This window comes from Vibrio viridaestus, from assembly GCF_003856525.1.
Lineage (GTDB): Bacteria > Pseudomonadota > Gammaproteobacteria > Enterobacterales > Vibrionaceae > Vibrio > Vibrio viridaestus.
Genome location: NZ_RJVQ01000002.1, coordinates 57672 through 519044 on the forward strand (window position 1 = coordinate 57672; position 461373 = coordinate 519044).

Genomic DNA, 461373 nt, shown 5'->3' on the forward strand with positions numbered 1-461373 from the left:
GCAGGTTACACTGCAGTTATCTCTCACCGTTCTGGCGAAACTGAAGATGCAACTATCGCTGATCTAGCGGTAGGTACAGCAGCAGGTCAAATCAAAACTGGTTCTATGAGCCGTTCTGACCGTATCGCTAAGTACAACCAACTAATCCGTATTGAGGAAGCTCTAGGTGAGCGCGCTCCTTTCAACGGTCTTAAAGAAGTGAAAGGTCAAGCTTAATTCCTGCTTTGGAAATTAACGCTTAGCTTCATGCTTATAGAAAACGCCTCCCATATGGAGGCGTTTTTTTGTGACGCTGAGGACAAAATATTATTGGTCGGAAAGGTGACGTCAAGGGCGGCGAAGGAAAGTAACCATCTTTAAACTTAAGCTTTGTTTTCCGTAAGCTTACGCTCTACAGCGTCAGAACGGCGAAGTTTGAGCTCATCTCTAATTTCTTTTCCCTGAAATCCATCCTGAATAATATGCTGTGTATTGACGGCCAAGGCTGCTTGATAGGCTATTTCAAAACGTTCTTTTTGTGGATAAGGTTCGTTTTCTAGCCCTAACCGTCCCGAATGATCTGCTTGGCAGCTTATTAAAACCTTGTTCAAACGCTCTGGATTGCGCCATACGTCGAGTTTGTCAAATATCTTAATGAAGGTTGCAGGTCTAAGCTCCATTGCTCTATGAATGTTTGAGTGCTGCTCACACACTGCGAGCGCTAAATCTCGATACTCATTTGGTATTCTCAAACGCTGGCACAGTGATTTGATGAGTTTGACGCCAGTATGGCAGTGCATTTTATGGCTTGGCCATTCGTTTTTTGGGGTGATGCCTTTTCCTAAGTCGTGTACGGCCGCTGCAAACCTTACCGTTAGATCCTCTGATAACTGACTCGCCTGATTGATAACCATTAATGTATGAATGCCTGTATCAATTTCTGGATGCCACTTAGCGGGTTGAGGTACACCAAACAAAACGTCGATTTCTGGTATCAGCTCGGCTAAGGCTAGGTTATCTCTTAGAACTTTTAAGAAAATCTCAGGTGAAGGTGTAGAAAGTGATTTTTGCCACTCTAGCCACACACGTTCTGGAGTCAGTTCACTTAACTCGCCTGATTGAGAGATTTTCTGTATCAGTGATTGAGTTTCCTCAGCAACAGTAAAACCATGCTTATTCAGTTTGGCAGCAAAGCGAGCGACTCTCAGCACTCTCAAAGGATCTTCAGTAAAGGCTTCTGATACATGGCGAAGAATTTTGTCGTTTAAGTCTTGTTGCCCGCCGTAAGGGTCAATAATGTTTCCATTCCAATCCATTGCCATCGCATTAATCGTTAGATCACGTCGTAGTAGATCCTCTTCTAGTGTTACATCATTGGCAAAGTAGCAATTGAAACCTGTGTACCCCTTACCTGACTTACGCTCTGTACGAGCAAGGGCATGTTCTTCCTGTGTCTCAGGATGCAGAAACACAGGGAAGTCTTTTCCTACGGGTTTAAATCCTTTTGCAAGCATTGCTTCAGGCGTAGAACCAACCACCACCCAATCATTATCATAATGTTTCAGACCGAGTAATTTATCTCTTACGGCACCGCCAACAAGATATTTTTTTAGCATGCAACAACCTTTTACGTGATATAAAAAAGGCCATCAATTTGATGGCCTACGATCGGTAATGGGTATCTTACAACCAGTCGCCCTGTGATTTACGGCGCTTAGGAATGATGTGCGGTAGAATTAAACCAAATAAAATACCACCAAGAACCACACCACCACCGTAGATGAAGTATTTCATCAACAAATCTTCTTTCTGAGTATCAAGCTTAGCTCTTAGTTCACGTATTTCAGACTGAGAAGCAGCAAGTTTGCTACTAATATCGGAATAATTCTTTTCTAGCTCAGAGACTTGTTTATTGCGCACATCAAGTGATTCAACCAAACTTTGTTTTTCATTATCGGCATTGGATTGTGCGTTCGCCAGTTTTTCTTTTACATCGGCAAGTTCAGCTTCAAGCTTTGGCATACGCTCGGCCATACTCACTGTGCGAGTAATGAACTCAGTCTTAACCCAACCCCTACGACCGTTGGTATCAACGACTTCACTAAAACCTGTTTGCTTATTTACGTCAACAAGCTGCACTTTTTCTCCGGCATCAACGCTACCGATAATACGGTATTCGTTGCTTGGACCTGAGTGCATGTAGGTAAATAGCTTGTCCGCTATATAACGATCCTGAGCGAAAGTCGGTGCTGCAATCAATGTAAAAAGCACCATGATGAACCATTTTTTCACAGTAAGTCCTTTAAAATCAGTTTGAATTTTTTTGCGAATCCGCAAATATTAAAAATTTTCGGTCTCCGGTGCAACAAAGAAGGGAGGCTTAGCCTCCCTTTATCGCAATTTATGTCAATAATCACATCATATTGACACAATGTTAACTGATCTGGCTAGATAAACAGCTTTTCAAGAATGTAGTAAAACACGACGGCGAGTAATGCGCCTGCTGGAAGCGTTACAATCCAAGATGCAACGATATTTCTTACTACGCCCAAGTTTAGGGCTGCAATGCCACGAGCAAAACCAACACCAAGTACAGCACCGACGAGTGTTTGAGTCGTCGAAATGGGTAAACCTGTACCAGAAGCTAATACAACCGTTGAAGCTGTTGCTAGCTGAGCTGCAAAACCTCGGCTCGGAGTTAACTCTGTAATACCAGTACCGACAGTTGCCATAACTTTGTGACCTAAAGTGGCAAGACCCACGACAATGCCAATACCACCTAGAGGCAAAATCCACCACGCGATTGAGCTTTTCGCTGCTACCTGACCCAAGCTTTCAACTGTTGCTACAACCGCTGATAGTGGGCCAATCGCATTTGCTACGTCATTTGAACCGTGAGCAAAAGCCATTGCACATGCTGTTACAACCATCAGCACGGTAAATATGCTTTCTACACCAGAGAAACTTCCGTCATTTTCACGATTTGAAAAGCGTTTCATGATGTAGATATAACCACCAATCATAACTATAAGGGATACCACTACCGCCCATACCCATGCTTCGCTGTTAGTAAGATGAAGACCAACGTGTTTTAAACCTTTCTTGATGGTAACTAATGCAATAACCATCGTTGTAATAAACATGTATACAGGAACAAAGCGTTTTGCGTTTTCTAGGGGGTTTTCGGTATCAAAGATGAGTCTTTGCGCACTGATAAATATCACGTAAGCGAAGAACCCAGAAATAAGGGGAGTAACAATCCAACTACCAACAATACCTTGTACTGAGTGCCAATCGACCGCATCTGTACCTACAGTTACACAGGCAAAGCCAATAATTGCACCGATAATAGAGTGGGTTGTTGAGACTGGCCAGCCCATGTAAGAGGCTAAAAGTAGCCATGTACCTGCAGCTAAAAGAGCAGACATCATACCGAAGACAAGAATATCTGGCTGACTTGCGAATAGAGAGGTTTCTATTACACCTTTACGTATCGTATCGGTTACTTCACCGCCAGCAAGATACGCACCTGCGAATTCAAACACCATTGCTATTAAAATAGCCTGTTTTACTGTTAGAGCTTTAGAACCAACCGATGTTCCCATAGCATTGGCAACGTCATTTGCACCAATACCGATCGCCATCAAGAAACCAAAAGCAGCTGCTACGATAATCAAGATAGTGCCATAGTTTGCAAGGATATCCATCGTAATACCTAGTTTTTATAACAAGCGGAGCAAAAACGACGTTTTTTACACGCAAAAAAACACTGGCACGAACTGTATGTGCCAAATTGTCGTTTTATTTCGTTAATGCCCTTAGTTATTGAGTTTAAAAATTAACTATTATGAGCGCGAGAGCATTAACTCTAATCGTGCGCCAACACGTTGAGCCTGATCAGCGATCCCACCAACCCACTCAAAAATTTTATACAGAAACATGATATCAATTGGATTGTGTTGATCTTCAATCTTCATCAGCATCTGACGCAATTCAATCTGCATCGTATCTGTATCGTCTTCAATGACATCTAGTTGATGAATCATTTCAGCAACTAATGTGACTTCTCGGCCTTTGAATCCTGCTTCCAGAAGTTCGTCAAATTCACTGATGACGTTTTGTGCCTGAGTCGCGGCATCTAGGCATCGCATTACGTAGTGGATGAATTTGTCTTGAAGTGGTTCTGGAATAATCAACTGACGTCCGTAAACTCGTCCAGCAACATCTTTCGCCAAGTTGGCTAATTTGTCTTGCTGAGTCAGGAGTTCAAGCATATCAGTACGATCGACGGGCAGGAATAACCCTCTTGGAAGTTTGAGGCGGATTTCTCGTTTCAGCACGTCGGCTTCTTTTTCCAAGTGAGAAATCTGAGCTCTAATTTCAGATGCTTTTTCCCAATCTCCTTTGAACGATACTTCAAAAAAGTTAATAAGATGAGAGCAGCATTCATTGACACATACAACGTGTCTTTGCAAAGGCTTAATAGGGGACTTTGCGAATAACCCCATAATTGTATTCATTGGCATGGTTCTTCAACCTAACTATAACCTTAAAAAAACACGTACCTAAGTGGCAATATGTTGAACATGGCTATAAAGGCGCGCATGTTAACCCATTAACTCGTTCATTAAAACCATTTTAGATCATTAATAACGTGATATTTCTTTCTTGCCCCAAGGCCAATATGGCAATATCCTGTCGCTATCTGCTACGAAAGGTATCATTATGGAAACTGAGATAGAACTTAAGTTTTTTGTTTCTCAAGACTATTCGACTATTTTACACACGAAAATCTCTGAGTCTAAAGTTCTTCAACACAGTCGTCGTCAATTAGGTAATACCTATTTTGACACGGAAGACAATTGGTTGCGACAACATGATATCGGTTTGAGAATCCGTCGTTATGATGATGTTTTTGTTCAAACCGTAAAAACAGCAGGCCGTGTTATTGCCGGTTTACACCAAAGACCTGAGTATAATGCCGAGCATACCAGTAATGAGCCAGATCTTTCCCTTCATCCTGAAGATATCTGGCCTTCAGATAGAAGTATAGATCAACTTCAAAATGAATTAACGCCTCTTTTCTCTACTGATTTCATTCGAGAACAATGGCTTATATCCATGTCTGATGGTAGCCAGATTGAAGTCGCGTTTGATTCCGGTGTGGTTGTGGCGGGAGAAAAGGAAGAGCCGATTTGTGAAGTTGAACTAGAACTAAAATCGGGTCAAACAGATGCGCTTTTTACCTTAGCTAGAATACTCAGTGACGGTGGCGGCATTAGACTGGGTAATTTAAGTAAAGCAGCTCGCGGGTATCGATTAGCCAACGGTTATAGTGCCGATCCGGTACTACCATTGTCATTGGTAAAAACCACGAGTGCAGATAGCGTTGAAACGTGCTTTATTAATTCCCTAGAGCATGCATTATCTCACTGGCATTACCATGAACAGATTTATGTCGAAAATGAGAGTATTGATGCGTTGAGAGAGATGAGCTCAGCTATTGCTTTCATTAATCAAACGTTAAGCATCTATGAAGAAATTATTCCGCGCCGAGCCAGTACGATTTTAAGGCAGGAATTAAGATGGATAGAGCAAGAGTTTGCCTGGATAAATTCTTATGATCACATTGATGATCTTCTCAAGGATAAGGGACATATCTTGAGGAAGTTGGATGCCCGTAAGTTTTTGATGGCGGAACTCAAAGCACTGCAAGAAACCTATCCAGAAAGAGAGTCAGTGCTGAAGTTTATTCACTCTTCCCGTTATATGGCGTTGTTGCTGGACTTAAGTCGATGGATTTTAGCCAGAGGTTGGCAGCCTTTTATTGATGACAAGTCTCGTGAAAAATTAAATGAGAGTGTTTATGCATTTGCATGCGAACAACTCAATAAATCCTGGTTTGAACTGAAAGAAGCTTTTCCTATCGAAAAAGTACTTTCTGCTGAGGATTATATCGCGCAGCAGGAATGCTTGGCACGCAACCTATATACAGGAATAGGTTTTGCGAAACTTTATGAAAGAGATGAACGTCGTACCTTCCGTCTCCCTTGGGCTGATTTGCTTCAGGGGATCGATGATCTCTTAACATTGGAGCCACTGGAAAACCTCGTAGAGAAGCTTGAGTTAGGCGAAAGAGAGCAAGTAGAACGCTGGTTACTTCGTCAGGAGAATTCAATTCTTCATGCGATGGAACAAACTCGAGCTATCACATCATCGAACACACCTTACTGGACTGAACAGTAAAATCGGTTCTCCTCTATCGCTTAAAACCGATAGAGGAGACTCCCGAATTTTTGCTCTGCTCCTCAAGTTATCTTTTTTCCGCCGATACGTTATGTGGTTTAGTGGTTCGTCAGGATAAATGTTACTGACAGACTTAACACTTCTTTAATTATTTTTCACACTTTGAATGACTTAACTTTCATTATGGATTAATTCGTATAATGTACGATTAATAATAAAATGATTCTTATTTGTAAGTTAGATAGTAAAAAATAAAAAACATAAACGGGGGAACATCCATGTTAAGGATGGAATTTAAGCCATGGGAACGTCTCATTAGTGACGTGAGGTTAGTTCCTAAAATGGTTCTACTCATGGTATTTAGTACAATATTAATTGTGCTCAAGCAATTATGGGACGCGAGCACTTTTTATCATTCTATTCTCGATGTAACGCAAAATGCGGCGGTCGCTCAGCAACACTACGATAACTACTTGGTGACGATCATTTGGCAGACATTACTGATGATAGTGGTGTTTATCGCGATTCTTCTATTTACAGCCAGAGTTATGCTCAGACAAACTCGCTTTATTTCTCAGGCGATTACTAAGATGTCTAGCGGTGATTTTAGCGAGCAAATTATCATGGACTGCAAAGATGAATATGGGGATGTGGTTCGTGAAATAGAGAGTACACGTTTGCAACTACAAGAGTTGGTTAAGCTTCAACGTGTGAGTTCAGAAGAGTTAACAACGCTCACAGAAGTTATGACTATTAGTATGTCAGAAACGAAAGAATCAGCTCAGGAAGAGTTCAATGAAATTGATAAGCTGGCGACGGCTATGATTCAAATGTCATCTACAGTGAGTACGGTCGCGGACAATGCACAGCAAGCTGCAGAATTAACTAAAAACTCATCTTCTAGTGCAGAACAAGGCCAACATTTCGTACAGAGAACGATAGAAAAAATGCGTGATCTATCTGGAGATATTTCTGAGTCTGCTGGGGCTGTAAATCAGGTTGAAGAGCGTGTTGGAGCGATAAATAGTGTTGTCGATACCATTCAGGGGATATCAGAGCAAACAAATTTACTCGCCCTAAATGCAGCGATTGAAGCGGCTCGGGCTGGTGACTCAGGACGCGGATTTGCGGTCGTAGCTGATGAGGTAAGGAAATTAGCTCAGCACACACAGACGGCAACTGTTGAGATTCAGGATATGATTACTCAGCTTCAGGCAAGCGCTATTTCAGCCGTTGATTTAATGGAGAAAAGTGTCGTAGAGGCTGCCGAGGGGGTTGAACTGATTACTAATGCTGGCGAGGAATTAAGTGGTATCGTCGAGCAGGTTAGAATGATTAATGAAATGAATTTCCAGATTGCCTCTGCAGCAAGCGAACAGCGGACTGTGGCAGAAGATATGGGTAATAATTTAGGAAATGTAAGGGAACTGGTTGAAGCGTCTGTTATCGTGGTGACTGAATTACTTGAGACTTCTGAAGTTATGCAAACTAATGCCCAGGAACTCGATAGCAAAATTAATGCGTTCCGTATTTAATTGGCGTTGAAAACTACGAGATTGCGCTCACTGTTTATCAGTGGGCGTTTTTTATTTTAGATAGTCTGTTATAACTGAATTAGTAACTGAGATTAAATCGAATTCTGTAAAGGATAAATAATGCAATTACCGGCTGAACTGACTGTTGTATCTGAGGCTAATTATCAACGATTACTTGAGCTGTACCCAGATATCAAACGATGGCCGTTTCCACGAATTGAACAATTAAAATACATATTGGGTTTAAGTCAGTTTGTTATGGACTCGTTACTTCGAGATTCTCAACTCGTTGCTGATCTCCCGCAGATGCTTGAGTGCAGCTTAAGATCATCTAGTTACCGATGTGAGTTAAGAGAGCATCTTGATAAATGTCATGATGAGAATTCGGGGTATAAGATACTAAGGCATTACCGTAACAGGGAAATGGTTTATATTGCCTGGCGTGATTTTATTTCTGACTGGAGTATCACTGAAAGTTTTAGCCATCTTTCTCATCTCGCTGAAGCCATGATATTTGAAACCTATGCTTGGCAATATCGCTTATGTTGTCTCGACTACGGGACGCCATGCAACGCCAACGGTGAACCTCAACCGATGCTGATTATTGGCATGGGAAAGTTAGGTGGGGGAGAGCTGAACTTTTCTTCTGATATCGATTTGATTTTCACGTATCCGGAGAACGGAGAGACACAGGGGGCGCGCCGTTCTATTGCTAATCCTGTTTTCTTTACCCGTTTGGGGCAACGTATTATTCGCAGTTTGGAGCAGCATACAGCAGAGGGCTTTTGTTACCGTGTGGATATGCGACTGAGGCCGTTTGGTGATAGTGGTCCCTTGGTTTTGAGCTATGCGGCTCTTGAAGACTATTATCAGGAGCAGGGGCGTGATTGGGAACGCTATGCAATGGTAAAGGCCCGAGTCATGGGGTGCGAGATGTATGACACCTATCAGGAACTGCGTCAGATGCTGCGTCCATTTGTTTTTCGTCGGTATATTGATTTCAGTGCGATTCAATCATTACGTCGAATGAAGGGGATGATTCAGAGTGAAGTGCGCCGACGTGGTTTAGTCAATAATATCAAGCTCGGAGCCGGTGGTATTCGAGAGATCGAATTTATTGTTCAGGTTTTCCAACTTATCCGTGGTGGCAGAGAGCCTGAATTACGTAATCGAGGCCTTCTTGAAACATTGGATTCCATTGAACATCTCGAGTTATTGAATACCCAGGAAGTCTGCCAATTGCGTGGTGCTTATCTGTTTTTACGTAAGATAGAAAATTTACTTCAGGCTCTGGCGGATAAACAAACTCAGACTTTACCTTCTATTCCTCTAGAGCAAACGAAGCTTTATACCGCCGCCGGATTACCCGACTGGTTGACGCTGGAAAATTCGATAAACCAACATATGGCTGCTGTGCACCATATATTCTCCCAATTGATTGGCGAAGAAGATGAGCATCTGGAAGATGATACCCCTCAAACGTATCATGACCTGTGGGATCGAGGCGATTCTCTTGAATGGTTGACCGAGATCCTTGGTGATGATCTCAATTTACCTCATGCCGATTTATCTTCTCAACATCTTGTCCATTTCAAGCAGGAACTCGCGAAGAAGACGCTAGGGCCCAGAGGGCGTGAAGTACTTAATCGAATTATGCCCAAAGTGTTAAGGGTGAGCTTAGAACATCAGGATGCTGAGTTTGGTTTACCTCGTGTTCTGGTGTTAGTGCAAAATATTGTAACTCGAACTGCATACCTTGAATTACTGGATGAAAACCCTCCGGCCTTAATTCAGCTAGTCCGACTTTGTACAGCCAGTCCTATGATCTCCGAGAAGTTAACTCGTTTTCCCATATTGTTAGATGAGCTAATAGATCCTTCCCAGTTGTATAATCCAATTCCCTTGGAATCTTATAAGTCGGAATTGAGAGATTTTCTTGCTCGCATTCCTGAAGATGATATGGAGCAGCAGATGGAAGGGCTGCGGCAGTTTAAACAGATCAGTCTGCTCAAAGTTGCTGCCGCGGATATTGCAGGTGTCTTGCCTATTATGAAGGTCAGTGATCATTTGACCTATCTTGCTGAGGCTATTATTAATGCGGTGCTGAAACAGGCATGGCAACAAGTAACAGAAAAGTATGGTCAGCCTACCCATTTAAAAGAACGAGATGGGAAGGGGTTCGCCGTTGTTGGCTATGGGAAAGTGGGTGGATGGGAGCTGGGATACAATTCGGATCTTGACTTGGTCTTTCTTCATGATTGCCCTGACAATGTGTTTACTGATGGTAAAAAGGAAATAGATGGACGCCAATTTTATCTTCGATTAGTGCAAAGAATTATTCATATATTTTCGGCAAGAACACCGTCTGGGATTTTGTACGAAATTGATACTCGACTGCGTCCTTCAGGTGCCTCTGGTTTATTAGTATCTTCATTAGATGCGTTTGGGTTGTATCAGGAAAATGAAGCCTGGACCTGGGAGCATCAGGCTTTGGTTAGAGCTCGCGTCGTGTGTGGTGAAGAGAGTTTAAAAAGACAGTTTGATCAGATCCGACATCGTATTCTCGTGAGTAAAGATCAAGACACATTGAGGGATGATGTTATCTCGATGAGAAATAAAATGCGTGAGCATTTGAGCGGGAAGAAGCCGGGAAGGTTTATGTTAAAACAAGATCCTGGCGGGATTACCGATATTGAGTTCTTAGCACAATACCTAGTTTTAAAATTTAGTGGTCAATATCCGCTACTTACTCACTGGTCTGATAATATTCGAATTTTTGAATCTTTAACTCAAGAAGGTGTCTTGAAAAAAGAGCAGACTGAAAAATTGATTGCAGCCTATACTTCGATGCGGGATCAAATTCATCGACGGAATTTGCTTGGGCTCGATGCTGATGTCAGTGATGATAAGTTTGTCCATGAGCGAGAAAACGTTATTTCCATCTGGAACGAGTGGTTACAGCAATAGTTTTGGCTACACTGGCTCTGTGTTAATATAATCCCATACATGGGTACGAATTTAAATGTAAGTGGAGAATAAGATGAAGCCCATTCTGCCTGATTACAAACAAGCAGGTGTTTTGATTGTTGGCGATGTAATGTTGGATCGCTATTGGTACGGGCCAACTGGACGTATTTCTCCTGAAGCGCCTGTTCCTGTTGTCAAAGTAGAAAATAACGAAGAAAGACCAGGCGGTGCGGCGAACGTTGCAATGAATATTGCCTCTTTAGGCGGTAATGCTCATATTATTGGTCTGACCGGACAAGATGAGCCAGCTCAGGTTCTAGAACAGCGTCTAACGTCTTTAAATGTAAATTGTGATTTTGTTGCACTTCCTGATTATCCGACGATAACTAAGTTACGAGTTCTGAGTCGGGGTCAGCAGCTCATTCGTCTGGATTTTGAAGATAAGTTTGAGAACACCGATGCTGAGTTAATTCTGTCTCGTATGGATAACACCCTAAAAAATGTCAAAGCAGTGGTGTTGTCTGACTACGCGAAAGGCGCGCTTGAACACGTTCAGCAATTTATTCAACGTGCGAAGCAACAGCATGTTCCGGTCTTTATTGATCCGAAAGGCGCAGACTTCGAACGTTACCGTGGTGCTACTCTTCTTACTCCTAACATGGCAGAGTTTGAACAAGTTGTTGGTAAAGTGAAATCTAATGAAGATCTGGTCGAAAAAGGACTAGCACTTATTGAGAAATTTGATTTTGATGCTCTCCTTGTTACACGCAGTGAGCATGGGATGACATTACTCCGTAAAGGTCTTGAGCCGTTTCACTTACCTACTCAGGCCAAAGAAGTTTACGATGTGACAGGTGCAGGCGATACCGTAATCTCTGTTCTTGCAGCCTCGGTTGCAGCGGGTAAACCTTTAGATGAGGCTTGTGCCCTTGCCAATGCAGCAGCAGGTGTCGTTGTTGGTAAACTGGGTACATCGACTGTCTCGACAATTGAACTAGCTGAAGCTGTTCATGGCAGCCGTGATACCGATTTTGGAGTTATTAGCGAGAAAGAATTGATTGAGGTCGTTAAGAAAGCTCAGGCGAAAGGCGAAAGTGTCGTGATGACGAACGGCTGTTTCGATATTCTGCACGCAGGGCACGTATCGTATCTTAATAACGCAGCTAATCTTGGTGATCGTTTGATTGTCGCGGTTAATACCGATGAATCTGTCAAGCGTTTGAAAGGCCCGGGTAGACCAGTGAATACAACTGAACGTCGTATGGCCGTTTTAGCTGGCTTAGGTGCGGTTGATTGGGTCGTTCCGTTTAGTGAGGATACACCACAACGTTTAATTGCGGCGGTATTGCCTAACCTTCTGGTAAAAGGAGGTGATTACAAGCCAGACGAAATCGCTGGTGGTAAAGAAGTGATTGCAGCCGGTGGTCAGGTTAAAGTACTCAATTTTGAAGATGGTTGTTCTACAACTGAAATCATTGAAGCAATTAAAGGTGGGCGTGGATAAGTCTACTGCATCTATCTTTCGTGATCAAAAATGCCAGCTTAGAGCTGGCATTTTTGCTTTATAAACGAGTCAATCCATTATTTTGTCAGTCCTGAATTGATATCCAGAATATCTTGTTCACTTAATGTACCAACCGCTGACTTGAGATTGAGAACGGCTAAGATGTAATCATAGCGTGCATCAGATAGGCTTTTATTAGCGTCGTATAAACGGCGTGTTGAATCAAGAACATCGACAATGGTACGAGTACCAACTTCGAAGCCAGCTTCGGTCGCGTCAAGCGCTGAACGAGCAGAGACGACTGACTGCTGATAAGCGTTGATAGCACCAATAGATGCGTTGATATTATTGGTATAAGCACGAACATTTTTCACGACACTACGATATGTTGCTTCTAACGTTTGGCTTGCTTCAGTAAACGCATATTCTGCTTGTTTCGTTTGTGAAACGACTTTTCCGCCTTGATATAGCGGCACTGATAATGTCACACCAACATTCACAGAATGGTCTGGATCATAATATCGATATAGTGAATTGTCGTCGTTGTGTTCGTCGTAAAAGTTATAGCCAGCATCTAAGGCTAAGGTTGGTAAATGACCTGAACTTGCAAGACGGATTTTATCGCGAGCAATATCTTGACCGATACGAGCACTCAGGAGAGATAAGTTTTTATCCTGGGCTTCTTTTACCATTTCATCCATATTCTGATCTGGTTTACTGGTCGAGAAACGCTTTGTATCCAGCTCACTAAGGTCTTTATGTCCAATACCAGTTATTTCGCGAATAGCTTCATAGCTATTAGTTACATTGTTTTGTGCTAACACTTCACTTGCCAATACGCTGTCGTATTGCGCTTGAGCATCATGCACATCAGTAATCGCTGACAGACCGACATCAAAACGTTGCTTAGTTTGCTCAAGTTGTCTACCTACGGCAGCTTTTTCTGCACGAACAAACGCTAAGTTATCTTTAGCACGCAGTACTTCAAAGTAGGCTTGAGCAACACGAAGAATCAGATCTTGTTGTGTTGCTGCATATTCAGCATCCACTTGACGAGCAGATTTTTCTGCCGTTTCTAGGTTTACCCAGCTTGCTCGGCTATACAACACTTGTTGAAGAGTGGCACCAGCTGTGGCTCTATTACTATCACCTAACGTGTAGTTATCAAATCGCGTTACATTATAGCCAGCGGATAAGTTGATTTGAGGTAATAGATTACTGCGAGTAGAATTGATAGCTTCAAATGCTGCTTCTTTTTGTGCTTCTGCTTTCAGTAACTGAGGATCGTTTTGCTTCGCTTCATTATAGATTTCGGAAAGCGTATCAGCCCAAGCTTGAGCACACATTGTGCCTAAACTTAAACTGACAAGAATAGGAAGCAGTTTCTTCATTGTAGAAATACCCACTGTATTTTATAAGACTTCGGAACGCGACATTGTACCGAAACTGTATGTGATTTGCTCAAAAGTGTGAACTTTTTTTTTCCAGAATGTCTAGAATACTCAAGTACACTTTGATCGTGTTTAAAAATTTATGTAAAAATTATACGAAAAGTTGAACATAGTCCTTGGCGAGAAGACAATTACATGATTAGATCTTCTGCCCATTAATGGAGGTCTAGTATGCACCAAATGGATGAAAAGACAGATTCTTTTTCTAATCAGGATATAGAAATTATCAGTAAGGAAACACTCTTTTCAGGTTTCTTTAAAATGATTAAGTATCGCTTTAAGCATAGAAAGTTTGCTGGTGGCTGGAGTCAGCCGATTGAGCGAGAAATGTTTGAAAGAACGCGAGCTGCAGCTATGCTTCCATATGATCCTGTAAATGATAAAGTTGTTCTTATCGAACAAATTCGTGTTGGCGCTCTTGAACATGAACAACCATGGCAGTTAGAAATCGTGGCTGGTATCATCGATAAAGATGAGTCTCCAGAAGAAGTCGTTCGTAGGGAAGCAGTAGAAGAAGCTGGCCTGACTGTTGGTCGTTCAGAAAAAGTGACTTCGTATTATCCGTCATCAGGTGGCTGTAATGAGATGTTGGATGTTTTTGTAGGTGAGGTGGACTCTAACCTTGCTGATGGTATCCATGGGTTAGACGAAGAAGGTGAAGACATTAAAGTTCACGTCGTTACCCGCGATTATGCTTATGAGCTAGTAAAAAACGGTACGATAGAAAATGGGGCCTCAATAATTGCGCTGCAATGGCTCGAACTGAACAAACATGAATTAAAGGATAAATGGCAGAAAATATGATACAAAAGCCGTATCACGTTGATCTTCAAGAATTAATGCGTGTATATGAAACGAATTATGCAAAATTAAACGCTTTGTTACCGAGTCAGCCAACGAAAGATGATGTTCGGTGTTACGAAGCGGCGGCTATGTTGTATCAGTTGCAAGTGGAAGAAGTGACCAAATACACAACTTTAGTCACAATCTGTCAAAGTGATGAATTTTCTGTTTTTCCATTGCCTACAATGTCTGTCAGACTATACCATGATGCTCGAGTTGCTGAAGTCTGCAAGGCTGATCAGTTACATCAGGTGCGGGCAAAATACGAATATCCTAATTACAAAATGGCACAAAAAGATGAGAAGGCTCAATTGAACCGATTTTTGGGTGATTGGCTGACCTTTTGTCTGAAGCACGGAATTAGTCGTACTCCGATTAATGTTGGATAGGAATTAGAATTTAGGTCGGTTGATGTCAGACAACAACATATCAATAGATGTAGAAAACGATAACTGCGTCAAGTTACTGCAGATCACTGATACGCATCTCTTTGTTGATGATGATGGTAGCCTCTTAGGGGTCAATACTACCGAAAGCTTCACTGCGGTTGTGGATGCCATTATTCAGGGCGTAACAGATTTCGATGCCATTCTTGCAACCGGTGATATCTCTCAAGACCATACTCCAGAGTCATACCATAAGTTTATCCAAGGTATTTCCCCACTTAAAAAGCCTTGCTTTTGGCTTCCTGGAAACCATGATTATCGCCCTAATATGGCGTCCGTACTGCCTGTACCCCAAGTAAAATGTATTCCTCATTTTATGTTGGGCTCTCATTGGCAGGTTGTTCTACTTGACTCTCAAGTTGAAGGTGTTCCTCATGGTTATCTTTCAGCACAGCAACTTTCTTTGCTAGAGGAAAAACTCACGGCTTATCCCGACAAACATACTCTTATATTACTTCATCATCACCCAGTCTTGGTTGAAAGTGCGTGGCTTGATCAGCACACGTTAAAGGAAAGTGAATCCTTATGGGATGTTATTAGTCGATTTGACAATGTGAAAGCGATTGTGTGTGGGCATGTTCATCAGGATATGGACATATTAAAGCAGGGAGTTCGTGTTATTGCGACACCTTCCACCTGTGTTCAATTCAAGCCACGTAGTAACGAGTTCGCACTCGATCTTTTGTCTCCAGGTTGGCGCGAATTGAATTTATTAGAAGATGGTTCTGTAGAGACTAAGATTGGTCGTTTGGATAATGGGCGTTTCCTGCCTGACTTTTATGCTGGTGGTTATTAGCATGTCTGATGCTCGACCTTCATTATTAGTCTATTTGCATGGCTTCAATAGCTCGCCTCTTTCTCAGAAAGCCCAAATCATGGTCGAATACTGCCAAACTTATCGATCTGATATTGAATTATTAGTCCCTCAACTGCCTTGCTTTCCTCATGATGCCGCTGTAAAAATCGAGACGTTGCTAGAACCTTATTCGAACAGCCATAACATCGGAGTCATAGGAAGTTCATTAGGTGGGTATTTCTCTGTTTGGGTAAACAGTTTATTTAAATGTCGTGCTGTAGTCGTGAATCCAGCCATAAAACCGTATGATTTGCTTCTCGATTTTTTAGGGGAGCAGGAAAATCCGTATACTAAAGAAAAATACGTTTTGCAGAGTAAGCATATTGGTGAGCTCAAGCAGTTGGATATTGATGTGCTAAACGACCCAGAACAGTTTTGGTTATTGCAGCAGGAAGGCGATGAAGTTCTCGATTATCAGCAGGCTGTCGAGAAATTTAGAGATTCCCGCAGTACGATAGAGCCCGGAGGCGATCATAGTTTCGTTGGTTTTGAACGATATGCCGCGGAGATTATTGAGTTTTTAAGACTCTGAACCTCTAGTTTGGTTCTTCAAGCCGAACGACTCTAACAGCCATGAAACTTGACAGAAGGCTGTCTCTCTATAAGTATGTTTCCTTTATGATTTCGCGATCATTAATATAAGATTAAAAATGCGCGACTGTATGTCTTAACTTTCTTAAGACATATTTTTACGGACAATTTTGATCATTGATTGATATAAGTATCCCAAACTATGAGTGAACAATATAACGCTGGGGCCATTGAGGTTCTAAATGGTTTAGAACCTGTGCGCCGTAGACCCGGTATGTATACTGATACGTCCAGACCGAACCATTTGGGTCAGGAGGTTATCGATAACAGTGTCGATGAGGCATTAGCTGGTCATGCTTCTAAAGTGAAGGTTATCCTACACAGCGACCAATCATTAGAGGTTATCGATGATGGCCGAGGAATGCCCGTTGATATCCACCCTGAAGAGAAAGTATCTGGCGTCGAATTGATCCTATGTAAGTTGCATGCTGGCGGTAAGTTTTCAAATAAAAACTATCAGTTCTCTGGTGGTCTGCATGGTGTAGGTATCTCAGTCGTCAACGCTTTGTCTAAACGTGTCGAAGTGACCGTTCGCCGCGACGGTAATGTTTACGATATTGCGTTTGAGCATGGTGATAAGGTATCAGATCTAACGGTTACCGGGACCTGTGGTAAACGAAACCGAGGTACGAGCGTTCATTTTTGGCCAGAGACAAAGTATTTCGACTCAGCGAATTTCTCAGTTACGCGATTAATCAACAACCTTAGAGCCAAGGCTGTTTTATGTCCTGGGCTTGAGATCATTTTTGAAGATAAAGTGAATAATAAAGATTATCGCTGGTTCTACGAAGATGGCCTGAGAGACTACCTAATTGAAGGTGTAAAAGGGTACGCATTATTACCAGAAGAGCCATTTACTGGCGACTTCTCTGGCGATAATAATGCAGCAACCTGGGCTGTGATATGGCAACCTGAGGGTGGGGAACTTCTCACTGAAAGTTACGTGAACTTAATTCCGACGTCCCAAGGCGGAACGCACGTAAACGGTTTAAGACAAGGTCTGCTGGAAGCGATGCGTGAATTCTGTGAATTCCGTAATTTACTCCCTCGTGGTGTTAAGCTGACAGGGGACGATATTTTCGACCGATGCTCCTATATTCTTTCGATCAAAATGCAGGATCCTCAGTTTGCTGGTCAGACTAAAGAACGACTTTCATCTCGTCAAACTGCTGGCTTTGTATCGGGTGTGGTCAAAGATGCGTTTAGTTTGTGGCTAAATGAACGTCCACATTTGGCTGAATCTTTGGCCGAAGTTTGTATTGCGAATGCGCATCGTCGTATGCGAGCGAGCAAGAAAGTGGTTCGAAAAAAAGTGGCTTCTGGACCAGCTTTGCCTGGGAAGTTGACTGACTGTACCGGTCAGGACACGGGACGTACCGAATTATTCCTTGTGGAAGGAGACTCCGCTGGCGGCAGTGCTAAGCAGGCCCGAGATCGTGAATTCCAAGCCATTATGCCTCTACGCGGTAAAATATTGAACACATGGGAAGTCGCTGCAGATCAAGTACTTGCCTCTCAAGAAGTTCATGATATATCCGTTGCTCTTGGTATTGATCCAGATACAGATACACTAGAAAACTTACGTTATGGCAAAGTCTGTATCCTAGCGGATGCAGACTCCGATGGTTTGCATATCGCAACATTATTATGTGCGCTGTTTACTAAGCATTTTCGCAAGCTTGTCGAAGACGGACATGTGTATGTGGCTATGCCTCCGTTATATCGCATCGACTGTGGTAAAGAAGTGCATTACGCACTCGATGATTCAGAAAAAGCAAGTATTCTTGATCGTCTGAGTAAGAAAAAAGCCAAGATTAATGTACAGCGCTTTAAAGGTTTGGGTGAGATGAACCCACTCCAATTGCGTGAAACGACAATGGATCCGAACACACGTCGTCTGGTTCAGCTGACAATTGATGATGCGGAAGCAACTGCAGAAATGATGGATATGCTTTTAGGTAAAAAACGTGCAGATGACAGACGTTCTTGGCTACAAAGTAATGGCGATTTAGCGGACATGGCTGAGGTTTAAGGCATGACAACGGAAATAAATTTTGAGGGCGTAGAACAACTTCCTTTGCGCAAATTTACTGAAGACGCGTATCTTAATTACTCAATGTACGTAATTATGGATCGCGCACTTCCTTATATCGGTGACGGATTAAAGCCTGTTCAGCGTCGCATCATTTTTGCGATGTCAGAACTTGGATTATCGGCTTCAGCTAAGTATAAAAAATCGGCACGTACTGTCGGTGATGTGCTGGGTAAGTATCACCCGCATGGTGATTCAGCCTGTTACGAAGCTATGGTATTGATGGCTCAGCCCTTCTCCTATCGCTATCCGTTGGTTGACGGACAGGGAAACTGGGGGGCTCCAGATGATCCTAAGTCATTTGCGGCAATGCGTTATACCGAAGCTAAGTTATCCAAGTTCTCTGAAGTTCTACTGAGTGAATTAGGGCAGGGAACCGTTGAGTGGCAGCCTAACTTTGATGGCACGATGCAAGAACCGCAAATGTTGCCAGCAAGACTACCGCATATTCTGCTAAATGGTGTGACTGGTATCGCTGTGGGTATGGCAACTGACATACCACCACATAATGTTCGAGAAGTCGCGAATGCAGCCGTTCATTTAATTGATAATCCCAAGGCTACGATTCACGATGTTATGGGATTTGTTCAGGGACCAGACTATCCAACTGAAGCCGAAATCATTTCTCCTCGTTCTGATTTAGAAAAAATTTATCGTAGTGGACGAGGCTCTGTGAAGATGCGTGCTACTTGGCACAAAGAGTCTGGCGATATTGTTATTACAGCGCTGCCTCATCAGGTTTCTGGTGCGAAATTGCTTGAACAGATAGCTAACCAAATGAGAGCGAAGAAGCTTCCAATGGTTGAGGATCTTCGCGATGAATCCGATCATGAAAATCCAACGCGCATTGTGATTGTTCCACGCTCCAATCGAGTCGATTGTGATGTTCTGATGAACCACCTGTTTGCTTCGACAGACTTAGAGAAAAACTACCGCGTTAACCTCAATATGATTGGTTTAGACAATCGACCTCAGGTGAAAGGTCTGGTGGAAATTCTGTCAGAGTGGATCGAATATCGTAAGACAACGGTTCGTCGTCGTTTGCAACACCGCTTAGATAAAGTCCTTGCCAGACTGCATATCTTAGAAGGTTTGTTGGTCGCTTATTTAAATATCGATGAAGTCATCGAGATCATCCGTCACGAAGATGAGCCTAAAGCTGAATTGATGAAGCGCTTCGGACTGACTGAAATTCAGGCTGACGCTATTCTCGATACCAGATTGCGTCACTTAGCAAAACTGGAAGAAATGAAGATCCGAGGCGAGCAGGACGATTTGGAAGCTGAACGTCAGAAACTAGAGCAGCTACTTGGCTCTGAGCGTCGTCTAAATACGATGATCAAAAAGGAAATTCAGGCGGATGCTGAGAAGTATGGTGATGATCGTCGTTCTCCTTTAGTTGAGCGAGAAGAAGCTCGTGCATTAACTGAACGTGACTTGATCCCGAGTGAGCCAATTACTGTTGTTCTTTCTGAAAAGGGATGGATTCGCCATGCGAAAGGGCACGATGTTGATTGTGTTGGGCTGAACTATAAAGCTGGCGATAAATACTTGTCTTCAGCAAGTGGGCGCAGTAATCAACAAGCTGTTTTCTTTGGTAGTGATGGGCGCTGTTATTCTCTGGAGTCACACTCTCTGCCATCAGCACGAAGTCAGGGAGAGCCGATTACAGGCCGCTTGAACATGACCGAAGGCACGCAGATTAAACAAGTCATTATGGGGGAAGATGATCAGCTTTGGCTGGTAGGTTCCGATGCTGGTTATGGCTTTGTCTGTAAAGGGGCTGAATTTATATCCAAGAACCGTAGCGGTAAGGCATTAGTGAATTTACCTGAGAATGCGGAGCTTGTTGAGCCTAAAGCAATTGAGAGTCTTGAATCTGACGAGGTTATGGCCATTACGAGCCAGGGACGTATGCTGCTGTTCCCAGTGAATGACTTACCTCAATTGAGTAAAGGGAAAGGAAATAAGATAATCAATATTCCTTCAGCGAAAGCAAAAGCCAGAGAAGAGGTTCTTACTCATTTGATGGCAGTCCCTAATGGCGCGTCGGTAACGCTTTATGCCGGTAAGCGCAAGCTCAATCTAAAACCTTCGGACCTAGATAATTATCGTGGTGAGCGCGGTCGTCGTGGTGGCTTGTTACCAAGAGGATTACAACGTGTCACCGGAGTTGAAATCGAAACGGTGTCGGGTTTGACTGATATCAGCGATAATGAAGAGTAATCTGACATAAGGGGCCTATCAGGCCCTTTTTTCTTTCCTTAAAACGCAGTAACAATGTGTTAGTCTATCTATACCTACAGTGCCGCTGCCTTTGAGAATTAAAAATAGGCACAATGAGAACCAGGTTAGGTGAGTGGCATAAGCATCAGGATAGACAAATAGCTGAATAGTGGCGGTCATGATGGCAAGAGATAGCGCTGAAAAGCGAGTACACAAGCCGAGCACCAGTAAGACAGGAAAAATATGCTCTGCAATGGTTGCTAAGTAAGCCGCAATTTGAAAAGGAATAATAGGTAAAGCATATTCATTTTCAAATAGAAATAAAGTGGTATCACTAAGCTTTGGCATCCCTAAAAGAAACTCCCCATTAATTATATTAAGCTTAAATCCCTCAATTTTGGTTTGTCCAGATAGCCAAAAGACACTCGCTAAACTTAATCGAGCAAGCAGAAGCGCTAAAGACTCTAACTTAGACGTACTATTGCTTTGATTCATTTTTATTACCTATTTCAATTTTTGTTATTATCGGTTTAGCGATTAAGCTTTGAAAAATAGTGACCCATTGATCTTCATTAATGTGATTTGTTGCTTGAGAAAAAGACAGCCCCTGCTTTAGTTTCTCTATCATTCGCCACTCAGGTTCGGTAATCGCGAAGTATTTTGCTGTTAGCCCGTCTTTACAGAGCAGTAAAAAAGATGACTGAGACCAGTCTATGGAAGGTTCCTGACTGCTCTCTGATATAACAAAGCGATATAGCTCATCTAGAGGGTAATGTGACTGTAGTAATTTCGTGGATGAGCAAATAAGCCAGTTTGATTGGTCTATCTCTTCCCCCATTTTTTCGAGTTGAGCGGCTATTTGATTAATACTGAGAGTGGACTCTTCCTTCTGATGAGTTATCTGCAATAACTGATACTCTAATTCGGCGATATCAGGCAAATAGGGGAAATGACTTAATTCTGATAGAGAACTTAAGAACGATGGAAAGTGAGTGCCATATTGACTCAGTACCGGACTTTCTGGTGGATTCTGACTAATATAGTGATAGCAAACCGCATTAAAACACTCATCACCAACGATTTTCTCAATAGCAGGAAATATTTGATTGAGTGTTTCGGTCAGCGAAAAATACACATTATTGCGGTAAACCGCTAGGCGAGCTTGCTTTTCTGCATCAGTTGCTCCATTAATAGATTGGCTGATTTCATTATTTTGCTTGAGTAAGTAATTTGTTAAATGCTCCTGCATATGAACTCCTTACCTTCCAGAACGTATGATTTGATCGGCCAATTGTGCCTGAGCGATCAGATCCTTTAGAGGAGGAATATCGCTATCCCACTCAATCAATGTTGGAATGTGGGGATTGTTTGATTGAACATCTGAAAATAATTGCCACACTTCGTCGGCTACAGGGGCATTATGAGAGTCTATCTTAAGGGATAAATGCTCTGATTTATCCAATGTGTAACCTGCAAGGTGAATTTGTTTGACTGCAGACATAGGAAACGAATTCAAATATTCAGATGTGCTTCTACCATGGTTAAAACAGGAAACTTCAACGTTGTTGACGTCAAGAAGTAACTGGCACCCCGTTTTTTCAACGACTTTAGCTAAAAATTCAGTTTCACTAAATCGTTGGTCTTTAAACGAAATATAAGTCGAGGGGTTCTCGAGAAGTATTGTTGACTTTAATGCGGTCTGTATCTGGTCGATGTGGGTACATACACTATCAAGTGTCTGTTGGTTGTATGGCAGTGGAAGCAAATCATTTAAAAAGTGTTGATAATGGCTTGACCATGCTAAATGTTCAGAAAAAACTATTGGCTCAACCCATTCGATTAGGTTCTTTACTTTTTGTAAGTGTTGTAGATTTAGTTCATTTTCACCGCCAATTGATAATCCTACGCCATGGACGGTAATGGGATAAATCTCTCTCACTTTTTCTAGAAAGTGCCGTGCCGGCCCTCCCTCAGATAAGTAGTTTTCAGCATGTATTTCAAAGAAGCCAACATCCGGTTTCGTTGCCAAAACTTCTTCGTAATGACAAGGTTTTAGACTGACTCCAGATTTCTCTGGAAAAATACAGGGCACGACATCTGTGCCCTGAAAATTTACGTGAGATTGAGACATCATACTATGTCACTCGATTAAAAGGCTTTGAGTTGACCGTGGCCAGTAGGTGATGTTGGTGATTCCATTTCCATACATTTACCTTTAGGAACAAGTTTCCACGCGTTACCCTGGTAGTCCATTTTCGCTGTACCAGCGCATGATGTTCCTGGTCCAGCTGCACAATCGTTTTGTCCTGCCATGGCGACACCAAAACACTTCTCTTTGTCTGCTGCGTGAGCTGGAAGGGCTGCGGCAGATAGAGCAACAGCAGCGGATAGAGCAAGAGCGATATTAGATGATTTCATTTTGTGTTCCTTACTTATGGTTTATTGTTAATTCATAAGTAAGACGTATGACCTATTGGAATTCTTACACTGATAACTAAAAAATTTTTATTTTTTTTCGTCTAAATTTTCTTTTTTAATATAACGCTTTGATATTTTTCGAATATCTCCCATTTGACTGCCAAATTTCCGGCATGCAGAACACATGGCAATATGCATTTTTAAAGAGATTTTTTCTTTGGTTGATAATTCTCTATCCAGTTTTTCTGATAGTAACCGGGTTGCGTGTTTACAATTCATCATGATTGTACTCCTTGTAAATACCAGTTATTTTCCAGACATTCTCTAAGCTTTAAGCGAGCTCGGTAAAGTGTGACATTGAGCTGGTTAACAGAGAGTGATTCATTTTGGCAAATTTCATCTGTCTCTAGCTCTAGGAATTCTCGCATCATAAAGTATCGACTATAACGTTCGGGCATATGATTTAAGCAGGCATCAAATATTTTCCAAAAATCATCATTCTCAATATCATCGTCAGGATCTGACCAATGGACTGGGCGTTGCTCTTTATGCCAATGTCCACGTTGATCGAAAAGAAACTCCATCAGTTCGTCGCCTGAGAGTCCTTTTCCTTCCTCAAGATCATGGATAGAAGAATGTCGATTTTCTTTTCTCAGCAAATCGATCAGTTTGTTCTTCAGAATAGAAAAAATCCAGGTTTGCAGAGCCGCTTTGCGCTGAAACTTATCGATATGCTGATAGGCAGAAATAAGGGCTTCTTGCACAGCATCTTCAGCAAGCTGCTCATTTTTTATTTGAATAAGGGCAAACTTAAGCATTTTTTGCCGCAAAGAGTGCATGAACACTTTATCTTGGAAGAGTTCTGAGTGTTCGGGTGTTAGGGCCTGTACAGATGCATTCATTTTGGGTGCACTTGGGTTAGTTTTTCATACTTGGAGTTTAGACGAATACCGAACAGTTTTTATTACACTAAAAATGAAAAAACCGAGCTAGGCTCGGTTTTTTTAGTAGTCGTCTTCGGACCAGCCATCGCTATCCGACATATCGGGCGCTCCGGGAATCGTATTTTCCTCGTTGGCCCAAGTGCCAAAGTCGATCATTTGGCACTTTTTACTACAAAAGGGTCTGAACGGACTCTGATCACTCCATTCTACCGGGTTGCCACATTGAGGGCATTTTACAATCGTTGGTTTTTTCGTCATAACTTAAAGCTTAGCAGCACACTGCAAGATCGAATGTTACGTCTTGAGTACATGCCTGATTGGTTTCAAACTCAATAAATTTTATCGCAAAACGATTTTTATGCCCAGAGATCATTGGGTAAACCCCAAACTCCAGAGGAATAATCAGACGCAGAATATTGGCATCTTCAGCATCGCTTTGGAAAAAACCTGATTTGGCGACTTTAGAACGAAATGCGCCAGTTTCCCGTGTGAGTTTTAGCCATAGTTTTAATGCTTGCGAGAGGGGTTCCAATGTTTCAGTCCAGTTCCTAGCGTGCTGATTTTTCTGATCGGGAGGTAAATGTAACCAGAAGTGAAGTGCAGGAAGATCGAAACAGCAAGAGCCACCAGGCAAATTAAAACGCTGTCTTATTGTTGAAAGAAATCGATCTTCTTTTAATGAAATGCCGAATCTATCTGATGACATTAAGCGGCTATGTACCTGATCAATTTCAGACAATAAAGCGACTAGCATCTTTTCATCAACACCATCTACATTTAACCAGCTTTTATACATAAGGCGTTGTTTTTCTATGTCTTTAGCTAATTCATTCTTTAACTGTATCTGTTCAAATATTTCCAGAAGATCAAACAGAGAACGGAAAAAAAGCTGATGCTGGTACTCATCAGAAAAAGATGAAGCATGCTCTAACTGTTGCAATAAGGCCTCTACTCTTAAGTAGATTCGGGTCTTTTCATTTAGAGGATGTTCAAACTGATGCGTTGTCATTGAGTAAGCCCTGATTTCATTTCTACCTATTTCACCGATTTTTTTGCACAATTGCGAGATACTTTTGATGTAATTGTGCGACTTTGGGCAAAAGTTGTTCGCTGTTACTGTTATTTTCGATTATATCATCTGCGATTGACAGCCTATTCTGACGAGAAGCTTGCGCGGATAGTGCATTTTCAGCCTGTTTACGACTTACATTATCTCTTTTTATCGTGCGTTCTATTTGTGTTTCTTCGTTTACATCGACGACGAGAACTCGATTGCACAAGCTTTGCCATGCATTTTCAACCAGTAATGGAATCACAATAAGACAGTATGGTGAAGTAGTATTATTGAGATCTGACAGGATTTTTTCTTTTATCATGGGATGAAGAAGATTATCGAGCCATTGTTTTTCTTCACGAGAAGAAAAAATCACTTCCCTTAAATAAGCACGGTTTAATTGCTTGGTTTCAGCAATGATAGCGTTTGAGCCAAAATGTGTCTCGATCGCTTTCAAACCTTCAGAATTAGGAGCTACTACCTCTCTGGCTTTAATATCAGCATCGATTACATCAATGCCAAATTGTTGCTGGAAAATGTTAGCTACCGTGGTTTTTCCACTGGCTATTCCGCCAGTCAGTCCTATTACAAATGGCACAATTTATCCTAATAAAAATGACATATACCAACCAAATATTTCACTTTTCCAAACCAAAGTTATCCATCCTGCGATGGCAAGACATGGGCCAAAGGGAAACATATTACCTTGTTGTTCGTGTTGGTTTTTCAAATAAATTAATCCAAAGATGATACCTATAAATGACGAAATTAATATGACTAGTGGTAACGCCTGCCACCCCAGCCAAGCACCTAACGCAGCGAAGAGTTTAAAATCGCCATAACCCATACCTTCCTTTTTGGTGATTAGCTTAAATATCCAGTATACAGACCATAAGGATACGTACCCTGCTATTGTCCCAATAATACTGTCATTGAGTGTAACGGGGCTGATATCGATTAAGGACATTAGGATACCAAGCCACATTAAAGGCAGTGTCAGTGAATCGGGTAAAAGGTGAGTATCAAAATCGATGCCAGCACAACAAATTAAAAAGAAAGTAACGAAGAGAACGGCAAACATATAAAATGAAGCACCAAATTGATAACCAGCAGCGAGACACGCTAAGGTACTGATTAACTCAATAGCCGGATAGCGTATGCTGATTGGTGCGTCACAATATGAACATCGTCCTTTGAGTATTAGCCAACTCAAAAGAGGGATGTTATGCCATGGTTTTAGCTTATGTTGGCAGCTTGGGCAGTGTGAAGCTGGAAGGCTTAAGGTGAGTGATTTATCGGGTAGAGATATTTTATATTCAGGGAAGGTTTCCGAGAATTCTCTTTGCCATGATGACTCCATCATTTTAGGCAGTCGATAGATCACCACATTGAGAAAACTGCCGATGATTAATCCAAAAATCGCGACAAATGCCAGTAATAACCAAGGGTATAAAAAAAAGATTTCCATGAGTGCTCATATCGAGGCTGATCGCAGCCAAACAGCTAAAAAAATAGTATACCAAATAATACTAGCCCATTAGGTTCATTAAGTTAAAGATTGGCAAATACATAGCTACCACAATCCCTCCTACTAATGAACCGATCAACAACACCACAATAGGCTCGATGATTTTTCCCATATTATCGATGGTATTGTTTACTTTGTTTTCATAGTCTCTCGCCAGCCTATCAAAAACGTCTTCGAGCGATCCAGAGCTTTCTCCCACAGCAACCATTTGCTCCAGCATTGGAGGAAAGACATTTTGTCGCGAAATCGCTATTGTCAAAGACAGGCCCGTCTGAAGATCGTTACTGATCTGTTCAAACGCCAATTGTAGCTTGGGTAACTTAGAGGATTGTTGAGCCATATGGAGAGACTCGATAAGAGAGATTCCGGAACGGTAGCAGGTGGATAGTGTCTGTATTGTGCGGGCAAAATCCGCATTAGTCATAATATCACCGATGATAGGTATTTTAATTAGAACAGAGATTGACACATTACGAAGAGAGCGGGATTTCGTATAAATTTGGCTTAATGTGAATATAACCGTCAATATTGTTACCACAACAAGATAACCAGAAGAGCGCAGAAAGTTGGAAGCATCAACCATCGACTGTGTTAGTGCCGGTAGTTTTGCGTTCATTGATTGATATATTTTAATAAATTCTGGAACCACAAAAAGCATCATTAAAAACGTTACCGCGAAGGCGGTCAATAAGACAAAAGTGGGATAAATCGCTGCTTTAATCATTTTACTTTTGAGCTTATTTTTTTGTTCAAGTAGGTTATGTAATTGTGTCAGGCTTTGCGGTAGATTTCCGCTCAGTTCTCCTACTTGTATTACGTCAGAAAGATGACCTTGAAAACATGGATGGCTATATTTTAATGCCGAATAGAAGGTTGTTCCACTCTGTATCTGCTCTTCTATCCTAAGTAAAATTATCTGTAGAGCTAAAGGTTGGTCAGCGGTGTTCATTATGGTCAACGCTTTTAGGATGGCAATGTCGGCGTTAAGTAGAGTTGATAACTGCTGGATAAAATGAAATAGCTGTTTTTGAGAAAGATGTACTCGTTGCAGTTTTGCTTTCCACTTAGGACAGGGAGAAACGGACAGTAAGTGGATTTGTTGTGTTTGTAGCCTTACTTCCAGTTCTTCTGTCGATCTCTCAACGCTAATCCCTCGAATATGTTTTCCAAACTTTATTCCATGCCAGTGAAAATAGAAGAATAACGATAGTTCAGACATCGGTATGCTCCAATACTCTTAATAGCTCGCCATAACTTGTTAGACCATTTCTCAATGCATTTAAACCGGACTGCCATAACGTAATTTCATCAGTTTTACAGGTGAGTGGTTTTTTATCCGTATTAAATGCAAGAAGTTCGAAGACACCCAGTCTTCCTTTAAAACCATTGTGACAATGAGAGCATCCTTGTGGATCATTGGTGAATATACGCACAGATGACTTAGTCGTCATAAGCATCTGCATATTGTCTGGAATCGGTTGGGGGCATTTACAGTGATTACACAGTTTACGAACCAGGCGCTGAGCTATAACGAGGGTAAGACAACTGTTAATGAGATAGTCTTGAATACCCAGCTGACGTAAGCGGGATATACTGTCATGGGCTGAGTTGGCATGTAATGTAGACAGAACAAGATGCCCTGTTTGTGCTGCGCGAAAGGCCATGCTAGCCGTTTCACTATCGCGAATTTCTCCCAGCATGATGACATCAGGATCTTGTCGTAACATGGCTCTTAATATGTCAGAAAAGTGGAGGTCGATCTTCGGGTTGATCTGAATTTGGTTGATTCCTGAAAGTTGGATTTCGATTGGATCTTCGATTGTTGATATATTTTTTGTCTGATGATCCAGTTCAGATAAGGCGGAATACAAACTGAACGTTTTTCCACTGCCAGTCGGTCCTGTGACTAAGATTAATCCTTGTGGCTGATTTAGCGTTTTTTTCCATAATTTAAGCTGTTGCTCATTCATACCGAGTTTGTCACTCTTTAACGACGAAACCTGAGTATTGAGCATACGTAACACTAGCTTCTCACCCCATAAGGTTGGAATAGTTGATACTCGAAGATCAACGGATTGTGATGTGGATAAACGGACTTTGAAACGCCCATCCTGCGGTCTACGTCGTTCTGCAATATTAAGGTTGGCGAGGACCTTGATCTTTGCCGTGAGTTTTCTACTCATATCTTTACTGGGGGAAAATTCCTCTGTAAGAACGCCATCAATTCTGAGTCGAATCTGATAGTGATGTTCAAAGGGCTCAAAATGAATATCTGATGCTTGGTGATAGGATGCTGAAGTAAGAATCTTTAACAGTAATTGGGTAACTGGTGTGGTGTTATCTTCCCAGTCTTTTTCTGCCGTCGCGGTTTCGGATTCATCAGTCAATTCGTCGAGTTGGTACAGCGGCAGTGTATTTTCAGATATCTTGTAGTGATTACCAGTTAAGCTATTAAGAAACTCGTCGTAGCGGATCAGCACACTTTTGATCTTTTTCCCGGATATAAACGAGAGCTCCTGCTCAGCACTCACATCTGTTGGATCCAAAACGCCTAATTCAATTGTGGTTTCGGTTTCTTGTAATGGTAATACGTAATGGCGATGAATTAGCTCCGAATACCTTTCCAACAGCTGGTCTGATTGATAATTTTCTAATGAAATCAGTGGGAGAGAAAAGCGATGCGAGAGAAAACTGAGTATTTCTTCTAGACTAATGAATTCAGACTCCATCAAGGCTTTTATCGCCTTGATGGAATGTTTACTCATATCATCAACGATGTGTTGATACTGCAATTCGTTGAGATACTTCTCTTGTCTGAGCAGATTTAATAAGGGATGAGTCATATTAAATCTTCGCCTTAGTGCAACCCTTGGTTTCAATTCCAGTAGTGTGCGTGCATGCCCAGCTATTTCCTGATTTGGTGTAAACCAGAGTACTACCATTTACAGACGAATCAGAGTCAAATGTAAAAGTGACGTTACCATCGGTTAGGGTTGTTTTGTTCTGGGTGAGGGTTAATTTACCTAAGGAACTCATATCTTCGGTAGCTCCGATTTTACTAAAATCAGTAGGAAATGAGCCGTTGGTCTGAATTTCTAACTCAATATTAGTAATAAGAGAGCTGGTTGTATTCATGGCAACACTGACTTCTGATTTTTTTGTATGCTGACTGTAGGCTGGGATCGCTACTGCTGAGAGAATACCAATAATTGCGACGACAACCATCAGCTCTATTAAGGTAAAACCGCGTTGTTTATTGGATGTGGTTTTCATTTTTTACTCCTATCTCGTTGGGTGAAATCAAGATAGAAAATAAAAATATAACAGAGGAGTGGAAGTGCAGCGGTTAAGAATAAGTATGGGATGATTTGAAACTTACAAGACAATTACTCTCAGAGAAAAATCGATGATGTTAACAAAAACAGAGAGGTAAAAACCTCCCTGCTGTAAGTATATTCATGGGTTATTGTTGAAAACGCATTGAAAGGTCAAGCGCTCTAATATGCTTAGTTAATGCACCCACCGAAATATAATCCACACCTGTCAAAGCGTATTCACGCAACGTCTCCATAGTGACATTACCTGATGTCTCAAGAGCTGCTCTACCAGCATTAATATTGACTGCTTCTACCATCATGTCGCGGGTAAAGTTATCAAGCATGATGATATCGGCACCAGAATCAATCGCTTCCGCGAGCTCTTCAAGCGATTCAGTTTCGACTTCGACTGGTTTTCCTGGGTTAAGCTGCTTTGCGGTTTCTATCGTTTTTCGAATACCACCACAGGCGATGATATGGTTTTCTTTTATCAGATAAGCATCAAAAACACCGACACGATGGTTAAAACCGCCACCGCAAGACACGGCGTATTTTAGTGCGTTGCGCAATCCAGGAATGGTTTTTCTGGTATCGAGCAAACGACATTGAGTTCCTTCCAGCGCTTTAACGTAAGTCGCCACCTGAGTTGCACAACCAGATAATGTCTGAATAAAGTTCATCGCGTTTCGCTCACCCGTTAGGAGCGCTCTAGAAGGGCCTCTTAGTTCGCATAATTTCTGATTAGGCTCAATTGTATCGCCATCGTCCACAAACCAATCAATTGTGACTTCACCGCCTAGTTGATGAAACACTTCCTCGGCCCATTCCTTACCACAGAAAACACCATGTTCGCGAGTAATGAGTGTCGCAATATTTTGCTGTTCTGCTGGAATCAGACTTGCAGTAATGTCAGATGAGGCTTCGAGTGTGCCACCCAAATCTTCTTTTAACGCATCGGAGACGCTTCTTTTTATGTCAATAGGGAGTTGAGTTTTCAGGTAGTCTAAACGAGCCTGGCTATCGTGTTTCTCTTTCATCACAAATTCGGTATTGGTTGGACAGGAGTCAAATGATACGCTTACGCTTACTTAAATTCAGCCACAAAAATCAAATATTAGTGAATCAACGTTGGTTTTTTCACCAAGTAAAGCGAGTAAAAAATGATAGATAAAGATGGTTGGTATGTGCAAGCAAGAAAAGTAGCATCACCTCACTTTGATCAAAGAGAGGCGCAGAATGATATTTCATTGCTGGTGGTGCATAACATTAGTCTACCGCCTGGCCAATTTGGTGGTCCATATATCGAACAGCTGTTTACTGGAAAACTGAATCCTGATGAACACTCGTTTTTTGCTCGGATAGCGCCATTTCGTGTATCTGCCCACTGCTTGATCCGACGTGACGGTGAAATTGTTCAGTTTGTCTCTTTTCAACACCGGGCATGGCATGCAGGCGTTTCAAGTTTTGCTGGAAGAAGCAAGTGTAATGACTACTCTATTGGTATTGAACTGGAAGGGTCTGAATGGATTAGCTATACAGACGCTCAATACCAGTCTTTGTTAAACTTGACGCAAGCGATACAGCATCGCTATCCGTCGATCACTGACGATCGAATCACAGGGCATCAATATATTGCACCTTTGCGTAAAAGTGATCCGGGATTAACGTTTGACTGGGCAAAGTATAGGTCGATGCTTAAATCATCGACCTAGATAACTTATAGAGAGTCGTGATACTCAACCAAAATTTGTTCTACCCAGCTCTCGATGCGCTCATCACTCAGTTCGTATTGTGAGTCTTCATCCAGTGCCAGACCTACAAACTGTGTCCCATTCTCTGTCAGAGCTTTTGATGCTTCAAAGTCATAACCTTCAACCGACCAGTAGCCGATGAAATTGACGCCTGTCGGTTTTAGCTCATCATGAAGCAGGCCCATGGCATCAAGGTACCATTCTCCGTATCCTTCCTGATCACCAAGGCCGAATAAAGCGACGGTTTTACCGGTAAGATTGGGTTTGGATACCTTATCCCAGATAGCGGCCCAGTCCTCCTGAATTTCACCAAAGTCCCAGGTCGAAATCCCAAGAATAAGGAGGTCGTATTCTTCCATTAGGTCGAGCGATGTTTCTTTGACATTGTAGATATCGACAATGTCTTCACCAATAATGCCGCGAATTTTTTCCGCTGCCATCTCGGTATAGCAGGTTGTTGAACCGTAAAAAAGACCAATTTTCATACTGATTTGCATCTGTTCTTGTGTTGAGCGAATTCTACCCTGATAGGAATCGACTCACAAGGAAACGAGAAATACTGTAAATAAAATCAGTATTTCTCTTCACAATGCGTTCTGATTGGTATTAACTTAGGTATCACTGTGTTGATTCGAGAAAAAGTGTGTCGGATAAAGTATTTACAGAACAAGATATAGTGGACGAGTTTTTAGATAACCTATGGTTAGAAAGAGGGTTATCGCAGAATACAATGGACTCGTATCGAAACGACTTATACAAACTTTTAGAGTGGATGGAAGCGAAGAATTATCGTCTCTCGTTTATCAGTCTCTCTGGGCTGCAGGACTACCAAGCTTGGCTAATGGATAAAGACTACAAGCAAACTAGCCGTGCGAGAATGCTATCTGCGATTCGGCGACTATTTCAATACTTACACCGTCAGAAAGTGAGGGCGGATGATCCCAGCGCTCTTCTTATAACGCCAAAGCTACCGAAACGATTACCTAAAGACTTAACCGAAGAGCAGGTTGATGATTTATTAAAGTCGCCTAATATTTCCGATCCGATTGAGCTAAGAGATAAAGCCATGTTGGAGTTGCTTTACGCGACGGGTTTGCGTGTCTCTGAACTTGTGACGTTAACTATGGAAAATATGAGTTTACGTCAGGGATTAGTTAGGGTTGTGGGCAAAGGGGGTAAAGAGCGTTTAGTTCCTATGGGTGAAAATGCGATTGAATGGATCGAGCGCTTTTTGAAACAGGGCCGGCCAACGCTACTGGGGGAGCAAACATCTGATGTTGTGTTCCCGAGTAAACGTGCTCGAGTGATGACCAGACAAACATTTTGGCATCGAATCAAGCATTATGCTGTGATCGCTGGAATTGATGTAGAGTTGCTTTCTCCTCATGTATTAAGGCATGCTTTTGCAACGCATTTGTTGAACCATGGAGCTGATCTGAGGGTCGTACAGATGTTATTAGGTCATAGTGACTTATCGACAACTCAAATTTATACTCATGTAGCAACAGAACGATTAAAACAGATCCACCATGATCATCATCCAAGAGCCTAAAGGTGAATACATGCGTTTATTACGCCAGATACTTACGATTACGTTGTCTATTTTTGCTGTCAGTTTTGCGTCACAAGCGGCTGATTTTAATAAACAAGAACTCACTAAAAAATTTCAAAAACTGGGTGTAACAGTGAATGAAATTAAGCCTTCAGATATTGATGGTTTGTTGGAAGTACAGACGAGTGGTGGCGTTATTTTCTCTACTCCCAAGGGGGACTATTTTATTGCAGGGACGTTGTACCAGTTTAATAGTGACGGAACGTATGATGATGTCATTGCTAAACGACAAGCCCCTCTAAATGCAGATAAAATTAATCAGTTTGCTGATGATATGATCGTCTACAAAGCGAAAGACGAAAAATACATTGTTACCATTTTTACGGATATTACGTGTGGATACTGTTCAAGACTTCACGGCCAGATGCAGCAGTATAATGATTTAGGTATCACGGTACGTTACCTCGCATTTCCTCGTCAGGGAGCTACTGGGCAGGTTGCAGACCAAATGGCGACAATCTGGTGCGCCGATGATAAAGAAGCGGCGTATAACACCGTAGAGAGTGATCGAAAGTTGCCTGCCAAAAACGCAAACTTTGCGAGCTGCCAAAAGAAAGTGGCAGATCAGCATAATTTAGGACGTGAACTGGGTGTTGCTGGTACCCCCGCAATCTTCTTACCTAATGGTATGATGATTGGTGGATACCTTCCACCAGAGCAGCTTCTGAAACGTCTACAAGACATGTAATTATATTTAAATTCTTTAAACCATATCAGTCGTACCATGAGCGGTCCTTTTAATCGGGGGCCGAAACTATATGATAGAAATCACCCGAAGACCCGAAAGCGATATGTCATCGCTACCTACAGATATTCCTGAAATTCTGCGCCGAATATACTCGCACAGAGGTATCACTCAAGTTGAGCAACTTGATAGGGGAGTTCGCTCTCTGCATTCTTATCAGGAGCTTAATGGCATTGAGTTGGCGGTAGAGTTACTGTTTGAATCAGTGCAAAAGCAGAAGCGGATTATCGTCGTTGGGGATTTTGATGCTGATGGTGCGACAAGCTCTGCGCTCTCTGTTTTAGCTTTGAGAATGTTGGGTAGTCATAATGTTGATTACCTGGTGCCAAATCGATTTGAAGACGGATACGGCTTAAGTCCAGAAGTGGTTGATCAAGCGATTACGATGCAGGCAGAAGTCATTATGACCGTAGATAATGGCGTATCTTCTATCGAAGGCGTTCGTTATGCCAAACAAAATGGCATCACTGTTATTGTGACTGATCATCATTTACCAGGAGATATACTACCTGACGCCGATGCGATGGTGAATCCTAATTTGGATGGGTGCCATTTCCCGTCCAAATCGTTAGCTGGTGTTGGTGTCGCATTTTACCTCATGATGGCGTTGTGCGTGTATATGAGAAAAAATGGGTGGTTCAAGCAGCAAGGCATGGCAGAACCAAAACTAATGGAATTAGTCGATTTAGTAGCGCTTGGTACGGTAGCTGATGTTGTGCCATTAGATAAAAATAATCGAATTTTAGTTCATCAGGGATTACAGAGAATCCGTTCTGGCTATGCTAGACCTGGGATTCAGGCACTGATTGAAGTGGCAAAGCGAGACGCAAAAAAGTTGATTGCAGCTGACTTTGGTTTTGCATTGGGACCTAGAATCAATGCAGCTGGACGACTGGATGATATGTCGTTTGGGGTAGAGCTGCTTCTTAGTGACAATATTCATGCTGCTAGGCGTATGGCAAATGAGCTTGATGGATTAAATCAAACGCGCAAAGAGATCGAAGCGGGTATGAAACAGGAAGCAATGGCGTTTTGTGAGCGATTGCAGTTCGGTGAAGGAAAGTCTTTACCTTACGGAATTGTTTTATTTCAACGTGATTGGCACCAGGGCGTTATTGGCATTTTGGCATCGAGAATCAAAGAAAGTTTTCATCGTCCGGTTATTGCGTTTGCAGATGCAGGCGAGGGGATTTTAAAAGGCTCGTGTCGCTCGATTCCAGGGTTCCACATGCGTGATGCATTGGACGTTATTGATACGAAAAGCCCGGGCATCATTCTTAAGTTTGGTGGTCATGCGATGGCTGCTGGTCTTTCAATTGCTGAGGACAGATTCGAGGAGTTTTCGCGCTTGTTTGATCAGCACGTCGAGCGTTCTCTGGATGAAGGAGCTCTGCGCGGTGTTGTTCTATCGGATGGAGAGCTTCAACCCGAAGAGCTTTCTATGAGCACTGCGGAAGTGATTCGTCAGGGTGGGCCCTGGGGACAAGGTTTTCCTGAGCCAATATTTGATGGTGAATTCAAAGTTCTGCACCAAAAACTGGTGGGAGAAAAGCATCTCAAGTTAATGCTTGAGCCACTATTTAAGGGGCATTCAACACATCAGATGGTTGATGCTATCGCATTTAATATTGATGTGCGTCGCTGGCCTGATGCTTCCGTCAATACGGTAAGAATCGCGTATCGACTCGATATTAATGAGTTTCGTGGAAACCAGTCTCTTCAGCTTATGGTTGAACATCTTGAAGCGAAGTAAATGGTAGATAAGATTGCATTTGTGGAATCAATTTTATTTACCATTTGGATATATAGCCCATTTTATATATAACCTTTTGTCATTTATCTTCGCTGTTTTATTAACATTTACCCCCGTTTGTGTGGGGTGAAATGTTAAAATTATGTGCGTTATTCATTAGTTCTATGATTTCGGTCAACTTTTATCTGGACACTAGTCTTGGTCTTATGTTAGTTTCTGCACCAAACTTATAATTGGTATTACCAATTGCCTGTAGAAATAATTACAAGAAGAATCATTATCTATGGCCTATCAAAGGATTAGACAGCCCAAACTTTCTGACGCTATCGAACAGGAGTTAGAAAGGCTGATTCTGGAAGGAACTTTGTCCTCAGGGCAGAAGCTTCTTCCTGAGCGCGAGCTTGCAAAGCAGTTTGATGTATCTCGCCCTTCCGTTAGAGAAGCCATTCAGAGATTGGAAGCCAAAGGATTACTTACACGCCGCCAAGGGGGTGGTACGTATGTAAGTGAACGAATTTGGTCCAGCTTTTCCGATCCTCTGCTAAATTTATTGTCAAGTCACTCAGAGACTCAGCTCGATGTACTTGAGGCTAGACATGCTTTAGAAGGTATTTCTGCTTATTTCGCAGCATTGCGTGGTACAGAAGAAGACTTTGCTCGTATACAAGCGTGTTTAGAGCGTATTGGGGACAAACAAAAAACACATGATGTAGAAGCAGAATCTGCTGAAGTCATGATCTTTTTGATCACACTAGCAGAATCAACTCACAACATGGTTCTCCTGCATATTGTCCGCAGTCTCGCCCCTCTGCTTGAGCAAAATGTTCTTCAAAATTTTCAATTGTTACGTCGCCGCCCTGAAGTGGTGGAGAAAGTAAGCAAGCATAGAGCTAACATCGTGGATGCGATTGTTTCTGGCGAGCCGGAGAAAGCGCGCGAAATGTCACATTCTCATTTAGCTTTCATAGAAGAAACGTTGCTGGATTTGGATCGGGAAGAGACTCGTCGAGAGCGCTCTTTAAGGCGTATTCAGCAGAGTAACAATTAAGTTTTTAATCGTTACTTGTTTGTTTAGATCAAACCAACAAAAGGAAAGATCGCCATGTCTGACATGAAGCATGACGTAGATGCACTGGAAACTCAAGAGTGGTTAGAAGCTCTGGAATCCGTTGTACGTGAAGAAGGTGTAGAACGCGCTCAGTTCTTGCTAGAGCAAGTTTTAGAAAAAGCGAGCCTAGACGGTGTAGATTTACCGACTGGAACGACAACTAACTACATCAACACGATCCCGTCAAACCAAGAGCCAGCTTACCCTGGTGACACGACTTTAGAACGCCGTATTCGTTCTATTATCCGTTGGAATGCTATTATGATTGTTCTTCGTGCATCGAAGAAAGATCTTGAATTGGGTGGCCACATGGCTTCATTCCAGTCTTCTGCAGCATTCTACGAAACTTGCTTCAACCACTTTTTCCGTGCTCCTAACGAAAAAGACGGTGGCGATCTCGTTTACTATCAAGGTCACATCTCACCAGGGATTTATGCGCGTGCATTCGTTGAAGGTCGCTTGACTGAAGCGCAACTTGATAGCTTCCGTCAGGAAGTTGATGGTAAAGGCCTGTCGTCATACCCACACCCTAAATTGATGCCTGAATTCTGGCAATTCCCAACAGTATCTATGGGTCTTGGTCCAATCGCGTCAATTTATCAAGCTCGTTTCCTTAAATATCTGGACGGTCGTGGACTTAAAGATACGTCAGAACAGCGTGTATATGCGTTCCTTGGCGATGGTGAGATGGATGAGCCAGAATCACGTGGTGCTATTTCTTTCGCTGCTCGTGAAAAACTAGACAACCTATGCTTTGTTATCAACTGTAACCTTCAGCGTCTTGATGGACCTGTTATGGGTAACGGTAAGATCATTCAAGAACTTGAAGGTCTATTCAAAGGTGCTGGTTGGAACGTTGTTAAAGTTATTTGGGGTAACAACTGGGATACTCTACTTGCGAAAGACACATCTGGTAAGCTTCTTCAGCTAATGAATGAAACTATCGATGGTGATTACCAAACGTTCAAATCAAAAGATGGCGCATACGTTCGCGAGCACTTCTTTGGTAAATACCCAGAGACTGCAGCTCTTGTTGCAGACATGACTGATGATGAGATTTTTGCCCTTAAGCGTGGTGGTCATGAGACATCTAAGCTTTATGCTGCATTCAAAAATGCTCAAGACACGAAAGGCAAACCAACTGTAATCCTTGCTAAAACAGTTAAAGGATACGGCATGGGTGAAGCTGCCGAAGGCAAGAACATTGCTCACCAGGTTAAGAAAATGGACATGACTCACGTTGTTCATCTACGTGATCGTCTTGGCCTTCAGGACCTAATTTCTGATGAAGCAGTTAACTCTCTGCCTTATCTACAATTGGAAGAAGGCTCTGCTGAGTACGAATACCTACATGCTCGCCGTAAAGCGTTGCATGGTTACACTCCTCAGCGTCTGCCAAACTTTACTGAAGAACTGATTGTTCCTGAACTTGAAGAATTCAAGCCTCTGCTTGAAGCACAGAAACGTGAAATCTCTTCAACAATGGCGTTTGTTCGTACTCTTAATGTACTTCTTAAGAACAAAAACATCGGTAAGAACATTGTTCCTATTATTGCTGATGAAGCGCGTACATTTGGTATGGAAGGTTTGTTCCGTCAAATCGGTATCTATAACCCACATGGTCAAACATACACTCCAGAAGACCGCGGTGTCGTTTCTTATTACAAAGAAGATACATCGGGTCAGGTTCTTCAGGAAGGTATCAACGAACTGGGTGCGATGTCATCATGGGTAGCGGCTGCAACATCATACAGCACAAACGATCTACCAATGATCCCATTCTATATCTACTACTCAATGTTTGGCTTCCAACGTGTAGGTGATATGGCATGGATGGCTGGTGACCAACAAGCTCGTGGCTTCCTTCTAGGTGGTACTGCTGGTCGTACAACACTGAATGGTGAAGGTCTTCAACACGAAGATGGTCATTCTCACATCCAAGCAAATACGATTCCTAACTGTATTTCTTACGATCCAACATTCGCTTATGAAGTTGCAGTTATCGTTCAGGATGGTATCCGTCGTATGTACGGTGAGCAGGAAAATATTTACTACTACTTGACTCTGATGAACGAAAACTACGATATGCCAGCTATGCCAGAAGGCGCAGAAGAAGGCATTCGTAAGGGTATCTATAAGTTAGAAACTCACGCTGGTGATAAAGCAAAAGTTCAGCTAATGAGTTCAGGTACTATCATGAACGAAGTACGCAAAGCGGCAACGATTCTAAGCGAAGAGTACGGTATTGCGTCTGATGTTTACTCAGTGACGTCGTTCAACGAGCTAACTCGTGAAGGTCAGGCGATCGAGCGTGAAAACATGCTAAACCCTGAAGCTGAAGAAAAAGTACCGTACATCACTCAGGTTATGGGTACTGAACCTGCAATCGCAGCGACAGACTACATGAAAAACTACGCAGAACAAGTTCGTGCGTATATCCCTGCTGAGTCATACAAAGTACTTGGTACTGATGGCTTCGGTCGTTCAGATAGTCGTGAAAACCTACGTCGTCACTTTGAAGTGAACGCAGGCTACGTTGTTGTAGCTGCTCTTACTGAGCTAGCTAAACGCGGAGATGTCGAAAAATCTGTAGTAGCAGAAGCAATTAAGAAATTCGACATCGATACACAAAAAACAAACCCACTATACGCTTAATGAGGTAGGAAAGAGCAATGGCAATCGAAATTAATGTACCAGACATCGGTGCGGATGAGGTTGAAGTTACTGAGATTCTTGTAAGCGTTGGTGACAAAGTTGAAGAAGAACAGTCTCTAATTACAGTGGAAGGCGATAAGGCTTCAATGGAAGTTCCTGCGTCTCACGCTGGTGTTGTTAAAGAGATTAAAGTCGTTGAAGGTGACAAAGTTTCAACTGGCTCTCTAATTATGATTTTTGAAGCTGAAGAAGCGGGTGCTGCGGCACCAGCTTCTGCTACAGAAGCGCCAGCTGCAGCTGCACCGGCTGCGGCAGAGCTAAAAGAAGTTCACGTACCGGATATCGGTGGTGACGAAGTTGAAGTTACTGAAATCATGGTAGCGGTTGGCGATTCTATCGAAGAAGAGCAATCTCTAATCACGGTTGAAGGTGACAAAGCTTCAATGGAAGTACCTGCACCATTCGCGGGTACTCTAAAAGAAATTAAAATTGCTGCCGGTGATAAAGTATCGACTGGTTCTTTAATCATGGTATTTGAAGTTGCGGGTTCTGGTGCGGCAGCGCCTGCTCCAGCAGCGGAAGCCGCGCCAGCAGCGCCAGTAGCTGCAGCAGATAAAGAAGTTCATGTACCAGATATTGGTGGTGATGAAGTTGAAGTTACTGAAATCATGGTAGCGGTTGGCGATTCTATCGAAGAAGAGCAATCTCTAATCACGGTTGAAGGTGACAAAGCTTCAATGGAAGTACCTGCACCATTCGCTGGTAAAGTGAAAGAAATCAAGATTGCAGCTGGTGATAAAGTATCGACTGGTTCACTAATCATGGTATTCGAAGTTGCCGGTTCAGCGCCTGCAGCTGCACCAGCAGCAAGTGCTCCAGCTGCGGCTCCAGCAAAAGCGGAAGCGCCAAAGGCAGCTCCTGCAGCAAGTGCTCCAGCTGGTGATTTCCAAGAAAACAACGAATACGCACACGCGTCTCCAGTAGTACGTCGTCTTGCTCGTGAGTTCGGTGTTAACCTAGCAAAAGTGAAAGGCACTGGTCGTAAGAGCCGTATCCAGAAAGAAGATGTACAGAACTACGTGAAAGAAGCTCTGAAACGTCTTGAGTCTGGTGCTGCTTCAGGCAAAGGTGATGGAGCTGGTCTCGGTCTTCTTCCTTGGCCAAAAGTTGATTTCAGCAAATTTGGTGAAACTGAAACTAAGCCATTATCTCGTATTAAGAAGATTTCGGGTGCGAACCTTGCTCGTAACTGGGTAATGATTCCTCACGTGACTCAATGGGATAACGCAGATATCACTGAACTTGAAGCATTCCGTAAAGAACAGAATGCGATTGAAGCGAAGAAAGATACTGGCATGAAGATCACTCCACTTGTGTTCATCATGAAAGCAGCGGCAAAAGCCTTAGAAGCGTTCCCATCATTCAACTCTTCTCTTTCTGAAGATGGTGAAAACCTAATTCTTAAGAAGTACGTGAACATTGGTATCGCTGTTGATACACCAAATGGTCTTGTTGTTCCTGTATTCAAAGATGTGAATAAGAAAGGCATCTACGAATTATCAGAAGAGCTAATGGCTGTATCTAAGAAAGCACGTGCTGGTAAGTTAACTGCATCTGATATGCAGGGTGGTTGTTTCACTATCTCTAGCCTAGGTGGCTTGGGTGGTACAGCATTCACACCTATCGTTAATGCGCCAGAAGTGGCTATTCTGGGTGTATCTAAGTCAGAGATGAAACCTGTATGGAATGGTAAAGATTTCGTTCCTCGTCTACAGCTTCCTCTTTCTCTGTCTTATGACCACCGAGTTATTGACGGTGCAGAAGGTGCGCGCTTCATCACGTACTTGAACGGTTGTCTAAGCGATATCCGTCGTCTAGTACTATAAAATAGAACAAGGCGGCTTTAGCCGCCTTGTTAGTAGATATAAGACCAACTAACGTATTGAAAGTAATGTCAGTTGAATTGTTGGTCGGCTCACAGGCTTAGGGGTTTTTCTTTTCATACCATTAACATCTCTGTAAACTGTTATGGTTTGAATAGTCGTTCCAAAAAACTATAAGCCCTCCCATTCAGCCTGTAAGGGATAATGACTACAAGAGGTCACAATGAGCAAAGAAATCAAAGCCCAAGTTGTTGTACTTGGTGCGGGTCCTGCTGGTTACTCTGCCGCTTTCCGTTGCGCAGATTTAGGTCTAGAAACCGTTCTAATCGAAAAATACAACACGCTAGGTGGTGTATGTCTAAACGTTGGTTGTATTCCATCTAAAGCTTTACTTCACGTTGCTAAAGTCATCGAAGAAGCAAAAGCCTTAGCGCAACACGGTATCGTGTTCGGCGAACCATCAACAGACATTGATAAAATCCGTCTGTGGAAAGAAAAAGTTATTAATCAGCTGACCGGTGGTCTAGCTGGTATGGCAAAAATGCGTAAAGTTACTGTTGTAAATGGTACTGGTAAATTTACTAGCTCAAACTCAATTGAAGTTGAGGGTGATGAAGGTAAAACTGTTGTGAACTTCGACAATGCAATCATTGCTGCGGGTTCTCGTCCTATCAAACTGCCATTTATTCCTCATGAAGATCCTCGTATTTGGGATTCAACAGACGCTCTGGAACTTAAAGAAGTTCCTGGAAAAATGCTGATTATGGGTGGCGGTATCATTGGCCTTGAAATGGGTACTGTATACCATTCTCTAGGTTCACAGATCGACGTAGTAGAAATGTTTGATCAAGTGATTCCTGCTGCAGATAAAGACATCGTTAAAGTGTTTACTAAACGCATCAAAGATAAATTTAACCTGATGCTAGAAACAAAAGTAACGGCTGTTGAAGCAAAAGAAGATGGTATCTATGTTTCAATGGAAGGCAAAAAAGCGCCAGCAGAACCTGAGCGTTACGATGCTGTTCTTGTGGCTATTGGTCGTGTGCCAAATGGTAAACTTTTGGATGCTGAAAAAGCCGGTCTAACAGTAGATGATCGCGGTTTCATCAATGTTGACAAGCAAATGCGTACTAATGTACCTAATATCTTTGCGATTGGTGATATCGTTGGTCAACCAATGTTGGCTCACAAAGGTGTGCATGAAGGCCACGTGGCTGCAGAAGTTATTGCTGGTAAGAAACATTACTTCGATCCTAAAGTGATTCCTTCAATTGCTTACACTGAGCCAGAAGTCGCTTGGGTTGGTAAGACTGAAAAAGAAGCAAAAGCGGAAGGTATTAACTATGAAGTTTCTACATTCCCTTGGGCAGCTTCTGGTCGTGCAATTGCGTCAGATTGTTCTGACGGTATGACAAAGCTTATCTTTGATAAAGATACTCACCGTGTTATCGGTGGTGCCATTGTTGGTACTAACGGTGGTGAACTACTAGGCGAAATTGGTCTAGCGATCGAGATGGGTTGTGATGCGGAAGATATCGCTCTGACGATTCACGCTCACCCAACGTTGCATGAGTCAGTCGGTCTTGCTGCAGAAGTATTTGAAGGTACGATCACTGACCTTCCAAATGCAAAAGCGAAGAAAAAATAAACGTCTCTTTGCTAAGATGTAAAAAAACCGCTTCATTGAAGCGGTTTTTTATTAACTATTTAATGCCGGCCTATAGGCGTTTGTGATTATAAATACACAACATATCTAAGTAGCTGTGCACTAATTCATCGACAGATTTTGAATCATTCGTGCGGTTAGCCTGGACAAATAAGCCATAGAAGAGACCAAGAAACAGCGTGGCAAGATGGTCTGGCTCAAAATGTCCACTCACATCGCCACGCTCAATTGCACGAGTAAACATGTTTTTAATCAGTAGTCGATTAGTATGGTTGCTTGATAAGAATAGTGGCCAAACTTCTTCTCGGGTTGATGTACTCCACTCAAACCAGACTTTCAACCAATGGCAATCTTCGAAGACCAGTTTGGTCATTTCATGAGAGAGATGATAAAGGTTGTCTTTGATATAAGCATCAATATCAATATTGTCTGCCAGAAAGTTTGAGAACTGATGTACGACGTGAGTTAGTACGTCATCGACTAAATCTTCTCGAGTTGGGAAGTAGTTGAATACAGTAGCAACTGAAACCTGAGCGATCTCAGCAATATCAGCGTGTCCGCCTCTACCAATGCCACGTTTTGCGAAAACTTCAAGTGCTATCTCCATTAATTGAAGCTTCCTCTTTTGGGGAGACAGCCGTGTTCTAGGGCGTTTTTCTATTTTTGCGTCCATAATTATTCCTTGCCAATACGTTGAAAAGAACGTTGTTCTAATGATTGTTTTATTAATGTTTTATTATTTATGAGTGTAATGGTGCATATGAAATTGGTCAATTAATAGCAAGCCATTTCATAAAATTTGACTTAATTATGCTATGTATCAGTAAGAATTTCGAATATTATTTGGCAAATGCTCGATAAATGAAGAAAGATTTAACTCTTTTATCACTAATGATACTATACGCTACCGTTTGAAATGGCAGGATAAGCTCCTGCGAGATCACAAAATATTATGAGCTTGGTATGAAACACACTGTAGAAGTCATGATTTCTGAACAAGAGGTTCAGGAACGAGTAGAAGTGCTAGGAAAAGCTATAACAGAACATTATAAAAACAGTGATGATCTTGTCTTAGTTGGTTTGCTGAGAGGATCATTCGTCTTTATGGCTGATTTAGCCCGTGCTATTAAATTGACTCATCAGGTTGATTTTATGACTGCATCCAGTTATGGCAACTCAATGGAAAGTTCCAGAGATGTTCGTATCTTGAAAGACCTGGATGATGATATTAAAGGCAAAGACGTCTTATTAGTTGAAGACATTATCGACACTGGTAATACTCTTAATAAGGTAAAAGAAATACTTTCTCTTCGCGGTCCAAATTCAATAGAAATTTGCACGCTTTTAGATAAGCCATCACGCCGTGAAGTGCATGTGGATGTGAAATGGAAAGGTTTTGAAATTCCTGATGAGTTTGTCGTCGGTGTGGGCATCGATTATGCTCAGAAATACCGTCATTTACCTTTTATCGGTAAAGTTATTCCTCAAGAATAGGCTGAATTTTCCCCCTGCTTAAGTCAGGGGGAAGGCGATTATCGACAGAGTAATGTGTGATTTTTGTTGAGAATTTTATCCATCGCAATGTGGTAGTTTTCTTCTACTGTTTGAGGTGAATTACATCTCACGCCGAGGTACTCGAGACGTCCATCTTCAATACCGTAGACCACACCGTGCAGTTCTACTTTTTGGTTTCTTTCCCAAGCTCCCTGCAGAATGGTCGAATTACCGATATTATAAACTTGCTCTGCAACATTGAGTTCTGCCAGTTTATCGGCTTTATCTTGGCCTTGCATGGCGTCTAGGTAAGAACGATGCTTAAAGTAAATGTCCCTTATGTGTAACAGCCAGTTGTTTATTAAGCCTAACTGTGGGTTTTCAATCGAGGCATTCACGCCGCCACAGCCATAGTGACCACAAACGATAATGTGTTTTACCTTTAAAACATCCACCGCGTACTGTACAACAGAGAGGCAGTTAAGATCCGTATGGACGACTAAATTAGCCACGTTTCGGTGAACGAATAATTCACCAGAGTGAAGTCCGGTTAGGCGTTCTGCTGGTACACGACTGTCAGAGCAGCCAATCCAGAGAAAGTCTGGGTTCTGCCCCTGAGCAAGTTGAGTAAAATATTCTGGTTGCTCATCTTTTATAGATTGAGACCACTTTGAATTATTCTCGAATAATTGTTTTATTTCTGGCATCTTGCATCCCTTGAATGCTATGGTTGCGAAGGTAAATCCATTTCGCGATACAATCTAACGGTCATCAAAGAGTCTTATGATCGTAATTCTGTGTTCTGAATCACTATACACAAACTTGATTTCAGGTTCTTGTGTAAAATGAGATCACACTCATTCTTCCGATAACTTTTTTACAGTCCATATTCATGGCTGAAAAGTAAGATATTTATTGCAATAAATTAGCATCGTCTTAGGCGCATGCTTTGAGCTTTATTGTTGATTTTATTGCTTTTATTAAACTAAAAAATATTATGCCCATTTAGGAAGAGTAATCGGTAACATCACAATTCACAAGGTTTTATTCGGTTGAAAATGACGATTTTAGCCATATATGAAAGATAAGATTTAAAAAAGAGAAATTATAAATGAATGCACTGGAAATAACCGATTTAAGAAAAACATACTCCGGTGGCTTTGAAGCATTAAAAGGTGTCAACCTGAGTGTTAAACAGGGAGACTTTTTTGCTTTATTAGGACCAAATGGAGCGGGAAAATCAACTACGATAGGTATTATTGCATCGTTGGTGAACAAAACATCCGGCGGTGTTTCTGTATTTGGCTACGATATTGATACTCATCTAGAAGAAGCAAAGCAGAATCTCGGCTTGGTACCACAGGAGTTTAACTTTAACCAATTTGAAACTGTAGAGCAGATTGTTACTCAGCAGGCAGGATATTATGGTGTCTCTAGACAAGTTGCCAAAGAGAGAGCACAGAAATATCTAACTAAATTGGATTTATGGGATAAGCGTAAAGAGCGGGCTCGAAACCTCTCTGGTGGCATGAAACGACGCCTGATGATAGTTCGTGCTTTAATGCATGAACCCAAACTACTTATATTAGATGAACCCACAGCTGGGGTTGATATTGAGCTTAGACGCTCAATGTGGGAGTTCCTCAAAGAAATCAATAAAGAGGGAGTCACTATTATTCTCACGACTCACTATCTTGAAGAAGCAGAAATGCTCTGTCGCAACATCGGCATCATTAATCGAGGTGAGCTGATAGAGAATACGACCATGAAAGCGCTTTTGTCGAAGCTAAAGGTTGAAACATTTATTCTTGATATCAGTGACGCTGATTCGATTCCTGTCTTGGATGGCGTTTCAAGACAACAAAATAATGATGGCTCAATAGAAATTGAGGTCGACAAAAATCATGGTTTAAACCATGTATTTTCCCAGTTATCTGAACACGGAATTAAGGTCCTCTCAATGAGAAATAAGGCCAATCGTCTTGAAGAATTATTTGTCAGTATCGTGCGTGGTGGAAAGTGAGGAGTAGTATGTACAGTTTATATTGGACCGCCTTTACGAGTCTTCTGCGCAAAGAGGTCACTCGCTTTGGGCGTATTTGGGTACAGACACTGGTTCCACCAGCCATCACTATGACCCTGTATTTCATTATTTTCGGCAACCTTATCGGGTCGAGAATTGGCCAGATGCACGGTTTTAGTTATATGGAATATATCGTCCCGGGGCTGATCATGATGTCCGTCATTACTAACTCGTATTCTAATGTAGCATCATCGTTTTTCAGTGCGAAAATGCAGAAGAATATTGAAGAGTTACTTGTTGCTCCAGTACCTAATTACGTCATTATTGGTGGCTATGTTATGGGTGGGGTTGCCCGAGGCTTGTGCGTAGGAGCGATGGTTACTGCAGTATCGTTATTCTTTGTTCCGCTACAAATACAACACTGGTTTGTGATTGTGTCTACGGTATTTTTGACTTCTGTTGTCTTCTCTCTCGGTGGATTGATTAACGCTGTCTATGCCAAAACCTTTGATGATATATCTATTGTTCCGACGTTTGTGTTGACACCGCTAACGTATTTGGGTGGCGTATTTTATTCGTTAACACTCTTACCTGAGTTTTGGCAGGGCGTTTCAAAAATCAATCCAATCGTGTATATGGTCAACGCTTTTCGATATGGTTTTTTGGGCGTGTCTGATGTGAATATAACAGTATCATTTTCAGTATTGATTCTGTTTGTTGTATTGCTGTACTCATTAGCACTGTATCTGGTTAAAAAAGGTGTTGGGTTAAGAAGTTAATCACGCATAAAAAAGCCCCTTTGATGAAAGGGGCTTTTTATTGAATTAATTTTCTTGTGTTTCACTCGTAGGACTACTGTCCTTATCAATGTTCACATCAACGACCTGATTATCGATCAACCGAACCTTGCCTAAAAACGCGGCCATTAGAATGACAATTTGCTTCGTTTCTGCTGTCGCCGGTTGAAGCGTAATCGCATCGCGAATTTCAATTTGATCAGGGTGTAGATCGGCTGCCCGAAGTTGATCACTTGCATCTTCGATAATTGAGTCAAAGTCATTACGTCCACCACGAATTGCACTGCTGATCCAACGCATTGTTCTAGCAAGTACGGGAGCTCTTTGGCGTTCATCTAATGTAAGTAAGTTATTACGTGAACTCATAGCTAAGCCATCTAGCTCTCGTATTGTCGGGACACCGATGATCGTAATGCCCATTTCCATATCATCGACCATTTGACGAATGAGCGCGAGTTGCTGATAGTCTTTTTCACCAAAGCAGGCGACATCGGGGCGGACAATATTAAATAACTTTGTTACGACAGTTGATACACCTCGAAAATGCCCTGGTCTCGAAGCCCCTTCTAACATTGAAGAGATACCGGGTACTTCAACAAATGTCTGTTGTTCCATCCCTTTGGGATACATAACATCTGGTGTTGGAGTAAAAACCAAATCAACTCCACGCTCATTGAGTTTGGCTAAGTCATCTTCTAACGTACGGGGATAATTGGCTAGGTCATCGGCTTTGTCGAATTGCATTGGATTAACAAAAATACTGACGACGACCACGTCTGCATGTGCCTGAGCATTTTTAACGAGTGTCAGGTGTCCTTCATGAAGATTTCCCATGGTAGGAACAAAGCCAATGGTTTTGCCTTCACGCTTGAACTTTAAAATCTCCTCTTTGAGAGTCGATATATCAGCAAAAGTCTGCATGAGTTACTCCTTTAAGCAATAATATGCTTCTCATCTGGGAACAGGCCATTTCTTACATCATCCATATATTTCGCAACGGCTCCCTTAATATCACCAGTCTCGGCGAGAAAGTTTTTAGAAAACTTAGGCATGTAGTTAGCTGAAATGCCTAACATATCGTGCATAACCAGAATTTGACCATCGGTATCTTTTCCCGCACCGATACCGATAACAGGTATATCCAGTGCCTGAGTAATACGTTTAGCTAAATTTGCTGGTACACACTCTAAAACCAAAACCTGAGCGCCGGCCTCCTGAAGTGCTAATGCGTCGTTAAGCATTGTTTCAGCCTGCTCTTCATCTTTGCCCTGAATTTTGTAGCCACCAAAAATATTGACTGATTGAGGAGTCAAACCCATATGAGCACATACGGGTACCGCTCTATCAGTTAACATACGAATGGTTTCGACCAGCCAGCGACCACCTTCTATTTTGACCATGTTCGCTCCGGATCGCATTAGAACCGCAGCGTTCTCACAGGCCTTCTCTGGGGTGATTAATGTCATAAATGGCATATCAGCCATTAGCAAGCTATTTGGGCTTCCTGCGCGTACACAGCGTGTGTGGTAGGCAATATCTTCCAGAGTGACGGGCAGAGTATCGCTGTGCCCCTGTAAAACCATACCTAAAGAGTCGCCGACAAGGAGTACGGGCATGTCCTGCGATTCGAAGATTTGAGCAAAACTCGCATCATAAGCTGTGGAAGTTGGAAACTTTTGACCATTCTGTTTCCATTTCATCAGGTCATTTATCGTGATTTTTTTCATTCTCATTCCTTACAAAGGCAAAGGGGCTTAATGCCAAACGTCGAGTCCATTTTTATCGACTTGTTGTAATAATGATGTAAGCGTTGTTCCATCAGGAAATATAAAATTAGGTTCTATTTCTGCGAGGGGATAGAGTACGAACTCCCTTAATTTCATTCCATAATGTGGAATAACGAGACGTTCTGTATCGATAGTCTGATTACCGAATGTCAGAATATCCAGATCGAGAGTTCGCGGCCCCCAGCGTTCTTCTTTGCGCACGCGTCCATGTTCGAGTTCAATTCTCTGCGTATGCTCAAGTAGCGCTAGCGGTGATAGTGATGTTTCTATCTTTACAACTGCGTTTATATAATCTGGTTGATCCTGGGGGCCCATAGGCACACTGCTGTACAGCTGAGATGTTGCAATAAAATGCGAATCGGGCAGTGTCTTAAGAGCATCGATGGCTGCTTTTGCCTGACTAACCGGGTCGGATAGATTGCTACCGACCCCTATAAAAACGGTGTTCATTCTACTTGCTCTTGCTCAGGATGCGTTTTTTTTGCCGCTGGCTTTCTGCGACGACGCTTTTTCGGCTGTGGTGCTGTATTCCCCAAATCGTTGACCATTGCCTGACGCATGGTTCTTCCTGCTGACTGGAATGTGTTCCACCATTGAGCCAGCTCTTGAGTTTCACCTTCCTCAATAAGCCCTCTCATTTCCAGGAAGTCAAACCCAGCACGGAACTTATTGATGTCCAATAAGCGGAAAGCTCGTTTACCATTTCGACGCGGGAAACGAAGCTGAAGTTGCCAAATATCTCTGACCGTTGCGGTGTGACGACGCGGGATAGCGATGGTTTTTACCACGCGATCCAAAATAATATTGCCTGCTTCCATCACACTGTCGTAATAGCTGAAGTTTTTCTCTTCCATCAGTGTCTCCGCTAGGTGGAGCATTGGGTACCAGAGAATAGCCGCAAACATAAAGGCTGGATTGACACGTTTTCCTTCTTCAATTCGAAGATCGGTTGAATCAAACGCCATATCCAGCATTTTTTCAGTCGGTGAGGAGTAGTTGGGTGTAAAGTGATCCGCAATAACAGGAAAAAGTTGCTGGAAAAGTCCATATTGTCGCATCAGGTGATAGGTTTCTAAGCCATGTCCTGATTGAAGCATTTTTAGAGACTCTTCATACAGCCTTGCTGCTGGAATATCACGTAATAGTGGAGCCAGTCGTTCAATCGGTTCCGCTGTATCCTCTTCAATATCAAAGTCTAACTTTACAGCAAAACGTACCGCTCTTAACATTCTAACGGGATCTTCTTTATAACGAGTTTCAGGATCACCGATAAAACGGATTAAGCGATCTTCGAGATCTTCAATACCACGGGCATAATCGTGGATACTGTAATTGCTGATGTTGTAGTACATCGCATTGATGGTGAAATCACGGCGCTCGGCATCCTCGTCTATCGTACCATAGACGTTATCTCTGAGGATGATTCCGGATTCAGCCTGAGATGCAACGGGCGTATTTTGCTCTTGATGGTGACCTCGAAATGTAGCAACTTCGATGATATCACGACCAAACATTACGTGAGCAAGCCTAAAGCGTCTACCAATCAAACGACAGTTACGAAATAATTTTCGAATCTCTTCCGGAGTTGCATTGGTTGCGACGTCGAAGTCTTTTGGGGTTTCACCCAGTAAAAGATCTCTCACTCCGCCACCGACCAGAAAAGCGTCGTAGCCCGCTCCATGAAGACGGTAAAGTACTTTCAGAGCGTTCTCGCTAATCTGTTTACGTGAAATGTTGTGTTCCTGACGAGTAATCACGTTCAATGATAACTCGGGATATACGCGCTGTGTGTGCGTTATCTGTTCATTTTTATTCATGGGCATCAGACAAGAATAGATTTATAGCTATCTTGTTTTCAATGGACAGTTTGTCTTCATGTGGGCCAATTGCGGCTAATAATAGCTTAGACAGAAGCGTTTGAGAATCGCGGAGTGACTTTCAGTTCTCTCGGGATCTGAGAAAGTTGCCAATTTTTTTCTCCCCAACGGATCATTTCTTCCACTTTTGCACCTGAAAAATCGTCGGGTAAATTAAAACCAAGGAACAACATTGCTTCCATTAATAGTGGTTTAGGGTTCTCAATATCAATGGCTTGTGCATGATTTTGTTTGGATAATTTATTCCCATTGCTATCTAAGGCAAGTGGTAAATGTATATAACTGACTGGATTATGATTTAGCAGGTGATAAAGAGAAATTTGTCGGCCCGTTGGTTCAATTAAATCTGCGCCACGAACAATTTCGGTCACACCCTGATAAATATCGTCTAAGACAACTGCGAGGTTATACGCAAAGAGAGCGTCGCGTCTTTTTATGATGAAATCTTCTTCAGCAAGCTGAGGTGAAATAGTAAAATTCCCATGAATTTCATCGACAAAAGAGTGAACAGGATGACTCATCTTGAGGCGAATGGATCTTTGTCCGTTATCAGCTAAACTCTTTCCTCGACAGGTTCCCGGATAAAATCCTCCGGCTAATTTGATTTCTTTACGGGTGCAATCGCAGAAGTAGGCGTCACCAGATTGAAGCCAATCATTAATTTGTTCTTCATAAGCTTCTGTCCGTTGACTTTGGTAAAGTACACTTCTGTCCCAATGTAGCCCGTAAGATTCCAACATTTTTAATATAAGAGATGCTGCACCTGAAATCTCGCGAGGTGGGTCAATATCTTCAATACGAACGAGCCAGACTCCTTGATTCGCTTTGGCTTGAAAATAACTTCCTAGAGCTGCGACAAGAGAGCCAAAATGAAGAGGGCCTGAAGGTGATGGCGCAAAACGGCCTACGTAAGTCATGATTGCATCCGAATTTACTGAAAATAAAAAGGGAGCCAGAGCTCCCTTTTATCATTTTAGGATTTATTAACCCTGCATTTGCTTTTCTTTAATTTCAGCAAGTGTCTTACAGTCGATACATAAATCAGCTGTTGGGCGAGCTTCTAAACGGCGAATACCGATTTCAACACCACAAGATTCGCAGAAGCCAAATTCATCTTCTTCGATCTTGTTCAGAGTCTTCTCAATTTTTTTGATTAGACGGCGTTCTCTGTCACGGTTACGTAATTCTAAGCTAAATTCCTCTTCCTGCGACGCTCTGTCAACTGGATCTGGAAAGTTTGCAGCTTCGTCTTGCATATGGTGCACAGTGCGGTTTACTTCTTCCCTGAGCTGATTACGCCAAGCTTCTAAAATTTTAGTGAAGTGAGCCATTTGCTCTGGTGACATGTATTCTTCACCCGGCTTTTCCTGGTATGGCTCAACACCTGCGATGGCTAGGATGCCTAGCGCTTTCTTTTTGGATTCTGATTCTGGCATACAGCATCTCCTACTAACACCTAGTCAACTGCAAGAGCAGTAATTTAAGGCGGGTATCTATAGCAAAAAGAAGAGAGTGTGGCAAACACTCATTAACAAAAAAGATACTAATTTGTTGTCAGTATCAATTTTTTGTTAATCAGGGGATCCATTCTATGGCTGAGACCAATTTCATCTCTGTGGAGGTGATATCTGCCTTGTAACACAGTACTTCCACGCCAGATTCCTGAGCTTCTTTCAATAATTGTGAATACTTCGCGTCTATATGGAGTGCGGGAGACACTTTTTCAATCCCTGAGTGTAATACAGTGAATAAAAGTACTGCTCGACTTCCATTTCTTACTTCTTGCATCAGTTCTCGAAGATGTTTTTGTCCCCGAGCTGTTACCGCATCCGGAAAATAACCTTGTCCCTTAAGTTTATTTCCTTTTTCCAGAGTTTCTCCGCCTGTTTCATCTAGCAATGTCACACTTTTGACTTCTACATAGCAGGGCGGCTTTGAAGAAGAGCTCAGTAAGATATCAATGCGACTGTTCTCTTGTCCATATTTCACTTCAGTTTTTATTTGTTCATATCCCTGTAATTCAGCGATAACATCATTTGATATGGCTTCGACAGATAATTGATTGGCACGCGAAGTATTAATGCAGATTCTGTGTTGTTGTGGGGTTTCTATTAATTCCCAGCTATACGGGTATTTTCGTTTTGGATTATCGGACACCGAGTACCATATTTTTGCATCGGGAATTGCACATCCGGTCATTGCCCCTGTATTTGCACAGTGAATAGTGCACTGTTCTCCATTCGCCAGGATAACGTCGGCTAGAAAGCGTTTGTATCTTTTAATTAATGTCGCGGGTTGTAATGGTGGGACAAACTGCATTTTTAGACTGTTTTTTAGTAAACTGTTCGTCACATTTAAGCACAAGGATGCACTTTTGTCACAATTACCCATTGTTTCCGTTTTACCTGAGTTATTGAAATTCATCGATGACGGTGCCTCTCAAATTATATTAAAGGCGGCGCCTGGTGCTGGTAAGTCAACTCATTTTCCGCTGAGTTTGCTTAAGCATGGTTTTGACCACGGTCGAATTGTGTTGCTTGAACCAAGACGACTGGCCGCAAAAAATATTGCCAGCTTTATCGCAAAACAGTTGGGCGAAAGTGTCGGTGAAACAGTGGGGTATCGGATTAAAGGTGAAGTGAGAGTCAGTAACCGTACTCGCCTAGAGATAGTCACAGAAGGCATTTTGACTCGAATGATTCAGTCTGACCCAGAGTTGACTGGAATTGGCATGATCATATTTGATGAGTTTCATGAAAGAACTATTCATGCTGATACCGGATTGGCATTTGCTCTCGAAGTACAAGGTTCTCTTCGGGAGGATTTACATATTGTGGTGATGTCAGCGACTTTGGATGAGTCACAATTACGTACACTGCTGCCAAGTGCTGCGTATGTTGAATCTGTAGGGCGTGGCTTTCCTGTTGAGTGTCGATATCACCCTATGAGGTCTAATGATAATCTTCCGCATACAGTTGTAAAACTCATACAAAACATATTGCTGGAGCAGGTTGGTTCTGTGTTGGTTTTCTTGCCTGGAATTGGTCTAATCAAGCAAATTCATTCTCTTTTGGATGAGTTTGAACTTTCAGCCGATATTTATCCCCTTCATGGACAACTTAGTCTAGAACAACAGCAGCAAGCCATTGAACCTGTTACATCAGGCAGACGAAAGGTCGTTCTGACAACTAACATAGCGGAAACATCTCTCACGATTGAGGGAGTTCGAGTTGTCATTGATAGTGGTTTAGAAAAAGTGCCTCAGTTTGATTTAAAAACTGGCATAACCAAGCTTGAACAACAGAGAATTGCTCAATCTTCTGCAGAACAAAGAGCGGGAAGGGCTGGGCGTCTTGAACCGGGGATTTGTATTAGGCTGTTCAGTGAGAGCCAGTTTAAACAGCAAGCCGCTTATCCTGTTGCTGAAATTCTAAGGAGTGACCTTAGTTATCTAGTACTTGAGCTTACCCAGTGGGGTGTTGCAGATAGCAATGAACTGGCGTGGTTAGATCCACCACCAGTCGCAGCGATTTCTCAAGGTTATGATTTACTTAAGTCACTTGGTATTGTAGATACGCAGCGAAGAATGAGTGCTTTGGGGACACAAGTCTACAAACTTGGTACAGAACCTCGTTTAGCAACCTTACTGGCCAAAACGATTAATAAGGACAGACACTGGAAAAATAGTGCTTGTGCTGCGGTTTGTTTAGTCGAGGAACCAGAAAGAGGGCAAAGCGATTTGCTGGCAAGTTTACATCATTGGAAAACGCGAAAACATCGAAATTCGAGTCATTTGTTGATGAGAGCAAAACACTTTGCCAAGCAGCTTGGTGAGCAGTTTGATATGGCTTTAGTCGACGACGATAAAGTGATTAGTTTACTCTGCATCGCATTTCCGGACCGTATTGCTCGATCTCGATCTGGCACTGAACACTATCTCATGGCTAATGGCCATGGAGCACAAATTTTCTCTGGTGACCATTTTAATGAGTTTATTGTTATTCCTTCGTTGATGCGTCATCAGTCTATGAGTAGTCAGATTGAGTTAGCAGCAAATATCGACATTCATTCTTTAAGACAACAATGGCCTGACGTATTTACCAGCATTGAGTGGGTTGATTGGGATGATAAGCAAGGAAAGCTGGTTGCAGAAGAGCGTGTATTGATTGGTGAGTTGATAATAGAAAAACGACCTCTAGCTCAACCCGATAAACAAAAAATGACAGAAGCTTTGCTCAACTATGTTCGTCGTAAAGGGTTAAGTACTTTACACTGGCGCGACGAAGAACGCTCTTATATTGAGCGTGTGAAATGCGCTCAAAAATGGCTACCAGACTATCACTGGCCAGATTTAGACGAAGATTCGTTACTTAAGACCCTATCTGATTGGCTGGAGCCATTCATGAATGGAGTTACCTCAGTGAAAGCATTGCAGAGTTTATCTTTGTTCAATGCTTTAAAGGCGTATGTTGGTTGGGAGAAAAATCAAATTCTAAACCAAGAGTTACCTACTGAGTATCAACTTCCTTCCGGGCGCAGTAAGAATATTATATATGACAGCAATTCTGAGCCGATGCTCTCATTACGTTTGCAAGAAGTATTTGGTATGACTGAATCACCAAGTATCGCTAAAGGAACAAAAAAGCTGGTGTTAGAGTTATTATCACCAGCAATGAGACCGATTCAGATAACACAAGATTTACAGGCTTTCTGGCAAGGTTCGTATAAAGAGGTTCAGAAAGAGATGAAGGGAAGGTATCCCAAACATCCTTGGCCGGATGATCCGGAAAATCACGTTGCAACAACAAAAACCAAGCGACAATTGAGTTCATGACAAATAAAAAATCACCGCAAAAGCCGCCTGCGAAGAAAAAGGCACCAAACAAACAGCAAAACCAATCGGGTAAAAGTATCTGGAAACGTCTGTGGCAGATTGGTTGGAAAGTGGGTATTACCGTTTTTACACTCGTTATTGCGTACGGTTTTTATCTTAATAACGAAGTAAAACAACGATTTGAAGGGCAGTTATTTCAATTGCCCACCGTGGTATATGCTCGTATTTTGGATCTTTCGCCCGGGGACAACATTTCGATAAATGACGTACGAAAAGAGCTTGATGTTCTGAATTACCGCAAGGTTGCTCAACCTCAGTACGAGGGAGAATATTCCGCTTCGTCATCAAAACTTGAGATCATTCGTCGTCCTTTTGAATTTGCTGATGGTCCAGAGCCAGCAAGGCATATCATGTTGTACTTTAATGGCAATGAACTGAGCAGAATTAAGTCGTTAGATCAAAATGCTGATTTAGGTTTTGTTCGTCTTGAACCTAAAATGTTGGGCATGCTGGAGAAAAATAGTTCAGAGCAGCGTTTATTCCTGCGTAGAGAACAATTTCCTGAAGTGATGATTGATGCCTTATTGGTAACAGAAGATCGTAATTTTTATCACCATGATGGTGTTTCTCCACTCGCAATTGCCCGTGCAATGGTCGTAAACCTCAAAGCGGGTAGAACGGTTCAGGGCGGAAGTACGCTGACACAGCAGTTGGCCAAGAATATTTTCTTATCCAACAAGAGAACGATATGGCGTAAGCTTCAAGAAGCGTACATGGCCGTTATTATTGATTATAAATACAGTAAAGACCGTATATTAGAAGCTTATTTAAACGAAGTGTATCTGGGGCAAAATGGCGCTGAGGCTGTCCATGGTTTTGGATTGGCTTCTCGTCTTTATTTCGGTCAGCCGATCCAGGAACTGCGCATTGATCAGCTTGCTCTGCTTGTGGGAATGGTAAAAGGTCCATCGTACTATAATCCTGCGCGATATCCAGAAAGAGCGAAAGTTCGACGTGATTTGGTTCTTAAACTTATGCTGCAGCAGGATATTCTCACCGCGAGTCAATATGCTCAGGCGGTTCAACGGCCTCTTGATGTGCAGAAAAACCCCCATATAGCTCGTCGTCAGCCTGCTTATTTTCAACAATTAGCGAATGAACTTCAGGATAAAGTTGGCGACAAATTTAAATCTGATGTTGGTCTGAAAGTCTTTTCAACTCTTGATCCTGTTTCTCAGGAAGAATTGGAAACGGCTGTATCAAAAACCTTACCTAAGTTCGGTAACTCTCATTTACAGGCTGCTTCTATAGCGGTGGATAGAAGCACTGGGGAAATCCGTGCCATGGTGGGAGGGAAAAATGCTCGCTTTGATGGTTTTAACCGTGTATTGAACGCGAAGCGACAGATTGGATCTCTGGCAAAGCCTGCCGTTTATCTAACCGCCCTATCTCATCCTGATACTTATAATCTGGCGACAACATTGAAAGATACGCCAATTAAACTGAAATCGGATAAAGGGAATATTTGGGAGCCACAGAATTTTGATCGTCAGTTCCGTGGTGATGTACCTTTGTATCTGGGTTTAGCCAAATCCATCAATGTGCCTACCGTTAAATTGGGTATGTCGCTTGGTATTAATCAAGTAAGCAAGACTTTTGTTAAATTGGGTATCGATCCTAGTGAATTACGTCCGGTACCATCGATGTTTCTGGGGGCATTTTCATTAGCGCCAATTCAGGTCGCTCAGATGTTCCAGACGATCACTAACTCTGGACGAAAAGTGCCGTTATCTGCGCTTCGCTCGGTTATCGATTTGGACGGCAATGTTCTGTACCAATCGGTTCCTAAAGGATCTCAGGCAGTGCAGGAACAAGCTGCTTGGTTAACAACCTATGCGATGAAACGAGGCGTTATGGAAGGAACGGGTCGATATCTAAATAGTCGTTTTGGTTGGGCTGCGCTAGCGGGTAAAACTGGAACCAGTAATGATACGCGTGATAGCTGGTTTGTGGGTGTTGATGGAAGAGAGGTCACAACCACATGGGTTGGGCGTGATGATGATAAATCAACGGGACTGACTGGTGCCTCAGGAGCGTTACGAGTTTATGCTGATTATTTATCGAGAAGGACACCAGAACAGTTATCGCTACCTTGGCCTGCTGAAATTAAGACAGTTGGCTTTGATAAAGAAAGCTCGGGAACACTATCGTTAGAGTGTTCGGACGATGACTTTACTTTGCCTGTTTGGGATAAAGATGGTAGTTGGGCTAAACAGTGTAAAGAACAACAGAAACCGCTGAATTGGATTAAAAGATTATTTAGCTGGTAATCAAGAATGAATAAATGGAGGATATTCCTCCATTTATTGTATTTATTGGTTCCTAAATACAACGTAAAAAAGGAAAGAAACACTAGAACTTTAGTCGTAAGTTGCAGTGTTGGTCAAAGTGAACTCATTTTCATTTCAACATAAGTTTGCTATTCTTTTCACATAGTTTGACCATTATTAAAGGGGGCTATCACACGCTTCTTTTTGTTGATGAGTCAAGTTTCCAAGGATGTTCCCCCAAAATAAAAACGAATGGGTCGAACCGCAATGAGAGGAAAAAGTCGTGCTTGAAGCCTACCGTAAACACGTCGAAGAACGTGCTGCTGAAGGAGTTGTTCCTAAACCCCTAGACGCTGAACAAGTCTCTGGCCTTATCGAATTACTGAAGAATCCCCCTGCTGGAGAAGAAGAGTTTATTCTTGATCTTCTTGAAAATCGTATACCACCGGGTGTGGATGAAGCTGCCTATGTGAAAGCTGGCTTTCTAGCCGCTATTACAAAAGGTGAAGTGAGCTCACCACTTGTCGATTCAGTTAAGGCAGTTAAGTTACTAGGTACTATGCAAGGTGGTTACAACATTGAACCACTTATTTCATGTCTTGATAATGATGCGCTCGCACCAACCGCAGCCGAAGCTTTATCCCATACGCTTCTGATGTTTGACGCTTTTTATGATGTGGAAGAAAAGGCGAAAGCGGGTAATGCGCACGCTCAAAAGATACTCAAGTCATGGGCTGATGCTGAGTGGTTCTTGTCCAAGCCTAAACTGGAAGATAAAATCACAGTGACTGTATTTAAAGTTAGCGGTGAAACAAACACTGATGACTTATCTCCAGCGCCAGATGCTTGGTCTCGTCCTGATATTCCAGTACACGCCCTCGCGATGCTGAAAAATGAAAGAGAAGGTATCACTCCTGATGAGCCAGGAACAATTGGACCAATTAAGCAGATCGAAGCACTGTCTGAAAAAGGTTTTCCTCTCGCTTATGTTGGTGATGTTGTTGGTACTGGTTCTTCTCGTAAGTCTGCGACCAACTCGGTACTTTGGTTTATGGGTGAAGATATCCCGTATGTTCCAAACAAGAAAGCCGGTGGTTTTGTGCTTGGCGGTAAAATTGCTCCAATCTTTTTTAACACGATGGAAGATGCTGGCGCACTGCCTGTTGAAGTCGATGTATCGAAACTCAATATGGGTGATGTCATCGATATCTACCCTTATGAAGGTAAAATTTGTAATCATGAGACAGGTGACGTTCTTGCTGAATTTAAGCTAAAAACGACAGTTATTCTTGATGAGGTTCGTGCTGGTGGTCGTATCCCTCTCATCATCGGGCGTGGATTAACTGATAAAGCGCGTCAATCGCTTGGTTTAGAAACCTCTGACGTGTTTGTTCTTCCTTCTCCTGTAGCTGACAGTGGGAAAGGATTTACTTTGGCTCAGAAAATGGTAGGTAAAGCGTGTGGTGTCGACGGAATTCGTCCAGGTACGTATTGCGAACCAAAAATGACCACGGTTGGCTCTCAAGATACAACAGGCCCAATGACTCGTGATGAACTAAAAGATTTGGCGTGTTTAGGTTTCTCTGCTGATCTTGTTATGCAGTCATTCTGTCATACGTCAGCGTATCCAAAACCAGTGGATGTTCAGACTCACCATACCTTACCAGATTTCATCATGAACCGAGGTGGCGTTTCATTGAGACCTGGAGACGGTATTATTCACTCATGGCTGAACCGAATGCTACTACCAGATACTGTTGGTACAGGTGGTGACTCACATACTCGCTTCCCTCTAGGGATTTCTTTCCCTGCAGGTTCGGGTTTGGTTGCATTCGCTGCTGCAACGGGTGTCATGCCATTAGACATGCCAGAGTCAGTGTTAGTACGTTTTAAAGGCAAGATGCAGCCTGGAATCACTTTACGAGACCTCGTGCATGCGATTCCTTACTATGGTATTCAACAAGGTCTACTGACTGTTGAAAAAGCAGGTAAAATCAACGAATTCTCCGGTCGAATTCTTGAAATTGAAGGTCTTGAGCACTTAACTGTTGAACAAGCTTTTGAATTGTCTGATGCTTCAGCTGAACGTAGTGCCGCTGGCTGTACGGTTAAGCTATCAGAAGAGTCTATTTCTGAGTACTTGAACTCAAATATCGTGATGCTTAAATGGATGATTTCTGAAGGTTATGGAGATCGCCGCACAATCGAACGTCGTATCACTGCGATGGAAGAGTGGCTAGCAAAACCTGAGTTAATGTCAGCGGATAAAGATGCTGAGTATGCTCATGTTATTGAGATTGATTTGGCTGATGTTAAAGAACCTGTTCTTTGTGCGCCAAATGATCCTGATGATGCGCGTCTTCTATCTGATGTTCAAAATACGGCTATTGACGAAGTATTTATCGGCTCGTGTATGACGAACATTGGCCACTTCCGTGCTGCGGGTAAGCTACTTGATAAATTTAAAGGTCAATTAAATACGCGCCTTTGGGTATCACCACCAACGAAGATGGATAAAGACCAGCTAATTGAAGAAGGCTATTACGGCATCTTTGGTAAAGTTGGTGTTCGTATCGAAACTCCTGGATGTTCACTATGTATGGGTAACCAAGCTCGTGTTGCGGATAAAGCTACCGTGATGTCGACTTCAACCCGTAACTTCCCGAACCGATTAGGCACTGGTGCGAATGTTTATCTTGCATCCGCTGAGCTATCTGCAGTTGGTGCGATTCTTGGTCGAATTCCGACTGTGGAAGAGTATCTGGAGTATGCTCGCCAAATTGATGCAACATCAGCTGATACGTATCGTTATCTAAATTTCCATAAGATGGATCAGTATACGCAAAAAGCGGATACCGTTATTTTCCAGGAACCGGCGTAACGAATAAATAAATCTTCTGATTTTTATGAAGGCTTCTCTCTTAGAGAAGCCTTTTTCTTTTATACTAAACGGAAGAAATATTTGATCGAGTATTTGTATGGATTTTGAATTTACAAAAAATATTTTTCTTGGTGGGTATAAAGCGACTTTTCCGATGGAGCATTTACTCATGGGAAGGTTGCTGGAAGATGAACTCGCACAGGATCGCACAAAGATCGAGCAGATCTTGGCTATTGCAGAGCAAGCAAAGTTACAATCTATAGATGAACTCATTTGGCATGGAATAGAATTAACAGTTGTGTTTCAAGATTATGAGGTCCAAGTCACAGAGAATGCGGTATATCAAGAGATTGAAACCGATTTGGGAGAAGATCTTTCGTTATATGATGGTGAAAGTTACGCTTCATGTGGTCTGGAAGACTTCGTAGAGCTGATAACCAAATGGCGCGAATTTATAAAGCAATAGATGAAAACTCTGCACAATGCTGGTGAATAAAAATTCAAACGCATTATATTTGGGAAAAGACTGCACTTAAATGGTGCGGTCTTTTTTTGTTTCTAGTACTTATTTGATGATAGTTTAATAAAATCAATTAGTTAAAAAGTTGGCACGTACCTTGGATTAAGAGAGTCGTAAAAGGACTACTTTTTCGAGAGGACCGCATGAAACTGATTAGCGCAATAATTAAACCCTTCAAATTAGATGATGTGCGTGAAGCATTATCTGATGTTGGTATCGAAGGTATGACAGTATCTGAAGTTAAAGGCTTCGGTCGTCAGAAAGGGCACACAGAGTTATATCGTGGTGCAGAATACCAAGTTGACTTTTTACCTAAGGTAAAAATCGAAATCGCAACTCAAGCTGAAAACGTTGATCGCGTTGTTGAAGCTATTATAAAAGCTGCTCATACTGGCAAAATCGGTGACGGCAAAATTTTTGTTTATAATCTGACTCACGCAGTTCGTATTAGAACTGGTGAAACTGATTCTGAAGCACTTTAAGAGATTCAAAGGACTGGAGACTTATTATGGAATTATCAGTAACAGTAACCGAGTTACGTTACGCGCTTGATACCTTCTTTTTCCTCATTTCTGGCGCACTTGTAATGTGGATGGCTGCTGGCTTTGCGATGCTAGAGTCAGGTTTGGTTCGTTCTAAAAACACAACAGAGATCTTAACTAAGAACTTTGTTCTATATGCTATTGCTTGTACCATGTACTTAGTTATCGGTTATAACATCATGTATGTTGATAACGCAGAAGCGGGTTGGTTACCATCTTTAGGTACTCTAATTGGTTCTCAAGCTGAGGGTGCAGACCACTCTCTAGAATCTGATTTCTTCTTCCAAGTTGTTTTCGTTGCTACTTCTATGTCTGTTGTATCAGGTGCAGTTGCTGAGCGTATGAAACTTTGGTCTTTCTTGATCTTCTCTGTTGTACTAACAGGCGTTATTTATCCTGTTGAAGGTTACTGGACTTGGGGTGGCGGTTTCCTATCTGCTGCTGGATTCAGTGATTTTGCAGGTTCTGGTATCGTACACATGGCTGGTGCAGCTGCAGCTCTTGCTGGTGTAATCTTACTGGGTGCTCGTAAAGGTAAATACGGTAAAAACGGTGAAATCTTCCCAATCCCAGGTTCAAATATGCCTCTAGCAACTTTAGGTACATTTATCCTATGGTTCGGTTGGTTTGGTTTCAACGGCGGTTCTCAGCTAATGATCTCTGATTTCGAAAATGCGACTGCTGTAGGTCAAATTTTCCTAAACACTAATGCTGCCGCTGCTGCTGGTTCAATTGCTGCACTGCTTGTATGTAAAACAACTTGGGGTAAAGCTGATTTAACTATGATCCTTAACGGTGCTCTAGCTGGTCTTGTTGCTATCACTGCGGATCCACTTTCTCCATCTCCAATGACAGCTGTTGCAATTGGTGCGGTTGCTGGTGTTATCGTAGTATTCAGCATCATTGCTCTAGACAAAATCAAGATCGATGATCCAGTGGGTGCGATTTCAGTTCACGGTGTATGTGGTCTGTTTGGTGTACTAGTTGTTCCTGTGAGCAATGCTGATGCATCGTTTGGTTCTCAGCTTCTAGGTGCTGTTGTTATCTTTGCTTGGGTATTCGTAGCGAGCTTGGTTGTTTGGGGTATCCTCAAAGCAACAACAGGTATCCGTGTATCTGAAGAAGAAGAGTTGGAAGGTATGGACATGCACGATTGTGGTGTTGGTGCCTACCCAGAGTTTGTTACTGTTAAATAAGTAAAACTCTAACGATAAAAGTTGTTACAAAATTAGTGCTTAAAAAACCTGCCCGACGGCAGGTTTTTTTTTCATTTATTTGTTTTAACTATAGTCATCCCATAGAATGATTGATATTAACAATGATAATCATTATTTTTAAGGGAATGAGAAATGAGTAAATCTCTTTTAGTATCGTCTATTATTTTGGGTACCATTTCGTTTTCATCTATTGCTCAGGAAGAGGTGAATGTTTACTCCTATCGGCAACCTTTTCTGATTGAACCAATGTTTGAAGAGTTTACGAAAGAAACCGGTATTCGGGTCAATGTACAGTTTTCATCTAAAGGTATTGCAGAAAAACTAGCAAGTGAAGGGGAGTACAGTCCGGCAGATGTGATTCTTACATCCGAGTTTAGTCGTCTGTTTGAACTTGCAGATAAGAAATTGGTTCAGCCCGTACAGAATGATGTAATAAATAAAAATATTCCGGCTAAATTCCGAGATAGTAATGATGAATGGTTTGCCTTAACTAAGCGAGCTAGAAGTGTTTACTCTTCGAAAGAAAGAGTTGGAAAACTGTCAGAAGACTTTCAGTACTTGGATCTAGCCGACGATAAATACAAAGGGAAGATATGTACGCGTAGTGGCAAGCATCCTTATAACATCGCATTAGTCGCCTCGATGATCGCCCATTATGGTGTTAATGATACTAAGTCCTGGCTTGAAGGGGTTAAAGAAAACCTGGCACGCAAACCTCAGGGAAATGATCGTTCCCAAGTAAAAGCAATAAAAGAAGGATTGTGTGATGTATCTTTGGGCAATAGCTACTATCTAGGGAAAATGCTAAATGACCCTCAACAAAAAGCTTGGGCCGAATCTGTTTATATCAATTTTCCTAATCAGACAACACTGGGTGCCCACGTCAATGTGAGTGGTATGGCTATGGCTAAGTATGCGCCAAATCGAGATAATGCGGAAAAATTAATGGAGTTTTTAACTTCTGATACCGCGCAACATATGTATGCTGAAGTCAATTACGAGTATCCTGTTAAAGAAGGTGTTGCTACATCGAAACTGGTCGCCTCTTGGGGTTCGTTCAAAGAAGACAGTTTACCATTGGAAAAAATAGCCGAGAATCATGAAAAAGCGGTTAAACTGATTGATGAAGTGAAATTTGATCTGTAGCTGTACAAGTATTATTTAAAGGGGCTGGTACAGCCCCTTGTTTCTTTGAGTGCTAGATGAAAAAGAATAATTTGGGATGGCTGGGGATTAGTTCTTTACTATCTATATGCCTATTCCTACCGGTTATCGCTATATTTTATACCGCAGTTGGTGAGAATTCAGAGCTCTTTGAGCATTTGATGTCAACTGTCATGTCAACGTATATTTTTAATACCATCAGTATTGCTTTGATTGTGGCAGTCGTGTCATTACTACTTGGATTGCCGACAGCATGGTTTATTACTATGTGTCAGGTGCCAGGTAGTTCATTCTTACAGTGGGCTTTGGTACTGCCGCTTGCCATTCCTGGTTATATTGTTGGTTATATTGCAACTGATTGGCTCGACTTTGCCGGGCCTTTGCAAGTTTTAATACGAGATATTACTGGCTGGAAAGCTGGAGATTACTGGTTCCCCGATATACGCACGGTTTGGGGGGCGGGAATTGTCTTATCGCTCGTGCTTTATCCTTACGTATATTTGATGTGCCGTGCAAGCTTTATGGAGCAAAGTGTCTCTTTGCTCCATTCGGCGCGAATTTTAAAATGTTCACCTTGGCAAAGTTTTTATCGAGTCTCTTTGCCTTTAGCTCGTCCCGCTATTGCCGTTGGTTTATCTCTAGTGATTATGGAGACGGTCGGTGATTTTGGAACGATGAGTTACTTTGCGGTCAACACATTAACGACAGCAATTTACGATACCTGGTTGGGATATTCTAATATCAATGCTGCGGCAAAAATTGCGGCGTACATGCTTGTTATTATCTTTATTTTATTAAGCTTAGAGCGTTTTAGTCGTCGTAAACAAAAGTTATTCCAAAGTCACTTTTCCAGCCATGAAGAGATGCGATATAAAGTCCATGGGATTAGAAAGTGGGGTATTACACTTTGGTGTTGGGGAATATTTACTATTGCCTTTGTTCTGCCGTTAGCTCAGTTGACTATCTATGGAATCAACTATTGGGTAGAGAGTTGGAATGAAGACTTCTATCAATATGCGTTGAATAGTTTTTATGTTTCCATCTGGGCTGCCACTTTTGCCGTAGTCATAGCTATTATTATGAACTTTTATCGTAGGATGAACGATACAAAATACTCTGTAGGCTTAATGAGATTCTCATCTGTCGGGTATGCTATCCCTGGAACTGTCCTTGCCATAGGTATTATGGTGCCGGTTACTTCATTGGACCACTCAATTAATGATCTGGCTAAAATGATGGGGTGGGGAAGGCCGGGATTAGTTTTCTCTGGTACTCTGTTTGCTCTGGTTTTTGGTCTACTGGTACGTTTTACCGCTATTGCCATAGGGAGTGTTGAAAATAGTCTAAATAAAGTTTCACCCTCAATGGATATGGCTGCAAAAACTATGGGGCATAAAACGAGCTCAATGTTACGTAAAGTTCATCTACCGTTAGTACGCCGAGGGTGCTTGGTTGCGGGGCTTTTGGTTTTTATTGAATCAATGAAAGAGCTTAACGCTGCTTTGTTATTACGCCCGTTTAATTTTGAAACGTTAGCTACTTATGTCTATGGATATGCATCTTCTGAGCAGTTAGAGCTAGCATCCCTACCTGCAATATTACTTGTTTTAGTAGGATTAATTCCTCTCGTACTTATCAATCGTTCTCTGGAGAGTGACCACTAATGTCTTCGGCATTAAAAATACATAATTTGAGTTGTAAATATGCGCAGCAAACCGTTCTTAACACATTAAATCTGGATGTTAATAATGGGGAGATTATTTGTCTTCTTGGCGCAAGTGGGTGTGGAAAAACAACTCTTTTAAAAGCGATTGCTGGACTGCTACCTATTTCATCTGGCCAAGTATTTATCAATGGTCGATTAATGGACGATGGAGAGAAGCACTTACCTACTGAGCAAAGAAATATTGGACTCATTTTTCAGGACTATGCTCTTTTTCCTCACTTAACGGTTGCCCAAAATATCCAATTTGGTTTACAGGGAATGACAAAAGAGGAAAAGAGTTCCGTTACGCAACGCATGCTGGAGTTAGTGCACTTGCAAGAACTTGGCAATCGCTATCCTCATCAGCTTTCTGGAGGTCAGCAACAACGTGTCGCTATTGCCCGCTCTCTCGCCTACCAGCCTGATCTTTTATTATTGGATGAGCCCTTTTCTAATATTGATACACAAGTTCGTCATGAGTTAATCAGTGAAATACGTAAGTTATTTAAAGAACAAGGGATTACGGCGATATTTGTAACCCATAGTCGGGAAGAAGCGTTTGCCTTTTCGGATAAAATGGCGGTGATGAACGAAGGGATGATTGAACAATTTGGCACAGCTAGTGAGTTGTACTTTAGTCCAGCCAGCCGATTTGTCGCTGATTTTCTTGGTGGTGGCACGTATATACCAGCGACAAAAGTTTCCCCACGTCACTTCTCAACTGAGTTTGGTGAAGTCGAAACAGCAATTGACGATTCATTGTCCGTTGGACAAAAAGGGCAACTGTTCTTTCGCCCACACCATGTCTCTTTGTGTCATAGTTCATCGAGCTCTTACTACGTCAATGAGCAGCAATTTATGGGCGATCACTGTCGTTACATCGTTAACATCGACGGCATCAAACTAACCGGTATTGCTGAGACTGCAATTTCAGTCGGTCAGGCTGTTGATATCCGTCTACAGGACCGTGTTGCTATCGCATTCAATTAGTGAGTCTTGACCGCTTGATAAATAGAAAACTTATTCGTTTTATCCAGGGTCAGACATTTTCCAAAGGAATTGGTAATGATTGGCGGGTATTTTAAAAAGCTATTTGCCACAATAATTAGTTCACCAGATCCTTTGAGGTGTTTCGGTGCTTGTTCCAATAAGGTTTCTGTCGCGTTATAGCTGGTATCTAAGCCTGAATGAAACGGTGGATTACTGACGATAAAATTAAAATCGGATTCAACATCAGAGTAAACATCCGTAGCAAAGACATGACCAGATAGTCCGTTGGCTTTTAAAGTCTCTTGAGTTGATGTTACGGCAAGCGCGCTCACGTCACAAAGTTGCAGTTCTATTTCTGGGTTCAACGATTTCATTACACAACCTAGTACTCCAGCACCACAGCCAAAATCAAGGACCTTTCCACTCAATTTGGGTAAATTATTTAAGAGCAATTGACTGCCTAAATCGAACTCGCCATGGCTGAACACACCCGGCAAGCTTTTTATGGTTAAGTCCATACTCTGGAATGACACCTGATACTCTTTGAACCAATCATTCAGAATGAATGTATCAGGAGCCGACTCGCACTCGCCCCAGTAAAAAGAGCATCGGCGAGCGGAGTCAAATTTAGTGACTTTCCCAAAGGGAGAAAACATCTTTTCTATACTTTTTACGCCAGATCTGTTTTCGCCGACAACCACGATCTCTGTGCCAATGCCCAACTTACTCAATATCATTGAGAGCAAATACTGTGCTTCCTGTTTTGCTTTTGGCCAATAGAGCAGAATCATATCTGCGGAACATTGCTCAGTTAGCTCACTACCAAAATAACTCGTTACGTCTTTAAACGTTTGGCATTGGCGATAATAGCCATAGTGCGTCGTAAATACCGATACTTGTCTACAGTGGGACGTCAGTGTTTGAGGGAAGTTATCTTCTACTTCTCCAACGACGAGGACATGCTTATCGGAAAAGTACTCAAGTTGACGTTCTGCTATTTGACTTGGTGGTGTAAGTATCGACATGGGCGTAGGTTACCTGAAATAAAAACGGCAAGATTTTCTCATACTCGCCGTTAATCCAAAAGATACATTTAGCTATTATCTTGCTTATCGAGAAAGTTTTTAAACTCTTCTTCATAGATATTAAACAGTACGATAGTAATGGCAAAGATCAATGGGCCGTAGATCAACCCAATAAGGCCAAAGAGTTGGATACCTCCCAGCAATGAAAAGAAAATGAACAAGGTATTCATTCCTGCACTGCCTTTCATTAAAAATGGTCTTAGAAGGTTATCGATAGAACCTACAATGGCAACACTCCATATGACGAGAAAGATTGCCCATGTTGTTTCACCTGTCAGTAATAGATATAGGCTTGCAGGAATCCAAATCAATGCCGTACCCACAACAGGAATGAACGAAGCGAAGCCAATCATTGTGCCCCAGAAGAGTCCTGGGAATCCTGCTATAGCCATACCAATACCGCCAGCAACTCCTTGGGCTATAGCGGTTAAAAACGAACCCATGACTGCAGATTTTGCTACTTTTTCAACTTGGTCGAGTAGTTTATCTTCCTGACTCCGAGACAAAGGGAGAATATGACGCAGACTTGTGATTATCCGCTGGAAGTCTCTAAGGAGAAAAAAGAGAACAAACAGCATCAAGAAAAAGTCGAGGATGAATGCTGTCGCATCACCCAGTATCTTTGCACTCGTACCAACGACTTTTGTGCCCGCTTGGCTGGACGATTCTGCGATCTTTTTGGCAATACCAGCGGCATCGATACTATCAAAAGGTAAGTAGCGATTGGCGAATGCAATGGCATGCTGTATCCAAGGATGATTAAAGATATCTTGTATGCCCCCATGTGATACCCACTTATAGAGGTTCTGTGAGAAAAGCATACCCTGTTGGACAATGGCTGAAATAACAAACAGCAGTGGAATAACAATGATGACAGTAAGAAGAAGACATGAAAGGAATGCAGAAAAATTCCGGCATGACCCCAAATGTCGCTCGACTTTCTTCTCTATCCGGCAGTGGACTGGATAAATAATAAGTGCCAGAATGAATGCTATAACAATTGAGTTTACGTATGGCTCAACCAAATAAAAGCAAGCCAACGCCGATAATAGTAAGGCGGCGACAAGTACCCAGTGGTTTGAAGATATTCTTGAGTTATTTGACACTAGCTCGATGTCCCTTGCGCTGATTTGTGTAAGGTAATAATGGCGACTTATTAACGTGTTATCAATGGGAGATGCATTATGGGATGCTGTAATAATGAGAAATGTTGCTCACCAGATAAAAAACAACCAAGAAGAATTCCATGGTTAGCAGCCATTCTTGTTGGTCTTGGTGTACTGATCGCTGTTAATTGGCATTAAAAAAACAAAAAGGAGGGAAGACCCTCCTTAATACTTGTTTATTGTTTAACGCTTAAAACTCATTAGACATAATTTCAAAGCTTCTATCAACAGCCTCTAACGTGGCATCAATTTCTTTAGAGCCGTGAGCGAGAGAGGTAAAGCTCGCTTCAAATGCGGATGGAGCGAGATACACACCATATTCAAGCATGAGATGGAAGAAGCGCTTGAATTTTTCTACATCGCATTTAGCCACTTCTTCATAACAGGTAACATGTGTCTGGTCAGTAAAGAAGAAGCCGAACATACCGCCTACCTGGTGAACAAGCAGAGGTATACCATGTTTGTCAGCCAATTCTTTAAAACCATCTGCTAGCTGTTTAGTTTTATAGGTTAGGCGTCTTTCGTTACCTTCTTCTTTGAGTATTGTCAGACAGGCATAACCTGCCGCCATAGCTACCGGGTTACCAGATAAAGTCCCTGCTTGATAGACTGGACCTGTAGGCGCAATGTGCTGCATGATCTCTTTTTTACCACCAAACGCACCAACAGGCATGCCACCACCGATAATTTTACCCAATGTAGTGAGGTCAGGGGTGATATTGTAGTAGGCTTGAGCACCACCAAGTGCGACTCGAAAACCAGTCATAACCTCATCGAAGATTAGGAGAGCACCTTCATTGTCACAAATCTCTCTTAGACCTTCATGAAACCCTTCTACAGGAGGAATACAGTTCATATTGCCTGCTACTGGCTCTACGATGATACAGGCAATTTCACCTTTATTTGCTGCAAAGAGTTCTTTTACCGATTCTAGATCATTGAAGCGAGCCGTTAAGGTGTATTTAGCGAAATCAGCAGGAACACCTGGAGAACTCGGTTGACCCAAAGTTAAAGCGCCAGAACCTGCCTTAACAAGTAGTCCGTCTGAATGACCATGATAACACCCTTCAAATTTGATTATTTTATCTCGGCCAGTATAACCACGAGCCAACCGAATAGCGCTCATTGTTGCTTCTGTACCTGAATTCACCATACGAACTTGTTCCATTGATGGCACTAATTCAGAAACCAACTCAGCCATCGTTACTTCAATCTCAGTCGGAGCACCAAAACTTAAACCATGTTGTACTGCATCGATAACAGACTCTCTAACGACAGCATGGTTGTGACCGAGGATCATCGGGCCCCAAGAACCAACATAGTCAATATAGGCTTTTCCATCTACATCAAAAATAAGTGCACCATCGGCTCTATCGATAAAGATAGGTGCACCACCCACACCATTAAATGCTCGAACGGGAGAGTTAACGCCGCCTGGTATTTTTAGCTGGGCTTTTTGATATAAATCTGTGGATTTGGTCATGGTTTATCCTCTAGTTTTGATTCGGACCAATGATGTACGCATTGTACTCTTTGAGTCGCTGAGGAGAACCCTTTTTTGTAATTTGATGCAAATAGGTCACAAATCAACGGGATAAACGGCAAGTTAGGGGATTATTAAGATGTATTCAAACTTAGTTTGCACATCATATGCGGTGAATACTTGAACGTAACACTCAGGTATTAGATAATCATTTAAGTAATAGCGAATGTGTTTTAGTTTGTGCTTTAATAACGATTAAATAGTATATGAGACCACAGGCACAAGAGAGGTCATTGTGAGTGAATTAAATGTTCCTTTAACGTTTTCTGATGCAGCAGCAACCAGAGTTAAAGCGTTGATAGCTGAGGAAGAAAATCCAGACTTAAAATTAAGAGTTTATATTACTGGTGGTGGTTGTAGTGGCTTCCAGTACGGCTTTACGTTTGATGAAAGCGTAAACGAAGGCGATACAACCATCGTTAACTGTGATGTTACATTGGTCGTTGACCCTATGAGTTTGCAATACCTGATTGGTGGGGAAGTTGATTACACGGAAGGCTTGGAAGGCGCTCGCTTCTTCGTGAATAACCCTAATGCAACGACTACATGCGGTTGCGGTGCTTCGTTTAGCGTTTAATTTTGATGAGTAAACTGCACTAAAACTTCAAAGCGAAGCCTTATGGCTTCGCTTTTTTATTCATAAAATTTAGCGCTGAGCGTAGAGTATATTACTGTAATGATCGAGTTGTTCGAGTCGCAGTTTAGCGTTGGCCAAAAAGACTTCTTTTGCATTGCCCGTTAACGACTTTGATTCAGGCAAGGTGACTGTACGCGGATTTTTATGAACCCCATGAACCAAAAACTCATAGTGTAAATGCGGACCCGTTACTCGCCCGGTTCCTCCCAAAAGACCTACCGTTTGACCTTGTTTCACTCGCTGACCTGTTTTCACCATTCTGCGTTTTAGGTGCAGATATTTGGTAATATAGGTATTACTGTGCTTGATGAAAACGTAATTACCGTTAAATTGGTTGTAGCTGGATTTGAGCACAACTCCATCTCCTGCCGCCCATATAGCTGTTCCAACTGGTGCGACGTAGTCAGTTCCCCTGTGCGGTTTTACTTGGCCTGTAACAGGATGAAGTCGGCGAGGATTAAAGTTAGAAGATACCCGTCTAAAATCAAGAGGCGCTCTTAAGAACGCTTTTTTCATCGCTCGGCCAGTATTATCGTAGTAGTTACCCGTATTATCATCGAGGATAGCTTTAAACGTTGTCCCTTGGTTAGTGAACTCCGCTGCGATAATATCACCACGTCCTACTACTTCACCTTCAACAACTTTTTCTTGATAGAGCAACTTAAAGTTGTCGCCTTTGCGAATATCTAAAGCGAAGTCGACATCCCAACCAAAAATGCCAGCTAATTGCATTATTTGATTGGCCGTTAATCCTGCACTTTTGGCTGCATTCCAAAAGTTAGAGGTGATTTCTGCTTCCGCATAATTAAACTGATAATGAACATCTTTTTTATCAATGCTGGTTGTAAAACCATTATCCGTTCTGGTGATTAAGTATGCTTCGTAAGGGTTGATGGTTCTGCGAAGTTGGATCAACTCATTTTCATCGTTAAAACCGAATACCAAATGATCTCCCGGTCTTAGTCGACTTAGTTGCTGTTTTGCATCCATGCTACTCGCTGTAATTTCGTAGAGTAATCTAGATGATAGACCAACTCGTTGGAATAGCAGGGCGGCAGATTCCCCTGATTTTACGGTATGCCTTTCCCAGCGAATCACGGCTGTTGGTGGAATTGTTGATCCAGAAACAATAGCATCCAGGTCAATAGATAGAGGGTACTGTTTGCCTATTTCCAAATGATTTTCTGTCTTGCGCAGTTCAGATGCGTTGGGCAGTAGCATAATTGAAAAGACAAGAACAGCGGCAACAAAACCGATTAGTATTTTATGTGGCCGCGGTAACTGAGCATAAAGAGACAACATATTTAGCTTCGTTTCAATAATTATTCACAAAAAATTTGTATCTGTAGTCTAACTGGTTTCAAAAAGTATCGCTATTCAAGTAAACTGTCCAACTATTATATTTAAGCCAAATCTGTGGGAGTAAACAAAGAATGGCGAACTTAGAAACGGCGCTTGCGGAGATTAAGCGTGGCGTTGATGAACTCATACCAGAAGAAGAACTAATTGAGAAATTAAAAGAAGGGCGTCCTTTACGTATTAAACTCGGAGCAGATCCTACGGCACCAGATATTCATTTAGGTCATACGGTTATCCTAAATAAACTTCGTACGTTCCAAGATCTAGGACACGAAGTCACATTTCTTATCGGTGATTTCACCGGTATGGTTGGTGATCCAACCGGAAAAAATACCACTCGCCCACCACTTACTCGAGAAGATGTATTACGTAATGCTGAAACCTACAAGCAACAGGTATTTAAGATCTTAGATCCAGAAAAAACTAAGATCGCTTTCAACTCTGAGTGGCTATCGGAGCTAGGTGCTGAAGGAATGATTCGTCTTGCTGCTAATCAAACCGTTGCTCGTATGCTTGAACGTGATGATTTTAAAAAGCGCTACAGTAACGGCCAGCCAATTGCGATTCATGAGTTTATGTACCCACTTCTTCAAGGATACGACTCTGTTGCTATGGAGACAGATGTTGAACTTGGTGGTACTGACCAGAAATTCAACTTACTAATGGGTCGTGAGCTGCAGAAAGCGAATGGTCAGAAGCCTCAAACTGTTCTAATGATGCCTCTACTAGTTGGTTTGGACGGCGAAAAGAAAATGTCTAAGTCCGCACACAACTATATTGGTGTTGCTGAAGCACCAAGTGAAATGTTTGGTAAGATCATGTCGATTTCCGATGATCTTATGTGGAGCTACTATGAATTACTCTCTTTCCGCCCTTTGAGTGAAGTTGAGCAATTTAAATCAGACGTTGCATCAGGTACTAACCCACGAGATATTAAAATCTTATTAGCAAAAGAAATCATTGCTCGTTTCCATTCTGAAGCGGATGCCAATGCAGCTGAGCAAGAGTTTATTAATCGTTTTCAGAAAGGCGCAATTCCTGATGAAATGCCTGAATTTACATTCGAAAGTGGTGTTGCTATCTCGAATGTACTCAAAGATGCCGGTTTGGTAAATTCTACCTCAGACGCGATGCGCATGATTCGTCAAGGCGCAGCGAAAGCTGATGGCGATAAAATTGAAGATACTAAGTGGACTCCTGAGAGTGGTACTTATGTTCTTCAGGTTGGTAAGCGTAAGTTTGCACGAGTTACTATCCAATAAATAAAGAGATAGTTTCCGAATCGGAAAATCCCTCAAGATCGCTAGTATCTTGAGGGATTTTTTATTTTTTCCCGATAACTTCTTTGTAAAATGCGGTTTCAAACTTTATCAATGGCATCATCCTTTGCCGTTTTTCTTCTTCATTTGGAAAATAGTCCGTTACGAGCTGCACAAAAATATTTTTAGGTTTTCCATCTTTATCCAGACCATACCCAGCCATGTTATAACTGCCATATAAAGAACCGCTTTTCGCCTTTATTTTTCCAGTGACATCCTGGTTTCGCATACTTGACCGATACTTTAGAGTACCGCTTTGACCTGCAATTGGAAGATGCTGCAGTAATTGTAACTGCGTGTCGTTTTGTTGGATATATTTTAACACAGAGGCTAATTGGCGAGCTGTCAGGCGATTATTTCTTGATAGGCCTGAACCATCAAAGAGCTGGGCTGAATTTAGGTCTATTTGTGCTTTAGAGAACAGGACTTGTTTTATGGCTTCTGTTCCGTTTGTGAATGTTCCCGGCTGGATGAAAAAATGCTTGCCTAATGCTTTGGTAATGTTGTTTGCAATAAGATTGTCTGATTTTTTTAGCATTCTATCGAGCAACTCAGGTAGTTGAGCAGAATGATGCTCAGCTAAGATTACTTCCTTCGTCTTGTATTTCGGTGGTATGCCGGCAATAACCTGGCCTGACAATGAGACATCTAATTTATTTAAAATCTTGTAAACCATTCTAGTGGTATACAAGTCGGGATTTTGGATGGCAAATTTAAGGGGTAGTGGTTCTTTCCTTGCAGTTAGACATCCTTCAAGTAGATAGTGATTTTCATCATTTGACGTTAACTCGAGGTCACAAAGCTCTTGTTTGCGCTCTTGTGAAGATACCGTTTTTGCTTTGGAAGTTACGACAATAGGAAACTGATCTGGCGTGTATACCCGTGTCGCGCCATTTTTTTGAGTGTAAATTGAACCGTATACGCAGTTTCTGTCTAAAGTAATAGCGGACGATGGTGCACTGTAGCAAACACCAAGTATATCCCAAGGCCAACCGACAGCTTTTTGATAGCCACTAAATGAAGAGTTGTCTAACCAGATATTCCCTTTTATTTTTTTACCTTCTTGGGAGATGACGGAGGTTAATAAGGTCTCGAGATCAATATTGGTCAGATTGGGATCTCCGGAAAAATGAATGATGATATCGGATTTATTTTTTGCAACGGTCGTTGTGAACTTAAATTGATCGCCAAGTTCGAGTTTTGCTGCTAGAGCTGTAAGTAACTTAGTGGTGCTGGCTGGAGGAAAAAGCTTATTGGCATTCTCAGCGAAATATTCTTTTCCTGATAGTGATTCGATTAAAAGGCCAGAGCGAGTTGTAGTAGGTAAAAGTCCACTTGGATTGGTTTCTTGCGCTAATGCAGCAGACCAAGAGAAAACGGATATAAAAAGTAAGAGGAAAAGCCTCATATCGAGATGACCTTAATAATGGATACAATCAGTAAGGCAGTATAGCGAGATAAAAAAACACCTGCCAAGAGGGCAGGTGTAAAATTTAAGATGACAGTGAGTCAATTTTCTTAGAAGTCGTAACGTAGACCGATAACAGCTTCATCTTCAGCATCTGCTTTAGAAACTGTAGTTGTAGTGCTAGTTGGGTTAGTTGCTAAGCTTTCTGAGCTATAAGTATCACCAGCGTCAAGCATGTTGATGTTGTAAGATACGAATGCACGGAAGTTTGGCTGGAAGTAGTATGCAGCTTCAAGTGCTAGGTTGTTTACAGCATCATCGCTAGTTTCGCCATAGTTGTATGTAGCGATTAACTTAGTTTTGTCGATTGTGTAAGCTGCAGCTAGTTCGTAACCGTCGTAATCAGTTGCGCCAGTGCGGTCATAGTCGATGTGGCTGTATAGAGCTGCTAGGTATAGAGCATCATGAGTGAACGATGCAGTAGCAATTGTTTGGTAGTTTTCGTTTTGGCTACCGAAACCAGCACCAAGAGCTACGCCTGAATCGCCAATAGTGTAGATACCAGAAACAGCTGCGCCATCTTGATCGTTGTTGTCGTAAGTTTCAACACCAGTGTTAGAAGTTACTTCTGTACGGTCAGCAAAGTGGTAAGTAGCGTTTACATAAAGATCATCGAACTGACCAGTATATTTTAGCAAGTTAGTAGTGCGGTCACCCATTGGGATTTTGTTTACAGATGAATCACCGTGCCAAGTCATAATATCGGTGAAGTCTGACAGAGGAGTGAAAGAACCGTCTTGTTTACCGTAAGTAACTTCACCGTATGTACCACCTAGACCAGCATAAGTATAACGGTCTGTGAAAGTGCTAGTATCGTCTTCGTCAGTAGTCGCTTGATCGCTAGATTCAAATTGACCCTCAAAGTAACCAACACCATATAGACCTTCGTTGATTTCTTGTTTGCCTAGGAAGCTAAGACGAACGTAAGAAGCATCGCTTGCTTCGCCATCTTTAAGAGAAAGAGCACCTACAACACGGCCACCCATAGTTAGAGAAGTGCCGTCTTGGTTATAAAGTTCGCTAGCGTTTGCACCAGTAGCCACTGCAGCACCTGCAACAGCAAGAGCAATCAGAGTTTTTTTCATCTTGTTAATCCTAAATTACTGTCCGTTTGAATTTTTTCTTAGGAGAAAGGACAGTCATGTTTAACATCGTCATGAAAGTCCTTTTATCTCTTCATCAAAATCATTATCGCCAATATGAATTAATTCCCTGCTAACGACAGAAAGCTGACGCTGCGAGCCATCATTTGGCTATTAAGTTACGCAAACTAGTTGTAACCGAGTGGCACACAAGAAAGTTAGTAAAATGATATAAATTAGAAGGTAAAATAGTTCCCACTTCTTTATAAATAAAAATCAAGTTATTGTTTTTATGGTAAAATTTTTATTTTAGTCAAAAAAAAATAAGTTCAATTTTTTAGTGATTTTTTATTTTTTTTAATCTTGATTTATAACTGGGGTTAACTTTAAATGTGATTTTGATCACTTTTTCTGGACGGCATTGCTATGATTTAAAAGAAATTTCCTAAGTTTTATGATGTTCCCCCTTGAATTAGAGTGATAACGCCATTAACTTTGTTTAGACTTACAGTAATACATTCATATTGAAACTACCTGGCCTTCTGGGTTGGGTGGTTTTTGTTTTGTCCAAAGATAACTTTGGCCTAGAGGTATAAAATGGAAAAAGTTCCAATGACAGTGCGCGGTGCAGAGAAACTGCGCGTAGAGCTTGATAGACTCCTAAAACTAAGACCAAAGATTTCCCAAGCCATTGCCGAAGCTCGTGAGCTTGGTGATCTTAAAGAAAATGCTGAATATCATGCAGCTCGCGAAGAGCAGGGTATCTGCGAAGCTCAGATTCGTGATATTGAATACAAGTTGTCCGTGGCTCAGATTATTGATGTTGCTAAGATGGAAAATTCCGGCAAGATCATTTTTGGTACCACAGTCACTCTTATTGATGTTGATACTGATGAAGAGAAGAAATACCAGATTGTTGGAGATGATGAGGCTGATATTAAGTCTGGTCTTATCTCTGTCAGCTCTCCAATTGCGCGAGGCTTAATCGGCAAAATGGAAGGTGATGAAGTGACTATTGTTACTCCAGGTGGTGAGAAAGTTTTCGAAGTCGATAAAGTTGATTACGTGTAAAGCACCATCTACTTGCTAATAGTCAAGTAGATATTAAAAAGGCCACTTTCTAGTGGCCTTTTTTGATTATTTACGTGGTAAGTCGATTTTTTTATCTTCCGTTGGTCGATAAAGTACCAACATCTTACCAATCGTTTGAACTTTTTCTGCTTTAGTTTCTCGAACTATAGCATCGATAATTAGGTTTTTAGTGTCTCTGTCTTCAGACGCCACTTTGACTTTGATAAGTTCATGATGGTCCAAAGCTAACTCAATTTCCGCTAATACAGCCTCTGTCAATCCATTTGCGCCCATCAGCACAACCGGTTTTAGGTTGTGAGCTAGACCTTTTAGGTGCTGTTTTTGTTTCGTACTTAGGTTCATTATGCGGCCAATTTTATTTAATATTAGGGTTGAAAAACGTCATTTTAGCGCCATCTATGATGGAAGACTATATTTTCTACCATACTTTCTGAGTAGAAGTAGTTTGTTTTAGGAAAATCATGAGTAAACAAAAACACTCGGCGAGCTCTGGCCGTTGGTTGAAAGAGCACTTTGATGATAAATACGTGAACGAAGCAAAGAAAAAGGGCTATCGTTCTCGGGCAATATTTAAAATTGAAGAGATACAAAATAAAGATCAACTTCTCAAACCTGGCATGACAGTTGTTGATTTAGGTGCAGCGCCGGGTGGTTGGTCGCAATATGCTGCTAATATTATTGGAGAAAGTGGTCAGGTTATCGCCTGCGACATTCTACCTATGGACTCTATCGCTGGAGTTGCGTTTCTCCAAGGTGATTTTAGAGAAGAAGCCGTACTTGACGCACTGTTAGAGCGAATCCAACCGAATTTGGTTGATGTCGTTATGTCGGATATGGCGCCTAATATGGCGGGGAATCTTTCTGTTGATCAGCCAAGAGCGATGTATTTAGTTGAATTAGCTTTGGATATGTGTCGACAAGTTCTTGCTCCTAATGGTAGTTTTGTGGTTAAAGTATTCCAAGGCGAAGGCTTTGATCAGTATGTAAAAGAGGTTCGCGAGCTCTTTAAAGTCGTGAAAATTAGAAAACCAGACTCATCAAGAGCACGCTCGAGAGAAGTCTACATTGTGGCGACTGGTTACAAAGGGTAACCATTTTGTGGGTATCGGTCACTGTTAACAAAGTAGCTACACGCTAGAATCTGTAGTACCCTACCTTTAATTACAACTAGTTATCGAGAGGCTTACACCTTGAGTGACATGGCAAAAAATTTAATCCTATGGCTAGTTATCGCTGTAGTTTTGATGTCCGTTTTCCAGAGCTTTGGCCCTGGTGATAATAGTGGCAGAGCAGTGGATTACACGACTTTCGTTAAAGAAGTCGGTCAAGGCCAAGTTCAAGAAGCAACGTTCAAAGACAGTGAGATTACATTTACTCGCAGAGGAAACAGTACTCGTTACGTGACCTATATGCCAGTTTATGATCAGAAGCTCCTGGATGATCTAATTAATCAAAATGTTAAAGTTCAGGGTACTCCCCCTGAAGAACAAAGCCTATTAGGTACAATATTTATATCCTGGTTCCCTATGATTCTTCTCATCGGGGTTTGGATTTTCTTCATGCGTCAAATGCAGGGCGGCGGTGGAAAAGGCGCAATGTCTTTTGGCAAAAGCAAAGCTCGCATGATGACGGAAGAGCAGATCAAAACAACATTTGGCGATGTCGCCGGTTGTGATGAAGCCAAAGAAGACGTGAAAGAACTTGTCGATTACTTGCGTGATCCTAGTCGCTTCCAAAAACTCGGTGGTAAAATTCCAACGGGCGTTTTAATGGTGGGTCCTCCTGGTACAGGTAAGACATTGCTCGCAAAAGCTATCGCTGGTGAAGCAAAAGTTCCATTCTTTACTATTTCTGGTTCAGATTTCGTTGAAATGTTCGTTGGTGTTGGTGCTTCTCGTGTACGTGACATGTTCGAACAAGCAAAGAAGGCTGCACCATGTATCATCTTCATCGATGAAATTGATGCCGTAGGCCGTCAGCGTGGCGCGGGTGTTGGCGGTGGTCATGATGAGCGTGAACAAACACTAAACCAAATGCTGGTTGAAATGGATGGTTTCGAAGGTAACGAAGGTATTATTGTTATCGCTGCAACCAACCGTCCTGATGTTCTAGACCCTGCACTATTGCGTCCAGGTCGTTTTGACCGCCAAGTCGTTGTTGGTCTCCCAGATGTTCGTGGTCGTGAACAAATACTTAAAGTACACATGCGCAAAGTACCATTGGCTAATGATGTTGAGCCATCGTTAATTGCACGTGGTACGCCAGGTTTTTCTGGTGCAGACTTAGCAAACTTAGTTAACGAAGCTGCATTGTTTGCTGCTCGTGGTAACAAACGCAATGTGTCTATGGTCGAGTTTGAACTAGCGAAAGACAAAATCATGATGGGTGCTGAACGTCGCTCTATGGTTATGTCTGAAGAAGTCAAAGCATCGACAGCGTATCACGAAGCGGGGCATGCGATCGTTGGTCGCTTAGTTCCTGAGCATGACCCTGTCTATAAGGTGTCTATCATTCCGCGCGGAAGAGCTTTGGGTGTTACGATGTACTTACCAGAGCAAGATCGTATTAGTATGTCTAGACAGAACTTAGAGTCTATGATCTCAAGTCTTTACGGTGGTCGTTTAGCCGAAGAGTTGATTTATGGCTCAGAGAAAGTATCTACTGGTGCATCTAATGACATCGAACGAGCGACTGATATTGCACGTAAAATGGTGACACAATGGGGCTTCTCTGAAAAATTGGGACCATTGTTATATGCAGAAGATGAAGGTGAAGTATTCTTAGGAAGAAGTGTAACTAAATCCAAGCATATGTCCGACGACACAGCAAAATTGATTGATGATGAAGTTCGCAAAATTATTGACCGCAACTATGAGCGGGCGAAGAAAATTTTGTCTGAAAATATGGATATCATGCATGCAATGAAAGATGCATTGATGAAATATGAGACTATTGATGCTGGTCAGATCGATGACTTAATGGATCGTAAAGATGAGATCCGAGAACCTGCTGGCTGGGTAGAGCAGGAACACGCTAGAGAAGAAAAGGCAAAAGCTGCGGCAGAAACTGTTAAAGCAGAGTCTTCTGAACAGTCTAGTCAAGCGGAAGACTCATCAGACTCAGAGGCTGATAGTGCTCAACAGCCTGAGTCAAAGAAAGACGATGATAAAGCCGAATAATCTGGTTTTATGATGTTGTAATAGTGAAACCCCGAGAGAAGTCTGCTCGGGGTTTTTGTTTTATGGTGTAACATGAAAATACAGTACAAAGAGAAAGTTCTTGATCTTACCAGCCCACAGATAATGGGTATCCTTAACACAACACCAGATTCATTCTCTGATGGCGGTAAATATACCGCGATTGATAAAGCGATCGATCATGCAGAACAAATGATCTGTGAAGGTGCGACGATAATCGATATTGGTGGCGAATCGACACGTCCAGGAGCTCCGGAAGTTAGTGTCGAAGATGAACTCTTGAGAGTTATTCCCGTTGTTGAGGCATTGAGAAAAAAATCGGATGTCTGGATTTCAATCGATACCAGTAAAGCTGAAGTCATGAAGGCTTCAATTGAAGCTGGAGCGGATTTAATAAACGATATCCGGGCACTTCAAGAACCCAATACGATAGATGTAGTCGCCGAAGCTCAAGTTCCTGTTTGCATCATGCACATGAAAGGTAAGCCAAGAACGATGCAGCAAGCGCCTCAATATGATTGTTTTATAGATGAAGTTCATACTTTTATTCGTAAGCGAATCGATGCTTGTATTGTAGGTGGAATAAGAAGAGAGAATATTATCCTCGATCCTGGATTTGGCTTTGGTAAGAGCTTAGAGCATAATTACGAGCTATTAGCTAAACTGGAAACTTTTCAACAGTATCAATTACCGATATTGACCGGACTCTCTAGAAAAACGATGCTCCACAAACTTCTTAACAAGAACCCATCTGAATGTGTCACTCCCAGTGTTGTTGGGGCGGTGTTATGCGCGGAGAGAGGTGCTCATATCTTAAGAGTCCATGACGTGAGAGAAACCGCTGAAGCGGTAGCTATGTTCAATGTAATGCACCAGTTTCAACTGTAACTATTTTTGAGAGCCATATATGAGTAATAGACGTTATTTCGGCACTGATGGTGTTCGTGGCAAAGTTGGCGAATATCCAATTACACCTGACTTTGTTTTAAAGCTTGGTTGGGCTGCTGGTCGTGTATTAGCGAAGCAAGGTACAAAGCAGGTTATTATAGGTAAAGATACTCGTATTTCTGGGTACATGCTTGAGTCTGCTCTGGAGGCAGGACTCGCTGCCGCTGGGCTTAAAGCAACGTTTACCGGCCCTATGCCTACGCCGGCGGTCGCTTACCTTACTCAGACATTTCGAGCTGAGGCTGGTATTGTTATTTCCGCGTCGCACAACCCGTATTATGACAATGGTATCAAGTTCTTTTCCTCAGAAGGTACAAAGTTGCCTGATGAAGTCGAGTTGGCAATTGAAGAAGAACTGGGGAAGGACATTGTTTGTGTTCCGTCTGCTGAACTGGGTAAAGCATCACGGTTAGTTGATGCCGCTGGTCGCTACATTGAATTTTGTAAAAGCACGTTCCCGTCAAAACATAACCTTAGTGGTTTAAAAATTGTGGTCGATTGTGCCAACGGTGCGACTTACCACATTGCTCCAAGTGTATTTAAAGAGCTCGGAGCTCAAGTCATTGCTATGGGGGTTTCTCCTGATGGGCTCAATATCAACGACGAAGTTGGTGCGACCGATGTCAGAGCATTACAAAAGCGTGTTATCGAGGAAAAAGCCGATTTAGGCTTAGCTTTTGATGGTGATGGCGACCGTATCATTATGGTTGATGAACACGGAGACAAGATTGACGGTGACCAGATCGCTTATATTATCGCTCGAGATCTCTTACGTAAGGGATTACTGAAGGGAGGAGTGGTTGGTACGTTAATGACGAACCTTGGAATGGAAGTAGGACTGAAACAGCTTGGTATTCCATTCGTTCGGGCTGCGGTTGGCGATCGATATGTGCTTGAAAAATTGTTAGAAAAAGATTGGAAAATAGGCGCAGAAAACTCAGGTCATGTAATTTTACTTGATAAAGTGACTACCGGAGATGCGATTGTTGCTGCGCTTCAAGTTCTAGCCGCTGTTGTAGACAGTGAGATGTCGTTGAGTGAACTAGCAAAAGGCATGACGCTTTATCCGCAGGTTTTAGAAAATGTCAGATTTAGTGGGGATAGTAACCCTCTCGAGTCTGAAAATGTTAAAGCCGCAGTGCTTGAAGTTGAAAAGGCGCTTGATGGTAAAGGGCGTGTTTTATTGAGAAAGTCAGGTACTGAACCTTTGTTGAGAGTAATGGTCGAGGGTGAAGATGAGTCACTAGTGAAGTCGTCTGCACTGCATATAGCTGACGTCGTTCGTTCGAGTTGCTAATACAGCTCACGATCTAGAACTGGTGATGAGTTACTTGATAACAAGTTACTTTTTAACCGATTGAACAGTAATACGAAAAAAATTATTGATAACCACTTGTCAGCGCTGAGAGGTTCCGTTAGTATTGCGTCCACTCCCAGTAGGGGGCGCTAGCCTTGTTCCAGTTACAAGTAAAATGGAGAACGGCGCTGGCTCAACAATTTGGATCATAGGTGGATGTAATGTTTACAGTTCTACTTGTGCTTTACCTGTTGACAGCGATTGCTATCATTGGCTTGGTGTTGATTCAGCAAGGGAAAGGCGCGGATATGGGAGCCTCATTTGGGGCTGGTGCTTCAAACACTGTGTTTGGTTCCGGCGGCTCTGGAAACTTTTTAACCCGAATGACAACGATACTTGCTCTTGTATTCTTGGTGATTAGTTTAGTGTTAGGTAACTTATCTACTCACAAAACCGAGTCTCAGTGGGAAAATCCTGAAGCCCATCAAGAACAGATCCAGAAAAAAGTTGAAGCAAGTACAGTTCCTGTTAAAGAATCTAACAGCAACGATATTCCAGAATAAGTAGTCTAAGAATACTATTTATTCGTTAGCCGAGATGGTGAAATTGGTAGACACACTAGCATGAGGTGCTAGCGCCTTAGGTGTGAGGGTTCGAGTCCCTCTCTCGGCACCATTATTCTTTACAAACTTGTAAATGTAAGTGGCGTAAGTATAATATTGCGCATCATGGACGCGGGGTGGAGCAGCTTGGTAGCTCGTCGGGCTCATAACCCGAAGGTCGTCGGTTCAAATCCGGCCCCCGCAACCAATTACGATGGGTTTACAGGTTTGCAGTGTAATGAACACTGTTATTAAGGGTAATAGTCTACCTTTAATAATTCAGGGTCCAGCAATTAAAAAACCCCGACATTTCGGGGTTTTTTATTATCTGAAATTTCTTATACATCTTGCTGATGTATAAGGGATTTTAGAAATTGCTTGGAATTATGATTGGGCTCTGAGCCCTTTTTTTGTTTCTGGAGTGGTTTATTAATGACTGGTTTAGAAAGACAACTAACAGAGATGCTGGAAGCTCCAGTTGAAGCTTCTGGTTACGAGTTAGTTGGATTGGAGTTTGTTCGCGCCGGTGCGCACTCAACACTTCGTATTTACATTGACCATGAAAATGGCATCACTGTTGACGATTGTGCCGAAGTGAGTCGTCAGGTGAGTGCTGTACTTGACGTAGAAGATCCTATCTCTGTGGCATATAACTTAGAGGTTTCTTCTCCAGGCCTAGAAAGACCACTTTTTAAGGCAGCTCATTATGAGCAGTTTATTGGTCACGAGGTCAGCATCACTTTAAAGATGGCTATGAATAACCGCCGCAAGTGGAAAGGTGTGATTGAATCAGTTGATGGGGAAACCATTGCTGTGACGGCTGATGGTCAGCAAGAACATTTTGCTCTTAGCAACATAGCTAAAGCTAACCTAATCCCTAAATTTTAAGTCTTAACGTAGAGGCTATAAAAAATGAGTAAAGAGATTTTAGCGGTAGTAGAAGCAGTATCGAATGAAAAAGCGGTACCTCGTGAGCGTATTTTCGAAGCATTAGAAATCGCTCTTGCTACGTCAACAAAGAAAAAATATGAAATCGAAATAGACGTACGAGTTGCGATCAATCGAAAAACGGGTGAATTTGAAACGTTCCGCCGCTGGTTAGTGGTTGATGAAGTTCAAAGCCCAACAAAAGAAATTTCTTTTGATGCTGCAAGCTACGATGATGATTCTGTCGAATTAGGTGATTATGTCGAAGAGCAGATTGAATCTGTTACCTTTGACCGTATTACGACGCAAACAGCAAAACAAGTTATTGTACAGAAAGTTCGCGAAGCGGAGCGTGCTCAGATTGTTGAGCAGTTCATCGATAATGAAGGTGAGCTTGTTACTGGCGTTGTGAAAAAAGTGAACCGAGAAGCGGTTGTGCTCGATTTAGGTAACAACGCTGAAGCAGTAATCCTCAGAGATGATCAGTTACCACGTGAAAACTTCCGTAGTGGCGACCGTGTTCGTGGTCTTCTTTATGCAGTTAGACCTGAAGCGCGTGGTTTCCAACTGTTTATTACTCGTTCTAAGCCTGAAATGCTAGAAGAGTTGTTCCGTGTTGAAGTTCCTGAAATTGGTGAAGAGCTAATTGAACTTAAAGGGGCTGCTCGTGATCCAGGTTCTCGTGCTAAAATTGCTGTGAAAACAAATGATAAGCGTATCGACCCTGTCGGTGCTTGTGTGGGTATGCGTGGTGCTCGTGTTCAGGCTGTCTCTGGTGAGTTAGGCGGCGAGCGTATCGATATCGTTCTTTGGGATGATAATCCGGCACAATTTGTTATTAATGCAATGGCTCCTGCAGATGTGGCTTCTATCATTGTTGATGAAGATGCTCATTCAATGGATATCGCAGTTGAAGCCGATAATCTCGCTCAAGCGATCGGACGTAATGGTCAGAACGTACGTTTAGCCTCTCAACTGACTGGTTGGGAACTTAACGTAATGACAGTTGAAGACCTGCAGAAGAAACACCAAGAAGAGTCTCTAGAGTCTATCGAAACATTCATGAAATATCTGGATATCGAACAAGATTTTGCAGAGCTTTTGGTAGAAGAAGGCTTTTCTACTCTAGAAGAGATCGCATACGTTCCTGTTAACGAACTTCTAGAAGTTGATGGTCTTGATGAAGATCTTGTGGAAGAGCTGCGCTCAAGAGCGAAAGACTCTTTAACAACGCTTGCTTTAGCAAAAGAAGAATCATATTCAGGTGTTGAACCAGCAGACGATTTGCTTGGTTTGGACGGATTAGATCGTGACATGGCATTTAAACTTGCTGCCAAAGGTGTTGCGACATTAGAAGACTTAGCTGAACAAGGTATTGATGACCTTGAAGGTGTCGAAGGACTAACAGAAGAGAAAGCTGGTGAATTGATCATGGCTGCTCGTAACATTTGTTGGTTCGGCGACGAAGAATAATTTCAGCAAGGGAGGAAGCGGCATGACACAACTTACAGTAAAAGCACTGAGTGAAGAAATAGGAACGCCTGTTGACCGCTTATTAGAACAACTTGCTGACGCTGGATTGAAAAAGACGAGTTCTGATACAATTTCAGATGAAGAGAAAAATCAATTACTAAGTTCTCTTCGTAAAGGAAATGGCGATGAAGCTAATGACTCATCTCCGACTCGCCTAACACTGCAGCGTAAGACGCGTAGCACATTAAGTGTTAATGCTGGAAGCGGTAAGAGTAAAAATGTACAGGTTGAAGTGCGTAAAAAACGTACGTATGTTAAACGAAGTGCCATAGAAGATGATGCGAAACGTGAAGCGGAAGAACAAGCTAAACGTGAAGCGGAAGAATTAGCTAAGCGCGAAGCTGAAGAGCAAGCAAAACGTGAAGCTGAAGAGCAGGCGAAACGTGAAGCTGCAGAGAAAGCGAAACGTGAAGCTGAAGAGAAAGCGAAACGTGAAGCTGAAGATAAAGCAAAACGTGAAGCTGACGAAAAAGCGAAACGTGAAGCTAACGACAAAGCGACGCGTAACGATTCAGCTCAGAAGTCTAAAACACTTTCTGATGAAGAAAAAACTAAGCAAGAGGCAGCGCTAAAAGAAGCCGAAGCACTGAAACGTCGCCAGGAAGAAGAAGCAAGGCGTAAGGCTGAAGAGGAAAGTCAGCTTCAGCTTGAAAAAGCACGCGAATTGGCTGAAAAAAATAAAGAGCGTTGGTCTGCGGAAGAAGAGAAAAAAGGTGATATGGAACAAGAAAACACAGATTACCATGTGACAACCTCTCGTTATGCGCGAGAAGCGGAAGACGAAGCAGACCGCCGCGACGAAGGTGGTCGTCGCCGTTCTACTAAAGCGAATAAGCGTAAGATGTCTAAGAATGACGATCGTCAAGAACGTGATTCTCATCCTCGCGGTAAGCGCAAAGGTAAAATTGCTAAACCGTCATCAATGCAACATGGTTTTGATAAAAACGCGGTAGTTCAAAAATCTGATGTCGTCATTGGCGAAACAATCAGCGTTTCTGAGCTTGCACAGAAGATGTCAGTCAAAGCGACTGAGGTCATCAAAGTGATGATGAAAATGGGTGCTATGGCAACCATTAACCAAGTTATTGACCAGGAAACAGCTCAGCTTGTTGCTGAGGAAATGGGACATAAAGTCATCATTCGTAAAGAAAACGAACTTGAAGAGCAAGTGTTGTCAGATCGTGATAGTACGTCAGAAGCCGTTCCTCGTGCTCCTGTTGTTACAATCATGGGTCACGTTGACCACGGTAAGACATCGACACTTGACTACATTCGTCGTGCACACGTAGCGTCTGGAGAAGCGGGTGGTATTACACAGCACATTGGTGCATACCACGTTGAAACTGATAACGGTATGATTACGTTCCTTGATACTCCTGGACACGCGGCGTTTACTGCAATGCGTGCTCGTGGTGCTCAGGCAACAGATATCGTTGTTCTTGTTGTTGCAGCAGATGATGGTGTAATGCCACAGACAGTTGAAGCGATTCAGCACTCTAAAGCGGCTGGCGTTCCTCTGATTGTTGCTGTGAACAAGATCGATAAAGAAGGCGCGAACCCTGACAACGTTAAAAATGAACTTGCGCAATATGACATCATCCCTGAAGAGTGGGGCGGTGATAATATGTTTGTTCATATTTCGGCTAAGCAGGGAACCAATATCGATGCACTGTTAGAAGCAATTCTGCTTCAATCTGAAGTTCTAGAACTTACAGCGGTTGCTGACGGTATGGCGTCTGGTGTCGTGGTTGAATCTCGTCTTGATAAAGGTCGTGGTCCTGTGGCAACTATCCTTGTTCAGTCTGGTACTTTGAACAGAGGTGACGTTCTGCTATGTGGTCAAGAATACGGTCGTGTTCGTGCCATGGTTGACGAGTTAGGCAACGAAGTTCAAACTGCTGGTCCTTCAATTCCGGTTGAGGTGCTAGGTCTTTCTGGTGTTCCTGCTGCAGGTGATGAAGCGACAGTGGTTCGTGATGAGCGTAAAGCTCGTGAAGTTGCTAACTATCGTCAAGGCAAGTTCCGTGACGTGAAACTAGCTCGCCAGCAGAAAGCGAAGTTGGAGAATATGTTCTCTAATATGGCTGCAGGTGAAGTTGCTGAATTGAATGTTGTGCTGAAAGCTGATGTTCAAGGTTCGGTTGAAGCGATTTCTGATGCCCTTGTGAAACTATCTACTGATGAAGTTAAAGTTAACATTGTTGGTTCAGGTGTTGGTGGTATCACTGAAACTGATGCAACATTAGCTGCGGCTTCTGATGCGATATTACTTGGTTTCAACGTTCGTGCTGATTCTTCTGCTCGTAAGACAATTGACGCTGAACACTTAGATCTTCGCTACTACTCAATCATCTATCAGTTGATTGATGAAGTTAAACAAGCAATGAGTGGTATGCTTGCGCCTGAATTTAAGCAAGAGATCATTGGTCTGGCTGAAGTTCGTGATGTCTTCAAATCACCAAAACTCGGTGCTATCGCGGGTTGTATGGTAACTGAAGGCTTAATTAAGCGTAATAATCCAATCCGTGTACTTCGCGATAACGTTGTTATTTATGAAGGTGAGCTAGAATCTCTACGCCGCTTCAAAGATGACGTACAAGAAGTTAAGAACGGCTATGAATGTGGTATCGGTGTTAAGAACTACAATGATGTTCGCGTAGGCGACCAGATTGAGGTGTTCGAGACTGTCGAAGTGAAACGTTCAATTGATGGCGAATAATAGACTAGTATTGTCCTAGTGGCAGTATAGGTTGTTGTATGCACCATGGGGGGCTGGTATATCCATCCCCCCATTCTTTCTATAGTGAGAGAAGATATGTCTAAAGAATTTAGTCGTACTCAGCGAGTTGCTCAGCAGCTCCAAAAAGAATTAGCCATGATTTTACAACGTGAAGTGCGTGATTCACGTTTAGGCATGGTTACAATTTCAGAAGTTCAAGTTTCTAGAGATCTTGCTTATGCAAAAGTTTATGTAACATTCTTATGTATTGGCGAGCAAACCCCGCAGAGCTGCTTAAGTGCACTTAAAGAGCATGAACCTCATATACGCATGTTATTAGGTAAACAAATTCGTTTGCGTTTAACGCCTGAAATTCGCTTTGTTTATGATGATACTCTTGTTGAAGGCATGAGAATGTCTAACCTTGTATCGGAAGTCGTAAGTAAAGATAATGAGAAGAAACAAGCATCTGGTCGTGGAGAGGACGAATAATGGCAAGACGTCGTAAAGGACGCCCTGTTGATGGTATTGTTCTTCTTGATAAGCCAACCGGTATTTCATCAAATGATGCGCTTCAAAGAGTGAAGCGCTTCTATTTTGCAGAAAAAGCCGGTCACACTGGAGCTTTGGATCCTTTAGCAACCGGAATGCTGCCAATTTGTTTGGGTGAAGCGACGAAGTTCTCTCAGTTTCTTCTTGATTCCGACAAGCGTTATACCGTGATTGCTAAATTGGGAGAGAGAACCAACACCTCAGATTCTGATGGCGAAATTATTGATACCCGACCTGTCAACGTTGAATATGATGATCTCTTAAGTAAAGTCGCTTCTTTCAAGGGAGAGACCGATCAGATTCCTTCAATGTTTTCTGCGCTTAAATATCAGGGTAGACCTCTTTATGAGTATGCCCGAGAAGGTATCGAGGTTCCTAGAGAATCAAGAAAGATAACCGTCTATGACATCGAATTGGTTCGTTTTGAACATGATGAAATTGAAATGAATGTTCATTGTTCCAAAGGAACCTATATCCGTACAATCGTTGATGACTTGGGTGAAATGCTCGGGTGTGGTGCTCACGTTACGATGCTGCGCCGTACTGCTGTAGCGAATTACCCATATGAAAAAATGGTGACGTTAGAGCAACTTGAATTGTTGCTTAATCAAGCTCACGAGCAAGAGCGTCAACCTAAAGAATTATTAGATCCGTTACTCCTACCCATGGATACAGCAGTAGAGAACTTAGTGGAAGTCAATATCATCCCTGAGTTAGCCGAGATGGTGATGCATGGTCAGCCTGTTCAAGTTATTGGGGCACCAAGTTGCGGACAAGTACGCATTACAACAGGGGAAAGTGAAAACTCACTTTTCTTAGGTGTGGGTGAAATTGATAACGATGGACGAATCGCACCTAAACGTCTTGTTGTAAGGCGTGAAGAAAACAGTTAAGTGACCTTGTATGTTTTAACAAACGCATCTGGACACTGAATGGTGGATACTCTATAATCCGCGTTCCTCGTGTTGGCTGAATCAGAGATTGGCTGACACAAACTTAAACTCAACTCTCAGGAGAGAATTATGTCTCTGAATGCAGAAACTAAAGCAGCAATCGTTGCTGAATACGCACGTGCCGAAGGCGATACTGGTTCACCAGAAGTTCAAGTAGCTCTACTTACTGCTTCTATCAACCACCTTCAAGGTCACTTCCAAGAGCACAAAGGCGATCACCATAGCCGCCGTGGTCTTCTACGTATGGTTTCAAGCCGTCGTAAACTTCTAGACTACCTAAAAGGTAAAGATCTAGATCGTTACCACGACCTAATCAAACGTCTAGGCCTACGTCGCTAAGATCAGTTTGTTAAAAAGGGGCTTAAAGCCCCTTTTTTAGTATCTAAATTTAACAAAAATCCTTCCAAGTAGTTTATACTACCTGCCGTTTGCTCGATTTGAAGCATTCAAAACTCACTGCATTACAGTCACCGAAGTCGGCCAGATGGTCGCGGCTATTAAAAAGAAGTTTGTCGTTTGGAAAATGCTGGTAACAGCGTCCATTATCACGTCAATGTTCTTTAGTTGAAAACTGAGGTTCTTTTTACTAGTCGCGATTCGTAATGCCTTGAGTGTACTAATACACACTATCTGGGGTAACCCGGAAAAAGGAAACTATTTAATGTTTGAAAAACCAGTCGTTAAGAAATTTCAATACGGTAATCATACCGTTACGTTAGAAACTGGCGTTATTGCTCGTCAAGCTACTTCAGCTGTTATGGTCACAATGGACGACACATCTGTGTTTGTTTCTGTTGTCGGTAAAAAAGAAGCCGTTGAAGGTCAGGACTTTTTCCCTCTCACTGTAAACTACCAAGAGCGTACTTATGCTGCAGGTAAAATCCCTGGTGGTTTCTTTAAGCGTGAAGGTCGTCCATCTGAAGGTGAAACACTGACTGCTCGTCTAATCGACCGTCCAATTCGCCCTCTTTTCCCTGAAGGTTTCACTAACGAAGTTCAAATTATTGCGACAGTAATGGCTGTAAACCCAGACGTTCAGCCTGATATTCCAGCTATGATTGGTACATCAGCTGCGCTAGCAATTTCTGGTATTCCATTTAATGGCCCAATCGCAGCCGCTCGCGTTGGTCATATCGAAGGTCAACTCGTTCTGAACCCTAGCCAAACTGAGCTACAATCATCTCGTCTTGATTTGGTTGTTGCGGGTACAGAAAACGCAGTATTAATGGTTGAGTCAGAAGCAGACATCCTAAGTGAAGAAGAAATGCTTGCTGCAGTTGTTTTTGGTCACGACCAACAACAAGCTGCTATCACGGCAATTAACGAATTTGCTGCGGAAGTTGCAACTCCAGCATGGGAGTGGGTTGCTCCAGCTGAAAATACTGTTCTTAAAGAGAAAGTAGCTCAATTAGCAGAAGCTCGCTTAACTGAAGCCTATCAGATCACTGAGAAAATGGCTCGTTATGACCAAGTAGCTGTGATTCGTAATGATGTCGTTGAAGCGCTAGTTGCACAAGATGAAACTGTTGATACTAATGAAGTGAAAGAGATCTTCCACTCATTAGAAAAAACAGTGGTACGTAGCCGTATTATCTCTGGTGCTCCTCGTATCGATGGCCGCGAAAAGGACATGGTTCGTGCTCTTGACGTTCGTACTGGTGTTCTACCTCGTGTTCACGGTTCTGCACTATTCACTCGTGGTGAGACTCAGGCAATCGTAACTGCAACATTGGGTACTCAACGTGATGCTCAAATTATTGATGAGCTAACAGGTGAGAAGAAAGATCACTTCCTACTTCACTATAACTTCCCTCCATACTGTGTTGGTGAAACTGGTTTTGTAGGCTCGCCAAAACGTCGTGAAATTGGTCATGGTCGTTTAGCAAAACGTGGTATCGCTGCGGTAATGCCATCAATCGACGAGTTCCCATACACAGTTCGCGTTGTGTCTGAAATTACTGAGTCAAATGGCTCATCTTCAATGGCATCAGTGTGTGGTTCATCTCTTGCTCTTATGGACGCAGGTGTGCCAATTAAAGCTTCTGTTGCTGGTATCGCAATGGGTCTTGTTAAAGAAGAGAATGACTTCGTTGTTCTTTCTGACATTCTTGGTGATGAAGATCACCTAGGCGACATGGACTTTAAAGTAGCGGGTACATCAACAGGTGTTACTGCACTGCAGATGGATATCAAGATTGAAGGTATCACTAAAGAGATCATGCAGATTGCGTTAAACCAAGCAAAAGGTGCTCGTCTACATATCCTTTCTGTAATGGATGAAGCAATTGGTTCTGCCCGTGAAGACATCTCTCAGTTTGCACCTCGTATTCATACAATGAAAATTAGTGCAGACAAGATCAAAGACGTTATCGGTAAAGGTGGTGCTGTTATCCGTGCTCTAACTGAAGAGACAGGCACAACGATTGAAATCGATGATGACGGTACAATCAAAATTGCAGCTACAGAAGGTACTGCGGCTAAAGAAGCAATTCGCCGTATCGAAGAGATCACTGCGGAAGTCGAAGTAGGTCGTATCTATACTGGTAAAGTTGCTCGACTAGCCGATTTTGGTGCATTTGTTACTATTCTGCCTGGTAAAGACGGTCTGGTACACATTTCTCAAATTGCAGAAGAGCGTGTTGATAAAGTAACTGACTACCTTAAAGAAGGTCAGGAAGTTCAAGTTAAAGTTCTTGAAATTGATCGTCAAAACCGCATTCGTTTAAGCATGAAAGCAGCGGTTGAGAAACCTGCTGAAGAAGTGGTAGCAGAAGAGAAGCCAGAAACTTCAGCAGAATAATTCTGTGTAAGAAGTTTGTAGGTTATTTGCTACACGTTCGCTTTTTATGAAGAAAGCATGTTATAAAGGGAGCCTTGAGCTCCCTTTTTTATGGTAAGGAAATCAACATCGTGAAATGGTTATCTATCATCCTAAGTTCGTTTATTTTATTAGGATGCGCCTCGTCTGGTAGTCGCGAAGCCGCAAATACTCGCTGGTTATATCCGCCAATGGCAAGACCTGTTCAACCAGATTTGGGCAAAGAAGTTAAGATAGCTCAGCTGACTGAATTGCTTGGTCGGGATAATTTACCTGATAAAGTCAAAGCAAAAATGTTTTTCGAACGTGGTAATCTGTACGATGCCGTGGGATTAAAAAACTTGTCTAGATTGGATCTCGAGCGTTCGCTCGATCTTAATCCTGCACAGTCAGAAGTGTTTAACATGTTAGGTGTCTATTTTACGGAAATGGGACAGTTTGACTCGGCATATGAAGCGTTTGATTCGTCATTAGAGCTGGATAAAAATAATGTTTATGCCAAACGAAACCAAGCAATTGCTCTGTACTATGGCGAGCGACCTAAGTTGGCCATTGAACCGTTAGAGAAGATTCATCCTGAGGATGTTGAAGCACCATTCCATGCGTTATGGTTGTATATTATTGAAAATGATTTAGACCCAGTGAAAGCAAAGTCAGATCTTGCTAAAGCCTACGAGCAACATAAGTCAGATGTTTGGGGATGGTCCTTGGTTGCTATGATGCTAAACAAGGTCGATGAAGGTGATGTATTTAAAGCATTACTTAACGGAACCAAAGACAATACGGTTTTAGCTCAACGCCTGACAGAAGCCTATTTCTACCTTGCAAAACGTTATCAATTAGAGCATCAATATGCTGATGCCATTGCACTCTATAAGCTAGCTTTATCTTTCAATGTATATGAGTATATCGAAAATAGATATGCCCTTTTAGAATTAGAGAAAATTTATCATCAGTTGAAAGAACAACAAACTGAAAAAGACGCCTCTTAAAATAAAAGGCAAGCGTGAAAATTAGCTTGCCTTTTATTTCTGCCATCAACGATACTTGTCGCCCTTTTATTAATCGTGATATATCGAATGAAAGAGCACCACGTCAAAAGTTTCTTCCGCTATATGATACTAACCGTTGCAGCGATGCTTGTGAGCGGTTTATATCAGATTATTGATGGTGCTTTTATCGGTCATTATGTTGGCTCGAATGGGCTTGGTGCCATTAATACCGTTTGGTCGATTTTAAGCTTGATTATCGGGATTGGTTTGATGATTGGTGTAGGCACGGGCGCTGTAGCATCTATATTTCGTGGTCAAAAGAATCATTATAAGGCAACGAGTACGTTGGCAAATGGATTCATTCTTATCGGTCTTTTCAGTGTAGTGGGGGCTTTATTACTTCATTTCACTTTCCCTACCTTAGTTTCTCTACAGACATCCGACAAAGATGTTATCAAGCTTAGCCATAAATATTTGAACGTTATTATTTGGTGTTTACCTTTTCTTATCGGCTCAACTGCGATTCCATTTTTTATTCGTAACGATGGCAAGCCAGTGATAGCAACTTTATTAATGTTATTCGGTGCAGCTATCAATATCGTTCTGGATTATCTGCTGATTGGTTACTTTCACATGAATATGCAGGGAGCAGCGATAGCAACCGTCATAGCTCAGTCAGTGACGAGTATTCTTGGTAGCCTCTATTTCTACTCTGATAGAGCCACATTACGTTTGCATTTTAGGGACATTAAATTTTCCCTGACAATCATGCTTCGAATTGTTGCTATTGGACTCTCTAGCTTGTTCATGTATCTGTATTGGGGTGTTATGGTTGGGCTACATAACAGCCAGTTTAGTTGGTATGGCGGAACAACCGCTTTGGGAGCATATGCCGTTCTTGGGTATTTTGTTACGTTTTACTATTTAACAATCGAAGGTGTTGCGAATAGCCTGCAACCTTTAGCCAGCTTTCATTACGGAGAGGAAAAATTAGCCCCCATCAGGGAGTTGTTGAAGATTTCACTTTGTATTGTCATGCTTTTAGGGGGAACACTATATTTATTGTTGTACCTTTTCCCCGGGCCACTTTTGAGTGTATTCACTGGTAGCGATGATAACTTATTCGATGTGGCAAGCCAGGGTGCTAAAATCCATTTATTTGCATTGGCATTTGATGGTTTTTTGGTTGTGTCAGCCGCCTTTTATCAGTCAGTTCACTGTGCCAAAAAGGCGATTGCTATTACGATTGGAAATATTATCGTTCAGCCCCCGCTGCTGTGGTTACTACCAAAATGGTTTGCCCTAGATGGGGTATGGTTGGCTTATCCATTATCCAATATTATGCTCAGCTTATTTGTGGGGGCGTTACTATTAAGAGATATTCCTAAGATCCTAGGTCCGATAGCTCCGCGTTTCTAAGCCCGGTAACTGATGCCAGTATCCGTTGCATTGTTTGTCAGATAGCGTTTCAGGGTAGAGTCCACCTTCATTCTGTTTGAATTTGTGAATATAGCCACATGTATCGACACTTAAAGGACTTAGACGCACGATATCCACTAAGCCATCCATATCGGGGATATCATTCACCAAGTTATAGCAGTAGCCGGACTGTGTCTGTATCCCATTTAAACGAAACAAAGGTTGCCCCTCTTGACTATCAATTTGGATGCCATTAGGAAAATCAATACAGCACTTTTTACATTGATCTTTGGGTTTATCAAGCGCTCGAGCTGTGAAGCAACGAGCTGAGTAGGCAAGTGGTAAGTAGCCGTAACCTAATACTTCAACCTCAAATTTATCTCTGATTCCCATATCATCACACTGCTGGAGAGTCTTAATTAGCCAATCTCTAGATAGCTCAACAGGCATACACCAGCGTGTCATTCCTTGTTTAAGAAGAAGTCTAACGGCTTGAGCGTTATAAACATTGATGGCGTTTCCAGCAACGAAGGGAACCCGACTTTCATAAGCAAGCTGAATCGCGGCCATATCGTTCGCTTCGACTAAAAAGTCGCCATTATCGACGTAGCGTTTTATTGTATCTATCTCTTTTCCAGATTCTAATAATGCCATTGTTGATAAGATAATTTGCTTACCTGAAGTGGAAAGTGATTTAGCCAGATCTAGCCAGTTCTCAAACTTTAGCTCCCGCCGCTTGGAACAAACTGTTTCTCCAAGATAGATAATATCCGCTTCGCTATTGGCTGCTGACTGATAGAATTTTTCGATATCTAGTTTTGGCCAGAAATAAAGAATCGGACCTAATGAGTATTTCATGTTACTTCCTTACTACTGCCATTTGCGCTGATAAGCACCGAGCGTTGTCTGTGAGCCCTCAGATAGGTTAGCTAAAGACGTATCCCAATCTTTTTGAACTAAAAAGCTCTTACTATTTCGTTTACACGAATCTATGGCTTCTCTCCAAACTTTAGTGACTTGAGCGACATAAGCGGGGCTACGTTGTCTACCTTCTATTTTTACTGAGGCAATACCTGCATCGAATAACGTAGGAAGTAAATCAAGTGTATTGAGGCTAGTTGGCTCTTCTAAAGCATGGTAGTTCTCTTTTTGGGCAGAGCAGAAGCGCCCTTTACACAGTGTCGGATAACCTGCATTTTCGCCTCTTGCATATCTATCTATCAATATATTATTTAGACGAGACTCCAAACCTTGCTCTGTTTCCTGCCAACGAACGAAGCGTGCAGGAGAGCATGCGCCTACCGTATTTGGTGATTCCCCCGTGAGATATGACGAGAGGTAACACCGACCTTCTGACATAATGCATAAGCTACCAAAAGCAAAAACTTCAATTTCAACTTTATCCTTTAATTCTTCAGATAACTGCCGCACTTGTTGAATGGAAAGAACCCGAGGAAGAACGACTCTTTTCACATTGAAGTTCTGAGTATAATACTCAATAGAGGCTCGATTGGTTGCAGAGGCTTGAACCGATAGATGGAGATCTAGAGAAGGGTATTTTGTTGAAGCATAATCGAGAACCGCGATGTCTCCGACAATGAGAGCATTGGCACCGATATCAGCAGCTTGATCAACGGCTGCGCTCCAATGACTAAAGCGTTCTGGATGAGCAAAAGTATTGATGGCGACATTCAGCTTCTTTCTATTCTTCTGAACGTAATTTACCGCATTTTCTAATCGACGCCCGCTGAAGTTAAGTCCAGCAAAGTGACGAGCGTTAGTGTCGTCTTTAAAGCCAATATAAACAGTATCAGCACCATTATCTATTGCAGCTTTGAGCGCGGGTAAACTTCCCGCAGGACAGAGTAGTTCCATAAAACAAAACTATAGTTGGTTTACCAAGACTATGTATTCTAGGTAAAAGCCAGTCTCTATAGTTTGATATCAGGCAGGTTATTCACTAAAATTTCTAGTGTCGGCGCCTTGTTTGTTTGGCGAATAGAATTTCAATTTCATTTTTGGGCTGAGGTCGATAGAAATGAAAACCCTGAATGGAGTTGCAGTTTAAACTTGATAGTAATTGAGCTTGGCTCTGGGTTTCGACGCCTTCGGCAACCACACTTAAACTAAGCGACTTTCCAAGGTTAATGATATTTTCTATTACGGTAACCTGCTTAGGTAATGTATCAACGTCACTAATAAACGCTCTATCTATTTTTAATTCATTTATTGGAAAACGAGCTAAATAAGAAAGGGACGAATAGCCGGTACCAAAGTCATCAATAGATAGCGTAAAACCTAAGTTTTTGATCGCGTTTAGCATTTGCAGAGTGTGAGCACTATCGCTCATTACAGCACTTTCGGTTAACTCGAATGTAATGCAGGCTGGGTCAAGCTTGGTAGACTTTAATAGCTGCTCCATGTAATCAATCAGCTTTGGGTTTCCAAATTGTTCTGGCGATAAGTTAATGGCTACCCGGCCTGGTAGGATTTTTTGTTGTCGCCAGCGTTTTACTGTGGCAAAGACTTCGCGCATAACAACTCTACCTACTTGTTCTATTAGTCCAGCCTTTTCAGCCATAGGAATAAATGCCCCTGGACTTATATATCCTTCCACTGGGTGTTTCCAGCGAACAAGCGCTTCTGCTCCATTGATGCTGTAGTCTTTCGCACTGACTTTGGGTTGATACCAGACTTCTAAGCCATTCTGTTGTAGCGCTTTTTGTAATTCGATTTCTAACCAAAGTTTTGTCCGAGCTTCTTTATTCATTTGCTCATTGAACGCGATCATCCGATTCCGTCCTCTGGCTTTGGCTTCGAACATGGCTGTATCTGCATTTTGTAACAAGCTTCTCCCATCGGTACCATTTTCAGGGAAAGCTACTGTACCAATAGAGCAAGCGAGTCGTTTACTGAAATAATTAAGATTAAAAGGCTGATTGATTAAAGAGATTATTTTCTCAGACAACTGCTCATCCAATTGTGCCATTTCTGGTTCAGGAAGAATAATTGCGAACTCATCGGCTCCAAGATGACCCAGAACCGCATTCGAAGGAACGATTCGTTTTAACCTCGCCGATATTTCTCTAATGACTTTATCACCGATACTATGGCCGAGTGAATCATTAATACTCTTGAAATTATCAATATCTAAATAAAATAAGATCAGTGGTGTCTGATCTTTAATAAATCTATCAAGTCTTTTTATAAAACCGCTGCGGTTATATAAACCAGTTAGCCCATCAATAGTAAGCTCTGATGGTGTATCACTTTTATCAGACGGCCTTTCGATATTTTGTTCAGGTAAATGATCTCGAATCATCACAAAGTCAAGAGAGGTACCAAGCAGTGAAGCCTTGCTATAGCGTATTTCCAGTGTTTTATCCGAACCACACAGCGGACTCGTAATACAGGTTAGTGGGGAGGTTCGTTTGACTAGTTCGATTATATTGCTGGTGAATTTTTGGTTAGTTTTGGGATCTATGAAAAGGGAGTTCAGATTTTCTCCTAGTAATTCCTGAGTCGACTCATGTCCCAACAAATTAGTGGCAGATAGATTCATCGCTAATATAGCGTTGTCATCTGCGAGGATAACGCCGTCAGTTACGGAATGGAGAAGAGAGTTAAACTTCTTCTCTGATTCGATAAGTGCCGACGAGAGAATACTTCTTTCTGAAACATCCACACCCTGAAATACGATGATCTGCTTATTGGATATTGTCGTGGGAAAGCACACACAATACAGTGTTTGTTCAATATCATTCAGTTTGAATGATATTTCTGACTCAACAACCTCTCCACCTAATGCCCTATCGTATAGTGGGGATATTTGGTTATAAAAATTTTGTCCAAACACTTTTATGTCATTTTGACCGATGAGCTCATCCCCGGTTAACCCGGTTACTTGTTCATAACGTTTACTGACGGATACATACTTTAGCTCTTCACTTAATAAAGAGAAGAAAAATGGGCTGTTATCGGTTAAATCAGAAAACCAAGCTTTAAGTTCTTGAGATATTGGCACTAAAAGACATCCTAAACACGACTAAATATCGCAGCACTGACCTAAGGAGCGTTCCATACTATAACTTTGTTTAGTGAGAGAATAAAGTGTGTGTATACCCACTAAATTTGATTTTGAGCACCTAATTCCTTTAGTACTTTGCATAGTATAGCGACTAAAGAACGAAAATATCGGAGAATAGGTGTGATATACAATATACAAAGGTTGATAGTCGAAAATTCAGCGTTATTTTTGAGATCTCCAGTCCAATTTATACCAGAAGTTGTGCAACAGAAGATTGTTATATCCTTGCTTGAATCGGTGTGTCGAGAAGGAATTCAAGAAGGAGATTTTGACTTTCTCGAGGGTAAGTGGCTTAAAGTTGGTATAGATGATCTCAACCTATATAAACTGATTAGTTTTAAACAGGGCAGGCTTGTTGTAGATAGTCTCTCTCCAGACATTACTCCCGATGTTACATTCCGTGGAAATCTCAATGATCTTGTTTTGATTGTTGGCAGAATGGAAGATCCAGATACCCTATTTTTCCAACGACGCCTTATTATTGAAGGTGATACCGAGTTAGGCCTTGAGGTTAAAAATATCCTCGACAACATCGATTTCGAGCATTTACCGAAATATATTCAGTTGCCTATTCGAGAACTGGCAGAGTTCGTGTATAAAGGAATAGAAAATCCATCGAATCGTATATCTAGGAAACAAAATGCTTATCCGTACTGAGGCTCCAGCTGATATTCTGCCTATCGATAATCTCATTAGCCAACATAACTCCGACAGTCAATTCGCATCGTCTTTAATGGAGCTAAGGGAAGGTGGCAAAATTACGTTATCATTAGTGGCTTGTAATGATGATGGCGAGCTTGTCGCTCATGTCGCTTTTCTACCCGTTCTCATTGATGGGTATGAAAATGGATGGCAAATTATGACGCCAATTACGTTAGGAAAGGATTGTGAAGGCGATATTCAGTATGACCTTATCAATGATGGTATTTCCACATTATTCGAGTTAGGTTACAGCGCCTGCTTTATTTCTGGTGATGGTAGTGCATTAGAAAAATACGGTTTTGCAAAATATGGAGACAACCTTTGGGGAACTGATGATGGGTCTAATAGCATTCTCGAAAATCAAGATTGGTTGAAGTGGATAAACGTCAATAGCTTCTGATAAAATCACTAAGAATACGATAAGATCAAAGAGGATTAGGTGGATAAACTTAGTTATCTAACTGAAATGGGTGTTGAATGTTGGCGACTTACTCGCCCCCAAATCATGACTGGACATCTGCAAGACACTATTAAGGTCGAATCTGATTGCAAGCTATTATTTGTGAGTAGTTCTATGCCATCTGAAAATGAGATTGTATTCTTAGAAAAGGTATTGTCCAGTTTTGATGTTACTCTTGCCGAGATAAAACATGTATATCCCGATGATCTTTCGTTAATAAGTATGCTTAGCGATACAACGTGGTTATGGTTCTGTGGATGTTCCAAGCCAGACTCTTTGGCCACGCTTGTAAACCCGATTCTTATTTCCCCTTACCTCTACGAAGTGGATGGTAATACCGCAGCTAAACGCCAACTCTGGCAACAGATTTCTACGCGTAAATCCTGAATGATATGACAAAAATTACTCGACTATTACCTCAACATCTGGCTCAAGTTTGGGGCATTGAAAGTGATGTCCATATGAATCCATGGTCAAAAAAAACAGTGTATGATTTAGATAGTAGAGGTGCATTACATCACGTAATGAGTGACAGTGATGGGCATGTTCTTGGCTACTATTATGCGCAAAATATCGTTGGTGAGATAAGTCTTCTCAATATTGCTATTGCGAAACAGCATCAGGGCAAAGGATATGGAAAGGTTCTGTTGCAACATCTAATTGATGAGGCAAGGAAATGTGGTGCTGAGAGTATTTGGCTGGAAGTGAGGAGCAGTAATAAAACAGCTCAATCACTTTATCATTCCCTTGAGTTTAATGATGTCGACATTCGTTCTGGTTATTATCCCTGCAAAGATGGAGGTAGAGAGGATGCAATCATAATGAGTCTGTACATCGACTAGTTTTGAAATAAAACTACAAACAGGACGAGTTTAGTTTTATTCTTATCTAAAGTTATCAAAGATAATTCGTCATGAGTTTATTGATGTCAGTCTTTTCAATGCGATACTCTATTTCTCAACATTGATATGCGCTAAGTTGAGTTTGTCGTCGTGACATCTATCTGATTTAAGCCAGTAAAATTATGTAATCTCAATTATGTGTATCACATTTGAGACTTGTTCCTTTTAAAAAAAATCCTACCCGACTTGTGATTGAATTGATTCTTAAGTTTAACTCATAATGAGCTAAGTCAATTTTTGTCGCTCGATAAAGCTCTCGTTTTGTAATAAAAAGACAAAAATAGTCAACTATAAAAGCGAAATATGGAAAGATTTATGCCTGTGGGGTGCTGTAAACCTAAGGGCGGTAGCGTAAGGTGGCATATTGCATTTAGAGCTGATTGTTAAGCTGTTTTTTAGTAATAATTATTACTAACATAATCCATGTAAAGTAAAGCTAAACTTGATATTAAACATCCTTTTAATTACAGAGAAATTGATAAATACATGAAAAATACACAAGTATTCTCAAATACAATGATGCTATATGGAAGGCAGATTCTGCTAATTGTCGTTAGTCTATACACTCTAAGGATTGTGTTAGACGAACTAGGTATTCAGGATTATGGTATATATAGTGTAGTGGCAAGTATTGTTGCATTGTGTACTTTTGTTGGCGGAACTATGGCATCAGCAACGCAAAGGTATTTTTCATTTGCATTGGGTAAAAAAGATACAAAATTATTAAAGAAAACATTTAGTGTAAATTTAGTATTGTACTTTTTAATTGGTGGTGTTGCTCTGATCCTGCTAGAAGGTGTGGGAACGTGGTATGTCTCACAATATCTTAATGTACCTTTGGAAAGGAAAGAATCTGCAGTTGTTCTATATCATTACTCAGCTTTGACATTTTTTTTTACGATATTAATAACACCACTAGTATCAATTTTCATAGCTCATGAGGATATGAAGCTATATGCTCTTCTTTCTATATTCGAAGCTCTGCTTAAGTTATTATCTGTATTTGTCTTGCAACTTATTGATTTTGATAAACTAGAATTATACGGCTTACTATTACTGATAGTTTCGGTTATGAATTTCTTATTATTAGTAGTAGTGTGTGTTTACAAGTATGAAGAATGCCAATTTAAAAAAATATATTGGGATTATAGTCTAGCAAAAGATGTACTATCTTTCACCGGGTGGACATTTTTTGGAGCCTTATCAAATGTTGCAAGAAATCAAGCAATAACTGTTATGCTCAATCAGTTCTTTAATCCAACAATAGTTGCAGCAAGAGCTATAGCAGTAAATGTCGCTACTCAAGTTAATATGTTTTCTAATAAATTCAACACTGGTTTATATCCACCTATTATAAAGAGCTATGCAGATTCTGATTTTGAAGAATTGAATAAGCTGATCTACGTTGGTTCAAAGCTAACATTCTTTCTTATGTGGGTTTTTACGTTACCCCTTATATTAGAAATAAAGTTCATACTAACTCTATGGTTAGGTGATTATCCCATTCAGGCGATAAATTTCACTAGATTAGCTTTAATTGAGGCGTTAATTCTTGCAGTTAGCCTACCAATTACGACGGCCGCTAGAGCTCCTGGGCGTGTTAAACTATATGAATTAACACTGGGAACAATACAGTATTTTATTATGGTTGCCTCTTATTTTTCACTCAAAAATGGATTTAGTGCTGAATCTGTTTATGTAGTTGCTATATTTGCAAATTTATTAATGTTTGCCATAAGATTATACTTAGTTAAAGGCTTGGTGGGGGTAAATATAAAAGATTATCTTATCTTTGTTATAAAGCCAGTGCTCGTAATATTCTTTGGTCCTTTGTCTATTGCTTATTTATTAAAGGTTTCGTTAGACGAAAATATTATAAATTCTATTATTATAATAGTTTTTAGTGGGTGTGTTTCGACGATGTTTATGTATTTTTTTGGTTTAGACAGAGAATGGCGTATAAAAATTATTACTTTTTTAAAATCAAAGGTTAATTTATGAGAATTATAAATGTACTGAAAAATTTCCCCAGTAAGATAAAAGGTTTTTTTAAATTTCTCATAACATGTTATCGAGATGGCGGAGTACTTTACGCTAATATCCAGACGGTTAATAAAGGTGAAACGCTAAGTGGAAAACGTGTATTAATTACTGGTGGTGGATCTGGTATTGGTCGCGCAATAGCGATAAAGGCTCTCAGTGAAGGGGCAATAGTAATAATCGCTGGTCGTAGAAAAAACAAACTTGATTCATTGGTACGTGAACTGAATAATCCGAATTTATATACCATTGAATGGGATGTTAGCGATATTTCATTGATTGAAGAAAAATATAATGAAGTGCAAGAAATATTAAATCAGGACGTTGAAATATTAATTAATAGTGCCGGTGTGTTATTGGATCAAAAACTATTCAGAACAACTGAAGATGTATGGGATAAAACTTATGCTGTTAATTCAAAGGCAGTTTATTTCATGTGTCAACATTTATCTAATATTTGGATAAAGAAAAAAATTAAAGGAAAAATAATTAACGTATCCTCTACTAGCGGGTTTTATGGTGCTGTAATACCTTATGGTATGACTAAGTGGGATATTGTAGGTTTGACGGAAGGATTAGGTAAAGAGCTAATATCTAAAGGTATTATAGTTAACGGAATTGCCCCAGGAAGAACTGCGACCGAGATGTTAGGTAGAGATAGTTGTGGAAATATCTATGATAGCTACACGATTGCTAAAAGATTCTGCTTACCCGAAGAAATAGCCGAGTTGGCAAGTTTCTTAATGGGAGACTCGTCGAACTTCATTGTTGGTCAAACTATACTATGCGATGGTGGTTATACACTTTGAATTTTAAATATTGGAAAGCTAGGAAGTAATTATGAATCAAAAATATTCTCCCGAAATCAATGTGCAGGTAGTTGTTTGTCTTCTAAAAAAACATGGGATAAAAAATATAATTGCTTCTCCTGGAGCAACTAATGTAGCGCTATTAGGTACTTTGCAAGGTGATCCATTTTTTAATATATATTCAGCTGTTGATGAAAGATCAGCAGCCTATATGGCCTGCGGTATGGCTCAGGAATCAGGAGAACCGGTAGTTTTAAGTTGTACTGGCGCTACAGCATCAAGAAATTATGTTCCAGGGTTAACAGAAGCTTATTACCGAAAACTACCTGTATTAGCTATAACTTCGTGTCAGGCTATCCCAAGAATAGGACACTTAGTAGCGCAAGTAATTGATAGGGAGACGATTCAAAACGATATAGCCAAATTAGCGGTTACTTTGCCAATCGTAAAAGATGATGAGGAACTGTGGGATTGTCAAATTAAGGTTAACAAGGCATTAATAGGACTAAGCCGAGATGGTGGGGGGCCTGTGCATATTAATTTACCAACTACGTATAAGCTACCATTTATAACTGGAAAGATGCCGGAATATAGATATATACAACGGATAACTAACTTTAAGTCATCGCCAAAATTAAAAAGCAGCGTTGGTATCTTTATAGGTTCAAAGTCCCAATGGAGCCAGTCTGAAACTGAAGCTTTAGATAAATTTTGTGAAGAGAATAATGGCGCAGTTTTCTGTGATCATACCAGTGGTTATAAAGGTAAATACAGATTGTTATTTGGTTTAGTGGGGGGGCAGGTTTTAATGAGAAAGGACGCCTTCAAGCCTGATGTAACAATTCATATAGGAGAAGTATCTGGAGATTATTATAGTCACACTGTAATAGGTCACGAAGTATGGAGGGTTAGTCCAGATGGTGAAGTGCGAGATACGTTCAGAAAGCTTAAATATATCTTTGAAATGAATGAAGAGGATTTTTTTAATCATTACTCGTACAACAACGAAAAAAGAGAGATGAGTTTTTTCCAAAGTTGCAAAGAAGCACTAGATGATATGAGAGATCGCATTCCAGAAATTCCTTTGTCTAATATTTGGGTAGCGTCGCAGTTACATAACAAAATCCCAGACGGAAGTGTCTTACATTTTGGTATTCTTAATAGTTTGAGGTCATGGAATTTCTTCGAGGTAGATAAAACTATCACTACTAATACTAATGTCGGTGGATTTGGTACGGATGGTATTCTGTCGGCAGTCATAGGGGCATCACTTGCATCGCCTAATAGACTTTGTTTTTGTGTTCTAGGGGACTTGGCATTTTTCTATGATATGAACTCACTAGGTAATAGACATGTGGGTAATAATCTACGAATTCTAATTATCAATAATGGTAAAGGAACTGAATTTAGAAACTCTAATCATCAGGCCGCATACTTTAAAGAATCTGCGGATGAATATATAGCTGCTGCCGGTCATTTTGGAAATAAATCTAAATCGCTAGCAAAGAATTTCGTAGAATCATTAGGCTTTGAGTATATTTCAGCAAATAGTAAAGAAGCTTTTAGATTAAGTTACAAAAGGTTTGTTGATGAAAAAGTTAATAAATCTATCGTTTTTGAAGTGTTTACTGATTCTTATGATGAAAGTTTAGCTTTAGAAAAAATGTTAAATATTCAGCAAGATAATGACCTTAAAATGAAGGCTAAAACAAAAAAAATATTAGGGAATAAAGGGTTGAAGACTGTAAAAACGATCTTGAGAAGATAAAAGAGATATAGTGACGCAAATGATGAATAAAAATAAGACTGGTATTATAACATTCAATAAAGCTCATAATTATGGAGCAGTTATGCAAGCGTATGCTTTACAGTATAAATTAAATAGCTTGGGTTACGATGTGAGTTTTATCAATAGTAATAATGAAATTGATAAGAAGTACCGTCTTATACCAGATTATAAAAAATTAGGTGTAAAGAATTTCATAAGATATATAGTTCGATTAATATTGAACTATAATAGAATAACTAAACGTTATATTGGTTTTCATAACTTTATAAAAAAATATCTATCTTCAATTGATATTACTGAAAATAAATTTGAATTCAAGAATGTTGTTCTTGGAAGTGATCAAATATGGAATCCTAATATTACAAAAGGGTATGATCCAATTTACTTCGGTATTCATCCAAATTTAGTGTGTGATAATGTTATTTCCTATGCGGGCAGTATGGGAAATGGTATGGAAGATAAAAATTTCAATAATGAATTTTTATCAAAGTTAAACACATTGAAAGCGATTGGAGTAAGAGAGCCTAGTTTAGCTGAAGCAATAGAAAACCATTTTTCACTTGAGCCTGTTATTAATCTTGATCCCACTCTTTTGTTGAATAAAGAAGAGTGGGCGCAAGTTACGAGTGAAAAATACAATAACGAAAAGTATATATTAGTTTATGAAGTGGAAAAAAATAAACTTACACCAGATGTACTAGATTTATTGAAAAATAGATTCAATTTATCTGTGAAAGTTATATCGTCTAAAATTAGTATGAGTGTACCAAAAGATTACGTTACAACAGCATCTCCTGAAGATTTTCTATCATTATTTTTAAATGCTACTTTTGTAGTTACTTCAAGTTTTCATGGTACAGTATTTTCAATAATTAATAATAAGCCGTTTTATACGATGAAATTTAATAATGGAGTAGACTTGAGATCTGCTGGATTACTAAAATCTGTGGGGTTGAGTGACAGACATATTGATAGCTTAGAACAAGCTACATTAGAAGATATAGATTTTAGTATTGTAGAAACTAAGCTAAATGATCTGAGAGAAAAGTCAGTTGACTATTTGACTAGTTCTTTAGTTTGATAATTATAAGTAGGTTATGAATGAACTTGTGTTTTTTTTCAATCGCTTCAGATTTTAGTACTTTTCATCGTAGAAATGAAATCGAATCTTTTGCTGACCAAAATAGAGACTTAAAAATAGTATATTTTACTTCTATAAGATTTCTATTTTCATATTTTATGAAAAGAATTTTAGGGAAGGAAAGAGCACTAGATAAAGCTACGAAGAATAATATAAAAATTCATAACCTATTTTCGTTACTTCCTTTGAGGTTAGCAACGAAATCAAAAACACTTATGTATATTACTGTTGTCTTACCTATAAAATTACAAGTGTATTTTTCTAAAAGGAAATACGGAATGGATGGTGAGACGTATACTTGGTTTTATAAGCCTGATCAATATATTTATCTGAGTGAATTAGGGCCGTATATATATTTGCACTATGATAATTATAAAGCAGATAAAACGTATAGTTTTTCTCATTCGCCTAATTTCGATCTTATTGTAAAAAAATGTATTGAAGAGAGTGAGATGTCACTAATTTGTAGTGCAAGATTATTTAGAGATTATAAAAGATATACTGCAGATAAAGTAATTTACTACCCAAATGCTATATCAAATACATTGGATTTAAAAAAACAAGATATAAGTAGATTAAGGAACAATAAAGTAATTGGTTTTGTAGGACAAGTTGATAAAACATTCGATAGTGAATTATTGGAAGAAATTGCAGTGAATTTCCCTCAATATGAATTACGTCTTATTGGCGGTGTTAAAAATGATAACGTATTAGAACTATCGAGACAATATAAAAATATAAATCTAATTGGCTACATTGACTATAATGATTTGAGTTCTTATATAGATGAATTTTCAATTGGTATTTGTCCTTACATTATCAATGAATTTAATTCGTACAGAAATCCGCTAAAAATCGTAGAATATTTTTCACGAGGCTTGCCTGTCGTCACCGTACCATGTGATATAAGTGATAGCATTTCTGAGCTTGTAACTCTAGCTGAAGATAAAGCTCATTTTATTAGTGGGATAAAAAATGAGCTAGAGAAAAATGATCAGTATAAAGTTGACCGTCGCCAAGAATTAGCAAGAAAAAATAGATGGGATTCAAGAGTTAAACTGGTTCTTGAAAATATCAACAGATAATTTTTTCTAGTATTCAAGATGAATGTAATTCAGTAAATTATCAATAAGTGAAATAAAATCCTTATGAAAAAATATTTATTAAAAGCTAAGACTTATTTAGAGAAAATAGTAAGAAAAAGGTTTTTTGTTAAATTAGACAATATAGATCTTTTAATAAGAGCAAAAAGTAAATGCGACTACTATGAGATTCGATGCCTTGAAAATGAAAGCTTACTTATTGAAAAAGATAGCAATTCAAATATGGTTGTTAGTTTAACGACTTATTCAAAAAGAATATATCAAGTTCATTTAGTGATTGAATCTCTAGGAAATCAAACCATAAAGCCAAATAGGATTATATTATGGTTGGATGAGAATGAGTTTGATCTTGATAATATCCCTCTCATGTTAAAGAATTTAACTAAAAGAGGTCTTGAAATAAAGTTTGTTCCTAATTTTAAATCTTATAAGAAACTGTTATTTTGCTTAGCCGAGAGTCCCAATTCTAATATTATTACTGTTGATGATGATATTCTCTATCCTTGTTATTTTATTGAAGGTTTTGAAAAGGAACTTAAGAAAAGTCCAGAGACTGTTCTTGCATACAGAGGGCATAAGATTCAATTTGACAAGAATGGAAATGTAGAAAAATATAGCAAATGGGATTTGGATAGTAATGATACACAAGCTTCTAAGCTTATTTTCCCCACTGGTGTTGGAGGTGTATTATATCCTGTAGATTCATTACACCAAGATGTATTGAATTACGAGCTTGCTTCAAAGTTAGCACCACACGGTGATGATATATGGTTCAAGGCCATGTCACTACGTAATAATCGTATGTCTAAATTAATAAGACCAAGGAATGGATATGAGCACGATTTTATTGAAATTCCTATGGGGCAAGATATTTCACTATTTCATCAAAATGTTATGAACGGCGGTAATAATTCACAAATTAAAGATGTGTTTGAACATTTTGATTTATTGAAGTTAATTAAGTGAGATGGTTTTAGATTCATGGGAAAAAAATATTTATTAGTGGGAAATCATAGCTGTTCTAATCGAGGAGATGCAGCAATTACGAGAGGGTTGTTGGAGACCTTAGAAAATTTATATCCCGACAGTAAGTTTGATGTATGTTCCCGTTTTTCCTATGGAGCAAGTCAAATCCTAGAGCGAGAAGTTATTCAAGATTCAACAGATACTGAATCTAATATTATTTATCGCTTAATTAGGAAAGTGAGTAGAAAGATAGGTTTAGACTACATTGTACTGTTAGCTATTTTTACTACTTATTTAAGACCATTGAAGATCTTTTTACCCACGTCGTTTAAAAAGATGGTCAATTTAATGTCTAAATATGATGGAATAATTCATGTAGGGGGATCTTTTTTTGTCGATTTATATGGTTTATCTCAATATCGACTTGTAATGTGTAGCATTTTAGCTAAGAAAAATGTTGTTTTAATTGGTCACAGTATCGGACCTTTCGACCAGGTGATCTATAAAAGATTATCAAATTTTATCCTTAATAAAGCAAAGTTTATATCATTACGAGATACCGATAGTGTTAAGTTGATTCATTCCTCTATCCCAACATTAAAATATGAAATGGGAGCAGACACTGCATTTTTAGTCGATTCTAAAACTCAGTTAAACCAAAAACAAGACAACCTAATTGGTTTTACTTTTAGAAAACTGGCCCCTTTTGACGTAAGGTTAGGCATAAGCCAGAGTCGCTATGAAAATGTTATGGCGAGCGCTTGTGCGACTCTTATTGAAAACGGATATTGCTTGAAGTTTCTGTCAACATGTACAAGTTTTGATCACTATCATAATGATGACAGGATCATTGCCGAACGAATTAAAAGTCTAATTCCTATCAATCTGCAGAAAAACGTTGAAGTCGTGACGGACGAATTGACCGATATGGACCTTGGTCGCGAAATTAGTAAATGTAAATTGCTAGTCGGTACTCGTTTGCATAGTGCAATTATAGCAATGAACTTCGGGACACCTGCGATTTCTATATCTTACGAACATAAGGCGAGTGGCTTGTTCGATTTTATGGACTTATCGGAGCTTTCTTTCTCTCTTTCACAAAGCTTTAATCAAAATCAAATCATTTCAAGAATAGAATCTGTTTTATTAGATTATGAGGCTTGGGCACAGCGTGTTGAAAACTCGACATGCCAACAGAGAAGAATCGCTAAAAATAGTATTGATGATGCTATAAGTACCATAAATGATGATTTTTAGAAGCGCGAGTTGGCATCTTTTAAGCAACATTATAGGAATGCTCATTGGTATCGCACAGATATCCATAGTTAGCCGAGCTTATGATATATCGCTATTTGGGCAGTTGAGTATCGCGTTGGTTATATTAAATATTGTTCAAAGTGTTGCCGATATTGGAATGTCTAATTACTTGGTACATGTGAAAAATGTATCAAAAGAATTAATATCTTCGGTTTTTTGGCTTAGCGTAGCAAGCGGCATTTTTTTCGGTGCTATTACGGCTGGAGCCGCGCCCATAATATCTAGTCTGTATAATTATTCATCTCTAAGTTATTTTCTTATAATTGTAGCGTTATCATTTCCTTTTATTGGTGCTATTGGTACGTTTCAAGCGGGAAGCATCAGAAACTCAGAGTTAGTCAAGTTGGCCAAAGTTGAGTTGTTTTCTAAGGTGATAGGTTTCCTTAGTTTTCTACTAATGATCTATTTAAATTTAGGCGCAGAATGCCTTTTAGTGGCTAACTTGATCGTTTTAGCTACTAAGCTAGTGGTGCTTTATGCTTCATCTAATCATGAATTTAGGCCTTGTTTTAATTTCGGACATTCTGATTTGAAAAAAGCTCTGCGCTATGGTCTGTTTCAGGTTGGCTCTCAGATTATCAACCAAATTCGGTTAAATTTAGATGTGTTAGTTCTGGGGTTTGTAGTTCCAGCGACTACATTAGGTTATTACAGCTTAGCAAAACAATTAGTATCGAAACCAGTAAGTTTGATAAATCCAATTATTGGGCGTATTGGACTAAATCAATTTGCTATGAGTCAAGGTGATATTAGCAAGTTGAAGCAGGGGGTTTTAAATGCGCTAAAGATAAACTCTATTTTGCTTGGACTTATATACTTCTGCTTTATACTCCAATCGGACCAAATTGTTACTCTATTCTTTGGACAGTCAAATATTGAGACTGATTTATATATACTACCACTAGCACTATTTTGGATGGCTAGATACTTGGTTGGTGCCGTAGTTGGTCCTTTAGTACAGGCTATTGGTAGAACAGATAAGGACTTCTTCTGGAACTTACTTACATTTCTCGTATTCCTCTTTATTGTAGTAATTAGCTCTCGCTATGGTGCACTAGTGTTAGCAACATCGCTCTATATTATGCAAATGGTCTTGTCATTTGGTGTTTATCTCTACTTTTATAGAGAGTTGGTTGGCATAAATATGAAAGAATTTATTAGTAGTGTGATGTTTAGTCCAATACTGGCGTTTTTTACATACGCTTTCTTGAAAATCTTGAACGTAAAAAATGTTTTTGAATCAATAATTAGCAGTGTTCTAGTTACATCAGTTATATTTTTACTATTTTATTCGATTTTAATTTATGTTTTTAATCGCTCATATTTTGTCAGAGTGAAATTATGAAGGTAGCAATACATACAAATCAGTTTCCAGTGTTGTCTGAGACTTTTATTATTGACCAAGTCATATCTCTAAAAAAAGCAGGTATTGATGTTGTGGTTTTTACACAAAAGCTGAATAATTCTATTCATCAGGATAAGATGAAAGACATTGATATTAATAATGACATTATAGTCATAGGAAGTTTGAAATTAAAACCCTCTCAAATTCATATATTTATGATTAATATCTTGGTAAACATCGTCTGCTATTGGAAGGCTTTGATTGGCATATTGTTTACTAAAGGTAAGTTTCGAATGAAAACTTGTCTTTTATCTGAGTTGTCAAAAAGTAATTCATATAGAAATATAAATGTTCATATTTCTCATTTTGGGGATGTAGGAATAATGACTGAATGGATGAAATTAGTAGGCAAGATTGAAGGGGATACGCTAGTCTATTTTCACGGGGCAGATATGAGTAATACTAAAGCTCTCGAAAGTTTGGTTCCGTTATATAAAAAGTATCTATTCTCATCAACAAATAAGTTACTTCCTATTAGCGACTATTGGCGCAACAAATTAGTTTCTTGGGGTGCAAATCCTGAAAGAGTAAGTGTTCAGCATATGGGGGTTAATATTAATCTCATACCAGAGAGTACACGAAAGCGTAGAGTATTTGAAGATTGCATTAATATTATACAGGTAGGTCGCTTAATTGAAAAGAAAGCTATTCTTGACTCGATAAAGGCTGTTATCCAGTTTCACCGTTATTTCGACGTAAAGTTCCTTATAGTCGGAGACGGCCCTTTGAGAAAAGAAGCTGAATTCTTAATCGAAGAAAATAATGCGTCAAGTTATATTAAGTTAATAGGTGAAGCATCTCACGAAGCTGTATCTTCAATGCTAAGTTCTAGCGACGTATTTCTTTTACCTAGCGTAACAGCTACAAACGGAGACCAAGAAGGTATCCCCGTAGCGCTAATGGAAGCAATGTTACACGGCTTAGTCGTCGTGTCTACTTACCATTCAGGTATTCCTGAGCTGGTTCAAGATAAAATTAATGGCTTTCTAGTAGATGAGCATTCACTTGATGGTATTACTGAAGCATTGAGTACTATTAAAAACTTATCGGGATGTGAAATAGATATGATAAGAGCTAATGCTATAAACACGATCAAAGAGAAATTCGATAGCGAAGATCTAAGTAGTACATTGATCAAACATTTTTTAACTAAGAAAATTGAAGTAAGTAATTCGGCTGTTTCTTCTCAAAGGGATAATATACATGGGTTCAAATAAACGTATCAAATATTACGGAGAGGAGTCATCTGTTCCTTCAAAGTTGTTTGATCTATTTTGGGTTGCGCTTATTCTAAATCTATTAGCTCAATTTTATACTCAAACTTTTAGCGTACTTTACCAACTAGCTATGTTTTTTGTGTTATTTGTATATTACGTAGTGGCAGAAGTCGCTGGTGTATATAAACCTAATAGATATACATCTTTTACTCAAACATCCATTGGTATACTAACTACTTGGAGCGTATGTGTTGCGACGTCGCTAGCAATAGCATTTTTTGTTAAGGTATCTGAAGAGTATTCAAGAGTTGTGCTTGGCGGATGGTTTGTGGTTACCCCTGTTGTTTTGATTGCTTGGCGGCTCGTATGTCGCAAATTATATCGATTTCTTCGTTCTACAAGATCGAAACGCGAGAAATCTATCATCATAGGTGCGACGAGCAGCGGTCTACAGTTAGCAACTGAACTTAAAGACAAGTACTCAGAAACAGAAATGTTAATTGGTATATATGATGATAGGGGCTTGGATAGGATTGGGAAGATACTGCCAAGTACTCTAAGAGGAAGAATTTCAGATGCACTTTTATTAGCGAAGCATCATAGTGTCGACAATGTATACATCGCTCTACCAATGGAAGCAGCAAAGAGAATTAAAGATATACTTAACGCATTTTCTGACACAAATGCGAAAGTTCATATTGTCCCTGATTTTTTCATTTTCGATTTAATGCAATCAAGAGTTCGTTCCGTAGGTAATATGGTTACTGTTAGTATTTTTGATACACCATTTTACGGATTTACAACTGTGGTTAAACGTCTAGAAGATATTTTCATAGGCTCAATCATATTAGCACTTATCAGTCCAATATTAGTAATAATAGCTATAGGCGTTAAGTTATCTTCTCCGGGCCCAATCATATTTAAGCAGGAAAGATATGGCTTAGATGGTCGACTTATCAAAGTCTGGAAGTTCCGCTCGATGAAGTCAATGGATAATGGCTCGGTGGTAAAACAAGCCACGAAAAACGACCCAAGAGTTACGCCGTTTGGAGCATTTATCCGCAGAACTTCATTAGACGAGCTACCCCAATTTATAAACGTTATTACAGGGCAAATGTCCATTGTTGGACCAAGGCCACACGCGGTAGCCCATAATGAAGAATACAGAGGTTTAATCAATAAATATATGCTTAGACATCATGTTAAACCAGGTATTACCGGTTGGGCACAAGTAAATGGATTTAGGGGTGAAACTGACACACTTGATAAAATGGAAAAAAGAATAGAATACGATCTACTTTATATCCAATCATGGTCATTATGGTTAGATATGAAAATCATATTCTTAACGATTTTTAAGGGATTTATAGGTAAGACAGCCTACTAATCGAATTGGACAATGTTTAAGGTTAAGACACAAGAAATGTATAATATGTTGACTAGGGCGTTAGTACCTTTATTTATGGGATGTTTCCTATGGCTTATCTCACTTAATAGTTGGGCTGGTGAGTATAATTTAGCTGCTGGAGATACGATAAAAATATCTGTTTATGGAGAGGAAGATTTAACCTTCGATGAATACTTAATTGACGGTAGTGAAACAATCGATTATCCGTATTTAGGCAATATAAGTCTGCATGGTAAAACTATACAGAAGTTACAAAATTATATTACTAGTGGTCTAAAAGGGACTTACCTCGTAGATCCAAAGGTCACAGTGAGTATAGTGAAATACAGAAATATTTATGTTAATGGAGTCGTTAATAGGCCCGGAGGTTATGAGTACCAACCTGGTTTGACAGTTCAGAAGGCTATTGCACTTGCGGGTGGTTTTTTAGCTAGGTATCGGAAAACTCGCGGCATATATTTAACGAAAGATAGTGAGATTGAAGGACTTTCGCAACAGCAGATCGAAGCCTTTTTAAAAGATAGACCTCAAGTTGATTTAAATGATCCAGTAGGACCTGGAGATATCATTTACGTCGTAAGCTCATTTTGGTAAGTAGGTAATAGGAATGCAACAAGTATTTACTAAGGCAACATCGCCAGAAGAAGATGCTATTGATATACAGCATTATATAAAGTTGATATATAGTAATTGGTTAAAAATAGCGTCATTTACGGTGTTAATTACTATAATCGCAGTTCTAATTGCTTTACAAATCACACCTAAATATACAGCAACGGCAACCTTACTTATTGAGTCTAAAGAAAAGCAAGCTGTTACCTTCGAAGATGCCTTATCATTAGATTCTAATAAGCAAGAGTATTACAATACTCAATATGAAATTTTAAGGTCATCGACTATTGCTGAAAAGGTAATTAAAAAACTCAATCTAGATCAGCTCAAAGAGTTTAATCCATCTTTAAGCAACGAGGTGGGATTTTGGGATAAGGTTAAAGAATCGCCATTATTTGCTTCGTTATTAAAGAAAGAGGAAGTGAATGAAGAAGATAAAAATGAGTCGGTTCGTCAATCAGTTATTAATGCTGTAAAAAGCAGACTTACTATTTCCCCTATTAGTAGTACACATCTTGTTAATATATCCTTTGAATCTAAGGATAGAAAGCTAGCTGCAAAAATTGCGAATGAGGTTGGTTATGCCTATATAGAAACCAATTTAGAATCCAAATTGTCAGCGACCCAATATGCTTCTAGTTGGATTACAGGTAGGTTAAGTGATTTGCGTGATCAATTGTCTAAGTCAGAACAAGCGCTATCAGACTTTCTGATTAATGAAAAGCTAATAGATGACTCTGGTATACAAACATTAGCAAGCCAAGAACTCGCAAATCTTACTAAACGTTTGGCAGATGTTAGAGATCAACGCATAGAAACTGAATCTGCGTATTCAGCGCTTACATCAGGCCATGTTACTGATGTAGGTAGCTTGTCATCAATACCTGCTATTTCACAACATCCGCAGGTTATTGCGATTCGTCAGGCTGAACTAGCAGCAATCAATCAGGTTAAAGAGCTTAGCAAGCGTTATGGTCCGAAGCATGACAAGATGATTCAGGCACAGGCTAAACTCGACTCTGTGGAAGCGCAAGCGAAAGATGTTACTGAGAAATTGATTGCGGGTATAGGTAAGGAGTTGCAAGCGCAACGCAAGCAAGAGCAGCTACTTGAGAAGGAAATTAACGATAAAAAATCAAATTTTCAGACCCTGACTGTAAAACGTAGTAAATATGAAGCGTTACAGCGTGAAGTTGAAACAAATAGAGAGTTGTTAAATACATTTTTAACTAAACAGAAGGAAACTAGTGCTACAGAGGATTACGATTCAGCAGTAGCTCGTTTTACCGATATGGCAGCTGTTCCTCAGTATCCTAGCAAGCCTAACAAGAAACTAATTGTTGGATTTGCAACGTTTGTTAGTATTTGCTTTTCTATCTTTATTATTCTTGTCAATGACTTATTAAAAAACAGTATTAGCACTGAGAAGGGATTAGAAGATAAATTTGGTTTTCTTCCTTTGGCTTCTGTGCCAAAAATTAAATCAAAACGATTTGCTAAAAAGCCAATAGATAGCAGCATCTTTGGAGAGGATAAAGAAAGTATATTTTCTGAGTCTATTCGTTCGATAAGAACTTCCTTAATGCTATCAAACATTAATAAATCACATAAAACTATAGCAATAACATCTTCACTAGCAGGGGAAGGTAAAACATCAATTGCTGTAAATATGGCACAATCATTTGCTACGATCGAAAAAACGTTGATTATAGATTGTGACCTCAGAAAACCTAACTTAGCTGAGCGTTTTGGGTTTAAATCTTCGCAACAAGGTCTGACTAACCACTTAGCTATGGGGACCGCTATTGAGGACTGTTTATACCAGGATTCCAAAACGGGTCTAACAATCTTGCCGGCAGGTATGTTTAGCGCTAATCCTCAAGAAATTCTATCCTCTGCGAAGTTTAAATTGATGCTAGACAATTTAGCAGACAAGTTTGACCGAGTTATTTTAGATACTCCACCGACTATACCTGTTAGTGATACTTTAATTATAGGCAAAATGGCAGATTCAGTTTTGCTAGTAATAAAAGCTAATGAAACTAAAATTAATACAATCAGAAAAACTATTAATAAGCTTATTAGTCACGATTTAGTGATTGATGGAGTTGTATTAAACCAAGTCAGTGAAAGAAGTTCAGCTGATAAGCACTATGGCTATTATGGATATGGTACTTACGGCAAGAATGCTGAATGATGCTTCAATCTAAAAATTGGCTTTTCTGTAGAAAAGCCAATTTTTTATTTCTGGCGAAAATTGTATAAGGTGTGACTATTAATCTATGAGAATTCTTCATGTTGCAGAAACTGTTGTTGGCGGAATTGCCACTTATCTGAATTTCTTAGAAAAAATTCATGATGATGAACAATCGATCCATAATGTTTATCTACTTCCAGACAGTCAAGCAAAATATATTAGTGGTGAAATTGTTACTTTTAAGCGTGATTCGAGAGGGCTTTCGGCTATTTTACAAATGATGCTGGCCTTTATTAAAACATATAAAAAAGTAAAGCCTGATGTGATTTTTTTACACAGCTCATTTGCTGGGTTAGTTAGATTGATTGCTATCTTTAATCCCGAAATAAAGAGTAAAATAATATATTGCTCTCATGGTTGGTCTTTTGATATGGAAGATAAAAAGCCATTGTATCTTAAGATCTATGCAAAGATAGAACGATTCTTAGCATATTATTGTAGGACAATAATATGTATTTCAAAATACGAAATGGAGAGAGCTAAACAAGTCAATATACGCAACGATAAACTATGTGTTGTATATAATTGTGTCGATGACAATGTCTCCTTATTGGACAATGTAGATAAAGATAAATTTAAACTAGATAAAAATAGAATTTATTGCCTTTTTGTTGGTAGAGATAGCAATCAAAAAGGTTTCGATCTTCTTCCAGCAATATCTGAATTTTTGCCTCAAAACATGACGATTTTAGTTGTTGGGAATTTGAAGGAGTATGAGAGTAACGAAAAAATACAGCATTTTGGGTGGTGTACTAAATCTGATGTAGATTACTTACGTTCTAAGAGTAAATTTTTACTCATACCATCTAGGTGGGAAGGATTCGGCTATGTTGTAGTAGAAGCATTTAGGCAAAATCTACCAGTTATTGGTTCAAATAGAGGCGCACTTCCTGAATTAATTAGAGAGGGAAAAGACGGATTTATATTTGATCTGTCTGATATATCGAGTATAAAGCCTAAAATTGACCTTATATTAGACGATAAGATTCACCAAGAAGTAAAAGTAACTATGGCTGATAGATATAAAGATTTCTCTTTTGATAAATTCAACCTAAATATTTTAGATATCTACAATAAAGTGGCTAAATAATATGATAACAATTAATACATCAATATCTACTTCGGCCGGTGGAATCGAGGCTCTAATTAGAAGTTTTCATGAGATATTCAACGAGAAGGCAACAGAGTATTATTTTACGTCTAATAGTAAGGAGATATTCGAAAGAGTAGATGGAGTATTATATAGCCAAGTAGGTGAAATTAACTCAGGCAAATTTGCGAAAGTAGTATCAAAGATTAGACTATATATCACTCTTTTATTTGGATTCTCTTTTAATCAGAAGATTTTTATATTTCACCCAACAGATCTATTGTATATCCCACTGCCCACCATCTTGTTGAATAAGATTATACTTGTACAAACAAACCGGCTAGATGTGACTTTCACACGTTTAGGTAGACTCGGGATGTTTCTTAAAGGCAGATTTGTCTATAAATATACAGTATATACAGATCTAGATAGAACAGATTATATTAAAGCTTTTCCAGGGCTAAAAAAAGAAAAAATCAATGTAATCCCTAGAGGGTGTAGAATACCTACAGCTACCACTCCTTTAAATATTAGTAGAAAATTGGTTACAATTGCACGAATTAATGAAGATCAAAAACGCTTCGAGCAAATGATAAAAGTTATGGAACACCTTCCGAATGACTATTCACTAACAATATATGGTGAAGGGACTGCAGATGAAGTCACTAGATTAAAAGAAAAAATTGCTAGTTCACAAGCTAATATTACGTACGCTGGTGGTGTATCGGACGTAACCCAAGTGTTGAGATTACACAGTATATTTATTATGACATCTGCGTATGAAGGTTTTGGACAAACACTCATTGAGGCTCGAAGTCAAGGGTTACCCATTGTCGTATATGATACTTTTACTGCTGTGAATTGGGTGGTAAAAAATGGAAAAACTGGATTTATTCATGAGTTTGGTGACTATCAGTCTATGTGTTCAAGTATCGTAACTCTTGCAACAGACGAAAAGCTATATAACGAAATGAGTTCATCTTCTCTTAAGTTAGCTGTTGAGACAGATAACAGCGTTGTTAAAGAGCTATGGAGAAATATTTAATGACTCATGATTTGTCTATTATTATTCCCTGTTTCAATAACCAGAGTGATATTGATAACATAACTTATCGTCTCATGTCCATTAGGGACAACAGTGAACTACAATTTGAAGTTATCATTATTGATGACGGTTCAGAATTACCTATATCAGTTGCTGACGAAGTTGCTAATAAATTAAATCTCAAGTTAGTCCATAAAATTAATGAAGGAGTTTCAAAGGCTCGAAATACCGGACTAGAATTATCAAATGCTGAATTTTGTGTTTTCATTGATTCTGATGATAATGTTGATGATAAATTTTTTAGTATAGTAAATGACGCCATTAAAACGACTGATATCGATCTTGCATATTTTCCTTATCGCATAATTAAAAATGGTCAACCCACTTTAAGAGGTAGCGACGTTGTGGGGTCTAGTATAGGTCATAATTTATTAAAAAGTATTTTTTTAAAGAAAACGTTTTTTCATATTTGCTCTTTTGTATTTAAAGTGGAATTCTTAAGACGTAATAATCTTAAGTTTCACGAAGAAATAAGGCTGAGTGAAGATGTCCTATTCGTTGTTTCATGTTTGAGTAAATCGAAGTATATATTCGCATCAGAGAATGCATATTTCAATTATATAGATAATTCAGTGTCAGTGATCAATACAGATCAAGGTTTAAAAGAACTCAATCATTTAATAGCATTTTCTGAAATCAAATCTTTAGATGTATCAAATCTTAATAAGAGTAAAAACTTTTTTATTTTAACATGCTGTATAAATCTACTTTTTAGAGTTTTACGTAGAAAATCTAGCGATAAAATGATAAAAAAAACGGTTCTTACTGAGCTAGTGAACTTCTCAAAATCAATCGGTCCATCTACAATAAATTTGACAACTTTCCGTGGTGCAGTTGTATTTACTTATATAACTGCATTACGTTGTCATTTAGGGCGATTTATTATTTATATAGGACATTGATGTGAAAATATTATTATTGCTCGTTTCAATATTTTGTTTATTTGAAAATACGTCCTTAATGTCAATTGGTGGAGTTTATACTGCGTCTTTAACATTTTTATTATTTCCTATTATCGTTTTAATTGGTTTCTTTAAGTTTGTATCTGGTAAGACTAATAAACCACAAAAGATACTCGTTATTTCTTTTGCTTTTTTGGTTTTTTATTCTTTAGTTCTAGCCTATTTTTATGTTGGTTCAAACTATTTTTCTTTTTATTTGGATCGAGGGGTTAGATTGATTTTAATAGGATCTAATATAGCAATAGTCTCCTTTTTTCTACTGTCATTCAGTTCTTTTTATATTAGAAAATCTTATTTTTATATAGGGGTGAGTGTCCTAGTAATTTTAATTATTAATGTAGTGGCACCATCTATTGTTAATAATGTTAGCTTTTTACAGGGTACACCTGCTTATTCCCCAGACCGATTGCGTGGATTTACTTTAGAAGCAAGTACATTTGGATTTCAACTATGTGTAGGAATACTAATGCTTAGTTGCTACTTTAGGTTAAGTATCTCTTATGTGATTCCTATTACTATGTCGTTATTAATTCTTACTACATCTAAAGGTGCTCTATCGTCGTTACTTCTTGCTACTGGAATTGCAGTCGTTATTAACTCCCAGAATAAAGTTTTAAAAGTATTCGTTGCAGCTTTGAGTATAGTTGTTGGAATATATATATTCCAAACATTATTACAAAGCCAGTTCACGTCAGATATTCAGAAGTATACGAGCGTAAGCACACGTGGAACTATGATTCTTACAGCTGTCTGGTCATTATTTTATAATCCTCTTGGGGTCGGTTTTTTCGGCTACTTTGACTCAATATATACTAACGGCCCGCGCGTTATCTCCGTTTTATCTCATAATTTTGTAAATCTTTTTAATTTCAAGGAAGTAGCAAGTTACTTTATATGGGGCACTGTGCAATCAGTTTCAACCAAAACATTTTTCTTTGATTGGGTTATTTATTTCGGCCTGTTCACTGTTTTTCTCTATACCAAGTTTATCGCTTTGTTAATTAAACAGGCAAAAAATGAGGGGATTGTCCAATTAGTAATGATTGTTTTTGTATTGTTATCAATTACGTTTTACGTACCTCTTGATGGCCGCTATATTGCTCTTTTCCCTATTATGTACCTGTATGTTAAGTCGCGAGAAACGCGTTCACGGATAGAAACTGATGTCTAATGAAAAGCTTAAAACCTTTTTTATGTATTTTGTAATGCTTGTCAGTATTTTCCTGGTTGTAGTATCCTTCCGATTTGGAATCGCTGATTTGTATAAAGTTGCGTTAGAAAGACAAATAGGTTTTTATAATAAGTATACGATCCTTGGGAAAATTGATAGTCCTGACAGATCTCTTCCGACTATGATGGCTTTGCAAAAAAGCCTATTGGGATGGAACAGCCTAAGTCCAGAGCATAATGTATTATCTGCTAGACTAGAAACAGATTTATTTTTTGATAGTATTAGTTTGTCACCAGAACAGAGACGAGAGCATCTATCATCAGCGCTCAGCTATTACGATAGAGCAATTAAAGCACGTCCACTTTTTCCAGATACATATGTCCGTAAGGCGTATGTCATGCTATACGCGAAAATGGATAAACAAGACATCCTTAGCGAATTAGATTTAGCCCATAAGTATGGCCCCTATGAGATTATTGTCGCTCAATCAACCATTGATATACTATTCCAACTGTGGGATCAGCTTAGTACTTTCGGAAAAAAATCGGCGATCGATGTAATTCTCCATCCAAATAGATACGGTTTTAATAAGTATACTTTTGATGAAGCTGTTGCGTCATCGCCCAGCAAGACTAAAATTTGTCAGCTTGCTAATTTCATGAAGAAGTATATAAAATCATGTCATTAACGTTATTTGTTTTAGTTTTTATTTAGATTGTATCAATTTTAGCTTTTTATTTAGGTAAATTAGTGTGGTTGTTTTTAGCTTAGAGCGATTTTGCTTTTTAATAACAGTAGTGCTTTTATTCTGGTTACCTCTTCCTCTTGGTAGCTTAAGAGCATGGGCTTGGTCTCTTGCTGAATTCGCTATCGCTATTCAAACGATATTAGTCCTTATTTCCTTTAGAAATTGTGTTCCCTTCGAACGACTAAAAGCGGGCATGTGGCTGTTGGCTCCGTTGGCATTGTTCCAAGTATGGGTCTTAATACAGATTATTCCAATACCTGGGAGTCTGCTCTCTCTTGTTTCTCCTAATGCCTATGATGTGTATGCTAATATGCTTGGCGAGCATTCTTATTTTATATCGCTTGATCCCTATTCGACATTTATGGATTTTCTCAAAGGACTTGCGTATTCGCTTTTTGTTTTTAATAACCTGATTCTTATTTCAACGCCGAAGCGAATACGAATTGTTCTATATATTTTGGTCTTTTCTGGCTTTTACCAAGCAGTGTATGCAACTTTAGAGGTATTACTGCATGTTAAGCATACTTGGATTCTAGGTTTGAATCAGGGAGAAAAGGCAAATGGCACATTTGTATACCACAATCATCTAGCCAACTATCTTTTAATGACTTTGTGTATGGGATTTGGGCTAATTGTTACACAGTTATATCAAACTCCATCGGGGAGTTGGTTTGTAAGAATACGTAGATGGACGGAGTCAGCACTTTCTAGAAAGATGTTCATTCGTCTCTGTTTGGTTGTCATGGTTATTGCCCTCGTATTAACAAGATCTCGTATGGGTAATACAGCTTTTTTCCTTTCTAGTATCCTTACCGGAATTACTGCTCTTATTTTTTATAAGCGCATTCCAAGGTCTCTCATTATATTAATTGTTTCAATACTAGCTATAGATACATTTATTATTGGTAGTACATTCGGAATTGACAAAGTAGCTCAAAGAATCGAAGCTTCATCGGCACAGACAGAAACTAGAGATGAAGTTGTTAAGTGGGGACTAACTATCGTTAAGGATTTCCCTTTAACAGGTACTGGATTAGGAAGTTTTTATTCTATCTTTCCTAAGTATACTAAATATAACATTGGCTATTATGACTATGCGCATAACGAATATCTGCAGTTCGCGATTGAATGTGGTTTACCTGCATTATTATTGCTAGCTTTTATCGTACTAATGTCACTGTTTAAGAATGTCCAAACTATATCTAAGCGTAATAGTAAAACTATGAAAGGCACGGCTCTTGGTTGTTTTATGGCTATAGTCGGTATGATGATACACATATCTGTTGACTTTAACTTACGCCCACCTGCTAACGTAATCACTTTTCTTATTATTTTGACGCTATCAGCCGTGTGTGCTCATATTCCAGCCACTAGAAATGAAAAATAAGAAGCAATAAATCTTAATGTTGAGAATGTCTCACTGTTTAAGTCAATATCATTGTGAGATGTTCGATTAAAGCAACTATTTTAATTAAAGTAATGCTCATTCTGGCATCGATTTTTTTCGAACACTGTCATGTCAATAGTCGTATAAAGGACCTGGGTTTTAAACCTGATAATATTTATAACATTACCTCAGAATAATACGGAGAGAGGAAATGAAAAAAAAGCTAATTGCTATAGCTGTGGCTATAGGCGCTAGTAGTGGTACAGCTCAAGCGGCAGAAGTCTACTCAATGAATGGTGTAACGCTCAATTTATATGGTGAAGTTGAAATTCAATACATCAAAATTCAGGATCCAGATTATCAATCTGAGTGGAATTTGGACGAGGCAAATTTTGGTTTTGATTTACAATATGAAATGACCGAAGACCTTACAATGGGTGCCACTCTTGGAATTGATGCCAATAATACTGATTTTGACGGTAGTAGTACGGATAATGATGATGTCACTCGTACGGATACATACGGAAAAATCGTCTATAAAAAGTCTAACACATTCACTTTTGGTACTCAGTCAACCATATTAGACGATGCAGGTATTGGTCGAGATTACGCATTTGGATTTACTTCGTATTACGACAGGATGAATACTAGTGGAGATCAAGTGCTTAAGTATAAATACGACGGTGGGGAAATTTTCTACGGAGGTATTTCCTACATGCAGTATCGTAATACTACTGCAAGCGACCATGATACCGGCGACTATCAGACTGATGGAAGTATAGGCGCGCGTATCGAAGACATAAATCTAAGTGCTTTTGTTGCTGAATCTAAGACACAAGGACTTGATGGACTAACTTACGTATTACAGTCTGAGTATACCTACGGCGATTGGAACTTTGCCGCAACATATGGTAATACCAAAACCGAACAGGGCAGTGGCAATGCTGATACTAACTCGCGTATCTATGGAGCCACTGCGAGCTATTTCGATGGTGGTAGGCTAGAGTACGCTGCTGGTTATTCAAATGTGGATACTACAGGAAGTACGACAGCTACTAACAATAAGGAAACTAACGACTTTTATGTAAACGTGACTTATACTTTAATCGATGAAGTCGCTGTATACGCTGAGCTCGGAGTCTCAGATGATAAAGATGAAACAACAGGTTATGTAATTGGCTTAGACGCTGCGTTTTAATTTATCATTAAGTTTGTTATTAAGTGAGCCGCATTTTTGTGGCTCTAATTTTAGGTGCCTAAAGTAATGAGAAATTCTATAATTTTTATAATTGGTTTTTTACTCACATTAAACGCGAATGCTTCTATGCTTGAAGTATCAAGTAACGTCGATGTTCTTGCTATTAATGGGAAGGCTGTCAAGGAAAAGCGTCAATATGAACTAGAAAATACAAAGAACCAATTGGTTGTACAATACGTAGAGGCGCTTAGAAATGGTTCTACGACAAAGAAATATCAGTCAAAACCATACGTACTAGAAGTATCTTCAGTAAATGGCGATATGAAATTATCCCACAAGTCCTATCTTAATTACTCAGCTGCTGATGCTGCTTTTCGTAATAATATCAATGGTTGGACTTTTCAAAATAAAAATGGCGACTCTATTGAGTTAAATATGAGTGTGCTACCTAATGTATCGAGCATAATGCCATATCAAGATATTGAAAGTACAGTAAAGCAATATAACACTAATAACCAAATATCTGAACTTAATAATGATGCTCAAAGTGTCGAATACACAAATATAAGTATGAAAGATGTAAAAGTATGGTTCCTTAATTCTTCCCAACAAGATAGAAAAGCTATTTTGAAATGGATGATAGAACAGTAATTTTGTATCTATGTTTAATTCTATTTTGGTTTTATGTTCGGGTAATATTTGTCGTTCCCCTTATGCGGAAGAAATGCTGCGAACATATTTAAGTGGTAAAGTTATAAACTCTGCAGGTCTAATCGTTGAACGATCTGGCTTGAGTGGTAAACCGCCTGATGAATCAGCTGTTAAAGTTGCGTTGCAAAAGAAAATTAACTTATCAAATCATCGTGCTCGTCAGGTTACAGAGTCTATGATCAGAAATTCTGATTTGATTTTAGTTATGGGGAATGACCATATAGAGATGATAAATCAACAGTATCCGTTTGCTAGGGAAAAAACCATGTTGCTTGGCCAGTGGATTGGCATAGGTGATATCGAAGACCCGTATCAAAAGGATTTGGTAGATTTTATCAGTTGTTTCAATATCATAGATAGTGCCGTTTTTTCTTGGGTACGAAAATTAACTTAATTTTATGCTTAAATAGTTGGTTAGTTATTATGGATATCAATCGAAGAGAATTAGTCAAGTTCGGCTTAAGCTTTCTTTTTATGCCGACAGTAACAAGTTGTTTAGCTCATAATACATCAAGTAGAGTTAGTCCTAGTGATGATCAACATCTCCAGCATGCAAATATTTTAGGTTTTGGAGTTGAAAGTATTAGTTGGTCTGATGAGCTTTTAGTATGGGAGTGATTTTATAAATTTTTGTTTTTTTGAAAGCTTTCGTTAGAGGAACTTTATGATTGATCTAAAAGAGTTATTAAAAGATAAGATTACATCCCTCTCAGATCTTTCTTTAACGCTTTTAAAGAGCTTTGATAAAGTAAGGTTTGATAATGTTTCTCATATGCTTGAGTTTACTAGACACCGCCTAGGAGATAAATATTTAGTTGGTCGCAGTAACTGGCTTGTAACAACTATTGAAACACCGTTTTCTGTTAATGACAACTTGTACTTAAAGGCTATTGGTGACTTATATGTTGAAGATTTCAACGATGGAAGACTTACCCAGACTCAATACGTAACTAAAGCTAATAATTACTGCCATTCTCCTAACACATCAAATCGTCTAATTTTTGACTCTGATATCACTTACAAGTTTGATCATACAGCTTCATTTGAAATATTTGTTGAATCTGGCGGTTGGTATTCTACTGGGAACTGTAGGCTTGTATGGATGCAGAATCCATCCCAGGGATTCGCCATCAAAATCTTAGGGCGTTATAGTTATACCGATAAGTATTACGATCGTGTTAATGACTCTAATTATTCGCCATTAGAAGGATTTACTATAGGAGAATATGGCAGGCAAAGACTCGGTACTGGTTTACAGATCGGTAGTTCTACTTCAATTGATTCTATGTCATCTGCCAGAATGACAAGTAAATTTGTCATACAAAAAGTTTCTGTTTTTGATTTTGATGATGTTATTACCATGTATCCTGGTTCCTGGGCCTTCGAATTATTGCATGTACATACCATGGGTGGATCATGGAAAACTCCTAAATATTTTAGGGGGTTAGACTTTGGCGAGAATATTAGGCTTAGTCACTGCTTTATCGCTGATAACCATAAACGAATGGTGGATAGAAAATTAGGCCAAGTTCATTTTCGTACAGGTGAATTTGTGATTAATTCTGGTTCGTTTGATAATATGAAAGTTGTCGTGGATGGGGACGCCAGTGTGAAAATGATGTCAGTACACTTTGAAAACCCTTCTTCCACAGCAAAAAATAAAAGGTTTTTAGAGGTTGTTGGCGATAGCGCCTTTTGCTTATTAGAAAGCCCTCAAATTGTTATTAGAAATACGCCAATATATAGTACGTTATTTTATTGTAAATCAGGCAGTAGGCAAAATCGTCATCCTTTTTCTGGCGGTCTTTCCATAGTTAACCCAAGTTATCAATCTGTCAAAAGTTACCGGCCCGACCTTGCTCCAGTTAAGGACTCACGAGTCTCTTACGATAGTGACGGATATTTAGAGTTAGTTGGAGGGGGAGGGAGAGTCTATTATAGTGGAAGTGCTCATATAAACTCTCTATTTTTTAACCATGCTCCAATTCCTATTTCAAGAAGCTTAGTGGGTGCTAGTTTAGCTAACTACTCGTTTGATAAAAAACTATCATCTGGAATGCCGAAATTTTGGACCTTAGACGACAACTCTCACCAAGTAAATAGTGATTTATGCACAGTTACTACTGACGACTCTTGGGTGGGTAAATCTTGTCTTAAAACTACAGTTAATCAAACTAATACTCATAGTTCAGTCTTTCAAGATATTGATTGCTCTAATGGACAACTTTGTTTAGGTACCGTGAAGGTCAAATGGAAAATTAGTTCTTTAGAAGAAGGATATATTAAAGGGAAGATTCAAGTTTTAGTTGAGTTTATTGATTTTAATGGTTCTGTAATTGATGGTGCTGGTCATTCTGCAAATTGGGATGTCAACAATAGAAATTCTATAACTAAATATTTAGATTGGGAACATGCTAAGCTAATTGCTACTGCTCCAGAAGGGACTAAGAAGGTACGTATTCGACTGAATACTTTTTTAATATCGAAGAAAAAAGAACACTTTATTACATCATATTGGGATTGTGCTGTTTTTAACGTGCTGTAAAGTCAGGTAGATATTGATATCTACCTGCTAAACTAATCTTTAATTTGGAGAGACGCTGCTACCTCGAGAGCCTAACGTTCTTCTCGTATTTGTAGGTGCTGCTGTATCTTCCTGACCAGCGGCCGTTGCTGTGTTAGGTATTAACGTCGGGTCAATTCCAGACGCAAGTGCAGATGAGGTCACTTGTTCTACTGGAATGCCAGCGTCAATTGCTGCTTGGGCAATTTGAGTCGCCAAATCAGGGTTAGCTAACATAGCCTCTTCTAGAGCATACCCTACTTGCATCTGATATGCCTTTGCAACTTCTGCTGTTACATCGACTACATTATTTGGGTATTTGGTCGAAAGTCTTCTAACTGTTTCCTGAGCACCGATACCAACGCTTTGCGTAATGATTGAATTTACGTCTTGTGACTGCTCTTCGTTCAATGCTGCTGAAGAACTAAAAGAAGCCATAGATAAAATGAAAGTTGTACCTAGCACAACACCTTTAAAATTCATACTTAATCCTCTGCTAATTTTTACCGAGATTTAACTTCAAAATTTTAAACTCAGTTAATCTAGGCTGTATTATACGATCAGCGTAATAATAATACATCAAATTGATAGCCGCGCTTTCAATTTACTATAAATTTGTTCAATAATGCCTCAGTCTTATTTTAGATACACTTATACATTGAGTGACAATAGTCGCGAAATGGCTATTGGCCCTTGGGGCTCGACTTCATGTCTTTAATATTTCGATTATTCCAGACCACCCAACCTGATAGTCTTAGGAATAGAAATTGTTGAAGTATCTCGATTTTAGCAGAGGCATCAAAAGTGCCTCGTTAGAACGAGGCATGTGTTAATGTTCAATAATGGTTACTAAATTATGCAGAAGCGTAATCTGTATCATCAGTTAGCAAGTGGTATGTTGAACCATCATCCGCAGTCACAGTTAGAGATGAGTAATCACTAGCATTTAAGCCTAATGAGCATAGATAAGCTGTTTCAGCCCACGAAAGATCATCTGTATCTGCTACTGTAACGCTATCATCGAAGCTAACATCGACGTTAGAGAGAACAAGTCCAAAGTAAGAAGAATCATTTGACTCCAGTAATTCGCTATCAATAGTTAGACCTGCATCATCAGAGCCCTTGATTACTTCAAAATTCTCAAATTCTACGGTATCTTGACCACTAAAAATAAGTGTATCTAATCCATCGCCACCATCTGCATATCGAGATGTATCTATAGTCGAATCACTATCAATTGAAGAAACGTCTAATGTATCGCGACCATCTCCAAGGGAAACATCAAAAGATGTATTTTTAGTGTTTAATGTATCCGACATTACCACACTGTCATTACCATCGCCTGTACTAATAGTAAATGTATTATTCCAGTTTATATTATTAGAATAAACTGAAATATTAATATCATCATCACCAGAGCCTGTCTCAATTGTTGCCCTTTTTACATTAATTAGATCTATATCGGTACCAGTACTTGATTCGTTGACTATGTTGATATCAACGATATTATTTACATAGATAGAATCATCATCATTAATGATTTGAACTGATTTATATCCAGACTCGTTCCAAACATCTGATGTGATATATGTAGATGAATAGCCACACCAACCAGTTGAATGGGTAATTGTTACTCCATCTTGAGAAATAGTCCCATCTCCAGATAAAGATACTGTCGCGTTATCTAACGTCAAATATGTCGAGTAAGCCGTACCGGCTATAATAGAGCTATCACTAGAAGTGGAATCAACTGCTTCTTCGTGTACTCCCCATTGGTGATGGTGATTTGGTCCCCAAAAGCTATGCTCTTTAAAATGATGTAATTCATTTTTATGTTCGTGGTTATAGTTTCCATAACCAAACCAATTATTAAATGAAAAATTAAAGAATTGACTAAACATAAACGTATGCTCTCCACTACTGGTATTATTTTAAAACTAATTAATTTTCTCTAAAAGCCTTACTAAGGCTATTTTCAAATGGTTCTACTAAATAGCTGATTGGGCTCTTTTCTTTATTTAAAATATAAACTTCTACAGGCATCCCTGGATAGAGATTAAGTTCCTTATCTCTAGAAAGGGAGGTTGGGTCTAACATGATTTGAACTTTATAACCAGAGTTTTCCTTATCTCCCTCTTTAACCATAGATCTATCTGCATCAACTAAAGTTACAGTTCCTTTTATTAGTGGAGTTGTTCTGAAGTTATAGGCAGTAAAGCGAATTTCAGCGTTTTGCCCCACTTTTACAACATCTATATCTGTAGGTTTGATTAATGTTTGTATTATAAGTTTATCGTTATCTGGAACTATTTCCATGATGGTTTGAGCCGGGTTAATAATCTCTCCTGCAGTATTTATCTGCATATTCATAACTACGCCATCAGAAGGGCTTCTTATTATAGTTCTAGATTGTAAATCATTTTGTGACTGTAGTTGTGAGGATAAATCTACGATTTTATTACGGACCGTAGATAATTGATCTTCAATGTCGGATAGATTTCTATCTGTAACAGCCTTTTTTTGCTTATTTAATTCATTTATAGTCGACTTATTATCTTCAATGTTAGATTGCATTGATATTATATCTGATTGAAGTGATGCTTCTGACCGCTTTAATTCTAAAATCTTTTGTTTGGACGTATATCCTTTATCAATAAGTTTTTCATGCATTTGAATTTCTTGATCTAGATAATTTAAAACTTTTTCCTTCTGCTCAATCATTTGTTTAGTGGAAGTGATAAGGTTTTTTGCTCCAACGAGTCTAGAATCTAATATGCTTATCTCTTTTTGCTGCATGCTTATTCTACTAAAAAAGAGCGATTTTTGATTCTGAATCATGGTAGCAACCTCAGAATTAAGAAGAGGATTACCATCAAAATCAATTTCAGGAGTAAACGATGATTTATTGTTTCTTTCTGCTATTAGCCTCATATACTGAAGCTTGTAACTTATTAGCGTTAGCTTGATTTGGTTAAGTTTACTATTTGATGAAATATCTGACACTTTTAATAAAGGCTGACCTTTGTTTACCCGTTGACCTTCTGTGACGAAAACACTTTCGACAATTCCGCCCTCTAAATGTTGGATATTCTTTTTCTTACTTTCAACAATAACAATACCGGAGGATACTGATGCAGATTCGAGTTTAACTAAGCATCCCCAAGCCAGAAAAACCACAAGAGTAATCACAATAAAGGTAGTTATTTGTTTTATTAAATTATTATTATTTTCAATAATTATATTTCTATATGATATAGATTCAATCATGATTTAACCTAGAATTTTACAGTTGAACTACTTATGTGTCTTACTAAGGAATCTGAATTACTGTTACTCGACTTATTTTCAAAGGCTTTTACTAGTGACCCATCTTTTATTTCGATAATATAATCAGATAGTTTTGACATATCATTGTCTAAACTAGTGAAAATGATTGTCGAACCGCTTTTTTTGAGCTCAATTAATGTATTTAAAAATATTTCTTTTGATTGGTTGTCTAGTGATGTAGTTGGCTCATCTAGTATTATAAGTCTTGGTTTTTTATATAGAGCACCGGCTAAGGCTATTCTTTGTACTTCACTTTCTGAAAAATATTGCTCTCCAGAACCAACGTTTGTTGAAAATCCATTCGAAAGCTTAGAAATAAATGGAATGCAATTTGCAGCTTTACTTGCCCACAATATATCTTCAGAATTTTCGTTTATTGTCTCAAACCCACAAATGTTATCTGCTAGTGTTGTTTTTATTAACTCTGGACGCTGTCCTAAATATGATACTTTATTGGTTAAACTATCTTGTGAGATTTTATTAATAGAGACGCCATTTATTCTTATTCCGCCTTCATCTGGAGTTACACATCCAGCACAAATTTTGAGTAGCGTCGATTTTCCTGACCCAGATAATCCAATTACTTGTAACGCACTTCCTTTTTTTAGGTTAAATCCTAGATTTTTTATTATAGGTTTACCTTCACTGTTATTTAGCGTTACTTTATCAACTAGTATATCTATAGCTTCAATATTAATTTTTAGATTTTCTTCTCGTTTTTTCTCTTTAAGGAAAAGATCTACTTCTTCAAATGCCGATTTGGCTTCAAGCCATGAAAATAAGTGGTTAGTGCCTTGATCAACGGGGGCTAATATTCTTCCCAGTAGGATTGATGAAGCTAGTAATGAGCCAGACATTATTTCGCCTTTTATTACTAAAAATGCACATAGAGCATAGATACCAACCTGGACTAACATTCTAAATGACTTTATTATAAATTGACTTTTGTTCGAAAAGCCTTTTGTTAAATACTCTAAATCTAAAACGCGTTCATTTTTTTGTTTCCATTTTTTAGTGGCTTTCTCGGATATTAAATGTAATTTTGACGAGTTCTTTTTACTTAGAATGCCACTTAATAGAATATTTTGGTTTGTTGCAAACTTTTTAAATACTGAAGATTTTTTATAAGTAATATATAAGGATAGTCCACTAATCAAAGATATGGTTATCAAAGATATTAATGCATAGTATCCAATATATGGATGAAGGATGAACATCACAACTGTAAAAATTAGTGTCCAGGGTAAATCAGCTAAATGCCTGTGAAACGGCGATGAAATATAGGTTTTAGCTAATTGATGTTGTTTTATCAGGTTTTTACTACTAGTAATGCTAGAGTTGAGCATTACTTGGTCAAAAGTTGAATCATATACAAGAGAAAGGTTGTTTAGAATTTGTTGTCTCGCATAATCCATTAAAGATTGGATACAAACAAAAAAAATCACAATCATTACAATATAAATTAAAGTATCGATGCTTTGTGACGTCAGTACTCTTCCATATATTTGTAAGCTATATATGGGCATTACCAAAAGAAGGATGTTGGCAAATATAGAAAATAGCTGAAAATAAAACAAATTTTTCTTGCGATATTTCGTAAATTCAAACCAACTTTCCATATTTCTACTCTTTTATTCTATGAACAAAAGTAGAGCACAATAGTACGTGCTCTACTTATAATTAAATAATTTGGTAATTAGGCGATTATTGAGTAATCGCTATCATCTGTAAGGACAGTATAAGTACCATCATCGCCTGCAACTTCAACTGACACATAATCAGATGAATCGAGCCCGAGGCTTGCTAAGTAACTGGCTTGGTCATCACTTATAACATTCACATCTGAAACACTTACGTCATCAGACAGCTGTAGATCGACCTGATTAAAGACAAGGCCCAATTCGGCACTATCATTATCTTCTAATAGGTCTGATGATAATGTTACTACAGTTGAAAATGCGCTATCGCTGCCTTTAATGACTTCAAAGTTATCGAAGCTTACGCTATCTTCACCACTCAAAGTCAATGTATCAAGTCCATCGCCACCATCTGCAAATCTTGATGCTGAAGAAAATGGATCTAATAGACCTGACACGTCAAGACTGTCATTACCTGATCCAAGTTCTATATGAAATGAAGTATTCTCAGAGTTTGCTGTGTTAGTTAATACAACTGTGTCATCACCTGCGCCAGTATCAATATCAAAGCTATTGCTCCAATGATTATTATTAGAGTAGACGCTGAGATATACTGAATCATCACCATTACCAGTTTCGATAGAGCCGCGTTTTGCGTTAACGACAGTGACATTTGCTCCTGTATCGCTGTCAGCATTAACGCTAACATCGACAAAGTCTTGTACATAAATGTTTGATTTGTCGCTATCTATGCTGACGGATTTCTCACCCTTAGCATTCCAAGAAGAGGCGACGGCCGCTGTTAAGTCTGTGTAATCTACATCTGTCACAGTTGCGTTATTGTTAAGTACTTGATTGCTCACTGTTAAATATTCAGAACTTGCTGTTCCAACTAATACTTCGCTCATACTTCCACCTTATAATATTCTGCTACTTAGCTAACAACTAATTAATAAAAAGAATTAATTTCTTGTCCTAATCCAGCTTACGGCGAGTACTTATTTGTGTACTTCGCTGGCTATGATTCGTAAATCGAAAAAAATTATATATCTAAATGTAAAAAGAAAGACAATAAATTGACGGTTATTTTTCGAGCAATTGACAATTTATCAGTATTGAGAAAATTATGAGTGATATTGCACTTTTTTGCATTTAACAACTAGATGTTCATTCCACAAAGTATCAATTATGAGCTAGATGTTTCATTTGTGAGATTTTTTGTTTGTTTTTGCATCTGGCCAGAGTTATGAAAATCTGCCAAAAAAATGTCGTTACCTTTGCCTTGTTTGGTATAGATATTTCCGAATATTAGGTTAAATAACCGCAATTGTTCTGCTTTTGATTTTATAAAAACTCAGTCCTAAATTAATCGCATGAGCGTAGCAGTATGCGTATTTTTTGAGTTAGTTTGGGGAAACATTGTTTAGACACCTTCTAATAGATAGGTATTGATGTGTAAGCTTGCTAATGTTTTTCTACTTTTATCCAAGTAACGATAAGTGACTCATTACCTAGCTCATTTATGAGCGGATGGGTAGTCATAGAAATGTAGCTTATTCCTAGTTTTTCTTGCCCAAAGCAATAACTACACAACCATCCATTGTTTATATGGTCAAGATCAGCGAAAATAGTCAGCAATTAAGTCTAACGTAACGGGTTTGATTAGTCGGGAACTATAATCAATGAGCTTTCTCAAATCCGAGCACAATCAAAAAGAATCTATACATGGCAATCCAAGATTATCTCAATGAGGTCAATAAGCGTCGTACGTTTGCGATCATTTCTCACCCTGATGCGGGTAAAACTACGATTACAGAAAAAGTACTTCTTTTCGGACGTGCTATTCAGCATGCCGGTACAGTCAAAGGACGTGGAGCAAGTCATCATGCAAAATCAGACTGGATGGATATGGAGAAGGAGCGTGGGATCTCCATTACAACCTCAGTAATGCAATTCCCATATAACGACTGTCTGGTCAATCTACTTGATACTCCTGGACACGAAGACTTCTCTGAAGATACCTATCGCACCCTTACTGCTGTTGATTCCTGTTTGATGGTCATTGATGCAGCAAAAGGTGTCGAAGATCGTACACGTAAATTAATGGAAGTGACTCGTCTTCGTGATACGCCAATTATTACGTTTATGAACAAGTTGGACCGTGATATCCGCGACCCGATGGAAGTCATGGATGAAGTCGAGAATGAGCTTAATATTCTCTGTGCTCCAATCACTTGGCCAATTGGTTGCGGTAAAGAGTTTAAAGGGGTTTATCATATTCATCGTGATGAGACGATCTTATATTCGACTGGTCAAGGACATACGATCCAAGAAGTTCGTATAATCAAAGGTCTTGAAAACCCAGATCTAGATAAGGCGGTGGGTGATGAACTGGCCGCTCAGCTTCGTGATGAGCTAGAGTTGGTTCTAGGTGCATCTAACGATTTTGACAAAGAGCTTTTCCTTCAGGGCGAGTTGACGCCAGTATTCTTTGGTACGGCATTAGGCAACTTTGGTGTTGACCATATGCTAGATGGGTTGACAGAGTGGGCGCCATCACCGCTACCTAGAAAAACGAATGAGCGTGTCGTTGATGCGAAAGAGGAAAAATTCTCTGGTTTTGTGTTCAAAATACAAGCCAATATGGATCCAAAACACCGGGATAGAATTGCCTTCATGCGTGTCGTATCTGGGTCATATACCCAAGGCATGAAAATGAACCATGTTCGTATTGGGAAACAAATCAGTATTTCTGATGCAGTCACATTTATGGCAGGAGATCGTGCACGAGCTGAAGAGGCATTTGCTGGAGATATTATTGGTCTTCACAATCACGGGACGATTCAAATCGGTGATACATTTACTCAGGGTGAAAGCTTAAAGTTCTCTGGCATTCCAAACTTTGCTCCAGAGTTATTCCGCCGAATTCGTCTGAAAGATCCTTTGAAGCAGAAGCAGCTACTAAAAGGCTTGATCCAGTTATCTGAGGAGGGGGCTGTACAGGTATTTCGTCCTCTTCAAAACAATGACTTAATTGTTGGTGCGGTCGGTGTATTGCAGTTTGAAGTGGTTGTGGCTCGTTTGAAGTCTGAATATAACGTTGAAGCGATATACGAAAGCGTAAACGTTGCAACGGCCCGTTGGGTTGAATGTTCAGATAATAAAAAGTTTGAAGAGTTTAAGCGTAAGAACGAATCACACTTGGCACTGGATGGGGGGGATAACCTCGCCTATGTCGCTCCAACTATGGTGAACTTGAACCTTGCTCAAGAACGAGCACCTGATGTTACCTTCCGCGCAACACGGGAACATTAATGCTAAATAAGTTAAGGCTCCGTATGGAGCCTTAATTTTATTCATCTAGCCTATTCCAATAGCTCTATTGCTTTATCCAATGCTTCAAGCAGTTTATCGATATCTTCTTTGTTGTTGTAAACTCCCAAAGAAATACGAATGGTTCCTGATATCCCTAATGCATCCATAAGTGGATGGGCGCAATGGTGGCCAGAGCGTACCGCGACGCCTTGTTGGTCAAGTAATGTCGCGATATCTTGGTGATGGATTCCTTTTACGATAAAGCTGATAATATTAGTATTCTGCTGATATCCAATAATCGAAATTAGCGGTCTTTTAAGCAGTGCTTGATATGTATAATTTTGCAGTTCAATAAGATTATCGTATTTTATTACGGACGAAAGATCGCTGTACCATTCAAGTGCGGCGGATAGTGCAATCACGCCCGCAATATTGGGTGTGCCGGCTTCAAATTTAGCGGGGGAGTTTGAGTAAGTGGTACCTTCAAACGTTACCTTATCAACCATTTTGCCTCCACCTTGCCATGGTGGCATTTCGTCTAACAGTTCCTTCTTCCCATAAAGCACCCCAATACCAGTCGGACCGTATAGTTTATGGCCCGAGAAAACATAAAAGTCTGCATCAAGCTCTTGAATATCGACTTGCTCATGAACGATTCCCTGAGCACCATCGATAACGACTTTTGCTCCAATATCGTGCGCATGCTTAATGACGAATTCGATAGGTTGTCTATAGCCAGTGACATTGGTGATATGCGCAACAGCAACAAGCTTTGTTTTGTTCGAGAGCAACTTTATAAACTGCGCATTATCGAATTCGCCTTCAGCAGTAATAGGAACCTTTACAACCTTAGCGCCTGTGCGATTTGCGATAAGTTGCCATGGAACTATATTCGCGTGATGTTCATTTTCGCATACCAAAATCTCATCACTGGGGCAAAGATTTGTCTGGCCCCATGACTGCGCAATTAAATTTAAACTTTCTGTCGCGCCTTTAGTCCAGATTATCTCATCACAGGATCTAGCATTGATGAATTCGGCAACCGTCTTTCTCGCATGTTCAAAGCTCAATGTTGCCTTAGCCGTAACTGAATGAGTGCCACGATGAACATTGGCATTACCGTACTTATAGTAGTTGGTTAGGGCATCTATCACTACCTTTGGTTTTTGGGTAGTTGCAGCACTGTCGAGATAGACTAACGAGTTCTCATTTTCCTTTATGAAAGGAAATTCTTCCCTTAGCGATCTATTTCCCAACATCATTGAGTATTTCCAAACTGCTGGTAGTTAAGAGTTGGGTTTACCACCATGGGTTCGGCGATTTTCCAAGCAAACTCTTTGCCTGAGAATAAAATGATAATTTCCATAGCAAACTCGAGTGCAGTACCCGGCCCCTGGCTGGTTAATAAATTATCATTTATATCATAGGTGACTCTTTTGCTTCGCCATTTATCCGATGGAATAGCGTCCTGAAAGCCTGGGTGGCAAGTCATAATTGCATTTGGGAATAGATTATGGTGTTGTAAAACGACCGCCGGAGCGGCACAAATTGCTGCGACCAGTCGACCGTCATATTTCTGTTGTTTCACGATTTCAACCAAGAGGTCATTGTCTCTAAACGTTTCTGCACCTTTAACGCCTCCAGGAAGAACAACGGCATCGAATTGTTCATCAGCAATATCAATTAATCTTGTTTGCGCCTTTAGTTCAACGCCTCGCGACGCTGTAATAGATAAATTGCCATCAAAAGCCGCACTTGCAACTGTAACATCATAGTCAGCACGAACTAAGATATCGATGATGGTAACCGCCTCCATTTCTTCGGTTCCGGGAGCGATGGGTACCAAGATTTTCTTTTTCATTTTGCCGCCTTGTTACGTTCAATTTCTATTATCTGATTATATAATTTTTCGTTTTGTGGAACAGCCACATTATGAATTCTCGCCTTATTAATTAGATAACCCGTTATAAAATCAATTTCTGTAGGCCGACGGTAAAAAATATCTCGATTCATGGACGATAAATTTTGAGCGGTAGAATTTATTACCGACATGATCGTGGATGTGAGCGTTTGGCGAGTGTGAGGAATACCTTCTCTGACCATAACTTGATAGGTCTCTTCAATTAACTGTTTTATTATCGGTTGATACTGAGTATTTAGTAGTTCCCCATTCTTACATTGGTGAATAGCACTTAAAGGGTTAATGATGCAATTCACCGCAAGCTTCAGCCAGAGCGAATCGACAATATTATGATCCCATTCTACGGGAGACAGCGCGTGATTGAAGGTGTCTGCTAGAAAATGGCATTGTGTCCCTTGTCCATTCTTCCCACCAAGAACTGTTTTACCCAATCCTGTATGACGAATGTGTCCTACTGATGACTTTAATGCGCCATGACTCGTTGTTGCATACACAATTGGGTGCTCTTTAACTGATTCAGGAAGAACTTCATCTGCGCCCATTCCGTTATGCATAAATACTAAAATAGCATCTTGGTGAATGGATGATAAAAGAGGTATTAGCGCGGTTTCTACCTGCCATGCTTTGACTGTTATAAGCACGAGATCTGCGTGTTTTAGGTTGTCGACATTTTTGTTTTCGAGTAGTACGCTTGGGCTATTATCTATCTTTATTTCTATTCGTGGCTCATGAGAATGTGCCCACACGCTAACCCGATGACCTGCGTGGTTGAGATGATAAGCCCATAACGATCCGATAGCGCCAGGACCAAGTACAACAATATTCATGTCAACTCCAATTGAAAATGTTTTGCTAGGATAATCCGTGAAATTGAAAATGCAATGTTAGCGGGGTGGGTTATGCTTATAAGAGATAGCATCAATAACAATCAAGTAAGAGGAGGACAAAATGGAAGAGGTCATGCTGTTTCCACTTGGATCCATCGTATTGCCTGAAGGAAAAATGAAGCTGAGAATTTTTGAACCCAGATACAAAAGAATGGTAAGCGAGTGTAGCAAACAGAGAAAAGGCTTTGGGATCTGTTTATTTGATAGTAACGCAGGTGAAAATATTAATCCTCTTTCCGCTTACGGGTGTTACGTTAAAATCGTTGATTTTGAGACGCTGAGTGATGGTCTTCTGGGGATTACAGTTAGTGGTATTAAGAGATTTAAGCTTCGTTCCGTTCGTAAAGACTTTGATGAGCTGCGTTTGGCAACTGTTGACTGGTTACCCAACTGGGATTTTATTGAGCTGAATAGCGGTGAAAAAGAAATGGCAGAAAAGCTGCAGGAAATTTACAAACAATTTCCGGAAATAGGTGAACTCTATCAGCAGCGATTCCTTGACGACTTAAGTTGGGTAACACAGCGCTGGTTAGAGTTACTTCCGTTATCTAATGATCAGTTTGATGAATTGATTAATAACTCCAACTGTTATAAAAGCGTTGGTTTCATTAACAAGGCATTAGATCATATCAATATCTAACTGTCAGTATTCTTCCTCAGCTTTGCTAGCAGGTCTTCGAAGTAGTGCCTCAAGGTGTAGAGCATTATGAGGCTCGGAACGACCATGATAGAGGTTAGGATGAAAAATAATGACCAATCATTGAGGTAATCTGCTAGTTCACCACTATAGACAGACAAACTTGTCCGACCTAAATTTCCCAGTGAAGCTAAAAGCGCATATTGAGTTGCGGAGAAGGCCTGACCGGTTAACAAAGTTAGAAAGGATACAAAAGCGATAGTTGAGAACGCTGTAGTAAAGTTATCAACAAAAATGGTTGCCATGAATAGGTGTTCGTTCGGCCCAACATTAGCGATCCAGGCAAACATCAGGTTACTCGCGGACATAGCAATCCCACCTATCATGAGCCCTTTTACTATTCCAAAGCGAACATTCACTGCGCTTCCTAGGAAGGTAAACAGCATCGTTGTACCCCATCCGAGGAGTTTGGAATAGTAACCGATTTGCTCATTACTAAAGCCCACTTCTTTGTAAAAGGGGATCGACATTCGTCCTAAGAATGCTTCACCAATCTTAAATAGAAAAACAAAAAGAAGCAGGGTTAAGGCAACACGAGTACCATTGCGACGGAAGAAATCGACAAAAGGTTCTATCGTTGTCACCATAATCCAAGTCAGTACTTTGGAATGTACAACATCATCATACCGCTGTTCAGCTTTTTCCTGTAAAGCATCTCGATGTGTTTTCGGTTCTTTTACAAGCAAGGTAAATAGAATCAATACCCCGACGATAACGGCCATGCCGTAGTAAACATTGTTCCATCCGACACTATCTGCCTGTGTGAAAGCAAAATATCCAGGCAAAGAATAACCCGTCCACCAACCAATAACTGCCATAGCAGAGGCTTGGGGCAATTTACTTTCTTCTGATTTAGGAAAAGTATCAATACGATAGGCATCAATCGCGATATCTTGAGTTGCGGACGAGATAGCAATACCGAGAGCTAATAGAGATGTGAGTACAATGCTTTGCGCCGGGTTAAGCTCTGCGATACCAAGAGTACCGACGAGAATAATGCTTTGACATAAAAGAATCCAACTACGTCGCTGTCCTAGCCAAGCAGTCAAAAAGGGTAATTTAACTCGGTCTACTAGAGGTGCCCAAAGAAAGTTGATCGCATAGACAACAAAAATGCTACCGAAATAGCCTATCGCCGATAAGCTAAGGCCTGCATCTTTCAACCAACCCGACATATTGGAGCCGATCAAAACCCAAGGAAAGCCACTTGAGCATCCGAGCATAAACACCCAAGCTAGTCTGATATCGAGATAACTTTTGAAGGTGTTTAGCCACGTATTTCTATTTGTCATAGCTTTCCTTGAACCGAGATAGGCTAATTATCGTTGAGGATTTTTATATCGTTGATCACGATTGGAGTGTCGGGAACATCACGCATCATGCCCTGGCGACCTGTAGATACCGTCGAAATTGCCTTAACGATATCAAATCCCTTAGTGACTTTTCCGAACACTGCATAGCCTGGGGGATTCTGTGCTGCATTGAGAAATTCGTTATCAGCTACGTTAATAAAAAATTGACGTGTTGCTGAGTTGGGATCTTGAGTTCGCGCCATAGCGATGGTGCCCGTATCGTTTTTCAGACCATTACTGGCTTCATTTTTTACAGGAGGATAACTGTCTAGGCGATCTAGGTTAGAAGTAAAACCACCACCTTGCACCATAAAGCCTGGAATCACGCGATGAAAAATTGAGCCTTTATAACTTCCGTCTTTAACGTACTTTAAAAAGTTTGCAACGGTAATGGGAGCTTTCTCTTGATTAAGCTCTACGGTGAAAGCTCCCTCGGAGGTATCAACTTCGATAGTAGGAGCGCTCCATACTGAAGCACTCATAAATGACAGTAATCCTATGACAAGCGCTTTTGACATTTAGAAGCGCTCCCGCATGTAGTTTTGCAGTTCTTTATCATCCGCAATTTTTTTCAATACTTGATCGACGAGTTCATTTAAAACCATTTCCATATCGTCTTTTGATGCGCCAAACATGCCGGTTCTTTTCGCTGTACCATTGTAGGTTTTCACTAATTTGCCTTTTGGCGTTTCTGCTGTAATCGCAATTACAACGCTACCATTCATTTCATTTTCAAGCATAGAGTGTTTGACTGAAACCAATGCTTCCTGAACTTCTGCTGTAACGGTGTTTTCGCTATTTACACTCATATTGAAGCCTTGCGAAGAAAACTGATCAGCAAGGGCATTTTCTATCGCAATTCTTACATTTTGGCGTGCATGAAGCGGTTCGATATTTGAACGGCCACTATCTACTAAAGCAACATATTGAGCTGTACGCACATCTTTACTCATTAGAGTAAATGATTTCCCTTTCACAAGATCACTATTACTGAGGGTTGCTTTGGGCATGAAATTGATCTGTTGTTGCTGTGGAGCCGAACAAGCAGCTAGCAAGGCAAGAGAAGCGGCGATAAACAGTTTTTTCATTACTTGATTCCTTTTATTCCATTAATTTGATGGACATCTCTTATTTGAATCTTTTGGCATAATGTTAAGAACATAATGACTGAAGCTCGTGATGTTTTTATGCTCTCAACAGTATTAAACTTAGCACTAAATCTAACGTTATCATTTAGACGCTTGTAAGATAACAAATTTCTTGTTCTGAGCGATAGTTTTTACATGACTTTTGCCAAAGACTCGAATCAGCTTCGCATGATAGTCGAGATGGCGGTTGCCTATTACATAGAGATGGCCACCAGCTTTTAATACATTTTGGCTATCACAAAACATCTGCCAGGCAATATGATCTGTGATTGTATTTTGTTGGTGGAAAGGCGGATTACACACAATACAATCCGCCGAATTATTTTCTATACCATCTAAGCAGTTGTTTGCCTGTGTATGCAAACGCTGCTTATCCGAAATGTCGTTTGTTTCAAAGTTCATTTTCGTTGACGCAACGGCCATATAACTTTCATCAATAGCGAGAATGTGCGCCTTTTTATTTAGACGTGCTAATTGGATTGATAGCACACCATTGCCACAACCTAGATCGATGATTTTTTCGTAAGAGCTATTGACGGGCAGGTGTTCGAGAAAAAATCTTGCACCGATATCAAGGCTTTCTCCTGAAAAAACATTCGGCAGGTTGGTGAGGGTTATATTTTCACTATCCACCGACCATGTAATCGTAGTGTTCTCGTCTATTTCTAAAGACTTATCCACTTTAGAGAAAATTAAACGGTGCTTTTTCCAGGCAAGTGACGTTGTAGTCGTACCTAAATACGATGAAAACAAATTTAAAGTTGATGTATGAATGTTTTTGACTTTGCCTACAGAAACAACCTCACATTCCTCGTTCGCTAACGCCTGAATTTGACTCAGAATCCACGTGAGGTGGCGATTACTTTTCGGCAGCTGGAAGAGAATAATATCAGCGTCGGATGGAATCGGATCCATCGTTGTTAGTAATGTAATTTCTTTACAGTTGTTAATTTGTAAATTTGATTCAATGGCTTTATGAGCGACAAATGAGTCGCTCATCGTTGTCACTTTATAGTGTTCGCTGAACCAACAGCTTAGTGCGCCAAAATGATCGTTAATAATAACGATATGGGTATTGGCTGGGAGCTGTTTTTCTTCGAGGTAATTGATCAGGTATTCATCGCCAGCGTCCCATGCTTGAAGCGTTTCGTTCTTTCTCTGTGGGTAGCGATGAATATGTAGACTCTTTGAGCCAAGCTCTAAAAGCGTTTTCATAAATTGAGCAATCTATTCAGTTAAATTCGTGTTCATTGTCTCAAATAGGTGCAGTTTAGAAAACAGAAACCTTTATCTATTCCTTCAGCAACGTTAAAATAGTGCTACTGTCGTTGATAGATTCTATCAATGTGCTATTCCTTGACAGAGAGGCAATATGATTAAGGAAATAATAGAGTCCAAATTAACTGAGGCTCTCAATCCCATTCACATGGACGTTATCAATGAAAGTTTCATGCATAATGTTCCTCCAGGCTCTGAGAGTCACTTCAAAGTTATCGTTGTTAGTAACGAATTCGAGAATAAACGTCTTATTGCCAGACACAGACTTGTGAACCAAACTTTAGCAAATGAGCTAGAGAATGGTGTCCATGCTCTTTCTATGCATACTTATACACCGAGCGAATGGCAGGATAGTGCTGTAGTGCCTGAGAGTCCTATGTGCAAAGGCGGGAGTAAGCTGAATCCTTAATCATTTTAAATTTATGTTAATAAATTTGATCAACCACGAAAAAACAACAAAACGTTTATGGGATTATTAACTTTTGTTACTCCCCAAACTTTTTAGTTAATTTGTGCGATGGTTCAAAGTTACGTTTATTTCTCATGCATAAATAGTGAAATGAAAGGAAAATTGGGTGGATTCGATCGTCTCGGGTCATAGCATCACAAAGCTAAAAGCGATAAACTGTCGAACCAGAAAATGTGGCTTATAAACGTCAAAAGTATTTTCTCATAACTTTGTTTTTACTCAGTTATGGGGCGAATGTCGTGTCTAAGGTTTTCTTAGTTACTAAAGTGTTTTTTAGAACGGGTTAACCTTACAATATACACAAATCAAAGAATCTTTTTCCCGATAAAGTAGTGCAAGTGCGTATGATTACAATAAAAAAGGGTTTGGACCTTCCAATCGCGGGAGCGCCTGCCCAGGTGATAAATGATGGTAAATCCATCACAAAAGTCGCCTTGCTTGGCGAAGAGTATGTTGGCATGCGGCCAACAATGTATGTTCGTGAGGGTGATGAGGTGAAGAAAGGCCAGGTTCTTTTTGAAGACAAAAAGAATCTAGGTGTTAAATTCACTGCGCCAGCTAGCGGCAAAGTTATCGAAATCAATCGTGGAGCCAAACGTGTTCTTCAATCTGTCGTGATTGAGGTTGCGGGTGACGAAAGCGTTGCATTTGATAAGTTTGCGGCAAGCGAGTTGGCTAGCCTAGCGTCAGATAAAGTGAGATCTCAACTCGTTGATTCTGGCATGTGGACAGCATTTCGTACTCGTCCGTTTAGCAAGGTTCCAGCAATCGATTCAACTACCAAGGCTATCTTTGTTACCGCTATCGATACCAACCCCTTGGCAGCTGATCCTCAACTGGTGATCAATGAACAACCTGAAGCGTTTACCGCTGGTTTGGACATTTTATCTGTTCTTACTGAAGGTAAAGTTTTCGTTTGTAAGAAAGGAACAAGTTTACCTCGTTCTGGTCAGTCAAACGTTCAGGAGCATGTATTTGATGGTCCTCACCCAGCAGGTCTGGTGGGTACTCATATGCATCATTTGTATCCAGTTAATGCTGCGAACGTAGCATGGAGTATCAACTACCAAGACGTTATTGCTATCGGTCAGTTGTTCCTAACCGGTGAGTTTTACTCAGGTCGTGTGGTTTCTCTTGCTGGTCCTGTCGTTAACAATCCTCGTCTAGTTCGTGTTCCTCTAGGTGCAAGCCTGGATGAGTTAACGAACAACGAAATTATGCCTGGTGAAGTTCGAGTGATTTCTGGCTCGGTCTTAGCTGGTACTCAGGCATCCGGTCCTCACGCGTATTTAGGACGCTATCACTTACAAGTGAGCGTGTTACGTGAAGGTCGTGAAAAAGAATTTATTGGCTGGGCAATGCCTGGTAAAAATAAATTCTCTGTTACTCGCTCTTTCCTCGGTCATTTGTTCAAAGGTCAGTTATATAACATGACGACCACGACCAACGGTAGTGATCGTTCGATGGTTCCAATTGGTAATTATGAAAAAGTAATGCCTCTTGATATTGAACCAACGTTGTTGCTTCGTGATCTCTGTGCTGGAGATACCGAAAGTGCTGAACGTCTTGGTGCATTGGAACTTGACGAAGAAGATTTAGCGTTATGTACCTTTGTGTGTCCAGGTAAGTATGACTATGCATCACTGCTTCGTGAATGCTTGGACAAGATTGAGAAAGAAGGGTAATTTCCATGGGGCTTAAAAAGTTTCTAGAAGACATTGAGCATCATTTTGAACCGGGTGGAAAACATGAAAAATGGTTTGCGTTGTATGAAGCAGCTGCGACAATTTTTTATACTCCAGGCACGGTAACTTCAAAAGGCTCACACGTACGTGACAGTGCGGATCTTAAACGTATCATGATCATGGTATGGCTAGCGGTATTCCCTGCAATGTTTTGGGGTATGTATAACGCTGGTGATCAAGCTATTGCAGCACTTCACCATTTGTATTCAAGTGCACAACTTACCGATGTTATTAACGGTAACTGGCATTATTGGCTGACTACCGGACTGGGTGGTACCTTAGGTACAGACGCAGCTTGGGGTAGTAAAATGCTCTTGGGTGCGACTTATTTCCTACCAATTTACCTAACAGTGTTTATCGTTGGTGGTTTCTGGGAAGTCCTTTTCTGTATGGTGCGCAAGCACGAAGTCAACGAGGGTTTCTTCGTTACTTCCATCCTGTTTGCTTTGATCGTTCCACCAACACTTCCTTTGTGGCAAGCGGCGCTTGGCATCACATTTGGTGTTGTAGTTGCGAAAGAGGTATTCGGTGGTACAGGCCGTAACTTCCTAAACCCAGCTCTTGCAGGTCGTGCATTCCTATTCTTCGCTTATCCAGCTCAAATCTCTGGTGATTTAGTGTGGACTGCTGCAGATGGATTTTCAGGTGCGACAGCATTGAGCCAATGGGCACAGGGTGGTCATGGTGCGCTAATCAATAATGCGACAGGACAAACGATTACTTGGCTTGATGCTTTCTTGGGTCACATCCCTGGATCGATTGGTGAAGTATCGACTCTTGCTCTAATTATTGGCGGTGCATTCATCGTTTATATGGGTATTGCTTCTTGGCGTATTATCGCAGGTGTTTTGATTGGTATGATTGCATTATCAACTCTGTTCAACCTGATTGATTCTCCTTCAAACCCAATGTTCTCAATGCCTTGGCACTGGCATCTAGTTTTAGGTGGCTTTGCATTTGGTATGATCTTTATGGCAACTGATCCAGTTTCTGCTGCATTCACTAATAAAGCGAAGTGGTGGTACGGGATTCTTATCGGTGCAATGTGTGTACTCATTCGTGTAGTTAACCCTGCGTACCCAGAAGGTATGATGTTAGCAATTCTATTCTCGAATCTGTTCGCACCATTGTTTGACCATATCGTGGTTGAGAAAAACGTAAAACGGAGATTAGCGCGCTATGGCAAGTAATAACGATAGCATTAAGAAAACGCTGTTTGTTGTTATCGCGTTGAGCTTAGTGTGCTCAATCATCGTATCAGTAGCAGCGGTTGGTTTGAGATCTAAGCAAGAGCAAAACGCTCTTCTCGATCAACAATCAAAAATTCTTGAAGTATCCGGCGTAGATATGAGCAAAGGTAAAGTTTCAGACCTTTATGCTCAGTACATCGAGCCTAAATTGGTTAACTTCAAGACGGGTGAGTTTGTTGAGAAAACACCTAACGGCGAAACAGCAAAAACTTACGATCAAAAAGCAGCATCGGGTAACGCTTCAACATCAACTAAACTTAGTCCTGATGAAGATGTAGCGGGCATTCGTACTCGTGCGAACTACGGTCTTGTATACTTAGTGAAGGGTGATGAGCAGGTTAACCGCGTGATTGTCCCAATTCACGGTAAAGGCTTGTGGTCAATGATGTATGCGTTCGTAGCTGTTGAGACTGACGGTAACACAGTTGATGGCATTATCTACTACGAGCAGGGTGAAACTCCTGGATTGGGTGGTGAAGTTGAAAACCCAGGCTGGCGTGCTCAGTTTGTTGGTAAGAAACTTTATGATGATAACCATCAGCCAGCAATCAAGATCGTCAAAGGTGGAGCACCTGCAGGCTCTGAACATGGTGTAGATGCGTTATCTGGTGCAACATTGACCAGTAATGGCGTACAGCATCAGTTTGATTTCTGGTTAGGTGATATGGGCTTTGGTCCATTCCTAGCAAAAGTTCGTGACGGAGGTCTGAACTAATGTCTAGTGTAAAAAATCTAAAGGAAAGCTTGTTAGCGCCAGTATTGGATAACAACCCAATCGCGCTTCAGGTTCTGGGTGTTTGTTCTGCTCTAGCAGTAACAACCAAGTTAGAAACTGCGTTTGTTATGACCATTGCTGTAATGTTTGTAACAGCTTTCTCTAACTTCTTTGTATCATTGATTCGTAACCATATTCCAAACAGTGTCCGTATCATTGTTCAGATGGCGATCATTGCTTCGTTGGTAATTGTGGTTGACCAAATTCTGAGAGCGTTTTTGTACGATATTTCAAAACAGCTTTCCGTATTCGTTGGTCTTATCATTACTAACTGTATCGTAATGGGTCGTGCTGAAGCATTCGCAATGAAAGAAGCTCCAATTCCTTCATTTTTGGATGGTATTGCAAACGGTCTTGGTTATGGTTTCGTTCTTATCTCTGTTGGGTTTGTACGTGAGCTATTTGGTTCAGGCAAAATCTTTGGTCTTGAAGTCCTTCCATTGGTGAACAATGGTGGTTGGTACCAGCCAAATGGTTTGATGCTACTAGCACCATCTGCTTTCTTCTTGATCGGTTTCCTAATTTGGATCATCCGTACATTCAAGCCTGAACAAGTAGAAGCGAAGGAGTAGGGTTGTCATGGAACATTACATAAGTTTACTGGTTAGGTCTGTATTCCTCGAGAACATGGCATTAGCCTTCTTCTTGGGTATGTGTACATTCCTTGCTGTATCGAAGAAAGTATCAACAGCCTTCGGCCTTGGTGTCGCAGTTACTGTGGTTCTAACTATCTCTGTTCCCGTTAACAACTTGGTTTATAACCTTGTGTTAAAAGAGAACGCTCTAGTTGATGGTATCGATCTGACCTTCCTAAGTTTCATCACGTTCATCGGTGTTATCGCGGCATTAGTACAGATTCTGGAAATGATTCTGGATCGCTTTTTCCCACCATTGTACAACGCGCTGGGTATATTCCTGCCATTGATCACAGTTAACTGTGCAATCTTTGGTGGCGTGTCGTTCATGGTACAACGTGACTACAACTTCCCTGAATCAATCGTATATGGTTTCGGTTCTGGTCTAGGTTGGATGCTCGCTATCGTTGCACTTGCAGGTATCCGTGAGAAAATGAAGTACTCTGATGTGCCTCCAGGTCTTCGTGGCTTAGGCATTACGTTTATCACTGTTGGTTTGATGGCGTTAGGCTTTATGTCTTTCTCTGGTGTTCAACTGTAAGTCGGGTAAACCGCAACTAAAAGGAATAGTCAATGGACATAATTCTTGGTGTAGTGATGTTTACTCTGATTGTACTCGTCTTAGTATTGGTAATACTATTTGCCAAATCTAAGCTTGTACCAACAGGTGACATTACGATCTCAATTAATGGCGATCCTGAAAAAGCGATCGTTACACAACCAGGTAGCAAGCTACTTGGTGTGCTAGCAGGCAGTGGTATTTTCGTATCTTCTGCTTGTGGCGGTGGTGGCTCATGTGGTCAGTGCCGAGTTAAAGTTAAATCTGGTGGTGGTGATATTCTACCAACAGAGCTAAGCCATATATCAAAAGGTGAAGCTCGTGAAGGGGAACGTCTAGCGTGTCAGGTAGCAGTAAAAGCTGACATGGACATCCAATTACCAGAAGAAATCTTCGGTGTTAAGAAGTGGGAATGTGAAGTTATCTCAAACGATAACAAAGCGACGTTCATAAAAGAGCTTAAGCTGCAGATCCCTGATGGTGAGAGTGTGCCATTCCGTGCGGGTGGTTATATTCAGATTGAAGCGCCTGCTCACCATATTAAATACGCTGATTATGATGTACCTGAAAAGTACCGTGAAGACTGGGATAAGTTCAATCTATTCCGCTATGAGTCTAAAGTGGATGAGCCAATCATCCGTGCTTACTCAATGGCGAACTACCCAGAAGAATTCGGTATTATCATGTTGAACGTGCGTATCGCGACACCGCCACCACGTAATCCTGATGTACCGCCGGGTCAAATGTCGTCTTATATCTGGTCTCTAAAAGAGGGAGATAAGGTGACTATTTCCGGTCCATTCGGTGAGTTCTTCGCTAAGGACACAGATGCTGAAATGGTATTCATCGGTGGTGGTGCTGGTATGGCTCCAATGCGTTCACATATCTTCGACCAGTTAAAACGTCTGAAAACAAAACGTAAGATGACATTCTGGTATGGTGCTCGTTCTTTACGCGAAATGTTCTATGTTGAAGACTTTGATTCTCTGCAAGCAGAGAACGATAACTTCACTTGGCATGTTGCGTTATCTGATGCACTTCCAGAAGATAACTGGAATGGATACACAGGCTTTATCCACAATGTGCTTTATGAAAACTATCTAAAAAATCATGAAGCTCCAGAAGATTGTGAGTATTACATGTGTGGGCCACCAGTAATGAACGCAGCTGTTATCAGCATGCTACATGATCTTGGTGTTGAAGATGAAAACATCCTACTCGATGACTTTGGTGGCTAATCTGAGTTTTTGAGTATGAAAAGATGGCTGGCTTATTGTCAGCCATCTTTTTTAGTAAAGATAAGGGTTTTGATTTTGTGAATGTGAAAGCCTTTATCTTTACTGATATTTTGTTTTGAAGAGGTTCTGGTGAAGATTTCGGTCCTTATCGTGACAATATTCCTTCTCATGGGATGTGAACGTGCTCCTGAGCAAATGTATATAACAGGGTCTACCATGGGAACGACCTACAATATTAAATATATTTCCCCAGAAGGCAATTCCGCTTTAAGTGAAGAGAAAATAAAGATCGACGTAGATAAGGTTCTAGATGAAGTCAACAATCAAATGTCGACGTACAGAAATGATTCTGAACTAAGTTCATTCAATCAATTCAGATCGACTGAGCCTTTTACAGTTTCTCCCGCCTTAGTCACGGTAATGCAAGAAGCCATTCGGTTAAATACAGTAACTGAAGGTGCTTTGGATGTTACTGTTGGACCGCTAGTGAATCTATGGGGATTTGGACCTAATGCTAGGCCGGAAAAAGTACCGACGGACGAGCAACTCGAACTTGCTAAAGAGCGAGTTGGTATTCAGTATCTTAAAGTCGATAGTCGTTCACTTTCTGTAAGTAAAACGGTTCCTGATCTTTACGTTGATCTTTCTACCATTGCAAAAGGTTGGGGTGTTGATCTGGTCGCTGCACTATTAGAAAATAGAGGTATACAAAACTACCTGATAGAAATTGGCGGAGAAATTCGCACGAAAGGGGTAAGTTCTACTGGCTCTATGTGGCGCATAGCAATTGAAAAGCCAGATACTGAACAAAGAGCAGTACAAGAGCTCATACAACCTGGTGATTTGGGAATGGCAACGTCAGGCGATTATAGAAATTACTTTGAGCAAGATGGTGTTCGATATTCACATATTATCGATCCTTCAACAGGTCGTCCGATAGATAATAAAGTTGCCTCTGTCACAGTGTTGCATGCCTCAGCTATGACAGCTGACGGGTTGGCGACAGGTTTGATGGTATTGGGAGAGAAGCGCGCTATGCAAGTGGCAGAAAGACTTAAAATCCCGGTACTAATGATAGTTAAATCTGAGAATGGTTTCGAAGAGGTGTCATCGACGACATTTCAGCCTTTCTTGGTAAGTAAATAGGGTTGGAAGCATGAACACATTTTTAATTACATTTGCTGTCTTTGTTATTTTTATATTAGCAATGGCTGTTGGGTATATTTTCCAAAGAAAGTCAGTCAGTGGTAGCTGTGGCGGTTTAGGGGCAGTCGGAATAGAAAAGGTATGTAATTGTCCTGAGCCATGCGATGCAAGGAAAAAGCGTGAGGCAAAAGCCGCTGCAAGAGCTAAGCTTATGGCTGAGTGGGAAAAAGATCGCATAGTCTAGTTAGATAAGAAAGACGAAGGCTTAATGCCTTCGTCTGTGATTCTATTTGTCCGAAACAATTCTATTTCGTCCTTGTTGCTTCGCTGTGTATAGATGAGCGTCTGCAATTTTGATTTTCTCATCTAACGGCCCGGTCTGATTTGTTGCCCCAATACTGATAGTGACAGATATTTTGTTATCTAGGTAAGGAACTTCGATTGAGCTAATTCTATTACGCATTATATCGAGTACAGACAAAAACTTACTAAAATCACCTTCGTAAAGTACGCAAAACTCTTCGCCGCCAAGACGTGCGACACAAGAAGACTCAAAGTGTATTTTCAGTATACTGGCAACGGTTTGGATGACTTTATCTCCACAGTCATGACCATAGCTATCATTGACCTTCTTAAAAAAGTCGATATCCAACATACTAATAGCAAAAGGTTTACCTTCTTTTTCTTTGCGTTGAGCAAACTTAAAAAAGTAACGCCGATTCCAAAGAGAAGTCAGTTCATCTTGATTGGCTAATTTGTAGAGTTTGTCATTTGCCTCTTTCATACCCAATAAATAGTGAATCCGACAATAAAGCTCTTCTTGATTGAATGGTTTATATAAAAAGTCGTTAGCACCTGCCTTAATAAATTGTGCAGTGAGGGTTCTTTCTTCATTGCCGGATAAGCCTAGGATAGGCAAGACATTTCGATCCTTTTTTTCTCTAATTTTGCGTATAAAAGTCAGCCCATTCATCTCGGGCATATCGTGATCAGTAATTATGAAGCTAATGTCTTTTTGGTCTTCCAATATTGTTAAGGCCTCAATACCATCTTGTGCTACTGATGTTCTGATATACTGATGCTCAAGCAGTTGAGAAAGATAGTTGCGCACCAATTGAGAGTCATCTACAACTAGGGCATGATGATTACGGTTATTAATAAGTCGACGCAAAATAGAAAGTAAATCGTGAGACCATGCGGGACTGTCTTTTAGGATGTAATCTAAGACGCCTTTTTGAATAAAGCGATCGCGAATTTCATCTTTGAAGGTTGCACTGAGTACAACGCTTCGAACTCTATTTTCGATGGCGAGATCAATAACTTCTCCACTGGGAGCGTCTGGCAGACAGTAATCTAAAATCGCACATAAGTAATTGTTCCCCGAATCGAGCTTATCTTTAGCCTCAGCAAATGAAGTTGCTGAGTCCACGATAAAACCAGAGGAGATTAGCTGTTGTGTCAAATGCTTTAAAAAAGTTTGACTGTCTTCAACGACGAGTATTTTTTCAACCAAAGATTTAATCCATTTTGTTTTGTCGTTAGTAATAGTCTAGAAAAGCTAACTATAAAGTACAGAACACAATTATTAAATAGTGAGTTTGTTCCAAGGTGTGTTGAATTTTTAGTCATGAAATCAATGAGAAAGATAATACATATTGATATGGATTGCTTTTATGCTGCGGTCGAAATGCGTGATGAACCTACCTTACGAGGGATTCCCTTGGCTGTAGGGGGCCGCTCTACCCAGCGAGGGGTCATTAGTACGTGCAACTATGAAGCGAGGGCGTTTGGTGTTCGCTCTGCTATGTCGACTGCAAGAGCTTTTAAGCTTTGTCCGCATTTAACGCTCGTCTCGGGACGGATGGAGGTTTATAAGCAGGTATCACAGAAGATAAGAAATATTATGGAAGATTATACTTCTCTGATAGAGCCCTTATCACTCGATGAGGCTTACCTTGATGTGTCTGACTCTCGTGATTGTCATGGCTCTGCGACGTTAATTGCTCAAGATATTCGCCGACGAATATCAGAAGAGTTGAATCTTACCGCCTCTGCGGGGGTCGCACCTCTAAAGTTTTTAGCTAAAGTTGCATCTGATATTAATAAGCCTAATGGGCAGTTTGTGATAACTCCTTCACAAATGCAGGCGTTTATTGATCAATTAGCGTTAGAAAAAATTCCTGGAGTCGGTAAAGTCGCGATAGAAAATTTACACAATCACGGTTTTTATACTGGTCGAGATATCTGTGATGGCGACTATCGTTACCTATTAAAACATTTTGGTCGTCTCGGAAGTTCCTTATGGAAAAAATGTCATGGCCAAGACGATCGTGAGGTCGAAGTCGCACGGGAGAGGAAAAGTGTTGGTGTTGAAAGGACACTGGAGAAAAACATTCGCACATTCGATGAGTGTTGGGACCTGCTAGAAAATAAACTTTATCCAGAGCTTAAATTAAGGCTATCTAAAGGACATGCTCAGCGGCACATCGCCAAGTTAGGTGTTAAACTTAAATTTTCCGACTTTCAGGTTACGACCATAGAGAATCAGAGTCGAGAATTGAAGCTTCCCATGTTTCATCATTTATTGAGTGAGATAGTGGAAAGGCAAGGAAGTCGGGAAATTAGGCTTATTGGAATTAGTGTAACATTTACTCATCTCGACCAGGATAGACAACTGAGCTTTAATGAATTTTAGAAGACGCTTGATTAATGATTGTTTAATGATTAATCTGCGCTAAACCATCAAGATGACCAACCTTATGACTCGATTTTTGCTATTTATCTCAATTATTTTTTCTCCCATTAGTTTCGCAGGGCAGTGCCATGTCCAATTAAAAAGTGAAATTCAACACAATGATGACTCCGTCAATGTGATTATGGAAGATGGTCGAGTTGCTACAATCTATAATGATAGTCGGTTGGTAATTGACGGAAAGGAGCATCCACTAACTTCTGAACAGCACAAGTTTTTAGAAGCCTATCAAAAAGAGCTGGTATCTAGTGTGAATCAGATAGAGAGTTACACAGCTCAGTCTATCAAACAAATCGACTTGATTATCGATGATATTTCATCCAGTTTAGGTGAGTCCGATAGTTTGGAAACATTACGGCAAAGAATGCATACATACTGGCAGCAGGCATCAGAGAGTTTCTACGGTGACGATGGCTTTAGTATCGATAATACCTCGATGAGCACATTGGATGAAGCTATTGAAAAGATGCAATCCCTGTTTGATCACGAATTTATCTCCAGTTTATGGGATGCTGCTTCTGATGGCGTCGATAAACTCAGTGAACTAAGCTTTTCTGAATTCACAGCATTGGTCCAAGAACTCAATAATAAGATCTACGAACATTGGCAACGTTTCTCTCAGGATAAAGAAAAACGACAAAAAGAAGTGTGTGATTCCTTTAATCAGCTTATCGATCAAGAGCAATCATTGCATAAATCGATACCTGAACTAAGAAATTATCAGGTATTTACAATCTAGTTCGGATAATTGAGCGTTTATGAAATTAAGCCATTTTCGCTTGCGATCATTAGTGACTTCTGTTTCTCTCGTTGTCGTAAGTCTGTTTATTATTCTTTATCTGTCGTTTCAGTATTTTTGGGTCTATCAAAAACGAGTAACTGAAGTTCATGAACTTCAGGCTGAAGAAAATACTCGAGTGAGTACGATCCTCGGTATTAAAGGGGCTGAAATGACGGCTAGCCTCGAAGATTACGCAGCCTGGCAAGAAATGATCGAGTTCATTCGCCATCCGAGTGACGAATTTAAAGAAGAAAGCATGAATACTCATGCGTTAACGTCTAATAAGCTTGAAGCGTTTTTCATGTTTACTCCTCAGTTTAAATTGAGCTGGGGTTTACGTTATGATTATGATGCTGAAAAAAATACCAGTTATGAAGAGCTACTCCCGACTATTAAGCAATTTTTGAAACATTATGATGACATAACTCAGAAGGAGGAGGTTGACGCGAGTTACAACTATATCGTTATCAACAAAGTCCCGTATTTGTTAGCTATGTCGAGAGTGTGTGAAAGTGATGGCTTCAATTGCCATTTTGGTTATATGGCATTTCTCAAGAAGCTTCGGAGTCAGTTTTTGCAGGAAATTGAGCAGACGACTGGATTGAAAATTGATGTTTCTGTCATCAGCAACAAACACGAGAAAGCTGATTTACCGAAAGAAAAGAACGTCTCTTATATCATCAAACCTTGTGGTATGACTGGCGGCGTGGTCTTTAAAGTTCACCATAACGTAAAGCTTCCTGAATTCCTTAATTGGGACGATATGATTGCACTGGGGATTTTTTCTTTGGTGATGTTCTCAATCAATATGGTTTTTGTGTCTATGATAGTGAAGCCCGTAGTTGCAGCAAATAAAACCCTTGAAATGTATAAGGAATCAGGTGAGTTACCCAAGTCTGATTCGTTTATTTCTCTAGAGCTTAAGCAATTTGGCCGAACTATTTATCGTTTGGTAAATGATCTTGAACGAAGCCGAGAGCAGTTACAGTGGCAGTCTGAACATGATTCGTTAACTCAATTAGCAAACCGATATCTATTAGAAAAAGAGTTTTTGACGATTCTCGATGATTCTTCCTACAACTCCATTGTTTTATGTCTGGGCGATATCGATCATTTTAAAGCTTATAATGATAATTATGGGCACATTAGTGGTGATAACGTGTTGTATCAAGTATCTAATTGTCTGAATAGCATATACTTTTCATCTGGTGATAGGCGTATCGTTGCGCGTTTTGGCGGAGAGGAATTTTGTGTTGTTGTGGCAAGTAAACAGCAACTCGATGCAACCGCTATTGCAACGTCTATTAATGAATCAATTGCTGATCTTGGTATTGAGCATGCTTTTTCATCAACAAAAAATATTATTACGATGAGTGTAGGCGCTGTTTTAATCCAGTCTCCAAGCCCACAGCATTACCTTAAGTATTATCAAGCCGCGGATCGAAATCTCTATCAAGCAAAGAATGAGGGGAGAAATAGAGTAATTGGCAGTAATTTTGCTGCCTAAATAAACGCATATACTGCGTAAATTTATTATTACACTAGTATTCACTATTATTTTTCTACTTTACCAGTGAAAATATTATTTGATAGTTGCCTTTCTTGGCCGATTCCTTTACTGTACTAGCCAACTAGTTTGTTAGTGTGGTTGTATGACAGATTTAAATAAAAGAGAGCTGTTTGGCTCCAAAATCGGTTTTATATTATCGGCGTCGGGCGCTGCTGTTGGGCTTGGTAATATCTGGGGGTTTCCTACTCAAGCCGCCAGTAATGGTGGTGGTGCCTTCCTTCTTGTCTATTTAATTCTCATCGCTGTTGTTGCCTATCCTATGCTCGTTGTCGAACTTGCTATTGGACGGCATGGACAGTCGAACCCGATCGATAGTATGAGAAAACTAACAGAGAATCGAAAGTTAAAACCGTTAGCATCAAGTGTCGGGTGGTTAGGTCTTTGTGTTCCAACGGCTGTCTTGTCATTTTATAGTATTGTTGGTGGCTGGATTATCTGTTTTTTTCTCGCCGATTTATGTAATTTATTGAATTTGCATGAGGCTGCTATTTGGTTGGAGGCATTCTCTATAGAGCGAAATATTTTTGGTGCAGTCATTTTTTATCTTCTGACGATTTTAATCGTGCAGGGCGGTATTAAAAAAGGCATCGAAAAATGGTCGGTACGATTAATGCCATCTTTGTTTATGCTGTTTTTAGGTTTGTTCATTTATATTATGTTTCAGCCAGGCGCGGTAGACGGACTTAAGATGTATTTGGTTCCGGACTTCAGCAAAATCTGGGACAAAAATTTACTACTTGCGGCAATGGGACAAGGATTTTTCTCTCTAACCATTGGCGGATGCTCCATGCTTATCTATGGCTCTTATCTCAACAAACAGGCCAATCTTCCAAAAATGGCAATGAGCGTTACTTTGGTTGATACATCGGTTGCCTTTATTGCTGGTTTGGTTGTTATGCCGGCGATGTTTGTTGCAATGAATCAGGGAGTGGAGATTTATGCCACTGACGGGAGTTTGTTAAATTCTGACACATTAGTGTTTAGAGTTTTACCCATGATGTTTGATGGTCTGGGATCTTGGGGTAACGTAGTATCGTTAATTTTCTTTTTACTCTTAACGATTGCAGCACTGACGTCCTCTATCTCCATGCTAGAGTGCCCAGTTACCTTAGTGAGTGAGCGCTTTTCGGTATCGAGAACAACCTCGACATGGGGGCTAGGAGTCCTGATAGCGATTTTTAGTATCATTATTATCTGTTCGTTCGGAACTCTATTTGGATTAGTCGCGACAGTGGCGACACAGTATCTTCAACCTATAGCAGCACTGATGTTTTGTCTCTTTGGTGGTTGGGTATGGCAACGAGATAAGAAAATAGCTGAGCTAAAACAAGGTTTCCCTGAATTCGAAAACCGTTTCTTTGGCAAGGTTTGGCCAATCTACGTCAAAGTAGTTTGTCCTGTACTTGTGACTGCTGTTGTCTGGGGAGCGATTGTCTAATCATCTTCTAAAACAAGGTAGCATATTGCTACCTTGTTGCTTGGATTAGGTATTGGGTGTGATATAGCCCGTTGTAATGGTATCGAGTTCATTGTCAGTGACTTCATCAATGAAAGCCTCAACGACTTGTTCAATACTTTCATTTTTATCGCTAACGTGGGCGATATGGAACACGGCATCCCCTTCGTTTACTAACGGTAGAGTTTGTTGTCCAATAACAATTCCAGACTTAGTTGCCGTAATCTCTTTTTCAAAATGACCTAAAGGTGCATTGATATAAGCGAGGGTTTGACCTTTTTCGACTTTATCTCCCAAAGACACTATGGTTCTCAAAATTCCATCGAATTCAGCGCGAACCCACGTGCTTGAGTTTGCTATAAATGAAGTTGGTACCTTTTTACGACTTTTTCGCAGCATTCCCAACGATTGCATTACGCGTTTTATACCCACGATACCTGCATTAATGGCAATGGGGTCAAATTTTAGCGCTTCACCACCTTCATAGGTTAAGACGGTTTTGCCTCTTTTCTCCGCTTCACTTCTCAGAGAACCACTTTTGATCACTGAATTTATAATGACTGGCGCACCAAAGGCTTTTGCTAAGTCTTGGGTTTCTTGTTTAGACAGATCCGCACGAATTTGCGGTAGGTTAGTACGATGAATCGCGCCTGTGTGGATATCAATAATATAACGGCACTGCATTACGACGTCATTAAAAAATGTATCAGCAAGGCGAGATGCGAGAGAGCCTTTTTCACTACCAGGAAAGCAACGGTTTAAATCCCGACGATCGGGTAAGTAGCGAATTTTCTGAATAAATCCGAACACGTTAACAATCGGGACACAAATTAATGTCCCTTTAAGGTCCGCTGAGTTGATGGCGTTAATCATTTGTCTGACGATTTCTACGCCATTTAATTCATCACCATGAATAGCTGCATTGATCATGAGTACGGGACCTTCAGTACGTCCATGGATGACCTCTATCGGAATCGATAATGCAGTATTTGTATACAGTTTTGGCACATCACAGTGCACTACAGTTCGGCTATTTGGGAAAATTTCTTCCCCCAAAAAATGAAAGCTTTTAGTCTGTTTAGCCTTTGCCACGTGTCTTGGTCCTTTTTGCCTGCGCGTTCTTTTCTATGAACTCAATGATCAAACTAGCGATGTCTTTACCCGTCGCAGCTTCAATACCTTCTAATCCCGGAGATGAGTTCACTTCCATGACTAGTGGTCCTCTTTCTGAACGCAGTAAATCAACGCCTGCAACATTTAACCCCATAATTTTGGCTGCTTCGATAGCCGTTTTACGCTCTTGTGGGGTAATTTTGATAAGAGAAGCACTACCGCCGCGGTGTAAATTAGAACGAAATTCACCCTCGACACCTTGGCGTTTCATCGCTGCAATCACTTTGTCTCCAATGACAAAGCAGCGAATGTCAGCACCACCAGCTTCTTTTATGTATTCCTGTACCATAATGTTTGCTTTAAGGCCCATAAATGCTTCTATCACACTTTCTGCGGCCTTACGTGTTTCTGCAAGGACAACACCAATACCTTGAGTTCCTTCCAGTAACTTAATAACAACCGGAGCACCGCCAACCATATCAAGCAGATCTTTGATATCGTCAGGTTTACTGGCAAAGCCGGTAATAGGCATACCAATACCCTTGCGAGATAGCAGCTGCATGGAACGTAGTTTATCTCGTGAACGACTTATCGCTACGGATTCATTAACTGGATAGACGCCCATCATTTCGAATTGCCTTAATACGGCTGTGCCGTAGAAAGTGACTGATGCTCCAATACGAGGAATCACCGCTTCGAAACCAGCTAGTTCTTCACCTTTAAAGTGAATTTCTGGTTTGTCGGAGTTAATGTTCATGTAGCATCGTAAAGCATCGATTACCTTAACTTCATGTCCTCGAAGCTTTGCGGCTTCGATCAGTCTTTTGGTTGAATACAATGATGCATTACGGGATAAAATACCTATTTTCACGATTTCTTCTCAATTAATGGAACCAAAAAAGAAGCACCGGGATCGACGACAATACGTTCGTTCATCGCTGTTCTTCCCAGTAACATCCGAAAACTCATGTTTTCTCTGTTTGTTAACGTTATTTCTATGGGCCAGCTTCTGTTTCCGACCTTGACATCACTTTGGATAACGTAACGATATTCTTCGTGTCCACCGGAGTCACGAACGATTCGTTGATCGATAACCATCGCTTCACACATTAGTTCTTCGCTCAGATCCTTATGCTTAGGATGAATCCAAAACCGGACCCAAGTCTTTTCATCTTTTTCAAAAGTCTCAAGCTGAAAGGCATGCAAACACGAGGTTCGAGCGCCAGTATCTATTTTTGCCTTGATAGTTGATATACCAAGACTTGGTAGGGAGACGATTTCTCTCCAACCAACAGTTACTTTTTGCTTCATGGGCTTTGATATCTCGGTGTTAGACGATCATAAATGAGTATAGCAGCTTGCGAAGTGACTCATTCTTATTCTATGGGAACGTCTACAAATGAAAGGAACTAAAGCGGGAATGTAGCAGTGCAAGATAATAATTGCGAATGTATTATTTGTTCGTAACGACAAATAGGATTTATAAAAGGAATCCGAAGGCAAGCCTTCGGATGTGTCAACGGGTTATTTTTCTGGGATATTTTCCAGAGTTTTTACTAACTGTTGCCAAAATTGATTTACAGTTTCTATTTCTACTTTTTCATCTGGCGAATGAGGATATTTTATCGTTGGACCGAATGAAATCATGTCGAGATCAGGGTAAGGCTTTTTAAATAAGCCGCATTCAAGCCCTGCATGAATAACCATGATATTTGGCTTATGGCCGTATATATCTTCATATAGAGAACGGAATATAGCCATGATGTCTGAGTCTGGGTCGGGTTTCCAGCCTGGATATTCACCGCTCAGTTTTATCTCTGCATTACATAGATGAGCCAGTGAAATTAATCGTCCTTCAAGTTGCTCTTTTCCTGAGTCGATTAATGAGCGGATTAAACTGATAACCGATATATGTGACTCATTGGATGAGATGACGCCGAGGTTCAGAGAGGTTTCCACAACGCCAGAAATGTCATCGCTCATTCTTTCTACCCCGTTAGGGTGGACGTTAATGAGATGAATAAATGTATCTTGCGTCTCAGCAGACCAGCATTGGTTGTATCTCTGCTCACTTTCAACAGCCGCCATATTAATATTAGGCTCTACAACACTGAGTTCGGACTGTATGCAGTGTAAAAAAGTGTTCACTGCTGCATGCAGTTTATCGACATGTGTTGCGGGAATTGCACATTGAACAGATGCCTCCCGTGGGATGGCATTTCGTAATGAGCCACCTTTAAATTCAATGATTTTTAGATTAAGTTCATCTGCATATTGAGCGAGAAATCGGTTAAGAAGCTGATTGGCATTGCCTCTACCAAGATGAATATCGACACCCGAATGTCCACCTCTCAGTCCTTTTAGAAAAATTCGATAGTTGATAAAGGAGGAATCAAGTGATTCTTGGATTAGTGGGAGAGTGATTTCACAGTCTATGCCGCCAGCACAGCCTACATACACCTCTCCCTCTTGTTCGGAATCCGTGTTAAGTAGAATTTCGGCATCTAATAAACCAGGTTCTAAATTTGCCGCACCCGTCATACCTGCTTCTTCATCTATTGTGAACAATACTTCCAGTGGGCCATGAGAAATATCGGTTGAAGCAAGTACAGCAAGACACGCAGATAGTCCCATACCATTATCGGCTCCCAGAGTTGTCCCTCTTGCGGTTACCCATCCACCGTCGATGTAGGCATCAATAGGGTCCTTAGTGAAATCGTGAACCGTGTCCTCATTTTTTTGAGGCACCATATCTAGGTGTGCCTGAAGGGCAACCACTTTGCGATTTTCCATTCCTTCGGTGGCTGGTTTCTTGATGATCACATTACCGATTTTATCTCTAAAAACAGTGAGATCTTGTTTTGTCGCCCATTGGATAATTTCTTGAGCTAGTGCCTCTTCATGTTTTGATGGTCTTGGTATAGAGCATATTTTGGCAAAGAATTGCCAGACAAGGTTTGGCTTTAGCTGACTAATTTCGGATTGTATATCTAACATAGGTAATCCTTTATCTTAAATATCAGAGCAATAGATTAATAAGCAGTAAAGTTAATTTGCTTTTGATCTGAATGTTGGATCTGTTCCAAACAGCATATCACTCGAGACATAAAATCCCACTAAAAATGACAGGGTGGAGATAAAGGAAGTTAACCAAAATAGAAGGATCTTTACTTTGTGAAACATAAATTACGTATAATTGTAATTAAATTACCATTATTTTGGGCTTCAAAATAAAAAAACGGCTTAAATTTTGTTCGTTTTTACTTTTTGTTGTAATAAATTTTCTTTCTGGTATATTAAAGATCATCTCCTGTTGATCTCCCGATCAATCGGAGTGTGTTCGAGATCTAGTTCACCTTTTGGTGAATCGAATCGCTCCTGAATTTATAGAAGCGAAATAAGGTTAGTTGCTCCATTTATGATGTCCCCTTATTTCTCTTTTTACCAGTCTGGTTATTCCAGTGGTTCTAAACTCGAACATTTTGTTCACCCCTATATATTGGAAGTCACAAGATCATCCACCGCCATTTCCTAGTAGCTAGGAAGTGGCGTTTTTTTATCTGTTATTGGATTTCACTATCGATGCTGCAGATAAAACTCTCTTTTTATTAAGTAAACATACAAATACGTACATGATTAATGTGATTTTAAGCGCTTTTTTATTGGCCTTTATTTGACCATGAGGTCAATTTTTATCGTGTTTTGGCTAGAATTTGAGTATCTAACTCTCTATAATCGCCCCCCAATCGATTACGCAACCGTTTACTTTTTATCTTTCGTAGGATTCGAACATGCTCGAAAAACTCTTTAAGCTAAGCCACTATGGCACGGACGTTCGCACTGAGGTGATTGCTGGAATAACTACTTTCCTGACAATGGCTTACATTATCTTTGTTAACCCGTCAATCCTCGCTGCAACAGGTATGGATCAGAACTCTGTGTTTGTCGCAACTTGTCTTGCTGCTGCTGTTGGCTGTTTTATCATGGGGTTATACGCCAATTACCCAATCGCACAAGCGCCAGGAATGGGTTTGAATGCCTTCTTTACTTACACCGTTGTTATGGGAATGGGGTATTCATGGCAAGTCGCGTTGGCTGCTGTATTCTGCTCTGGTGTTTTATTCGTCTTATTGAGCCTTTTCAAAATCCGCGAAATGATCATAAATTCAATACCAATGTCTTTGCGTGTTGGTATTGCTGCAGGTATCGGTCTGTTTCTCGCAATCATTGCGTTGACATCTCAAGGTGTAAACATAGTAGTCGCAAATCCTGCAACCGTTGTTGCGTTAGGCGATATAACGTCTCTTCATTGTTTGCTTGCTGTACTGGGTTTCTTTCTAACAATTGGTCTTGTTCATCATAACGTTAAAGGCGCTGTGATGATTTCTATCTTGGTTATCACGGCCATTGGTATCTTAGTTGGTGACGTTCAATGGAATGGTATTGTGGATGTTCCACCAAGTATTGAACCGACATTTTTAAAACTCGACCTTGAAGGTGTTTTCACGGTTGGTTTGATTCCGGTTATCTTTGCTTTCCTATTCGTCGATCTATTCGATACTGCTGGAACCCTTGTTGGTGTAGCGACAAAAGCGAATCTGATTGGTAAAGATGGTAAGTTGCCACGTTTGAGCAAAGCACTTCTGTCTGATTCAACTGCGACTGTTATTGGTTCTTTGTTCGGAACATCTAACACGACATCATTTGTTGAAAGTACCGCGGGTGTAGCAGCGGGTGGTCGTACAGGTCTAACAGCGGTTGTTGTTGGTATCATGTTTATTCTTGCTCTGTTCTTCGCTCCTTTAGCGCATATGATTCCGCCTTACGCGACAACAGGTGCTTTACTTTATGTTGCTGTATTGATGCTTTCAGGATTAAAGAACGTTGAATGGGATGATCTGACCGAAGCCACACCTGCGGCTGTAACTTGTATCATGATGCCATTTACATATTCTATTTCTCAGGGGATCGCGCTAGGATTTATCTCATATGCGTTGGTTAAGCTGTTGAGTGGTAAAGGCCGTCAAATTTCAATCACAGTGTGGTTAATGGCGATTATCTTTGCACTAGCATATGTATTTCACGTTTTTCACTAACATAACTTTCTAAATTGGGTTTTTGTAATGAGTAAAAAATTTCTAATTACTTGGGATAATATGCAAATGTACTGTCGTCAATTGGCTGAACGTCAAATGCCGGCAGAACAGTGGAAAGGAATTATCGGTGTGAGCCGTGGCGGTCTAGTCCCTGCTGCTATTTTGGCGCGAGAGCTCGGTATTCGTTTTGTTGATACTGTTTGTATTTCAAGTTATGACCACGATCATCAACGTGATATGTCTGTTATCAAAGCGCCAGATCATGATGGTGAAGGATATCTTATTGTTGATGACTTGGTGGATAGTGGTGATACTGCGCGTAAAATTCGTGAAATGTATCCTAAGGCGAAACTTGTGACTGTCTGCGCAAAACCGGCAGGAAAAGAATTGGTCGATGAATACATCGTGGATATTGCGCAAGATACCTGGATTGAGCAACCATGGGATACGACCGTTTCTTTTGTCGAACCAATTAATCGTAAGTTAAAGTAACAATATAACTTTATTTGATAAATGACCCTTTCATGGGTCATTTTTTTTATTACTATAGGCATGTACTACTAGGAGCACGTTACATGTCGATAAAAAATCTCTCCGAGAAACTCTTTGCCAATCACAAGCAAGCGAAAGAAACGTCTGCACTTACTCAATATTTACCGAGTAGCCAAGATGTTATGAATGAAAAAATTAAAGGTAGCTCTCAGGCTTGGTATCGGACATTGCGTCGTATGCAATGGGTGTGGCAAGGTGTTGATCCCGTTGATCAGGAAGAGGTTTTTGCCCGAATCGCATCCTCACAGTCCTCACGGACAGAGGATAAGTGGTTGGATACTGTTATCGGGTATCATAGTGGCAACTGGGCCTATGAGTGGAATAGGTTAGGTATGCGGTATCAGCTCCATGCTCAAAGTCTTGATAGAGAAGATGCGGCAAACAAACTGTTTTCTGCTGCCGTTTGTTACAGTATCGCTGGTTATCCTCATTTAAAAAATGACAGTCTTGCGATTCAATCCCAGTCATTGGCCAATCATGCTTATGAAGAGGCCGCAGAGAAAACACATTACTTCGTCAAAAAACTCAATTTTCCTTACAAGAACAAATCCATCGTTGCTCATTTACACGTAGCTAATACCGATGAACCGAGACCAGTGGTGATTGTGAGCTGTGGCCTTGATAGCTTACAAACGGATATGTGGCGCCTATTTCGAGACTTTTTGGCGAAAAAAAATATTGCCATGCTGACAATCGACATGCCGTCAATTGGTTATAACTCCCACTGGCCTCTCACTGAGGATAGCTCTGTCCTACATCAAGCTGTACTCAACCAACTCAAAGGTGTTCCATGGGTTGACCACAACAGGGTAGGGCTTATCGGCTTCCGATTTGGTGGTAATGCGATGGTGAGATTATCTTTTGTCGAACAAAATAAGATCAAAGCATGCATTGCACTAGGAGCGCCAATTCACGATATTTTGTCCTCACCCGATAAAATCAAATCGATGCCTAAAATGTATTTGGATGTGATGGCCTCGAGAGTCGGGAAATCGGCTATTGACTTAAATAGTTTGGTGGCAAGGCTTAAGGCTTGGTCGCTTAAATCCCAGGGATTTGTCGGTGGACGAAAGACCAAAGTACCTATTTTGGCTCTTGCTTTAGAAAATGATCCTGTATCTCCGTATTCTGATAATCAAGCTGTAGCGCTGTTTAGTTATCGAGGTCGAGCCAAAAAAATAAAATCTAAAACATTATTTGCAGGATATGAACAAGCTTTAGATTTGGTGATTAATTGGTTAGAAGATGAACTAATTAAGTGACAAATAAAGAAAAATTAGATACAAGTAGTATACAAGTTGAATATATCAGCGATATAAATAGTAGACACCAAAGTAGATAAGGAGAGTCTCAATGCCTGGGAGTTTTAAGGAGCCAACGCATAATAGACTGATTGCGGCGTTCAAAGCTGTTGGACCCTATGTTCGAGAGGAGCAATGCAAAGAGGGCTATTATATTTTTGATTGCCTGTCTGTTTGTATTAACGATAAAAAGTCGCCTGAAGAACGTGAATTCTGGGGCTGGTGGATGGAAGTGACAAAAGATGGCGAGTTACTTAAAGGCCAGACTTTTATCGGACGCTATGACTCGGAAGGTAAGTGGGTTAAGGAAAAACCCGCAGCTAAGGCTGTTGATGAAGTAAAGAGAACTCATGGTGTATTCTGCCAGAAAATTGAAGCGGCTTTGAAAGATAAGTTCGATCTCGAAGCAACGCTAGATTCCCTTTAAATAATAAGAATCCGTTCGTTATCTGTAATTTCAATCAAAAAGGCACAAAATAGTGCCTTTTTCTCTTGTACATTCCCTTTTTGATTGCTAAAACGTTGTCTCTGTTTCTTTCTTTTATTTAAGTGATCATGACTACGAATCAAGGTGGAGAGTCCCAACAATCAAAAACAGTTATTGTTAAACTGGGGACAAGTGTTCTTACTGGAGGCACACTCGCACTCGACCGCGCTCATATGGTTGAATTAGCGAGACAATGTGCTGAATTAAAAAAACAAGGTCATTCTGTTGTGTTAGTGTCTTCTGGCGCTATAGCGGCTGGCCGAGAACATTTAAACTACCCTGCACTCCCGCATACAATGGCAAGTAAACAGTTATTAGCAGCTGTTGGACAGAGCCAGTTGATTCAAGTCTGGGAATCACTTTTTGCCATCTACGGTATTACGATTGGTCAAATCCTTCTCACGCGCGCAGATTTAGATGATCGCGAACGTTTTCTAAATGCTCGGGATACGATTAATGCTCTACTTGATAATGATATTGTCCCTATTGTTAACGAAAACGATGCGGTTGCGACTTCTGAAATTAAAGTCGGCGATAATGACAATCTATCCGCGTTAGTTGGTATTCTGTGCAGTGCAGATAAGCTGCTTTTACTGACCGATCAAAAAGGTTTGTTTACCGCAGATCCGCGTAAAGACCCTAGTGCAGAGTTGATTCGCGAAGTTAAGACGATTGATGATACTTTGCGTAAAATAGCCGGGGGGAGTGGTACTACTTTAGGTACAGGTGGTATGGCGACAAAACTTCACGCGGCTGATATTGCTCGTCGTGCGGGTATCGAAGTTATTATTGCGGCCGGGAGAGCACCGAACGTTGTGGTTAATTCTCTCAACGATATTCCCCAAGGCACAAAGTTCCTGCCAATTGAAGAAGCGTTGGAAAATCGCAAGCGTTGGATCTTGGCTGGTCCTCTATCCAATGGCGATATTATTGTTGATGATGGCGCTGTCGAAGCATTAACGCAGAACGGTAGTAGCCTGCTTGCAAAAGGTATCATTAAAATCGATGGACATCTCTTTGCTCGCGGCGATGTGGTGAAAGTCTATGACCGTCATGGTAAGCTTATCGCAAAAGGGATAACCGCGTACTCGCGAGAAGATTTGGAGCTGATTGCTGGTAAACACAGCAAAGATATCGTGGCCGTATTAGGTCATGATTATGGTTCAGAAGTCATTCATCGCGATGATATGGTAATAATTTAAAGAATATTGGGAACGGTACTGTGGATTTAATCAAAATGGGAAAAGCGGCAAAAGATGCGGCTTTTCAATTAGCGACCACTTCGACGGCACAGAAAAACCAGGCGCTCAAGCTTATCGCTGATGAGCTGGAATCTTGCTCGGATATTATTTTAGCCGCCAATGCTAAGGATATTCAGCTAGCGAAAGATGCTGGGTTAAGTGATGCTTTGCTTGACCGTCTGCTCCTAACAGAAGATAGACTTAAAGCCATCGCAAGTGATGTGCGCAATGTGATTAGTTTAAAAGATCCTGTTGGCTCAGAGTTAGATAGCTACGTGCTAGAAAATGGCATGTCATTATGTAAACGACGAGTGCCGCTTGGCGTTGTTGGTGTTATTTATGAAGCCAGACCCAATGTGACTATTGATATCGCAGCGCTTTGCCTAAAAACGGGAAATGCAAGTATTCTACGTGGCGGAAAAGAAACATTCTTTTCTAATATGGAGTTGGTGAAAGTTATTCAAACAGCTCTGCTGAAGGCTGGTTTACCTCAATCGTCAGTACAATATATCGAGCAGCCTGATCGTGAATATGTGGCACAGCTTCTCAAGTTGGATCAGTTTGTTGATATGATCATACCTCGTGGTGGTGCAGGCCTTCATAAAATGTGTCAGGAAAACAGTACCATTCCTGTAATCATCGGTGGTTTTGGTATCAGCCATATATACGTTGATGAGTCGGCTGATATTGTGCGCTCAGTGAAAGTTGTTATTAACTCGAAAACTCAGCGACCATCAGCTTGTAACTCTCTGGATACATTATTGGTTCATCAAAATGTTGCGACTGAATTTTTAGGTAAATTAGCCGATGAATTGGGCGATTCAGTGGAGTTTGTCGTGGATGAGAGTGCAATGGCTGCGCTTTCTACTGCGAAAAAACAGAGACCAGCCGTTGAAGGTGACTTTGATACGGAATGGTTAAGTTATACTCTTGGTGTCGTGGTAGTTAAGGATGTTCAGCAAGCGATCGAGCATATGCGAATTCATAACGCTAGCCATTCGGATGCTATCATGACTAACGACATTGCTAACGCCGAGCTGTTCATTAATTCGGCTGGTTCTGCAGCGGTTTATGTTAATGCCTCAACTCGCTTTACCGATGGTGCTCAATTCGGGTTGGGTGCGGAAGTGGCTGTTTCAACTCAGAAACTTCATGCTCGTGGCCCTATGGGATTAGAAGAGCTTACCAGTTACAAATGGGTTGGACGAGCAGACTACTTAGCTCGTAGTTAGACTACTTTCCTAAAAATTATGAAAAAAGGGGCTGGTTAGCCCCTTTTTCTTTCACTAAACACCTTATTTCCGTTACACTTTCTCCACCAAGTAGCGATACGATTCCTCAACTAATAATGACTTAGTCTACTTGGAACAAACCATAGCTGGGAGGTGGTATGCATTGTCCATTTTGTTCTGCGAATGACACGAAAGTCATCGATTCTCGACTGGTTGCTGATGGCCATCAGGTTCGTCGTAGGCGTCAGTGTTTAGCATGCAGTGAGCGTTTCACTACATTTGAAACGGCTGAATTAGTCATGCCACGAGTTATCAAGTCAAATGGTAACCGTGAACCGTTTGATGAAAATAAAATGGTTAGCGGCATGCACCGTGCTTTGGAAAAACGTCCGGTTAGTGCTGATTCTGTTGAATTAGCCATCAGTGTTATTAAGTCAAAACTGAGAGCAACAGGCGAGAGGGAAGTTCCTAGTGAGATGATTGGTAACTTGGTTATGGAACAGCTTAAAGAACTCGATAAGGTTGCTTATATTCGCTTCGCTTCTGTTTACCGTAGTTTTGAAGATATTCGAGAGTTCGGTGAAGAAATCGCTAAATTGGAAGATTAATAAAGAATAATGGCCGTATTTACCCCTTTTGATTATCAAATGATGGCAAGAGCCATCTCTCTAGCCAAGCAAGGTCGTTTTACAACACACCCTAACCCAAATGTGGGTTGTGTTATCACTTCAGGGGATACTATCGTTGGAGAAGGCTTTCATTTTCGCGCTGGTGAACCTCACGCTGAAGTGCATGCATTACGAATGGCGGGAAATAAGGCAAATGGTTCAACAGCCTATGTGACATTAGAGCCATGCTCTCATTATGGTCGAACACCTCCTTGTGCTAAAGGGCTGATTGATGCAGGGGTAAGTAAAGTCATTTGTGCTATGCAGGACCCCAATCCACAAGTATCTGGTCGTGGGATTCAAATGTTGCGCGATGCAGGTATCGATGTTCAGGTAGGATTACTTGAGCAGGACGCACGCAACCTCAACCATGCCTTTCTCAAAAAAATGGAGAGCGGACGCCCTTGGGTGCAGTTAAAAATGGCAGCAAGTATTGATGGTCAAACAGCATTAAATAATGGGCAGAGCAAATGGATTACAGGTGTTGATGCACGAAAAGATGTTCAGCAGTTTCGTGCCCAGGCCGGCGCTATTTTAAGTACCAGCAAAACTGTCATTGATGATACAGCATCATTAAACGTTCGGTGGAACGACTTAAGTCAATCAATACAGCATACTTACCTCAGTACTGATGTACGCCAACCTACGAGAATTATTCTGGATAGACAGGAACGTTTGACACCGGACATGGCTGTTTATCAAAATGAAGGTACAGTGTTGCGAGTGGCAGAGTCTAATGCCGACATCTGTGTGCCCGTGAACGAAAGAAATCAATTAGATATTGTGCAGTTAGTTGAAGTGTTGGCAAAAGAGCACAATATTAACCATATCTGGGTTGAAGCCGGAGCTACCTTAGCGAGTTCATTAATTCAGTCTAAGATTGTGGATGAATTAATTATTTACATAGCGCCTCAGATTATGGGCAGCGATGGTCGAGGTCTGTTCGGTGCTTTAGGTATAGAACAGATGGATAACGTCGTAAAACTGGAATTCTCTGATGTGCGTCAGGTTGGTAAAGACCTGAGAATTATAGCTAAGCCAATTTTTAGAGAAGATTAAAAGATGTTTACTGGAATTGTTGAAGCGGTAGGTACAATCGCTGCAATTACACCGAAAGGTGAAGACGTTACGATCAAGATAAACGCCGGCAAGCTCGACATGAGTGACGTCAAACTGGGTGACAGTATTGCAACAAATGGTGTTTGTCTTACTGTCATTAGTATGTCAGAAACATCGTATTCTGCGGATCTTTCTATTGAAACGCTTAAAAAAAGTGGTTTCGCTCAGAATAAAGTCGGAGATGCCGTCAATCTGGAAAAGGCAATGTTAGTAACCAGTCGATTTGGTGGTCATATTGTATCAGGGCATGTTGATGGGGTAGGCGAGATTGTTGAACGCAATATCGTGGGGCGAGCAATCGAGTTTTGGGTGCATTACCCACACGAACTTGCGAAGTTTATTGCCGAAAAAGGATCAATTACTGTAGATGGAATCAGTCTTACTGTGAATGACCTACGCAAAGATGCTTTTAAGTTAACCATTGTGCCTCATACCACCTCTGAAACGACTATTGATCTTTTTCAGGTCGGACGAAAAGTGAATTTAGAAGTAGACGTTATGGCTCGTTATATAGAGCGTCTTCTATCGGCAAAAAAAGAAGATGAGCCGTCTTCAGCTATTACGATGGAATTTTTAAAACAGAATGGTTTTGCTTAACTCGAAAACTCTGAGTTACAAAGCAGTTTTACAGGATTAGATGTGATGCCAATTAGTAAACCAGAAGAGATTATTGAAGATATTCGTCAGGGTAAAATGGTTATTCTGATGGATGATGAAGATCGTGAAAATGAAGGTGATATCATTGTTGCTGCAGAAAAGGTAACTCCTGAAATTATTAACTTCATGGCAACTCATGGCAGAGGTTTGATTTGTCTAACAATGACGAAAGAGCGTTGCCATAAATTGGGCTTAGCTCCCATGGTCAAAGACAATAATGCTCAGTTTTCTACGGCTTTTACCGTTTCGATTGAAGCGGCTCAAGGTGTGACAACAGGAATATCTGCGGCAGACCGCGCAACCACCGTCTTAGCTGCTGTTGCTCCGGATGCGAAAGCTGCGGACTTAGTTCAGCCGGGTCATATCTTTCCTCTAACAGCTCAAGATGGTGGCGTCTTAACCCGTGCGGGACATACTGAAGCAGGGTGTGATCTAGCGAGACTGGCTGGCCTTGAAGCGTCTTCCGTTATCGTTGAAATTCTCAAGGAAGATGGAACGATGGCTCGGCGTCCTGATCTTGAAATCTTCTCAGAAAAACACGATATCAAACTGGGTACGATAGCTTCTTTGATCGAATACCGAAATAATACCGAAACGACGATTGAACGTGTTGCTACCTGTGCATTACCAACGAAGTTTGGTCAGTTTGAGCTGGTTACGTATCGAGATACTATCGACAATCAGATCCACTATGCGCTAGTAAATGGTGATGTGGAAAAAAATATCCCGTTTGTTCGTGTGCACTTAATTGACACGTTTACTGATGTTCTTAAGAGTGATCGCAATGCTGACCGTAGTTGGAGTATTGATGATGCAATGGAGAAAATCGGTTCAGAAGGTGGTGTACTTGTATTATTGGGTAATGAAGAATCGTCTGATTTATTAGTTCATCGCGTTAAAATGTTTGAGCTTCAGGATAAAGGTGAAGCTCCTACAACAGCTAAGAAACAGGGAACATCTCGACGGGTTGGTGTAGGGTCTCAAATTCTTGCTGATTTAGGTGTTAAAGACATGAAGCTACTCTCTTCTGCGAATAAAAAATATCATGCATTAGGTGGCTTCGGTTTGAATGTAGTTGAGTATATTGTTCGTTAATGGACAGTCGGAATTAATTTTCATGTGAGTATTTTCGGGTATTAGCCTAATGTTTGAAGGGGAAATATCAATAGATATTCCTTTCCTATTTGTGCTAGAATCCGGCGATTGTCACATATGAACAGTGTTAAAAGGTAAGCTTATGAAAGTAATCGAGGGTGGTTTCCCCGCGCCTAATGCGAAAGTAGCTATCGTTATTTCTCGTTTCAATAGTTTTATTAACGAAAGTTTGCTCTCTGGTGCTATCGATACTTTAAAGCGTCACGGACAGGTTAGCGAAGACAATATTACTGTAGTTCGTTGTCCTGGAGCAGTAGAACTTCCTCTTGTTGCTCAACGTGTAGCTAAAACAGGTAAGTACGATGCTATCGTTTCTCTGGGTTCTGTCATTCGTGGTGGTACACCTCACTTTGATTATGTGTGTAGCGAAATGAATAAAGGTCTTGCTCATGTGTCTTTGGAATTCAGTATTCCTGTGGCATTTGGTGTATTGACTGTAGATACCATCGATCAGGCGATCGAACGCGCAGGTACCAAGGCTGGTAATAAGGGTGCAGAAGCTGCACTAAGCGCACTTGAAATGATAAACGTTCTTTCTGAAATTGATTCCTAATGGGGGCCAGTGTGAAACCAGCCGCACGTCGTAATGCACGTCAGTTTGCTCTACAAGCTATTTATTCTTGGCAGATAACTAAAGAGAATGTAGCCACTATTGAAGCGCAGTTTTTAGCTAACGAAAAGTATGATGATGAAGAACATCGTCCGTCTGAACCATCTTTAGCTGCGCCAGATACTGATGTGGATTATTTTAAAGATCTTCTTGCTGGTGTCGTTACCACTCACCAAGATCTGGATAGTAAACTAAGACCTTTCGTGTCTCGTCCTATGCAGGATTTAGATATGATGGAGCTTGCTTTACTCCGCTTGGCTATGTACGAAATGACTCGTCGTCAGGATGTTCCGTACAAAGTGGTCATCAATGAAGCTATTGAGTTAGCAAAAGTGTTTGCTGCTGAAGATAGTCATAAATTTATCAATGGGGTGCTAGATAAAGCAGCTCCTCATGTGCGTAAAAAATAATTGTGTAAAAGTTATTAAAAGGTCAGCGTTCGCTGACCTTTTTTATTGATATACAATAGCCATACATCGAGACCGCGTAGGAAAAAAATATGCCCGGTGAATTTGACATTATTAAGAACTACTTCAGTCAAAAGCAAACCTCGAGAAAAGACGTTCACTTAGATATTGGTGATGATTGCGCCATTGTTCAGGCTCCTGATAATGCGCGTATTGCCATTACGACAGATACATTAGTAGAAGGGACTCATTTTTTACCCGGAGTCAATCCAGCATGGGTGGCGTATAAAGCGCTGGCATCCAACATTAGCGATCTTGCTGCAATGGGAGCAACACCAGCATGGTGCTCTCTCGCTCTCACTTTGCCATCGATTGATGAAAACTGGATTGAGTCCTTTAGCTCTGCATTTTTCCGTCTTGCTGATTATTACAATATCAAACTTATCGGTGGCGATACGACAAAGGGCTCCTTAAGTATCACGATCACAATCCAAGGCTTTGTACCTAAAGAGCGTGCTATGCTGCGAAGTGGTGCCAACCCTGGGGATTGGATATACGTTACCGGAGAGTTAGGTGACAGCCAGGCAGGTCTCGATATTATTCTTGATCCTCAGTTAAAACAGTCGCCTAATGCAGATGTATTAGAAGAACGCCATTATATCTCAACGCCAAGAATTCTCGCGGGACAAGCGTTAGTCAATGTGGCGTCATCTGCAATTGATATTTCCGATGGGCTCATATCAGATTTGCAACATATTCTCAAAGCGTCCGAGGTTGGTGCCCGGTTAAATTTGGAAAAACTGCCTTATACGGATGAATTGCTCGAGTATTTGAAAAATGATCGGGAAAAGGCCATGCAGTATGCGTTGACTAGTGGAGAAGAGTATGAGCTTTGCTTTACCATACCAGATTACAGTCGAGTGGCGTTAGAAAGTGCTATGGCTCATACAGGAACTCGCTATACCTGTATTGGTCAGATACAAGCTGGTAATAAACTTGCTCTGTATTTAAATAACAATAAAATCGACTGGCAGTTAGCTGGCTATGACCATTTTCAGAGGGGAAAATGAGTACTAAACCTTTAGCATTGATAAAACTAAGCAATCCTTGGCATCTTTTAGCTACAGGCTTTGGTAGCGGTTTGTCACCAGTAATCCCAGGCACGATGGGAACGCTGGCATCGATTCCATTTTATCTTATCTTGGCTCATACCCCAGCATGGTTTTATATCGTTGTTATTTTGATTGCTTCGGTTATTGGGATAAAAATATGTGCTCAAACGTCTCATGATATGAAGGTGCACGATCATGGTGCTATCGTTTGGGATGAATTTGTTGGATTTTGGATCACAATGATTATGATCCCATTGCTCGATATCGATGTGTTTGCTTGGCAGTGGATCGTTCTCGGGTTTGTTTACTTCCGATTTTTCGATATGTTGAAACCTTGGCCAATACGCTGGTTTGATAAAAATATTCATGGTGGTTGGGGAATTATGGTCGATGATATCGTTGCGGGTTTCGTTTCAGCATTGGCTTTATGGATTACCTATATCCTCAATGCCTAACTTATCTACATTTCTATAATGAATGCCCCAATAGCATGTGCTGTCGGGGCATTTTTGTCATTGGGATAGTTTATTTACACTGTGCTCGATCTCAGCGATTTTATCGGCAACGACTTTTTCTAAGTGTTTTAAGTCCTGTAGGATCTTGTTCTTAAGTTCTGTTTCTGACGGGATGTGGGGCTCGGTTATCTGATTAAGCTCGTCCAGAATTAACGTAAGACTTCGGTTGATCTCAGTGACTTCCTTATAGTGATGCGTACCACTATCCACGAGAACGGTTTTAACTTGTCGTGGGTATTTGAATTTAACGCTTTTTGCAAAAAGTTCTCCTTTCTGTTTATGAAAGTAGATCTTTAGAACATCCTTGAGTGCTTCCTGGCGCAGGGTATATTTTTCGATCTGATTGGGGTCGTGAATTCCTAAACTACTAAGATGTGGATACATTGGTAACCTCTCGAGCTTGATATTATCAGCCATACTATTTGTGTTCACTCACCAATAGTATGGCTGATAATTGTCTCTTTACCTGAGAGGTAAGGTGATGTAGACCTTAGTTCTGAAAATTCAATTTAATTTGGTAGCATTCCCTGAACGTTTTCAATGAGTTTTTCTCTCAACTCCTGTTGTTCTTCTTCTGTTAGCTGGCGATTATCGCTAGTTGTAATAATAAATAAATCTTCTGCTCTTTCGCCCATTGTCGTTATTTTTGCACCGTGAAGACGATGTCCTAGCTCAGCAAAGGTTGAACCGACTGTTGCAAGCAATCCAGGCATATCTAAGGCAACAAATTCCATCGGCGTTCGTTTCTTACTTTGAGTTGGAATAAAGTCCACTTGAGTTTTGACGGTGAAATGTTGCAGTTTACTTGGGGTTCTACGAGTTTTATGTAGAGACGGTGTACCTTTCGCTAGTGCGTTACGTATATTGGTTGTAATGCTGTCATGACGTTCTTCCTCGATCGCATCTCCGTTCTGGTCCAGAACGATAAATGTATCGAGAACAAATCCATCTTTACTGGTCATGATTTGAGCGTCATGGACGTTAAATCCACGGCGATCCAGTTCGGCAACGACCGTTGCAAATAAAGCATGTTGGTCCTTACAGTACACAAAAATTTCTGTTCCCCCGCGAGTTGCCTTTTTACTGACGAGAATCATTGGAATATCCGGGCTCTCATTGTGCAATATATTGGTACTGTGCCAAGCGATTTGCTTGTGGGTATGACGCAAGAAATAATCCGCTTTAAAGCGCTGCCATAGCATATCAATTTGCTGAGTTGTAAAGCCGTCTTTACGCAGTAGAGCTGAGGCTAACTGTTTATTGTGGCGTATACGATCTCGTACATCCACTGGATTCTCAAGGCCTCGACGAAGCGCTCTTTGAGTCGAATAAAATAGCTCTGCCAATAGCGTTCTTTTCCAGCTATTCCATAGATCTGGGTTGGTTGCGCAGATGTCTGCAACGGTCAGACAAACCAATGATTCGAGATACTCTTCATCTCGTACAATTTTAGCAAATTCAATGATTACATCGGGATCATAGATATCTCGGCGCTGAGCTGTAACGGACATTAGAAGGTGATTTTGCACCAGCCAGGAAACTTGCTTAGCCTCTGGTTTTGATAATCCGTGTTCAAGACAGAAATCATAGGCATCGATTGCGCCTATTTCTGAGTGGTCTCCTCCACGACCTTTACCAATATCATGAAAGATTGCGGCGAGGATCAACAACTCTCGTTTTTGCATGCGGGGGAAGACTTCACAACAGATAGGGTGCTTCGTTTGATATTCTGGATTCGCAAAACGATTAATGTGTTTTAGCAGGCGAATACTGTGCTCATCAACGGTATACACATGGAATAAATCGAATTGCATCTGACCTACGATATGACTCCATTGAGGGAGGTAGGTTGCTAAGACTCCATGTTGATGCATCAGGCTAAATGCTTTGTTAAGAGAGTTAGGGTGGCGAACCAACTCCATAAACTTATCGCGAGCTTCTGGAATGGTACAAAGAAAGGTGTTTAGCCTCCGTCGTGCCGTTCTCAATTCACGCATTGTTGTCGGAGAAACACCGTCTATCGTGGAATCACTGGCTATATGAAGGTACATATCCAGAATCGCTTCGGGTTTCTCTTGAAACAAATTAGGAACACGAATTTCGATCAAACTCTCTCGTTTCTGAAATTCATCGTTAATAATTTCCGGATCAAACTCTTCACCATCATTAAGAATGGCTTGATCAAATATTTTTAGTAGCATCCGGTTGAGTTCGGCGACACGTCTTAGTGTACGATAAAACTCTTTCATCATGGTCTCAACTGGCAGGTTTCCTTCACCTGTAAAGCCTAAGCGTTGTGCAACTGGCGCCTGATGAGGGAACGTTAAGCGGTTATCATAACGCTTAAGTTCCATATGAAGAGCAAAGCGGACACGCCACAGGAAGTCCTGGCATTCGGATAATTCTCTGTATTCAGCATCAGTCAAAAATCCATTACTGCTCATTTCGAGCAGTGATGTCGCGCCGAAATGACGTCTGGCAACCCAGCCCAAGGTATGAATATCACGCAGTCCACCTGGAGTGGATTTTATGTCAGGCTCCAAATTATATGTTGTGTCGTGATAGCGGGCATGACGTTCTGTCTGTTCTTGAAGTTTTGCTTTGTAGAAAGCTTCTGTAGGCCAAAATGACTCTGACAAAATAACCATTTTTAGCTGAAAAAACAGATCACTACTACCACTTAAGCGGCGAGCTTCCTGCAGGTTGGTTGCAACTGTCAAATCCTCACGACCTATATCAGAGCATTCGCCAACGGTTCTTACGGCATGGCCGACTTCTAGTCGTAAATCCCATAGTAGAGTTATGAACTCACTCACTTTAGTCTGAATATCAGTGGTAATTTTGCTTTTTGATAAAATTAAAATATCGATATCTGAAAGGGGATGGAGTTCTCCCCGCCCATATCCACCGACTGCGACAAGGCACATTTCATCATCATTAAACTGATATTCTTGCCAAAGGCGTTGGAGTAACTCGTCCATATAATGCGAGCGCCCGAAAACGAGCTCACTAATAGGGTGACGTTGAGTAAATAAGCTATTCTGATATTCGGCAAAACTGTCCAGTTGAGCTTTCAAATTAGCAATAGACAATTGCTCACTGGTTAAGGTAGACGGGGACTGAAAAGACATACATGCTTCCGTGCAAACAAAATTTCAAACTAAGGCAAATTTACCAAAGTTTGGCGCAAAAAAATATCCCTGACTTGCAGGGATATTTTTCATAGAAAGGATTTCTAAGCGTTATGGAAGTGCCTTGGTATCGACTCTTCTTCCCGGAGAGTCAAAATTTCACAACCATCAGCGGTCACTAAAAGGGTATGTTCCCATTGAGCCGAGTTTTTACCATCAGCGGTATAAACCGTCCAGTTATCCTCGTCATCAAGACGACAACCAAATTTACCAGCATTAATCATTGGCTCTATTGTAAAAGTCATGCCTTCTTGCAGGATGGTACGATCGTTGTTCTTGTAATGAACGACTTGAGGCTCTTCGTGGAAGCCTGCACCAATTCCATGACCACAGTAATCTTTAACAATAGAAAACTTCATACGTGGATTGTTCTTATTGTTGGTCTTAATATACTTTTCGATTGCAGTGCCTATTTCACCTAGTTGTAAACCAGGTTTCACCAACTTAAGAGCTAGGTATAAGCTTTCCTGAGCTACCATACAAAGACGTTTATTTTCAGGAGAGACATTTCCGACTAAGAACATCTTAGAGCTATCGCCATGGTATCCGTCTTTGATCACAGTAACGTCGATATTCATAATATCGCCATCCTGCAAAACGGCAGGGCGACGAATTTGACCATAGTATGAATCCTCTGAAGCAGGAATACCATGACACACAATGTGGTTGATCGATGTACAGATAGACTTAGGAAAACCGTGATAGTTTAAGGGCGCTGAGATGGCATTTTGTACTTCTTCCGTATATTTGGCACAAATTGCATCTAATTCTGCTGTTGTTACGCCAACCTTGACGTGAGGTGCTATCATTTCGAGTAATTCAGCAGCGAGTTTGCCCGCTACTCGCATTTTTTCAATTTCTTCTGCGGTTTTAATTTTTACAGACATCGGCTTTCTCTACTTGTTACGTGCACAAAAGTGCTAATCAGAACATTGTAACAATGGTAAAGTTAACTGCAAGTTAAGAACCGCTTTAAAGTCACATCTGATCACTGTTAAAGGCTTGTATAAGGAATTTTTACTAGCCATAACTCATCAAAATGTGGTATAAAGCGCGCCGGATAAAGGTTTATATTCTTCTTAATTGGCGGTATGAACTTTTACCATTAACCTAATTGTTTATTTCACACACATTTCGACACATGTTCCGGGGTGCTCTTTGATGAGTCGGTAATATGGGAAATGTGGAGGCCTAACCCCATAGAGGATTTTAAAATGGCAACTGTATCAATGCGCGATATGCTTAAAGCTGGTGTTCACTTCGGTCACCAGACTCGTTACTGGAACCCAAAAATGAAGCCATTCATCTTTGGTGCTCGTAACAAAGTTCATATTATCAACCTAGAAAAAACTGTACCAATGTTCAACGACGCTCTATCTGAACTAGCTAAAGTTGGCGAGAAAAAAGGTAAAGTTCTTTTCGTTGGTACTAAGCGCGCTGCATCTGAAGCTGTTAAAGAAGCTGCTATTGCAAGCAACCAATTCTACGTTAACAACCGCTGGTTAGGCGGTATGCTAACAAACTGGAAAACTGTTCGTCAGTCAATCAAGCGTCTTAAAGAACTTGAAACTCAGTCAACAGACGGCACATTTGATAAACTAACTAAGAAAGAAGCTCTAATGCGTACTCGTGAAATGGAGAAGCTAGAGAAATCTCTTGGTGGTATCAAAGATATGGGCGGTCTACCAGATGCTCTATTCATCATTGACGCTGATCACGAGCACATCGCAGTTAAAGAAGCAAACAACCTTGGTATTCCTGTATACGCTGTTGTTGATACTAACTCTAACCCAGATGGCGTTGACTACGTTATCCCTGGTAACGACGATGCAATCCGTGCAGTTCAGCTATACCTAAACGCAGTAGCAGAAACGATCAACGAAGGTCGTAACAAAGATGTTGCAGCGGTTGCTGAAAAAGACGGTTTCGTAGAAGCTGAATAATTGCGGCTCTAAGCCACTCTTAATTAAGTACGACATTAATCTGAAGTACTATTAAGATATAGTTAGCATTAGGGGCCGAACATCAGGCCCCTAATTTTTACCACACCGAATCAACTGAGGAATAGAGAATGGCTGTTACTGCTGCTCTAGTTAAAGAACTGCGCGAACGTACTGGCGCAGGCATGATGGAATGTAAGAAAGCGCTTGTTGAAACTGACGGCGATATCGAACTAGCAATTGAAAACATGCGTAAAAGCGGTGCTGCTAAAGCTGCTAAAAAAGCGGGTAACGTAGCGGCTGAAGGTACCATCATTATCAAAGAAGCGGACGGCGTTGCTGCACTTGTTGAAGTAAACTGTCAAACTGACTTCGTTGCTAAAGATGGCAGCTTCAATGCTTTCGCAAACAAAGTTGCTGAAGATGCACTTGCAACTAAAGCGACTGCTGAAGAACTTCAAGCTAAATTTGAAGAAGAGCGCGTAGCTCTTGTTGCTAAAATCGGTGAAAACATCTCAATCCGTCGTGTTCAGTATATCCAAGGCACAGCTATTGCTTCTTACCGTCACGGTGAGAAAATCGGTGTTGTTGTAGCGGGTGAAGGCGACGCTGAAACTCTAAAACACATCGCAATGCACGTTGCAGCTTCACGTCCAGAGTTCGTTAACCCTGAAGACGTACCAGCTGACGTAGTTGAGAAAGAAAAAGCGGTTCAAGTTGAAATCGCTATGAATGAAGGTAAACCACAAGAAATCGCTGAGAAGATGGTTATTGGCCGCATGAAGAAATTCACTGGCGAAATCTCTCTTACTGGTCAGCCATTCGTTATGGAACCTAAGAAATCTGTTGGCGAAATCCTTAAAGAAAAAGGCGCTTCAGTTTCTAGCTTCGTTCGCCTAGAAGTAGGTGAAGGTATCGAGAAGAAAGCTGAAATGAGCTTCGCAGAAGAAGTTGCTGCAGCTCAGAAAGGTTAATCTTTTCTGATCAAACAGTATTAAAGACCGTGGCCAAGGCTGCGGTCTTTTCATGATCAAATTCCAGATTAACCGTGATAAATAAGGTGTTATTGTGTCTCATATTTGAGTCTTTTTACACATAGGCATTCAGAAATAATACGGTAACATCGATAGCTCTTATTTATGACTGTTAATCATACAACTCAGTTTTAGAAGGTAATAACCATGACAACAAATCCTAAACCAGCATATCAACGTGTCTTATTAAAACTCAGTGGCGAAGCGCTTCAGGGCGAAGAAGGTTTTGGTATCGATCCAGCGGTTTTAAACAGAATGGCACAAGAAGTAAAAGAGCTTGTTGAACTTGGCGTTCAGGTCGGTGTTGTTATTGGTGGTGGTAATTTATTCCGCGGTGCAGGTCTTGCTGAAGCCGGTATGAATCGTGTAGTGGGTGACCACATGGGAATGCTAGCAACAGTTATGAACGGTTTGGCAATGCGCGATGCTTTACACCGTGCCTATGTGAATGCTCGTGTTATGTCTGCTATTCCATTAAATGGTGTTTGTGATGATTACAACTGGTCTACAGCGATTAGAGAACTGCGTCAGGGACGTGTTGTGATCTTTTCTGCTGGTACTGGTAATCCTTTCTTCACTACTGACTCTGCTGCATGTCTACGTGGTATCGAGATTGAAGCTGACGTAGTTCTCAAAGCAACAAAAGTTGATGGTGTATATTCTGCAGATCCGGTAGCCAACCCAGATGCTGAACTGTATGATAAGTTAAACTATAGCGAAGTCTTAGATAAAGAGCTTAAAGTGATGGATTTAGCAGCATTTACTTTAGCTCGTGATCATAAGATGCCAATTCGCGTATTCAATATGAATAAACCAGGTGCGCTTCGTCGTGTCGTAATGGGCGAATCTGAGGGCACTCTAATTAACTAGTTCCCGAGGATGCGTTCCTTAAGGTTAAAAAACAATCAAGGTGATGTTTGTGATTAATGAAATCAAAAAAGACGCGCAAGAGCGTATGGATAAGAGCGTAGATGCACTTAAAAACAACCTAAGCAAGATTCGTACAGGACGTGCACACCCAAGTTTGTTAGCTGGTATTTCAGTTGAGTATTATGGCGCACCCACTCCTCTTAATCAGGTGGCGAACGTGGTAGCGGAAGATGCTCGTACTCTGGCTATTACAGTTTTTGATAAAGAACTGACACCTAAAGTTGAAAAAGCAATCATGACCGCTGACTTGGGCTTAAACCCAATGTCTGCTGGTACTGTTATTCGTGTACCACTTCCTCCATTAACGGAAGAGCGTCGTAAAGACCTAGTTAAAATCGTGCGTGGTGAAGCGGAAGGCGGTCGCGTTGCTGTCCGTAATATTCGTCGTGATGCTAACGGTGATCTGAAAGGCTTGTTGAAAGACAAAGAAATTTCAGAAGATGAAGATCGTAAAGCACAAGATGAAATTCAGAAATTGACTGATGCTGCTGTTAAGAAAATCGATGATATTCTTGCAGCAAAAGAAAAAGAACTAATGGAAGTTTAATTCTTTTTTTGTGTATTTTGAGCGCTGAGCCTTTACCGCACAGCGCTTTTTTATTCCTTGCTTTCGATAGTCACAATAACTATATAAATCATGCAAAATTTACCACTTTCGTCAGAAGCTTTACCCAAGCACATTGCTGTAATCATGGATGGCAACGGTAGATGGGCAAAAGAAAAAGGCAGGCCGAGAGTCTTCGGTCACAAAAATGGAGTTAAAGCTGTAAGACGAACGATTTCTACGGCAGCTAAGCTAGGTATTCAGGCTATCACTTTATTTGCTTTCAGCAGCGAAAATTGGCGCCGTCCTCAAGACGAAGTCGGTGTGCTGATGGAACTGTTCTTCTCGGTTCTTACAACCGAAGTCAAAAAACTTCATCGTAACAATCTTCGATTAAGAGTTATCGGTGATGTTTCACGCTTTAGCGAACGCCTGCAAGAGAAAATACATGCGGCGGAGTCTCTAACATCACAAAATACAGGTATGGTTGTAAATATTGCTGCTAATTATGGTGGTAAATGGGATATAACAAACGCTGTTCGTTGTGTCGCTTCCGAGGTGGCTGAAGGACGTCTCAATGCGTCTGACATTACAGAGGAAAGCATAGCTCAGCATCTGACGATGTCAGATTTACCTGATGTGGACCTACTTATCCGGACCAGTGGTGAGTGTCGCATTAGTAACTTTATGTTATGGCAACTTGCTTATGCAGAGCTTTACTTTACGCCTACATACTGGCCTGATTTTAATGATGATAGCTTAGTTGAGGCCGTCACTTGGTTTGTAAACCGAGAAAGACGTTTTGGCTGTACCGGAGAGCAAATAAAAGCACTATTGGATAAATAATAAGGTTCTCAATTTGAAACAAAGAGTTATCACCGCAGCAATATTAGCACCACTGGTTATTCTGGGTATTTTCTTTCTTCCTCTTTTCTGGTTCAGTCTGGCCATTGGTCTGATTACGATGATCGGATTTTGGGAATGGACTCAATTTATTAATATCAAAGCTAGATTCGTTGCTATGATTCCTGCAATTATTGCCCTTGCTGCGAGTTTCTACTTTTTTACCCCGTTGGACTCTCACCCTCATAAAATCGCTCCTCACACCTTTGATCTACTTTCTGTGGCGATGCTATGGTGGTGTGTCGCAAGCTTTTTAGCCATTTCTTATCCAGCAACACGTCATCTGTGGGATCGTTCAAAAACACTATCACACCTTTTTGGCTTTCTGACACTTATTCCTTTTTTCTGGAGTATCGTCGCGCTAAGGTCTGAAATGATGACTCGTGAATTTGAGCATGGAGCCAAACTTGTTCTCTTTGTCTGTTTAATTGTATGGGCTGCTGATAGCGGAGCCTATTTTGCTGGCAGAAAGTTTGGTAAACATAAGATGGCTCCAGCAGTCAGTCCAAATAAAACTTTAGAAGGTTTGGCGGGTGGAATCGTATCGGCCATGATTGTCGGCTATATATTTAGCGACCTATTCGATATAACGTTTAGCTCTACATTATCAATGGTTACAATTATTCTTGTGACGGTAGTATTCTCTGTTTTAGGTGATCTCGTTGAAAGTATGTTTAAACGAGTCTCTGGTATTAAAGATAGTGGTAATATTATCCCTGGGCATGGCGGGATATTAGATCGTATTGATAGTTTAACTGCTGCGTTCCCGGTATTTGCGTTTCTCTATTTTTTATTTTAAAAGAAAGTTGTCACATAACCCGGACTGCGATGCAGTAAGAAGAAGATGGTAATGAATAATTTAACTGTTCTCGGTGCAACTGGTTCTATCGGTGATAGCACATTTAAAGTCATTGAGAGCAATCCTGAACGCTTTAATATCGTTTCTCTCGTTGCAGGCTCAAACGTTGATAAAATGATTCAGCTTTGCCTGAAATGGAAACCTGTATTTGTTGTTATGGGAAACCAAGATGCTGCTCATCAACTTAGTGTTAAGCTTCAAGAGTGTGGCTTAGCTGGCATTAGTGTTGACTATGGTGTTGATGCTATGTGCGAAGCTGCAGCGTTGAATGAAGTAGATACTGTAATGTCTGCTATCGTTGGTGCAGCAGGCTTATTACCGACAATGGCTGCAATTAAGTCGGGTAAACGCGTTCTTTTAGCGAATAAGGAATCTCTGGTTATATCAGGCAAGCTGATGATGGAAGCGGTTCGTCAACATGGCGCACAGTTATTACCAGTAGATAGCGAGCACAACGCTATTTTTCAATGCTTACCTCAGGAAGCTCAGCAAACTCTTGGTTATTGTGAACTTGATAAACTCGGTGTTTCTCACATTCTTCTGACAGGCTCTGGTGGGCCTTTCCGATATAGTCCAATCGAATCTCTAAACTCAGTCACGCCAGAACAGGCTATTGCTCACCCTAACTGGTCTATGGGGCCCAAAATCTCGGTCGACTCAGCGACGATGATGAATAAGGGATTGGAATATATTGAAGCGAAGTACTTATTTAATGCTTCGCGTGAACAACTTAAGGTCCTGATCCATCCCCAATCTGTTATTCATTCTATGGTGCAGTTTAAGGATGGATCAACGATTGCTCAGATGGGAGAGCCTGATATGGCGACCCCGATCTCATTATCGATGGCATACCCCCAGAGAATTCAGGCTGGGGTTAATTCACTCGATTTTAGTCGCCTTAGTGAATTAAGCTTCATGGATGTGGATTATGAACGTTATCCATGTTTAAAACTGGCAATTGATGCTTGCTACGAAGGCCAATACGCGACAACAGTTGTCAATGCCGCTAATGAAATTATGGTTGATGCTTTTCTTAATATGCGAATCGGGTTTACGGATATCGCGATATTAAATGAAAAAGTCCTTGGTTTGATCTGTGCGACGGAAAATCCAGCGAACACCCTGGATTTGGAAAGTTTGATTGAGTTAGATGTTGCTTCAAGAGCCACCGCTCAACAGGTTTTAAAAGAGTATTAAATATGACTGGAATCTTGTGGAATTTTGTTTCTTTTATTGTTGCCCTAGGTGTGCTTGTTGCAGTTCATGAATTTGGACATTTTTGGGTCGCACGTAAGTGTGGCGTTAAGGTAATACGATTTTCCATTGGCTTCGGTAAATCTTTGTGGAAAAGAACGGCGAAAGATGGAACAGAGTACACGCTTTCTCTTATTCCTCTAGGCGGGTATGTGAAAATGCTCGATGGCAGAGTTGAAGATGTTCCGGATTCTCTTCGTTCTCAAGCATTTGACCAACAAGGTTTAGGAAAAAGAGCGGCAATCGTAGCTGCTGGGCCTATTTTCAATTTTCTATTCGCAATTGTCGCCTACTGGGCGGTGTTTATGATGGGGATTCCTGCTGTCAAACCTGTTGTTGGCAGTGTTGAACCTAGTTCTATTGTCGCTCAAGCGGGCTTGCAACCGAATATGCAAATTATGTCCGTTTCTGGTGTCGATACGCCTGATTGGGAAACCGTTAATATGGAGCTTGTTGCTCATATTGGTGATTCCAGCATGACAATGACAGTGGCGACTCCTGACTCAATTGGCAGTAGAGAAAAACTAAATATAGATCTGACAACATGGAACTTTGACCCTGAAAAAGAGTCTGCTATCAAAGCACTTGGATTTACACCGTATACGCCGGAGATAAAAACGGCGATTGCACAAGTAACGGAAGATGGTGCTGCTATGAAAGCGGGTCTAGCGGCTGGTGACGAGATTATTCGTTTGAATGATCAACCGGTAGACAAATGGCAGGCATTGGTTGATACCATCAAACAAAGTGCCAATATCCCACTGACTCTGACAGTACTAAGAAATGGCGAAGAACAGCAATTTACGTTAATTCCTGATGCGAAAACGCTTAAATCAGGTAAAGTGATAGGATTTGCTGGTATTGCTCCTCAGGTGGGTAATTGGCCTGATGGCTATCGCTTCGAAATGCAATATGGTCCGGTTGAGTCGATTGGTAAAGCTATCGACAAAACGGGGCAGCTAATTTCACTTACCGCGAGTATGTTGAAAAAGCTTGTTGTGGGAGATGTTGGTCTTAATAATCTCAGTGGCCCAATTTCTATTGCGAAAGGTGCGGGTACTACTGCGGAATACGGTTTAGTGTATTTCTTGGGGTTTATGGCTTTAATCAGCGTTAACCTAGGAATTATCAATTTAGTCCCTATGCCAATGCTGGATGGTGGACATTTAATGTTTTTTGCTATTGAGGCTGTGATTCGACGTCCTGTCCCAGAGAAAGTGCAAGAAATGGGATACCGCATTGGTGGAGCTATTATTTTTTCGTTGATGGCCATAGCGATATTCAATGATTTTACTCGTCTGTAATAGAATTGCATTCGGCAAATTTAGGTTGTGTTTAGGAATTATTAGAACAGAGATGGCGATAAAGAAGTTTTTTCTTGCAACAATGCTTTTAAGTAGCGTCTCAGCATACGGTGCTGACGGTTTTGTTGTGCGAGATATTAAAGTTGAGGGGCTACAACGAGTCACACTCGGTGCAGCACTATTAAAAATTCCGGTTCGTGTTGGCGATACTGTCGAGAATAAGGATATCTCAGATACCATACGAGCGCTTTACTCATCAGGTAACTTTGAAGATGTCAAAGTACTGCGAGATGGAGATGTATTGGTTGTGCAGGTTAAAGAACGACCAACTATTTCCAGCGTATCTTTTTCGGGTAACAAGGCCATAAAAGATGAGCAGCTCACACAGAACCTAGAGGCTTCTGGCATTAAAGTCGGGGAGGCATTAGACCGTACGACACTTGGTAACATCGAAAAGGGTCTGGAAGACTTTTACTACAGTGTTGGTAAGTATAATGCGACGGTAAAAGCGGTTGTAACTCCGTTACCTCGAAATCGTGCCGATCTTAAGTTCGTCTTTACTGAAGGGGTGTCTGCGAAGATCCAGCAGATCAACTTTATTGGTAATAAAGTGTTCAGTGATGAAGAGCTACTTGCTAAGTTTGATTTGGATGCAAATGTATCCTGGTGGAACTTTTTGACCAGTGACAAATATCAGAAACAAGTTTTAGCAGGCGATCTGGAAAAACTGAAATCATTTTATCTGGACCGCGGTTATCTAAAATTTCAGATTACCTCAACTCAGGTCTCTATATCTCCAGATAAGAAGGGTGTGTATATCACTCTTGGTATCGATGAAGGCAAACCTTATACCGTTAAAGACGTTTCATTCCGTGGGGATTTAATCGGTGAAGATGCTAAGTTTAAGCAACTGAATCCGTTTCATGAAGGGGATATCTATAAAGGTTCTCTTGTTACTGGATTGGAAGATGGCGCGAAAAAGATTCTTGGCGAAGCAGGTTATGCTTACCCTAACGTAAGAACTATTCCAGAATTTGATGATGAGAATCAACAAGTATCATTAGTCGTCAATGTGGACCCTGGCAAGCGAATTTATGTTCATAATATTCGTTTTGAAGGCAACACGGTAACGAAGGATGAAGTTCTTCGTCGTGAAATGCGTCAGATGGAAGGGGCTTGGTTAAACTCCAAAGCGATTGAAACCAGTAAAACACGTCTCAATCGTTTAGGGTTCTTCGAAACGGTTGATGTGAAAACGGTACGCGTTCCGGGATCGGATGATCAGGTTGACCTTGTTTATAATGTCAAAGAGGCAAACTCCGGTAGCATCAACTTTGGTATCGGTTATGGTACGGAATCAGGGTTAAGTTTCCAGGTAGGCTTGCAGCAAGATAACTTTGCCGGCACGGGTAACAGTGTTGGTATATCGACAACCATCAATGACTATTCGAAAAACGTTACGTTAAGTTATACCGACCCATACTGGAACCTTGATGGGGTCAGTTTAGGTGGTAAAGTATTCTATAACATTTACGAAGCGGGTGATGATGGTATTGTTGACTATACCAACGATAGTTATGGTGCGAGTTTGACGTGGGGATTCCCATACGACGAGCTTAACCGATTTGCCCTAGGTGTTGGATATACTCATAACGGTATAGGCAACCTCTCTCCTTATATGCAGATTGAAAAGTTCCTGCGTTCTCAAGGTATCGACTTTAATAGTTCCGAAGTTGACTTCACAACCGATGACTTTGACATCAACCTGACGTGGACTCGAAATAACTTAAACCGTGGATATTTCCCAACAGCGGGTAATTACCAGCGTGCTTACTACAAAATGACAGTACCAGGTTCAGATACTCAGTGGTTTAAGATGCAGTATGATGTGCGTCAATATTACCCATTAACTAAGTCTGAAGATTTCACTGTTCTGTTGCGTGGTCGTTTAGGTTACGGTAACGGTTATGGTAAGACTGGGGATAATGACAACTTGTACCCATTCTACGAAAACTTTTATGCTGGTGGTTTTTCTACATTACGCGGATTTAGTTCTAACACAGCAGGTCCTAAAGCCGTGTATAAGAGTTATGCTGACAGCAACAACGGGACTCTCTATGGCTCAGATGAGTCTGCTGGGGGTAACGCGACTGCATTGGCCAGTATCGAGTTAATTGTACCAACACCATTTGCTTCTGAAGAAACTCAGAGTCAGGTGAGAACCAGTATCTTCTATGATATGGCGAGTGTTTGGGACACTGAGTTTGATTACAACAGTGCAGGTGCAGATTACGGAAATGAATACTACTATGACTATTCTGATCCGACGAACTACCGTTCTTCCGTTGGTGCGGCAGTTCAATGGATGTCTCCTATGGGACCATTGGTATTCGCAATAGCAAAACCAATCAAGAAATACGAAGGCGATGATGAAGAGTTCTTCTCGTTCACGATTGGCCGAACATTCTAAAAATGAGGATATTATGTTAAAGAACCTTGTAAAAGCGGCTGGAGTTAGTCTGGTTATTCTGAGCTCATCTCTATTTGCTCATGCTGCTGAAGCTGCACAGAAAATTGCTTATATCAATACTGCTAAAGTATTTCAGTCGCTTCCTCAAAGAGAAGTTGCATTACAGAAAATGCAAAATGAATTCAAAGATAAAGCGAATGAACTTCAAAGTTTAAAAGAAGAAATTAAAACCAAAGTTGAAAAACTTAAACGCGATAGCTCATTGATGAACAGTGATGAAGTTGAAAAACTTCGCATCGACATCGGTCAGCTAGATAGCAAATATAAAATCAAAGCTCAGGCTTTAGAGAAAGCATCTTCTTCTCGTGAAGCAGAAGAAAAACATAAATTATTTAAAATTATCCAGGATGCGGTTGCTAAAGTAGCCAAGAAAGAAGGTTACGACATGGTTATTGATGTGCAGACCATGCAGTATGGTAACCCAGCTTATGATATTTCAGATCAAGTAATTAAACAGTTAAAATAGAGTTGTTATGACACAAGTTACGTTAGGCCGTTTGGCAGAGATTACAAAAGGTAAAGTGATCGGAGATGAGTCTGTCGTTATTACGTCAGTCGCACCAATGGATAGAGCATCAACCGGTCAAATTACTTTTTTGTCAAATCCGAAATACGCCAAGCATTTGGAATCGTGTCAGGCTTCGGCTGTTATGGTTAAAGAGGCTCAGCAGTCTCTTTGCACCAGTAATGCTTTGGTTGTAGATGATCCATATGTTGCCTTTGCGAGAGTTGCACAGGTTTTAGATACAACACCTAAACCCGCATATGAAATTTCATCATCGGCTGTTATAGCTAATGATGTTAAGTTGGGGAAGAATGTTTGTATTGGTGCAAATGCCGTTATCGAATCGGGGGTTGAACTCGGTGATGAGGTTATTATCGGTGCGGGTTGCTTTGTGGGGAAAAATGCCAAGATTGGTAACAACACGAAGTTATGGGCTAACGTAACAATTTATCATTCCGTTGAAATAGGAGAACATTGCTTAATCCAAGCTGGAACGGTTATTGGTGCTGATGGTTTTGGTTATGCCAATGAGAAAGGTGAGTGGATTAAAATTCCTCAGCTTGGCACTGTTATTATTGGTAACCGGGTCGAGATCGGGGCATGCTCTTGTATTGACCGTGGTGCGCTTGATAATACCGTTATCGAAGACAATGTTATCCTTGACAACCTTCTCCAGATTGCCCACAACGTTCATATTGGTTATGGAACGGCGATGGCTGGAGGAACGATAGTCGCAGGCAGTACATCAATTGGAAAATATTGTATTATTGGCGGCGCATCGGTGATTAATGGACACATCGAAATTGCTGATGGTGTCACGATTACCGGTATGGGAATGGTGATGAGAAGCATAACTGAAAAAGGTATGTATTCTTCAGGCATCCCTCTCCAAACCAACAAGGAGTGGCGTAAAACCGCGACTCGAGTTCATCGTATCGATGAAATGAATAAGCGACTCAAAGCGCTTGAAAAAATGCTAGAGCCAAAAGAGGACGCATAAAAGTCCACTTTTTATGAAAAGCTCGCCAAAAGCGAGCTTTTTTTGATTATAATGCCGCATAATTTTGTATTGAAGATAGGAATATGACTTTGACTACTGAAAAGAAAACGATGGATATTACTGAGATTCAGTCTCTGCTACCACATCGCTACCCATTTCTTTTGATTGATCGCGTGACCGATTATGAAGAAGGTAAATACCTCGTTGGATTGAAAAATGTATCAGTCAATGAGCCTCAGTTTACTGGTCATTTTCCTCAACTTCCTGTCTTTCCTGGTGTTTTAATTCTAGAAGCGATGGCTCAGGCAACGGGTCTTTTAGCGTTTAAAACGTTCGGTGCACCAAAAGAAAATGAACTTTATTACTTTGCCAGTATCGACAATGCTAAATTTAGAAAACCTGTTTCTCCAGGTGATCAGCTTTTTGTTGAAGTTGAATTCTTGAAAGAACGCCGTGGTATTGCTTTATTTAATGGTGTGGCAAAAGTAGACGGCGAAGTTGTCTGCTCTGCTGAATTAAAATGTGCTCGCAGAGAGTTTTAATATGATTCATGAAACCGCCCAAATACATCCAAGTGCGATTGTTGAAGACGGTGCCATTATTGGCGCGAACGTAAAAATCGGTCCATTTTGTCTTGTAGAAAGTAATGTCGAAATTGGCGATGAAACGGAGCTCCTTTCCCACGTTGTTGTGAGAGGACCAACTAAGATTGGTAAACAAAACCGTATCTTTCAATTTGCCTCTATTGGTGAGGCGTGTCAGGACCTGAAATATAAAGGTGAACCGACACAGCTTATCATTGGTGATCGTAATACCATTCGTGAAAGTGTGACTATGCACAGAGGTACGGTACAAGATAGCGGTATTACACAGGTAGGCAGTGATAACCTGTTTATGATCAATGCTCACGTAGCGCATGATTGTGTTATTGGTGATCGTTGTATTTTTGCTAACAACGCGACGCTAGCTGGGCATGTAACTGTTGGTAATCAGGCTATCATTGGTGGCATGTCGGCTATTCACCAGTTTTGTCATATTGGTGATCACTGTATGCTTGGTGGGGGCTCCATTGTTGTTCAAGATGTTCCTCCATTTTTCATGGCTCAGGGTAACCACTGTGCGCCATTTGGCGTCAATATCGAAGGACTTAAGCGTAGAGGCTTTGAAAAAGCGGAGATTCATGCTATTCGCCGAGCGTATAAATCGTTGTACCGCAATGGTCTAACGCTTGAACAGGCTAAAGATGAAATTTCAAAAGAAGCGCAAGAATTCACATCCCTTGCTTTACTGCTGGAATTTTTGAATAAGTCTGAACGTGGTATTATTCGTTAATAGCATCAAAACGTAGAAGTAGATAAAGACCGTTTTAGTCTTTGGCTAACGGTCTTTTTTCATTATTTCGGAACCTTAAGTTCAACCGTAGCGTGTGAAAATGACAGTAAACAATTCAGAGTTAACAATCGGTATCGTCGCTGGTGAAATGTCTGGAGATACTCTCGGCGAGGGGTTGATTAAGTCAATAAAAAGAAACTATCCCAATGCTCGATTTGTTGGAATCGGCGGGCCTAAAATGATAGCGCAAGGCTGTGAAAGTTTATTTGATATTGAAGAACTTGCCGTCATGGGGTTGGTCGAAATACTGGGCAAGATTCCTCGGGGATTCCAAATCAAAGCAGAGCTTGTTACCCACTTTCAAAATAATCGGCCAGATGTATTTATCGGTATCGATTCACCAGAATTCAATCTTCGTTTAGAACACGATCTCAAACACAAGGTAGGAATCAAAACGGTTCATTACGTTAGCCCCTCAGTTTGGGCATGGCGGCAAAAGCGCATCCATAAGATAGCCGCGGCGACCAATCTTGTACTGGCGTTTCTACCTTTTGAGAAGGCTTTCTACGACAAGTTTAATGTTCCTTGTGAATTCATTGGTCATACCTTGGCAGACGCAATACCAATGACGTCGGACAAAATTCAGGCGAGAGAGGAGTTAGGTCTCGACCTTGATAGAAAATGGTTAGCCGTATTACCCGGAAGTCGCGGCAGTGAACTAAAAATGTTGTGTGAGCCATTTATTAAAGCTTGTCAGGTCGTTGCAAAGAACGAGCCCGATATTGGTTTTGCTGTTGCGTTAGTTAATCAAAAGCGGCGAGAGCAGTTTATCGAAGCATGGCAGGCATTGGCACCAGAACTGACCTTTACTTTAATTGACGACACAGCAAGGCATGTTATTGCGGCCGCAGATGCCGTTATGCTTGCTTCAGGAACGGTTGCTCTTGAGTGTATGTTGGTGAATCGGCCCATGGTGGTTGGTTATCGAGTGAATGCGATTACCGCTTGGATAGCGCGCCGGTTAGTGAAGACAAAATATGTTTCTCTGCCAAATATTCTTGCTGATCGTGAGTTGGTTAAGGAATTTTTACTGGAAGAATGTACGGCGGAAAATCTGTCAGGCGAAGTGCTAAAGTTATTAAACGGCGATACTTCAGATATGCAAAAGAGCTTTACCGAGATGCACGCATGGATACGCAAAGATGCAGATACTCAGGCTGCCAGAGCCGTTCTCAATTTAATTGGTAAGTAGTATGAAAAAGGAAAATGTTGAACTCGATAAGTTTATCTATCCAGAAGGGTTCCACCTTTTTGCCGGAATCGATGAAGTAGGTAGAGGTCCTCTCGTTGGGGATGTGGTTACTGCGGCTGTGATCTTGGATCCCAATAACCCGATTGAAGGGCTTACAGATTCTAAAAAGCTATCTGAGAAAAAACGTTTAGCACTCTTTCCTGAAATTCAGCAAAAGGCGCTTGCATGGTCAGTAGGGCGATGTTCTCCAGAGGAAATTGATGAGCTTAATATACTGCATGCAACGATGTTAGCGATGAAAAGAGCGGTAGAGGCGTTACCAATCCAACCTGATTATGTCTTAGTTGATGGCAACAGAGTACCTCCTGAGTTATTGATGCCTGCTTCAGCGATAGTCAAAGGAGACTTGCGCGTTGCGGAAATCAGCGCTGCGTCTATTATCGCGAAAGTTGTCAGAGACAGTGAAATGGAGGCATTAGATAAACAGTATCCTCAGTTTGGTTTTGCCCAGCACAAAGGCTATCCGACCAAAGCTCATCTCGCAGCAATTGAACAACATGGTGTAATAGATGCTTATCGTAAAAGTTTTAAGCCGGTAAAACTGGTACTTGAACGACTTGCAGAAGACAAATAATATTGTCGATTATCTTGACGATTGAATCCGAACTAAAAGAAAGCGATAGGTATCTTTTTAATGTCAGAACCTAAATTTATCCATCTAAAAGTCCATAGTGATTTCTCCATGGTTGATGGACTGTCAAAGGTCCAACCGTTAGTGAAAAAAGTGGCAGAGATGGGCATGCCGGCGATGGCACTTACGGATTTTACTAACCTATGCGGTTTAGTTAAGTTTTATAGTGCCGCACACAATAATGGCGTAAAGCCAATTGTGGGAGCCGATTTTTTGGTTCAATCTGAAGAATTTGGTGACGAGCTTACCAGATTAACCCTGATTGCTGCCAATAATACAGGGTACAAACATCTGACGTTACTGATCTCAGAAGCGTATCTACGAGGTCATGTTCAGCATCAGCCTGTGATTGATAAAGAGTGGTTAATTCAGCATAGCGAAGGATTGATAGCTCTTAGTGGTGCGAAACAAGGTGATGTAGGTCAGGCGCTTCTTAAGGGAAATAATGCCTTAGTTGAAAGCTGTATTGCATTCTATAAGCAGTATTTCTCAGATCGATATTATGTTGAGTTGGTTAGGACGGGGCGTGCAGACGAAGAATCGTATCTTCATTTCGCGGTTGAACTAGCTGAACAATATGACTTGCCTGTAGTGGCTACAAACGACGTTGTTTTTCTCAACAGAGATATGTTTGATGCACATGAAATTCGTGTTGCGATCCATGATGGGTACACGCTGGAAGATCCAAGAAGACCGAAAAATTACAGTCCGCAACAGTATCTTCGCAGCGAAGAGGAAATGTGTGATCTTTTCTCTGATATTCCTGAAGCGTTAATCAATTCAGTTGAGATAGCAAAGCGTTGTAATGTCACTGTTCGCTTGGGGGAATATTTCTTACCTAACTTCCCGACAGAAGGCATGGAAATTGAAGACTTTTTGGTGAAAAAGTCCCAAGAAGGGCTTGAAGAGCGTCTTGAATTTCTGTTTCCTGATCCGCAAGTTAGACAGCAGAAACGACCTGAATACGATGAACGTCTGGAAATCGAACTTGGCGTAATCAACCAGATGGGATTCCCTGGCTACTTCCTTATCGTAATGGAATTTATCCAGTGGTCAAAAGATAACGATATACCGGTAGGGCCGGGACGAGGTTCTGGTGCGGGTTCGCTCGTGGCCTATTCATTAAAAATTACCGACTTAGATCCCCTCGAATACGACTTGCTGTTCGAACGTTTCTTGAACCCTGAACGTGTTTCCATGCCCGATTTCGACGTCGACTTTTGTATGGATAAGCGAGATTTGGTGATCGATCACGTAGCGGACATGTATGGTCGTGATGCTGTATCGCAGATCATTACCTTTGGCACCATGGCTGCAAAAGCGGTTATCCGAGATGTTGGGCGTGTACTGGGACATCCATTTGGATTTGTCGATAGAATTTCTAAACTAGTGCCACCGGATCCCGGTATGACATTAGAGAAGGCGTTTAAGGCTGAACCTGCATTGCAGGAGCTTTACGACAACGACGAAGAAGTTCATGAGCTTATTGATATGTGTCGCATCCTCGAAGGGTGTACACGAAATGCTGGTAAGCACGCTGGTGGGGTTGTTATCTCTCCGACAACGATTACTGACTTTGCCCCAATATACTGTGATGCTGAGGGACGACACCCAGTTACTCAATTTGATAAAAATGATGTTGAGACTGCTGGACTCGTTAAATTTGACTTTTTAGGATTAAGAACATTAACTATCATCGATTGGGCACTAGGTCTGATTAACCCTCGTCGGGAAAAGAACGGCCTAGATCCGGTCAGAATTGAATCGATCGACTTAGCGGATCATTCGTCATTTAAAACATTACAAAACTCAGAAACGACTGCGGTGTTCCAGTTAGAATCCCGCGGTATGAAAGATTTGATTAAGCGACTACAGCCTGACTGTTTCGAAGATATTATCGCGTTAGTGGCTTTGTTTCGTCCTGGTCCTTTGCAATCGGGCATGGTTGATAACTTTATCGACCGTAAGCATGGCCGAGAGCCCGTTTCTTACCCAGATGAAAAATGGCAACACGAGTCGCTTAAAGAAATTCTAGACCCGACTTATGGCATTATCCTGTATCAAGAACAGGTCATGCAGATTGCTCAGGTTCTTGCTGGTTATACTCTTGGTGGCGCAGATATGCTGCGGCGTGCGATGGGTAAGAAAAAGCCAGAAGAAATGGCTAAGCAGCGAGCGGTATTTGAACAGGGCGCTATCGACAATAATGTAGATGGCGAACTGGCAATGAAAATTTTTGACCTAGTAGAGAAATTTGCTGGGTATGGTTTTAACAAGTCGCACTCAGCGGCTTATGCACTCGTTTCCTATCAGACACTGTGGTTAAAAACACATTTCCCTGCTGAATTCATGGCCGCGGTGATGACCGCCGATATGGATAACACCGAAAAGGTTGTTGGTCTGGTTGACGAGTGTTTTCGAATGAAACTAGAGGTGTTACCGCCAGATATCAATGCGGGACTCTATCGGTTTAATGTCGATGATAATGGCGCCATTGTTTATGGTATTGGTGCGATTAAAGGGGTCGGGGAAGGCCCGATTGATGCCATTCTTGAAGCAAGGCAAAGTGGTGGCTACTTTAAAGATCTCTTCGATTTTTGTGCGCGAATTGATTTAAAACGTGTCAATAAGCGTGTAATCGAAAAGCTAATTTATGCAGGAGCATTGGATCGCCTAGGTCCTCATCGTGCCGCGTTAATGGCGTCTCTTGATGATGCTGTGAAAGCTGCGAGTCAGCATAAACAGGCGGAATCATTTGGCCAAACTGATATGTTTGGCGTATTGACTGATGCGCCCGAAGATGTGGAACTTAAGTATCGCCAAGTCCCTGCATGGCCGGAAAAAGTATGGCTAGAAGGTGAACGGGAAACCCTTGGACTATATTTAACTGGGCATCCAATTAATAGTTACATTAAGGAACTAAAGCATTACACCAGCTGTCGATTAAAAGATTTAACCCCAACAAGACGCGATCAATCGCTGACTGTGGCAGGATTAGTCATTGCAGCAAAAGTGATGACAACGAAAAGAGGTTCAAGAATTGGTATTCTTTCACTTGATGATCGTTCAGGACGAGTGGAAGCTATGCTATTCTCTGACGCCTTAGATCAGTATGCAGAATTGCTGGAAAAGGATAAAATTTTAATCGTAACCGGACAGGTCAGCTTTGATGACTTCAACGGTGGGCTTAAAATGACAGTCCGCGAAATCATGGACTTGGATTCAGCTCGAGAGAAAAATGCCAGAAGCTTATCCCTGTCTGTTTATCAGTCTCAGGTTGATGAGCCATTTTTTGAGCGTTTTTGTCAGATTTTAGAGCCGCATAAGGCAGGTAGTGTACCAGTACATGTATACTATCAGCGAGAAAATGCCAGAGCTCGACTCACACTGGGAACCGAATGGCGTGTCACCCCAAGTGATGATTTATTATACGAATTAAAACAGTTACTTGGCCAAGACCAGGTAGAACTCGAATTTAACTAAATTTCAGCCGTTATATTAAAGCTGAGAAAAAAGGATCGGTAAATGAGCCTAAACTTTCTAGAATTTGAAAAACCTATCGCTGAACTCGAAGCAAAGATAGAAGCGCTTCGCGATGTTTCACGTCACGGGGGTGACGCATCAGTTGATTTGGATAAAGAAATTGAACAGCTAGAAAAAAAGAGCATTGAATTAAAAAAGAAAATTTTCAATGATTTAGGTGCATGGCAAGTGGCTCAACTTGCGAGACACCCACTGCGTCCATACACACTAGACTACATCAAGTATGTGTTTACAGACTTTGATGAGTTGGCTGGTGATCGCGCTTATGCTGATGATAAGGCGATCGTCGGTGGTATCGCTCGCTTAGAAGGCCGACCAGTGATGATCATTGGGCATCAGAAAGGGCGTGAAACGAAAGAAAAAGTAAAACGCAATTTTGGTATGCCTAAGCCAGAAGGATACCGTAAAGCTCTTCGTCTAATGAAAATGGCTGAGCGTTTTGGTATGCCGATTATTACGTTCATCGATACTGCTGGAGCATATCCAGGTGTCGGAGCTGAAGAACGTGGTCAATCTGAAGCGATTGCTACAAACCTCAAAGTGATGGCTGGTCTTAACGTTCCTGTCATTTGTAATGTGATTGGTGAAGGCGGTTCTGGTGGTGCACTGGCGATCGGCGTTGGTGACTACGTTAACATGCTCCAGTATTCTACTTACTCGGTAATTTCACCTGAAGGCTGTGCATCGATTCTTTGGCGTGATTCAGAAAAAGCGCCTCAAGCTGCAGAAGCTATGGGATTGACGGCTCCTCGCTTGAAGGAGCTAGAATTGATCGACAGTATTATCGATGAACCGCTAGGCGGAGCTCATTCTGATCATGAGCAAATGGCTGCCAATATGAAAGCGACGCTGTTAAGTCAGTTGTCTGATCTTGAATCGTTGGATACTGAAGCTCTGCGTGATAGACGCTATCAACGATTAATGAGCTACGGCTATTGCTAATACTCATTTTGTAGTGAGAAGGGTTGGGTAATTGCCAACCCTTTTTCTTTTTGTCCTCTGAACGAGATTCAAATCATGGAATATGACTTGTTCACCCAATTTCGCGATGTTATCGAACGCTACAGAAAGCCCTCTAGCCAGATTGTTTTGGCGCTGAGCGGTGGGCTAGATTCTCGGGCTATGTTGCACTTACTTCGACAATATCAAGATAATTGTTATTGCACTATTCAGGTTGTGCATGTTCATCATGGTCTGAGTTCAAACGCAGATTACTGGGCTAAACAGTGTGCAGACTGGTGTCATGAGGTGGGTTTTCCTTTTCATCTGGAAAAAGTAGACCTCGGTAATCTTCAGGGAGAGAGTATTGAACAGGTCGCCCGATCAGCCCGTTATGAAGCATTAAAGCACTATATTGGTTCAGATGATCTTTTACTTACAGCGCAACATGCTGACGATCAGCTAGAGACATTTCTACTCGCACTAAAAAGAGGGAGTGGGCCAAAAGGGTTATCAGGAATGGCTGAATGCATGGGGTTTGGAGCTGGATATTTAGTTCGACCATTTCTGAAGGCTTCTCGACAAAGTATTGAAAAGTATTCGAAATATCATGATCTTAAATGGGTAGAGGACGAGAGCAATGCTGATGAACGGTTTGACCGAAACTATATTCGTCATCAAGTCACGCCTGTTCTTAGCTCTCGATGGCCTCATATTCGTAAGGCGGTTCAGCGTAGTGCAGAGCTCTGCTATCAGCAAGAAGAACTTATTCGTTTACTCTTGGCAGATGAATTGCATCGAGTAATAGAGACGGATTATTCTCTAAATATTGATGGATTACGTCATAAACCCACAGCCGTCATACATCAGTTAATCCGTTATTGGTTAGAAAAACTGGCTGTTTCTATGCCAAGCCAAAGGCATTTAGAGATGATTTGGGATGAGGTCGCGTTAGCCAAAGCTGATGCTAATCCCCAGTTGAAACTCCAGAATAATGAGATTCGCCGCTTTAATCAGCGTTTATATTGTACTGAAATCTATAATGATATTTCATTATGGACTACAGATGTTACACTCAACGTCCCAGTACAATTACCTGATAACCTTGGTGTTTTATCGCTTGTCGAGAAATCTAATAGTGGTTGTTTGAGTAATGTGATTTTGCAGCAGAGACTTCGTGTGATATTTAATCCTGAGGGGCTGAAAGCAACTCCGTTACATAAACACGGTAAGAAGACATTAAAGTTTTGGTTTCAGGAATATGGAGTACCTAGTTGGTTGCGTCGGCGTACGCCTATATTGATGGCTGGTAATGATGTAGTGGCGGTTGGTGATTTGTTCATAAACCAACAATATGCCGGAGATAGTCTCCTGCTGAATTGGCAGCACCAGTAGAGTGTTAAAATAAATAATTGAGATAGATAGCGATGATTGGACGATTTTTTTCTGTGTGTGCATTGTTTCTCTCTTTAGGCGCCATGGCGGCTGATATGTCCGCAATAGCACAAAAAGCGGCCGTTTGTGGTGCATGTCATGGACGGGATGGGGTTGCAACTATCGATGGTTACCCCAATCTTAAAGGGCAGAATGAAAAATATCTGGTAAGTTCACTGAAGGCTTACCGCGATAATAAAAGACTGGGGCCAATGGCAACATTGATGTCAGCTCAGTCTTCTCGTTTAAGTGATGAGGATATCGAAGCACTTGCTGCATACTATGCTAATATGAAATAAAGCATTGATGAGACATATTATTGGTCTGATGTTTGCAAGGTCACTTTGGTGGTATATTGATTGTTTAATATGGCTAGTCAATAATGCTAGCTGTAAATCTAAAGTTTAAGGGATGAACATGAAAAAAATAGAAGCTATTATCAAACCTTTTAAGCTTGATGACGTCCGTGAAGCGCTAGCAGAAGTAGGCATTACAGGTATGACTGTTTCTGAAGTTAAAGGTTTTGGTCGTCAGAAAGGTCATACAGAACTCTACCGTGGTGCGGAGTACATGGTTGATTTTCTTCCAAAAGTGAAACTAGAAATTGTTGTGTCTAGTGACGTGGTTGATAAATGTGTTGAGTCTATTATTGAGACGGCTCAAACAGGTAAGATTGGTGACGGTAAAATATTTATTACTGACGTTGACCGCGTAATTCGTATTCGTACTGGTGAAGAAGACGACGACGCTATTTAATTTCACGTTGTTTGAACATAAGAAGGGGCGATAAGTTTTATTATCGCCCCTTTAGTTTGTTTAGGGGAGAGTATGAAAAAACGCATTATAGCATTTGTGCTTGTCATTCTTGCAATTACCGCTTCTGTCTGGGTCAGTGTTACCTACTATGTACCCAGCAAATTAGTCATTACGTCATCTAGATTATTTGGTAAAGATCCTTATTCAAATCAGTGTGCACAATTTAATAATAAGCATGATTTCATAGATCAGAAAGATGGCTCCTTGAATCTTCTTGTTTGGAATATCTACAAGCAAAACAAAACCAGTGCGCTCTCATCTCTTCACGAATGGTCGGGTAATAAACAATTGTTGATGTTGCAGGAAGTGAAAATGAATAAAGATTTTCAGCATTATCTGCGCACGGAAACATCATGGTTATATCAACACGTTGATGCCTGGGAGTATAACGATGAGAAAAATGGCGTATTAACTGCCGCGACTGTTTCTCCTACTGAAGTATGTGGATTTCGACATTCCGAGCCATGGTTGCGTTTACCTAAGTCTTCTATGTTAGCGTATTACCCAATGAGAGATGGTTCGACTCTTGCAGTTGCGAATATCCATGCGATTAATTTTACATTGGGTGTTTCTGACTACAGAGTACAGGTTAACAATCTTGTATCGCGCCTTAAGTCGCACCAAGGCCCTATTATATTTGCAGGGGACTTTAATAGTTGGAGCGATGAACGCATTAATGTGCTCAATCAGGCGAAAGAAACGCTTGGATTGAAAGAAGTACATTATGAAAATGGAGAAGTTAGGAAGCGTTTCTTATCAGGTATACCACTGGATCATGTTTTCTTTAGAGGGTTAGAGGAAATATCGACGAAAGTGTTGAATACTGATGCTTCTGATCACAGTCCGATCGTTTCTGAGTTTAAAGTAATTAAGCCTCTGTAAAGAGGCCTAATTCACGGGTTGAAGATTCGTGTTAAACACTCACTTTCGTTACATCAACGTAGAGCTTAATTCTCTGCCCCGGGCGCAAATATTTTTTACGTGAAAGGTCATTCCATTTGACGATGTCAGTGACTTGAACTCTAAATTTTGACGCTATTTCACTTAACGTATCACCGCTACGAACCGTGTAGAAAACCGAACGTATAATCGCGCCATCAGAGCTGTTTTTCCAGACAACTAGCTTCTTACCTACTTTAAGTGGATCTCTCGGACTCATACCATTCCATCGAGCTAGGGCTGTATGAGACACTCCTTGTGATTTGGCGATACTCCACAAGCTGTCACCAGAACGAACGACATAGCTAAGGCGATATTTACCACGCGATTGTGATTGTATTTTAGCAAGGCGATTCGCAACACTCAGCTCATATGTTTCTTCATCTCTGACGGAAGTCGGAATCATGAGATATTGACCGACACGAATCAGATTAGAGTGTAAGGCATTGGCCTTTTTAATGACATTTGGCGTTGTTTTATTTTTATGTGCAATGTTGATAAGACTATCACCTTGCTTAACTTGATACCGAACCAGCTTTAACCCATCTCCTTTATGATCTTTTAGTGCGATATTGAATTCTTCAACATTGTCTATTGGAAGCAAAAGGTGGTAAGGACCATTTGGGGCGGTTGACCAACGATTAAACCCTGGGTTGTAGCTTTGCAACTCTCTAACGGAAAGCCCGGCAAATTGAGCGGCTAAGGCAAGGTCAAGTTGCTTCTTAGGATCGACCAGTTTGAGGGCGGGTTCATTCGCTATCTCTGGGATATCTAAGCCATACTTTTCTTTATTTGCAATAACATCTGCAAGAGCGAGTAATTTCGGAACATAGCCACTGGTTTCTTTCGGAAGGTCTAGTGAGAAGAAATCGGTCGGTTTTCCTCTTTTTTCATTGTATTTGATAGCTCGGGCAACACGACCTTCACCGCTGTTATAGGCTGCGATAGCATTGTCCCAATCATCAAATTGATTATGCAGATTGGTCAGATAATCAAGCGCCGCATCTGTTGCTGCATCGACGTCACGTCGACCATCGTACCAGTAGTTTTGTTTTAGCCCGTACAGTTTACCCGTACCCGGAACAAACTGCCAAAGCCCTGCTGCCCGTCCAAATGAGTAGGCGAAGACATCAAACGAACTCTCGACGATAGGCAGTAATGCTAACTCGAGAGGTAAATGGCGCTTTTCTAGTTTTTCCGTTATGAGGTATAAAAAAGGTTCTGCTCTTTTGGCTACGGTTTCTAAGTGGCGGGGATGTTTGATGTACCAGGTTCGATAATAATCGATGGTCTTATTTTCTGGTACTTCAAGAGTAAATTGCATTCGAATACGCTGCCACAAATCGTCTACCTCTGTAGGCGACAACTTCTTTATTGATTCAGTCCGAGTGATGACTGTGTTTCCTGACTGAGAGGATACTTTACCGCTTGTGCTTACTTCTGAGTTTGTAGTGTTCTCTTCTTGAGAATCTGATGAAACATCTCGATTTGATTGGGTAAGCTGACATCCTGCTAAAAGTAGCAGCAACGCCCAACTAAAAGGTTTTTTCATAGATCACAGCCTTTTCTTATCTCGACTGCTGATAATACTTGTGCAATAACACCAGTTTCAAGTATGAATTGTCTAAAATTCATTTTTCCACTCACGTAATGCCGTAAATACTGATAAATCATCAGTCTCAACTGTGCGATTGTTAACACTCTTGATAATCTCTTTTTCTGATGTACGTAAGAAAGGATTAATTTTTTTCTCGAGTGCTATTGAAGTCGGTATTGTGGGTTTCTTATGAGCTCTTAGGTGATTCACATCATCTCGATAGGCTAATAAGTCTGAGTTTTCAGGGTCAACAGCCAAGGCGAAGGCAATATTACTGGCTGTGTATTCGTGGGCACAGTAAACCTGTGTATCATCGGGCAACTGACATATTTTTTGTAGTGATTGGTACATGTCGCTCATTGTTCCTTCGAATACTCGACCGCATCCTGCAGAAAATAGAACGTCGCCACAAAAAAGCATGCCTGAGCCAAAATATCCTATATGACCACTTGTATGACCTTTGATATCAATGACATTAAACGTTTCTCCAAACAATTCGATGCTATCATCATCTTTGACGCTGTGTGTTATCGATGGAATGGCTTCACTTTCGGGACCAACCACGTTAACAGAACCATATTCTCTTAATAATTCCGATATTCCACCAATGTGATCGTTATGGTGGTGAGTAATTAGAATTGCTTTCAAATCGAGTTCATTGGTTCTTAGGTAATCCAATACGGGTTTTGCGTCTCCGGGATCAACGATTGCGCAACTTCCTTCGCGATTTTCGATCACCCAGATGTAATTATCGTTAAATGCAGGTATGCTTTTGATGTTTAACATGAGTTTTCTCCCATCATTTGGTTTTGCGGGGTTATATGGAACCAGCACGCATCAAAAAAAAGTTTGATATTCCTCACTCTTGGGAACAATTAAAAACGGGTCCCTGGGTTAGAGAATCTATTCAAATGCGCCTCGATGAGTGGTGTCCGAAGCTATTTGGCTATCATTTATTAAAACTGGGAGGGCTCAGCTGTGAGCTCATGAGCAAAAATTGCTGCATCCAACATCAGATTCATTTAGATAGTGTAAATCCTCTACATACGATTATTGCTGACCGTTATCACCTGCCATTTATGGAAAAAAGTATTGATGCAGTCATCATGTCTCATCAGCTAGATTACTCGAATGATCCTCATCGATTGTTAAGAGAAGTTGATAGAGTGTTAGTAGATGATGGATATATAATCATTACTGGTTTTAATCCCATAAGTTTGACCGGTATTTCCAGTCTGCTTCCTTGGCGAAAAAAATATTTGCCATGGAGTGGTAGAATGTTCACACCCAATCGCATTAAAGATTGGCTTGGTGTTCTGAACTACGAAGTTATTGAGTGTGATCAGTATGCTTTATTTCCATTTCAAACTTACCGGCCATTCTGGACATGGCTGGAAAATAAAGGGCAATGTTCAAGAGCGATGGGGTGTTTGTACTTTATCGTTGCAAGAAAACGTACTTACCCACTGAAGTTAGTTAAGCCGCACTGGCGACTTAAAAGACCGCTTACGCCTATCAGCGTAAACTACAGAGCTCAGCTAAAACCATTTAAGTATTCTTACGAATAACTAGGCCTGATTTTCATATTCAGTATCATGTTCTGAGGGCGCTTCAGCAGCGCTACGAGCAAGCTCATCACAGATTTCGTTTTCTCTGTGTCCTGCGTGACCTTTAACCCAGTGCCATTCTACTTGGTGGCGTTGAGTTTCTTGGTCCAGTCTCTGCCATAGATCTGCATTTTTAACCGGTTTTTTATCCGCAGTTTTCCAACCTCGTTTCTTCCAGCTGTGAATCCATTGAGTGATGCCCTGTCTAACATATTGACTATCAGACGTTAAAGAGACATGACAGGGTTCTTTCAATGTTTGTAGGGCGACAACTGCCGCTAACATTTCCATTCGGTTATTTGTGGTTAGATGAAAGCCTTTGGACAGATGTTTTTCGTGGCCTTTATAACGAAGAACTATGCCGTATCCTCCTGGACCTGGATTGCCCAGACAGGATCCATCTGTGAAAATTTCCACTTGTTTCGTCATCATTTGATACTATTAACGTTTATTATCTTCTAAATATAGTCTGACACAGATAATCCTATGAATACTAGCAGCAATTCTGAATATCATCGTATTGTGGTCCTCGATACCGAGACAACCGGTATGAACCGTGAGGGTGGTCCGCATTATGAAGGACATCGAATCATTGAAATTGGTGCGGTTGAAATTGTAAACCGCAAGCTTACAGGTCGTCACTTCCATGTCTATCTGAAGCCGGATCGTGAAATTCAGCCCGAAGCTATCGAGGTTCATGGTATTACTGATGAATTTTTGGTTGATAAACCAGAGTATCGAGACGTTCATGACGAGTTTTTAGAGTTTATCAAAGACGCAGAACTTGTTGCGCATAATGCGCCCTTCGACGTCGGCTTTATGGACTATGAGTTTGGTAAGTTAAACGCAGCAATTGGTAAAACAGAGCAGTATTGCAAAGTTACCGATACACTGGCGATGGCGAAGAAAATCTTCCCGGGTAAAAGAAATAACCTCGATATTCTTTGTGACCGTTATGGTATTGATAACTCGCACCGTACATTACACGGGGCTTTACTCGATGCTGAAATTCTAGCCGACGTCTATCTGTTAATGACCGGTGGGCAAACGAGCATTCAGTTTTCCAGCGCTTATCAGTCAAATGGTGATGGAGAAACGATAAAAAGGCTGGCAAGTAACAGAAAACCATTAAAGATTTTACCTGCAACTGCCGATGAACTAGATGCACACGAAGAAAGACTAAACTTAGTCGAGAAAAGCGGCAATTGCCTTTGGCGTATCTAGGAGAAACTATGTTGCAGAGATTTTTACTCTTGTTCGGACTTTTGTTCGCAGTGGAGAGTTATGCTGCAACGACCGAAATGTCGTTATTAGACAATCGGTTTCGTGTTGATCCTACCATCAGTCAAATCACTTTCGTTATTTATCGTAGTAACCCATCTAAGCCTGTCGTTTTGGTGAGACCAGATGGGGTTAAGTATTATGCTTGGCGCCATCCTGATAATGTTCGGTGGTATCAGGAACAAAGCATGGATATCGTTTCTATTGATAAACCTATGCCCGGACCTTGGCAGGCCGTGGGAAAAGTGACGCCCAAGAACAATATTAAGCTCATTTCTAACTTAGAGTTATCTTCGCAAAAACTACCGTTGAGGTTGTATCAGGGGGAGGAGCTTAAATTTAGTGCTCAGCTTACTTCAGATGGTAAACCCCTGACACTCAGAGATTTCTTAGACCGAGTAAACTTACGTGTTACTTTGGTAAAATATTTGGAGAATGCAGACCAACTTGCCCAAGAAGCGTTACCAGAGCCAATTGTCTTAGGTGAATTCTCTGATGATGGTCGGGGTTTCGATGAAGTTCCTGGTGATGGTCAGTTTACCGCTGGTATTACTATTTCGGCTGAACCCGGTAAATATATCGCCCGCATTACCTCTGGCAACGGCGTATTTCTTCGCGCTCAGGAGCAGGAGGTTCTGGTTTATCCCAGCCCAATTACAACAACCTTTATTCAGTCTCGGATTGAGAATAATCCCCATCATATTATTGTCACCGGAGATAACTCGACTATTGCTCCCGGATCTCTTTTGGCGCACATTGATCACAGCGATGCATACGATAGAGTTTATTCAGAAGAGGGAGAAGCCGGTAAAGAAGGTTTTACTGTGAATCTTTCGGTTCCTTATAATGGTGAGCACGGAAACTTTAAATGGGATGGGCGTGTCTACGCAAATGAATTTTCAACCAATCGACCATTGAGGTTTAGCATTCCAGAGCACACCTATAGTGTTGTTGATGAAATTGATTTTGAGAAAACACGCAAAATGCAGGAAGAAGCTGCGGCAGCACAACGTAAGATCGCGGAACAGCAAGCCATCCTTGAACAGCGTGAAGCTCAAAGAACCAAAATGACCACCATCATCATTGTAATAAACCTGCTCGCTATAATTCTTGGTGTGGTCGGCTGGATAGTATTCCAAAAAGTGAAAGCCAAACGCGCGATGAAGCCTGAAATGCAGCTCAACATGCCAGATGATTAGAACGAAGCACCTGAATGTCTCAGGTGCTTTTCGTTAATTTGCTTTAAGCTTTTCAGGAGCAAAATCATCGACGTTAATGACTAAGAGACGAATACGCTCAGCCTCCGTTAGTACCTGAGCCTCCCGATCCGAAATCAATTTTTCTTCTCTTGCCATCACTGCAATAGCATCAAGATTTCTAAATGGATAACGTTTTCCTTTCAGTTGGCAAATTTTTTCAAATATAGGTTCTGCGCCAAGAATAGTATTCAGAGCCTGATAGACCTGGCCCGATGGGTTATTTGACGAGGCTTCCCAGAATTGACCTGTACCTAAGCGATTTCGAGCACTACCTGGCTTTTGAACTAACAAAGCTAAATCATGTTCCAATTCATCTGAAGGTCCTTTTCGCTGCAGTCCATATGGCATGAGCCAAATGCGTAAAAGTTTTGCCATTACCGAGGATGGGAAATTAGAAAATAGTGCGTCCATTGCCTGCTCAAATTGTTTAAAGCCGTCTTCTAACGCCCAGTTAACTAATGGTAAATCTTCGCTATAGCTACCATCATTTTGATAGCGTTTCAGAGTGGCTGTCAGTAAAAAGAGTTGGCTATGCATATCGGCCAATCGAGCCGATAGTCGTTCTTTTCGTTTTAACTGTCCCCCGAGAGAAAGCATCATCACGTCGGCCAAGAATGCAAAACCAGCACTGTAGCGATTGATTCTCTGGTAATGTCTTTTGGTCCTATCGTGAAATGGATAATCAGAAAATAGACCATCAGTTAACGATAGCCATAGGCTTTTAGCTGCATTATGGAACGTATAATTAATGTGTTTGAACAGTGTCTGATCAAACTCTTCTAACACCGATGGATCTGTACTGGACATCAGTTCTATTTCTTTTACGAGATAGGGGTGACAACGAATTGCACCCTGACCAAAAATGATCATAGAGCGAGTGAGAATATTCGCTCCCTCTACGGTGATAGCAATTGGCGCTCCCTGATAGTTTCGGGCTAAGAAGTTATTTGGACCTAGACAGATTCCTTTACCACCGACGATATCCATTGCATCTTTAAGGCACTGTTGGGCTCGGTGTGTACAATTGTATTTTACAATTGCGGAGATAATAGAGGGCTTTTGACCTAGCTCTATACCTGTGACTGTCATTTGGCATGCTGCATCCATCAAGTAGGCATTGGCTGCTATTCTTGCTAGTGGCTCCTCAATTCCTTCCATGTACCCAATGGGCTGTTTAAATTGACGACGAATTCGAGCATAGGCTCCACATGATAGTGCCGCCTGTTTCACTATACCTGTTGAGTTGGATGGAAGAGTGATACCTCTACCCACAGAAAGACATTCGACCAACATGCGCCAGCCTTGCCCTGCCATTTTCGGACCACCGATAATAAAATCCAATGGAACAAAAAGTTCTTTGCCCTGTGTAGGTCCATTTTGAAAAGGGATATTAAGTGGAAAGTGGCGACGACCAATTTTGACACCTTCCATATTGGTCGGTATTAGCGCACAAGTGATCCCTAAGTTTTCTTCTTCACCGATAAGATGGTCAGGATCTTTCAATTTGAATGCTAAGCCTAATACGGTAGCGACTGGAGCTAAGGTAATGTAGCGCTTGTTCCAGGTTAATTTCATTCCCAGAACGTTTTTGCCTTCCCATTGACCGTAACACACTATGCCAAAGTCGGGAATTGAACTGGCATCTGAGCCTGCTTCTGGACTCGTTAATGCAAAGCAAGGAATCTCTTTACCAGAAGCAAGTCTCGGTAAGTAGTGTCGTTTTTGCTCTTCCGTGCCATAGTGTTGCAAAAGCTCTCCAGGTCCAAGGGAGTTGGGGACTCCCACGGTAATTGCCAAAACTGTTGAAACACCCGCAAGCTTTTGCAAAATGACAGATTGAGCATAGGCTGAAAACTGCCTTCCTCCGTATTTTTTCTCAATAATCAGTGCGAAAAAGCCTTGTACTTTTAGGTAGTCCCATATTTCTGGTGGTAGGTCTGCCATTTCATGTGTCACCGTAAAATCATTGACCATACGACAAACGTGATTAACAGGACCATCGATAAAATCCTTTTCCTCTTGAGTCAGTGTTGGTCTAGGGTATTGAGCGAAACTTTTCCAGTTAGGGCGACCTCTGAACAGTTCAGCTTCCCACCAAATCGTACCAGCATCCAATGCCTCTTTTTCTGTCTTAGACATGGTTGGGAGTTGTTTCTTCAGGCGTTTAAGAATGAATGATGAAATCCACTTTTTACGTAGGGATGGAATATTGACTATAACGCTGAACGTTATGACAAGAACCCATACGAAAAATGTTGCAATATCGCAAACGGTAAGAACTATCAGAGATGAATAGATAAAAGCGAGGTGGCGATAGTTATTCAGCCGATGATAGCAACATAACCCGCTAATCAGAATTAAGATAATTAAGGACAAGATCAAGTTCATCGCAACACCCTCGGTCTCGATACGATATCTAAAGACTAGATGGAGTTTGTCGGCTTACCATTATTGGACTGTTAAACTGGTGATGTAGAGCACGAAATACTAGGGTTATAAGGTAAAAACAATGACACGTACTGTGCTCGATAAAAATGGCCACGATTTAGGGGTCGACAGGAAGATTTGATGGGGTAAACTCCCTACACTGTCGAAGTGTTTGAGTTAACTATACTTAAGAGAAAATCCTATGTACCAAGACCTAATCAAGAATGAATTAACCGAAGCTGCTAGCGTACTGGATGCGTTTCTAAATGACGAACAGTGTCTTACTCAAATAGAAGCAGCGGCAAAATTACTGGCAGATTCGTTTAAACAAGGCGGTAAAGTACTGTCATGTGGTAATGGTGGCTCACACTGTGATTCTATGCATTTCGCAGAAGAATTGACTGGTCGTTATCGTGAGAACAGACCTGGGTATCCCGGTATTGCGATTTCTGATCCTAGCCATCTGTCATGTGTGAGTAATGATTTTGGTTATGACTTTGTGTTTTCCCGTTATGTTGAAGCTGTCGGACAAAAAGGGGACGTATTATTAGGCCTTTCTACCTCTGGGAACTCAGGTAATATTATAAAAGCTATCGAAGCTGCACAGGCGAAAGGCATGAAAACTATTGCTTTGACTGGGAAAGATGGCGGGAAAATGGCTGGTATTGCTGATATAGAAATTCGAGTGCCTCATTTTGGTTATGCGGATCGTATTCAAGAGATTCATATTAAAGTAATCCATATCCTTATCATGCTGATCGAAAAAGAGATGGCGTAACTCGATATTAATAATTTTTGATTAGATTGATTTCGAAGGAGTAAAAACGCAATGTGTGAGTTGCTCGGTATGAGCGCAAATGTACCGACTGATATCTGTTTTAGTTTTACAGGTCTGATGCAGCGCGGTGGCCGTACTGGACCACATAAAGATGGTTGGGGAATCACCTTCTACGAGGGTAAAGGATTTCGTACCTTCAAGGACCCTCAACCAAGTTGCCAGTCAAAAATTGCGGAGTTAGTACAAAATTATCCGATTAAAAGTTGTGCGGTAATAAGTCATATTCGTCAGGCAAATAGGGGCGCGGTAAATCTCGAAAATACCCACCCATTTACTCGTGAATTATGGGGGCAGTTTTGGACGTTCGCGCATAATGGGCAACTGACGGGTTATCAGGATCTCGATACCGGCAATCATAGGCCTGTCGGGGGGACGGATAGTGAGCTAGCGTTTTGTTGGCTCTTAAAGAGAATTGAAGACCGATTCCCAATGCCTCCTGATGACTTTACGTATGTCTTCCCCTTCATCGCTGAGTGTTGCGATGAGCTGAGAAAATTGGGCGTATTCAATATGCTACTCTCAAATGGTGAGTATGTGATGACATACTGTACTAATCATCTGTACTGGATCACGCGGCGTGCACCGTTTGGTATGGCGACGCTGATTGATGAAGATGTCGAGGTCAATTTCCAGGAAGAAACGACACCCAATGATGTTGTTTCTGTTGTTGCTACTCAGCCATTGACAGGGAACGAACAATGGAACCGAATGAAGCCAGGTGAGTACAATCTGTTTTACTTTGGTGAGTGCGTAGAGACCAACTCTGCTGCGTTAAAGGATATTCCTTTTGCTGAGAAAAAGCCTGGTTCTCAAGCTCCTACAGAGCCATTAGTTTGAAATTGATTCAAACAAAAAAAGCTGATGCAGAACATCAGCTTTTTTCGTTTATAGCGATATATTCTTAACGTTTAACAACGCCATTGATACCAAGAGGTTCACCATCAAGATAGGCTTTGCCTTCTTTCATCTCTAGGCGATCTTCAACAAACCATTGAACAACAAGAGGATAGATAACATGCTCTTTCTCTTGAACTTTCTTGGTTAATGAATCAACCGTATCTTCATCAAGAATTGGTACAACTGCTTGTGTAATTACCGGGCCACCATCAAGTTGCTCAGTAACGAAGTGAACACTAGTACCATGTTCTTCATCTCCAGCATGAATTGCACGCTGGTAGGTGTTTAAACCTGGATATTTTGGTAACAATGATGGGTGAATGTTGATCATCCGGCCTAGATAGTGACGGACGAATTCACCGCTTAAAATTCTCATGTAGCCAGCTAACACAATCAGGTCAGGGTTATGCTCGTCAATCTTGTCCATCAATGCTCGATCAAAAGCATCGCGCGTATCAAACGCTTTGGGATCAACAAACTCAGCCGCTGCACCTGCTTTCTTAGCTCTTTCTAAGCCATAAGCAGTTGCTTTGTTTGATAAAACAGCCGTTACTTTACCATCTTTAATGCTTGTATCACAAGCATCTATAATCGCTTGTAAGTTGGTACCATTTCCCGAAACTAAAACAACAATACTCTTCATGAATTATTTTATCTCTACTTGCTCTTCACCTGCTTCTGCATTGGCGATATGACCTATAACCCACGCATTTTCGCCTTCTGCTTTCAGAAGTTCAACTGCCGATTGAGCCTGATCTTTTGGCAGAGCAATAATAAGACCAACGCCACAGTTGAAAGTACGATACATTTCATGAGTGTCAACGTTACCTTTTTCTTGTAACCATTTGAAAATAGCAGGCCATTCCCAGCTTTTCGCATCAATTACTGCTTTCGTTCCTTCAGGAAGTACGCGAGGAATGTTTTCCCAGAAGCCACCGCCAGTGATATGAGAAATTGCGTGGATTGTGTGTTCTGAAATCAGTTTTAAACCTGATTTAATATAAATTTTGGTTGGTTCTAGTAGGTGTTCACCAATCGCTTTTCCTTCAAGCAGTTCATTTTTATCTGCTTTAGAAACTTCAAGAATCTTACGAACAAGTGAATAGCCATTTGAGTGAGGGCCACTAGATCCTACAGCGATAAGAGCATCGCCAGCATCGACTTTTGAACCATCGATAATATCTTCTTTTTCAACTACACCGACACAGAAACCTGCAACGTCGTAATCTTCACCTTCGTACATCCCTGGCATTTCAGCAGTTTCACCACCGATCAGTGCACAGCCAGCTTGTAGACAGCCTTCAGCGATACCTGTAACAACACTGGATGCTGTATCTACGTCTAGTTTGCCAGTTGCATAGTAGTCCAGGAAGAACAATGGTTCTGCGCCCTGAACGATTAGGTCGTTCACACACATTGCAACCAAATCGATACCGATAGTATCGTGTTTGTTCATATCCAAAGCTAGGCGAAGCTTTGTTCCGACACCATCAGTACCAGAAACTAAAACAGGTTGTTTGTATTTGGTTGGTAACTCACAAAGTGCACCAAAGCCGCCAATACCACCCATTACTTCTGGACGACGAGTACGTTTTACTGCACCTTTAATTCGCTCAACAAGCGCATTACCTGCGTCGATATCTACACCAGCGTCTTTATAGCTTAAAGAAGTGTTATTGCCACTCACGGGGAAATCCTCGATTTTTAGTTGGATATGAAAACGGCGCTATTCTACAGGGGAAAAGTTAAAAAGGAAAACGTTTGCGCAGGTTTTTTTCTTGTATTTTGGTTCTGAATATCCTTAGAAAAAGTGTATACTTCGACCGTTTATTAAAAATTACTGTCGGAGATGGAAATGAAAGTTGTTGAAGTTAAACACCCTCTAGTAAAACACAAGATTGGCTTACTCAGAGAGGGCGACATCAGCACAAAACGCTTTCGTGAATTGGCGACCGAAGTGGGAAGTTTGCTGACTTATGAAGCCACTGCCGATTTTGAAACCGAAAAGGTCACTATCGAAGGCTGGAACGGACCGGTTGAGATTGAGCAAATTAAAGGCAAAAAAGTCACTGTGGTTCCTATCCTGAGAGCCGGTCTGGGTATGATGGACGGTGTACTAGAACATATCCCTAGCGCTAGAATCAGTGTGGTCGGTATCTACCGCGATGAAGAAACGTTAGAGCCTGTCCCTTATTTTAATAAGTTAGCTTCAAATATTGATGAACGTATCGCGCTGGTGGTTGACCCTATGTTAGCGACAGGCGGTTCCATGATTTCTACGATCGACTTATTGAAAGAAAGAGGATGTACTCAATTTAAAGTGCTTGTCCTCGTTGCTGCTCCAGAAGGTATTAAGGCACTTGAAGCTGCTCATCCTGATATCGAGCTTTATACTGCTGCTATCGATGATAAGTTAAACTCAAATGGTTACATCGTTCCAGGTTTAGGCGATGCTGGCGATAAAATTTTTGGCACAAAATAGTAATCGATTTCAGTTTAACTTTAGTGAAAAAAGAGAGGCTGTTACCTCTCTTTTTTCATGTATATTAGTCTAATAATAAAAAATTCCCCAAGAAAAACATGTAGTTGGCATAGGTTATTCTCATTACGGTTATGTGTTTAAAAGATAGATACATGGCTGTTTTATAAGTGTATGCAGTAGATAGGCACGGATGCGTAAATGAATAAAAAGAAGTTTAGTTGGATTCTTGTTGGATTAATTTTCCTAGGTTTTTTGGTTACTGGATTCAGTTCGTACAGAATGGCGCATGAAACGTTAGAAAACCAAATTAAGCAAGATTCTCTCCCTTTAACCAGTGACAATATATATTCCGAAATACAGCAAGACCTGATACGTCCCATATTTATATCCTCTCTAATGGCTCAGGATACCTTCGTTAGAGATTGGACGATTGCTGGTGAAGAAAACCCAAATAAGATTATTCAATATCTAAAAGAGATAAAGCAGCAGTACAACACGGTTACGAGTTTTTATGTATCGGATAAAACCAAGAACTACTATCACTACACTGGTGTTTTGAAAAAGGTATCTGAAGACAACCCTCAAGATAAATGGTATTTCCGGGTTAAGGCACTTAATCCCGGAAAAGATTATGAAATTAATATCGATTCAGATACCGCAAATCCGGGCAGAGTTGTGGTCTTTGTTAATTATCGTGTTTACGATTTTAATCATAAATTTATCGGAATTATTGGCGTTGGACTAGGCTCGGATGCTGTCTCACAAATAATCGAAAAATACAAAAAACGTTATGAGCGAGATATTTACTTTATCAATGATTTAGGTGCTGTGACGCTGAAAGGTAAGACTCACGATAATTTTACGTCGATTCAGGAGAGGCCAGGACTGAGCAATTTAACAACGCAAATTCTGACAACACCAAGTATGTCGGGAAGTTACGACAATAATGGTGATACTTATTATATTAGCAGTCGTTGGGTTGATGAATTTCAGTGGTACATTATTGTCGAGCAAAAAGATAAATTTAATGACCAGATACTTAAGAGAGCAATTATCAACAATATAGCGATTAGTCTTGTTGTAGCTTTGGCTGTCATAGTACTGGCACAGTATGTTTTTCGTGGTTATCAAAGTCGTCTAGAAGGAATGGCGACAAGGGACAAGCTTACAGGCACTTATAATCGACAGGTGTTTGATGATCTTGTCAGAACTGCGTTCAGTTCAACTAATCAGAAAGATGCGCCGCTCTCTTTAGCTTTGCTGGATATTGATCACTTTAAAGAAGTTAATGACAACTATGGTCATCAACTTGGGGATCAAGTTTTGCTAAGAGTCGCTGAAACGTGTGCCGAGCATTTAGGCAAAGAAGGACATATTTGTCGGTGGGGTGGTGAAGAGTTTGTGTTAATTCTCCCGTTCAAGTCCGTCAACTCAGCATTCGATCTGCTTGAAGGCATTCGTCTAGATATCCAGAACCAGACTGAAGCTCCTAATGTTACAGTGAGTATTGGTGTGGTGGAGAGGCAGTCAATGGAGCGTGTTCAGTCGATTTTGAGTCGAGCTGATAAGGCCATGTACGAAGCAAAAAACAAAGGTCGTAATACTATTCAGATTGGCTAAACGTAAAAAGCGGCAATAAATATTTGCCGCTTTTTTCTTTTTATTTTTTGAGACTTAATGTCCCAGCTTTTCTGATCTTCGGTTGAGGGGCTGTTTTCCCTCGATCATCAGTTTGTGCGGTATTTGAGCTGTTACGACGTTTGGTCGAGTTTGGCCCATAGCGGAACTCGTCTGCATTTTTGCCTTTAAACGTTTTGTGCTTTTTCTCGGTAATATTTTGCGTTCTGTGGTCATGCAGTTTTGCATCGGTTGCTTTGGGTATATACCCGCCGTCTTTTGAATTCCTTGACGCTTCTTCTGTTCCAATAGAGCTATCACAGAGTGAGAGCAATTGTTCTATTTCGTTATCATCAAGGTAACGCCACTGTCCATTTGGAATACCATCAATTGAGATATTCATAATTCTGACGCGACGTAATTTAAAGACTTCATAATCCAACGCTTCACACATACGACGTATCTGTCGGTTAAGGCCTTGGGTTAACGTAATTCTGAATGAGTAGTTGGTTTCTTTTTCGACTTTACACGGCAGTGTTACGGTGTCCAGAATTGCCACACCCGATGCCATATTTTTTAAGAAGTCGTCAGTAATGGGTTTATTTACACGCACAACATATTCTTTTTCATGCTGATTGCCTGCGCGCAGTATCTTATTAACAATATCACCATCATTCGTTAGAAAAATAAGCCCTTCTGACGGTTTATCTAAGCGACCAATTGGAAAAATACGAGTTTTATGGTTAATAAAATCGATAATATTACTTTCGATGTGGCGTTCTGTTGTGCAAGTAATACCTGCTGGTTTGTTTAGAGCAATATAGATGGTTTTAGCCTTTTCTCTTAGAGGCTTACCATTTATTTGGATGTCATCATCGTCTGATACTTTCATGCCCATTTCAGGGGCCTGACCATTCACTGTTACGACACCTTCAAGAATTAACTTGTCAGCTTCTCTACGTGAACAATATCCGGTTTCACTGATGTACTTATTTAAGCGTTTTGGTTCTGATGACATACGTTCCTCTCAACGTTTCCCAACGGTAGGGTTTAAATAAAAAAGCGCCATTGGCGGCGCTTAGTTTATCATTAATTACTTGTGTTCAGGCAAGGCGTTTTTGATGTCTTTCTCGTGTTTCGAGTTTCTTTTCCTGACTTTTTCTCAGGAGAACATATACCGCTCCTGTTCCACCATGAAATCGTTGTGCACTATGAACACATTGAACATTTGCCATCTGAGGCAACCAGTGGGCAACATAGCTTTTCATTAATGCCGGAGGGTTACTGCGTTCACCTTTACCATGTACAAGGACAACCGTTCGTATATCCATTCTCATACACTTATTTAAGAACAGAACCACTTCATCTCTGGCTTGCTCTAATGTTCTCTTATGCAGATCCAGCCTTGCCTGAATCGGGTATTTACCGAGTCTTAATTTGCGAAAAACACCGTCCTGAACACCATTACGTTTAAACTCAATGACATCCTCAGGTTTAATCATTGGGGCATTGTCGAGAGATAGATATTCAGGCTCTCCTTCATAAAGCGTCTCCGCCGCTGCTCTTTTTGCGAGTTGGGCATCGGTTAACTGATAGGTCTTTTTCAACTCTACAGTATCTTGTTCTATGGGCTTAACATCTCCCATCATCTGTTGGAAAAAATTTAAATCTTCCTGAGACATGAGCAAAATCCTCTATCTAGTTCGATGTGGCATTAAGGAGTATACCAACAGAAAAAAAATTTCGAACCTATTTTGTCGGATGAAATGTAGGACAATGAGACAGATTATTAGAGCGTAAAAACTAAAAAACCGGGGCAGACAAAGAATCTGCTCCGGTGCATAGCGACCCTCTGATTAAACAGGGGCTAAGCGATCTAGTGAGGAGATTTGTCATTCATTACCTTGAGATATAGAAACGACATAAGAACGAAATTAAATTTTAATCAGATGATTCAAACCAAAATTTAATCAACGCCAATGTCTTGTCCAAAGTGAGAAGACAGGATTAACTTTAACTCTGTACTCAATTGTAATATTGATCTAAATCAATGTTAGTAAGTGCTTGTATAACTTGTTGAGAGGGCTGTGCCTGACGTCACAAAACAAGATTGTCTGTTATTTGTTCGAACGCACCGTAAATCACAATTTTTTTTAATTAAGTATTGCTTTAGTTATTAGAATCCGTATTATACGCCTCGTTCCGGTGAATAGCGCAGTTTGGTAGCGCATCTGGTTTGGGACCAGAGGGTCGGGGGTTCGAATCCCTCTTCACCGACCATCATTCAAAAGCCTCGACTTATTGTCGGGGCTTTTTTCGTTTTAAGATCCAAGAAACTGACAGTCAGCGTGTTCGCGTTTTCCTTTCAGTTTGACTGTGAATCCCCGTTGTTTAAGTTGGTCTATCAGATTTTCTGAGCCAATTAGATGAAGTAGTCCTACGGCAATGACATATTTACCATTTTGATCGGGGAGAAAATCGGCACTGGAAAGCTTTTCAGCCCATTGGGTATTGCGGTTTGTCTCTAGAGCGTTACTGAGCTGTTTCGACATTTTTGCTTGTTTGACTAGCTCGGCAAGATTCTTTCTATCTCCAGCTTGCCAACTTTTAATCAGGCAGAGAGTATCATTCTCGTTGTTTTTCCAATTATCTATGGCCGAAACTAAAAGCTCTTTTCCATTATCTTGTTGTTCGGAAAGCATATCTACCTGAGACTGGAGTGTTTCGAGACCCAAAATAGGCAGATTATTATTTTGTGCTTGAGCAATCATATGTCGATCAACGCCATACTCGCCAGTGTAGCCAAGCTGTGAGAGTTGTGTCATCTGTATAGTTAGTGCTGCTGACCAAGGAGGCATATTTTCTAATCGACGAAATGAGACCTCCAGTTGTTGGGCAATTTGACTCAGCTGCTGGAGTTGGCTTTCATTTAATACGTCTTTTACGGATGTGTCTGATGTGGGATAGACAGGCGTTTGTTCCTCGCTAAGGTCGGCTTCAAGTATCAGTGCGCGGCTTTGTCGAAGGAATTTCATGACGTCGTTAGGTAGTGGGTACATACTTTCCTGTCCCACATGAACGGTGCCAATAAGTAAATAGTGTAGATTACCTTTTTCAGCGGTCCAATAAAGGGGAGATGCATGGCCAAAACAGGAAAAAAACAAAATACCAGACGTTAACCAGTTTTTTAAGCTCATAGGCCCCTCATACTTATTATCGAAACATCAGTCTAAGGGGCATATGATTTGTTGTCACGACCTCATTCCTTATCGGCAGAGAATAACCTTAATCGGTTAGCATTTGTCACCACCGTAATCGATGATAATGCCATTGCCGCTCCAGCAATGACTGGGCTTAATAAAAATCCTGTAAATGGGAATAAGACACCTGCCGCAATGGGGATCCCCAATGTGTTGTATATAAAAGCACCAAATAAGTTCTGCTTAATATTTTTGAGAGTTGCCTTCGATAGTGCAATGGTATTGAGCATCAGTTCAGGAGATGAGTTAAGAAAGGCAATTTGAGCACTTTCAATTGCCACATCACTTCCTTCTCCCATTGCGACACCTATGTCAGCTTGAGCTAGAGCTGGGGCATCGTTGATACCATCACCAATCATTGCGACAGTTTTTCCTGCTTGCTGAAGTTGCTTGATATGTTTAGCTTTTTCATCAGGTAGTACCTGAGATATTACGGTTGATATACCCAGCTCCTTGGCAATTGATTGTGCAACAGCACTGTTATCACCGGTTAGCATTACCGTTTCGATACCCATATTGTTGAGTCTTGCTATCGTTTTCTTGGCTGAGCTTTTTACTGAATCTGATACAGCAAATAGAGCTGACAATTGCCCATCTATAGCCAAGCCAATGGGGGTCTGAGCGTTTTCTTCGATACTGGTAATATGACTTTGAGCATTCTCTAAGTTAATACCTTCATTTTTTAAATGATCTATTGATGCCAATAGTAAGGGCATATGATTGAAAGTTGCTCTTAAACCACGACCTCTAAGATTTTCGAATTCACTAATCTTTGCCGCAGAAATCCCTTTTTCATTGATAAACTGGCAAAGAGCTTTAGCTATTGGATGATCGGATCCTTGCTCCAAAGCCAGAGCAACTGAATAAACAAGTTCTTCATTGTCAGAAAGCACGATACTATTTTGGACCAGAGGTTTTCCCTCTGTTAGTGTGCCGGTTTTATCAAAGACAACGGTGTCGATGATGCTGGCTTTTTGCAGAGCATCCGCATCTTTAATTAAAATGCCCATTTCAGCAGCTTTACCGATTCCCACCGTAACGGATAGGGGAGTAGCAAGGCCAAGAGCGCAAGGACAAGCAATGATCAATACTGTTGTTGCGACAACGAGCATATAGCTTATTTTAGGCTCAGGCCCAGCAGCCAGCCATATGAGTGCTGAAAAAATGGCGATCGCTACGACAACGGGAACAAATACCGAGGATATTTTATCTGCAAGTTTCGCGATTTGTGGTTTGCTGCTTTGCGCTGATCTAACCATGCTTATGATTCTTGACAGCATGGTGTCAGAGCCGACACCTGTTGCTTCAATAACAAGGCTACCGTCTTGATTAATGGTACCGGCAGATACTTTATCACCAGAGCTTTTTTCACCTGGAATCGGTTCTCCGGTAAGCATTGATTCGTCGATATAAGACGATCCACTGACAACGATGCCATCGACTGGAACCTGATCTCCTGAACGAATCCTGATATGCATTCCCACGGTAATTTGCTCAATCGCGATTGTTTGTTCTTTATCGTCGATGATTACAGTTGCTGTTTTAGGCTGTAATTTGATAAGAGCTTGCAATGACTGGGTTGTTTTCGCTTTTGCATTTGACTCAATCGCATGACCCAATGAGATTAAACCAATGATCATTGCGCTGGCTTCAAAATAAACGTGCCTTGCTTGATCTGGAAACCAATCAGGGAAGAGAACAACGAGTGTCGAGTATAGCCATGCAACACCCGTCCCTAAAGCTACCAGCGTATCCATTGTTGCACGTTTATGCATCAGCGATTTCCAGGCGCTGCTATAAAAACCGCGTCCCGCTGTACTTAATAATAGTAAACAGATAAGGCTGACGATTCCCCAGGCTATTTGTTGTTGGGAATTCGAAATCATCATTTCACCGCCAAGTACACCCCAAAGCATGATTGGAATACCGACGAGCAAGCCAAATATTGCGTTCTGCTTGTGTTCTTTTAAGACTTGTTTGAGTTGCTGTTGTTGTTTTTCTTGCTGCGTTTCTGGATCGTCAACGATTTCAGCATGATACCCGGCATCATCGACTGACTTTAGTAGAGCTTCTGGGTTTAACTCAGTATTAGAGAACACAATAGCGCTTTGTTCAGCCAGGTTAACTTGAGCCCGGCTTACATGAGCTGTTGCAGTCAGTGCTTTCTCAACAGACGACACACAGCTCGCACAAGTCATGCCTTTAACTAACAAGTGCGTTGTTGTGAGAGCTTGATTAGATTCCGAGCTTATGTTTGAAGAAGCCTCGGATGCCTGAGACTTTTTTATATCATCATTAGCTACCTCTGAAACAGATGGAGCTTCTGATCCAGCTGGGGTTGCCTCAAAACCAACTTCGGTCACCAGCGTTGCTATTTCATCTTTGCTCAGAGAAGTCTCTAGCGACATTTGCTCTTTTTCAACGTGGAGGTTACGTATCTGTGCAGATGTCTCGAGATGTTTCGTCAGTTTGTTTACGCAGTTACCGCAATGCAATCCTGATAATTGAAATGTTTGAGGCGCAACAGAATAACCAGCAGATTCAATGTTTTTTGCTACCTCATCGAAACTTGTATCCACATCCATTTCTATAAAAGTAGGTGAAAGTTCTTTTATATCAACGGTAAATGCTTGCTTTAAGCTTTTTTCTAAATTAGCTGCGCACCCCATACAATGGAGACCGCTGAGGGATAAAGCCATATGAGTCATAATAACCTCCTAAGATTATTGTATTGCTAATGAAGATAAACCTTGACGCAAGGGGAAGGTCAAGCAGGAAGTCTCTGACGTTTTTGGTTTTATGGATAATTAAAATAGGACAGTGATTGTCGTGATTAACTTTCGGGTGCTAGAATACCGCCCAAAAATTGACTTATGCTGTGTTCTCAGCTCAGTTCGAATGAAGGTAAATCATAATGACGGTTAAAACTCGTTTCGCTCCAAGCCCAACAGGCTTCTTACACGTAGGTGGTGCTCGTACCGCTCTTTATTCTTGGTTATACGCTAAAAATCAAGGTGGTGAATTTGTTCTGCGTATCGAAGATACAGACCTTGAGCGTTCGACTCAAGAAGCGGTTGATGCCATTCTTGAAGGAATGAGCTGGCTTGGTTTGGAATGGGACGAAGGCCCGTACTATCAGACAAAACGTTTTGATCGTTATGATGAAGTCGTAGAAAAACTATTGGCTGAAGATAAAGCTTATAAATGTTATGCACCAAAAACCTTACTTGATGAAGTACGTGCAGAGCAAGAAGCCAATAAAGAGAATCCTCGCTATGATGCAAATCATCCAAAAATAAAAGCGGTGAACGATGCAGCAAAAGAGGGTGACCCTTGTTGTGTTCGTTTTCGTAACCCAACCGAAGGTAAAGTCGTTTTTGATGACAAGATTCGCGGCCGAATCGAAATTGCAAACTCTCAGCTAGATGATCTGATCATTCGCCGAACAGATGGTTCGCCAACGTACAACTTCTGCGTTGTTGTTGACGATTGGGATATGGGTATTACACATGTTGTGCGTGGTGAAGATCATATCAATAACACAGCTCGCCAAATCAATATTTATGAAGCGTTAGGTGCTGAAGTTCCTACATTTGCTCATTGTGCGATGATCCTTGGTGACGATGGTGCGAAGCTGTCAAAACGCCATGGAGCCGTTTCAGTAATGCAATACCGAGATGAAGGCTATCTTCCTGAAGCACTTCTTAACTACTTAGTTCGTCTTGGTTGGGGACATGGAGATCAAGAAATTTTCTCTATTGACGAAATGATTCAATACTTCAGTCTTGATGCAATTAGTAAATCAGCATCTGCATTTAACACTGAAAAGTTACTCTGGTTAAACAACCATTACATCAAAACTTCTGAACCTTCTTATGTCGCTAAGCACCTTGAATGGCACTTTAATGACCAGGGTATAAACAAAGAAACAGGCCCTGCACTAGAAGATGTTATAAAGCTTGTTGGTGAGCGCTGTCATACGCTCGTTGAACTTGCACAGCAGTCTCGCTACTTTTACGAAGATTTTTCTGAGTTCGATGCAGCAGCGGCAAAAAAACATCTGCGTGGCGTCGCGAAAGAGCCTTTAGCATTGGCTCTTTCAAAAATTGAGGCTCTATCTGATTGGTCAGCAGAAAGTTTGCATAACGTAATTGAAGATGTTTGTGCAGAACTTGAAGTAGGAATGGGTAAGGTGGGTATGCCTCTTCGTGTTGCTGTCACTGGTGCAGGTCAATCTCCTTCAGTTGATGCCACAATGGCGTTGATTGGTAAAGAGAGAGTTATTAAGCGAATTAATATGGCTCTTGAGTTTATCGCTGAACGTGAAGCGAACGCACAGTAAAGCTAAACCCATTAGTTTTAGTAATATGAAAACCGCGGTTTATATGCCGCGGTTTTTTGATCTCCCTATCTTTTGTAAGGGTGTTCAAAAAAGTAACACTGATTTGACAGAGATTTATTTAAGAATTGTCTCAGATGTCTTACAGTTAACATATGCTATGTGTGCATAAGGTGTGAACTACACCGTTTTATAGTTTCCAAGAATGATAATTTCAGAGGAAGATAACAATGAAAAAAGTTGCAGCAATGGTCTCAGCATCTCTGCTTTTGGCGTCAACAGCATCGATGGCTGAAGTCTATGTCGGTGGTAAAGTTGGTGAATCATGGTTTAATGGTGCCTGTACATCAACAAGTGATTGTGACGATAACAAGGAAGCCGGTGGTGTTTTCCTCGGTTACGATCTTAATGAATATTTAGGCATTGAGGCTGGCTACGACTACCTAGGTAAGGTTAGCGCAGCAGGCATCGATGATGATACTGTTAATGCTTTTACAATCGCGCCAAAATTCAGTTTACCTCTTAGCGATCAGTTTTCAGCATACCTGAAAGCCGGTGGTGCTTATGTCGATTTTGGTAGCAAAGATGATATGTCTTACCTTGGCGCCGCTGGTGTCCAATATATGGCAACGAAAAATCTAGCGGTACGTCTTGAATATCAAAAATTAACTGATATCAACACAGATGTTGTTAAAGCAAATAACAACTTGGCGACTATTGGCGTGAGCTACAAATTTGGCGGCGCTGAAGAAGAGCCTCAACCAGTTGTGCAAGCGGAACCTGTGAAAGCGGAACCAACTCCTGAACCACCAAAACCAGTTACTCACGTGTACAAAAAAGACTTGAGTGCTTCAAGCAGTTTTGCTCTTAATAGCGCACAGCTTACTGAATCAGCAAAATCTGATCTTCAGGAAGTGATCGGTCTATTAACTGAGTACCCTCAAGCTGATGTTGTTATCACAGGACATACAGACTCTACTGGATCAAAACAGTACAACCAAGTTCTGTCTGAACGCCGTGCAAATTCAGTTGCGGATTTCTTGACTGAGAATGGTATCCAGACTTCACGTATCTCAACTAAAGGTATGGGTGAACTACAACCTGTAGCGTCAAACGATACTCGTGAAGGTAGAGAGAAAAACCGCCGCGTTGAAATCGTAGTACCTGAATTTGAATATAAAGTTACTGAACAACCAACAATGTAATTGTTGCTGAGTTTTGTATTGATCGTCACTGCCGAATGAATGATAGGTCGGTAATAACCGACCTACTTAAGATCGATACTATTAAGCCTTCCCATGTAAATTAAGATATCTAGATAATCTTGATGAGCATCCAGGAGGGCTTTTTTAGTTTTTGAGTAGGCGGCAAGTTTACCGTGTTTATTGATTGAACATACCACACTTTTGAAATGACACTTTCCTTTGTCATCATATGTTCGCCATGCTGCAATGTAGCATGCATCTCGATAATCTGGGTTTTCTTTGGTGGGACGAGGTTTATATATTATTTTGGGTTCAAGGCTGTGCGGCAAGCGAGTCATCAGGTAAGGATCTTTCAATAGTAATCGCCAATGTCGACCCCATAGCTCTCTACCAAGTTCATTACGTAGCTTAATCGCTTTCTTGAGTCCTTTTTCTTCACCTATGCGAACAAAACCGACTGAACGATGTAGCACCTTATCATCGGGAGTATGAATATGAATTTTATATGCGGTCTTGGCTTTAGAAATGAAGCGATGGCCGGTATTCGTTTCAAGGTTACTTTTTTTCATTCGCTGAGTATCAACACTTTTATCAATAAATATACTAGACCAAATTTCAATATAGGTGAAGCAAACACTAATAATGCTGAGTAACACTAACAATGCAGTCGCAAGATGAATATTGAAAATAAAAAGGTAGTATGGAAGTACACACCTGACCATTTTCTGGCAAGACGCTCATTTTACTGATGAATATGAATATTATTCAAGTAGTTGATGTCTTAAATTTGAAACTCGTGATGAAAGTATACTTTTTAAACGTATTGGCTGTGATACCGACAAGTCGCTTCATCTTTCAGTTATTTTGGGCAATGACAAACTATAGATTCTTATTTTTGAACCGGTTCAAATCCGTCAAGCCATTGTTTAAATAGAGAGTTTATCGTTTCTTTTTGCTCTTTATTAAGAGAACGAGTCAGTCGATGCTGGGTTTCGACATGCGCCAAGAGCGCCTTTTCTATTAAATCTAAGCCTTTTGGTGTAAGAGAAATTGAAACGCTTCTTCGATCTGATTCACTGTGCTGTCTTTGAATAAGCTCTTTATCTTCTAATCTATCTAGTCTATTTGTCATCGCACCTGATGTTAGCATCACACTATTCATCATTTCAGAGGGCGTTAATGTAAAAGGAGAACCAGAACGTCTTAATGTAGCTAGCACATCAAATTCTCCCAGCTTCAAACCAAATGCCTTATGTGTATTAGCAACCTCTGCTTCCAGATATTTGAATAGCCGCATCATTCTGCCAAGTATACTCATTGGCTCTGTATCTAATTCAGGTTTTTCAGTTGCCCACTGATCAATAATTTTATCGATTGAATCCATTTTCATCATCTGATTTATATGTCTTTACGTTAAGATACTTTACAACAGAGAGAAAAGCATTATTATTATGTTAATTATCTTTACATAAAGATTCTTCTTATGGACTTAATTTTTGCTTTTATCGCTTCTTTTCTATGGGGAACAACGTACTCCGTTACTCAACATTTCCTTTCCGGCTGGCCACCACTGCTACTTGGTACTCTGCGTGCATTACCTGCAGGATTACTATTGCTGGCGTTGAGACCCCAAATTCCTAGAAAAAGAGTGTTATTTAAATTATCGATTATTGGCATTATTAATATTGGTGCCTTCTTTGTGTGTATTTTTATTATGGCGCTCAATTTACCTTCGGCTATTTCAAGTGTGGGCATGATGTCTGTACCCGTTTTCGCAATGGCTATTCAATGGGGGGTTATGAAGCAAACTCCATCTCGAGTGCAAATTCTTTCAGGCATTGGTTTGGTTGTAATCGCAGTGAGTTTGTTTAACCCAGGTTCGATTCAATTAAGCCCACTTGGATTGATGGCAATGGTAGTGGCGGTAATTTGTATCATCATCGGAAGCGTTCTGACAAAAACGCTCAATAAGCAAGTGCATTGGTGGAGTGTGGTGACATGGCAACTGATATCTGGAGGTGTGGTATTACTGGCGTTATGCTGTGTGGATATGTACATTCATCCACACCAATATATTGAGGTTCTTACCTCATTTTCCATTGAGAACACCATTGGCTTAGGATGGATTATTTTAGTTAATACTGCGCTGGCGTACTCTTTGTATGTCTGGGCATTACAGCATTTGAGTATCGTTGAGTTTACTTTTTCAGGCGTCGCGAATCCAATGGCTGGCGTTATGGGCGGATTTATCCTATCAGGTGAGTCCTATACGGGATCTCAGTATCTTCTGATGTTTGCTATGGTAGCGATGTCGTTATTACCCAATATTCTCAAATCTATCAAAACAAAAAATAAGCAATCTTCTGATTCGATTGAAATAAAGATTAAATAATAAAAACAAACGTTTTAAGGGCACTAACACTCATATCGTATGGCTCTATATTGGTTTCTTCTAAGGAATACTTTACGTTGATAAGCATTCGGTTCATCAAGATTTCGAAGGAAAAATTAGAATGATCGAAAAGTGTTTCTCTTTTATCTTTTATGAAACTCAGGTCGCGAATAATATTGAGGTCAGTCGCTGGATGATTCATCAATTCAATTTGCCAATTGTTCTGCCATGTTAGAAATAGATACTGGCCATCATTGCCTTTGTTTGTGCGTATTTTCCATCGTACTACTTGAAGGTATTTGTAAAGTTCCTGCATGTATGTTGAGTTGTACTCAATCGCTGTGAATTTGTGACTGGTGCTCAAATCATAGGCTTTATAGACTAACTTATATAATCCAAGTATCAGGAAATCGTTACGATACTGAATGTTTTCGGGTAAAAAAGCATAGTGTAGATATTCGTTTTCATGGGTTAATTCTTTACCAGCTTGATAAAGATTGATCGTGTTTTTGCCCGTTTCAATCTCTTTGAAGATTTTTTCTCTGAGTTCTGGGTTGTATGAGTAGGGGTTTCGGAGATCCAGTTTACGCTTATATTTCTTTAAATCATCGAGGACTGCGATTTTGTATTTATAGATTTCGCTAGCTGAAGACGTTTGCGCGATTCTGCGTAATTCGTTTTTCTGGTTGGCTGAACATCCCTGAAGAAAGATTAATAGGGAAGCCACAAAGAACAGATACAACGTATTTTTTAGCTTAAGTTTCTTATTCTGAGTCATTGATTCGTTACTGCAGCTATTATGTATTTGGTTGAGTAATTGGTCGTTACTTAGCACGAAAGCTAGCTTAGCAAGCTACTTTTCATTTGCCTATCTTTTCCTGATAATCCGGTAAATTTACCGCGTTCTTAACGTCTTTCAGGACAAACTGGAAGTGTAATTAACCACGAGATAAAATAATTCGAACTTTTTCTATTTACATTCATTTAGCGTTAAATATTGCAAAATGTTTCAGCCTCAACCGAGTTTTCTACAGATTATGCTTCCATTAGATAATTATATTCTGTTATCACAAAGTGCTCATTTATGTTTACAGAATATGGTTTTGTTTGACACGTCGACACACTTTTTTTTGTGAATATTAGCGAGTAGTATCCATGATCCCACTGCTAAACATACCTTTAAATAAGAAGCAATTGCTAGATATAAGCGATGTGATCTTCGACTAACTAATTAGCAGCCGCAAACAACAACATACAATTAAGATACGAGAAAATGAAAACTCAACATAGTCAATCTCAAACGCAAGACTCCGATTATTCGAGGCGGAAGATCAATTCAAACGATGTAAAAACATTAAGCCTTTCCGCGCTTGGTGGTGCATTAGAATTTTATGATTTTGTTATCTTTGTCTATTTCGCAAATGTCGTGGGCGGTCTTTTTTTCCCAACAGACATGCCTGAATGGATGAGACAGGTTCAAACCTACGGTATTTTTGCCGCTGGCTATTTGGCTCGACCACTTGGCGGAATTATTATGGCGCATTTTGGCGATCTACTTGGCAGAAAACGTATGTTTATGCTTAGTATTTTCATGATGGCTGTTCCCACTTTTGCTATTGGTTTAATGCCAACCTATGAAACAATCGGTCTGGCCGCACCATTACTTCTGCTGTTGTGTCGTATTCTACAAGGTGCAGCTATTGGCGGAGAAGCCCCTGGTGCATGGGTATTTGTAACCGAACATGTATCGAAAAAACATATTGGTTTTGCCTGCAGCACATTATCGGCAGGGCTTGTAGCCGGTATTTTAATGGGCTCACTGGTCGCAACAGCAATTCATTCAACGTTTTCTGCAGAAGAAGTTCACCAGTATGGTTGGAGAATTCCCTTTTTATTGGGTGGGATTTTTGGTTTTATAACGATGTATCTTCGTCGTTGGCTCCATGAAACTCCTGTATTTAAAGCTATGCAGGAGCGTAAAACGTTAGCTGAAGAGTTACCTTTAAAAACGGTACTGAAAGATCATCTTCCGTCAGTTATCGTTTCTATGGCCGTAACTTGGGTTTTGACGGCTGCGGTTGTCGTTGCAATTTTAATGACGCCTTCTTTATTGCAGAAAATCATTCATATTGATCCTACTTTATCTCTGGAAGCAAACAGCGTTGCTATCATCTTTGTTTTGATAGGCTCACTTGTCTCTGGCATTTTAGCTGATCGATTTGGTGGCGGTGTAAGTATGACCATTTTCAGTGTTGGTTTAGCGGCAAGCTTTTGGGCGTTTTATTCAACTATGCTCCACGACACCAGCCATCTATTCGAAATGTATGCCGTTGTAGGATTCTTTGTTGGTATCGTTGGTGTAGTACCTGCAATTGCAGTAAAAAGTTTCCCTGCGCCCATCCGATTTTCTGGACTGTCGTTTTCGTATAACGTCTCGTATGCCATTTTTGGTGGCACAACACCAATGTTGGTGAGCGGTATGATTTCAGAAAACGTGATGTTCCCTGTTTATTATGTGGCTGCAGTAAGCGTTGTTGGGTTAATTGCCAGTTTGGCGGTTATTAAATTCAGAACGCGTTTGGATTTAGCCGCTGGCACAGTATAGTCCTATCTGAATAAAGGCGAAGTATTTACTTCGCCTTACTCGTGATTCTGAATGTTCTAAAATATAGTTTGTATGAACGCCACATTAATAAACTAAATAAACTTAATATTATGGGGATAGTTGTAGTGCCTCCACCACTTGATGACGTAGTCACGCTACTGCTAGTAGAGTTACTCGCCAAAATAGGATTAGAGTCAAACGAATATGAGATGGAAAGATTTTCATAGTCATATCCTGATATGCTAGTAAGGCTGCTAGCTGCACTATTCACGAATGATTTGTAGTAATTTATATTGGTATAAGCTCCAAAATATCCAGTGCCATTAAGTCTACAGTTACCATTTTCAGCCGTTACATAGGAAGCGACACCGATTAAACGCACACCATAGTCACTATCGGAACTATTCGATGGGTTTTGCCAAACTAAAGGCCCACCGCTGTCACCACTACAAAACCCATAATCTGTCGTCTGGGAAGGACTTTGGACACAGATAACATCATCACCAGTATCAGAGCTTGATTTTAGACTATTACATGTAGCACTTGGTATTCCTGTTAATAGCACACGCTTTAGGACATCATAGCTATCATTTTCATCTATCCCATAGCCACTTGCTTGTACATTCTCCTCATTGTCCTGACCTTCAGCATAACTGTTGAGAAACTGACTTAACATAGTACTAATTTCTGATGTTGAGGCGATTTTAATTTTCTTTGCATTAGCAAATGTATTTGCTGAATAAAGGACGGCGATATCGCTTGAGTTAGTAACTGAGCCAGTCCAACTAGGATTTATGGTAAAACTACTTACTGAAGCTGATGTTATCGTCGGTGATGATGAATCTGTATAATCTAAATATCGAACAGTAATTGATGAGGTTGTATAGCCTCCGTCATCTTCAACACAGTGGGCTGCTGTTAAAATAAGACTATCGTCGATGATTGAACCGCCACAAAGTACTGATTCTGTTTCAGAGCCTGACGTTCTTAATATAGTAAGCTTCACCTGATACGGGATAACGGAAAGTGATGTTACCGTCCCATTTAGTATTGCATTAATTACAGATGCTTCTGACTTTAGTGGCAGGAAACTAGCCAAAAAAATAAAAAGCAGATATTTATTAATCACTCTCATATAGTACTCATAATTACACTTTTTTAGCGATTTCTTTTAATTGAATCACATTAAGTCTATAGGATAATCGTTCATTTGTAATATGAGAATAATTTTAGTTTTACAAAAGCCTAGAGAAATTGTTTTCTCTGGGCTTTACCTATAAATGTTATTAGAACTCCCTATTTAAGGCTTCAATACCTCAATTTGTTCTCCAAAACTGCTGGTAAAGACAACGACTGATTGTTTTTTTGCTATTCCACTGAGCTCACACTGCGCTTGGTTCAGGCAAGACGCACCTGTAGACCATTCTCCGGTAAGATAACTTCCATTAGAGTCAGCCACGATGGCAGTCCATGTTGAGCCATTATTTATGCTCACTGTACTTAGGCTTGTACTAGACGATCCCGTTGCAACATCAATGGATTGTGTCATTGAGTTGCTAGATCCTAAGTTATCCATCACTGTTAACGTTACTGAGTACATACCTTCTTCACTAAATGTATGTGTTGTTGTGACGCTTTGTTGATTATTACTTCCGTCTCCAAAGTTCCAAATATAACTCGTAATGATCCCATCATTGTCCAATGAATCTGAGGCGTCAAAGTTGCACGATAGCTCTGAACAACTGTAGGTATATGTGGCAACGGGGGGGTTATTAGAACTGGTGGTGCTAACGAGTACCGGAGTAAAGTTTGAAGAGCTGATATCGAGCAGTGGTTCCTGATAGTTATCTCCGGAATCATCAGTCCAGTCAAAGTTTCCTGAGAATGTGAGAAGATTCCAATATAACTGAGCTGGATTGGTGATACTGCTATTATCCTGACTAGCCAGTAATGCTGCCGCCCCAGCAACGTGAGGTGAGGCCATTGATGTTCCACTCAAAATAGCGTACCCACCACCGGGATAGGTTGATGTTATACACACTCCTGGTGCAGCAATGTTGATGACTGGACTGGCAGTGACATTATTCCAGTTACTAAATGAGGCTAATGTATCATCTAAATCGTCATAACAGCTGAATATTCCGGAACCACCGGGATACCCATCGAAATCTGCTAATGCTGAAACAGTTAGGGCAAAAGGCGCATTAGCAGGTGTAAATCCGCTGGCATCCATATTACTATTTCCGGCTGCGACTACGGTCAGGATTCCAGCATCATAAGCGTTTTGAATTGCCTCGTTCATGGCAAGACTGGTGCCTGAACCTCCAAGGCTCATATTTATTATCTCGATTTTGCCCTGATCAACCACCCAATCTATACCGGCAACTATGCCTGCGATGGAGCCCGAGCCAGAAGCATCGAGAATTTTAACTGCCCACAACCTAACCCCAGGAGCAACACCGACAACACCAAAATCATTGTCTAAAGCGCCAATTGAACCTGCTACATGTGTCCCGTGATAATGGTCGTCGTCGCCTCCGGTATTACAAATATAAGTCTGCTTCCAGGGCGCACCTTTTCCTGTTGTGCTAAGACAATTAACATCGCCAACCACATTGAGATCGGGGTGAGCGAGATCGATTCCTGTATCAAGAACGGCCACATCCGCATCGACCCGGAAGTCATCAATAGAATTAATGCTCAACCCGCCGATATTCGGGAAAATTCTTTGTACGCCTGTTGGTATGGTTTGAGCGATAGCGGTTACTTTTATATCTTTCTCGATAAATCGAATTCTTGGGTCATTCGATAATCTTGAAGCTGCATTCGGTGGGATTGAGATTGAAAAGCCGTTAAAAGCAGTTCGATATATATAGTCGATACGTCCGTTGGTACTTTTTGCTATCTCTGATGCGACTTGTGCAGGCATCAAGACATCGCTTTTCAGAGCAACAATATAACGTTCTGTTGGGGTGACTGGTTGGGCTAAAGCAGCAAATGAAAGCATGCTGGCAGCCAGAATCCCAATGAAGTGCATTAGTTTCATGGGGCCTCCTCATCCATTACTCGCGCAACAGATAAGTCAGAGTAAGTGTCAAAAAATATTATTGATAAAAGTGTAGATTGTGAGGTGTGATACATCAATTTTTAATGTGATATTTATTGGTCTCGTGAATGTATTTCAGGATGGAATTATGACTAAATAATTATGGACTCGAATGGAGAAATGAGTGAACGGATCAGATATTAAAAAAGCTTAGTGAGACGTTTCACTAAGCTTTGATATATGGCGCTCCCGACAGGATTTGAACCTGTGACCTGCCCCTTAGGAGGGGGCCGCGCTATCCAGCTGTGCCACGGGAGCGAAGAACCTTATAGTACTGAATTTTCATGATAAGTTCATCTCTATCCGTGAAATTTACATCTGTTTGTGCATTACATCGCCAATTTGGATGCTTTCTGCTAGGGTTGGTTGGTCAACTTTTAGATCTGCATCGTTTTCGTAGACTCTAGTGACGGTTAATGTAATGTCGCTTTGGGTAACTTTGGGTCTGGATATGCCACGCTGATCGATGAATGACCCGGTATGCCACAATTGAAGTTTATCGCCGACTCGTACACCATGAATTCGGCCAAGGTTCATGGTGACGGTTTCACCAAACTTAGCAACGACTTCAGGAAGTGTAATTTTACAGGAAAGCTCTGATTCCATATCGAGCATGATATTTCGGCTAACGCGACGCAGCATGTCACCATAAGCTGATGACCAGAATCTTGCACTGCGTGTATCAACCTGACTGGTTTTAGGGAACGGCCAGGTTGCTACTTCACGATAGTTTTTTTGAATAACCTTATTTCCTGTTTTGCCGTCGTATACAAACATATTGAGAGCAAATTGACGGTTAATAACATCATTACTGTTTATTGTGGCGGATAGGTCAGTGATAGTTCCCCCAACTATATAAGATGCATTGCGATCCTGAGCGATCATCTGAATCCTTGATGAATGGTTTTTATCGATAGCATAGTCAGACGTTCCGACAGAAATAAAGCTTTGTGATGTCTGATCAATCTGCTTATTTAAGATATTTGAAAAATCGGCACCAAGGTCGTAAATCTGTCCCATGACAGCTTGTTGTGGATTCTCAATTTCAATATTGCTGAACAAAAATGTCTTTTTATATTGGTCAACATGGCAACCCTTTGCCGATGGGTAGATGTCAATTTTTGCCTTTACGTACATGGTCCCATTTTCGGTACCAACCTGTTCGACCAAAATATAACGCACTTCATGATTGGTAAATTGAAATTCGTTCTGTTGAGTATTCAGCATCGGATATAAATTGCTGACCGCTCCAATATCGGCACCAGAAAATTGAACGGCTCGATAAATCGCATCTTCTAACGCATTTAACTTGGCTCTATCTTCGGTTGACGCAATCGCAGAGCTGCCAATTACCTCATACCAAGCGGCCATCGCAGGTGATGTTACGCTAAACAAGGCACTTATTCCGAAGAGTGTTGTAAGTAACTTTTTCATGTTTTTTCCAATTGGGTACGATTTTTGCTTTTAAGTCTGAGTAACTGTTGTTGGCAACACTTCTCACGCCGTCTGTGAGATAAAAGCAAAGAGTGTTCCATCTTTTACTGTCAAATTTTGGACACTGCCGTTGCCGGACACAATTTGGAGAACGAACAATGAAACAATGGCTTATTTTTGTGCCTGCTTTACTGATGGCTGGGTGTATGGCTCCCATCTATAACGGTAAGGAAGAATATAAAGGTGCTCAGTTTATGCTGCAGAGAAGTCCTCAACATACGATGGATTATTTCGTGAAAAGTATGACTGAGGATCTGATCGAGTCGAATACCAGTGTGACAGCGAGAACACCTATAGCCGTCACATCGTTCGTCGATCTACAGAATATGGATACGACGAACTGGTTGGGTAACTCTGTATCTGAAGGGTTTATTCATCAATTTCAGGAGCGTGGATTTAAGGTCGTTGACTTCAAAACAACGGGTTCAATTCAGGTGACTCAACAAGGCGATTTTGCTTTTAGCCGTAATTGGACGGATTTGGCTGAGAAACAGGACATTCAGTATGTCCTGACCGGAACGATGTTACGACAAGAAGGTGGCGTTCTATTTAATGCAAGAGTCGTCGGTATGCAGAGTAGGATTGTGGTGGCGACAGCTCAGGGCTTTTTACCAGCCGATCGTATAGGTCGAGATCTGGATACATTAAATGCGATGCGTACTCAGGACGGTGTTCTTATCCGCTCTGACCCAACTATGCGTCAGCCATATACCGTTATTCTGCGTCCATAAGGAGGATATCTCATGAGAGTTTTACTACTGGTTTTAGTCGCGGTTCTTATGATGGGATGTCAACCGTTACAGACTATGGAAAAACAAGAATTTCTGACCTCAGTTGGCTACGCGTCTATCGGTGACCAAAAAGGTCGCAATGATGCCGAAAAGCAAGTGAGAGCTATGAGAGCTTCAAAAATTGATGCTTATCGAGAATTGGCGGAGCAGGTTTATGGAATGCGAGTCAGTGGACGAGCAGACCTGATGGATCAAAGATTAGGTACCGAAGCCACTTCTGGATCGGTTGATGGCATCATCCGTGGAGCGGAAGTTGTACGCAGTTATAAAGTCGGTGATAGTTACGTGACTGAATTACGTCTGGACATTAAGCGTATGAATGAAATGCGTAATTATGGCGAAGTGATACAGGTACCAGACAGAAGACAGACAACCATTTTCTAAATTAAGTTTTTCGTTACGTTCTCCAAAAGAAAAAGCGGCAATTTTGCCGCTTTTGTCATTTTCAGTTGCCACTTATTTATGCTTTAAGATTGGTTCCCAACGTCGAGATGTTTTTGGTTTTTCCATCTGAACTGTAGGTCATGCCCACTTTGCCTTGGCTCTGTTGCATCAGGTTTTTCAACTTGTGAAAGCTAATCTGGGCTCTCTCAAGTGCTTGCCCATTAATCTCATTCGCTCGTTGGCATTCGGCTATGATTTGTTGAATTGTACTCACAATCTTCGAACTTTCTTCATCCTCAGTCAGGCTCTTAACGTTCGGGTGCTTAGCAATTCGTTGATCAGTTGAATTCAACTGCTCCACCAATTTTACTTTCTGGTGGGCTAGGGATTCTATGTCTGCAGATACTCGTTTAGTTATGGCCACCTTTTCTTCGTCTAAAAGTGCTAGAAGTTCTTGAGCACTTTTTAGTTGAAAGTCGAGTAAATCCTGTAGTGCAGCCATAGTACTGTTCCTATTTTATGAGCGATGAAAAGGTATAGGAGGATTAGCTTAATCCACCCAACTCTTTTTCATATTTGATCATATTTTCTGCTAGTTTGTCAGGATCAACTACATAGGAGCCATTTGCAATGGCTTCTTTGATTGCCTGAACTTTCGCGCTATCAAAGGCGGGAGAAGAGGCCATCTGGTTATGCATATTCCCGATCTCCTTGCTTTGTGAGCTGATTGAGACCGCATCTTTGCCCGAAGATGAGCTTCTCTCTGCTCCCTGAGTCTTCGAGTCCGACGAGTTGTTATCAGCACGTTGACTGCTCCGACTCGTATTCGTTAACGAGTGTCCGGAGCGTATGTTATCAATACCTGCCATAATGAGCCCTTAGGTTGATTGTACATTTCGTATCGTCGTTATCGACCGATGGTTACGATACTTTAGCATTTAATATCTGAAAATGGTCTTTTTTTCACCGATGTTTAAAACCGAACGGTAACTTCACTAATTCCTGATACCCTCGCATCAATGATCCTATTAGATTTGTCATTTTTCACGCGGATTTGTTCCCCCCAGGAACCATCAGTTAGCGCGGTCCCTTGTGTGGTGATAGCGAGACCATTTTTGATTGCTTTAATCGTAACACTTTCATTACGACAAACAACGCAAATATCATTGCCATCTATGATATCGGCAACAGCAATATTTCTTTTAGTCTTAGATCCGACCACTTGTTGAATTGATGAAAAACCTTGCTGACGGAAGCGAAGCAAGTCTACCATAGAGAGGCTAACATCTTGTTGAGTAATAATTTGTCCGCGTGAAAGTGGCAGAGTAGCAACGACGGCTGGAACGGTGACTTTGAGCCTAACAGGCACATAAACCTTCCAATTTTCGCTTTTACACTCAATTAGAACAGTGACATTGCTTGCAGATCCATTCTTTGAAGAGGAAAAAGCAGATAGCCCGGTTGGACAATCGCTAACTTGTAGCCGATTATCTAAGGTAGCCGCATTAGCCGATATGGTACCTCCACTTGGAGGCGTGAAATTTTCAACGACATAACTTTCGGCTAGTTTTTGAATTTGTTCAAGTTGCTGGTCTGTTGCTGATTGTGCATTCAGACTAAAGAAAAATAATAAAAGGGCGATAAAGCTGTATAAAAGTTTACAGAAGGCTCTACACTTAGTAATAGAAAATGAAGTCAGACTTTGTTTAGAAAACATAACTTTGTTTCTCTGTTCGGTAATTGCTAACTAGTAGACTAACACTTTTTAGTGCAAATGTTTGAGATGGAGATGAGCTTATGACGGGTGTTCTTGATTCGGTGAATCAGCGTACACAACTTGTCGGTCAGAACCGATTGGAATTATTGACGTTTCGGTTAAACGGTCTGCAGCGCTACGGCATAAACGTTTTTAAAGTAAAAGAAGTACTACAGTGTCCTAAACTCACCATGATGCCGAATTTGCATCGTCTTGTTAAAGGCGTAGCTCATATCCGTGGTCAGACAGTATCAGTGATTGATCTGAGCTTGGCTATTGGTGGGCGCCCAACGACTGATATCGAAAAAAGCTTCGTTGTTATCGCGGAATTTAACCGTAGCATTCAGGCCTTCCTTGTCAGCTCGGTTGAGCGTATTATCAACATGCGTTGGGAAGAAATCTTACCACCACCTGAAGGTGCCGGTAAGGGTAACTATTTGACTGCTGTAACCAATATTGATGGTGAGTTAGTTGAGATTCTTGACGTAGAAAAGATTCTGGCAGAAATCGCGCCTGTTGATGAAACAATGGATTCAAGTATTGGCGAATCCATTAATGACGCAACAAGTGGTCGAGAGTTTGTTAAGCGTATTTTGATTGCGGACGACTCCACTGTGGCACGTAAGCAGGTTCAAAGAGCAATCGAATCGATTGGTTTCGAAGTCGTTGCAGTCAAAGATGGTAAAGAAGCTTATGATAAGCTTTGTGAGATGGCTGACGATGGTGATATTTTCGATCACATCTCTCTCGTAATTTCTGATATTGAGATGCCAGAAATGGATGGGTATACCCTGACAGCAGAAATTCGCCGACATCCTAAATTGAAAGACCTTTATGTTATTCTTCACTCATCGTTAAGTGGTGTTTTCAATCAGGCAATGGTAGAACGTGTTGGTGCAAACTCGTTTATTGCTAAATTTAACCCGGATGAATTGGGTAATGCGGTGAAATCTGCTCTAGTAGTGGAATAAGAGATATCAATGACAGCAATTACAATAAATGACCAAGAATATAAAGAATTTTGCCGTTTTCTAGAATCCCAGTGTGGGATTGTTTTAGGCGATAGCAAACAATACTTGGTCAGGAGTCGTTTAAGTCCTCTAGTAAATAAATACAAGGTTGAGTCATTGTCTACGTTGATGAAAGACGTGATAACAGGGCGCAACCGAGATATGCGTATTGCCGCTATTGACGCGATGACCACTAATGAGACGTTATGGTTTAGGGATACTTATCCCTTTGCCGTGTTGTCGGAAAAAATCTTGCCCGAAATAGCGGCAAAGAAAAAGCCGATAAAAATATGGTCGGCGGCCAGCTCTTCCGGTCAGGAGCCATATTCTATGGCGATGACGGTGTTGGAGACACAGCAGAAGAAACCAGGCATGCTGCCAAACGTGTCGATTACTGCAACCGATATATCAACGGTAATGCTCGATATGTGCCGGGCTGGTATCTACGATAATCTTGCTCTGGGGCGTGGACTGTCTGCAGAAAGGCGCCGAGCTTTTTTTGAAGAAGTCGGCGACGGACGCATGCGAGTGAAAGACAACGTCAAGAGATTAGTGAATTTCAGACCACAGAATTTAATGGAGAGTTACAGTTTGCTCGGCAAGTTCGATATTATTTTTTGCCGCAACGTGCTTATCTATTTCTCATCTGAAATGAAATCTAAGGTTCTTAATCAGATGGCGAGTAGTTTGAACCCGGGAGGATATCTATTGCTTGGTGCTTCAGAATCGCTTACCGGATTAACTGATAAATTTGAGATGGTTCGATGTAACCCTGGAATTATATATAAACTCAAATAGTTAGAATAAGTTATGAATAGCCCAGCCTAATGCTGGGCTTTTTTATCTTTGTCAGAACGTTATGATTGGTACAATCTTTGCTCAATATATTTTGACAAAAGACAAAGCGGCAAATAAGTTGGTACGCTAATTGCTTTTAATTATACAGACCAATCAATAACCGGATTTGGAGAGGCTCATGGCAATATCATTTAACAATGCATTAGGCGTTCATCAGTACACTGTCGGTGTGCGTGAGCGTAATGCTGAGGTGATTTCCAGTAATATCGCCCAAGCCAATACTCCAGGTTATAAGGCCAAGGGTCTTGATTTCCAGAAAGCGTTGAATGCGGCAAGCTCGGGGGCAAGTATTAGTCTTGCTCGTACTGATGGTCGGCATATTCCTGCCTCTATGGCAGTTGTAGGGGAAACGCTTTACCGTGTTCCAACTCAACCAGATACTGGTGATGGCAACACTGTTGATTTAGATTTAGAGCGTAATCTGTTCATGCAAAACCAGATTCGTCATCAAGCTTCGTTAGACTTTTTAGGCGGTAAGTTTAAAGGGTTAACTAAAGCGATTAAAGGGGAGTAATTTTAGATGAGTTTATTCAATGTATTCAATGTGACTGGTTCAGCGATGAGTGCTGAGTCAATTCGTCTAAATACGACTTCCAGTAATTTGGCGAACGCAGACAGTATAGCCAGTTCAGCGAAAGATACGTATAAGGCAAGACATCCCGTGTTTGCCGCTGAGCTTAACAATGCGCGAAGCAAAAATGACTACACAGTGCCGGTCAAAGTGATGGGCGTTGTTGAAAGTGATAAACCGTTAGTTGCCGAATATAATCCGGAGCATCCACTGGCAAATGCCGATGGTTATATCTATAAACCGAATGTGAATGTGATGGAAGAAATGGCAAATATGATTTCTGCTTCAAGGGCGTATCAGACCAATGTTCAGGTTGCTGATGCTAGTAAGCAAATGTTATTAAGAACATTGCAGATGGGCCAGTGAGGAGTTAGGAGATAGCATATGGCCGGAGTAAATAATGTTGGTGGTCAAAGTGGCTTATCTTATATGGATCAGCTTAAGGATCTTCAAGATAAAAATAAGAAAACAGAGGTCACTGGTAAGCAGGATCTTAAACAAGAAGATTTCTTATCACTTTTGACAAAACAGCTTTCCCAGCAGGATCCATTTAAGCCTGTGGGAAATGATCAGATGATTGCTCAAATGGCATCGTTTGCCACCGTTGATGGTATCGGCAAAATGAATGGTCAATTTGAGAGCTTGAATTCATCTTTAACTTCCAACCAAGCGTTACAAGCATCTTCGTTGGTCGGTAGAGATGTCTTAATTAAAAGTCCGAATGGTTTGAAAAAGGACGATGGTCAAATGGCAGCAATGGTTAAGCTTCCTAATGCTATCGATAACCTTTACGTTCGGGTTGAGAACCAAGCTGGACAATTAGTCAGAACTATTGATCTCGGTGCAAAACCTGCGGGTGATAGCCGTATCGAATGGGATGGCAAAGATGAACAAGGCAATCCTATGCCGGCAGGCACTTATAAGATAAAAGCTGCAGGTATGATGGATGGCAAAAATACAGAATTTGATGTTTCGACTTATGCGAACGTCAACAGCGTTCTACTTGGTAAAGGTAATGGTAACGTACTACTGAATCTGGCTGGCTATGATTCGCCAGTTCGACTTGCTGAAGTACTAGAGGTTGGCAAAGCGTAACGACGCTAGCTAGATAGGAGAATCTACGATGTCATATATATCTTTGAGTGGTTTGTCTGCCGCGCAGCTCGATTTGAACACCACCAGTAATAACATAGCTAACGCCAATACATTTGGTTTCAAAGAGTCTCGTGCTGAATTCGGTGATGTTTATTCAAATTCACTGTTTACCAATGCGAAAACAACTCCGGGATCAGGTGTTCAGGCAAACAAAGTGGCGCAGCAATTCCACGAAGGTTCCAGCATCTATACAAATAATCCAATGGATTTACGTGTATCGGGCACTGGTTACTTTGCGGTAGCGAAAGAACGTTTGCTGCCACAACAGAACGAAATGACGCGAAACGGCGCTTTTCACCTGAACAAAGATAACTATATGGTGACATCAAATGATGAGTTTCTATTAGGTTATCAGGTTAATAAGGATACGGGGGAGGTTGCTTCTTACGAACCAACACCGATTAATATCCCTGCGGAATTTGGTAAGCCAAAACAAACTGCGAATATCGAAGTTGGCGTCAACTTACCAGCAAACGGTGCGCTAAAGGATCCGGCAATATTTGACTACACTGACCCGGAAACCTATAACCGTTCAACATCGTCGACTATTTATGACTCGATGGGTCAATCTTATAAATTAACCAGTTATTATCTGAAAGATCAGAACCAGGCCAATACATGGCAGGTTTATTATACGGTTACAGATAAACAAGGCGAAAAACCAATCAATATTTTGGGTGGTGATGCCGCGGCAGGATCTGGCCAGACAGGGCATACGCTGAAGTTCAATAATGATGGTACTTTGGCAAGCATCAATAACGGTCAGAATGTGGTCTCAGAACCGCTAGGCTCTGGTGCTAACCCTGTAGAAATGAATGGAGCTGATATTAACCAGGCTCTTTCTTTCAAACTCGATTCGGCTACTCAATTTGCCGCTCCGTTTGAACTGACTAAGTTTGATGAAGATGGCGCAACAACCGGGTTTTTAACCAAAGTCGATTTCGATGAAAATGGTAGCGTGCTTGGAACCTATTCGAATGGTGAAAACGTAACGCTGGGTCGTGTCGCATTGGTTCGTGTTGCTAATGAACAGGGTCTGGATAAAAAAGGCGCAACCCAATGGGATGCGACACAAGATTCAGGTGATAAGATTTGGGGTGAGTCAAACAAAGGCTCATACGGTACCATCACCAGTGGTACGCTTGAGCAGTCAAATATTGATATGACTCAGGAACTCGTTGACCTAATCTCAGCGCAGCGTAACTTCCAGGCTAACTCACGTGCCCTTGAAGTTGACAACCAACTGCAACAAAACATCCTTCAAATCCGTTAATATCTCAAGCGGTAAACTGGCGGCAATGCCGGTTTACCGCTTTGCCGTATTTCCTTCTGCCTCCCCTCTCTTAATTCTTTCATTACTGATTCTAATTTATTGAAATATAAACAATTAAAAACTTGGCATATAGATTGCTATATCTAGTTTGTATAACGAATTAGGAGCGGAAAATGGATCGTGCATTATTCCTCGCAATGAGCGGTGCAAAGCAAAACATGCAAGCGATGCAACTTCGAGCGAACAATCTGGCCAACGTGAGTACTACAGGATTTCGAGCTGATTTAGAACAGGCGAGATCAATGCAGGCTTACGGGGAAGGATTGCCAACTCGTGTATTTAGCATGAGTGAGCGCCCAGGAAATAATTTCGCTCAGGGAAGTGTGATAACCACGGGTCGAAATATGGATGTCACTATCGAAGGTGATGGCTGGATCTCTGTATTAGACGCGACTGGACAAGAAGGGTTGACTCGCAGCGGCAACTTGAAAATTGATCAAAATGGCATGGTATATAACGGTAGTGGTCATTTAGTCCTAGGGGACAACGATGCGCCAATTAACCTACCGATTCCACTTAGTAAAATTGAAATTGGTAACGATGGGACCATTTCTGTTTTGCCTCAAGGCGCTCCTGCTGATGCGATGGAAATTGCTGGTCGTATTAAGCTAGTAAAACCTGATAACCGTTCGTTATACAAAGATAGTAATGGTCTGTTTCGCTCAAAAGACCCCAATCAGCAATTCGTTGCCGATGCTGGTGTGAAAGTGCTTACTGGCGCATTGGAAGGAAGTAACGTGAATGCGGTCGGTGAGATGACCAGTTTAATTGACCTGCAAAGACAGTTTGAAATGCAGGTGAAAATGATGAGCACAGCTGAAGAGATGGATAAGACATCTGACAGCTTGCTTCGTACAAGTTAATTCAGGTTTAGGAGACGATTATGCAGCCTGCATTATGGGTGAGTAAAACAGGGCTTGATGCTCAGCAAACAAATATCGCCACCATTTCGAATAACTTGGCGAACGCATCAACAGTCGGTTTCAAAAAGAGCAGAGCGGTATTTGAGGATCTGTTCTATCAAAACATTAACCAACCTGGTGGTCAGTCTTCACAGAATACTGAACTACCAAGTGGCTTGATGTTGGGGGCGGGTTCTAAAGTGGTGGCAACTCAGAAGGTTCATACCCACGGAAACGTTCAAACCACATCAAACAGTCTCGACATGATGATTGAAGGGGATGGTTTTTTCCAAGTATTGATGCCTGATGGAAATATTGGTTATTCACGTAATGGTCAATTTACCCTGAACTCTGAAGGCACAATCGTGACATCTGGATCGGGTTATCCATTGCAGCCTGAGATTGTGGTTCCAGAAAACGCTATCTCTATCACTATTGGTACTGATGGTGAAGTATCGGCGCGTATTCGTGGTCAACAAAATAATCAGGTACTCGGTCAGATTACCACTGTTGATTTTATCAACCCAGGTGGTTTAGAGCCTGTCGGTCAGAACTTGTATCTTCCTACAGGAGCAAGTGGTGATCCACAAGAAGGTGTCCCTGGATTGGATGGCCTAGGTGAAATTCGTCAGTCTATGCTGGAAAGCTCCAACGTGAATGTGACAGAAGAGCTGGTCAACCTAATTGAAGCTCAGCGTGTGTATGAAATGAACTCAAAAGTGATTTCGGCCGTCGATAAAATGATGAGCTATGTGAATCAGCAGTTGTAATTTGCTAGAAAGAGGTTAGTCATGGTTCGTATTACTGTTTGCCTATTAACTTTATTGCTTCTATCCGGTTGTGAATTGCTTCCAGATACTAGCGATGAGCAAGTCACTGATTCCGGCGCCTCTTTAGTTGACGCTGTTGAGGGAGACAAAGCCGCTGATAACAATGATAGTGGTGGTCTTCTCGATAATCTTCGTACGAGGACAGATCCTGTTGCTGATGACCCTGCGTGGGCTCCAGTCAATCCTCGTAAAGAAAGAGAACCATACGCTGCAGAAACGGGTTCGTTGTTTAATACCACGAGTAATAACAGCTTATACGATGATTCTAAACCTCGCGGGATTGGTGACATTATTACCGTATCTTTAGATGAAAACACGAAGGCGGCAAAAAGTGCTGATGCCGATTTATCGAAAAATAACGATGCTTCGATGGATCCTTTGGAACTTGGCGGTCAGGAAATGAAATTAGGTGATTACAATTTGTCCTATGCGCTCAAGAATGGGAATAAATTTTCCGGCAGTTCAGCGGCAAATCAGAGTAACAGCATCTCTGGAACAATCACTGTTCAGGTTATTGACGTATTAGCGAATGGCAATCTGGTCATCCGTGGGGAAAAATGGCTCACTTTAAATACGGGTGATGAATATGTTCGTCTCAGTGGAACCATTCGTCCTCAGGACATAAGTTACGATAATACAATAGCTTCTAATCGAATTGCGAATGCCCGAATTCAGTACTCAGGCACAGGAACGAATCAAGATATGCAAGAGCCAGGATTCTTGGCACGATTTTTTAATGTCGCTCTATAGTGAATGTTGCTAGACGGAGTTTTGACAGGGCTTATTGCCAAGTTATTCCGTCTGGATAATACCGTTAGATAGAGTGTCGGAGTAGGTTACATGAAAAATTGGGTTATCAGCTTATTAAGCGTTGTGCTGGTTTCTTGGCATGCTGACGCAGCGAGAATTAAAGATGTTGCGCAAATTGCCGGCGTTCGTAGTAACCAACTCGTAGGCTACGGTTTGGTAACTGGACTTCCGGGTACTGGTGAATCCACACCATTTACCGATCAGAGCTTCAATGCCATGTTACAAAACTTCGGCATTCAATTGCCGGAAGGCACGAGTCCAAAAACAAAAAACGTTGCCGCTGTTATTGTGACGGCTAAATTACCTGCGTTTACCAAGCAAGGACAAACCATTGATGTAACGGTTTCGTCAATTGGTACGGCGAAAAGTTTACGTGGCGGTACTTTGATGCAAACGATGCTCAAAGGACTTGATGGTAATGTCTACGCCGTTGCCCAAGGAAACTTGGTCGTTAGTGGTTTCAGCGCTGATGGAGCCGATGGTTCTAGTATTGTTGGAAACAACCCAGCAGTCGGTATGATATCTAGTGGCGCGATTGTTGAACGTGAAGTTCCAACCCCATTTAGTCGCGGAGATTATATTACCTTCAATCTTCTTGATTCAGACTTCACTACTGCTCAGCGTATGGCCGACGCCGTTAATAATTTCCTTGGTCCAGGCATGGCATCACCAGTTGATGCGACTTCAGTAAAAGTACGTGCACCGAGAGATGCGAGTCAGCGAGTGGCATTCTTGTCGGCTATTGAGAATCTTGAATTCAATACGGCAGAAGGCGCAGCAAAAATTATTGTTAACTCACGTACCGGTACCATCGTAGTTGGTCAACATGTGAAGTTAAAACCTGCGGCTGTAACTCATGGTGGCATGACTGTTGCCATAAAAGAAAACTTAAATGTAAGCCAACCTAATGCGCTTGCTAATGGTGATACCGCCATTGTTCCTGACTCTGATATTGATGTGACAGAGAAAAAAGGCAAAATGTTTAATTTTCAACCTGGCGTGACACTTGATGATCTCGTTCGGGCTGTAAATGAAGTCGGAGCGGCACCATCAGACTTAATGGCAATCCTTCAGGCGCTGAAACAAGCTGGCGCAATCGAAGGCCAACTGATCATTATCTAAGGAGTAAACATGGCTGATAGTGTAAATGATATAGGTTTTACTCAGGACCTAAGTCAGTTGGACCGTCTGCGTCAGGCTGCTGTTAATGGTGATAAAAGCAGTGAGAAACATGCTTTAGAATCTGCAGCGAAACAGTTTGAATCCATTTTTACTAATATGCTGTTTAAGTCGATGAGAGATGCCAACAGTGAATTTAAATCTGATCTGTTTGATAGTCAGACTGAAGATTTTTATCGAAAAATGTTGGATGAGCAACGGGCCAGTGAATTAAGTAAATCGGGTAGTCTTGGTCTTGCAGATATGATTGTGAAACAGTTGTCTGCAGGTATTCAAGGTACCGACTCTGCTAGTGTGACAGGCGATGATGGTTTACAAAAAGCGCTTGCGCGAATTCGTCAGGCTAAAGAAGCAGCTGCAAATCCGTCGAATATGATTCCAGCTGAAGCAAGCTCGGCAATTCGACAATCATCCGATGCCAGCTTCAATGGTCCTCAAGATTTTGTTAATAAGTTAAAACCTTATGCAGATAGGGCAGCAAAAGCTCTAGGTGTTGATCCTTCATTGCTACTCGCACAAGCGGCTCTTGAAACGGGTTGGGGAGATAATGTTATTAAGAATTCTCTTGGTAGCAGTAATAACCTATTTAATATCAAGGCCGATAAGAGTTGGGCTGGAAATAAAGTGGCGACACAGACGCTTGAATATGAAGGTGCGACTCCAGTTCTTGAGCAGGCGTCATTCAGAGCTTATAACAACTTCCAAGATAGCTTTAACGATTATGTTCGCTTCCTTAATTCGAATCCTCGTTATGCAAATGCGTTACATAACAGTAAAGACAGCAATGACTTCATTCGTGGTATCCACGATGCGGGTTACGCAACTGACCCTGATTACGCAGATAAAGTGTTACGTGTTAAAAATCAAATTGAACAGATGAATCCATCTCTTTAACTTATTTCGTCCCTGTACTGTCCCTTTTGCGCCAGCTTTGCTGGCGCTTTCTTTATCTTTCCAAGAAATGGCATACAAATTGCTTTTACTAGTTATCTCTTTCATTTTGGCAAAGATTTAACGAGGTCTTATGTCGTCTGATTTATTAGGTGTAGGTACCCAGAGTGTTTTAACAGCACAACGGCAACTGAATACCACCGGTCATAACATTTCGAATGTTAATACCGAGGGTTACAGTCGTCAGTCTGTTATTCAGGGTACAAACATGCCCAGACAATATGGCGGCCAAACATACGGCATGGGGGTCCATGTGGAAAATGTTCGCCGTTCATGGGATCAGTTTGCCGTTAAAGAACTAAATCTTGCCACAACTGATTATTCGAAAAAGCGTGATACCGAAGAAAACCTGAACATGTTGTCAGGACTCCTTTCTTCAGTCGCTTCGAAAAAAATTCCAGAAAACTTAAATGAATGGTTCGATGCCGTTAAGACGTTAGCAGACACGCCCAACGACGTTGGTGCTCGTAAAGTGGTACTAGAAAAGGCCAACTTAATTGCGCAGAACTTGAATGATTTTCATGAAACGGTTCGTCGTCAATACGAAGTCACCAATAAAGGTCTTGAAGTCGGTGTGAAACGCATCAACCAATTGGCTATCGAGTTACGTGACTTACAACGCCTCATGATGAGAACGCCAGGTCCACATAATGATTTGATGGATAAGCATGAGAAGCTAGTAAAAGAATTAGCGGAATACACCAAAGTAACGGTAACACCCCGTAAAAATGCGGAAGGCTTTAATATCCATATCGGTAATGGGCATACACTGGTATCTGGAACCGAAGCAAGCCAACTCAAACTAGTGGCGGGTGACCCCGATACTCATCAACTGCGCCTCGCGATGGTTGAGGGTAAGGGTATTAAGCCTATTACGCATAAAGATATCGATGGAAAACTTGGCGCATTATTCGATATGCGTGACGAGCAAATACCGCATTTGCTGGATGAAGTTGGCCGTATGACGACCGCTTTTTCTCATGAAGTGAATGAGCTTCAGGGACAGGGGTTAGACATGCGTGGAGATATCGGTCAGGAACTGTTTACTGATGTGAATTCAGAGCAAATTGCTAAATCCCGAGTCGTAACATCCAGTACCTCTGAGGCCGATATGGCAGCTTATATCGATGATGTATCTCAATTGAAAGCGGGCGAGTATTCGATGCTTTACGATGGTAGTGACTACATCGTGACACAACCTAACGGTGAGCAGACGGTTCTATCGCCATCTGGTGGAGAAATCAGTATTGATGGTATTCGTATCGAGATTAACAACGCGCCGGAGGAAGGAGAACGTGTTCTGATTCGTCCTACTCGAAATGCGGCACGGCAGATACATACCATGATTAATGATCCGACAAAGATTGCCGCTCAGAGCTATGAGGCCTCTACTACGTTTGCACTGGGTACCGCTGAATTTAACATTCTAGCTGCTGGCGATCTGAAAGAGTTTGAAGTCGATGTCTCTGCGACAGGTGATACTTTTAGCGTTAAAGATAAGAATGGCAATGTGGTATTAAAAGATCAGGCTTATCCACCTTCTGGTCCGGTCACTGTCATGGGAACCAGTTTTGAACTCACAACGGGGGCTCTAGCCAGAGACAAGTTTACCGCCAACCTTGTTCCTTCCGAAGGGGACAACGGCAACTTGCGTAAAATGCAGGATCTGCAAACGGCTAAAAGCGTCAATGACAATGAATCGACATTGATCGATTTATATCAGGATTTGAATACCAATGTGGGTCTTAGAATGTCTACGGCATCTCGTTTGACCGATGTTGCTCGTTTAGAGAAAGAGTCTGCTGAAGAGCGTATTGCTTCTGTATCTGGGGTGAACTTAGATGAAGAAGCGGCCAATATGATGAAATTCCAACAAGCGTACATGGCATCGTCTCGCATCATGCAGGCGGCCAATGATACCTTCAACACCATTTTGCAATTGAGATAGGGGAGAGAGTAAATGTTTAATCGTATTGCTAGCTTCCATAACTATCAGGCTGTACAAAATGATATCCGCCGCCAGGAAGCCAAAGTACACCACAATCAGGCTCAATTAGCATCGGGTAAGAAATTATTGCAGCCAGCGGATAATCCTCTGGCCACTCACTATATCCAGAACGTCGATCAGCAGGAAGAGCAACTCAAGCAATATCTTGATGCCATTGTACTGGTTAGAAACCGTTTAGAACATCAAGAAGTGATTGTATCCAACGCAGAAGATTTTACCGATGGTGCTAAGCGTACCGTAATGGAAATGATCAATGGCTCGTTATCTGATGATGACCGCTTGGCTCGTCAACGAGAGCTAGAGGAGATGAGTGATAACTTACTCAATCTTGCGAACGTTCAGGATGAATCTGGCAACTACATCTTTGCCGGGACTAAACCAAGAACTCAACCATTCTTCCGTGACAAGGACGGAACCGTAACGTATTCCGGCGATGATTATCAACGTAAAATGCGCATTTCGAACAGCTTAGAGATGCCATTTAATAATCCTGGTAGCAGTGTTTTTATGAACATTGATAATCCATTTGGTAATTATGAGCCAGATTACACGTTGACCGAAGGTTCTGAACTGCTGCTTGAAAAAGCAACGAACACGGATCCCGATGATGATTCCTCTTATAAAGTTACGTTTGTTGATATGGGTGACAACAGCTTTGGCTATCAGTTAGAGCAAGATGGTAGTGTTGTTCAAACCGGCGAATTTGATCCCAAAACTGGCATTAAATACGAAGGTCTGAACATTCACTTGAAAGGCCAGATATCCAAAGGGGATTCAATCGAATTAACGCGTCGCGATACGTTCAATGTCTTTGATTCGTTTCGTGGTGCGATTGAAGCGGCAAAAGGCTCTGTTTCTGATGCGTCTAATACCGGCAAACTCCATCAATATACAGCAGAACTGAATGCCGCATTTACTCACTTAGGCAAAGTGAGAACGGATTTAGGTGCAAAATTAAGTACGTTAGATATTCAGGAAGAGCAGCACCAGGATTTTAAAATTAGTCTGGCAAAATCTAAGAGTAATTTTGAAGATCTCGATTATGCGGAAGCCGTAATCGATTTTAATGAAAACACCCGAGCTTTACAGGCATCGCAACAAGCCTTTGGTAAAACCAAAGACTTAACTCTATTCAATTACATCTAACTTTCATTGCCTTAAGAGCAACCGCCTTAAGTGCGAAAGGAGATGTTGAAACAGTGTGATGATGTAAATATTCGGAGGCAATGCGGCAATTTAGCGGCAAAAAAATAACCAGCTATCAATTTTAAATTTTGCTAAGGCAATTTAATAGTCGATTTTTAAAGTTGGTTTTTATCTTAAGTTTTTGAATTTTAATGATTTAAAAATAAAATAAAAAGTTGGCACACTAGATGCATTATTTAAAACAAGGCTGCTGGGCGGAAGGTCCGCACAACAGCGCTGCAGGTGTGGCAAGTTATTTACGGTCAGTGCTTCCCAATGAGAGTAAAGCTGACCGCTTCGCAAAAGCTTGCGAACTCAATAGGAGAGCAGGATATGACCATTACAGTAAATACTAACGTTTCGGCGATGACCGCACAGCGTTACTTAAACAAGGCATCCAACGAGTTAAATACTTCGATGGAAAGACTATCATCTGGTAATCGCATTAACAGTGCGAAAGATGATGCGGCAGGCCTACAAATTTCTAACCGTTTGAACTCTCAGTCTCGCGGTCTAGATGTAGCAATGCGTAACGCGAATGATGGTATCTCGATTGCACAGACAGCAGAAGGTGCAATGAACGAATCGACCAGTATTCTACAACGTATGCGTGATTTGGCTTTACAATCAGCGAACGGTACCAACTCGATCTCTGAGAGAAAGGCACTGAATGAAGAATCGACAGCGCTTCAGGATGAGTTAAACCGTATAGCGGAAACCACGTCTTTTGGTGGACGGAAACTGCTAAACGGAACATTTGGCGAGGCCTCTTTCCAAATCGGTGCTAGCTCTGGTGAAGCCATTATTATGGGCCTTACCAATATGAGAGCGGATGATTTCCGGATGGGTGGTCAGACGTTTGTCTCAGAGCAAGGTAAGAATAAAGATTGGGGAGTACCACCAAACGCCAGTGATCTGAAGTTTGAATATACCAATGGTGCTGGTGAGCAGAAAACCATCGATATATTGGCTAAGCCTGGTGACGATATCGAAGAGGTTGCGACTTATATTAACGGTCAAAATGATGATATTAAGGCGTCTGTTGATGATGATGGTAAGTTGCAGTTGTTCGTTGCTCAGCCGAATATACAGGGTAATCTATCCATATCAGGTGGGCTAGCTTCAGAGTTGGGATTAAACGGTGGCCCTGGAATGAAATCGACAGTACAAGACATTGATATTACCTCTGTCGGTGGTTCGCAAAATGCCGTAGGTATCTTGGATGCTGCGCTGAAATATGTGGATTCTCAGCGAGCAGATCTTGGTGCGAAACAGAACCGTTTAAGTCATAGTATTAATAACTTAGCTAATATTCAGGAAAACGTTGAAGCGTCGAAAAGTCGTATTAAAGATACCGACTTTGCGAAAGAAACGACTGAAATGACAAAAGCACAAATATTACAGCAGGCAGGTACCTCAATACTTGCTCAAGCTAAACAGTTGCCAAACGCTGCAATGCAATTATTGCAGTAGTAAAAGGTACTTCATTACTGAATACAGACGTGGATTTAGTATGAAGTCACTTTGGCAAAGTGTGATAAAAGGTTGGAGTTGGGCTCTCTCAAGTTTTACCCTGCTCATATCCATACCTTAATCATGCGCCCAGGTACGCCAGAATGTGAACATTTCTCTTGATCTCCACATGGCTATGGCTACCACAATAGCCCCGGTTCTCTCAAAGGAAAAGGGGCTTTTTCTTTTCTATTAATATCCTATTTATATAAAACCCAATACTATCCAATCAGAGAAGTTAACTAAATTATTGTATTTATTGGCTTTTTAACGTGGATGATAATTGGTTTTCTACAAAAAAATACCAAAATGTTTGGTTGAAAATCAGCCTTAAAAGTACGTTTATAATAATAATTAACAGTGGTTAATAATGAGTGTCGCCATTTTGTCGCCATTCTTTTGCGCGGTTTTCTAATGGGTTTAGGTAGACAGCCTGAATTAAATGGTCTGGTGAAAAGTGGGCATAAACCATGGTTTGTTCTATTTTTTGATGACCTAAAATACGCTGCAATATAAGAATGTCGCCGCCATTGATCATGAAATGAGTGGCAAAGGTATGCCGCAAAATGTGAGTGGCCTGTCCGTCTGGAACATAAGGAGGTAAAGAACGCTTTATGTGACGATGAGCAGAACCATAATTGGTACTAAACACGTCATGGCCGCTGACTGCATTATCAAGTATTTCATTGTAAAGAGATTCAGAAATAGGAACGGAACGAACACGCTTACCTTTTGTGTTAGAAAATGTCAGTTTGTATTTGGAAACTTGAGAACATTTTAATGTCAAAGCCTCTTCTATTCTTGACCCGGTTGCTAAACAAATCTTTGCAATTAAGACGATCTGGGAAATTGATACAGAACGAGCAACTATACTTCCAAGTTCCTCCAGAAAAACGGGAATGTCTTCTTCGTGAAGATAGGCTAACTCTCTTTGTTGTGTTCTGATCGGTTCAATTTCAGCAAGAGGGTTAGGAAAGTTCCATTGCTTATACTTTATCAGTCGATTAAATAAACCACCTAACAAAGCCAGTTGATTGTTTTGAGTTGCGGGGGAAAGTTCTAATGTGTCAGATTTTCTTAATTGATTTAATCTGTGAGCTCTGAAATCAAGATATTGTCTAGCTGAAAATGTAGAGGCAATAGGGTCACCTAAATCACCTATAATTTGGGAAATCTTGCCATACATCTTTTTTCCTGAAGCAAGGGTATGACCATGAGTATTCCACCAAACTTCTAGCAGCTCGCTCATTCTGCGGTGATCGGGCTTGTCTCCCATCCACGGCTTATCATTGACCTCGCGCATGATGAATTTTTCATAAGCAGCCGCTTCGCCTTTAGTGGCGAAGCGTTTACGAACTCGTTTACCAGATCGACCAGATGGATAACATTCACAAAGCCAAGGTTTTTTACTGTTGTCTTTGAGATTACGAACTGACATAAAACTATTTATCTAATTTCTGATACCAAGTAACTTCATACTGACTACCAGTATCTTTTTCGCCGCTAGTCCCTTTTCTGTCTGGGGCATAATCAAGTGTTAAAGGCTGTTCATGGTCAGTTTCTGAAGTAAAGACAATGACTGATACAAACTGAACACGGTTTTTTTGTTGTAACTGTCTAGCTGCACTTGCCGCTGTAGCAAGTAATTGATCGTTAGTAGTTGCTGTTGTGGTGTATATTTTTGCTTGGAGGCGCGAGCGCGATGCAAAGCTAATATCGTCTGTATAAAAAACGGTTGCAGGCTGGGGGGCGTCGCTATGTAATAAATTATCAATAGATTTGTCGAAATCAGACAATTGGGTCATTTGTGACTGTGTTTTCGTATTATTAGTACTTTGGTTATCAGAGCAGGCATAAAATCCAAACCCAATAATCAGACTAAGAATAATAAAACTAAAACATCCTTGAGCAGTTGTAATTGTCGGGTTCTTTACCCCACAGTGTGGACAGGTCTTGGCATTTTTCTCTACAGTTTCTTTACAAGATTTACATTTATATATTTTTTTTTCTTTAGACATCTTTCATACCCTAGCATTTTTTTAATTATTAATATTTTCTATAACTTCGTCAGCTTTAGGTTGCGACAAAAGCACACTATTAACCCAATCATCAAAGTGTTTTTTCTTATGTCCTTCAGTGGCTAGCATCGTATCAATGTACTTAGTGTTGAAAGTGATCTCTTTATCTTTAGAATCGAGAAATTTTAGTTTTTGGACACCAGTAAGTTTACCTTTGTATAAACCAATGGGCTTTACAGTTTCTCTTTTACGTTCACCACCATATTCAATTCGCGAAAAAGTTGTAGGAGCTAATTGACCTTCCCACATTACTGAGTAATCTCGTTCGCATGTTTCATATTCCGGATAGGCTCGATGAAAGCTCCAAGGAAAATTAGGATTGATGATTCTCATCCATTCCCAAAATGAACGGCGATTATGTCCTTTAACCTGAATCTGACTTGAAATGCTAAGTGTTGGGATTATTTTGGTATTATCTTCGTTAATATCAGCCACAAAAATAGCCATGTCTTTTACTAAAACATGGTTTGGTGTCATGGTGATTTTTTCTTTTCGATTGACTGAGAACGTTGATTCAGGAGATGTACCTTTCCAAACTACATAATAACGTTCGTTATTGATTGTTAGTTTTTCCCTATCATCATATGGAATAGGTGATATTTCTTCGTAGTCTTGGTCTATATTGTCAATATCATCTGAGATTGAGGACGATAATGAAGTAGTCATTGAGACTGTAAAGTCTGAAGTAGAAGAGGAGTTTTTTTGCTTTGATGTTTTAATTGCCATGTAAATACCAAACACGGCAAAGCACAAAAGAATAAAAACTATTTCCATATAAAAACTCCTAGCCAAATTATAAAAGTCAATCTTTCTTCAAAGTAACCGCCACGCGGCCAATCACTTGAATATCATCATCTGAAATTTCAACAGTTGAATCACCAATTACCACAGCAAGCTTTTTGCCAGGTAAACGCTGAATATGGTTTATGGACAAGTTGCCATCGATATCGATCAGAAACTTTCCTGAAACAGCATTTGTTATGCTTCTATCTACGAGGTAGATAGCCTCGTTAGTTTCAATTTCTTCAACCAGTTCAGCTTCTAACCCAAAACTATTCATCCGTCTAACAGCATAAGGAACGACGCCAGTGTCAATCAGCCGCCCGTTAGTCAGACATTTACTGGTTAGTAAAACTGTTTGCTTTTGATTTTCGTTGCCTTCTGTAGCTAATGAATAAGCAGCTGCATATTTTGAGTGAAAAATAGGTGCGCATTCTTGTATTTGATGGGGTTGTTCTATTTTTCTGTCTTCTGGCTTTAATGCCAGTTCTTCAATGGGAATGCCCAAAGCCAAATGAAGTCGAACCATAATCTCATGTGACGTTCTGTCATGAGCATTCCAAGTGGCAAATGTAGATTTTGGAACGTCTAAAATCGCCCCCAACTCTTCAAGATTTCTACAGTTAAGAACTCTTTTGAGGTTTTCAGTAAATTCTTTCCCCTTTTGGTACTCGAATGGCATTATTTTTTTATCTCTATTCATGGATAAATAAGACTCTAAGCGTTAAAAATCCCTAACAAGTTACAAAAAACTCAAATAAGTTATTGCAAGTATGTCAAATGGGATCAATAATCTTGTTGTGTTCAGGTAATCGCGCCAACCAAAGCTAGCGAAAACCAACCAAGACGAATATAAACAAGAGGATACCACGATGCTAAGTTATTCGGTACCACCCAGAAGCCCATACGTGACTTGTGAAGAGTATTCACGTCTGTCAGGACTTGCGTTATCAACCATCCGTTTCTATATCACGGAAGGTAAAATTATCATCAAACCTAAAGAACGAACCCGAGATAAACCATTAATCAACATGGTCGCTATGCACGAAATTGCCGCCCGTGAAGCGTTATCTGTTCTGGGGTAATCCATGAATATCTCCTTAATCCCAACTCAAACACACTGCCCGCTATGGCTTCACTTAGTCGCCTGGGCAGTCATTTGCATTCCACCTTTGTTATAAGGATTGTCGAATATGGACGGTCAGATAGCTATGTGCGAATTACGTGACGTCAAACAGCGAGCATATGAATCTGTTTGTTGCGATTTCGCGCTCAATCACAATATGGAAGGAATTGCGAAACGCATTGGAATGAGTGGAACCATGCTCCGCAATAAGCTCAATCCCGCACAGCCACACAAAATGGACCCAGTTGATTTGGCATTGCTATCAAAAGAGTCCGGTGACTTCACCATTCTCAACACACTGTTTGCTGATATGGGAGTGGTAACAGTTGCAATTCCAAAAGAGAGCGATGCCAAAAACTTCATAGAACGCACACTGATGAACAACGCGTTATCGGGTGAGCTTTCTAGTGATGCAATGAGCATGTGCAGCACAGAGCGTTTACCCAGAAGTAAGAAACGCAAAACACTCGCCAAAGCGCAGGCCGCACTCGGCAATCTCGCGCTCATGATTTCCGATTTAGAAAATAGAACGACTGGTATGTCCCCATTGCTCAGCATGGGAACCGATTTTCTAGTGAATGGAATGCCTCTTCCTGGACTGTCATAGGAGAACGTTGAAATGAGTCAGTTAGCAAGACAGAAACAATCTGAAAACACGGTTGCACCATCAGCCGACGATAGTATTGCAGCATGTAAATCTCTATTTAACGGTGCATCTACTCGCAAGCAGTTGAAGACCGTATTTAATGAACTGCCAGACAAAAGTCGTGGTTTAGTGTTAATCGCTGGCGGGTTACCTCCAAGAGATTACCAACGTAAGTTTGAATCATTCGATGATTTGGAACTGCAGAAAATTCGCGTCGGAATGCAGTACCTCAAAGACATGGTTGTCGGATTCGATAATCGACTGGGTGACGTTCGTCGTCTCAAGCATTACCAATTCAGTAGTACCTATTAATTTTAATCCTAGCCTTTGCCTCTTTCGGGGGGGCTTTTTTTTCGTTTCAGCGTAGGAGCTAAGCATGAGCATCATCTCTGTATTTCGCAAAGACCTCGAATATGGCCTACGTGCCGAGGGTTTTACTACACGCAAAATTGAACAGTTTGTTCGTGTTTTTAATGAAGTCGAAACCAGTCAAGACGTTCTTTTAGAACTTGATTCAACTCGTGCCATGTTAATTAACGTGAACGGCCGGGAACAAGGACTGTGTCTTGAAGATTTCATCACCGCATGGTGGGTGTTCTGGGTTGTCGTATTTAACCAGTCAAATGATACCGCTATGCATCACCAGTCTATCGGCGCCATTCGTGCACTTTTCTATATCTCTGCTTGTACCAAAAGCGCAAGTCAGCACGCAACCATGCAAATGTGGTGGCGTGACTGTTCGCCACTACATGGTTACCCAACTTTGGAGGCAGAATAATGCAATACGCAGCAGTAATGATTTGCCCTAACGGTGGCGTTGTTCGTCATGACGACACTCAAGAGGTTGCCAATGTATTAGTTGGCGATTTTGACTCGCTGTTGGATGCCGTTAATCAGGCTTGTCGTGACTTGGATTGTGTTGTTATGCATCCAATCAAAAGAGGGCTTATTAGTAAAGGTCGAGGCAAGGGTGGTTTTATGTTGGTGACAACTCAGGAGCTGGATGCGATATGAAATCAATAATCTGCCCACATTGTCCAAGTGTGCTTCAACCTAGTTATATGGTTTGCCCTGAGTGCGGTATCGCTTTTGATGGCCAGCCAAAACAATTATTAGATGGTGAACTTAGAGTCAGCAAGCCATGGAGGACTGAGGTTTGCCTAACATTCGTTAAGACGGAAAACTTTGGTAACGGTTATGGCGTTTCCAAGACATTCAAGAAGAAGGAAATAACGAAATCGAGTATCGATTTATTCCTTAATCATGCAAGAACGTTGCTGTAATGTTTAATCAAACTGAACCACCTGAAATTGACCTCTACGATTTAGACCTCGACAAATACGGGTTTAATCCTGAAGAAAAACATGCAGCTTCTCTGGCTTGTCAAAGTTGGGGAGGTTTGCATGTATTCCCACAAAAGCCAGTTTCACTTAGTGATGCTTGTTTTGGTTACAGACGATATGAAGATATTGTTGAACCGGAAGACCTGACTGTATTTGAACGCAAAGTATTCGACGCGAATCCATCTGATTTCAAGTGGGTACAAGAAAGAATAAAAGGTCTTCCCGACTATCTGACGAAATACTTTGTCATTCGCTACATTTCAACGTATGAAAAGAAAGGCCGTAAAACAGCTAATATCTTTTTACGTGATCGCCTTGGTCCATCTGCTGAACGTGCGCTGATGGTCCTACGTAAATATAAACACCTACCAACCACTCAAAAGGTGGCTTTGCTCAGTGAAGCATATGACGATATTGAGCAAAGTGACTTTACTCAGCCAGGTCAAATCAAGTTTGATTTTGAACAGGCAGAAAAGAACCGTAAACCAGTAAAAAGCCGATTACTGGCAGAGCTCGAACCATCAGAAATAAAAGAGATGGCATTCAAGATTAGTCAGATTGTTCAGGCGAAATTCCCTCTAATCGCTCAGAAAGTGGCAAGACAAGAACTAACAGAAGACGATATTCCAGAAGTCATGGGTTATGACGAACTGGCCGAGTTCGTGACTCAATTCGGTATCAAACCACCTCGTAAAAGGAAAAAACAAACTGATTTAACTGCATTGAGCGATATTTCAAGAATGTTAGATCAGAAATGGTGGTATGGCCGGTTAAACAAAATCCGCAAAATCATGCGTGAACATTTGGCTATTGCTATGGGTCAGGTATCAAGCAAGGCTTCACCTTACGCATCATGGGACTGTGTTCGTGAACATCAGGAGCAGCAAAAAGCCAATTACAACTACATCAAACAGCATCAACTGATCGACGAAGAAACAGGTGAAGAAGTTGATATGTGGGATATGGTCAAAGGAAGTGTGGCTAATCCTGCTATTCGTCGTCATGAATTAATGGTTCGTTGCCGTGGCTGCGAAGACATCGGCAATGAGCTGGGCCTGCAAGGTCTTTTTCTTACTCTGACCACACCATCCAAATATCACAACAGTTATAAAAAGGGTGGTTTCATTGAGCACTGGGAAGGTACCAGTCCAAGAGATGCGCAATCTTATCTGAATAATATCTGGCAGCGTATCCGGGCAAAACTAGGTCGTGAAGAAATCCGTTGGTTTGGTGTCCGTGTTGCCGAACCGCATCATGACGGCACACCGCACTGGCATCTATTAATTTGGGTTCGTCCTGAAGAAGTAGCCGATGTTCGCAAAATCTTTATTTCTTATGCCGTCGCAGAAGACAAAAACGAACTGTATCCAAGTTTTGACCGAAATGAAAAACGAGCCGCCAGAAAACAAACCATTCAAGGGCCAATAAATTACAAGCCTCGTTGTGACTTTGGGTACATAGACCCTGAAAAAGGTACGGCGACCGGCTACATCGCGAAATACATTTCAAAAAACATCGATGGTTATGCCATGGATGATTCAGTATCTGACGAAACAGGCAAACCAGTAAAAGACATGGCGAAGAACGTCAGTGCCTGGAAAAGTCGTTGGAATATCCGCCAATTTCAGTTCTTTGGTGGTGCGCCGGTTACGACATATAGAGAACTACGTCGTTTTGCCAATCAGAATAAAAACGCGTTTATGCAATATCTCTTTATGCAGGAACGTGTTGACCTACTCACTATCTATTCAATGCTGCAGCGTGATTTAGTTGGCCCAATTAAACCTAGCAGGCTGATTTCGAATGAAGAATTACGACAGGTTATTGGCGATAGTTATGAAGCCCGCTCTAAAGATGAAAACGCAACCATAACCGAAACTCTAAGAGCTGCGGACAAAGGTAATTGGCAGGGATACATCATGGGGCAGGGGGGACCATTTGTTAAACGTGCCGATTTAATGATTACCAATGTTTATGAAGAACTTCCTTTTGCATCACCACACGGCGAAGCTGTTCGTAAAATCGAAGGGTTTCAAACTCCAGAGTCTGTCGTTAAAACTCGTATGAAAGTCTGGACGATTAAGAAGAAAGATGAAGTTAGCGAGGAAGCTGAAGCGATCACCCAAGGGAGCGCAGCGACCGCAATTAGCCGCGCAGCGGCTTCTCGGAGTTCTGTCAATAACTGTACGGAGCCTGCGAAAGAACAGGTCAACACTCAGTTAACCCGTTTACTGCAACCTGATCGCCTAAAAGGATCATCTAATGATCAGGTTGTCGATAATTCAGCCGTTTCCGCCCTCTTAAAAGGCAGCAGTTTACGCCTTGATGATGAAACCAGTCTCCAAATCCGCCCAGCGGAGGTCGATGCACAGGGTAAAACCGTCCGACCTGCCCAGCTTGTCGAGGTGAAACGTCATATTGAAGATGATTCGTGGGTTCATTTCCAAGGATGGGACAAGCTATTTGAACAAAAACCAAAAGATGAACATCAACAACCAGACCTGTCGTTCTTCGCAGAACGGGACGACTGGCCGTTAATTTAGGAGAAATTTAATCAATGAAAAACAAACGAGTAAAACAAATGATTTGTGACTGTATTGAATCAAATTATGGCAATCGGGTTGCTGAATGGAGTCATGGGCAATTGAAGCAATCTGGTTGGTATCGACCATTCAATCAAGGAGTGTTTCATTGGTTTGGTTCAATCAAAGATATCAAGTGAGGAAGTAATTATGTCTCAGAAAGAATTCGTTCTAAAAATGATTATTGCTTACACATCTCATTACGGCTATGCACCGAGTAAAGGGGTTATCCGTGATTGGTTAGAAATGTATCGAGATATTTAAGGAGTGTAGCAATGGATATGCCAACACCTTGCCAGAACTGTGGCGAATTACACGATTTAAGCGACTTACAAGAAACAGTCGAGCGCAACCTAATGGTGTGTGATGACTGCTTTGAAGAATTAACCGACAAATGTGATGAATGTGGTGAAGTCATAAAGCATCACTATGACCGAAACAAAGTAGATGATGGAACACCAGAAGGAAAAACACTTTGCTTCGATTGCTTTTGTGATTTAGGTGATGAGGATGAAGAAGAATGATACTACCAGGTGAAATCGTTGTAGATAACTTTGCAGGTGGCGGTGGGGCCAGTACCGGAATGGAATTAGGACTAAACCGCCATGTTGATATTGCAATAAATCATGATCCTGCTGCGATTGATATGCATAAGTTGAATCACCCAGAAACAAAACACTATTGTGAATCTGTCTGGGATGTTGACCCGAAAGAAGCGTGTGCCGGTCGTCCTGTCGGTTTGGCCTGGTTTAGTCCGGACTGTAAACATTTTTCAAAGGCTAAAGGTAATCGACCTGTAGATAAAAATATTCGTGGTTTAGCGTGGGTGGCTGTTCGGTGGGCTGCAGAAGTCCCGGTTCGTGTGTTTATGCTTGAAAATGTCGAAGAGTTTATGAAATGGGGACCGATTATTGAAATAGAACCAGGTAAATACAGACCAGACCCTGAAAAGGCAGGTGAAACATTCGACGCTTTTGTTAAATGCTTAACTACGGGATTAGAAGAAAATCATCCTGCATGGCCTGAAATTATTGAAGCTCTTGGTAATAGCTTTCCTTATGAAAAGTTGATTAACGGGCTTGGATATAAGGTTGAATTCAAAACACTATCAGCCTGTGATTATGGTGCTCCGACTATAAGAAAACGCTTCTTTATGGTTGCCCGAAATGACGGTAAGCCAATTGAGTGGCCGGCTAAAACTCATGGTCCCGATGGAAGTGGTTTAAAACCTTATGCTTCTGCTGCAGATATTATTGATTGGTCTATCCCTGTAAAGTCTATTTTTAACCGCAAACGCCCATTAGCGGAAAAGACAATGGAGCGAATAGCCAAAGGGTTAGACAAATTTGTGCTTTCCTCAGATGCCCCTTTTATTGTTCCTGAAAATTGCGTCACTCCATTTGTAACCGAATGCGCTAACGCATCGAGTCAAAGAAACATGCCAGCAAACGAACCCTTACGAACTATATGTGCTCAAGTTAAAGGTGGTCATTTTGCTTTGGTCACAGCTTTCATGACGAAGTTCCGAGCGGGTAGTATTGGATACGAATTAGATAGCCCTGTTCATACCATAACATCTGGTGGTGAGCAAAAACGACCAGGTACAGCAAACACCCAAGCGGTCGTGACAAGCCATATGGTTAAAACCCAACAAATACCGACTTACGAAGAATGGATTGATAAAACTGGTGAGCATGGTGGCTCAATAGAAGAGTATGAACGTTTAACCCAAGACGATGCTCTTTTTACTAGTCATATGGTAAAGATGCGAGGTACCAATATAGGTCATGGTACCAATGAGCCAGTGCATACCATATCTGCAGGTGGTTTTCATATCGGAGAGGTAAGAGCATTTCTACTCAAGTACTACGGAACAAGTTATGGCGAAGCGGTGGATGGTCCGATTGGTACGGTTACTACGAAAGACCGATTTGGTTTAGTCACAGTGAAGGGTGAAGAGTATCAAATCGTCGATATCGGTATGCGTATGCTCGAGCCACATGAATTGTTTGCAGCACAAGGTTTTCCTGAAAACTATAAAATTGCATATAACAGTGAGGGGAAGAAATTGTCTAAAGCAAGTCAAGTCGCTAGATGTGGTAATGCGGTTTGTCCCCCTGTTGCCCAGGCGTTAGTCGAAGCGAATATTAGTGCTAGGTTAGAACAGGTAGCAGCGTGACAAATAATGTGATAGATGTCTCTTTTAAACAAATTAATATGAAAAATTAGGCATTAATCGGTAACTCCTTGTTTTTATAGAACCACGAATGACAATTGATTACAGCCACAAATTTAAACAGTGTTTAAGAGCCGTTTAAACACTGTTTAAAAATTTAAGCGTGTTTTATCAACTAAATACCTGTCATATACGTCTATTGACAGCCAATCTGTAAACCGCAATTATAAATACACCCTCCTTCCCCAACCCTCCACTCAAATTGATTTTTAAGCACAACTGCGCCCTAACATAAACCGAAATATTTCACCTCGTGAAATGTGATTAGATTAGAGAATTTTCCCAATTCCAGAAAATGTAATCAGACCAAGACGGTTCAAAACGGTCGTTGTTATGCTTCAGCTCGAAAGATTAAACAAATCGAAACAAAGTGGAGAACTCAATGAACGCACACATTAACGATGATCAGCATCTCGAAAAACCATACCTATCAAACAATAACGATAGAATGCTGTATGGATATACAGTATTATTTCCAAGTAAAGTAGGTAAGGGCTTAGATATGTATGACGAAAAGAAAATGTTTAAAACGATGTTAGACGTCGTAATCGATGGAGTATCACTAAGCACTGTGGGGAACGAACGAGGGACCGCGGGAAAAGAAATTCTGGATTGTCTCATGCTTAAATATCCACATCTAATTGATAAGGACACTATCAAGCAGATTCAATCCATTATTGAAGCAGCAGATGAAGTCGATAATTCAGCGTTTCGCCTATAACATCGAAAGTTGTTGTCTAAGCTCTTGCCGCTGTTCGGGCGGCAATGCTTTCACCAAGCTAAGAGCCAGTTGACTGGTTGTTTTAGCCGATGGACTTAGTGTATGGCTGTAAGAAAGATTCATAACAAAAGAGTGACCACATTCTGGGTCACTACAAGAACAATAGAGATCGGTCACTGAATTAGTGAGTCGGTTCGATTTCTGTATCCGGGCCTTGCAGCCGCACTCTGGGCAAAGAACTCTCATAATAAAAACCTAGCTGTTGACTGACGTCTTAATAATACGTTAATCGGCTGTGTTTTTATACAGTTGAGTTGCTTGGTGATAACCATCCGTTAGTGTAAATGTAAGCCTTTAATGCGACTGCAGTATCAAACTCAATCCCGACTCCATATCCCATCCCGGAAATGAACCCGCTCTCACCAAGCGTATCCCATATAATCGTATAGTTATCAGGAAGAGATATAGTCCCAAGTTCAGCTTTGGTAGCCACAGTATATCCTTTACTTAACATTATGAGATCTCCGTTAATACCTGGTCTTCAGTGAAATTATAATAAGTTGCATCCCCGTTATTATTGGAATCCTTGGCTGTTGGATATTCAGACCAAGACTCATTGAGTGCAAAAAGGTGTTCGCCAATAACTAGATTGTTCGACACGCCGTTAAAATACTGAATGCCAGAATTTGGAAATTTATTACCAAAACCGTTAATCGTATAGTCGGCACCATTGTCACTATAGCTAGCGACAGCAGTTTGATTGTTTTCGATGTAGTAGCTAACAACGCCCGATACACGCTTGCATTTAATCGTGTGAACACCACCGTCTATAAAGCTATCATCTGTGACGTTTGCCCCATATGTAGTGCTGTATGAAGAATCGTTCGAGCTAAAAAACCTCCAAGAGTTGTCAGAAGAGCTAAAGTACAAAACGAACCGTCCACCCGTATTAACTGTGCTTGAGAATAAGTAACCAATACCAAGGGTAGCATCGCACTGCACATCAGCTGACCATTCAAAATCACCAGTGAGAGTGACCGCATCAAAACCAATATAATTATTAATGCCATCGAAATAGGGATAGTAAATGCTTATTTGACTTATTCTTGATTCATCATATGGGAAGGGTCTCATGCCTGGTAAAGTCGAAACGTCAAACAATAATTCTTCATCTGGATATTGTCGCATCAATAACGCTCCACTATCACTTTTACACTATCACAGCCAGATATGGCACTATCAACAATCACAACAAGTGAGTCAGCCAAACCGCCCCACCGAGGTTTTTCATACGATGGTGGTATACACTGAGATAAATCGACGGTTCCATCTGGAATATCCTCTTCAACCCCTGCCAGATCTACCGTCATTTTGATAGAACCTATTGCGTTAACAGGTAAACCATCCGTCAACGGAATCACAAACACTCGTCCGTTGCTACCAAAAGAACAGGCAATCTTTTGTTGAGAACTGAGGTCTTCAACACTAAACACTCGCTCAAAAGAACGAGAAGATCCCAGGTCAAGATTATGTTGAATTGCGTCTCGACTATTTTTAAGGTCAGCCATTTAATTGCTCTCCAGAGAAGTATCTAAATCAAAGGTTAATTTCAGAGAATTAGGAATTTCAGGGTCACTATTCACTGCATCCGCAATGCGCTTGCATACCGGAATTACCTCGTATTTGTCGTAAATAGTGCTCACTTTTACCGGGTCGGGAAGGTTCGCCCCAACCTGCGGAATCATGCCGCCCATACCTGCCGGGAATCGATGCCCGACAAACACGTCCTGAGCGGTAATATTCTTAATTCGTTCAAATTCATCTTTCGTGGCAATGTCACCAACAGGAATCAGTTGGATACCTTTTTCCTTACCGTTGGGAATATTCACAAACATACTGCGAAAGTTACCCACGCCCTTCGAGCTGGCAATTTTCTGCTTTAAGGCCTCTTCATCGTCAGCGCTCAGGTTCGGGTCAGTGGCATAAAAGATAAAACCCATATGCGCGCCATTCAGGTAATAACGACGACGAAATAACGTTGCATCCGTATTTAACAAACTGCTTTGAATACTTCCGAGATAATCAGGCAGGCCATAAACCTGTTGTTGTGGGTCATACTGAGGAATAAAGATCACATCATTTTTGCGGAAGTTCTTTTGCTCGTAGTTCTCAAGCAACTGAGCAAAGTCACCGTTTCGACGTTTACGCATATACACCATCGGCAACGGCTCCAGAGAAACTACCTGTTTCAGATAATTTCGAATCTTCACAAACGCACACATACCCAGACCGAAATAATCCCAAGAGGCATTATTCATCTTATACATAGACATATTGCCGCCACGGATAAAACGCCCAGCCACATAGTTCGCCCGCGCTTTTAATAACGAACCGTGATAACCATTAGCATTGGCAATGCTCGCCAGTCCCTGCAATGAAATAGGCGGTTCCCAAAAGTCGTCACCATCGTTGTAAACCAGTTCACAATAACGGGTCATCCAGTTCTGGGTATCAATCGGCTCAGGATGGGGGTCAAAGCTGTAAACAGACTTCGCATCATTTTGTGGTTCAGTATCTTGTATTAATTGTTCTGTCATGCTGCTAACTGCCATGTGGATTTACGTATAGTGTTGTGATCTAACGGTTCATTGATTAGTGCATGAGAAAGTGCCCAGAAGTCATCCGCATGACCGACTAATTCACTGCGGTCTGCTTTAAACGTCATCATATTGCCGCTATTGGTCGAAACCCGCTTAATCGCCATAAATGCCATTGCGGTTTCTTTCATATTGGAATCAAACTGCAGCCGGTCCCCGTCAATCACATCAATCATTTTCATGACAAGACGGTTTTTATTCTCATTCGAATAGTGAATTGCGACGGTTTCGCGAGGGTGCTTGTTTTGGAGTAAGTCATAAACCCCAGCACCGATACCGGTGATATCAATGCCAAGGTAGGTAACATTGAAGCGTTCAAAGACTTTGCTGATTTCACTGGCTTGATGCTGAAAACTCAGACCACGCCAGGTATGTTTTTCCAAAATGCGGAATTTCTCTGCAGCCACAATCGGTGGGGCAACCACCATTAGTACGGCATTATCCCGGGTTCGGGACGGGTCATAACCGAGCCAAACCTCACGACTGCCAAACGGGCGAACCGCCAATGCATTAAAGTCTTGCCAAATGGAGGCATCAACCATGCATTTCTGAATCTTGTTGAATTCAAAGATGGAGCTGGCGCCATCAACGAACACGCACATAAACAGGTTATTGAAATCATTTTCACTGTATTCTTCGCGCAGTTCGTCAATATCAAATAAATCACAACCACCTTTAGCCGCATCTTCAATCGTAACAACGTACCGCCACTGTTTATCAGGGCATAACCGCCCACCGTCACGAAGTTCTTCAAAAGAAGGGAATTCAATATTCTTACGGGTAGATTTATCACCACGCCATTTATCACCTGTCCAGAACGGATAGGCCGGGTGCATTTTTGATGAGGGAGTCGAAAAGTAAGTTTTGCGCCACTTCTTATGAGTCGCCATTGCTGAAGCGACTTTGTTCAGCTCGTCAAACTTACCAATCCAGAAATATTCATCGACATACACGTGGCCGTGATAACTCTGTGCAGTTTTCCCGTTCGTTGATAAGAAATGCAGTTCGGCTCCGTTAGATAACGTCATCGGGTTACCGGAAAGCTCCAAATCTAAAAACTCTTTGGCTAATGCGACAATATAACGACGGAAAACTTCCGCCTGAGCTCGGGAGGCGGAAAGGAATATCTGATTATCCCCGGTAAGAATCGCCTGCTCTAACGCTTCACCTGCAAAGTAATAAGTAGCACCAATCTGACGAGATTTAAGAATATTACGAATACGCTTATCCAGGTTATTACGCATCGTATGCTGATATGCAAACAGCGAGTCATGCCAGAGTTTGAAATTGTCTTCAGTGAGTTCACTGACATCATTCTTCGTCTTCTTACCGCGCTTTTTACCGCCGTTCTTTGATGATGAAGCGGAAGATTGACCATTATCGGCACTTTCTTCACCAGAAGAGGCTTTGCCCGAACGAGCCGGTTGTTTACCAGTTGGCTCAGACTGTTGTTCTTCTGGCCTATTAATGGCTCGGTATTTGGTGATTTTAACGTGATGGTTAATCAGCCGATCAAGCATATCCAACTGCGGTTTACTTGGATTTTCAATCTCAAGCAAAGTCTGGATACGATTCGAGATAGCTTCATCGATCGTTTGTTCACGCAACATATCACGCCAGCCGAATCTATCAGCCCAGTAATAAATAATCCGGTCACTGTTCAGATTCAGCTCGTCTGCAATTTCGCGTGGCGTCCATGCCTTTAAATAAAGCGCACGGGCGGCTTGTCGTATTTCGGGAGAGTATGCCATGTCTGCATGTTAAGCGGATATAAGCACTGATTCCCTTAGAAAAATTCCGCAAAATTCCGTTTTTTGCCATATCCGAATTGACCCGAACAAAACAGGCTGAAAGGGGAAAATTAAGCGGGTATGGTTGGCGAATATCGACAGAAACCGTTTTATTAAGAGTGTTCAACCATGCCAAAAACCAGTGATTGGGTCATCGTAGCTACAGCAGGTAATACTGTCGATGGTCGCAAAATTACCAAAACGTGGATTAACGATATGGCCGCGTTGTATTCCAAAGAAGAATACACAGCATTGATCTGGCCGGAACACTATCGCAGTGTATGGACATCATTCGAAGGTAAAAACTGGGGCATAGTTGAAGAACTAAAAGCCGAAGAAAAAGACGGCAAACTCCGTTTATATGCCAAATTAACAGCAAACCAATTGCTGTTAGATGCTAACAAAGAAATGCAGAAATTGTTTACTTCCATTGAACCAAACCCGGATTATAAAGGTGAAGGTAAGTGTTACCTGATGGGCCTCGCTGTGACTGACTCCCCAGCATCAACAGGTACCACTCAATTGAAGTTTTCCCGCCGCGATGGTGAAGAAACAACAATCGAATCTGATGCATTAGAAGAAATTGATTTTTCCCAGTGCTTCACCCGTTCCGACCGATTCTTTTCCGTATGCAAGGCATTCTTTTCATCTGGCGAACAGCCAGAACACACCGATGATTCTCAGCCAGAGGACGAAGAACCCATGAACCAAGAGCAGTTCAAACAAGTGATGGACGGTATTTCCGCTATCAGCACCAAACAAGGTGCGCTGGAAGAGCAATTTAATACTTTCTCTACCCAGCAAAAACCAGAAGTAGAAGGCGAAGAAACGCCGAAAAATGACACCTCTGGCGAGAAAACCTCAGGTTTAACGTCAGAACAATTCAGCCAGTTAACAGAACAGTTAAAAGGTATTTCTGACAAACAAGGTGAGCTTGAAAACAAGTTTACTAAATTGACTCAGGAAGCACCGGACCAACGCCCTGCTGAAACTGGCGCATCTGATAAATTCTCAAGCAAGGAGCTCTTTTAATGTTAAATGCAGTTTCAACTCGCTATTTGATGGAATTTAGTCTTGCAACGCTAGAAGCAGCAGGTGCGGGACAAGGTCAAACAATGTTTGCCATTACTGCACCAATGGAGACAAAACTACGTCAGGCGATCATGCAGTCGGATGCATTCCTTGGCATGATTTCCATGCTGCCTGTTCAACAAATTAAAGGTCAGGTGGTCGATGTTGGTGACGACGGTCTTTCTACTGGTCGCGCTGCTGAGCGTTTCAGTGTCCCTGTTGGCCAAAGTGGTAACACCTACGAGCTAACAAAAACAGATTCTGGTGCTCATATAACCTGGGAAATGATGACTCAGTGGGCTAATTCGGGTGGCAAAGGTGAATGGCTGAAGATGATGCAAAGTGCCATTTCACGTCGGTTTGCACTGGATATTCTTCGTATTGGTTTCAATGGTACATCCATTGCAACTACAACTGACCCAGCGACTTACCCATTAGGTCAGGATGTTAACAAAGGTTGGTTGACCATTGTTAAAGAGAAAAAAGCCGCTCAGGTATTGGCTACTGCAACGCTTGATTCAACGGGCGCAACTGAAGGTTCATACAAGAACCTGGACTCATTAACCCAAGACCTGATTAATACCACGATTGCACCTGAGCATCGTAATGATCCGGATTTGATTGTACTGGTTGGTTCCAATCTGGTCGCAGCAGAACAACACCGCTTGCTGGAAGCTGCAACAGTGCCAACAGAACACAAAGCAGCACAGTCACTGGCGAAAACCATTGCAGGCAAACAAGCATATATACCGCCGTTTTTCCCAGCTAATCAGCTTTGGGTCACCAATGCGAAAAACCTGCAGGTACTAACACAGCAAGGAACTCAGTGGCGTCGTCAGAAAAATAATGAAGACACACTGCGTTTCGAAAACAACCACATCCGAATGGAAGGTTATGCCGTCGGTAACATGAACAAGTTCGCAGCAATTGAAGCGGTCGCTATCGCTGAACCTGCCGCAGCGTAATCAGTAGGAGACAATCATGGTTAGCCCTTTACAAAGACAACGACAAAAGCTGCTAAAACAGCAACAAAGCCAGTCAGTGGAACACCAGGTCATTGTCAGCTCAGACAGCTTACACATTCAGTTGATTGAGTTTGAAAACGACAAAAAAGCCCTGAAAGACTTGGTTCAGATTGCGGAAAAAATTAATCACAAACGTGACGTATTAATTCCAAAATATCGCCCTGTCGTTGAAAAGTACCTCGAAGAAGGTAAGGGCTACCAGAATCCTATCTTCACCGACATGGTGATCTGGTTGTTCGATATCGACGAACTAGACGTGGCAATTGACTGGTGCTTAAAAGCGATTGAATTCGATTTGCCAACACCGGAAAGCTTCAAACGTAACTGGCCGACATTCTGCGCTGACATGGTACTGGAATGGTCCGAACGTCAGCAGGTAAACGGCCAGTCTGTTGAGCCGTATTTCTCGAAAGTATTCAAGCTGATTGATGGCCCGTGGGTACTGCCGGAAAAACTGGAAGCCAAATGGTACAAGTTCGCGGGGTATCGCCTGCTTATGAATGAAAAAGGCGACCCGCAACCAAGTCAGGTCGGTGATCTTGAAAAGCTACAGAACGCGGAAGCCTTGCTATTAACCGCGCATGAAAAGAACTCAAAAGTGGGCGTGAAAACCCAGATTGACCGGGTTCGCATGAGAATAAACGCCTTAACCGAAGGCAAAAATTTATAAGACTCCTACGCCGCCGCGCTCGGCTGGCGAGGTTGCAATAACCTGCGTGGTTCATTGTAAACCGTCGACCCAGTGGCTAGAGCGCACTTATCAAAGAGGACTGCAGGATGTTTACCGGAGCCAGTGACGGATATCAAAGCACACTAATCACCAATGACGGATTTTGGCCGGACATTGATGCCGGAGTATTCGAACGCCGTCGCGGAACGCCTGCCGCCCAAGATGACGACCGCATCGCCTATGCCGTTTCCAATGCGATGGCATCGGTCAACTTAGAGCTGGAGCTGCTAAAAACAGCCTATTTGTCAGAAGGCACACTAAAAGCGGCAGATGCTGACGTATATCCAAAAGTCGGTGAAAAGAACCGTCTGGTGATTCAGTACGAATCAGCCGTATTCGCCAGAGCCAAAGCCGATTTACTGCCAGACTTTGCCACAGTCAGCCAACGCAAAGAAGGTGATCACCTGGCAGAGCGCAGCCTCGAATTGAAAAACGAACTACTGGCCGAAAGTAGCAGAATCATTCGCCACATGTTAGGCAAACAACGAGCGAGTGTAGACCTGATATGACAACCCAATACGAAGCCGGATACAAACTCAGAGACCTGAAATCTTTCATCGATAAATGTGTTGGTGAACAGATAGCCAAACACATGCAATGCGAAATGAGTGATATCTCACTATCACTGAACAGCCGCCATATGGGGCAGGGTATGGACCTGCTTTTGATGCGTTATCAGGCCGAGTTTTACTTTGACCGTTTCCCGTTTCGTGATTACAGCCCGGCAGTTCTGTTTTGCAATGTTGGTGCCTGGTTAATGGACAACGACACAGAACGCGATGATGGCGCACCATTATCGGATCCAGAAGTGGACGTGGTCATGGAAGATGAACGCAGTGCAGAAGTGATCATCACTGTTGATTTTGAAGAACCGGTTCGTGTCATTGCCGACGAAAACGGCCCTATTTACTGGCGTGGTCAGCAATGGAGCATTGAAGGATATGAAATCTGGGTAGCTGAAAAACTGCGTGATGTGGTTAGAAAATGATAGCGATAACTGCTGATGATAATAGCCTGCTGAGAGTCAGGGAAACATTAGATTTATTGAAATTAAATACTCAGCAGAGAAAGCGGATTCTGACCTCTATAGGTAAATATCAAACAAAGAAGACAAAGCGAGATATACGGGCTCAACAGACCCCAGAAGGTAAACACTGGAAAAGACGTAAGCGCGGCAAAGCCAAGATGATGAAAGGCTTGCAGCGAAAAGTTAAATACAAACAACAAAATAACAATCGTGAAATTGTTGTCGGTTGGTTGGGTTTTTCAAGCTTTGTTGCTTACCGCCATCACTACGGAGTCAAACAGCAAAGCAGTGTAAGAGCCAAATTAATAGAAAACAAAAAAAAGAAAAAAGACGGCACAGCACATAACAAAAATGATCCGGCAACACGAATACAAGCCAAATTACTCCGTGAACTTGGTTATCGAATGCCTCCGGAGAAAGGTAGCAAAAAAGGTAAAAGAGGTAAGAAGCCGACAATTAAGTGGATTACCCAAAATCTCACAATGGGTAAGGCAAGTTATCAAATTCGTAAATTAAGAGAACGAGATCCTGCTGAGCGCTGGGATATAGAAGTTCCTGAACGACGGTTGATAGGCATTAGTCCAAAACGAACGGCAATGATTATCAAACGTGAACTAAAACGAAACAGGAGTAAATAACATGGCATGGCCAACCGTTATTATAAAAATACAAAACCTGATGAACGGTCCTATCGCGGGCGTGGAATACCACTTCCTGTTCGTTGGTTACGGAACCGTTGAAGGCACAACCCGCAATCTGATTGTCGTTGACTCGTCGAGTGATTTAGATGATGCGCTAGAAGATGCAGGCGAATCATTGCTTACAACCGTGACAGCAGCGCAGCTAAACGGTGGTAGTGAATGGACTGCAGGGGTCATGATCTTAGACGAAGCCGATAACTGGCAGGATGCAGTCATGTTGGCCAATGAGACATCCAGCTTTGAAGCTACCGTTCTCGACTTCCCTGCAACTGATAAAACCTTACTGGAAAACGCAATTACCGTAAGAACCGAGCTGAAAAACAAATTAGCCCGTGAAACCTTCGTAATTTGCTGCTTGCCAGAAATCGACAACAACGCCGATACAGGCAAAACTTGGGCCGAATGGTTAGCCGCGACTGTCGCAATCCCGAAAGATGTCGCAAGCGAATACATCACCGTTGTTCCCCGTGTTCATGCTGATGGTTCGACACTAGGTAAATACTGTGGTCGACTTGCAAATCAGGTTGATGCTTCCATTGCCGATTCTCCAGCACGAGTGAAAACAGGCAGTGTGGTAGGCAGTACTGATTTTCTGACGGATAAAGACGGTAAATCGCTGCAACTAGCCACATTAAAAACACTGGAATCAAACCGTATCGCTTGCCCGATGTGGTACCCAGATTATGCAGGTCAATACTGGACTACCGGACGCACGCTAGATGTGGCAGGCGGCGATTTCCAAGACATTCGTCATATCCGTGTCGCCATGAAAGCAGCGCGTAAAGTGCGGATTCGTGCCCTTGCCCGTATTGCTGATCGAACGCTGAACTCAACCCCACAAAGTGAAGCCAGAGCAAAACTTTATTTCACGAAAGACCTGCGCACTATGGCAAGAACGGGCATCCCTGGTGAAATCTACCCACCGGAAGATGACGACATCCAAATTAAATGGGTTACCAGTGAAGAAGTGGAAATTTATCTGGCGGTTCAGCCGTATGAATGCCCGGTCAAAATCACTATCGCCATCTACATCAAACAAGGAGAAGAATAATGACAGCACGTTTTTCTGGTCGCAGCTTTGATACGACCCTGTTTGGTGAATATGTCCATGTAAAAAGTGCCACCGCGACCATCAACGATGAATCAGAAGCCGCCTTTACCCGTGGTGTCACCGATGGTTACACCGATGGAAAAGTGAGTTGTGATGTAGAGCTGGAACTCGACTTAAAACAGTTTCAGAAAGTTCACGCTGCTGCCAAAAGTGCCGGAAGTTATCGCGGTATTGAACCAGATGACATCATGTTCTACGCCAACAATGGCGAAGACGAAGACAAAATCCAGTTGTTTGGTGTCAAGCTGCTGATTTCTGACTTACTCAGTGTTGACCCTGAAAGTGCAGATAAAAGCACCCGCAAACTGAAAGGGTTCGTCACCAGTCCTTTGTTCGTCAATATCAATGGCGTGCCGTATCTGTCTACCGACGATACCCGCGGCCTGATTAACGCATAAGGAACTGCATGGACATTATTGATGATGCAAATGCAACGGAGGCCAAATTCCAGAAAATGGCACTGGAACGACAACAATCAAGGGTTCGTTCCAACCGTCCCAGCGAAAAACATTGTCTGGAATGTGGTGATGAAATCCCGCAGGCGCGGCGCGAAGCTGCGCCGGGCTGCCAGTATTGTGTCACCTGTCAGAGTGAAAGAGAGTAATTATGCATGAGCTATCTGAAAAATTTACTAACTATCTGGCTTACGTGATCTCAGCCGTAGGGATGTTATTCGGTACTTTTAGCCTTGAGCAATGGTATTTCATCTCATCCATGGCGCTGGGACTTATCACTGTACTGATCAACTTATGGCACAAAAGAAAGATGCAGAGCATCGCCAAAGAGCAAGGAGTCTTTCGTAATGAAAATCCGTAATAAGGTTATTTGTTCGGTCATTGCCGTGATCGGTATCGTGACTGGAGGTGTTGCCTCTCTGGATTCATCTGTCGGTCAGGTCGTGATTGACGGCCAAACCATCACAGAACTCAGAGTCAGTGAACAGGCGCTTGAAATGATCGGCAACGCAGAAGGGTGTCGCCGTTCCCCATATACCTGCCCGGCAGGAAAGCCCACCAATGGGATTGGGAATACCCACGATGTGCCTGACGAACCCGTTCCATTAGAGCAAATAGCAAAAGATTGGGCTGTGAATATTCATCACGCTGAATTGTGTGTTGAAGATGCCGAACAAGCATCAGGTAAAACCATGACACAAGGCCAGTTCGATGCGCTCACGTCATTTGTATTTAACACCGGATGCGCCAGATTCAGGCGCAATCCCAATCACAGTATGACGCAGATATATAGGCTCACTATTGCCGGAGATTATCCCAAAGCCTGCGCAGAGCTTCCCCGTTGGGTGTATGGCGGTGGAAAGAAATTACCCGGACTGATCGAACGGCGGGGGAAAGAATATGATCGCTGCATGGAAGTGGATTAAGTGGGCTGGACTAGCCGGATTAGTCGTTGTGATTGTTGTGTTGTGGCTAAGTCTGGATATCAGTAAAACCAAACGGTTATCACTGCAAGACGATTTACAACAGGCTCAGGCAGATAACCAAAGCAACTTAATCACCATCGAAACGTTGAAAAGTGATGCACAGGCAAACAATGAACTGTTGGTGAAACGGCAGCGGGAGCAGATAGAACATGAACAAACGCTTAATACTGAAATTGACGAACTCAAAGCGAGGTTATCAACGATTCAGTGCGTTATTCCTGGTGATGTTACTCAGCGCCTGCGCGAGCCGTACTGATACCACTGCAACGCAGGTGATCACCCTGTTACCACCTGCCGGATTATTAGTGCCGTGCCACAAACCGCAAATAGTAGGAACGTGGCCGGAAGTCGTCAGCAATGACATACCGAAATTAAAACACGCACTCACCGAGTGCAATCAACAAATTGAAGATTATCTAAATTGGCGTGCAGAGCGCGAACAACCAGAGAGAGAAAAGTAATGACGAAAGCAGCATTCACATCCAAACCAGTAGTTGTTTCCATCGGTGAAACGGATTTTTCCTTCACGCCAACGGTGAACGATTACAACAACTACACCAATGACCTGATGCCAGATAACAAAATCGAACCAGCGCGAACCTATTTAAACCGCACGGTTGAACCAGAACAAAAACAGGCATTGAATGAGCTGATGAATACCGTACCTGGCTTGATCATGGATGTGTTTGGTGAAGTAACTAAAGCCTCAAAAGGCGGGATTAAAGTTACGCTAAAAAACTAAATACGCGGGTTGAACGCATTGAATCCAACGGACTGGAACAAGCGTTAACCCTGCGCCGTCATTATTTCCCATATGAAGACGATGACCCGCAGAACTTAGCTCGAGCAATCTGGCTCGATAAGCACGAAAAGGAACGTATGGAAATCGCCGTTAAATCCGCCATAGCAGGATTGTTTAGTAAATGAATGAAAAGCTATTAATGCAGATCGGCCTGATAGACCAGGTGACTAAACCGCTAAGAGGCATCACCCAACAGCTTGATCAAACCATGCAAAACTCTAAACAGGGTATGCGTGATATGGTTACAGGTGGTGCCGGACTAGTGGCGACTGGTTTTGCTATCCAAAACGCATTAATGCCGGCTATTGAGATGGACCGCAAATTGGGTGAGGTGAAATCACTCGGTGTAACGGATGATGCATTAAAGACCCTGTCTCAAACCGCATTAGAGTTTTCTTCAGAATACGGTAAATCTGCCACTGACTTTGTGGCAGCATCTTACGATATACAGTCAGCAATCGCAGGTCTTAACGGCGACGAACTATCACAGTTCACCAAAGCATCAGGTGTACTCGCTGCCGCCACCAAAGCCGATACCACGACAATTACCAGTTACATGGGCACCATGTACGGGATTTTTGAAAACGATGCTCAAAAAATGGGAAAAGCAGAGTGGGTTGAAAGAATCACGGGGATGACTGCAACTGCCGTGCAAATGTTTAAAACTGATGGTTCAAAGATGTCTCAGGCATTCAGTACCCTTGGATCATCTGCTACGGCAATGGGTGCCGATGTATCTGAGCAAATGGCAGTTTTAGGCACACTACAGGCAACAATGGGTGGAAGTGAAGCAGCAACAAAATATACCGCATTTTTAGGTGGAGCCGTGACAGCTCAGAAAAAGCTAGGTTTAAGCTTTACTGATAGTGAAGGTCGGCTACTTCCTATGGTCGATATCTTAACTAAGTTAGACGGTAAAATCGGGAACTTAGGCGAGGCGAAGCAATACGCGGTATTAAAAGACGCTTTTGGCTCTGAAGAAGCTGTAAAACTAATTCAGAACCTGTTACCAAAAACGGCCCAGTTAACTAAAAACATTGATGAGTTAGCCAAAGTTCAGGATATGTCAAAAGCCGAACAAATGGCCTCAGCCATGACCGACCAATGGGAACGCCTCGAAGCGAGTTGGTTTGCTATTCGTGCCGCCGCGTTCGGTGCCATTCTTCCAGCCATTAATTCCGTTGTCGGTTCTATCGCCGATGGTATGACATGGCTAACAGAAATGACGGATCAGTTTCCCCTTCTTACTCAAGTCATGAGTGGACTGGTTATTGTTGCTGTTTCTCTTGGTGGAGTAGTTGCGTCGCTATCTTTAATTATGGGGATGGCTCGAATGATGTCGGCTGGATGGTCTGTAACATTAACCATATTAAAAGGGGTTTTGACTGCGGTTAAAGTTGTCACGTTAGGCTTAACCAAAGGCTTTTTGAAACTTGGGTTGGCTTTACTAACGAATCCTATTGGTTGGGTGTTTCTTGCTCTTGGTGCAGGAATCGCTCTCGCAATCAATTACTGGGACGAACTAAAAGCCTCTTTCGGTGATTTGGCCGTGTTTAAAATGTTGAGCAAAACCATCGATTGGGTTATCGACAAACTTAATATGATCCCCGGTGTTGATATCGAATGGCGTGCCGGTGATATGCCTGGCATGCCAGAAACCAACGCGGCCAAAACGGCCACAACAGGGGCAAATCTTCCGGCCGGAATTAGAAACGTCGCTCAAATTCCATCACAGGTAAGTGAAGACACATCTGTAATTGGATACAAGCAAGCAGGGACACAACCACAATTAGCACCAAATATCGTAAATAACATGACTCGTTCTCAGTCTCAGAGCTCGCACAAAGTCAGTCAGTTCGGTGATGTGTATATCACCACTAAAAACGGATTCACGCCTGACCAATTAACAGAGTGGGAAGATCTCAATGCCGGATAAACAATACATAGACATCAAAGTAGTCGATGGTGCATGGGACATCGACGCAGGCCAACAACCAACAACCTGCAGTGATGCTTATAGCATTGCTCAGGATATTAAACACGCGATCATGGAATCCGGCTATGCACGAGCGTTATCTGCAGAACGTAACCCAATCACCCGAGCCGACATTTTGATTCAGATTGAACAAATCGCAGAGCAGGACAGCCGAATTATTCCGGGAACAGCCAGCGCAGAAGAACTCAGTGCAGGACAAGTTCAGTTAACCGCAGAAGCCTATGAATACAGTGATATTAGCGTTGAGGTAACCGCATGAGCAAACGACCAACCGCCGACTTTCTTTCCATTCTGTCAGATTCTGGCGTGCCGGTTACCGCTGATGAAATGGAAACCGAACTAAAAACCAGTGTATCTGATTCCGGCAGTACCTTATCAAACGATTCATCTATGTCCCCGTTCTGGCGCTGGGTGAAAGCCGCCGTGATTACTCCGGTAATCTGGTTAATTCGCACATTACTCGCAGGTTCTGTGTTGCCAAATATGTTCGTCGCCACAGCAGAACGCTGGGCGTTAGAACTAAAAGCATGGGAACTAAACGTTGAAGTGAAAGGGGCAGTGAACACCGAAGGAGTGATCGCATTCACCAAAACCAACATTGATGATGAAGTGACTATTGCGGAAGGAACGGTCATTCAGACTCTGCCGATTGATGATGTAATTTATAAAGTGTTGGTATCTGCAGAAACGGTCATTCCATCCGGTATCGAAACGATGGATGTTCCCGTAGTTGCTGAGGAAGCCGGGGCTGCTTATAACCTGCCGTCAGGCTATTTCAATATTTTGCCCGAAGCCGTTTCAGGAATTGCCAGTGTGGTAAACCAACCGGATTGGATAACCACGTCAGGAGCCAATGAAGAAACAGACGAAGAACTGGCGCTCAGACTGCAAAACGCATTCACCAGTTCAGGCGAATGGCATATTGATGATGCCTATCGTTCAATTATCGCCAGTGTGGCAGGTATTCGCAGTGACAATATCTTTTTTGAAAACACCGGACACATAACACCAGGAACGGCCAACGCATACATTCTGATGGAAGTCGGGGCCACGCCGCAAAGTGTTATCGACAGTCTGAATACCTACATTATGGACGACGGCCATCACGGCCATGGCGACGTTCTTACCTGCCTTGCGATTCCTGATAGCTTGCAAACCGTTGCCGCACAGGTGGTGTTGACGTCTAACTTGACCGATGAACAAAAAACCAGTGCATTGACTGAAGTGGAAGACCGCATTAGAGCAGCGTTTCGCGAAACAGAAGCCTATTCAGAAATGACCAGAGCGAAACCAAACAGCCGATTCAGCTTGTCCCAAATGGCAACAGAAATTCATACCAATATGGATTCAGTCGAATCGCTCAAATTTACGGTCGATGGAGTAATTCAACAGGACATAGTCAGCGCATTAGAACAACCACGTTTGGACAGTTTGACGGTGGAGGAACTGACCGATGAGTGATATTCCAGAGGTTGAACAAACCGAGACGCCATGGTGGCAGGATGGTAAAACCACCTCGGAAGAAATAAAAGAGCCGTATTTTGTCTCGACTGGCGTCTTCGCATTCATGCAGAAAGTGCGTAACTGGCTACTTTTCCCAATCAACCAGATGGATGCCCTGACCTGTAGTGAATCTGTTCTAAAGCTATTGGCATGGGACCGGGATATTGAACGTTTCGACGGTGAACCATTAAGCCTGTTTCGTAAGCGGGTGAAATATGCCGCCGTCAATGCCAAAGATGCAGGCAGTGTGATCGGCTTTAAACGCATTTTTGAACGTCTTGGCGTTGGCATTGTCGCGTTTAAAGAACGTGAAAGTGCCATTGAGTGGGATGTTTGTACCATTGAACTAACCGATGGAGAACTGTCCAACAATTCCAAGCTGATCCAGACCCTGATTGAACAGTACGGGCTGACCTGTCGTCGCTATCGTTTTCAAGTGTCTTATCCTAGTGAACTGAATCTGTATCACGGTGAATTTAGTCATAATTTCATGATGTTCAGAGCGAAATCCGTAGAAGAAGTAGAAATAAAAAATACAGCGAATCCGTTTGAACATCAGCAACAACTCTTTATTGCCACATTAGGGGGTAACTCATGAGCCTGACGGCCATTCCAATAGAATTTGAGAAGTACCTGCAGAATAAAATCAGTGTCGGACAGGCTCCGGAAATGAATGAAATGATTTTCGCTTATCTGCCGGATTTGGATTTAGCAACAGACATCGACCGCAATAGTGGTTTACCTGATGTCACCCACTGGGTTCATCAGCAGGATATTGATCAGGTCGGCAAGCTGGGCGATAACGCTTTAGTCTATTCCGTGGTAATTCCGGGCAGTGTGGCAGAGTTTACATTCAACGCCATTTATCTGCGTGATAAAAACACCGCCAATTCCTGCGGTATGGTCGTGTATAAAGCCGACGAAACCAAAGAAGCCGGAATGGCAAGCACCAAATCACTGGTGCAGCAATACACCGGAGCCGCACAAATCGCAGGTATTACCGTAGATGCAGCCACCTGGCAGATAGATTATCAGGCCCGACTTTTAGGTATTGAAGAAGATATTCGTCTAGCATGGTTGGATTATTACGGTCATACCGCATTTATCAGTGGTTATGATGTGATTCAACAAGCCGACCCAACCAAATTCAAAATAACGGCAGGTATCGCCTATGTCGGTGGATTACGTGCAGTGCTTGAAAACGATGTGATTCAAACCTTATCAACTTTGCCGACATCACTTTATCTCGACGTCGTTCGCGAAGGTACCGTGTTATCAGTGTGGTCGAATCTGGTTTCAGTGGTTACATCCGAAACCGCTCTTTCAGACTACGTTGATGAAAGCAACCAACAGCACTATGTGGCGAAAATTGCTGATATTTCGGCTGATGGGACAGTGACTGATGTGAGAGTCAAAGGTGGTTTGGATGCTCACATTGCAGATGACAATCCTCATCCTCAGTACGCACTTTTACAAAATATGGTTGGTTGGATTCTACCCTTTCATATGGAAGGGAGCGTTGACGGTTTTCTTGATCTTAAAGGCGGCGAATATTCCAGAACGACGGACGCTATTCTATGGGCTTATGCGCAATCAACAGAGCTAACCATAGATCAAGCAACGAAGGACGCAGACCCTGAGACTTACGCTATGTACTTTGGTGAAGGTGATGGCTCAACAACGTTTACACTACCCAACTTTCATTTAGGTCATTATATCCATGGTACAGGTCCTGGTGATATTCACGGTTCGACGTTAGGTGATGCGATTCGAAACATTACTGGTTCTACTAGTGGTTTCCATTCACCTTACAATTCCTCCGCCGAATCTGGTTCAGGAGTTATGGGACAATCAATTGAAAGTCAATTATTGAATGATATTTTGGGGCAAGAAACCGGCAGTAATGATGTGGTTCTGAGTGTTAATATAGATGCTTCTCGTACCGTGCCGGTTGCTGATGTAAACCGTCCGATGACAGGTAATCTTTCTTATAAAATTCACAGAGGATGGAAATAATGAAAATAGCCTACCATTATTCCTTTAAGACATGTTTATTCACTGGTACGAGTAAAGTCTTCCCTGACCAAGGGTATCAAGACTGCGTTCTTCCTCAGTTTGCTACTTGGACGGCATTACCAGAATACAATTCTGATATTCAACAGTGCCGTTATGATAAAGAAAATGATTCATGGTTAATTGAGGTAATTCCTGTCCCCGTAACTGCCTACAATAAAGAAACGTTAGAATCAAAAGAATTTGATGATGCATCTGTCGTTGGTGATGAATATACACTAAATAAGCCATCTACTCAGTTTGATGAATGGGTTAATGGAACAGGTTGGGTAACCAATGTAACAACCCAATATGAATACAACTACAGCGTTATTGACGCTAAAAGACGCGCAGCCTACGTAAAAACAGTCAGCCCTCTACTAGAAGAGGCTCAAATAAAAAGATTGATTGGAACTAGTGAATCGATTTCAGAAGCAGAGTCTTTAGAAGCTCAGGCGATAGAGGCAAGAGAGCTGGTTCAGTCTGATAATCCTTGGCCAATTAAGGTTTAATTATGTGGTCACAAGCATCACTTAACTGGCCTGATTCAGCTCAATCACTAGAAACCCAATCAGCTACAGTCCTGAACTCTGTCAGTTCAACAATGAATTCAGCCAGTAATACGCTGGCTGAATTGTCCGGTTACGCTGGATATAGCCAACATCCACTAAGCAGTGAAGCTGCTGGGTTATTATCGTTACGTTCTGAGTTAACTAGTCTGCTGTCATCGGGTACGGTTATGACAGTTTCACCATATCAATTTGAAGTGGGGACCAAGACCAAAGCGGGTAATTATTTGGATGCTAAAACCGCGATCGACAAACTGGTGCAAAAGCTCAGAGATAAAGCCGACAAATATCGCCCTGTCACATCACAATATTGTATTGCGATAATGCTCAGTGCATCCAAAATCGAAGACTTCGCAACGAACCTAAACCAATTAACGCAAGTGTTCACATTGCCAGATTGGTGCATGGCTGCGAGATATTCAACATCCTTAGCCGGAATAGAAACCACAAAACGCTATCAACCTGCATCAATAAAACAACCTCGCTTTAAACCGGGTAGTGATTTGAATTTCAATCCGTTAGGTGAATATCTTCAATGGCAGGGTGCGCAGATTGCCACACTCGAATCACTCGCCAGTGATCAGCAAAACGTGATCAGCAAATTAGGCGCATTAGCCAGCAAGCGCGGCCAATATGTGACAACGACAACTCAGCAGATTGCAGCACTGAAAAACCTGCATGGGGCGGTTTGGTCAATGTCGTTAAATGGTAATGCGGAAAGTTTAGCAACCACACTTAGCAAAAGCAGTGCGCCAACATCTCACCCGTTTACCATTGCCAGCCTGATATTGAGTGAATCACCACTGACGTTCTGGGAGGAATTACTATGTTCGCCCTAAATGGACAAACATTCTCAATTAAAAATTTGGTTGTGAACTTTGAAAGAGAGTTCAAAACTCAGGACATGTCCGGCCAAACATCCAATACCGACGATGCCGAACAGGGGGAAAAAGCCTCTGTTCTTTCAGTATCCGGTTTGATTTCGTTTAAGGATATCAGCCAACTTGCTGATCTTGAAAAGATGAGTTCGGCCAAGGACGAAAACGGGGACCGGACTATTTATCGTGTTGTGAATGAAATGGCTAATGCGTTTAAAATTCGCCAGGTGAAATTCTCAGGCCGATTTTCTGCAGAGCAACAAACAAACATCATGGCGTGGATGGTGACATTCAGACTCAAAGAACACCACAGTGTTGCTGAACAGAAAGAAACCCGTAAAAACGAACAAACCAAAGCGGAGCAAACACAAAACACTAGATTAAAAGCAGCACTTCAAGCCAATCAGGAGGCGACTCAATGAAATTGACCAAACGCCTTTATATCAGCAATGAAGAAGTTCATCTTTCAAGTGCCATGCTAAGCCTGAAACTATCATTAGGTGGAAAGGCCATTTTTGTAATTGAAGCGAATGAAGAACCGCAACGACTGGATTTAGTTCGTTTAGATATTGGCTATGAACCCGATTTGTATATCTATTTCGAAGGGTATATCGATAAGGTTCAGCCTGCGCAAAATGGGTTCTATAAAATCACCGTCAAAGAGAATTCAGGAATATTGAGCCAGAGCTGGCCGATCAGTATTGAACATCCGACCGCTATCGAAATTCTCAATCAGCTTGAAACATTAACCGGATTAGAATTCTATTATCCGGATAAAGCCTATATGCAGACGGCTATTCCGAATTTTGTTCATCATGGCAACGGATACCAGTGTTTGGATAAACTGGCGAAAGCATTTCAAATTAATGACGCTATCTGGTTTCAGGCCGATGACCAACGGGTCTTTATTGGTGCATTTGAAGATTCGATGTTCTATCAAAAGCCAATGACAATTGCCGATGAATTCACATCACGACAAACAGCCAATAGTGTTTCTTTCGTGCCGTTCCCGATGCTTAGGCCTGGGCGAGAATTAAACGGTCACCGAATTACCCGCGTTGATTTAATCAATGAAGAAATGACCGCGTACTGGAAACCGACAAGTAGTGAGACAGAAGCAAAGAAACAGGAAATATATCGGTATTTTCCTGAACTGACCGCCGGTTATCACTTACCTATGTTTGGTCGCGTGGAAGCCGTTCGCGATTGCGCCAGTGTGGGAGATAAAAACGAACCATTTCGCCCACGTTATGCAGTTGATGTTCAGATACTAAATGAAAATTTAGAACCAAATACGTCAATCCCGGTTTATCGTTCAATTCCGTTACCAGTGAATGTAAGTGGTCATGAAGCCGGAAATATGGCGTATCCACTGGAAGGAACAATGGTAGAAATCGCATTCGCATACGGTCGAAGTGACAGGCCGGTTATCCGTGGTATTTATGGCCGTGAATATCCGCTCCCATCAATTGAGCCAGGCGAACTTCTGCAACAGCAACGTGAAGAAGTGAGTCATCGAATCGATGCAGCGGGAAACATCACAGAACAAACCGACCAGACTCATACGCTTAAATCGTTTAAACGCAGTGATGAAGCTTATCAGTACCAGGGGAGTTTCGGTTCTCATCAGCTTGATATCATGGAGCATAGCATTGAGAACATCGTAGGCAAAAAGCTCATTGAAGCATTAGGAGCGATTGAGCTGCTTGCCGGTGATAATATAGAACTAGGTAGTTTGGGTAATATGCACATAGCCACAGCTGGGGAAATGATTGAGGTTATTGGCAAACATCGCCGCAGCATCACCGGAGACTTTCAGTGGTTGCAAGCACCTGAAACATGGCTGGGGTCTTATCAGGAGAATGTACTCATTCTACTTTCCGAACTGATGAGAGTGGTAAAAGAACTATCTGATACATTAGCTGCCCATACACATACCAGCCCAGAGACTGGAGCGTTAACATCTGCACCAAATCAATCAGGAACAATCACTGGTCATGGCGAAGATAGCTGGTCATTGAAAGAAAGGTTAGACCCAATAACGAAGACATAACAATCATAATTAAGCCACTCAGCGCAGCCATATGGCCGCGCTTTATTTTTGTTATCAAACTCTGCCCTAATTCATTTCTTTACCCTCACGCTACAAAGCAGAAATCCTGCGCCACGTTATCGAGTCATTCACCCACGTAATCCGCGCTCCTCTACACCCGCCTGCGAGGTTTTTGGATCGTTTTTTTCGCAATTTTGTTGTCGTGAAATTCTGGACGGCTGATTTAAGCCCAAGCCTTGCAGTATAAGGGGCTTAGAGAATAGATTTTGTCAGAAATCGGACTTTTTAAAATTTCGAAAATTGAAATTTTTTTCAGTTATTTGAAAAAATAAAGATCATAAAAGATCGCGTGATTACAGCTAAGTGATTGATAAGCAGTGATGTTAATATTTTACGTGAGGAATTAGAAAGATCTGACGAGTAATTTAATGATCAGTAATGAACAGTACAGAGCCTTACACAGCAAGGCTTCAAAGGTATTTTGCAACCAAAACCATTTTTTCAATTTGTTTCATCAGCTAAGATAAGAAAATACAGGTAAAAAGGGTAAAACAGTCATAACAAAAAACGCGATTATGTCTCATCGAATATTGAGGAATGGAAGGAGTATGAACTGCGACGAATAGTGCTATTCATCAGGCTTAACAATGCAGTAGTTAACCTATTCAACCAGATTAAAAATGCATGTAATGTAAAATGATTTGTCGCCACTTTATCGCCATTTTCCTAATTTAATTATCATAAGTTATTGTATTTTTAAGGTGTTATTTGATTGATTAGGAAAAGGGGCTTTTTCTTTTTCTCCATCTCCTAATTATCCGAATCATCTCGACTGAATAGAAACAATCTTTAATTATTTCTGACGAATTTGGTTTCTCAAGCACTTTTTTCTCTTTTATTCATCGATTCAATAAATATTTCGCATAATTCTCTAAAGGAAATCTATGCTGCGTCGCTAAAGGATCGAACTTTGAGAGAACTAATGGTTTTCCGAGACGTCGGAAGCCGATCGGAATTTCCGAAATAACGGAAAATCAATAGGAGAAACCACTATGGCGGTTAATGTTAATACTAACGTTTCGGCGATGACAGCACAGCGCTATTTAAACAGCGCAACCAATGCAATGAATTCATCAATGGAACGTCTATCATCAGGCTACAAAATTAATAGTGCTAAGGACGACGCAGCGGGTCTGCAAATATCCAACCGCTTGAATGTCCAAAGCCGAGGTCTTGATGTTGCTGTTCGTAACGCTAATGATGGTATCTCGATCGCTCAGACTGCTGAAGGTGCAATGAATGAAACCACCAGTATTCTGCAACGCATGCGAGATCTATCACTACAATCAGCGAACGGTTCCAACTCAAAATCTGAACGCGTGGCGATTCAGGAAGAAGTAAACGCACTTAATGACGAACTCAACCGAGTAGCCGAAACTACCTCTTTTGGTGGTAACAAACTACTTAACGGTACGTTCTCTACGAAATCATTCCAGATCGGGGCAGATAGCGGCGAAGCTGTCATGCTTAATCTGAAAGATATGCGCAGTGACAACCGTATGATGGGTGGCACTAGCTATGTTTCGGAAAACGGCAAAGATAAGGATTGGACGGTTCAGGAAGGTGCAAACGACTTTACCATTTCTCTAACTGATAAATTTGGTCAAGAGCGAAATATTGCTATCAACGCGAAAGCGGGAGATGATATTGAAGAGCTTGCGACTTATATAAACGGTCAGACTGATATGGTAAAAGCTTCCGTTGACCAAGACGGTAAACTGCAGCTTTTCACTGATAACAATAAAGTTGATGGTCCTGCAACATTTGGCGGTAGCCTTGCTGGTGAACTTGGTATCAGTGCTGGTAATGCTGAGACGGTTGACGATATGGACGTGACCACAGTGGGTGGTGCACAGCAAGCGGTAGCAGTTGTTGACTCCGCATTGAAGTATGTAGACAGTCATCGTGCAGAATTAGGTGCATTCCAAAACCGTTTCAATCATGCGATCAATAACCTTGATAACATCAATGAAAACGTTAACGCATCTAAGAGCCGTATCAAAGATACCGACTTTGCGAAGGAAACCACCGCGCTTACCAAAGCCCAGATCCTTTCCCAGGCATCAAGTTCTGTATTGGCTCAGGCAAAACAGGCACCAAATGCAGCTTTGGGTCTACTTGGGTAGAAACAAGACTGAACGAAAAATCCGGCTTAGGCCGGATTTTTTTGTGTTTGAATTTGCCGTATCTAATCGTAGTCAATTCGCTACGGTATTAAATGAGAAAACCCAGCCTAAGCTGGGTTTTTAATATGGTGCGGAAGGAGAGACTTGAACTCTCACACCTTGCGGCGCCAGAACCTAAATCTGGTGCGTCTACCAATTTCGCCACTTCCGCATTTGTAGTTAACAGAATCGAATTCTATCAACGTTGTATAATGGTGGCTACGACGGGATTTGAACCTGTGACCCCATCATTATGAGTGATGTGCTCTAACCAGCTGAGCTACGTAGCCAATCTGATGTTCAGAAATAATGGTGCGGAAGGAGAGACTTGAACTCTCACACCTTGCGGCGCCAGAACCTAAATCTGGTGCGTCTACCAATTTCGCCACTTCCGCATCGTAGTTATTCGAATCTTATCCGATAACGTTGTAAAACTGTCTGATAATTATTGCTACCAGAAAACAATGAATTTGGCAGGGCTACCTGGATTCGAACCAGGGATGACGGAATCAGAATCCGTTGCCTTACCGCTTGGCGATAGCCCTGCAATAGTATTCGCATGACTACCTTAATAGTATGGTGCGGAAGGAGAGACTTGAACTCTCACACCTTGCGGCGCCAGAACCTAAATCTGGTGCGTCTACCAATTTCGCCACTTCCGCATCGTAGTTATTAAAAGCGCATGCTTAAATAACGTTGTACTCTTTAAAATAAAGAATGGCAGGTCTACCTGGATTCGAACCAGGGAATGGCGGCATCAAAAGCCGCTGCCTTACCGCTTGGCGATAGACCTGCAGTGATAGTGTGAACTATCTAAATAATGGTGCGGAAGGAGAGACTTGAACTCTCACACCTTGCGGCGCCAGAACCTAAATCTGGTGCGTCTACCAATTTCGCCACTTCCGCATCGTAGTTATCCGAATCTTATCCGATAACGTTGTAAAATGGCAGGTCTACCTGGATTCGAACCAGGGAATGGCGGCATCAAAAGCCGCTGCCTTACCGCTTGGCGATAGACCTGCAGTGATAGTATTAACTATCTAAATAATGGTGCGGAAGGAGAGACTTGAACTCTCACACCTTGCGGCGCCAGAACCTAAATCTGGTGCGTCTACCAATTTCGCCACTTCCGCATCGTAGTTATTAGCATTTACTAATAACGTTGTATAAATTCTAGTATTTATTGCTACTAGAGGGCAAGAATAATGGCAGGTCTACCTGGATTCGAACCAGGGAATGGCGGCATCAAAAGCCGCTGCCTTACCGCTTGGCGATAGACCTACGGTGATAGCTAATGCTATCTAAATATGGTGCGGAAGGAGAGACTTGAACTCTCACACCTTGCGGCGCCAGAACCTAAATCTGGTGCGTCTACCAATTTCGCCACTTCCGCATTCGTAGTTAACAGAACCGTATTCTATCAACGTTGTATAATGGTGGCTACGACGGGATTCGAACCTGTGACCCCATCATTATGAGTGATGTGCTCTAACCAGCTGAGCTACGTAGCCTCATTTTTCGAGCGAGATAATATAGCCAATCTCAACTCTGGTTTCAACGCTTTTCGCTAAAACATCAAAAAAATGGCAGGTCTACCTGGATTCGAACCAGGGAATGGCGGCATCAAAAGCCGCTGCCTTACCGCTTGGCGATAGACCTACGGTGATAGCCAATGCTATCTAAATATGGTGCGGAAGGAGAGACTTGAACTCTCACACCTTGCGGCGCCAGAACCTAAATCTGGTGCGTCTACCAATTTCGCCACTTCCGCTTAAAGCAAATACATTTATCTGCTTTTAAATTGTCTGTCATCACGTTATTTCAACGCAATAACTAAATAAATGGTGGCTACGACGGGATTCGAACCTGTGACCCCATCATTATGAGTGATGTGCTCTAACCAGCTGAGCTACGTAGCCACTCTACACGATATCTAAATCGTGAGAACGGAGCGCATTATGCGGATCTGACTGTTGAGCGTCAACAGTTTTTTTGAATAAATTCCGATAAACCGACTGTTCGACTTTTTTTTATACAAAGAGGTGTGTTTATGATCAAAAACCAGTATGAAATCAAGCCTGTGTGGGCATAGACTAAGTATAAAATGTAAAAAAGGCCAACCAGTTAGGTTGACCTTTTAATCTTCGTTAGAGCGTCTTACACGTTGAAACGGAAATGAACAACATCACCATCTTTGACGATGTAATCTTTTCCTTCCAATCGCCATTTACCGGCTTCTTTTGCGCCTTGTTCGCCGTTGAACTGAATAAAGTCTTCATAGCCAACAACTTCAGCACGAATAAATCCACGCTCAAAGTCCGTATGAATTTTACCTGCAGCTTGTGGTGCTGTAGCTCCAATAGGAATAGTCCAAGCACGGACTTCTTTTACACCCGCTGTGAAATACGTATGCAGCGTTAAAAGATCGTAACCTGAGCGAATCACTCGGTTCAGACCTGGTTCTTCGATGCCAAGATCTGCTAAGAACTCGTCTCTCTCATCGTCTTCAAGTTCAGACATTTCTGATTCTATTGCTGCGCATACTGCAACGACAACGTTATTTTCTTTTTCTGCATAGTCACGTACTGCGTCTAAAAACGGATTATCTTCGAAGCCGTCTTCATTTACGTTTGCGATATACATCGTTGGTTTCAATGTTAAGAAGTTCAGATAATTGATTGCTGCTTTTTCTTCTTTGCTCAATTCAATTGAACGAACAGAACCACCCTCAGTTAATACAGGGAGTAACTTTTCAAGTACGGTAAGCTCAAATTTTGCAACTTTATCACCACCTTTGGCTTTTTTCGCCTGGCGTTGAATAGCGCGTTCACATGAATCCAAGTCGGCCAGAGCAAGTTCTAGATTGATAACTTCGATATCTTCAATCGGTGATACTTTCCCTGCAACGTGGACGATATTTTCGTTTTCGAAACAACGAACAACGTGACCAATGGCATCGGTTTCTCTGATATTAGCCAGGAATTTGTTTCCTAGACCTTCACCTTTAGAAGCCCCCGCGACTAAGCCAGCGATGTCAACAAACTCCATTGTCGTAGGTAAAACACGTTCCGGGTTTACGATCGCAGCAAGCTTGTCCAAACGAGTGTCTGGTACTGGAACGATCCCTGTATTTGGTTCAATCGTACAAAAAGGGAAGTTCGCTGCTTCGATCCCTGCTTTAGTAAGTGCATTAAATAGAGTTGATTTACCAACGTTTGGTAAACCTACGATGCCACATTTAAAACCCATGTCTGTAAACCTTATTCAACTTTAAAAGTGTGTAAGCGATTTTGTGCTTTAGTCAGCCCATCTTTTAACAATATATCTAAACAGCGGACTGACTCGTCCACTGCAGCATCTAAACGCTCTTGCTCTGAGGTTGGTGCTTTGCCCAGTACGTAACCTGCTACCTTGTCTTTATGACCAGGATGACCGATTCCGATTCTTAAGCGGTAGAATTCTTTATTGTTGCTCAGTTTGCTGATGGTATCTTTGAGGCCATTATGACCACCATGACCACCACCTTTCTTAAATTTAGCGATCCCAGGAGGCAAATCAAGTTCATCATGAGCAACCATGATTTCCTCTGGATTTATCTGGTAAAATTTTGCCATAGCGGCAATCGCTTTACCGGATAAATTCATAAAGGTTGTCGGTATTAGTAATCGGATATCTTGCCCATCTTTTACTAAACGTCCGGTAATGCCAAAGAACTTAGGTTCATTTTTCAGTATGACATTATTTGTGCGAGCTAACTCTTCTATCACCCATGCACCCGCATTATGCCGAGTTCTGGCATATTCAGGGCCGGGGTTTGCTAGCCCAACAAGCAGTTTAATTTGTTGACTCACGGTCAGGCTCTCTCTGGAATCTAAAAGCGCCGTATAATAGCACAGAATATTTTCAATGGGGGCACAGTTTGTTTTGCAAAATAAAAAAGGCACGCATTTCAGCGTGCCTTTAAATATTTAGACGATAGAACCTTATTGGTTAAACATCGCCGAAATAGATTCTTCGTTGCTGATGCGACGGATGGCTTCAGCCAGCATAGTAGACAGTGTTAATACTGTGACTTTACCTGTTTCTTCCATTTCTTTTGGCAAAGTGATTGAGTCGGTAATAATCACTTGGTCTAGAACAGAGTTTTTGATGTTACTTTGCGCGTTACCTGAGAAAACGGCGTGAGTAGCGTAAGCAAATACGCGTTTTGCACCACGATTTTTCAATGCTTCCGCTGCTTTACATAGTGTACCGCCAGTATCGATCATGTCATCAACGATAACGCAATCGCGGCCTTCAACATCACCGATTAGGTTCATTACTTCAGCTACATTGGCGCGAGGGCGACGTTTGTCGATGATCGCAATATCGATATCTCCTAGCGCTTTAGCCGTTGCACGCGCACGTACAACACCACCCAAATCAGGAGAGACAACCACTGGATCTTCCAAACCTCGCTCAACCATATCTTCAAGAAGCACTGGTGTACCGAAGATGTTATCTACTGGTACATCGAAGAATCCTTGAATCTGTTCAGCGTGAAGGTCAATCGTAAGGACACGGTCAACACCAACGTTAGAAAGAAAATCAGCGACAACTTTGGCTGTAATTGGCACACGAGCAGAACGTACACGACGATCTTGACGGGCATAACCAAAGTAAGGGATAACTGCTGTAATACGACCCGCAGAGGCACGACGCATTGCATCAATCATTACAACCAGTTCCATTAGGTTGTCATTTGTTGGAGCACAAGTAGATTGAATAATAAAAACATCACTACCACGTACATTTTCGTTGATTTGTACAGCAACTTCTCCATCGGAGAAACGTGATACAGTTGCATCACCAAGGGAAATATACAGACGGTCAGCAATACGTTGGGCTAGTTCAGGTGTGGCGTTACCAGCAAAGAGCTTCATATCAGGCACGGTGGAAACCTCAGGTTTGCGTCCAGTATTAAATGGTTTGGGTCTGGGTAGACTGACGTGCTGTTAATGCTTCTTTTAGTGGAGAAATATTGCGCCCTTGAGCTACAAAGGCAGAAACATTATCAGGCAACATAGTATAGGCTTCTTGGGCTTTTTTTGCGCTAGAAAATTCAGCGAAAACACAAGAACCTGTACCGGTCAATCTTGACGGCGCGTATTGTAGCAGCCATGAAAGTTGCTTATCAACCTCTGGATAAAGTAAACGGACAATTTTTTCGCAATCGTTTCCGTACTTTTGATCTAATAGGGTATTTAGACTTCTTTTTGGCGTATTTCTCGTTAGGGCTGAATGGGAAAAAATCTCCGCTGTTGAAATGCTTACGTCTGGCCGGACGACTAAATACCAATTTTCCTTTGGTTCCACTTGCGTGAGTTTTTCTCCGACACCTTCGGCAAACGCGGCAAAACCTCGAACAAAAACGGGCACATCAGCCCCTAACTCCAAGCCTATTTCTGCCAGCTCGTCATCAGTACAACCGGTCTCCCAAAGATAATTTAGGGCAACTAATGTTGTTGCTGCATTAGATGAACCACCACCAATACCGCCGCCCATTGGGAGACGTTTAACGAGTTCAATCTTGGCTCCGTAGGTGCAACGAGTATATTCTTTTAGGGCCACTGCGGCTTTATAGATAAGGTTGCTTTCTAAAGGTACGCCTTCTATTGGAGGAGTCAGCGTAATAACGTCTTGCTCGTGTGCCTGAATACTTAATTCGTCGCCAAAATCAAGAAACTGAAACAGTGTTTGTAAGTCATGGTAACCATTCTCTCTCTGCCCTGTTATATAAAGAAACAGGTTCAGTTTTGCTGGCGAAGGCCAATGGGTACATTCTCCTATCATGATTCAATTTTCCATTTAGATAAAACTAGGTGAAGCTTGGTTTTTGCATGAGTTAGGGTGAGCTTGTAGGGTAATGGAACCATGCCGCCCTGATATTCAACGTTTTGATACACACGGTATTCAACATCCCATACAGGCTTTTGAGCCTGATTAGTAATCGTGCTTAACGTATGATTCTCATTAAATGTAAATTCATCAGTAGGATTGGGGAGGCCAATAAGCCAATTTTCCAGTTCTCGGATGGGGATATCTAACCCCGTTAGTTGCTCAATAAGAACGTTGGGGTTCTTGGCTTCGTAATGCAGTCCATCGTAAGAATCCAATTGCGATATTTGTGGTGTGATGGTCATCTTCATGACCGTTTGACCTAAAAATGTCGACAGACGCAGTTCACTTATCCCATCTTTTTTTGTGATCTGTAGATTTAGAGAACGCCTTTCAATAGGGGTGATGTATCCAAGTTGCCCGGATAAGGTGTAACTTTTTATTTGTTCCAGATTTTGCTTATGTTGTTGCCATTGAACAGGAGTATCTGCTGTTTGAATTGAGGAACAGCCGAATAATACCATGGATGAGAGGAGTAGAATGGAAAAAAACTTAAACCGCATATGCCACTATAAACCTTGGATTATCTACAAATGTGAAGCGACACTATAGCATTGTTGAGAGTCTCAAAGTAAAACAAATACGTTCAACTCTTTTATTCTGTGGGGGCATACAGTAAAATTTCTCTTCCATATGTTTCAAAGCTGTCAGAGTTGTCCTAGTTAATGTCCCTACTTGCCATTGGTATTAACCATAATACTGCGTCGTTAGAGTTACGCGAAAAGGTCGCGTTTGGTCCGGAAAAACTTCCGGAGGCTTTGACGCAGCTTAGGCAAAAAGTAGAGGTTGAAGGCAGTGTCATTGTATCTACTTGTAATCGCACTGAAATATATTGCGATGCTCGCAAAACCAATAAGGCTCAGGTGATTGACTGGCTGTCGACGTTTCATGATGTGGAAGCCAAAGATTTAAAACCCAGCCTCTATATTCACGAAGATCAAGCTGCTATTCGGCATTTAATGAGAGTTTCCTGTGGTTTGGATTCTCTTGTTCTAGGTGAGCCACAGATTCTAGGGCAGGTTAAACAAGCGTATTCTGACTCACGAGATCAGGAAGCGGTTGACCCAGTATTGGATCGACTTTTTCAAAAAGTATTTTCTGTTGCGAAGCGAGTTCGCACCGAAACGGATATTGGCGGTCATGCTGTTTCGGTTGCCTATGCCGCTTGTACGTTAGCAAAACATATCTTTGAATCTTTGCATTCTTCAACAGTGCTGCTAGTTGGTGCTGGAGAAACGATAGAGTTGGTCGCAAAGCATCTGGCGTCGAATGGGTGTCAGAGAATGATCGTGGCAAATCGTACTCGAGAGAGAGCTATGGGCCTGGCGCGAGAGTTCGGTGCTGAAGTTATCAGTCTTCAGGAGATCCCTGAACACTTGGCTAAGGCGGATATTGTGATCAGTTCGACAGCAAGTCCGTTGCCTATCATTGGTAAGGGTATGGTGGAAAGTGCGATAAAAGCCCGCCGTTACCAACCGATGTTATTTGTCGATATTGCCGTGCCCCGTGATATTGAAGCTCAGGTAGGTGATATAAACGACGTCTATCTGTACAGCGTTGATGATTTACAGTCTATAGTTGATAACAACATAGAGCAGCGAAAAGTCGAAGCTATCCAGGCTGAGGCGATAGTCAGTGAAGAAAGCGCTGCATTTATGAGTAAAATGCGAGCTCTTCAGGCTGTTGATAGCATTCGTGAGTATCGTGAGAGTGCTAATGCAATCCGAGAAGATTTGCTGACAAAAGCGTTGAACTCGATATCTACTGGCGTATCTCCTGAAAAGGCGTTGCAGGAACTCAGTTATAAATTAACAAATAAACTCATTCATGCCCCAACACGAGCTTTGCAAAGTGCTGCCGAGCAAGGGGAACCGGCGAAATTAGCCATCATTAGGCAAAGTTTAGGTTTAGACGACCTATCCTAATTCCATTATTTTTTTAAGAAGAGACTATGAAAGCGTCTATTTTAGCGAAACTTGAGTCGCTCGTTGAGCGTTATGAGGAAGTTCAGCATTTGCTGGGGGATCCTGGTGTTATTGGTGACCAAAACAAATTTAGAGCTCTTTCAAAAGAGTATTCTCAGCTCGAAGAAGTGACTAAGTGCTTTCAGGCGTATCAGCAGGCACAAGAAGATCTTGTTGCTGCTGAAGAAATGGCCAAAGAAGATGATCCTGAAATGCGCGAAATGGCTCAGGAAGAGATCGGTGATGCAAAAGCGAAAATAGAATCATTGAACGAAGAACTGCAAGTTCTCTTACTGCCTAAAGATCCAAATGATGAGCGCAACTGTTTCCTTGAAATTCGTGCCGGAGCAGGCGGTGATGAAGCGGGTATCTTTGCGGGAGATTTATTCCGCATGTACAGCCGATATGCTGAACGAAAAGGTTGGCGTATCGAAGTTATGTCATCAAATGAAGCTGAGCATGGTGGCTTCAAAGAAATGATCGCTAAGGTGACGGGGGATGGCGTATACGGTTCCCTCAAGTTTGAATCCGGTGGTCACCGAGTTCAGCGTGTTCCGGCAACTGAGTCTCAAGGTCGAGTCCATACCTCCGCCTGTACTGTTGCTATTATGCACGAAATTCCTGAGTCTGAAGCGCCAGATATTAAAGCGTCAGATCTGAAAATTGATACTTTCCGTTCATCTGGTGCTGGTGGTCAGCACGTTAACACCACCGACTCAGCCATTCGTATTACCCACTTACCAACGGGTACCGTGGTTGAATGTCAGGATGAACGTTCACAACATAAGAACAAAGCAAAAGCGATGGCTGTATTGGCAGCTCGTATTGCTCAGGCAGAAGAAGCGAAGCGTGCGGCTGAAGTTTCTGATACTCGCCGTAACCTTCTAGGTTCGGGTGATCGGAGTGACCGTATTCGTACTTACAACTATCCTCAGGGGCGTGTTTCTGATCATCGCATCAACCTGACGCTGTATCGTCTTTCTGAAATTATGGAAGGGGATCTTGATGCTTTAATTGAACCTGTTATTCAAGAGCATCAGGCGGATCTGTTAGCGGCTCTGGCGGAGCAAAACTAAGGTTTTATGTTCCCCTATAATCAACAAACTTTATCTGACGCCCTCAAACTCGCCACTGATATGTTAAGTGTCAGTGGCAGTGACTCTCCTTCGGTTGATGCGACTGTCCTTCTTTGCCATGTTCTCGGAAAATCACGAACGTACTTACTTACATGGCCAGAAAAAGAACTTGAGCTGACTCATTATGAACAGCTCAAGCTGTTATTGGAGCGACGGATTAAGGGAGAGCCAGTTGCCTATATAACCGGAGAGAGAGAGTTTTGGTCTTTAAACTTATCAGTATCGCCTTATACTCTCATACCGCGTCCAGACACTGAGAGATTGGTTGAGGTTGCGTTAGACAAGTATCAAGCGGGGTCAGGAGCGATTCTTGATCTTGGTACCGGTACTGGTGCTATCGCTCTTGCCCTAGCAAGTGAGTTACCTTCGTCATCAGTGTTTGGTATTGACCTAAGAGAAGAAGCGGCAACACTTGCGCGGCAAAATAGTGCCAAATTAGGTATTGAAAACACGATTTTCTGGCATGGAAGTTGGTTTATCCCTGTTCCTTCAGGTATGAAATTTGCTTTAATTGTATCTAACCCCCCTTATATTGACGAAAATGATCCCCATTTAAAAGAAGGGGATGTGCGTTTTGAGCCAAGCTCTGCACTTGTTGCGAGCGAGAATGGCTTAGCGGATATTCGGACGATATCCATTCAAGCAGTCCATTTTTTGCAAGAGGGTGGCTGGCTCATGTTTGAACATGGTTATCAACAAGCAGAGTCAGTGCGGGAAATATTACAGGCGCTGGGTTATCATGACGTGATTACCGAGCAAGACTATTCAGGGAATGACCGAGTAACGATAGGTCGCTACTTGGGCTAAATAGAGAAAAAGAATGTATTTATTTGTGAAACACCTCCACGTACTAACCGTGGTTCTGAGTGTCATGTTACTGACACTTCGTTTCTGGTTGTCATTTACCAGTTCCAGACTTAATCAAAATCGTTTTCTAAAGGTATTTCCGCACATCAATGACACGATATTGTTGTTATCCGGCGTTTATCTTATTTTCCTTACTCATTTTATTCCGTTTACCCCGGCTGCTCCGTGGTTAACGCAGAAACTTTTTTGTGTCGTCGCCTATATCCTCCTTGGTGTCTTTGCGTTGAAGCTGGCTAAGAATAAATTTTTGAAAGTCTTAGCGTTCTTAGGTGCGATAGGCTGGTTTGCAATGGCTGGTCATATGGCAGTAAGTAAACTGCCAATCTTTATGTAAGAAGGATGCGTGTAGAATTATGCTGGATTTATGCGATGAAGACTTTGATGAAATGGAGCTTGTTGAGGGCGCTCTCGCTTTAAATAAGGCCATTGATGCATCGACTAATGTTGAATGGGCAAAGTTAGAATTAAAACGTTTATTGGATGAAGCTGAATTACACTTAATCAGAGAGACCAATGAAGAGCAACGTCTCGATTCCTTTTTACGCTTGTTTTATACCGAATGGGGCTTCCATGGCGATCAGGAAGCGTATTTCCATTCTAGTAATGCTTTTATCGATCAGGTATTAGAAAAGCGTAAGGGGATCCCACTGAGCCTGGGAACCTTGCTGCTTTATTTTGGCAACCATCTTGGTTTTTCCTTTATGCCAGTGACGTTTCCAACTCAGTTTTTAATTCAAGTGAGTAGCCACGATCATCCAGTTCGCTATATAAATCCGTTTTCTGGTGAGTTTGTTTCTCAGCATATTTTAAAAGCATGGTTAATCGGACAACAAGGTTCATACGCCAGATTAAAGCCTGAACACTTAAAAGTATCAGATCATCCTACGATTATTGGTCGTTGGTTAGCTCTGTTGAAAGGTGCGTTAATGCGTGAAGAGCATTACGCTCTTGCGCTGAAATGTACCAATATTGCTTTGGGTTTTGTCCCAGATGATCCTTATGAAATTCGTGATCGTGGTTTTATATATCAGCAGTTAGAATGTCCTCAGGTCGCTGCAATCGATTATCAGTATTTCATTGAGCAGTGTCCTGACGATCCTGCGGCCGAATTGCTTAAAAGTCAGGTCTCTGCGTTAGAAAGTACTCGTGTAACACTTCATTAATTTTAAAACGAGAAAAACGATATGGAACAAAAAACAATTAAAGTAGGCAACATTGATGTCGCAAACGATAAGCCGTTTGTGTTGTTTGCTGGTATGAACGTATTAGAGTCTCGTGATCTTGCTATGCAGATATGCGAGCACTACGTCAAAGTAACGGAAAAGCTTGGGATCCCGTACGTTTTTAAAGCCTCGTTTGATAAAGCAAATCGCAGTTCTGTTCATTCTTACCGTGGACCAGGCCTGGAAGAAGGCATGCGAATTTTTGAAGAGTTGAAAAGTACCTTTGGTGTAAAAGTCATTACCGATGTTCATACCGAAGCTCAGGCTCAGCCTGTTGCGGATGTTGTCGACGTTATTCAGTTGCCAGCTTTTCTCGCTCGTCAAACGGACCTTGTGGAAGCAATGGCAAAAACGGGTGCGGTTATTAACGTGAAAAAGCCGCAGTTTATGAGTCCTGGTCAAGTTGGAAATATCGTAGAAAAGTTTGCTGAATGTGGTAACGAAAATATCATTCTTTGCGAACGTGGTTCATGTCACGGTTACGATAACCTTGTGGTAGATATGCTTGGCTTTGGCGTAATGAAAAAATCGTCTAAGGGTAGTCCAATCATTTTTGATGTGACTCATTCTCTGCAAATGCGTGACCCATCTGGGGCGGCATCTGGTGGACGACGCGAACAGACAGTTGAACTGGCTAAAGCGGGTCTTGCTACTGGCATTGCTGGACTGTTTATTGAAGCGCACCCTAATCCAGCGCAGGCCAGATGTGATGGACCTTCTGCACTTCCACTTGATAAGTTAGAACCTTTTCTTGCTCAAATGAAAGCCTTGGATGATCTTATCAAGAGCTTTAGCCATATTGATATTGAATAGGTTTTTTCCTGAATCCGTATAAACCTCTGGTTATTGCTAACCAGAGGTTTTTTTATGAGTAAATTGTTCAAAATTTTCCAAGGACTTTATCGAATCTCGCCGCTTTCTATTTCGATTCAATATCGATACTCTCAATCTTTACTCTAACCAGAAACTAATACTATTTGATGGTATGGATAGCCCATCTTAGTAAATGTGAGGAAAGACTATGACGTCACAATATGTACCACCTAAGATCTGGGTGAATGAGTCTGCTGGAGCCAACAAATGGGCCAATATTAATAGTCCGGAATCGGGTGCTCGGTATGAAAAGTCGCTTCCTGTTGGTCAACATGATCTTCAGTTGTATTCACTTGGGACACCCAATGGACAAAAAGTCACAATTTTACTCGAAGAACTTTTGCTCTTAGGTGTTAAAGAAGCCGAGTATGATGCTTTCCTTATCAACATTGGCGATTCAGAGCAATTTTCTTCAGGGTTTGTCGCTGTGAATCCTAACTCTAAAATTCCAGCTCTGGTTGATAAAAGTCAGAGTGAGGAAGTGAATGTTTTCGAATCGGCTTCTATTCTGGTCCACCTAGCGGAGAAATTTGGGTATTTTCTTCCTTCAAATGGTATCGCACGGACTCAAGTATTTAATTGGTTATTTTGGGCCCAGGGGGCAGCACCTTTCGTCGGTGGTGGGTTTGGACACTTTTATGCTTATGCGGACGAAAAACAGGAATACCCAATTAATCGCTACACAATGGAAACGAAACGCCAGTTGGATGTTCTGGATAAACAATTATCTCAGCATACGTATATCACTGGTGAAGAATATACAATTGCCGACATGGCTATTTGGCCGTGGTATGGAAATCTGGTTTTAGGCAATCTATATGATGCGGCAGAATTTCTACAGGTCAACGGTTATACCAACGTTCTTCGATGGGCGAGGTTGTTGGAAGCTCGCACTGGAGTACAACGAGGCCGTATTGTTAACCGATCGTGGGGGGAGCCTTGGGAGCAACTACCAGAACGTCATTCATCAGTCGATATTGATCAGGTCCTTAGCTTAAAGCCCTAAAGTTTACTTAGGCAGCGATATTCGGCTCTGTTTGTCATTCTGAGTCGAATTTCAATTTTCTACCTTCGTTCCGCTAGCAATACTTCTCATTGAATTTATAGAGTGATACCCCTATAAATTGACTATTTATTTGGCATTTGGAAATAAAACATATGCAACTGAAATAAAAAGAGTTTGTTGGTTGCAATTATTTTTATGAAACCGGTATTTTTTAAGATTTATTTTGATCTACATTCGTATTTCACGTGCTTCTACAGTGATATTGTTCACCCATCGGTTGAAACACATTTTATGGTGGGAATCATATGAATATATTTGAACAAACAGATCCTTCTCGCAGACGTTACGGCTTGGCTGCATTTATTGGTTTAATTGCTGGTATTGTATCTGCATTTGTAAAATGGGGAGCTGAGCATCCACTTCCTCCTCGTAGTCCTGGTGATATTTTTAATGCCGCTTGTGCTCCAGAGTCATTGATCCGCGCCGCTGACCAAATTGACTGTTCACGCAACTTCCTTAACCCTCCCTATGTTTTCCTACGTGATTGGTTAGGAGTTGTCGATCCAAATGCAGCAGTCTATGAATTTGCGGGACATGTATTTAACTGGGTAGGTGTTACTCACATCATTTTCTCAATTGTGTTTGCTGTTGGTTACTGTGTTGTAGCAGAGCAATTTCCAAAAATTAAGCTTTGGCAAGGTCTTCTAGCTGGTGCTTTGGCTCAATTGTTTGTGCACATGATTACATTCCCTCTAATGGGATTAACACCACCACTATTTACTCTTCCATGGTATGAGCACGTATCAGAGATTGTGGGTCACCTAATTTGGTTCTGGTCGATTGAAATTATTCGCCGTGATTTACGTAACCGTATTACAAACGAGCCTGATCCTGAATATGCAATTGGCGGAAAGATTCGTTAATTAGCAAATTGATAAGAGTTGTAAAGGTCGCTTAGGCGGCCTTTTTTTATATAGTTTAATCAGATAGCCATATCAGAAGTGATAGTGAAACAAACGTATTCTTATATATTGGATTAATATGACAATTTGGACTTTTCACTATGATAAACAAAGGTGTTCATATAGTTTATGGCGATGCTTTGTTATTACATAATGAGAGGTTGAATATGGCTGGTGTTATGTCCTATTGCCGTATCCAAAATATGGAAGTTAGTTCTAAAATGAAAGGCTATTTAGACAGGATTCACTCCAAAGTGGAATTAGGCAATTATCTAGCTATTGCTATCTCTAGTGTGCCTTTAATCCAATTGTTTAGTGAAAGAGTTAGACCTCATAAGTTGATCAAAAATATTGGTGAGTACGATTGGGAAGAGTTTGGCCAAGCTATGAGAAGTGTCCATGAAATCACTCGAGTTGAAGTCAATACGATTGCTGATGAAGCAAGATTATTCAGCAACAGTAAAGAATCAAAATTCTGGAAATGTGTTTATGAAGCTACTAGGTAAGGTCATTGTTACTCTTGGTGTTTTTCCATTGTTTGCAAATGCGGATGCAGAAACCCTAAGTCAATCATTTAATGCGCTAAATACACAGACCAGTCTATGTATGGAGTATAAGAAAAGAACGGTTAATACCGACGATCAGTGGTTGCTGGACTTAACTGAAAATCAGCTTAAGGTTGCTCTTTTAGAGTTAAATGCAAAAGCAATGGAAAAATGCACATTAAAGCAGCGTGAGAGTTATTCCTATCAGCTTGTTATCGATGCAGCCGAGTCGGGAGATCTAACCAAGCTTCATCAATGGGTAAAATTAAATTCCCCTCAAAAAAATGATGATTACAACTCAATATTCAAAGATGTTCCATCTAAACAGTTATCGCGAGTTTCTCATTTGCCTGAATTCAAATACCCATTCGACACGTTAAAATCGTTACAAGCGATTCAAGCGAAGTAGTGATCTAATCTGTCTTTGTTATTTGTCTGCTTCTGAGTCTTACAGCGTGATGGGTATTTGCGTCTGTCATATATCATTACGCTATTTATCTCGTGATTCGCTTAATCTGCATTTATCCTTTATCTTTTCTAGAAACGATCAGAAGAGTCACTATGAAGCTTGTTTATACTCATGAAAGTAAAATTCTCGTTGATTCGGTACGTCTGTTACTTGAGGAAAACGGTATTTCGACCACGCTTAGAAATGAGTTTTCCAGTAGCGCTGTTGGGGAATTATCGCCGATTGATACTTGGCCTGAAGTATGGGTCGATGAACATAGTTACCTTCGTGCAACTAAAGTTATTGATGCGATGAACTCACAGATCGAAGAGCGTGCATGGCGGTGTTCAGGTTGTGGTGAAGAAAATGAAGCCACGTTTGAGATCTGCTGGAACTGCCTGAAAGAGAGAGTCGAGTAAGATTCCGAAGTGGCAGAGTAGGGCGATTTATTATATAACTGACTAGTTGTTCAGGTTATTGTTCATTATGAAAGCGTTTCAAGCATGAATGATAATAAAAACGCAAACTTATAACTCATTGTCGATGCTTATCGGCACATCGTTCAGTAGTGGCTACAGGATCAAGGAAAGATTATGGCATTGCATATAATCAAGAAAGTCATCATAACATCGTTATTCGTCACTAGCCTTATAGGGTGTAGTGCTTCTCAGCCAGAACATTGGCAACAAGACAAAACCTACCACCTTACAATATTACATACTAATGACCACCATGGCCGATTCTGGACTAACAGTTATGGTGAATATGGTATGGCAGCACGTAAGACTCTCATTGATAGCATTCGTAAGGAAGTCACTGAAGACGGTGGAAATGTCCTTCTTTTCTCTGGTGGTGATATCAATACGGGGGTTCCTGAGTCCGATCTACAGGATGCAGAACCTGATTTTAAAGGGATGAGTCGGATTGGCTATGATGCGATGGCTTTGGGGAACCATGAGTTCGATAACCCTTTAAGCGTGCTCAAAAGGCAGGAAGGATGGGCTAACTTCCCACTACTGTCTGCCAATATCTATGACAAGAAAACAGGTAAGCGCTTATTTCCTGCCTATAAGATGTTTAATGAACAGGGGATTCGAATTGCTGTTATTGGTCTGACGACCGAAGATACGGCGAAGATTGGTAACCCGGAATATATTAGTGGTATAGAGTTCAGAGATCCCAAAGCTGAAGCCAAGAAAGTCATAGCGGAATTACGCAAGACAGAGAAACCTGATTTGATTTTCGCCATCACGCACATGGGGCACTATCAGAACGCTCAACATGGGATTAACGCACCTGGTGATGTTGCCTTAGCTCGATACTTACAAACGGGCAGTCTCGATATGATTGTTGGCGGACACTCGCAAGATCCCGTGTGTATGGAAGGACCTAATGTCATCAATAAAAGGTTTCAGCCAGGAGATGACTGTAAGCCCGATTTCCAAAACGGCACTTATATCGTACAGGCTCATGAATGGGGTAAATACGTCGGTCGTGCTGATTTCGATTTTCGCAATGGTAAGCTAACAATGGTGCATTACGCTCTTGTACCAGTGAATCTTAAGAAAAAAATTGAAGTCAATGGTGAGAGTCAGCGAGTCTTTGTTACCAAAGAGATCCCGCAAGACCAAGATATGTACAACTTCCTGAAACCATATCAGGATAAAGGACAGTCATCGTTAACGGCTAAAATTGGTAGTACTAACGCGCGTTTAGAAGGTGATCGTAATGTGGTGCGCTTTAGCCAAACGAATCTTGGACGTCTCATCGCAACTGCGCAAATGGAAAGGGTCAATGCAGATTTCGGTATTATGAATTCAGGTGGTGTTCGTGATTCGATTGATGAAGGTGATATCACTTATAAGGATGTGTTAAAAGTTCAGCCGTTTGCTAATCAGATCACTTATGTTGATATGAGCGGTGCTCAAATTCTGGATTATTTGAATCAGGTTGCAACAAAACCAGTCGATTCTGGAGCCTATGCTCAGTTTGCTGGTATTTCTATGACGGTTGCGCCTGGTGGCGTGTCTAACGTTATGATTCAACGTCAGCCAATCGATATCAATAAAACCTACCGTTTTTCTATCCCAAGCTATAATGCTGCTGGTGGCGATGGCTATCCAAAGTTAACTGGTCATAGTGGTTACGTGAATACCGGTTACGTGGATGCTGAAGTGCTCAAAGATTATATTGAGAACCATTCACCGGTCAATCCTGCATCGTATGAACCGAAAGGCGAGATCGTATACGAGTAATTGATTCGTAAGCCATTTAGCGTTAGTTTAAGGCGACCGTTTGGTCGCCTTTTTGATCAAGTCCTTTTATTCTCGTTCTGGGTGATGTTATGACTCCAGCCATTAATTTAGTAAAAAAGAAAAAGATTTCCCATCAAGTTCATCAGTATGAACACGATCCTAATAGTGCCAGCTATGGCCTAGAAGCAGCAGAGTTACTTGGTCAAGATCCCAAGACAGTGTTTAAAACCTTATTGTTTTCTTTGAATGGCGAAGCTAAAAATCTTGCCGTTGCTATTATACCGGTTGATCACAAATTGAATCTTAAGTTAGCTGCGAAAGCGGCTGGCGGAAAGAAAGCTGAGATGGCTAATCCTGATATAGCTGAAAAAACGACAGGATACATCGTTGGTGGAATCAGTCCTCTTGGACAGAAGAAGAGCTTACCCACATTCATTCATCATAGTGCTGAGACATTGGAATCCATGTGTGTTAGTGGTGGTCGAAGAGGGTTAGAAATCGAATTAGCTCCTAAGGATTTAGCGCTATTAACCCGAGCAAAATTTGTTGATCTGTTCTTGGAATAATCGTTTCCCCGGCGTCATACCGGGGAACGAAAAGATTTAATTAATCTTCAATTTGTGCATTATCGACGACGTGAGTTTCGCCAATATCTTTCGGTAAGACAAGATTGAGAAGGATAGCAACAATACCGCACAAGCTCACGCCTTGTAGACTGAACTCCCCGATACCAAATGCCATACCACCTATACCGAATACCAGTGTAACGGCAACAATCACTAGGTTACGTGATTTATGCAGATCAACATTGTTTTTGATTAGCGTATTCAGGCCAACAGAAGCGATTGAACCAAATAGCAGAATCATAATTCCGCCCATGACTGGCACAGGGATCGTCTGCAAAATAGCGCCTAGTTTTCCAACTAACGCCAGTACGATTGCAGTAACGGCTGCCCAAGTCATAATCACAGGGTTGAATGCTTTTGTTAGCATTACAGCGCCAGTTACTTCACTGTAGGTTGTATTTGGTGGCGCGCCAACGAAAGCTGCTGCCATTGTTGCAATTCCGTCACCCGTAATAGTGCGGTGCAAACCTGGCTTTTTCAGATAATCTTTACCAGTTACGTTGGAAATCGATAAAATATCGCCTACATGCTCAACCGCCGGCGCGATAGCAACCGGAATCATAAATAATACCGCGTTAATATTGAACTCAGGAAAGGTAAAGTTTGGTAGCGCAAACCATGCTGCGTCATGTACTGCTTTGAAGCTCACGACACCAAAATACAAGCTTAATAAGTAGCCGACGATGATCCCTGCAAAAATAGGGAGTAACTTGAACATGCCTTTTGCAAAGACGCTGACAAAGATGGTTGTTAGCAAGCTGGCACACGAAATCCACAGAGCTGCTTGGCCATCAACTAACTGAATTGAGCCATCACCACTTTTGCCCAGAGCCATATTTACTGCTGCTGGAGCGAGTCCAAGACCAATGACCATGATGATTGGGCCCACAACGACAGGAGGAAGAAGCTTATGAATGATCTCTACGCCTTTTACTTTAATGACGGCGCCAAGCACGACATACACTGCGCCTGCAGCAAGCAGTCCACCCATTGTTGAGGCGATACCCCAAGATTGAACACCATACATAATTGGAGCGATAAAAGCGAAGGATGAAGCGAGGAAAATTGGAACTGAGCGACGGGTAATAAGTTGGAAAAGAAGGGTTCCGACACCGGCTCCAAATAGAGCAACGTTCGGGTCCAGTCCTGTTAGGAGCGGGACCAATACAAGCGCACCAAATGCAACAAACAACATCTGAACGCCTAAAATGGCATTTTTCATTACGATTTCCCTATGTTAAAAAACAAATTCTGTGGATTCTATCACCTATTTAATCGTTTGCCATTAACTCACAATAATTTTATTGACCGTTTGGATAGGTCTGCTGTCAAAGATAGAACAACACAATTTATGTCGTAGTTTGAGTGATAATCGTATTTATTGCCTTTAGTTTTGTTCGTTTTCTTGCCGTGAACCGAAGAGTTGCTTATGATCGGCAAATCTATTTTTAGGTCTTATTGAGTTATGCGTTATTTAATTGTTTTTCTCTTAGGGCTATTTTCTCTCGGCACCAACGCTGCAGTTAAAGTAGACCTTTATCATACTGAAGTCGTGCTTGACCAAGGACAGTCAGACAGTGATGCTGAAATCCAAGGTATGGAAAATGTCATCGTCAAAGTGAGTGGTAACAAAACGGCTCTAAATAATCCTGTGATTAAAAAAGCGTTATCTAATACCAGTCAGTATTTGACAGAGTTAGGCCGGAGTAAGACCAGTGATAATCAAAGTGTCCTTAAGCTGGGATTTAATCCAAGACAAATGAGAGAATTAATTACACAGGCTCAGGTTGCTTATTGGCCGGATACCAGAACGAATGTATTGGTTTGGTATGTTGAAGATGATGGATACCAGAGAACGATTTCTTGGGAGAACGTCGGTGGGGAAAGTGTCGACGCGATTAAGAAGGAAGCGGATCTACGTGGTTTACCTGTGACGATTCCGGTTGGTGATTTCGACGATGTCACCAATATTGAACCATCGGATCTTTGGGGTAGTTTTCTCAAGCCTATCAGTGAAGCCAGCTCTCGATATCAGCCCGATGCCGTTTTAGTCGTTCGAGCACAAAGCGATGGCTTACGTTGGGCTCTTTATGATCAGCCAGCAGAGCAAATTGCACAGGATATTCAGTCGCCAATGATCGGTTCAGCAAGTCAGGGTGGCTCCGAAGCGATTTATTCAATGATTGATGAAGTCGCTCAATATTACGCGAAAAAGAACAGTGTCATCATGTCACAAAACAGCACATCGTCATCATCAGTCAAAGTTCAAATCAGTGGTTTGGGCAATGCCATGGACTTTTTTGCTGTCGAAAACTCGTTGAAAGGCCTACCGTCGGTTGCTTCTTTAGATGTCAGTAAAGCTGAGTCAGATTCTGTTGTTTATACCGTTCATCTGCTTTCCGACGAAAATACGTTTGAGCAAGAGCTTAACCGGGTCGGTCGATTAGTCAAAGAAGAACAGGATTATCAATCAGATTCTATTGGTGCTGATACTGATGACACTCAGAATGTGAGTAATGATACGTCGAATAGTGAAGTCTCCGATGCGAGTAATGCAGAGATGTCTTCAGCGCAGCCTGACGTCCAAACGCCTGATTCAGTAACTCATAACACTCAGGCCATCGCTGGGACAGATTCCGTTTTAGATGTCGAGAAACCGTCTATTTTGTATTATCGCTGGCAATAATTTTTGCATACGGCTTTAAATAGATCATAAAGGCTTAACCAATGGTTAAGCCTTTAATTTTTTTGCTATTGATGCGAGCCGCTGACCAAGCTTTTTAGCGAGATCTTGCTCATCGCTTGATAGTTTTGATGAGTTATCCGCGAGATGAGACGCTCCGTAAGGAGAGCCTCCTGTTTGCGTTTTATGCAGAAGAGGTTCGCTATAGGGGATACCGACTAAGATCATTCCGTGGTGTAAAAGTGGCAAGTGCATTGATTGCAGAGTACTTTCCTGTCCACCATGTAATGATGATGAAGAGGTAAATACACAAGCCGGTTTATCGATCAGTGCTCCTTTAACCCACAGTGTTGTCGTTGAATCCCAGAAATGTTTCATTGCTCCCGGCATATTGCCGAACCAGCATGGACTACCAAAGGCAAGTGCATCGGCAGATTCTAACTCTTGTAACGTTGCGTAGGGATAATCCGAAGGCTCTGACTGTTCCCAGTCTGGCACGGTCCTTAGTATGGCTTCACATCCCACTACTGACTCTATTCCTCTGGCTATATGTCTCGCAAGATTCAGAGTCGAACCATGCCGACTGTAATAAAGAACGAGAACTTGTATCGACATTATAAGATATCTAATACCTGTTCTGGTGGACGTCCATGGCGGGCTTTACCATTGGACACAACAATAGGTCGTTCGATCAGTTTTGGGCATTTCACCATAGCATCAAATAATTGCTCATCGGTGACAGATTTGTCGCCAAGGTTCATCTCTTTATACTCGGTTTCTTTTTTTCTCATCATGTCTCTGACAGATGTTAACTCAAGCTGCTTGTAGAGGGTCTTTAACTGCTCTTTGGTTAAAGGTTCATCCAGATATTGTACAACTTCTGGTTCAACACCATTGGTTTGTAGTAGCACCAAAGTCTCACGACTTTTTGAACATCTTGGATTGTGATAAATAACGACCGACATACTGTCTCCTTGAATTATTGTTTTAGTGCCATAAACTGGTCACGCTTAGCAATAAGCTGATCAATCCTGGCGTCGTATCTAGCTTGCTCCAGACTTCCTAGTTTTGCGAGTTGACTTGCCTGAGTATAGAGCTGAATCGCCTGATCCCAATCTGCCTTCAGTGCATAAAGTTCAGCTCGTGAGGCCAACTCTTCGGCTTGATCTCCGTCTTGAGCATCTGCTTGTGACAATAAAGACCAACCGACAGTATCTTCCGGATGATCATGAGTATAGCGTTGTAATATCTTAATTGCCTTATCGTTTTGCTTTGCTTCTAAAAGAGCATTCGCATAGTTGACTGTGATCACTCTGTTATTGGGTGCTTGCTGCAAAGCTTGCGCCATCAACTCAACCGATTTCTCCGGTTTTTTCGCATCGATATTAAGGTCTGATGCAACATCGAGATAAAATAAATTCTGTGGGTCCTGAGCAAGTAGCTTATCAATGATCGGTTTCGCTTTATCGAGCTTCTTATTGTCGAGATAGACAATAGCTCTGCCGTATTCCATTGCTGTGTGGATTATCGGGCTGTCAGTCTTGTCATGTCTTCGTAACCAATCAAGTGCCGCTTCTTCATCTAAACCACTATAGCGTGAAACGATTCGAGATCTGGCCAATTGGAACGCCAAAGAAGGTGCCAATTTTACATGGGAGTAGTGGCTGGCCCTTTCCCGGCTATCGGTAATACGCGATTGAGGCAATGGGTGAGTCAGAAGCATTTCTGGTGGGGTACTTGCGTAGCGATATTCATCTGCCAGTTTTCCGAAGAAATTGGGCATAGCATAAGGATCGAATCCAGCACGAGCCAAAGTGGCAATACCGAAACGGTCGGCTTCTTTTTCGTTAGATCGGGTGTAGTTGATTTGGCCTTGGACACTGCCAGCTGTGGTTGCTGATAGTGCCGCCACTCCAGCTTGCGGTGCTGCGATAGCCAGTAACAAAGAACCCGCAAGAGCCGCTATGGTCGCTGGTGTTCGTTGCGCTTCCGCTTCCATACTACGAGCTAAATGTCGCTGGGTTACGTGAGATATTTCGTGCGCTAAGACTGACGCGAGTTCACTTTCTGATTTGGTGTGAAGAAATATCCCGGAATGCACAGCAACATGCCCACCAAAAAATGCAAATGCGTTGATTTCTCGGTTGCGGATAATGAAGAAATAGAACGGTGTTTTTACGTTCTCAGCATTTGCCACCAGACGATGACCTAGATCGTTAATGTAGTCATTCAAAACGGGATCATTAATGATGGGTTGGCTGCTACGCATCGTTCTCATATACGCATCACCATAAATATTCTCTTGATCGACCGTCAATGTCGAGCTCGCAACCGTACCAATATCGGGTAAATCGATGTCTTTACTGCTCGCTACCGGAGTGAAGCAAATCGAAGCAGATATGCTTAAACTCAGCGCTTTTTTGACAAATTTATCTAACTTCATATGGGGTCAGTCTTCCTGTTTTCGTCATTACTTGGACATTGAGCAGAGAAGAAGGTTTCTAAGCCTGGTAATTATTCATATCATTAGACCTATCGCTTTGTACTAACTGTGGCAACTCATATAAAAGTCTATACAATGGGTCTGGCTACTTAAGATAATGAAACCTAATATACCTGAGCTCGCTCAAGATGCAATTAAGTATAATATTGATTTATGTAGCATAATTTAAATTTCGACGACATTTAGACGCTAACTCGCTCAGAGTAGTGGAAAATCAAGTTAGTATAAAAAGGGCTGTAATATATGTTCGAGATGATAAGTCGTTGGTATAAGAGACGCTTTTCCGATCCTCACGCCGTCAGCTTAATTGCGATTCTGCTTTTTGGTTTTATTGTTATCTACTTTTTTGGTCACCTTATTGCTCCTCTTCTGGTGGCTATTGTTCTTGCTTATTTACTAGAATGGCCTGTCGCAAAGCTTGCGAAATTTGGCATGCCCCGAACGCCAGCCGTTATTTTTGTCATTCTTTTGTTTATTGGCTTTATGTTGCTTGCTTTGTTTGGGCTGGTTCCAACCATTTGGAAGCAGGTAGGAAATCTTATTAATGATATTCCTAATATGTACAATAAATTGCAGGTGTCCATTGCCCACTTGCCAGAACGCTACCCTGAGTTAGCAAATCTTGAAATCGTGGAGTCAATCATGGACAACGCGAAAAATCAGGCATTGTCGATGGGTGAAAAAGTCGTGAAAGGATCACTCTCGTCGTTAGTCAGTATTGCGACTTTAGCTATTTATCTGATTCTTGTTCCGTTACTGATTTTCTTTTTGCTTAAAGACAAAAGTGAAATGATGTCGACAGTTAAAAATCTAATGCCCAAGAATAGGGAGTTAGCCAACCAGGTTTGGGTTGAGATGAACCAACAGATTTCCAATTACATTAACGGCAAGGTTCTCGAAATTATTATTGTCGGTGGGGTAAGTTATGTGACTTTTGCGTTGCTTGATTTGCGTTATGCCGTGTTGTTATCTGTGGCTGTCGGCTTTTCGGTCTTGATTCCCTATATTGGAGCAGCTGCTGTCACGGTTCCTGTTGCCATTGTTGGACTTTTCCAGTGGGGACTGACGTCTGATTTTTATTGGTTGCTGTTAGCGTATGGCATCATTCAGGCATTGGACGGTAACGTATTGGTTCCTATCTTGTTTTCTGAAGCCGTGAACCTTCACCCTGTTGCTATCATTGTCTCCGTTTTAGTCTTTGGTGGTCTTTGGGGCTTCTGGGGCGTCTTTTTTGCGATTCCATTAGCGACCCTAGTCAAAGCGGTTTGGCGGGCCTTGCCTAGTATTGATGACGATGCTGCTGCGACGTAAGAATAGTCGCTTGTTATCGAATGGTTAATATTTTGTCACAATTTTTACCCTTATAAATGATAAAACGCTAATTAAAGTTTTTCTGCAAACAGCCGATTACTGCATATAATTACTGCAGTTTTTTGTTTGGAGTCGAAGGTTGTGATGAAATTTAGCTATAAGGTTGTAGCGGCTTCTTCTGCGTTGTTACTTGCAACGGTTGGTTTGTTGAGCTTACACCAATTGAGTACGGTGAAACAGGAAGTCACCGGTCTAGTAAGTAATAGTTTGCAGGAGATCGTTGTTGGCGTTGAAAACACGATTACGTCTCAGATGGAAGGCACACGCAGACTTGCATCTGCAGTGACACAAGCTGTTGAGGTTGACCCGGAAAATACCGATTACGTAAAATCATTGATTGAGAAGCCCGCAATAAAATCGAGTGTTGCCGGGGTGGGGATTGGCTACGAAAAAGACGGTAAAGTTGTTGAGAATATTGATGGCTGGACCCCCAATAGTGACTATGATCCTCGAGTCAGACCGTGGTATACCGAAACAAAAGCGATAAAAAAAATCTACGTGACTAAGCCCTATCTTGATATGGCGACCAACACGATGATCATATCTATCGGAACACCGGTTCAAAAAGCGGGACGTTATATTGGTACCATGTTCTATGATGTGAACCTTTCTGGTCTTGCTGATTTAGTCAATACTGCCAAGTTATTCGATGCTGGGTATCTGTTTATCGCGACGGACGATGGGATTACCATCGCACACCCGAATGCTGAGTTTAACGGTAAAAATGTGAGTGAATTTTTACCCGATATAAAGCTTAAAGATGGCCTGCAAGATATTGAGCTGAACAACAAAGAGTTCATTGTCGATTTCGAGCGTTTACCTGGAGAAAACTGGTACGTTGGTGCTGTTGTCGATAAAGAGAAGGCGTTCCAGGCTATTACTAAGGTACGTAATAGCTCGATTATTTATACCGTTATCGGTGTTGTAATCAGTCTTCTGATACTAACCTACCTACTGAAAGTTCTTATGCGTCCTCTTGGTGCTCTGAATGAAGCCATTAAAGACGTTGCTTCGGGGAAAGGCGATTTGACCAAGCGTCTGGATGAAAACACCGATCCTGAATTTGCCCAGCTTGCGGTAGGTTTTAACCAATTTATCGCGTCACTTCAAAATCAGATGAAGCTGTCTAAATCAATTAGCAGTGATATATATTCCGGTATTGAAACCACACTAGGAAATGCGAAAAAGTCATCTGATGCTATGCAGAGTCAAATGAAAGAGCTGGAGCAATTGGCAACCGCAATGAATGAGATGGCTGCAAGTGCTTCAGAAGTGGCTTCCAATGCTCAGGGAGCGGCAGCAGCAGCTCAGGAAGCCGATAACGCGACTCAGGAAGGCTCTGCTGTAGTTAGTGAGACGACAGCATCAATTGATCAATTGGCTTCCCGAATTGATCAGGCGGTAGAAGAGGTTGAAGGGCTTGAGTCGGCGACCGCCAATATCGAAACCATCTTAAAAGTCATCAACGATATTGCTGACCAAACTAATCTACTGGCACTTAACGCGGCAATTGAAGCTGCTCGTGCTGGAGAGTCTGGTCGCGGCTTTGCCGTCGTTGCAGATGAAGTCCGTACACTTGCTCAAAGAACACAACAGTCAACCACTGAGATTCGTACAATGATTGAGCAATTGCAGTCTGGTGCGACTGCAGTATCCAACGCGATGAAAGAAAGTAAAAATACGACTGTTGCAGCGGTTGAAAAGTCACAGTTTGCGAATGAAGCACTTGTGAAAATAAGAGGCGCAATTCAACAGATAAATGACATGAATATGCAGATTGCATCAGCCGCTGAACAACAAAGTTTGGTGGCAGAAGAAATCAATAACAATACGTTTAAGATTAAAGATCTGAGTAGCCAAGTCGCTGAATCTGCGGAGATCTCTAATAAGCAGACTCAGGAGCAGGCGAGCAAAGTAAGAGAACAGGATAACTTGCTGAATAAGTTTGTTGTCTGATAAAAATTAGAAATGAAGTAGATAGAATAAAAATGCCAGCAATTGCTGGCATTTTCTTTGGAATTTATTGATTGAGATAATCAAGAATAACCTGATGGTGGTCTTTTGTTTTAAATTTATTAAAGACGTGCTCGATGACACCATTTTCATCAATTAAAAAGCTGATACGATGCAGTCCATCGTATATTTTACCCATAAATTTCTTCTCTCCCCAGACTCCATAAGCATCCGCGGTTTGATGATCTTCGTCGGATAGCAGCGTGAAATTCAGTTCATCACGAGCAGTAAATTTTTCAAGGCGTGGTACAGCGTCGATACTAACACCCAGAACAACAACGTTCAGGTCATCTAACTGTGTTTTTATATCGCGCAAACCTTGTGCCTGAACAGTACATCCCGGGGTCATTGCTTTCGGGTAGAAATAGAGCAGGACTTTTTTACCTTTTAAGTCAGAAAGCGTAACAGTTTCGCCATTTTGATTTTGTAATGAGAAATCAGGAGCCGTTATACCTGCTTGTAATGTGTTCATTGTTTATCCTTTTTCGAGCTTTACGTTAACTTGATATCAATTTAGCGATTTTATCGGATTTATTTGCCTAAGACATGGTAGCATAAAATCATTCAGTGTATTGTTTGGTCTGTTGTTTCGCTCTGGGGTTACTGATCTCCAGAGCAACCCTCCGTTTTAGAGAGTGTTGCCTACCGGAAATTCGGCTCCTGCCGATAAGAGTGACCCAATAATTAGAACCAGATCAATCAATAATAAATATTCACCAAATTAGCAAAAATAAGCGCAACGAATCACTTGTGTTTATTCATCGCATTACAGTACCATGCAGGTAGTATCAACCTAGGGAGAAAGACATGTTTTCTGGAAGTATTGTCGCATTAATTACACCTTTTAGACCCGATGGCGAAGTGGATTACATCAGTCTTAAGAAGCTGGTTGATTTCCATGTAGAATCAGGCACTGACGCTATCGTTTCTGTAGGTACTACAGGCGAATCTGCGACTCTTAGTATTGAAGAGCATGTCAAAGTTGTTGAAAGAACAGTTGAATATGCTCAAGGACGTATCCCTGTCATTGCGGGTACAGGTGCGAATGCAACGCACGAAGCATTAACGTTTGCTCGTTTATTGAATAATACAGGTATTGCGGCGTGCCTAAGTGTTACTCCGTACTACAACAAGCCAACTCAAGAAGGTATGTACCTTCACTACAAAGCTATTTCTGAAGAAACGGATACTCCACAGATACTTTATAACGTACCTGGACGTACCGGTGTTGACCTTCAACCAGAAACTGTTGGTCGCTTGTCAGAACTTAAAACCGTTGTTGGTATTAAAGACGCAACTGGTGATGTTAGTCGAGTTAAAAAACATCGTGAACTTTGCGGCGATGATTTTGTCCTACTCAGTGGTGATGACGGTACCGGCTTTGAATTTATCAAGCTAGGTGGTAACGGTGTTATCTCTGTAACGAATAACATAGCGGCGGCAGATATGGCTAAAATGGTTCATTTGGCGCTGGAAGGACGATTTGAAGAAGCTCAGACCATTAATAATCGATTAATGGGATTGCATAAAAAACTGTTTATCGAATCAAGTCCAATTCCGGCTAAATGGGCTGCAGAAAAGATTGGAATCATCGAGTGTGGACATCTTCGTTTACCAATGACTCCACTTTCTGAGTCGGCAATCCCTGCTGTTGAGCAGGCGATGAAAGATGCTGGCCTTCTATAACAAATAGATAGCAGTATGAAAAATGTTTGCCGAGGTAACAAGTGCCTCGGCTTTCTATAGGAGTTTCAATGAAGTTTTCTTGTCAGCTGGTGAGTAGTACACTAGCTGTTTTAGTTTTATCAGCTTGTTCAAATAATGCGGTTGAGCGTAAGCAGGCCGACGATGATTTTGCTTACCTAAATGCTCAGTCACTCCAGGATTGGAAATACCCACGCAACGCTTTACCTGAGTCCAGCTCTTTATATCAGATACCTCAAGGACAGTATAAAGGGTCTATAGGAACGGACGTTGATATTCGACCTCCCCAAGAAATTTTGACACTTCTATCTGGTGTTAGAGTCGATCAGCGTAGTAACACTGCTGAGCTATGGATGGTAAAAAATGGTACCGCAGACAAAATTTGGCGTGAGATTACTCAGTGGCTAAATGCATCTGGTGCCTCTTTTACTGAACAGAGCAGTAGTGTCATTCAGACTGGTTGGGTAACTTGGTCTCCAGAGGATGAGCCTAATCCGGTGTTAGGTCGCTATCAGTTTGAAAAACTGCAGAAGACGGGACAGGATGGAATTCAGGTTAAGCTTTTGGAACTGAAGCAAGGCAGCCAGTCGCTTAGTCAAAATGAGTCAATGGTAGATCGTTATACAGCTGTGATGGCCAATAATATCGTGACCCACTATGACGATAAGCAGCGAGCAGATGAAGCAAATCGTATACGTAGTCAAATGAATAACATTGCTGTTCAGATGGGGTCTGACCGAAGTGGGCTTCCTGTTATCATTGCTCGCGCACCGTACAATGTTTTATGGGAACGCTTGCCTGATGCTATTATCAGAATCAATATGGCAATACAGGATAGAACTCAATCACAAGGTAGTATCAAAGTCGACTATACGACACCTGATGACGATGTTTGGGCATCCTTCCGTGTTGAACCTCTCCCGTTGAAGAAAGGTTCTTATACATTGCTGCTTGGTGATTTGGGTAACCGTACTTCAATTAACCTAACGGACTCAAAAGGCAAACCGGTATCGGAAGATACATTAAAATCTTTTGCTGATATTCTTTCTAAACTTCTTGAAAGATAATGGTTAAAAAGGCGCTTATTCAGCGCCTTTTTTGTCATTCTTTTCCTTTAATTCTTGCTGATGTTTTTTATCTAATGCAATGAGTCTGTCTAAATCCTGATCTTTCTTTTTATACGCATCTAGATTTTTGGGTGTCATATATTTGAAGGCAACCATATTACCGATAAGAACAATCATAATTAACGGTATTATGACCCAGGGAGACGTCAAGATATCCATTGTTATCACCTACACAGACAGGTTACTAATATACCTAGTGTAGAGGGATTCAAGCTGAGGTAAAACGATATTTTTGCCAAGAAGCGGTTCATCTCGCAATTGTTGAGCAAGAAGTTCGGGCGTTAACTGAGTGAGAAAGGCTTGAGTTGCCACTTGATGACTGATGTGCCAGGGTTCTGGAGCAACCCCCCCTTTATCTTCACGATAAGGATAATAAAATCCGTACTTTTCTACGTTGATTTGCATCCACTCGAAAAACTTAGCTTGATGACCAGTTAAGTATTCCCAGGGTTCGAGTTGTAGTGACGTTGCTTGAGGGAGAGATAGTTGATCGTAAACATCAAAGTCTGTTCCCCAATGATGTCGGCTGGCTCCCGGTAGCGCCGACCAGCGCATAATAGCATGAACTTTTGCATCGTCCGAAAGCAGGGAAGTATCAAGTGGTTGGCTCTCTGTATCTAATACCGTTCTGGCACCTGAAAACTTCCCATTCCATATAGAGAGTTGTCTATCAAAACTCCTGAACCCACTTGCGATATGGAGGTTGAAACCAGCCTCATTTGCCGCTTTAATCAGTGCTTTGATATCTGATATCACAAGTGTGTGAATATCAAATTCCTTTTGCCCTAATAATAGCGGTTTTAGGTGGCTGGTTACTTTCCCAGTCAGTTGTTCAGGAGTCATGATCATGCTAGTGCATGCTCCAGAACTTTTTCGTACATATCCGTTAGTTTTTCAAGATCAGCGATACTAACGCACTCGTTCACTTTGTGTATAGTCGCATTGACTGGACCAAGCTCAATGACTTGAGCTCCCATCTGCGCGATGAAACGTCCATCAGAAGTGCCACCAGTGGTTAATAATTCAGGAGCTTTGTGGTTGACCTCGGTAACAGCGTTGACGACCGAGTCCAATAAAGTACCTTTATCAGTTAAAAATGGTAATCCGTTAAGGGTCCAATTTAGCTCGTACTCTAATCCGTGAGCATCTAACGTTGAGTGTACTCGACCTTTGATCTCATCAGCGGTGAGCTCGGTACTAAAGCGGAAGTTAAACTGCACGTTAAATTCACCAGGTATGACGTTTGACGCGCCAGTACCAGCATGCACGTTTGGAATCTGGAAGCTGGTTGGTGGGAAATAGTCGTTGCCGTTATCCCACTTAGTTTCCGCTAATTCAGCTATAGCGCGGAGAGACTGATGTACTGGGTTACGTGCTAAATGAGGATACGCCACGTGTCCTTGAATTCCTTTTACCGTGAGGTCGCCTGTCAATGAACCACGTCGACCGTTTTTCACTACATCGCCCACAGAAGTGGTACTCGACGGTTCTCCAACAATACACATATCAATGATTTCATTTCTATCGCGAAGTGTATCGACAACACGAGTGGTTCCATTGATAAATGGACCTTCTTCATCAGATGTGATTAAAAAGCTAATTGATCCTTTGTGGTTCGGGTTATTGGCGACAAAGCGTTCAACAGCAACCACCATACATGCCAGAGAGCCTTTCATATCTGCCGCACCGCGACCATGTAGGTGACCATCGATTATGGTTGGCTCAAAAGGAGGGGTATGCCATTGCTCTACCGGGCCAGATGGAACAACATCTGTATGGCCAGCAAAAGTGAATAATGGTGCTTCTGTACCTTTACGTGCCCAGAAGTTAGTTGTGTCTTCAAACACCATGACTTCAATTTCAAAACCAAGTGCTTTCAGACGCTCAATCATCACGTCCTGACAGCCGGCATCTTCTGGTGTAACAGATTTACGGCTAATGAGATCTTTGGTCAGTGCCAATACTGGACTGTCTGTCATCCTTGGTATCCTTTATTTTGAAAATAGGTTCGCATACTGTTCTGGTTTAAAACCAATGTGTAGGTTTCCGTCAATAGAAAGAACAGGGCGCTTAATCATGGCTGGGTATTCTACTAGAAGTTGTATCGCGGAATCGCTATTTATTTCGTCTTTTTGCTCTTGAGTTAATTGGCGATACGTTGTTCCGCGTTTATTAAGGACGGTCTCCCATCCAAGCTGTTCACAAAAGCCAGATACCATCTCTTGATCGACTCCTTGCTTACGAAAGTCGTGAAACGTAAATTCGATATCATTGCTTTCTAACCATTTTTTGGCTTTTTTGATGGTATCGCAGTTTGGGATACCATACATGACCACAGACATACTCTCTCCTCAACATATCGCGGTTTTTCTTATTTTGCCAAATCCTAGCAGGAAGTGACTGAATTCACAAAATATGCGATTAAGTATTCAGACTGATAATGAATATTGCAAACCAGTTGCATGACTGAAAGATCTATTGATCGAGCGCAACACACGCCGTACGAAAACAGAAATAATGGTGTAGCACAATAATAGGAGGTTTCGATGGAGTTGAGTCCTGTTTTTGCACGGAGATTGTACTTAGCGTATCTTGTTGAAAATACAGAAAGACCGAATGTTCCAAAATTAATTGAACAGACTGGTTGGCCACGTCGTACAATTCAGGACGTGCTAAAAGCGTTGCCTGGTATCGGTATTGAGTTGATGTTTATTCAAGATGGTCGTCGTCATAATGATGGTTATTACAAACTGTCTGACTGGGGGCCATTTGATAGTCAATGGATTTTAGACCGTCAAACGGATATCGAATCGAGCATCGCCCGGTGATCAAAAAGCCAGAAGCAATCTGGCTTTTTTCTTTTATCCTGCGTATATCCCTTTTAATTTCTCGAATAACCACTCATAAGCAACACTAAATTCCCTACCTTGTCGGAAAACAAGATCTACTGGTACCGACCAAGGCTTATGGTCAAATGTCACATTTATTTTGGCGAGTTCACCCGATTTAAGGTATGTGTCCGCTAAGAAGCTAGGAAGGTAGGCCCAACCTATTCTCTCTCTGACCATATCGAGTATGCTGTAATGGCTGGTGCACCACCAAACATTCGGTGACATACTCACTAGCGATTGTGATTCTTGCTTAGAACGCCCACGAATGGCCAATTGTCGATAGGGGACTAAATCTGAAGCAGATAGGTTTTTTAGGTTGGCTAAAGGGAACTGAGCGTGACATACCGGAATAAAGTCTACACTGCCGATATAACAGAAATCGACACGCTTAATTGCTTCTACCTCTGAAAACATAATACCGAGGTCGATATCTCCACTTGCGACCTCAGCGATGATATCTGGGGATGCTATCGTCATGAGTTCTAATCTGATATAGGGAAACTTCTCTGAAAACTGGTGGAGTAATTGATTCAATGCTGAGGTTCTCAGTCCATCATCAAACCCAACTTTTAGCGAGCCTTCTTCCTTTCGGTTAATAGCGCCAGCAATTCTCTCCAACTCATCGGATTGTGCCAGAAGGGCTTTTGCACTGCGCAGTAATCGTTCGCCTTCTGCGGTTAAACGTGGGTTACGCGAACTTCTGTCAAACAGTTCAACTCCTAAATCGATTTCAAGAGAATTAATACCATGACTTACCGCCGACTGAACTTTACCTAACTTACGGGCACAAGCTGAGAAGGAACCCAATTCCGCGGCCAGAACCACCATTTTTATTTGTTCAAGACTCAACATATGAATTTTTTCGATAGTTATTAACTTTAACTAATCATAATTATTGATACGATAGGTTGCAAATTCACCAAGTAAATAGGGGGCGGTTATGAGTTGGTTCTACTTAATTATGGCGGGATTAACTGAAATAGGTTGGCCGATAGGTTTAAAAATCGCTCAAAGTGGGCAGTCAAAACTTGTCGGTATCTCAATGGCTGTTGGGTTTATGGTTATTAGCGGAAGCTTTTTATTCATGGCTCAGAAGACGATTCCGATGGGCACAGCCTATGCCGTCTGGACTGGGATAGGAGCGACGGGGACTTTTTTGGTCGGTGTTTTCCTCTATGGTGACGCAACCTCGATTATGCGTTACGTCGGCGTTTTGCTCATTATTTCCGGTGTTTTGGCGCTTAAGTTTGCTCACTAGTTTCATTACCGACAGGCAAAATAGATTGCCTGTCGGCTTATTCTCTCGCACCCATCATCACTTCCAAAATGGTTTATTTATCTCTTGTTTGGCATCTTGTCGACTCACACCGATATCATCCAAAAGATAATCAGGCAGGTCTTCTAAGTGGTGCCTAGTTTTAGCATTTCGGTACCATTTTATTAAAGTGGATAAGAATTTCTTATGTCTATTTGACGTAGATATCTTTGGAGTAGTCATTCTTGTTTGAGCATTAGTATACATGTATGTCACCATTTCTATTAAATTGTGCTATTAATAATGGCTATGCATCCTGATTTGAACAAACGATTAAATTTAACTTTGAGTTAAGGAAAACTTAAGTGAAAGATAGGTTACCTCCCTTGCAGGGAATGTATTACTTCCATATCGCAGCGGAACGAAAGAGTTTTAAATTGGCTTCAGAGCAGCTATTTGTTACGGCTGCCGCTATTAGTCAGCAAATTCGTCTTTTGGAACAGCATCTTGAGTGTGAGCTTTTTGAACGACAGCACCGACAGGTATGTTTAACTCAGGAAGGGGAAATCCTGTTTCGCTCAACTCAAAAAGCATTTGCAGAACTGCATCACGGTCTTTCAATGCTGCAGCAAGACCCGACTCCTGATCGTTTAGCTATATCCACGCATCCTACCTTTGCGCAACATTGGTTAATACCGCGGATTACCCGATTTAGAGAGCGGCACAGTGAGTTGGCATTACTGATCGATCCAAAGAATGAACTTGTTGATTTTAAGCAAGGAGCAATCGATCTCTGTATTCGTTATGGAAGAGGAGTCTATGAGGATGTTCAAGTTCATTGGTTAATGGATGAAGTGCTATATCCTGTTTGTCATCCTGATTTTCAGGAGAAATATCAAGTTTATCAATTGGATGATTTGAAGCGAGTTGATCTGATAGAAGATGTTTGGCCTGATATGGATTGGCAGAGTTTCTTTTCATGTATGAAGCTTGGGGATGCTCAGGTATCCCTCAAATACGATGGTTCCCAATATGTAACTGAAGGCGCGCTTGCCGCGCAGGGTGTTGCTTTGGTCAAGCACAGTTTGGCCTATCGATACTTGCAGGAAAAAAGCTTAGTACGCATTGGGAACAAAGCGGTAAAGTCGAATTATAGTTACTACCTATGCGCACCTAAGGCCCATTTCCAAAGAGAAAAAATCAATCAGTTTATTGCATGGATTAATAAAGAAGTGGCAGATTTTCAGACACTTCCAAACAGTCAATTCAATCTTCTCTCTCTAGAAACCGATGAAAATGGTGTCGTACTGGTTTAGCGAGACGCACCCGATGTTATGGCTAACGTACTTCCAAGAGAGATAAATATTGCTCCCACAACGCGATTAAATCGGCGCATATTTTTATGGTTAAACAGCCAGCGGCTGCATTTGTTTCCTATAACGGAATACATAAACATAAAGGAGCAATCGAGAATAAACCAAGTAAGGGCGAGAATGACATACTGCTCTACGTGAGGAGAGCTTGTATCAATAAATCCTGGAAAGAGGGCGATAAAAAACAGCAGATCTTTAGGGTTACTGATGCCCACCATAAACCCTTTTTTGAATAGTGTCAGCCAAGCAATATCGATTTGTTCTGTTGGTTGCTCAGCCCTAAACTGCGCTATCGATCCCGTATGACGCCAAGATTGCAAACCAATATAGATCAGGTATACCGCCCCTAAATTTTTGAGGATAAAAAAGAGCTTCTCTGACGCTACTAGAATAACTCCAAGGCCTGCGGCAGAGATGGACATCAGGATCATGGCAGCAGTAGCACCACCTAGTACAGTTGCGACTGAACGTTTCTTTCCGTATTTTAATCCGTCAGAAATACACAACAGCGCAGAGGGACCAGGAGTGAAAATTAATATACTGGTTACACTGACGTAAATCAGCCAAGTGGTGAGATCCATAGTTGCTCTATATGCTCGCTGTTGATGAGAGAGGTTACATTACAGTGATTCATTTTCTGCCGCAATGTATTGTATTAATTTGAATATAATGAGCGAGGTATTACATGGTAAAGCGTATCGCTAAGTCTCACTTGCCAACAAAAGTGTGTGTGGTTTGCGGGCGATCATTCACCTGACGGAAAAAGTGGCAAACATGCTGGGATGAGGTTAAATATTGTTCGGAAAAGTGTCGTCGTAATAGAAATATCGCGTCAGTTAAATCGTAGCCATATACTCTTTAGCGCTTAAGCCAAATCGCTCTCGAAAACGTTGTAGGAATCGTTGTTCAGATAAATATCCACATTCCAGAGCAATAACATTAGTATCTCTATTTCCTGCTTGCAGTAGCCCTATTGCATGGTTCATTCTCACATTGAGTAACACCTCTCGATAAGAGGTATTTTCCTGTCGTAAATGCCGAATCAGGGTTGAGCGGCTCATTCCTAACTGTTGGCTATCTTTTTCAATCGAAAAATCGTCTGCGGGAGACTGAGCAAAGTGTTCACTTAGTTTCTCTGTTAATGAAAGGTATGTGTAACTAAATAGCTTATGCAATAGACCGTGTTCTGCAAGGTAATGGTAGAACCCATCTAGCCAGCAACGCTGAACAGTCTCACTCAACTCGATTTCCGACATATTTTTAATTATTTCAAGCATACTCAGCAGGTTGTGACTTAAGGGAACAATGCGACTATGTTGAATGTCATTGTCGATGCTTAGTGCAAGTAAACTTTGGTCAGGGGAGTGGTGAAAACTAATCTGACATGAGCGAAATGGGATGTCACTCGGCTGATTTTCGAACGTGAGCCGCTCTCCACTGCGGATAAACAATAAGTTCTGGGTATCGACATTGTCTATATCTTGATCAGAGAGTAAACGTTTGTAGCCTGCACGAACCCAAATAATACAGGGAGATAAAATCGCCACATTGGTTAACTTATGCGGACGCGATCCGGAAATATAATTAAACTTGATTAAGGATTTCATCTCTCTGTACCTAAATAGTTCTTATCTGGAATACGTTGCGGTGATTCGAGCCATTCCGAGTGTATCCTGATTTAACATATAGCCAACCAAAGCAGCCTGAGGATTCTCCGGTAAGCTCATTTTTTCATACGGCAATGCCCAAACGGTGAATTGGTAGCGATGCATGCCGTGACCTTTAGGTGGACATGCCCCTCCAAACGCCTTAGTACCAAAGTCATTGGTGATGGCTGTTGCTTTTAGCGATTCAGTTGATTGCCCTTGTTTAATATTGGTTGTGCTAGCCGGTATATCGACAATATTCCAATGCCACCAACCACTAACTGAAGGGGCGTCTGGGTCATAAACGGTAACTGCAAAGCTTTTTGTCCCTTTTGGCGCATTCGACCAACTTAACTGAGGTGAGTGATTTTCACCACTACAGCCAAATCCGTTAAAGACAAAAGCGGAAGACAGTTGCTGTCCTTCCTGAATGTCATTACTTGTGAGTTCAAATGCCTGAAGAAAGGGGGTAAAGGCAATGGCTCCCGATACAAAGATACGTTGAACTAGCGACATAATTATCTCCTTATTGATGAGATATTAAGCATAGCTAAGTTGTAACATAAATATCTGACAGAAAGTGTCATATTTACTAATAAAAATACCAATTATGACACTTTTAGTTTTTACTCAGCTAGCCATTGAGCGAGTTCTTTTGAGTAGTAGGTGACAATGACACTGGCTCCGGCACGTTTAAAGCCAATCATTGATTCAATAACAGCTCGTTTTTCATCAATCAGTCCTGCTTGAGCCGCGTTTTTCAGAATGGCATACTCACCGCTTACGTGGTAAGCCGCCAACGGTAAATTTGTATTATCTCTTAATGAACGCAGTACATCGAGATAGGGCGTCCCCGGTTTTACCATTAAAATATCAGCGCCTTCTTCTTCATCAAGAGTGGCTTCGATTAGAACTTGACGACCATTATGGTAGTCTGCTTGATAGGCGTCACGAGTCCCATCTAAGCTGCACTCAACCGCTGAACGAAACGGGCCGTAAAATGCAGATGCGAACTTAATGGAATGTGCCATGATTCCGACATTTGGGTACCCTGCGGCATCAAGTCCCTGACGTATCGCTCTTATTTGTCCATCCATCATTGATGATGGTGCTAACATATCCGCCCCAGCTTTCGCTGCTGCTACAGATTGTTTAACTAAGTTCACAACCGTTTGATCGTTGTCGACATAACCGTCATGAACGACACCACAGTGACCGTGCGTAGTGTATTCACAAAAGCAAATATCTGGGATAACAATCATATCGGGGCAGGCGGCTTTAATCGCTTTGGTCATTCGACTTACGAGACCATCTTCATTCCAGGTATCAGAACCACAGGCATCTTTGTGCTTTGAAATACCAAAAGGCATGACATAACGAATTCCAAGGTTATAAATTTCAGTAATTTCTTTTTCGATATGAGACTCGGGAATGCGATACACCCCAGGAAGCGTATCAATTTGTACAGGCTCAGAAATACCTTCTTCAACAAAAATGGGCTGGATAAGATCGGACAGTGAAAGTTGAGTTTCCTGAACCATTTTCAGAACGTTTGAATTGGTTCTTAATCTTCTGGGTCTTTTTAAGATATTAAGAGTATTTTGACTTTGCATTAGTGGCTCCCTAAAGAGTGGGAGTGAGCTATTTCATTATGAGCTCACCTGACTTTATGTTCAGATTGTTATCGTTTGAAGCGTAATGATGTCTCGAATGTCGGCTAAATAACAGCTTTATACTGAATTTGAATATGGCGTGATTTTGTTATTTTTACTGTTTATTTAAGGCGGTATTTAAAGAGGGGTTCTTACGAGAATTATGTTTGTGAACTCAGTAATAGTTTTTGACTATTTTTCTCTCCCTATACGAATAATTCACTTAAAATATCACAAAATGTAACCGGTTTCATTATGGTGTTTTTAACGGGTATTTATTGAGTATTTATTCGCAATAGAGAGTAATTAGGAGAGTGAATTGTGAATGTATTTTCAACTGAGTTAATTGGTATGGTAGCGGGCATCATGACCACGTCAGCATTTTTACCGCAGGTATACCAGATAATAAAGACAAGAAATGTGACAAGTATTTCTTTGGTTATGTACGTTATCTTTACTACTGGAGCGGCTCTCTGGACAGTATATGGGCTGATTAATTTGCAATTGCCTGTTATTTTAGCCAACGGAATTACAGCATCGTTAGCGCTGATTATTCTAATTTTGAAGGTTAAGTGGGGACGGTTATCCTTATCTGACCAGTCTTCAACGATTGTGAGTTAATAAAAAAGCGGCTTAAAAAAGCCGCTTATTACTTATTCATATGAGATTAGCCATCCTGACGAATCAGGTAATCAAAGGCTGATAAGCTCGCTTTAGCTCCTTCACCCATCGCGATGATGATCTGTTTGTAAGGAACCGTGGTCGCATCACCTGCCGCAAATACACCGTTCATGCTGGTTTCACCTCGGGCATTCACTTCGATTTCTCCACGAGGAGATAGTGTCACTTCTGAGTCTTTCAACCATTCGGTGTTCGGGACCAAACCGATTTGGACAAAGATACCAGACAACTCGATTTCTTTAATTTCATCGGTATTACGGTCTTTGTATTGAAGACTGGTCACTCGTTTACCGTCACCAATAACCTCTGTGGTTTGCGCCATCGTGATAATATCTACGTTGGGCAAAGAATTCGCCTTATTGATTAATACTTGATCCGCACGAAGCGTACCAGCGAATTCGAGTACTGTAACGTGTTCCACGATACCAGCCAAATCGATAGCTGCTTCAATACCAGAGTTACCACCGCCGATAACCGCTGTTTTCTTGCCTTTGAATAGTGGACCGTCGCAGTGAGGACAATAAGCTACACCTTTGTTGCGATATTCTTGTTCCCCTGGAACGTTCATTTCTCTCCAGCGAGCTCCTGGGCTTAAAATTAAACTCTTACTTTTGAGCGTCGCACCGCTTTCTAAATTAACCTGAATATAGCCATCAGAGGTGTTTTCTGCGCCCATAATACGATCAACCTGCTGATCGGTAATAATATCAACACCGTATTCTTTTAGGTGTTCACCTAGATCTGCAGCAAGTTTCGGGCCTTCTGTTCTTTTTACTGAAATGAAGTTTTCGATCGCCATGGTATCCATGACCTGACCGCCGAAGCGTTTCGCTACGACGCCCGTACGGATACCTTTACGCGCAGAATAAATTGCGGCTGCTCCGCCAGCAGGACCACCACCAACAACAAGTACATCGAATGGGTCTTTTTCATTGATACTTGCCGCGGCTTTTTCTGCTGCGCTGTCGTCTACTTTGGTTAAAATCTCTGCCAATGACATTCGTCCCTGACCAAAGACTTGGCCATTCACGTACACGGTAGGAACTGCCATGATATCGCGCTGCTTAACTTCATCCTGGAACAATGCGCCATCGATCATGGTAACGCGTACGCCTGGATTGATTGCTGCCATCATGTTGAATGCCTGAACGACATCTGGACAATTCTGACAAGATAGAGAAATAAAGATCTCTACATCCAGTTTTTTATCCAACTGAGCGATTTGCTCGATGACATCCGCTTCAAGCTTCATCGGGTGACCGCCAGAATGCAGAAGTGCCAGTATCAATGACGTAAATTCGTGTCCCATTGGCACGCCAGCAAAACGCAGTTGCGTTTGTTTCGCAGGGTTGGAAACCGTCATCACCGGTTTACGCTCACTCGCTGAATCGTCACGAACAACCGATACGAGCGGGCTTAGTTCGCTGATTTCATTTGCTAAAGATTCAAGTTCGTTTGCTGCCTTGCTTTCATCTAGACTGACCACTAAGCGGACATCTTCTTTTAGATTGGCAAGGTACTGTTGTAGTTGTTGTTTAATCGCTTGGTCTAACATGATTGATTACACCTTATAGAGTCAAAAAAGTGCTCACTCTGGATGAATTCGCAGAAGGAGAGCAAACCAGGTACCTAGGTCGTTTGGTACGGTACCCGGAATGCTCTGATGCAGTGGATTAACGGATAACGTTAGTTATCAATTAATGTGTAATTAGATTTTACCTACTAGGTCTAGTGAAGGAGCTAGCGTCGCTTCGCCTTCTTTCCATTTAGCAGGACATACTTCACCAGGGTGAGAAGCAACGTATTGAGCCGCTTTGATCTTACGAACAAGATCTTCTGCATCACGACCGATACCTTCTGCAGTGATTTCCATTGCTTGGATAACACCTTCAGGGTCGATAACGAACGTTGCACGGTCTGCTAGGCCTTGACCTTCACGCATTACACCAAAGTTGTTAGTGATATTGCCTGTTTGGTCACCAACCATGAAGTAGTTGATTTTGCCAATAGTTTCAGAGCTATCGTGCCAAGCTTTGTGAGTGAAGTGAGTGTCAGTTGATACTGAGTACACTTCAACGCCCATTTTCTGAAGCTGTTCGTAGTGATCTGCAAGGTCACCAAGTTCAGTTGGACATACGAAAGTGAAGTCTGCTGGGTAGAAGAAGAAGACAGCCCATTTGCCTTCTACGTCTTTTTCAGTGATTTCTACAAATTGACCTTGTTTGAATGCTGTAGCGCTAAACGGCTTGATTTTTGAGTTAATCATACTTTTACTTTCCTTTAAGTTATTGGCGATGTTCTTTGCAATCTCTTGCTTTCGGAAAGTATATTCCCATCATGGGGTCTCAAACGGAAATTGCTTGTCTCTATTAAATTGATAGGTGAAATCGATGTGAGTAGTGAATGGGATAGTGTTGGTCGATTAACAAAACTGATTAATCCATTTTAGAGAAGAGATTTCGATAGGAATGGATGAGAGCCAAAATTTAGATATGAAGATGGTTTATCTCGGCATTCAACATGAGAAAAGCCACCCATTGTTTTGGGTGGCTTTATCTGATTTAGTTACAGTTTTTCACCGTTAGAGGCGATAACATCTTTAAACCAGAAGAAAGATTCTTTACGTTTACGATCTAATGTTCCGATACCATTGTTATCTTTATCGACATAGATAAAGCCGTAACGTTTTTCCATTTCACCCGTCGATGCGCTAACCAGGTCGATACAACCCCAAGGCGTGTATCCCCATAATTCAACGCCATCTTTAACGGCTTCACCCATCTGTTCAATGTGAGAACGCAAATAATCAATACGGTAGCTATCGTTAATTGAACCATCTTTTTCCACGGTATCGAAAGCACCTAAACCATTTTCAACCACCATCAGTGGCACTTCGTAACGTGCGTAAATTTCATTCAATGTATAACGAAGACCAATGGGGTCAATTTGCCATCCCCAGTCAGAGGCCTCAAGGTAAGGATTCTTAATTCCCCCCATTAGATTGCCTGAACCGGTTTCATTGTCAGGGTTAGCAGAGACACAGTTCGACATGTAATAACTGAATGTATAGTAATCGACAGTTCCTTCTGCCAATATTTCAGCATCACCATCTTCCATTTTGACTTCGATATTATTTTCTTCGAAGTAGCGTTTCGCATAGTAAGGGTATTTACCGCGAACCTGAATGTCTCCGCAGAAATAGTTGTGCATCTTGACGTGCTCTTGAGCCAAGATGATATCTTCTGGGTTGCAGGTATAAGGATAGGTGGTCATAAATGCTATCATACAGCCAATTTTGAAATCTGGATTGATTTCATGGCCCATTTTTACCGCCTTAGCGCTGGCGATAAATTGGTGATGTAAAGCCTGGAAACGTAATTGCGGCACGTCGACCTGATTCATAAAATCTTCGGTACCATCGTTGAGAATACCTAGACCCAGGTAGTTACCTACGGGAATTGTACCAACGTTGATTTCATTGAAGGTTAGCCAATACTTAACTTTCCCATTAAAACGCTGGAACAGAACTTCTGCGTAGCGAGTAAAGCAGTCGATAACTTCTCTTCCCGCCCAGCCGTTGTACTCCTGAGTGAGCGCGAAGGGTAATTCGTAGTGAGAGATAGTGACTAAAGGTTCAATATCGTATTTTTTTAGCTCATCAATCACATCTTCATAGAACTTAAGACCTGCTTCATTAGGCTCTTTTTCCATTCCGGTTGGAAAAATTCGAGTCCAGTTAATTGAGAAGCGAAACGTCTTAAATCCCATCTCTGCAAATAATGCGATGTCTTCTCTGAAACGATGATAGAAATCGATGGCCTCATGGGAAGGGTAGTGCACGCCTTCTTCGATAGTTCGGGTAATGCGACGAGATACTGCATGTGTACCACCGCTGAACATATCACTGGTACTAGGACCCTTTCCATCAACGTTCCACGCGCCTTCGAATTGATTAGCAGCCGTAGCACCACCCCACAGAAAACCGTCAGGAAAAACCGTATTACTCATTACCTTCCTCCGATGAATAACATATTGAATACTAATGGATAAATGCAAGTCTCTGGCTGTTTTTATACAGATTCTTCAACCAAGCTCTAATTACAAAATACACGAATAGCGTCTAAATGTAACCGGTTTCTTTTTTTTATGTGATGTCAGTAGCATTTACTATATTTCAGTTATTTTCGAGTTTCTACTTTAACGTTTTATATGTCCTTGCAGGTAAAAAATGAGATCTAAAACTCTTTTTAGACATGATTTTTCGAATTTGATGTGAGCTTTATCTTCATTATTTCTTTTTCATATTGAATGAAAAATATTTTCTATTGTAAATTTGTAACCGGTTTCAGAAAGCGGTTACAAATACTATTTTTTATGTCGGGAGGGCTACTTATGGCCGTAGTTAGAGATTATGCGCAGCTTGCAAAAGATATTCTTGCTGAGGTCGGAGGTCAGGAGAACCTGAGTACATATTCTCGGTGTGCAACCAGACTTAGACTGGTTTTAAAAGACACACCAGAACAGGCAGCAAATAAAATTAAGAAAATGCCTGGCGTTATAACAGTGATGATTAGTGGTGGTCAGTTTCAAGTAGTACTTGGTACACACGTTGCCGATGTGTATGCGGCCATGTCATCACTAGTTGATTCGTCATTACTCTCTGATGATAAGCAAAAAGTGCGCATTTTAGATGCGATAATTAGTTCCATGTCAGCTATTTTTGCGCCAATCGTTTTTATCTTAGCGGCATCAGGTATCTTGCAGGGTGGTTTGATTTTCGCTAACTACTTATTTCCTTCGGTGTCATCAACAGGAACATTCGCAGTTCTGAACTTTATGTCTTGGACTCCGTTTGTATTCCTGCCGGTATTTATAGGTATTACGGCTTCAAAACATTTTAACTGTAATCCTTTTATAGCTGTTTTATGTTGTTGTGCACTGATTAACCCCTCGTGGGGAGAAATTGCCGGGAGAATTGCACAAGGCGAAGTCATTACGTTCTTGTCTATCCCTCTTTCTAAAACGGTTTATACGGCCTCTGTTTTACCTCCAATATTTATGATTTGGGCATTAAGCTACGTTGAAAAATTTGTTAGACGCAGTCTACCAGATGTGATCAAAGAGCTTTGTACCCCTCTGATTTGTATGCTGATCATGGTTCCAGCTACACTATTAATTATTGGTCCGGCAACCAGTTTTGCTGCCAGTTTAGTTGCCTCTGGCTATAACGCACTTTATGACTTTGCTCCACCACTAGCGGCTGCCATTCTTGGTGCTGTGTGGCAGCTCATTGTGGTCTTCGGTGTTCACTGGGGAATGATGCCTATCGTAATGGCAAACTATGAACACTTTGGTTACGACTCGATTCAGGCATTCTGTGCATTTGCTGTTGTTGCTCAAATGGCAGCTGCGTTTGCCGTTGGTTTTAAGTCACGTAATTCTATGTTGAAAAAAGCGGGTATTTCTGCAGGTATTACGGGGATATTTGGTATTACAGAACCTGCGATTTACGGTGTAACGCTACGCTTGAAAAAGCCTTTCGTATGCGGCTGCATTGGCGGTGCTATCGCTGCTGGTGTTGCGAGCTTCTTCCATACAAGCTATTACGTCTTTGCTGGTTTGGCGGGCTCTCTTACGGTTGTAAATGCGATTAGTCCGGATAATCCATCGTCTTTCATTGGGGCTCTAATCGGCACTGGTATTGCCGCAGTCGTTTCATTTGCTTTGGTTTATGTCGTCGGGTTTGATGATCCTATTGATGATGAGGATGTTGCGGCAGAGAAAAGCACGTCAAATGAAGCCGATGCGAAAATACCAACAACATTGGTGAGTCCAATTAAGGGGAAGATCGTTGCTCTTGAAACAGTAAATGATGAAAGTTTTTCTCAAAAACTACTTGGTGATGGCGTCGCAATTAAGCCAACTGAAGGTCTTGTGCGAGCACCATGTGATGCGACTATTTCATCTTTAATCGATAGCAAGCACGCTGTAGGTATGACGAGTGTGAATGGTGCCGAAGTATTAATACATGTCGGATTAGATACAGTAAAACTAAAAGGACAGTATTTTGAGTACTTGGTCGAATTAGAACAGCAAGTTAAAGCAGGCGATCCGTTGATTCGTTTTGACTTAGAGGCTATTTCTGCTGCGGGCTATGATACGACTACTCCATTTATTGTCATGAACTGTGATGATTATGATTTTACAATTATCCAATCAGAGGAAGAGAAGCCAGAAATTGAAATAGGTCAACCTGTCATCCAGATGGCTTAATTTCTATTATAGCCTTAGACATATTGCTCCAAGCCCCAAGAAAAGAGTGCATTTTTGGCACTCTTTTCCTTTTATCAATAGTGATCTGTTAGGTTACTGGTAGAATAGCATGCATTGTTTTTTATTTGATATTTGACATGTCTTCAGCCTCTTCTCAAATAGTCAGTTCTTCGCGTATGACACAGAATAGTCAGGTTATTATCTTGGCTATTGCTGGCTTTATCTTCAATACCACCGAGTTTGTTCCTGTTGGACTTTTGACAGACATGGCAAATGATCTCAACTTACCATTATCCCAACTTGGATGGATGCTAACCATTTATGCGTGGGTTGTTGCATCAATATCTTTACCTCTTATTATCGTGACCCGTAAATTAGAAAGGAAACGCTTAATGTGCGGTGTTTTCTCCTTGTTTATTCTCAGTCATATCATGACGTTTTTTGCCTGGTCATTCTCATCATTGCTGATTAGTCGCATGGGCGTGGCTATTTCGCATGCTTTATTTTGGTCAATGGCGGCTAACTTAGCTGTTCGGCTCGTACCGGTAGAAAGAAAGCCTTTCGCTTTAAGTATGATGGTATCGGGGACGTCATTAGCTATGATAATGGGAGTACCGTTAGGGAGGGTTATTGGTCAGGCTTTCGGTTGGCGCGTGGCATTTCTAGTCATTGCTATACTGGCTTGTATCGCCGTTATCTTGCTGATGCGATTACTGCCTTCGATGCCGAGTATTTTTAAGGGCTCCATAAAGCAAATATCACAACTATTTAAAAACCGATTTTTATTGATATTGTACGGTTTTACCTTTCTTATGTTCGTCAGTCACTTTACTACTTACAGCTATATCGAGCCGTTTCTTGCCCGTGTCGGAAAGTACAATGATAATGAAGTTACGTTTTACTTATTGCTGTTTGGCTTGGCCGCATTAATTGGCAGCTTTTCATTTAGCCAACTGTGCCGCTTTTTATCAATCAAATTGCGGTTTGTGCTTTTCTCCTGCTGCGTCATCCTGTCTATGTTGCTATTTCCGACGTTGGTATCTCATGCTGACGGTTTAATTGCGGCAATATTGGTTTGGGGAGCCACGAGAATCATGATGATGTTAACGCTGCAATCGACAGTGCTTTCCACCAATGAGCATGGTGGTGATTTTGTCATGGCGGTGTACTCAAGCATAATCAACATAGGGATAGGTGGAGGTGCACTCATCGGCGGAAAGGTTATCAGCGAGATGGGACTGGTTAATTTACCCTACGTCAGTACGGCGATTAGTGCCATGGCGCTGATAGTATTGTGGAAGATTCTCCAGGAATTACGCGTGAGTCAGAGTTAAAAGTGATTCGGTAATTTTAATTTCAGTTGGTCTGCTATTTCAGCAGAAGAAGGTAGGCAGCAAACGCGACCCAACTGATCACTAAAAGTGACCAAGGTAGAATACTACTACTAGTCGATGGAGAGGATGTTGTGACGATTTCACTATCCTGACTAACTTCTTCTTTTGAGCTCTCTTTCTGCTTTTGAACTTTTTTTCGTTCTTTATCAGCGCTGCGCTGCCGTTCTTTTTGCTGTTTTTTATAAAGTGCGATGCCTTTTTCGATACCCTGGGCAATGAGTTTAGTCTGTTCTTTGCTCTGTCCAGGTCTTTGTGTTGCGTTGGCGACTTTGAGTGCTTCCTGTTTGGTTTCTGGGGAAGGCGTGATGTTTTTACTCATATTAGAACTGCTTACAACTAAGTACGTAATGTTTCTACCGTACTAAATATCTTTATATGACTCAATTCTTGTTGTGTTTTTTCACTTCAATTTGTGGTGTAACAATTTATTCTCACTCAAGCAGCGTATATTATAGTTTCGCTGTGTATGTGAGCGAGAAGATAAAAAAGGAAAACATTATGTCTCAATGCCAAAGTGCCATCTTGCCCGAAGCAGGGCCATTTGCTCTGTATGCTTTGTTTAAGGTGACCAAAGAGGCTCAAGCGGTATTGGAAGCGCTAAAGTCTCTGCCAATGATGGTTGAAGAATTAAATAGCCAACAGCCAGGGGCTAACCTGACGTCTTCAATCTCTTTTAGCAAAAAGTTCTGGTCTCAACTCAATCAACCTATGCCTGAAGAGTTGGACGATTTTCGTGAGTTAGGTAAGGGTAATGTCGTAGCGCCTGCGACTGAGTGCGATTTCCTGATTCACTGCCATTCAACGAGACATGATCTCTTGTTTTATTTGCTGCGTCAGTTTGTTTCAGGTGTATCTGATGATGTTGAGCTGATTGATGAAACCTATGGTTTTCGATATTTAGATGCTCGAGATATGACAGGATTTATCGACGGTACTGAAAACCCTAAAGCGGAAAGACGTAAAGAAGTTGCGATTATCGCGGACGGTGAATTTGCTGGTGGGAGTTATGTACTAACCCAGCGTTTTGTACACAACTTACCAGCATGGAATCGACTTAATATTTCTGCTCAAGAAAAAGTGATAGGCCGTACTAAGGCTGATTCTGTTGAATTGGATGATGTCCCTGCTGCATCGCACGTTGGTCGTGTCGATATTAAGGAAAATGGTGCAGGGCTTAAAATTCTTCGTCACAGCCTACCATATGGTAGCGTTAGTGGTGATCATGGTCTTCTCTTCATCGCCTATTGTCATACTCTGCATAACATTAAAGTGATGATGAACAGCATGTATGGTGAGACCGATGGCAAAACCGACCAGATGTTGCGTTTTACTACGGCTAAAACAGGTGCTTATTTGTTTGCCCCATCTGAAGATATGTTAGCAATGCTATCATTAGGTTAATCACTCCCCATTATTTGAGTCAGTGACTTTGGTTGCTGACTTTCTTCTCAAGCTTCTCTCTATCTTGCCGACAAAACGTTAGGTCAATACAGGTTTTGTTTTATGGCAATTACTATCAACACCAATGTTCCTGCTTTGGTTGCACAGCGATATTTAACGCGAGCAACAGATCAGGCTCAGCACTCTTTTGAAAGGCTTTCTTCAGGAAAGAGGATAAATAGTGCGCGTGATGATGCTGCTGGACTACAAATCTCGAATAGATTTGTTACGCAAATGCGAGGACTGGATGTGGCGGTTAGAAACGCGAATGATGGTGTTTCTATTATGCAGACGGCTGAGGGCGCGATGCAGGAAAGTACGTCTCTGATGCAGAGAATGCGAGACCTGGCGCTACAATCCACGAATGGTGTTAACTCAATTCAAGAGAGAGAGGCCCTTAATCAGGAATTTAAATCACTCAACGATGAGTTAAACCGGATTGCTGAAACGACCTCATTTGGTGGAAAAAAATTATTAAATGGCTCATTTGGGCAATCTTCTTTTCAAATAGGATCATCCTCTGGTGAAGCTGTAGCCCTGCATTTGAAGAATATGCGTTCCGATACACTCGATATGGGAGGGTTCACTTATCGATCGCAATTTAAAGCGGATAAGGACTGGCATGTCACAGAAGATAGCAACCAACTTGCGATGAGCTATCTTGATGCATCAGGTCAACAGAAGTCGATTTCTATCCAGGCGAAAAATGGCGATGACATTGAAGAGTTGGCGACGTATATCAACGGACAGACTGATGCCATTCATGCTTCGGTGAATGAGCATGGTCAATTACAGCTTTATATGCCCGGAAAGGAGACATCTGGTACAGTCTCTTTTCAAGGTTCTCTAGCAAATCATTTAGGTATTCAGACGATTGGTTTCGAGACGCTAGATTCGGCAGACATTAATAGTGTGGGCAGTGCGCAAAGAGCTATCTCTATTTTAGATACATCTATGGGGTTTGTTGATAGTCATCGTTCAGAGTTAGGCGCGCTGCAGAATCGCTTTAATCATACGATCAACAATCTCGATAATATTCACGAAAATGTAGCAGCCTCTAATAGTCGAATTCTGGATACCGACTTTGCTAAAGAGACAACGTCTTTAGTGAAACAACAAATATTGCAACAAGTGAGTACCTCGATTCTCGCTCAGGCTAAGCAGCAACCCAATATCATTTTATCGTTACTCAAATAAACCGCACTGTATCGTACCGTTGAAAGGAAACTTTAGGGGAAAATAGGACTAAAAAGGCCTTTTTTTGCACTTTGCTGATAATTTCATCCGAAAGGCATTTTTTTTAAAAAAATCGAAAAAATTTTCTCAAGGATTTATTCCTCGAGCCGTTATTAAAAGTAACTTTGAGAGAACTACTTGGTTTTCCGAGACGTCGGAAACCGGAAACAATCGGAAAATCAATTGGAGAAATCATCATGGCAGTAAATGTAAACACTAACGTATCAGCAATGACAGCTCAACGTTACTTAAATGCAGCAACTAAAGCTCAAAATACGTCAATGGAGCGTCTATCTTCTGGTTTTAAAATCAATAGCGCAAAAGACGATGCGGCAGGTTTGCAAATATCAAACCGTTTGAATGTACAGAGCCGCGGTTTAGATGTTGCTGTTCGTAACGCAAACGATGGTATCTCTATCGCTCAGACAGCTGAAGGTGCGATGGATGAAACCACCAGTATCTTGCAACGTATGAGAGACCTTTCTCTACAATCGGCTAACGGCTCAAACTCCAAATCAGAGCGTGTTGCGATTCAGGAAGAGGTTACTGCGCTGAACGACGAATTAAACCGTGTTGCTGAAACAACATCGTTTGGTGGGAATAAGCTACTTAACGGTACCTTTGGTACTAAATCGTTCCAAATCGGCGCTGATAACGGTGAAGCGGTAATGCTTAACCTTAATGACATGCGCAGTGACAATATTGGCATGGGCGGTATGAGTTATAAAGCCGAAAATGGCAAAGATAAAAACTGGACTGTCCAGGCCGGCTCAAATGACTTACAGATTGATCTAACTGACACAAATGGTGAGCCACAGACAATCAATATCTCAGCAAAAGAAGGTGATGATATTGAAGAGCTAGCAACATATATCAATGGTCAGACAGATATGGTTAAAGCCTCTGTTGACGAAGACGGTAAGTTACAGGTCTTTGCGGGTACCAATAAAGTGTCAGGTCCTGTCTCTTTCAGTGGTGGTCTGGCAGGTGAGCTAAATATCGGCCCTGGGAAAGCGGATACCGTTGATACGATTGACGTGACAACTGTTGGTGGTGCTCAACAATCTGTGGGTATCATTGACTCAGCATTGAAGTATGTGGATAGCCACCGTGCAGAGCTTGGTGCTTTCCAAAACCGATTCAATCATGCTATCAACAACTTGGATAACATTAACGAAAACGTTAATGCATCTAAGAGCCGAATCAAAGATACAGATTTTGCGAAAGAGACAACCGCTCTTACCAAATCGCAAATTCTGTCTCAAGCTTCAAGCTCTGTTCTTGCTCAGGCAAAACAGGCACCAAACGCAGCACTCAACCTGCTTGGCTAAGCTTGAAAACTCATTATCCAGTCTTAAAAATCCAGCTACGGCTGGATTTTTTATGCCATATCATTTTTGAAAATAGTCTTCTTTTGTAATGACTTATATATCCTTGTTAATTTTTTGCTAATTTTTTAACCAAAAATCGAAAGTTTTTCCTAAAGCTTTATTTATCTCCGCCGTTAAAGAGACCGAGAGAAATGAATGTACCAATGCGAGGTGAGAGACGCGGCGGTGCATTAACTTGTCCGTGTAGGAGATCAATATGGCAATAAATGTGAACACCAATGTTTCAGCGATGACGGCTCAGCGTTACCTGAACAGTGCTGCTGATGGAGCCCAACGTTCTATGGAACGATTGTCCTCTGGTTATAAGATCAACAGCGCAAAAGACGATGCTGCGGGTTTGCAGATATCTAACCGTTTAACATCGCAAAGTCGTGGTCTTGACGTTGCGGTAAGAAACGCGAACGATGGTATCTCAATCGCTCAAACTGCTGAAGGGGCGATGAATGAAACAACCTCTATTCTTCAACGTATGCGCGACTTGTCGCTACAATCATCGAACGGCTCTAACTCATCTTCTGAGCGTAAAGCTATTCAGGAAGAAGTCTCTGCACTTAATGATGAATTAAACCGAGTTGCAGAAACAACCTCTTTCGGTGGTAATAAACTTCTTAATGGTTCGTTCGGTAATAAGTCATTCCAGATCGGTGCTGACTCAGGGGAAGCTGTACAGCTTACTATGGGAAATATGCGTTCTGATACAATGGATATGGGCGGAAAGTCATACATTGCTGAGACAGGTAAATCTCCGGATTGGACTGTAGGCACGGCGAATGATCTCACCTTGAGTTATACTACTAAATCAGGTGAACAAAAAGATCTTACCATTAATGCTAAACAGGGTGATGATCTTGAAGAAGTGGCAACGTACATTAATGGTCAATCTGAAGATGTCAAAGCGTCAGTTGGTGATGATGGCAAGTTACAGCTGTTTGCTTCAACTCAGAAAGTGACTGGTGATGTTACCATCGGTGGTGGACTGGGTTCAGAGATTGGCTTTGGTGCTGCTCAGGATGTCACAGTGAAAGACATTGACGTATCGACAATTGGGGGTTCACAACTTGCTGTATCGGTCATTGATGGCGCTTTGAAGTCGGTTGATAGTCAACGAGCTTCTCTGGGTGCATTCCAAAACCGTTTTGGGCACGCAATTAGCAACTTGGATAACATCAACGAGAACGTTAACGCATCACGTAGTCGTATTAAAGATACTGATTACGCGAAAGAGACGACTCAAATGACCAAGTCTCAGATCTTGCAACAAGCGAGTACGTCTGTTTTGGCTCAGGCTAAACAGTCACCATCTGCAGCTCTAAGTCTGCTAGGTTAGCAGGTCTTAACGAGCTTTTGAGTCATATTGGCTATGCCAGTGTAACTCAATAGAGGTGGAAGGGAGATTGTTATGGAAATATCATCCTACACATCGAACATCCAGCCTTACGGCTCACAAAGTGGCACTAAACTTGCTTCGGAAAGTGATAGTACAAGAAGCATTTCGGCGCCACGGGAGACTGATCGCTCAGATAAACTCTCAGAACAAATTTCTGAGCAGGTGAAAGAACGGCAAGCTGAGTCAATTGAAGCAGCGAAAAAACTTGCGAAAGAAAGAGAGCGTATTAGCGAGGAACAACGGTCAAAGATAATGGAACAGATGCAAGAATTTGTCTCTTCCATTAACAAAGGACTTTCGTTCCGTGTGGATCAGGAAACAGGTAGAGACATCGTAACCATTTACGAAGCCGATACTGGTGACGTGATACGTCAGATTCCCGAAGAAGAGATGCTAGAAGTACTACGACGCCTTGCACGTGATGATGACCATCGTTCTGGTCTTCTTGCAACTAAGGCGTAACTGTTACTTTTGAGGTGATTGAATGAGTTTAGGCCCCGTAGGGATGAACATTGGTGGTATGGATTTAAACTCCATGGTCAGCAAAATTGTCGATGCCGAGCGTACGCCAAAGCAGCAAGGTCTCGATAATAAGCGTGCCCAGAATAGCGCCAGTATCAGTGCTTACGGTCAGCTCAGACAGTCGTTGGATACGATGAAGGATCTCATGACGAATTTTCGTCAGGAGAAAGCGTTTGCTCAGCGTAAAGTGGATACTACTGATGAAAATGTAGTATCCGCAACAGCGACAACAGATGCCATAGCAGGAAAGTATGCTATCGATGTGTTGCAGCTTGCTCAGAGTCATAAAATTGCATCAAATGTTTTTTCTGATGATGAAAAATTTGGCCCTGGTAAGCTGCATATTTCATTAGGTAATTCCAAATTTACCGTTGATGTTTCAGGGAATTCAAGTCTTCGAGATGTTATCAATGGTATCAACTACTCCAAACAAAACCCGGGTATTCGTGCTTCAATAATCAATGATGAGGAAGGACCGAGATTGATTCTTGCGTCTAACCGGTCAGGTAAAGATAACGCTATTCAAATTGGTGTTGATGCAGGATTAGGTAACTCACTTAATAAACTCGAATATAAAACGCTTGAGCAGCGAGTCAAAGCAATTGAATCGGCTCGCTCTCAGGCGCAGCAAATCATTAACCCTCTCACGCCCAAAGAGCAAAAAATTGCCGCTCAGGTTGCCGAAAAGATTGAAAATGCGGCAAGGACTGTCGATCAGTCTGTGGCTGATGAGATTCAAAAAGCGGCAGAATCGGCTAATCCGGATGTCTCTGCTATTGATAGCAATGCGGCTGGTGGTGACTCTGGTCAGGTGAGTGCTTCTGATCAGGTAAATCAGTACGTAAAACCGGAAGACCGTATTCCAGGTTGGACAGAAACTGCGTCTGGTACTTTGCTCGATTCTTATCGTGAACCTCAACCTGAGCTCGATTCGGCAGCGTCTGAGAAGTCAAAAGATGTGCCTGGATGGTCGAATACTGCGTCAGGAACGCTGTATGATTCTTACGTGACACCAGAGGAAGCGCAAGCAAAACTAAAACAACAGATTGATGAACAAAACGCAAAAATCGATAAAGCGATAGCCTCTGGAGCAATGACTCCAGAGCAGGCAAAGCAAGCTGTTCGTGATGAGATGACCCCTGAAGAGCGTCAATACCTGGATCGTGTTGAGGCGGTTTATCAGCAGCTTGATGACGCGCAGTCTGATTTCTCAGCCTATCAGGGTATGAGACAAGTTCAGGCGGCTCAGGATTCAGAGGTGTTACTTGATGGTGTGGCGAAGCTTTCCAGTGATAATAATATTATCGAAGACGCGATTGATGGCGTTAACCTGACACTCAAAGGAAAGACTCAGCCTAATCAGGCACCATCGGAAATTGGGATTGAGTACGATCGAGACAGTGTCCGTGACGATATACAGCAGTTTGTCTCAGCCTATAACCAGTTTTACAGTATGTCTAAGCAGCTTGCTTCTGTGGACCCCAACACAGGTGAAGCAGGTCCACTCGCGGGTGACAGTGTTGTACGTAGTGCTGACTCACGTTTAAAACGAGTCTTTTCTACAGAAGTTAAGGACGCCCCTGAAAATTTAAAAACACTCACTGAATTTGGCATTACGACAACGCGTCAGGGAACATTAGAAATCAATCAAGACATGCTCAATCGCCAGCTTAATAATAACTTCGATAAGCTGGGAGAGTTTTTTGGTGGTAGAAATGGTTTTGCTATGAAGGTTGAAGAAGCTATTCAAGGATTGACTGGCGTTACTGGTGCGATCCGAACCCGCGAGAATAGCTTGCGTGATAATAATCACCGTCTTGATGATCAACAAGCCGATCTCAATAGAAGAATGGATAGTCTTGAAAAACGAACGCATGCGAAATTTAGCGCTATGCAAGATGCAACCAGTAAAATGCATAGTCAGTTGGCCGGTATGATGAATGCGTTAGGCGGTCAGGCTGGTGGATAATAGATTAAAAATACTGTGTGATATAGATCACGAAATTGATGGATTGCTCAATGCTGTCGATATTAATAGTGAAGAAATTAATGCACTAGTCGATAAAAGGGATCAGATATTGCACGAAATACTGGATGGTTACTCTCAAGGCTCTTCTATGCTAGATACTGAAGAGTGGCGACAAGCCATCATTAATACACAAAGACTTGTGGAGCGGATGGATCAGAAAACTAATGACTTAAGTGAGGATTTGAAGCGTTTTCGTCATGGTAATAAGTCCGTTCAACAATACAAAAAGTTTTTATAAAGAGGAAAGCTATGCGTGGTTCTTTACAGGCTTACAAAAAAGTATCAGTCGATAGCCAGCTGAGTTCGGCTTCGCCGCATAAGGTTGTTCAAATGCTTATGTCTGGTGCTATTGAACGCCTAGTGCAGGGAAAAGCTGCCATGATTCAAGGCAATATCCCTGTGAAAGGCGAACGTTTAGGAAAAGCTCTGGATATTATTATCAGTCTCAGAGGTTGTCTTTCAATGGAAGATGGTGGCGATATCGCGCGCAATCTCGACCAACTTTACGATTTTATGATCAATCAGATAACGAATGCTAATCAGGCCAATAATCCTCAACCTATTGATGATGTTATCGACATTATCCGTGAAATAAAATCGGCGTGGGACCAGATCCCTCCTGAATTTCACAATCTAACTGCTACGGATGTAGGTGCATAAGCAACATCCTGATTTTTAAACCAGTATCACACTCGGATACTGGTTGGTTGCCTTATTTTTTTTATCACATAGAATAGAACCCACTGATTAATCAGTAAGTTTGTGTTGCTGAACGCCAAAAATTGACTAATGTTATTCATATAGGGATAAAAATATTCGTTAATGGCTTGGTGTCTTGTCTAGCAATAATAATTTTACTTAAGGCGATCATACTTTTTACATGCAAGGTTTAGCAAAGCTGCTTGTCATCGAGGATGACTCAAGCATACGCCAACAACTGCAGATTATTCTGGAGTTTATCGGTGAATCCTGTGAAGTTATCGACTCTACTGACGTCGACTCTATAAACTGGTCTGAGAGCCGGACTGGTTGCATTTTAGGCAGTGTAAAGAGCGGAACGTTAACAGGAACTCTAGAGCAGAATTTACATAAGGCAAGCCATGTCCCGCTTCTTTGCCTGAGCGATCAGCCGTATTCGCTTGATTGCTTTACTAATTACGTTGGAGAACTGGACTTCCCACTCAATTATCCTCAAGTAACGGACGCTCTTAGTCATTGTCGTGCCTTTTTGGGACGACGCAACGGAACTTTATTCAATTCTGGTCGCAAAAATACTCTTTTCCGTAGTTTAGTCGGTCAAAGCACTGGTATTCAGGAAGTCCGACACTTAATTGAACAGGTCTCTGGTAGTGATGCGAATGTTCTCGTGCTCGGTGAATCAGGTACGGGTAAAGAGGTCGTTGCACGTAATATTCACTATCATTCGACTCGTCGAGGCGGTCCGTTTGTCCCAATCAATTGTGGCGCGATACCGGCAGAGCTTCTTGAAAGCGAACTCTTTGGTCACGAAAAGGGCGCATTTACCGGCGCTCTTAATGCACGAAAAGGCCGTTTTGAATTAGCGGATGGCGGCACACTGTTTCTTGATGAAATTGGTGATATGCCAATGACAATGCAGGTCAAACTGTTGCGTGTGCTACAAGAGAGAACGTTTGAACGTGTCGGGGGCAATAATACGATTAAGGTTAATGTTCGCGTGGTTGCTGCGACACACCGTAACCTTGAGTCCATGATTGAAGATGGCGGTTTTAGAGAAGATTTATTTTACCGTTTAAACGTATTTCCTATCGAAATGCCTGCACTCAAAGAACGAGTGGAGGACATTCCGTTGTTGATTCAGGAATTACTGACTCGTATGCAGGCTGAAGGTGCACCGAAAATCGGGTTTACACCGAGGGCGATAAATTCGCTGATGGAACATTCGTGGCCGGGTAACGTGCGTGAATTGGCGAATTTAGTTGAGCGAATGATTATTCTGTTTCCAAACAGTCTGGTCGACGTTAACCATCTGCCGACGAAGTATCGATACAGTGATATTCCTGAATTTCATCCGGAAAACAACAGTGCTATTCCGATTGAAGAGCAGGAGAGGGAATTACTCGCTGGTATTTTTTCCGATGAGTTTGATGTTGATGGTGTAACTAATCTTGATGATGTTGTCGAGAATAGCAATACACCGCAGTCACTACCGCCTGAGGGTGTCAATCTAAAAGAGCTACTTGCAGAGCTGGAAGTTAACTTGATTAACCAAGCGCTGGATGCACAAGGCGGCGTTGTCGCTCGTGCTGCAGATATGCTTGGTATGAGAAGGACAACACTCGTCGAAAAAATGCGAAAATACAATATGCAGCGTTAATCGTCGGAGTCAATATATTGTCATTGATATAAATTGATTTTAACTGTCTGATTATTAAATAAATAAAAGGCTTGGAACGCTTCTTGCTTCTAAGCCTTTGTTGTAATTATTAGGCAGATATTCGACATGCAAGAATCGCAATTACAAGAGCAGCATTCACATCTGGATTCATTAGATGATCAGGTTGCACGTTATAAGCAGGTATTGGACGTTATGCCTGCGGGCGTGATTTTGCTTGATACTCAGGGTGTCGTCAGAGAGGCCAACCCAGAGGCTCACCGATTGCTTGAAGTGACATTGGTCGGAGAGCGATGGTATTCCATTATTCAAAGCGCTTTTTCTCCCAAAGAAGATGATGGCCATGAAATCTCTCTCCGTAATGGACGCAAAGTTCATTTGGCCATATCTGCCTCTAATACCGGACAATTAATTCTCATTACCGATTTAACCGAGACACGTCTATTACAGTCACGTATAAGTGATTTACAGAGGTTATCTTCGTTGGGACGAATGGTGGCATCTCTTGCTCATCAGGTACGGACGCCGCTGTCTAGCGCCATGTTGTACGCTTCAAATTTAGGAACATCTAACCTGCCTACACAAACACGCGAGAGATTTCAGACCAAACTCATGGATCGTCTCCATGATTTGGATAAACAGGTCAATGATATGTTGCTGTTCGCGAAAGGAGGCGATAACAAAGTTGTTAAACCGTTTACTGTGCGCGAACTGTTAGATGAGTTCCAACCTATGGTTGAGACTGCTCTCCATGCCAACCAGATTGACTATGCTTTAGAGACGGAAAGCGAAGCAGATATTCTGATGGGGAATTCAAATGCCATTGCTTCTGCTCTAAGTAATTTGGTGATGAATGCGATTCAAAACTCAGGTAAAGGCTCGCAAATCGATGTATTTGTTAGGGCCGTTGGCGATACTTTGAAAATATCAATTCAAGATAATGGCCCGGGTGTACCCAAACACTTGCAAAACAAAATAATGGAACCCTTTTACACTACCCGATCTCAAGGAACGGGATTAGGTTTAGCTGTGGTGCAGATGGTTTGCCGTGCACACAATGGATCTCTGGAATTGATTTCCGAAGAAGGTGATGGTGCCTGCTTTACGGTAAATCTGCCGCTAACAAACTCTGCTCCAATGATTGAAGAGAAAGGAGAAAAGTAATGACTCAAAGTAAAGTGTTAATCGTTGAAGATGATGAAGGTTTGCGTGAGGCACTGGTCGATACTCTTGCTCTTGCTGGCTATGACTGGGTAGAAGCGGATTGTGCCGAAGACGCTCTGATTAAATTGAAAACCGACACCATCGATATCGTTGTTTCTGATGTTCAAATGGCGGGAATGGGTGGATTAGCGCTCCTACGTAACATTAAGCAGCAATGGCCAAACCTACCAGTGCTTTTAATGACGGCGTACGCGAATATTGAAGATGCCGTTGCGGCAATGAAAGAAGGTGCAATTGATTATATGGCGAAGCCATTCGCACCTGAAGTTCTGCTCAATATGGTCAGCCGTTACGCTCCTGTTAAAAGTGATGATAACGGTGACGCGGTTGTTGCTGATGAAAAAAGCCTTAAGTTACTCGCCCTTGCGGAAAAAGTCGCGAAAACTGATGCCAGTGTCATGATCATGGGACCTAGTGGTTCCGGTAAAGAGGTCATGTCGAGATACATCCATAATGCATCGCCTAGAAAAGATGGGCCGTTCGTTGCTATTAACTGTGCTGCGATCCCAGAAAATATGCTTGAAGCGACGTTGTTCGGCTATGAGAAAGGCGCCTTTACTGGTGCAGTTCAAGCCTGTCCTGGCAAATTTGAACAGGCGCAAGGTGGTACGATTTTACTTGATGAAATCAGTGAGATGGATTTGAGTCTGCAAGCTAAGCTGCTGCGTGTTTTACAGGAGCGTGAAGTAGAAAGGTTGGGAAGTCGCAAAAGTATCAAACTGGATGTCCGTGTTTTAGCGACCAGTAACCGCGATCTTAAGCGTTATGTTCAAGAGGGGAACTTCAGAGAAGATTTGTATTATCGTCTGAACGTTTTTCCAATTACTTGGCCTGCACTTTGTGATCGTCAGGGAGATATTCAACCTTTGGCGGAGCACTTGCTTGAGCGTCACTGTAAAAAACTGGGTTTGCCTGTTCCAACCCTTGAAGCTAGTGCGGTGAGTAAATTGCTGGCTTATCGTTGGCCGGGAAATGTACGCGAGCTGGATAACGTTGTTCAGCGGGCACTGATTCTGAGTGAAGACCAGAAAGTGACGTCTGGGCATATTCTACTCGAAGGTGTTGATTGGGAAGATTCTAGTGGTCTGCAGCAGCTTGTTTCTGGAGAGACTACTGTCATCCCTCCGTCTCTTCGTCCGGTTGCAGAAACGGACAGTCCATTTATTGACTCTCGCTCTCCAGTTAATTCTGGGCTTGGGGGGGAATTACGTGACCAAGAATTTTCTATCATTCTCGATACATTAAAAGAGTGTCAGGGACGAAGAAAAGAAATGGCTGAAAAGCTGGGTATTAGTCCAAGAACCTTGCGCTATAAGCTTGCCAAAATGCGTGATGCAGGGATTGATATACCGAACTAAGCCTGAATGGATTGGTGGCACGCTAATTGCTCTTTAACTATTAGAGTGTCAAAACAAAGTCAATTCTTTGGCGTGGGGCGGAAAATGAGACTAGATGGTTTACAAAACGAAATGCAGACGATGATGATTGAAGCAGGTAATCGTCAACCAGTAGCGACAAGTCAAACTGTCGGTGCAGATTTTGGTGACATGCTGTCTCAGGCCATCAATAACGTAAATGGACTACAAAAAACTTCCGGTGATATGCAGACTCGTTTTGACCGCGGTGATGCTGACGTTTCGTTATCAGACGTCATGATAGCCCGCAACAAAGCAAGCGTTGCCTTTGAAGCAACGATTCAGGTTCGTAATAAACTGGTCGAAGCTTATAAAGAGCTTATGAACATGCCGGTATAGTTTGACGTAGGTAATCATCGTGGCTGAACAAAACCAATCAACTGATCTTGCATTGACTGATGGCGCAGAAAGTACAGCTTTAATGGCTGGCGATCATGCGGAACATCAGAACCCTGATGTCGAAGAGAAGAGTTCATCTTCACGCTTTGATTTCGGTGCGGGTGATCTAGACCTAGTTCGTCAGGTTATTCTGGTTCTTTCCATATCGATCTGTGTGGCACTAATTCTTATGTTATTTTTTTGGGTTCGCGAACCTGAAATGAGACCTCTTGGTGCCTATGAAACGGAAGAGCTTATTCCTGTTCTTGATTACCTAGATCAGCAGAAGCAAGATTATAAGTTGGATGGTAATACGATTCTTGTGCCATCAAATGATTACAACAACTTAAAGCTAAATTTAGTCCGAGCTGGGCTTAACCAACAGCAGCAAGCTGGCGACGATATCCTGATGCAGGATATGGGATTTGGTGTCTCTCAACGTTTAGAGATTGAGAGATTAAAACTGAGCCGTGAACGTCAGTTAGCTAAAGCAATTGAAGAAATGACGCAGGTTCGCAAAGCCAAAGTGTTACTTGCGATGCCGAAGCAGAGTGTTTTTGTTCGTCAGAACCAGGAAGCGTCAGCGTCAGTGTTTCTAACCCTCAAGACGGGCGCCAACCTTAAACAAAATGAAGTTGACGCGATTGTTGATATGGTCGCCAGTGCCGTACCGGGAATGAGTACCAACAAGGTAACCGTAACCGATCAACATGGACGTTTACTTAATTCTGGTTCTGAGGATCCTGTTTCTGCAGCACGTCGTAAAGAGCAAGAGCTTGAGAGAAAGCAGGAAGAAACATTACGTGACAAGATTGATTCGGTACTGATCCCGATTCTTGGACTGGGTAACTATACCGCTCAAGTTGATGTGGCTCTTGATTTCAATGCTGTTGAACAGACTCGTAAACAATTTGATCCAGCAAAACCGGCAACCAGAAGTGAGTATACGATTGAAGATTACAACAACAGTAATCAGGTTGCGGGTGTACCAGGTGCGCTGAGTAATCAGCCTCCGGCTGATTCTTCCATACCTGAAGATGTCGCACAGTTGAAAGACGGTTCGTTGACTGGACAGGGCTCTGTTCATAAAGAAGCAACGCGTAACTACGAAATTGATACTACGATCAGTCATGAGCGTAAACAAACTGGCGTAATTGCAAGACAAACGGTTGCTGTGGCGGTGAAAGAGCGTCAGATAGTTAACCCTGAAACAGGCGAAGTGACCTATCAACCAATCACAGATGCACAGTTGCAGTCCATTCGCCAAGTCTTGATTGGGGCTGTCGGTTTTGATGAAGCTCGCGGTGATTTACTGAACGTATTAAGCATGCAGTTTGCGCCACCTGAAGTAGCTGCAGATCTTGATGTTCCTATTTGGGAAAATCCAAACTTTGGTGATTGGGTTAGATGGTTAGCAAGTGCACTGGTTATTATTGTCATTGTTCTGGTTCTCGTTAGACCAGCAATGAAAAAACTCATCAATCCTGTATCGGATGACGATGACCAATTGTACGGTCCGGATGGATTGCCAATTGGTGCAGATGGTGAGACTAGCTTGATTGGTGGTGATATTGATAGTACTGACCTATTTGAATTTGGGTCCTCTATTGATTTACCAAATTTACACAAAGACGAAGATGTGCTGAAAGCAGTGCGTGCTCTTGTAGCCAATGAACCTGAGTTAGCAGCACAAGTAGTGAAAAACTGGATGACCGATGGCTGATGAAGACAAACAAGAAGGTGGGAACGTCGTTCCTACCTTCGATATCTCCACGATGACCGGTGATGAAAAGGCCGCAATATTGCTTTTAAGTCTCAATGAAGAGGATGCTGCTGGCATTATTCGTCATTTAGAGCCTAAGCAGGTACAACGTGTAGGTAGTGCAATGGCAAGAGCCGCTGACCTCAGTCAAGACAAGGTTAGTGCTGTTCACCGAGCTTTTCTTGAAGACATTCAGAAATACACCAACATTGGTATGGGAAGTGAGGACTTCCTGCGTAGTGCATTAGTTGCTGCCTTAGGTGCGGACAAAGCCAATAACTTGGTCGATCAGATTCTATTGGGAACAGGGTCTAAAGGCCTTGATTCACTTAAATGGATGGACCCCCGCCAAGTTGCATCGATTATTATCAACGAGCACCCGCAGATTCAGACCATTGTCTTGTCGTATCTCGAACCTGATCAGTCGGCTGAAATCTTGGCCCAGTTTGCAGAGCGTGACCGTCTTGATTTGATGATGCGTATCGCCAACCTTGAAGAAGTTCAACCTTCAGCATTGGCTGAGTTGAACGAAATCATGGAGAAGCAATTTGCTGGTCAGGCTGGTGCTCAGGCTGCGAAAATTGGTGGTCTTAAAGCCGCGGCTGACATTATGAACTACTTTGACAATAACGTTGAAAGTGCGTTGATTGAGCAGATGCGTGAACAGGATGAAGATTTGGCAACATCCATTGAAGATCTGATGTTTGTCTTTGAAAATCTGGCTGAGGTGGATGACCAGGGTATTCAGAAACTTCTGCGTGATATTCCTCAGGACGTATTGCAGAAAGCACTAAAAGGCGCCGACGATGCGCTACAAGATAAAATCTTTAAAAATATGTCGAAGCGTGCTGCTGAGATGATGAAAGATGATCTTGAAGCTATGGCACCAATTAAAGTTTCTGATGTAGAAGCGGCACAAAAAGAAATTCTCGCTATTGCCCGTAAGATGGCCGATAACGGCGAAATTATGCTATCGGGTGGTGCTGACGAATTCTTGTAATGTTGAATTAAGGTTGGGTATAGAAAGATGACAGTGGAAAGAAAGCGTGGATTTTTGCGTCCGGGACAAGACCTCGATCAGAAAGATGCTCAGAAATGGGGTTTGCCTGATTACGCCGAAAAAAATCGCAAAGCTAAACCCAGTGCGTTTAACTATGACCCAAGCTGGATGCCCTCATTTGAAGAACCAGAAGAAGCTGAACCCGAAGTACTGACGGAAGAGCAGCTAGAGCTTATTCGTCAGGAAGCCTATCAGCAGGGCCTACATCAAGGGCAGGAAGCTGGTTTTAAACAAGGTTATGAAAAGGGCAAAGAAGAAGGTTATCAAGCGGGCTTTGAGCAAGGTCAACAAGAGGGAAATCAGCAAGGAATGACTGATGCCCAGCAAGTCATTGAGCAACATATTGCTGTGTTTACTCAACTGGCAGATCAATTTGCTCAGCCCCTTAATTTGATGAACAGTCAGGTCGAGAAACAGTTAGTCGATATGGTATTAGCGTTAGCCAAAGAAGTGATTCATGTCGAGCTAGAGATGAATCCACAAATTATTCTTGATACGGTCAAAGCTTCCGTTGAATCTCTACCTATCGCAGGACATACCATTACAATTAAATTAAATCCTGAAGATTCTGAAATGGTCCGTCAAAGTTATGGCGAAGAAGGCTTGGCTGCTCGCCAATGGACGCTTGTGGCAGAACCGTCTCTTGAACGAGGGGATGTGCAAATCGAAGCGGGTGAGTCGAGTGTCCATTACCGAATGGATGAACGTGTAAAAACGGTCTTACATAATTTCTGTGGTGCGAACCGCCATACAAAGGGTGAGTAGTTATGTTGGCTCTAGCGGACAGACTGTCTCAATATAAAGTAAAAGGCCTTTCCACGAGGCCTGTCGCATCCGGTCATCTGGTCCGAGTAATTGGTCTGACGCTCGAAGCCACAGGGTGCCGTGCCCCTATTGGCAGTTTGTGCCAAGTCGAGACAATGTCTGGTTCCATGGAGGCTGAAGTCGTTGGCTTTTCTGGCGAGCGACTTTTTCTTATGCCAAGTGAGCAAATTACTGGGGTACTACCCGGAGCAAAAGTGACTCCGTTAACAGAAGCTGCGCAGTTACCTGTTGGGATGGAGCTGCTCGGTCGTGTGATTGATGGTGTGGGTAATCCGTTAGATGGCTTAGGCCCTATATACACCGATCAAAAAGCATCATTTAATGTTCCTCCAATCAATCCGTTGGCAAGAAAACCCATTTCTGAACCTCTTGATGTTGGCATTAAAGCCATCAACGGCTTATTGACCGTCGGTAAAGGTCAACGCATTGGCTTATTTGCAGGTTCAGGCGTTGGTAAATCAGTCACCCTTGGTATGATGACTCGTGGCACGACGGCTCAAGTTGTGGTTGTCGGATTAATTGGTGAGAGGGGACGTGAGGTTAAAGAGTTTATCGAAGAAATCCTGGGCTTCGATGGACGTCAACGTTCTGTTGTCGTTGCAGCGCCAGCGGATGCATCGCCGCTGATGCGTTTAAAAGGCTGTCAAACCGCACTCACGATAGCGGAGTATTTCCGAGATCAGGGATTAGATGTCCTGCTTCTTATGGATTCTTTGACTCGTTTCGCTCAGGCGCAACGTGAAATTGCTCTGTCCGTTGGTGAACCTCCTGCAACAAAAGGGTACCCACCTTCGGTCTTTGCTAAGCTGCCTGCGTTGGTTGAACGTGCTGGGAATGGAGCGGATGGTCAGGGCTCAATTACAGCTTTCTTTACGGTTCTTACCGAAGGGGATGATTTGCAAGACCCAATTGCGGATGCCTCCCGGGCGATATTAGATGGTCATATTGTCCTTTCTCGTGAACTTGCTGACAGCGGCCATTATCCGGCTATTGACGTTGAGAAATCCGTCAGTCGTGTGATGCCTCAGATAACAACAGATGAGCATGTTCTGATGTCTAAAGCCGTACGTCAGGTTCTTTCGGTATGTCGTAAGAATCAGGACTTGGTCTCAATTGGCGCTTATAAACCTGGCGCGGACCCTGCTATTGATAGTGCATTTACTATTAAGCCTCGTATTGATGGGTATCTCCAGCAGATGATGAAGGAGTCCGTACCTTATGATATGTGTATTAGTATGCTGAAAAGCATCTTACAGATAGAGTAAGTGTATGGAAAACGCACTCGAATTTTTGCTCGAACAGGCGAAAGAGAAAGAAGAAAAAGCCGTCCTTTCTCTGGGAAAAGCGCGTCAGGAGCTGAGTAACTATTATGAGCAGCTTAAGCAGATTGAACAGTATCGGTTGGATTACTGTAATCAGTTAGTGGAGCGTGGTCAAAACGGGTTAACGGCCAGTCAGTATTGGCATCTAAATCGATTCTTAACTCAGTTGGACGAAACGCTGGCGAAGCAGCGAAAAGCCGAAGGACATTTTCAACAACAAGTGACCAATTGTGAAGAGCACTGGTTGACCGTTCGCAAACAGACCCGTTCCTATGAGTGGTTAATTGACAAGCGCCGTAGCGAAAGGGAAAAACTCGAGCAGAAAAAAGAACAAAAGTTTCTGGATGAATTTGCGACACTTCAATTCAACCGACAACAGACCTTGCGAAAGCAAAATCTGGATTAATGGCTCGCTAATTGCATTACTCCAAATTATTAAAGGGAGAATTTCCATTGAAGCTATCCCATCTGTATGGATTTCGTGACAGCGAGTGCGGCATATGAAGATTAATCTAGGCACAACATCTGACGTTTCAAATGTTAAAACAACGCCGAAAGTGGATGGAAAAAGCGATAAGTCAGAAGATGATAGCTTTTTCGGTAAGCTTGCTGCGCTTTTTTCTGGTGGTGACAGCAAGGAATCTCAGGTTAAGACCGCTGTGGGAAAAGGCGATTCGTCTACTCAAGGTAAGCTAGAAGCGAAAACGGATGCTGAAGCGGCTAAGCTCGGTGACGATGAAGCTGTTGGTGAAAAACTCAAGTCTTTAACGGCTGACGGTGATATCGACACGGCTAAACAATCCAAGGTTTCTGGGGAATCCTCTGCGGAGCTAACTCCAGATTCACAAGCGTTAAAAACCAGTGATCCTGGCGAGAAAACAGATAAATTGGCTCAATCGGCCATGCCTCAATTGGAAGAGAGTGAATCCGAAGGTGACGTAAGTTCGGTAATGGACGAAGGCAAAACAGTTCTGAATCGTCTTAAAGAGGCAAATGGAACTTTGGTCTCCGGCAAAGCGTTGCCTCAGGACAGTCGTTTGGATACTGAATCGGTTAAGAACACCGAAATCGATGGGCAAGAGACAATTGATGTAACCCAGTTGAAGGGTGTCAAAGAAGTAAAAATTCCATCTAAAACCAGCCATAACCAGCAAGTTACTCCTTCTCAGGATAATAATGGTGTTAATAGGGGACCTCAATTTGATTTTGTTACCGATTCACAGCATGTTTCTTTAGAGCAACCTGTTGATATCGATACTCTTCCCATCCCAAATGATATTAAAAAAATGCTAGCGGAACTGCCGCCGGAAGAGGCTCAGGAAGTCGTGAGTCAATATTTAGTCTCTCAAGATAAAGAAATATCACCGGAAATGACGGATGGTATTCAGGGGAGCTTACCGAGCAATGCCGTTCAACCACTAGAGCAGAATGCAGCCGAATCTATGCCCGAAGAGCCTATTAGAACACGCGATTCGCTTTTATCGGCTCAGCATAAGATGAGTGAGGGTGACAATATTCCAACACAGGAGCAATTGGCCTATTTTTCGCCAAACTTAAATATGGCGGCATCAGGTCAGCAACAACAATCGGAAGCATTGGTTGTCATGGGGGATGACGGGCAATTTATTAATCTAGATTCCCTTAGTAAAGCCGAGATCGAAAAGCTGGCTCATAAGCAAGGCAAGACCATTGATCAGTTACTTGCTAGTGCTGTACAGATGAATACGGTTCAGCATCAGTCTCAGTTTGCTGCGATTCAGCAGGCCGACAAACAGGCTCTCAATTCAGTCGCTATACCGACGGCTAACGATGCATCCGCTCCCCTTAATTCTGTTGCTGCCACAGATGTCGCTGCACAAATGGCTAAAAATATGAATCGCTCTTTGGATCCTCGGTTCGGATTGGATTCCGACAATCGAAAGCTGGATATTAGAGAGCTTGAAGGGGATAAAATAAGTAAAGATGGGCATATGTCTCAGTCTTTTTCGGCTATCCATAATCAGGCAACACAGTCATTGACTCAGCTTTCTAAATTAGACGCAGCTCAAGCTCAGCCACCAGTACACATCAATAAGGAAATGGCATCCGATCAACTCGCTGAAAGGGTGCAGATGATGTTATCGAAAAACCTGAAAAATATTGATATTCGTTTGGATCCGCCGGAATTGGGTAAAGTCCATATACGAATGCATATGAATGGTGATGCGACATCGGTTCAATTTACAGTAGCGAATCATCATGCTCGTGATGCGTTAGAAAATAGTTTGCCGCGTTTACGGGAAATGCTTTCCCAGCAAGGCGTTCAAGTTGGTGACACTGCGGTTCAGCAGCAGTCCAGCCAGCAACAAAATGGCTACGCTGCATCCGGACGAGAGCAATCTCAAGGTGGAAACTCTGGGGTAGATTCAGGTTTTGGGGCAGAAAATACTGAGTCAGATGTTACACTTACAATGAATGTTAAAAATCCGCGTGATGGCATAAGCTATTACGCATAGTCAAAATTCAAACGAACAATTAAAGAGTTTATATGGCTGACGAAGAACTACAAGAAGCGCCTAAAGGCAAAAGTAAGCTATTAATCATAATCATCGCTGCGGTTGTTTTACTTGCTGGTGGTGGCGGTGCCGCATTTTTCTTACTGGGATCTGATGATGGCGATACCAGTGCCAAGGAAACCAAAAAAGAAGCGGTTGTTCCGGCTGAACCCGTTGTTTATGTCAGTTTGCCTCAGCCCTTCGTGTTTAACGTTGCGGGAGATAAGCGTGACCGAATGGTTCAAATAAAAGTTCAACTGATGGTGCGGGGATCTGAAAACGAAAACGATGCCCGTTATCACTCTCCATTGGTAGAGAGTACATTGCTTTCCACCTTTGCTGCTGCAACGGTTGAGCAATTACGCAGTCCAACGGGAAGAACAGATTTACGTAACAAGGCAACTGATGATGTAAGAACGGCTCTGGGTCGAGCCGTTGGCAGACCTGTTATTGAAAAAGTATTATTTACTGACTTTGTCATGCAATAAAGGTGATTAGGTGACTGATTTATTAAGTCAAGACGAGATCGATGCGCTACTTCACGGAGTAGATGACGTTGATGATGAAGAAGACGAAGGCGGTGGTGGCGAGAATACCAGTGCGGTTAACTTTGACTTCTCATCTCAAGACCGAATTGTTCGTGGGCGAATGCCGACGCTTGAGCTTATTAATGAACGTTTCGCTCGGCACATGCGAATCAGTTTATTTAATATGCTGCGTAAGACAGCGGAAGTATCGATCAATGGTGTTCAGATGATGAAATTCGGTGAATACCAAAACACGCTTTATGTACCGACAAGTTTGAATATGGTGCGTTTTCGGCCTTTAAAAGGGACAGCGCTTATTACGATGGAAGCTCGCCTAGTTTTTATTATGGTGGAAAACTTCTTTGGTGGTGATGGCCGTTTTCACGCTCGAATCGAAGGCCGCGAGTTTACACCAACCGAACGTCGTGTCATTCAGTTAATTCTGAAGTTAGTGTTTGCCGATTATAAAGAAGCTTGGGCACCGGTGATGGGTGTCGAGTTCGAATATCTCGACTCGGAAGTGAACCCGAGCATGGCTAATATCGTGAGCCCAACAGAAGTGATCGTCGTGAGCTCATTTCATATTGAAGTTGATGGCGGGGGCGGTGACTTCCACGTGGTTATGCCATATTCCATGGTTGAGCCTATTCGAGAGTTACTCGATGCTGGTGTACAGTCAGACAAAATGGAAACGGATGTACGTTGGAGTTCTGCCCTAAAAGAAGAAATCATGGATGTGCCTGTTAATTTTAGAGTTAATTTGTTGGAGCGAGATTTATCGCTTAGAGATTTAATGGAGCTACGTCCCGGCGATATTATTCCGATAGAAATGCCGTCACATGCATTGATGTTTGTAGAAGAGTTACCGACTTTCCGAGTAAAAATGGGGCGTTCAGGCGATAAAATTGCCGTTCAGGTTTCAGAAAAAATTAAACGTCCCGACGTTGTTAAAACGGATTTGGCCTTCCTCAGTGAGAATATAATTTCTGAACTTGAAGAAGAAGATGATATTGAACAAAAAGTGAAAAAAGACGAATAGGTGAATCATGTCTGAGTCTGATGATCAAAAACTAGCCGATGAATGGGCTGCTGCTCTGGGCGAAGATCCGAGCGCACCTGATATTGATGTTGATGAAGTGTTAGCGGCTCCTCTTGAAGAATTAAAAGATACGTCGAAGCCACTATCTGATGATGAGCGTCGAAAACTCGACACAATCATGGATATCCCCGTGACCATCTCTATGGAAGTCGGTCGCTCGCAGATCAGTATTCGAAACTTGCTTCAGTTGAATCAGGGGTCGGTTGTTGAGCTTGATCGGATTGCAGGGGAGTCTCTCGACGTTCTTGTTAATGGAACCCTGATTGCTCACGGTGAAGTCGTTGTCGTCAACGACAAATTTGGTATTCGTTTGACTGATGTAATTAGCCAAACCGAGCGCATTAAAAAGCTGAAGTAGTCATCGTTATGAGAACAACCAGATCAATACTGCTTGCGTTAACTTTCGGCTCTTGTCCTGTTCTGGCTGCTACAGAAAGTAGTAGCCAGTTTGATCTGCTGGCTACCTTTGGTTCATTGCTGTTTGTCATTGCACTGATTCTTGGGCTTGCCTGGATTATGAAACGTATGAGGATTCCCGCCTTAGGACGAGAAAAGGATTTTGCTGTTATTCGGCAAATTCCGTTGGGAGCGAGAGAAAGACTAATGGTTGTTAAAGCTGGAGATGAGCAGTTTGTTATTGGCTCAACACCGCATTCGATTCAACTTATTTCGAAGCTAGATACACCATTAAAAGATCATAGTGATAATTCGTCAACGACCTCAGTTTCTGCGTCGTTTGCTAAGCAACTCAATCAGTTAATGAAGAAGAATGAAAAAAATTAATGTCTCATATGGTTGGCTAGTACCGTGGCGTTGGATAGCAATGTGCTTATTGTTAATCGCGACAGTGTTTCCTGCATTAGCTCAGGAAGAGGAAGCTCCGGCTGCAGCAAATTCTGTCGTCACTCAGAGTGTGACGTCCAATGGAATTAGCTCTAGTTCGACCATCGGGCAATTTACAAATGGTGGTATTCCTGCCATCACAATGACATCGAATCCCGATGGCAGTGAAGATTATTCCATCAATCTGCAGATTCTGGCTCTGATGACTATGCTGGGTTTTTTGCCCGCCATCGTCATACTCATGACCTCATTTACGCGCATTGTTGTCGTTATGTCTATATTGCGACAGGCGATGGGCTTGCAACAAACCCCATCCAATCAGGTCATCATCGGTATTTCTCTTTTTCTAACCTTTTTTATTATGTCTCCTGTGTTCGATAAGATAAATCAACAGGCTGTGCAACCGTATCTTAATGAGCAGATTACGGCCCGCCAAGCTTTTGATAATGCTCAGCAGCCGATGAGAGAGTTTATGCTCAAACAAACTCGGATTAAGGATCTGGAGACGTTCGTCAATTTGTCGGGTTCCGATGCAAAAGATCCGCAAGATGTTGCGATGTCGGTATTGATACCAGCGTTTATCACATCTGAACTCAAAACAGCGTTTCAAATCGGCTTTATGTTGTTCCTTCCGTTTCTCATTATTGACTTAGTGGTTGCCTCTGTTTTGATGGCGATGGGTATGATGATGTTATCGCCTATGATTGTATCGTTACCCTTTAAGTTGATGTTATTCGTCTTAGTAGATGGTTGGAACCTTATTTTGTCAACGTTAGCCGGCAGTTTCTCTGTCTAGGAGAATGTAATGACACCAGAACTCTTTGTTGAAATATTTCGTGATGCTCTTTGGATTGTGTTGATCATGGTCTCAGCGATTATCATTCCTAGTTTATTAATTGGTTTGGTTGTCGCCGTGTTTCAGGCCGCGACATCGATCAACGAACAGACACTCAGCTTTTTACCTCGTCTTATCGTCACGTTGCTGGCACTTATGTTATTTGGTCACTGGATGACTCGAATTCTGATGGATTTTTTCCAGACGATGATTGAACGGATTCCTCAGGTATTGTATTAAATGAATGGAATTGAGTATCCAACTACTCTTGTTCTGGAATGGATAGCCAATTACTTTTGGCCTTTTGTTCGTATTTCTTCTATGTTGATGGTCATGAGTGTAACGGGAGCTCGTTTTGTTCCTTCCAGAGTTAGGCTCTACCTCTCTTTAGCTGTCACTGTGGCGGCAATGCCTGCCATTCCGGCTGTTGATTCTTCTATTGTTCTTTTTTCCTTACCCGGATTTCTCGTTACGTTTAATCAGATTGTTATTGGTGTGGCGATGGGAATGATTACCCAGTTTATGGTGCAAACCTTCGTTATGCTTGGGCAGATCATTGGTATGCAGGCGAGCTTGGGTTTTGCATCGATGGTTGATCCGGCAAATGGGCAAAATACACCGCTACTTGGTCAGTTATTCATGTTTCTGGCAACGTTGTTTTTTCTCAGCAGCGATGGGCATCTAAAACTCATTCAATTGGTGGTCTATAGTTTTAAGACATTACCTATTGGTTCTGGTGGGCTTGAGGTAGGAGAGTTTCGTGAGATGGCTACGTGGTTGTCCATGATTTTCAAAGTTGCATTGAACATGTCTTTATCTGGGATCATTGCTTTGCTAACAGTGAATCTCTCTTTTGGGGTTATGACGCGTGCGGCTCCTCAGCTTAATATTTTCTCGTTGGGCTTTGCCTTTGCTTTATTGGTTGGCCTGTTGATTTGTTGGTATTTGATATCCGGACTCTATACCCATTATGACCAATATTGGGAGTATGGTGAGCAAGCGTTATGCCGGATGATCAAACTGAATTGTTAGGAGAGTCGAATGGCAGAGTCTGACGGTCAGGAACGTACCGAAGAGGCCACCCCCCGAAGGCGACAACAAGCCAGAGAGAAAGGGCAGGTGGCTCGTTCAAAAGAGCTAGCATCCGTCTCAGTACTTGTCGCTGGCTCGGTTGCGCTAATGTGGTTTGGGCAGTCGTTAGCAAAAGATATTTATAGAATGATGTCGCGCTTGTTTAATCTTAGTCGAGAGGAAGTTTTCGATATGAACAAGCTGTTTGATATTGCCTCCGGTGCGGTTATTTCTATCGTTCTGCCTTTAGCTCTGATTCTAATTATGCTCTTTATCGCGGCCCTAATTGGTGCTGCGGGTGTGGGTGGTGTCCAATTCTCGGCTGAAGCGGCTAGGCCAAAGCTTAATAAACTTAACCCTCTCAGTGGGCTAAAGCGAATGTTTGGTATGCAGAGCTGGGTTGAATTGATCAAGTCTATTTTAAAAGTGTCTTTAGTCGCAGGTGTCGCGTTTGGGCTGATTACCAGTTACCAGCAAGACCTTTTCCAGCTCAGTCTCGATATATTTCCACAAAATATTTTTCATGCTCTCGATATATTGCTCAATTTTGTACTGTTAATCAGTTGTTCCTTACTCGTCGTAGTGGCAATTGATATCCCTTTTCAGATCTGGCAGCACTCTAATCAGTTAAAAATGACCAAACAGGAAGTTAAAGATGAGTACAAAGAAACTGAGGGAAAGCCAGAAGTAAAAGGTCGTATCCGTATGTTGCAAAGAGAAGCCGCTCAAAGACGGATGATGGCAGATGTTCCACAGGCGGATGTGATTGTCACAAACCCAGAGCATTTTTCTGTTGCCCTTCGCTATAAGCAGGGAACCGATAAAGCACCGGTCGTTGTTGCCAAGGGGGTCGATCATATCGCAATGAAAATTAGGGAAGTCGCCCGAGAACATGATATTTTTATTGTGCCAGCACCGCCTCTTGCCCGAGCTTTGTATCATACGACAGAACTGGAACAGGAAATACCGGATGGATTATTTGTCGCGGTTGCGCAGGTTTTGGCGTATGTATTCCAGCTAAAACAGTACCGTAGAAAAGGTGGAAAACGCCCTTCACTGAATAAAGATGCGATGAATATACCACCCGATATGTACTACTAACGTTATTTTTCGGGAATTGAAAGCAGAACCATTAGAGCACCATCACCACCAAATTCGAGAGGTGTCTGATGAAAGGCCATGACGTCTGGATGTTGTGCCAGCCAAAGCGGTACTTTTTGTTTAAGAATGTGCTTGCCGATTCCATGCTGCACGCAAGCACAGTGTACGGACTCCTTTACGCAATACGCTATCATGGCTCCCAATTCTCGTTTTGCTTCTTTCTGGGTCATGCCATGCATATCCAAAAATACATCGGGCACATAGACACCACGGCGTAATTTTTTGAGCTCATATTTAGAAACATCCGTTCTGGCATAACGAGTTGGCCCTTCGTTGTTGAGAAGCGGAACAAACTCATCTGAGAAGTAAAAACCACTATTATTTGCTTCCCTCGATTCACGACGAACTTCTTTTTGTTTAGCGTTTCTGTTTGGTTGCTGGAGTATGGTATCCTGTCGCAACTTTTTTACGCCCTTTACTTCCTCGCGAAATAAAGCGAAGTCATCATCAGAATGAATATCTTTGTCTGTCATTGGCTCGTTTTATGTCATATTTAATGAGAGGACGTATTGTAGCGCTTTTTGGAGGCAAATTTGGATAAGATTTTTGTAGAAGAAGCTGTTTCTGAGCTTCATACGCTTCAGGACATGATTCGTTGGACGGTCAGCCGTTTCAACGCAGCAAACCTTTTTTACGGTCATGGGACTGATAATGCTTGGGATGAAGCGGTACAACTGATTTTACCTACACTGTATCTTCCGATTGATGTGCCTTCACACGTATTAAATTCGCGTTTAACCAGTAGTGAGAGAACTCGAGTGGTTGAACGAGTGATTCAGCGTATCAATGAGAGAAAACCAGTTGCTTATATCACCAATAAAGCCTGGTTCTGTGGTTTAGAGTTCTTCGTTGATGAACGAGTACTCGTGCCACGCTCACCAATTGGTGAGCTAATTCAGCAGCAGTTCGAACCATGGCTAGCGGGAGAACCGACTCGTATCATGGACCTGTGTACCGGAAGCGGTTGTATTGCTATTGCTTGTGCTCATGCTTTTCCTGATGCTGAAGTTGATGCCGTCGATATATCGACAGACGCTCTCAATGTTGCAGAGCAAAATATTCAGGATCATGGACTGGAGCAGCAGGTTTTCCCTATTCGTTCCGATCTATTCCGTGATCTGCCTAAAGAGCAGTACGATATTATTGTTACTAATCCTCCCTATGTTGATGAAGAGGACATGGGAAGCTTACCGAATGAATTCAAGCATGAACCTGAGTTAGGGCTTGCTGCAGGGTCTGATGGACTTAAGCTAGCGCGCCGCATTTTAGCTAATGCGCCTAACTATCTGGCTGATAATGGTATTCTGATCTGTGAAGTCGGTAACTCAATGGTTCATATGATGGATCAGTATCCTCATATTCCGTTCACCTGGATTGAATTTGAGAATGGCGGTCACGGCGTATTTCTGCTAACAAAAGAGCAATTAGTCGAACATAAAGACGAGTTTGCACTCTATATAGACTGAATCAGATAAGATTAACCCGATAAATTGCGCCTAACAGTCTTTACATCCATTGGGTTTAAAGCGACTATGAGGCGCATTAAGAATTGAGAATATTTCGCAGCGTATAAAGAAATGCGTTGCAATAGGATTAGAGGAACACATGGCAGGAAATAGCATAGGACAACATTTCCGTGTGACGACGTTTGGAGAGAGTCACGGTATTGCATTAGGTTGTATCGTGGACGGTTGCCCTCCAGGATTGGAAATATCAGAAGCTGACTTACAGCAGGATTTAGATCGCCGTAAACCCGGTACATCTCGCTACACAACTCAACGTCGTGAAGCGGATGAAGTCAAGATTCTATCTGGTGTATTTGAAGGTCAGACAACCGGTACGTCGATTGGGTTATTGATTGAAAATACGGATCAACGCTCAAAAGATTACTCTGAGATTAAGGATAAGTTCCGTCCAGGGCACGCTGATTACACATACCATCAAAAATATGGCGTGCGTGATTATCGTGGTGGTGGTCGTTCTTCTGCGCGTGAAACCGCAATGCGTGTAGCTGCTGGTGCTATTGCGAAAAAATATCTTAAGCAAAAATTTGGCGTTGAGATTAGAGCTTATCTATCACAAATGGGTGATGTTTCGATTGATAAAGTCGATTGGAATGAGATTGAAAATAACGCCTTCTTCTGTCCTGATGTCGATAAAGTCGATGCTTTTGACCAATTGATTCGTGATCTCAAAAAAGACGGAGATTCGATTGGTGCAAAAATTCAGGTCGTGGCAACTCAAGTCCCTGTTGGGTTAGGTGAGCCAGTATTCGATCGTCTTGATGCTGATATCGCCCATGCTTTAATGAGTATCAATGCGGTTAAAGGTGTGGAGGTTGGTGACGGTTTTGATGTCGTAAATCAACGAGGTAGCCAGCATCGCGATACTCTATCTCCTAATGGTTTTGGCAGCAATCATGCTGGTGGTATCCTTGGTGGTATTTCTACTGGCCAAGATATTGTGGCGAATATTGCATTGAAACCCACATCCAGTATTACCGTTCCTGGGGATACAATCACGAAAACGGGTGAAGCGACTCAGTTAATCACAAAAGGCCGTCATGATCCTTGTGTGGGTATTCGCGCTGTGCCGATTGCTGAGGCTATGTTGGCCATTGTATTGATGGATCATCTGTTACGTCATCGTGGTCAGAATCAGGATGTAGTCACTGAGACGCCTAAGATTTAGCGACAAGCTCGGCATGTTTTATGTTGAAAGCCCTCGATGAGGGCTTTTTTGCCTTTATGACTTTACCTCGAACTGCAAAACAAGCAGAATGCTTCGCGCATTTGTATTCCTTTTGACGATAAAAAATGAACCATCAATATCAAGATTTGATCGATATTTTTAATCGAACGTTTTATGGCAGCTATAACACTAAGCTAGAACTTGGTGGGGATGAGCCTATTTATCTCCCAGCTGATGAATCAGCGTCCTATCATCGTATCATTTTTGCTCGCGGTTTTTATGCTTCAGCGTTACATGAAATTGCTCACTGGTGTGTTGCTGGACCAGAACGTCGATTAAAAGAAGATTTTGGTTATTGGTATGAACCTGATGGTCGAACCGAAGATGTTCAAAAGGCATTCGAAAAAGTTGAAATCCGTCCTCAGTCCTATGAATGGATTTTATCAATGAGCGCTGGTTTTCCTTTTACGGTCAGTTGTGACAATTTAAACGGAAGTTTTGAACCAGACAGATTAGCGTTTATGCATCAGGTTTATAATGAAGTAATGACCATTCTCCAACAGGGTTTACCGAAACGAGTTGCCATGTTATCTGAAGCATTACGAGATTTTTATCAAGTACCGCCGCTTAAGGCGGAACTGTTTTTAGTTAAATAAGTGAACGAGTTATGATTATTGAATACGAAGAAAAGCTGTTAGAACTTATCGATGCGCGAATTGAATCGGCATCAGACGATGAATTGTTCGCGGGTGGGTATTTAAGAGGTCATATTTCTCTATCAGCAGCGGCTTGTGAGGATGAAGGCATAAATGATATCGATATTCTGAATCAGCGAATCGAAGCGAGCCTTAATGATGCTCGTTCTGAGTTGACGCCAGCAGATAGAGTTGTGGTTGCTGAGTTATGGCAGGAATTACAGCAGCAAGCGTAGTGTACGTTCTAAATATTTGAATGAGATTAACCAATTATTCAGATTGTTGCTTACGTTAGGATGGATTATTCTTATTTCATCAAATAACGAGAGGAACAAAACATGAAAGTTATCGCATTTGGAGCAAGTACCAGTTCTACGTCAATTAACAAATTTTTAGCAACTTATGTAGCAAAATTAGTCCCCAACGCAGAAGTTGAAGTTCTGGACATCACTAAGTATGACGTCCCAATGTTCAGTGAAGACAAAGAAAAAGAAATTGGTCAGGCTGAAGGCGCAAAAGCATTTTTAGCAGACCTTGCTACAGCGGATGCTTTGGTCATTTCGTTTGCTGAGCATAACGGACACTATCCTGCTGCTTACAAAAACTTGTTTGACTGGTCTACCCGTATTAACCAGAAAGTGTATCAAGATATTCCAGCAGTCTATCTTGCAACTTCCCCAGGTCCTGGTGGCGCTCAGTCAGTATTGGCGGCTGCAAACGCTTCTGCTGGCTACTTCGGCGGTAATGTGAAAGGCTCGCTATCTGTTGCAAGTTTCTATGACAAGGCTGATTTAGCAGCGGGCACTATTACTGATTCAGCATTGCAAGTTGAGCTCAAAGAGTTAGCTGCAAAATTAGTATAATATAACGGCCTGCTACTCAGGCCATTATCGAGAAGGTATGGCGACTTATGATTCGACAGGCTTACCTTTTCTCAGTTTTCTCACCCACATTCTAGCTGGGTGAAGCCTCTCGGTGAGATCCACTGCTAACGGTAGAGGATCTCCGGCTATTAACGAGGCCAAGTACTCACCTAAAAACGGAGCTGTGCTTAACCCTCTAGAGCCCAATCCTAAAAAGGCGTATAAGTTGGGTTCGCAACTCAAAGTTTGTGCACTCTCTAAATCTTCTTTTACTAAGTTCTTATACTGCTGCTTAACACTGTCTAATTGAGCTATATTGCCGACGAACGGTAGATGATCCCTGCTGACACAGCGGACACCTTGTCTTGATTGATTATCTGAGATATCGACTTCTTCTGGCCATGACTGGTTTGGTAGGCAATTAATGAGTCGCTGTTTATTCTCTTCTTGAGCTGCCGCATCAAAAATGGTGTCGATATGCTGCTTGTCGTAACTCGCTCCTATACAATGGCTTTGATGTTGCTCATCGCATGGCGTCATGTAGCCATCGTAGCAAAGCACGGATTGCATTTTACTCAATTCAGGATTGGTTGGAATGTAGCTTACCTGACCTTTTACCTGTCCAAGGGGGAGCTGATTCGCAAATGATAACTGACCAAACTGATGTCCATTGGCGACAACGACACTTTGATGTTGAAATTGCAGCCCGTCATTGGTAGATAGAACCCAGTAGCTACCCTCATGCGCAATATCGGTAATTTCACATGAGTAGTGCGTCGTTAAATTCGATTGTTCTTCTAATTGGCGCAGAGTCTGCTCGGTAAATTGTGCAGGGTATAGCCAGCCACCCAGTGGATAGAACAGACTTTCCATCTCAGTCTTCAAACCAAGAGTTTCGTTTGTTTCTTCTCCTGTTTGTCTATATACAAGATCGCGATGATAGTCACCATCAAGAATATTATTGAGCTTTTTGGACGATTTATCATCCCACATCAGCTGCGTTACGCCACACCACTGATGAGCGAAATCAAATTGTTCCGCTGCCTGGTTGATAAATTGACGAGTATAAAAGAAAGCATTTGAAAAAATACGTGATATTTCATTGTTTTCTTTCGTCAGTAATGGATAAATGGCTCCCTGACGATTTCCAGAAGCGCCTTCTGCGGGTTTTGCATCTTTACAATAAAGGGTGACCGATAAACCTCTTCGACAAAGAGCTTTCGCGAGACTTGCACTCGCAATCCCCCCCCCGATAATAGCGATATCGGTGACGTTGTTCGTTTCATATAGTCGAAACCAAGGAGCCATATTTGACATGCTTGTACGCTGCTGTAGAGAGCCGGCCAGCATATCCCGTTTGGTACCGAAGCCCTTGACTTTCTTCATATCGAAGCCAGCTTCTATCAGCCCACGACGAACAAACCCCGCAGCAGTAAACGTTGCACAAGAGCACTGTTCACGGCTTAGTTTCGCCATATTATTAAATAAAGTTTGATTCCACATCTCAGGGTTTTTGCTTGGTGCAAAACCATCTAAGAACCAGCAATCGATAATACCATCATCTGCAAAGGGGACCTGTGGCATGCAGTCTTTGATATCTCCAAACCATAAATCAAGCGTGATCATTCCATCAGCTAAAACAATACGATGACAGCCGGCAACGGCAGGAGGATAATATTTGTGTAGCTCTGCTGCGTATTTTTTTAATTCGGGCCACGATTCATGTGCTTTAATTAAGTCATGAAGTTGAATAGGGTACTTTTCAAATGTGATGAAGTGTAATTCTTTTGTCTCACACTCTGGATATTGTTGACGAAACTCAGCAAATCGTTGCCAGACAGCGAGAAAGTTTAATCCAGTACCAAAACCCGTTTCACCGATCACAAAGCGCCGTTTTGTTGTTGAATGCCAACGTTCTGGCAGGCCATTTTGGTGTAAAAAGACATATCGGGTTTCTTCTAAACCGTTTACGTTAGAGAAGTAGACGTCGTCAAACTGGTCTGAAACAGGGGTTCCAGCTTCATTCCAGTCGAGGTTTGCGTTGGTAATGGAAGACATATTTGAAGAAATTCACTTTATCTAAGACAATATTTGTAATGAATTGTACGAATTTCTTGGAAAGCTGACCACTTTTGTTATGCTTGTCCGTTATTATTTAGCTGTATTTATATTTATAGGAATGACAAATGAAACGAGTCGTAATCACCGGTATGGGTATTGTTTCAAGTATCGGTAACAACGTCGAGGAAGTTCTTTCATCTCTTAAAGCAGGTAAGTCAGGTATCACTGCCTCTGAACAGTTTAAGGAACAAGGACTTCGCTCTCAGGTTTGGGGTGATCTGAAGATCAATCCAGCTGAGCACATTGACCGCAAACAAATGCGTTTTATGGGCGACGCGGCCGCGTATGCATACCTATCTCTAGAACAAGCAATTGCTGATGCAGGCCTGGCTCCAGAGCAAGTATCAAATGAACGTACTGGTATCGTCGCAGGTTCTGGCGGAGCTTCTTCTCTAAACCAAGCTGCGGCTGTTGATATTCAACGTGAGAAGGGCGTTAAACGTGTTGGACCTTATATGGTTCCTCGTACCATGTCTTCTACTGTTTCTGCATGTTTGGCAACACCGTTTAAAATCCGTGGTGTTAACTACAGTATGAGTTCTGCTTGTGCGACATCTGCACACTGTATCGGTCATGCGATGGAACTTATCCAGCTTGGAAAACAAGACATTGTCTTTGCTGGCGGTGGTGAAGAACTAGACTGGACTATGACGATGATGTTTGATGCCATGGGTGCATTATCAACTAAATATAATGACACACCAGAATTGGCTTCTCGTACATACGATTCTGCTCGTGATGGTTTCGTTATCTCTGGTGGCGGCGGTATGTTAGTTGTCGAAGAGCTTGAGCATGCTTTGGCTCGTGGAGCAAAAATCTACGGTGAGATCGTTGGTTACGGCGCAACATCTGATGGTTACGATATGGTTGCACCATCTGGCGAAGGCGCTGTGCGTTGTATGAAGATGGCAATGGAACACGTCGATGGCGTTGACTATGTCAATACACACGGTACATCTACTCCTGTAGGTGACGTAAAAGAGTTAGGCGCGATTCAGGAAGTGTTTGGTGGTAATAGCCCTGCAATCTCTGCAACTAAAGCAATGACAGGCCATGCGTTAGGCGCTGCAGGTGTTCATGAAGCTATCTATTCAACATTGATGCTGACTCACAGCTTTATCGCTCCAAGTATCAACATTGAAAATCTTGATGAAGCGGCTGAAGGTCTGGATATCGTGACTGAAGCTCGTGAGCAAGAGCTGACAACGGTTATGTCAAATAGCTTCGGTTTTGGTGGTACTAACGCAACGTTGGTGATCAAAAAGTACCAAGCGTAAGCGACGATTAGTCTCTTTTAAAAATACCCGCCATTCATCTGGCGGGTATTTTTTCTTTCATCCCTCGACACAGTCTCTTCGTTGAGTACAATCCCAGTACCAAAATTAATTGAATTATTACAAATGAAAATCCTGATAGATGAAAATATGCCCTATGCCGAAGGGTTATTCAGCCAACTCGGTGATGTTGTTTTAAAAGCTGGACGTCAAATGACTGCTGATGATCTTGTCGGTGTCGATGCTTTAATGATTCGCTCAGTTACGAAAGTAAACGCTTCATTATTGGCAAAAGCAGATAAGCTTAAGTTTGTCGGTACTGCGACAGCTGGCATGGATCATGTTGACCAGGCACTATTGAAAGAGAAAGGCATATATTTCACTGCAGCTCCAGGATGTAATAAGGTTGGCGTTGCTGAGTATGTACTAAGTTCATTAATGGTTCTTGGACAGCAACAAGGCTTTTCTATTTTTGATAAGACGATAGGTATTATTGGTGCAGGTCAAGTTGGGAGCTACCTTTCACAAGCTCTCGCTGGAATTGGTATCAAGGTACTCATTAACGATCCTCCTAAACAAGCTCAAGGTGATCTGCGTTGCTTTACACCCATTGATGAGCTTATTGAACAGTCGGATGTCATTACTGTTCATACGCCATTAACTAAGGATGGTGATTGTCCAACGCATCACTTATTCGATCAGGCTCGCTTAGAGTTATTACGCGCAAACCAAATATTAATCAATGCAGCTCGTGGGCCTATTGTTGATAACAATGCGTTGAAAGCACGTCTGGAAAAAGGTGACGGTTTTACGGCGGTTTTGGATGTATTTGAGCATGAGCCTATTGTTGATCATGACCTATTGCCTTTGCTGGCGTTTGCGACTCCGCACGTTGCTGGCTATGGTCTTGAAGGTAAAGCTCGTGGTACGACCATGATATTTAATAGCTACTGTGAGTTTCTTGGCAATGGCTTAAGTGCTGATCCCACAGAACTACTACCAACAGCGCCAATTCCTAATGTGACATTGTCAAAAAAATGGGATGAATCAGATTTAAATAGTTTGATCCAATTAGTCTATGATGTGCGTAAGGACGACGCGATTTTTCGTCGTAATATCGGGCCTGAAGGTGCATTTGATAAAATGCGTAAAGACTATTGGGACCGTCGAGAGTACAGCGCAATTACCGTAAAAGGTAACAATGATTTCGATTTGGAATCACTAAATAAATTAGGTTTTAAAGTAGAGGTATAGAATGAGCCAAATGTTTAATGTCGCGATTTTAGGCGCAACTGGCACCGTTGGTGAAACCATGCTCGAGGTATTAGAGCAGCGTGAATTCCCAGTTGATAACCTTTACTTGCTAGCCACAGAAAAAAGTGAAGGCAAAACATACCGTTTTAACGGTAAGACCGTGCGCGTGCAAAATGTGGAAGAGTTTGATTGGTCTCAGGTTCATATTGCTTTGTTTTCTGCTGGTGCGTCAGTGTCTGAACGTTGGGCTCCAGTAGCTGCTGATGAGGGTGTGATAGTCATTGATAACACATCACAATTTCGCTACGAATACGATGTTCCCCTCGTTATTCCAGAAATCAACCCCGAGGCTATAGCTGAGTTTCGTAACCGCAATATTATCGCTAACCCAAATTGTTCTACTATTCAGATGTTGGTTGCGTTAAAGCCAGTCTACGATGCGGCAGGTATCGATAGAATTAATGTGACGACCTATCAGTCTGTTTCTGGAGCTGGTAAAGCTGGAATTGATGAGCTTGCCGGGCAGACAGCAAAACTACTGAATGGTTTGCCAGCAGAACCATCTGAATTTTCTCAGCAGATCGCTTTTAACTGTATCCCTCAAATTGATGAATTTCTTGATAATGGTTATACCAAAGAAGAGATGAAGATGGTTTGGGAAACACAAAAGATATTTAACGATCCGAACTTAATGGTGAACCCTACCTGTGTACGTGTACCCGTATTTTATGGACATGCTGAAGCTTTACATGTGGAAACCAGTTCTCCTATCGATGCTGAGCAAGTTGTTCAGTTACTTGAGCAAGCGGATGGGATAGAGGTCTTTACTGGAGCTGAGTTTCCAACTCAGGTTAGAGATTCGAATGGTAAAGATACCGTTTTAGTTGGTCGTATCCGTGGTGATATTAGTCATCATAGCGGCATTAACATGTGGGTTGTGGCAGATAATGTTAGAAAAGGCGCGGCAACTAACGCAGTTCAGATAGCTGAAGTTCTGATTCGAGATTATATCTAATAATAAAAAAACCACCGCATGCGGTGGTTTTTTTTAATTCTTAAAATGACTTACATTTTGCGCTTATGAGCATTAGGGTCATTTTTACAAGCACCATCGGTACATCGACCATACAGATATAAGCTATGGTTCGTTAGTTTTACGTTGTACATTGATGCAATCTCTTGTTGGCGTTTTTCGATAACGTCGTCAGAGAACTCAATCACTTCGCCACAGTCTAGACAGACTAGATGATCATGGTGATGCTGAGTTGATAATTCAAATACAGATTTACCGCCCTCAAAATGGTGACGAGTAACAATACCAGCGTCATCAAATTGGTTAAGAACTCGATATACAGTTGCTAGTCCGATCTCTTCACCTAAATCGATTAACTTTTTATATAAATCCTCAGCGCTGATATGCTGACATTCTGGTTGTTGAAGTACTTCCAGGATCTTTAGTCTTGGCAGCGTTACTTTTAATCCAGCATCTTTAAGCGCTTGGTTGTTATCAGACATATACTTTCCTGTTGATAATCTGCATCAATTACAGAATTTGTTTATTTGGAATATTATAGGCGACTCAGTAATAACAATAAACCATGAAATTCACAAGGTTTTCGTTGGTCTTAACAATAATAAGAATAATACTAGGTGAGAATAGGAATTAATAAATAAAGGGAGGGATAAAATAGGGTTAATACGTGAAGTAGCCCTGATTTGTCAGAGCTACCTCTAAAATCTGGAAATTAATCTTCCAATTCTGCAAGATACATTTCTTCGTAGATTTGTTTAACCCAAGTAGTGACACGCTCTTCTGTCAATTCGGGTTGACGATCTTCATCAATACAAAGGCCAAGGAAATGACTGTCATCCACTAGGGCCTTTGATGCCTCAAACTCATAGCCTTCTGTTGGCCAGTAACCAATAATAGTCGCGCCTTTAGGTTCTATGATGTCACGTAGAGTACCCATTGCATCGCAGAAGTACTCAGCATAATCTTCCTGGTCACCACAACCAAATAGAGCAACTAGCTTAGTAGAAAAGTCGATGTCTTCAAGCTCTGGGAAGAAGTCGTCCCAATCACATTGAGCTTCACCGTAATACCAGGTAGGGATACCTAATAACAGAAGGTCGAAGTTCTCGATGTCTTCTTTGCTGCTCTTTGCAATGTCTTGAACGTGTACAAGTTTTTCTCCGAGTTGCTTTTGAATCATTTTAGCAACGGCTTCAGTATTACCAGTATCACTACCAAAGAAGATACCTACACTTGCCATAGATTATTACCTTTCTCTAACTTTAAATTGATTAGGATAAAGCAAGACGCCGCTTTATAAGCATTAATCGCTTGAAAGTCTGTTATCCCAGAATAATCCGCGAACTATACCATTGTTATTAGGACTTGTTAACGATGTTTTCTGATTATAGCAATGAGAATGAGATTAATTCCTGTCATAGAATTTATAGATTGCCCGGAGTACTTCTTGAGGTTTCTCTGCATGTAACCAGTGACCTGTATTGGCGATGATATGCGCCTTAGCATTAGGAAACTGCTGGACGATTTGTGATTGATAGTCGGAGATGATGTACTCCGAATCACCACCTTTAACGAATAAGGTCGGAGTAGCGACGGGTTCAATGGGGTCCCAGCCAAGAATATTAGGGTAATTCAGTTTCAAAGAAGAAGCATTAAAACGCCATTGCATAATACCGTGAGCATCTTTATACAGTGATTTCCCCAAAAATTGACGCACACCCTCAATTTTTACTCGTTGGGCTAAAGTTTCCAAAGCCTCTTTTCTCGACGTAACACGCTGAGCATCAACAAGCTCTATACCCGCAAACACATCATCGTGACGGTTTTTAGTATAGTGAATTGGTGCCATATCGAGTACGACTAATGATGTAACGCGTTTGCTATCCAAGGAGGCCAATTTCATGGCCGTTTTTCCACCCATGGAATGACCAATGATAGATACCTTGTCCAATTTTAGGTGATCCAGCAATGCGATCACATCTTCCGCCATGTTCTGGTAGTTATGTTCATCAGAATGGAACGACAGTCCGTGGTTACGCAGATCAATACTGATGATCTGATAATGCTGACGAAGATCACGTGCAAGTATTCCCAAGTTATCCAAACTGCCGAATAAGCCATGGATAAGGATGATGGGAAGACCTTCTCCCTCTATTTTATAATGAATTAAGCCTGACATTTTCTCTTAATAGTGTTGGGTTTAACGTAGAGTATCCGCAAAGATCTCGTTATAATCCCTGAGAGTTTAAACATAGAGATTGTGAAAAGCGAATGAAAACAATTGAGGTTGATGAGGAATTATACCGTTACATTGCTAGCCAAACCCGTCATATCGGAGAAAGTGCTTCTGATATTTTACGCCGACTTTTAGGTGTCGATGGAACAGATTCGGGTTTAGTTAAAGCGGTAACAGAGGATGTAACACAACAAGTTGCTGAAGAAGTGGCTCCAGTTGTTCAACCAGAAGGACTCGTTGTCAGTAAAGATGCAGGTAAGCTTAATTCTCACGATGCCGTTAAAGCGATGAGAGAGTTATTGATTTCGGATGCCTTTGCTGAACGTAAAAAAGTTATCGATCGCTTTATGTTAGTTCTTTCGACATTGTATGGTATTGATTCTGAGAGTTTCTCTGCAGCAATGTCAGTGAAAGGGCGTAAACGTGTTTATTTTGCCGATAATGAAAGCACGCTTCTCGAACATGGCAATACAACCAAACCAAAAGCAATTCCAGATACTCCTTTTTGGGTTATTACCAACACAAATACTAGTCGTAAACAGCAAATGGTAGAGCAGGTGATGACTCGTATGAATTTTCCAATGGATATTATTGAGAAAGTTTCTAATGCTATTTAAATAGACTCTTAGTCTGTGTGTATCTAATTTGAGACTGAATGTGCATTTATCACGTAGTATTATAATTTTTGTTTCCAATAAATTTTTAATAACAAAGGATGTCATATGGCTAATCACCCTCGAGCAGGACAGAAAGCACTCCAAGAAGATCTGCAGAATATCCCTGCACTAGTGGCCAATTATTACTTGCGTCAGCCTGATGCAAGTAATGCTGCACATAAAGTGGAGTTTGGTACATCTGGCCACAGAGGTACTGCGAATAAAACAACGTTTAACGAAAATCATATTTTAGCTATTGCTCAGGCTATCGCAGAAGTGAGAGTTGAGAAGGGAACTCAAGGTCCGATGTTTGTTGGAAAAGATACACATGCGTTATCTGAGCCTGCATACTCAAGCGTTGTTGAAGTTCTTATTGCTAATGGTATCGAGGTGATTGGTCAAATTGATAATGGGTATACTCCAACACCAGGCGTTTCTCATGCGATTCTGACTTACAACAAAGTTAGTGATAAGAAGGCTGATGGTATTGTTATCACTCCGTCTCATAACCCACCTCAAGATGGCGGCATCAAGTACAACCCAATCCATGGTGGCCCAGCTGAGGCTGAACTAACTCAAGCTATTCAGGACCGTGCAAATGACATCATTGCAGATGGCTTGAAAGCGGTAAAACGTGTTGATATTGAAACGGCAAAATCTTCTGATTTATATAACGAAGTTGATCTTATTACTCCCTACGTAAATGATTTGGTGAATGTCATTGATATCGAAGCGATTCAAAAAGCCAACCTAAAGATAGGGGTTGACCCTCTTGGTGGTAGCGGCATTGAATATTGGCGTTCAATTGCAAAAACGTATGAGCTTAATCTAACACTAGTTAATGAAGCGATTGATCCAACCTTCCAGTTTATGTCATTGGATAAAGATGGCGTGATTCGCATGGATTGTTCATCACCATATGCGATGGCGGGTTTGCTAGCATGGAAAGACGAGTATGATTTAGCGTTTGGTAACGACCCAGACTACGATCGTCATGGTATTGTCACGCCAAAAGGATTAATGAATCCAAACCATTTCTTAGCTGTGTGTATTGATTACCTATATCGTCACCGTTCATCTTGGAAAGCTGACGTTGCTGTTGGTAAGACTCTCGTTTCCAGCGCGCTTATTGACCGCGTCGTAGCTGACTTGGGCCGTGAACTGTGTGAAGTGCCTGTAGGCTTCAAATGGTTTGTTGATGGTTTATATTCAGGTGAGTTTGGTTTTGGTGGCGAAGAGAGTGCGGGAGCGTCATTCTTGCGTAAAGATGGTACGCCTTGGTCAACAGATAAAGATGGCATCATCTTATGCCTTCTTGCTGCTGAGATTACCGCAGTAACGGGTAAAAACCCTCAAGAATATTATGAAGAACTCGCCGCTAAACATGGTGAGTCTAAGTACAATCGTATTCAAGCTGTGGCAAATGGTGCACAAAAAGATATTTTGAAGAAATTATCTCCCGAGATGGTTTCTGCAGAAACGCTTGCTGGCGATCCTATTACAGCGCGTTTAACCCATGCTCCTGGTAACGGTGCTGCTATTGGTGGGTTGAAAGTAACGACTGAGTTTGGTTGGTTTGCGGCTCGCCCTTCTGGTACTGAAGATATTTACAAAATTTACTGTGAGAGCTTTAAAGGCGAAGAGCATTTAAAACTGATTGAAGATGAAGCGCAGAAAATTGTAAATCAGGTATTCGCTGACGCGGGGTTGTGATCCCATACTTCAATGAAGTAATAAATAGGCGCTTTGGCGCCTATTTTTTTGTCTTTTTCGGCCATTCATCCGGTACCACAAACCAGAATGTTCCATCTTTTGTTTGAGCGTGAACGAATCGATCACCGATATTTCCTAAGGGTTCGTGATAATCACTTGCTCCCGTTATCCACTGCCATTTCTGTAGTGGGTAAAGCGAATCTGCAATTTTATCGACTTCACTTTTAAAACACCAAAATCCTTTTACTCGTTCAAGATTAATTGGAATATCCAGGCATTGCTCCGGAATTAGTTCGGGTCGAAAGGGATTGATGTAAAGACGTCCCTGCATGAGCAGCTTTGGAACCACAGGATTCCAGTCAGGATAAGTCTCTTGGAATAGAGAGGTTTGGCACATTGTTAACTGATGATTAAGCATTCTCTCCAGTTTCTTATCCAACCTATCTTGCGAATTTGGCCCGTACCATAAACTGTTATGCAGAAGATAGAACTTAACTGCAACTTCCCATTGTTCAATATGTCGCGTTGCTTGATTATCTACAATAAAGTCAATCGCACCGAGCGTCTGTTTGTGCTCATTGTTTAACTGAATTTCCTCAGCAAGTAACTGATATTGAGCCGAAGATGCAAAAAGCTGGCTACAGACGTGCTGATAGATAAAACCAAGTCGATGATTACCCTGATACTCTTTATTGAGATTATCACCATCATATAAGGTATCGGGAAACTCAGGAGCAATAACGTCAGTTCCGTCGAGTAAAGAAGGGCTTTGTCGGATCCAGTTGGCTATCTGATTGAGATCCATATTTCACCTTTGTTGAACTATTATAGCGGACATTGTAGCCTGAAAGGGACGAGCTAACGAACTGTTCACAGGAATTATAATGAATAACATAGAGCTGGAATCATTACTAAATAAAACGCTTAATCCTGAATTGATAAAAGATTATTGCCCCAATGGTCTTCAGGTAGAAGGGCGTCGGGAAGTGAAGCGTATACTGACAGGTGTGACGGCATCATTGGCATTGATTGAGAAAGCTATTGAATTAAACGTTGATGCACTCTTAGTCCACCATGGCTATTTTTGGAAAGGCGAGTCAGAATCTATTCGCGGTATGAAGGGCAAGCGTATTAAAAAGCTGATGCAGAATGATATTAATCTTTATGCTTATCACCTTCCTTTAGATATTCATCCGACGTTGGGAAATAATGCTCAATTAGCCAAACTTCTCGATATTACGGTAGAAGGTGGATTAGAGGGTCATCCGCAATCGGTTTCAATGTATGGATCTTTTGCTGAGCCGATCAAAAGTTCACAATTAAAAGAACGAATTTCCCGTGTTCTAAATAGGACTCCTCTTCATATAGCGTCTGATTCAGATAAAGAAATACGGTCTATTGCCTGGTGTACTGGTGGTGGGCAGGACTTTATTGACCTTGCTGCCGCAAAAGGAATTGATGCTTATATATCCGGGGAAGTCTCTGAGCGAACCACATACAGCGCGAGAGAACAGGGTATTGATTATTTTGCTGCAGGTCATCATGCAACAGAGCGTTATGGCGTAAAAGCTTTGGGAGAGTGGTTAAATGAAAACCATGGATTTGATGTTACCTTTGTTGATATCGATAATCCGGTTTAATGATAAAAAAAGAGCGAGTCTACACTCGCTCTTTTTTGTTATATGCAAACAAATCTGGAATTATTCACGTTCAAACTGAGGTTTGAAATCACGTAGTTTTTCGCCAGTATAAAGCTGTCTTGGACGTCCAATACGGCTTTCTGGGTTACTGTGCATCTCATTCCAGTGAGCAATCCAGCCAATGGTACGAGACATCGCGAATATCACTGTGAACATTGAAACAGGAATACCAATCGCTTTAAGAATGATACCTGAATAGAAGTCCACATTCGGATATAGTTTTTTATCAACAAAGTATTCATCAGAAAGAGCAATTCTTTCCAGTTCCATCGCAACATCTAATAATGGATCATTGATATCGAGTTCTTTCAATACTTCGTGGCATGCTTCACGCATTACTGTTGCGCGAGGGTCATAGTTTTTATAGACACGGTGACCGAAGCCCATCAAACGGAATGGGTCATCTTTGTCTTTGGCGCGAGTAATGAACTCTGGAATACGCTCAACGCTTCCAATCTCTTCTAGCATACGAAGACAAGCTTCGTTAGCTCCACCGTGCGCAGGGCCCCATAGAGAAGCGATACCCGCGGCAATACATGCGAATGGGTTAGCGCCAGAGGATCCTGCTAGACGTACTGTTGAAGTCGATGCGTTTTGTTCGTGGTCTGCGTGAAGAGTAAAAATCTTATCCATTGCACGAGCAACGATTGGGTTCACTTCGTAATCTTCACAAGGTGTAGCGAACATCATATGAAGGAAGTTTTCCGCATAAGTTAGGTCATTGCGTGGATAAATGAATGGCTGACCAATCGAATATTTATAACACATCGCTGCCAAGGTTGGCATTTTTGATAGTAAACGGAAAGCCGCGATCTCACGGTGGCTGTCATTATTTATATCAAGAGAATCGTGGTAGAACGCAGCTAGTGCACCTACAACACCCACCATAATTGCCATTGGGTGTGCGTCACGACGGAAACCATGGAAGAAGCTCGCGATTTGCTCATGAACCATGGTATGACGAGAAATCGTATGGGTAAATTCCTCGTATTGCTTCCTGCTCGGAGCCTCGCCGTATAGAAGGATGTAACAAACTTCTAGATAATCGGCGTTATTGGCTAGTTGATCGATCGGATATCCACGATGCAATAAAACACCTTTATTACCATCGATATACGTGATCTGAGATTCACAAGATGCAGTGGCAAGAAAACCGGGGTCAAAAGTAAAATAACCATTAGCTCCCAGTTGACGAACATCGATTACTTGAGGTCCCATTGCACCATCAATAATCGGCAGTTCGATTGGCGCTCTACCTTCGATGTGAAGGGTCGCTTTTATATCTGCCATAACAATCTCCTATGTTTATTATTTAATCCGTCCAGGATTGTTTGCGAGCCAAATTCTTACCTTGTAACGGGATAAAGTCAATTTTTCTGATTCGTTGTGTGCACTAAACTCGATTTTTGAACTTTGCGAAGTTAAAAATATGTTCTCTGTAACAAAATTTGTTAAACATTTTGTAGTAGAATGTTGCACGCCTTATATTGGCTGAGAATAATTCAGTATATACCACGCTTTGACTGCAAAATGAGTATAAATGCTATTTCATATTTATGCTCATTTTTAATGAGTTAACTTGCATATTAACGCTCAACAACAATACTAGTAAGTGACTTTATTGTTAAAGTTGGTTAATCACTGATTTTTTTCGTTTATAACTATAAATAGCTCTAATGAGCTGAGTGAGCACGCCCGTGAAAGAAAGTAAGTCAAGACCTGTAAATCTCGATCTACAGACCATCCGCTTTCCAATCACAGCAATCGCCTCCATTCTTCACCGAGTTTCGGGGGTTATCACATTTGTTTCGATTGGGATTCTGCTCTGGTTGTTATCGATCTCGCTATCATCACCACAAGGCTTTGAGACCGCCCACGACATCGTCGATGGTTTCTTTGTCAAGTTCATCCTGTGGGGAATACTAACTGCTCTGTCGTATCACATCGTTGGTGGTATTCGACACCTGATAATGGATCTTGGATATTTTGAAGAGCTAGAGTCAGGCGCTTATACAGCAAAAGTGAGCTTCGGCATCACTGTCCTTCTATCTGTTTTAGCTGGAGTGTTGGTATGGTAAAAAGCATTTCATCCGTCGGTAGAAATGGTGTCCATGATTTCATTTTGATTAGAGCTACTGCTATCATCATGACACTATTCACTCTGTATATGGTTAGTTTTGTGGCCTTTACAGATAATATCGATTATCAAATCTGGTCCTCTTTCTTTGGTAGTACATTCACTAAAGTCTTCACAATGATTACGTTAGTTTGCATTCTGATTCATGGTTGGATCGGCTTATGGCAAGTACTAACAGACTACGTCAAATGTGCCAAGTTACGTGCCGGTTTACAATTAGTCGTCATCGCCGCTTTGCTTGCGTACTTTTTTACTGGCTTATTCGTATTGTGGGGTGCTTAAGTGACTATTCCAGTTAGAGAATTCGACGCCGTTGTCATCGGCGCTGGTGGTGCAGGCATGCGCGCAGCACTACAAATTTCAGAACAAGGCTTAACATGTGCTTTGTTATCAAAAGTGTTTCCTACTCGTTCTCATACTGTGTCTGCTCAAGGGGGCATCACAGTTGCATTGGGAAACTCTCATAAAGACAATTGGCAATGGCATATGTACGATACGGTTAAGGGTTCCGATTATATCGGTGACCAGAATGCTATAGAGTACATGTGTAAAACAGGCCCAGAGTCTGTTATCGAGCTAGAAAAAATGGGTCTTCCATTTTCGCGCTTTGATAATGGCTCAATCTATCAGCGACCTTTCGGTGGCCAATCGAAAGAGTTCGGTGGAGAGCAGGCAGCACGCACAGCTGCTGCAGCTGACCGTACTGGTCATGCACTTCTGCATACGCTTTATCAGCAGAATATCAAACATAAAACCACCATATTTTCTGAATGGTACGCTTTAGATTTGGTGAAAAACCAAGATGGAGCTGTACTGGGTTGTACCGCTGTTTGTATTGAGAGTGGTGAAATTTGCTACTTCAAATCGAAAGCGACCGTTCTCGCGACAGGTGGTGCTGGTCGAATCTATGCATCTACAACAAATGCTCATATCAATACTGGTGATGGTGTAGGCATGGCTCTGCGTGCTGGCGTACCAATGCAAGACATGGAAATGTGGCAATTCCACCCAACTGGTATTGCTGGTGCGGGTGTGCTAGTGACAGAAGGTTGTCGTGGTGAAGGTGGCTATCTTCTCAATAAAGATGGTGAACGTTTCATGGAACGTTACGCACCCAATGCGAAAGATCTTGCTGGTCGCGATGTGGTTGCTCGCTCAATGATGATTGAAATTCGCGAAGGTCGTGGTTGTGATGGTCCTTGGGGTAAACATATCAAGCTTAAACTAGACCACCTCGGCCGAGATGTATTGGAATCTCGTCTGCCTGGTATTTGCGAGTTGTCACGTACTTTCGCCCACGTCGATCCGGTAAAAGAACCTATTCCAGTTATCCCAACCTGTCACTACATGATGGGTGGCATCCCAACTCAGGTTTCCGGTCAAGCCCTTAAGCAAGGTGCCGACGGTAAAGATATCGATATCCAAGGCTTATTTGCTTGCGGTGAAATCGCATCTGTATCCGTTCATGGTGCTAACCGTTTAGGCGGTAATTCACTGCTAGACTTAGTCGTCTTCGGACGTGCGACGGGTCTACATCTTGGTGAAACGCTTTCAGCTCAAGTTGAAGGTCGAGATGCATCTGAGTCTGATATTGAAGCATCCCTTGCTCGCTACATGCGTTGGGAAAATAGCACTGGTGGTGAAGACCCTGCACAGATTCGTAAAGATTTACAGAACTGTATGCAACATAGCTTCTCGGTGTTCCGTGAAGGTGATGCTATGGCTGAAGGTCTTAAAGAGCTACGAGAAATTAAAGAGCGTCTGCAAAATGCTCATTTGGCAGATAAATCAAGTGAGTTTAATACTCAGCGTATTGAATGTTTAGAACTGGATAACTTGATGGAAACGGCATTCTCTACAGCTGTTGCTGCAAACTATCGTACCGAGAGTCGTGGAGCTCATGCTCGTTTTGACTATCCAGATCGTGATGATCAGAATTGGCTATGCCACTCGATATACAACCCGGAAACAGAGCAGATGAGCAAGCGCGATGTCAATATGACGCCTGTTTATCGTGAAGCTTTCCCACCTAAAATTCGTACTTACTAAGAGGAGACCATGATGAAACTTAACTTCTCTTTGTACCGTTATAATCCAGATGTAGATAACAAACCCTACATGAAGGATTACACCCTCGAATTACCGGATGGTAAAGACATGATGTTACTGGATGCGTTGATCTTGCTTAAAGAGCAGGATCCAACGATTGCATTCCGTCGTTCATGTCGTGAAGGTGTATGTGGTTCTGACGGTCTGAATATGAACGGGAAAAATGGTTTAGCCTGTATTACACCGCTCTCCGCTTTGTCTGGAAACGGTAAGGTTGTTATCCGTCCATTACCTGGATTGCCTGTGATTCGTGATTTAATTGTCGATATGCAGCAATTTTATGACAACTACGCCAAAGTTAAGCCATACTTAATTTCTGACGGTAACTTACCGCCATCACGGGAAAATTTGCAATCTCCTGAAGAACGTGCACACTTAGATGGACTATATGAGTGTATTATGTGTGCGTGCTGTACCACATCATGCCCTTCGTTCTGGTGGAACCCTGATAAGTTTATTGGTCCTGCTGGGTTACTTGCGGCATACCGCTGGTTAATCGACAGTCGTGATACAGCAACCGATGAACGTTTGTCCGATCTGGATGATGCGTTCAGCGTTTTCCGTTGTCATGGTATTATGAATTGCGTAAGTGTTTGTCCTAAAGGATTAAATCCTACAAAAGCAATTGGTCATATCAAGTCAATGTTGATTAAGCGCTCAGTATAAAATGATTTGCAGGTCTTCGGACCTGCATTCTTATAGCGCCGAGTGAAAACGGCGCAGCAAATGACAAAATGACTAGTAAAGGGAAAATATGCAAAACGGCGTGATGAAGGCATGGCTCGAGTCTTCACACTTGGCTGGCGCCAATGCAACGTATGTAGAAGAACTCTACGAACTCTATCTAAGTGATCCCGATCTGGTAAGTGAGGAATGGAAACGTGTGTTTGAAGACTTACCCGTCTCAAATGCAAATGTGGTTGAACAACCACACTCTCGTGTCCGTGATTACTTCCGTCGACTCGCTCAAGAGACAAAGCATTACAATGTCCAAGTTAGTGATCCCGATGTCGATGCAAAACAAGTTAAAGTTCTACAATTAATTAACGCGTACCGCTTTCGCGGTCATGAAGCTGCTCAATTAGACCCGTTAGGTTTATGGCAACGTCCACCTGTTGCTGAGCTGAATCCTACTTTCCACAATCTTACTGATGACGATATGCAAGAGACGTTCAACGTCGGTTCGTTTGCTATCGGTCAAGAAACCATGATGTTGAAAGACATCTATGAGTCTCTCAATAAAATCTACTGCGGCTCTATTGGTGCAGAATACATGCACATGACGGACACTGAACAGAAACGCTGGATTCAGCAGCGTCTCGAATCGGTTGTTGGCCAGCCATCTTTTTCTCAACAAGAAAAGATTACATTTCTTGAAGAGTTAACTGCCGCAGAAGGTCTCGAACGTTACCTCGGCGCAAAATTCCCAGGCGCAAAACGCTTCTCTCTGGAAGGCGGTGATGCGTTAATCCCAATGATGAAGGAATTAATTCGTCATGCGGGTAAACAGGGAATGCGTGAAGTTGTTATTGGTATGGCTCACCGTGGCCGACTCAATATGTTGGTTAACGTTTTAGGTAAACGCCCACAAGACTTATTCGATGAATTTGCCGGAAAACACGATGAAACTTGGGGTACTGGCGACGTTAAATATCACCAGGGCTTCTCCGCTGATTTTGAAACGGAAACTGGGCCACTTCATCTTGCTTTAGCATTTAACCCTTCTCACTTGGAAATCGTTAATCCAGTGGTTATGGGTTCCGTAAGAGCAAGACAAGATCGTTTAGGCGACCGAGATGGTTCTCGTGTATTGCCTATTTCTATCCATGGCGACTCTGCTGTTGCCGGACAGGGGGTTGTTGCCGAAACATTTAATATGTCACAGGCACGTGGATTCCAGGTTGGCGGAACGATTCGAATCGTTATCAACAACCAAGTTGGGTTTACTACATCTAACCCAAGAGATACACGTTCAACGATGTACTGTACTGATATCGCTAAGATGGTACAGGCACCTATATTCCACGTAAATTCAGATGATCCTGAAGCAGTGGCTTTTGTGACTCAAATAGCGTTGGATTATCGTAATACGTTCAAAAAAGACGTTGTCATTGATCTGGTTTGTTATCGTCGTCATGGGCATAACGAAGCCGATGAGCCAAATGCGACGCAGCCTTTGATGTACCAAAAAATCAAAAAACATCCAACTCCGCGTAAGCTCTATGCCGATTCCCTGATGGAAAGAAGTGTCTGTGATATTGATTTAGCGACTCAGCTCGTTAATGAATATCGTGATGCTCTCGATCATGGGGAAGTTGTTGTTAAAGAGTGGCGTCCAATGACGATGCATTCTGTCGATTGGTCTCCTTATCTAGCTCATGACTGGGATGAAGAGTGGGATAGTAAGATTGAACAAAAACGTTTTTACGATTTAGGTTCACAGATATGCAAATATCCGGAAAGTCATAAATTACAAAGTCGTGTAGAAAAAATTTATAACGATCGTGTATCAATGATGAACGGTGAAAAACCCGTCGACTGGGGGATGGCAGAAACACTCGCTTATGCAACGTTAGTCGATAATGGCAGTCGTATCCGTATTTCAGGTCAAGATTCTGGTCGTGGTACGTTCTTCCACCGTCATTCAGTGTTACATAATCAGAACGATGCAAGTGTCTACGTTCCATTGAAAAATATCCATTCTAGTCAGGGGCCATTCCAAGTTATTGATTCGGTTCTATCTGAAGAAGCGGTACTGGCGTTTGAGTATGGTTATGCAACCGCTGAGCCTCACGGCTTGACGATTTGGGAGGCTCAATTTGGTGACTTCGCAAATGGTGCTCAAGTGGTAATCGACCAGTTTATTTCATCTGGTGAGCAGAAATGGGCTAGATTATGTGGTTTAACCATGTTGTTGCCTCACGGCTATGAAGGTCAGGGCCCTGAGCACTCTTCAGCGCGTCTTGAACGTTACCTACAGTTGTGTGCAGAACAGAATATGCAGGTCGTTGTTCCTTCTACTCCTGCACAGGTGTATCACATGATCCGTCGTCAGGTTGTTCGACCAATGAGACGTCCTTTGATTGTCATGTCTCCTAAGTCACTCCTGAGACATCCACAATGTACTTCAACTCTCGAAGAGCTTTATGACGGAACGTTCCAACCCGCTATTGCTGAAGTGGACGAGCTGGATCCTAAGAAGGTAAAACGCGTCGTCTTTTGTTCGGGTAAAGTGTATTACGACTTACTTGACCAACGCCGCAATAATCAACAAGACGATGTGGCGATTATTCGTATCGAACAACTATATCCTTTCCCTGTTGATCATGTTCGTGCTGTTATTTCTGAGTATACCAACGTTGTTGATTATGTTTGGTGTCAGGAAGAGCCACAGAACCAAGGTGCTTGGTACTCAAGTCAGCATAATTTCAGGATTGCTATCCCTGATGGTGCAATCTTGAAGTACGCAGGTCGACCAGCGTCAGCTTCACCAGCTGTTGGATATATGTCGGTTCACTTGAAACAACAGAAAGCGTTGGTTGAAGACGCATTAACTCTTGATTAAGAACTAGAAGTAAAAGGAAAAACAAGATATGACAATTGAAATTCTGGTTCCAGATTTACCTGAATCAGTCGCAGACGCTACGGTTGCTACATGGCATAAGAAGCCTGGTGATGCGGTAGAGCGTGATGAAGTCTTAGTGGATATTGAGACGGATAAAGTTGTCTTAGAAGTACCGGCGCCAGAGTCTGGTGTACTTGAGGCGATTATTGAGGAAGAAGGTGCGACAGTGCTTTCTAAACAGCTTCTCGCTAAGATTAAGCCGGGTGTCGTCGCTGGTGATACCACAACGGATACGGCTGAATCTTCACAGCCATCTCCAGATAAACGCCACACAGCATCTCTAGATGAAGAAACTAATGATTGGTTAAGTCCAACTGCACGTCGTCTTCTTGCTGAGCATGGTCTAGAGCCTAGTGATGTGAAAGGTACTGGTGTGGGTGGTCGTATTACTCGCGAAGATGTGGATGCCCACCTTGCGAAGCTGAAGGAAAAACCTCAAGCTCCTGCTGAACCTGCCCCAGTTTCAGGTGCTAGTGCGCCAAGAAGCGAAAAACGAGTGCCAATGACTCGCTTGCGTAAGCGTATTGCTGAGCGTTTGTTAGAAGCGAAAAATAATACGGCAATGTTGACGACCTTTAACGAAGTTAACATGAAGCCGATTATGGATTTGCGTTCTCAATACAAAGATGTTTTCGAAAAACGTCATGGTATCCGTTTGGGCTTTATGTCGTTTTACGTAAAAGCGGTAACGGAAGCTTTAAAACGTTTCCCTGAAGTGAATGCATCGCTGGATGGCGATGATATCGTTTATCACAATTTCTTTGATATTAGCATCGCAGTATCAACACCAAGAGGTCTTGTCACTCCTGTATTGAGAAACAGCGATCTCTTGAGCGTAGCTGAAATCGAAAAAGGCATTAAAGATCTTGCAATTAAAGGTCGCGACGGCAAATTGACAGTAGACGAATTAACTGGCGGTAATTTCACAATTACCAACGGTGGTGTATTTGGTTCGCTGATGTCTACGCCAATAATCAATCCACCTCAAGCTGCTATTTTGGGTATGCATAAAATCCAAGATCGTCCAATGGCTGTGGATGGAAAAGTGGAAATTCTACCAATGATGTACTTAGCTCTATCTTATGACCATCGTCTCATAGATGGCAAAGAGTCTGTGGGCTTCTTAGTAACAATCAAAGAGCTATTAGAAGATCCAGCGCGTCTATTGCTAGATGTTTAATAAAAGATACGTATAGAAATCTAGACGTCTATACGTATTCAGGCTAGACTAGCTCAACGTCTAGCCTATTGAGCCAACTGGCAATTTAGGTCAGTTGGTGAATTTATAAGTATCCTACAGACGTTTTACCTGTGTATCCGATACAGGTGAATGGAATAATAATATACAACGGAATAACACAATGAATTTGCATGAATATCAAGCCAAACAGCTATTTGCAGAGTTCGGATTACCAGTTCCGGATGGCTTTGCATGTAGTACACCTCAGGAAGCTGCTGAAGCGGCAAGTAAAATTGGCGGCTCCAAGTGGGTTGTAAAATGTCAGGTTCACGCTGGTGGCCGCGGTAAGGCTGGCGGTGTTGAACTGCATGATTCGAAAGATGGTATCCGTGACTTTGCGCAAAAGTGGCTAGGTAAAAACTTGGTGACTTATCAAACTGACGCTAATGGTCAGCCAGTATCAAAAATTCTTGTAGAAGCTGCATCAGATATTGCTAATGAGCTTTACCTTGGTGCCGTCGTTGACCGCTCAACTCGTCGTGTTGTCTTCATGGCATCAACTGAAGGTGGCGTTGAAATCGAAAAAGTTGCTGAGGAAACTCCCGAACTTATTCATAAAGCGGCTATTGATCCTCTTGTTGGTCCTCAGCCATACCAAGGTCGTGAACTTGCATTCAAACTGGGCCTTAAAGGCGAACAAATTAAACAGTTTACGAAGATTTTCCTTGGACTTGGAAATATGTTCAGCAAATACGATCTCGCACTACTTGAGATTAACCCTCTGGTTATTACTGGTGCTGGCGATCTACTTTGTCTGGATGGCAAAATCAATATTGATTCAAACGCATTGTATCGCCAGCCAAAACTTCGAGAAATGCACGATGCTACCCAAGAAGATGAACGCGAAGCACACGCTGCTCAGTGGGAACTAAACTACGTAGCTCTAGATGGTACAATCGGTTGTATGGTCAACGGTGCGGGTTTAGCAATGGGTACGATGGATATCGTTAACCTTCATGGCGGTAAGCCTGCTAACTTCCTCGACGTAGGTGGTGGTGCAACAAAAGAACGCGTCACTGAAGCGTTTAAAATTATTCTTTCCGACAGTAAAGTAAAAGCAGTTCTGGTTAATATCTTTGGCGGTATCGTACGCTGTGACCTAATTGCTGATGGTATTATTGGTGCCGTTGAAGAAGTTGGTGTGACAGTACCTGTTGTCGTTCGCTTAGAAGGCAATAATGCTGAGCTAGGTGCGAATAAGCTAGCTGAAAGTGGATTAAATATTATTGCTGCTACCTCTCTAAAAGAAGCGGCAGAGAAAGTTGTTGCTGCTGCGGAGGGTAAATAATGTCTATTTTGATCAATAAAGATACTAAAGTAATCTGCCAAGGATTTACTGGTGGTCAAGGTACCTTTCACTCAGAGCAGGCAGCAGCATACGGTACTCAAATGGTTGGCGGTGTTTCTCCTGGTAAAGGCGGTCAAACTCACTTGGGCCTACCTGTTTTTGATACTGTGCGTGAAGCCGTTGAAGCGACAGGTGCAACTGCATCGGTTATCTATGTTCCAGCGCCTTTCTGTAAAGATGCGATTCTGGAAGCGATCGATGCTGGTATTGAGCTTATCGTAACTATTACCGAAGGTATTCCTACTCTGGATATGTTGGATGTAAAAGTTCGTCTGGATGAAGCTGGCGTTCGCATGATCGGTCCAAACTGCCCAGGAATTATCACGCCTGATGAATGTAAAATCGGCATCATGCCGGGACACATTCATAAGAAAGGTAAGGTTGGTATTGTTTCTCGTTCAGGAACATTAACCTATGAAGCGGTAAAACAGACTACAGATGAAGGCTTTGGTCAGTCTACATGTGTTGGTATTGGTGGTGACCCAATTCCTGGTTCTAACTTTATCGATATTCTCAAGCTGTTCCAAGAAGATCCTGAAACTGAAGCGATTGTTATGATCGGTGAAATTGGTGGCACTGCTGAAGAGGAAGCTGCAGCGTTTATTAAAGATAACGTTACTAAACCCGTTGTATCTTATATTGCAGGTGTTACAGCTCCTCCAGGAAAACGTATGGGACACGCTGGCGCTATTATTTCTGGTGGTAAAGGAACTGCGGCAGAAAAATTTGCTGCATTGGAAGCTGCCGGCGTAACAACGGTTAAAAGCCTCGCTGATATAGGCCAGGCACTGCGTAGTTCGATGTAATCGATAGATTTAAACGCATAGATAAAAGCCTCCAGATGGAGGCTTTTTTATTGGGAATTAAACAGCAAACCTCAATCTTGATTTCGGCTGAATTGAGACAACAGGAAAAACAAGCTACAGCAAACGACGACTGAAGGTCCGGCAGGTGTATCAAATTGCCAAGAAGCAAATAGGCCTAGTAGGACTGAAATAATGCCGATTGCCGAAGCAAAGATTGCCATTTGTTCTGGTGTTTTTGCCAGCTTTCTTGCTCCAGCCGCTGGAATGATAAGGAGTGACGTCATAATAAGTGCTCCAACAAACTTCATTCCAATTGCAATAACAATCCCAATCATCACCATCAGAATCAGCCGCATTAATCCCGTGTTGATACCGTCTATTTCAGCTAACTCTTCATTAATGCTCATCGATAATAAAGGACGCCACAAGAAGAATAGAAGTAATGAAACTACAACAACACCTATCCAGATAAAAATGAGGTCACTAGGCGTAACAGCGAGAAGGTCGCCAAATAAATAGCTCATTAAGTCAACACGGATATTATCGAGAAATGATAGGGATATTAGACCTATAGAAAGTGAACTGTGAGCCAGAATACCAAGGAGAGTATCCGTTGCTACAAGTTTCTGCTTTTGCAAACTCACGAGCAGCACTGCTAGGGCAATACAACAAACCAGTAATGCGAGATTTAAATTCACATCAAGTAAAAAGCCGAGAGAAAGTCCCATTAGAGAGGCATGGGCTAGCGTATCACCAAAGTACGCCATCTTTCGCCAAACAACAAAAGAACCTAGCGGTCCTGCAATAAGCGCAATACCAATACCGGCAAAAATGGAAGGGAGTAAAAATTCAATCATGGTGATGGTGACCGTGAGTATGATGTTGACAACTTGTCGCCTCGCCAGACACAGGCTGCCCAGCAAGATCATGATGGTGCTGATGGTGATGCTCATAAAACGCCAGCGTTTCTCTGCTGCGATCGCCAAACATAGCAATATAGTTAGGATGTTTTCTTATATCTGCCGGAGCGCCAGAACAGCAAATATGATGTTGTAAACAGATAACGTCATCTGTTTTCGCCATAACCAGATGAAGGTCATGTGAAACCATAAAGACAGCACAGCCGAACCGAACCCTTACGGTATTGATTAAGTCGTAAAGGTCGATCTGCCCTTGAACATCAACACCTTGTGCAGGCTCATCCAAAACAAGAAGTTCAGGTCGTTGTAGCAATGCTCGTGCGAGAAGAATGCGTTGAGTTTCGCCTCCGGAGAGGTTATGCATGCTCGAGTGAAGTAAATGCTCAGCTCCGACCAGAGTAATTGCTTCGAGAATTTCCTGACGACTAAAGCGTCCCGCTAATGACAGGAAGCGATTGACGGATAAGGGTAATGTATCGTTTAACTTTAATTTTTGAGGGACATAGCCAACTTTAATTTTTTTTGCTTTCTTTATCTGCCCTTGAGTTGGGGCTTGAAGTCCAAGCAATACTTTGACCAAGGTCGATTTACCCGCCCCGTTAGGGCCGATTAATGTCGTGATTTTACCTGAATAAAGCGTCAGGTTGATGTTTTCTAATACACGACGATGATTAAAATCGACACAAATATCGTGTAGCTCGACTAATTCAGTCATTAACGAAACTCATTTGCAATTTGGTGATGTTATAATATAACATTCTGGGTAATTTGATTCTACCATGTCTGAGAGAGGCATTATGCTTTTTCGTAGTATGTTCGTCATTGCATTTGTTGTGCTAGCAAAGTCTGCATTCGCTTTAAATGTGTTGACAACAATAAAACCTATACAAATGATAACTTACGAGCTAACTCAGGGCGTCACCGTTCCTGAAGTATTGCTTTCATCCACAGCATCACCTCATGACTACGCACTAAAACCTTCTGATATCAAAAAAATAAATCAGGCAGATTTAATTGTGTGGTTTGGCGAGGGGCTTGAACCTTTTCTAAAGCAAATTGTAGCCAAACAAGATGGCTCTGAAGTCATCACTTTAAGCCAATTGCCGAACGTTAATTTTCATCAGTTCGGTGAAGAGCATCATGATGACGGACATCACCATGGCACTGTAAACCCTCATTTCTGGTTGGGGCCTGATGTTACACAACAAGTTGCCGTAGCGCTAGTTGAGAAACTAAAAGAAGTTGATCCGGAACATTCAGCGCAATACGACAATAATTTGTCTCAATTTGTTGAAAAACTGAATAGTGTCGATAAGAGTATCGAGACAAGATTAAAACCGGTAGCGAATAAGCCATATTTTGTATTCCATGATGCTTATGGGTACTTTGAAGAACATTATGGATTAGACAGTCTAGGGCACTTTACTGTTAGCCCGGAAAGAAAGCCTGGTGCAAAAACATTGGTACATATTCGCTCTACTTTGAATCAATACCATAATGTGTGTATTTTTGCTGAACCTCAATTTACTCCAGCTATTATCGAGAGTGTGACTCGAGGCACTGATGCGAAAATAGGTCACCTTGATCCATTGGGTACAGACATTGAAGTTAAAGCAGGAAGTTATTTTAGTTTCTTAAATGAAATAGCGACTCAGTTTGAACAGTGTTTAAAATAATAGAAGAAAATTTACGTGGTATAGCGGGGGATGCTATACCACGGACGCAAACCGTCAGTGTATTTTATGATTTAGGGGTACCTATATCTTAAATACGTACTGAAAAATAAATTCAGTGAAATGTAAGTAGATAGGCTAATCTCAACTAGGGAGTGCCCAAGAGCACTCTAAGATAAGCGATAAGAATACTATCACCATGTGAGCAGAATGTTTGTTTCAATATTGAGATAAATGATAGTTCTAAAGATGAATAATATACCCACCTTATTTTTCCCCTCTTAATTAATCAAAATCCATTTGGATTAAATATTTCATTTTCTGTTTATGCCAAAAAAAGTTGATTTAACTCAACGTAAGGAGCATAGTTTGACACTAATATGGATATGCTAATAAAAATTCTTCTCATTACGAATTAAAAAGGTATCGCTTATGAAGTTATCTCATCTAAAGAATGGACAGTCTGGATTGATAGTGGCATTCGATAGTCTTTCTAATGATGTTCGTAAGCGATTAATGGTCATGGGTATTTTACCTAATACTGAGATCACCGTTATACGCCGTGCCCCTATGGGCGATCCTTTGCAAGTGGATGTGAGAGGCGTATCGATTGCCGTCAGGGAAAGTATTGCAGCATCTATCGAAGTGGAGGTAACCGAATGAAGTATAATGTGTTAACGGTTGGTAACCCGAACAGTGGTAAGACAACACTATTTAATGGTCTTACTGGCTCAAAGCAACAGGTCGGTAACTGGGCTGGTGTAACGGTTGAGAAAAAGACCGGGACGTACATCCATTCTGGTGACCAGTTTTCCGTTACGGATTTACCGGGTATTTATGCTTTAGATAGTGGTAATGATAGCAATAGTATTGATGAGTCAATAGCAGCGCGTTCTGTGCTTACTTATCCTACTGACTTGATTATTAACGTAGTTGATGCAACCTGCCTCGAACGAAGCCTCTACATGACCTTACAGCTTAGAGAGCTTGGCCGTCCAATGGTTGTTATACTTAACAAAATCGATGCGCTGAAACGAGAGCGTTTAACCATCAATGCTCGCGGACTTGAAGGTATTCTTGGTTGTCCGGTTTTTGAAATTAGTGCAAACAGTCATCATCAAGTTAAGCAGCTAAAAGATCAGTTACATAAACTGATAGTGCAGGGAGTAGCCACTCGAGAGTTTACTCTAACGTATGACCAACAATTTGAAGAGGCCATTAACGAGCTAAAATCGTCTTTCGATGGTAATTTAGCATCAAGTCGTGCTCTAGCTATTCGTGCGTTAGAAAACGATAAAATGGTGATCAATGGACTGCCTGAGCATGAGCGGCAAAAAGTCTATCAGTTACAAAATCAGTGTCATGTTGATGTTGACCTACACGTTGCTGACACCAAATATACGTTTCTCCATGAGCAGTGTAAACGCATTCGTCGCTCAGAAGGTAAGTTAAGTCGTACATTCACTGAAAAAGCGGACAGATTCATTTTGAACAAGTGGATCGGTATCCCATTCTTCTTTGCCGTCATGTACGTGATGTTTATGTTCTCTATTAATATCGGTAGCGCATTTATTGATTTTTTTGATATCAGTGTCGGCGCTTTACTGGTTGATGGTGGGCATTATCTTCTGGATGATCATCTTCCTGTTTGGCTTGTTACCGTGCTCGCTGACGGTATTGGTGGTGGGATTCAGGTCGTCGCGACGTTTATTCCTGTTATCGCCTGTCTTTACATGTTTCTAGCGGTACTTGAAAGCTCTGGTTATATGTCTCGCGCCGCATTTGTTCTTGATAAAGTAATGCAGCGAATAGGTCTTCCGGGAAAAGCATTTGTTCCTATGGTGTTGGGCTTCGGTTGTAATGTGCCTGCGATTATGGCGACTCGTACTCTTGATCAAGAAAGGGAACGTAAATTGTCTGCAGCCATGGTGCCATTTATGTCCTGTGGTGCTCGTCTTCCTGTTTACGCTTTGTTTGCAGCAGCTTTCTTTCCCAATAGTGGACAGAACATTGTCTTTGTCCTCTATCTTCTGGGGATTGCGGCGGCCGTGTTTACTGGATTGATCCTTAAGAAAACGCTTTTCCCCGGTTCTAGTGATAGTCTCATCATGGAAATGCCTGACTACGAAATTCCCACGTTCCGTAATGTTGTTATTAAAACTTGGCAAAAGCTTAAGCGTTTCGTTTTAGGTGCTGGAAAAACTATTGTTATCGTTGTTGCTGTGTTGAGCTTCCTGAATTCAGTCGGTACCGATGGGACATTTGGGCATGAAGATTCATCCAGCTCTGTTTTATCCAAAGCTGCACAAGTTGTTACTCCTGTATTTGAGCCTATTGGAGTGAATCATGATAACTGGCAAGCAACGGTTGGCATTATCACAGGTATTTTTGCTAAAGAAGCGGTTGTCGGTACATTAAATAATTTGTACTCAACAATTGAGGCAGATCAAACAGACTACGACTTGTTAGGCAGCTTGGAAGAAGCTGTGATGTCTATCCCTGAAAACTTAGCGGCACTAAGCTTTACTGATCCCCTAGGACTTGAAGTCGGTGACGTACAAGATCAAAGTGTTGCAGCGGAAGAGCAGGGTGTCGACTCAACGATATTTGGCAATATTCAAAGCAACTTTGTCTCAAGTGGGGCCGCCTTCGCCTATCTGATTTTTATATTGCTCTACACACCTTGTGTTGCTGCGATGGGCGCATATGTAAGGGAGTTTGGAGCAAGATTCGCAAAATTTATTGCGGTCTGGACTTTTGGCCTCGCTTATATATCGGCTACGTTATTTTATCAGGTCACGAATGTGATACGTCAGCCGGTAGTCAGCATAGTGGTAATTGTGGCTATTCTGGCAGTTTGTTTGGGTATTTATAAATGGTTATCCATGAGGGGACAAAGGCTTCAGTCTGCTGAAGTGGGAGCCCTATGATTTTACATGAATTAAGAAACTATATTGCAGAAAAAGGAATGGTCACACGTAATGAACTCGCAAAACGCTTTGCTTTAAGTGAGGATGGCGTGGATGCAATGTTAGAAGTGTGGTTGAAAAAAGGTGTGATATGTCGTTATGCCGACACCAATTTAAAAAATCACGTCTCTCGGGTTCGTTATAGTATTAACGAACGAGAAAGCATTCCGATGAATGTCATATTATAAAAAATGCCGCAGACGCGGCATTTTTTATTTTAGATCGGGCAATTAATTACTGTGCTTGAAAATCTGCAAATTGTTCTAGTGATTTGGTTATACGGTGCTGTAATTCTAACTGCTCATCTTCGGCTCGAAAGTCTCCGGGTGTGTTGCCCCAAACGGGACCTGGCCAAGCAATGTCAGTTTTATAGCGGGCAATGTGGTGATAGTGCAGTTGAGGGACTAGGTTTCCTAATGCACCAAGATTAATTTTATCTGCATGAAATTCATTCTCAAGTAACTCTGAAATCACTTGAGATTCCCTGAGGAACTGATGTTGCTCTTCTATTGATAAATGATGAAACTCGAGCAGATCTTGTTTCTTGGGCACTAAAATAATCCACGGAACTGCGCTATCTCGATGCAGTAAAACCAGCGATAGCGGGAACTCGCCAATAATTGAGGTATCAGCTGCCAGCCTAGGGTGTAATTGAAATGGCATTATATTCTCCTCGAGCAGATAGAAAAAAGGTTGGCAAAGCCAACCTTTTTTCTTTTTTGATTACATTCTTTCCAGAGTATTGATGCCTAGTAGAGCTAAACCCTGTTTTATTGTACGTGCTGTTAACGCTGCAAGTTTTAGACGGCTTTGCTTAAGCTCTTCTTTTTCTGCCACAAGAATAGGGCAGGCTTCATAAAAGCTTGAAAACTGGCCAGCGAGCTCGAATAAATAGCTACACATTAGGTGAGGCTGTCCTTCACGAGCAACGGATTGAACAGCTTCTTCAAATTGAAGTAGTTTTGCGATGAGAGCTTTTTCTTTTTCATCACTAATGATGATAGCTCCAGTGAGTTCATTCATCGCAATACCCGCTTTGGAGAATATTGAAGCGACACGAGTATAGGCATATTGCATATAAGGTGCAGTATTACCTTCAAACGCCAACATATTGTCCCAGTCAAACACGTAGTCTGTAGTTCTGTGTTTGGAAAGATCTGAGTATTTAACTGCTGCCATCGCTACAGTTTTAGCTATATTGGCTTTCTCTTCTGAACTTAGGTCCGTATTCTTTTGCTCAATAAGAGTTGTTGCGCGTTCTTCTGCTTCATCTAACAGATCGGCAAGGCGTACTGTACCACCAGCGCGTGTCTTGAATGGTTTTCCATCTTTGCCTAGCATCATTCCAAAAGCGTGATGCTCTAGGGATACATCTTCTGGAATATATCCTGCTTTACGTACGATAGTCCAAGCTTGCATCAAATGTTGGTGTTGACGTGAGTCGATAAAATATAAAACGCGATTCGCGCCAAGCTGCTCGTAGCGATATTTGGCACAAGCGATATCTGTCGTTGTGTAGAGGAATCCACCGTCGCGTTTTTGGATGATTACACCCATCGCTTCGCCATCTTTATTCTTAAATTCGTCTAGAAAGACGACTTGGGCGCCATCATCTTCCTGAGCAAGACCTTTCTCTTTTAGATCGGCAACAATTCCAGGAAGCATGTCGTTATACATACTCTCACCCATAACGTCGTCACGAGTTAGGGATACGTTGAGGCGGTCATAGTTACGTTGGTTTTGTTCCATCGTAATATCAACGAGCTTTTTCCACATCTGCCCGCAGAACTCATCACCACTTTGTAATTTCACCACGTAACTACGTGCTTTAACGGCAAAATCTTCATCTTCATCGTACAGTTTTTTGGACTCACGATAAAAGGCTTCTAGGTCTGCCAGTTCCATGGAAACGGCATTAGAGGATTCTTGTTGAACACGTTCCAGATTGGCAATGAGCATACCGAACTGTGTTCCCCAGTCGCCAATGTGGTTAGCGCGAATAACGTTGTGACCAAGAAATTCAAGAGTGCGAACAACTGCATCACCAATAATCGTTGAGCGCAAATGTCCTACGTGCATTTCTTTTGCAACGTTTGGTGCTGAATAATCTGCAACGATTGTCTGTTGTGCTTCTTTTTTTACACCCAGACGGTCATCTGATAAAGCGCTCTCTGCTTGTTGAGCTAGGAATTCTTCACTCAAAAATATATTGATAAAACCTGGGCCGGCTATCTCGGTCTTGCTTGCAATACCATCAAGTTCTAATACATCTAAGACTTTTTGCGCGAATTCGCGAGGGTTGGTGCCAAGTTTTTTTGCCACACCCATGACACCGTTAGCCTGGTAGTCACCAAATTGAGGTTTGGCTGATTGGCGTACTGCCGCAGGACTACCTGCTGGTGCTCCCGCTTTCTCTAAAGCTTGAGAAACTTTTTCATTTATCAGTGCTTGGATATTCACTCGCTTTTCCTTCAATTCATAGAATTGTTTGGTCGTGCATCGGATATTGTTTGTTTAGTGATGCACTTCTCGATCTTGTTCAAAAATTGGCGCACATGATATCAATTTTATCTGATCTCTTATAGATAAATAGGCGATTTTTATTTTATTTGCACTTCAGATTCGGTGATTTATAGTATCTGCTTTTACTCAAACATCGGTGAATCATTGATGACGATACCAGTACAAGAATTCGATGGGATGACGCCACAACAACTGATTTCCGATATAGACGGTTTTATGGTGGCTATCGAAAGAATGCTGAGCGAGCTTTCTTTAGACTTATCTGAGTTTGAATTGGACCATATTGCCTTGCGTATAAATGAACCATCTTTGGCACATATGCTCCTACCAGAATGGCAGTCTATATCGACAGTGCTATCTGATGCAGAGATCAATGGACGCCCAATCTATATTTTCAAACTGAATCAACCGCTAAAATTGTCACACTGGTGTACTGCCTGTGTGGAATACCCATTTCCTAAAAATGGAAAGCCATATCCATTTCAAGGTTGGGAGCATGTTGAGTTTGTTGTGCCGTCTCAGGCTACAAATGCTCAAGATTATCTGCTTGAGCTTTATCAGCGCTTCCCTGACATGGAGTCGAGGGTCGAGAATTTGTCCAAGGAAGGTCTCACCGTCAAATTATCTCAACCTAAAGGTGAAAAAGAGCGTTTACCCAATCCAACCGTTGCATTTAAATGGAAGGATGTGTGCGTAAAACTTCATCCCAATAGTATTGAACAAATTATATTATCGGAATCTATCTAATCTTTGGGCATCAATTGGAATTCTTTGATAGAACCAATGGCGATTCCCAAGTCAAGCTGTTCAAAATCTTGGTGTGCCAAACCCTGCGAGTGCATCACCAAACGATTTGCTGTTCTCGGTTTAAGCTCATTAACAACAAAGCGAATCATATCGGCTCGTGATAATGAGCGCAGTGAGTCGAGAACTTTTTCTCGTTGATTAAATTCACCATCTTTATTCCCAATAGCAACCCAAAGGCGCTGTGCTTTACTGCGTAGTGTTGGGTCGGGGGTGGCGATTTGGTTCCATAGCCCTCGTTTACTGCTATGCCATTCATATTCAGTTAATTCAAGCAGGACTAAGTAAAATGCGTTTAAAAACTCATCAATAGCTTCCATCAGATGTGACGGTGCCGCATTAGGAGACTGCACGTACAACACCATGCCTGGATGACGATTAAGAGGGAGATTCCCCGTACCCACCATGTAGCCTAATTGTTGCTTGGTACGAATCTCGTTAAAAAATGTGGCTGACATTAAGTGGTTTGCCAAAGAGTACAAGGCAATTTTTTCCACGCTGCTCTCATCACTTTGGTAGTAAACGACAACCGCAGAATCGTCTTGTTCGCAATGCACTTCATGATGAAACGTACCGTGTTTTCCGAGCATTACCAGAGGACGCAAAGACTCTTCATAAGTTTGACCATGGAAACTTAAGGCTTTTTGTAGAGTATTCCCGATTTCCAGCGCATCAGAGCGGTGCCAATCACCGTAGACAAACATCTCTATATGTAGATGATTCATCATGTCTTTGACAAATTGGCTCAATTCGTCAACACGAATGGTCTCAAGCGACTTCAATAAAGCATCGTATGGCGGATTATTAGGCTGGAGCAATCCTGTCATCGCATTAAAAAGCTGAGAAATGGGACGATCTTTTGACGCATTAGACCAGCTACGATAAAGCTGTGTTTTGATGGATTCAAAGCGTTTAGAACTAAACTCTCTGTTGGCAAACTTGTGTAATATCATCTCTAGAAGCTGAGGTTGTTTTTCGCTGAATCCTGAGATCGATAGAGTTACGCCACCTTGATGCGTATACATGTTGTAGTTGATACCCGCTATTTCGGCTGGATAGGTTTGTTTAGCTAAAGTATCGAGAAACATTTCTACACACAGTCTGGTTATAACGATGTTGCGAGTGCTAGCAACAGCGTACGGACTGTCAATGGCGACATAGATAACCCCTTTGGGTACTCTGTATTCGGTGTCTTGCAGATGCCAGAGACGAAACCCATCCTGTTCGCTAATAATTTGTGGCTTATCCGTTTCCGGGCTTTCAACTGATTTCGGTATGAGATCCCGACAGATAAAAGGGTTGACCGGAGGTAGCGTCATTACATCCGAAAACTCACTTTTTTCTTTAAAATAATTCTGTTGTTGAGCGGTGATTTTTTCTACGGAATAAGGCGTGTAATACCATTTTGCTTCTAATGGATAGCTATCGCCTTTTGCTAAGAGTGTGACCCGAATTTTTTCCGGTGTGAGGTTAGCAAGAATACCGGACATCACGTCGATTTCTAACCCGTTCATCATATAGTCACCGTAGACTGTGTCTTCAGCATCGTAATGTTGCATGTTGATCACTAGGTGACTGACGATATCGAGGGGACGGGCACTTTCCTGAAATTGAAACGCCGATTCCGTTACTGCACGTTTCTCTTCATAACGCCAATCCTGAAATCCTTCCATTTCAATCTTTGATAGATAGCTGAATACCGCCTGAATTATATCGTCAGTGTGCGACAGACCGTCATCGGTCAATTGCATGCTGATATTGAATTCTCGATAGTTGCTACCACTTGCCCCACCTCCAGCAGAAAGTGTATTAATCCAACCCCGATCTTTAAGGGCTAGCATCAAGCTTCCTTGACCTTCATAGCCTAAAAGATGAGCAAAGTACGACAGAGGTTTTGAGTGGTAGTACTTTTGCATTTCTGGCAATGGAAAACTGAGAATCAATTTTTTGATGTCTTTAAGCGGACTGACTTTAATGAAAAGACCGCTCTCTTTATCTGTCACATAAGGAATATCAACACATTTTCCCTGTAGAGATTGGTTTTGAACATCAGAAAATAGCTCTCGACTCCACTGTTCCAAACTGTCGAGATCTTGAGGACCGATAATGGCCAATGTCATCAAATCGGCCGAATAATTGTCTCGATAGAAATCAATGATTTCCTGACGAATAGTATGACCATTTCGATCTGCTAAAGTGAAACTATTCCCTACAGAGAACTTGGAAAATGGGTGTTCTGGGTTTACGGTTTCTTTATGAACTTGATATAAACGACGTGTTTCATCATTGAGTTTAAGGCGATATTCTGATTCTATAGCTTGTCTTTCTTTGTCTAATGCTTCTTCATTAAATAGAGGAGCAACAAAGAATTGAGAAAAGCGCTCGAGCCCTTCATAAAAGGCTTTAGGCGAAATATCGAAAAAGAAACAACTGTGCTCGGTACCGGTCCACGCATTGTGTGTTCCACCAAATTGGTTAATAAAATTTTGAAACTCACCAATTTTAGGGTATTTTTCGGTGCCAAGAAATAACATATGCTCAAGGTAATGAGCAAGTCCCTCACGATCACTTGGATCATCGAAGTGACCGACGTTGACAGCTAAAGCTGCAGCAGATTTAGAGGCACTTTCGTCGTTAATCAACAGCAAACGTAATTGGTTACTTAGAGTTAAGTATCGATAGCTTTTTGAATCGTTTGGGCTGATACGCACGGTCGGTGACCTCCTGAGGGTGTTTGTCCTTTAAGTATGTCTTTGATTTTCATCGAAGCAACTAAAGTAGACAAAATTTTATGAGAAACACGTCATTTTAATGGTTTGGCTTTGAATATGATAGACGAAGACAGAAAAAGTCTTCGTTATACAAATTATAAACCAGCAAAATCCTCTTTGGACGATTTGTTGGTGAACAGGTAAAAGCGTATGAAGATTTTTATTATGCGTCATGGCGAAGCAGCCCAAATGGCGAATAGTGATGCGGAACGCCAACTGACCATACGTGGACGATTAGAATCTCTATCGGTTGTCAAAGAAGCTTTTGAGCAAGAGCTTAGTGTGGATAAGGTGCTGGTGAGTCCTTACATTCGGGCGCAGCAAACATGGGAAGAGATTTCGTCTCATATCCATTGCAAGGATGTTGAGTCATGTGAAGACATTACACCTTATGGACAGGCTGAACGAGTCTACCACTATGTTATGGCGCTGATTGAAAGCGAGAACCTTGATTCGGTATTTATTGTTTCTCATTTACCTCTCGTTGGGTATATGACCAGCGAATTTATCCCCGATCTGGCTCCTCCGATGTTCCCTACATCAGGATTGGTGTGTATTGAATTTGACGCTGAAAAAGGCGTTGGAGAATTTGCCTGGAAGCACTATCCAGGTTGATTTAACAGTCAAAAATGGGTGTTAGCCAGAATTTTGACTTATCTATGGTGCGTTTATTGCATGGTCGCTGCATTATTTGTGTCTCTCATTTAGGGCAGCGATTATTCAATGAAGTTTTCTTTGCCATTTGCGAATAAGTTACCGTCTATACCGCAAAAGAGCATTCCTGCTATCGGTGCGCCAATCATGGTATTGGCAACACTCGCGATGGTGGTTTTGCCGATTCCCGCATTTTTACTCGACTTATTTTTTACCTTCAATATAGCGTTGGCGATGGTCGTGCTGCTCGTGACCGTTTATACACGTCGTCCTCTAGATTTTGCTGCTTTCCCAACGGTTCTGCTCATTGCAACTTTACTGCGACTTGCCCTGAACGTGGCGTCAACTCGGGTTGTTTTACTTTATGGGCATGAAGGGGAAGGGGCTGCCGGTAATGTGATTGAAGCATTTGGTAACGTCGTTATTGGTGGTAATTATGCTGTCGGTTTGGTGGTGTTCTTAATCCTGATGATCATTAACTTTATGGTTGTCACTAAAGGTGCGGGACGTATTTCAGAAGTTAGCGCGCGTTTTACGTTAGATGCCTTACCTGGTAAGCAAATGGCCATTGATGCCGATTTAAATGCCGGGTTGATCGATCAGGAGCAGGCAAGAACCCGACGTTTTGAAGTGACTAAAGAAGCCGATTTCTATGGTTCCATGGACGGTGCATCAAAATTTGTAAAAGGGGATGCGATAGCCGGTATCCTGATTCTCTTTATTAACATTATCGGTGGTTTAACCATCGGTATGATTCAATATGACTTGGCTTTCTCTGATGCCATTCAAATCTATACACTCCTGACTATTGGTGATGGCCTAGTGGCTCAGATCCCATCGTTGATTCTATCTATTGGCGCGGCCATTATGGTTACGCGTCAAAATACGGATGAAGACATGGGGCAACAGGTTATCTTTCAGTTGTTTGATAACCCTAAAGCGCTGACTATAACAGCTTCTATTCTTGGCATTATGGGCCTGGTTCCGGGAATGCCTCATTTCGCTTTTTTATTACTTGCACTATTAGCTGGTGGCGCAGCGTATCTACTTTATCGTAAACAGAAAAAGGCCAAAGAGAATCCTGAGTTACCGGATAAGCCTGACACTGACACACCGGTACACAAAGAACTGTCCTGGGATGATGTACAACCAGTCGACATTATCGGACTTGAAGTTGGGTATCGATTGATCCCTCTGGTCGATAAAGATCAGGGAGGCGAGTTGCTAGACCGAGTGAAAGGTGTCCGTAAAAAGCTATCACAGGATTTCGGGTTTTTAATTCCACCAGTTCACATACGGGACAACTTAGAACTGACGCCCAATAGCTATCGCATCACATTGATGGGGGTGGCGGTCGGTGAGGCTGAAATTCGTTCCGATAAAGAACTCGCTATTAATCCGGGACAAGTTTATGGCGGCATCGAAGGTGAATCGACTTACGATCCCGCTTTTGGGCTTGAAGCTGTGTGGATTCGTGATGAACAGCGCGAGCACGCACAGGCTTTGGGGTATACCGTTGTCGATGCTTCAACCGTTCTTGCTACACATCTAAGTCAACTTCTAACGAATAATGCAGCACAACTAATTGGTCATGAAGAAGTGCAGAATTTACTGGATATGCTATCCCGATCTGCACCTAAATTGGTTGAAAACTTTGTACCAGAGCAGTTACAGCTTGGTGTCGTTGTAAAAGTTCTGCAGAACTTACTTCACGAAGCGATTCCAATTCGTGATATCAGAACAATAGTGCAAACACTTTCAGAGTACTCAAGTAAGAGTCAAGAACCCGACGTATTAACCGCGGCCGTTCGAATCGCTTTGAAACGATTAATTGTTCAAGAAATCAATGGTATAGAACCAGAGCTCCCTGTAATTACCCTTGTGCCTGAGTTGGAACAAATATTGCATCAAACCATGCAGGCGTCGGGTGGAGAATCTGCTGGTATCGAACCTGGTTTGGCTGAGCGACTACAGTATGCGTTGAGTCAGGCAACTCAGGAGCAAGAATTAAAAGGGGAACCAGCGGTCTTACTAACATCCGGAGTGCTTCGCTCAACACTGGCTAAATTTGTTAAAAATACCATCCCTAACTTAAGGGTGCTCTCTTATCAGGAAATCCCTGATGAGAAACAAATTCGCATAGTGCAGGCTGTTGGGAATTAATGCTCAGATAGATTTAACGACGGTGGATTGCGGCTTTGAAGATTAAACGATTTTTTGCCAAAGACATGAAAACAGCATTGCTTCAGGTTAAAGATGAACTTGGGGTCGATGCGGTTATTATGTCTAATAAGAAAGTCGCAGGTGGCGTCGAAATTGTGGCTGCGGTCGACAATGCCGAGTCGCCAGCTTCTGCGTCTTCTGCGAGATACGATTCTAAGCCTCGCCATCAACAGGCCGCAGCGAATTCTACTTATTCAGCACCAAAAGCTCAGGCTCAGAATTACAGAAGAGAGCTTGCAGAGGATCGAGTACAACTCAGTGCGGCCAATAATACCGATGCTCCTACCCAGCAGGCCTCGATGTCAAAACGATTCGCTAACTTGTTAAAGCAGTACAACAAAGGAGCGATGGAAGATGATGAAGAAGAACAGCAAGATTCCTTAAGTTCTTTACTCAAGCGTCAAGCAAATGTTGGTTCTCAGGCTCAGCAGCGTGGCAATAAACTTCTCACTAATGATCGTTGGCGAGAGGCGGAAGGAGACGCTCCTGCTGCACCAAAAACCAATAAAAAGCCGCTATTTGGCAATAGCAGTAATAGAGAAACTGAAGAGCTACCAAATGAAGAACTGGAGTTACTCAGAGAAGATGTCAACTCTATTCGTCGTTTGCTTGAACACCAAGTATCGGGGTTGATGTGGCAAGAAGTCGAGCGTCGAGAGCCTTTGCGTGCCATGCTAATCAAGCGTTTATCTCGTATGGGGTTATCATTAGATTTAGCTGACCAGCTTGCTTGTTATATACCAGAAGATACCCCTCCACCTAAAGCGTGGAAAGCATTACTGCGATTGGTCTCGGATCAAATTCCAATTGTTAAACAAGATTTACTTAAGCGTGGTGGCATCGTTGCGCTGTTAGGTCCTACTGGTGTTGGTAAAACGACAACAGTTGCTAAATTGGCAGCGAGAGCTGCAATGGAATACGGTTCAGACAACGTCGCCCTTGTGACAACTGATACTTTTCGTATCGGTGCTCATGAGCAATTGGCGATATATGGAAGAATTATGGGTTGTCCTGTAAAAGTTGCTAAAGATTCTAGTGAGTTAGCCGATGTTATATATCAGCTACGTAATCGTCGCTTAATTTTAGTCGATACCGCTGGAATGGGACAACGCGATGTTAGGTTATCAGAACAGCTAGATACCTTGATGTCGGATAGCGGAGAAATGATTCACAGTTATCTGGTACTACCGGCAACGGCACAGAGAAAAGTACTTCAAGAGACCATCGATCATTTCCGAAGGATTCCTCTTTCCGGGTGTATTATGACGAAGTTAGATGAATCTCTGAGCTTAGGAGAGTTTGTTAGTGTGGTTGTACAGAATGCGCTGCCTGTCGCTTATATCGCGAATGGACAACGAGTTCCGGAAGACATTGTGCTGGCACAACCTAAGTACATGGTAGCGAAGGCGAATGAGCTGTTAGAAAAATCAGCAGACAATGAGCCTCACTATTGGTCCAGTGACTCTGACAGACTCTAGGCGGCGAGAATTATGGCGAACAAAATGATATATAGTGACCAGGCAAGCGGTTTGCGCCGATTAAATCAGCCATCTGTCACCAAAGTAATATCTGTTACTGGTGGTAAGGGTGGTGTTGGTAAATCTAATGTGACCTTAGGTATGGCTATATGTATGGCTATGCAAGGCAAGAAAGTGATGGTTCTGGACGCCGATTTAGGTCTTGCTAACGTGGATGTCATGCTTGGTATTCGTCCTAAACGAAACTTAGGACATGTACTTGCTGGTGAGTGTGAGCTGAGAGATGCGATTGTTGAAGGTCCCCATGGAATTAAAATTATTCCGGCGACCTCTGGTGCTCAATCAATGGTTGAATTGAGTCATGCTCAACACGTAGGTTTAATCAGAGCTTTTGGTTCTCTTGAAGACGAGATGGATGTATTGCTGATCGATACCGCTGCAGGTATATCCGATATGGTAGTCAGTTTTTCAAGAGCCGCTCAAGATGTCGTTGTCGTTGTTTGTGATGAGCCTACGTCAATTACAGATGCTTACGCGTTGATAAAATTGTTGAGTCGAGAGCATCAGGTTCAACGATTTAAAATTGTTGCTAATATGGTACGGAGTTATCGAGAGGGGCGAGAATTGTTCGCTAAGTTGACGTTAGTCACAGAGCGGTTTTTAAATGTGAGTATTGAACTCGTAGCCTGTATTCCTTTGGACGATAATGTAAGACAGTCGGTGAAAAAACAGAAAATTGTTGTGGATGCTTACCCGCGTTCTCCGGCGTCTTTAGCGATTAGTTCGTTGGCAAGTAAAGCATTAACTTGGCCAATACCTAAAACTCCTAGTGGACATTTGGAGTTTTTTGTAGAACGCTTATTAAATCGCTCTGAAATAGCAGAGGAGCCATTTAGTGAATAAAGCGCTTACTTACGATCAACATGGAAATGTTAACAGCCAGCAAGCATTTTTGGAGAAGTACTCCGTATTAGTGAAAAGAATCGCTCATCATTTAATTGGCCGCTTGCCACCAAGTGTTCAGGTAGATGACTTGATTCAGGCTGGGATGATTGGCCTGCTAGAAGCGCAGAAAAACTATGATGGGCGCAAAGGTGCTAGCTTCGAAACCTATGCTGGGATTCGAATACGCGGTGCAATGCTGGATGATATTCGTCGTGGCGATTGGGTGCCAAGATCGGTACACAAACATAATAGAGAGATCAGCCATGCAATTTCGATTTTGGAAGGGCAATTAAATCGTGACCCAACCGATTCTGAAGTTGCGAAGTTTCTTGAAATGACGCTAGATCAGTATCATAGCGTTTTAACTGACATAAATTGTTCTAGAATAGTAGGTATTGACGATTTAGGTGTGTCTGAAGACGTGATTTCACCAACAGATTCGCTTGATGAAAATACGCCTTTCAAAGGTGTGGCTGATGAATCCTTTAGAAAAGCATTGGTTGAGTCAATAAAATCGCTACCAGAACGTGAAGCTTTGGTACTTTCACTCTATTATGATGAGGAATTGAATTTAAAAGAAATTGGCGAGGTGATTGGCGTAAGCGAGTCGCGTGTTAGCCAGATCCTTAGCCAGACAATGCAACGTCTTAGAACGAAGCTTCGTTCCTGGACACAGAATGACTAACTATCACTGACCTCATACTCAGTGGAGGCAATTTTGAATAAAAATATGAAAATCTTGATTGTTGATGACTTTTCAACAATGCGTCGAATCGTAAAAAATCTACTTCGCGACTTAGGTTTTAATAACACCCAAGAAGCGGATGATGGTTTAACAGCATTGCCTATGCTTAAGAAAGGGGATTTTGATTTCGTCGTAACTGACTGGAATATGCCTGGAATGCAGGGTATCGATTTGTTGAAAAACATTCGTGCCGATGCAGAGCTTAAGCATCTTCCTGTGCTAATGATTACTGCAGAAGCTAAGCGGGAGCAAATTATTGAAGCGGCTCAGGCTGGCGTAAATGGCTACATAGTAAAACCATTTACAGCAGCTACTCTTAAAGAAAAACTCGATAAAATTTTCGAGCGTCTCTAATTTCTCGAAAAAAAATTTAAAGGTTTTTCAAATTTATCCGATTCATAACGCGTGGAAGGCTACTTCAGGATGATTACATTAGAACAAGCCGAAAAACTCGTCGAGCTTCTCAAACAAGAGCAGCAACAAGATGCAAACGAGCTGTTGATCGATATTTGTCGACGCTCATCTAGTCACCCTATGTTTGAACAGATTGGGGTACTAACTAGAGAGTTACATGACGCTTTGAAGGAATTTCAGTCCAGTGACCGAATGCAGGCTATTGCGACAGACGAGATTCCCGATGCGAGAGACCGACTCGAATATGTTATTTCTAAAACGGAAGTAGCAGCTAACAAAACGATGGACTCTGTGGATCGCTGTATGCCAATTGCGGATAGCTTACACGAGTCACTGCTCAAGGTTCGCCCGAAATGGAACGAGCTGATGCATGGTCGAATTGAATTAAGCGAATTTAAGTCACTGTGTCACGGTATCGATGGGTTGCTCAGTCAGATCGAGGGGGACAGTTCTGAACTGAGAGGGCAACTTACTGAGATATTGATGGCTCAAGACTTTCAAGATTTAACCGGACAGATTATTCGTCGGGTTATAAACCTTGTAACTGAAGTAGAACAAAGGTTGGTCGAAATACTAACAATATTTGGCGCACAGCAATTAGAAGAAAGCGCTAGCGAAAATTCAACAAGAGATAAGCAAGTATCACCAAGTGAAGCTGAAGGTCCAATTATCAACCCTCACGAACGAAATGATGCTGTCTCTTCTCAAGACGAAGTTGACGACCTGTTGTCGAGTCTTGGTTTTTAGGGGTACCTTATGAGCTATGAGTTAGATGAAGATATTCTACAAGACTTCTTAGTTGAGGCTGGAGAAATCTTAGAGTTGCTTTCAGAACAATTGGTTGAGCTTGAAAACAACCCTGATGATAAAGACCTTCTTAATGCAATATTCCGTGGTTTCCACACAGTAAAAGGGGGCGCGGGCTTCCTTGCTCTGAATGAACTTGTTACGACCTGCCATGGTGCAGAAAACGTGTTCGACATTTTGAGAAATGGGCAGAGAACTGTGACTTCACGTTTGATGGACACAATGTTGCGCGCACTCGATACCATTAATGAACAGTTTAGTGCCGTACAAGAACGTGAGCCGTTAGAAGCTGCAGATCCTGCGTTGCTGGAGGAATTACATCGTTTATCTCACCCAGCGAGTGCTGATGAAGATGAAGACGAAGTTTCTATCAGTGATGAAGTTGAATCAGACGACATTGAAGATATTGTGGAAGATGACATTGTTGAAGAAGAACCTGAGGTAGAAGCCCCAGTTCAGGCTGAGACGAAAGTCGATGTTGGTTCAATAGATGAAATCTCTCAAGACGAATTCGATAAACTTCTTGATGAATTGCATGGCAAGGGTCAGGCACCAAGTAAACCAGTTGAAAGTGCTGCTGCACCTCAAGCACCTAAGGCTTCAACGTCTAACGATGATGGCGACATTACCGACGATGAATTTGAAAAGTTATTAGATGAACTTCACGGTTCAGGTAAAGGTCCTTCGCTTCATAGTCATGACGCTCCTGCACCAGCGGCTCCTGCTGCAAAAGCGGCTGCTCCATCAATGCCTGGCGCAGCAGACAGCGATTTGATGACAGATGCTGAATTTGAAAAACTGCTCGATGAACTTCATGGTTCAGGTAAAGGCCCAACACTAGATGAGCTAGAAGCTGCAACAAAACCCGTTGCTGCTGAAGCGGCTGAGCCCGTTGCGAAGAAAGAGCCTGCTAAACCCGCGGCGAAGCCTGCTGCCAAACCTGTAGCTAAACCGGCCGTAGCTAAGCCAGTTCCAGCAGCTGGTGGGGCAGGTGTTCCTGATAAACCCGCAGCGCCTGCTGATGACAAGAAAGATGCCGCTAAGAAACCGGCCACTCAAGCAGAAGCAACCGTTCGTGTTGATACATCGACGCTCGATACTATTATGAATATGGTCGGTGAATTGGTTTTGGTTCGCAACCGTTTAATCAGTTTAGGTTTAAACAGTAACGACGAAGAAATGTCCAAGGCGGTTGCCAACTTGGATGTTGTTACGGCTGACCTGCAGGGCGCAGTGATGAAAACGCGCATGCAGCCGATTAAAAAGGTATTTGGACGATTCCCAAGGGTGGTTCGAGATCTGGCACGTAATCTGAAGAAAGACATAGTGCTCGAAATGCGTGGAGAGGAAACCGATCTAGATAAGAATCTGGTTGAAGCACTCGCAGATCCACTAATCCACTTGGTGCGTAACTCCGTCGACCACGGTATTGAAATGCCGGATGACCGAGCTAAATCGGGTAAATCGAGAACGGGTAAAGTAATTCTTTCTGCTTCCCAGGAGGGCGATCATATCGAGTTATGTATTATCGATGATGGTGCAGGTATGAATCCCGATAAGCTCCGCTCGATCGCAGTCAAAAAGGGACTGATGGACGAAGACGCAGCCGATCGTTTGACCAATAAAGAATGTTTTAACTTAATTTTTATGCCTGGCTTCTCTAGTAAAGAGCAGATTTCGGATATTTCCGGACGTGGCGTGGGGATGGACGTAGTTAAAACGGCAATTAATACGCTAAATGGTTCTATCGATATAGATTCTGAGATCGGTAAGGGTACGAAGATATCAATCAAAGTACCACTGACTCTCGCTATCTTACCAACGCTAATGGTTGGTGTCGGTGGTAATCCATTTGCTTTACCGTTAGCAAGCGTTAATGAGATTTTCCACCTTGATCTTAGTCGTACCAACGTTGTTGATGGACAGTTAACTATTATCGTTCGTAAAAAGTCGATACCACTATTTTACTTGCAAAACTGGTTAGCTCCGCAGAAAGGTATTCTTGAAGCACGAAAAGGGCATGGACACGTCGTTATTGTCCAGATTGGTAGCCAACGAGTTGGTTTCGTTGTCGATACCTTAATAGGACAAGAAGAAGTGGTTATTAAGCCTCTTGATCAAATGCTTCAGGGTACTCCAGGTATGGCTGGTGCAACCATTACCAGTGATGGTCACATTGCATTGATACTTGATATTCCAGGGCTGTTGAAAAACTACGCAGCAGCTTCGAGAATCTAAGGTATAGGAAACGATAAGGAAAACTATGGCGATTAGAGTTTTAGTTGTTGACGACTCAAGTTTCTTTAGACGTCGTGTTAGTGAAATCATCAATTCTGAATCACGTTTAGAAGTGATAGATGTTGCTACCAACGGAAAAGAGGCTGTCGAAAAAGCTAAGAGCCTGAAGCCTGACGTAATCACTATGGACGTTGAGATGCCGGTGTTAGACGGCATCTCTGCAGTTCGTATGATTATGGAAGAAAATCCAACCCCAATTCTGATGTTTTCATCTCTGACTCACGATGGAGCAAAGGCGACACTTGACGCTCTTGATGCGGGGGCTATGGACTTTTTGCCTAAGAAATTCGAGGATATCGCGAGAAATCGAGATGAGGCTGTTGCGTTACTTCAGCAACGCGTTTTGGAGATATCCAGACGAAGAGCATTCATGCGTAGGACATCTCCCTCTGCTTTATCATCGACGGATACAGTGGCCCCAAGTTCTCCAACCAGAAGAGAGCCTCTGTCACGATCTTTAGATTCGATCAGACAAAGAACCTCGCAACCTGCGACAACAACTCCGGTTACCCCTATTTCAGCTAAGTTTAGGCCAACGGGCAAGAAGTATCAGTTGACAGCCATAGGTACGTCAACAGGTGGTCCTGTTGCATTGCAGAAAGTGTTGACTAAATTACCGGCTAACTATCCGCATCCTATTTTGTTAATTCAACATATGCCGGCAACATTTACGGCAGCGTTTGCGAGTCGTTTGGATTCGTTGTGCAAAATATCAGTTAAAGAAGCTGAGAATGGAGATGTTTTGCGTCCCGGAGTGGCGTATCTGGCTCCTGGTGGCTTACAAATGATGTTGGAAGGGCGTCCTGGTTCAACAAAAATTCGGATTCTTGATGGCGGAGAGAAAATGAATTACAAACCGTGTGTTGATGTGACATTCGGTTCTGCTGCTAAGATCTATGCAGATAAAGTGCTTTCAATTGTTTTGACTGGTATGGGAGCTGATGGACGAGAAGGTGCAAGAATGCTTAAAGCTGCTGGCGCCACCATCTGGGCTCAAGACGAAGCCAGTTGCGTTGTTTATGGGATGCCTCAGGCGGTTGCTAAAGCAGGTATTTCAACAGAGAGTCTACCACTTGACCGTATTGCTGAGCGTATGTTGGTCGAAGTCGGTCTGGCTTAAGGGTATGACATGATCGTTTGGAGTATTGCAAACCAAAAAGGTGGTGTCGGAAAAACCACAACAACTATTACTCTAGCTGGACTCTTATGTCAGCAGGGGAAAAGAGTGTTGTTGGTTGATACAGACCCTCACGCATCCCTAACTACCTACCTCGGATATGACTCCGACAGCATGGATAAAAACTTATTCGATTTATTTCAACTCGAAAAAATTACCAAGGATACGGTACAGCCTCTTATCGTTGACACTGAAATCGATGGTATCGATCTTATTTCCGCTCATATGTCGCTCGCGACGTTAGATAGAGTGATGGGTAACCGTAGTGGAATGGGCTTGATCCTTAAGAAGGCATTGCTTGAGTTACGTAATGTTTATGATTACGTCTTAATAGACTGTCCTCCTATCCTTGGTGTGATGATGGTGAACGCTTTAGCGGCGAGCGACCGTATTTTAATCCCGGTTCAAACCGAGTTCTTGGCGATGAAGGGATTAGAGCGCATGATTCGAACGCTTGCGATTATGCAACGTTCTAGAAGCCGTCAGTTCAAAGTAACTATTGTTCCAACTATGTACGATAAGCGCACTCGAGCCTCTTTGCAAACGCTGACACAGCTCAAAAAGGATTACCCAGATAAAGTCTGGAACTCAGCGGTACCCATTGATACGAAATTTAGAGATGCAAGTCTTAAGCGATTACCTGCTTCACATTTCGCAAGTGGTAGCCGAGGAGTATTTGCCTACAAACAGTTACTAATTTATTTAGAGAGGCTGGCAATCGATGAGTCGTGATTCTGTATTGTCTGGTGAACAGGCTCTCACTGATTATTTTGCTGCTTTACTCGATGAGTCGGAAGAGTTAGAGCTGGCTCAAGAAATTAACGCACAAGTCATTGCGGAAGTTTCTCATGATTCACAATTTGTACCACAATTAAAACCGGTTGTATCTGAAGAAAAAATTCTGGAGGTAAGTGGTCCGGATTTTTTGCCTATACCCAACCTTGATGATGTAGAGCGGCTTTTGAAGCAGCTTGAGTCTTCAAACCCAGTTGCTGAAATCGAGCATGTTGAAGATATCATTGAAGAGAACACCCGCAAGGTGGTTGAGGAGCTTCACCACCAAGAAGATTTAGAGCAGCAGGCAACGACACATAAAATTGTTGTCGAAGATGAAGTTCAGGGTTGGGACGTTGATACGCTCGATACAACTGCAGACGAAGTGCATGTTGCTGAAGAGATTAAAGAAATAGCCGAACCTGTCGATACAGAGACAGTTGAACAGGTATCTGAAGTCGCTCAGAGTGGCGGAGGTGGAAGTGAATTTGGTCATTGGGAGGGAGTGCAGCGCACTTCAAACTTTCAAGTACTTTATTTTGAAGTAAATGGTGTGACGTTCGCCGTTCCATTGGATGAACTTGGTGGAATCCACCGGATAACGGAACTAAATCACCTCATTGGTAGGCCCAAATGGTATTTGGGGCTACAAACCAATCGAGATGCTCAGTTAGATGTTGTTGATACCGCAAGATGGGTTATGGCGGATAAGCTATCTGGTGATGAGCATAAAGAGAGTTACGAATACATTGTTATGCTTGGTGAAAGTACTTGGGGCCTGGCTTGCGGGCAGTTAAAAGGCACTGAGTTACTTGACTGTGATAAAGTTCGATGGCGCGAACATGTAGGAAAAAGGCCCTGGCTTGCTGGGATGGTAAAAGAAAAAATGTGTGCTTTGATTCATGTTGAGGCTTTGGTCGCTATGCTTAAAGCTGGCCTTGATGTTAAAGCACTCGATAAATAATGCATTGATGTCGGATACGACTTTAGAGAGGATAAGGTATGTCTCAATCTAGCGAAGTAGAAGTAAAAAAGGACCAATCCAAAGATGAAGTGCTTCAATGGGTTACGTTCCAGTTAGAGGAAGAAACGTACGGCATTAATGTAATGCAGGTGCGCGAAGTCTTACGTTACACTGAAATTGCACCCGTGCCGGGAGCACCAGATTACGTATTAGGTATTATTAACTTGCGTGGTAACGTGGTCACTGTTATCGATACCCGCTCACGTTTTGGCTTAGTTGAAGGCGAAGTAACGGATAATACTCGTATTATTGTTATTGAGTCTGAACGCCAGGTTATCGGTATTCTTGTTGATAGCGTTGCGGAAGTTGTGTACTTACGTTCTTCCGAAATCGATACAACACCAAGTGTAGGTACGGAAGAAAGCTCTAAGTTCATTCAAGGTGTAAGTAATCGAGACGGTAAGCTACTCATTTTAGTGGATCTTAATAAGCTTCTATCAGACGAAGAATGGGATGAAATGGCTCATCTATAATGCTTGATGACATTCTGAATAATCCCCATCTATTGGCTGGATTCGGCACCACACTGTTTGTTTTGTTGGTGCTGATATTTTGTCTGTTACGGATGAGCAAAAACTATCGAGCACGATTTGATCAGCTTCGTCAGGAAAACCGAACGCTTGCGAAAGACTTGCAAAAGTCTGGAAAGCAGATTGTTGAATTACGATCCATTGCTGTCGGTCTTGGGCAAAGTTTTTCAGAGCAACAAGATGTGATGCGTTTACTAGCAGAGCGAATCAGTGAACTAGAGCAAGAAGATAAAGATGGTCGTCTTTATAGTCGTGCGACAAAGATGGTCAAGTTAGGCGCTGATATTGATGAGCTAATCGAAGAGTGTGAGTTGCCAAAAGCTGAAGCTGAGTTAATGTTGTCACTGCAGAAAAAACTAGCGGGACATGAGAAAATACCTCCGCTTGAGCAAAACCCTAGTGAGAGGCAGGTTACTTCGAGTAAGAGAAGTACAAAGCCAAGCAGATAGTTTTTAATCTTCAAAGGAAGCCTTGGCTTCCTTTTTTATTTTCAGCTTTTCCCTTGTTTATAGATAATGCACCTGTGTTACTATACGAGGATATTATTCTAATAAGCAGAAAACATGCTGGAAGTAAAAAGCCTCGAGTGTAAAAAATCAAATCAGAGTCTATTTCATCCCTTATCTTTTCAAGTCGCTCCTTCAGAGATCGTGCAAATAGTCGGTGAAAACGGATCAGGAAAAACGACGTTATTACGAGCATTAGTAGGACTTTCTGACATTGAAGAGGGTTCTGTAACATGGTCTGGTCACTCTATTCAGACGGAAGAATTTAGAGGTAATTTACTCTATATTGGCCATCTGGTTGGCGTCAAAAAGGAGCTTACTGCGATTGAGAATCTGCGTTTTTATCAGCAATTGACTGGTAATCGTTATGATGATGAATCGCTGTTTAATGCTTTAGAAATTGTCGGGCTCGTCGGTCGTGAAGATATTCCTGTTGGGTCACTTTCGTTTGGTCAGCAAAGACGTGTTGCACTAGCTCGTTTATGGTTGAGTGATCAACCTATATGGGTGCTGGATGAACCCTTTACTGGCATCGATAAACGGGGTGTGAAAGCACTAGAGCAACGATTTATTGAGCATGCGAATGCTGGTGGATTAATTATTTTCACCGCACATATTGATGTGCTACATGAGCTTTTTTCAGTGAAGAAAATTGAACTTCAAGATATGGGTATGTTCTAATGTCGATGCTGATGTTAATAGTTCGTCGAGAATTGAAACTAGGTTTTCGGAAGCGCTCTGAGGTTTTTAATCCGGTTTATTTCTTCCTTTTAATCATTGTTCTTTTCCCTTTGGGAATCGGTTCTGATCCTAGTTTATTAAGTAAAGTATCTCCAGGGCTTATCTGGATAGCGGCGCTACTTAGTACACTACTGTCTTTAGACCGTTTATTCCGTGACGATTTTATAGATGGTTCGCTTGAGCAATTGATGGTTAGCTCTGCGAACATATATCCTATTATTCTTGGAAAAGTGTTTTCTCACTGGATACTAACGGGTGTGCCATTAATTCTAGTCAGTCCGCTATTTGCGCTGTTTTTATCGATTGATATAAACACCTGGACTGCATCGGTTTTAACTCTGTTGATTGGTTCACCGGTCCTAAGCTTTATCGGGGCCATTGGTGTAGCATTGACCTTAAACCTTAAAAAGCCGGGTATTGTGCTTAGTTTGCTAGTCATTCCACTTTACTTACCAGTACTTATCTTTGCGACAGCAGCAATCAACTCGGCGTCATTAGGTTTACCGTATTCTGGTCAGCTTGCAATTCTGGGTGCGATGTTTGTTGGCAGTGTAATGCTGTCACCCTTCGTGATTCGATTTGCCTTAAAAATATCAATGAATTAGTAAATTTGGAAAGATTATGTGGAAATGGTTACATCCTTTAGCTAAGCCTGAGACTGCATTTAGCTTTTGTAAAGCGTTAGGGTTTTGGCTAAGCATCCTGTCTGTGCTGACTTTAGCGATTGGTTGGTTTCTGGGGTTTGCATATGCACCAGCCGATTATCAGCAAGGTGATAGCTTCAGAATTATGTATATTCATGTACCAGCAGCTATAGGTTCTATGGCTGGTTATCTGTTAATGGCAATCGTCGCATTCATAGGACTAGTCTGGCAGGTGAAACTGGCTAAGTGGGCGGTAATGGCGATTGCACCTATCGGAGCCATCTACACATTGATAGCGCTTATTACCGGCTCTATCTGGGGAAAACCAATGTGGGGAACCTGGTGGGTATGGGATGCACGATTAACATCTGAACTCATTTTACTTTTTCTTTATTTAGGCGTTATTGCGTTGTACCAAGCATTCGAAGAGCAGTCTTCCGCAATAAAAGCAGCTAGCCTCTTGTCTATTGTCGGTGTTGTTAACCTTCCTATCATTCATTATTCAGTTGTATGGTGGAATACCTTACATCAGGGAGCTTCAGTTACCGCGTTCTCTGGTTCCTCCATATCAACGGTTATGTTGATTCCATTATTAATTTCATTATTCGGATTTGCGTTCCTGTTTTTCGCTATCCTTTGTGTTCGATTGCAAAATGAAATACTGCTCAATGAGAAGCATCGTCCCTGGGTTCTAAAACTTACGGAGCAAAATTAGTATGTACTTTTCATCATTTCACGATTTTTTCAATATGGGTGGATACGCCAGTTATGTATGGAGCTCCGTTGCTATCTCTCTAGTGCTTATTATCAGTTTATTTATATCGGCAAAGTGGAAGCAAAAGAGCATCTTAGCATCCGTTAAGAAAGAAGCTGATAGTAAGGCGCGCATAGCAAAATCGAAACAAAAAGGGGCATCATTTTGAGTCCAAGACGTAAAAAAAGACTGATTATTTTCTCATCAATTCTCATAGGCTTTGCCATCATAGTTGGATTGATTTTATATGCCTTGAATCAGAATATGAATCTTTTCTATACTCCGTCCGAAATTGTTCAGGGCAGAGATAATGGAGAGAAGCCTCAGGTGGGACAAAGGCTAAGAGTCGGTGGCTTAGTTGTGAATGGTTCAGTGAAAAGAGACCCTAAAACGTTAGATGTGACGTTCGATGTTACTGATATTGGTGATTCGGTCACGATTCATTATAAAGGCATTTTGCCTGATTTATTTCGTGAAGGGCAGGGGATTGTTGCTCAAGGTGTACTGACTGATCCAAAGCATATTGAAGCGTTTGAGGTTCTCGCCAAGCATGATGAGAACTATATGCCGCCAGAGATTACCGATGCGATGAAAAAGAATCATGTTGCAGTAAAAATGCCAAAAGAGTAAGGAAAACGTTGTGATAATTGAATTAGGGCACTTTAGTGTCACACTGGCTCTGGCATTGGCAATGCTACTCTTTGTTTTGCCGCTGTGGGGCGCGCAAACTGGCTCTTATCGACTGGTAGCGACAGCAAAGCCTTTAACTATCGGGGTCTTCATTTTTATTTTGCTGGGTTTTGCTTCACTGTTGTGGGCCTTTTATACCAATGACTTTACAGTGACGTACGTAGCAAGTAATTCAAACAGTCACTTACCTTGGTACTATCGTTTGACAGCGATTTGGGGAGGACATGAAGGTTCTCTCATGCTATGGGTTCTTATTCAGTCTGTCTGGGCGCTGGGGGTGGCTGTTTTTAGCCGGAAAATGCCAATCGAATCCGTTGGCCGTGTTCTTGCTATACTCGGTGCTGTGATGGCTGGGTTCTTGCTGTTCATACTTCTGACATCGAATCCATTTTTACGAACATTACCTATTTTCCCTGTCGACGGGCGGGATCTCAATCCACTCCTTCAAGATCCTGGGTTAATTATTCACCCGCCGATGCTGTATATGGGTTATGTTGGCTTCTCTGTTGCGTTTGCTTTTGCCATTGCATCTTTGATTTCTGGTCAGTTAGATTCTGCGTGGGCACGTTGGTCAAGGCCATGGACTGCAGCTGCTTGGCTGTTCCTAACATTTGGTATCACCCTCGGTTCTTGGTGGGCATATTATGAGCTCGGCTGGGGTGGCTGGTGGTTTTGGGATCCGGTTGAAAATGCGTCACTCATGCCTTGGTTATCTGGAACGGCACTATTACATTCATTGGCGGTAACAGAAAAACGTTCAACATTTAAAGTCTGGACGGTGCTTTTGGCTATAACAACCTTTTCGTTGAGTTTGCTTGGTACCTTCCTTGTCCGGTCAGGCGTATTGGTTTCAGTGCATGCCTTTGCCTCTGATCCCAAACGTGGGCTATTTATTCTTATTTTCCTAGCTGTTGTCATCGGTAGTTCTCTTTTACTCTATGCCTTTAGAGCATCGTCCATTCGCTCTAAAACTCGCTATGAACTTATATCAAGAGAGAACTCTTTGCTGCTGAATAACGTCGTACTAATGGCTGCGCTTGTTGTTGTGTTCACCGGAACATTGTTACCGTTAGTGCACAAGCAACTTGGACTTGGATCTATCTCTATCGGAGCGCCATTCTTCAATATGTTATTTATGTGGCTTGCTATCCCATTTGCTGTTGTTCTTGGGGTTGCTCCGTTAATTAAATGGCGTCGAGATAACCTTAAGGCGTATTGGAAGCCCATTATTACGACTGCGGTTCTTAGTGCCGTTTTACTGGTTTTGTGCTTGCAACTCTCTGATTTATCTTTTGTATGGTATGCGCAACTTGGTTGGTGGTTAGCGCTGTGGATCGTAGGGCTACACGCTTATGAAACCTACTTGCGTGCAACATACCGAGAGCGGCCTCTCTTGGCGGGTTTACGTGCGCTTTCTAAAAGTCATTGGGCAATGGTATTAGCCCATATTGGTTTTGCAGTGACATTAATTGGTATATCAATGGTGCAAAACTACTCGGTTGAAAAAGACGTCAGACTAGAACCAGGGCAACATTATAACGTTGCAGGATACGACTTTCTCTTCAAAGGCGTACGGAATGGCATTGGACCGAATTACCAGGCATTTATTGGTGAGTTTGAGGTAAAAAGAGATGGCAAACTGATTAGCTATCTGTCGCCAGAAAAACGTTATTATCCAGTCGCACGCTCAATGATGACTGAAACTGCAATCGATAAAGGGATTTTTCGCGATCTGTACGTCGCTATGGGAGAGCAGTTGGATAACTCTGATGCTTGGGCGGTTCGAGTCTATTACAAACCATTTATTCGATGGATATGGTTTGGGGGATTGCTGATGGTTTTCGGTGGGATTTTATCGATAAGTGACAAGCGATACCGTTTCTTTAATAAGGTTTTGGCCAAATAATGAATAAGATTAATAAGTTACTCTTCATCCCATTCATTTTATTTATCGCATTGGTTTGTGTGTTTGTCTTTCAACTTGAAGACAATCGCCAAGGGGATGATCCGACTAAATTAGAATCCGTATTAATTGGTAAAAAAGTGCCCGTGTTTAAGTTAGAAGATCTTGCGGAACCAGGTAGACTTTATGACCAATCTTTGTTTCGTGGGGAGCCCTTGTTGCTGAATGTGTGGGCAACATGGTGTCCTACGTGCCTCGCAGAACACCACTTTCTCAATTCTTTGGCTCAAAAAGGCGTAAAAATTATAGGCCTCAATTATAAAGATGATAGACAAAAGGCAGTCACATGGCTTTACGAAAAAGGTAATCCCTATTTAGTGAGTCTTTATGATGGTGATGGCATGCTGGGGTTAGATTTAGGTGTGTATGGTGCGCCAGAAACATTCATTATTGATGCTCAGGGCGTTATTCGTTATCGACACGTTGGTGATGTCAATCAACAAAACTGGCAACAAACGCTGCAGCCAATCTATGAGAAACTTGTGAAAAAGGTACCGTCAGATGAATAAGTTCAGATGGTTAATTGCTTTAGCTTCGTTATTGGTGACTCTGACTTGCTGGTCGGCGATTGAGGTATACCATTTTGACTCGCCAGAGCAGGAAAAGACGTTCAAATCAATCAGCAATGAGCTGCGATGTCCTAAATGTCAGAATAACACGATCGCTGACTCCAATGCTCAGCTTGCTCATGATATTCGAAATAAAGTGTATGTCATGTTGCAAGACGGTAAATCTCAAGACGATATCATTGACTATATGAAAGCCCGTTACGGTAATTTTATCGTCTATTCTCCACCTTTTAACTGGACAACAGCAATACTTTGGATTGCACCCATTATGGTTGTACTTTTTGGCGCTATAGCGGTTTATTCTCGTTCAAGTAAAACTTCCCATTCATCAACTCATCACCGTGAGAGTTATGAGCAACTGACGAAAGAAGAACAAGCTCGTCTGGATAAGATTTTAGCAGACGATCCAAATGACAATCAAAGGGGAGCCTAATGCTATTTTGGGGAATGACCATTGTTTTGGTGTTGGTCGCAGCCGTATTTGTTTTTTACCCTTTGATATCGCGTAAAGATAAAGAGAGTTATGCGCATAAAGAACTGAATAAAGTTCTCTATCAAGAGCGAATTGACGAAGTGAGCCATGAGGATCTCGAAGGACTTCATTTTACTAAAAGTGAGATAGAGCTGGATCTGAAACGGGCGTTACTTGAGGATATTCCTGAATCTCGACTGACTACAACTTCATCAGCAAAGTCTAGGCGAACGCTTCCGATATTGAGTTTGGCCGTTATTGCGATTATTGGTGTGGCCTACGGGGTCTATAGTCAGACTGGCGGGATTAAACAAGTAGATGAATGGCATGCTGTGATTAACAATATGCCAGAGCTAACTCAGAAACTGCTGCAACAGGAAACACAGCCGTTGACAAGAGAAGAAGTTCAATCGCTTATGTTGGGCTTAAGAACAAAATTGTATTCTCATCCAGATGATGCCGTAGGTTGGATGTTACTTGGTAAGGTTGCTCTATCTCAAGGCCAGGCTGAAGTTGCTATTGATGCTTTGCGCAAAGCGTATCAACTCAACCCTGAACGCGATGATATTGTTGTGACCTACGCACAGGCTCTTTTATCGGCTCCTGAGGAAGGAAATCAAAATCATGGCGTGGACTTATTAAAGAACCTGGTTGCTCAAGGACGTAATCAGGAAATGGCCTATACTTTCCTTTTTGCACAGTCATATCAGAAAGGTGATTTACCCGCTGCTCAGGATTATTTACAGCATGTTTATGACTTATTGGACAAAAGTAGTCCTAAAGCTCAATATATAAAACAGCAAATTGCGCAAATTAATAGTAAGATTGAAGAGTCTGCTGTCAACAATAAGAAATTTGTGGTAACCGTTTCTGTTGATGTAGACAAACATTTGGTACTACCAAAGCAGGGAGCTTTGATTGTTTCAGTGCATCAGGATGAGAATAGCCGAATGCCGATTGCAGCAAAAAGAGTATCTTTGCCTGATAAGTTTCCCGTGAATTTGTCGTTGTCTGATCAAAATGATTTAATAGCGGCTCTTAAACTAAGTGATCTGAAAAGCTTTGTTATTCGTGCAAGAATTGATATCGATGGCAATGTGACCACAAATAAAGGGGATTTAGTCGGTGAAAGTGGCACTGCGTCTCCTGGGAATCAGGTCAACATAATCATTAATAAGCAGTATTAGACTGAATCAGTAAAGTTTATAGAGATAAAAATAAATGATAGGTCAGATGTCAAAACAGGTTAAAACGATTTTTGTTGGTGTCATATTTTTGCTCATGCTCGGATGCAGTAGTACTAATGATACTGAAGATAAAGAGATTAAATCGACGGCGAATATTCAAAGTATGCCGGCTGATGAATCAGAAATAAAACACTCATCTGAGGTGTATGATCCTATTGAGGGACTAAACCGAAAAACGTGGTCTCTCAACTATGATGTTTTAGATCCATATATATTTAGGCCTGTCTCATTGGCTTATGTGGATTATGTCCCTCACCCAGTACGACTTGCGATTTCCAATGTGTTTTCGAACTTGGACGAGCCTGCGAGTATGATCAATAACCTACTCATGGGAAATGGTCGGGAAGCACTAAACCATTTCAACCGCTTTTGGATTAACAGTACATTTGGTTTATTTGGTTTAATCGATATCGCGTCTGCGGCTGGAATTAAAAAGGAAGAACAAAAAGGATTTGGTGATGCTTTAGGCCACTATGGTGTCGGCAATGGTCCTTATCTAATGGTACCAGCCGTGGGCTCATACTCGCCCAGAGAAGCAACCGACCTTGTTGATACGACGTACCTCCCCCTTTCTTATCTCAATATTTGGGCGTCAATTGGCAAATTCGTATTTGAGGGAATGGAAACGCGTGCCGCTTTGGTCAATCAGGAAGCGATGCTAAAAAATTCTCCAGATCCATATTCTTTGGTTCGTGACGTCTATTACCAACGACAGGATTATAAAGCAGAAATCGACACTGACGATTATGACCCTGAACAGGAAGAGTTGATTAACAGCTACCTTGATCAGTTGGATGAATAATCTATTTCAAGTGCACTAAGCAGACATTGTCCTTCCACTGAAGTATTCATTTTCAACAATGTATTCTGTATTTCGAATCACATCATCTAGGAGCTCATTCATGGGCTCCTCTTCATTTGAGGCATTCGGTAATATTCCGCCAACGCGAATGTTAAAGGGAGTTAGCTCCTTAGCCCAACTTTGAGTGAACCCTGATACCATTGAAGCAGTATGGTCCATTCCTTTGCGATTATGCGGCTCTGTACTGGCGATAATATTAACGACAACACCACCTTTAGATTCATTCCTCATGCGTTGGGCACAAAGCTGTACAAAAGAAAATAGTGTTGTAGCAATCGACGAGATATTCGAAGAGAAAGCTTCTATTGGTTGTTCATCTATAATTGAGGGGATATCGGGCTTAGGCCACAGATTTATCAGAACATCTGGTGAGTGTTGAAACTTATTATCGATATGAGTAAAAACGGCTTCAATAGATGCAGTGGAATAATCGTGCATCAGCATACATTCGACCTGACCTGAATAGATTTCACAGCGCTGACAAGTGTTCTTTAGGCCAATAGGGCATTGATCTACCAGAATCAATTTTGCTCCAAGTTCGCAAAAACGTTCTGCGAGCGCTCCCCCAAGTAAGGAGCCCGCCGATGTTATTAGTATTATCGAATTTGTTATATGCATAGTAAGGCTACCTAGTTGAGCTTTATGGCGATACTTATCTTAGAATGAACCAGTAACTATTTTGTTGGTGTGAAAGGTTTCGCATTATTCGCGAGGCTAAAAAAGCAAAGTGTCGAACTTTGTAGAGATTCACAGAAAAAGATCGGATCTCGACAAATATTTACAGAATTGATGTATTACGCATGCACCGCTAATTGATCTTTTACTCTGGCATCAACGAGCTGATGATAAAGGTTCATATCTAAATTTTGCCGGGAGGTTTGATGTTTCATTTGGCGAATGACATGACCTGAGAGGTTATGATACAAGTCTTCAGGAAGTCCCAATGTGTTTTCAGGTTGGTAACACAAAGGCTCTGGGGTGAGATAATGCTTAAGTTTAGCACTGCTTATTCCTGCTTCATGAAATTGCTGAGCAATATTTGCAGAGTTGGAATAAGAGTCTTGACTCGAAGTCAGTGGCTGACGATCACGAATACCAAATTGTTTGGCTAAAACGGCATCATTTGTTTCAGTTTGAGTAACAACTTCAACAGGAGTCGATTCTCGGGCATCCGATGAAAGCATGGCCAAAAGGAGCGCAAAATCAGCACGGCGATTCGACGAAATCGCTTGATTCACATTTGAACCGCACTGAATTTCGTTAATTAGATTAGCACTGATTAAATCGATTTCTTTCATAACTCGCCCCGTTTAGTAATTAAGGTAGCGACATTTCGATAGAAACCTTTAATACAAAAGAAAAAAAGCCCGCATAGCGGGCTTTGAACCTATGAAGATAAACGTAATTTACGCTTATTTTGCAAAGTTTTCAGCAACGAATTCCCAGTTTACTAGTGCCCAGAAAGCAGCCATGTAGTCAGGACGAACGTTACGATAGTCGATGTAGTATGCGTGCTCCCATACGTCTACTGTTAGTAGAGGAGTTACGCCAGCTTCAGTCAGTGGAGTCGCTGCGTTTGAAGTGTTTGAAATTGCAACTGAGCCGTCAGCTTTTTTAACAAGCCAAGTCCAGCCTGAACCGAAGTTATTAACAGCAGATTCAGTAAATTTAGTTTTGAATTCTTCGAATGAACCGAATGCAGCTTTGATTGCGTCAGCAACTGCGCCAGTTGGTTCGCCGCCACCATTTGGTGATAGGCAGTGCCAGTAGAACGTGTGGTTCCATACTTGAGCAGCGTTATTGAAGATACCACCAGTTGAAGTTTTGATGATGTCTTCTAGTGATTTACCTTCAAATTCAGTTCCTGGAACTAGACCGTTTAGTTTTACAACGTAAGTGTTGTGGTGTTTACCGTAGTGAAAGTCTAGAGTTTCAGAAGAGATATGAGGTTCTAACGCATCTTTTGCGTAAGGAAGTGCTGGTAGTTCAAATGCCATTGCTGGATTCTCCTTTGTGTCGAAAGAATAACTTCTTTCTATGCTTCCAATGTAATAATTGTCGTTATGAGTCAATACTGCTGACTTGAACGTTATTTTAGCAAGTTTTTACTTTATTTAAAGGGGATATTTAAAAAATATCGAACTGTGTTCATAATCATTTTGTCTAAATTAGTTCATTTAGTTAGGCGTAATTCTAGGACAATTATCGGCACTTTATATGACATGCAGGATACGATTTGATTAACCTCAGAGTAAAACCCATAATTAGAATGTGCTTTTTATTCTCCGCCAATCATTTAGAATGATGGTTATAGTGAAAAAGTCCTTAACGAGGAAGCAATGGAAACGATTGATAAAATTAAAAAGCAGATTGAGGAAAACGCAATTCTGCTTTACATGAAAGGCTCACCTAAGCTACCAAGCTGTGGTTTCTCTTCACAAGCATCACAAGCTTTGATGGCATGTGGTGAAAAGTTTGCGTATGTAGATATTCTGCAGAATCCTGATATTCGTGCTGAACTACCAACGTATGCTCAATGGCCAACATTCCCACAGCTTTGGGTTGAAGGTGAATTGATCGGCGGTTGCGATATTATTGTTGAAATGTTCCAGAAAGGTGAACTTCAGCCTCTGATTAAAGAAGCGGCAGCAAGAGCAAACGCGGATCAAGACAGCGAGTAAGTCTGTACATATTTACAGTATTTCTGTTAAATTAAAGCCACGATTGTTCGTGGCTTTTTTATTATGCCCAAGTTATTTATTGCTGAAAAACCGAGTTTGGGCAGGGCGATTGCTGATGCTCTACCCAAACCACATAAGAGAGAAGATGGTGCTATTCGCTGTGGGAACGGCGACGTAGTGACTTGGTGTATTGGTCACCTTCTAGAACAGGCACAGCCTGATGAATACGATGATAAGTATAAAAAATGGTCGCTCGATACCTTACCTATTTCGCCAGAAAAATGGATTCTAAAGCCGCGAAAGTCTGCTGCAAAACAATTATCTGTGGTGAAAAAGTTACTCAAACAATCATTTGATATTGTTCACGCAGGTGATCCAGACCGCGAAGGTCAGTTGCTTGTGGATGAGGTAATCGACTATTGCCGTGTACCACAAGATAAAAAAGTGGCTACTCAACGCCTGCTTATTAATGATTTAAACTTATCTGCTGTCAAAAAGTCGCTGCAGAAAATGCAAGCGAACAGTGACTTTATTCCATTATCAGTTTCCGCGTTAGCGCGTTCTAGAGCCGATTGGCTCTATGGGATGAATATGTCTCGAGCATATACACTGCTGGGTCAAAAAGTAGGCTACCGAGGTGTGCTCTCTGTAGGAAGAGTTCAAACACCTGTGTTAGGGTTGGTGGTTCGTAGAGACGAAGAAATCGAAAATTTCGTAGCACAAGACTACTTTACGTTACATGCGCTTATTCCCTATTCAGATCAGTATCACTCAGGAGATATTCGAGCCAGGTGGAAGCCGAGTGAAGCTTGTGGCCCCTGGCTGGATGAAGATGGTCGAGTTCTTAATCTTAAATTGGTTGAAAATGTCGCGAGTAGAATCAAAGCTAAACCAGCAAAAGTAATGAAAAGCGAGCATAAAAAAACAAAGCAAAATGCGCCCTTACCATACTCATTGTCAGCTTTGCAGATAGATGCATCAAAGAGATTCAACTTAAATGCGCAGCAAACGCTAGATGCTTGCCAGTCTTTGTATGAAAAGCATAAGTTAATTACGTATCCTCGTTCTGATTGTCGGTATCTTCCCAATGGACATTTTCACGAGTCACGAGCCATTACAACTGCGATAGCTAAGTTGGAAAACCGTTTACAAGATGCCGTTGGCGGGGTTGATCTGCAGATTCGCTCCAAAGCTTGGAATGACAGTAAAGTTGAAGCTCACCATGCCATTATTCCGACCGATAAAGGCAATGTTAGTGGAAGCCTGACAGACAAAGAAAAAAATGTTTATTACTTGATTGCCCGTCAATACTTACTTCAGTTCTATCCCGCTGCTGAATATGCAGAAAGTCGTTTAGAGTTTGATATCGAAGGGGGATTATTCATTGCATCAGGAAAAACACTTCTCTTCCCCGGTTGGAAAGTCGTTACTGGATTCAACCAAGAACAAGATGAACCCAATGCGTTGGTTCCAGAGTTATCTGTTGGCGAGACTTTAGTTTGTCGCGAAGGAGAGATTGGATTCAAGAAAACGGAGCCTCCGGCTTATTTTACTGAGGCGACATTACTTAAAGCGATGACCGGGATTGCAAGGTTTGTCAGTGACAAAGGATTAAAAGCCATATTACGTGAAACAGATGGATTAGGAACAGAAGCGACACGTGCGGGCATTATCGATACTTTGGTTAAGCGTCAGCTCATAGAAAGACAGGGGAAACAAATCCGTAGTTCTCTTGCAGGTCGAGGCTTGGTGCACGCGTTACCGGATAGCGCAACCTATCCTGATATGACGGCTCATTGGGAGCGTCAATTGCAAGACATGGCAGAGAAAGGGCAGGCGTATACACCATTTATGACAGAACTGCAGCAGCAGATAGCGACTATGATTGAAAACGTGCGTTATCAACCTGTTCCAGAATCACTCAATGGTCTCTCTAATGTTGGTGCGAGCATAAGTAAATCGGGTAGGCGCAGCTACTCAGGACGCAGAAAAAAATCTCAGCCAAGAGGTCGAACAAAAGCGTGAATACCATTCCATTGATATACCACGATATATACTCACAGTTATCTTTACCAGAGAATCACCGCTATCCAATCAATAAGTACCGGTTTCTTTACGAGTATCTTTGGGAACATCAAAAAATGAATCAATGGTCATGGAATACGCCAAAACCTATCGAGATCCAGTCCGTTACTCGTGTTCATAATGAGCAATATGTACATGATTTATGTTCGGGTGTATTACCGCTAGCTAAAATGCGACGTATTGGGTTCCCATGGAGCGAAAGCCTCATTCAGAGAACGTTGACTTCTGCTGGTGGCACTTTAAAGACGATGCAAATGGCACTAGAGCATAACGTGGCTATTCATTTGAGTGGTGGTTATCATCATGCTCATTTCGATTTTGGTAGCGGGTTCTGTTTGTTCAACGATTTAGTGATTGCGGCTAGAGAGTTATTGTCCAGTAATGCAGTTGAACGTATTTTGATAATCGACAGCGATGTCCACCATGGTGATGGAACGGCCGCGCTGAGTCATGATATCGAGGGTTTATATACACTATCATTTCATTGTGAAAAGAATTTTCCTTCACGCAAACCTGACTCTACGATGGATGTTCCGTTTTCAGTAGGAGCTGAGGACGATGCGTTTCTAGAGACTTTCATGTCAATGGCTTTTCTGGCTGTTCATCGCTATCAACCAGATTTGATTATTTATGATGCGGGTGTCGATATCCATATTGACGATGAATTAGGGTATTTGAATGTCTCAACTGATGCTTTATACCAAAGAGATCATTATTTACTGAGTTTGGCAAAGCAGCAAAAAGTTCCTGTGGGATGTGTTATTGGTGGGGGGTATCGTCGAGATCATCGCTCTTTAGTTCCGTTACACTTCCAACTGTTTCGTTCAGCTCAAGCGGTATTTGCTTATTAGGCCAAATGCGCTTTAAAAATGCGTTACTATCGTGTTCTTCGAGTAGAGTAACTAACGTTTCCCAGACGACGGGTTTTTGTAAATAAAACCCCTGAGCTTGAGTGCAACCAAGGTTTGAAACATATTTAAATTGTTCTGCTGATTCAATACCTTCCGCTACGGTATCGAGTTCGTACAAAGAGGCGAGCTCGATAATGATATCAACCAAGGGGCGATGTTCTTGTTGTTGCTCGGAGAATGTATCGATGAGATTAACAAAAGAACGATCGATTTTCAGGCTATCGACCGGATAGTCCTGAAGTTGCGAAAATGCGGTAAATCCGGTGCCGAAGTCGTCTAGGGAAAGATTTACACCTGTCTCTTTTAGTTGGTTCAATCGCTCGATCACCTTATGACTATTTGAGATTAAACAAGTCTCTGTGATCTCCATATCGATCTTTGACGTTGGAACGGATGTCTCTTGTAGAATCGTCTTAATTGCAGGTACAAAATTATCATCTTTTAGCTGATAAGATGAGAAGTTGACTGAAATATTCCCGGCATAGGAATGAGTATTTATAAGCTCTTCGAAAGCGGATATCGCAGTTTTGAAAACCCACAGGTCAATCTCTTTTATGAGGCCACAGTGCTCTGCAATAGGGATATATTCATCAGGACCCGATTGTTGCAAGTAATCATTATTCGAGCGTATTAGGCACTCTATGTTTTCGATTTCGCCACTCTGGCAGCCGTAGATAGGCATAAAATGAAGATAAAACTCGTCGTTTTTCAACGCGACTTTTAAGGCCTTTTCAATTTCGCTGCTTCGCTTTTGTTCAGCCTCTAATTCTTCAGAATAGAAATGGAAACCATTCTTCGATGTATGTTTGACCTGATACATTGCTGTATCCGCACACTTCATTAACGCATCGGGATCATTGGCATCATGCGGCGATACTGCAATACCTATACTGGTGTGAACATCATAATGGATACCATCAAGTTCTAGTCCGTTTTCACAGATATTGACTATGCGTTGGGCGATATGACTGATAATGTCTACGCTTGGAGCATGAGGTAATACGATTGCAAATTCATCTCCAGCAAGACGAGCTATATCACTATAAAGGCTTGGTTTAACGATAATGTCTTCATTACGAAAAACACTGGTTAGCTGTTTAGAAAACTCAACCAGAACCTTATCTCCAGTGTGGTGGCCAAACTGGTCATTCACAGATTTAAAATTATCTAGGTCGATATAAAAAAGTGCGCACCGCGTTGAATGCTGTATCGCCTCTTCAATTGACCGCATTAATGCGCTACCAAATACGTTTCGGTTTGCTAATCCCGTCAAAGAATCCCTGCGGGCCAGTGTATTGAGGTCATCTAATAATTTTATGTAACTGTTATTGAGTGAGGAGACCTCGTCCTGCTTGTCGATAAGTTGTAGTGCTTTCTCATCACCATTAATCGCTTTTTGAACCTTCTCGTTAAGGCTTTCGATCGGTACAATTATCTGCCTGTTAATCAAGCGCTTAAGCAGTAAAAAACAAACCAGAGTGACGTTTAGAACTAAGCTAATAATCGAAATGACATAGGGGAACAGGAGATCGTTTATGTAACCGGAATCGACCGATATGATGGTATCGATAACAGGGCTACGTGCATAGCCATCGTGATAGAGACCATCATATTGAAATTGGATAGGCAGAGGGCCGTTTGGTGCATAAAGCGTTTCATGAGACAAAACATGTAGCGTTGTTTGTGCTGAGAATGCTGTTTGTACTATCGGTAGAATACTTTTATCAACATTAATAATCGTCGAAATCCTCGCTGTATAAAGGCGCGAATTGACAGTAAACATATTATCGTAAATAGATTGTTCGGGAGAGAATGTCCGATAAACATTCAACTGAAATTTATTGTCGGCGAGCGTTATCACGTCGTATTGTGTCGTTATTAAACTGACGGAATGCTCTGGGGATAAACTCTGAGTTGTATCCGTGATGTGTTTGATTAACCCCTTTGGTGCAACAGCCTTAGCGAATGGGTTCTCGCTGTTGTAACTGAATATGGCGTCGTGCTGCATGTCGTAAAATTCTATTGCTATCGGTATGCCACTGCTTTCAGCAATATTGGATATAAAACGGATAAGCTGATTTTCTGTCGAATATACAGCGTAAGAGCTCTCTTCATCGTTTAAATATTGAGTAACTTGTAAACTATTGAGTAGCTGTTTAATTAGGCTATCAAGTTCCACTAATTGTGTTTCAAACACATTAATCACAGAGGTTGATTGGTGGTCTAACTTGCCCTGCAATGCCTCAAAAACAGAATCTTTCTGAGACATATAGGCAATAATTCCTGCCAAAGTGAAAATGATTGACAGTACTGGCAGAATAATAAAATTAATGCGTTTTGATAGTTTCAATTCAGTTTCCGCTTATTCGCTTTCACGCTGAATAATGCTAATTATTCGAGTACGCAATTTAAGCCCAGGTAGGCTAATTTCTCTGTAAGGATAGCTGTTGGCTAATGCAGTTTTATCTGGGAAAATTTCACTATCATTTTTATACTCATCACTGACAAAGTCCATGGCACTCTGATTGGATGTTGCATACCATATATATTCTGCATTTTTTGCTGCAATTTTGGGGTCGCCGATAAAGTTTAAAAATTGCTTTGTCGCCTTTTTATTAGGTGAGTCTTTCAACTGAGCAAAACATTCGTGCCAAATTAAAGTGCCTTCTTGAGGAATAGTATAAACCCAGTCTTCGTTTCCTGTGTATTGGTTAAGCAAGTAGGTTTCACCAGAGAATGCGACAACGAGATCAAGTTGTGATTTATCCTGCATATCTCGAGTATAGGTGACCGCATTCAGGAAAGACTTTATTTTGCTTTTGCTTTCTTTTAACAAATCAAAAGCGTCCATTAGAGGCTTTTCTTCACTGGTAAAAGGGTCATGTTTGAGCGCCAACAATGCCATGCCAGTAGTATCAATTTCATCAACGGGGATAGTAATTCGGCCATAATGATCTTTGCTAGGTTGCAAAGCGGCCATCCAACTATCGACACCATCAGGATAGAGTGAAGAGCGATAAGCGATCCCCATCGTTCCCCACATATAAGGAACGCCTGTATTTCCACAAAGCTTTCTTGATTCCGGTGTGAAATTATTCAAAGTTGGCAGATCAGATTCTGATTCTGTCCTCAATAGGCCACGTTCGGTCATCATTTGCAGCGTTAAGGAATCAAGAATGACTAAGTCGTACGTTGAGGCTCGACCCGTATTGATCACTTCGTCTCTCAATGTTTCTGTATCGAAATAAATTAGGCTGACTTTATTTCCGGTTTCTTGCTCAAATTGCTCTACCACTTCAGGGCTCAGATAATCTTCCCACATGTAAATCTTTACTGTCTCTGCATGGGATGATGAAACGAAAAAAGTCAGTGTAGAGATAAATCCTGTGGTTAAGAGATGTCGTAGCCGCATAGAATTCGAAACCTTTACAAGTCATTAGAACTTAAATTTTAGTCGATAAAATCAACTGACTATGAAAAAAGGCAGTCTGAATTTACCCAGAGACTAGAGAATAATATTCGCTCTTAACGTTTAAGTGATAAATTATGAGCGACTATTCTATAGGTCATTGAAAATAAATGAATCTTTGATGATGTATTTTCAATCAATATGTGATTCTAGTGCAATAATTAGTTTTATCAATAATAAAAGCCAACTCTTTCACAATCAATGGCGTTTAATTGGAAAGGAGTCAGCCATTCTTTACTGTTGGATAAACTGCGCGAACCATTTCATTACTAATGATGAGTGAGGTGTAAGAGACAGGCTTTCGAGTGCATGTTCATATTGGGCTGGTGTTAATAATGGCTTTTTCCGTTCGACGAGCACACGGTCAAATTCAACCGAAAACTCTGGGTGTCCTTGAACGGTTAAAATATGGTTGTCTTTGGATAACATGTAAAATGGACAAAATTCACTGGATGCGACGATATCCATTGAGCTTGGAATACTCATGACTTGATCTTGATGACTTACCAGTAAATGAAGTTGTTCAGGCTTATCAGACATCCAGCTTGGGTGCTGTTTGATATCATTAACACTCATGCCAATTCCCCAGCCTTTCTCTGATTTTCTGACACTACCACCTAACGCAAGACTGATAATTTGATGACCAAAGCAAATCCCAATGAGACGTTTTTCTTGCTTATCACACATCCTTATCCAATCTGCCAGTTTGTTTATCCATGGTAAGTCCGCATAGGAATCGTGTGTACTGCCTGTAATGATGTAGGCATCATAGGTATCGTCTTGCGAGGGAAGTTGTTGTTCGACCGCGTTAAAAAGTTGAAATTCAAAGTGACCGTAGGGTTTGATGGTCGCCATAATCATATCTGCATATTCACCAAAATCTTTTGATAACTCTGGTGCAACAGTGTCACAAACAATAATACCGATTTTCATGACTCAGACCTTTCCTTGTATCTGATTGTGGAAGCAGTCAGTGTCCTGCTTCAATCTTGATGTGGTTACTAGAATGATCTAGTATACTTAACAATATCGTAAATATTTTTGCCTTTTTGGTAAACAAAAATTAAAAATATTTAACATCTAACTCAGGTATGGTGCGTTGATTTACCTAATTCGCTCAAAGGAATGTTGAATGAATTGTGGTGGAGTGAATCTGGTACCAGTTTAAATCAAACGAGCAGAACAAGGAATATTATGGACAATCAATCTTGGCACGCTCTTGCTGAGCAAGTTTCATATTCAACTCAGGCATTTATTGACGGCAAGCTAGTCGACGCTCAAAGTTCGAAAACATTTCAAAATATTAATCCGGCAACAGGTGAGGCTCTGGGAAATATTGCCCAATGTGACAAAGCAGATGTTGACCTCGCGGTGAAGGTGGCGAGAAACACCTTTGAAAGTGGTTGTTGGTCTGGCTTGGAGCCTTCGGCACGTAAAAAAGTATTATTGAATTTTGCCCAGCTTATCGAAAAAAATATTGAAAAACTCGCTTTATTAGAATCACTTGATGCAGGAAAACCGATATCCAATACTACAGGTTACGATGCGCCTGCCACAGCCCGTTGTATTGCGTGGAATGCCGAAGCGATAGATAAGATTTATGACGAAGTAGCCCCGGTTACACAAGATGCCCTTGCGCTTGTGACTCGTGAGGCATTAGGCGTTGTGGCTGCGATTGTGCCATGGAACTTCCCTTCGGTTATGGCCTCATGGAAGTTAGGCCCAGCTTTGGCTGCTGGAAACTGCGTTATTGTTAAACCATCAGAGAAAAGCCCACTGTCAGCCATTTTTCTTGCCGAATTAGCATTTGAAGCCGGAATTCCAGCAGGCGTTTTTCAGGTTCTTCCAGGGTTTGGTCATGAAGCTGGTCAGGCTCTTGCGCTCCATAATGATGTCGATTGTATTACGTTTACCGGTTCGACGGCGGTAGGTAAAAAGTTACTGACATTTGCCGGGGAGTCGAATCTCAAAAGAACCTTTATGGAGTGTGGTGGTAAAAGTCCCCATATTATTTTCTCTGATGTTAAAGATTTGGACAAAGCGGTTGCAACAGCAGCAGCAGCAATTTGTTATAACCAAGGTGAAGTCTGTACAGCAGGATCGCGCCTCTTAGTTGATAGCTCTCTGTATTCTACAGTGATTGCCAAGCTCAAAGAGAGTGTTAAGAATTGGCAACCCGGTAATCCTCTATCAACTGATACGGCGATGGGAGCAATCATCGATGAGCAGCAGATGCAAAAAATTCTTGGTTACATTGATATTGGTTTGAAAGAGGGAGCTACGCTCGCGTGTGGTGGTAAGCAAATTCTTAAAGAAACAGGCGGCTTTTATGTTGAGCCGACAGTGTTCGCTGATGTAACACCTCATATGCGCATTGCACGAGAAGAGATATTTGGCCCAGTGTTGTCTGTTATTCCTTTCGACTCTGTCGAGGAAGCGATTTCGATTGCTAACGACAGTGAATATGGCTTGGCCGCTGGTCTTTGGACCAGTGATGTTTCTAAGGCAGTAAGGTGCTCACGAGCATTACGTGCTGGCACGGTTTTCGTAAATAACTGGGATGGTGGTGATATGACAATGCCATTTGGTGGCTACAAGCAAAGTGGTAATGGTCGAGACAAGTCCCTGCATGCGATAGAAAAATACACAGAACTCAAATCTACCTGGATTGAGTTGGATTAACGTATAAATATGAAAAGGAGCTTCTAAAGCTCCTTTTTCATTTGGTCTCAATTCAAAATATCGTCATCAGAAAGTGTTTGGTGTAGCGGCGCTAATGAGCTCACATTCCACTTTTCCTTTATTGCGAAATCGATGTGGTTTGCGAGTATCGAAGTAGTAGGAATCGCCAGCTTTTAATAAACGACTTTGACTGCCAATAATGATTTCAATTTCACCTTTCAAAACGATACCACCTTCTTCACCATCATGTTTCATGAAATCAGTCCCAGTATCTGCCCCTGGAGGATAAATTTCTCTCATCATTGTAAGTTTACGGTTCGCTCTTTGGCTTCCGACCAACATCATATGCACGGTGCCATCGCCTAAATCGACCATCTCTTCTGGTGTATAAAATATTTTTTCTTCCGCTTCTATATCCATGGTAAAAAATTCACCCATAGAAACGTCCATAGCATCCAAGATCTTTTTCAGTGAACCCACGGAAGGATTCACCTGATTTTTTTCTATTTGAGAGATCATGGAGTTGGTAACCCCACTAAGTTTCGCTAGTTCTCTCTGCGAAACACCTTTCATTGTACGAATGGCTTTTAATTGGTTACCCACATCCATAAGTTTCTCCAAACTGGTTAGGTAATAGAACGCATTTCTCTCCGTCGTTTTTTCTCTGATCTGGCCATGAGCCACCAAGCTAAGAAGGTCGCACACGATACAATTAGGATCATGAGTGTAGCCAGAGCATTAATTTTAGGACTGACTCCCAAGCGAACACTTGAGAATACGACGATTGGTAATGTTGTTGAGCTAGGGCCTGAAACAAAACTGGATATGACAAGATCGTCAAGAGAAAGCGTAAAGGCTAACAACCATCCTGCAAAAAGGGCAGGAACAATAGTTGGTATTGTGATCTGAAAGAAAACTTTCCATGGTGGCGCTCCAAGGTCCATAGCGGCTTCTTCTATTGATTGATCAAGCTCTTGCAAGCGTGAACTAACAACAACAGTAACATAGGCTGTACAGAAGGTCACATGGGCTATCCAGATCGTCATCATTCCTCGGTGAGCGAAGAGATCGAAATACTGACCTAAAGAAATAAACAGCAACAGCAGTGATAATCCAGTAATGACATCAGGCATAACTAACGGTGCCGTGATCATAAATGCAAAGCTGGTCTCTCCGCGGAATTTACCAAATCTCTGCAATACGAACGCAGCAATTGTGCCTAATACGACTGCGGCTGATGCAGCCATGATACCAATCATCAAGCTAAGTTTAAGACCGCCGATTAGCTGATCATCTTGGAATAGTTCACCATACCATTTTGTTGAAAAACCTGCCCAGACAGTCACCAATCTGCTTTCATTAAATGAGTAGGCGATGAGAATTAAAATGGGTATATAGAGAAATGACATCACCAATCCGAGTATTAGCCATTTCCATTTTGAGTTGTAAACAGGGATTGCATTCATTATGAGTTCTCCAATTCGCGTTTCTGATAGCGATGGAACCACAGGATTGGAATCATCAGGATGAGTAACATAACAATGGCAACTGCAGAAGCAACTGGCCAGTCTCGGTTGTTAAAGAATTCTTGCCAGAGAACGCGCCCAATAAGAATCGAATTAGGACCGCCGAGTAACTCTGGAATAACAAATTCGCCCACTGCGGGAATAAATACCAACATGGAGCCTGCGATAATGCCGGATTTAGTTAGTGGTAATAAAACTTGAAATAATACCTTAAATGGTCTGGCTCCAAGGTCAAATGCGGCTTCTACGAATGAATAATCGACCTTCATCAGTGCGGTATAGATTGGCAGCACCATAAAAGGTAAATAGGTATAAACAATACCGATATACACAGCTAAATCAGTATGCAAAATTCTCAAAGGCTGATCGATCAAACCAATCGACATGAGAAAGTTATTCAATAAGCCATTATTTTTAAGAAGTCCAATTAACGCGTAGACACGAATAAGGAAACTCGTCCAAGAAGGGAGAATGATCAGCATAAGAAGTACATTTCGAGTTGCTGGTTTCGAATGCACAATTGCCCATGCGGTTGGAAAGCCGATAAGTAAACAGAGAAACGTTGATATAAAGGCTATCTTTAGTGATAAGAGGTACGAGGATATGTACAAATCATCCTGAATCAGATACAGGTAATTTCCCAGATTGAGAAAAACTTGTAGCTGCTCATGAGCAAAATTAAGCAGTTCTGAATAAGGAGGGATGGATAATTGTGCCTCTGCAAAACTGATCTTAAAAACAAAAATAAATGGCAGTAAAAAGAACAATAAAAGCCAGGTATAAGGAATCCCCATCACCGCTAAACGCGCATAGGGAACGGATTTTATGCGGTTTATTATTTTCATATTGTTAACACCACTCCGCTGTCCATTTCCCAATAGAGACTGATAGGATCATTCCAGGTTGGCATTTTAGTATTGACCCGGCTAACGTTTTGCACTGACGCGATAACCAGTTTTCCGCTAGGTAAGCGCACATGATAAATTGACTGACTACCGAGGTATGCGATGTCTTCAACGATGCCCGAGCAAGTATTTCCTTGGCTTAACGTTTCATGGCACAAGAACATTTTTTCTGGGCGAACCGCCACCATTAGTTCGGTTCCCGGAGTAGCAGAGATACCATGATTAAGGATGATTGGCTTACTTATATCGCGGCAGGCGATTTCAGCTCGGTCGCTGCGTGACGTTTCAAGCACACCTTCAAAAATATTGACTGAGCCAATGAACTGAGCACTAAAACGTGAGTTTGGTGACTCGTAAATTGATTCAGGAGCACCTATCTGCACGAATTGACCTTTATTCATAATGGCAATACGGTGAGCCATTGTCATCGCTTCTTCCTGATCATGAGTCACCATAACACAGGTCACGCCAACGCGTTCGAGAATGTCCACAATCTCAAGTTGCATCCGTTCACGGAGGTTTTTGTCCAATGCGCCCATTGGTTCATCAAGAAGCAACAGTTTTGGTTTTTTTGCCAAACTACGGGCAAGAGCAACACGCTGTCGTTGTCCTCCGGATAACTGGTGTGGTTTTCGATTGGCATATTCTGTCATATGAACGAGTTTCAAAAGCTCTTCAACGGTCTTTTGAATCTCTTTCTTGGAGATACCATCTTGCTTTAATCCGAACGCAATGTTGTTGAAGACAGTCATATGAGGGAACAATGCGTACGATTGAAACATCATATTGACAGGGCGTTTATATGGCGGAATTTTCGAGAGGTCTTGTCCATCAAGGATGATCTGCCCCTGAGTTGGCGACTCAAAACCAGCCAGCATTCGTAATAACGTTGATTTACCACATCCAGATGCGCCCAACAAAGCAAAAATTTCACCCTGATTGATGGTGAGATCAATCTTGTCTACGGCAGCCTGACCTTCAAACTCTTTAGTCAGCCCTTTAATTTGTAATAGTGGCTTTTTTTCTTTTGGGGCGAGGTCTAGTGACACATCCGATTCTATAGGTTCTGACTCAACGGATAACACAGTCATAACGACTCCTTGTCTACAAAATCCATTTGTCCCCAGCAAGCGCTGGGGACAATTTCCTTGATTAGTTCTTAACGAAATCAGTCCAGGTACGAGTGAGGACTCGTGTCGTTTTCATCGGTAGCATTTTTGCTGTGTACAGTTTTGCTTGTACTTCAGGCGTTGGGAAAATGCTTGGATCGTTTAAGATATCTTTCTCGACAAATTCACGTGAAGGAATGTTTGGATTTGAGTACCAGACATAGTTCGTAATGTCGGCAATAACTTTAGGCTGTAAGATAAAGTTAATAAATTTAAGCGCGTTTTCTGGATGTTTAGCATCTTTTGGTATCGCTAGCATGTCAAACCAAGCCAAGGCACCTTGTTTTGGAATTGAATACGCTATTTCTACGCCATTCTTGGCTTCTGATGCACGGTCCGCAGCTTGCATTACATCACCAGACCACCCAATAACCGCACAGATATCACCATTAGCTAAGTCATTGATATATTGAGATGAATGGAAGTAAGTGATGTAAGGACGAATTTTCTCTAGCATGGCTAGGGCGTCTTTATAATCTTGTGGATTCGTCGAGTTTGGATCTTTGCCTAGGTAGTTTAATGCTGTTGACATGATTTCTGTTGGCGCATTCAGGAATGCAACACCACAGGTACCAAGTTTTTCCATATACTTCGGTTGGAAAACCAGATCCCAGCTGTTGACTGGTGCATCATCACCAAGAAGCTCTTTGACTTTTTTAACGTTGTAGCCGATACCCGTTGTCCCCCATAAATAAGGCACGCCATACTTGTTACCCGGGTCAACAGAATCAGACAGCATCTTCATTAGCTGTTTGTCGAGATTTGCATAATTTGGTAATTTTTCTTTGTCGAGCGGCATAAATGCGCCCGCTTTTGCCTGACGTCCAAGAAAGTCATTAGAAGGAACAACGACGTCAAATCCTGTATTACCTGATAATATTTTGGCTTCTAACACTTCGTTAGAGTCAAATACATCATAAACGACCTTGATGCCGGTTTCTTTTTCAAATTCGGCAATTGTATCTTCGGCAATATAGTCAGACCAGTTATAAACGTTGAGGACTTTTTCTTCTTCAGCATGGGCAACAGCCGTTAGTGACGCTGCCATCAGCCCCACTAAAGCTGTCTTTTTAATATTACTTAACATATGGTTCTCCAATCCCTGGGGGTTACTATGTTTGACAAGAACTACAAACCAGCAAGTGTCTTGTCGAGTGCTAATATTGCTCTCTCAACGAGCAAGTCGATTTCTTCTTTAGTAATGATAAGTGGTGGTGAAACGATCATTGTGTCGCCTACCGCACGCATAACTAAACCACTAGCAATACAGTTTTCACGACACTGTGTACCAACTTCTAATTTTTTGTCGTAGCGCTCTTTGGTCGATTTATTGCGGACTAATTCGATAGCGCCAACCATGCCTTTACTGCGCGCCTGGCCGACAAGAGGATGCTGTTCGAGTTCTTTCCATTTGTCTGCGAAGTAAGGCACGATCGTTTCTTTCAACGTCGGAACGATATTTCTCTTCTGCATCTCTTCAATATTTGCGATAGCGACAGCACAGGCGGCTGGGTGACCAGAGTAGGTAAATCCGTGAGCGAATTCTGAGTTGGCGGCTTTGAGCACATCGGCAACATTGTCTCTTACCATGACGCCACCTAAAGGCAGATAACCAGACGTAATGCCTTTAGCCATACACATAAGGTCGGGACGAATGTTATATGTTTCACTGGCGAACCATTCTCCGGTACGGCCAAAACCACAAATGACTTCATCTGCAACGAGGAGAATTTCATACTTATCACAGATACGTTGAATCTCCGGCCAGTAGCTTTCTGGTGGAATGATGACGCCACCAGCACCCTGAATAGGTTCCGCTATAAATGCTGCAACATTCTCTTCACCTAGCTCGAGAATTTTAGCTTCTAACTGACGAGCTCTTTCCAGACCAAAGGCTTCGATATCGTCGCCATCGTATTCGCCGAACGCATAGGGTTGATCGATATGAACGATATCAGGTACTAGGCATCCGGTTTGTTTGTGCATGAATTCCATACCACCCAAGCTTGCGCCAGCAATGGTACTGCCGTGATAGGCATTCTTACGGCCGATAATGACTTTCTTACTGGTCTTACCCAAATTATTCCAGTAGTAACGCACCATACGTACAACCGTATCGTTACATTCTGAGCCTGAACCGGTAAAGAAAACGTGATTCATACCCTCAGGGGTAATTTCCGCAAGTAATTTTGCCAGTTTGGCCGCTGGTGGATGAGATGTTTGGAAGAATAGGTTGTAATACGGTAGCGTACTAAGTTGCTTGGTAGCTGCCTCTATCAAAGGCTGGCAGTTGTATCCTAAGTTGACACACCACAGACCAGACATTCCATCAAGTATTTGATGACCAGTTTCGTCATAGATATAAATACCTTCAGCTCGCTCAATCATACGAGAGCCTTTGGTATTTAAATCATGGTAATTACTAAAAGGATGGAAGCAGTGCTCAGCATCGTATTGGACTAATTCAGACATCTTGAAATCCTTTTCTTTTCTAGCTGATTAAACGTTAAGTAATAGGAACTCTCGTTCCCACGAGCTGATGACCTGAAAGAAAGTTTGATATTCTTTGCGTTTGATGGCGATATAAGCGGCTATAAATCGCTCTCCCAAAATTTCTTTCAATTCATCACAATTCTCAAGCAACAGTAGGGCTTCTTCTAACGTGTGAGGAAGCGTATATGGATTTTGGCTTGTATCATCAGTTGAGATGGACGTTGGTGTAATTTTCTTTTTCATCCCTAAGTAACCACATGCGAGGCTGACTGCCATGGCCAGATAGGGGTTAGCATCCGCGCCAACATAGCGGTTTTCTATACGTCGTGAGGAACGACCTGAAATCGGAATTCGTAATCCCACAGTTCGGTTGTCTTCACCCCATTCAAGGTTTGTTGGAGCGCAGTCGCCGAAGATTAATCGGCGATATGAATTCACGTTAGGAGCATAAAATGCAATCGCGGCTGGAGTATATCGTTGCATTCCTCCGATATAATTCATAAACAGTTCGCTATTGGAGCCATCTTCATTACTGAAAAGGTTATTTCCCTGTGCATCAATAATATTTTGATGGATGTGCATGGCACTGCCAGGCTCACGTTCCATTGGTTTGGCCATGAATGTTGCATAAACATTGTGTCGCATTGCGGCTTCACGAACAGTGCGCTTAAACAGGAATACTTGGTCAGCACTCTCCAGAGCATCTCCATGGTCGAAGTTAATCTCCATTTGCGCTGCGCCAGATTCATGAATCAGAGTATCGACGTCCAGCTTCTGAATATCACAAAAGTCGTACATTTCTTCGAATAGGGGATCGAATTCGTTCACGGCATCGATGCTAAATGATTGTCTGGCTGTTTCGGGGCGACCATTACGTCCAATAGGGGGTTGTAGCGGATAATCCCAGTCGAGATTCTGTTTTACTAAGAAAAATTCCAGCTCAGGAGCAACGACGGGCGTCCATCCTTCATTTTCATATAGCTTGAGCACTTTTCTTAGTACGCTACGTGGAGAAATTTCTGCTGGCTCACCATTAAACTGGAAGCAGTCGTGAATAATCTGTGCGGTCGGTTCTCTTGCCCATGGAACAAAGCGAATGGTATTCAGATCCGGTTCGAGATGCATGTCTCGCTCGGTCAGGTCTATCATGCTGTCGTCGTCTGGCCAGTCGCCAGTCACGGTTTGGAAGAACAAACTTTCAGGCAGTCTCATGCCTTGGTCAAGAATGTATTTGTGCGCAGGGATAATTTTACCGCGAGCATTTCCCGTAATATCCGGGACCAGACACTCAACTTCTGTTATCCGATTTTCGGTGAACCATTTATTAATGATATCCATATCAGCCTCTGTCCATGTTTAGCTGTGTAAAGTTTATTGAAACATTTATGTAACAACATGAAATCTAGAATTGCCGAGAAATTGGTCATTTGTCAAACGCTTTGTTAACTATTTTTATAAGAAATAAGTTTTTCAGCGATATTGTGAATGAAGTGTTGCAATATAATTAACATTGTGGTTATTTTAAAATCAGTCTGTTTTTTGAGCTGCATGGTAAGGATATCGAAAATGGGGCAAGGAAGAAAAAAATGGATGACGGCAGAAGATCTTTCTGAAGCTGAAAGATTTGTAGAACAGAATCCTGATATTAACAGTGTTGATTTGATTTTGTTCGATATGAATGGAATGGAGAGAGGAAAACGCATTCCTATCTCTATGCTGCCTAAAGTCATCGAAAATGGCATATGTATGCCAGCATCTGTATTTGCACTGGATATTACTGGTGAAACTGTCGAAGAAACTGGGCTTGGTTTTGATCGTGGTGACGGTGATCGAATCTGTCGAATTATCCCTGATACATTGAAAGTTATTCCTTGGAAAGAAGGCGTCGCTCAAGCTGTAATTACAATGTCGAATCGGGATCAGACTCAGGGATTTTTTGCGGATCCTCGACAGGTGTTGAGAAGACAACTTCAAGCGATGGCGGATTATCAACTTTATCCTTGTGTGGCTGTCGAGTTTGAATTTTATTTGCAAGATATTGAATTGGATAGTGAAGGCAGTCCACAACCGCCATTGATGCCTATCAGTGGTAAACGGATGACGCAAACTCAAGTGTATTCGCTAGAAGAGTTAGATGAATTCAAAGGGTTCATCGACGAAGTCATTAGTGTTTGTGAAATCCAGGGTATACCAGCATCGAATATTATTGCTGAGTATGCTCCCGGTCAGTTTGAAGTGAATCTGAATCACAATAAAGACGTTCTTCAGGCATGTGATCAGGCCATGTTGATGAAACGTGCGATTAAAGCGGTGGCAAGAAAGCATGGCTTTGAAGCGAACTTTATGGCAAAACCCTATACTGAACACGCGGGTAATGGATGTCACATCCATATCAGCTTATTGGACTCAATAGGCGATAATATCTTTTGCAAACAAACCTCTACTTTTGAGAACGCGATTGGTGGAATCTTGAAGTTTATGCCTGAGACAATGGCAATCTTGGCACCTAACGCGAATTCATTTCGTCGTTTCCAGCCCAACATGTTCGTGTCTTTATGGCCAAACTGGGGGTGGGATAATCGCACCGTAGCGCTTCGTATCCCTTCTGGCAACCTTGAGGACACCCGCGTAGAACATCGTGTTCCCGGTGCAGACTGTAACCCGTATCTTGTGGTGTCAGTTATTTTGGCCACGATGCTCGAAGGTATCGACTCTCATATTCAACCTCCTGAAGCTATCGAAGGCAATGCTTATGAGTTGGAAGGCGATAACTTTTTACCCCTATCTTGGCCTCAGGCATTAGAGAGGTTTAACGAAAGTGAGGTTCTCGCGAAACGTTTAACATCCCAGTTCTGCCATGTTTACCATGAAAGCAAACACAGCGAACAGGTGCATTTCTTTTCCCAAGTATCGCCACTGGAATATCAGTGGTACATGTAATTAGGGAGCTGATTAAAGGATTAAATTAGTAAGTTAAGGATAACAAACGATGAAACAACCGCATACGAGTTCGTATTACGCTGCGAGTGCTAATCAAAGCTTCGATTTTCCGGAGTTAACTGGTGAGCACAAAGCGGATGTATGTGTTATTGGCTCTGGTATTACTGGTACGGTGACTGCTTTAGAGCTTGCGAAGAAGGGATATAAAGTCATTGTTCTTGAAGCGGAACGAGTTGGCTGGGGGGCTTCTGGTCGAAGTGGCGGACAAGCCATTTTCGGTTGGGCGAGCGAGCAGGGGACACTCGAAAAATTGGTGGGTGAGAGTGATGCTAAATCGTTGTGGCAACTTTCTGTTGAGGCATTGTCTACCACCAAGTCCTATATCAGCGAATATGATATTGATTGTGACTGGCGTGATGGCATGGCTCATCTTGGCGTTAAGGCGAGACACGATAGAGAGCTTAAAGAGTGGTACGACAGTCTTACTGGGAAGTACGAGTATGATTCTCTTGAGTTGTGGGATCAGAACGAAGTTCGTCAACATATAGATAGTGGAAGATATACCTTTGGTATGTATGACCGAAATAGTGGTCACTTGCATCCCCTGAATTACACACTGGGTTTGGTGAAAGCAGCTCGCGACCTAGGGGTGGAGTTTTACGAAGGAAGTAAAGTTAACAAAATCACGCATGGTGCGCCTGTTAAACTGGAAACAGAAAATGGTCACGTTATTGCTGACTACTCTGTTCTCGCTTGTAATGCTTACATGAGCGGTCTTGATTTCAAACTAGAAAGCCGGGTGATGCCTGTTGGGACTTATATCTGTGCATCAGAGCCATTGGGTAAAGATGTTGCTTTAGGTTTGATGAAAGATCATATAGCAGCGTGTGATATCAACTTTGTTCTGGACTATTTCCGTTGTTCTGCTGACTACCGTATGTTGTTTGGCGGACGTTGTAGCTATTCTGGTATCGATCCGAGAAGCATTGAAGGTACGATGAGAAAACGCATGATTGATGTATTTCCTCAATTGAGCCAAACGAAAATCGATTACGCATGGGGAGGTTATGTTGGTATCACAATGAATCGTGCTCCCTATTTTGGTCGTGTTGCTAAAAATGTATTCTATGCTCAGGGCTTCTCTGGACATGGTATTGCAGCAACAGGAATTGCGGGTAAGCTGATGGCTGAGGCTGTATCAGGTACGGCTGAACGTTTGGATGTCTTTGAGCGTATTCCTCACTATCCCTTCCCTGGTGGACGATTATTAAGAACACCCGCTTTGGTACTTGCGATGAGTTATTATCGAATCCGCGATTTACTCTAATCCTTTTTTGTTTCAAATTAGAGGGCGACAAAGTGCCCTCTATCAAGAGTTCTCTGTCTCAATATAGTTCGCCCAGATCCTCGGCAATGACCGCCAGTGTATCCCCAATTTCAACTTTCGCAGGGTGCCTGCGAGCGGCGAGTATCCCGCTTCTTAATGCTTGGTATTGAATTGGAGGTTGTCCGGTTCGCTCTAGTGAATATATGTTTGCTAGTGTGTCACCTTGCTGAACATAGTCACCCAGCTTATATTTATATTCAGCAATTCCTTTGTGCTCACTTTTTATATAACAAGTTTGGTCAGGCATATTGATCAGCCTGCTTTTTTGTTCGCAACGTTCGTAGTCGCCAGATAGCTGCCCCGTAAATCTTAGAAAATTACGAATTCCCCTATCTGCGTAGGCAATTGTATCCGGAGAGGTTGTACCTCCACCTCGCAGTTCTGTGGTGACAAAGATTTTTCCCTGTTGTTCGACTGCCGTGTCGTATAACTGAGTGGCATCCATTTCGAGCATGATCATGGTGAAGGGTGCGCCAAACAATTTGGCGCCTAAAATACAGGATTCTTCCTGAACGGCATTGTTCAGTCTGTGTGCTGCCGCAAACGGCAGGATATCGAGAGTTTTCCCGCCAGAATGTATGTCCAACGCATAATCGCACAGAGGAATTAGATAGCGATTGAAATAATCGGCGATTTTTTCCGTGATCGTACCGGTTGGATTACCCGGAAATGAACGGTTCATATTACCCCGATCGATTGGTGAGGTTCTGCTGCCATGGACAACCGCGGGATGATTCATCATGGGAATAATGATCACTCGACCTGAAATATCCCTTGGTTTCAATGACTGGGTTAACTTGAGTAAACTGGTAATGCCTTCGTATTCATCACCATGATTACCTCCGGTTAAAAGGGATGTAGGACCATCCCCGTTTTTAATTACTGTAATTGGAATCATGATCGAGCCCCAAGCGGATTCGTCATGTGAATAGGGGAGGCTGAGGAAACCGTGTTGAATGCCATCCTTTTCGTAGTCTACTGTTGGGCTAATCGATGTATTCTGCATAAAGTGCTACCTACTGTTTAACAAGTAATTCTCGGGGATAATGGCAAAGCGTTTCCGCTCCTTTACTTGTTATGACAATACTTTCTGTGGTTTCTAGCCCCCAGTCGTCGAACCACATACCGGGCATGAAATGAAATGTCATGCCTTCTTGTAATACCGTGTGGTCATTTTCTCTCAGGCTCATTGTTCGTTCTCCCCAGTCTGGCGGATAACTGATGCCTATAGGGTATCCACAGCGAGCACCAGAGCGTGAGATATTGGCTTTCTCGAGCACGTTTTGTAGGGCGTTTGCTATATCCGCGCAGGTATTACCAGGCTTAGCAGCTGCAAGTCCAGCTTCGATCCCCATTCTTAATGCTTCATCGGCATGCTTGAATTTATCACTCGGTTCGCCGAGAAATATGGTTCGGGATAACGGACAATGATAACGGCGGTATACGCCTGCAATTTCAAAAAATGTGCCTTCACCACGCTTGAACGGTTTGTCATTCCAGGTCAAATGAGGCGCAGCAGCATCACTGCCTGAAGGGAGTAAAGGAACGATCGCTGCGTAATCCCCATAATCTGTATCATGGCCAAGAATCGACTGACGGTTTAACTCGGCAACAAGGTGATGTTTAGGGAGACCGGGTTCGATCAGTTCCATGGCAACGCGATGAATGTTTTCAGCAATTCGTGCCGCTTTTGACATGAAGATAAGTTCTTGCGGTGATTTAATAGCGCGACACCAGTTGACCAAGCCAGTTGCATCGGTGAGTTGCGCTTTGGGCAAATGCGTAACCAGAGCTTCATATGCAGTAGCACTGAAATAGTAGTTGTCCTTCTCTACCCCTATACGCCCTTTATCCCAAGAGCGTTGCGGAAGAACTGAATCAGCCAAAAATTCCATTGGATGAATGGGTGGGTTCATGATGTAGTATTCTGGATAGGAGGTGACGTGTTCGTCATCCATATAGACTGTTCTCAAGGCTCCATTTGCATCTTGTTGTCGGCCGAACCAAATCGGATCACCTTCAAGGCTAAGAACGACGCATTGAGGAACGTAGAATGTCCAACCATCGTAGCCTGTTAGCCAAGACATATTCGATGGGTCATGTACGATAAGTATATCGATATGCTGTGCCACCATCTGCTGGCGCACTTTACTCAATCGTGTTTGGTATTCTTCTAAAGTGAAGTTAAGCGCAACGTCTCTCATATCCCTTTCTCCTTATGACTATTCCGATGTCCTGATAAGCACGTCGGAGACGCTGAATACCTGAGTTGGCAATGGTTCAAAATATATTAAAGCCTGTCGTCAACTCATTGTCTTTTGGTCGATTCTCCCCCTCAAATGAATGAAATAGTGTGGGTTTAATTAACCCATTACAATCATGACAATATTAACAATCTCACGTGACCAGCCTCTCAAATTAGAGTGATTGTTTCGCTTTTGTGTTAATAAAACTTTAAATTTGTGAATTTTAAGGATCAACGAAAACATTGTGTCATGACAATTTATTTGAACCCGATCATAAAAAATGGCCAGGCGAAGTATCTTTCTATTGGTGACTACCTCCTCGACTCTGTTCGAAGTGGATTACTTTCTCCTGGGACGCGCTTACCCACTCACAGAGAATTTGCCGAGCAACTTGGCGTGAGTGTTCAGACGGTAAGTAAGGCGTACAGCTATGCAGAAAAGAAAGGGGCAATTGAGTCCTGGACTGGAAATGGAACCTTTGTTAAGCCAGGCTTTACGGATAATAATACCGACAGTGAATTTATGCTGACGAGCGACTTACGTACCGCTCCAGAAGAAGTTGACCTTTCGATTGCCCATGCTGTTGTTACCGAAGAAATGGTTACTCTATTTAATCAGGCACTGATTGATATTGCCCATCAACAAGATAATCGCTATTTATTGGGTAAAGCGAAACCCGTTGCCGGACAACCTCATCATTTGGAGTCAGGTGCAATATACTTAAAAAGTCAGGGACTGAATATTGATAGTGAACAACTACTTCTGATTAATGGTGCGTGCCATGGACTGACCATAGCTCTCAGTACAGTTTTGGAATTTGGTGATCATATAGCTTGTGGGACATTGGTTGATCATGGACTGATCTCTCGCGCAAGGATGTTGGGACTGCACTTAGTACCTCTTGAAATGGATGAGTATGGGATTACTCCAGATGCACTTGATTGGGCTTGCCGAAATAAATCAATCAAAGCTGTGAGCTGCACCAGTAGTATGTCTAATCCATCAAGTGCTCATATGGACCTGAGTCGCCGCGAACAAATAGCGGAATTGGCGTTAAAGCATGATATCTATGTGATTGAAGACGATGTTTATGGTGCTTTGGAGCTGAATCGTTTACCACCCATTACGTCGTTTATACCGCAGCAGGCGTTTTATGTAACCAGCTTTACAAAAACCGTAGCACCAGGACTTCGCGCTGGTTATTTATCGGTTCCTCGGCACTTTCTACAACATGCTAGTGGACGACTGGCTGCAACGAGTTGGGCTGCTACTCCATTACCTTTTGAAATTATTCACAAGTGGATTTGTGACGGTCAATTGCACTCTTTAATGGCTTTTCAGACTGAAGAATTTTCCAAAAGACAGATCATAGCTGCGAGTATCTTTAAGCGTCATCGCTATTTTTCACACCCGAATGGTCAGCACATATGGCTTAAATTACCTGAAGGTTGGACGAGTGACGGGCTTGTTACAGCGGCGAAAAGTGCAGGCGTTTTAATGACTTCTTACAAACCTTTTGTCATTGACCCAAATGTACCGATTCCATTTGTTCGAATGAGTCTGGGATCGGAAACAAACAGAGAGTACGTAAAATACGGTCTGTCCGTAGTGAATGAGATATTATCGACGAATCCACCTATGTCGGATTTTATTGTCTAGATCGGTTCTAAATTTCCAATTGGAAGCTCAAACCCCGCTTTTATGCGATCCATTACTACCATCGTTTTGAAGCTCTTGATATTGGGGTTATCGTAGAAAAAGTGCTGCGTAAACTGTTCGTATTCTTCCATGCTCTTTGCTGTCACAATAAGCATAAAATCGGCTTCACCCGTAATGTAGTATCCCATCATTACCTCTGGTGTCGATTTTACCGAGCGTTTAAAGCTATCAATGATATCATTCCTTTCCCTTTCTAGCGTGACGAGAACGAGCATCGAAATATCTCGACCTATCGCTTTAGGATCAATTATCGCGACCTCAGACTGAATAATATTTTTCTCTCTTAATCGTTTAATCCTTCTTTGGCAGGCTGATGGCGATAGATTGACTATCTGTCCCAACTCTTCGGAAGTGAGCCGGGCATTACGTTGTAGCTGAGATAAAATGGCTTCATCGATCCTGTCTAAATTTTCCATGCCTGTTTCCCGCGTTATTTATCCTTAAAAAGCGTTTTTTCATACTAAAACAGTCAATAAACGCGGTCAAATGTTGTCCTTTTTCGTTTAACTTTACTGTGTAGGCAATGACTATCTCACTAATTCGTTTAAATAAACGGACGATCTGAGCAAAAAAGGAGTGCAATATGTCTGAGCAACAAGGAAAGAGCCGCAACAACACATTGGCAGTTTGGGCTGGGGAGAGTCATTTATACGCTGATGGCGCAATTAATGTACCCGTGCATCAATCAGTCGCATTCGGCTATGAAGGCATGGATGAGTGGTTTGATGTCGCCACAGGAAAAAAAGAGGGACATATATACTCGCGTAATACCAATCCAACCGTATCTGTTCTTGAAGAAAAAATGAAAATTCTCGATGGGGGAGAAGCGGCGACCAGTTTTTCCACTGGTATGGCTGCAATTAGTAATACGCTTTTTTCTTTACTCGCCCCGGGCGAAAAAGTGGTTGCGATAAAAGATACTTATGGTGGCTCCAATAAAATATTTATAGATTTTCTACCGAGACAAAATGTTGATGTGTGTCTTTGCGATACGAATGATACTGTTGCCATAGAAAATGAGATACGTAAGGGATGCAAACTGGTTTATCTCGAATCTCCTACCAACCCAACATTAAAAGTCGTCGATATAAAGAGGATTGCTACTCTGGCACATGAGCATGGAGCAATCGTCGTGGTAGATAATACGTTTGCCACACCTATCAACCAGAAGCCGATCACGCTCGGAGCGGACGTTGTTGTCTACAGCGCGACAAAGTATCTTAATGGCCACTCCGATGTTATGGGCGGCATCGCGGTTGGCAAAGCGGAGTTGATTGATCTGATTTTCCACTATCGCGAAATTACAGGGGCAACGCTGCATGCTCAATCGGCGTATCTGATTCTGCGTGGGCTCAAAACACTGTCCTTAAGAGTTGAAAAGCACAATGAAAATGGACTCAAAGTCGCACAATTTTTGGCGCATCATCCAAAAGTAGAAAACGTCTATTATCCGGGGTTAGAGAGTCATCCTGGGTACGATATTGCTTGTCAGCAAATGACAGGTTTCGGGGGGATGATGAGTTTCTCTCTTAAAGGCGGATTTGAAAATGTTGTTACTGTGTTGGAGAGCTTACAGTTTGCGCACAAAGCGGCTAGCTTGGGTTCAGTTGGGACGCTAGTCGGGCCGCCAAAGACAACGAGTCATGTTGAGTTATCACCCAAAGAGCGAGAGGCGGCAGGCATACCTGAAAGTTTAATCCGATATTCTGCGGGGATTGAGGACGCAGACGATTTAATCGAGGATTTGCAGTTTGCATTAGATAAGATTTGAATGATATAGAAACAAAAAAGCTGTTGAAAATCAACAGCTTTTTTGTGAAAGTGGCGGAGAGATAGGGATTTGAACCCTAGATACGCTATTAACGTATGCCGGTTTTCAAGACCGGTGCTTTCAACCACTCAGCCATCTCTCCGCAGTGGCAAGAATAGTAACGATATCTTATTAATAAGTAAAGTATTTGAAGTGCTAACTGGTTTATTTATAGGCAGTTAAGACGAAAAACATGACTAGCGGCCATTTTTAGAGCTTTTAAAACGGAAAAAAGGAGACTTTTAACAAGTCTCCTTTTAGGTGTATGGTCGGACTGAGAGGATTTGAACCTCCGACCCCCGACACCCCATGACGGTGCGCTACCAAGCTGCGCTACAGTCCGATGGCAAACAATCTAATCGCTTTGCCATGATTAGTCAAGATGATGCAATGACTAAAGTTATGATTTAATTATCCTTTGCATAAAAACGCTGCAGTTCGGTTAAACCTTGCATTAATACAGGGAGTGTTGGGTTTTCATCTGGCTCTCTGTGGTAGTTTTTATCAAACACTTTGAAGTTGCCAAATTTATCAATCACTGTCGTTTCGTCTTTGGTTATCAGAGCCAACTCGCGTGCATCGCCAGCTAGAATCCAACGACGAGGTTTTTCGTTGAATAGATTGCGCCCACTGCTGAAGTCCGATGGATTAGAGGACACACCTAGCATGTCTTGCAGCAAAGTCACTGAAAGGTCCAGATGACTCGTACGATGTGCATAAACATTTGCCACTTTTCCTGGCCAGTGAATAACGAGCGGGACTTTTAGCTGATATTGACTGTAGTTAGTGTTGGCACCCCAAGAATTTGTCTTTGTTTCGTTAAATTCGGTTCCGTGATTCGACGTGATAACCACGACCGTTGAATCCATTAAGCCGTTTTCGTTGAGCTTTTTAAACAGGTGGCTGAGCTCGATATCTGCAGTTTGAACTGACAGATTATAGTTATTAATCAGGTTTTGTTCTGATGTTGCTTTGTCATCTGCTTTTTGATTAATTGCGCCAAAGTCTTTTACTGTGACCAGTTCAAGGTAACTAAACCATGGTGATTTAGCAGTACTTGCCCAGCTTGACCATTGTTCTATGGTCTGTTCGTCTTTAGAACGGCTATCGCTACTGTCAAAGTTTACATGCTGTAGCGGCAGATCTTTAAACACTGTGTTTGAATAGAGTGAATCATCAAAATTATCACCGCTAAACAGTCCAAAGTGATAACCCTGATCTTTCATCGTATCGATAATAACGGGCAACGTTCCTTGCATTGTTATGCTGCTAGCATAGCTGCTAGGTAAGCCATAAAATAAACCAAAGATGCCAAACATGTCATTACTTGAACTGTAATGATTGACGAAGTTTTGGTTCATACTCGCAAAGGCTGATGCATGTGGCATGTCCTTTGGATTCAGTCGATCTGAGCGTAGATTATTTACGCTAACAACCAACACATTTAAATCGTTAGGGCGTCTGTTGAATGTTAGTCGCTCCAAAGGATAAGAAACGAGATCAACATTTTGCTTCTGTTTTTCTTCTAACTTTTTACGGTACTCGTCTCTATCCAATAAACCGTGTCGTTCCATAAACGACTTAGCCGTCATTGGATAGGAGAGCGGAAAGTTAGAGCGCTGGCTTGTCACTGGTGAGTATAATGATGCATCAGACCAGACATAAATTAGATGGCTGCTGATAAAGGCGATAAAAAATATGGCAGCGAGTGGTCGACCGATATGCTTATGCGAGAGTCTGCGTTGCTTACGCCAAACCCATTCAGCCAATCCGAGTTCCACAGCAAAAATGAGTGGTAAAAGGATAAATAGATGCTGCAAATCTGCTGATATAGCACTGTTTTCTTCACTGAAGATGAGTTCCCAAACAACAGGCGTTAAATGGAAATTAAATGATTGATACGTTTGTGTATCAATCAGTAATACCGTCAGCCCAAACGTGGCAAAGCATACAGCAACAAAGCGGAATACTCGGCTCGTGGGAAGAATAAAGGTCAGAGGAAACAGTATTAAGAGGTAAAGAGCAAAGACCAGAAATCCAAAGTGGCCAACCCACGATACTGCAAGATATAACTGTCCTAAGAAGGTATCAGGCCAAGGTGATTGGCTGATGTAGCGAGTCCCGATAAGCATTGCTGCAATAATGTTGAAAAAGGCAAACCAATGTCCCCAGCCAACGAGTCGAGATACGCGTTCTCCGTAGGTATTTCCGCTATCTACCATCTTGTTTTCTTATCCGCTTATAGTGTTCATTAACTTAGTGAACAGAACCTTCGATTGACGACATTAACGCCTGAGAAAATTTCTCTGCGATCAATACGCGCTGTTCTTTTGAAATCTTCTGGTTGATGACGTTAGTTGCAATATTACCAGCAATCATCAACACCAAGTCAGATGATGCATTGTGTTTGTCAAAAACAGCGGCAACTTCTGCAAGTATGGTTTCGATTTTTTGGTCACTGTATTTAGATTGTATAGGCATATGGACTCTAATGGTGATAGAAAAACGCCTTATGATAACCTACTATAGCTTCCAACTGAAACCAGAAGACATATAAAATCTCATGAGCCTAGACCTATTTAACGTTATTTTGCATCAACTGAGCAAAAATGACTCAGAAGAACTTGTTGTTAACTTCCGTTCTCAAGCATTAGAGAATACACCATCAACCAATAATTTAGTCGCTGAATTACATCGAGTTTTTAATTCGAAAGCAGCAAAAGGCTTTGGTATCTTCAGCTCAGACAGCGAAATGAAGCACTGGTTGCAACAATTAAAGAAAAATGAATTAAATTTTTACGATTTTTCACAGAGTTGTGCAAAAAAGCTGAAAGATGAAATTTCCAAATATCCCTTTGCTGATGAAGGAATTCTCGTACTGGCGGAATACCAGTCTCTTGCGACGCATTATTTGTTTATTGCACTACTGCCAACCAGTCAAAGCCTGAAAGTCACAGAAGGTCTAGACATCAGTGCGACCGATTATCTAGATATCAATCACATGGATATCGCAGCACGAATTGATCTCTCTATGTATGAATCGGATCCTGAATCGAATCGTTATTTGAGTTTTATTAAAGGAAGAGTAGGACGCAAAGTGGCTGACTTCTTCCTTGATTTTCTCCAGGCCGATGTGGGTTTAGATACGAAACAACAAAACTTGGTTCTAATGCAGGCAGTAGAAGATTACTGTACTGATTCTAAACTAGATAAAAACGAATCTCGCGAGTACAAAAAACAGGTCTATGATTATTGTAACGACCAGATAAAAAGTGGCGATGAAGTGAGTGTAAAAGAGCTTTCTGGTGAGTTATCCTCAGGCCCAGAAGGCAATAGCTTTTATGATTACACCAAGGATAACGGTTATGAGTTAGAAGAGACGTTTCCGGGTGATCGTTCTACTGTGAAAAAGTTAACGAAGTTTGTTGGTGCTGGTGGTGGTTTGAACATCAGTTTTGACAGTCTTCTTTTAGGGGAAAGAGTCTTTTATGACCCAGAAACAGACACGTTAACAATTAAAGGAACACCGCCAAATCTTAAGCATCAACTGACAAAATCCTAGTTTTCCCGAGGAATTTACGAATGAAATGGTACCAATCAAAAGTGATATACCTATGTTTTGGCTTTTGGTTGGTACTTTCTAGTCTGGTTGTGGCGTTACTCGTTTCTGATGTCGTCAATCAAGATCGTCTCAACGTCATTAAAGAGCATCTCAATAGCGCAAAACAATTGGTAATTGAGGGCCGGTTTCAGAGGCAAAATGTCGCGTCTCAGGTTCAGAATGAATTGGGTTTAGTGACAACTGAGCTGAAACTCCTCGTATCCGAATCCGTGTGGAATGGCTCCTTTAACGACACCATGTATTTCAAAAGTATTGTGAATGATCGTACTGCACAGCTTCAGTATGCTGTCGTGACTATGGACGAAATACAGACTCTTGCGGAATTCATCCAAGATTTTAATTCTGCAGATGATTATTCAATGCGAGCAAAAAACCTGATTCAACAGGCAAAGTCACATATCTTCTATGCTCTTTTTTCTAGTCAACACCAAGATCCGGTTGTTTATCGCAAGTTAGACCAATTATTTTTGGCTGGATCAGACTTATCAGAGCCGGACAAAGAGGCTGTTGATGTAGTGTTATCGTTCGCGAATCGACTGCTAGAGAAAGAAGCTCTTATTTCTCATACCTTCAAACAGTTGCATTCTGTTGAACTGGATAGAGAATACGATTATTTGCATCACCTACTGCATCAAAGAATTAAAAAGTACGTACTCATTTATGTGGTTGTTAGCTTTGTGTTCTTCATGTTTCTTTATTTCAAAAGAAGAAGTGCTGGGACAAAGAATATTCAATATGTGGACTTTTCACCAGAATCAGTACCTCAAGATGTGTCTTTAGAGCCTGCCATTAACTTTGATAAGTTACGGCAATCATTTAATGATGATGAAGAATCGATTCGTTTATTGCTGACTGTTTTTATTGAAGACCACGATGGGGATTTAAATAAAATTAAAGAAGCTTTTAACGCAAATCAGATAAAAGAGCTCAAAAGTATTTCTCACGCCCTAAAAGGTGCTTCAGGAAGTATTGCTGCTGAGAGTCTACGCCAAGCTTGTGCCGAAATTGAAACTACCGCCAAAAGCGGACAACGACCGACTCAGGCTCAGATTCAAAATCTTGAGTTTGCGTTTGTATCGACAAGTTCGCTTATTAAAGAGCGATTGGGTGTATAGGTGAGAAAAAATAATATAAATACCTGTTATTTTCGAATGCTGTACGTTATTTTTCTGTATAAGCTCTAATTTGTCATAAAGTCAAAAAAAACAATACAAATATGTTAAATTGAGCTTGAGATTTGCCCCAAAACCACTTATAGATGTGGGGGTTTTAGTTTAACGAGAATACACGGAGAGTTTGTACATGAGAGTAGGTTTAGTTGGATGGCGTGGCATGGTCGGTTCGGTACTTATGCAGCGCATGGTCGAAGAAGGTGATTTTGACCTTATCGAGCCAGTTTTCTACAGTACATCACAGATTGGTATTGCAGCACCAAACTTTGGTAAAGATGCTGGATTACTACAAGACGCTTTCGACATTGAAAGCTTAAAGACGTTAGATGCGGTAATTACGTGCCAAGGCGGCAGCTACACAGAAAAAGTTTACCCAGAACTGCAAAAGGCAGGCTGGAAAGGCTATTGGATTGACGCAGCGTCAACCCTACGTATGGCTGATAATTCAATCATCACTTTAGATCCTGTGAACCTAAAACAAATCCAAGAAGGTATTCACGGTGGTACTAAGACATTTGTTGGCGGTAACTGTACCGTTAGTTTAATGTTGATGGCTCTGGGTGGCCTATTTGAAAAAGGCTTGGTTGAATGGATGAGTCCTATGACTTATCAAGCCGCTTCTGGTGCTGGTGCAAAAAATATGCGTGAGCTAATTGCACAAATGGGCGTTGTTAACGACAGTGTGAGTAGCGAGCTAGCTAACCCTGCAAGTTCTATTCTAGAAATTGACCGTAAAGTCGCTGAAACGCTTCGTTCTGACTCCTTCCCTACGGCTGAATTCGGCGCACCTCTAGCGGGTTCATTGATCCCTTGGATTGATGTTAAGCGTGATAATGGACAGAGCAAAGAAGAGTGGAAAGCGGGTGTTGAGGCGAACAAGATTCTTGGCCTGCAAAACTCACCGATTCCAATCGATGGTACATGTGTTCGTATCGGTGCAATGCGTTGTCACTCGCAAGCAATTACTATCAAACTGACGCAGAAAGCGCCACTAGATGAAATTGAAGAAATGATCGCATCTCATAACGATTGGGTTAAAGTGATTCCTAACGAACGTGACATCACTGCGAAAGAACTTTCGCCAGCGAAAGTAACGGGTACCTTATCAGTGCCAGTTGGTCGTCTGCGTAAGTTGGCTATGGGTGATGATTACCTCAATGCATTCACTGTTGGTGACCAGCTTTTATGGGGTGCTGCAGAACCTTTAAGAAGAACACTACGCATCATTCTTGCTGAAAAGTAAGTATACAAACTCTCCAGTAATGAAAGGCGCTGAATAAGCGCCTTTTTTGTATTAGATACTTTCAATACAGTGTGGGTGAAGATCAACATAGAAAGAGTTTGGTTTGTAACTATTTATAGTGCTTGAACCGCTAACGCATTGAATGATCTTATCCAGAAACTCCGATTCAGAAATAACCATGGATATATCAGTCAGACCAAAATCTAAAATATCACGATTACTTGTCATCGCATTGGTGATAATCAGTGGATCTTTGGGCAGTTTGCTATCCATATTATCCGTTTCTCTACATTTGCCAGATATAAAATAAAGAGCATCTAGATTATAAAGCGAGTGATCTTGTGTCAGGTCACTGAATGCTAGTGTGTCTGTATTGATTTCGGTAATTTCAGCCTGAATATTCTTTTCTCTTAAAAAGCTACGAAATCCTATTTCTTGTTCAGTAAAAAAATTTAAATCGTCGTGCTCATAGAGTAAACCGATTTTAGGTTTTTCATCACAGAAGTTCGCAATATACCAAGCAGCTGTTCTACCTGATTTGAAGCTTTCAATGGTGATATGCCCTTTTAGATAAGATGATGAAATAGAATAGAACAAGCTAAACACTGGAATTTTTCGGCGTTGAAAATACTTGATTGTCTGCTGAGTCTCTTTACTGTTACATGCGATTAAACCAATGGCATCATCTTCTGTATCATATAAGTCCTCTGCATTGAGTCGAGAGCCAATTGTTTTCACCGTTATCTGATATTGTCTTCCTTGGATAAGGTGTTCTCCCGAAATATTATCAAGCAAATTTTTGCAAGAGCCAGGAATGTCTTGTTGAATGTAGATGCCGATGTAATAAGTGGATGATTTAGTTCGGCGTCGCCAATTCTTGCTGGGTATGTGTGTAAGGTTTGGTTGAGTCGTATTGGTAAAGTTATCCATTTTACCCATCCTATTCAAAGCTTGGAGAGTCAAATATAGTGAAAAAGATGGGAAGAAGTGCCTCTTCCCATCGGTGGCGTTTCTTATTTAAATGTGAACGCTGTCTTCCACTTCCTGGTCTTTCTTATAGCCATACTGTTGTTGTTTTTCGATAAAGCACTGTTCCATTTCTTCCAAAGGAATTCCTTTGGTTTCTGGTACATACCTGCGCACAAAAAGATAGGCAAGAATCATACATACAGCGAACACCCACATAGGGAATGCGCCTTTAAAGTGGGTATTGAGGTAGACACTGTCATTCATTACTGGGAATGCAAGACCAATAATGAAGTTACTTACCCATACAGCACCGATTGCCATACCCATACCAACTGAGCGCATACGGTTTGGGAACATCTCTGATACAACCAACCAAGCACCTAATGCCCAAGATAGAGAGAAGCAAATCATAAAGACAGCCATTCCGCCGAGTGTCCAGTAGCCCATGTTGATGGCTGCTTCACCAGTCAGTCCATGTGATTGGTATAGGAAATAAGAGGTCAGCAATAAACCCGCCGCGCTACCTAGAGAACCGAATTTTAGCAACGGTACGCGTCCAACTTTGTCCATTAAGAAAGCACTGGTCGTGGTACCAATTAATTGAGTAATACCGATGAAGATCGTGAGGAAGAGTGCTGTGTCATTACTACCAGTAACTCTTTCTAAAATTACCGGAGCGTAATAGAGGAATACGTTCACGCCACTCGCCTGACCGAAGATCGACACGCCACAAGCAATAATCACAATCATCCAGAACAATTTTTCTTTATAAAGTGAACGTTTCTGTTCGGCAACGGATTTTGACTCGCACTCTTTGTTGCTGGCATCAATCTGTTGCATCAAAGTCGCTGCATGTCCTTCATCACGAAAGATCTTGATTAAAACCTGTTTGGCTTCTTCTTTACGATTCATCATCATTAACCAACGAGGTGATTCAGGGATAAGAAGAGAAAAGATCATGAATAAGATACAAGGAATAGTTTCAGAGCCAATCATAATTCTCCAGCCAACATCGTTTAGCCAATCAGCAGACATCCCTCTGGCAATGGAGAAGTTCACGATAAAAATAACAACTTGACCACCTACGATAGCGAAGTTTTGCATACCAACAGCTCGTCCACGGATTTGCTTTGGTGACACTTCAGACATGTACATTGGTGATACAGATGACGCGATACCAACGGCCAAACCACCAATCATGCGAAAAATAACAAACCAAAAGAAGGAAGTTGCAAGGGCGGATCCTGCTGCTGATATAGTGTACAGAAGCGCTGAAAAGATGAGTGATTTTTTACGACCGTATTTTCTAGATAGAGGGCCGGACCAGAAAGCACCAATGATACAACCGATGGCGACATTGGATACTGCCCAGCCAACACCGATTGAGCTGAGTTGAAAGTGATCTCTGATTGGATTAATCGCACCAGATATCACAGCGGTATCGTAACCAAGTAGTAGGCCACCTAGTGCTGCGACACCACAAATAAAGAGTATATATTTAACACTATAGTTAGTGTCCCCTTGTCTCGTGTTTATTACGTTATTGGACATAAATCCTCCGATGCAGATTTATTTATAAGCTGTAGGGTAAGATGATGTATCAGTATTCATTCGGTTAGGGTTGTTATGTTCGAATGAACTTCAACGTCGTTTACGTAATGCTTTCAACTTGGTTGCACACTGATCGACACGTTAAATGTTTCTTGTAAGAGATTTCAGTTTCCATAATTATTTCCACCCTTGATTCAATTTAAATTCCTTTGTGCTCTCGGGAGCATTATGTTGCTTTTATGAATTTATTTTCGGACTTAATTCACGTATTTCCTGATTGCCTTTCTCCCGGGAGCAGAGATTTCTAAATTAATCTGCTAGATCACGTATTTATGATTATTTGCTATGTATTAACTCTAATAAGAAAATATATAGTGATAAATATCACAAAATATCGCTAATTAAGTTTAATGATCTGGTTGATATGTAGACAAGATAGCGCTCTAAAAGGGGTTTTAAAAAGGGAAGTGTTGGGTTTTATGCAAGTGGTCACAAATATTTAAGACGATAATGCTCTCGGGTGCAATTGGTGGGCATTGTCGTTTACACTTGTTTTGTATAGAGTGTGAGCAGTGGATTAAGAGATAACAATATGAATAAAAGCGATTCATTAGTAAGACGTAACAAAGCCACAGCGCGAGATGTTGCGGTAAAAGCTGGGGTTTCCAAATGGACTGTAAATCGTGCATTCACTGAAGGTGCCCCGATTTCTGTTGATACAAGAGAAAAGGTTTTAAAAGCTGCAGATGAATTGGGATATCGACCTAACTTGCTGGCGCGTAGCCTGTCCAAAAAGAGAACAAACATTATTGGAATCGTTGTCGATCAGTTAAACAACCCTCATATCGCACCTGTTCTTGATGAAATTACCACACAGTTACAGAATCGTGGATTTATGTCCCTGCTTCTAAATATATCTGAGGAATCAAGCTATAAATCTGTACTTCAATTGGCTGATCAGCTTCAAGTTGATGGATTGTTGTTCACGGGAACGGTATTGTCTGACGATATTCTTACTCTGGCGAAAAACGACCACGATATTAATCTTGTGCAGATGTTTCGAAATAGTGTGAACTCAGAAATTCAAATTGTCACAACCAATGGCTACATGGGCGGTCAGGAGTTGGGGCGACTATTATTTTCGCAAGGTTATACTCGATTCGGCTATATGCAGGGACCCGGAAACTATTCTTGGGAATTGTTACGCTTGGATGGGTATCGAGATTTCCTTAGTTCTCAGGAGGTTGAGCTTCATACGATGCTACATGCTGATCAATTTGACTATGCATCGAGTTATCGTTCAATGAAAGAGTATTTACAAAACACCGATCCTAAAGATTATATTGATGCTTTGTTTTGCGAAAACGATATTTTGGCGATGGCTTCTATGGATGCACTTAAAGATTTCGGTCAGGGTCACCATATTGGCATTGTTGGCTTTGATGGTATCAATCTTAGTGAAGCGACTTCCTATAACCTTACAACGTATCTACAACCGGTATCCGACATAATCGATAAATCGATAGCGAGACTACTTAATCCGGACTGGAATAAAAATAAAGAGTTGTTACCCGGTAAGTTGATCTGCCGTACTTCGCACCTGAGAAGAGGCTAAGCCTATTCTTTTTGTACTGGCACAACTCTCTTATCCGGATCAGCAAGTTCACTACCACAGTATTTGCAGTATAAAGCATCGGATTCATGTCCTGTTGATGAGCAATTGGGACATTTCACAAGTTCTCTGTGGGCGTTCATTTCATTATTTAGTTCCGCAGTGATAATTCCTGTTGGAACCGCAATAATTGAATAACCTAACAGCATAGTGAGCGAGGCCACGGTTTTTCCCAATGCTGTTTGAGGAATCAAATCTCCATAACCTACTGTCGTAATGGTCACAATGGCCCAATAAATACTTTGGGGAATGCTGGTAAATCCATTCTCTGGCCCCTCGATTACAAAAATTAATGCACCAAATATAGTGACCAATACCGTCACCATACTAAAGAAGACAAAAATTTTGCGTCTAGCCATAAGCAGAGAGCGCATCAGTATATTCGAATCCTGCAAATAGCGTACAAGTTTAAGGATTCGAAATATTCTCATGACCCGAAGTAGTCGTATGACAACAACATAGGTTGCTGCAGGGAAGATAAATGCTAGGTAAGTAGGGATGATGGCCAGAAGATCAATTATGCCATAAAAGGATTTAGCATAAGCCACGGGGCGTGGAGAGCAGTAAAGACGGGCTATATATTCTAGAGTGAATAGTCCGGTGAAACAATATTCCAGTACTTTAAGCTCAATTTTCCAGTGCGCATGAATATCTGGTACTGAGTCAAGGATAAGTACTGCCAATGAAGTCAGAATCGATATGATAAGGCAGATGTCAAACCATCTGCCTGCTGGGGTATGCGTTCCGAATATGATGACGTAGAGACGTTGCTTGAAAGATTGCTGGGTCATGACACTTATACAATTTTAGGAATAAATTCTCTTTATGATAATAATTATCTGAGTTCTATGCTAATCCAGGAAAGAGATTTCTTAAGCCATTCGCAATAAATTCAATGCCTAGTGCTCCCAATACCAATCCCATGATACGCGTTATGACGTTGATACCTGTTTGTCCGAGCCACTGCACGATATAAGGGGCAACGCGGAATAGAAGCCACGAAGCTATCGCAAAGATAACGACTGTTAATACGATTCCAAGTGTATCTAATGTTCCCGGATAACGCGAACCATAGACAATTGTTGAGCTTATAGCACCAGGACCAGCCATTAGTGGCATCGCGAGAGGTACCACGGCAACTTGCTCTTTGCTGACGTATTCAGATTTTTCCTGCTTATTCTGTTTATCTTCTCCTATCTTTCCGCTCATCATTGAAAATGCGATTGACATCAATAGCAAACCACCTGCGACACGGAAGGAGTCGAGAGAAATACTAAACATATCCAGTAATACCTGACCCGCCAACAAAGAGATAATTAAAATTGCTGCGACAGCAATATTGGCTGTCAGTGCAGTTTTATTTTTTTCCTCTGGAGTCATGTGGCTAGTTAAGGATATATATACGGGCATGATACCAATAGGGTTGACTGCCGCTATTAGGCCAAGGAAAAACTGTAAAAAAATTGCAAATTCAGCTAGTTGCA

At 41.8% G+C, this 461373-nt stretch carries 440 protein-coding genes, 21 tRNA genes and 3 pseudogenes (2 of these 464 running past the window's edge); 300 read left to right on the plus strand and 164 right to left on the minus strand.

The genetic code is table 11. From position 1 onward, the window contains the following. Positions 1 to 216, plus strand: the final stretch of a protein-coding gene (gene eno, locus EES38_RS04020; RefSeq protein WP_124935905.1) for a phosphopyruvate hydratase. 1080 nt of this gene lie to the left of the window's left edge; only the last 216 of its 1296 coding nucleotides appear in the window; its start codon lies beyond the left edge, outside the window; its stop codon occupies positions 214 to 216. Between the two features lie 146 nt (positions 217 to 362). Here the strand turns inward: eno and EES38_RS04025 are convergent, their stop codons facing one another. The 4 genes from EES38_RS04025 to EES38_RS04040 form a co-directional block, all read right to left on the minus strand. Continuing rightward, positions 363 to 1595 carry a multifunctional CCA addition/repair protein gene (locus tag EES38_RS04025; protein WP_124935906.1) on the minus strand — a complete coding sequence of 411 codons (1233 nt, stop codon included), beginning with the start codon at positions 1593 to 1595 and terminating at the stop codon, positions 363 to 365. 67 nt (positions 1596 to 1662) lie between these two features. Beyond that, the gene (locus EES38_RS04030) at positions 1663 to 2271 is read right to left on the minus strand and encodes a TIGR04211 family SH3 domain-containing protein (protein ID WP_124935907.1); all 609 of its coding nucleotides are present in this window, start codon (positions 2269 to 2271) and stop codon (positions 1663 to 1665) included. A gap of 155 nt (positions 2272 to 2426) precedes the next feature. Continuing rightward, the gene (locus EES38_RS04035) at positions 2427 to 3686 is read right to left on the minus strand and encodes an inorganic phosphate transporter (RefSeq protein WP_124935908.1); all 1260 of its coding nucleotides are present in this window, start codon (positions 3684 to 3686) and stop codon (positions 2427 to 2429) included. A gap of 138 nt (positions 3687 to 3824) precedes the next feature. Further along, the gene (locus EES38_RS04040; protein ID WP_124935909.1) at positions 3825 to 4505 is read right to left on the minus strand and encodes a TIGR00153 family protein; all 681 of its coding nucleotides are present in this window, start codon (positions 4503 to 4505) and stop codon (positions 3825 to 3827) included. Between the two features lie 199 nt (positions 4506 to 4704). Here EES38_RS04040 and EES38_RS04045 point away from each other — a divergent pair, with 199 nt between their 5' ends. The 4 genes from EES38_RS04045 (at position 4705) to hldE (ending at position 12231) form a co-directional block, all read left to right on the plus strand. Then, the gene (locus EES38_RS04045) at positions 4705 to 6225 is read left to right on the plus strand and encodes a CYTH and CHAD domain-containing protein (protein WP_124935910.1); all 1521 of its coding nucleotides are present in this window, start codon (positions 4705 to 4707) and stop codon (positions 6223 to 6225) included. 278 nt (positions 6226 to 6503) lie between these two features. Further along, positions 6504 to 7760, plus strand: coding sequence for a methyl-accepting chemotaxis protein (locus EES38_RS04050; RefSeq protein WP_124935911.1), 1257 nt, complete (start codon positions 6504 to 6506; stop codon positions 7758 to 7760). A gap of 120 nt (positions 7761 to 7880) precedes the next feature. Then, positions 7881 to 10727: a bifunctional [glutamate--ammonia ligase]-adenylyl-L-tyrosine phosphorylase/[glutamate--ammonia-ligase] adenylyltransferase gene (gene glnE / locus EES38_RS04055; RefSeq protein ID WP_124935912.1), complete on the plus strand. Its 2847-nt coding sequence runs from the start codon at positions 7881 to 7883 to the stop codon at positions 10725 to 10727. A 73-nt stretch (positions 10728 to 10800) separates the two neighbouring features. Next, positions 10801 to 12231, plus strand: coding sequence for a bifunctional D-glycero-beta-D-manno-heptose-7-phosphate kinase/D-glycero-beta-D-manno-heptose 1-phosphate adenylyltransferase HldE (gene hldE, locus EES38_RS04060; RefSeq protein WP_124935913.1), 1431 nt, complete (start codon positions 10801 to 10803; stop codon positions 12229 to 12231). Positions 12232 to 12308: 77 nt separating this feature from the next. Here hldE and tolC read toward each other — a convergent pair whose 3' ends face one another. Further along, positions 12309 to 13622, minus strand: a complete 1314-nt coding sequence (tolC, locus tag EES38_RS04065; protein ID WP_124935914.1) for an outer membrane channel protein TolC — start codon at positions 13620 to 13622, stop codon at positions 12309 to 12311. 231 nt (positions 13623 to 13853) lie between these two features. Here tolC and nudF point away from each other — a divergent pair, with 231 nt between their 5' ends. The 6 genes from nudF (at position 13854) to parC (ending at position 20736) form a co-directional block, all read left to right on the plus strand. Next, positions 13854 to 14486 (plus strand): ADP-ribose diphosphatase, encoded by a 633-nt coding sequence (gene nudF / locus EES38_RS04070; protein ID WP_124935915.1) that lies wholly within the window; start codon positions 13854 to 13856, stop codon positions 14484 to 14486. Beyond that, a complete protein-coding gene (locus tag EES38_RS04075; protein WP_124935916.1) occupies positions 14471 to 14914 on the plus strand; it encodes a DUF1249 family protein in 444 nt (147 codons plus the stop codon). Before nudF ends, EES38_RS04075 begins: the two co-directional genes overlap by 16 nt. A 22-nt stretch (positions 14915 to 14936) precedes the next feature. Beyond that, a complete protein-coding gene (gene cpdA / locus EES38_RS04080; RefSeq protein WP_124935917.1) occupies positions 14937 to 15767 on the plus strand; it encodes a 3',5'-cyclic-AMP phosphodiesterase in 831 nt (276 codons plus the stop codon). Between the two features lies 1 nt (position 15768). Beyond that, complete coding sequence (gene yqiA, locus EES38_RS04085) at positions 15769 to 16359, plus strand: esterase YqiA (RefSeq protein ID WP_124935918.1); 591 nt, start codon at positions 15769 to 15771, stop codon at positions 16357 to 16359. Positions 16360 to 16560: 201 nt separating this feature from the next. Further along, entirely contained in the window at positions 16561 to 18450 is a 1890-nt protein-coding gene (gene parE, locus EES38_RS04090) for a DNA topoisomerase IV subunit B (protein WP_124935919.1), read from the plus strand. Positions 18451 to 18453: 3 nt separating this feature from the next. Continuing rightward, on the plus strand, positions 18454 to 20736 hold the full coding sequence (gene parC / locus EES38_RS04095; RefSeq protein WP_124935920.1) for a DNA topoisomerase IV subunit A: 2283 nt from the start codon (positions 18454 to 18456) through the stop codon (positions 20734 to 20736). A gap of 18 nt (positions 20737 to 20754) precedes the next feature. Here the strand turns inward: parC and EES38_RS04100 are convergent, their stop codons facing one another. The 14 genes from EES38_RS04100 to nadC all read right to left on the minus strand — a co-directional run bounded on the left by EES38_RS04100 (position 20755) and on the right by nadC (position 31034). Beyond that, positions 20755 to 21231, minus strand: coding sequence for a DoxX family protein (locus tag EES38_RS04100; protein ID WP_124935921.1), 477 nt, complete (start codon positions 21229 to 21231; stop codon positions 20755 to 20757). After that, positions 21215 to 21985, minus strand: coding sequence for an HvfC/BufC N-terminal domain-containing protein (locus EES38_RS04105; RefSeq protein WP_124935922.1), 771 nt, complete (start codon positions 21983 to 21985; stop codon positions 21215 to 21217). The genes EES38_RS04100 and EES38_RS04105 overlap by 17 nt, the downstream gene beginning before the upstream one ends. Before the next feature lie 9 nt (positions 21986 to 21994). Beyond that, on the minus strand, positions 21995 to 22870 hold the full coding sequence (gene bufB, locus EES38_RS04110) for an MNIO family bufferin maturase (protein WP_208020399.1): 876 nt from the start codon (positions 22868 to 22870) through the stop codon (positions 21995 to 21997). 14 nt (positions 22871 to 22884) lie between these two features. After that, on the minus strand, positions 22885 to 23154 hold the full coding sequence (locus tag EES38_RS04115) for a BufA1 family periplasmic bufferin-type metallophore (protein ID WP_124935923.1): 270 nt from the start codon (positions 23152 to 23154) through the stop codon (positions 22885 to 22887). Between the two features lie 87 nt (positions 23155 to 23241). Further along, positions 23242 to 23436 (minus strand): zf-HC2 domain-containing protein, encoded by a 195-nt coding sequence (locus tag EES38_RS04120; RefSeq protein WP_124935924.1) that lies wholly within the window; start codon positions 23434 to 23436, stop codon positions 23242 to 23244. After that, a complete protein-coding gene (locus EES38_RS04125; RefSeq protein ID WP_124935925.1) occupies positions 23433 to 24056 on the minus strand; it encodes a sigma-70 family RNA polymerase sigma factor in 624 nt (207 codons plus the stop codon). Before EES38_RS04125 ends, EES38_RS04120 begins: the two co-directional genes overlap by 4 nt. 102 nt (positions 24057 to 24158) lie before the next feature. Next, positions 24159 to 24356, minus strand: coding sequence for a DNA gyrase inhibitor YacG (gene yacG, locus EES38_RS04130; RefSeq protein WP_124935926.1), 198 nt, complete (start codon positions 24354 to 24356; stop codon positions 24159 to 24161). 10 nt (positions 24357 to 24366) lie between these two features. Next, positions 24367 to 25107: a cell division protein ZapD gene (gene zapD, locus EES38_RS04135; protein ID WP_124935927.1), complete on the minus strand. Its 741-nt coding sequence runs from the start codon at positions 25105 to 25107 to the stop codon at positions 24367 to 24369. A 31-nt stretch (positions 25108 to 25138) separates the two neighbouring features. Continuing rightward, positions 25139 to 25750: a dephospho-CoA kinase gene (gene coaE, locus EES38_RS04140; protein ID WP_124935928.1), complete on the minus strand. Its 612-nt coding sequence runs from the start codon at positions 25748 to 25750 to the stop codon at positions 25139 to 25141. Positions 25751 to 25753: 3 nt separating this feature from the next. Further along, positions 25754 to 26620: a prepilin peptidase gene (locus tag EES38_RS04145; RefSeq protein ID WP_124935929.1), complete on the minus strand. Its 867-nt coding sequence runs from the start codon at positions 26618 to 26620 to the stop codon at positions 25754 to 25756. A 61-nt stretch (positions 26621 to 26681) separates the two neighbouring features. Further along, entirely contained in the window at positions 26682 to 27899 is a 1218-nt protein-coding gene (locus EES38_RS04150) for a type II secretion system F family protein (protein ID WP_124935930.1), read from the minus strand. Then, the gene (locus EES38_RS04155; RefSeq protein ID WP_166434207.1) at positions 27892 to 29523 is read right to left on the minus strand and encodes a GspE/PulE family protein; all 1632 of its coding nucleotides are present in this window, start codon (positions 29521 to 29523) and stop codon (positions 27892 to 27894) included. The genes EES38_RS04150 and EES38_RS04155 overlap by 8 nt, the downstream gene beginning before the upstream one ends. Position 29524: 1 nt before the next feature. Next, positions 29525 to 29953, minus strand: coding sequence for a pilin (locus EES38_RS04160; protein ID WP_124935932.1), 429 nt, complete (start codon positions 29951 to 29953; stop codon positions 29525 to 29527). A gap of 190 nt (positions 29954 to 30143) precedes the next feature. Further along, positions 30144 to 31034 (minus strand): carboxylating nicotinate-nucleotide diphosphorylase, encoded by an 891-nt coding sequence (gene nadC / locus EES38_RS04165; protein WP_124935933.1) that lies wholly within the window; start codon positions 31032 to 31034, stop codon positions 30144 to 30146. Between the two features lie 123 nt (positions 31035 to 31157). Here nadC and ampD point away from each other — a divergent pair, with 123 nt between their 5' ends. Then, on the plus strand, positions 31158 to 31709 hold the full coding sequence (ampD, locus tag EES38_RS04170) for a 1,6-anhydro-N-acetylmuramyl-L-alanine amidase AmpD (RefSeq protein WP_124935934.1): 552 nt from the start codon (positions 31158 to 31160) through the stop codon (positions 31707 to 31709). A gap of 5 nt (positions 31710 to 31714) precedes the next feature. Here the strand turns inward: ampD and fldB are convergent, their stop codons facing one another. After that, the gene (gene fldB / locus EES38_RS04175) at positions 31715 to 32233 is read right to left on the minus strand and encodes a flavodoxin FldB (RefSeq protein WP_124935935.1); all 519 of its coding nucleotides are present in this window, start codon (positions 32231 to 32233) and stop codon (positions 31715 to 31717) included. A 158-nt stretch (positions 32234 to 32391) separates the two neighbouring features. Here fldB and xerD point away from each other — a divergent pair, with 158 nt between their 5' ends. The 7 genes from xerD to lpdA all read left to right on the plus strand — a co-directional run bounded on the left by xerD (position 32392) and on the right by lpdA (position 43152). Next, on the plus strand, positions 32392 to 33300 hold the full coding sequence (xerD, locus tag EES38_RS04180; RefSeq protein WP_124935936.1) for a site-specific tyrosine recombinase XerD: 909 nt from the start codon (positions 32392 to 32394) through the stop codon (positions 33298 to 33300). A 10-nt stretch (positions 33301 to 33310) separates the two neighbouring features. Further along, entirely contained in the window at positions 33311 to 34048 is a 738-nt protein-coding gene (gene dsbC / locus EES38_RS04185) for a bifunctional protein-disulfide isomerase/oxidoreductase DsbC (protein WP_124935937.1), read from the plus strand. 70 nt (positions 34049 to 34118) lie between these two features. After that, entirely contained in the window at positions 34119 to 35858 is a 1740-nt protein-coding gene (gene recJ, locus EES38_RS04190) for a single-stranded-DNA-specific exonuclease RecJ (protein ID WP_124935938.1), read from the plus strand. Positions 35859 to 36141: 283 nt separating this feature from the next. Continuing rightward, complete coding sequence (gene pdhR / locus EES38_RS04195; RefSeq protein WP_124935939.1) at positions 36142 to 36906, plus strand: pyruvate dehydrogenase complex transcriptional repressor PdhR; 765 nt, start codon at positions 36142 to 36144, stop codon at positions 36904 to 36906. A 54-nt stretch (positions 36907 to 36960) separates the two neighbouring features. Further along, positions 36961 to 39621, plus strand: a complete 2661-nt coding sequence (gene aceE / locus EES38_RS04200; RefSeq protein ID WP_124935940.1) for a pyruvate dehydrogenase (acetyl-transferring), homodimeric type — start codon at positions 36961 to 36963, stop codon at positions 39619 to 39621. Between the two features lie 17 nt (positions 39622 to 39638). After that, positions 39639 to 41507: a pyruvate dehydrogenase complex dihydrolipoyllysine-residue acetyltransferase gene (gene aceF, locus EES38_RS04205; protein WP_124935941.1), complete on the plus strand. Its 1869-nt coding sequence runs from the start codon at positions 39639 to 39641 to the stop codon at positions 41505 to 41507. Between the two features lie 220 nt (positions 41508 to 41727). Then, complete coding sequence (gene lpdA, locus EES38_RS04210) at positions 41728 to 43152, plus strand: dihydrolipoyl dehydrogenase (RefSeq protein ID WP_124935942.1); 1425 nt, start codon at positions 41728 to 41730, stop codon at positions 43150 to 43152. Between the two features lie 70 nt (positions 43153 to 43222). Here the strand turns inward: lpdA and EES38_RS04215 are convergent, their stop codons facing one another. Continuing rightward, positions 43223 to 43843 (minus strand): LuxR/HapR/OpaR family quorum-sensing transcriptional regulator, encoded by a 621-nt coding sequence (locus tag EES38_RS04215; RefSeq protein WP_124935943.1) that lies wholly within the window; start codon positions 43841 to 43843, stop codon positions 43223 to 43225. Between the two features lie 290 nt (positions 43844 to 44133). Here EES38_RS04215 and hpt point away from each other — a divergent pair, with 290 nt between their 5' ends. Then, positions 44134 to 44664 carry a hypoxanthine phosphoribosyltransferase gene (gene hpt, locus EES38_RS04220; RefSeq protein WP_124935944.1) on the plus strand — a complete coding sequence of 177 codons (531 nt, stop codon included), beginning with the start codon at positions 44134 to 44136 and terminating at the stop codon, positions 44662 to 44664. Between the two features lie 38 nt (positions 44665 to 44702). Here hpt and can read toward each other — a convergent pair whose 3' ends face one another. Then, positions 44703 to 45371 (minus strand): carbonate dehydratase, encoded by a 669-nt coding sequence (can, locus tag EES38_RS04225; protein WP_124935945.1) that lies wholly within the window; start codon positions 45369 to 45371, stop codon positions 44703 to 44705. Positions 45372 to 45775: 404 nt separating this feature from the next. Between can and EES38_RS04230 the strand changes: the two genes are divergently transcribed. Beyond that, positions 45776 to 46687, plus strand: a complete 912-nt coding sequence (locus EES38_RS04230; protein ID WP_124935946.1) for an ABC transporter ATP-binding protein — start codon at positions 45776 to 45778, stop codon at positions 46685 to 46687. Positions 46688 to 46695: 8 nt separating this feature from the next. Then, positions 46696 to 47466, plus strand: coding sequence for an ABC transporter permease (locus EES38_RS04235; RefSeq protein WP_124935947.1), 771 nt, complete (start codon positions 46696 to 46698; stop codon positions 47464 to 47466). Positions 47467 to 47511: 45 nt separating this feature from the next. On the opposite strand, the gene panC is transcribed toward EES38_RS04235, so the two are convergent. From panC to sfsA, 7 genes are all read right to left on the minus strand, one after another. Next, positions 47512 to 48405 carry a pantoate--beta-alanine ligase gene (gene panC / locus EES38_RS04240; protein WP_124935948.1) on the minus strand — a complete coding sequence of 298 codons (894 nt, stop codon included), beginning with the start codon at positions 48403 to 48405 and terminating at the stop codon, positions 47512 to 47514. Between the two features lie 11 nt (positions 48406 to 48416). Continuing rightward, positions 48417 to 49211: a 3-methyl-2-oxobutanoate hydroxymethyltransferase gene (gene panB / locus EES38_RS04245; protein WP_124935949.1), complete on the minus strand. Its 795-nt coding sequence runs from the start codon at positions 49209 to 49211 to the stop codon at positions 48417 to 48419. A gap of 27 nt (positions 49212 to 49238) precedes the next feature. Then, the gene (gene folK, locus EES38_RS04250) at positions 49239 to 49721 is read right to left on the minus strand and encodes a 2-amino-4-hydroxy-6-hydroxymethyldihydropteridine diphosphokinase (protein ID WP_124935950.1); all 483 of its coding nucleotides are present in this window, start codon (positions 49719 to 49721) and stop codon (positions 49239 to 49241) included. After that, a complete protein-coding gene (pcnB, locus tag EES38_RS04255; RefSeq protein ID WP_166434208.1) occupies positions 49718 to 51094 on the minus strand; it encodes a polynucleotide adenylyltransferase PcnB in 1377 nt (458 codons plus the stop codon). Before pcnB ends, folK begins: the two co-directional genes overlap by 4 nt. A gap of 80 nt (positions 51095 to 51174) precedes the next feature. Continuing rightward, positions 51175 to 52065: a tRNA glutamyl-Q(34) synthetase GluQRS gene (gene gluQRS, locus EES38_RS04260; RefSeq protein ID WP_124935952.1), complete on the minus strand. Its 891-nt coding sequence runs from the start codon at positions 52063 to 52065 to the stop codon at positions 51175 to 51177. 66 nt (positions 52066 to 52131) lie between these two features. Then, entirely contained in the window at positions 52132 to 52584 is a 453-nt protein-coding gene (gene dksA / locus EES38_RS04265) for an RNA polymerase-binding protein DksA (protein ID WP_124935953.1), read from the minus strand. A gap of 139 nt (positions 52585 to 52723) precedes the next feature. Continuing rightward, positions 52724 to 53467, minus strand: a complete 744-nt coding sequence (gene sfsA / locus EES38_RS04270) for a DNA/RNA nuclease SfsA (RefSeq protein WP_124935954.1) — start codon at positions 53465 to 53467, stop codon at positions 52724 to 52726. 55 nt (positions 53468 to 53522) lie between these two features. On the opposite strand from sfsA, the gene hrpB reads away from it, so the two are divergent. The 9 genes from hrpB to EES38_RS04315 all read left to right on the plus strand — a co-directional run bounded on the left by hrpB (position 53523) and on the right by EES38_RS04315 (position 67331). Further along, a complete protein-coding gene (gene hrpB, locus EES38_RS04275) occupies positions 53523 to 55982 on the plus strand; it encodes an ATP-dependent helicase HrpB (protein WP_124935955.1) in 2460 nt (819 codons plus the stop codon). After that, on the plus strand, positions 55979 to 58312 hold the full coding sequence (mrcB, locus tag EES38_RS04280; protein ID WP_124935956.1) for a penicillin-binding protein 1B: 2334 nt from the start codon (positions 55979 to 55981) through the stop codon (positions 58310 to 58312). Before hrpB ends, mrcB begins: the two co-directional genes overlap by 4 nt. A 283-nt stretch (positions 58313 to 58595) precedes the next feature. Next, the gene (acnB, locus tag EES38_RS04285; protein ID WP_124935957.1) at positions 58596 to 61193 is read left to right on the plus strand and encodes a bifunctional aconitate hydratase 2/2-methylisocitrate dehydratase; all 2598 of its coding nucleotides are present in this window, start codon (positions 58596 to 58598) and stop codon (positions 61191 to 61193) included. Between the two features lie 97 nt (positions 61194 to 61290). Further along, positions 61291 to 61659, plus strand: a complete 369-nt coding sequence (locus EES38_RS04290; RefSeq protein ID WP_124935958.1) for a YacL family protein — start codon at positions 61291 to 61293, stop codon at positions 61657 to 61659. A 197-nt stretch (positions 61660 to 61856) separates the two neighbouring features. Then, on the plus strand, positions 61857 to 62195 hold the full coding sequence (gene glnK, locus EES38_RS04295) for a P-II family nitrogen regulator (RefSeq protein WP_124935959.1): 339 nt from the start codon (positions 61857 to 61859) through the stop codon (positions 62193 to 62195). 26 nt (positions 62196 to 62221) lie between these two features. Further along, on the plus strand, positions 62222 to 63451 hold the full coding sequence (locus EES38_RS04300) for an ammonium transporter (RefSeq protein ID WP_124935960.1): 1230 nt from the start codon (positions 62222 to 62224) through the stop codon (positions 63449 to 63451). 153 nt (positions 63452 to 63604) lie between these two features. After that, positions 63605 to 64618 (plus strand): Fe(3+) ABC transporter substrate-binding protein, encoded by a 1014-nt coding sequence (locus EES38_RS04305; protein ID WP_124935961.1) that lies wholly within the window; start codon positions 63605 to 63607, stop codon positions 64616 to 64618. Positions 64619 to 64674: 56 nt separating this feature from the next. After that, positions 64675 to 66300, plus strand: a complete 1626-nt coding sequence (locus EES38_RS04310; RefSeq protein WP_124935962.1) for an ABC transporter permease — start codon at positions 64675 to 64677, stop codon at positions 66298 to 66300. Further along, the gene (locus EES38_RS04315; RefSeq protein ID WP_124935963.1) at positions 66300 to 67331 is read left to right on the plus strand and encodes an ABC transporter ATP-binding protein; all 1032 of its coding nucleotides are present in this window, start codon (positions 66300 to 66302) and stop codon (positions 67329 to 67331) included. Before EES38_RS04310 ends, EES38_RS04315 begins: the two co-directional genes overlap by 1 nt. On the opposite strand, the gene rsmC is transcribed toward EES38_RS04315, so the two are convergent. From rsmC to hemL, 3 genes are all read right to left on the minus strand, one after another. After that, entirely contained in the window at positions 67328 to 68356 is a 1029-nt protein-coding gene (gene rsmC, locus EES38_RS04320) for a 16S rRNA (guanine(1207)-N(2))-methyltransferase RsmC (protein ID WP_124935964.1), read from the minus strand. The genes EES38_RS04315 and rsmC overlap by 4 nt on opposite strands. 68 nt (positions 68357 to 68424) lie before the next feature. Further along, entirely contained in the window at positions 68425 to 69522 is a 1098-nt protein-coding gene (locus EES38_RS04325; RefSeq protein ID WP_124935965.1) for an AI-2E family transporter, read from the minus strand. A 250-nt stretch (positions 69523 to 69772) separates the two neighbouring features. Continuing rightward, positions 69773 to 71065, minus strand: coding sequence for a glutamate-1-semialdehyde 2,1-aminomutase (gene hemL / locus EES38_RS04330; protein ID WP_124935966.1), 1293 nt, complete (start codon positions 71063 to 71065; stop codon positions 69773 to 69775). Between the two features lie 295 nt (positions 71066 to 71360). Between hemL and erpA the strand changes: the two genes are divergently transcribed. Beyond that, positions 71361 to 71702, plus strand: coding sequence for an iron-sulfur cluster insertion protein ErpA (gene erpA, locus EES38_RS04335; protein ID WP_124935967.1), 342 nt, complete (start codon positions 71361 to 71363; stop codon positions 71700 to 71702). Positions 71703 to 71771: 69 nt separating this feature from the next. Here the strand turns inward: erpA and shyC are convergent, their stop codons facing one another. Next, on the minus strand, positions 71772 to 73064 hold the full coding sequence (shyC, locus tag EES38_RS04340; RefSeq protein ID WP_124935968.1) for a peptidoglycan DD-endopeptidase ShyC: 1293 nt from the start codon (positions 73062 to 73064) through the stop codon (positions 71772 to 71774). Between the two features lie 131 nt (positions 73065 to 73195). Here shyC and tyrS point away from each other — a divergent pair, with 131 nt between their 5' ends. Further along, entirely contained in the window at positions 73196 to 74383 is a 1188-nt protein-coding gene (tyrS, locus tag EES38_RS04345; protein WP_124935969.1) for a tyrosine--tRNA ligase, read from the plus strand. A 61-nt stretch (positions 74384 to 74444) separates the two neighbouring features. On the opposite strand, the gene dacB is transcribed toward tyrS, so the two are convergent. Together dacB and EES38_RS04355 are read right to left on the minus strand one after the other, a co-directional pair. Beyond that, positions 74445 to 75848, minus strand: coding sequence for a serine-type D-Ala-D-Ala carboxypeptidase (gene dacB / locus EES38_RS04350; protein WP_124935970.1), 1404 nt, complete (start codon positions 75846 to 75848; stop codon positions 74445 to 74447). Between the two features lie 110 nt (positions 75849 to 75958). Beyond that, complete coding sequence (locus EES38_RS04355; RefSeq protein WP_124935971.1) at positions 75959 to 76993, minus strand: porin; 1035 nt, start codon at positions 76991 to 76993, stop codon at positions 75959 to 75961. A gap of 594 nt (positions 76994 to 77587) precedes the next feature. Between EES38_RS04355 and greA the strand changes: the two genes are divergently transcribed. Beyond that, positions 77588 to 78061, plus strand: a complete 474-nt coding sequence (greA, locus tag EES38_RS04360; protein WP_124935972.1) for a transcription elongation factor GreA — start codon at positions 77588 to 77590, stop codon at positions 78059 to 78061. 66 nt (positions 78062 to 78127) lie between these two features. Here the strand turns inward: greA and yhbY are convergent, their stop codons facing one another. Continuing rightward, complete coding sequence (gene yhbY, locus EES38_RS04365) at positions 78128 to 78424, minus strand: ribosome assembly RNA-binding protein YhbY (RefSeq protein ID WP_124935973.1); 297 nt, start codon at positions 78422 to 78424, stop codon at positions 78128 to 78130. Between the two features lie 119 nt (positions 78425 to 78543). On the opposite strand from yhbY, the gene rlmE reads away from it, so the two are divergent. From rlmE to EES38_RS04445, 16 genes are all read left to right on the plus strand, one after another. After that, the gene (rlmE, locus tag EES38_RS04370) at positions 78544 to 79173 is read left to right on the plus strand and encodes a 23S rRNA (uridine(2552)-2'-O)-methyltransferase RlmE (protein ID WP_124935974.1); all 630 of its coding nucleotides are present in this window, start codon (positions 78544 to 78546) and stop codon (positions 79171 to 79173) included. A 99-nt stretch (positions 79174 to 79272) separates the two neighbouring features. Beyond that, positions 79273 to 81261: an ATP-dependent zinc metalloprotease FtsH gene (ftsH, locus tag EES38_RS04375; protein WP_124935975.1), complete on the plus strand. Its 1989-nt coding sequence runs from the start codon at positions 79273 to 79275 to the stop codon at positions 81259 to 81261. Positions 81262 to 81333: 72 nt separating this feature from the next. Then, the gene (folP, locus tag EES38_RS04380) at positions 81334 to 82167 is read left to right on the plus strand and encodes a dihydropteroate synthase (RefSeq protein ID WP_124935976.1); all 834 of its coding nucleotides are present in this window, start codon (positions 81334 to 81336) and stop codon (positions 82165 to 82167) included. A 19-nt stretch (positions 82168 to 82186) separates the two neighbouring features. After that, complete coding sequence (gene glmM / locus EES38_RS04385) at positions 82187 to 83524, plus strand: phosphoglucosamine mutase (RefSeq protein WP_124935977.1); 1338 nt, start codon at positions 82187 to 82189, stop codon at positions 83522 to 83524. A 221-nt stretch (positions 83525 to 83745) separates the two neighbouring features. Beyond that, entirely contained in the window at positions 83746 to 84087 is a 342-nt protein-coding gene (gene secG / locus EES38_RS04390; RefSeq protein WP_124935978.1) for a preprotein translocase subunit SecG, read from the plus strand. A gap of 28 nt (positions 84088 to 84115) precedes the next feature. After that, positions 84116 to 84199, plus strand: a tRNA-Leu gene (locus tag EES38_RS04395). A gap of 58 nt (positions 84200 to 84257) precedes the next feature. Further along, positions 84258 to 84334 (plus strand) — tRNA-Met (locus tag EES38_RS04400). Between the two features lie 224 nt (positions 84335 to 84558). Next, the gene (gene rimP, locus EES38_RS04405; protein ID WP_124935979.1) at positions 84559 to 85014 is read left to right on the plus strand and encodes a ribosome maturation factor RimP; all 456 of its coding nucleotides are present in this window, start codon (positions 84559 to 84561) and stop codon (positions 85012 to 85014) included. Between the two features lie 24 nt (positions 85015 to 85038). Beyond that, a complete protein-coding gene (gene nusA / locus EES38_RS04410; RefSeq protein ID WP_124935980.1) occupies positions 85039 to 86526 on the plus strand; it encodes a transcription termination factor NusA in 1488 nt (495 codons plus the stop codon). Between the two features lie 22 nt (positions 86527 to 86548). Then, positions 86549 to 89305 (plus strand): translation initiation factor IF-2, encoded by a 2757-nt coding sequence (infB, locus tag EES38_RS04415; RefSeq protein WP_124935981.1) that lies wholly within the window; start codon positions 86549 to 86551, stop codon positions 89303 to 89305. 96 nt (positions 89306 to 89401) lie between these two features. Then, positions 89402 to 89797: a 30S ribosome-binding factor RbfA gene (gene rbfA / locus EES38_RS04420; protein WP_124935982.1), complete on the plus strand. Its 396-nt coding sequence runs from the start codon at positions 89402 to 89404 to the stop codon at positions 89795 to 89797. After that, entirely contained in the window at positions 89797 to 90750 is a 954-nt protein-coding gene (gene truB / locus EES38_RS04425; protein ID WP_124935983.1) for a tRNA pseudouridine(55) synthase TruB, read from the plus strand. The genes rbfA and truB overlap by 1 nt, the downstream gene beginning before the upstream one ends. Positions 90751 to 90879: 129 nt before the next feature. After that, complete coding sequence (gene rpsO / locus EES38_RS04430) at positions 90880 to 91149, plus strand: 30S ribosomal protein S15 (protein WP_124935984.1); 270 nt, start codon at positions 90880 to 90882, stop codon at positions 91147 to 91149. Between the two features lie 322 nt (positions 91150 to 91471). Next, the gene (pnp, locus tag EES38_RS04435) at positions 91472 to 93610 is read left to right on the plus strand and encodes a polyribonucleotide nucleotidyltransferase (protein WP_124935985.1); all 2139 of its coding nucleotides are present in this window, start codon (positions 91472 to 91474) and stop codon (positions 93608 to 93610) included. Positions 93611 to 93720: 110 nt separating this feature from the next. Then, complete coding sequence (nlpI, locus tag EES38_RS04440; RefSeq protein WP_439333237.1) at positions 93721 to 94620, plus strand: lipoprotein NlpI; 900 nt, start codon at positions 93721 to 93723, stop codon at positions 94618 to 94620. Positions 94621 to 94707: 87 nt separating this feature from the next. Continuing rightward, the gene (locus EES38_RS04445; protein ID WP_124935986.1) at positions 94708 to 96039 is read left to right on the plus strand and encodes an MATE family efflux transporter; all 1332 of its coding nucleotides are present in this window, start codon (positions 94708 to 94710) and stop codon (positions 96037 to 96039) included. On the opposite strand, the gene EES38_RS04450 is transcribed toward EES38_RS04445, so the two are convergent. From EES38_RS04450 to EES38_RS04460, 3 genes are all read right to left on the minus strand, one after another. Further along, positions 96013 to 96897, minus strand: a complete 885-nt coding sequence (locus tag EES38_RS04450) for a U32 family peptidase (RefSeq protein WP_124935987.1) — start codon at positions 96895 to 96897, stop codon at positions 96013 to 96015. The genes EES38_RS04445 and EES38_RS04450 overlap by 27 nt on opposite strands. Before the next feature lie 12 nt (positions 96898 to 96909). After that, complete coding sequence (ubiU, locus tag EES38_RS04455; RefSeq protein WP_124935988.1) at positions 96910 to 97914, minus strand: ubiquinone anaerobic biosynthesis protein UbiU; 1005 nt, start codon at positions 97912 to 97914, stop codon at positions 96910 to 96912. A gap of 94 nt (positions 97915 to 98008) precedes the next feature. Further along, on the minus strand, positions 98009 to 100063 hold the full coding sequence (locus EES38_RS04460) for a bifunctional diguanylate cyclase/phosphodiesterase (protein WP_124935989.1): 2055 nt from the start codon (positions 100061 to 100063) through the stop codon (positions 98009 to 98011). A gap of 183 nt (positions 100064 to 100246) precedes the next feature. Between EES38_RS04460 and ubiT the strand changes: the two genes are divergently transcribed. The 26 genes from ubiT to EES38_RS04590 all read left to right on the plus strand — a co-directional run bounded on the left by ubiT (position 100247) and on the right by EES38_RS04590 (position 129171). Next, complete coding sequence (gene ubiT / locus EES38_RS04465; protein ID WP_124935990.1) at positions 100247 to 100783, plus strand: ubiquinone anaerobic biosynthesis accessory factor UbiT; 537 nt, start codon at positions 100247 to 100249, stop codon at positions 100781 to 100783. Further along, positions 100767 to 101228 (plus strand): GNAT family N-acetyltransferase, encoded by a 462-nt coding sequence (locus tag EES38_RS04470; RefSeq protein WP_124935991.1) that lies wholly within the window; start codon positions 100767 to 100769, stop codon positions 101226 to 101228. Before ubiT ends, EES38_RS04470 begins: the two co-directional genes overlap by 17 nt. A gap of 39 nt (positions 101229 to 101267) precedes the next feature. Beyond that, complete coding sequence (locus EES38_RS04475) at positions 101268 to 101675, plus strand: DNA polymerase III subunit psi (protein ID WP_124935992.1); 408 nt, start codon at positions 101268 to 101270, stop codon at positions 101673 to 101675. A 5-nt stretch (positions 101676 to 101680) separates the two neighbouring features. Next, the gene (gene rimI, locus EES38_RS04480; protein ID WP_124935993.1) at positions 101681 to 102130 is read left to right on the plus strand and encodes a ribosomal protein S18-alanine N-acetyltransferase; all 450 of its coding nucleotides are present in this window, start codon (positions 101681 to 101683) and stop codon (positions 102128 to 102130) included. Positions 102131 to 102676: 546 nt separating this feature from the next. Then, positions 102677 to 104191, plus strand: coding sequence for an MATE family efflux transporter (locus EES38_RS04485; RefSeq protein WP_208020400.1), 1515 nt, complete (start codon positions 102677 to 102679; stop codon positions 104189 to 104191). Beyond that, on the plus strand, positions 104188 to 105039 hold the full coding sequence (locus EES38_RS04490) for an SDR family NAD(P)-dependent oxidoreductase (protein WP_124935994.1): 852 nt from the start codon (positions 104188 to 104190) through the stop codon (positions 105037 to 105039). Before EES38_RS04485 ends, EES38_RS04490 begins: the two co-directional genes overlap by 4 nt. Positions 105040 to 105070: 31 nt before the next feature. Continuing rightward, positions 105071 to 106807: a thiamine pyrophosphate-binding protein gene (locus EES38_RS04495; RefSeq protein WP_124935995.1), complete on the plus strand. Its 1737-nt coding sequence runs from the start codon at positions 105071 to 105073 to the stop codon at positions 106805 to 106807. 19 nt (positions 106808 to 106826) lie between these two features. Beyond that, positions 106827 to 107909, plus strand: coding sequence for a polysaccharide pyruvyl transferase family protein (locus tag EES38_RS04500; protein ID WP_243694166.1), 1083 nt, complete (start codon positions 106827 to 106829; stop codon positions 107907 to 107909). A gap of 20 nt (positions 107910 to 107929) precedes the next feature. Then, positions 107930 to 109054 carry a glycosyltransferase gene (locus EES38_RS04505; RefSeq protein WP_124935997.1) on the plus strand — a complete coding sequence of 375 codons (1125 nt, stop codon included), beginning with the start codon at positions 107930 to 107932 and terminating at the stop codon, positions 109052 to 109054. A 63-nt stretch (positions 109055 to 109117) separates the two neighbouring features. Next, the gene (locus EES38_RS04510; RefSeq protein ID WP_124935998.1) at positions 109118 to 110038 is read left to right on the plus strand and encodes a glycosyl transferase; all 921 of its coding nucleotides are present in this window, start codon (positions 109118 to 109120) and stop codon (positions 110036 to 110038) included. Between the two features lie 15 nt (positions 110039 to 110053). Beyond that, positions 110054 to 111295: a polysaccharide pyruvyl transferase family protein gene (locus tag EES38_RS04515; RefSeq protein WP_124935999.1), complete on the plus strand. Its 1242-nt coding sequence runs from the start codon at positions 110054 to 110056 to the stop codon at positions 111293 to 111295. After that, entirely contained in the window at positions 111282 to 112700 is a 1419-nt protein-coding gene (locus EES38_RS04520; protein ID WP_124936000.1) for an oligosaccharide flippase family protein, read from the plus strand. The genes EES38_RS04515 and EES38_RS04520 overlap by 14 nt, the downstream gene beginning before the upstream one ends. Beyond that, positions 112697 to 113977 (plus strand): glycosyltransferase, encoded by a 1281-nt coding sequence (locus EES38_RS04525; RefSeq protein ID WP_124936001.1) that lies wholly within the window; start codon positions 112697 to 112699, stop codon positions 113975 to 113977. The genes EES38_RS04520 and EES38_RS04525 overlap by 4 nt, the downstream gene beginning before the upstream one ends. Next, complete coding sequence (locus EES38_RS04530; RefSeq protein WP_124936002.1) at positions 113964 to 115364, plus strand: undecaprenyl-phosphate glucose phosphotransferase; 1401 nt, start codon at positions 113964 to 113966, stop codon at positions 115362 to 115364. Before EES38_RS04525 ends, EES38_RS04530 begins: the two co-directional genes overlap by 14 nt. 12 nt (positions 115365 to 115376) lie before the next feature. Continuing rightward, positions 115377 to 115979: a polysaccharide biosynthesis/export family protein gene (locus tag EES38_RS04535; protein ID WP_243694151.1), complete on the plus strand. Its 603-nt coding sequence runs from the start codon at positions 115377 to 115379 to the stop codon at positions 115977 to 115979. Positions 115980 to 115992: 13 nt separating this feature from the next. Then, a complete protein-coding gene (locus EES38_RS04540) occupies positions 115993 to 118194 on the plus strand; it encodes a GumC family protein (RefSeq protein ID WP_124936003.1) in 2202 nt (733 codons plus the stop codon). A gap of 85 nt (positions 118195 to 118279) precedes the next feature. Further along, positions 118280 to 119344, plus strand: coding sequence for a glycosyltransferase family 4 protein (locus EES38_RS04545; protein WP_124936004.1), 1065 nt, complete (start codon positions 118280 to 118282; stop codon positions 119342 to 119344). A gap of 1 nt (position 119345) precedes the next feature. After that, positions 119346 to 120389 carry a glycosyltransferase gene (locus EES38_RS04550; protein WP_124936005.1) on the plus strand — a complete coding sequence of 348 codons (1044 nt, stop codon included), beginning with the start codon at positions 119346 to 119348 and terminating at the stop codon, positions 120387 to 120389. Further along, positions 120389 to 121351 carry a glycosyltransferase gene (locus EES38_RS04555; RefSeq protein WP_166434209.1) on the plus strand — a complete coding sequence of 321 codons (963 nt, stop codon included), beginning with the start codon at positions 120389 to 120391 and terminating at the stop codon, positions 121349 to 121351. The genes EES38_RS04550 and EES38_RS04555 overlap by 1 nt, the downstream gene beginning before the upstream one ends. A 1-nt stretch (position 121352) precedes the next feature. Continuing rightward, positions 121353 to 122582, plus strand: coding sequence for a hypothetical protein (locus EES38_RS04560; RefSeq protein WP_124936007.1), 1230 nt, complete (start codon positions 121353 to 121355; stop codon positions 122580 to 122582). Continuing rightward, the gene (locus tag EES38_RS04565) at positions 122575 to 123270 is read left to right on the plus strand and encodes a hypothetical protein (protein WP_124936008.1); all 696 of its coding nucleotides are present in this window, start codon (positions 122575 to 122577) and stop codon (positions 123268 to 123270) included. Before EES38_RS04560 ends, EES38_RS04565 begins: the two co-directional genes overlap by 8 nt. Positions 123271 to 123334: 64 nt before the next feature. Then, positions 123335 to 124717: an O-antigen ligase family protein gene (locus EES38_RS04570; RefSeq protein WP_124936009.1), complete on the plus strand. Its 1383-nt coding sequence runs from the start codon at positions 123335 to 123337 to the stop codon at positions 124715 to 124717. 211 nt (positions 124718 to 124928) lie between these two features. Further along, on the plus strand, positions 124929 to 125915 hold the full coding sequence (locus tag EES38_RS04575; RefSeq protein WP_124936010.1) for a porin: 987 nt from the start codon (positions 124929 to 124931) through the stop codon (positions 125913 to 125915). A gap of 66 nt (positions 125916 to 125981) precedes the next feature. Beyond that, on the plus strand, positions 125982 to 126566 hold the full coding sequence (locus tag EES38_RS04580) for a DUF2057 family protein (protein WP_124936011.1): 585 nt from the start codon (positions 125982 to 125984) through the stop codon (positions 126564 to 126566). A 10-nt stretch (positions 126567 to 126576) separates the two neighbouring features. Continuing rightward, positions 126577 to 127020: a low molecular weight protein-tyrosine-phosphatase gene (locus tag EES38_RS04585; RefSeq protein WP_124936012.1), complete on the plus strand. Its 444-nt coding sequence runs from the start codon at positions 126577 to 126579 to the stop codon at positions 127018 to 127020. 270 nt (positions 127021 to 127290) lie between these two features. Next, positions 127291 to 129171, plus strand: coding sequence for a hypothetical protein (locus EES38_RS04590; protein WP_124936013.1), 1881 nt, complete (start codon positions 127291 to 127293; stop codon positions 129169 to 129171). Positions 129172 to 129210: 39 nt separating this feature from the next. Here the strand turns inward: EES38_RS04590 and EES38_RS04595 are convergent, their stop codons facing one another. From EES38_RS04595 to EES38_RS04615, 5 genes are all read right to left on the minus strand, one after another. Beyond that, on the minus strand, positions 129211 to 129672 hold the full coding sequence (locus EES38_RS04595; protein WP_124936014.1) for a hypothetical protein: 462 nt from the start codon (positions 129670 to 129672) through the stop codon (positions 129211 to 129213). Between the two features lie 371 nt (positions 129673 to 130043). Continuing rightward, on the minus strand, positions 130044 to 131090 hold the full coding sequence (locus EES38_RS04600) for a hypothetical protein (protein ID WP_124936015.1): 1047 nt from the start codon (positions 131088 to 131090) through the stop codon (positions 130044 to 130046). Between the two features lie 40 nt (positions 131091 to 131130). Next, entirely contained in the window at positions 131131 to 132456 is a 1326-nt protein-coding gene (locus tag EES38_RS04605) for an HlyD family type I secretion periplasmic adaptor subunit (protein ID WP_124936016.1), read from the minus strand. 8 nt (positions 132457 to 132464) lie between these two features. Next, positions 132465 to 134135 (minus strand): ATP-binding cassette domain-containing protein, encoded by a 1671-nt coding sequence (locus tag EES38_RS04610; RefSeq protein WP_124936017.1) that lies wholly within the window; start codon positions 134133 to 134135, stop codon positions 132465 to 132467. Between the two features lie 77 nt (positions 134136 to 134212). Then, on the minus strand, positions 134213 to 135061 hold the full coding sequence (locus tag EES38_RS04615) for a hypothetical protein (protein WP_124936018.1): 849 nt from the start codon (positions 135059 to 135061) through the stop codon (positions 134213 to 134215). 817 nt (positions 135062 to 135878) lie between these two features. On the opposite strand from EES38_RS04615, the gene prfC reads away from it, so the two are divergent. Next, positions 135879 to 137468 (plus strand): peptide chain release factor 3, encoded by a 1590-nt coding sequence (prfC, locus tag EES38_RS04620; protein WP_124936019.1) that lies wholly within the window; start codon positions 135879 to 135881, stop codon positions 137466 to 137468. A 50-nt stretch (positions 137469 to 137518) separates the two neighbouring features. Here the strand turns inward: prfC and EES38_RS04625 are convergent, their stop codons facing one another. From EES38_RS04625 to panE, 3 genes are read right to left on the minus strand one after another with little or no spacing between them, the layout of a single operon-like run. Further along, positions 137519 to 138727, minus strand: a complete 1209-nt coding sequence (locus EES38_RS04625) for an aminotransferase class V-fold PLP-dependent enzyme (protein WP_124936554.1) — start codon at positions 138725 to 138727, stop codon at positions 137519 to 137521. Next, positions 138727 to 139329: a DJ-1 family glyoxalase III gene (locus EES38_RS04630; RefSeq protein WP_124936020.1), complete on the minus strand. Its 603-nt coding sequence runs from the start codon at positions 139327 to 139329 to the stop codon at positions 138727 to 138729. The genes EES38_RS04625 and EES38_RS04630 overlap by 1 nt, the downstream gene beginning before the upstream one ends. Next, on the minus strand, positions 139326 to 140216 hold the full coding sequence (panE, locus tag EES38_RS04635; RefSeq protein ID WP_124936021.1) for a 2-dehydropantoate 2-reductase: 891 nt from the start codon (positions 140214 to 140216) through the stop codon (positions 139326 to 139328). The genes EES38_RS04630 and panE overlap by 4 nt, the downstream gene beginning before the upstream one ends. Before the next feature lie 121 nt (positions 140217 to 140337). Here panE and EES38_RS04640 point away from each other — a divergent pair, with 121 nt between their 5' ends. Next, positions 140338 to 140916: an LON peptidase substrate-binding domain-containing protein gene (locus tag EES38_RS04640; RefSeq protein WP_124936022.1), complete on the plus strand. Its 579-nt coding sequence runs from the start codon at positions 140338 to 140340 to the stop codon at positions 140914 to 140916. On the opposite strand, the gene EES38_RS04645 is transcribed toward EES38_RS04640, so the two are convergent. The 4 genes from EES38_RS04645 to EES38_RS04660 form a co-directional block, all read right to left on the minus strand. Beyond that, the gene (locus EES38_RS04645) at positions 140913 to 142265 is read right to left on the minus strand and encodes an AmpG family muropeptide MFS transporter (RefSeq protein ID WP_124936023.1); all 1353 of its coding nucleotides are present in this window, start codon (positions 142263 to 142265) and stop codon (positions 140913 to 140915) included. The genes EES38_RS04640 and EES38_RS04645 overlap by 4 nt on opposite strands. Positions 142266 to 142288: 23 nt before the next feature. Beyond that, positions 142289 to 142843, minus strand: a complete 555-nt coding sequence (locus EES38_RS04650; RefSeq protein WP_124936024.1) for a peptidylprolyl isomerase — start codon at positions 142841 to 142843, stop codon at positions 142289 to 142291. Then, positions 142844 to 143413 (minus strand): YajG family lipoprotein, encoded by a 570-nt coding sequence (locus EES38_RS04655; protein ID WP_124936025.1) that lies wholly within the window; start codon positions 143411 to 143413, stop codon positions 142844 to 142846. 141 nt (positions 143414 to 143554) lie between these two features. Continuing rightward, the gene (locus tag EES38_RS04660) at positions 143555 to 144688 is read right to left on the minus strand and encodes a methyltransferase (RefSeq protein ID WP_124936026.1); all 1134 of its coding nucleotides are present in this window, start codon (positions 144686 to 144688) and stop codon (positions 143555 to 143557) included. A gap of 157 nt (positions 144689 to 144845) precedes the next feature. Here EES38_RS04660 and EES38_RS04665 point away from each other — a divergent pair, with 157 nt between their 5' ends. The 9 genes from EES38_RS04665 to nqrM all read left to right on the plus strand — a co-directional run bounded on the left by EES38_RS04665 (position 144846) and on the right by nqrM (position 152812). Continuing rightward, positions 144846 to 145160, plus strand: a complete 315-nt coding sequence (locus EES38_RS04665) for a BolA family protein (protein WP_124936027.1) — start codon at positions 144846 to 144848, stop codon at positions 145158 to 145160. A gap of 404 nt (positions 145161 to 145564) precedes the next feature. Next, entirely contained in the window at positions 145565 to 146905 is a 1341-nt protein-coding gene (locus tag EES38_RS04670) for a Na(+)-translocating NADH-quinone reductase subunit A (RefSeq protein WP_124936028.1), read from the plus strand. Between the two features lie 5 nt (positions 146906 to 146910). Beyond that, positions 146911 to 148155, plus strand: a complete 1245-nt coding sequence (locus EES38_RS04675; protein ID WP_124936029.1) for an NADH:ubiquinone reductase (Na(+)-transporting) subunit B — start codon at positions 146911 to 146913, stop codon at positions 148153 to 148155. Then, positions 148145 to 148930, plus strand: a complete 786-nt coding sequence (locus EES38_RS04680) for a Na(+)-translocating NADH-quinone reductase subunit C (RefSeq protein ID WP_124936030.1) — start codon at positions 148145 to 148147, stop codon at positions 148928 to 148930. Before EES38_RS04675 ends, EES38_RS04680 begins: the two co-directional genes overlap by 11 nt. Then, on the plus strand, positions 148930 to 149562 hold the full coding sequence (locus EES38_RS04685) for an NADH:ubiquinone reductase (Na(+)-transporting) subunit D (RefSeq protein ID WP_124936031.1): 633 nt from the start codon (positions 148930 to 148932) through the stop codon (positions 149560 to 149562). Before EES38_RS04680 ends, EES38_RS04685 begins: the two co-directional genes overlap by 1 nt. 7 nt (positions 149563 to 149569) lie before the next feature. After that, positions 149570 to 150166 carry an NADH:ubiquinone reductase (Na(+)-transporting) subunit E gene (gene nqrE / locus EES38_RS04690; protein ID WP_124936032.1) on the plus strand — a complete coding sequence of 199 codons (597 nt, stop codon included), beginning with the start codon at positions 149570 to 149572 and terminating at the stop codon, positions 150164 to 150166. A gap of 32 nt (positions 150167 to 150198) precedes the next feature. Further along, positions 150199 to 151422: an NADH:ubiquinone reductase (Na(+)-transporting) subunit F gene (gene nqrF, locus EES38_RS04695; RefSeq protein ID WP_124936033.1), complete on the plus strand. Its 1224-nt coding sequence runs from the start codon at positions 150199 to 150201 to the stop codon at positions 151420 to 151422. A gap of 168 nt (positions 151423 to 151590) precedes the next feature. Next, positions 151591 to 152568 (plus strand): FAD:protein FMN transferase, encoded by a 978-nt coding sequence (locus tag EES38_RS04700; RefSeq protein WP_124936555.1) that lies wholly within the window; start codon positions 151591 to 151593, stop codon positions 152566 to 152568. Between the two features lie 10 nt (positions 152569 to 152578). Beyond that, the gene (gene nqrM, locus EES38_RS04705) at positions 152579 to 152812 is read left to right on the plus strand and encodes a (Na+)-NQR maturation NqrM (protein WP_124936034.1); all 234 of its coding nucleotides are present in this window, start codon (positions 152579 to 152581) and stop codon (positions 152810 to 152812) included. A 42-nt stretch (positions 152813 to 152854) separates the two neighbouring features. Here nqrM and EES38_RS04710 read toward each other — a convergent pair whose 3' ends face one another. Continuing rightward, complete coding sequence (locus EES38_RS04710) at positions 152855 to 154081, minus strand: GGDEF domain-containing response regulator (protein ID WP_124936035.1); 1227 nt, start codon at positions 154079 to 154081, stop codon at positions 152855 to 152857. A 114-nt stretch (positions 154082 to 154195) separates the two neighbouring features. Between EES38_RS04710 and dinB the strand changes: the two genes are divergently transcribed. The 4 genes from dinB to EES38_RS04730 all read left to right on the plus strand — a co-directional run bounded on the left by dinB (position 154196) and on the right by EES38_RS04730 (position 159109). Further along, positions 154196 to 155263 carry a DNA polymerase IV gene (dinB, locus tag EES38_RS04715; protein WP_439333238.1) on the plus strand — a complete coding sequence of 356 codons (1068 nt, stop codon included), beginning with the start codon at positions 154196 to 154198 and terminating at the stop codon, positions 155261 to 155263. Between the two features lie 64 nt (positions 155264 to 155327). Further along, positions 155328 to 156059, plus strand: a complete 732-nt coding sequence (locus EES38_RS04720) for a DUF2884 family protein (protein ID WP_166434210.1) — start codon at positions 155328 to 155330, stop codon at positions 156057 to 156059. 19 nt (positions 156060 to 156078) lie between these two features. Further along, positions 156079 to 157608: a sensor domain-containing diguanylate cyclase gene (locus EES38_RS04725; protein WP_124936038.1), complete on the plus strand. Its 1530-nt coding sequence runs from the start codon at positions 156079 to 156081 to the stop codon at positions 157606 to 157608. 145 nt (positions 157609 to 157753) lie between these two features. Further along, complete coding sequence (locus tag EES38_RS04730; protein ID WP_124936039.1) at positions 157754 to 159109, plus strand: sodium-dependent transporter; 1356 nt, start codon at positions 157754 to 157756, stop codon at positions 159107 to 159109. A 45-nt stretch (positions 159110 to 159154) separates the two neighbouring features. On the opposite strand, the gene EES38_RS04735 is transcribed toward EES38_RS04730, so the two are convergent. The 4 genes from EES38_RS04735 to EES38_RS04750 form a co-directional block, all read right to left on the minus strand. Continuing rightward, complete coding sequence (locus EES38_RS04735; RefSeq protein ID WP_124936040.1) at positions 159155 to 160219, minus strand: succinylglutamate desuccinylase/aspartoacylase family protein; 1065 nt, start codon at positions 160217 to 160219, stop codon at positions 159155 to 159157. Then, entirely contained in the window at positions 160206 to 161111 is a 906-nt protein-coding gene (gene rimK, locus EES38_RS04740; RefSeq protein WP_124936041.1) for a 30S ribosomal protein S6--L-glutamate ligase, read from the minus strand. The genes EES38_RS04735 and rimK overlap by 14 nt, the downstream gene beginning before the upstream one ends. Continuing rightward, positions 161108 to 161551 (minus strand): ATP-dependent zinc protease family protein, encoded by a 444-nt coding sequence (locus EES38_RS04745; RefSeq protein ID WP_124936042.1) that lies wholly within the window; start codon positions 161549 to 161551, stop codon positions 161108 to 161110. The genes rimK and EES38_RS04745 overlap by 4 nt, the downstream gene beginning before the upstream one ends. A 213-nt stretch (positions 161552 to 161764) precedes the next feature. Next, positions 161765 to 163237 (minus strand): aminoacyl-histidine dipeptidase, encoded by a 1473-nt coding sequence (locus tag EES38_RS04750; protein WP_124936043.1) that lies wholly within the window; start codon positions 163235 to 163237, stop codon positions 161765 to 161767. Between the two features lie 794 nt (positions 163238 to 164031). Between EES38_RS04750 and EES38_RS04755 the strand changes: the two genes are divergently transcribed. The 14 genes from EES38_RS04755 (at position 164032) to pgpA (ending at position 176332) form a co-directional block, all read left to right on the plus strand. After that, positions 164032 to 165336 (plus strand): NCS2 family permease, encoded by a 1305-nt coding sequence (locus tag EES38_RS04755; RefSeq protein ID WP_124936044.1) that lies wholly within the window; start codon positions 164032 to 164034, stop codon positions 165334 to 165336. A gap of 27 nt (positions 165337 to 165363) precedes the next feature. Further along, positions 165364 to 165828, plus strand: a complete 465-nt coding sequence (gene gpt, locus EES38_RS04760) for a xanthine phosphoribosyltransferase (protein ID WP_124936045.1) — start codon at positions 165364 to 165366, stop codon at positions 165826 to 165828. An 83-nt stretch (positions 165829 to 165911) separates the two neighbouring features. Further along, on the plus strand, positions 165912 to 167150 hold the full coding sequence (frsA, locus tag EES38_RS04765) for an esterase FrsA (RefSeq protein ID WP_124936046.1): 1239 nt from the start codon (positions 165912 to 165914) through the stop codon (positions 167148 to 167150). 91 nt (positions 167151 to 167241) lie between these two features. Next, a complete protein-coding gene (gene crl / locus EES38_RS04770) occupies positions 167242 to 167616 on the plus strand; it encodes a sigma factor-binding protein Crl (RefSeq protein WP_124936047.1) in 375 nt (124 codons plus the stop codon). A 128-nt stretch (positions 167617 to 167744) separates the two neighbouring features. Further along, the gene (gene proB / locus EES38_RS04775) at positions 167745 to 168878 is read left to right on the plus strand and encodes a glutamate 5-kinase (RefSeq protein ID WP_124936048.1); all 1134 of its coding nucleotides are present in this window, start codon (positions 167745 to 167747) and stop codon (positions 168876 to 168878) included. Between the two features lie 20 nt (positions 168879 to 168898). After that, complete coding sequence (locus tag EES38_RS04780; RefSeq protein WP_124936049.1) at positions 168899 to 170149, plus strand: glutamate-5-semialdehyde dehydrogenase; 1251 nt, start codon at positions 168899 to 168901, stop codon at positions 170147 to 170149. A gap of 158 nt (positions 170150 to 170307) precedes the next feature. Beyond that, positions 170308 to 170757, plus strand: a complete 450-nt coding sequence (nrdR, locus tag EES38_RS04785) for a transcriptional regulator NrdR (RefSeq protein WP_124936050.1) — start codon at positions 170308 to 170310, stop codon at positions 170755 to 170757. Positions 170758 to 170766: 9 nt separating this feature from the next. Beyond that, a complete protein-coding gene (gene ribD, locus EES38_RS04790; protein ID WP_124936051.1) occupies positions 170767 to 171876 on the plus strand; it encodes a bifunctional diaminohydroxyphosphoribosylaminopyrimidine deaminase/5-amino-6-(5-phosphoribosylamino)uracil reductase RibD in 1110 nt (369 codons plus the stop codon). 3 nt (positions 171877 to 171879) lie between these two features. Then, positions 171880 to 172533, plus strand: coding sequence for a riboflavin synthase (locus EES38_RS04795; protein WP_124936052.1), 654 nt, complete (start codon positions 171880 to 171882; stop codon positions 172531 to 172533). 45 nt (positions 172534 to 172578) lie between these two features. Continuing rightward, entirely contained in the window at positions 172579 to 173688 is a 1110-nt protein-coding gene (gene ribB, locus EES38_RS04800; protein ID WP_124936053.1) for a 3,4-dihydroxy-2-butanone-4-phosphate synthase, read from the plus strand. 142 nt (positions 173689 to 173830) lie between these two features. Beyond that, positions 173831 to 174301 (plus strand): 6,7-dimethyl-8-ribityllumazine synthase, encoded by a 471-nt coding sequence (ribH, locus tag EES38_RS04805; protein ID WP_124936054.1) that lies wholly within the window; start codon positions 173831 to 173833, stop codon positions 174299 to 174301. Continuing rightward, positions 174301 to 174768, plus strand: coding sequence for a transcription antitermination factor NusB (gene nusB, locus EES38_RS04810; protein WP_124936055.1), 468 nt, complete (start codon positions 174301 to 174303; stop codon positions 174766 to 174768). The genes ribH and nusB overlap by 1 nt, the downstream gene beginning before the upstream one ends. A gap of 89 nt (positions 174769 to 174857) precedes the next feature. Next, a complete protein-coding gene (gene thiL / locus EES38_RS04815) occupies positions 174858 to 175835 on the plus strand; it encodes a thiamine-phosphate kinase (RefSeq protein WP_124936056.1) in 978 nt (325 codons plus the stop codon). Continuing rightward, positions 175832 to 176332 (plus strand): phosphatidylglycerophosphatase A, encoded by a 501-nt coding sequence (pgpA, locus tag EES38_RS04820; protein ID WP_124936057.1) that lies wholly within the window; start codon positions 175832 to 175834, stop codon positions 176330 to 176332. Before thiL ends, pgpA begins: the two co-directional genes overlap by 4 nt. A gap of 57 nt (positions 176333 to 176389) precedes the next feature. Here pgpA and EES38_RS04825 read toward each other — a convergent pair whose 3' ends face one another. From EES38_RS04825 to map, 3 genes are all read right to left on the minus strand, one after another. After that, a complete protein-coding gene (locus EES38_RS04825; RefSeq protein ID WP_124936556.1) occupies positions 176390 to 176776 on the minus strand; it encodes a DUF3461 family protein in 387 nt (128 codons plus the stop codon). 125 nt (positions 176777 to 176901) lie between these two features. Beyond that, a complete protein-coding gene (gene glnD / locus EES38_RS04830; protein WP_124936058.1) occupies positions 176902 to 179523 on the minus strand; it encodes a bifunctional uridylyltransferase/uridylyl-removing protein GlnD in 2622 nt (873 codons plus the stop codon). Positions 179524 to 179627: 104 nt separating this feature from the next. Further along, positions 179628 to 180470 carry a type I methionyl aminopeptidase gene (gene map / locus EES38_RS04835; protein WP_124936059.1) on the minus strand — a complete coding sequence of 281 codons (843 nt, stop codon included), beginning with the start codon at positions 180468 to 180470 and terminating at the stop codon, positions 179628 to 179630. A gap of 327 nt (positions 180471 to 180797) precedes the next feature. Here map and rpsB point away from each other — a divergent pair, with 327 nt between their 5' ends. The 21 genes from rpsB to EES38_RS04940 all read left to right on the plus strand — a co-directional run bounded on the left by rpsB (position 180798) and on the right by EES38_RS04940 (position 203275). Continuing rightward, the gene (gene rpsB / locus EES38_RS04840; RefSeq protein ID WP_124936060.1) at positions 180798 to 181526 is read left to right on the plus strand and encodes a 30S ribosomal protein S2; all 729 of its coding nucleotides are present in this window, start codon (positions 180798 to 180800) and stop codon (positions 181524 to 181526) included. A gap of 128 nt (positions 181527 to 181654) precedes the next feature. Next, the gene (tsf, locus tag EES38_RS04845) at positions 181655 to 182497 is read left to right on the plus strand and encodes a translation elongation factor Ts (protein ID WP_124936061.1); all 843 of its coding nucleotides are present in this window, start codon (positions 181655 to 181657) and stop codon (positions 182495 to 182497) included. Positions 182498 to 182704: 207 nt separating this feature from the next. After that, positions 182705 to 183427, plus strand: coding sequence for a UMP kinase (pyrH, locus tag EES38_RS04850; protein ID WP_124936062.1), 723 nt, complete (start codon positions 182705 to 182707; stop codon positions 183425 to 183427). Between the two features lie 49 nt (positions 183428 to 183476). After that, entirely contained in the window at positions 183477 to 184034 is a 558-nt protein-coding gene (gene frr / locus EES38_RS04855) for a ribosome recycling factor (RefSeq protein WP_124936063.1), read from the plus strand. A gap of 90 nt (positions 184035 to 184124) precedes the next feature. Next, the gene (gene uppS, locus EES38_RS04860; RefSeq protein ID WP_124936064.1) at positions 184125 to 184877 is read left to right on the plus strand and encodes an undecaprenyl pyrophosphate synthase; all 753 of its coding nucleotides are present in this window, start codon (positions 184125 to 184127) and stop codon (positions 184875 to 184877) included. 13 nt (positions 184878 to 184890) lie between these two features. Continuing rightward, positions 184891 to 185733, plus strand: a complete 843-nt coding sequence (locus EES38_RS04865) for a phosphatidate cytidylyltransferase (protein WP_124936065.1) — start codon at positions 184891 to 184893, stop codon at positions 185731 to 185733. A gap of 51 nt (positions 185734 to 185784) precedes the next feature. Next, positions 185785 to 186990, plus strand: coding sequence for a 1-deoxy-D-xylulose-5-phosphate reductoisomerase (ispC, locus tag EES38_RS04870; RefSeq protein ID WP_124936066.1), 1206 nt, complete (start codon positions 185785 to 185787; stop codon positions 186988 to 186990). A gap of 2 nt (positions 186991 to 186992) precedes the next feature. Further along, complete coding sequence (gene rseP / locus EES38_RS04875) at positions 186993 to 188351, plus strand: sigma E protease regulator RseP (protein ID WP_124936067.1); 1359 nt, start codon at positions 186993 to 186995, stop codon at positions 188349 to 188351. 52 nt (positions 188352 to 188403) lie between these two features. Further along, a complete protein-coding gene (gene bamA / locus EES38_RS04880; RefSeq protein WP_124936068.1) occupies positions 188404 to 190821 on the plus strand; it encodes an outer membrane protein assembly factor BamA in 2418 nt (805 codons plus the stop codon). A 13-nt stretch (positions 190822 to 190834) separates the two neighbouring features. After that, positions 190835 to 191347 carry an OmpH family outer membrane protein gene (locus EES38_RS04885; protein ID WP_124936069.1) on the plus strand — a complete coding sequence of 171 codons (513 nt, stop codon included), beginning with the start codon at positions 190835 to 190837 and terminating at the stop codon, positions 191345 to 191347. 7 nt (positions 191348 to 191354) lie between these two features. Then, on the plus strand, positions 191355 to 192386 hold the full coding sequence (lpxD, locus tag EES38_RS04890) for a UDP-3-O-(3-hydroxymyristoyl)glucosamine N-acyltransferase (protein ID WP_124936070.1): 1032 nt from the start codon (positions 191355 to 191357) through the stop codon (positions 192384 to 192386). Between the two features lie 110 nt (positions 192387 to 192496). Further along, entirely contained in the window at positions 192497 to 192928 is a 432-nt protein-coding gene (fabZ, locus tag EES38_RS04895) for a 3-hydroxyacyl-ACP dehydratase FabZ (protein WP_208020411.1), read from the plus strand. Between the two features lies 1 nt (position 192929). Next, positions 192930 to 193718, plus strand: coding sequence for an acyl-ACP--UDP-N-acetylglucosamine O-acyltransferase (gene lpxA, locus EES38_RS04900; RefSeq protein WP_124936072.1), 789 nt, complete (start codon positions 192930 to 192932; stop codon positions 193716 to 193718). Positions 193719 to 193818: 100 nt separating this feature from the next. Then, entirely contained in the window at positions 193819 to 194970 is a 1152-nt protein-coding gene (gene lpxB / locus EES38_RS04905; RefSeq protein ID WP_124936073.1) for a lipid-A-disaccharide synthase, read from the plus strand. A gap of 1 nt (position 194971) precedes the next feature. After that, on the plus strand, positions 194972 to 195604 hold the full coding sequence (gene rnhB / locus EES38_RS04910) for a ribonuclease HII (protein WP_124936074.1): 633 nt from the start codon (positions 194972 to 194974) through the stop codon (positions 195602 to 195604). 60 nt (positions 195605 to 195664) lie between these two features. Then, on the plus strand, positions 195665 to 199144 hold the full coding sequence (dnaE, locus tag EES38_RS04915; RefSeq protein ID WP_124936075.1) for a DNA polymerase III subunit alpha: 3480 nt from the start codon (positions 195665 to 195667) through the stop codon (positions 199142 to 199144). Positions 199145 to 199186: 42 nt separating this feature from the next. Beyond that, positions 199187 to 200146 carry an acetyl-CoA carboxylase carboxyl transferase subunit alpha gene (accA, locus tag EES38_RS04920; RefSeq protein WP_124936076.1) on the plus strand — a complete coding sequence of 320 codons (960 nt, stop codon included), beginning with the start codon at positions 199187 to 199189 and terminating at the stop codon, positions 200144 to 200146. Positions 200147 to 200221: 75 nt separating this feature from the next. Then, positions 200222 to 201538, plus strand: coding sequence for a tRNA lysidine(34) synthetase TilS (gene tilS / locus EES38_RS04925; RefSeq protein ID WP_124936077.1), 1317 nt, complete (start codon positions 200222 to 200224; stop codon positions 201536 to 201538). Between the two features lie 32 nt (positions 201539 to 201570). Beyond that, positions 201571 to 201876: a c-type cytochrome gene (locus EES38_RS04930; protein ID WP_124936078.1), complete on the plus strand. Its 306-nt coding sequence runs from the start codon at positions 201571 to 201573 to the stop codon at positions 201874 to 201876. A 118-nt stretch (positions 201877 to 201994) separates the two neighbouring features. Then, entirely contained in the window at positions 201995 to 202333 is a 339-nt protein-coding gene (gene glnB, locus EES38_RS04935) for a nitrogen regulatory protein P-II (RefSeq protein WP_124936079.1), read from the plus strand. 72 nt (positions 202334 to 202405) lie between these two features. Continuing rightward, positions 202406 to 203275, plus strand: coding sequence for an endonuclease/exonuclease/phosphatase family protein (locus tag EES38_RS04940; protein ID WP_124936080.1), 870 nt, complete (start codon positions 202406 to 202408; stop codon positions 203273 to 203275). Positions 203276 to 203306: 31 nt separating this feature from the next. On the opposite strand, the gene EES38_RS04945 is transcribed toward EES38_RS04940, so the two are convergent. Next, entirely contained in the window at positions 203307 to 204884 is a 1578-nt protein-coding gene (locus EES38_RS04945) for a lytic transglycosylase (RefSeq protein ID WP_124936081.1), read from the minus strand. A 72-nt stretch (positions 204885 to 204956) separates the two neighbouring features. Continuing rightward, a complete protein-coding gene (gloB, locus tag EES38_RS04950; protein WP_124936082.1) occupies positions 204957 to 205715 on the minus strand; it encodes a hydroxyacylglutathione hydrolase in 759 nt (252 codons plus the stop codon). Between the two features lie 35 nt (positions 205716 to 205750). Here gloB and EES38_RS04955 point away from each other — a divergent pair, with 35 nt between their 5' ends. Continuing rightward, entirely contained in the window at positions 205751 to 206497 is a 747-nt protein-coding gene (locus EES38_RS04955; RefSeq protein ID WP_124936083.1) for a class I SAM-dependent methyltransferase, read from the plus strand. Here the strand turns inward: EES38_RS04955 and rnhA are convergent, their stop codons facing one another. Continuing rightward, positions 206498 to 206965 (minus strand): ribonuclease HI, encoded by a 468-nt coding sequence (gene rnhA, locus EES38_RS04960; protein ID WP_124936557.1) that lies wholly within the window; start codon positions 206963 to 206965, stop codon positions 206498 to 206500. 57 nt (positions 206966 to 207022) lie between these two features. Between rnhA and dnaQ the strand changes: the two genes are divergently transcribed. Both dnaQ and EES38_RS04970 read left to right on the plus strand, forming a co-directional pair. After that, entirely contained in the window at positions 207023 to 207760 is a 738-nt protein-coding gene (gene dnaQ / locus EES38_RS04965) for a DNA polymerase III subunit epsilon (RefSeq protein WP_124936084.1), read from the plus strand. Positions 207761 to 207768: 8 nt separating this feature from the next. Beyond that, positions 207769 to 209016 (plus strand): TIGR03503 family protein, encoded by a 1248-nt coding sequence (locus EES38_RS04970; protein WP_124936085.1) that lies wholly within the window; start codon positions 207769 to 207771, stop codon positions 209014 to 209016. Positions 209017 to 209049: 33 nt separating this feature from the next. On the opposite strand, the gene fadE is transcribed toward EES38_RS04970, so the two are convergent. After that, on the minus strand, positions 209050 to 211464 hold the full coding sequence (gene fadE, locus EES38_RS04975; protein ID WP_124936086.1) for an acyl-CoA dehydrogenase FadE: 2415 nt from the start codon (positions 211462 to 211464) through the stop codon (positions 209050 to 209052). A 241-nt stretch (positions 211465 to 211705) separates the two neighbouring features. Between fadE and lpcA the strand changes: the two genes are divergently transcribed. Beyond that, complete coding sequence (gene lpcA, locus EES38_RS04980) at positions 211706 to 212281, plus strand: D-sedoheptulose 7-phosphate isomerase (RefSeq protein ID WP_124936087.1); 576 nt, start codon at positions 211706 to 211708, stop codon at positions 212279 to 212281. 51 nt (positions 212282 to 212332) lie between these two features. Continuing rightward, positions 212333 to 213178, plus strand: coding sequence for a class II glutamine amidotransferase (locus tag EES38_RS04985; protein ID WP_124936088.1), 846 nt, complete (start codon positions 212333 to 212335; stop codon positions 213176 to 213178). Between the two features lie 64 nt (positions 213179 to 213242). On the opposite strand, the gene purN is transcribed toward EES38_RS04985, so the two are convergent. Then, on the minus strand, positions 213243 to 213881 hold the full coding sequence (purN, locus tag EES38_RS04990) for a phosphoribosylglycinamide formyltransferase (protein WP_124936089.1): 639 nt from the start codon (positions 213879 to 213881) through the stop codon (positions 213243 to 213245). Between the two features lie 3 nt (positions 213882 to 213884). Further along, positions 213885 to 214925 carry a phosphoribosylformylglycinamidine cyclo-ligase gene (purM, locus tag EES38_RS04995; RefSeq protein ID WP_124936090.1) on the minus strand — a complete coding sequence of 347 codons (1041 nt, stop codon included), beginning with the start codon at positions 214923 to 214925 and terminating at the stop codon, positions 213885 to 213887. A gap of 168 nt (positions 214926 to 215093) precedes the next feature. Here purM and upp point away from each other — a divergent pair, with 168 nt between their 5' ends. Continuing rightward, positions 215094 to 215720 (plus strand): uracil phosphoribosyltransferase, encoded by a 627-nt coding sequence (gene upp, locus EES38_RS05000; protein WP_124936091.1) that lies wholly within the window; start codon positions 215094 to 215096, stop codon positions 215718 to 215720. 198 nt (positions 215721 to 215918) lie between these two features. After that, on the plus strand, positions 215919 to 217340 hold the full coding sequence (locus EES38_RS05005; protein WP_124936092.1) for a sensor domain-containing diguanylate cyclase: 1422 nt from the start codon (positions 215919 to 215921) through the stop codon (positions 217338 to 217340). Between the two features lie 40 nt (positions 217341 to 217380). Here EES38_RS05005 and rluF read toward each other — a convergent pair whose 3' ends face one another. Both rluF and smrA read right to left on the minus strand, forming a co-directional pair. Beyond that, a complete protein-coding gene (gene rluF, locus EES38_RS05010) occupies positions 217381 to 218355 on the minus strand; it encodes a 23S rRNA pseudouridine(2604) synthase RluF (RefSeq protein ID WP_124936093.1) in 975 nt (324 codons plus the stop codon). Positions 218356 to 218440: 85 nt separating this feature from the next. After that, positions 218441 to 219019, minus strand: a complete 579-nt coding sequence (gene smrA / locus EES38_RS05015) for a DNA endonuclease SmrA (protein ID WP_124936094.1) — start codon at positions 219017 to 219019, stop codon at positions 218441 to 218443. 521 nt (positions 219020 to 219540) lie between these two features. Between smrA and EES38_RS05020 the strand changes: the two genes are divergently transcribed. After that, positions 219541 to 219617 (plus strand) — tRNA-Pro (locus tag EES38_RS05020). A gap of 41 nt (positions 219618 to 219658) precedes the next feature. Here EES38_RS05020 and EES38_RS05025 read toward each other — a convergent pair. Both EES38_RS05025 and EES38_RS05030 read right to left on the minus strand, forming a co-directional pair. Beyond that, entirely contained in the window at positions 219659 to 220534 is an 876-nt protein-coding gene (locus EES38_RS05025; protein ID WP_124936095.1) for a TraB/GumN family protein, read from the minus strand. Positions 220535 to 220596: 62 nt separating this feature from the next. Next, entirely contained in the window at positions 220597 to 223305 is a 2709-nt protein-coding gene (locus EES38_RS05030; RefSeq protein ID WP_124936096.1) for a heavy metal translocating P-type ATPase, read from the minus strand. Positions 223306 to 223511: 206 nt separating this feature from the next. Between EES38_RS05030 and gltX the strand changes: the two genes are divergently transcribed. Together gltX and EES38_RS05040 are read left to right on the plus strand one after the other, a co-directional pair. Next, a complete protein-coding gene (gene gltX, locus EES38_RS05035) occupies positions 223512 to 224939 on the plus strand; it encodes a glutamate--tRNA ligase (RefSeq protein WP_124936097.1) in 1428 nt (475 codons plus the stop codon). Between the two features lie 227 nt (positions 224940 to 225166). Further along, complete coding sequence (locus EES38_RS05040) at positions 225167 to 226141, plus strand: OmpA family protein (RefSeq protein ID WP_124936098.1); 975 nt, start codon at positions 225167 to 225169, stop codon at positions 226139 to 226141. Positions 226142 to 226203: 62 nt separating this feature from the next. Here EES38_RS05040 and EES38_RS05045 read toward each other — a convergent pair whose 3' ends face one another. Further along, the gene (locus EES38_RS05045; protein WP_124936099.1) at positions 226204 to 226710 is read right to left on the minus strand and encodes a Fe3+-citrate ABC transporter substrate-binding protein; all 507 of its coding nucleotides are present in this window, start codon (positions 226708 to 226710) and stop codon (positions 226204 to 226206) included. A 320-nt stretch (positions 226711 to 227030) separates the two neighbouring features. After that, positions 227031 to 227525 carry a MarR family winged helix-turn-helix transcriptional regulator gene (locus EES38_RS05050; protein WP_124936100.1) on the minus strand — a complete coding sequence of 165 codons (495 nt, stop codon included), beginning with the start codon at positions 227523 to 227525 and terminating at the stop codon, positions 227031 to 227033. A 99-nt stretch (positions 227526 to 227624) separates the two neighbouring features. Here EES38_RS05050 and EES38_RS05055 point away from each other — a divergent pair, with 99 nt between their 5' ends. Further along, entirely contained in the window at positions 227625 to 228533 is a 909-nt protein-coding gene (locus tag EES38_RS05055; protein WP_124936101.1) for a DMT family transporter, read from the plus strand. On the opposite strand, the gene EES38_RS05060 is transcribed toward EES38_RS05055, so the two are convergent. Next, entirely contained in the window at positions 228526 to 229311 is a 786-nt protein-coding gene (locus EES38_RS05060; RefSeq protein WP_124936102.1) for a hypothetical protein, read from the minus strand. The genes EES38_RS05055 and EES38_RS05060 overlap by 8 nt on opposite strands. Positions 229312 to 229806: 495 nt before the next feature. On the opposite strand from EES38_RS05060, the gene EES38_RS05065 reads away from it, so the two are divergent. Continuing rightward, complete coding sequence (locus EES38_RS05065) at positions 229807 to 231138, plus strand: MFS transporter (protein WP_124936103.1); 1332 nt, start codon at positions 229807 to 229809, stop codon at positions 231136 to 231138. 25 nt (positions 231139 to 231163) lie between these two features. Here EES38_RS05065 and EES38_RS05070 read toward each other — a convergent pair whose 3' ends face one another. From EES38_RS05070 to EES38_RS05085, 4 genes are all read right to left on the minus strand, one after another. Continuing rightward, a complete protein-coding gene (locus EES38_RS05070; RefSeq protein ID WP_124936104.1) occupies positions 231164 to 232273 on the minus strand; it encodes a S1 family peptidase in 1110 nt (369 codons plus the stop codon). 165 nt (positions 232274 to 232438) lie between these two features. Continuing rightward, positions 232439 to 234184 (minus strand): S8 family serine peptidase, encoded by a 1746-nt coding sequence (locus tag EES38_RS05075; protein WP_124936105.1) that lies wholly within the window; start codon positions 234182 to 234184, stop codon positions 232439 to 232441. A 241-nt stretch (positions 234185 to 234425) separates the two neighbouring features. After that, positions 234426 to 234502: transfer RNA gene (locus tag EES38_RS05080), tRNA-Arg, on the minus strand. Positions 234503 to 234556: 54 nt separating this feature from the next. Next, positions 234557 to 235678 (minus strand): flagellar assembly protein FlgT, encoded by a 1122-nt coding sequence (locus tag EES38_RS05085; protein WP_124936106.1) that lies wholly within the window; start codon positions 235676 to 235678, stop codon positions 234557 to 234559. 158 nt (positions 235679 to 235836) lie between these two features. On the opposite strand from EES38_RS05085, the gene EES38_RS05090 reads away from it, so the two are divergent. Then, positions 235837 to 236469 (plus strand): FlgO family outer membrane protein, encoded by a 633-nt coding sequence (locus EES38_RS05090; RefSeq protein WP_124936107.1) that lies wholly within the window; start codon positions 235837 to 235839, stop codon positions 236467 to 236469. Positions 236470 to 236481: 12 nt separating this feature from the next. Then, positions 236482 to 236913, plus strand: a complete 432-nt coding sequence (flgP, locus tag EES38_RS05095; protein ID WP_124936108.1) for a flagellar assembly lipoprotein FlgP — start codon at positions 236482 to 236484, stop codon at positions 236911 to 236913. Between the two features lie 76 nt (positions 236914 to 236989). Here flgP and EES38_RS05100 read toward each other — a convergent pair whose 3' ends face one another. The 3 genes from EES38_RS05100 to flgA all read right to left on the minus strand — a co-directional run bounded on the left by EES38_RS05100 (position 236990) and on the right by flgA (position 238630). Continuing rightward, positions 236990 to 237415, minus strand: coding sequence for a flagella synthesis protein FlgN (locus EES38_RS05100; protein WP_124936109.1), 426 nt, complete (start codon positions 237413 to 237415; stop codon positions 236990 to 236992). A gap of 43 nt (positions 237416 to 237458) precedes the next feature. Then, on the minus strand, positions 237459 to 237782 hold the full coding sequence (gene flgM / locus EES38_RS05105; RefSeq protein ID WP_124936110.1) for a flagellar biosynthesis anti-sigma factor FlgM: 324 nt from the start codon (positions 237780 to 237782) through the stop codon (positions 237459 to 237461). A gap of 104 nt (positions 237783 to 237886) precedes the next feature. Beyond that, positions 237887 to 238630 (minus strand): flagellar basal body P-ring formation chaperone FlgA, encoded by a 744-nt coding sequence (gene flgA, locus EES38_RS05110; RefSeq protein WP_124936111.1) that lies wholly within the window; start codon positions 238628 to 238630, stop codon positions 237887 to 237889. Between the two features lie 80 nt (positions 238631 to 238710). Here flgA and EES38_RS05115 point away from each other — a divergent pair, with 80 nt between their 5' ends. The 14 genes from EES38_RS05115 (at position 238711) to EES38_RS05180 (ending at position 252934) form a co-directional block, all read left to right on the plus strand. Next, positions 238711 to 239640, plus strand: coding sequence for a chemotaxis protein CheV (locus EES38_RS05115; RefSeq protein WP_124936112.1), 930 nt, complete (start codon positions 238711 to 238713; stop codon positions 239638 to 239640). Between the two features lie 9 nt (positions 239641 to 239649). Then, positions 239650 to 240477 carry a protein-glutamate O-methyltransferase gene (locus tag EES38_RS05120; protein ID WP_124936113.1) on the plus strand — a complete coding sequence of 276 codons (828 nt, stop codon included), beginning with the start codon at positions 239650 to 239652 and terminating at the stop codon, positions 240475 to 240477. Between the two features lie 178 nt (positions 240478 to 240655). Next, positions 240656 to 241051 (plus strand): flagellar basal body rod protein FlgB, encoded by a 396-nt coding sequence (gene flgB, locus EES38_RS05125; RefSeq protein WP_124936114.1) that lies wholly within the window; start codon positions 240656 to 240658, stop codon positions 241049 to 241051. 6 nt (positions 241052 to 241057) lie between these two features. Continuing rightward, the gene (gene flgC / locus EES38_RS05130) at positions 241058 to 241474 is read left to right on the plus strand and encodes a flagellar basal body rod protein FlgC (RefSeq protein ID WP_124936115.1); all 417 of its coding nucleotides are present in this window, start codon (positions 241058 to 241060) and stop codon (positions 241472 to 241474) included. Positions 241475 to 241492: 18 nt separating this feature from the next. Continuing rightward, positions 241493 to 242203 carry a flagellar hook assembly protein FlgD gene (gene flgD, locus EES38_RS05135; protein WP_124936116.1) on the plus strand — a complete coding sequence of 237 codons (711 nt, stop codon included), beginning with the start codon at positions 241493 to 241495 and terminating at the stop codon, positions 242201 to 242203. Positions 242204 to 242231: 28 nt separating this feature from the next. Further along, positions 242232 to 243536, plus strand: a complete 1305-nt coding sequence (gene flgE, locus EES38_RS05140) for a flagellar hook protein FlgE (protein WP_124936117.1) — start codon at positions 242232 to 242234, stop codon at positions 243534 to 243536. A 173-nt stretch (positions 243537 to 243709) separates the two neighbouring features. After that, positions 243710 to 244459 (plus strand): flagellar basal body rod protein FlgF, encoded by a 750-nt coding sequence (locus tag EES38_RS05145; RefSeq protein WP_124936118.1) that lies wholly within the window; start codon positions 243710 to 243712, stop codon positions 244457 to 244459. A 20-nt stretch (positions 244460 to 244479) separates the two neighbouring features. Further along, a complete protein-coding gene (flgG, locus tag EES38_RS05150; protein ID WP_124936119.1) occupies positions 244480 to 245268 on the plus strand; it encodes a flagellar basal-body rod protein FlgG in 789 nt (262 codons plus the stop codon). 21 nt (positions 245269 to 245289) lie between these two features. Then, a complete protein-coding gene (gene flgH, locus EES38_RS05155) occupies positions 245290 to 246078 on the plus strand; it encodes a flagellar basal body L-ring protein FlgH (RefSeq protein ID WP_124936120.1) in 789 nt (262 codons plus the stop codon). Between the two features lie 90 nt (positions 246079 to 246168). Beyond that, positions 246169 to 247260: a flagellar basal body P-ring protein FlgI gene (locus EES38_RS05160; protein WP_124936121.1), complete on the plus strand. Its 1092-nt coding sequence runs from the start codon at positions 246169 to 246171 to the stop codon at positions 247258 to 247260. Positions 247261 to 247269: 9 nt separating this feature from the next. Beyond that, a complete protein-coding gene (flgJ, locus tag EES38_RS05165) occupies positions 247270 to 248211 on the plus strand; it encodes a flagellar assembly peptidoglycan hydrolase FlgJ (RefSeq protein WP_124936122.1) in 942 nt (313 codons plus the stop codon). Between the two features lie 130 nt (positions 248212 to 248341). Then, positions 248342 to 250216, plus strand: a complete 1875-nt coding sequence (gene flgK / locus EES38_RS05170; protein ID WP_124936123.1) for a flagellar hook-associated protein FlgK — start codon at positions 248342 to 248344, stop codon at positions 250214 to 250216. A gap of 12 nt (positions 250217 to 250228) precedes the next feature. Next, complete coding sequence (flgL, locus tag EES38_RS05175; protein WP_124936124.1) at positions 250229 to 251422, plus strand: flagellar hook-associated protein FlgL; 1194 nt, start codon at positions 250229 to 250231, stop codon at positions 251420 to 251422. A 372-nt stretch (positions 251423 to 251794) separates the two neighbouring features. Continuing rightward, the gene (locus tag EES38_RS05180; RefSeq protein ID WP_124936125.1) at positions 251795 to 252934 is read left to right on the plus strand and encodes a flagellin; all 1140 of its coding nucleotides are present in this window, start codon (positions 251795 to 251797) and stop codon (positions 252932 to 252934) included. Positions 252935 to 253337: 403 nt separating this feature from the next. Here the strand turns inward: EES38_RS05180 and EES38_RS05185 are convergent, their stop codons facing one another. Genes EES38_RS05185 through EES38_RS05200 form a run of 4 tightly spaced genes read right to left on the minus strand, consistent with a single transcriptional unit; the run spans position 253338 to position 256534 of the window. After that, a complete protein-coding gene (locus EES38_RS05185; protein ID WP_124936126.1) occupies positions 253338 to 254411 on the minus strand; it encodes a phage integrase in 1074 nt (357 codons plus the stop codon). Positions 254412 to 254415: 4 nt separating this feature from the next. Beyond that, positions 254416 to 254991: a TFIIB-type zinc ribbon-containing protein gene (locus EES38_RS05190; protein ID WP_124936127.1), complete on the minus strand. Its 576-nt coding sequence runs from the start codon at positions 254989 to 254991 to the stop codon at positions 254416 to 254418. Between the two features lie 21 nt (positions 254992 to 255012). Continuing rightward, on the minus strand, positions 255013 to 255825 hold the full coding sequence (locus EES38_RS05195; protein ID WP_124936128.1) for a hypothetical protein: 813 nt from the start codon (positions 255823 to 255825) through the stop codon (positions 255013 to 255015). Positions 255826 to 255853: 28 nt separating this feature from the next. Then, positions 255854 to 256534 carry a phage repressor protein CI gene (locus EES38_RS05200; protein WP_124936129.1) on the minus strand — a complete coding sequence of 227 codons (681 nt, stop codon included), beginning with the start codon at positions 256532 to 256534 and terminating at the stop codon, positions 255854 to 255856. Between the two features lie 169 nt (positions 256535 to 256703). Here EES38_RS05200 and EES38_RS05205 point away from each other — a divergent pair, with 169 nt between their 5' ends. From EES38_RS05205 to EES38_RS05250, 11 genes are all read left to right on the plus strand, one after another. Then, positions 256704 to 256916, plus strand: a complete 213-nt coding sequence (locus EES38_RS05205; protein ID WP_124936130.1) for a hypothetical protein — start codon at positions 256704 to 256706, stop codon at positions 256914 to 256916. Positions 256917 to 257024: 108 nt separating this feature from the next. Beyond that, positions 257025 to 257564, plus strand: a complete 540-nt coding sequence (locus tag EES38_RS05210) for a phage regulatory CII family protein (RefSeq protein ID WP_124936131.1) — start codon at positions 257025 to 257027, stop codon at positions 257562 to 257564. 12 nt (positions 257565 to 257576) lie between these two features. Then, a complete protein-coding gene (locus EES38_RS05215) occupies positions 257577 to 257915 on the plus strand; it encodes a hypothetical protein (RefSeq protein ID WP_124936132.1) in 339 nt (112 codons plus the stop codon). Positions 257916 to 257979: 64 nt separating this feature from the next. Beyond that, entirely contained in the window at positions 257980 to 258381 is a 402-nt protein-coding gene (locus EES38_RS05220; protein ID WP_124936133.1) for a hypothetical protein, read from the plus strand. Then, a complete protein-coding gene (locus tag EES38_RS05225; RefSeq protein WP_124936134.1) occupies positions 258381 to 258617 on the plus strand; it encodes a hypothetical protein in 237 nt (78 codons plus the stop codon). The genes EES38_RS05220 and EES38_RS05225 overlap by 1 nt, the downstream gene beginning before the upstream one ends. Continuing rightward, positions 258614 to 258886: a hypothetical protein gene (locus EES38_RS05230; protein WP_124936135.1), complete on the plus strand. Its 273-nt coding sequence runs from the start codon at positions 258614 to 258616 to the stop codon at positions 258884 to 258886. The genes EES38_RS05225 and EES38_RS05230 overlap by 4 nt, the downstream gene beginning before the upstream one ends. After that, on the plus strand, positions 258886 to 261489 hold the full coding sequence (locus tag EES38_RS05235) for a replication endonuclease (RefSeq protein WP_124936136.1): 2604 nt from the start codon (positions 258886 to 258888) through the stop codon (positions 261487 to 261489). The genes EES38_RS05230 and EES38_RS05235 overlap by 1 nt, the downstream gene beginning before the upstream one ends. Positions 261490 to 261503: 14 nt before the next feature. Further along, a complete protein-coding gene (locus EES38_RS22115) occupies positions 261504 to 261668 on the plus strand; it encodes a hypothetical protein (protein WP_166434211.1) in 165 nt (54 codons plus the stop codon). 135 nt (positions 261669 to 261803) lie between these two features. Continuing rightward, the gene (locus EES38_RS05240; protein ID WP_124936137.1) at positions 261804 to 262052 is read left to right on the plus strand and encodes a hypothetical protein; all 249 of its coding nucleotides are present in this window, start codon (positions 261804 to 261806) and stop codon (positions 262050 to 262052) included. Beyond that, entirely contained in the window at positions 262049 to 263707 is a 1659-nt protein-coding gene (locus tag EES38_RS05245) for a DNA cytosine methyltransferase (RefSeq protein WP_124936138.1), read from the plus strand. The genes EES38_RS05240 and EES38_RS05245 overlap by 4 nt, the downstream gene beginning before the upstream one ends. A 439-nt stretch (positions 263708 to 264146) precedes the next feature. Beyond that, positions 264147 to 264485 (plus strand): hypothetical protein, encoded by a 339-nt coding sequence (locus EES38_RS05250; protein WP_243694152.1) that lies wholly within the window; start codon positions 264147 to 264149, stop codon positions 264483 to 264485. On the opposite strand, the gene EES38_RS05255 is transcribed toward EES38_RS05250, so the two are convergent. Genes EES38_RS05255 through EES38_RS05280 form a run of 6 tightly spaced genes read right to left on the minus strand, consistent with a single transcriptional unit; the run spans position 264480 to position 268893 of the window. After that, a complete protein-coding gene (locus EES38_RS05255; RefSeq protein ID WP_124936139.1) occupies positions 264480 to 264731 on the minus strand; it encodes an Ogr/Delta-like zinc finger protein in 252 nt (83 codons plus the stop codon). The genes EES38_RS05250 and EES38_RS05255 overlap by 6 nt on opposite strands. Before the next feature lie 55 nt (positions 264732 to 264786). Continuing rightward, positions 264787 to 264978 (minus strand): hypothetical protein, encoded by a 192-nt coding sequence (locus EES38_RS05260; protein ID WP_124936140.1) that lies wholly within the window; start codon positions 264976 to 264978, stop codon positions 264787 to 264789. 20 nt (positions 264979 to 264998) lie between these two features. Next, complete coding sequence (locus EES38_RS05265) at positions 264999 to 265673, minus strand: hypothetical protein (protein WP_124936141.1); 675 nt, start codon at positions 265671 to 265673, stop codon at positions 264999 to 265001. Next, complete coding sequence (locus EES38_RS05270; protein ID WP_243694153.1) at positions 265673 to 266053, minus strand: hypothetical protein; 381 nt, start codon at positions 266051 to 266053, stop codon at positions 265673 to 265675. The genes EES38_RS05265 and EES38_RS05270 overlap by 1 nt, the downstream gene beginning before the upstream one ends. Then, positions 266054 to 267097 carry a phage portal protein gene (locus EES38_RS05275; RefSeq protein WP_124936142.1) on the minus strand — a complete coding sequence of 348 codons (1044 nt, stop codon included), beginning with the start codon at positions 267095 to 267097 and terminating at the stop codon, positions 266054 to 266056. Then, complete coding sequence (locus EES38_RS05280; protein WP_124936143.1) at positions 267079 to 268893, minus strand: terminase large subunit domain-containing protein; 1815 nt, start codon at positions 268891 to 268893, stop codon at positions 267079 to 267081. Before EES38_RS05280 ends, EES38_RS05275 begins: the two co-directional genes overlap by 19 nt. A gap of 168 nt (positions 268894 to 269061) precedes the next feature. Here EES38_RS05280 and EES38_RS05285 point away from each other — a divergent pair, with 168 nt between their 5' ends. The 25 genes and pseudogenes from EES38_RS05285 (at position 269062) to EES38_RS05400 (ending at position 288077) form a co-directional block, all read left to right on the plus strand. Then, on the plus strand, positions 269062 to 269964 hold the full coding sequence (locus EES38_RS05285; protein WP_124936144.1) for a GPO family capsid scaffolding protein: 903 nt from the start codon (positions 269062 to 269064) through the stop codon (positions 269962 to 269964). After that, entirely contained in the window at positions 269964 to 270968 is a 1005-nt protein-coding gene (locus EES38_RS05290; protein WP_124936145.1) for a phage major capsid protein, P2 family, read from the plus strand. The genes EES38_RS05285 and EES38_RS05290 overlap by 1 nt, the downstream gene beginning before the upstream one ends. A 16-nt stretch (positions 270969 to 270984) precedes the next feature. Next, on the plus strand, positions 270985 to 271698 hold the full coding sequence (locus EES38_RS05295) for a phage terminase small subunit (RefSeq protein WP_124936146.1): 714 nt from the start codon (positions 270985 to 270987) through the stop codon (positions 271696 to 271698). Positions 271699 to 271805: 107 nt separating this feature from the next. Next, positions 271806 to 272267 carry a head completion/stabilization protein gene (locus EES38_RS05300; protein WP_124936147.1) on the plus strand — a complete coding sequence of 154 codons (462 nt, stop codon included), beginning with the start codon at positions 271806 to 271808 and terminating at the stop codon, positions 272265 to 272267. Next, positions 272264 to 272746, plus strand: a complete 483-nt coding sequence (locus EES38_RS05305; RefSeq protein WP_124936148.1) for a phage tail protein — start codon at positions 272264 to 272266, stop codon at positions 272744 to 272746. The genes EES38_RS05300 and EES38_RS05305 overlap by 4 nt, the downstream gene beginning before the upstream one ends. Next, on the plus strand, positions 272743 to 273423 hold the full coding sequence (locus EES38_RS05310) for a phage virion morphogenesis protein (protein ID WP_124936149.1): 681 nt from the start codon (positions 272743 to 272745) through the stop codon (positions 273421 to 273423). The genes EES38_RS05305 and EES38_RS05310 overlap by 4 nt, the downstream gene beginning before the upstream one ends. 1 nt (position 273424) lies before the next feature. Beyond that, positions 273425 to 274537, plus strand: coding sequence for a DUF2586 domain-containing protein (locus EES38_RS05315; RefSeq protein ID WP_124936150.1), 1113 nt, complete (start codon positions 273425 to 273427; stop codon positions 274535 to 274537). Beyond that, on the plus strand, positions 274534 to 274995 hold the full coding sequence (locus tag EES38_RS05320) for a phage protein (protein ID WP_208020412.1): 462 nt from the start codon (positions 274534 to 274536) through the stop codon (positions 274993 to 274995). The genes EES38_RS05315 and EES38_RS05320 overlap by 4 nt, the downstream gene beginning before the upstream one ends. An 8-nt stretch (positions 274996 to 275003) precedes the next feature. Continuing rightward, positions 275004 to 275201: a TraR/DksA C4-type zinc finger protein gene (locus EES38_RS05325; protein ID WP_124936152.1), complete on the plus strand. Its 198-nt coding sequence runs from the start codon at positions 275004 to 275006 to the stop codon at positions 275199 to 275201. Between the two features lie 2 nt (positions 275202 to 275203). Next, on the plus strand, positions 275204 to 275413 hold the full coding sequence (locus EES38_RS05330; RefSeq protein ID WP_124936153.1) for an HP1 family phage holin: 210 nt from the start codon (positions 275204 to 275206) through the stop codon (positions 275411 to 275413). Beyond that, entirely contained in the window at positions 275400 to 275978 is a 579-nt protein-coding gene (locus EES38_RS05335; RefSeq protein WP_124936154.1) for a lysozyme, read from the plus strand. Before EES38_RS05330 ends, EES38_RS05335 begins: the two co-directional genes overlap by 14 nt. After that, positions 275953 to 276294 carry a hypothetical protein gene (locus EES38_RS05340; RefSeq protein ID WP_124936155.1) on the plus strand — a complete coding sequence of 114 codons (342 nt, stop codon included), beginning with the start codon at positions 275953 to 275955 and terminating at the stop codon, positions 276292 to 276294. The genes EES38_RS05335 and EES38_RS05340 overlap by 26 nt, the downstream gene beginning before the upstream one ends. Then, positions 276263 to 276499, plus strand: coding sequence for an Rz1-like lysis system protein LysC (gene lysC, locus EES38_RS22890; protein WP_124936559.1), 237 nt, complete (start codon positions 276263 to 276265; stop codon positions 276497 to 276499). Before EES38_RS05340 ends, lysC begins: the two co-directional genes overlap by 32 nt. Next, entirely contained in the window at positions 276499 to 276780 is a 282-nt protein-coding gene (locus EES38_RS05350) for a putative phage tail assembly chaperone (RefSeq protein WP_124936156.1), read from the plus strand. The genes lysC and EES38_RS05350 overlap by 1 nt, the downstream gene beginning before the upstream one ends. A 50-nt stretch (positions 276781 to 276830) precedes the next feature. Next, on the plus strand, positions 276831 to 276965 hold the full coding sequence (locus tag EES38_RS22895; protein WP_439333240.1) for a DUF6890 family protein: 135 nt from the start codon (positions 276831 to 276833) through the stop codon (positions 276963 to 276965). Next, positions 276962 to 278776: a phage tail tape measure protein gene (locus tag EES38_RS05355; protein ID WP_124936157.1), complete on the plus strand. Its 1815-nt coding sequence runs from the start codon at positions 276962 to 276964 to the stop codon at positions 278774 to 278776. The genes EES38_RS22895 and EES38_RS05355 overlap by 4 nt, the downstream gene beginning before the upstream one ends. Beyond that, a complete protein-coding gene (locus EES38_RS05360) occupies positions 278766 to 279095 on the plus strand; it encodes a DUF2590 family protein (protein WP_124936158.1) in 330 nt (109 codons plus the stop codon). The genes EES38_RS05355 and EES38_RS05360 overlap by 11 nt, the downstream gene beginning before the upstream one ends. Then, positions 279092 to 280297 (plus strand): baseplate J/gp47 family protein, encoded by a 1206-nt coding sequence (locus tag EES38_RS05365; protein ID WP_124936159.1) that lies wholly within the window; start codon positions 279092 to 279094, stop codon positions 280295 to 280297. The genes EES38_RS05360 and EES38_RS05365 overlap by 4 nt, the downstream gene beginning before the upstream one ends. Further along, complete coding sequence (locus EES38_RS05370) at positions 280290 to 280937, plus strand: phage tail protein (RefSeq protein WP_124936160.1); 648 nt, start codon at positions 280290 to 280292, stop codon at positions 280935 to 280937. The genes EES38_RS05365 and EES38_RS05370 overlap by 8 nt, the downstream gene beginning before the upstream one ends. Further along, a pseudogene (locus tag EES38_RS22480) lies at positions 280934 to 281755 on the plus strand (phage tail-collar fiber domain-containing protein); the annotation flags it as partial. The gene EES38_RS05370 and the pseudogene EES38_RS22480, both read left to right, overlap by 4 nt. Before the next feature lie 599 nt (positions 281756 to 282354). Then, positions 282355 to 282903 carry a hypothetical protein gene (locus tag EES38_RS05380; protein ID WP_124936162.1) on the plus strand — a complete coding sequence of 183 codons (549 nt, stop codon included), beginning with the start codon at positions 282355 to 282357 and terminating at the stop codon, positions 282901 to 282903. Positions 282904 to 282905: 2 nt separating this feature from the next. After that, a complete protein-coding gene (locus EES38_RS05385) occupies positions 282906 to 283799 on the plus strand; it encodes a hypothetical protein (protein ID WP_243694154.1) in 894 nt (297 codons plus the stop codon). After that, the gene (locus EES38_RS05390; RefSeq protein WP_124936164.1) at positions 283787 to 284260 is read left to right on the plus strand and encodes a baseplate complex protein; all 474 of its coding nucleotides are present in this window, start codon (positions 283787 to 283789) and stop codon (positions 284258 to 284260) included. Before EES38_RS05385 ends, EES38_RS05390 begins: the two co-directional genes overlap by 13 nt. Next, positions 284257 to 285891, plus strand: a complete 1635-nt coding sequence (locus EES38_RS05395; protein ID WP_124936165.1) for a hypothetical protein — start codon at positions 284257 to 284259, stop codon at positions 285889 to 285891. Before EES38_RS05390 ends, EES38_RS05395 begins: the two co-directional genes overlap by 4 nt. Positions 285892 to 286943: 1052 nt before the next feature. After that, positions 286944 to 288077, plus strand: a complete 1134-nt coding sequence (locus tag EES38_RS05400) for a flagellin (RefSeq protein WP_124936166.1) — start codon at positions 286944 to 286946, stop codon at positions 288075 to 288077. Between the two features lie 126 nt (positions 288078 to 288203). Here the strand turns inward: EES38_RS05400 and EES38_RS05405 are convergent. The 20 genes from EES38_RS05405 to lolB form a co-directional block, all read right to left on the minus strand. Beyond that, a tRNA-Leu gene (locus tag EES38_RS05405) sits at positions 288204 to 288288 on the minus strand. 41 nt (positions 288289 to 288329) lie between these two features. Further along, positions 288330 to 288406 (minus strand) — tRNA-Met (locus EES38_RS05410). Between the two features lie 20 nt (positions 288407 to 288426). Next, positions 288427 to 288511, minus strand: a tRNA-Leu gene (locus EES38_RS05415). Positions 288512 to 288587: 76 nt separating this feature from the next. After that, positions 288588 to 288661, minus strand: a tRNA-Gln gene (locus EES38_RS05420). A gap of 32 nt (positions 288662 to 288693) precedes the next feature. Next, a tRNA-Leu gene (locus EES38_RS05425) sits at positions 288694 to 288778 on the minus strand. A 56-nt stretch (positions 288779 to 288834) separates the two neighbouring features. After that, positions 288835 to 288909 (minus strand) — tRNA-Gln (locus EES38_RS05430). Positions 288910 to 288937: 28 nt separating this feature from the next. Next, positions 288938 to 289022: transfer RNA gene (locus EES38_RS05435), tRNA-Leu, on the minus strand. A gap of 39 nt (positions 289023 to 289061) precedes the next feature. After that, positions 289062 to 289136, minus strand: a tRNA-Gln gene (locus EES38_RS05440). A gap of 28 nt (positions 289137 to 289164) precedes the next feature. Beyond that, positions 289165 to 289249: transfer RNA gene (locus EES38_RS05445), tRNA-Leu, on the minus strand. Positions 289250 to 289322: 73 nt separating this feature from the next. Further along, positions 289323 to 289397, minus strand: a tRNA-Gln gene (locus EES38_RS05450). Positions 289398 to 289424: 27 nt separating this feature from the next. Then, positions 289425 to 289509 (minus strand) — tRNA-Leu (locus tag EES38_RS05455). Positions 289510 to 289550: 41 nt separating this feature from the next. After that, a tRNA-Met gene (locus EES38_RS05460) sits at positions 289551 to 289627 on the minus strand. 73 nt (positions 289628 to 289700) lie between these two features. Next, positions 289701 to 289775 (minus strand) — tRNA-Gln (locus EES38_RS05465). Positions 289776 to 289802: 27 nt separating this feature from the next. Further along, positions 289803 to 289887, minus strand: a tRNA-Leu gene (locus EES38_RS05470). Positions 289888 to 289958: 71 nt separating this feature from the next. After that, positions 289959 to 290035, minus strand: a tRNA-Met gene (locus EES38_RS05475). A gap of 238 nt (positions 290036 to 290273) precedes the next feature. After that, positions 290274 to 291365 (minus strand): redox-regulated ATPase YchF, encoded by a 1092-nt coding sequence (gene ychF / locus EES38_RS05480; RefSeq protein ID WP_124936167.1) that lies wholly within the window; start codon positions 291363 to 291365, stop codon positions 290274 to 290276. An 11-nt stretch (positions 291366 to 291376) separates the two neighbouring features. Beyond that, entirely contained in the window at positions 291377 to 291967 is a 591-nt protein-coding gene (gene pth / locus EES38_RS05485; protein WP_124936168.1) for an aminoacyl-tRNA hydrolase, read from the minus strand. Positions 291968 to 292099: 132 nt separating this feature from the next. Further along, a complete protein-coding gene (locus EES38_RS05490) occupies positions 292100 to 293047 on the minus strand; it encodes a ribose-phosphate pyrophosphokinase (RefSeq protein WP_124936169.1) in 948 nt (315 codons plus the stop codon). A gap of 28 nt (positions 293048 to 293075) precedes the next feature. Then, the gene (ispE, locus tag EES38_RS05495) at positions 293076 to 293948 is read right to left on the minus strand and encodes a 4-(cytidine 5'-diphospho)-2-C-methyl-D-erythritol kinase (RefSeq protein WP_124936170.1); all 873 of its coding nucleotides are present in this window, start codon (positions 293946 to 293948) and stop codon (positions 293076 to 293078) included. After that, positions 293945 to 294556 carry a lipoprotein insertase outer membrane protein LolB gene (gene lolB / locus EES38_RS05500; RefSeq protein ID WP_124936171.1) on the minus strand — a complete coding sequence of 204 codons (612 nt, stop codon included), beginning with the start codon at positions 294554 to 294556 and terminating at the stop codon, positions 293945 to 293947. The genes ispE and lolB overlap by 4 nt, the downstream gene beginning before the upstream one ends. Positions 294557 to 294718: 162 nt before the next feature. Between lolB and hemA the strand changes: the two genes are divergently transcribed. The 13 genes from hemA to ybaK all read left to right on the plus strand — a co-directional run bounded on the left by hemA (position 294719) and on the right by ybaK (position 305898). Then, on the plus strand, positions 294719 to 295978 hold the full coding sequence (gene hemA / locus EES38_RS05505; RefSeq protein WP_124936172.1) for a glutamyl-tRNA reductase: 1260 nt from the start codon (positions 294719 to 294721) through the stop codon (positions 295976 to 295978). Between the two features lie 26 nt (positions 295979 to 296004). Next, positions 296005 to 297093 (plus strand): peptide chain release factor 1, encoded by a 1089-nt coding sequence (gene prfA, locus EES38_RS05510; protein ID WP_124936173.1) that lies wholly within the window; start codon positions 296005 to 296007, stop codon positions 297091 to 297093. Between the two features lie 6 nt (positions 297094 to 297099). Next, complete coding sequence (gene prmC / locus EES38_RS05515) at positions 297100 to 297960, plus strand: peptide chain release factor N(5)-glutamine methyltransferase (RefSeq protein ID WP_124936174.1); 861 nt, start codon at positions 297100 to 297102, stop codon at positions 297958 to 297960. Positions 297961 to 297973: 13 nt separating this feature from the next. Continuing rightward, on the plus strand, positions 297974 to 298354 hold the full coding sequence (locus tag EES38_RS05520; RefSeq protein ID WP_124936175.1) for a SirB2 family protein: 381 nt from the start codon (positions 297974 to 297976) through the stop codon (positions 298352 to 298354). Between the two features lie 19 nt (positions 298355 to 298373). Continuing rightward, positions 298374 to 299183, plus strand: coding sequence for a SirB1 family protein (locus tag EES38_RS05525; protein ID WP_124936176.1), 810 nt, complete (start codon positions 298374 to 298376; stop codon positions 299181 to 299183). A gap of 21 nt (positions 299184 to 299204) precedes the next feature. Beyond that, positions 299205 to 300056 carry a 3-deoxy-8-phosphooctulonate synthase gene (kdsA, locus tag EES38_RS05530; RefSeq protein ID WP_124936177.1) on the plus strand — a complete coding sequence of 284 codons (852 nt, stop codon included), beginning with the start codon at positions 299205 to 299207 and terminating at the stop codon, positions 300054 to 300056. A 208-nt stretch (positions 300057 to 300264) separates the two neighbouring features. After that, positions 300265 to 301122, plus strand: coding sequence for a glutathione-dependent disulfide-bond oxidoreductase (gene yghU, locus EES38_RS05535; protein ID WP_124936178.1), 858 nt, complete (start codon positions 300265 to 300267; stop codon positions 301120 to 301122). A gap of 305 nt (positions 301123 to 301427) precedes the next feature. Next, positions 301428 to 302045 (plus strand): YagU family protein, encoded by a 618-nt coding sequence (locus EES38_RS05540; protein WP_124936179.1) that lies wholly within the window; start codon positions 301428 to 301430, stop codon positions 302043 to 302045. Between the two features lie 140 nt (positions 302046 to 302185). After that, a complete protein-coding gene (locus EES38_RS05545; protein ID WP_243694155.1) occupies positions 302186 to 302590 on the plus strand; it encodes a hypothetical protein in 405 nt (134 codons plus the stop codon). Continuing rightward, the gene (locus EES38_RS05550; protein ID WP_124936180.1) at positions 302574 to 303038 is read left to right on the plus strand and encodes a hypothetical protein; all 465 of its coding nucleotides are present in this window, start codon (positions 302574 to 302576) and stop codon (positions 303036 to 303038) included. The genes EES38_RS05545 and EES38_RS05550 overlap by 17 nt, the downstream gene beginning before the upstream one ends. A 152-nt stretch (positions 303039 to 303190) precedes the next feature. Then, positions 303191 to 303496 carry a putative signal transducing protein gene (locus EES38_RS05555; protein ID WP_124936181.1) on the plus strand — a complete coding sequence of 102 codons (306 nt, stop codon included), beginning with the start codon at positions 303191 to 303193 and terminating at the stop codon, positions 303494 to 303496. 174 nt (positions 303497 to 303670) lie between these two features. Then, a complete protein-coding gene (ushA, locus tag EES38_RS05560) occupies positions 303671 to 305332 on the plus strand; it encodes a bifunctional UDP-sugar hydrolase/5'-nucleotidase UshA (RefSeq protein WP_124936182.1) in 1662 nt (553 codons plus the stop codon). 89 nt (positions 305333 to 305421) lie between these two features. Continuing rightward, on the plus strand, positions 305422 to 305898 hold the full coding sequence (ybaK, locus tag EES38_RS05565; RefSeq protein WP_124936183.1) for a Cys-tRNA(Pro) deacylase: 477 nt from the start codon (positions 305422 to 305424) through the stop codon (positions 305896 to 305898). Between the two features lie 40 nt (positions 305899 to 305938). Here the strand turns inward: ybaK and EES38_RS05570 are convergent, their stop codons facing one another. Next, complete coding sequence (locus EES38_RS05570) at positions 305939 to 307180, minus strand: uracil-xanthine permease family protein (RefSeq protein ID WP_124936184.1); 1242 nt, start codon at positions 307178 to 307180, stop codon at positions 305939 to 305941. A 243-nt stretch (positions 307181 to 307423) separates the two neighbouring features. Between EES38_RS05570 and EES38_RS05575 the strand changes: the two genes are divergently transcribed. After that, the gene (locus tag EES38_RS05575; RefSeq protein ID WP_124936185.1) at positions 307424 to 308644 is read left to right on the plus strand and encodes a DUF2066 domain-containing protein; all 1221 of its coding nucleotides are present in this window, start codon (positions 307424 to 307426) and stop codon (positions 308642 to 308644) included. 45 nt (positions 308645 to 308689) lie between these two features. Here EES38_RS05575 and wrbA read toward each other — a convergent pair whose 3' ends face one another. Genes wrbA through bepA form a run of 3 tightly spaced genes read right to left on the minus strand, consistent with a single transcriptional unit; the run spans position 308690 to position 311084 of the window. Further along, positions 308690 to 309256, minus strand: a complete 567-nt coding sequence (gene wrbA, locus EES38_RS05580; protein ID WP_124936186.1) for an NAD(P)H:quinone oxidoreductase — start codon at positions 309254 to 309256, stop codon at positions 308690 to 308692. Then, entirely contained in the window at positions 309256 to 309606 is a 351-nt protein-coding gene (gene arsC / locus EES38_RS05585; RefSeq protein WP_124936187.1) for an arsenate reductase (glutaredoxin), read from the minus strand. The genes wrbA and arsC overlap by 1 nt, the downstream gene beginning before the upstream one ends. Positions 309607 to 309620: 14 nt before the next feature. Continuing rightward, complete coding sequence (gene bepA, locus EES38_RS05590) at positions 309621 to 311084, minus strand: beta-barrel assembly-enhancing protease (protein WP_124936188.1); 1464 nt, start codon at positions 311082 to 311084, stop codon at positions 309621 to 309623. 303 nt (positions 311085 to 311387) lie between these two features. On the opposite strand from bepA, the gene EES38_RS05595 reads away from it, so the two are divergent. Both EES38_RS05595 and EES38_RS05600 read left to right on the plus strand, forming a co-directional pair. Then, positions 311388 to 312455, plus strand: coding sequence for an AI-2E family transporter (locus tag EES38_RS05595; RefSeq protein WP_124936189.1), 1068 nt, complete (start codon positions 311388 to 311390; stop codon positions 312453 to 312455). Positions 312456 to 312599: 144 nt separating this feature from the next. Beyond that, complete coding sequence (locus EES38_RS05600) at positions 312600 to 314471, plus strand: methyl-accepting chemotaxis protein (RefSeq protein ID WP_124936561.1); 1872 nt, start codon at positions 312600 to 312602, stop codon at positions 314469 to 314471. A gap of 64 nt (positions 314472 to 314535) precedes the next feature. Here the strand turns inward: EES38_RS05600 and bcp are convergent, their stop codons facing one another. Further along, positions 314536 to 315000, minus strand: a complete 465-nt coding sequence (bcp, locus tag EES38_RS05605; RefSeq protein WP_124936190.1) for a thioredoxin-dependent thiol peroxidase — start codon at positions 314998 to 315000, stop codon at positions 314536 to 314538. A gap of 335 nt (positions 315001 to 315335) precedes the next feature. Here bcp and dapA point away from each other — a divergent pair, with 335 nt between their 5' ends. Together dapA and bamC are read left to right on the plus strand one after the other, a co-directional pair. Beyond that, positions 315336 to 316214: a 4-hydroxy-tetrahydrodipicolinate synthase gene (gene dapA, locus EES38_RS05610; RefSeq protein ID WP_124936191.1), complete on the plus strand. Its 879-nt coding sequence runs from the start codon at positions 315336 to 315338 to the stop codon at positions 316212 to 316214. A 68-nt stretch (positions 316215 to 316282) separates the two neighbouring features. After that, positions 316283 to 317299, plus strand: a complete 1017-nt coding sequence (bamC, locus tag EES38_RS05615; RefSeq protein WP_124936192.1) for an NlpB/DapX family lipoprotein — start codon at positions 316283 to 316285, stop codon at positions 317297 to 317299. Positions 317300 to 317314: 15 nt separating this feature from the next. Here the strand turns inward: bamC and EES38_RS05620 are convergent, their stop codons facing one another. From EES38_RS05620 to EES38_RS05635, 4 genes are read right to left on the minus strand one after another with little or no spacing between them, the layout of a single operon-like run. Beyond that, the gene (locus EES38_RS05620; protein ID WP_124936193.1) at positions 317315 to 317518 is read right to left on the minus strand and encodes a DUF2897 domain-containing protein; all 204 of its coding nucleotides are present in this window, start codon (positions 317516 to 317518) and stop codon (positions 317315 to 317317) included. A 9-nt stretch (positions 317519 to 317527) separates the two neighbouring features. Then, entirely contained in the window at positions 317528 to 318202 is a 675-nt protein-coding gene (locus tag EES38_RS05625) for a M15 family metallopeptidase (protein WP_124936562.1), read from the minus strand. A gap of 2 nt (positions 318203 to 318204) precedes the next feature. Then, the gene (gene dapE / locus EES38_RS05630) at positions 318205 to 319338 is read right to left on the minus strand and encodes a succinyl-diaminopimelate desuccinylase (protein WP_124936194.1); all 1134 of its coding nucleotides are present in this window, start codon (positions 319336 to 319338) and stop codon (positions 318205 to 318207) included. A 12-nt stretch (positions 319339 to 319350) separates the two neighbouring features. After that, positions 319351 to 319701 carry an ArsC family reductase gene (locus EES38_RS05635; RefSeq protein WP_124936195.1) on the minus strand — a complete coding sequence of 117 codons (351 nt, stop codon included), beginning with the start codon at positions 319699 to 319701 and terminating at the stop codon, positions 319351 to 319353. A gap of 204 nt (positions 319702 to 319905) precedes the next feature. Here EES38_RS05635 and EES38_RS05640 point away from each other — a divergent pair, with 204 nt between their 5' ends. Next, positions 319906 to 320187, plus strand: a complete 282-nt coding sequence (locus EES38_RS05640; protein ID WP_124936196.1) for a winged helix-turn-helix domain-containing protein — start codon at positions 319906 to 319908, stop codon at positions 320185 to 320187. A gap of 33 nt (positions 320188 to 320220) precedes the next feature. On the opposite strand, the gene EES38_RS05645 is transcribed toward EES38_RS05640, so the two are convergent. Continuing rightward, positions 320221 to 321102: a LysR family transcriptional regulator gene (locus EES38_RS05645; RefSeq protein ID WP_124936197.1), complete on the minus strand. Its 882-nt coding sequence runs from the start codon at positions 321100 to 321102 to the stop codon at positions 320221 to 320223. 88 nt (positions 321103 to 321190) lie between these two features. On the opposite strand from EES38_RS05645, the gene EES38_RS05650 reads away from it, so the two are divergent. Next, entirely contained in the window at positions 321191 to 321508 is a 318-nt protein-coding gene (locus EES38_RS05650) for a DMT family transporter (RefSeq protein ID WP_124936198.1), read from the plus strand. Positions 321509 to 321565: 57 nt separating this feature from the next. Here EES38_RS05650 and EES38_RS22580 read toward each other — a convergent pair whose 3' ends face one another. Then, complete coding sequence (locus EES38_RS22580; protein WP_341824394.1) at positions 321566 to 321784, minus strand: DUF1127 domain-containing protein; 219 nt, start codon at positions 321782 to 321784, stop codon at positions 321566 to 321568. Positions 321785 to 321870: 86 nt separating this feature from the next. On the opposite strand from EES38_RS22580, the gene EES38_RS05660 reads away from it, so the two are divergent. Then, positions 321871 to 322821 carry a LysR substrate-binding domain-containing protein gene (locus EES38_RS05660; RefSeq protein WP_124936199.1) on the plus strand — a complete coding sequence of 317 codons (951 nt, stop codon included), beginning with the start codon at positions 321871 to 321873 and terminating at the stop codon, positions 322819 to 322821. Here EES38_RS05660 and EES38_RS05665 read toward each other — a convergent pair. After that, the gene (locus tag EES38_RS05665; RefSeq protein ID WP_124936200.1) at positions 322818 to 323459 is read right to left on the minus strand and encodes a LysE family translocator; all 642 of its coding nucleotides are present in this window, start codon (positions 323457 to 323459) and stop codon (positions 322818 to 322820) included. The genes EES38_RS05660 and EES38_RS05665 overlap by 4 nt on opposite strands. A 104-nt stretch (positions 323460 to 323563) precedes the next feature. Here EES38_RS05665 and EES38_RS05670 point away from each other — a divergent pair. Further along, a pseudogene (locus EES38_RS05670) lies at positions 323564 to 323725 on the plus strand (DUF2256 domain-containing protein). Here EES38_RS05670 and EES38_RS05675 read toward each other — a convergent pair. From EES38_RS05675 to hemB, 3 genes are all read right to left on the minus strand, one after another. Beyond that, positions 323715 to 324485, minus strand: coding sequence for a helix-turn-helix transcriptional regulator (locus EES38_RS05675; RefSeq protein ID WP_124936201.1), 771 nt, complete (start codon positions 324483 to 324485; stop codon positions 323715 to 323717). The pseudogene EES38_RS05670 and the gene EES38_RS05675 sit on opposite strands and share 11 nt — an antisense overlap. Positions 324486 to 324506: 21 nt before the next feature. Then, complete coding sequence (locus EES38_RS05680) at positions 324507 to 325040, minus strand: YbhB/YbcL family Raf kinase inhibitor-like protein (RefSeq protein ID WP_124936202.1); 534 nt, start codon at positions 325038 to 325040, stop codon at positions 324507 to 324509. A 110-nt stretch (positions 325041 to 325150) separates the two neighbouring features. Then, positions 325151 to 326137: a porphobilinogen synthase gene (hemB, locus tag EES38_RS05685; RefSeq protein WP_124936203.1), complete on the minus strand. Its 987-nt coding sequence runs from the start codon at positions 326135 to 326137 to the stop codon at positions 325151 to 325153. A gap of 360 nt (positions 326138 to 326497) precedes the next feature. On the opposite strand from hemB, the gene EES38_RS05690 reads away from it, so the two are divergent. Further along, positions 326498 to 326797, plus strand: coding sequence for a SemiSWEET transporter (locus tag EES38_RS05690; RefSeq protein WP_208020401.1), 300 nt, complete (start codon positions 326498 to 326500; stop codon positions 326795 to 326797). A 46-nt stretch (positions 326798 to 326843) separates the two neighbouring features. Here EES38_RS05690 and ahpF read toward each other — a convergent pair whose 3' ends face one another. The 3 genes from ahpF to EES38_RS05705 all read right to left on the minus strand — a co-directional run bounded on the left by ahpF (position 326844) and on the right by EES38_RS05705 (position 330865). Then, positions 326844 to 328412 (minus strand): alkyl hydroperoxide reductase subunit F, encoded by a 1569-nt coding sequence (ahpF, locus tag EES38_RS05695; RefSeq protein ID WP_124936204.1) that lies wholly within the window; start codon positions 328410 to 328412, stop codon positions 326844 to 326846. 153 nt (positions 328413 to 328565) lie between these two features. Continuing rightward, entirely contained in the window at positions 328566 to 329123 is a 558-nt protein-coding gene (gene ahpC / locus EES38_RS05700; protein ID WP_124936205.1) for an alkyl hydroperoxide reductase subunit C, read from the minus strand. Positions 329124 to 329422: 299 nt separating this feature from the next. Continuing rightward, complete coding sequence (locus tag EES38_RS05705) at positions 329423 to 330865, minus strand: glycoside hydrolase family 1 protein (RefSeq protein WP_124936206.1); 1443 nt, start codon at positions 330863 to 330865, stop codon at positions 329423 to 329425. A gap of 384 nt (positions 330866 to 331249) precedes the next feature. On the opposite strand from EES38_RS05705, the gene EES38_RS05710 reads away from it, so the two are divergent. Both EES38_RS05710 and EES38_RS05715 read left to right on the plus strand, forming a co-directional pair. Next, entirely contained in the window at positions 331250 to 333130 is a 1881-nt protein-coding gene (locus tag EES38_RS05710) for a beta-glucoside-specific PTS transporter subunit IIABC (RefSeq protein WP_124936207.1), read from the plus strand. A gap of 137 nt (positions 333131 to 333267) precedes the next feature. Beyond that, positions 333268 to 334464, plus strand: coding sequence for a sugar transporter (locus EES38_RS05715; RefSeq protein WP_124936208.1), 1197 nt, complete (start codon positions 333268 to 333270; stop codon positions 334462 to 334464). A 34-nt stretch (positions 334465 to 334498) separates the two neighbouring features. Here the strand turns inward: EES38_RS05715 and EES38_RS05720 are convergent, their stop codons facing one another. Then, positions 334499 to 334843 (minus strand): DUF2956 domain-containing protein, encoded by a 345-nt coding sequence (locus EES38_RS05720; RefSeq protein ID WP_124936209.1) that lies wholly within the window; start codon positions 334841 to 334843, stop codon positions 334499 to 334501. A 179-nt stretch (positions 334844 to 335022) separates the two neighbouring features. On the opposite strand from EES38_RS05720, the gene EES38_RS05725 reads away from it, so the two are divergent. The 26 genes from EES38_RS05725 (at position 335023) to flhB (ending at position 360899) form a co-directional block, all read left to right on the plus strand. Continuing rightward, positions 335023 to 335925, plus strand: a complete 903-nt coding sequence (locus EES38_RS05725; protein ID WP_124936210.1) for a Dyp-type peroxidase — start codon at positions 335023 to 335025, stop codon at positions 335923 to 335925. A 102-nt stretch (positions 335926 to 336027) separates the two neighbouring features. Then, positions 336028 to 337161, plus strand: coding sequence for a flagellin (locus tag EES38_RS05730; RefSeq protein WP_124936211.1), 1134 nt, complete (start codon positions 336028 to 336030; stop codon positions 337159 to 337161). A 236-nt stretch (positions 337162 to 337397) separates the two neighbouring features. Next, positions 337398 to 338531: a flagellin gene (locus EES38_RS05735; RefSeq protein ID WP_124936212.1), complete on the plus strand. Its 1134-nt coding sequence runs from the start codon at positions 337398 to 337400 to the stop codon at positions 338529 to 338531. A 256-nt stretch (positions 338532 to 338787) separates the two neighbouring features. Beyond that, the gene (locus tag EES38_RS05740; RefSeq protein WP_124936213.1) at positions 338788 to 339918 is read left to right on the plus strand and encodes a flagellin; all 1131 of its coding nucleotides are present in this window, start codon (positions 338788 to 338790) and stop codon (positions 339916 to 339918) included. A 72-nt stretch (positions 339919 to 339990) separates the two neighbouring features. Beyond that, entirely contained in the window at positions 339991 to 340440 is a 450-nt protein-coding gene (gene flaG, locus EES38_RS05745) for a flagellar protein FlaG (RefSeq protein WP_124936214.1), read from the plus strand. A 22-nt stretch (positions 340441 to 340462) separates the two neighbouring features. Further along, positions 340463 to 342469 carry a flagellar filament capping protein FliD gene (fliD, locus tag EES38_RS05750; RefSeq protein WP_124936215.1) on the plus strand — a complete coding sequence of 669 codons (2007 nt, stop codon included), beginning with the start codon at positions 340463 to 340465 and terminating at the stop codon, positions 342467 to 342469. After that, positions 342462 to 342767 carry a flagellar protein FliT gene (gene fliT / locus EES38_RS05755; RefSeq protein ID WP_124936216.1) on the plus strand — a complete coding sequence of 102 codons (306 nt, stop codon included), beginning with the start codon at positions 342462 to 342464 and terminating at the stop codon, positions 342765 to 342767. The genes fliD and fliT overlap by 8 nt, the downstream gene beginning before the upstream one ends. An 11-nt stretch (positions 342768 to 342778) precedes the next feature. After that, a complete protein-coding gene (gene fliS, locus EES38_RS05760; RefSeq protein WP_124936217.1) occupies positions 342779 to 343189 on the plus strand; it encodes a flagellar export chaperone FliS in 411 nt (136 codons plus the stop codon). Positions 343190 to 343409: 220 nt separating this feature from the next. Continuing rightward, the gene (locus EES38_RS05765; protein WP_124936218.1) at positions 343410 to 344885 is read left to right on the plus strand and encodes a sigma-54 dependent transcriptional regulator; all 1476 of its coding nucleotides are present in this window, start codon (positions 343410 to 343412) and stop codon (positions 344883 to 344885) included. A 126-nt stretch (positions 344886 to 345011) separates the two neighbouring features. Then, positions 345012 to 346067: a sensor histidine kinase gene (locus EES38_RS05770; RefSeq protein WP_124936219.1), complete on the plus strand. Its 1056-nt coding sequence runs from the start codon at positions 345012 to 345014 to the stop codon at positions 346065 to 346067. Further along, positions 346067 to 347485: a sigma-54-dependent transcriptional regulator gene (locus EES38_RS05775; protein ID WP_124936220.1), complete on the plus strand. Its 1419-nt coding sequence runs from the start codon at positions 346067 to 346069 to the stop codon at positions 347483 to 347485. Before EES38_RS05770 ends, EES38_RS05775 begins: the two co-directional genes overlap by 1 nt. A gap of 84 nt (positions 347486 to 347569) precedes the next feature. Further along, on the plus strand, positions 347570 to 347881 hold the full coding sequence (fliE, locus tag EES38_RS05780) for a flagellar hook-basal body complex protein FliE (protein ID WP_124936221.1): 312 nt from the start codon (positions 347570 to 347572) through the stop codon (positions 347879 to 347881). A 19-nt stretch (positions 347882 to 347900) separates the two neighbouring features. Continuing rightward, the gene (gene fliF / locus EES38_RS05785) at positions 347901 to 349643 is read left to right on the plus strand and encodes a flagellar basal-body MS-ring/collar protein FliF (protein ID WP_124936222.1); all 1743 of its coding nucleotides are present in this window, start codon (positions 347901 to 347903) and stop codon (positions 349641 to 349643) included. After that, positions 349636 to 350682: a flagellar motor switch protein FliG gene (gene fliG / locus EES38_RS05790; protein ID WP_124936223.1), complete on the plus strand. Its 1047-nt coding sequence runs from the start codon at positions 349636 to 349638 to the stop codon at positions 350680 to 350682. Before fliF ends, fliG begins: the two co-directional genes overlap by 8 nt. A gap of 27 nt (positions 350683 to 350709) precedes the next feature. Beyond that, positions 350710 to 351507 carry a flagellar assembly protein FliH gene (gene fliH, locus EES38_RS05795; protein ID WP_124936224.1) on the plus strand — a complete coding sequence of 266 codons (798 nt, stop codon included), beginning with the start codon at positions 350710 to 350712 and terminating at the stop codon, positions 351505 to 351507. Positions 351508 to 351509: 2 nt separating this feature from the next. Continuing rightward, positions 351510 to 352832, plus strand: a complete 1323-nt coding sequence (gene fliI / locus EES38_RS05800; protein ID WP_124936225.1) for a flagellar protein export ATPase FliI — start codon at positions 351510 to 351512, stop codon at positions 352830 to 352832. Between the two features lie 4 nt (positions 352833 to 352836). Next, positions 352837 to 353295 carry a flagellar export protein FliJ gene (gene fliJ / locus EES38_RS05805; protein ID WP_124936226.1) on the plus strand — a complete coding sequence of 153 codons (459 nt, stop codon included), beginning with the start codon at positions 352837 to 352839 and terminating at the stop codon, positions 353293 to 353295. Between the two features lie 94 nt (positions 353296 to 353389). Next, positions 353390 to 355384: a flagellar hook-length control protein FliK gene (locus EES38_RS05810; RefSeq protein ID WP_124936227.1), complete on the plus strand. Its 1995-nt coding sequence runs from the start codon at positions 353390 to 353392 to the stop codon at positions 355382 to 355384. A gap of 32 nt (positions 355385 to 355416) precedes the next feature. Then, on the plus strand, positions 355417 to 355911 hold the full coding sequence (gene fliL / locus EES38_RS05815; RefSeq protein WP_124936228.1) for a flagellar basal body-associated protein FliL: 495 nt from the start codon (positions 355417 to 355419) through the stop codon (positions 355909 to 355911). A gap of 10 nt (positions 355912 to 355921) precedes the next feature. Then, positions 355922 to 356989, plus strand: a complete 1068-nt coding sequence (gene fliM, locus EES38_RS05820) for a flagellar motor switch protein FliM (RefSeq protein ID WP_124936229.1) — start codon at positions 355922 to 355924, stop codon at positions 356987 to 356989. A gap of 7 nt (positions 356990 to 356996) precedes the next feature. Beyond that, positions 356997 to 357407 (plus strand): flagellar motor switch protein FliN, encoded by a 411-nt coding sequence (gene fliN / locus EES38_RS05825; protein WP_124936230.1) that lies wholly within the window; start codon positions 356997 to 356999, stop codon positions 357405 to 357407. An 8-nt stretch (positions 357408 to 357415) separates the two neighbouring features. Further along, positions 357416 to 357832 carry a flagellar biosynthetic protein FliO gene (gene fliO, locus EES38_RS05830; RefSeq protein ID WP_124936231.1) on the plus strand — a complete coding sequence of 139 codons (417 nt, stop codon included), beginning with the start codon at positions 357416 to 357418 and terminating at the stop codon, positions 357830 to 357832. Next, a complete protein-coding gene (gene fliP / locus EES38_RS05835; protein ID WP_124936232.1) occupies positions 357819 to 358688 on the plus strand; it encodes a flagellar type III secretion system pore protein FliP in 870 nt (289 codons plus the stop codon). The genes fliO and fliP overlap by 14 nt, the downstream gene beginning before the upstream one ends. Before the next feature lie 9 nt (positions 358689 to 358697). Further along, complete coding sequence (fliQ, locus tag EES38_RS05840) at positions 358698 to 358967, plus strand: flagellar biosynthesis protein FliQ (RefSeq protein WP_124936233.1); 270 nt, start codon at positions 358698 to 358700, stop codon at positions 358965 to 358967. Positions 358968 to 358976: 9 nt separating this feature from the next. Further along, entirely contained in the window at positions 358977 to 359759 is a 783-nt protein-coding gene (fliR, locus tag EES38_RS05845) for a flagellar biosynthetic protein FliR (RefSeq protein WP_124936565.1), read from the plus strand. Positions 359760 to 359768: 9 nt separating this feature from the next. After that, positions 359769 to 360899 (plus strand): flagellar biosynthesis protein FlhB, encoded by a 1131-nt coding sequence (gene flhB, locus EES38_RS05850; protein WP_124936234.1) that lies wholly within the window; start codon positions 359769 to 359771, stop codon positions 360897 to 360899. Positions 360900 to 360901: 2 nt separating this feature from the next. On the opposite strand, the gene smrB is transcribed toward flhB, so the two are convergent. Next, entirely contained in the window at positions 360902 to 361432 is a 531-nt protein-coding gene (gene smrB, locus EES38_RS05855) for an endonuclease SmrB (protein ID WP_124936235.1), read from the minus strand. A gap of 60 nt (positions 361433 to 361492) precedes the next feature. Between smrB and prmB the strand changes: the two genes are divergently transcribed. The 5 genes from prmB to EES38_RS05880 all read left to right on the plus strand — a co-directional run bounded on the left by prmB (position 361493) and on the right by EES38_RS05880 (position 365208). Continuing rightward, positions 361493 to 362425, plus strand: a complete 933-nt coding sequence (prmB, locus tag EES38_RS05860; protein WP_124936236.1) for a 50S ribosomal protein L3 N(5)-glutamine methyltransferase — start codon at positions 361493 to 361495, stop codon at positions 362423 to 362425. Positions 362426 to 362564: 139 nt separating this feature from the next. After that, positions 362565 to 363650: a chorismate synthase gene (gene aroC, locus EES38_RS05865; RefSeq protein ID WP_124936237.1), complete on the plus strand. Its 1086-nt coding sequence runs from the start codon at positions 362565 to 362567 to the stop codon at positions 363648 to 363650. Positions 363651 to 363775: 125 nt separating this feature from the next. Then, positions 363776 to 364306 carry an elongation factor P hydroxylase gene (locus tag EES38_RS05870; RefSeq protein ID WP_124936238.1) on the plus strand — a complete coding sequence of 177 codons (531 nt, stop codon included), beginning with the start codon at positions 363776 to 363778 and terminating at the stop codon, positions 364304 to 364306. An 11-nt stretch (positions 364307 to 364317) separates the two neighbouring features. After that, positions 364318 to 364581, plus strand: a complete 264-nt coding sequence (locus EES38_RS05875) for a YfcL family protein (protein ID WP_124936239.1) — start codon at positions 364318 to 364320, stop codon at positions 364579 to 364581. 102 nt (positions 364582 to 364683) lie between these two features. Continuing rightward, positions 364684 to 365208, plus strand: a complete 525-nt coding sequence (locus EES38_RS05880) for an NADPH-dependent FMN reductase (protein WP_124936240.1) — start codon at positions 364684 to 364686, stop codon at positions 365206 to 365208. Between the two features lie 45 nt (positions 365209 to 365253). Here the strand turns inward: EES38_RS05880 and mnmC are convergent, their stop codons facing one another. Next, a complete protein-coding gene (gene mnmC / locus EES38_RS05885; protein WP_124936241.1) occupies positions 365254 to 367266 on the minus strand; it encodes a bifunctional tRNA (5-methylaminomethyl-2-thiouridine)(34)-methyltransferase MnmC2/FAD-dependent 5-carboxymethylaminomethyl-2-thiouridine(34) oxidoreductase MnmC1 in 2013 nt (670 codons plus the stop codon). Positions 367267 to 367394: 128 nt separating this feature from the next. Between mnmC and fabB the strand changes: the two genes are divergently transcribed. From fabB to EES38_RS05900, 3 genes are all read left to right on the plus strand, one after another. Beyond that, positions 367395 to 368606 carry a beta-ketoacyl-ACP synthase I gene (gene fabB / locus EES38_RS05890; protein WP_124936242.1) on the plus strand — a complete coding sequence of 404 codons (1212 nt, stop codon included), beginning with the start codon at positions 367395 to 367397 and terminating at the stop codon, positions 368604 to 368606. 123 nt (positions 368607 to 368729) lie between these two features. Continuing rightward, positions 368730 to 369857: a 4-phosphoerythronate dehydrogenase gene (locus tag EES38_RS05895; RefSeq protein ID WP_124936243.1), complete on the plus strand. Its 1128-nt coding sequence runs from the start codon at positions 368730 to 368732 to the stop codon at positions 369855 to 369857. A 1-nt stretch (position 369858) separates the two neighbouring features. Continuing rightward, complete coding sequence (locus tag EES38_RS05900; RefSeq protein WP_124936244.1) at positions 369859 to 370872, plus strand: aspartate-semialdehyde dehydrogenase; 1014 nt, start codon at positions 369859 to 369861, stop codon at positions 370870 to 370872. Between the two features lie 50 nt (positions 370873 to 370922). Here the strand turns inward: EES38_RS05900 and fcrX are convergent, their stop codons facing one another. The 3 genes from fcrX to EES38_RS05915 form a co-directional block, all read right to left on the minus strand. Then, positions 370923 to 371372, minus strand: coding sequence for a ferric iron uptake transcriptional regulator FcrX (fcrX, locus tag EES38_RS05905; RefSeq protein ID WP_124936245.1), 450 nt, complete (start codon positions 371370 to 371372; stop codon positions 370923 to 370925). Positions 371373 to 371602: 230 nt separating this feature from the next. Then, complete coding sequence (gene fldA, locus EES38_RS05910) at positions 371603 to 372130, minus strand: flavodoxin FldA (RefSeq protein ID WP_124936246.1); 528 nt, start codon at positions 372128 to 372130, stop codon at positions 371603 to 371605. A gap of 165 nt (positions 372131 to 372295) precedes the next feature. Further along, complete coding sequence (locus EES38_RS05915) at positions 372296 to 373069, minus strand: alpha/beta fold hydrolase (RefSeq protein WP_124936247.1); 774 nt, start codon at positions 373067 to 373069, stop codon at positions 372296 to 372298. A 92-nt stretch (positions 373070 to 373161) separates the two neighbouring features. Between EES38_RS05915 and seqA the strand changes: the two genes are divergently transcribed. Then, on the plus strand, positions 373162 to 373743 hold the full coding sequence (gene seqA, locus EES38_RS05920) for a replication initiation negative regulator SeqA (protein ID WP_124936248.1): 582 nt from the start codon (positions 373162 to 373164) through the stop codon (positions 373741 to 373743). Between the two features lie 105 nt (positions 373744 to 373848). Beyond that, positions 373849 to 375495 (plus strand): phosphoglucomutase (alpha-D-glucose-1,6-bisphosphate-dependent), encoded by a 1647-nt coding sequence (gene pgm, locus EES38_RS05925; protein ID WP_124936249.1) that lies wholly within the window; start codon positions 373849 to 373851, stop codon positions 375493 to 375495. Between the two features lie 40 nt (positions 375496 to 375535). Here the strand turns inward: pgm and EES38_RS05930 are convergent, their stop codons facing one another. After that, the gene (locus EES38_RS05930; RefSeq protein WP_124936250.1) at positions 375536 to 376300 is read right to left on the minus strand and encodes a DUF1853 family protein; all 765 of its coding nucleotides are present in this window, start codon (positions 376298 to 376300) and stop codon (positions 375536 to 375538) included. Between the two features lie 79 nt (positions 376301 to 376379). On the opposite strand from EES38_RS05930, the gene EES38_RS05935 reads away from it, so the two are divergent. After that, the gene (locus tag EES38_RS05935) at positions 376380 to 377135 is read left to right on the plus strand and encodes a Nif3-like dinuclear metal center hexameric protein (RefSeq protein ID WP_124936251.1); all 756 of its coding nucleotides are present in this window, start codon (positions 376380 to 376382) and stop codon (positions 377133 to 377135) included. Between the two features lie 60 nt (positions 377136 to 377195). On the opposite strand, the gene EES38_RS05940 is transcribed toward EES38_RS05935, so the two are convergent. Next, complete coding sequence (locus EES38_RS05940; RefSeq protein WP_124936252.1) at positions 377196 to 378485, minus strand: citrate synthase; 1290 nt, start codon at positions 378483 to 378485, stop codon at positions 377196 to 377198. Positions 378486 to 378880: 395 nt separating this feature from the next. Here EES38_RS05940 and sdhC point away from each other — a divergent pair, with 395 nt between their 5' ends. The 8 genes from sdhC to sucD all read left to right on the plus strand — a co-directional run bounded on the left by sdhC (position 378881) and on the right by sucD (position 388460). Continuing rightward, positions 378881 to 379273, plus strand: a complete 393-nt coding sequence (sdhC, locus tag EES38_RS05945; RefSeq protein WP_124936253.1) for a succinate dehydrogenase cytochrome b556 subunit — start codon at positions 378881 to 378883, stop codon at positions 379271 to 379273. Next, complete coding sequence (gene sdhD, locus EES38_RS05950) at positions 379267 to 379614, plus strand: succinate dehydrogenase, hydrophobic membrane anchor protein (RefSeq protein ID WP_124936254.1); 348 nt, start codon at positions 379267 to 379269, stop codon at positions 379612 to 379614. The genes sdhC and sdhD overlap by 7 nt, the downstream gene beginning before the upstream one ends. Next, positions 379615 to 381381 carry a succinate dehydrogenase flavoprotein subunit gene (gene sdhA / locus EES38_RS05955; protein ID WP_124936255.1) on the plus strand — a complete coding sequence of 589 codons (1767 nt, stop codon included), beginning with the start codon at positions 379615 to 379617 and terminating at the stop codon, positions 381379 to 381381. It begins immediately after the preceding gene. Between the two features lie 12 nt (positions 381382 to 381393). Next, entirely contained in the window at positions 381394 to 382107 is a 714-nt protein-coding gene (locus EES38_RS05960; protein ID WP_124936566.1) for a succinate dehydrogenase iron-sulfur subunit, read from the plus strand. An 88-nt stretch (positions 382108 to 382195) separates the two neighbouring features. After that, the gene (gene sucA / locus EES38_RS05965; RefSeq protein WP_124936256.1) at positions 382196 to 385006 is read left to right on the plus strand and encodes a 2-oxoglutarate dehydrogenase E1 component; all 2811 of its coding nucleotides are present in this window, start codon (positions 382196 to 382198) and stop codon (positions 385004 to 385006) included. A 28-nt stretch (positions 385007 to 385034) separates the two neighbouring features. After that, entirely contained in the window at positions 385035 to 386246 is a 1212-nt protein-coding gene (gene odhB / locus EES38_RS05970) for a 2-oxoglutarate dehydrogenase complex dihydrolipoyllysine-residue succinyltransferase (RefSeq protein ID WP_124936257.1), read from the plus strand. A 181-nt stretch (positions 386247 to 386427) separates the two neighbouring features. Beyond that, positions 386428 to 387594 carry an ADP-forming succinate--CoA ligase subunit beta gene (sucC, locus tag EES38_RS05975; RefSeq protein WP_124936258.1) on the plus strand — a complete coding sequence of 389 codons (1167 nt, stop codon included), beginning with the start codon at positions 386428 to 386430 and terminating at the stop codon, positions 387592 to 387594. Next, complete coding sequence (sucD, locus tag EES38_RS05980; RefSeq protein ID WP_124936259.1) at positions 387594 to 388460, plus strand: succinate--CoA ligase subunit alpha; 867 nt, start codon at positions 387594 to 387596, stop codon at positions 388458 to 388460. Before sucC ends, sucD begins: the two co-directional genes overlap by 1 nt. A 71-nt stretch (positions 388461 to 388531) precedes the next feature. Here sucD and znuB read toward each other — a convergent pair whose 3' ends face one another. Together znuB and znuC are read right to left on the minus strand one after the other, a co-directional pair. Beyond that, positions 388532 to 389317, minus strand: coding sequence for a zinc ABC transporter permease subunit ZnuB (znuB, locus tag EES38_RS05985; RefSeq protein WP_124936260.1), 786 nt, complete (start codon positions 389315 to 389317; stop codon positions 388532 to 388534). Next, a complete protein-coding gene (gene znuC / locus EES38_RS05990) occupies positions 389310 to 390095 on the minus strand; it encodes a zinc ABC transporter ATP-binding protein ZnuC (protein WP_124936261.1) in 786 nt (261 codons plus the stop codon). The genes znuB and znuC overlap by 8 nt, the downstream gene beginning before the upstream one ends. 82 nt (positions 390096 to 390177) lie before the next feature. Here znuC and EES38_RS05995 point away from each other — a divergent pair, with 82 nt between their 5' ends. The 4 genes from EES38_RS05995 (at position 390178) to EES38_RS06010 (ending at position 394210) form a co-directional block, all read left to right on the plus strand. Continuing rightward, positions 390178 to 391056 carry a zinc ABC transporter substrate-binding protein gene (locus tag EES38_RS05995; protein ID WP_124936262.1) on the plus strand — a complete coding sequence of 293 codons (879 nt, stop codon included), beginning with the start codon at positions 390178 to 390180 and terminating at the stop codon, positions 391054 to 391056. 429 nt (positions 391057 to 391485) lie between these two features. Next, the gene (locus EES38_RS06000; RefSeq protein ID WP_124936263.1) at positions 391486 to 391716 is read left to right on the plus strand and encodes a FeoA family protein; all 231 of its coding nucleotides are present in this window, start codon (positions 391486 to 391488) and stop codon (positions 391714 to 391716) included. Beyond that, positions 391713 to 393983 carry a Fe(2+) transporter permease subunit FeoB gene (feoB, locus tag EES38_RS06005; RefSeq protein ID WP_124936264.1) on the plus strand — a complete coding sequence of 757 codons (2271 nt, stop codon included), beginning with the start codon at positions 391713 to 391715 and terminating at the stop codon, positions 393981 to 393983. Before EES38_RS06000 ends, feoB begins: the two co-directional genes overlap by 4 nt. Continuing rightward, on the plus strand, positions 393980 to 394210 hold the full coding sequence (locus tag EES38_RS06010) for a FeoC-like transcriptional regulator (protein WP_124936265.1): 231 nt from the start codon (positions 393980 to 393982) through the stop codon (positions 394208 to 394210). Before feoB ends, EES38_RS06010 begins: the two co-directional genes overlap by 4 nt. Before the next feature lie 46 nt (positions 394211 to 394256). Here EES38_RS06010 and EES38_RS06015 read toward each other — a convergent pair whose 3' ends face one another. Next, complete coding sequence (locus EES38_RS06015; protein WP_124936266.1) at positions 394257 to 394685, minus strand: HIT domain-containing protein; 429 nt, start codon at positions 394683 to 394685, stop codon at positions 394257 to 394259. Between the two features lie 60 nt (positions 394686 to 394745). After that, the gene (gene argS, locus EES38_RS06020) at positions 394746 to 396482 is read right to left on the minus strand and encodes an arginine--tRNA ligase (RefSeq protein WP_124936267.1); all 1737 of its coding nucleotides are present in this window, start codon (positions 396480 to 396482) and stop codon (positions 394746 to 394748) included. Between the two features lie 210 nt (positions 396483 to 396692). Here argS and EES38_RS06025 point away from each other — a divergent pair, with 210 nt between their 5' ends. Then, on the plus strand, positions 396693 to 397292 hold the full coding sequence (locus EES38_RS06025) for a VOC family protein (RefSeq protein WP_124936268.1): 600 nt from the start codon (positions 396693 to 396695) through the stop codon (positions 397290 to 397292). Here the strand turns inward: EES38_RS06025 and EES38_RS06030 are convergent. After that, complete coding sequence (locus tag EES38_RS06030; protein WP_124936269.1) at positions 397289 to 400060, minus strand: insulinase family protein; 2772 nt, start codon at positions 400058 to 400060, stop codon at positions 397289 to 397291. The genes EES38_RS06025 and EES38_RS06030 overlap by 4 nt on opposite strands. 210 nt (positions 400061 to 400270) lie before the next feature. Between EES38_RS06030 and sixA the strand changes: the two genes are divergently transcribed. From sixA to EES38_RS06145, 23 genes are all read left to right on the plus strand, one after another. Then, positions 400271 to 400735 (plus strand): phosphohistidine phosphatase SixA, encoded by a 465-nt coding sequence (gene sixA, locus EES38_RS06035; protein ID WP_124936270.1) that lies wholly within the window; start codon positions 400271 to 400273, stop codon positions 400733 to 400735. 108 nt (positions 400736 to 400843) lie between these two features. Next, a complete protein-coding gene (gene flhA / locus EES38_RS06040) occupies positions 400844 to 402937 on the plus strand; it encodes a flagellar biosynthesis protein FlhA (RefSeq protein ID WP_124936271.1) in 2094 nt (697 codons plus the stop codon). 407 nt (positions 402938 to 403344) lie between these two features. Beyond that, the gene (gene flhF / locus EES38_RS06045; RefSeq protein WP_439333241.1) at positions 403345 to 404475 is read left to right on the plus strand and encodes a flagellar biosynthesis GTPase FlhF; all 1131 of its coding nucleotides are present in this window, start codon (positions 403345 to 403347) and stop codon (positions 404473 to 404475) included. A 12-nt stretch (positions 404476 to 404487) separates the two neighbouring features. Further along, positions 404488 to 405378 carry a MinD/ParA family protein gene (locus EES38_RS06050; RefSeq protein ID WP_124936273.1) on the plus strand — a complete coding sequence of 297 codons (891 nt, stop codon included), beginning with the start codon at positions 404488 to 404490 and terminating at the stop codon, positions 405376 to 405378. Continuing rightward, complete coding sequence (locus EES38_RS06055; protein WP_124936274.1) at positions 405371 to 406105, plus strand: RNA polymerase sigma factor FliA; 735 nt, start codon at positions 405371 to 405373, stop codon at positions 406103 to 406105. Before EES38_RS06050 ends, EES38_RS06055 begins: the two co-directional genes overlap by 8 nt. A 45-nt stretch (positions 406106 to 406150) precedes the next feature. Beyond that, positions 406151 to 406519: a chemotaxis response regulator CheY gene (cheY, locus tag EES38_RS06060; RefSeq protein WP_017052487.1), complete on the plus strand. Its 369-nt coding sequence runs from the start codon at positions 406151 to 406153 to the stop codon at positions 406517 to 406519. 69 nt (positions 406520 to 406588) lie between these two features. Next, positions 406589 to 407326 carry a protein phosphatase CheZ gene (locus EES38_RS06065; protein ID WP_124936275.1) on the plus strand — a complete coding sequence of 246 codons (738 nt, stop codon included), beginning with the start codon at positions 406589 to 406591 and terminating at the stop codon, positions 407324 to 407326. A 9-nt stretch (positions 407327 to 407335) separates the two neighbouring features. Next, entirely contained in the window at positions 407336 to 409624 is a 2289-nt protein-coding gene (locus tag EES38_RS06070; protein WP_124936276.1) for a chemotaxis protein CheA, read from the plus strand. A 25-nt stretch (positions 409625 to 409649) separates the two neighbouring features. Further along, positions 409650 to 410804 carry a protein-glutamate methylesterase/protein-glutamine glutaminase gene (locus tag EES38_RS06075; RefSeq protein WP_124936277.1) on the plus strand — a complete coding sequence of 385 codons (1155 nt, stop codon included), beginning with the start codon at positions 409650 to 409652 and terminating at the stop codon, positions 410802 to 410804. 9 nt (positions 410805 to 410813) lie between these two features. Then, complete coding sequence (locus tag EES38_RS06080; protein WP_124936278.1) at positions 410814 to 411593, plus strand: ParA family protein; 780 nt, start codon at positions 410814 to 410816, stop codon at positions 411591 to 411593. Then, positions 411583 to 412599: a chemotaxis protein CheW gene (locus EES38_RS06085; RefSeq protein ID WP_124936279.1), complete on the plus strand. Its 1017-nt coding sequence runs from the start codon at positions 411583 to 411585 to the stop codon at positions 412597 to 412599. Before EES38_RS06080 ends, EES38_RS06085 begins: the two co-directional genes overlap by 11 nt. A 38-nt stretch (positions 412600 to 412637) precedes the next feature. Beyond that, on the plus strand, positions 412638 to 413132 hold the full coding sequence (locus EES38_RS06090) for a chemotaxis protein CheW (protein ID WP_124936280.1): 495 nt from the start codon (positions 412638 to 412640) through the stop codon (positions 413130 to 413132). Further along, the gene (locus EES38_RS06095) at positions 413132 to 413638 is read left to right on the plus strand and encodes a DUF2802 domain-containing protein (protein ID WP_124936281.1); all 507 of its coding nucleotides are present in this window, start codon (positions 413132 to 413134) and stop codon (positions 413636 to 413638) included. The genes EES38_RS06090 and EES38_RS06095 overlap by 1 nt, the downstream gene beginning before the upstream one ends. Before the next feature lie 114 nt (positions 413639 to 413752). Next, entirely contained in the window at positions 413753 to 414376 is a 624-nt protein-coding gene (gene ccmA / locus EES38_RS06100) for a cytochrome c biogenesis heme-transporting ATPase CcmA (protein WP_124936282.1), read from the plus strand. After that, positions 414376 to 415041, plus strand: a complete 666-nt coding sequence (gene ccmB, locus EES38_RS06105; RefSeq protein WP_124936283.1) for a heme exporter protein CcmB — start codon at positions 414376 to 414378, stop codon at positions 415039 to 415041. The genes ccmA and ccmB overlap by 1 nt, the downstream gene beginning before the upstream one ends. A gap of 16 nt (positions 415042 to 415057) precedes the next feature. Beyond that, on the plus strand, positions 415058 to 415795 hold the full coding sequence (locus EES38_RS06110; protein WP_124936284.1) for a heme ABC transporter permease: 738 nt from the start codon (positions 415058 to 415060) through the stop codon (positions 415793 to 415795). A 1-nt stretch (position 415796) separates the two neighbouring features. Continuing rightward, positions 415797 to 416003, plus strand: a complete 207-nt coding sequence (gene ccmD, locus EES38_RS06115; RefSeq protein ID WP_124936285.1) for a heme exporter protein CcmD — start codon at positions 415797 to 415799, stop codon at positions 416001 to 416003. Next, complete coding sequence (gene ccmE, locus EES38_RS06120; RefSeq protein WP_124936286.1) at positions 416000 to 416464, plus strand: cytochrome c maturation protein CcmE; 465 nt, start codon at positions 416000 to 416002, stop codon at positions 416462 to 416464. Before ccmD ends, ccmE begins: the two co-directional genes overlap by 4 nt. A gap of 10 nt (positions 416465 to 416474) precedes the next feature. Then, a complete protein-coding gene (locus EES38_RS06125; protein ID WP_124936287.1) occupies positions 416475 to 418430 on the plus strand; it encodes a heme lyase CcmF/NrfE family subunit in 1956 nt (651 codons plus the stop codon). Beyond that, positions 418430 to 418996 carry a DsbE family thiol:disulfide interchange protein gene (locus EES38_RS06130; protein WP_124936288.1) on the plus strand — a complete coding sequence of 189 codons (567 nt, stop codon included), beginning with the start codon at positions 418430 to 418432 and terminating at the stop codon, positions 418994 to 418996. The genes EES38_RS06125 and EES38_RS06130 overlap by 1 nt, the downstream gene beginning before the upstream one ends. Beyond that, a complete protein-coding gene (locus tag EES38_RS06135; protein WP_124936289.1) occupies positions 418989 to 419489 on the plus strand; it encodes a cytochrome c-type biogenesis protein in 501 nt (166 codons plus the stop codon). Before EES38_RS06130 ends, EES38_RS06135 begins: the two co-directional genes overlap by 8 nt. After that, the gene (gene ccmI, locus EES38_RS06140; protein ID WP_124936290.1) at positions 419489 to 420715 is read left to right on the plus strand and encodes a c-type cytochrome biogenesis protein CcmI; all 1227 of its coding nucleotides are present in this window, start codon (positions 419489 to 419491) and stop codon (positions 420713 to 420715) included. The genes EES38_RS06135 and ccmI overlap by 1 nt, the downstream gene beginning before the upstream one ends. Positions 420716 to 420749: 34 nt before the next feature. Then, positions 420750 to 421577: an MlaA family lipoprotein gene (locus tag EES38_RS06145; RefSeq protein WP_439333239.1), complete on the plus strand. Its 828-nt coding sequence runs from the start codon at positions 420750 to 420752 to the stop codon at positions 421575 to 421577. Positions 421578 to 421592: 15 nt separating this feature from the next. Here the strand turns inward: EES38_RS06145 and EES38_RS06150 are convergent, their stop codons facing one another. From EES38_RS06150 to sodB, 3 genes are all read right to left on the minus strand, one after another. Beyond that, positions 421593 to 422255 carry an SDR family oxidoreductase gene (locus EES38_RS06150; protein ID WP_124936292.1) on the minus strand — a complete coding sequence of 221 codons (663 nt, stop codon included), beginning with the start codon at positions 422253 to 422255 and terminating at the stop codon, positions 421593 to 421595. A 176-nt stretch (positions 422256 to 422431) separates the two neighbouring features. After that, entirely contained in the window at positions 422432 to 422935 is a 504-nt protein-coding gene (locus EES38_RS06155) for a VC2046/SO_2500 family protein (protein ID WP_124936293.1), read from the minus strand. 114 nt (positions 422936 to 423049) lie between these two features. Beyond that, on the minus strand, positions 423050 to 423634 hold the full coding sequence (gene sodB / locus EES38_RS06160; RefSeq protein ID WP_124936294.1) for a superoxide dismutase [Fe]: 585 nt from the start codon (positions 423632 to 423634) through the stop codon (positions 423050 to 423052). A gap of 342 nt (positions 423635 to 423976) precedes the next feature. Between sodB and EES38_RS06165 the strand changes: the two genes are divergently transcribed. The 3 genes from EES38_RS06165 (at position 423977) to EES38_RS06175 (ending at position 427254) form a co-directional block, all read left to right on the plus strand. Further along, entirely contained in the window at positions 423977 to 424318 is a 342-nt protein-coding gene (locus EES38_RS06165) for a Grx4 family monothiol glutaredoxin (RefSeq protein ID WP_124936295.1), read from the plus strand. A 63-nt stretch (positions 424319 to 424381) separates the two neighbouring features. Further along, positions 424382 to 426343: a DNA topoisomerase III gene (locus EES38_RS06170; RefSeq protein ID WP_124936296.1), complete on the plus strand. Its 1962-nt coding sequence runs from the start codon at positions 424382 to 424384 to the stop codon at positions 426341 to 426343. Next, positions 426340 to 427254: a histone deacetylase family protein gene (locus EES38_RS06175; protein WP_124936297.1), complete on the plus strand. Its 915-nt coding sequence runs from the start codon at positions 426340 to 426342 to the stop codon at positions 427252 to 427254. Before EES38_RS06170 ends, EES38_RS06175 begins: the two co-directional genes overlap by 4 nt. Here EES38_RS06175 and EES38_RS06180 read toward each other — a convergent pair. The 3 genes from EES38_RS06180 to EES38_RS06190 form a co-directional block, all read right to left on the minus strand. Continuing rightward, positions 427163 to 429664 carry a bifunctional diguanylate cyclase/phosphodiesterase gene (locus EES38_RS06180; RefSeq protein ID WP_124936298.1) on the minus strand — a complete coding sequence of 834 codons (2502 nt, stop codon included), beginning with the start codon at positions 429662 to 429664 and terminating at the stop codon, positions 427163 to 427165. The genes EES38_RS06175 and EES38_RS06180 overlap by 92 nt on opposite strands. A 12-nt stretch (positions 429665 to 429676) precedes the next feature. Next, positions 429677 to 430636 (minus strand): polyamine ABC transporter substrate-binding protein, encoded by a 960-nt coding sequence (locus EES38_RS06185; RefSeq protein ID WP_166434212.1) that lies wholly within the window; start codon positions 430634 to 430636, stop codon positions 429677 to 429679. A gap of 381 nt (positions 430637 to 431017) precedes the next feature. Further along, the gene (locus EES38_RS06190; RefSeq protein WP_124936300.1) at positions 431018 to 431716 is read right to left on the minus strand and encodes a glutamine amidotransferase-related protein; all 699 of its coding nucleotides are present in this window, start codon (positions 431714 to 431716) and stop codon (positions 431018 to 431020) included. 261 nt (positions 431717 to 431977) lie between these two features. Between EES38_RS06190 and EES38_RS06195 the strand changes: the two genes are divergently transcribed. Beyond that, positions 431978 to 433465 carry an aldehyde dehydrogenase gene (locus EES38_RS06195; RefSeq protein ID WP_124936301.1) on the plus strand — a complete coding sequence of 496 codons (1488 nt, stop codon included), beginning with the start codon at positions 431978 to 431980 and terminating at the stop codon, positions 433463 to 433465. 66 nt (positions 433466 to 433531) lie between these two features. Here EES38_RS06195 and EES38_RS06200 read toward each other — a convergent pair whose 3' ends face one another. The 7 genes and pseudogenes from EES38_RS06200 to EES38_RS06230 form a co-directional block, all read right to left on the minus strand. After that, complete coding sequence (locus EES38_RS06200; RefSeq protein ID WP_124936302.1) at positions 433532 to 434074, minus strand: cupin domain-containing protein; 543 nt, start codon at positions 434072 to 434074, stop codon at positions 433532 to 433534. Positions 434075 to 434091: 17 nt separating this feature from the next. Then, positions 434092 to 434931 (minus strand): ABC transporter permease subunit, encoded by an 840-nt coding sequence (locus tag EES38_RS06205; protein ID WP_124936303.1) that lies wholly within the window; start codon positions 434929 to 434931, stop codon positions 434092 to 434094. Continuing rightward, complete coding sequence (gene potH / locus EES38_RS06210) at positions 434931 to 435836, minus strand: putrescine ABC transporter permease PotH (RefSeq protein WP_124936304.1); 906 nt, start codon at positions 435834 to 435836, stop codon at positions 434931 to 434933. Before potH ends, EES38_RS06205 begins: the two co-directional genes overlap by 1 nt. After that, entirely contained in the window at positions 435833 to 436987 is a 1155-nt protein-coding gene (gene potA, locus EES38_RS06215) for a polyamine ABC transporter ATP-binding protein (protein WP_124936305.1), read from the minus strand. The genes potH and potA overlap by 4 nt, the downstream gene beginning before the upstream one ends. 61 nt (positions 436988 to 437048) lie before the next feature. Continuing rightward, entirely contained in the window at positions 437049 to 438113 is a 1065-nt protein-coding gene (locus EES38_RS06220) for an extracellular solute-binding protein (RefSeq protein WP_439333242.1), read from the minus strand. Positions 438114 to 438193: 80 nt separating this feature from the next. Next, a pseudogene (locus EES38_RS06225) lies at positions 438194 to 439540 on the minus strand (aspartate aminotransferase family protein); the annotation flags it as partial. Positions 439541 to 439564: 24 nt separating this feature from the next. Next, a complete protein-coding gene (locus tag EES38_RS06230) occupies positions 439565 to 440896 on the minus strand; it encodes a glutamine synthetase family protein (RefSeq protein WP_124936308.1) in 1332 nt (443 codons plus the stop codon). A 228-nt stretch (positions 440897 to 441124) separates the two neighbouring features. On the opposite strand from EES38_RS06230, the gene EES38_RS06235 reads away from it, so the two are divergent. Both EES38_RS06235 and EES38_RS06240 read left to right on the plus strand, forming a co-directional pair. Further along, complete coding sequence (locus EES38_RS06235) at positions 441125 to 442498, plus strand: glutamine synthetase family protein (RefSeq protein WP_243694156.1); 1374 nt, start codon at positions 441125 to 441127, stop codon at positions 442496 to 442498. Between the two features lie 49 nt (positions 442499 to 442547). Then, on the plus strand, positions 442548 to 443825 hold the full coding sequence (locus tag EES38_RS06240; protein ID WP_124936309.1) for an NAD(P)/FAD-dependent oxidoreductase: 1278 nt from the start codon (positions 442548 to 442550) through the stop codon (positions 443823 to 443825). 58 nt (positions 443826 to 443883) lie between these two features. Here the strand turns inward: EES38_RS06240 and doeB are convergent, their stop codons facing one another. Beyond that, positions 443884 to 444891, minus strand: a complete 1008-nt coding sequence (gene doeB, locus EES38_RS06245; protein WP_124936310.1) for a N(2)-acetyl-L-2,4-diaminobutanoate deacetylase DoeB — start codon at positions 444889 to 444891, stop codon at positions 443884 to 443886. 10 nt (positions 444892 to 444901) lie between these two features. Continuing rightward, positions 444902 to 446089 carry a M24 family metallopeptidase gene (locus tag EES38_RS06250; protein ID WP_124936311.1) on the minus strand — a complete coding sequence of 396 codons (1188 nt, stop codon included), beginning with the start codon at positions 446087 to 446089 and terminating at the stop codon, positions 444902 to 444904. Positions 446090 to 446380: 291 nt separating this feature from the next. On the opposite strand from EES38_RS06250, the gene ehuR reads away from it, so the two are divergent. Then, positions 446381 to 447790: a MocR-like ectoine utilization transcription factor EhuR gene (gene ehuR, locus EES38_RS06255; protein ID WP_124936312.1), complete on the plus strand. Its 1410-nt coding sequence runs from the start codon at positions 446381 to 446383 to the stop codon at positions 447788 to 447790. Here ehuR and EES38_RS06260 read toward each other — a convergent pair. Then, positions 447787 to 448266 carry an Lrp/AsnC family transcriptional regulator gene (locus EES38_RS06260; RefSeq protein ID WP_124936313.1) on the minus strand — a complete coding sequence of 160 codons (480 nt, stop codon included), beginning with the start codon at positions 448264 to 448266 and terminating at the stop codon, positions 447787 to 447789. The genes ehuR and EES38_RS06260 overlap by 4 nt on opposite strands. Positions 448267 to 448433: 167 nt before the next feature. On the opposite strand from EES38_RS06260, the gene EES38_RS06265 reads away from it, so the two are divergent. Next, positions 448434 to 449621 carry a cystathionine gamma-synthase family protein gene (locus EES38_RS06265; protein ID WP_124936314.1) on the plus strand — a complete coding sequence of 396 codons (1188 nt, stop codon included), beginning with the start codon at positions 448434 to 448436 and terminating at the stop codon, positions 449619 to 449621. Between the two features lie 51 nt (positions 449622 to 449672). Here the strand turns inward: EES38_RS06265 and EES38_RS06270 are convergent. The 4 genes from EES38_RS06270 to EES38_RS06285 all read right to left on the minus strand — a co-directional run bounded on the left by EES38_RS06270 (position 449673) and on the right by EES38_RS06285 (position 452141). Next, positions 449673 to 449763, minus strand: a tRNA-Ser gene (locus EES38_RS06270). 163 nt (positions 449764 to 449926) lie between these two features. Then, positions 449927 to 450003: transfer RNA gene (locus EES38_RS06275), tRNA-Pro, on the minus strand. 64 nt (positions 450004 to 450067) lie between these two features. Continuing rightward, positions 450068 to 451882, minus strand: a complete 1815-nt coding sequence (locus EES38_RS06280; RefSeq protein WP_124936315.1) for a DUF3413 domain-containing protein — start codon at positions 451880 to 451882, stop codon at positions 450068 to 450070. A gap of 34 nt (positions 451883 to 451916) precedes the next feature. Beyond that, positions 451917 to 452141: a DUF1414 domain-containing protein gene (locus EES38_RS06285; protein ID WP_124936316.1), complete on the minus strand. Its 225-nt coding sequence runs from the start codon at positions 452139 to 452141 to the stop codon at positions 451917 to 451919. Positions 452142 to 452223: 82 nt separating this feature from the next. Between EES38_RS06285 and yejK the strand changes: the two genes are divergently transcribed. The 3 genes from yejK to asd all read left to right on the plus strand — a co-directional run bounded on the left by yejK (position 452224) and on the right by asd (position 455697). Continuing rightward, on the plus strand, positions 452224 to 453222 hold the full coding sequence (gene yejK / locus EES38_RS06290) for a nucleoid-associated protein YejK (protein ID WP_124936317.1): 999 nt from the start codon (positions 452224 to 452226) through the stop codon (positions 453220 to 453222). Positions 453223 to 453242: 20 nt separating this feature from the next. Then, complete coding sequence (locus EES38_RS06295) at positions 453243 to 454397, plus strand: Hpt domain-containing protein (RefSeq protein ID WP_124936318.1); 1155 nt, start codon at positions 453243 to 453245, stop codon at positions 454395 to 454397. 187 nt (positions 454398 to 454584) lie between these two features. Continuing rightward, positions 454585 to 455697 carry an aspartate-semialdehyde dehydrogenase gene (gene asd, locus EES38_RS06300; protein WP_124936319.1) on the plus strand — a complete coding sequence of 371 codons (1113 nt, stop codon included), beginning with the start codon at positions 454585 to 454587 and terminating at the stop codon, positions 455695 to 455697. Between the two features lie 51 nt (positions 455698 to 455748). On the opposite strand, the gene EES38_RS06305 is transcribed toward asd, so the two are convergent. Continuing rightward, complete coding sequence (locus EES38_RS06305; RefSeq protein WP_124936320.1) at positions 455749 to 456627, minus strand: type 1 periplasmic-binding domain-containing protein; 879 nt, start codon at positions 456625 to 456627, stop codon at positions 455749 to 455751. A gap of 87 nt (positions 456628 to 456714) precedes the next feature. After that, positions 456715 to 458217: a sugar porter family MFS transporter gene (locus tag EES38_RS06310; RefSeq protein ID WP_124936321.1), complete on the minus strand. Its 1503-nt coding sequence runs from the start codon at positions 458215 to 458217 to the stop codon at positions 456715 to 456717. Positions 458218 to 458809: 592 nt separating this feature from the next. Here EES38_RS06310 and EES38_RS06315 point away from each other — a divergent pair. Continuing rightward, positions 458810 to 459832 (plus strand): LacI family DNA-binding transcriptional regulator, encoded by a 1023-nt coding sequence (locus EES38_RS06315; protein ID WP_124936322.1) that lies wholly within the window; start codon positions 458810 to 458812, stop codon positions 459830 to 459832. A 2-nt stretch (positions 459833 to 459834) separates the two neighbouring features. On the opposite strand, the gene EES38_RS06320 is transcribed toward EES38_RS06315, so the two are convergent. Continuing rightward, positions 459835 to 460680: an ion transporter gene (locus EES38_RS06320; RefSeq protein WP_124936323.1), complete on the minus strand. Its 846-nt coding sequence runs from the start codon at positions 460678 to 460680 to the stop codon at positions 459835 to 459837. A 55-nt stretch (positions 460681 to 460735) separates the two neighbouring features. Beyond that, on the minus strand, positions 460736 to 461373 hold the 3' portion of the coding sequence (locus tag EES38_RS06325) for a YchE family NAAT transporter (RefSeq protein ID WP_124936324.1). The gene runs 1 nt beyond the window's last position; 638 of the gene's 639 nt are visible here — the last part of the coding sequence; the start codon is cut by the window's right edge — 2 of its three bases fall inside, at positions 461372 to 461373; the stop codon is at positions 460736 to 460738.

Coding starts and splice junctions, on each gene's coding strand:
- EES38_RS04025 (WP_124935906.1), bottom strand. CDS start 1,595: ATGCTAAAAAAATATCTTGTTGGCGGTGCCGTAAGAGATAAATTACTC.
- EES38_RS04035 (WP_124935908.1), bottom strand. CDS start 3,686: ATGGATATCCTTGCAAACTATGGCACTATCTTGATTATCGTAGCAGCT.
- EES38_RS04040 (WP_124935909.1), bottom strand. CDS start 4,505: ATGCCAATGAATACAATTATGGGGTTATTCGCAAAGTCCCCTATTAAG.
- EES38_RS04045 (WP_124935910.1), top strand. CDS start 4,705: ATGGAAACTGAGATAGAACTTAAGTTTTTTGTTTCTCAAGACTATTCG.
- EES38_RS04050 (WP_124935911.1), top strand. CDS start 6,504: ATGTTAAGGATGGAATTTAAGCCATGGGAACGTCTCATTAGTGACGTG.
- glnE (WP_124935912.1), top strand. CDS start 7,881: ATGCAATTACCGGCTGAACTGACTGTTGTATCTGAGGCTAATTATCAA.
- hldE (WP_124935913.1), top strand. CDS start 10,801: ATGAAGCCCATTCTGCCTGATTACAAACAAGCAGGTGTTTTGATTGTT.
- tolC (WP_124935914.1), bottom strand. CDS start 13,622: ATGAAGAAACTGCTTCCTATTCTTGTCAGTTTAAGTTTAGGCACAATG.
- nudF (WP_124935915.1), top strand. CDS start 13,854: ATGCACCAAATGGATGAAAAGACAGATTCTTTTTCTAATCAGGATATA.
- EES38_RS04075 (WP_124935916.1), top strand. CDS start 14,471: ATGGCAGAAAATATGATACAAAAGCCGTATCACGTTGATCTTCAAGAA.
- cpdA (WP_124935917.1), top strand. CDS start 14,937: ATGTCAGACAACAACATATCAATAGATGTAGAAAACGATAACTGCGTC.
- yqiA (WP_124935918.1), top strand. CDS start 15,769: ATGTCTGATGCTCGACCTTCATTATTAGTCTATTTGCATGGCTTCAAT.
- parE (WP_124935919.1), top strand. CDS start 16,561: ATGAGTGAACAATATAACGCTGGGGCCATTGAGGTTCTAAATGGTTTA.
- parC (WP_124935920.1), top strand. CDS start 18,454: ATGACAACGGAAATAAATTTTGAGGGCGTAGAACAACTTCCTTTGCGC.
- EES38_RS04100 (WP_124935921.1), bottom strand. CDS start 21,231: ATGAATCAAAGCAATAGTACGTCTAAGTTAGAGTCTTTAGCGCTTCTG.
- EES38_RS04105 (WP_124935922.1), bottom strand. CDS start 21,985: ATGCAGGAGCATTTAACAAATTACTTACTCAAGCAAAATAATGAAATC.
- bufB (WP_208020399.1), bottom strand. CDS start 22,870: ATGATGTCTCAATCTCACGTAAATTTTCAGGGCACAGATGTCGTGCCC.
- EES38_RS04115 (WP_124935923.1), bottom strand. CDS start 23,154: ATGAAATCATCTAATATCGCTCTTGCTCTATCCGCTGCTGTTGCTCTA.
- EES38_RS04120 (WP_124935924.1), bottom strand. CDS start 23,436: ATGATGAATTGTAAACACGCAACCCGGTTACTATCAGAAAAACTGGAT.
- EES38_RS04125 (WP_124935925.1), bottom strand. CDS start 24,056: ATGAATGCATCTGTACAGGCCCTAACACCCGAACACTCAGAACTCTTC.
- yacG (WP_124935926.1), bottom strand. CDS start 24,356: ATGACGAAAAAACCAACGATTGTAAAATGCCCTCAATGTGGCAACCCG.
- zapD (WP_124935927.1), bottom strand. CDS start 25,107: ATGACAACGCATCAGTTTGAACATCCTCTAAATGAAAAGACCCGAATC.
- EES38_RS04145 (WP_124935929.1), bottom strand. CDS start 26,620: ATGGAAATCTTTTTTTTATACCCTTGGTTATTACTGGCATTTGTCGCG.
- EES38_RS04150 (WP_124935930.1), bottom strand. CDS start 27,899: ATGTCTGAACTATCGTTATTCTTCTATTTTCACTGGCATGGAATAAAG.
- EES38_RS04155 (WP_166434207.1), bottom strand. CDS start 29,523: ATGACTCATCCCTTATTAAATCTGCTCAGACAAGAGAAGTATCTCAAC.
- EES38_RS04160 (WP_124935932.1), bottom strand. CDS start 29,953: ATGAAAACCACATCCAATAAACAACGCGGTTTTACCTTAATAGAGCTG.
- nadC (WP_124935933.1), bottom strand. CDS start 31,034: ATGAAAGAGAAACACGATAGCCAGGCTCGTTTAGACTACCTGAAAACT.
- ampD (WP_124935934.1), top strand. CDS start 31,158: ATGATAGATAAAGATGGTTGGTATGTGCAAGCAAGAAAAGTAGCATCA.
- fldB (WP_124935935.1), bottom strand. CDS start 32,233: ATGAAAATTGGTCTTTTTTACGGTTCAACAACCTGCTATACCGAGATG.
- dsbC (WP_124935937.1), top strand. CDS start 33,311: ATGCGTTTATTACGCCAGATACTTACGATTACGTTGTCTATTTTTGCT.
- recJ (WP_124935938.1), top strand. CDS start 34,119: ATGATAGAAATCACCCGAAGACCCGAAAGCGATATGTCATCGCTACCT.
- pdhR (WP_124935939.1), top strand. CDS start 36,142: ATGGCCTATCAAAGGATTAGACAGCCCAAACTTTCTGACGCTATCGAA.
- aceE (WP_124935940.1), top strand. CDS start 36,961: ATGTCTGACATGAAGCATGACGTAGATGCACTGGAAACTCAAGAGTGG.
- aceF (WP_124935941.1), top strand. CDS start 39,639: ATGGCAATCGAAATTAATGTACCAGACATCGGTGCGGATGAGGTTGAA.
- lpdA (WP_124935942.1), top strand. CDS start 41,728: ATGAGCAAAGAAATCAAAGCCCAAGTTGTTGTACTTGGTGCGGGTCCT.
- EES38_RS04215 (WP_124935943.1), bottom strand. CDS start 43,843: ATGGACGCAAAAATAGAAAAACGCCCTAGAACACGGCTGTCTCCCCAA.
- hpt (WP_124935944.1), top strand. CDS start 44,134: ATGAAACACACTGTAGAAGTCATGATTTCTGAACAAGAGGTTCAGGAA.
- can (WP_124935945.1), bottom strand. CDS start 45,371: ATGCCAGAAATAAAACAATTATTCGAGAATAATTCAAAGTGGTCTCAA.
- EES38_RS04230 (WP_124935946.1), top strand. CDS start 45,776: ATGAATGCACTGGAAATAACCGATTTAAGAAAAACATACTCCGGTGGC.
- EES38_RS04235 (WP_124935947.1), top strand. CDS start 46,696: ATGTACAGTTTATATTGGACCGCCTTTACGAGTCTTCTGCGCAAAGAG.
- panC (WP_124935948.1), bottom strand. CDS start 48,405: ATGCAGACTTTTGCTGATATATCGACTCTCAAAGAGGAGATTTTAAAG.
- panB (WP_124935949.1), bottom strand. CDS start 49,211: ATGAAAAAAATCACGATAAATGACCTGATGAAATGGAAACAGAATGGT.
- folK (WP_124935950.1), bottom strand. CDS start 49,721: ATGAACACCGTTTTTATAGGGGTCGGTAGCAATCTATCCGACCCGGTT.
- pcnB (WP_166434208.1), bottom strand. CDS start 51,094: ATGCCCATGAATAAAAATGAACAGATAACGCACACACAGCGCGTATAT.
- gluQRS (WP_124935952.1), bottom strand. CDS start 52,065: ATGACTTACGTAGGCCGTTTTGCGCCATCACCTTCAGGCCCTCTTCAT.
- dksA (WP_124935953.1), bottom strand. CDS start 52,584: ATGCCAGAATCAGAATCCAAAAAGAAAGCGCTAGGCATCCTAGCCATC.
- sfsA (WP_124935954.1), bottom strand. CDS start 53,467: ATGCAGTTTGTCCCACCATTACAACCCGCGACATTAATTAAAAGATAC.
- mrcB (WP_124935956.1), top strand. CDS start 55,979: ATGACAAATAAAAAATCACCGCAAAAGCCGCCTGCGAAGAAAAAGGCA.
- EES38_RS04290 (WP_124935958.1), top strand. CDS start 61,291: ATGGATTTTGAATTTACAAAAAATATTTTTCTTGGTGGGTATAAAGCG.
- glnK (WP_124935959.1), top strand. CDS start 61,857: ATGAAACTGATTAGCGCAATAATTAAACCCTTCAAATTAGATGATGTG.
- EES38_RS04300 (WP_124935960.1), top strand. CDS start 62,222: ATGGAATTATCAGTAACAGTAACCGAGTTACGTTACGCGCTTGATACC.
- EES38_RS04305 (WP_124935961.1), top strand. CDS start 63,605: ATGAGTAAATCTCTTTTAGTATCGTCTATTATTTTGGGTACCATTTCG.
- EES38_RS04310 (WP_124935962.1), top strand. CDS start 64,675: ATGAAAAAGAATAATTTGGGATGGCTGGGGATTAGTTCTTTACTATCT.
- EES38_RS04315 (WP_124935963.1), top strand. CDS start 66,300: ATGTCTTCGGCATTAAAAATACATAATTTGAGTTGTAAATATGCGCAG.
- rsmC (WP_124935964.1), bottom strand. CDS start 68,356: ATGTCGATACTTACACCACCAAGTCAAATAGCAGAACGTCAACTTGAG.
- hemL (WP_124935966.1), bottom strand. CDS start 71,065: ATGACCAAATCCACAGATTTATATCAAAAAGCCCAGCTAAAAATACCA.
- shyC (WP_124935968.1), bottom strand. CDS start 73,064: ATGTTGTCTCTTTATGCTCAGTTACCGCGGCCACATAAAATACTAATC.
- tyrS (WP_124935969.1), top strand. CDS start 73,196: ATGGCGAACTTAGAAACGGCGCTTGCGGAGATTAAGCGTGGCGTTGAT.
- dacB (WP_124935970.1), bottom strand. CDS start 75,848: ATGAGGCTTTTCCTCTTACTTTTTATATCCGTTTTCTCTTGGTCTGCT.
- EES38_RS04355 (WP_124935971.1), bottom strand. CDS start 76,993: ATGAAAAAAACTCTGATTGCTCTTGCTGTTGCAGGTGCTGCAGTGGCT.
- greA (WP_124935972.1), top strand. CDS start 77,588: ATGGAAAAAGTTCCAATGACAGTGCGCGGTGCAGAGAAACTGCGCGTA.
- yhbY (WP_124935973.1), bottom strand. CDS start 78,424: ATGAACCTAAGTACGAAACAAAAACAGCACCTAAAAGGTCTAGCTCAC.
- rlmE (WP_124935974.1), top strand. CDS start 78,544: ATGAGTAAACAAAAACACTCGGCGAGCTCTGGCCGTTGGTTGAAAGAG.
- folP (WP_124935976.1), top strand. CDS start 81,334: ATGAAAATACAGTACAAAGAGAAAGTTCTTGATCTTACCAGCCCACAG.
- glmM (WP_124935977.1), top strand. CDS start 82,187: ATGAGTAATAGACGTTATTTCGGCACTGATGGTGTTCGTGGCAAAGTT.
- secG (WP_124935978.1), top strand. CDS start 83,746: ATGTTTACAGTTCTACTTGTGCTTTACCTGTTGACAGCGATTGCTATC.
- rimP (WP_124935979.1), top strand. CDS start 84,559: ATGACTGGTTTAGAAAGACAACTAACAGAGATGCTGGAAGCTCCAGTT.
- nusA (WP_124935980.1), top strand. CDS start 85,039: ATGAGTAAAGAGATTTTAGCGGTAGTAGAAGCAGTATCGAATGAAAAA.
- infB (WP_124935981.1), top strand. CDS start 86,549: ATGACACAACTTACAGTAAAAGCACTGAGTGAAGAAATAGGAACGCCT.
- rbfA (WP_124935982.1), top strand. CDS start 89,402: ATGTCTAAAGAATTTAGTCGTACTCAGCGAGTTGCTCAGCAGCTCCAA.
- truB (WP_124935983.1), top strand. CDS start 89,797: ATGGCAAGACGTCGTAAAGGACGCCCTGTTGATGGTATTGTTCTTCTT.
- rpsO (WP_124935984.1), top strand. CDS start 90,880: ATGTCTCTGAATGCAGAAACTAAAGCAGCAATCGTTGCTGAATACGCA.
- pnp (WP_124935985.1), top strand. CDS start 91,472: ATGTTTGAAAAACCAGTCGTTAAGAAATTTCAATACGGTAATCATACC.
- EES38_RS04445 (WP_124935986.1), top strand. CDS start 94,708: ATGAAAGAGCACCACGTCAAAAGTTTCTTCCGCTATATGATACTAACC.
- EES38_RS04450 (WP_124935987.1), bottom strand. CDS start 96,897: ATGAAATACTCATTAGGTCCGATTCTTTATTTCTGGCCAAAACTAGAT.
- ubiU (WP_124935988.1), bottom strand. CDS start 97,914: ATGGAACTACTCTGTCCTGCGGGAAGTTTACCCGCGCTCAAAGCTGCA.
- EES38_RS04470 (WP_124935991.1), top strand. CDS start 100,767: ATGCTTATCCGTACTGAGGCTCCAGCTGATATTCTGCCTATCGATAAT.
- rimI (WP_124935993.1), top strand. CDS start 101,681: ATGACAAAAATTACTCGACTATTACCTCAACATCTGGCTCAAGTTTGG.
- EES38_RS04485 (WP_208020400.1), top strand. CDS start 102,677: ATGAAAAATACACAAGTATTCTCAAATACAATGATGCTATATGGAAGG.
- EES38_RS04490 (WP_124935994.1), top strand. CDS start 104,188: ATGAGAATTATAAATGTACTGAAAAATTTCCCCAGTAAGATAAAAGGT.
- EES38_RS04495 (WP_124935995.1), top strand. CDS start 105,071: ATGAATCAAAAATATTCTCCCGAAATCAATGTGCAGGTAGTTGTTTGT.
- EES38_RS04500 (WP_243694166.1), top strand. CDS start 106,827: ATGATGAATAAAAATAAGACTGGTATTATAACATTCAATAAAGCTCAT.
- EES38_RS04505 (WP_124935997.1), top strand. CDS start 107,930: ATGAACTTGTGTTTTTTTTCAATCGCTTCAGATTTTAGTACTTTTCAT.
- EES38_RS04510 (WP_124935998.1), top strand. CDS start 109,118: ATGAAAAAATATTTATTAAAAGCTAAGACTTATTTAGAGAAAATAGTA.
- EES38_RS04515 (WP_124935999.1), top strand. CDS start 110,054: ATGGGAAAAAAATATTTATTAGTGGGAAATCATAGCTGTTCTAATCGA.
- EES38_RS04520 (WP_124936000.1), top strand. CDS start 111,282: ATGATGATTTTTAGAAGCGCGAGTTGGCATCTTTTAAGCAACATTATA.
- EES38_RS04525 (WP_124936001.1), top strand. CDS start 112,697: ATGAAGGTAGCAATACATACAAATCAGTTTCCAGTGTTGTCTGAGACT.
- EES38_RS04530 (WP_124936002.1), top strand. CDS start 113,964: ATGGGTTCAAATAAACGTATCAAATATTACGGAGAGGAGTCATCTGTT.
- EES38_RS04535 (WP_243694151.1), top strand. CDS start 115,377: ATGTTTAAGGTTAAGACACAAGAAATGTATAATATGTTGACTAGGGCG.
- EES38_RS04540 (WP_124936003.1), top strand. CDS start 115,993: ATGCAACAAGTATTTACTAAGGCAACATCGCCAGAAGAAGATGCTATT.
- EES38_RS04545 (WP_124936004.1), top strand. CDS start 118,280: ATGAGAATTCTTCATGTTGCAGAAACTGTTGTTGGCGGAATTGCCACT.
- EES38_RS04550 (WP_124936005.1), top strand. CDS start 119,346: ATGATAACAATTAATACATCAATATCTACTTCGGCCGGTGGAATCGAG.
- EES38_RS04555 (WP_166434209.1), top strand. CDS start 120,389: ATGACTCATGATTTGTCTATTATTATTCCCTGTTTCAATAACCAGAGT.
- EES38_RS04565 (WP_124936008.1), top strand. CDS start 122,575: ATGTCTAATGAAAAGCTTAAAACCTTTTTTATGTATTTTGTAATGCTT.
- EES38_RS04575 (WP_124936010.1), top strand. CDS start 124,929: ATGAAAAAAAAGCTAATTGCTATAGCTGTGGCTATAGGCGCTAGTAGT.
- EES38_RS04580 (WP_124936011.1), top strand. CDS start 125,982: ATGAGAAATTCTATAATTTTTATAATTGGTTTTTTACTCACATTAAAC.
- EES38_RS04585 (WP_124936012.1), top strand. CDS start 126,577: ATGTTTAATTCTATTTTGGTTTTATGTTCGGGTAATATTTGTCGTTCC.
- EES38_RS04590 (WP_124936013.1), top strand. CDS start 127,291: ATGATTGATCTAAAAGAGTTATTAAAAGATAAGATTACATCCCTCTCA.
- EES38_RS04595 (WP_124936014.1), bottom strand. CDS start 129,672: ATGAATTTTAAAGGTGTTGTGCTAGGTACAACTTTCATTTTATCTATG.
- EES38_RS04600 (WP_124936015.1), bottom strand. CDS start 131,090: ATGTTTAGTCAATTCTTTAATTTTTCATTTAATAATTGGTTTGGTTAT.
- EES38_RS04605 (WP_124936016.1), bottom strand. CDS start 132,456: ATGATTGAATCTATATCATATAGAAATATAATTATTGAAAATAATAAT.
- EES38_RS04610 (WP_124936017.1), bottom strand. CDS start 134,135: ATGGAAAGTTGGTTTGAATTTACGAAATATCGCAAGAAAAATTTGTTT.
- EES38_RS04615 (WP_124936018.1), bottom strand. CDS start 135,061: ATGAGCGAAGTATTAGTTGGAACAGCAAGTTCTGAATATTTAACAGTG.
- prfC (WP_124936019.1), top strand. CDS start 135,879: ATGGCAATCCAAGATTATCTCAATGAGGTCAATAAGCGTCGTACGTTT.
- EES38_RS04625 (WP_124936554.1), bottom strand. CDS start 138,727: ATGTTGGGAAATAGATCGCTAAGGGAAGAATTTCCTTTCATAAAGGAA.
- EES38_RS04630 (WP_124936020.1), bottom strand. CDS start 139,329: ATGAAAAAGAAAATCTTGGTACCCATCGCTCCCGGAACCGAAGAAATG.
- panE (WP_124936021.1), bottom strand. CDS start 140,216: ATGAATATTGTTGTACTTGGTCCTGGCGCTATCGGATCGTTATGGGCT.
- EES38_RS04640 (WP_124936022.1), top strand. CDS start 140,338: ATGGAAGAGGTCATGCTGTTTCCACTTGGATCCATCGTATTGCCTGAA.
- EES38_RS04645 (WP_124936023.1), bottom strand. CDS start 142,265: ATGACAAATAGAAATACGTGGCTAAACACCTTCAAAAGTTATCTCGAT.
- EES38_RS04650 (WP_124936024.1), bottom strand. CDS start 142,843: ATGTCAAAAGCGCTTGTCATAGGATTACTGTCATTTATGAGTGCTTCA.
- EES38_RS04655 (WP_124936025.1), bottom strand. CDS start 143,413: ATGAAAAAACTGTTTATCGCCGCTTCTCTTGCCTTGCTAGCTGCTTGT.
- EES38_RS04660 (WP_124936026.1), bottom strand. CDS start 144,688: ATGAAAACGCTTTTAGAGCTTGGCTCAAAGAGTCTACATATTCATCGC.
- EES38_RS04665 (WP_124936027.1), top strand. CDS start 144,846: ATGATTAAGGAAATAATAGAGTCCAAATTAACTGAGGCTCTCAATCCC.
- EES38_RS04670 (WP_124936028.1), top strand. CDS start 145,565: ATGATTACAATAAAAAAGGGTTTGGACCTTCCAATCGCGGGAGCGCCT.
- EES38_RS04675 (WP_124936029.1), top strand. CDS start 146,911: ATGGGGCTTAAAAAGTTTCTAGAAGACATTGAGCATCATTTTGAACCG.
- EES38_RS04680 (WP_124936030.1), top strand. CDS start 148,145: ATGGCAAGTAATAACGATAGCATTAAGAAAACGCTGTTTGTTGTTATC.
- EES38_RS04685 (WP_124936031.1), top strand. CDS start 148,930: ATGTCTAGTGTAAAAAATCTAAAGGAAAGCTTGTTAGCGCCAGTATTG.
- nqrE (WP_124936032.1), top strand. CDS start 149,570: ATGGAACATTACATAAGTTTACTGGTTAGGTCTGTATTCCTCGAGAAC.
- nqrF (WP_124936033.1), top strand. CDS start 150,199: ATGGACATAATTCTTGGTGTAGTGATGTTTACTCTGATTGTACTCGTC.
- EES38_RS04700 (WP_124936555.1), top strand. CDS start 151,591: ATGGGATGTGAACGTGCTCCTGAGCAAATGTATATAACAGGGTCTACC.
- nqrM (WP_124936034.1), top strand. CDS start 152,579: ATGAACACATTTTTAATTACATTTGCTGTCTTTGTTATTTTTATATTA.
- dinB (WP_439333238.1), top strand. CDS start 154,196: ATGAAATCAATGAGAAAGATAATACATATTGATATGGATTGCTTTTAT.
- EES38_RS04720 (WP_166434210.1), top strand. CDS start 155,328: ATGACTCGATTTTTGCTATTTATCTCAATTATTTTTTCTCCCATTAGT.
- EES38_RS04725 (WP_124936038.1), top strand. CDS start 156,079: ATGAAATTAAGCCATTTTCGCTTGCGATCATTAGTGACTTCTGTTTCT.
- EES38_RS04730 (WP_124936039.1), top strand. CDS start 157,754: ATGACAGATTTAAATAAAAGAGAGCTGTTTGGCTCCAAAATCGGTTTT.
- EES38_RS04745 (WP_124936042.1), bottom strand. CDS start 161,551: ATGAAGCAAAAAGTAACTGTTGGTTGGAGAGAAATCGTCTCCCTACCA.
- EES38_RS04750 (WP_124936043.1), bottom strand. CDS start 163,237: ATGTTAGATATACAATCCGAAATTAGTCAGCTAAAGCCAAACCTTGTC.
- EES38_RS04755 (WP_124936044.1), top strand. CDS start 164,032: ATGCTCGAAAAACTCTTTAAGCTAAGCCACTATGGCACGGACGTTCGC.
- gpt (WP_124936045.1), top strand. CDS start 165,364: ATGAGTAAAAAATTTCTAATTACTTGGGATAATATGCAAATGTACTGT.
- frsA (WP_124936046.1), top strand. CDS start 165,912: ATGTCGATAAAAAATCTCTCCGAGAAACTCTTTGCCAATCACAAGCAA.
- crl (WP_124936047.1), top strand. CDS start 167,242: ATGCCTGGGAGTTTTAAGGAGCCAACGCATAATAGACTGATTGCGGCG.
- proB (WP_124936048.1), top strand. CDS start 167,745: ATGACTACGAATCAAGGTGGAGAGTCCCAACAATCAAAAACAGTTATT.
- nrdR (WP_124936050.1), top strand. CDS start 170,308: ATGCATTGTCCATTTTGTTCTGCGAATGACACGAAAGTCATCGATTCT.
- ribD (WP_124936051.1), top strand. CDS start 170,767: ATGGCCGTATTTACCCCTTTTGATTATCAAATGATGGCAAGAGCCATC.
- EES38_RS04795 (WP_124936052.1), top strand. CDS start 171,880: ATGTTTACTGGAATTGTTGAAGCGGTAGGTACAATCGCTGCAATTACA.
- ribB (WP_124936053.1), top strand. CDS start 172,579: ATGCCAATTAGTAAACCAGAAGAGATTATTGAAGATATTCGTCAGGGT.
- ribH (WP_124936054.1), top strand. CDS start 173,831: ATGAAAGTAATCGAGGGTGGTTTCCCCGCGCCTAATGCGAAAGTAGCT.
- nusB (WP_124936055.1), top strand. CDS start 174,301: ATGGGGGCCAGTGTGAAACCAGCCGCACGTCGTAATGCACGTCAGTTT.
- thiL (WP_124936056.1), top strand. CDS start 174,858: ATGCCCGGTGAATTTGACATTATTAAGAACTACTTCAGTCAAAAGCAA.
- pgpA (WP_124936057.1), top strand. CDS start 175,832: ATGAGTACTAAACCTTTAGCATTGATAAAACTAAGCAATCCTTGGCAT.
- EES38_RS04825 (WP_124936556.1), bottom strand. CDS start 176,776: ATGTATCCACATCTTAGTAGTTTAGGAATTCACGACCCCAATCAGATC.
- glnD (WP_124936058.1), bottom strand. CDS start 179,523: ATGTCTTTTCAGTCCCCGTCTACCTTAACCAGTGAGCAATTGTCTATT.
- map (WP_124936059.1), bottom strand. CDS start 180,470: ATGTCTGTAAAAATTAAAACCGCAGAAGAAATTGAAAAAATGCGAGTA.
- rpsB (WP_124936060.1), top strand. CDS start 180,798: ATGGCAACTGTATCAATGCGCGATATGCTTAAAGCTGGTGTTCACTTC.
- tsf (WP_124936061.1), top strand. CDS start 181,655: ATGGCTGTTACTGCTGCTCTAGTTAAAGAACTGCGCGAACGTACTGGC.
- pyrH (WP_124936062.1), top strand. CDS start 182,705: ATGACAACAAATCCTAAACCAGCATATCAACGTGTCTTATTAAAACTC.
- uppS (WP_124936064.1), top strand. CDS start 184,125: ATGCAAAATTTACCACTTTCGTCAGAAGCTTTACCCAAGCACATTGCT.
- ispC (WP_124936066.1), top strand. CDS start 185,785: ATGAATAATTTAACTGTTCTCGGTGCAACTGGTTCTATCGGTGATAGC.
- rseP (WP_124936067.1), top strand. CDS start 186,993: ATGACTGGAATCTTGTGGAATTTTGTTTCTTTTATTGTTGCCCTAGGT.
- bamA (WP_124936068.1), top strand. CDS start 188,404: ATGGCGATAAAGAAGTTTTTTCTTGCAACAATGCTTTTAAGTAGCGTC.
- EES38_RS04885 (WP_124936069.1), top strand. CDS start 190,835: ATGTTAAAGAACCTTGTAAAAGCGGCTGGAGTTAGTCTGGTTATTCTG.
- lpxD (WP_124936070.1), top strand. CDS start 191,355: ATGACACAAGTTACGTTAGGCCGTTTGGCAGAGATTACAAAAGGTAAA.
- fabZ (WP_208020411.1), top strand. CDS start 192,497: ATGGATATTACTGAGATTCAGTCTCTGCTACCACATCGCTACCCATTT.
- lpxA (WP_124936072.1), top strand. CDS start 192,930: ATGATTCATGAAACCGCCCAAATACATCCAAGTGCGATTGTTGAAGAC.
- lpxB (WP_124936073.1), top strand. CDS start 193,819: ATGACAGTAAACAATTCAGAGTTAACAATCGGTATCGTCGCTGGTGAA.
- rnhB (WP_124936074.1), top strand. CDS start 194,972: ATGAAAAAGGAAAATGTTGAACTCGATAAGTTTATCTATCCAGAAGGG.
- dnaE (WP_124936075.1), top strand. CDS start 195,665: ATGTCAGAACCTAAATTTATCCATCTAAAAGTCCATAGTGATTTCTCC.
- accA (WP_124936076.1), top strand. CDS start 199,187: ATGAGCCTAAACTTTCTAGAATTTGAAAAACCTATCGCTGAACTCGAA.
- tilS (WP_124936077.1), top strand. CDS start 200,222: ATGGAATATGACTTGTTCACCCAATTTCGCGATGTTATCGAACGCTAC.
- EES38_RS04930 (WP_124936078.1), top strand. CDS start 201,571: ATGATTGGACGATTTTTTTCTGTGTGTGCATTGTTTCTCTCTTTAGGC.
- glnB (WP_124936079.1), top strand. CDS start 201,995: ATGAAAAAAATAGAAGCTATTATCAAACCTTTTAAGCTTGATGACGTC.
- EES38_RS04940 (WP_124936080.1), top strand. CDS start 202,406: ATGAAAAAACGCATTATAGCATTTGTGCTTGTCATTCTTGCAATTACC.
- EES38_RS04945 (WP_124936081.1), bottom strand. CDS start 204,884: ATGAAAAAACCTTTTAGTTGGGCGTTGCTGCTACTTTTAGCAGGATGT.
- gloB (WP_124936082.1), bottom strand. CDS start 205,715: ATGTTAAACATCAAAAGCATACCTGCATTTAACGATAATTACATCTGG.
- EES38_RS04955 (WP_124936083.1), top strand. CDS start 205,751: ATGGAACCAGCACGCATCAAAAAAAAGTTTGATATTCCTCACTCTTGG.
- rnhA (WP_124936557.1), bottom strand. CDS start 206,965: ATGACGAAACAAGTGGAAATTTTCACAGATGGATCCTGTCTGGGCAAT.
- dnaQ (WP_124936084.1), top strand. CDS start 207,023: ATGAATACTAGCAGCAATTCTGAATATCATCGTATTGTGGTCCTCGAT.
- EES38_RS04970 (WP_124936085.1), top strand. CDS start 207,769: ATGTTGCAGAGATTTTTACTCTTGTTCGGACTTTTGTTCGCAGTGGAG.
- fadE (WP_124936086.1), bottom strand. CDS start 211,464: ATGAACTTGATCTTGTCCTTAATTATCTTAATTCTGATTAGCGGGTTA.
- lpcA (WP_124936087.1), top strand. CDS start 211,706: ATGTACCAAGACCTAATCAAGAATGAATTAACCGAAGCTGCTAGCGTA.
- EES38_RS04985 (WP_124936088.1), top strand. CDS start 212,333: ATGTGTGAGTTGCTCGGTATGAGCGCAAATGTACCGACTGATATCTGT.
- purN (WP_124936089.1), bottom strand. CDS start 213,881: ATGAAGAGTATTGTTGTTTTAGTTTCGGGAAATGGTACCAACTTACAA.
- upp (WP_124936091.1), top strand. CDS start 215,094: ATGAAAGTTGTTGAAGTTAAACACCCTCTAGTAAAACACAAGATTGGC.
- EES38_RS05005 (WP_124936092.1), top strand. CDS start 215,919: ATGAATAAAAAGAAGTTTAGTTGGATTCTTGTTGGATTAATTTTCCTA.
- rluF (WP_124936093.1), bottom strand. CDS start 218,355: ATGTCATCAGAACCAAAACGCTTAAATAAGTACATCAGTGAAACCGGA.
- smrA (WP_124936094.1), bottom strand. CDS start 219,019: ATGTCTCAGGAAGATTTAAATTTTTTCCAACAGATGATGGGAGATGTT.
- EES38_RS05025 (WP_124936095.1), bottom strand. CDS start 220,534: ATGAGCTTAAAAAACTGGTTAACGTCTGGTATTTTGTTTTTTTCCTGT.
- EES38_RS05030 (WP_124936096.1), bottom strand. CDS start 223,305: ATGACTCATATGGCTTTATCCCTCAGCGGTCTCCATTGTATGGGGTGC.
- gltX (WP_124936097.1), top strand. CDS start 223,512: ATGACGGTTAAAACTCGTTTCGCTCCAAGCCCAACAGGCTTCTTACAC.
- EES38_RS05040 (WP_124936098.1), top strand. CDS start 225,167: ATGAAAAAAGTTGCAGCAATGGTCTCAGCATCTCTGCTTTTGGCGTCA.
- EES38_RS05045 (WP_124936099.1), bottom strand. CDS start 226,710: ATGAAAAAAAGTAACCTTGAAACGAATACCGGCCATCGCTTCATTTCT.
- EES38_RS05050 (WP_124936100.1), bottom strand. CDS start 227,525: ATGGATTCAATCGATAAAATTATTGATCAGTGGGCAACTGAAAAACCT.
- EES38_RS05055 (WP_124936101.1), top strand. CDS start 227,625: ATGGACTTAATTTTTGCTTTTATCGCTTCTTTTCTATGGGGAACAACG.
- EES38_RS05060 (WP_124936102.1), bottom strand. CDS start 229,311: ATGACTCAGAATAAGAAACTTAAGCTAAAAAATACGTTGTATCTGTTC.
- EES38_RS05065 (WP_124936103.1), top strand. CDS start 229,807: ATGAAAACTCAACATAGTCAATCTCAAACGCAAGACTCCGATTATTCG.
- EES38_RS05070 (WP_124936104.1), bottom strand. CDS start 232,273: ATGAGAGTGATTAATAAATATCTGCTTTTTATTTTTTTGGCTAGTTTC.
- EES38_RS05075 (WP_124936105.1), bottom strand. CDS start 234,184: ATGAAACTAATGCACTTCATTGGGATTCTGGCTGCCAGCATGCTTTCA.
- EES38_RS05085 (WP_124936106.1), bottom strand. CDS start 235,678: ATGAAAAAGTTACTTACAACACTCTTCGGAATAAGTGCCTTGTTTAGC.
- EES38_RS05090 (WP_124936107.1), top strand. CDS start 235,837: ATGAAACAATGGCTTATTTTTGTGCCTGCTTTACTGATGGCTGGGTGT.
- flgP (WP_124936108.1), top strand. CDS start 236,482: ATGAGAGTTTTACTACTGGTTTTAGTCGCGGTTCTTATGATGGGATGT.
- EES38_RS05100 (WP_124936109.1), bottom strand. CDS start 237,415: ATGGCTGCACTACAGGATTTACTCGACTTTCAACTAAAAAGTGCTCAA.
- flgM (WP_124936110.1), bottom strand. CDS start 237,782: ATGGCAGGTATTGATAACATACGCTCCGGACACTCGTTAACGAATACG.
- flgA (WP_124936111.1), bottom strand. CDS start 238,630: ATGTTTTCTAAACAAAGTCTGACTTCATTTTCTATTACTAAGTGTAGA.
- EES38_RS05115 (WP_124936112.1), top strand. CDS start 238,711: ATGACGGGTGTTCTTGATTCGGTGAATCAGCGTACACAACTTGTCGGT.
- EES38_RS05120 (WP_124936113.1), top strand. CDS start 239,650: ATGACAGCAATTACAATAAATGACCAAGAATATAAAGAATTTTGCCGT.
- flgB (WP_124936114.1), top strand. CDS start 240,656: ATGGCAATATCATTTAACAATGCATTAGGCGTTCATCAGTACACTGTC.
- flgC (WP_124936115.1), top strand. CDS start 241,058: ATGAGTTTATTCAATGTATTCAATGTGACTGGTTCAGCGATGAGTGCT.
- flgD (WP_124936116.1), top strand. CDS start 241,493: ATGGCCGGAGTAAATAATGTTGGTGGTCAAAGTGGCTTATCTTATATG.
- flgE (WP_124936117.1), top strand. CDS start 242,232: ATGTCATATATATCTTTGAGTGGTTTGTCTGCCGCGCAGCTCGATTTG.
- EES38_RS05145 (WP_124936118.1), top strand. CDS start 243,710: ATGGATCGTGCATTATTCCTCGCAATGAGCGGTGCAAAGCAAAACATG.
- flgG (WP_124936119.1), top strand. CDS start 244,480: ATGCAGCCTGCATTATGGGTGAGTAAAACAGGGCTTGATGCTCAGCAA.
- flgH (WP_124936120.1), top strand. CDS start 245,290: ATGGTTCGTATTACTGTTTGCCTATTAACTTTATTGCTTCTATCCGGT.
- EES38_RS05160 (WP_124936121.1), top strand. CDS start 246,169: ATGAAAAATTGGGTTATCAGCTTATTAAGCGTTGTGCTGGTTTCTTGG.
- flgJ (WP_124936122.1), top strand. CDS start 247,270: ATGGCTGATAGTGTAAATGATATAGGTTTTACTCAGGACCTAAGTCAG.
- flgK (WP_124936123.1), top strand. CDS start 248,342: ATGTCGTCTGATTTATTAGGTGTAGGTACCCAGAGTGTTTTAACAGCA.
- flgL (WP_124936124.1), top strand. CDS start 250,229: ATGTTTAATCGTATTGCTAGCTTCCATAACTATCAGGCTGTACAAAAT.
- EES38_RS05180 (WP_124936125.1), top strand. CDS start 251,795: ATGACCATTACAGTAAATACTAACGTTTCGGCGATGACCGCACAGCGT.
- EES38_RS05185 (WP_124936126.1), bottom strand. CDS start 254,411: ATGTCAGTTCGTAATCTCAAAGACAACAGTAAAAAACCTTGGCTTTGT.
- EES38_RS05190 (WP_124936127.1), bottom strand. CDS start 254,991: ATGTCTAAAGAAAAAAAAATATATAAATGTAAATCTTGTAAAGAAACT.
- EES38_RS05195 (WP_124936128.1), bottom strand. CDS start 255,825: ATGGAAATAGTTTTTATTCTTTTGTGCTTTGCCGTGTTTGGTATTTAC.
- EES38_RS05200 (WP_124936129.1), bottom strand. CDS start 256,534: ATGAATAGAGATAAAAAAATAATGCCATTCGAGTACCAAAAGGGGAAA.
- EES38_RS05205 (WP_124936130.1), top strand. CDS start 256,704: ATGCTAAGTTATTCGGTACCACCCAGAAGCCCATACGTGACTTGTGAA.
- EES38_RS05210 (WP_124936131.1), top strand. CDS start 257,025: ATGGACGGTCAGATAGCTATGTGCGAATTACGTGACGTCAAACAGCGA.
- EES38_RS05215 (WP_124936132.1), top strand. CDS start 257,577: ATGAGTCAGTTAGCAAGACAGAAACAATCTGAAAACACGGTTGCACCA.
- EES38_RS05220 (WP_124936133.1), top strand. CDS start 257,980: ATGAGCATCATCTCTGTATTTCGCAAAGACCTCGAATATGGCCTACGT.
- EES38_RS05225 (WP_124936134.1), top strand. CDS start 258,381: ATGCAATACGCAGCAGTAATGATTTGCCCTAACGGTGGCGTTGTTCGT.
- EES38_RS05230 (WP_124936135.1), top strand. CDS start 258,614: ATGAAATCAATAATCTGCCCACATTGTCCAAGTGTGCTTCAACCTAGT.
- EES38_RS05235 (WP_124936136.1), top strand. CDS start 258,886: ATGTTTAATCAAACTGAACCACCTGAAATTGACCTCTACGATTTAGAC.
- EES38_RS22115 (WP_166434211.1), top strand. CDS start 261,504: ATGAAAAACAAACGAGTAAAACAAATGATTTGTGACTGTATTGAATCA.
- EES38_RS05240 (WP_124936137.1), top strand. CDS start 261,804: ATGGATATGCCAACACCTTGCCAGAACTGTGGCGAATTACACGATTTA.
- EES38_RS05245 (WP_124936138.1), top strand. CDS start 262,049: ATGATACTACCAGGTGAAATCGTTGTAGATAACTTTGCAGGTGGCGGT.
- EES38_RS05250 (WP_243694152.1), top strand. CDS start 264,147: ATGAACGCACACATTAACGATGATCAGCATCTCGAAAAACCATACCTA.
- EES38_RS05255 (WP_124936139.1), bottom strand. CDS start 264,731: ATGAGAGTTCTTTGCCCAGAGTGCGGCTGCAAGGCCCGGATACAGAAA.
- EES38_RS05265 (WP_124936141.1), bottom strand. CDS start 265,673: ATGCGACAATATCCAGATGAAGAATTATTGTTTGACGTTTCGACTTTA.
- EES38_RS05270 (WP_243694153.1), bottom strand. CDS start 266,053: ATGGCTGACCTTAAAAATAGTCGAGACGCAATTCAACATAATCTTGAC.
- EES38_RS05275 (WP_124936142.1), bottom strand. CDS start 267,097: ATGGCAGTTAGCAGCATGACAGAACAATTAATACAAGATACTGAACCA.
- EES38_RS05280 (WP_124936143.1), bottom strand. CDS start 268,893: ATGGCATACTCTCCCGAAATACGACAAGCCGCCCGTGCGCTTTATTTA.
- EES38_RS05285 (WP_124936144.1), top strand. CDS start 269,062: ATGCCAAAAACCAGTGATTGGGTCATCGTAGCTACAGCAGGTAATACT.
- EES38_RS05290 (WP_124936145.1), top strand. CDS start 269,964: ATGTTAAATGCAGTTTCAACTCGCTATTTGATGGAATTTAGTCTTGCA.
- EES38_RS05295 (WP_124936146.1), top strand. CDS start 270,985: ATGGTTAGCCCTTTACAAAGACAACGACAAAAGCTGCTAAAACAGCAA.
- EES38_RS05300 (WP_124936147.1), top strand. CDS start 271,806: ATGTTTACCGGAGCCAGTGACGGATATCAAAGCACACTAATCACCAAT.
- EES38_RS05305 (WP_124936148.1), top strand. CDS start 272,264: ATGACAACCCAATACGAAGCCGGATACAAACTCAGAGACCTGAAATCT.
- EES38_RS05310 (WP_124936149.1), top strand. CDS start 272,743: ATGATAGCGATAACTGCTGATGATAATAGCCTGCTGAGAGTCAGGGAA.
- EES38_RS05315 (WP_124936150.1), top strand. CDS start 273,425: ATGGCATGGCCAACCGTTATTATAAAAATACAAAACCTGATGAACGGT.
- EES38_RS05325 (WP_124936152.1), top strand. CDS start 275,004: ATGGACATTATTGATGATGCAAATGCAACGGAGGCCAAATTCCAGAAA.
- EES38_RS05330 (WP_124936153.1), top strand. CDS start 275,204: ATGCATGAGCTATCTGAAAAATTTACTAACTATCTGGCTTACGTGATC.
- EES38_RS05335 (WP_124936154.1), top strand. CDS start 275,400: ATGAAAATCCGTAATAAGGTTATTTGTTCGGTCATTGCCGTGATCGGT.
- EES38_RS05340 (WP_124936155.1), top strand. CDS start 275,953: ATGATCGCTGCATGGAAGTGGATTAAGTGGGCTGGACTAGCCGGATTA.
- lysC (WP_124936559.1), top strand. CDS start 276,263: ATGTTACTCAGCGCCTGCGCGAGCCGTACTGATACCACTGCAACGCAG.
- EES38_RS05350 (WP_124936156.1), top strand. CDS start 276,499: ATGACGAAAGCAGCATTCACATCCAAACCAGTAGTTGTTTCCATCGGT.
- EES38_RS05355 (WP_124936157.1), top strand. CDS start 276,962: ATGAATGAAAAGCTATTAATGCAGATCGGCCTGATAGACCAGGTGACT.
- EES38_RS05360 (WP_124936158.1), top strand. CDS start 278,766: ATGCCGGATAAACAATACATAGACATCAAAGTAGTCGATGGTGCATGG.
- EES38_RS05365 (WP_124936159.1), top strand. CDS start 279,092: ATGAGCAAACGACCAACCGCCGACTTTCTTTCCATTCTGTCAGATTCT.
- EES38_RS05370 (WP_124936160.1), top strand. CDS start 280,290: ATGAGTGATATTCCAGAGGTTGAACAAACCGAGACGCCATGGTGGCAG.
- EES38_RS05380 (WP_124936162.1), top strand. CDS start 282,355: ATGAAAATAGCCTACCATTATTCCTTTAAGACATGTTTATTCACTGGT.
- EES38_RS05385 (WP_243694154.1), top strand. CDS start 282,906: ATGTGGTCACAAGCATCACTTAACTGGCCTGATTCAGCTCAATCACTA.
- EES38_RS05390 (WP_124936164.1), top strand. CDS start 283,787: ATGTTCGCCCTAAATGGACAAACATTCTCAATTAAAAATTTGGTTGTG.
- EES38_RS05395 (WP_124936165.1), top strand. CDS start 284,257: ATGAAATTGACCAAACGCCTTTATATCAGCAATGAAGAAGTTCATCTT.
- EES38_RS05400 (WP_124936166.1), top strand. CDS start 286,944: ATGGCGGTTAATGTTAATACTAACGTTTCGGCGATGACAGCACAGCGC.
- ychF (WP_124936167.1), bottom strand. CDS start 291,365: ATGGGTTTTAAATGTGGCATCGTAGGTTTACCAAACGTTGGTAAATCA.
- ispE (WP_124936170.1), bottom strand. CDS start 293,948: ATGATAGGAGAATGTACCCATTGGCCTTCGCCAGCAAAACTGAACCTG.
- lolB (WP_124936171.1), bottom strand. CDS start 294,556: ATGCGGTTTAAGTTTTTTTCCATTCTACTCCTCTCATCCATGGTATTA.
- hemA (WP_124936172.1), top strand. CDS start 294,719: ATGTCCCTACTTGCCATTGGTATTAACCATAATACTGCGTCGTTAGAG.
- prfA (WP_124936173.1), top strand. CDS start 296,005: ATGAAAGCGTCTATTTTAGCGAAACTTGAGTCGCTCGTTGAGCGTTAT.
- prmC (WP_124936174.1), top strand. CDS start 297,100: ATGTTCCCCTATAATCAACAAACTTTATCTGACGCCCTCAAACTCGCC.
- EES38_RS05520 (WP_124936175.1), top strand. CDS start 297,974: ATGTATTTATTTGTGAAACACCTCCACGTACTAACCGTGGTTCTGAGT.
- EES38_RS05525 (WP_124936176.1), top strand. CDS start 298,374: ATGCTGGATTTATGCGATGAAGACTTTGATGAAATGGAGCTTGTTGAG.
- kdsA (WP_124936177.1), top strand. CDS start 299,205: ATGGAACAAAAAACAATTAAAGTAGGCAACATTGATGTCGCAAACGAT.
- yghU (WP_124936178.1), top strand. CDS start 300,265: ATGACGTCACAATATGTACCACCTAAGATCTGGGTGAATGAGTCTGCT.
- EES38_RS05540 (WP_124936179.1), top strand. CDS start 301,428: ATGAATATATTTGAACAAACAGATCCTTCTCGCAGACGTTACGGCTTG.
- EES38_RS05545 (WP_243694155.1), top strand. CDS start 302,186: ATGATAAACAAAGGTGTTCATATAGTTTATGGCGATGCTTTGTTATTA.
- EES38_RS05550 (WP_124936180.1), top strand. CDS start 302,574: ATGAAGCTACTAGGTAAGGTCATTGTTACTCTTGGTGTTTTTCCATTG.
- EES38_RS05555 (WP_124936181.1), top strand. CDS start 303,191: ATGAAGCTTGTTTATACTCATGAAAGTAAAATTCTCGTTGATTCGGTA.
- ushA (WP_124936182.1), top strand. CDS start 303,671: ATGGCATTGCATATAATCAAGAAAGTCATCATAACATCGTTATTCGTC.
- ybaK (WP_124936183.1), top strand. CDS start 305,422: ATGACTCCAGCCATTAATTTAGTAAAAAAGAAAAAGATTTCCCATCAA.
- EES38_RS05570 (WP_124936184.1), bottom strand. CDS start 307,180: ATGAAAAATGCCATTTTAGGCGTTCAGATGTTGTTTGTTGCATTTGGT.
- EES38_RS05575 (WP_124936185.1), top strand. CDS start 307,424: ATGCGTTATTTAATTGTTTTTCTCTTAGGGCTATTTTCTCTCGGCACC.
- wrbA (WP_124936186.1), bottom strand. CDS start 309,256: ATGTCGATACAAGTTCTCGTTCTTTATTACAGTCGGCATGGTTCGACT.
- arsC (WP_124936187.1), bottom strand. CDS start 309,606: ATGTCGGTCGTTATTTATCACAATCCAAGATGTTCAAAAAGTCGTGAG.
- bepA (WP_124936188.1), bottom strand. CDS start 311,084: ATGAAGTTAGATAAATTTGTCAAAAAAGCGCTGAGTTTAAGCATATCT.
- EES38_RS05595 (WP_124936189.1), top strand. CDS start 311,388: ATGTTCGAGATGATAAGTCGTTGGTATAAGAGACGCTTTTCCGATCCT.
- EES38_RS05600 (WP_124936561.1), top strand. CDS start 312,600: ATGAAATTTAGCTATAAGGTTGTAGCGGCTTCTTCTGCGTTGTTACTT.
- bcp (WP_124936190.1), bottom strand. CDS start 315,000: ATGAACACATTACAAGCAGGTATAACGGCTCCTGATTTCTCATTACAA.
- dapA (WP_124936191.1), top strand. CDS start 315,336: ATGTTTTCTGGAAGTATTGTCGCATTAATTACACCTTTTAGACCCGAT.
- bamC (WP_124936192.1), top strand. CDS start 316,283: ATGAAGTTTTCTTGTCAGCTGGTGAGTAGTACACTAGCTGTTTTAGTT.
- EES38_RS05620 (WP_124936193.1), bottom strand. CDS start 317,518: ATGGATATCTTGACGTCTCCCTGGGTCATAATACCGTTAATTATGATT.
- EES38_RS05625 (WP_124936562.1), bottom strand. CDS start 318,202: ATGACTCCTGAACAACTGACTGGGAAAGTAACCAGCCACCTAAAACCG.
- dapE (WP_124936194.1), bottom strand. CDS start 319,338: ATGACAGACAGTCCAGTATTGGCACTGACCAAAGATCTCATTAGCCGT.
- EES38_RS05635 (WP_124936195.1), bottom strand. CDS start 319,701: ATGTCTGTGGTCATGTATGGTATCCCAAACTGCGATACCATCAAAAAA.
- EES38_RS05640 (WP_124936196.1), top strand. CDS start 319,906: ATGGAGTTGAGTCCTGTTTTTGCACGGAGATTGTACTTAGCGTATCTT.
- EES38_RS05645 (WP_124936197.1), bottom strand. CDS start 321,102: ATGTTGAGTCTTGAACAAATAAAAATGGTGGTTCTGGCCGCGGAATTG.
- EES38_RS05650 (WP_124936198.1), top strand. CDS start 321,191: ATGAGTTGGTTCTACTTAATTATGGCGGGATTAACTGAAATAGGTTGG.
- EES38_RS22580 (WP_341824394.1), bottom strand. CDS start 321,784: ATGGTGACATACATGTATACTAATGCTCAAACAAGAATGACTACTCCA.
- EES38_RS05665 (WP_124936200.1), bottom strand. CDS start 323,459: ATGGATCTCACCACTTGGCTGATTTACGTCAGTGTAACCAGTATATTA.
- EES38_RS05675 (WP_124936201.1), bottom strand. CDS start 324,485: ATGAAATCCTTAATCAAGTTTAATTATATTTCCGGATCGCGTCCGCAT.
- EES38_RS05680 (WP_124936202.1), bottom strand. CDS start 325,040: ATGTCGCTAGTTCAACGTATCTTTGTATCGGGAGCCATTGCCTTTACC.
- hemB (WP_124936203.1), bottom strand. CDS start 326,137: ATGCAAAGTCAAAATACTCTTAATATCTTAAAAAGACCCAGAAGATTA.
- ahpF (WP_124936204.1), bottom strand. CDS start 328,412: ATGTTAGACCAAGCGATTAAACAACAACTACAACAGTACCTTGCCAAT.
- ahpC (WP_124936205.1), bottom strand. CDS start 329,123: ATGATTAACTCAAAAATCAAGCCGTTTAGCGCTACAGCATTCAAACAA.
- EES38_RS05705 (WP_124936206.1), bottom strand. CDS start 330,865: ATGAGTAATACGGTTTTTCCTGACGGTTTTCTGTGGGGTGGTGCTACG.
- EES38_RS05710 (WP_124936207.1), top strand. CDS start 331,250: ATGGCCGTAGTTAGAGATTATGCGCAGCTTGCAAAAGATATTCTTGCT.
- EES38_RS05715 (WP_124936208.1), top strand. CDS start 333,268: ATGTCTTCAGCCTCTTCTCAAATAGTCAGTTCTTCGCGTATGACACAG.
- EES38_RS05720 (WP_124936209.1), bottom strand. CDS start 334,843: ATGAGTAAAAACATCACGCCTTCCCCAGAAACCAAACAGGAAGCACTC.
- EES38_RS05725 (WP_124936210.1), top strand. CDS start 335,023: ATGTCTCAATGCCAAAGTGCCATCTTGCCCGAAGCAGGGCCATTTGCT.
- EES38_RS05730 (WP_124936211.1), top strand. CDS start 336,028: ATGGCAATTACTATCAACACCAATGTTCCTGCTTTGGTTGCACAGCGA.
- EES38_RS05735 (WP_124936212.1), top strand. CDS start 337,398: ATGGCAGTAAATGTAAACACTAACGTATCAGCAATGACAGCTCAACGT.
- EES38_RS05740 (WP_124936213.1), top strand. CDS start 338,788: ATGGCAATAAATGTGAACACCAATGTTTCAGCGATGACGGCTCAGCGT.
- flaG (WP_124936214.1), top strand. CDS start 339,991: ATGGAAATATCATCCTACACATCGAACATCCAGCCTTACGGCTCACAA.
- fliD (WP_124936215.1), top strand. CDS start 340,463: ATGAGTTTAGGCCCCGTAGGGATGAACATTGGTGGTATGGATTTAAAC.
- fliS (WP_124936217.1), top strand. CDS start 342,779: ATGCGTGGTTCTTTACAGGCTTACAAAAAAGTATCAGTCGATAGCCAG.
- EES38_RS05765 (WP_124936218.1), top strand. CDS start 343,410: ATGCAAGGTTTAGCAAAGCTGCTTGTCATCGAGGATGACTCAAGCATA.
- EES38_RS05770 (WP_124936219.1), top strand. CDS start 345,012: ATGCAAGAATCGCAATTACAAGAGCAGCATTCACATCTGGATTCATTA.
- EES38_RS05775 (WP_124936220.1), top strand. CDS start 346,067: ATGACTCAAAGTAAAGTGTTAATCGTTGAAGATGATGAAGGTTTGCGT.
- fliE (WP_124936221.1), top strand. CDS start 347,570: ATGAGACTAGATGGTTTACAAAACGAAATGCAGACGATGATGATTGAA.
- fliG (WP_124936223.1), top strand. CDS start 349,636: ATGGCTGATGAAGACAAACAAGAAGGTGGGAACGTCGTTCCTACCTTC.
- fliH (WP_124936224.1), top strand. CDS start 350,710: ATGACAGTGGAAAGAAAGCGTGGATTTTTGCGTCCGGGACAAGACCTC.
- fliI (WP_124936225.1), top strand. CDS start 351,510: ATGTTGGCTCTAGCGGACAGACTGTCTCAATATAAAGTAAAAGGCCTT.
- fliJ (WP_124936226.1), top strand. CDS start 352,837: ATGGAAAACGCACTCGAATTTTTGCTCGAACAGGCGAAAGAGAAAGAA.
- EES38_RS05810 (WP_124936227.1), top strand. CDS start 353,390: ATGAAGATTAATCTAGGCACAACATCTGACGTTTCAAATGTTAAAACA.
- fliL (WP_124936228.1), top strand. CDS start 355,417: ATGGCTGACGAAGAACTACAAGAAGCGCCTAAAGGCAAAAGTAAGCTA.
- fliN (WP_124936230.1), top strand. CDS start 356,997: ATGTCTGAGTCTGATGATCAAAAACTAGCCGATGAATGGGCTGCTGCT.
- fliO (WP_124936231.1), top strand. CDS start 357,416: ATGAGAACAACCAGATCAATACTGCTTGCGTTAACTTTCGGCTCTTGT.
- fliP (WP_124936232.1), top strand. CDS start 357,819: ATGAAAAAAATTAATGTCTCATATGGTTGGCTAGTACCGTGGCGTTGG.
- fliQ (WP_124936233.1), top strand. CDS start 358,698: ATGACACCAGAACTCTTTGTTGAAATATTTCGTGATGCTCTTTGGATT.
- flhB (WP_124936234.1), top strand. CDS start 359,769: ATGGCAGAGTCTGACGGTCAGGAACGTACCGAAGAGGCCACCCCCCGA.
- smrB (WP_124936235.1), bottom strand. CDS start 361,432: ATGACAGACAAAGATATTCATTCTGATGATGACTTCGCTTTATTTCGC.
- aroC (WP_124936237.1), top strand. CDS start 362,565: ATGGCAGGAAATAGCATAGGACAACATTTCCGTGTGACGACGTTTGGA.
- EES38_RS05870 (WP_124936238.1), top strand. CDS start 363,776: ATGAACCATCAATATCAAGATTTGATCGATATTTTTAATCGAACGTTT.
- EES38_RS05875 (WP_124936239.1), top strand. CDS start 364,318: ATGATTATTGAATACGAAGAAAAGCTGTTAGAACTTATCGATGCGCGA.
- EES38_RS05880 (WP_124936240.1), top strand. CDS start 364,684: ATGAAAGTTATCGCATTTGGAGCAAGTACCAGTTCTACGTCAATTAAC.
- mnmC (WP_124936241.1), bottom strand. CDS start 367,266: ATGTCTTCCATTACCAACGCAAACCTCGACTGGAATGAAGCTGGAACC.
- fabB (WP_124936242.1), top strand. CDS start 367,395: ATGAAACGAGTCGTAATCACCGGTATGGGTATTGTTTCAAGTATCGGT.
- EES38_RS05895 (WP_124936243.1), top strand. CDS start 368,730: ATGAAAATCCTGATAGATGAAAATATGCCCTATGCCGAAGGGTTATTC.
- EES38_RS05900 (WP_124936244.1), top strand. CDS start 369,859: ATGAGCCAAATGTTTAATGTCGCGATTTTAGGCGCAACTGGCACCGTT.
- fcrX (WP_124936245.1), bottom strand. CDS start 371,372: ATGTCTGATAACAACCAAGCGCTTAAAGATGCTGGATTAAAAGTAACG.
- fldA (WP_124936246.1), bottom strand. CDS start 372,130: ATGGCAAGTGTAGGTATCTTCTTTGGTAGTGATACTGGTAATACTGAA.
- EES38_RS05915 (WP_124936247.1), bottom strand. CDS start 373,069: ATGTCAGGCTTAATTCATTATAAAATAGAGGGAGAAGGTCTTCCCATC.
- seqA (WP_124936248.1), top strand. CDS start 373,162: ATGAAAACAATTGAGGTTGATGAGGAATTATACCGTTACATTGCTAGC.
- pgm (WP_124936249.1), top strand. CDS start 373,849: ATGGCTAATCACCCTCGAGCAGGACAGAAAGCACTCCAAGAAGATCTG.
- EES38_RS05930 (WP_124936250.1), bottom strand. CDS start 376,300: ATGGATCTCAATCAGATAGCCAACTGGATCCGACAAAGCCCTTCTTTA.
- EES38_RS05935 (WP_124936251.1), top strand. CDS start 376,380: ATGAATAACATAGAGCTGGAATCATTACTAAATAAAACGCTTAATCCT.
- EES38_RS05940 (WP_124936252.1), bottom strand. CDS start 378,485: ATGGCAGATATAAAAGCGACCCTTCACATCGAAGGTAGAGCGCCAATC.
- sdhD (WP_124936254.1), top strand. CDS start 379,267: ATGGTAAAAAGCATTTCATCCGTCGGTAGAAATGGTGTCCATGATTTC.
- EES38_RS05960 (WP_124936566.1), top strand. CDS start 381,394: ATGAAACTTAACTTCTCTTTGTACCGTTATAATCCAGATGTAGATAAC.
- sucA (WP_124936256.1), top strand. CDS start 382,196: ATGCAAAACGGCGTGATGAAGGCATGGCTCGAGTCTTCACACTTGGCT.
- odhB (WP_124936257.1), top strand. CDS start 385,035: ATGACAATTGAAATTCTGGTTCCAGATTTACCTGAATCAGTCGCAGAC.
- sucC (WP_124936258.1), top strand. CDS start 386,428: ATGAATTTGCATGAATATCAAGCCAAACAGCTATTTGCAGAGTTCGGA.
- sucD (WP_124936259.1), top strand. CDS start 387,594: ATGTCTATTTTGATCAATAAAGATACTAAAGTAATCTGCCAAGGATTT.
- znuB (WP_124936260.1), bottom strand. CDS start 389,317: ATGATTGAATTTTTACTCCCTTCCATTTTTGCCGGTATTGGTATTGCG.
- znuC (WP_124936261.1), bottom strand. CDS start 390,095: ATGACTGAATTAGTCGAGCTACACGATATTTGTGTCGATTTTAATCAT.
- EES38_RS05995 (WP_124936262.1), top strand. CDS start 390,178: ATGCTTTTTCGTAGTATGTTCGTCATTGCATTTGTTGTGCTAGCAAAG.
- EES38_RS06000 (WP_124936263.1), top strand. CDS start 391,486: ATGAAGTTATCTCATCTAAAGAATGGACAGTCTGGATTGATAGTGGCA.
- feoB (WP_124936264.1), top strand. CDS start 391,713: ATGAAGTATAATGTGTTAACGGTTGGTAACCCGAACAGTGGTAAGACA.
- EES38_RS06010 (WP_124936265.1), top strand. CDS start 393,980: ATGATTTTACATGAATTAAGAAACTATATTGCAGAAAAAGGAATGGTC.
- EES38_RS06015 (WP_124936266.1), bottom strand. CDS start 394,685: ATGCCATTTCAATTACACCCTAGGCTGGCAGCTGATACCTCAATTATT.
- EES38_RS06025 (WP_124936268.1), top strand. CDS start 396,693: ATGACGATACCAGTACAAGAATTCGATGGGATGACGCCACAACAACTG.
- sixA (WP_124936270.1), top strand. CDS start 400,271: ATGAAGATTTTTATTATGCGTCATGGCGAAGCAGCCCAAATGGCGAAT.
- flhA (WP_124936271.1), top strand. CDS start 400,844: ATGAAGTTTTCTTTGCCATTTGCGAATAAGTTACCGTCTATACCGCAA.
- flhF (WP_439333241.1), top strand. CDS start 403,345: ATGGAAGATGATGAAGAAGAACAGCAAGATTCCTTAAGTTCTTTACTC.
- EES38_RS06050 (WP_124936273.1), top strand. CDS start 404,488: ATGGCGAACAAAATGATATATAGTGACCAGGCAAGCGGTTTGCGCCGA.
- cheY (WP_017052487.1), top strand. CDS start 406,151: ATGAAAATCTTGATTGTTGATGACTTTTCAACAATGCGTCGAATCGTA.
- EES38_RS06065 (WP_124936275.1), top strand. CDS start 406,589: ATGATTACATTAGAACAAGCCGAAAAACTCGTCGAGCTTCTCAAACAA.
- EES38_RS06070 (WP_124936276.1), top strand. CDS start 407,336: ATGAGCTATGAGTTAGATGAAGATATTCTACAAGACTTCTTAGTTGAG.
- EES38_RS06075 (WP_124936277.1), top strand. CDS start 409,650: ATGGCGATTAGAGTTTTAGTTGTTGACGACTCAAGTTTCTTTAGACGT.
- EES38_RS06080 (WP_124936278.1), top strand. CDS start 410,814: ATGATCGTTTGGAGTATTGCAAACCAAAAAGGTGGTGTCGGAAAAACC.
- EES38_RS06085 (WP_124936279.1), top strand. CDS start 411,583: ATGAGTCGTGATTCTGTATTGTCTGGTGAACAGGCTCTCACTGATTAT.
- EES38_RS06090 (WP_124936280.1), top strand. CDS start 412,638: ATGTCTCAATCTAGCGAAGTAGAAGTAAAAAAGGACCAATCCAAAGAT.
- EES38_RS06095 (WP_124936281.1), top strand. CDS start 413,132: ATGCTTGATGACATTCTGAATAATCCCCATCTATTGGCTGGATTCGGC.
- ccmA (WP_124936282.1), top strand. CDS start 413,753: ATGCTGGAAGTAAAAAGCCTCGAGTGTAAAAAATCAAATCAGAGTCTA.
- ccmB (WP_124936283.1), top strand. CDS start 414,376: ATGTCGATGCTGATGTTAATAGTTCGTCGAGAATTGAAACTAGGTTTT.
- EES38_RS06110 (WP_124936284.1), top strand. CDS start 415,058: ATGTGGAAATGGTTACATCCTTTAGCTAAGCCTGAGACTGCATTTAGC.
- ccmD (WP_124936285.1), top strand. CDS start 415,797: ATGTACTTTTCATCATTTCACGATTTTTTCAATATGGGTGGATACGCC.
- EES38_RS06130 (WP_124936288.1), top strand. CDS start 418,430: ATGAATAAGATTAATAAGTTACTCTTCATCCCATTCATTTTATTTATC.
- EES38_RS06135 (WP_124936289.1), top strand. CDS start 418,989: ATGAATAAGTTCAGATGGTTAATTGCTTTAGCTTCGTTATTGGTGACT.
- ccmI (WP_124936290.1), top strand. CDS start 419,489: ATGCTATTTTGGGGAATGACCATTGTTTTGGTGTTGGTCGCAGCCGTA.
- EES38_RS06145 (WP_439333239.1), top strand. CDS start 420,750: ATGATAGGTCAGATGTCAAAACAGGTTAAAACGATTTTTGTTGGTGTC.
- EES38_RS06150 (WP_124936292.1), bottom strand. CDS start 422,255: ATGCATATAACAAATTCGATAATACTAATAACATCGGCGGGCTCCTTA.
- EES38_RS06155 (WP_124936293.1), bottom strand. CDS start 422,935: ATGAAAGAAATCGATTTAATCAGTGCTAATCTAATTAACGAAATTCAG.
- sodB (WP_124936294.1), bottom strand. CDS start 423,634: ATGGCATTTGAACTACCAGCACTTCCTTACGCAAAAGATGCGTTAGAA.
- EES38_RS06165 (WP_124936295.1), top strand. CDS start 423,977: ATGGAAACGATTGATAAAATTAAAAAGCAGATTGAGGAAAACGCAATT.
- EES38_RS06170 (WP_124936296.1), top strand. CDS start 424,382: ATGCCCAAGTTATTTATTGCTGAAAAACCGAGTTTGGGCAGGGCGATT.
- EES38_RS06185 (WP_166434212.1), bottom strand. CDS start 430,636: ATGTGGGAAGATTATCTGAGCCCTGAAGTGGTAGAGCAATTTGAGCAA.
- EES38_RS06190 (WP_124936300.1), bottom strand. CDS start 431,716: ATGAAAATCGGTATTATTGTTTGTGACACTGTTGCACCAGAGTTATCA.
- EES38_RS06195 (WP_124936301.1), top strand. CDS start 431,978: ATGGACAATCAATCTTGGCACGCTCTTGCTGAGCAAGTTTCATATTCA.
- EES38_RS06200 (WP_124936302.1), bottom strand. CDS start 434,074: ATGGATGTGGGTAACCAATTAAAAGCCATTCGTACAATGAAAGGTGTT.
- EES38_RS06205 (WP_124936303.1), bottom strand. CDS start 434,931: ATGAATGCAATCCCTGTTTACAACTCAAAATGGAAATGGCTAATACTC.
- potH (WP_124936304.1), bottom strand. CDS start 435,836: ATGAAAATAATAAACCGCATAAAATCCGTTCCCTATGCGCGTTTAGCG.
- potA (WP_124936305.1), bottom strand. CDS start 436,987: ATGACTGTGTTATCCGTTGAGTCAGAACCTATAGAATCGGATGTGTCA.
- EES38_RS06220 (WP_439333242.1), bottom strand. CDS start 438,113: ATGGCAGCGTCACTAACGGCTGTTGCCCATGCTGAAGAAGAAAAAGTC.
- EES38_RS06230 (WP_124936308.1), bottom strand. CDS start 440,896: ATGGATATCATTAATAAATGGTTCACCGAAAATCGGATAACAGAAGTT.
- EES38_RS06235 (WP_243694156.1), top strand. CDS start 441,125: ATGGGGCAAGGAAGAAAAAAATGGATGACGGCAGAAGATCTTTCTGAA.
- EES38_RS06240 (WP_124936309.1), top strand. CDS start 442,548: ATGAAACAACCGCATACGAGTTCGTATTACGCTGCGAGTGCTAATCAA.
- doeB (WP_124936310.1), bottom strand. CDS start 444,891: ATGCAGAATACATCGATTAGCCCAACAGTAGACTACGAAAAGGATGGC.
- EES38_RS06250 (WP_124936311.1), bottom strand. CDS start 446,089: ATGAGAGACGTTGCGCTTAACTTCACTTTAGAAGAATACCAAACACGA.
- ehuR (WP_124936312.1), top strand. CDS start 446,381: ATGACAATTTATTTGAACCCGATCATAAAAAATGGCCAGGCGAAGTAT.
- EES38_RS06260 (WP_124936313.1), bottom strand. CDS start 448,266: ATGGAAAATTTAGACAGGATCGATGAAGCCATTTTATCTCAGCTACAA.
- EES38_RS06265 (WP_124936314.1), top strand. CDS start 448,434: ATGTCTGAGCAACAAGGAAAGAGCCGCAACAACACATTGGCAGTTTGG.
- EES38_RS06280 (WP_124936315.1), bottom strand. CDS start 451,882: ATGGTAGATAGCGGAAATACCTACGGAGAACGCGTATCTCGACTCGTT.
- EES38_RS06285 (WP_124936316.1), bottom strand. CDS start 452,141: ATGCCTATACAATCTAAATACAGTGACCAAAAAATCGAAACCATACTT.
- yejK (WP_124936317.1), top strand. CDS start 452,224: ATGAGCCTAGACCTATTTAACGTTATTTTGCATCAACTGAGCAAAAAT.
- EES38_RS06295 (WP_124936318.1), top strand. CDS start 453,243: ATGAAATGGTACCAATCAAAAGTGATATACCTATGTTTTGGCTTTTGG.
- asd (WP_124936319.1), top strand. CDS start 454,585: ATGAGAGTAGGTTTAGTTGGATGGCGTGGCATGGTCGGTTCGGTACTT.
- EES38_RS06305 (WP_124936320.1), bottom strand. CDS start 456,627: ATGGATAACTTTACCAATACGACTCAACCAAACCTTACACACATACCC.
- EES38_RS06310 (WP_124936321.1), bottom strand. CDS start 458,217: ATGTCCAATAACGTAATAAACACGAGACAAGGGGACACTAACTATAGT.
- EES38_RS06315 (WP_124936322.1), top strand. CDS start 458,810: ATGAATAAAAGCGATTCATTAGTAAGACGTAACAAAGCCACAGCGCGA.
- EES38_RS06320 (WP_124936323.1), bottom strand. CDS start 460,680: ATGACCCAGCAATCTTTCAAGCAACGTCTCTACGTCATCATATTCGGA.